The organism is Catenovulum sediminis, from assembly GCF_007289895.1.
In the GTDB taxonomy this organism is placed as follows: domain Bacteria; phylum Pseudomonadota; class Gammaproteobacteria; order Enterobacterales; family Alteromonadaceae; genus Catenovulum; species Catenovulum sediminis.
Genome location: NZ_CP041660.1, coordinates 980,412 through 1,441,784, shown reverse-complemented (window position 1 = coordinate 1,441,784; position 461,373 = coordinate 980,412). Strand labels below are relative to the sequence as shown.

The 461,373-nt window shown below is 41.4% G+C and carries 366 protein-coding genes, 7 tRNA genes, 9 rRNA genes, 1 other RNA gene, 5 pseudogenes and 1 riboswitch (2 of these 389 running past the window's edge); of the genes and pseudogenes, 241 read left to right on the top strand and 147 right to left on the bottom strand.

All coding sequences use genetic code 11. From position 1 onward, the window contains the following. On the top strand, positions 1-271 hold the 3' portion of the coding sequence (locus FNT16_RS05745; RefSeq protein WP_143870633.1) for a TrkH family potassium uptake protein. It extends 1,181 nt beyond the left edge of the window; 271 of the gene's 1,452 nt are visible here — the last part of the coding sequence; the start codon falls outside the window, past its left edge; its stop codon occupies positions 269-271. A 20-nt stretch (positions 272-291) separates the two neighbouring features. Here FNT16_RS05745 and trkA read toward each other — a convergent pair whose 3' ends face one another. Genes trkA through def form a run of 4 tightly spaced genes read right to left on the bottom strand, consistent with a single transcriptional unit; the run spans position 292 to position 4,464 of the window. Further along, positions 292-1,677 carry a Trk system potassium transporter TrkA gene (gene trkA / locus FNT16_RS05740; RefSeq protein ID WP_143870632.1) on the bottom strand — a complete coding sequence of 462 codons (1,386 nt, stop codon included), beginning with the start codon at positions 1,675-1,677 and terminating at the stop codon, positions 292-294. A 25-nt stretch (positions 1,678-1,702) separates the two neighbouring features. After that, positions 1,703-3,001 carry a 16S rRNA (cytosine(967)-C(5))-methyltransferase RsmB gene (rsmB, locus tag FNT16_RS05735; RefSeq protein ID WP_143870631.1) on the bottom strand — a complete coding sequence of 433 codons (1,299 nt, stop codon included), beginning with the start codon at positions 2,999-3,001 and terminating at the stop codon, positions 1,703-1,705. Then, a complete protein-coding gene (fmt, locus tag FNT16_RS05730; RefSeq protein ID WP_143870630.1) occupies positions 2,998-3,942 on the bottom strand; it encodes a methionyl-tRNA formyltransferase in 945 nt (314 codons plus the stop codon). Before fmt ends, rsmB begins: the two co-directional genes overlap by 4 nt. Before the next feature lie 15 nt (positions 3,943-3,957). Further along, the gene (gene def / locus FNT16_RS05725) at positions 3,958-4,464 is read right to left on the bottom strand and encodes a peptide deformylase (RefSeq protein WP_143870629.1); all 507 of its coding nucleotides are present in this window, start codon (positions 4,462-4,464) and stop codon (positions 3,958-3,960) included. Between the two features lie 114 nt (positions 4,465-4,578). Here def and FNT16_RS05720 point away from each other — a divergent pair, with 114 nt between their 5' ends. The 6 genes from FNT16_RS05720 to hemF all read left to right on the top strand — a co-directional run bounded on the left by FNT16_RS05720 (position 4,579) and on the right by hemF (position 9,459). Next, complete coding sequence (locus FNT16_RS05720) at positions 4,579-5,700, top strand: LysM peptidoglycan-binding domain-containing protein (RefSeq protein ID WP_143870628.1); 1,122 nt, start codon at positions 4,579-4,581, stop codon at positions 5,698-5,700. A 28-nt stretch (positions 5,701-5,728) separates the two neighbouring features. After that, positions 5,729-6,826 (top strand): DNA-processing protein DprA, encoded by a 1,098-nt coding sequence (gene dprA, locus FNT16_RS05715; protein ID WP_143870627.1) that lies wholly within the window; start codon positions 5,729-5,731, stop codon positions 6,824-6,826. 3 nt (positions 6,827-6,829) lie between these two features. Continuing rightward, positions 6,830-7,306: a DUF494 family protein gene (locus FNT16_RS05710; protein WP_143870626.1), complete on the top strand. Its 477-nt coding sequence runs from the start codon at positions 6,830-6,832 to the stop codon at positions 7,304-7,306. Positions 7,307-7,339: 33 nt separating this feature from the next. Continuing rightward, complete coding sequence (locus FNT16_RS05705; protein ID WP_246072385.1) at positions 7,340-7,900, top strand: DNA topoisomerase family protein; 561 nt, start codon at positions 7,340-7,342, stop codon at positions 7,898-7,900. Positions 7,901-7,981: 81 nt separating this feature from the next. Then, positions 7,982-8,545: an L-threonylcarbamoyladenylate synthase type 1 TsaC gene (tsaC, locus tag FNT16_RS05700; protein ID WP_143870625.1), complete on the top strand. Its 564-nt coding sequence runs from the start codon at positions 7,982-7,984 to the stop codon at positions 8,543-8,545. Next, positions 8,542-9,459, top strand: coding sequence for an oxygen-dependent coproporphyrinogen oxidase (gene hemF, locus FNT16_RS05695; RefSeq protein ID WP_143870624.1), 918 nt, complete (start codon positions 8,542-8,544; stop codon positions 9,457-9,459). The genes tsaC and hemF overlap by 4 nt, the downstream gene beginning before the upstream one ends. Here the strand turns inward: hemF and FNT16_RS05690 are convergent. Further along, positions 9,446-9,862, bottom strand: a complete 417-nt coding sequence (locus tag FNT16_RS05690) for a group II truncated hemoglobin (protein ID WP_143870623.1) — start codon at positions 9,860-9,862, stop codon at positions 9,446-9,448. The two genes, hemF and FNT16_RS05690, sit on opposite strands and share 14 nt — an antisense overlap. Before the next feature lie 144 nt (positions 9,863-10,006). Between FNT16_RS05690 and aroE the strand changes: the two genes are divergently transcribed. Then, positions 10,007-10,813: a shikimate dehydrogenase gene (gene aroE, locus FNT16_RS05685; protein ID WP_143870622.1), complete on the top strand. Its 807-nt coding sequence runs from the start codon at positions 10,007-10,009 to the stop codon at positions 10,811-10,813. 67 nt (positions 10,814-10,880) lie between these two features. Here aroE and FNT16_RS05680 read toward each other — a convergent pair whose 3' ends face one another. Beyond that, positions 10,881-11,432 carry a gamma carbonic anhydrase family protein gene (locus tag FNT16_RS05680; protein WP_143870621.1) on the bottom strand — a complete coding sequence of 184 codons (552 nt, stop codon included), beginning with the start codon at positions 11,430-11,432 and terminating at the stop codon, positions 10,881-10,883. A gap of 510 nt (positions 11,433-11,942) precedes the next feature. Here FNT16_RS05680 and FNT16_RS05675 point away from each other — a divergent pair. From FNT16_RS05675 to rrf (FNT16_RS05665), 3 genes are all read left to right on the top strand, one after another. Beyond that, a 16S ribosomal RNA gene (locus FNT16_RS05675) occupies positions 11,943-13,470 on the top strand. A gap of 259 nt (positions 13,471-13,729) precedes the next feature. Then, positions 13,730-16,604 (top strand): 23S ribosomal RNA (locus tag FNT16_RS05670). A gap of 164 nt (positions 16,605-16,768) precedes the next feature. Beyond that, positions 16,769-16,882, top strand: a 5S ribosomal RNA gene (gene rrf, locus FNT16_RS05665). Together the 16S, 23S and 5S rRNA genes form the textbook arrangement of a ribosomal RNA operon. A gap of 413 nt (positions 16,883-17,295) precedes the next feature. Here rrf (FNT16_RS05665) and polA read toward each other — a convergent pair. The 3 genes from polA to FNT16_RS05650 all read right to left on the bottom strand — a co-directional run bounded on the left by polA (position 17,296) and on the right by FNT16_RS05650 (position 22,725). Beyond that, positions 17,296-20,040, bottom strand: a complete 2,745-nt coding sequence (gene polA, locus FNT16_RS05660) for a DNA polymerase I (RefSeq protein WP_143870620.1) — start codon at positions 20,038-20,040, stop codon at positions 17,296-17,298. A gap of 464 nt (positions 20,041-20,504) precedes the next feature. Beyond that, a complete protein-coding gene (locus FNT16_RS05655) occupies positions 20,505-22,184 on the bottom strand; it encodes an ATP-binding protein (RefSeq protein WP_143870619.1) in 1,680 nt (559 codons plus the stop codon). A gap of 4 nt (positions 22,185-22,188) precedes the next feature. Next, positions 22,189-22,725: a YfiR family protein gene (locus tag FNT16_RS05650; protein ID WP_185976702.1), complete on the bottom strand. Its 537-nt coding sequence runs from the start codon at positions 22,723-22,725 to the stop codon at positions 22,189-22,191. A 182-nt stretch (positions 22,726-22,907) separates the two neighbouring features. On the opposite strand from FNT16_RS05650, the gene FNT16_RS05645 reads away from it, so the two are divergent. Genes FNT16_RS05645 through FNT16_RS05635 form a run of 3 tightly spaced genes read left to right on the top strand, consistent with a single transcriptional unit; the run spans position 22,908 to position 24,892 of the window. Further along, on the top strand, positions 22,908-23,606 hold the full coding sequence (locus tag FNT16_RS05645) for a DNA-3-methyladenine glycosylase I (protein WP_246072383.1): 699 nt from the start codon (positions 22,908-22,910) through the stop codon (positions 23,604-23,606). Next, positions 23,599-24,369: a class I SAM-dependent methyltransferase gene (locus tag FNT16_RS05640; protein WP_143872882.1), complete on the top strand. Its 771-nt coding sequence runs from the start codon at positions 23,599-23,601 to the stop codon at positions 24,367-24,369. The genes FNT16_RS05645 and FNT16_RS05640 overlap by 8 nt, the downstream gene beginning before the upstream one ends. 40 nt (positions 24,370-24,409) lie before the next feature. Beyond that, a complete protein-coding gene (locus FNT16_RS05635; protein ID WP_143870617.1) occupies positions 24,410-24,892 on the top strand; it encodes a YajQ family cyclic di-GMP-binding protein in 483 nt (160 codons plus the stop codon). Between the two features lies 1 nt (position 24,893). Here FNT16_RS05635 and cysE read toward each other — a convergent pair whose 3' ends face one another. Beyond that, positions 24,894-25,730 (bottom strand): serine O-acetyltransferase, encoded by an 837-nt coding sequence (cysE, locus tag FNT16_RS05630; RefSeq protein ID WP_143870616.1) that lies wholly within the window; start codon positions 25,728-25,730, stop codon positions 24,894-24,896. A gap of 249 nt (positions 25,731-25,979) precedes the next feature. On the opposite strand from cysE, the gene FNT16_RS05625 reads away from it, so the two are divergent. The 5 genes from FNT16_RS05625 to FNT16_RS05605 all read left to right on the top strand — a co-directional run bounded on the left by FNT16_RS05625 (position 25,980) and on the right by FNT16_RS05605 (position 30,250). After that, a complete protein-coding gene (locus FNT16_RS05625; protein ID WP_143870615.1) occupies positions 25,980-26,996 on the top strand; it encodes a retropepsin-like aspartic protease family protein in 1,017 nt (338 codons plus the stop codon). 112 nt (positions 26,997-27,108) lie between these two features. Next, positions 27,109-27,939, top strand: coding sequence for a diaminopimelate epimerase (dapF, locus tag FNT16_RS05620; protein ID WP_143870614.1), 831 nt, complete (start codon positions 27,109-27,111; stop codon positions 27,937-27,939). Further along, entirely contained in the window at positions 27,936-28,634 is a 699-nt protein-coding gene (locus FNT16_RS05615; RefSeq protein WP_143870613.1) for a DUF484 family protein, read from the top strand. Before dapF ends, FNT16_RS05615 begins: the two co-directional genes overlap by 4 nt. Positions 28,635-28,642: 8 nt before the next feature. Next, positions 28,643-29,530 (top strand): tyrosine recombinase XerC, encoded by an 888-nt coding sequence (gene xerC / locus FNT16_RS05610; RefSeq protein WP_143870612.1) that lies wholly within the window; start codon positions 28,643-28,645, stop codon positions 29,528-29,530. Between the two features lie 15 nt (positions 29,531-29,545). Next, complete coding sequence (locus FNT16_RS05605; RefSeq protein WP_185976701.1) at positions 29,546-30,250, top strand: HAD-IA family hydrolase; 705 nt, start codon at positions 29,546-29,548, stop codon at positions 30,248-30,250. A gap of 9 nt (positions 30,251-30,259) precedes the next feature. On the opposite strand, the gene FNT16_RS05600 is transcribed toward FNT16_RS05605, so the two are convergent. From FNT16_RS05600 to FNT16_RS05590, 3 genes are read right to left on the bottom strand one after another with little or no spacing between them, the layout of a single operon-like run. Then, positions 30,260-32,539 carry a GumC family protein gene (locus FNT16_RS05600; protein WP_143870610.1) on the bottom strand — a complete coding sequence of 760 codons (2,280 nt, stop codon included), beginning with the start codon at positions 32,537-32,539 and terminating at the stop codon, positions 30,260-30,262. Further along, positions 32,539-33,057 (bottom strand): polysaccharide biosynthesis/export family protein, encoded by a 519-nt coding sequence (locus FNT16_RS05595; RefSeq protein ID WP_143870609.1) that lies wholly within the window; start codon positions 33,055-33,057, stop codon positions 32,539-32,541. Before FNT16_RS05595 ends, FNT16_RS05600 begins: the two co-directional genes overlap by 1 nt. Beyond that, complete coding sequence (locus tag FNT16_RS05590; RefSeq protein WP_143870608.1) at positions 33,054-34,232, bottom strand: outer membrane beta-barrel protein; 1,179 nt, start codon at positions 34,230-34,232, stop codon at positions 33,054-33,056. The genes FNT16_RS05595 and FNT16_RS05590 overlap by 4 nt, the downstream gene beginning before the upstream one ends. A 528-nt stretch (positions 34,233-34,760) precedes the next feature. Here FNT16_RS05590 and FNT16_RS05585 point away from each other — a divergent pair. Continuing rightward, positions 34,761-35,744, top strand: a complete 984-nt coding sequence (locus tag FNT16_RS05585; RefSeq protein WP_185976700.1) for a PilZ domain-containing protein — start codon at positions 34,761-34,763, stop codon at positions 35,742-35,744. A 31-nt stretch (positions 35,745-35,775) separates the two neighbouring features. Here FNT16_RS05585 and djlA read toward each other — a convergent pair whose 3' ends face one another. Genes djlA through FNT16_RS05570 form a run of 3 tightly spaced genes read right to left on the bottom strand, consistent with a single transcriptional unit; the run spans position 35,776 to position 38,328 of the window. After that, a complete protein-coding gene (gene djlA / locus FNT16_RS05580) occupies positions 35,776-36,591 on the bottom strand; it encodes a co-chaperone DjlA (RefSeq protein ID WP_143870606.1) in 816 nt (271 codons plus the stop codon). A 50-nt stretch (positions 36,592-36,641) separates the two neighbouring features. After that, positions 36,642-37,337 carry an N-acetylmuramate alpha-1-phosphate uridylyltransferase MurU gene (gene murU, locus FNT16_RS05575; RefSeq protein WP_143870605.1) on the bottom strand — a complete coding sequence of 232 codons (696 nt, stop codon included), beginning with the start codon at positions 37,335-37,337 and terminating at the stop codon, positions 36,642-36,644. Continuing rightward, entirely contained in the window at positions 37,327-38,328 is a 1,002-nt protein-coding gene (locus tag FNT16_RS05570) for an aminoglycoside phosphotransferase family protein (RefSeq protein WP_143870604.1), read from the bottom strand. Before FNT16_RS05570 ends, murU begins: the two co-directional genes overlap by 11 nt. 120 nt (positions 38,329-38,448) lie before the next feature. On the opposite strand from FNT16_RS05570, the gene FNT16_RS05565 reads away from it, so the two are divergent. Genes FNT16_RS05565 through FNT16_RS05540 form a run of 6 tightly spaced genes read left to right on the top strand, consistent with a single transcriptional unit; the run spans position 38,449 to position 45,036 of the window. After that, complete coding sequence (locus FNT16_RS05565; RefSeq protein ID WP_143870603.1) at positions 38,449-40,749, top strand: LPS-assembly protein LptD; 2,301 nt, start codon at positions 38,449-38,451, stop codon at positions 40,747-40,749. A gap of 7 nt (positions 40,750-40,756) precedes the next feature. After that, positions 40,757-42,055: a peptidylprolyl isomerase SurA gene (gene surA / locus FNT16_RS05560; protein ID WP_143870602.1), complete on the top strand. Its 1,299-nt coding sequence runs from the start codon at positions 40,757-40,759 to the stop codon at positions 42,053-42,055. After that, positions 42,055-43,044: a 4-hydroxythreonine-4-phosphate dehydrogenase PdxA gene (gene pdxA / locus FNT16_RS05555; protein WP_143870601.1), complete on the top strand. Its 990-nt coding sequence runs from the start codon at positions 42,055-42,057 to the stop codon at positions 43,042-43,044. The genes surA and pdxA overlap by 1 nt, the downstream gene beginning before the upstream one ends. Then, complete coding sequence (rsmA, locus tag FNT16_RS05550; RefSeq protein ID WP_143870600.1) at positions 43,037-43,831, top strand: 16S rRNA (adenine(1518)-N(6)/adenine(1519)-N(6))-dimethyltransferase RsmA; 795 nt, start codon at positions 43,037-43,039, stop codon at positions 43,829-43,831. Before pdxA ends, rsmA begins: the two co-directional genes overlap by 8 nt. A gap of 5 nt (positions 43,832-43,836) precedes the next feature. Then, on the top strand, positions 43,837-44,223 hold the full coding sequence (gene apaG, locus FNT16_RS05545; RefSeq protein ID WP_221935065.1) for a Co2+/Mg2+ efflux protein ApaG: 387 nt from the start codon (positions 43,837-43,839) through the stop codon (positions 44,221-44,223). 3 nt (positions 44,224-44,226) lie between these two features. Further along, entirely contained in the window at positions 44,227-45,036 is an 810-nt protein-coding gene (locus FNT16_RS05540) for a symmetrical bis(5'-nucleosyl)-tetraphosphatase (protein ID WP_143870599.1), read from the top strand. A gap of 2 nt (positions 45,037-45,038) precedes the next feature. Here the strand turns inward: FNT16_RS05540 and FNT16_RS20725 are convergent, their stop codons facing one another. Further along, positions 45,039-45,581: an alpha-amylase family glycosyl hydrolase gene (locus FNT16_RS20725; protein WP_246072380.1), complete on the bottom strand. Its 543-nt coding sequence runs from the start codon at positions 45,579-45,581 to the stop codon at positions 45,039-45,041. After that, on the bottom strand, positions 45,512-46,657 hold the full coding sequence (locus FNT16_RS05535) for an alpha-amylase family glycosyl hydrolase (protein ID WP_246072379.1): 1,146 nt from the start codon (positions 46,655-46,657) through the stop codon (positions 45,512-45,514). The genes FNT16_RS20725 and FNT16_RS05535 overlap by 70 nt, the downstream gene beginning before the upstream one ends. Positions 46,658-47,080: 423 nt before the next feature. Here FNT16_RS05535 and FNT16_RS05530 point away from each other — a divergent pair, with 423 nt between their 5' ends. The 3 genes from FNT16_RS05530 (at position 47,081) to FNT16_RS05520 (ending at position 53,020) form a co-directional block, all read left to right on the top strand. Next, positions 47,081-49,945 carry a TonB-dependent receptor gene (locus FNT16_RS05530; protein WP_143870598.1) on the top strand — a complete coding sequence of 955 codons (2,865 nt, stop codon included), beginning with the start codon at positions 47,081-47,083 and terminating at the stop codon, positions 49,943-49,945. A 77-nt stretch (positions 49,946-50,022) separates the two neighbouring features. Continuing rightward, on the top strand, positions 50,023-51,513 hold the full coding sequence (locus FNT16_RS05525; protein WP_143870597.1) for a tryptophan halogenase family protein: 1,491 nt from the start codon (positions 50,023-50,025) through the stop codon (positions 51,511-51,513). A gap of 1 nt (position 51,514) precedes the next feature. After that, a complete protein-coding gene (locus FNT16_RS05520) occupies positions 51,515-53,020 on the top strand; it encodes a tryptophan halogenase family protein (RefSeq protein ID WP_143870596.1) in 1,506 nt (501 codons plus the stop codon). 95 nt (positions 53,021-53,115) lie between these two features. Here FNT16_RS05520 and FNT16_RS05515 read toward each other — a convergent pair whose 3' ends face one another. Next, positions 53,116-55,038, bottom strand: a complete 1,923-nt coding sequence (locus FNT16_RS05515; protein WP_143870595.1) for an alpha/beta hydrolase family protein — start codon at positions 55,036-55,038, stop codon at positions 53,116-53,118. Positions 55,039-55,250: 212 nt separating this feature from the next. Between FNT16_RS05515 and FNT16_RS05510 the strand changes: the two genes are divergently transcribed. From FNT16_RS05510 to FNT16_RS05495, 4 genes are all read left to right on the top strand, one after another. After that, complete coding sequence (locus FNT16_RS05510; protein WP_143870594.1) at positions 55,251-58,265, top strand: esterase; 3,015 nt, start codon at positions 55,251-55,253, stop codon at positions 58,263-58,265. A gap of 93 nt (positions 58,266-58,358) precedes the next feature. Beyond that, on the top strand, positions 58,359-59,918 hold the full coding sequence (locus tag FNT16_RS05505; protein WP_143870593.1) for a sodium/sugar symporter: 1,560 nt from the start codon (positions 58,359-58,361) through the stop codon (positions 59,916-59,918). A 150-nt stretch (positions 59,919-60,068) separates the two neighbouring features. Next, a complete protein-coding gene (gene pulA, locus FNT16_RS05500; protein ID WP_143870592.1) occupies positions 60,069-62,873 on the top strand; it encodes a pullulanase-type alpha-1,6-glucosidase in 2,805 nt (934 codons plus the stop codon). A 76-nt stretch (positions 62,874-62,949) separates the two neighbouring features. After that, entirely contained in the window at positions 62,950-63,354 is a 405-nt protein-coding gene (locus FNT16_RS05495; protein ID WP_143870591.1) for a hypothetical protein, read from the top strand. Positions 63,355-63,391: 37 nt separating this feature from the next. Here FNT16_RS05495 and mgtE read toward each other — a convergent pair whose 3' ends face one another. The 12 genes from mgtE to FNT16_RS05435 all read right to left on the bottom strand — a co-directional run bounded on the left by mgtE (position 63,392) and on the right by FNT16_RS05435 (position 72,647). Continuing rightward, positions 63,392-64,750, bottom strand: coding sequence for a magnesium transporter (gene mgtE, locus FNT16_RS05490; protein ID WP_143870590.1), 1,359 nt, complete (start codon positions 64,748-64,750; stop codon positions 63,392-63,394). A gap of 178 nt (positions 64,751-64,928) precedes the next feature. Next, complete coding sequence (locus FNT16_RS05485) at positions 64,929-65,201, bottom strand: HPr family phosphocarrier protein (RefSeq protein ID WP_143870589.1); 273 nt, start codon at positions 65,199-65,201, stop codon at positions 64,929-64,931. Beyond that, entirely contained in the window at positions 65,201-66,064 is an 864-nt protein-coding gene (gene rapZ / locus FNT16_RS05480; RefSeq protein ID WP_143870588.1) for an RNase adapter RapZ, read from the bottom strand. The genes FNT16_RS05485 and rapZ overlap by 1 nt, the downstream gene beginning before the upstream one ends. A 5-nt stretch (positions 66,065-66,069) precedes the next feature. Then, positions 66,070-66,516: a PTS IIA-like nitrogen regulatory protein PtsN gene (ptsN, locus tag FNT16_RS05475; protein WP_143870587.1), complete on the bottom strand. Its 447-nt coding sequence runs from the start codon at positions 66,514-66,516 to the stop codon at positions 66,070-66,072. Then, positions 66,516-66,803 (bottom strand): ribosome hibernation promoting factor, encoded by a 288-nt coding sequence (hpf, locus tag FNT16_RS05470; RefSeq protein WP_143870586.1) that lies wholly within the window; start codon positions 66,801-66,803, stop codon positions 66,516-66,518. The genes ptsN and hpf overlap by 1 nt, the downstream gene beginning before the upstream one ends. Before the next feature lie 29 nt (positions 66,804-66,832). Continuing rightward, positions 66,833-68,329, bottom strand: coding sequence for an RNA polymerase factor sigma-54 (locus tag FNT16_RS05465; RefSeq protein ID WP_143870585.1), 1,497 nt, complete (start codon positions 68,327-68,329; stop codon positions 66,833-66,835). Between the two features lie 15 nt (positions 68,330-68,344). Further along, a complete protein-coding gene (gene lptB, locus FNT16_RS05460; RefSeq protein WP_143870584.1) occupies positions 68,345-69,070 on the bottom strand; it encodes an LPS export ABC transporter ATP-binding protein in 726 nt (241 codons plus the stop codon). Next, positions 69,071-69,628: a lipopolysaccharide transport periplasmic protein LptA gene (gene lptA, locus FNT16_RS05455; protein WP_246072378.1), complete on the bottom strand. Its 558-nt coding sequence runs from the start codon at positions 69,626-69,628 to the stop codon at positions 69,071-69,073. It abuts the gene before it with no gap. Further along, positions 69,582-70,136 (bottom strand): LPS export ABC transporter periplasmic protein LptC, encoded by a 555-nt coding sequence (gene lptC, locus FNT16_RS05450; protein ID WP_143870583.1) that lies wholly within the window; start codon positions 70,134-70,136, stop codon positions 69,582-69,584. The genes lptA and lptC overlap by 47 nt, the downstream gene beginning before the upstream one ends. Next, complete coding sequence (kdsC, locus tag FNT16_RS05445) at positions 70,133-70,684, bottom strand: 3-deoxy-manno-octulosonate-8-phosphatase KdsC (protein WP_143870582.1); 552 nt, start codon at positions 70,682-70,684, stop codon at positions 70,133-70,135. Before kdsC ends, lptC begins: the two co-directional genes overlap by 4 nt. Beyond that, positions 70,684-71,670, bottom strand: a complete 987-nt coding sequence (locus FNT16_RS05440) for a KpsF/GutQ family sugar-phosphate isomerase (protein ID WP_221935064.1) — start codon at positions 71,668-71,670, stop codon at positions 70,684-70,686. Before FNT16_RS05440 ends, kdsC begins: the two co-directional genes overlap by 1 nt. Further along, a complete protein-coding gene (locus tag FNT16_RS05435) occupies positions 71,667-72,647 on the bottom strand; it encodes a calcium/sodium antiporter (protein WP_143870581.1) in 981 nt (326 codons plus the stop codon). The genes FNT16_RS05440 and FNT16_RS05435 overlap by 4 nt, the downstream gene beginning before the upstream one ends. A 215-nt stretch (positions 72,648-72,862) precedes the next feature. On the opposite strand from FNT16_RS05435, the gene FNT16_RS05430 reads away from it, so the two are divergent. Genes FNT16_RS05430 through murA form a run of 7 tightly spaced genes read left to right on the top strand, consistent with a single transcriptional unit; the run spans position 72,863 to position 77,442 of the window. Then, a complete protein-coding gene (locus tag FNT16_RS05430; RefSeq protein WP_143870580.1) occupies positions 72,863-73,669 on the top strand; it encodes an ATP-binding cassette domain-containing protein in 807 nt (268 codons plus the stop codon). Beyond that, on the top strand, positions 73,669-74,451 hold the full coding sequence (gene mlaE, locus FNT16_RS05425; RefSeq protein WP_143872878.1) for a lipid asymmetry maintenance ABC transporter permease subunit MlaE: 783 nt from the start codon (positions 73,669-73,671) through the stop codon (positions 74,449-74,451). The genes FNT16_RS05430 and mlaE overlap by 1 nt, the downstream gene beginning before the upstream one ends. 4 nt (positions 74,452-74,455) lie before the next feature. Next, on the top strand, positions 74,456-74,926 hold the full coding sequence (mlaD, locus tag FNT16_RS05420) for an outer membrane lipid asymmetry maintenance protein MlaD (RefSeq protein WP_143870579.1): 471 nt from the start codon (positions 74,456-74,458) through the stop codon (positions 74,924-74,926). 11 nt (positions 74,927-74,937) lie between these two features. Then, a complete protein-coding gene (locus tag FNT16_RS05415; protein WP_143870578.1) occupies positions 74,938-75,612 on the top strand; it encodes an MlaC/ttg2D family ABC transporter substrate-binding protein in 675 nt (224 codons plus the stop codon). Further along, positions 75,609-75,905 carry an STAS domain-containing protein gene (locus FNT16_RS05410; RefSeq protein ID WP_143870577.1) on the top strand — a complete coding sequence of 99 codons (297 nt, stop codon included), beginning with the start codon at positions 75,609-75,611 and terminating at the stop codon, positions 75,903-75,905. Before FNT16_RS05415 ends, FNT16_RS05410 begins: the two co-directional genes overlap by 4 nt. Beyond that, positions 75,902-76,156: a BolA family protein gene (locus FNT16_RS05405; RefSeq protein ID WP_143870576.1), complete on the top strand. Its 255-nt coding sequence runs from the start codon at positions 75,902-75,904 to the stop codon at positions 76,154-76,156. Before FNT16_RS05410 ends, FNT16_RS05405 begins: the two co-directional genes overlap by 4 nt. Before the next feature lie 23 nt (positions 76,157-76,179). Continuing rightward, positions 76,180-77,442 (top strand): UDP-N-acetylglucosamine 1-carboxyvinyltransferase, encoded by a 1,263-nt coding sequence (gene murA, locus FNT16_RS05400; protein ID WP_143870575.1) that lies wholly within the window; start codon positions 76,180-76,182, stop codon positions 77,440-77,442. Here the strand turns inward: murA and FNT16_RS05395 are convergent. From FNT16_RS05395 to FNT16_RS05385, 3 genes are all read right to left on the bottom strand, one after another. Further along, on the bottom strand, positions 77,410-78,516 hold the full coding sequence (locus FNT16_RS05395; RefSeq protein ID WP_143870574.1) for a trypsin-like peptidase domain-containing protein: 1,107 nt from the start codon (positions 78,514-78,516) through the stop codon (positions 77,410-77,412). The genes murA and FNT16_RS05395 overlap by 33 nt on opposite strands. Before the next feature lie 105 nt (positions 78,517-78,621). Then, on the bottom strand, positions 78,622-79,977 hold the full coding sequence (locus FNT16_RS05390; RefSeq protein WP_281281909.1) for a DegQ family serine endoprotease: 1,356 nt from the start codon (positions 79,975-79,977) through the stop codon (positions 78,622-78,624). A gap of 104 nt (positions 79,978-80,081) precedes the next feature. Next, a complete protein-coding gene (locus FNT16_RS05385) occupies positions 80,082-80,519 on the bottom strand; it encodes a ZapG family protein (protein ID WP_143870573.1) in 438 nt (145 codons plus the stop codon). 69 nt (positions 80,520-80,588) lie between these two features. On the opposite strand from FNT16_RS05385, the gene zapE reads away from it, so the two are divergent. Then, positions 80,589-81,689 carry a cell division protein ZapE gene (gene zapE, locus FNT16_RS05380; RefSeq protein WP_143870572.1) on the top strand — a complete coding sequence of 367 codons (1,101 nt, stop codon included), beginning with the start codon at positions 80,589-80,591 and terminating at the stop codon, positions 81,687-81,689. A gap of 46 nt (positions 81,690-81,735) precedes the next feature. Here the strand turns inward: zapE and FNT16_RS05375 are convergent, their stop codons facing one another. From FNT16_RS05375 to FNT16_RS05365, 3 genes are read right to left on the bottom strand one after another with little or no spacing between them, the layout of a single operon-like run. Beyond that, positions 81,736-82,386 carry a DUF799 domain-containing protein gene (locus tag FNT16_RS05375; RefSeq protein WP_143870571.1) on the bottom strand — a complete coding sequence of 217 codons (651 nt, stop codon included), beginning with the start codon at positions 82,384-82,386 and terminating at the stop codon, positions 81,736-81,738. A gap of 11 nt (positions 82,387-82,397) precedes the next feature. Continuing rightward, the gene (locus tag FNT16_RS05370; protein ID WP_143870570.1) at positions 82,398-82,784 is read right to left on the bottom strand and encodes a DUF4810 domain-containing protein; all 387 of its coding nucleotides are present in this window, start codon (positions 82,782-82,784) and stop codon (positions 82,398-82,400) included. After that, a complete protein-coding gene (locus tag FNT16_RS05365; protein ID WP_425456692.1) occupies positions 82,771-83,448 on the bottom strand; it encodes a CsgG/HfaB family protein in 678 nt (225 codons plus the stop codon). The genes FNT16_RS05370 and FNT16_RS05365 overlap by 14 nt, the downstream gene beginning before the upstream one ends. 347 nt (positions 83,449-83,795) lie before the next feature. Here FNT16_RS05365 and rplM point away from each other — a divergent pair, with 347 nt between their 5' ends. The 7 genes from rplM to FNT16_RS05330 all read left to right on the top strand — a co-directional run bounded on the left by rplM (position 83,796) and on the right by FNT16_RS05330 (position 88,839). After that, positions 83,796-84,224, top strand: coding sequence for a 50S ribosomal protein L13 (rplM, locus tag FNT16_RS05360; RefSeq protein ID WP_143870569.1), 429 nt, complete (start codon positions 83,796-83,798; stop codon positions 84,222-84,224). Between the two features lie 15 nt (positions 84,225-84,239). Next, positions 84,240-84,632: a 30S ribosomal protein S9 gene (gene rpsI / locus FNT16_RS05355; RefSeq protein WP_143870568.1), complete on the top strand. Its 393-nt coding sequence runs from the start codon at positions 84,240-84,242 to the stop codon at positions 84,630-84,632. A gap of 323 nt (positions 84,633-84,955) precedes the next feature. Beyond that, positions 84,956-85,546, top strand: coding sequence for a ubiquinol-cytochrome c reductase iron-sulfur subunit (petA, locus tag FNT16_RS05350; RefSeq protein WP_143870567.1), 591 nt, complete (start codon positions 84,956-84,958; stop codon positions 85,544-85,546). Between the two features lie 2 nt (positions 85,547-85,548). Further along, on the top strand, positions 85,549-86,817 hold the full coding sequence (locus FNT16_RS05345; RefSeq protein WP_143870566.1) for a cytochrome b: 1,269 nt from the start codon (positions 85,549-85,551) through the stop codon (positions 86,815-86,817). Beyond that, complete coding sequence (locus tag FNT16_RS05340) at positions 86,814-87,554, top strand: cytochrome c1 (RefSeq protein WP_143870565.1); 741 nt, start codon at positions 86,814-86,816, stop codon at positions 87,552-87,554. Before FNT16_RS05345 ends, FNT16_RS05340 begins: the two co-directional genes overlap by 4 nt. Before the next feature lie 185 nt (positions 87,555-87,739). Continuing rightward, positions 87,740-88,372: a stringent starvation protein SspA gene (sspA, locus tag FNT16_RS05335; protein ID WP_143870564.1), complete on the top strand. Its 633-nt coding sequence runs from the start codon at positions 87,740-87,742 to the stop codon at positions 88,370-88,372. Next, on the top strand, positions 88,372-88,839 hold the full coding sequence (locus FNT16_RS05330; RefSeq protein ID WP_143870563.1) for a ClpXP protease specificity-enhancing factor: 468 nt from the start codon (positions 88,372-88,374) through the stop codon (positions 88,837-88,839). The genes sspA and FNT16_RS05330 overlap by 1 nt, the downstream gene beginning before the upstream one ends. A 154-nt stretch (positions 88,840-88,993) precedes the next feature. Here the strand turns inward: FNT16_RS05330 and FNT16_RS05325 are convergent, their stop codons facing one another. Continuing rightward, entirely contained in the window at positions 88,994-91,684 is a 2,691-nt protein-coding gene (locus FNT16_RS05325; RefSeq protein WP_143870562.1) for an alpha-amylase family glycosyl hydrolase, read from the bottom strand. A gap of 245 nt (positions 91,685-91,929) precedes the next feature. Here FNT16_RS05325 and FNT16_RS05320 point away from each other — a divergent pair, with 245 nt between their 5' ends. The 10 genes from FNT16_RS05320 (at position 91,930) to FNT16_RS05275 (ending at position 104,495) form a co-directional block, all read left to right on the top strand. Further along, positions 91,930-92,727 carry an ABC transporter permease gene (locus FNT16_RS05320; protein ID WP_143870561.1) on the top strand — a complete coding sequence of 266 codons (798 nt, stop codon included), beginning with the start codon at positions 91,930-91,932 and terminating at the stop codon, positions 92,725-92,727. Beyond that, complete coding sequence (locus tag FNT16_RS05315; RefSeq protein WP_143870560.1) at positions 92,724-93,371, top strand: ABC transporter ATP-binding protein; 648 nt, start codon at positions 92,724-92,726, stop codon at positions 93,369-93,371. Before FNT16_RS05320 ends, FNT16_RS05315 begins: the two co-directional genes overlap by 4 nt. Before the next feature lie 63 nt (positions 93,372-93,434). Then, entirely contained in the window at positions 93,435-94,649 is a 1,215-nt protein-coding gene (locus FNT16_RS05310; RefSeq protein ID WP_143870559.1) for a KpsE/RkpR family capsule polysaccharide export protein, read from the top strand. Then, positions 94,649-96,253, top strand: coding sequence for a polysaccharide biosynthesis/export family protein (locus FNT16_RS05305; protein WP_143870558.1), 1,605 nt, complete (start codon positions 94,649-94,651; stop codon positions 96,251-96,253). Before FNT16_RS05310 ends, FNT16_RS05305 begins: the two co-directional genes overlap by 1 nt. A gap of 3 nt (positions 96,254-96,256) precedes the next feature. Beyond that, entirely contained in the window at positions 96,257-96,670 is a 414-nt protein-coding gene (locus FNT16_RS05300) for an FAD synthase family protein (protein ID WP_143870557.1), read from the top strand. A gap of 12 nt (positions 96,671-96,682) precedes the next feature. After that, on the top strand, positions 96,683-97,873 hold the full coding sequence (locus FNT16_RS05295) for a CDP-glycerol glycerophosphotransferase family protein (RefSeq protein WP_143870556.1): 1,191 nt from the start codon (positions 96,683-96,685) through the stop codon (positions 97,871-97,873). After that, on the top strand, positions 97,866-100,430 hold the full coding sequence (locus FNT16_RS05290) for a glycosyltransferase (RefSeq protein ID WP_143870555.1): 2,565 nt from the start codon (positions 97,866-97,868) through the stop codon (positions 100,428-100,430). The genes FNT16_RS05295 and FNT16_RS05290 overlap by 8 nt, the downstream gene beginning before the upstream one ends. Positions 100,431-100,436: 6 nt before the next feature. Then, on the top strand, positions 100,437-102,563 hold the full coding sequence (locus FNT16_RS05285) for a capsular polysaccharide biosynthesis protein (RefSeq protein WP_143870554.1): 2,127 nt from the start codon (positions 100,437-100,439) through the stop codon (positions 102,561-102,563). Positions 102,564-102,606: 43 nt separating this feature from the next. Beyond that, positions 102,607-103,908 carry a capsule biosynthesis protein gene (locus FNT16_RS05280; protein ID WP_143870553.1) on the top strand — a complete coding sequence of 434 codons (1,302 nt, stop codon included), beginning with the start codon at positions 102,607-102,609 and terminating at the stop codon, positions 103,906-103,908. A 218-nt stretch (positions 103,909-104,126) separates the two neighbouring features. Continuing rightward, on the top strand, positions 104,127-104,495 hold the full coding sequence (locus FNT16_RS05275) for a DUF2750 domain-containing protein (protein ID WP_143870552.1): 369 nt from the start codon (positions 104,127-104,129) through the stop codon (positions 104,493-104,495). Positions 104,496-104,529: 34 nt separating this feature from the next. On the opposite strand, the gene FNT16_RS05270 is transcribed toward FNT16_RS05275, so the two are convergent. The 3 genes from FNT16_RS05270 to tusA form a co-directional block, all read right to left on the bottom strand. Beyond that, complete coding sequence (locus FNT16_RS05270; protein ID WP_143870551.1) at positions 104,530-106,545, bottom strand: bifunctional diguanylate cyclase/phosphodiesterase; 2,016 nt, start codon at positions 106,543-106,545, stop codon at positions 104,530-104,532. A 49-nt stretch (positions 106,546-106,594) separates the two neighbouring features. Then, positions 106,595-106,777 (bottom strand): MerR family transcriptional regulator, encoded by a 183-nt coding sequence (locus FNT16_RS05265; protein ID WP_143870550.1) that lies wholly within the window; start codon positions 106,775-106,777, stop codon positions 106,595-106,597. A 91-nt stretch (positions 106,778-106,868) separates the two neighbouring features. Next, positions 106,869-107,111 carry a sulfurtransferase TusA gene (tusA, locus tag FNT16_RS05260; RefSeq protein WP_143870549.1) on the bottom strand — a complete coding sequence of 81 codons (243 nt, stop codon included), beginning with the start codon at positions 107,109-107,111 and terminating at the stop codon, positions 106,869-106,871. Between the two features lie 119 nt (positions 107,112-107,230). On the opposite strand from tusA, the gene FNT16_RS05255 reads away from it, so the two are divergent. From FNT16_RS05255 to FNT16_RS05245, 3 genes are read left to right on the top strand one after another with little or no spacing between them, the layout of a single operon-like run. Continuing rightward, positions 107,231-109,111, top strand: coding sequence for a GNA1162 family protein (locus FNT16_RS05255; RefSeq protein WP_143870548.1), 1,881 nt, complete (start codon positions 107,231-107,233; stop codon positions 109,109-109,111). 9 nt (positions 109,112-109,120) lie between these two features. Further along, the gene (locus tag FNT16_RS05250; RefSeq protein WP_143870547.1) at positions 109,121-110,128 is read left to right on the top strand and encodes an LPP20 family lipoprotein; all 1,008 of its coding nucleotides are present in this window, start codon (positions 109,121-109,123) and stop codon (positions 110,126-110,128) included. A gap of 2 nt (positions 110,129-110,130) precedes the next feature. Next, complete coding sequence (locus FNT16_RS05245; protein ID WP_143870546.1) at positions 110,131-111,444, top strand: glycosyltransferase family 4 protein; 1,314 nt, start codon at positions 110,131-110,133, stop codon at positions 111,442-111,444. Here FNT16_RS05245 and panC read toward each other — a convergent pair. The 7 genes from panC to FNT16_RS05210 all read right to left on the bottom strand — a co-directional run bounded on the left by panC (position 111,439) and on the right by FNT16_RS05210 (position 117,394). After that, a complete protein-coding gene (gene panC / locus FNT16_RS05240) occupies positions 111,439-112,296 on the bottom strand; it encodes a pantoate--beta-alanine ligase (RefSeq protein WP_143870545.1) in 858 nt (285 codons plus the stop codon). The two genes, FNT16_RS05245 and panC, sit on opposite strands and share 6 nt — an antisense overlap. A gap of 13 nt (positions 112,297-112,309) precedes the next feature. Beyond that, positions 112,310-112,792, bottom strand: a complete 483-nt coding sequence (gene folK, locus FNT16_RS05235) for a 2-amino-4-hydroxy-6-hydroxymethyldihydropteridine diphosphokinase (RefSeq protein ID WP_143870544.1) — start codon at positions 112,790-112,792, stop codon at positions 112,310-112,312. Further along, complete coding sequence (pcnB, locus tag FNT16_RS05230) at positions 112,789-114,081, bottom strand: polynucleotide adenylyltransferase PcnB (protein WP_246072377.1); 1,293 nt, start codon at positions 114,079-114,081, stop codon at positions 112,789-112,791. The genes folK and pcnB overlap by 4 nt, the downstream gene beginning before the upstream one ends. Positions 114,082-114,241: 160 nt before the next feature. After that, positions 114,242-115,093 carry a tRNA glutamyl-Q(34) synthetase GluQRS gene (gene gluQRS, locus FNT16_RS05225; protein WP_143872874.1) on the bottom strand — a complete coding sequence of 284 codons (852 nt, stop codon included), beginning with the start codon at positions 115,091-115,093 and terminating at the stop codon, positions 114,242-114,244. 56 nt (positions 115,094-115,149) lie between these two features. Further along, entirely contained in the window at positions 115,150-115,602 is a 453-nt protein-coding gene (gene dksA, locus FNT16_RS05220; RefSeq protein WP_143870543.1) for an RNA polymerase-binding protein DksA, read from the bottom strand. 646 nt (positions 115,603-116,248) lie between these two features. Next, positions 116,249-116,827, bottom strand: a complete 579-nt coding sequence (locus FNT16_RS05215; protein ID WP_143870542.1) for a YceI family protein — start codon at positions 116,825-116,827, stop codon at positions 116,249-116,251. Between the two features lie 42 nt (positions 116,828-116,869). Next, the gene (locus FNT16_RS05210; RefSeq protein ID WP_143870541.1) at positions 116,870-117,394 is read right to left on the bottom strand and encodes a cytochrome b; all 525 of its coding nucleotides are present in this window, start codon (positions 117,392-117,394) and stop codon (positions 116,870-116,872) included. A gap of 300 nt (positions 117,395-117,694) precedes the next feature. Between FNT16_RS05210 and galU the strand changes: the two genes are divergently transcribed. Continuing rightward, positions 117,695-118,531: a UTP--glucose-1-phosphate uridylyltransferase GalU gene (galU, locus tag FNT16_RS05205; protein ID WP_143870540.1), complete on the top strand. Its 837-nt coding sequence runs from the start codon at positions 117,695-117,697 to the stop codon at positions 118,529-118,531. A 14-nt stretch (positions 118,532-118,545) separates the two neighbouring features. Here galU and FNT16_RS05200 read toward each other — a convergent pair whose 3' ends face one another. After that, a complete protein-coding gene (locus FNT16_RS05200; RefSeq protein ID WP_143870539.1) occupies positions 118,546-120,237 on the bottom strand; it encodes a SpoIIE family protein phosphatase in 1,692 nt (563 codons plus the stop codon). A gap of 14 nt (positions 120,238-120,251) precedes the next feature. Further along, a complete protein-coding gene (locus FNT16_RS05195) occupies positions 120,252-120,557 on the bottom strand; it encodes an STAS domain-containing protein (protein ID WP_143870538.1) in 306 nt (101 codons plus the stop codon). A gap of 226 nt (positions 120,558-120,783) precedes the next feature. Here FNT16_RS05195 and FNT16_RS05190 point away from each other — a divergent pair, with 226 nt between their 5' ends. From FNT16_RS05190 to FNT16_RS05155, 8 genes are all read left to right on the top strand, one after another. Then, positions 120,784-121,590 carry a response regulator gene (locus FNT16_RS05190; protein WP_143870537.1) on the top strand — a complete coding sequence of 269 codons (807 nt, stop codon included), beginning with the start codon at positions 120,784-120,786 and terminating at the stop codon, positions 121,588-121,590. A 139-nt stretch (positions 121,591-121,729) separates the two neighbouring features. Further along, positions 121,730-122,350 carry a 50S ribosomal protein L25/general stress protein Ctc gene (locus FNT16_RS05185; RefSeq protein WP_143870536.1) on the top strand — a complete coding sequence of 207 codons (621 nt, stop codon included), beginning with the start codon at positions 121,730-121,732 and terminating at the stop codon, positions 122,348-122,350. 17 nt (positions 122,351-122,367) lie between these two features. Then, entirely contained in the window at positions 122,368-122,955 is a 588-nt protein-coding gene (gene pth, locus FNT16_RS05180; protein ID WP_143870535.1) for an aminoacyl-tRNA hydrolase, read from the top strand. A 10-nt stretch (positions 122,956-122,965) separates the two neighbouring features. Beyond that, positions 122,966-124,057: a redox-regulated ATPase YchF gene (ychF, locus tag FNT16_RS05175; RefSeq protein ID WP_143870534.1), complete on the top strand. Its 1,092-nt coding sequence runs from the start codon at positions 122,966-122,968 to the stop codon at positions 124,055-124,057. Between the two features lie 518 nt (positions 124,058-124,575). After that, positions 124,576-124,652: transfer RNA gene (locus FNT16_RS05170), tRNA-Met, on the top strand. A gap of 8 nt (positions 124,653-124,660) precedes the next feature. Beyond that, a tRNA-Leu gene (locus FNT16_RS05165) sits at positions 124,661-124,743 on the top strand. Positions 124,744-124,747: 4 nt separating this feature from the next. Then, positions 124,748-124,822 (top strand) — tRNA-Gln (locus FNT16_RS05160). Positions 124,823-124,842: 20 nt separating this feature from the next. Beyond that, positions 124,843-124,917: transfer RNA gene (locus FNT16_RS05155), tRNA-Gln, on the top strand. Positions 124,918-125,953: 1,036 nt separating this feature from the next. Here the strand turns inward: FNT16_RS05155 and FNT16_RS05145 are convergent. The 4 genes from FNT16_RS05145 to FNT16_RS05130 are packed head-to-tail and all read right to left on the bottom strand — an operon-like array spanning position 125,954 to position 130,090. Beyond that, entirely contained in the window at positions 125,954-126,931 is a 978-nt protein-coding gene (locus tag FNT16_RS05145; protein ID WP_143870532.1) for a sulfite exporter TauE/SafE family protein, read from the bottom strand. Next, a complete protein-coding gene (locus FNT16_RS05140) occupies positions 126,924-127,355 on the bottom strand; it encodes a lysozyme inhibitor LprI family protein (protein WP_185976699.1) in 432 nt (143 codons plus the stop codon). The genes FNT16_RS05145 and FNT16_RS05140 overlap by 8 nt, the downstream gene beginning before the upstream one ends. After that, positions 127,348-128,520, bottom strand: coding sequence for an FAD-dependent monooxygenase (locus tag FNT16_RS05135; RefSeq protein ID WP_143870530.1), 1,173 nt, complete (start codon positions 128,518-128,520; stop codon positions 127,348-127,350). Before FNT16_RS05135 ends, FNT16_RS05140 begins: the two co-directional genes overlap by 8 nt. A gap of 49 nt (positions 128,521-128,569) precedes the next feature. Next, complete coding sequence (locus FNT16_RS05130; RefSeq protein ID WP_143870529.1) at positions 128,570-130,090, bottom strand: YifB family Mg chelatase-like AAA ATPase; 1,521 nt, start codon at positions 130,088-130,090, stop codon at positions 128,570-128,572. A 346-nt stretch (positions 130,091-130,436) separates the two neighbouring features. On the opposite strand from FNT16_RS05130, the gene FNT16_RS05125 reads away from it, so the two are divergent. The 5 genes from FNT16_RS05125 (at position 130,437) to FNT16_RS05105 (ending at position 136,693) form a co-directional block, all read left to right on the top strand. Then, entirely contained in the window at positions 130,437-131,405 is a 969-nt protein-coding gene (locus FNT16_RS05125) for a CobW family GTP-binding protein (protein WP_143870528.1), read from the top strand. 113 nt (positions 131,406-131,518) lie between these two features. Beyond that, positions 131,519-132,301, top strand: a complete 783-nt coding sequence (locus tag FNT16_RS05120) for a TetR/AcrR family transcriptional regulator (protein WP_143870527.1) — start codon at positions 131,519-131,521, stop codon at positions 132,299-132,301. Between the two features lie 25 nt (positions 132,302-132,326). Next, on the top strand, positions 132,327-134,669 hold the full coding sequence (locus tag FNT16_RS05115) for an efflux RND transporter permease subunit (RefSeq protein WP_143870526.1): 2,343 nt from the start codon (positions 132,327-132,329) through the stop codon (positions 134,667-134,669). Further along, positions 134,635-135,438, top strand: coding sequence for an outer membrane lipoprotein-sorting protein (locus tag FNT16_RS05110; protein ID WP_143870525.1), 804 nt, complete (start codon positions 134,635-134,637; stop codon positions 135,436-135,438). The genes FNT16_RS05115 and FNT16_RS05110 overlap by 35 nt, the downstream gene beginning before the upstream one ends. Before the next feature lie 19 nt (positions 135,439-135,457). Further along, positions 135,458-136,693: a hypothetical protein gene (locus FNT16_RS05105; RefSeq protein ID WP_143870524.1), complete on the top strand. Its 1,236-nt coding sequence runs from the start codon at positions 135,458-135,460 to the stop codon at positions 136,691-136,693. Positions 136,694-136,745: 52 nt separating this feature from the next. Here FNT16_RS05105 and FNT16_RS05100 read toward each other — a convergent pair whose 3' ends face one another. Next, complete coding sequence (locus tag FNT16_RS05100) at positions 136,746-138,905, bottom strand: DUF6351 family protein (RefSeq protein WP_143870523.1); 2,160 nt, start codon at positions 138,903-138,905, stop codon at positions 136,746-136,748. A 66-nt stretch (positions 138,906-138,971) separates the two neighbouring features. After that, complete coding sequence (locus FNT16_RS05095; RefSeq protein WP_143870522.1) at positions 138,972-139,268, bottom strand: YebG family protein; 297 nt, start codon at positions 139,266-139,268, stop codon at positions 138,972-138,974. Positions 139,269-139,454: 186 nt separating this feature from the next. Between FNT16_RS05095 and panP the strand changes: the two genes are divergently transcribed. From panP to FNT16_RS05070, 5 genes are all read left to right on the top strand, one after another. Continuing rightward, on the top strand, positions 139,455-141,104 hold the full coding sequence (panP, locus tag FNT16_RS05090; protein WP_425456700.1) for a pyridoxal-dependent aspartate 1-decarboxylase PanP: 1,650 nt from the start codon (positions 139,455-139,457) through the stop codon (positions 141,102-141,104). Between the two features lie 146 nt (positions 141,105-141,250). Then, positions 141,251-143,662, top strand: coding sequence for a ribonuclease R (rnr, locus tag FNT16_RS05085; RefSeq protein WP_143870520.1), 2,412 nt, complete (start codon positions 141,251-141,253; stop codon positions 143,660-143,662). Further along, the gene (gene rlmB, locus FNT16_RS05080) at positions 143,659-144,414 is read left to right on the top strand and encodes a 23S rRNA (guanosine(2251)-2'-O)-methyltransferase RlmB (protein WP_143870519.1); all 756 of its coding nucleotides are present in this window, start codon (positions 143,659-143,661) and stop codon (positions 144,412-144,414) included. The genes rnr (FNT16_RS05085) and rlmB overlap by 4 nt, the downstream gene beginning before the upstream one ends. A 24-nt stretch (positions 144,415-144,438) precedes the next feature. Beyond that, positions 144,439-145,227, top strand: coding sequence for a CLCA_X family protein (locus FNT16_RS05075; RefSeq protein WP_143870518.1), 789 nt, complete (start codon positions 144,439-144,441; stop codon positions 145,225-145,227). Between the two features lie 140 nt (positions 145,228-145,367). After that, positions 145,368-148,163 carry an EAL domain-containing protein gene (locus FNT16_RS05070; protein ID WP_143870517.1) on the top strand — a complete coding sequence of 932 codons (2,796 nt, stop codon included), beginning with the start codon at positions 145,368-145,370 and terminating at the stop codon, positions 148,161-148,163. On the opposite strand, the gene FNT16_RS05065 is transcribed toward FNT16_RS05070, so the two are convergent. Next, positions 148,139-148,636: a TIGR02444 family protein gene (locus FNT16_RS05065; protein ID WP_143870516.1), complete on the bottom strand. Its 498-nt coding sequence runs from the start codon at positions 148,634-148,636 to the stop codon at positions 148,139-148,141. The genes FNT16_RS05070 and FNT16_RS05065 overlap by 25 nt on opposite strands. Further along, positions 148,624-150,540 carry an ABC transporter ATP-binding protein gene (locus FNT16_RS05060; RefSeq protein WP_143870515.1) on the bottom strand — a complete coding sequence of 639 codons (1,917 nt, stop codon included), beginning with the start codon at positions 150,538-150,540 and terminating at the stop codon, positions 148,624-148,626. The genes FNT16_RS05065 and FNT16_RS05060 overlap by 13 nt, the downstream gene beginning before the upstream one ends. A 120-nt stretch (positions 150,541-150,660) precedes the next feature. On the opposite strand from FNT16_RS05060, the gene FNT16_RS05055 reads away from it, so the two are divergent. Continuing rightward, on the top strand, positions 150,661-150,864 hold the full coding sequence (locus tag FNT16_RS05055; RefSeq protein WP_143870514.1) for a YheV family putative zinc ribbon protein: 204 nt from the start codon (positions 150,661-150,663) through the stop codon (positions 150,862-150,864). A gap of 24 nt (positions 150,865-150,888) precedes the next feature. On the opposite strand, the gene FNT16_RS05050 is transcribed toward FNT16_RS05055, so the two are convergent. Together FNT16_RS05050 and FNT16_RS05045 are read right to left on the bottom strand one after the other, a co-directional pair. After that, a complete protein-coding gene (locus FNT16_RS05050) occupies positions 150,889-151,104 on the bottom strand; it encodes a SlyX family protein (RefSeq protein ID WP_143870513.1) in 216 nt (71 codons plus the stop codon). An 89-nt stretch (positions 151,105-151,193) separates the two neighbouring features. Next, entirely contained in the window at positions 151,194-152,177 is a 984-nt protein-coding gene (locus FNT16_RS05045; protein ID WP_143870512.1) for a WD40 repeat domain-containing protein, read from the bottom strand. 217 nt (positions 152,178-152,394) lie between these two features. Between FNT16_RS05045 and bamJ the strand changes: the two genes are divergently transcribed. Beyond that, positions 152,395-153,156 (top strand): BamJ family beta-barrel-assembly machinery protein, encoded by a 762-nt coding sequence (bamJ, locus tag FNT16_RS05040; protein ID WP_143870511.1) that lies wholly within the window; start codon positions 152,395-152,397, stop codon positions 153,154-153,156. Between the two features lie 80 nt (positions 153,157-153,236). On the opposite strand, the gene rsd is transcribed toward bamJ, so the two are convergent. Further along, positions 153,237-153,713 (bottom strand): sigma D regulator, encoded by a 477-nt coding sequence (rsd, locus tag FNT16_RS05035; RefSeq protein WP_143870510.1) that lies wholly within the window; start codon positions 153,711-153,713, stop codon positions 153,237-153,239. Positions 153,714-153,871: 158 nt separating this feature from the next. Here rsd and nudC point away from each other — a divergent pair, with 158 nt between their 5' ends. Both nudC and hemE read left to right on the top strand, forming a co-directional pair. Further along, complete coding sequence (nudC, locus tag FNT16_RS05030) at positions 153,872-154,705, top strand: NAD(+) diphosphatase (protein ID WP_143870509.1); 834 nt, start codon at positions 153,872-153,874, stop codon at positions 154,703-154,705. Positions 154,706-154,893: 188 nt separating this feature from the next. Then, on the top strand, positions 154,894-155,961 hold the full coding sequence (hemE, locus tag FNT16_RS05025) for a uroporphyrinogen decarboxylase (protein ID WP_143870508.1): 1,068 nt from the start codon (positions 154,894-154,896) through the stop codon (positions 155,959-155,961). Between the two features lie 87 nt (positions 155,962-156,048). On the opposite strand, the pseudogene sthA reads toward hemE, so the two are convergent. Next, positions 156,049-157,382, bottom strand: a pseudogene (gene sthA, locus FNT16_RS05020) (Si-specific NAD(P)(+) transhydrogenase). A 285-nt stretch (positions 157,383-157,667) separates the two neighbouring features. Beyond that, on the bottom strand, positions 157,668-158,789 hold the full coding sequence (locus FNT16_RS05015) for an acyl-CoA desaturase (protein ID WP_143870507.1): 1,122 nt from the start codon (positions 158,787-158,789) through the stop codon (positions 157,668-157,670). Between the two features lie 151 nt (positions 158,790-158,940). On the opposite strand from FNT16_RS05015, the gene fabR reads away from it, so the two are divergent. Further along, complete coding sequence (fabR, locus tag FNT16_RS05010) at positions 158,941-159,555, top strand: HTH-type transcriptional repressor FabR (RefSeq protein WP_221935082.1); 615 nt, start codon at positions 158,941-158,943, stop codon at positions 159,553-159,555. A gap of 1 nt (position 159,556) precedes the next feature. Here fabR and trmA read toward each other — a convergent pair whose 3' ends face one another. Next, positions 159,557-160,657, bottom strand: coding sequence for a tRNA (uridine(54)-C5)-methyltransferase TrmA (gene trmA, locus FNT16_RS05005; protein ID WP_143870505.1), 1,101 nt, complete (start codon positions 160,655-160,657; stop codon positions 159,557-159,559). A 148-nt stretch (positions 160,658-160,805) separates the two neighbouring features. Here trmA and FNT16_RS05000 point away from each other — a divergent pair, with 148 nt between their 5' ends. Further along, positions 160,806-162,068 carry a DUF5610 domain-containing protein gene (locus FNT16_RS05000; protein WP_143870504.1) on the top strand — a complete coding sequence of 421 codons (1,263 nt, stop codon included), beginning with the start codon at positions 160,806-160,808 and terminating at the stop codon, positions 162,066-162,068. Positions 162,069-162,121: 53 nt separating this feature from the next. On the opposite strand, the gene FNT16_RS04995 is transcribed toward FNT16_RS05000, so the two are convergent. After that, positions 162,122-162,598: an RNA recognition motif domain-containing protein gene (locus FNT16_RS04995; RefSeq protein ID WP_143870503.1), complete on the bottom strand. Its 477-nt coding sequence runs from the start codon at positions 162,596-162,598 to the stop codon at positions 162,122-162,124. A gap of 555 nt (positions 162,599-163,153) precedes the next feature. Here FNT16_RS04995 and FNT16_RS04990 point away from each other — a divergent pair. From FNT16_RS04990 to FNT16_RS04945, 9 genes are all read left to right on the top strand, one after another. Continuing rightward, positions 163,154-164,681, top strand: a 16S ribosomal RNA gene (locus FNT16_RS04990). 260 nt (positions 164,682-164,941) lie between these two features. Next, positions 164,942-167,817, top strand: a 23S ribosomal RNA gene (locus FNT16_RS04985). Positions 167,818-167,984: 167 nt separating this feature from the next. After that, positions 167,985-168,098 (top strand): 5S ribosomal RNA (gene rrf, locus FNT16_RS04980). Positions 168,099-168,362: 264 nt separating this feature from the next. Beyond that, positions 168,363-169,890, top strand: a 16S ribosomal RNA gene (locus FNT16_RS04970). A gap of 107 nt (positions 169,891-169,997) precedes the next feature. Then, positions 169,998-170,074: transfer RNA gene (locus FNT16_RS04965), tRNA-Ile, on the top strand. 209 nt (positions 170,075-170,283) lie between these two features. After that, positions 170,284-170,359 (top strand) — tRNA-Ala (locus tag FNT16_RS04960). Positions 170,360-170,601: 242 nt separating this feature from the next. Next, positions 170,602-173,476, top strand: a 23S ribosomal RNA gene (locus FNT16_RS04955). A gap of 167 nt (positions 173,477-173,643) precedes the next feature. After that, positions 173,644-173,757 (top strand): 5S ribosomal RNA (gene rrf, locus FNT16_RS04950). A gap of 754 nt (positions 173,758-174,511) precedes the next feature. After that, positions 174,512-175,627 (top strand): XrtA/PEP-CTERM system-associated ATPase, encoded by a 1,116-nt coding sequence (locus FNT16_RS04945; RefSeq protein ID WP_143870502.1) that lies wholly within the window; start codon positions 174,512-174,514, stop codon positions 175,625-175,627. 107 nt (positions 175,628-175,734) lie between these two features. Here FNT16_RS04945 and FNT16_RS20720 read toward each other — a convergent pair whose 3' ends face one another. Genes FNT16_RS20720 through FNT16_RS04935 form a run of 3 tightly spaced genes read right to left on the bottom strand, consistent with a single transcriptional unit; the run spans position 175,735 to position 183,880 of the window. Next, positions 175,735-176,142: a hypothetical protein gene (locus FNT16_RS20720; protein ID WP_246072376.1), complete on the bottom strand. Its 408-nt coding sequence runs from the start codon at positions 176,140-176,142 to the stop codon at positions 175,735-175,737. 23 nt (positions 176,143-176,165) lie between these two features. Further along, positions 176,166-177,062, bottom strand: coding sequence for a DUF1552 domain-containing protein (locus tag FNT16_RS04940; RefSeq protein ID WP_246072374.1), 897 nt, complete (start codon positions 177,060-177,062; stop codon positions 176,166-176,168). Positions 177,063-177,076: 14 nt separating this feature from the next. Then, on the bottom strand, positions 177,077-183,880 hold the full coding sequence (locus FNT16_RS04935; protein ID WP_143870501.1) for a starch-binding protein: 6,804 nt from the start codon (positions 183,878-183,880) through the stop codon (positions 177,077-177,079). 775 nt (positions 183,881-184,655) lie between these two features. Between FNT16_RS04935 and FNT16_RS04930 the strand changes: the two genes are divergently transcribed. The 6 genes from FNT16_RS04930 (at position 184,656) to FNT16_RS04905 (ending at position 191,281) form a co-directional block, all read left to right on the top strand. Beyond that, positions 184,656-185,750 (top strand): 3-dehydroquinate synthase, encoded by a 1,095-nt coding sequence (locus FNT16_RS04930; RefSeq protein ID WP_246072372.1) that lies wholly within the window; start codon positions 184,656-184,658, stop codon positions 185,748-185,750. A gap of 263 nt (positions 185,751-186,013) precedes the next feature. Beyond that, complete coding sequence (locus tag FNT16_RS04925) at positions 186,014-186,919, top strand: UbiA family prenyltransferase (RefSeq protein ID WP_185976698.1); 906 nt, start codon at positions 186,014-186,016, stop codon at positions 186,917-186,919. Positions 186,920-186,928: 9 nt separating this feature from the next. Beyond that, positions 186,929-187,711 (top strand): EboA domain-containing protein, encoded by a 783-nt coding sequence (locus tag FNT16_RS04920; RefSeq protein ID WP_143870499.1) that lies wholly within the window; start codon positions 186,929-186,931, stop codon positions 187,709-187,711. A 35-nt stretch (positions 187,712-187,746) separates the two neighbouring features. Continuing rightward, positions 187,747-188,634 carry a TatD family hydrolase gene (locus FNT16_RS04915; protein WP_143870498.1) on the top strand — a complete coding sequence of 296 codons (888 nt, stop codon included), beginning with the start codon at positions 187,747-187,749 and terminating at the stop codon, positions 188,632-188,634. 5 nt (positions 188,635-188,639) lie between these two features. After that, positions 188,640-189,905, top strand: coding sequence for a metabolite traffic protein EboE (eboE, locus tag FNT16_RS04910; protein ID WP_143870497.1), 1,266 nt, complete (start codon positions 188,640-188,642; stop codon positions 189,903-189,905). After that, entirely contained in the window at positions 189,890-191,281 is a 1,392-nt protein-coding gene (locus tag FNT16_RS04905) for an alkaline phosphatase family protein (RefSeq protein ID WP_143870496.1), read from the top strand. Before eboE ends, FNT16_RS04905 begins: the two co-directional genes overlap by 16 nt. Before the next feature lie 123 nt (positions 191,282-191,404). Here FNT16_RS04905 and FNT16_RS04900 read toward each other — a convergent pair whose 3' ends face one another. Both FNT16_RS04900 and metJ read right to left on the bottom strand, forming a co-directional pair. Beyond that, entirely contained in the window at positions 191,405-192,859 is a 1,455-nt protein-coding gene (locus FNT16_RS04900; protein ID WP_143870495.1) for an RICIN domain-containing protein, read from the bottom strand. Positions 192,860-193,118: 259 nt separating this feature from the next. After that, positions 193,119-193,448, bottom strand: coding sequence for a met regulon transcriptional regulator MetJ (gene metJ, locus FNT16_RS04895; RefSeq protein ID WP_143870494.1), 330 nt, complete (start codon positions 193,446-193,448; stop codon positions 193,119-193,121). Positions 193,449-193,607: 159 nt separating this feature from the next. On the opposite strand from metJ, the gene metB reads away from it, so the two are divergent. The 7 genes from metB (at position 193,608) to argA (ending at position 201,932) form a co-directional block, all read left to right on the top strand. Continuing rightward, entirely contained in the window at positions 193,608-194,762 is a 1,155-nt protein-coding gene (metB, locus tag FNT16_RS04890; RefSeq protein ID WP_143870493.1) for a cystathionine gamma-synthase, read from the top strand. A gap of 238 nt (positions 194,763-195,000) precedes the next feature. Further along, a complete protein-coding gene (argC, locus tag FNT16_RS04885; RefSeq protein ID WP_143872873.1) occupies positions 195,001-196,014 on the top strand; it encodes an N-acetyl-gamma-glutamyl-phosphate reductase in 1,014 nt (337 codons plus the stop codon). Between the two features lie 2 nt (positions 196,015-196,016). Then, positions 196,017-196,796, top strand: a complete 780-nt coding sequence (gene argB / locus FNT16_RS04880) for an acetylglutamate kinase (protein WP_143870492.1) — start codon at positions 196,017-196,019, stop codon at positions 196,794-196,796. A 15-nt stretch (positions 196,797-196,811) separates the two neighbouring features. Further along, positions 196,812-197,723: an ornithine carbamoyltransferase gene (locus tag FNT16_RS04875; protein WP_143870491.1), complete on the top strand. Its 912-nt coding sequence runs from the start codon at positions 196,812-196,814 to the stop codon at positions 197,721-197,723. Between the two features lie 80 nt (positions 197,724-197,803). Further along, positions 197,804-199,033 (top strand): argininosuccinate synthase, encoded by a 1,230-nt coding sequence (locus tag FNT16_RS04870; RefSeq protein WP_143870490.1) that lies wholly within the window; start codon positions 197,804-197,806, stop codon positions 199,031-199,033. After that, complete coding sequence (gene argH, locus FNT16_RS04865) at positions 199,033-200,397, top strand: argininosuccinate lyase (protein ID WP_143870489.1); 1,365 nt, start codon at positions 199,033-199,035, stop codon at positions 200,395-200,397. The genes FNT16_RS04870 and argH overlap by 1 nt, the downstream gene beginning before the upstream one ends. Before the next feature lie 197 nt (positions 200,398-200,594). Next, on the top strand, positions 200,595-201,932 hold the full coding sequence (argA, locus tag FNT16_RS04860) for an amino-acid N-acetyltransferase (RefSeq protein ID WP_185976697.1): 1,338 nt from the start codon (positions 200,595-200,597) through the stop codon (positions 201,930-201,932). An 82-nt stretch (positions 201,933-202,014) separates the two neighbouring features. Here argA and coaD read toward each other — a convergent pair whose 3' ends face one another. The 3 genes from coaD to lptM form a co-directional block, all read right to left on the bottom strand. Continuing rightward, positions 202,015-202,500, bottom strand: coding sequence for a pantetheine-phosphate adenylyltransferase (gene coaD, locus FNT16_RS04855; RefSeq protein ID WP_143870488.1), 486 nt, complete (start codon positions 202,498-202,500; stop codon positions 202,015-202,017). 162 nt (positions 202,501-202,662) lie between these two features. Further along, a complete protein-coding gene (gene lysA, locus FNT16_RS04850) occupies positions 202,663-203,916 on the bottom strand; it encodes a diaminopimelate decarboxylase (protein ID WP_143870487.1) in 1,254 nt (417 codons plus the stop codon). An 11-nt stretch (positions 203,917-203,927) separates the two neighbouring features. Then, on the bottom strand, positions 203,928-204,059 hold the full coding sequence (gene lptM / locus FNT16_RS04845) for an LPS translocon maturation chaperone LptM (protein ID WP_221935063.1): 132 nt from the start codon (positions 204,057-204,059) through the stop codon (positions 203,928-203,930). Between the two features lie 69 nt (positions 204,060-204,128). On the opposite strand from lptM, the gene cyaY reads away from it, so the two are divergent. From cyaY to FNT16_RS04830, 3 genes are all read left to right on the top strand, one after another. Beyond that, entirely contained in the window at positions 204,129-204,461 is a 333-nt protein-coding gene (gene cyaY / locus FNT16_RS04840) for an iron donor protein CyaY (protein WP_143870485.1), read from the top strand. Positions 204,462-204,523: 62 nt separating this feature from the next. Next, entirely contained in the window at positions 204,524-205,195 is a 672-nt protein-coding gene (locus tag FNT16_RS04835; protein ID WP_143870484.1) for an alpha/beta hydrolase, read from the top strand. Positions 205,196-205,247: 52 nt separating this feature from the next. Further along, positions 205,248-206,690 (top strand): sensor domain-containing diguanylate cyclase, encoded by a 1,443-nt coding sequence (locus tag FNT16_RS04830; protein WP_143870483.1) that lies wholly within the window; start codon positions 205,248-205,250, stop codon positions 206,688-206,690. A 235-nt stretch (positions 206,691-206,925) separates the two neighbouring features. On the opposite strand, the gene FNT16_RS04825 is transcribed toward FNT16_RS04830, so the two are convergent. From FNT16_RS04825 to FNT16_RS04810, 4 genes are all read right to left on the bottom strand, one after another. After that, positions 206,926-207,705, bottom strand: a complete 780-nt coding sequence (locus tag FNT16_RS04825) for an acyltransferase family protein (RefSeq protein WP_143870482.1) — start codon at positions 207,703-207,705, stop codon at positions 206,926-206,928. 288 nt (positions 207,706-207,993) lie between these two features. Then, positions 207,994-208,431 carry a D-aminoacyl-tRNA deacylase gene (gene dtd / locus FNT16_RS04820; protein WP_143870481.1) on the bottom strand — a complete coding sequence of 146 codons (438 nt, stop codon included), beginning with the start codon at positions 208,429-208,431 and terminating at the stop codon, positions 207,994-207,996. Then, positions 208,428-209,414 carry a prolyl aminopeptidase gene (gene pip / locus FNT16_RS04815; protein ID WP_143870480.1) on the bottom strand — a complete coding sequence of 329 codons (987 nt, stop codon included), beginning with the start codon at positions 209,412-209,414 and terminating at the stop codon, positions 208,428-208,430. Before pip ends, dtd begins: the two co-directional genes overlap by 4 nt. A gap of 24 nt (positions 209,415-209,438) precedes the next feature. Further along, the gene (locus tag FNT16_RS04810; RefSeq protein ID WP_143870479.1) at positions 209,439-210,284 is read right to left on the bottom strand and encodes a YihY family inner membrane protein; all 846 of its coding nucleotides are present in this window, start codon (positions 210,282-210,284) and stop codon (positions 209,439-209,441) included. A 142-nt stretch (positions 210,285-210,426) separates the two neighbouring features. Between FNT16_RS04810 and FNT16_RS04805 the strand changes: the two genes are divergently transcribed. The 6 genes from FNT16_RS04805 to FNT16_RS04780 all read left to right on the top strand — a co-directional run bounded on the left by FNT16_RS04805 (position 210,427) and on the right by FNT16_RS04780 (position 219,007). Then, positions 210,427-212,457 (top strand): FAD-dependent oxidoreductase, encoded by a 2,031-nt coding sequence (locus tag FNT16_RS04805; RefSeq protein ID WP_143870478.1) that lies wholly within the window; start codon positions 210,427-210,429, stop codon positions 212,455-212,457. Positions 212,458-212,577: 120 nt separating this feature from the next. Beyond that, entirely contained in the window at positions 212,578-213,768 is a 1,191-nt protein-coding gene (locus tag FNT16_RS04800; protein WP_143870477.1) for a hypothetical protein, read from the top strand. 10 nt (positions 213,769-213,778) lie between these two features. Next, positions 213,779-214,210: a type 2 periplasmic-binding domain-containing protein gene (locus FNT16_RS04795; protein WP_143870476.1), complete on the top strand. Its 432-nt coding sequence runs from the start codon at positions 213,779-213,781 to the stop codon at positions 214,208-214,210. A gap of 85 nt (positions 214,211-214,295) precedes the next feature. Beyond that, entirely contained in the window at positions 214,296-216,461 is a 2,166-nt protein-coding gene (uvrD, locus tag FNT16_RS04790) for a DNA helicase II (protein WP_143870475.1), read from the top strand. 25 nt (positions 216,462-216,486) lie between these two features. After that, on the top strand, positions 216,487-217,767 hold the full coding sequence (locus FNT16_RS04785) for a diguanylate cyclase (protein WP_185976696.1): 1,281 nt from the start codon (positions 216,487-216,489) through the stop codon (positions 217,765-217,767). Further along, entirely contained in the window at positions 217,757-219,007 is a 1,251-nt protein-coding gene (locus tag FNT16_RS04780) for a response regulator (RefSeq protein ID WP_143870473.1), read from the top strand. The genes FNT16_RS04785 and FNT16_RS04780 overlap by 11 nt, the downstream gene beginning before the upstream one ends. Positions 219,008-219,032: 25 nt before the next feature. On the opposite strand, the gene gpsA is transcribed toward FNT16_RS04780, so the two are convergent. The 4 genes from gpsA to FNT16_RS04760 are packed head-to-tail and all read right to left on the bottom strand — an operon-like array spanning position 219,033 to position 221,269. Beyond that, a complete protein-coding gene (gpsA, locus tag FNT16_RS04775) occupies positions 219,033-220,040 on the bottom strand; it encodes an NAD(P)H-dependent glycerol-3-phosphate dehydrogenase (RefSeq protein ID WP_143870472.1) in 1,008 nt (335 codons plus the stop codon). Positions 220,041-220,042: 2 nt separating this feature from the next. Further along, positions 220,043-220,558 carry a protein-export chaperone SecB gene (gene secB, locus FNT16_RS04770; RefSeq protein ID WP_143870471.1) on the bottom strand — a complete coding sequence of 172 codons (516 nt, stop codon included), beginning with the start codon at positions 220,556-220,558 and terminating at the stop codon, positions 220,043-220,045. A 21-nt stretch (positions 220,559-220,579) separates the two neighbouring features. Continuing rightward, positions 220,580-220,834 carry a glutaredoxin 3 gene (gene grxC / locus FNT16_RS04765; RefSeq protein ID WP_143870470.1) on the bottom strand — a complete coding sequence of 85 codons (255 nt, stop codon included), beginning with the start codon at positions 220,832-220,834 and terminating at the stop codon, positions 220,580-220,582. 6 nt (positions 220,835-220,840) lie between these two features. Beyond that, positions 220,841-221,269: a rhodanese-like domain-containing protein gene (locus tag FNT16_RS04760; RefSeq protein WP_143870469.1), complete on the bottom strand. Its 429-nt coding sequence runs from the start codon at positions 221,267-221,269 to the stop codon at positions 220,841-220,843. A gap of 187 nt (positions 221,270-221,456) precedes the next feature. Here FNT16_RS04760 and gpmM point away from each other — a divergent pair, with 187 nt between their 5' ends. The 4 genes and pseudogenes from gpmM (at position 221,457) to FNT16_RS04740 (ending at position 227,772) form a co-directional block, all read left to right on the top strand. Continuing rightward, on the top strand, positions 221,457-223,004 hold the full coding sequence (gpmM, locus tag FNT16_RS04755) for a 2,3-bisphosphoglycerate-independent phosphoglycerate mutase (RefSeq protein ID WP_143870468.1): 1,548 nt from the start codon (positions 221,457-221,459) through the stop codon (positions 223,002-223,004). Positions 223,005-223,069: 65 nt separating this feature from the next. Beyond that, the gene (locus FNT16_RS04750) at positions 223,070-224,182 is read left to right on the top strand and encodes a murein hydrolase activator EnvC family protein (RefSeq protein WP_246072370.1); all 1,113 of its coding nucleotides are present in this window, start codon (positions 223,070-223,072) and stop codon (positions 224,180-224,182) included. 68 nt (positions 224,183-224,250) lie between these two features. Continuing rightward, a complete protein-coding gene (locus tag FNT16_RS04745) occupies positions 224,251-225,336 on the top strand; it encodes an acyltransferase family protein (RefSeq protein WP_143870466.1) in 1,086 nt (361 codons plus the stop codon). 70 nt (positions 225,337-225,406) lie between these two features. Beyond that, a pseudogene (locus FNT16_RS04740) lies at positions 225,407-227,772 on the top strand (Tex family protein). A gap of 41 nt (positions 227,773-227,813) precedes the next feature. On the opposite strand, the gene FNT16_RS04735 reads toward FNT16_RS04740, so the two are convergent. Both FNT16_RS04735 and pmbA read right to left on the bottom strand, forming a co-directional pair. After that, the gene (locus FNT16_RS04735) at positions 227,814-228,719 is read right to left on the bottom strand and encodes a type 2 periplasmic-binding domain-containing protein (protein WP_246072368.1); all 906 of its coding nucleotides are present in this window, start codon (positions 228,717-228,719) and stop codon (positions 227,814-227,816) included. Positions 228,720-228,797: 78 nt separating this feature from the next. Continuing rightward, a complete protein-coding gene (pmbA, locus tag FNT16_RS04730; protein ID WP_143870464.1) occupies positions 228,798-230,129 on the bottom strand; it encodes a metalloprotease PmbA in 1,332 nt (443 codons plus the stop codon). Between the two features lie 97 nt (positions 230,130-230,226). Between pmbA and yjgA the strand changes: the two genes are divergently transcribed. Continuing rightward, complete coding sequence (gene yjgA / locus FNT16_RS04725) at positions 230,227-230,757, top strand: ribosome biogenesis factor YjgA (RefSeq protein ID WP_143870463.1); 531 nt, start codon at positions 230,227-230,229, stop codon at positions 230,755-230,757. A gap of 285 nt (positions 230,758-231,042) precedes the next feature. Here the strand turns inward: yjgA and FNT16_RS04720 are convergent, their stop codons facing one another. Then, a complete protein-coding gene (locus FNT16_RS04720) occupies positions 231,043-231,408 on the bottom strand; it encodes a histidine triad nucleotide-binding protein (RefSeq protein WP_143870462.1) in 366 nt (121 codons plus the stop codon). A gap of 358 nt (positions 231,409-231,766) precedes the next feature. On the opposite strand from FNT16_RS04720, the gene gorA reads away from it, so the two are divergent. The 5 genes from gorA (at position 231,767) to FNT16_RS04695 (ending at position 237,299) form a co-directional block, all read left to right on the top strand. Continuing rightward, positions 231,767-233,116, top strand: a complete 1,350-nt coding sequence (gorA, locus tag FNT16_RS04715) for a glutathione-disulfide reductase (protein ID WP_143870461.1) — start codon at positions 231,767-231,769, stop codon at positions 233,114-233,116. A 308-nt stretch (positions 233,117-233,424) separates the two neighbouring features. Continuing rightward, a complete protein-coding gene (locus FNT16_RS04710) occupies positions 233,425-234,726 on the top strand; it encodes a CHASE3 domain-containing protein (RefSeq protein ID WP_143870460.1) in 1,302 nt (433 codons plus the stop codon). Beyond that, positions 234,723-235,334, top strand: coding sequence for an ATP-binding response regulator (locus tag FNT16_RS04705; RefSeq protein ID WP_143870459.1), 612 nt, complete (start codon positions 234,723-234,725; stop codon positions 235,332-235,334). Before FNT16_RS04710 ends, FNT16_RS04705 begins: the two co-directional genes overlap by 4 nt. Before the next feature lie 213 nt (positions 235,335-235,547). Next, on the top strand, positions 235,548-236,702 hold the full coding sequence (locus tag FNT16_RS04700; RefSeq protein ID WP_185976695.1) for a S1 family peptidase: 1,155 nt from the start codon (positions 235,548-235,550) through the stop codon (positions 236,700-236,702). 12 nt (positions 236,703-236,714) lie between these two features. Further along, entirely contained in the window at positions 236,715-237,299 is a 585-nt protein-coding gene (locus FNT16_RS04695; RefSeq protein WP_143870457.1) for a hypothetical protein, read from the top strand. 65 nt (positions 237,300-237,364) lie between these two features. Here FNT16_RS04695 and FNT16_RS04690 read toward each other — a convergent pair whose 3' ends face one another. From FNT16_RS04690 to FNT16_RS04680, 3 genes are all read right to left on the bottom strand, one after another. After that, positions 237,365-238,642, bottom strand: coding sequence for a glycerophosphodiester phosphodiesterase family protein (locus FNT16_RS04690; protein WP_143870456.1), 1,278 nt, complete (start codon positions 238,640-238,642; stop codon positions 237,365-237,367). A 174-nt stretch (positions 238,643-238,816) separates the two neighbouring features. Next, on the bottom strand, positions 238,817-239,650 hold the full coding sequence (fghA, locus tag FNT16_RS04685) for an S-formylglutathione hydrolase (RefSeq protein ID WP_143870455.1): 834 nt from the start codon (positions 239,648-239,650) through the stop codon (positions 238,817-238,819). A gap of 2 nt (positions 239,651-239,652) precedes the next feature. Further along, positions 239,653-240,783, bottom strand: a complete 1,131-nt coding sequence (locus tag FNT16_RS04680; RefSeq protein ID WP_143870454.1) for an S-(hydroxymethyl)glutathione dehydrogenase/class III alcohol dehydrogenase — start codon at positions 240,781-240,783, stop codon at positions 239,653-239,655. A gap of 208 nt (positions 240,784-240,991) precedes the next feature. Here FNT16_RS04680 and FNT16_RS04675 point away from each other — a divergent pair, with 208 nt between their 5' ends. Further along, positions 240,992-241,858 carry a LysR family transcriptional regulator gene (locus FNT16_RS04675; RefSeq protein WP_143870453.1) on the top strand — a complete coding sequence of 289 codons (867 nt, stop codon included), beginning with the start codon at positions 240,992-240,994 and terminating at the stop codon, positions 241,856-241,858. On the opposite strand, the gene FNT16_RS04670 is transcribed toward FNT16_RS04675, so the two are convergent. The 3 genes from FNT16_RS04670 to FNT16_RS04660 all read right to left on the bottom strand — a co-directional run bounded on the left by FNT16_RS04670 (position 241,838) and on the right by FNT16_RS04660 (position 243,937). Further along, positions 241,838-242,797: a hypothetical protein gene (locus FNT16_RS04670; protein WP_143870452.1), complete on the bottom strand. Its 960-nt coding sequence runs from the start codon at positions 242,795-242,797 to the stop codon at positions 241,838-241,840. The genes FNT16_RS04675 and FNT16_RS04670 overlap by 21 nt on opposite strands. A 122-nt stretch (positions 242,798-242,919) precedes the next feature. Continuing rightward, a complete protein-coding gene (locus FNT16_RS04665; RefSeq protein WP_143870451.1) occupies positions 242,920-243,486 on the bottom strand; it encodes a PhnA domain-containing protein in 567 nt (188 codons plus the stop codon). A gap of 52 nt (positions 243,487-243,538) precedes the next feature. Continuing rightward, positions 243,539-243,937, bottom strand: a complete 399-nt coding sequence (locus tag FNT16_RS04660; protein ID WP_143870450.1) for an MAPEG family protein — start codon at positions 243,935-243,937, stop codon at positions 243,539-243,541. 162 nt (positions 243,938-244,099) lie between these two features. On the opposite strand from FNT16_RS04660, the gene FNT16_RS04655 reads away from it, so the two are divergent. Next, a complete protein-coding gene (locus FNT16_RS04655) occupies positions 244,100-245,512 on the top strand; it encodes an SLC13 family permease (RefSeq protein ID WP_143870449.1) in 1,413 nt (470 codons plus the stop codon). Positions 245,513-245,586: 74 nt separating this feature from the next. Here FNT16_RS04655 and FNT16_RS04650 read toward each other — a convergent pair whose 3' ends face one another. From FNT16_RS04650 to hemC, 6 genes are all read right to left on the bottom strand, one after another. Beyond that, the gene (locus FNT16_RS04650; RefSeq protein ID WP_143870448.1) at positions 245,587-248,109 is read right to left on the bottom strand and encodes a chemotaxis protein CheB; all 2,523 of its coding nucleotides are present in this window, start codon (positions 248,107-248,109) and stop codon (positions 245,587-245,589) included. A gap of 9 nt (positions 248,110-248,118) precedes the next feature. Then, a complete protein-coding gene (locus tag FNT16_RS04645) occupies positions 248,119-250,122 on the bottom strand; it encodes a diguanylate cyclase domain-containing protein (protein WP_185976694.1) in 2,004 nt (667 codons plus the stop codon). 208 nt (positions 250,123-250,330) lie between these two features. After that, the gene (locus tag FNT16_RS04640) at positions 250,331-251,518 is read right to left on the bottom strand and encodes a heme biosynthesis HemY N-terminal domain-containing protein (RefSeq protein ID WP_143870446.1); all 1,188 of its coding nucleotides are present in this window, start codon (positions 251,516-251,518) and stop codon (positions 250,331-250,333) included. Continuing rightward, positions 251,515-252,804: a uroporphyrinogen-III C-methyltransferase gene (locus tag FNT16_RS04635; protein ID WP_143870445.1), complete on the bottom strand. Its 1,290-nt coding sequence runs from the start codon at positions 252,802-252,804 to the stop codon at positions 251,515-251,517. The genes FNT16_RS04640 and FNT16_RS04635 overlap by 4 nt, the downstream gene beginning before the upstream one ends. Then, positions 252,801-253,583: a uroporphyrinogen-III synthase gene (locus FNT16_RS04630; RefSeq protein WP_185976693.1), complete on the bottom strand. Its 783-nt coding sequence runs from the start codon at positions 253,581-253,583 to the stop codon at positions 252,801-252,803. The genes FNT16_RS04635 and FNT16_RS04630 overlap by 4 nt, the downstream gene beginning before the upstream one ends. Further along, positions 253,570-254,499 carry a hydroxymethylbilane synthase gene (hemC, locus tag FNT16_RS04625; RefSeq protein ID WP_143870443.1) on the bottom strand — a complete coding sequence of 310 codons (930 nt, stop codon included), beginning with the start codon at positions 254,497-254,499 and terminating at the stop codon, positions 253,570-253,572. Before hemC ends, FNT16_RS04630 begins: the two co-directional genes overlap by 14 nt. A 392-nt stretch (positions 254,500-254,891) precedes the next feature. On the opposite strand from hemC, the gene FNT16_RS04620 reads away from it, so the two are divergent. Continuing rightward, complete coding sequence (locus FNT16_RS04620; RefSeq protein WP_143870442.1) at positions 254,892-255,734, top strand: DUF6279 family lipoprotein; 843 nt, start codon at positions 254,892-254,894, stop codon at positions 255,732-255,734. 12 nt (positions 255,735-255,746) lie between these two features. On the opposite strand, the gene gppA is transcribed toward FNT16_RS04620, so the two are convergent. Both gppA and rhlB read right to left on the bottom strand, forming a co-directional pair. Beyond that, positions 255,747-257,240, bottom strand: coding sequence for a guanosine-5'-triphosphate,3'-diphosphate diphosphatase (gene gppA / locus FNT16_RS04615; RefSeq protein ID WP_143870441.1), 1,494 nt, complete (start codon positions 257,238-257,240; stop codon positions 255,747-255,749). Between the two features lie 14 nt (positions 257,241-257,254). Then, positions 257,255-258,523 (bottom strand): ATP-dependent RNA helicase RhlB, encoded by a 1,269-nt coding sequence (gene rhlB, locus FNT16_RS04610; protein WP_143872871.1) that lies wholly within the window; start codon positions 258,521-258,523, stop codon positions 257,255-257,257. 107 nt (positions 258,524-258,630) lie between these two features. Between rhlB and trxA the strand changes: the two genes are divergently transcribed. From trxA to FNT16_RS04570, 8 genes and pseudogenes are all read left to right on the top strand, one after another. After that, the gene (trxA, locus tag FNT16_RS04605; protein ID WP_143870440.1) at positions 258,631-258,960 is read left to right on the top strand and encodes a thioredoxin TrxA; all 330 of its coding nucleotides are present in this window, start codon (positions 258,631-258,633) and stop codon (positions 258,958-258,960) included. 184 nt (positions 258,961-259,144) lie between these two features. Next, positions 259,145-260,413: a transcription termination factor Rho gene (gene rho, locus FNT16_RS04600; RefSeq protein WP_143870439.1), complete on the top strand. Its 1,269-nt coding sequence runs from the start codon at positions 259,145-259,147 to the stop codon at positions 260,411-260,413. 175 nt (positions 260,414-260,588) lie between these two features. Then, complete coding sequence (locus FNT16_RS04595) at positions 260,589-262,547, top strand: CASTOR/POLLUX-related putative ion channel (protein ID WP_143870438.1); 1,959 nt, start codon at positions 260,589-260,591, stop codon at positions 262,545-262,547. Between the two features lie 83 nt (positions 262,548-262,630). Continuing rightward, a tRNA-Arg gene (locus FNT16_RS04590) sits at positions 262,631-262,707 on the top strand. Positions 262,708-263,435: 728 nt separating this feature from the next. After that, entirely contained in the window at positions 263,436-264,245 is an 810-nt protein-coding gene (locus tag FNT16_RS04585) for a Fic family protein (RefSeq protein WP_143870437.1), read from the top strand. 265 nt (positions 264,246-264,510) lie between these two features. Further along, a pseudogene (locus FNT16_RS04580) lies at positions 264,511-264,859 on the top strand (Wadjet anti-phage system protein JetD domain-containing protein). 89 nt (positions 264,860-264,948) lie between these two features. Then, positions 264,949-265,320 (top strand): hypothetical protein, encoded by a 372-nt coding sequence (locus FNT16_RS04575; protein WP_143870436.1) that lies wholly within the window; start codon positions 264,949-264,951, stop codon positions 265,318-265,320. Continuing rightward, positions 265,314-266,135: a hypothetical protein gene (locus tag FNT16_RS04570; RefSeq protein ID WP_246072366.1), complete on the top strand. Its 822-nt coding sequence runs from the start codon at positions 265,314-265,316 to the stop codon at positions 266,133-266,135. The genes FNT16_RS04575 and FNT16_RS04570 overlap by 7 nt, the downstream gene beginning before the upstream one ends. 170 nt (positions 266,136-266,305) lie before the next feature. Here the strand turns inward: FNT16_RS04570 and FNT16_RS20345 are convergent, their stop codons facing one another. Further along, positions 266,306-268,216 (bottom strand): zinc metalloprotease, encoded by a 1,911-nt coding sequence (locus FNT16_RS20345; protein WP_185976692.1) that lies wholly within the window; start codon positions 268,214-268,216, stop codon positions 266,306-266,308. Positions 268,217-268,539: 323 nt separating this feature from the next. On the opposite strand from FNT16_RS20345, the gene FNT16_RS04560 reads away from it, so the two are divergent. Beyond that, positions 268,540-269,013 (top strand): hypothetical protein, encoded by a 474-nt coding sequence (locus tag FNT16_RS04560; RefSeq protein WP_143870434.1) that lies wholly within the window; start codon positions 268,540-268,542, stop codon positions 269,011-269,013. Positions 269,014-269,112: 99 nt separating this feature from the next. Beyond that, positions 269,113-271,890 (top strand): glycoside hydrolase family 88 protein, encoded by a 2,778-nt coding sequence (locus FNT16_RS20710; protein WP_246072364.1) that lies wholly within the window; start codon positions 269,113-269,115, stop codon positions 271,888-271,890. Between the two features lie 91 nt (positions 271,891-271,981). Here the strand turns inward: FNT16_RS20710 and FNT16_RS04550 are convergent, their stop codons facing one another. Next, positions 271,982-273,088 (bottom strand): polysaccharide lyase family 7 protein, encoded by a 1,107-nt coding sequence (locus tag FNT16_RS04550; protein WP_143870433.1) that lies wholly within the window; start codon positions 273,086-273,088, stop codon positions 271,982-271,984. A gap of 252 nt (positions 273,089-273,340) precedes the next feature. Here FNT16_RS04550 and FNT16_RS04545 point away from each other — a divergent pair, with 252 nt between their 5' ends. The 6 genes from FNT16_RS04545 (at position 273,341) to FNT16_RS04520 (ending at position 280,775) form a co-directional block, all read left to right on the top strand. Next, positions 273,341-273,973, top strand: coding sequence for an RpiB/LacA/LacB family sugar-phosphate isomerase (locus FNT16_RS04545; RefSeq protein WP_143870432.1), 633 nt, complete (start codon positions 273,341-273,343; stop codon positions 273,971-273,973). 128 nt (positions 273,974-274,101) lie between these two features. Further along, complete coding sequence (locus FNT16_RS04540; protein ID WP_143870431.1) at positions 274,102-274,809, top strand: sulfite exporter TauE/SafE family protein; 708 nt, start codon at positions 274,102-274,104, stop codon at positions 274,807-274,809. Between the two features lie 88 nt (positions 274,810-274,897). Next, complete coding sequence (imuA, locus tag FNT16_RS04535; RefSeq protein ID WP_143870430.1) at positions 274,898-275,596, top strand: translesion DNA synthesis-associated protein ImuA; 699 nt, start codon at positions 274,898-274,900, stop codon at positions 275,594-275,596. A 13-nt stretch (positions 275,597-275,609) separates the two neighbouring features. Next, a complete protein-coding gene (locus FNT16_RS04530; RefSeq protein ID WP_143870429.1) occupies positions 275,610-277,019 on the top strand; it encodes a Y-family DNA polymerase in 1,410 nt (469 codons plus the stop codon). Positions 277,020-277,029: 10 nt separating this feature from the next. Then, on the top strand, positions 277,030-280,146 hold the full coding sequence (locus FNT16_RS04525; RefSeq protein ID WP_143870428.1) for an error-prone DNA polymerase: 3,117 nt from the start codon (positions 277,030-277,032) through the stop codon (positions 280,144-280,146). A gap of 164 nt (positions 280,147-280,310) precedes the next feature. Then, positions 280,311-280,775, top strand: a complete 465-nt coding sequence (locus FNT16_RS04520) for an EVE domain-containing protein (protein WP_143870427.1) — start codon at positions 280,311-280,313, stop codon at positions 280,773-280,775. A gap of 7 nt (positions 280,776-280,782) precedes the next feature. Here FNT16_RS04520 and FNT16_RS04515 read toward each other — a convergent pair whose 3' ends face one another. The 5 genes from FNT16_RS04515 to FNT16_RS04500 form a co-directional block, all read right to left on the bottom strand. Next, entirely contained in the window at positions 280,783-281,676 is an 894-nt protein-coding gene (locus FNT16_RS04515; RefSeq protein WP_143870426.1) for a spermidine synthase, read from the bottom strand. Between the two features lie 9 nt (positions 281,677-281,685). Then, positions 281,686-282,324 carry a fused MFS/spermidine synthase gene (locus FNT16_RS04510; RefSeq protein WP_143870425.1) on the bottom strand — a complete coding sequence of 213 codons (639 nt, stop codon included), beginning with the start codon at positions 282,322-282,324 and terminating at the stop codon, positions 281,686-281,688. A gap of 87 nt (positions 282,325-282,411) precedes the next feature. Further along, complete coding sequence (locus FNT16_RS20335) at positions 282,412-282,588, bottom strand: hypothetical protein (protein WP_185976691.1); 177 nt, start codon at positions 282,586-282,588, stop codon at positions 282,412-282,414. 81 nt (positions 282,589-282,669) lie between these two features. Then, positions 282,670-284,211: a hypothetical protein gene (locus FNT16_RS04505; RefSeq protein WP_143870424.1), complete on the bottom strand. Its 1,542-nt coding sequence runs from the start codon at positions 284,209-284,211 to the stop codon at positions 282,670-282,672. 135 nt (positions 284,212-284,346) lie between these two features. Further along, the gene (locus FNT16_RS04500) at positions 284,347-285,072 is read right to left on the bottom strand and encodes a porin family protein (RefSeq protein WP_143870423.1); all 726 of its coding nucleotides are present in this window, start codon (positions 285,070-285,072) and stop codon (positions 284,347-284,349) included. Between the two features lie 237 nt (positions 285,073-285,309). On the opposite strand from FNT16_RS04500, the gene FNT16_RS04495 reads away from it, so the two are divergent. Next, positions 285,310-286,227, top strand: coding sequence for a Dyp-type peroxidase (locus FNT16_RS04495; RefSeq protein ID WP_143870422.1), 918 nt, complete (start codon positions 285,310-285,312; stop codon positions 286,225-286,227). Here FNT16_RS04495 and FNT16_RS04490 read toward each other — a convergent pair. The 3 genes from FNT16_RS04490 to coaBC are packed head-to-tail and all read right to left on the bottom strand — an operon-like array spanning position 286,212 to position 288,983. Then, positions 286,212-287,237 (bottom strand): WD40 repeat domain-containing protein, encoded by a 1,026-nt coding sequence (locus FNT16_RS04490; RefSeq protein WP_143870421.1) that lies wholly within the window; start codon positions 287,235-287,237, stop codon positions 286,212-286,214. The genes FNT16_RS04495 and FNT16_RS04490 overlap by 16 nt on opposite strands. Then, positions 287,204-287,794: a nucleoid occlusion factor SlmA gene (gene slmA / locus FNT16_RS04485; protein ID WP_143870420.1), complete on the bottom strand. Its 591-nt coding sequence runs from the start codon at positions 287,792-287,794 to the stop codon at positions 287,204-287,206. The genes FNT16_RS04490 and slmA overlap by 34 nt, the downstream gene beginning before the upstream one ends. Beyond that, entirely contained in the window at positions 287,766-288,983 is a 1,218-nt protein-coding gene (gene coaBC, locus FNT16_RS04480; RefSeq protein WP_143870419.1) for a bifunctional phosphopantothenoylcysteine decarboxylase/phosphopantothenate--cysteine ligase CoaBC, read from the bottom strand. Before coaBC ends, slmA begins: the two co-directional genes overlap by 29 nt. 100 nt (positions 288,984-289,083) lie before the next feature. Between coaBC and radC the strand changes: the two genes are divergently transcribed. The 4 genes from radC to FNT16_RS04460 all read left to right on the top strand — a co-directional run bounded on the left by radC (position 289,084) and on the right by FNT16_RS04460 (position 290,906). Continuing rightward, entirely contained in the window at positions 289,084-289,758 is a 675-nt protein-coding gene (gene radC / locus FNT16_RS04475; protein WP_143870418.1) for a RadC family protein, read from the top strand. A gap of 135 nt (positions 289,759-289,893) precedes the next feature. Then, positions 289,894-290,130 carry a 50S ribosomal protein L28 gene (gene rpmB, locus FNT16_RS04470; RefSeq protein ID WP_143870417.1) on the top strand — a complete coding sequence of 79 codons (237 nt, stop codon included), beginning with the start codon at positions 289,894-289,896 and terminating at the stop codon, positions 290,128-290,130. 10 nt (positions 290,131-290,140) lie between these two features. Beyond that, positions 290,141-290,296 carry a 50S ribosomal protein L33 gene (gene rpmG, locus FNT16_RS04465; RefSeq protein ID WP_016956430.1) on the top strand — a complete coding sequence of 52 codons (156 nt, stop codon included), beginning with the start codon at positions 290,141-290,143 and terminating at the stop codon, positions 290,294-290,296. 124 nt (positions 290,297-290,420) lie between these two features. Then, positions 290,421-290,906 (top strand): hypothetical protein, encoded by a 486-nt coding sequence (locus FNT16_RS04460; protein ID WP_143870416.1) that lies wholly within the window; start codon positions 290,421-290,423, stop codon positions 290,904-290,906. Positions 290,907-291,183: 277 nt separating this feature from the next. Here the strand turns inward: FNT16_RS04460 and FNT16_RS04455 are convergent, their stop codons facing one another. The 7 genes from FNT16_RS04455 to FNT16_RS04425 all read right to left on the bottom strand — a co-directional run bounded on the left by FNT16_RS04455 (position 291,184) and on the right by FNT16_RS04425 (position 297,321). Continuing rightward, entirely contained in the window at positions 291,184-291,846 is a 663-nt protein-coding gene (locus tag FNT16_RS04455) for a PDC sensor domain-containing protein (RefSeq protein ID WP_143870415.1), read from the bottom strand. Between the two features lie 68 nt (positions 291,847-291,914). Continuing rightward, positions 291,915-292,913 carry a glucosamine-6-phosphate deaminase NagB-II gene (nagB-II, locus tag FNT16_RS04450; RefSeq protein WP_143870414.1) on the bottom strand — a complete coding sequence of 333 codons (999 nt, stop codon included), beginning with the start codon at positions 292,911-292,913 and terminating at the stop codon, positions 291,915-291,917. A 124-nt stretch (positions 292,914-293,037) separates the two neighbouring features. Beyond that, positions 293,038-293,919, bottom strand: a complete 882-nt coding sequence (locus FNT16_RS04445; protein WP_185976690.1) for a glucosamine kinase nucleotide-binding domain-containing protein — start codon at positions 293,917-293,919, stop codon at positions 293,038-293,040. Between the two features lie 7 nt (positions 293,920-293,926). Then, on the bottom strand, positions 293,927-294,520 hold the full coding sequence (locus tag FNT16_RS04440) for a BON domain-containing protein (protein ID WP_143870412.1): 594 nt from the start codon (positions 294,518-294,520) through the stop codon (positions 293,927-293,929). Positions 294,521-294,523: 3 nt separating this feature from the next. Beyond that, positions 294,524-295,108: a D-sedoheptulose-7-phosphate isomerase gene (locus FNT16_RS04435; RefSeq protein WP_143870411.1), complete on the bottom strand. Its 585-nt coding sequence runs from the start codon at positions 295,106-295,108 to the stop codon at positions 294,524-294,526. Between the two features lie 33 nt (positions 295,109-295,141). Next, positions 295,142-295,492 carry a YraN family protein gene (locus tag FNT16_RS04430; protein WP_143870410.1) on the bottom strand — a complete coding sequence of 117 codons (351 nt, stop codon included), beginning with the start codon at positions 295,490-295,492 and terminating at the stop codon, positions 295,142-295,144. Next, entirely contained in the window at positions 295,489-297,321 is a 1,833-nt protein-coding gene (locus tag FNT16_RS04425; protein WP_185976689.1) for a penicillin-binding protein activator, read from the bottom strand. Before FNT16_RS04425 ends, FNT16_RS04430 begins: the two co-directional genes overlap by 4 nt. Before the next feature lie 200 nt (positions 297,322-297,521). Here FNT16_RS04425 and rsmI point away from each other — a divergent pair, with 200 nt between their 5' ends. Further along, complete coding sequence (gene rsmI / locus FNT16_RS04420; RefSeq protein WP_143870408.1) at positions 297,522-298,352, top strand: 16S rRNA (cytidine(1402)-2'-O)-methyltransferase; 831 nt, start codon at positions 297,522-297,524, stop codon at positions 298,350-298,352. 21 nt (positions 298,353-298,373) lie between these two features. On the opposite strand, the gene FNT16_RS04415 is transcribed toward rsmI, so the two are convergent. From FNT16_RS04415 to FNT16_RS04400, 4 genes are all read right to left on the bottom strand, one after another. Continuing rightward, positions 298,374-299,054, bottom strand: a complete 681-nt coding sequence (locus tag FNT16_RS04415; RefSeq protein ID WP_143870407.1) for a Fe2+-dependent dioxygenase — start codon at positions 299,052-299,054, stop codon at positions 298,374-298,376. A gap of 83 nt (positions 299,055-299,137) precedes the next feature. Beyond that, a complete protein-coding gene (locus tag FNT16_RS04410) occupies positions 299,138-301,468 on the bottom strand; it encodes a TonB-dependent receptor (RefSeq protein ID WP_246072362.1) in 2,331 nt (776 codons plus the stop codon). 156 nt (positions 301,469-301,624) lie between these two features. Next, the gene (locus tag FNT16_RS04405; RefSeq protein ID WP_143870406.1) at positions 301,625-303,508 is read right to left on the bottom strand and encodes an Lnb N-terminal periplasmic domain-containing protein; all 1,884 of its coding nucleotides are present in this window, start codon (positions 303,506-303,508) and stop codon (positions 301,625-301,627) included. Between the two features lie 47 nt (positions 303,509-303,555). Beyond that, entirely contained in the window at positions 303,556-304,029 is a 474-nt protein-coding gene (locus FNT16_RS04400; RefSeq protein ID WP_143870405.1) for a DUF3015 family protein, read from the bottom strand. 146 nt (positions 304,030-304,175) lie between these two features. Between FNT16_RS04400 and rnpB the strand changes: the two genes are divergently transcribed. Continuing rightward, positions 304,176-304,539: RNase P RNA component class A (rnpB, locus tag FNT16_RS04395), an RNA gene on the top strand. A gap of 6 nt (positions 304,540-304,545) precedes the next feature. On the opposite strand, the gene FNT16_RS04390 is transcribed toward rnpB, so the two are convergent. The 3 genes from FNT16_RS04390 to FNT16_RS04380 form a co-directional block, all read right to left on the bottom strand. After that, positions 304,546-304,836, bottom strand: coding sequence for a hypothetical protein (locus tag FNT16_RS04390; RefSeq protein WP_143870404.1), 291 nt, complete (start codon positions 304,834-304,836; stop codon positions 304,546-304,548). A gap of 191 nt (positions 304,837-305,027) precedes the next feature. Further along, complete coding sequence (locus FNT16_RS04385; RefSeq protein ID WP_143870403.1) at positions 305,028-306,824, bottom strand: DEAD/DEAH box helicase; 1,797 nt, start codon at positions 306,822-306,824, stop codon at positions 305,028-305,030. A gap of 319 nt (positions 306,825-307,143) precedes the next feature. Next, on the bottom strand, positions 307,144-308,013 hold the full coding sequence (locus FNT16_RS04380) for a transporter substrate-binding domain-containing protein (protein ID WP_143870402.1): 870 nt from the start codon (positions 308,011-308,013) through the stop codon (positions 307,144-307,146). Positions 308,014-308,145: 132 nt separating this feature from the next. On the opposite strand from FNT16_RS04380, the gene FNT16_RS04375 reads away from it, so the two are divergent. Together FNT16_RS04375 and FNT16_RS04370 are read left to right on the top strand one after the other, a co-directional pair. Then, the gene (locus tag FNT16_RS04375) at positions 308,146-310,728 is read left to right on the top strand and encodes a glycoside hydrolase family 3 protein (RefSeq protein WP_246072360.1); all 2,583 of its coding nucleotides are present in this window, start codon (positions 308,146-308,148) and stop codon (positions 310,726-310,728) included. A 136-nt stretch (positions 310,729-310,864) separates the two neighbouring features. Continuing rightward, positions 310,865-312,412, top strand: coding sequence for a tryptophan halogenase family protein (locus FNT16_RS04370; protein ID WP_425456688.1), 1,548 nt, complete (start codon positions 310,865-310,867; stop codon positions 312,410-312,412). A gap of 22 nt (positions 312,413-312,434) precedes the next feature. Here the strand turns inward: FNT16_RS04370 and FNT16_RS04365 are convergent, their stop codons facing one another. Together FNT16_RS04365 and FNT16_RS04360 are read right to left on the bottom strand one after the other, a co-directional pair. Continuing rightward, the gene (locus FNT16_RS04365; protein ID WP_143870401.1) at positions 312,435-313,247 is read right to left on the bottom strand and encodes a LytR/AlgR family response regulator transcription factor; all 813 of its coding nucleotides are present in this window, start codon (positions 313,245-313,247) and stop codon (positions 312,435-312,437) included. 15 nt (positions 313,248-313,262) lie between these two features. After that, a complete protein-coding gene (locus FNT16_RS04360) occupies positions 313,263-314,429 on the bottom strand; it encodes a sensor histidine kinase (protein ID WP_143870400.1) in 1,167 nt (388 codons plus the stop codon). A 285-nt stretch (positions 314,430-314,714) separates the two neighbouring features. Here FNT16_RS04360 and FNT16_RS04355 point away from each other — a divergent pair, with 285 nt between their 5' ends. The 9 genes and pseudogenes from FNT16_RS04355 to FNT16_RS21105 all read left to right on the top strand — a co-directional run bounded on the left by FNT16_RS04355 (position 314,715) and on the right by FNT16_RS21105 (position 350,517). After that, positions 314,715-318,446, top strand: coding sequence for a carbohydrate binding domain-containing protein (locus FNT16_RS04355; RefSeq protein WP_185976688.1), 3,732 nt, complete (start codon positions 314,715-314,717; stop codon positions 318,444-318,446). A gap of 130 nt (positions 318,447-318,576) precedes the next feature. Then, positions 318,577-321,588: a TonB-dependent receptor gene (locus FNT16_RS04350; protein WP_143870398.1), complete on the top strand. Its 3,012-nt coding sequence runs from the start codon at positions 318,577-318,579 to the stop codon at positions 321,586-321,588. 285 nt (positions 321,589-321,873) lie between these two features. Further along, positions 321,874-324,189, top strand: coding sequence for a penicillin acylase family protein (locus FNT16_RS04345; RefSeq protein WP_185976687.1), 2,316 nt, complete (start codon positions 321,874-321,876; stop codon positions 324,187-324,189). 2 nt (positions 324,190-324,191) lie between these two features. Next, positions 324,192-325,874: a cyclic peptide export ABC transporter gene (locus FNT16_RS04340; RefSeq protein WP_143870396.1), complete on the top strand. Its 1,683-nt coding sequence runs from the start codon at positions 324,192-324,194 to the stop codon at positions 325,872-325,874. A 41-nt stretch (positions 325,875-325,915) separates the two neighbouring features. Then, on the top strand, positions 325,916-331,132 hold the full coding sequence (locus FNT16_RS04335) for a non-ribosomal peptide synthetase (protein ID WP_143870395.1): 5,217 nt from the start codon (positions 325,916-325,918) through the stop codon (positions 331,130-331,132). After that, positions 331,129-337,992, top strand: a complete 6,864-nt coding sequence (locus tag FNT16_RS04330) for a non-ribosomal peptide synthetase (protein ID WP_143870394.1) — start codon at positions 331,129-331,131, stop codon at positions 337,990-337,992. The genes FNT16_RS04335 and FNT16_RS04330 overlap by 4 nt, the downstream gene beginning before the upstream one ends. Continuing rightward, positions 337,986-343,742, top strand: a complete 5,757-nt coding sequence (locus FNT16_RS04325) for a non-ribosomal peptide synthetase (protein WP_143870393.1) — start codon at positions 337,986-337,988, stop codon at positions 343,740-343,742. The genes FNT16_RS04330 and FNT16_RS04325 overlap by 7 nt, the downstream gene beginning before the upstream one ends. Next, positions 343,634-349,114 (top strand): annotated as a pseudogene (locus tag FNT16_RS21110) (condensation domain-containing protein). Before FNT16_RS04325 ends, FNT16_RS21110 begins: the two are co-directional and overlap by 109 nt. Before the next feature lie 11 nt (positions 349,115-349,125). Further along, positions 349,126-350,517, top strand: coding sequence for a condensation domain-containing protein (locus tag FNT16_RS21105; protein WP_425456699.1), 1,392 nt, complete (start codon positions 349,126-349,128; stop codon positions 350,515-350,517). Between the two features lie 58 nt (positions 350,518-350,575). Here FNT16_RS21105 and FNT16_RS04310 read toward each other — a convergent pair whose 3' ends face one another. Continuing rightward, positions 350,576-351,868, bottom strand: a complete 1,293-nt coding sequence (locus FNT16_RS04310; protein WP_185976686.1) for an amidohydrolase family protein — start codon at positions 351,866-351,868, stop codon at positions 350,576-350,578. 201 nt (positions 351,869-352,069) lie between these two features. Here FNT16_RS04310 and FNT16_RS04305 point away from each other — a divergent pair, with 201 nt between their 5' ends. The 6 genes from FNT16_RS04305 to FNT16_RS04280 all read left to right on the top strand — a co-directional run bounded on the left by FNT16_RS04305 (position 352,070) and on the right by FNT16_RS04280 (position 359,633). After that, positions 352,070-352,741, top strand: coding sequence for a hypothetical protein (locus FNT16_RS04305; protein ID WP_143870389.1), 672 nt, complete (start codon positions 352,070-352,072; stop codon positions 352,739-352,741). After that, a complete protein-coding gene (locus tag FNT16_RS04300) occupies positions 352,693-353,880 on the top strand; it encodes a glycoside hydrolase family 17 protein (protein ID WP_185976685.1) in 1,188 nt (395 codons plus the stop codon). Before FNT16_RS04305 ends, FNT16_RS04300 begins: the two co-directional genes overlap by 49 nt. Positions 353,881-354,433: 553 nt before the next feature. Further along, the gene (locus FNT16_RS04295) at positions 354,434-354,643 is read left to right on the top strand and encodes a cold-shock protein (RefSeq protein ID WP_143870387.1); all 210 of its coding nucleotides are present in this window, start codon (positions 354,434-354,436) and stop codon (positions 354,641-354,643) included. Between the two features lie 188 nt (positions 354,644-354,831). Beyond that, a complete protein-coding gene (gene rnr, locus FNT16_RS04290; protein WP_143870386.1) occupies positions 354,832-357,069 on the top strand; it encodes a ribonuclease R in 2,238 nt (745 codons plus the stop codon). Between the two features lie 222 nt (positions 357,070-357,291). Then, on the top strand, positions 357,292-358,569 hold the full coding sequence (locus FNT16_RS04285) for a DUF5011 domain-containing protein (RefSeq protein WP_143870385.1): 1,278 nt from the start codon (positions 357,292-357,294) through the stop codon (positions 358,567-358,569). A gap of 59 nt (positions 358,570-358,628) precedes the next feature. Continuing rightward, positions 358,629-359,633, top strand: a complete 1,005-nt coding sequence (locus tag FNT16_RS04280) for a carboxypeptidase-like regulatory domain-containing protein (protein ID WP_185976684.1) — start codon at positions 358,629-358,631, stop codon at positions 359,631-359,633. Between the two features lie 69 nt (positions 359,634-359,702). On the opposite strand, the gene FNT16_RS04275 is transcribed toward FNT16_RS04280, so the two are convergent. The 5 genes from FNT16_RS04275 to FNT16_RS04255 form a co-directional block, all read right to left on the bottom strand. After that, the gene (locus FNT16_RS04275) at positions 359,703-361,985 is read right to left on the bottom strand and encodes an HAD-IA family hydrolase (protein WP_143870383.1); all 2,283 of its coding nucleotides are present in this window, start codon (positions 361,983-361,985) and stop codon (positions 359,703-359,705) included. Further along, entirely contained in the window at positions 361,978-362,835 is an 858-nt protein-coding gene (locus FNT16_RS04270; RefSeq protein WP_143870382.1) for a hypothetical protein, read from the bottom strand. The genes FNT16_RS04275 and FNT16_RS04270 overlap by 8 nt, the downstream gene beginning before the upstream one ends. Positions 362,836-362,840: 5 nt before the next feature. Continuing rightward, complete coding sequence (locus FNT16_RS04265; protein ID WP_143870381.1) at positions 362,841-363,128, bottom strand: hypothetical protein; 288 nt, start codon at positions 363,126-363,128, stop codon at positions 362,841-362,843. A 98-nt stretch (positions 363,129-363,226) separates the two neighbouring features. After that, positions 363,227-364,357: a glycosyltransferase family 2 protein gene (locus tag FNT16_RS04260; protein WP_143870380.1), complete on the bottom strand. Its 1,131-nt coding sequence runs from the start codon at positions 364,355-364,357 to the stop codon at positions 363,227-363,229. 29 nt (positions 364,358-364,386) lie between these two features. Continuing rightward, positions 364,387-365,721, bottom strand: coding sequence for a class-III pyridoxal-phosphate-dependent aminotransferase (locus FNT16_RS04255; protein WP_143870379.1), 1,335 nt, complete (start codon positions 365,719-365,721; stop codon positions 364,387-364,389). Positions 365,722-366,021: 300 nt separating this feature from the next. Here FNT16_RS04255 and FNT16_RS04250 point away from each other — a divergent pair, with 300 nt between their 5' ends. The 22 genes from FNT16_RS04250 to FNT16_RS04145 all read left to right on the top strand — a co-directional run bounded on the left by FNT16_RS04250 (position 366,022) and on the right by FNT16_RS04145 (position 397,403). Continuing rightward, positions 366,022-366,774 (top strand): rhodanese-like domain-containing protein, encoded by a 753-nt coding sequence (locus FNT16_RS04250; protein WP_143870378.1) that lies wholly within the window; start codon positions 366,022-366,024, stop codon positions 366,772-366,774. Positions 366,775-366,828: 54 nt separating this feature from the next. Continuing rightward, positions 366,829-367,827, top strand: coding sequence for a glycosyltransferase family 2 protein (locus FNT16_RS04245; protein WP_143870377.1), 999 nt, complete (start codon positions 366,829-366,831; stop codon positions 367,825-367,827). A 95-nt stretch (positions 367,828-367,922) separates the two neighbouring features. After that, complete coding sequence (locus tag FNT16_RS04240) at positions 367,923-368,843, top strand: carbohydrate-binding domain-containing protein (protein ID WP_185976683.1); 921 nt, start codon at positions 367,923-367,925, stop codon at positions 368,841-368,843. Beyond that, entirely contained in the window at positions 368,780-371,161 is a 2,382-nt protein-coding gene (locus FNT16_RS04235) for a di-heme oxidoredictase family protein (protein WP_143870375.1), read from the top strand. Before FNT16_RS04240 ends, FNT16_RS04235 begins: the two co-directional genes overlap by 64 nt. 97 nt (positions 371,162-371,258) lie before the next feature. Next, on the top strand, positions 371,259-372,209 hold the full coding sequence (locus FNT16_RS04230) for a glycoside hydrolase family 16 protein (protein WP_246072356.1): 951 nt from the start codon (positions 371,259-371,261) through the stop codon (positions 372,207-372,209). A gap of 396 nt (positions 372,210-372,605) precedes the next feature. Then, a complete protein-coding gene (locus FNT16_RS04225; RefSeq protein ID WP_143870374.1) occupies positions 372,606-375,641 on the top strand; it encodes a TonB-dependent receptor in 3,036 nt (1,011 codons plus the stop codon). A gap of 234 nt (positions 375,642-375,875) precedes the next feature. Further along, positions 375,876-376,601 (top strand): SapC family protein, encoded by a 726-nt coding sequence (locus tag FNT16_RS04220; protein WP_143870373.1) that lies wholly within the window; start codon positions 375,876-375,878, stop codon positions 376,599-376,601. A gap of 55 nt (positions 376,602-376,656) precedes the next feature. Then, positions 376,657-378,144: a tryptophan halogenase family protein gene (locus FNT16_RS04215; RefSeq protein ID WP_143870372.1), complete on the top strand. Its 1,488-nt coding sequence runs from the start codon at positions 376,657-376,659 to the stop codon at positions 378,142-378,144. 53 nt (positions 378,145-378,197) lie between these two features. Then, positions 378,198-379,241 (top strand): cupin-like domain-containing protein, encoded by a 1,044-nt coding sequence (locus FNT16_RS04210; RefSeq protein WP_143870371.1) that lies wholly within the window; start codon positions 378,198-378,200, stop codon positions 379,239-379,241. 129 nt (positions 379,242-379,370) lie between these two features. After that, positions 379,371-380,552 carry a serine hydrolase domain-containing protein gene (locus tag FNT16_RS04205; RefSeq protein ID WP_185976682.1) on the top strand — a complete coding sequence of 394 codons (1,182 nt, stop codon included), beginning with the start codon at positions 379,371-379,373 and terminating at the stop codon, positions 380,550-380,552. 9 nt (positions 380,553-380,561) lie between these two features. Further along, positions 380,562-381,749 carry an AraC family transcriptional regulator gene (locus tag FNT16_RS04200; protein ID WP_143870369.1) on the top strand — a complete coding sequence of 396 codons (1,188 nt, stop codon included), beginning with the start codon at positions 380,562-380,564 and terminating at the stop codon, positions 381,747-381,749. 320 nt (positions 381,750-382,069) lie between these two features. Next, positions 382,070-384,103, top strand: coding sequence for a carbohydrate-binding domain-containing protein (locus FNT16_RS04195; RefSeq protein WP_143870368.1), 2,034 nt, complete (start codon positions 382,070-382,072; stop codon positions 384,101-384,103). Further along, positions 384,088-384,333 carry a hypothetical protein gene (locus FNT16_RS04190; protein ID WP_185976681.1) on the top strand — a complete coding sequence of 82 codons (246 nt, stop codon included), beginning with the start codon at positions 384,088-384,090 and terminating at the stop codon, positions 384,331-384,333. Before FNT16_RS04195 ends, FNT16_RS04190 begins: the two co-directional genes overlap by 16 nt. A 35-nt stretch (positions 384,334-384,368) precedes the next feature. Then, a complete protein-coding gene (locus FNT16_RS04185) occupies positions 384,369-385,742 on the top strand; it encodes a di-heme oxidoredictase family protein (protein ID WP_143870366.1) in 1,374 nt (457 codons plus the stop codon). Between the two features lie 154 nt (positions 385,743-385,896). Further along, entirely contained in the window at positions 385,897-389,268 is a 3,372-nt protein-coding gene (locus FNT16_RS04180; protein ID WP_143870365.1) for a transglutaminase family protein, read from the top strand. Positions 389,269-389,291: 23 nt separating this feature from the next. Continuing rightward, positions 389,292-391,814 (top strand): circularly permuted type 2 ATP-grasp protein, encoded by a 2,523-nt coding sequence (locus FNT16_RS04175; protein WP_246072354.1) that lies wholly within the window; start codon positions 389,292-389,294, stop codon positions 391,812-391,814. Beyond that, positions 391,811-392,695, top strand: coding sequence for a transglutaminase family protein (locus FNT16_RS04170; RefSeq protein WP_143870364.1), 885 nt, complete (start codon positions 391,811-391,813; stop codon positions 392,693-392,695). Before FNT16_RS04175 ends, FNT16_RS04170 begins: the two co-directional genes overlap by 4 nt. A gap of 27 nt (positions 392,696-392,722) precedes the next feature. Continuing rightward, positions 392,723-394,177 carry a circularly permuted type 2 ATP-grasp protein gene (locus tag FNT16_RS04165; RefSeq protein WP_143870363.1) on the top strand — a complete coding sequence of 485 codons (1,455 nt, stop codon included), beginning with the start codon at positions 392,723-392,725 and terminating at the stop codon, positions 394,175-394,177. 1 nt (position 394,178) lies between these two features. After that, a complete protein-coding gene (locus FNT16_RS04160) occupies positions 394,179-395,099 on the top strand; it encodes an alpha-E domain-containing protein (RefSeq protein ID WP_143870362.1) in 921 nt (306 codons plus the stop codon). 187 nt (positions 395,100-395,286) lie between these two features. Then, entirely contained in the window at positions 395,287-395,988 is a 702-nt protein-coding gene (locus FNT16_RS04155; RefSeq protein ID WP_143870361.1) for an AAA family ATPase, read from the top strand. Continuing rightward, entirely contained in the window at positions 395,945-396,307 is a 363-nt protein-coding gene (locus FNT16_RS04150) for a hypothetical protein (RefSeq protein ID WP_143870360.1), read from the top strand. Before FNT16_RS04155 ends, FNT16_RS04150 begins: the two co-directional genes overlap by 44 nt. A 202-nt stretch (positions 396,308-396,509) precedes the next feature. Continuing rightward, complete coding sequence (locus tag FNT16_RS04145) at positions 396,510-397,403, top strand: phosphoribulokinase (protein ID WP_143870359.1); 894 nt, start codon at positions 396,510-396,512, stop codon at positions 397,401-397,403. 151 nt (positions 397,404-397,554) lie between these two features. Here the strand turns inward: FNT16_RS04145 and plsB are convergent, their stop codons facing one another. Then, positions 397,555-399,996, bottom strand: coding sequence for a glycerol-3-phosphate 1-O-acyltransferase PlsB (plsB, locus tag FNT16_RS04140; protein ID WP_143870358.1), 2,442 nt, complete (start codon positions 399,994-399,996; stop codon positions 397,555-397,557). A gap of 151 nt (positions 399,997-400,147) precedes the next feature. Here plsB and lexA point away from each other — a divergent pair, with 151 nt between their 5' ends. The 5 genes from lexA (at position 400,148) to FNT16_RS04115 (ending at position 405,406) form a co-directional block, all read left to right on the top strand. Next, the gene (gene lexA, locus FNT16_RS04135) at positions 400,148-400,771 is read left to right on the top strand and encodes a transcriptional repressor LexA (RefSeq protein WP_143870357.1); all 624 of its coding nucleotides are present in this window, start codon (positions 400,148-400,150) and stop codon (positions 400,769-400,771) included. A 425-nt stretch (positions 400,772-401,196) separates the two neighbouring features. Next, entirely contained in the window at positions 401,197-402,312 is a 1,116-nt protein-coding gene (gene coxB, locus FNT16_RS04130; protein WP_425456698.1) for a cytochrome c oxidase subunit II, read from the top strand. 11 nt (positions 402,313-402,323) lie between these two features. Beyond that, entirely contained in the window at positions 402,324-403,925 is a 1,602-nt protein-coding gene (gene ctaD / locus FNT16_RS04125) for a cytochrome c oxidase subunit I (protein WP_143870355.1), read from the top strand. A gap of 9 nt (positions 403,926-403,934) precedes the next feature. Beyond that, entirely contained in the window at positions 403,935-404,510 is a 576-nt protein-coding gene (locus tag FNT16_RS04120; protein WP_143870354.1) for a cytochrome c oxidase assembly protein, read from the top strand. Positions 404,511-404,521: 11 nt separating this feature from the next. Beyond that, positions 404,522-405,406 carry a cytochrome c oxidase subunit 3 gene (locus FNT16_RS04115; RefSeq protein WP_143870353.1) on the top strand — a complete coding sequence of 295 codons (885 nt, stop codon included), beginning with the start codon at positions 404,522-404,524 and terminating at the stop codon, positions 405,404-405,406. Between the two features lie 7 nt (positions 405,407-405,413). Here FNT16_RS04115 and FNT16_RS21100 read toward each other — a convergent pair whose 3' ends face one another. Further along, positions 405,414-405,620: a DUF2909 family protein gene (locus FNT16_RS21100; RefSeq protein ID WP_143870352.1), complete on the bottom strand. Its 207-nt coding sequence runs from the start codon at positions 405,618-405,620 to the stop codon at positions 405,414-405,416. A 36-nt stretch (positions 405,621-405,656) separates the two neighbouring features. Between FNT16_RS21100 and FNT16_RS04105 the strand changes: the two genes are divergently transcribed. From FNT16_RS04105 to amrA, 12 genes are all read left to right on the top strand, one after another. Beyond that, entirely contained in the window at positions 405,657-406,430 is a 774-nt protein-coding gene (locus FNT16_RS04105) for an SURF1 family protein (RefSeq protein ID WP_143870351.1), read from the top strand. After that, positions 406,409-406,936, top strand: a complete 528-nt coding sequence (locus tag FNT16_RS04100) for a hypothetical protein (protein ID WP_143870350.1) — start codon at positions 406,409-406,411, stop codon at positions 406,934-406,936. The genes FNT16_RS04105 and FNT16_RS04100 overlap by 22 nt, the downstream gene beginning before the upstream one ends. Next, a complete protein-coding gene (locus tag FNT16_RS04095) occupies positions 406,936-408,009 on the top strand; it encodes a COX15/CtaA family protein (protein ID WP_143870349.1) in 1,074 nt (357 codons plus the stop codon). Before FNT16_RS04100 ends, FNT16_RS04095 begins: the two co-directional genes overlap by 1 nt. Continuing rightward, positions 407,969-408,874, top strand: a complete 906-nt coding sequence (gene cyoE / locus FNT16_RS04090; protein ID WP_143870348.1) for a heme o synthase — start codon at positions 407,969-407,971, stop codon at positions 408,872-408,874. The genes FNT16_RS04095 and cyoE overlap by 41 nt, the downstream gene beginning before the upstream one ends. Further along, positions 408,871-409,479, top strand: coding sequence for an SCO family protein (locus tag FNT16_RS04085; RefSeq protein ID WP_143870347.1), 609 nt, complete (start codon positions 408,871-408,873; stop codon positions 409,477-409,479). The genes cyoE and FNT16_RS04085 overlap by 4 nt, the downstream gene beginning before the upstream one ends. A gap of 148 nt (positions 409,480-409,627) precedes the next feature. After that, the gene (locus tag FNT16_RS04080) at positions 409,628-409,900 is read left to right on the top strand and encodes an STAS domain-containing protein (RefSeq protein WP_185976680.1); all 273 of its coding nucleotides are present in this window, start codon (positions 409,628-409,630) and stop codon (positions 409,898-409,900) included. Between the two features lie 16 nt (positions 409,901-409,916). Next, a complete protein-coding gene (locus FNT16_RS04075; protein WP_143870345.1) occupies positions 409,917-410,279 on the top strand; it encodes a response regulator in 363 nt (120 codons plus the stop codon). 3 nt (positions 410,280-410,282) lie between these two features. After that, positions 410,283-412,487, top strand: a complete 2,205-nt coding sequence (locus FNT16_RS04070) for a chemotaxis protein CheA (protein ID WP_143870344.1) — start codon at positions 410,283-410,285, stop codon at positions 412,485-412,487. Then, entirely contained in the window at positions 412,484-412,975 is a 492-nt protein-coding gene (locus tag FNT16_RS04065) for a chemotaxis protein CheW (protein WP_246072352.1), read from the top strand. The genes FNT16_RS04070 and FNT16_RS04065 overlap by 4 nt, the downstream gene beginning before the upstream one ends. 105 nt (positions 412,976-413,080) lie before the next feature. Continuing rightward, positions 413,081-415,756, top strand: a complete 2,676-nt coding sequence (locus tag FNT16_RS04060) for a methyl-accepting chemotaxis protein (RefSeq protein WP_143872863.1) — start codon at positions 413,081-413,083, stop codon at positions 415,754-415,756. 202 nt (positions 415,757-415,958) lie between these two features. Next, positions 415,959-416,342: a MaoP family protein gene (locus FNT16_RS04055; protein ID WP_143870342.1), complete on the top strand. Its 384-nt coding sequence runs from the start codon at positions 415,959-415,961 to the stop codon at positions 416,340-416,342. A gap of 232 nt (positions 416,343-416,574) precedes the next feature. Beyond that, entirely contained in the window at positions 416,575-417,165 is a 591-nt protein-coding gene (amrA, locus tag FNT16_RS20700) for an AmmeMemoRadiSam system protein A (protein WP_143870341.1), read from the top strand. 205 nt (positions 417,166-417,370) lie between these two features. Here the strand turns inward: amrA and FNT16_RS04045 are convergent. Beyond that, positions 417,371-418,927, bottom strand: a pseudogene (locus tag FNT16_RS04045) (EAL domain-containing protein); the annotation flags it as partial. A gap of 111 nt (positions 418,928-419,038) precedes the next feature. Between FNT16_RS04045 and FNT16_RS04040 the strand changes: the two are divergent. The 3 genes from FNT16_RS04040 (at position 419,039) to ilvN (ending at position 421,552) form a co-directional block, all read left to right on the top strand. Continuing rightward, positions 419,039-419,230 carry a DUF1289 domain-containing protein gene (locus tag FNT16_RS04040; RefSeq protein ID WP_143870339.1) on the top strand — a complete coding sequence of 64 codons (192 nt, stop codon included), beginning with the start codon at positions 419,039-419,041 and terminating at the stop codon, positions 419,228-419,230. A gap of 106 nt (positions 419,231-419,336) precedes the next feature. After that, positions 419,337-421,055 (top strand): acetolactate synthase 3 large subunit, encoded by a 1,719-nt coding sequence (locus FNT16_RS04035; protein ID WP_143870338.1) that lies wholly within the window; start codon positions 419,337-419,339, stop codon positions 421,053-421,055. Further along, on the top strand, positions 421,055-421,552 hold the full coding sequence (gene ilvN / locus FNT16_RS04030) for an acetolactate synthase small subunit (protein ID WP_143870337.1): 498 nt from the start codon (positions 421,055-421,057) through the stop codon (positions 421,550-421,552). Before FNT16_RS04035 ends, ilvN begins: the two co-directional genes overlap by 1 nt. On the opposite strand, the gene queG is transcribed toward ilvN, so the two are convergent. Further along, the gene (gene queG, locus FNT16_RS04025) at positions 421,549-422,691 is read right to left on the bottom strand and encodes a tRNA epoxyqueuosine(34) reductase QueG (RefSeq protein ID WP_143870336.1); all 1,143 of its coding nucleotides are present in this window, start codon (positions 422,689-422,691) and stop codon (positions 421,549-421,551) included. The two genes, ilvN and queG, sit on opposite strands and share 4 nt — an antisense overlap. 94 nt (positions 422,692-422,785) lie before the next feature. Between queG and FNT16_RS04020 the strand changes: the two genes are divergently transcribed. From FNT16_RS04020 to hflC, 9 genes are all read left to right on the top strand, one after another. Beyond that, positions 422,786-424,288 carry an NAD(P)H-hydrate dehydratase gene (locus FNT16_RS04020; RefSeq protein WP_143870335.1) on the top strand — a complete coding sequence of 501 codons (1,503 nt, stop codon included), beginning with the start codon at positions 422,786-422,788 and terminating at the stop codon, positions 424,286-424,288. Positions 424,289-424,291: 3 nt separating this feature from the next. Continuing rightward, on the top strand, positions 424,292-424,747 hold the full coding sequence (gene tsaE, locus FNT16_RS04015) for a tRNA (adenosine(37)-N6)-threonylcarbamoyltransferase complex ATPase subunit type 1 TsaE (protein ID WP_143870334.1): 456 nt from the start codon (positions 424,292-424,294) through the stop codon (positions 424,745-424,747). Next, on the top strand, positions 424,744-426,078 hold the full coding sequence (locus FNT16_RS04010; RefSeq protein WP_143870333.1) for an N-acetylmuramoyl-L-alanine amidase: 1,335 nt from the start codon (positions 424,744-424,746) through the stop codon (positions 426,076-426,078). The genes tsaE and FNT16_RS04010 overlap by 4 nt, the downstream gene beginning before the upstream one ends. A gap of 20 nt (positions 426,079-426,098) precedes the next feature. Next, positions 426,099-428,015, top strand: a complete 1,917-nt coding sequence (gene mutL, locus FNT16_RS04005) for a DNA mismatch repair endonuclease MutL (RefSeq protein ID WP_143870332.1) — start codon at positions 426,099-426,101, stop codon at positions 428,013-428,015. Continuing rightward, positions 428,002-428,925 carry a tRNA (adenosine(37)-N6)-dimethylallyltransferase MiaA gene (miaA, locus tag FNT16_RS04000; RefSeq protein ID WP_143870331.1) on the top strand — a complete coding sequence of 308 codons (924 nt, stop codon included), beginning with the start codon at positions 428,002-428,004 and terminating at the stop codon, positions 428,923-428,925. Before mutL ends, miaA begins: the two co-directional genes overlap by 14 nt. 69 nt (positions 428,926-428,994) lie before the next feature. Next, positions 428,995-429,252, top strand: coding sequence for an RNA chaperone Hfq (hfq, locus tag FNT16_RS03995; protein WP_143870330.1), 258 nt, complete (start codon positions 428,995-428,997; stop codon positions 429,250-429,252). Positions 429,253-429,278: 26 nt separating this feature from the next. Next, entirely contained in the window at positions 429,279-430,565 is a 1,287-nt protein-coding gene (gene hflX / locus FNT16_RS03990; RefSeq protein ID WP_143870329.1) for a ribosome rescue GTPase HflX, read from the top strand. A gap of 15 nt (positions 430,566-430,580) precedes the next feature. Further along, complete coding sequence (gene hflK, locus FNT16_RS03985) at positions 430,581-431,753, top strand: FtsH protease activity modulator HflK (protein WP_143870328.1); 1,173 nt, start codon at positions 430,581-430,583, stop codon at positions 431,751-431,753. Between the two features lies 1 nt (position 431,754). Next, positions 431,755-432,630, top strand: a complete 876-nt coding sequence (gene hflC, locus FNT16_RS03980; RefSeq protein ID WP_143870327.1) for a protease modulator HflC — start codon at positions 431,755-431,757, stop codon at positions 432,628-432,630. Between the two features lie 120 nt (positions 432,631-432,750). Here the strand turns inward: hflC and FNT16_RS03975 are convergent, their stop codons facing one another. Next, positions 432,751-433,773 (bottom strand): hypothetical protein, encoded by a 1,023-nt coding sequence (locus tag FNT16_RS03975; RefSeq protein WP_143870326.1) that lies wholly within the window; start codon positions 433,771-433,773, stop codon positions 432,751-432,753. 190 nt (positions 433,774-433,963) lie between these two features. On the opposite strand from FNT16_RS03975, the gene FNT16_RS03970 reads away from it, so the two are divergent. From FNT16_RS03970 to FNT16_RS03960, 3 genes are all read left to right on the top strand, one after another. Further along, complete coding sequence (locus FNT16_RS03970) at positions 433,964-434,146, top strand: DUF2065 domain-containing protein (RefSeq protein WP_143872862.1); 183 nt, start codon at positions 433,964-433,966, stop codon at positions 434,144-434,146. 113 nt (positions 434,147-434,259) lie between these two features. Continuing rightward, positions 434,260-435,555, top strand: a complete 1,296-nt coding sequence (locus FNT16_RS03965; RefSeq protein ID WP_143870325.1) for an adenylosuccinate synthase — start codon at positions 434,260-434,262, stop codon at positions 435,553-435,555. Between the two features lie 77 nt (positions 435,556-435,632). After that, positions 435,633-435,947 carry a peptidylprolyl isomerase gene (locus tag FNT16_RS03960; RefSeq protein ID WP_143870324.1) on the top strand — a complete coding sequence of 105 codons (315 nt, stop codon included), beginning with the start codon at positions 435,633-435,635 and terminating at the stop codon, positions 435,945-435,947. A 35-nt stretch (positions 435,948-435,982) separates the two neighbouring features. On the opposite strand, the gene yrfG is transcribed toward FNT16_RS03960, so the two are convergent. Continuing rightward, entirely contained in the window at positions 435,983-436,660 is a 678-nt protein-coding gene (gene yrfG, locus FNT16_RS03955; RefSeq protein ID WP_143872861.1) for a GMP/IMP nucleotidase, read from the bottom strand. Between the two features lie 48 nt (positions 436,661-436,708). Here yrfG and nudE point away from each other — a divergent pair, with 48 nt between their 5' ends. The 5 genes from nudE to glpG are packed head-to-tail and all read left to right on the top strand — an operon-like array spanning position 436,709 to position 439,872. Further along, positions 436,709-437,272 (top strand): ADP compounds hydrolase NudE, encoded by a 564-nt coding sequence (nudE, locus tag FNT16_RS03950; protein ID WP_143870323.1) that lies wholly within the window; start codon positions 436,709-436,711, stop codon positions 437,270-437,272. A gap of 4 nt (positions 437,273-437,276) precedes the next feature. After that, on the top strand, positions 437,277-438,110 hold the full coding sequence (gene cysQ, locus FNT16_RS03945; RefSeq protein WP_143870322.1) for a 3'(2'),5'-bisphosphate nucleotidase CysQ: 834 nt from the start codon (positions 437,277-437,279) through the stop codon (positions 438,108-438,110). Further along, positions 438,110-438,691 (top strand): YceI family protein, encoded by a 582-nt coding sequence (locus FNT16_RS03940; RefSeq protein WP_143870321.1) that lies wholly within the window; start codon positions 438,110-438,112, stop codon positions 438,689-438,691. The genes cysQ and FNT16_RS03940 overlap by 1 nt, the downstream gene beginning before the upstream one ends. A 9-nt stretch (positions 438,692-438,700) precedes the next feature. Next, on the top strand, positions 438,701-439,021 hold the full coding sequence (glpE, locus tag FNT16_RS03935) for a thiosulfate sulfurtransferase GlpE (RefSeq protein ID WP_143870320.1): 321 nt from the start codon (positions 438,701-438,703) through the stop codon (positions 439,019-439,021). Positions 439,022-439,026: 5 nt separating this feature from the next. Then, entirely contained in the window at positions 439,027-439,872 is an 846-nt protein-coding gene (gene glpG / locus FNT16_RS03930) for a rhomboid family intramembrane serine protease GlpG (RefSeq protein ID WP_246072349.1), read from the top strand. Here the strand turns inward: glpG and FNT16_RS03925 are convergent. Further along, entirely contained in the window at positions 439,869-440,210 is a 342-nt protein-coding gene (locus tag FNT16_RS03925; protein WP_246072462.1) for a flagellar basal body-associated protein FliL, read from the bottom strand. The genes glpG and FNT16_RS03925 overlap by 4 nt on opposite strands. 237 nt (positions 440,211-440,447) lie before the next feature. On the opposite strand from FNT16_RS03925, the gene FNT16_RS03920 reads away from it, so the two are divergent. Together FNT16_RS03920 and ubiA are read left to right on the top strand one after the other, a co-directional pair. Then, complete coding sequence (locus tag FNT16_RS03920) at positions 440,448-440,996, top strand: chorismate--pyruvate lyase family protein (protein ID WP_246072461.1); 549 nt, start codon at positions 440,448-440,450, stop codon at positions 440,994-440,996. Between the two features lie 16 nt (positions 440,997-441,012). Next, positions 441,013-441,879, top strand: coding sequence for a 4-hydroxybenzoate octaprenyltransferase (ubiA, locus tag FNT16_RS03915; protein ID WP_143870317.1), 867 nt, complete (start codon positions 441,013-441,015; stop codon positions 441,877-441,879). Between the two features lie 178 nt (positions 441,880-442,057). Here ubiA and yacG read toward each other — a convergent pair whose 3' ends face one another. The 7 genes from yacG to FNT16_RS20960 form a co-directional block, all read right to left on the bottom strand. Next, on the bottom strand, positions 442,058-442,279 hold the full coding sequence (gene yacG, locus FNT16_RS03910; RefSeq protein ID WP_143870316.1) for a DNA gyrase inhibitor YacG: 222 nt from the start codon (positions 442,277-442,279) through the stop codon (positions 442,058-442,060). Next, positions 442,273-443,019 carry a cell division protein ZapD gene (gene zapD / locus FNT16_RS03905; RefSeq protein ID WP_143870315.1) on the bottom strand — a complete coding sequence of 249 codons (747 nt, stop codon included), beginning with the start codon at positions 443,017-443,019 and terminating at the stop codon, positions 442,273-442,275. The genes yacG and zapD overlap by 7 nt, the downstream gene beginning before the upstream one ends. Before the next feature lie 56 nt (positions 443,020-443,075). Further along, on the bottom strand, positions 443,076-443,681 hold the full coding sequence (coaE, locus tag FNT16_RS03900) for a dephospho-CoA kinase (protein ID WP_143870314.1): 606 nt from the start codon (positions 443,679-443,681) through the stop codon (positions 443,076-443,078). Beyond that, positions 443,681-444,619, bottom strand: coding sequence for a prepilin peptidase (locus FNT16_RS03895; RefSeq protein ID WP_143870313.1), 939 nt, complete (start codon positions 444,617-444,619; stop codon positions 443,681-443,683). The genes coaE and FNT16_RS03895 overlap by 1 nt, the downstream gene beginning before the upstream one ends. Further along, entirely contained in the window at positions 444,619-445,863 is a 1,245-nt protein-coding gene (locus FNT16_RS03890) for a type II secretion system F family protein (protein WP_143870312.1), read from the bottom strand. Before FNT16_RS03890 ends, FNT16_RS03895 begins: the two co-directional genes overlap by 1 nt. A gap of 20 nt (positions 445,864-445,883) precedes the next feature. Beyond that, complete coding sequence (gene pilB, locus FNT16_RS03885; RefSeq protein WP_143870311.1) at positions 445,884-447,575, bottom strand: type IV-A pilus assembly ATPase PilB; 1,692 nt, start codon at positions 447,573-447,575, stop codon at positions 445,884-445,886. Between the two features lie 224 nt (positions 447,576-447,799). Further along, positions 447,800-448,318 (bottom strand): pilin, encoded by a 519-nt coding sequence (locus tag FNT16_RS20960; RefSeq protein ID WP_342779157.1) that lies wholly within the window; start codon positions 448,316-448,318, stop codon positions 447,800-447,802. A 352-nt stretch (positions 448,319-448,670) separates the two neighbouring features. Further along, positions 448,671-448,817, top strand: a riboswitch (molybdenum cofactor riboswitch). Here FNT16_RS20960 and moaA point away from each other — a divergent pair. The 9 genes from moaA to FNT16_RS03835 all read left to right on the top strand — a co-directional run bounded on the left by moaA (position 448,805) and on the right by FNT16_RS03835 (position 455,373). Beyond that, the gene (moaA, locus tag FNT16_RS03875) at positions 448,805-449,779 is read left to right on the top strand and encodes a GTP 3',8-cyclase MoaA (RefSeq protein ID WP_143870310.1); all 975 of its coding nucleotides are present in this window, start codon (positions 448,805-448,807) and stop codon (positions 449,777-449,779) included. It overlaps the preceding riboswitch by 13 nt. 20 nt (positions 449,780-449,799) lie before the next feature. Beyond that, positions 449,800-450,405 (top strand): molybdenum cofactor guanylyltransferase, encoded by a 606-nt coding sequence (mobA, locus tag FNT16_RS03870; RefSeq protein ID WP_143870309.1) that lies wholly within the window; start codon positions 449,800-449,802, stop codon positions 450,403-450,405. 22 nt (positions 450,406-450,427) lie between these two features. Beyond that, positions 450,428-450,973 (top strand): molybdenum cofactor biosynthesis protein B, encoded by a 546-nt coding sequence (gene moaB, locus FNT16_RS03865; RefSeq protein WP_143870308.1) that lies wholly within the window; start codon positions 450,428-450,430, stop codon positions 450,971-450,973. A gap of 2 nt (positions 450,974-450,975) precedes the next feature. Next, on the top strand, positions 450,976-451,449 hold the full coding sequence (gene moaC / locus FNT16_RS03860) for a cyclic pyranopterin monophosphate synthase MoaC (protein ID WP_143870307.1): 474 nt from the start codon (positions 450,976-450,978) through the stop codon (positions 451,447-451,449). Between the two features lie 10 nt (positions 451,450-451,459). Next, positions 451,460-451,708: a molybdopterin converting factor subunit 1 gene (gene moaD, locus FNT16_RS03855; protein ID WP_143870306.1), complete on the top strand. Its 249-nt coding sequence runs from the start codon at positions 451,460-451,462 to the stop codon at positions 451,706-451,708. 65 nt (positions 451,709-451,773) lie between these two features. After that, the gene (locus FNT16_RS03850; RefSeq protein ID WP_143870305.1) at positions 451,774-452,592 is read left to right on the top strand and encodes a CheR family methyltransferase; all 819 of its coding nucleotides are present in this window, start codon (positions 451,774-451,776) and stop codon (positions 452,590-452,592) included. Positions 452,593-452,594: 2 nt separating this feature from the next. Continuing rightward, positions 452,595-453,233, top strand: coding sequence for a chemoreceptor glutamine deamidase CheD (gene cheD, locus FNT16_RS03845; RefSeq protein WP_143870304.1), 639 nt, complete (start codon positions 452,595-452,597; stop codon positions 453,231-453,233). Between the two features lie 18 nt (positions 453,234-453,251). Continuing rightward, a complete protein-coding gene (locus FNT16_RS03840) occupies positions 453,252-454,322 on the top strand; it encodes a protein-glutamate methylesterase/protein-glutamine glutaminase (RefSeq protein ID WP_143870303.1) in 1,071 nt (356 codons plus the stop codon). 166 nt (positions 454,323-454,488) lie between these two features. Further along, positions 454,489-455,373, top strand: a complete 885-nt coding sequence (locus tag FNT16_RS03835; RefSeq protein WP_246072347.1) for a tetratricopeptide repeat protein — start codon at positions 454,489-454,491, stop codon at positions 455,371-455,373. A 61-nt stretch (positions 455,374-455,434) separates the two neighbouring features. On the opposite strand, the gene FNT16_RS03830 is transcribed toward FNT16_RS03835, so the two are convergent. The 3 genes from FNT16_RS03830 to FNT16_RS03820 all read right to left on the bottom strand — a co-directional run bounded on the left by FNT16_RS03830 (position 455,435) and on the right by FNT16_RS03820 (position 458,015). Next, a complete protein-coding gene (locus FNT16_RS03830) occupies positions 455,435-456,010 on the bottom strand; it encodes a tetratricopeptide repeat protein (RefSeq protein WP_246072460.1) in 576 nt (191 codons plus the stop codon). Positions 456,011-456,463: 453 nt separating this feature from the next. Beyond that, positions 456,464-457,516: a FecR family protein gene (locus FNT16_RS03825; RefSeq protein ID WP_143870302.1), complete on the bottom strand. Its 1,053-nt coding sequence runs from the start codon at positions 457,514-457,516 to the stop codon at positions 456,464-456,466. Then, a complete protein-coding gene (locus FNT16_RS03820) occupies positions 457,509-458,015 on the bottom strand; it encodes an RNA polymerase sigma factor (protein WP_246072345.1) in 507 nt (168 codons plus the stop codon). Before FNT16_RS03820 ends, FNT16_RS03825 begins: the two co-directional genes overlap by 8 nt. 306 nt (positions 458,016-458,321) lie before the next feature. On the opposite strand from FNT16_RS03820, the gene FNT16_RS03815 reads away from it, so the two are divergent. Beyond that, positions 458,322-461,373 carry the 5' portion of a TonB-dependent receptor gene (locus FNT16_RS03815; RefSeq protein WP_185976677.1) on the top strand. Its footprint extends 206 nt past the window's final position, so only the first 3,052 of its 3,258 coding nucleotides appear in the window; it begins with the start codon at positions 458,322-458,324; the stop codon falls past the right edge of the window.

Genomic DNA, 461,373 nt, shown 5'->3' with positions numbered 1-461,373 from the left:
AGATGCGGTTTGGGGTTTCTTTTCAGCTTACGCACTGATTTTTGTGGTGATTATGATTTCGCTTATCGCTACTGGACTCGATGATTTAACTGCGTTTTCAGCAACTGCGGCCTGTTTAAATAACCTTGGCCCTGGGTTAGGCGAGGTTGCGGCTTATTTCGGTAATATTCCGGATACCGCCAAACATATTCTGGTTGTCGCTATGTTGTTTGGTCGTCTAGAAATTTTTACTTTGTTGGTGCTATTCACACCAACCTTTTGGCGCTCTTAACGTCTATTTCCACATTGGTTTTAGAAAAAGATAGCTGAAGGTTGGAAGAGTTTTTCCACATCACTGACGTATTTTTTTTCTACCAAAAATAGTACGACGTGATCATTGGACTCTATGACGGTGCGGTTATGTGCAATAATAACTTCGTCTTTACGCACGACCGCCCCAATGGTTGTACCCGGTGGTAGTTTGATGTCTTTTATCGCTCTGCCAACAACCTTTGAGGTTTCTTTATCACCGTGAGCGATTGCTTCAATTGCCTCTGCTGCGCCCCGTCGCAGAGAATAAACATTAACAATATCACCTTTACGAACATAGGTGAGCAGTGCCGAAATGGTTGCTTGCTGTGGTGAAATTGCGATATCTATTTCACCTCCTTGTACTAAATCTACATAAGCTGTGTGCTGAATCAGTACCATGGTCTTTTGTGCACCCAAACGTTTTGCTAGCATCGCAGCCATAATGTTAGCTTCATCGTCGTTGGTTACGGCAATAAAAACATCCACTTGTTCGATATGTTCTTCATTGAGTAGCTCAGGATCGGCAGCGTCACCACAAAATACGATGGTATTTTCCAAGTGCTCAGATAAATAAGCAGCTCGCTCTGGATTTCGCTCAATTAATTTTACCCTGTGGGTATTTTCTAATTGCCGCGCTAAACCTTCACCAATGTTTCCGCCACCTGCAATCATGATGCGTTTGTATGAGGCTTCTAATTTCTGCAATTCGCTCATCACGGCCCGAATATGTTTTGTTGCTGCGATAAAAAAGACTTCATCATCCGCTTCAATGACGGTTGTACCAAGCGGCCTGATAGGTTTTCCTTGCCGATATATGGCAGCAACCCGTGTATCGACGTTTGGCATATGTTCACGCAGTGCTGATAACGCATGTCCCACTAGCATACCGCCATAATAGGCTTTAACCGCGACCAGACTCGCTTTACCGCCAGCAAAACCCATTACCTGCAAAGCCCCCGGGTAATCTATTAAGCGTTTTATATACTTAGTGACCAACTGCTCTGGCGAAATGATGTTATCAACCGGCATATCATGGTTGTGGAACAACTGGGGTTTGTATTTAGTGTACTGATGCGAGCGGATACGCGCTATTTTATTCGGGGTGTGAAATAAGGTGTAGGCGACTTGGCAGGCGACCATATTGGTTTCGTCACTATTGGTAACGGCAACAAGCAAATCTGCATCTTCTGCACCTGCTTTTTTTAACACATCAGGATGACTGGCGTGACCATTGATTACCTGAATATCGAGTTTATCTTGTAATTCACGCAAGCGCGCTGCATTGCTATCGACTAAGGTGATTTCGTTTTTACTTTTGTGCTCGCCAACTAAGTTTTCAGCGAGCGTTGCACCAACTTGTCCGGCACCTAATATAATTATTTTCATAATGACTTATATGTATTTTGTCGTATCAATGTTTTTTACGCAATCGTGCATAATAAAACCCATCCATATTTTGACTGCCGGGTAATATCTGCCAGCCGGGATCATCTCTGCTTTCTGTGGTAAATATCGGCATTAACTCTGCATCTGGGTGGTTGCCCAAAAATGTAGTAATTTGCTGCTTGTTTTCTTGCGGCAATACAGAGCAGGTTGCATACAATAAAGTACCACCCGGTTTTAACAGTGACCACATACATTGCAAGATGCTTTTTTGCAGTTCGGCAAGTTGGGCGATATCGTCTTCCCGACGCAAATACAAGATGTCAGGGTGACGCCTAATCACACCCGTTGCCGAGCAAGGCGCATCTAGCAAAATTCTGTCGTATTGTTGACCGTCCCACCAGTTTTCCGGTTTGCTTGCGTCACCGGCTATCAAGCATGCTTTCATTTGCAATCGATTTAAGGTATCTGCAACGCGGGTCAGTCTTTTTTCGTCTATATCTAAAGCATCCAGTTTGATGTCATTTGCCAGCTCTAGGATATGTGCGCTTTTGCCTCCGGGTGCTGCACATGCATCGAGTATTTTTTCACCAGCTTTAGGTGCTAATAACAATGCGGCTTGCTGCGCCGCTTTATCTTGCACAGAGCAGCTTCCTTCAAAGAAACCCGGAATTTTCTCTACAGCACAGGCTTGCTCTAACAACAATGTTGCAGCTTGGTTTTTATCTGGATGAAAACTTATATCTGCGTCTCGCAATGTTTGCTGAAAGGTTTCACTATCTTGTTTTTTTACATTAACTCTAAGCCACATAGGCGCTTGCTGGACATTTGCTTTGATTATTTTTTTCCAGCCTTTAGGGTAGGCTTGTTTTAATAATTTACTGAGCCACGCAGGGTGAGAGGTTTGCACATCAGCAGGTAACAAGTTAAGTTTTTCCAGCAAGGTGTCATATTCGCGTTGATACTCTCTTAGGACTGCATTGACTAAGCCCGTCAGTTTATCTAGTTTCAACTGACGACAGCCTTCAACGGTTTCAGCGATCGCGGCATGATCTGCTACGCGATTTTGATCGAGTTGGTACATACCTATCGCTATCAGGTAACGCACTTGGTTTAGATCTGGCTTAAGTTTGCTGTGGGTTAATTGGTTTATGCAATAATTATATTTGGCGTATTGTCTTAAAACACCGTAACAAAAATCCTGACACTGACCTTTTTGCGCCGCATTTAGGTTCTCTGTAAATGGAACAAAACAGTTGGATAGCGACTGTTTTTCGTCCAGTACGGCAAACAATATTTTTGCGCATATTGCGCGGGTATTGATCATTTCAGTATTGTTCCTACGCTAAACCAATCGGCTTTGCCATTGAGTATATCGGCAACGGGTAGTGCTTTTTTCCCCGCTAGTTGCAGTGTTTTCAACGCTAAAATACCCTTACCGGTTTGCACTTGAATACCGTTCTTGTCGGCGACTAGGATGCTGCCTATCGGTGCTGATATTGTTTTTTGAGCAACTGCTGTGGCGTCGATCACCTTAATGTTTTGTGAATGATGTTCAAAGAAAGCGCCGGGCCATGGAAAAAATGCACGGATATTTCTTTCCAACTGCATGGCATCTAGTTGCCAGTCTATTTGGGCTTCAGCTTTACTCAGTTTTTTCGCATAGTTAGCTTGTGTATCATCTTGTTTTTCGCCCGCAATTTGATGGTTTTCTAATTTATTCAAACATTCCAATAAAGCCAGTGGACCTAATTCAGCGAGTTTTTCGTAAAGGCTAGCGGATGTGTCTTGTGCTTCAATGGGTAAGCTGCGCTTTAACAGCATATCGCCTGTATCTAAACCTTCATCCATTTGCATTATAGTAACACCTGTTTGTGTATCACCGGCCCAAATAGCACGTTGGATGGGGGCTGCACCTCGCCATCGAGGTAACAACGAACCGTGGACGTTAATACAACCACGTTTGGGTGTATCCAGTACAGATTTAGGCAACAACAAACCGTAGGCCACAACAACCATTATGTCGGCATCCAGCGCACTGAGCTGCGCTTGTGCCTCTTCACTTTTTAAGCTATTTGGTTGGTAAATCGGAATTTGATGTTGCAACGCAAGCTGTTTAACTGCAGAAGCTTGCAGTTTTTTACCGCGCCCAGCCGGACGATCAGGTTGGGTGTATGCTGCCACAACTTGATGTTCGGAGGCTATCAGAGCTGCCAAATGGCGAGCTGCAAAATCCGGCGTACCGGCAAATATAATTTTTAGTGACAAAGTTGTACCTTTAATTTATCGAGCGGCTAAACGAGCCTCTTTTTCCAGTTTTTTACGGATCATTTGTCTTTTTAACGGCGATAGGTAATCGACAAATAGTTTGCCATTTAAATGATCCAACTCATGCTGGATACAAATAGCCAGCAGACCGTCAGCTGTGAGAGTAAACGCTTCGCCATCTCGGTTCAGCGCTTTTACCGTCACTTCATCGGCCCGTTCAACTTTGGCATAGACACCCGGAAAAGATAAACATCCTTCTTCGTGTACTCTGTGTCCACTTGCTTCTATGATTTCAGGGTTAATAAAAACTAAAGGCTCGTTTTGTTCTTCGCTACAGTCAGCCACAAAAATTCTTTCAATAACATCAACTTGAGTGGAAGCTAAACCGACTCCTTGAGCTTGATACATAGTTTCTATCATATTGTCACAGATGGTTTTTACATCATCAGTAACGTTTTCTACGACTTGTGCGACTTTACGTAATCGCTCGTCTGGATATTTTAATACTTGATAAACTGCCATAATCTTGTGTATTTTTTCACTACTAGAGGTTAAATTTGCGTTATGCTTTAATTCTAGACATTTTAACCATTTTATACAGAACATTCATAATTATTAGTCAAACAAGGACGCTGTATGTACAAATACCTGCGCTATTTTATTTTATTGGCGGTTTTTCCCGCATGTTTAAGCTTTGCTGATGTATTAAAAATACGCGCAGATGCCCCACAAGAATACATTGTAAAAAAAGGTGATACTTTATGGGACATCTCTGCTTTGTATTTAAACACACCATGGAAATGGCCTCAATTATGGGGAATGAATCCTCAAATTGAAAATCCGCATTTAATTTACCCTGGTGATTTATTGGCGCTAATTTATAACGAAAAAGGCGAACCCAGATTAGTGGTTAAGAGCGAAGCGAGTGAGCATAAAACCGTAATAAAGCTTTCGCCTAATAAACGGATTAAACACAAACGTTACGAGGCTATTGCGACGCTTCCGCTGAATGTAATAACACCTTACTTAAATTATGAACGAACATTATTTGAAAACGAATATATGAATTCTCCTCTTGTTATTGGTGGAGATACGAATACAAAGAACAAAATTGAAGGCGATGTGATTTATGCATCGGGTGAATTAGAAGATGGCCATTTGTATGGCGTTTATCGTAAAACACGAGCATATAAAACAGGTGGTTTTTTCAGTACAGAATATGCTCAAGAAATGACGCTTACCGGTACGGCAAGAGTGGTTGATGTTGAAAATCCAGAACTGGACTACCCAGCTAAATTAAAAGTGTTAAGCAATCGTAGTGAGGTTAGAGCGGGTGATCGTTTGATTTCTTTGCTGACAGACCAATCTTTACCCGCCACTTTTACCTTGTCTTTACCAGAGCAAGATATCTCGGCTCGTATTTTGACTTCATCCAGTGGTCATTCCCAGTTTAGTAAGCTTGAAGTAGTTGTGATTGATGCTGGTTCAAAGCAAGGTTTAAAAGCGGGCCATGTATTAGGTATTTTTCGTCAAGGGCCTGATATATTGATGGATGATGAGGCACCGCAATATGTCGAAGATGCCGGCAGGTTTAGTAAACTTTTTGCCACGCTAAACCCATTTAGTGATTATCAGATGCCGTATGAGGCTATCGGTAGTATGGTTGTTTTTAAAACTTATAATGATTTAAGTTATGCTCTGATTACTGATACCCAAAGAGCGCTAAAGTTGGGTGATAAAGTTATGCTGCCTGAATAATTTTAAACAGAATATAAGGAAATTTGCTATGGAAAGCTTGTCAAATTGGTTGCGCTTAAAACAAGTAAGGGGTGTCCAAACAAAGCATTGGTTAGCGTTGCTTGCTAAGCATTCACTTGAATCAATTCTAAATAGTCCAAGCGAACGTTTGTTGGCAATGGGCTTTAAAAACGAACAAATTGCCCAAATCCAGCAGCCAAACTCTCAAGAGATTGAGCATCAGCTCAATTGGTTAAGCGCAGCTGATAAACATCATATTGTGCCGTTTGATGACGTGCGCTACCCGGCTAAATTAAAAGAAATTAGTTCACCACCTTTGATTTTGTACGCTATTGGTGACACTTCGTTGCTAAATGAGCCTCAGATCGCCTTGGTGGGGAGTCGAAATGCATCACATTATGGTTGTAATAATGCACTTTCATTTGCCAAAGATTTGTCATTGCGAGGCCTAGTTGTGACCAGTGGGTTTGCCAGTGGTATAGATGGCAATGCCCATAAAGGTGCTATTGCGGGTAGTGGAAAAACGATTGCTGTTTTTGGTACAGGCCCAGATGTTATTTATCCGAGCAGGCATAAAAGTTTGTATCAAGAGGTGTTGGAAAATGGCTTGATCTTATCTGAATTTCCGCCCGGCACTCAGGCGCGGCCCCAGCATTTTCCTAGGCGTAACCGGATTATTAGTGGTTTAAGTTTGGGGGTGCTTGTGGTTGAAGCTGCGATAAAAAGCGGTTCACTGATAACGGCCAAATATGCGCTAGAACAAGATCGTGAGGTGTATGCTGTTCCGGGGAGTATTCATGACCCTAGATCTCGAGGAGCGCATCATTTAATCCAACAAGGTGCTAAACTCGTAGAAACTACATCCGATATATTAGAAGAGGTTAATCAGCAGATTATTCAGGTTGAATTACCACTTTTTGCACAAAAAGTTGAAAAAAGTGATAAAGAAAACTTCACAAGTAACGAATTGTTGGTTAACTTAGATTATGAGGTCACCTCAATTGATGAGCTGGTGGCAAGGACTCAACAGTCAATTGAAGTGGTGTTGTCTCAACTCCTGGATCTTGAATTACAAGGTCTGATTGCTGCTACATCGGGTGGTTACATTCGATTGAGGAGGGAATAAATTATGTTTGATATCCTCATGTACTTGTTTGAGAACTATATACACAGTGAAGCTGAAGTGATGGTTGACCATGACCAGCTTACAGATGAGTTACTTAAAGCAGGTTTTGAAGTTGATGAGATATATAAAGCGCTCGACTGGTTAGAAAAACTAGCTGATTTGCAAAACTCTGATTCAATCCCTTATTTGAGCAAAGCTTCTTCACTCTCTTCGGTTCGTATTTATACTGAAGAAGAAGTGATGAGACTTGACCCAGAATGTCGTGGCTTTGTCATGTTCCTTGAGCAAATAAATGTGTTAGATCCAGAAACCCGAGAAATGGTGATTGACCGGGTGATGGCGTTGGATACGCCTGAGTTTATGCTAGATGATCTAAAATGGGTTGTCTTGATGGTATTGTTTAACGTACCAGGACACGAGTCTGCATATTCTCAAATGGAAGAATTAGTGTTTGAGGAGCCAGATGGCTTGTTACACTAAATTTTCGTTACCGCTCAATCTTTTGGCTGAGGCATGATGTCTGATTCTAAACCTTTGTTTAGTCATAATTCTCATGCCACACAGTCTTGTCCTAAATGTGATAAACCGTTAATTTTTCGTCAGGGCAAGGCAGGTCCATTCTTGGGTTGTAGTGGTTATCCGCAGTGCTTATTTATCCAACCTCTACATCCAGAGCACGATTTTGATCTGGATAAAGTGATTGAGGGCTCCGAATGTCCCGAGTGCCAATCACTACTTGCGGTCAAGCATGGTCGTTATGGTATTTTTATAGGGTGTTCTAATTATCCGACATGCCATTTTACAGAGCAAAAAGAACAGAAAGAAGAAAGTTCAACTAATATCCAGTGCCCCAAGTGTCACGCTGGAGAGTTAATCAAAAAACAAAATCGCTTCGGCAAATTTTTTTTCGCCTGTTCAACGTATCCAAGTTGTAATTACTTGCTAAATTCAGCACCGGTAGCTAAGACATGCGAAAAATGCGGCTGGGAAGTTCTCATTCGAAAAAAGCTACGCGGCTCTCAATTTTTGATTTGCCCACAGAAAAAGTGCCAACATAAACATTCAAGTGAATAAATACATAAATCGAAAATAGGTATCGCGTTAGATTGCGTTATACTAAGCGACATTTAGGTTTAACTGATACTTTTTTGGTTTATGTCTGATACAAACATCAATACACACATTATTCAAAAGTTACTGCCGGGTGAAGTGATTGCCTATCCAACTGAGTCTTGTTTTGGTTTGGGTTGTCACCCCCTCGATGAGGCAGCTGTCATGAAAGTTCTTGATCTAAAACAACGTCCGGTTAATAAAGGGGTGATTTTAATTGCCAGTGATTATTCTCAGCTGTTACCGTATGTCGATGACAATAAAATCCCGCAAGATAAGCGATTTAGCGTGTTTTCGCATTGGCCGGGTGCAGTAACCTTGTTATTACCCGCTAATAAATCAACGCCTAAGTTTTTAACGGGTGATTTTGACACAATAGCGGTCCGGGTGACTGCTCATCAAGCTGCGAGAGATTTGTGTCGCCAACTCGGCCATGCATTGGTTTCAACCAGTGCTAATTTATCCGGTCAGCCATCGGCAACCAGTGCTAGTCAAGTTAAAAAGATTTTTGCGCACAGAGTGGATCATATTGTTGAAGAAGGGATTGGACGCAATCCCAAACCGAGTAAAATTTTAAACCCATTAACTGGTGAGGTATTTCGCGCGTGAGCCAAGTTGACATTCAGCCTGTAATCGAGTTTTTAAAACAACTGCAAGACCAAATATGTGATGCGCTGGAAGATGCCGATGGCGCTGGTCAATTTGTTGAAGACAGTTGGCAGCGAGCTGAAGGCGGCGGCGGCCGTACACGGGTTTTAACGGATGGCCAGGTTATTGAACAAGGCGGTGTTAACTTTTCTTATGTATCGGGTGATTCAATGCCTGTGTCAGCCACCGCCCATAGACCTGAATTAAAAGGCCGAAGTTGGCAAGCTTGTGGTGTATCTTTGGTGATTCATCCTAAAAATCCAAATATTCCAACCTCTCATGCCAACGTGCGTTTTTTTATTGCCGAAAAAGAAGGTGAAACGCCTGTTTGGTGGTTCGGTGGAGGGTTTGATTTAACCCCTTTTTATCCATATGAAGAAGACATTATCCACTGGCATCAAACAGCTTACGACCTGTGTAAGCCATTTGGTGATGATGTTTATCTTAACCATAAAAACTGGTGTGATGAATATTTCTATTTAAAACACAGAAATGAAACGCGTGGTGTTGGTGGACTATTCTTTGACGATTTAAACGAATGGGATTTTGAAACCTGTTTTGCCTATATTAAAGCGGTTGGTTTAGGTTTTATAGATGCTTATGTTCCCATTATTAATAAGCGTAAAAATGCCGAGTACACTGAAGCACAAAGAGTATTTCAGTTGTACAGACGAGGTCGTTATGTTGAATTTAATCTGGTTTATGACAGGGGCACTTTATTTGGTTTGCAAACCGGTGGGCGGACTGAATCTATTTTAATGTCGATGCCCCCGCTCGCGCGCTGGCAATATAATTATCAACCAGCACCTGATTCTGATGAAGCAAAGCTTTACGAACGATATTTAAAACCGCAAAATTGGCTTAATCTGAGTTAATCATATGTGTCGCCAATTGATAAAAACTGGCTTGCAATTGGCGGCGCAGCAATTTGTTATCAACAACTTCTTCTAATGCTTGGTTCATGCAGAGCATCCATAAATCGCGTTGTAAGCGCGTAATTTTGAATGGTAAATGGCGCGCTCTAAGTCTTGGGTGGCCATATTTCTCTTCGAACAACGGTGGTCCGCCTAGCCAACCAGATAAAAATTCAAAGAAACGCTGGCGTATACTATCCATTGGCTGGGGGTGTATATCTAACAGTGGTTTAGCATGTGGATCATTTTGCATAAAGTCATAAAACCTATTGGCCAAAGTATAGGTGCCTTGTTCTCCACCAATTTGTTCATAAGGCGTCAATGGTTTGTTGGGTTCTTCGATTTTAAATAATTTTTTAAGCATAGCTGTTCTAATTGAATTAAATGGTCTGCGACTTTTTATGCCACTTAACAAAGGCTTGTGAAAAAGTTACATAGTTATTTTGCCGCATGAGTTTTGCTTAGTATACTAGCGGAAATTAAATCTAGATAAAAATTAGCAGTGATTATGGATAAATACGCCGTATTTGGTAACCCTATCGTGCAAAGTAAATCGCCTTTAATCCATCGGGCATTTGCAGGACAGACTCAGCAAGAGCTGAGTTATGAGGCTATATTCGCCGAAGAAGATAAATTTAAGGAGAGGCTGAATGAATTTTTAGCTTCAGGTGGCAAAGGTTGTAATGTAACCATGCCATTCAAGCAACAAGCTTTTCAGCTGGCTGATAAATTATCAGAACGCGCACAATTGGCAGAAGCGGTTAACACTTTAACAGTCGATAAGGATGGCAAATTATTGGCTGATAATACAGATGGCGCTGGTTTAGTGGCTGATTTTCATCTCAATAATGTCAATCTGCGTGACGCACGAATATTGTTGATTGGCGCGGGTGGTGCTGCGCGAGGGGTGCTTAAACCATTACTAGACGAAAAGCCGGAAAAGCTGGTTATCTGCAACCGTACCTTATCCAAAGCACAAGCGTTAGCACAGCGATTTGCAAGCTTTGGTCGTATAGAGGCGGAAGAATTTAGCGATATACAATCTGCATTTGATATTGTGATAAATTCAACGTCAACCAGTCTAACGGGTGGTTTGCCGCCTGTCAGTGCAAAGATATTTTCATCCAATACGGTGGCGTATGACATGGTATATAGTGATTCGGCTACGCGTTTTAATATTTGGGCAAATGACAACGGTGTGGCGTTAACGCTTGATGGACTGGGAATGCTGGTTGGTCAAGCAGCTGAAAGCTTTTTGGTTTGGCGAGGTGTAAAGCCAGAAATTGAACCTGTTATCAAATTACTCAGAAATTAACATCAGTTAGCGGCCTCTATATATAGGAGGCCGATTGACCAAAGCGCAAAAATTTAGATGGTTGCTGTCAAAGTTCGGTCGGTAGTTGCATCGTTAAATATTGGTCTTTTAATTCTACGTAGTTTTGCGCAGATTGTTTAAGGAATGCGATTTCACCTTCGTTTAATGCTCTAGCTTGTTTAGCTGGGCTGCCCACATATAAATAACCAGACTCGAGTTTTTTACCTGGCGCGACAAGGCTGCCAGCAGCAAGCATGACATCATCATTGATAATTGCACCATCTAATACAATAGCGCCCATCCCAATTAAAACTCTATCTCCAATGTAACAGCCATGCAGCATCGCTTTGTGACCGACCGTAACGTCATCACCTATGATAAGCGGGAAACCTTCCGGATTATTGCTAGTGCGTCGAGTCACATGCAAGATGCTACCATCTTGAATATTTGTTCTTTTTCCTATTTTTATATAGTTAACATCTCCTCTTGCAGCGACTAGGGGCCAAACACTGGAGTCTTGATCAATGACGATATCCCCGACCAATACACAACTATCATCTATATATGCATTATCAGCGATGGCGGGGTGAACTTTATTAAAAGGGCGGAGATTGGACATGAACAATCCTTTTTTTAACTATTGGAACGTGGAAAAAGGTAAATATACAAAATAAATATGAATTTGACCTTATTTGTATTCACTTTAGTACATATAAAAAGCACTTTGTAGGATATTTAATCGAACGAACAAAAAACTGAAATAAATCGATAAAAAGCATTGACGGGTTTTAATTAGTCCCTATAATGCGCCCCCACAACGCAGCGACACGGCAACAAGCAAACAGCTTAAAAGCCAACTCAAAGCGCCAAAGTTGAAAAGCAAAACATCAAACGAAAGTGAGATAAATAAAGGCTTGACAACGAAAATGAGAAGCGTAAGATACGCGCCTCACTGAAACGGACTAACGGTTCGAACTTCAGAAAACGTTCTTTAAAAATTAGTAACCTTATTATTTATCTGTGTGGGCACTCGCATAGTTTGAATAGATACAAAATATTCAATCTAGTGAAGTGACTACTGTTAATTCAGAATGTTAAATCAGTAAGATTGAGACAAAGATTAAAACTTTCTATGAAGAGTTTGATCATGGCTCAGATTGAACGCTGGCGGCAGGCCTAACACATGCAAGTCGAGCGGAAACGATGAGAGCTTGCTCTCAGGCGTCGAGCGGCGGACGGGTGAGTAATGCTTGGGGATCTGCCTTGTTGTGGGGGATAACCATTGGAAACGATGGCTAATACCGCATAATACCTACGGGTTAAAGGGGGCTTCGGCTCCTGCGACGAGATGAACCCAAGTGAGATTAGCTTGTTGGTGAGGTAATGGCTCACCAAGGCGACGATCTCTAGCTGGTCTGAGAGGATGGTCAGCCACACTGGGACTGAGACACGGCCCAGACTCCTACGGGAGGCAGCAGTGGGGAATATTGCACAATGGGGGAAACCCTGATGCAGCCATGCCGCGTGTGTGAAGAAGGCCTTCGGGTTGTAAAGCACTTTCAGTCAGGAGGAAAGGGTGATGGTTAATACCCATTATCTGTGACGTTACTGACAGAAGAAGCACCGGCTAACTCCGTGCCAGCAGCCGCGGTAATACGGAGGGTGCAAGCGTTAATCGGAATTACTGGGCGTAAAGCGCACGTAGGTGGATTGATAAGTTGGATGTGAAAAACCGGGGCTCAACCTCGGCTGTGCATTCAAAACTGTCAGTCTAGAGTAAGGGAGAGGGGGGTAGAATTCCAGGTGTAGCGGTGAAATGCGTAGAGATCTGGAGGAATACCGGTGGCGAAGGCGGCCCCCTGGCCCATTACTGACACTGAGGTGCGAAAGCGTGGGTAGCGAACAGGATTAGATACCCTGGTAGTCCACGCCGTAAACGATGTCTACTTGTTGTTTGTGTCTTTAAGACGTGAGTAACGAAGCTAACGCGCTAAGTAGACCGCCTGGGGAGTACGGCCGCAAGGTTAAAACTCAAATGAATTGACGGGGGCCCGCACAAGCGGTGGAGCATGTGGTTTAATTCGATGCAACGCGAAGAACCTTACCATCCCTTGACATCCACAGGATTAAGCAGAGATGCTTAAGTGCCTTCGGGAACTGTGAGACAGGTGCTGCATGGCTGTCGTCAGCTCGTGTTGTGAAATGTTGGGTTAAGTCCCGCAACGAGCGCAACCCTTATCCTTAGTTACCAGCCTTAAGTTGGGGACTCTAAGGAGACTGCCGGTGACAAACCGGAGGAAGGTGGGGACGACGTCAAGTCATCATGGCCCTTACGGGATGGGCTACACACGTGCTACAATGGACAGTACAGAGGGCAGCTAACTTGCGAGAGTACGCGAATCCCTTAAAGCTGTTCGTAGTCCGGATTGGAGTCTGCAACTCGACTCCATGAAGTCGGAATCGCTAGTAATCGCAGATCAGAATGCTGCGGTGAATACGTTCCCGGGCCTTGTACACACCGCCCGTCACACCATGGGAGTGGGCTGCAAAAGAAGTAGGTAGCTTAACATTGGGCGCTTACCACTTTGTGGTTCATGACTGGGGTGAAGTCGTAACAAGGTAGCCCTAGGGGAACCTGGGGCTGGATCACCTCCTTAACGATGCTATTTAAATATGCAGAGTGTTCACACAGATAAATAACGGTTACTGATAATAAAGAAAAGTGCAAAAGCGCTAAGTCATGTGTTTACAGGCTAAACATATTGCTTAAAGCTTTTAAGCTTTACGCTCTTTAAAAATCTGGACAGTAGTAAAAAGTTAAATGCGTTAAAAAAACGGTTTAATCAAGTAAGACCATAGTATTCAATCAACGTAAAAGCGTTTAATGATACGATTCGATAAACATTCGGGTTGTATGGTTAAGTGACTAAGCGTACACGGTGGATGCCTTGGCAATTGGAGGCGATGAAGGACGTGTTAATCTGCGATAAGCTGTGACGAGTCGATAAAAGACGCATGAGTTACAGATTTCCGAATGGGGCAACCCACCCTTTTAGGGTATCTTGCACTGAATACATAGGTGTAAGAAGCGAACCGGGAGAACTGAAACATCTAAGTACCCCGAGGAAAAGAAATCAACCGAGATTCCCTAAGTAGCGGCGAGCGAAAGGGGAAGAGCCGATGATAAATGAATTAGTAGAATGAGCTGGAAAGCTCAGCCATAGTAGGTGATAGCCCTGTATATGAAGATTCATTCATCACGTATTAAGTAGGTCGGGACACGTGTTATCTTGACTGAAGACGGGGGGACCATCCTCCAAGGCTAAATACTCCCAATTGACCGATAGTGAACCAGTACCGTGAGGGAAAGGCGAAAAGAACCCCTGTGAGGGGAGTGAAATAGAACCTGAAACCGTGTACGTACAAGCAGTGGGAGCAGACTTGTTCTGTGACTGCGTACCTTTTGTATAATGGGTCAGCGACTTATATTTAGTAGCAAGGTTAACCGAATAGGGTAGCCGTAGCGAAAGCGAGTGTTAACTGCGCGTAGAGTTGCTAGGTATAGACCCGAAACCCGGCGATCTACCCATGGGCAGGTTGAAGGTTGAGTAACATCAACTGGAGGACCGAACCGACTAATGTTGAAAAATTAGCGGATGACTTGTGGGTCGGAGTGAAAGGCTAATCAAGCCGGGAGATAGCTGGTTCTCCCCGAAAGCTATTTAGGTAGCGCCTCGGACGAACACCTACGGGGGTAGAGCACTGTTAAGGCTAGGGGGTCATCCCGACTTACCAACCCTTTGCAAACTCCGAATACCGTAGAGTGCTATCCGGGAGACACACGGTGGGTGCTAACGTCCATCGTGAAGAGGGCAACAACCCAGACCGCCAGCTAAGGTCCCAAATGCTTATTAAGTGGGAAACGATGTGGGAAGGCTTAGACAGCTAGGAGGTTGGCTTAGAAGCAGCCACCCTTTAAAGAAAGCGTAATAGCTCACTAGTCGAGTCGGCCTGCGCGGAAGATGTAACGGGGCTAAATAAGCAACCGAAGCTGCGGATTTGAACGTAAGTTCAAGTGGTAGGGGAGCGTTCTGTAAGCTGTTGAAGGTGAACTGAGAAGTTTGCTGGAGGTATCAGAAGTGCGAATGCTGACATGAGTAACGATAAAGGGGGTGAAAAACCCCCTCGCCGAAAGACCAAGGTTTCCTGTCCCATGCTAATCAGGGCAGGGTAAGTCGGCCCCTAAGGTGAGGGCGAAAGCCGTAATCGATGGGAAACGGGTTAATATTCCCGTACTTTTAATAACTGCGATGGAGAGACGGAGAAGGCTAAACTGGCTTGGTGATGGTTATCCAAGTGAAAGTAAGTAGGCTGGTGTTCTAGGCAAATCCGGAACACTAAGGCTGAGATACGAGACGAGACACTAAGGTGTTGAAGTAGTTGATGCCCGGCTTCCAGGAAAATCTTCTAAGCTTCAGGTTATTAAGAACCGTACCCCAAACCGACACAGGTGGTCAGGTAGAGAATACTAAGGCGCTTGAGAGAACCCGGGTGAAGGAACTAGGCAAAATAGTACCGTAACTTCGGGAGAAGGTACGCCACGTTATTGTGAAAGTCTTAACGACTGGAGCGAGAGGTGGTCGAAGTAACCAGGTGGCTGGAACTGTTTATTAAAAACACAGCACTGTGCAAAATCGAGAGATGACGTATACGGTGTGACACCTGCCCGGTGCCGGAAGGTTAATTGATGGGGTTAGCGTAAGCGAAGCTCTTGATCGAAGCCCCGGTAAACGGCGGCCGTAACTATAACGGTCCTAAGGTAGCGAAATTCCTTGTCGGGTAAGTTCCGACCTGCACGAATGGTGTAATCATGGCCACGCTGTCTCCACCCGGGACTCAGTGAAATTGAAATTGCGGTGAAGATGCCGTATACCCGCGGCTAGACGGAAAGACCCCGTGAACCTTTACTACAGCTTGGCAGTGAACATTGAACCTACATGTGTAGGATAGGTGGGAGGCTATGAAGCAGCGTCGCCAGATGTTGTGGAGCCATCCTTGAAATACCACCCTTGTATGTTTGATGTTCTAACGTAGTCCCCTAATCGGGGATGCGGACACTGCCTGGTGGGTAGTTTGACTGGGGCGGTCTCCTCCCAAAGCGTAACGGAGGAGCACGAAGGTTGGCTAAGTACGGTCGGACATCGTACGGTTAGTGCAATGGCATAAGCCAGCTTAACTGCGAGACAGACACGTCGAGCAGGTGCGAAAGCAGGTCATAGTGATCCGGTGGTTCTGAATGGAAGGGCCATCGCTCAACGGATAAAAGGTACTCCGGGGATAACAGGCTGATACCGCCCAAGAGTTCATATCGACGGCGGTGTTTGGCACCTCGATGTCGGCTCATCACATCCTGGGGCTGAAGTCGGTCCCAAGGGTATGGCTGTTCGCCATTTAAAGTGGTACGCGAGCTGGGTTTAGAACGTCGTGAGACAGTTCGGTCCCTATCTGCCGTGGGCGTTTGATAATTGAGGGGGCTTCTCCTAGTACGAGAGGACCGGAGTGGACGAACCTCTGGTGTTCCGGTTGTTATGCCAATAGCATTGCCGGGTAGCTAAGTTCGGAATCGATAACCGCTGAAAGCATCTAAGCGGGAAGCGAGCCCCGAGATGAGTTGTCACAGACCTTTAAGGTCCTGTAGGGCCCTTGTAGACTACGAGGTTGATAGGTTGGATGTGTAAGTGCTGTGAGGCATTGAGCTAACCAATACTAATTGCCCGTGCGGCTTAACCATACAACGCCGAATGTTTATTGGATTGGATATAAAGATTAAGCTTGAGCGCATGAGAATTTTTTACTACAAACAGTCCAGATTAAGACTTGACTGGAAATCAAGCATCGCGCTTTGTCATCTGTGGCACTGCGATGTAATTGAATCCATTCAGGTGACAGTTTATGCCTGGCGGCGATAGCATTGTGGAACCACCTGATCCATTTCGAACTCAGAAGTGAAACACAATAGCGGCGATGGTAGTGTGGGGTTTCCCATGTGAGAGTAGCACACTGCCAGGCTTCAAATTAGATTGGTTGATAAAATAGATTAAGACAAAAACAAAGTAATAAAAATTAATCAAAAAGTATTATCAACTGATAAAAGTATATTAAGCCCATCTCAAAAGAGATGGGCTTTTTGCGTTTAGAGATCAAAGATTTTGACGCGCTACGCGCTACGAGCTACGAGTGTAGGTCTGCCCTTTAGGGCGACGATGTTTAGTTCGACTATTGTGTATCTTTCATGTTGGCCTAAAGACCAACCTACACGTCGAGCCAAAGCTGCGATCTACATTTTAGTTATAAGTTTCACTGCAGTGTAGGTCCGTCCTTTAGGGCGACAGCTCTAAATTCAGTCATTGCGCAATATGCCTTTGTTGGCCTAAAGGCCAACCTACACGCCGACCTACAATCCGCCCAATACTCTCACATGGTTAATGTGCTTGATCCCAGTTGTCACCGACTCCAGCTTCGACAAGCAAAGGAACATTTAATTTTGCAGCATCTTGCATAATTTCCTGAATTTTAAGTTTAGCTTGTTCTACAAATTCATCTTTTACTTCGAAAACTAATTCATCATGAACTTGCATTATCATTACAACATCTAGGTTGTTTAACTCTTTGATCCATTGATCTACTTTTATCATCGCATATTTAATGATATCGGCAGCCGTGCCTTGCATGGGGGCGTTGATAGCCGCTCGCTCTGCTGCTTTACGAACAGCGCCATTGCGAGCTTTAATATCAGGCAACTGTAATCTGCGGCCAAAGATTGTTTCAACATAGCCATGCTCTTCTGCAAACGCACGGGTTGTCTCCATGTATTTCAAGACTCCTGGATATCTTTCGAAATATAAGTCCATATAATTCTGCGCTTCGCCACGTGGAATACCAAGTTGTCGGGAGAGTCCGAAAGCCGACATTCCATAGATTAAACCAAAGTTTATGGCTTTTGCGCTTCTGCGTTGCTCTGCGCTTACCTCATCCAATGGAGTATTAAATACCTCGGCAGCTGTCGCTTTGTGGATATCCTTACCTTCAGAAAATGCTTTGAGTAGACCTTCATCATTAGATAAGTGCGCCATGATCCTGAGTTCTATTTGTGAGTAATCGGCCGCCATAATTTTGTAGCCTTCGCGTGCGACAAAAGCTTTTCTGACTTTTCGGCCTTCTTCATTTCGAATCGGAATATTTTGCAGATTTGGATCAGTAGAGGATAAACGACCTGTTGCAGTAACAGCTTGATGATATGAGGTATGTACACGGCCGGTTTTATTGGCAACCATTAACGGTAGTTTGTCAGTATAAGTCGATTTTAATTTTGCTAATCCGCGATATTCTATAATCACTTTTGGCAAGGGATAATCTAGCGCAAGTTCTTGTAACACTTCTTCTGCTGTTGAAGGGGCGCCTTTTGGCGTTTTTTTAATGATAGGGTGATTCAACTTTTCAAACAAAATTTGTTGCAGTTGTTTGGTTGAGCCAAGATTGAATTTTTCTCCGGCAATATCATAAGCTTTCGCTTCTAACTCTGCTAAGCGTATTAAAATATCTTCACTCTGTTGTGACAACTGATAGCTGTCAATTAAAACGCCATTTTGTTCAATCTTGCTGAGGACAGGAATGAGCGGCAATTCAATAGTTTGGTAAACCTCTTTGAGTTTTTCATCTCTTGAGAGCTCAGACCATAACTTTTGGTGTAATTGCAATGTAATATCAGCGTCTTCTGCCGCATAAGGTGCAGCGGTTTCTAATGGGATTTGGTTGAAAGTAAGCTGTTTAGCGCCTTTTCCGGCAATCTCTTCAAAGCTGATATTTTTATGCCCCAAGTATTTTAACGCTAGACTATCCATATCATGGCGAGTACCAACACTGTTATAGACATACGATTCGATCATTGAATCATGGGCGATACCTTGCAAGTCAATGTCGTAATTGGCTAGTACATGTTTGTCATACTTTAAGTTTTGGCCAACGAAAGATTTGTTTGGATCTTCTAAAAGGGGTTTTAACTGCGCTAATACCCAACCTCTGTCAAGCTGCTGGGGTGCATCTGTGTAATCATGTGCAACAGGTACATAAGCTGCTTCTCCTGGCTTAATCGCAAAAGAAACACCAACAATTTCAGCTTGCATGTAATTTAAAGATGTCGTTTCTGTATCAAACGCGATCAATTCCGCTTTTTGTAATTTGGCCAACCATAAATTGAATTCGGTTTTATCTAATATACAACTGTAATTGGCATCGACTTTTTCGGCTATTTTTTCAACTTCGCTCTCCGCTACCTTTTCTTGTGACTGCCCAATGACATCAGACAACCAGCGTTTAAATTCCATTTCTTTATAAAGTTCGATTAACTGTGATTGATCAGGTGAAGCAATATCTAGTTTGTCAAAGGCAATATCTAATTCTACATCTGTTTTAATAGTCGCTAGCTCATAGGATAATTTCGCTTCTTTTTCATTTTCAACGAGCTTTTTCGGCATGCTTTTAGCGCCGCGAAAAGACAAAGTCGCAACTTTTTCGGGATCTTCATATAGCTTTGCCATGCTACCGATGCCCTGTAACATTGCTAGAGCCGTTTTTTCGCCAACACCCGGCAAGCCAGGGATATTGTCTACTTTGTCTCCCATCAGTGCGAGGTAGTCGATGATAAGTTCTGGTCCAATACCAAATTTATTATGCACACCCTTTTCATCCAATATGGTATCTGTCATCGTGTTAATTAACGTAACGTGAGAATTAACAAGCTGAGCCATATCTTTGTCACCGGTGCTAATTAAAACATGGCGATTTTGTGCGCTTGCCTGTTTGGCTAAAGTACCTATTACATCATCCGCTTCAACACCCTCTATTGAAATTAAAGGTAAGCCAAGTGCTTTTATTATTTTATGCAGTGGCTCTATTTGAATGCGCAAATCATCAGGCATAGGTGGGCGATTTGCTTTGTATTCAGGGTACATGTCATTGCGGAAGGTTTTGCCTTTAGCGTCAAAAATAACCGCCATCTGGGTTGGCTTGAAACGATTAATGAGGCTGCGTAACATATTAACAACCCCATAAACCGCACCTGTAGGCTCACCTTTAGAGTTGGTTAGATGCGGCGGCGCATGAAAGGCTCTAAATAAATAGGATGAACCGTCAACAAGAATAAGTGGGTTTTCAGGGATTTGAGTCATAGTAAACTTTGATATCTCTTTTATCAGGAGGTCAGTGTATGGTTGCATTATACTGGATTAACGCGCGCAGGCTATCCCACAAAATAAATTGCGTGAATTGTGGATAACTTTGTTGAAAAATCATTTGATGCTTTACTATCAGCGAATAAAATTAAGATTTTTTATAATTAACTTATTGTTTTATTTGTATTTTATTATTCTATTTGTTGTTTGTATTATGTCTTCGTTAATGTGGATAGTTTCGTGAATAACTTTAAAGGTCAAAAAGCATACAACAAAACGTGGCAGACAATTTACGCTGTTGTTGGCTAAAGATCTAGGTTTTTTATAACATTAATTCTCATTAGCAAATGAATAAAAATTATATAGAGTAAAATTAATCACTTAGGCGTAAAGATATTAACTAGTTTGGATCGTATATGACTTCTATTTACAGCTTTTTATATGACAAGGTAATCGCTATGTTACCTTCTTTTTTGCTTGCTTAAATCAGATGTTAGGCTAACTGTAACTCTAGTAAATTTACCGACTTTACTTTTTATCTGTATCTGACCAGCCAGTTTTTCTTGCACAAGTAAAGAGGCTAAAGCTAAACCTGAGTGCGCATCATTACTTTCACTGATTAACACCTGTTCTATTTTATCTTCAGCAATGCCAACGCCATTGTCTTCTAACCGTAAGTTGATATTCTGAGTTTTTCTATCAACAAAAGCCTCTATCATAATGATGCCATCCGTTTTACCATTAAAGCCATGCTCAATGCAATTGTTAAAGAGTATGCATAACATATGGGTCAATGAGCCAGAATGAGTGTTTAATTCGATGTCGGCAGGGATATTTTCAATAAACTTGACCTTTTTATGTTTAAAGGTTTTTTGAAAAGTACTCTTAATGACATTTACATGAATTTGTAAGTTGATTTTTCGAACTGGATCATCAGCTAGGTCATTGGCAAATTGCTCTAGGTTGTATGTTGACTCGGCTGCTGACATTAATTGCGAAGATGAAATTCGGACGAGTTGTAATGCATTGTCTAAGTGATTAGAAACCAATGATTTAGTAACTTTTCCGCCTTCCAGTTTAGCTTTTAAATTAACGGTACGCTCTTCTAAAGAAGCTATGGCTTTTATTGACTGAGTGATAGCAGGTGTTATTTCGGCAGCTGCAATGGGCGCCATATCATTAATAATGGCTAAGCGCGCGGTACGTTTTATGTTTTGTTGAGCTTGAGTAAGCTGATCTTGTGTCTGCTCTAACTTTTCAACAAGGGTTTTATCTCGCTGTGTGGTTTTATATTCTTTGAATATTAGTAGCGCGATTAGCAAGCAGAGAATAAGGGTAAAAAAGATTATTTGACCAAATAATTTATTGCTAGCATGGTGAGATACCGGTGTTGGATAAAAACCATTCGCTGCAGTATCGATTACAAAATCTAGCTGATGCAAAGAACCTTTTAGTTGAACGGATGGAGATAGAGCATTGGCTATTTCACCGAACTGCCAACTTAATAAATGAATATTTTCTTGGCTCGTTGATAGACGTACTTCAATATCGATGTTTTTTGGCCATGCTTGTAGATGTAGTGCCGTTTCTAATAATGCGCTATCCAACTGACTGACAAATAAAAATTCGTTGTTCTGTTGTTGGACGAGCTTGGCAACGTATAGTAGATCGTGGCTTTTATCACTTAAGTAGACAAATTGATTGACGTATTTAGTCGCAGCTCTGTGTAAGCTATTCAGGGTACTTTGGAGTTGATCTTGAGTCAGATCTTTTGCAATTCCGTAAGACCAAAGATGCTGCAATCTTTGCTCAGTCGTTTGAAATGCAGCCAAAGATATAGGATGGTATTGATAATCCGTATCTTTCATTGTAGCTAGTACAAGTGCATTATATTCTTCTGGGGTGAGTGTCGGCTGCACGCTAATGAATTTTGCCATCAAATTGATTTGCGTAAGTGGCTGCCTAAAAGCTTTAAGCATCACATCGACAAACTTGCCACTATCGTTTTTTAGGTATTGATGTAACCAAATTTCCGTTTCTTTATCTGCCAGTAAGCTTTTTCCCGATATTGCTGCAAAAGTACCTATCGAAATTGCGACAAGGAGCACAACCCATGCTGGAAGATTAAAATATTTAGCCATTAAATTATTTACCTAATACGGGATGTGTAAGCAAAATATCAGAAAATTTAAATTTAGCTTCTTCGTCTGGCGCGTTGGTCATTAAGATCAACTTGTTCTCTTTTTTTATAAACGCTAAATTGCCGTTTTGTTGTACAAACTTTTCGGATTGCCCTATTGTCAGAAAGCCTTGTCTTTTCGCGGACTGCAAAATGTTTTGGATATTCATATTGTCAAATATGGCTTCAAAATAAAACAGGTGGCAGCCATGTTCTACTTTGTAATTGACTAATGGCTCAATTTCCTTAAAAAACTCAAACTCCAAAAAATATTGACCGCTGCGGACACTTTGATAGTTTGCCAAGGTATGTACACTACTATAGTCACTTGTGGTTAATGCACAAAAAGTTAACGGGCCATTGCCGACAGAGGCATCCCAATTTATATGCTGCAGTGTCCAGTATAAAAACCTGCTTTCAACTTGACTGATATCGGATGCTTGACTGAAAAAGGGTAAGCACAGCAATATAAATTTTAGTCTACGAAAAACAATATAAGACACTGAGAACCTTGTTATAATTTGTGACGTGCAATAATTGATTTATTAGCTTAGCGAGAATGTGTTAATTAGACAACAAACATCCATTCATCGCGGTCAATATTCATTATTTAAAACTGTTATCTTATGTTTTTTGTTTTATATGATTTAAGCCGTAAAAGATAATCCCTCTTAAAGGAGACTTTGTGGAAAAATTCAGTGATATTTATCAACGAGCGCTTGAGCGAAAAGGTGGCAAATTGATGCTAGAGCAATTGTTGCCTGCAGCACCTGCGTCTCATAAAATAGCTGAATTGACCGACGATAGAGTATTATCCGCTTTCAGTAAAAAAGTATTTCAATCCGGGTTTGTTTGGCGAGTTGTTGAACAAAAATGGCCTGCGTTTGAAGACAGCTTTTTCAACTTCGATATTCAGAAAGTTTTGTTGATGCCGCCCGACATGCTTGAGCGAAAAGCAAGTGACCCAGCTATTATACGCAATGCTAAAAAGGTGATGTCAATCTATGAAAATGCGTTGATGATTAATGATGTGCAGCAAGCACATGGGCACTCATTTGCTAAATTTTTAGCTGAATGGCCTAAAACTTCGATTATTGAATTGTGGTTATATTTAAAAAAGCATGGTTGTCGCTTAGGCGGCAACACGGGGCCTTATAGTTTACGTGCGCTAGGCATCGATACTTTTCTGTTGACGCAAGATGTAGAGGCTTATTTTCGCGCGCATAAATTAATCGAAGGCGGGTTGTCGAGTAAACGCAGTTTGTTAAAAATTCAGCAATGCTTCAATCACTGGCAACAAGAATCAGGATACGATTTGCAACAAATTAGCCAAACAATCGCCTACAGCGTCGGTGATAATTATGTCGGAATACAAAATGCCTGACCCTAATACATCAATTATCAGTACCGAGACAAACAACCTTTATATCAATGCGCTAGCAGAGCGTTTCTCTTTGTCTGTAAATAACCATTCGAACCATGAATTTCAATTGATATGGCAAGAAGGGAGTTTGCGTTTAATACAAACCAGCTTACCGAAGCAGGGGGCGATATGGGTTGATTTTACCGGCGCATCGGCCGTTTATCGTCGGCAGCAAGTCAGTATTAAAAGCGAAGTGATCGCAAGGGCCGTGGGTATTAAAGCAAATTATCGACCTAGCGTTTTGGATGCGACTGCTGGCTTAGGTAGAGATGGTTTCGTATTAGCTTCTATGGGATGCCAAGTTTGCTACTTAGAGCGCCACCCGGTTGTTGCTGCGCTTTTGTTTGATGGTATACAGCGTGCTTTGCGAGATGCAGAAATTGGCGATTGGGCTAAACAGCACCTTGACTTTATGCATGGTAACTCAGCAGATGTTGGTTGGTTGGCGGCGCATATAAAGCACCAACCCGATGTGGTTTATTTAGATCCTATGTTTCCGCACAAGAAAAAATCAGCAGCAGTGAAAAAAGAAATGAAATCATTTCAAAGTTTAGTGGGGGCCGATTCAGATGCTGATAACTTGTTACCGGCCGCATTGACGATTGCTAAACAAAGAGTGGTTGTCAAACGGCCTGATTATGCGGGTTTTTTAAACCAACAAGCACCCGATGTTAGTTTAAAGTCGAAAAAACATAGATTTGATGTATATCTAATACAGAACTGATTTTATGAAAGATTTGAATAGAGGAGTGAAAAAATAAATTATGCCATCATTTGATATCGTGACCGAAGTAAATATTGAAGAGGCCCGCAACGCTTGCGAAAACGCGCAGCGGGAACTCTCTACTCGATTTGATTTCAGAGGTGTTGATGCTGAATTCGTTTATGCCGATGAAAGTGTAAAAATTCATGCAGAAGCTGAATTTCAGCTCGATCAAATGTTAGATATATTCCGTAATAAGTTATCTAAACGAGACTTAGATCCCAAAGCGGTGAAAACAGGGAAAATGGAGCAATCAGGCAAGCTGGTAAAAAACGTGATTACCTTTGTTCAGGGTATCGACACAACGACAGCTAAAAAACTGGTTAAGTTGATAAAAGAGAGCAAGTTAAAAGTGCAGGCCTCGATTCAAGGAGAGCAGGTGCGGGTCACGGGCAAAAAACGAGATGATTTACAACAAGTCATGCAGTTAGTTAGAGAGGCTGACTTGGGCCAGCCTTTTCAGTTTACTAATTTCAGAGACTAGTTTAGGTTTCAGATTCCGCGGCAAGGGAGCGCTCTTGCGAAGGCTCTGGCTCTTGCGAATCGTCAAATATATTTTGCTGCATCGAACGGCAAGGTTCTGCACAGCGAGGAATACCGACTTGTTTAGCCGGTACACCCACAACAGTCGTGTGTGGGTGGACATCTTTTAAAATAACACTACCTGCGCCCACTTTTGAGTTGCAACCCACTTCAATATTACCTAAAACTTTTGCACCAGCCCCTATCATTACGCCATGCCGGATTTTCGGATGTCGATCGCCACTTTCATTACCCGTACCACCTAGCGTGACCGATTGTAATATCGAAACATTGTCTTCAATGACCGCTGTTTCACCTACCACAATCCCCGTTGCATGATCAAACATCACCCCTTTTCCCATACGGCAAGCTGGGTGAATATCGACCGCGAGCACTTGGCTATTTCGGCTTTGGATAAATAAAGCTAAGTCTTTACGTTTTAGGTTCCATAAATGGTGTGCTAGGCGGTGTACTTGAATTGCCTGAAAGCCTTTTAAGTGCAACAAAACTGTTAAATAAGATTGGATCGCTGGATCTCGTTCAAAAACTGCACGAATATCAAAAGCCACCACTTCAAGAATGTCTGTCTGTTGCTGATAAAACTCGGTAAACAGTTGCCAAAGTTTTGTTTGTGGCATCACATCGTCTGCTAATTTTTGCGCCAGTACAAATGCAACAGCGACATCCATACTTTGATGCTGCAATATACATTTGTCGATGTAACTTGCTAAAAGAGGTTCTGCTTCGGCCATCTGTTTTGCTTCATTTTGCATGACCGACCAAACTTCGTTGCTGAGCATAAATACGCCAATACTTTTTTCCAATTAGTTTTGCAGAATAGGGGTTCGGGCGGGTTATATCAAGTCAAGGAATGCGTAAATCTGCTTGAGAGAATATTTTTTTAACGATAAGCTGCCAAATAAACATTGAACACAAACGGGAGGTTGATAATCGTGCGCTTTATATGGCTACTATTTACATTACTCTCAGTTGTGCTAAACGTTTATTTATATCTTCAGTGGCAAACTGCGTTAACGAAGCAATCTAACATGAACGTCAGCTATATCGGGCGAATTGATGATTCAAAATCATCGAATCCATTAGCTCAGCAGGCAAGCGATTTATTCTCCCAACGCGCATTCAGCGAAGCCCTTCAAACTTTATCGCAACTTCACCAGCAAGATGCGAATTTGGCACTTGATATGTTAAATGCTTGGAATCATCAAGTACTGCATCTAATAGATGCGGGTAATAATAATCTCGCGCCCTACATTGAGGAATATGCAAATATACCGCTGTTGCAAGGCGAACAATGGTTAATAAAATACCGTTATGCTGTTAGTCAGGATAATTTTGAGGAAGCCGCTGAAATTGTTTACCGCAATGCGTTAGATTTTTGGGACACTGAGGTTTGGCAACGTGAGGCTCAATACATGCAAGATGCTGTGTTGGCTAAGTTTAAACAGCTCAAAATGCAGAATAATTGGGCGCTAGCTGTTGATTTGTTAGAGTTGATGCATTGGTATCAAGATGACAACGCCGAATATACTTTGGCCTTGGCCGAAGCTTATATTGCATTGCAGGAAAAACAGCTAGCCGAAAATCTGTTGGTTTATTTAGCGGACAATCCAGATTATCAAAACCGGGTAGAAGCACTTAGACTGCAAATAGTGACACAACAGCAAATCAGTATAGATTTACAGCCGCATGGTAAGCATTTTTTAGTGGAAGCTTTGATCAACGAGCAAGCCGCTCAGTTAATGTTAGACACCGGAGCCAGCTACACGACCGTTAGTCAAGGCTATGTCGAACGATATTTACAACCTTATCAGTACACCTTTATCGGCTCGCAACAGATGAATACAGCGGGTGGCATAGTTAAGGCAGATATCATTAAAGTAAATCGTTTCCAACTTGGACCAGTACAACTCAATGATTTTACGCTTGCTGTGATCAGTCGTGCAGATTTTGCTATGGCGGATGGTTTGTTAGGCATGAACTTTCTCAGCCTGTTTGAATTTAATTTAGATCAAGAAAATAGCATATTGAACTTGAAAGCCCGTTAAATTCTCCAGAATTAAAATAAATCCAATATTATTCAGTAAAAACCTCGACTGATACTGGAATACTTTGTATTTTGTACAGATTGATAGTTTAAGTACAAAATGCAGTGTTTCAATGCAGCTAAATTTTTCTAAAATGCACGGGTTAGGCAACGATTTTATGGTTGTCGATAACGTGACCCAAAATGTGTTTCTCTCTAACGAACAAGTCGCAAAACTGGCCAACCGTAACTTCGGTGTTGGTTTTGATCAATTGCTTGTGGTTGAAGCCCCGTACGATCCCGAAATCGATTTTCATTATCGCATTTTTAATGCCGATGGCAGCGAAGTTGAACAGTGTGGTAATGGTGCGCGTTGTTTTGCGCGATTTGTCCGCCTAAAAGGTTTGATCAATAAAAATAAAATTGCGGTCAGTACGAAAGGCGGCAATATCGTTTTGTTTATCGAAAAAGATGGTCAAGTAACCGTTAATATGGGGGTGCCTAAACTTGCGCCGAACGAAGTTCCGTTTAAAGCCAATAGCCAAGAAAAAACCTATATTTTGCAATGCAACCAACAGAATGTACTGGCGGGTGCAGTTTCTATGGGTAACCCGCATTGTGTTCTGACCGTTGAAAATGTTGACACAGCACCGGTAGATACTTTGGGCCCTGAGCTGGAAAGCCACGAACGCTTCCCGGAAAAAGCGAATATTGGTTTTATGCAAATAATTAACCGAGGGGCAATTAAACTCAGAGTTTATGAGCGAGGCTCGGGTGAAACCTTAGCCTGTGGTACGGGGGCATGTGCGGCTGTGGTGGTTGGTATTTTACAAGGTAAACTGGACAATACTGTGGAAGTTAGTTTGCCGGGAGGAAAACTATCGATTAGCTGGTTTGGCGAAGGTCAACCCGTTAAAATGACTGGGCCTGCTGAACACGTGTTTGACGGACAAATTAATATATGAGTGATAACGAACAAATTCCACTAATTGATACCACAGAAGAAGATGTGGTCGCTTATCTAGCAGAACATCCTGACTTTTTTCAGCGTCATCCAGAGTTGCTTCGTCAGATGGTCATTAGTCATGACACTCAAGGTGTTGTTTCATTGATTGAACGTCAGCAACAATTATTACGCGACAAGGTCGCAAGTCAGGAGCTGGATATTGCACGGCTAATTACAACCGCAAAGCGTAATGAAAATATCTACCGTGCCTTTATCAATTTGTATATGGCCTTATTAGAGTGCCCAGACAGCAAGCAAATGATCTATTTGTTGCGAGCGATCTTGTTAGAACAAATCCAGTTAGATGGTATGAAGTTGGTGTTGTTTATCGCAGGAAGCGATGAACATGCTGCCAATTTAGTTGAGCCGCGCAATTTATACCAAGAAGTATTGTTGCAGCGTTTAGCGCGTGATGACTATTATTTTGGTCGTTTAAAAAAACAGGAGCTGGCTTTGTTTTTTAAAGAGGAGCAAGCGATTAAATCTGTTGCGTTAATTCGCTTAGGCGGGCAAAAAGATTTAGGAATATTGGCTTTTGGCAGCATAGATGAGCAGCACTTTCAGGGCGATATGGACACGATTTTTCTGGCACCTATGGTGAAGCTGATAAACCGCCTATTGTTAGATTTTTCTTCTGAACAAATTGAAAGCTAGGTGCGTGTATGTCGATAAAAGAAGCGCTGAAACACTTTTATCGCTATTTAATGAATGAAAAACAGATGTCTGAGAAGACACTGCAAAGTTATCAACGACAGATAGAGTCTTCATTAAAACTCGTACCTATTCAATCGTTTAGCGAGCTAGACGTAGACTTTGTGCGGACTGTGTTAGTGCAATGCCAAACGAGAAAATTATCACCGGCCAGTATTGCACAATGCTTGTCAGCTCTTAGGGCATTTTGTAAATTCTCTATTAAACAAGGTTGGCTACAAAATAATCCTGTCAACCTCATCAGTGCACCTAAAGCGGCTCGCCGCCTACCTAAAAACCTCGATGTTGACCAGATACATAGATTGCTGGAATTACCACCTGATGCCTCTGATTTACAGGTACGGGATAACGCCATGATGGAATTAATGTATAGCAGTGGCTTAAGGTTAGCTGAATTATCATCATTGAATGTGGATGATATTCATTGGCAAGAGAAAACCCTAGTTGTTTTGGGTAAAGGTAAAAAGGAACGCAAGTTACCCGTGACTCAAATTGCGTTGGATAAAATAAAAAACTGGTTAAATATTCGATTACGCATGATAAAACACGAAAAGGATGCATTATTTGTATCTTCACGGGGGAATCGTCTTAGCGATCGTTATATCCGTGAGTTAATGCGCAAAGCGGGTGTAGAGCAATCTATTAGTCAGCATCTTAACCCGCACAAACTCAGGCATTCTTTTGCAACACATATGCTCGAATCCAGTCAGGATTTAAGAGGCGTGCAAGAATTGTTAGGGCATAAAAATTTATCGACGACACAAATATATACACACCTAGACTTCGCTCATTTAACTAAAGTGTATGATGGCGCGCACCCACGCGCGAAGAAAAAATAAATAGAGGAGCCTTTGTTGATAAAGTTTTATAAACGACTACAAAAACCACAGGTTATTAGTTTTGATTTAGACGATACTCTGTACAACAATGTTCCGGTTATTTTACAAGCCGAACGTACGTTACTGGCATTGGTCAATCAACAGCTTTTTACGCATCAGCCGCTTACTCTTGCACAATGGATGAGATTAAAACAAGAATATGCCAGCAAAAACAGTACGCTGGCACATGATGTATCTGCATTGAGACGTCAGTTTTTATGCCATTTATACCAAAAGTATGAAGTAGAACAGGCTGATATACTGTCACAAGCTGCATACCAAACCTTTTATCAATCTCGCAATGCTTTTAAAGTTACTGATGAACAGCTTGGATATCTTAAAGTTTTAAAGCAACATTATCGGTTAATCGCTATTACAAATGGTAATGCTGAGCCTGATTTGATTGGTCTGAAAGGTATTTTTGAACATGTAGTGAGACCCGAAAACGGGCGCTTGATGAAGCCTCACGCTGATATTTTTAACCACGCAGCCCAGCTGTGTCAGGTTGAGTTGCATCATATTTTGCATATCGGTGATAGTGTGACGACTGATGTCGGAGGTGCCATTAAATCGGGTATGCAGGCGGGTTGGTTTAATCCCGCTAATCATAAATTTAGCGGTGTAACTTTGCCTCACTTTGAGTATCAGTCAAATGCCGATTTAAACAAATTGATTATCTGATGTGCACCTTTATCCTTTCTTTCGTAATAAAGGTCGCATCTTAGGTGCTTTTTTATTTTTTTGTAACTCATTGTACTGCGCCAGTAACTCTTTTTGTTTGAGCTTAATCTCTTCTAATTCTTCTTTGTTGTATCTTGGTTTTAAAGAGATGACTTTGTCTGAAACAGGTACAACGGGTTTTGGCACATTGATATACTGACGGTATTGATAGCGAGATAACTTATAATTTACCTGATTCAATACCATGCCTAAATTTGTCGCTTGCATTTGCGCCAGGATATCAATTCCATTTTTGACCAAACCACGTGGTGTTTTCTCTGCTCGGGCAATATAAACGATTCCGTCTACTGCTTTAACGATAGCTTGCGCATCAGAAACGAGGTTTACCGGAGCGGTTTCTACAATCACTCTGTCATAGTGCTTAGCTAGAGCCCTTAACAACTTGGCGAAGTCGTCACTGAGTAATAACTTGGTTGGATTTTCACACTTAGTGCCGGCGGTGATCACATCATAACCTAAAGATTTTTGCCTATGTAGACAAGAAGCAAGCTTAAATTGGCCAGACATTAATTCAACTAAACCCGGGCGGGTGATTAATAAACCTAACTTACTCGCCATTGAGGGTTTATGCAGGTCGGCGTCTATCACTAACACTTTTTCTAATTCAGAAAAAGCTTTCGCCAAATGCAGGGCGATAGATGATTTACCTTCACCCGGCATGGCTGAGGTCACTGCGATAATTTTTTTATCGGCATGCTGCAATTTCAAACGAGTACGTAGCGTTCGCATGGCTTCAACGTAATATGAATTTTGCGATAACTGGTCATGCTCAATTTGATGAGTTGATTCACGTCTGCATTTTACTTTAGGTAGTTCGGTTAAAACAGGTAGTCCAGTATATTGAGACGCTTCTTCGGCATTACGCAAACCTTTGCGTTTAAATTCAACCACAAAAATAAGCATCACTGCCAACATGCCACCTAGCAAAAATGCTAACACAACTATCAGGGCTTTTTTCGGACTGACTGGCGCGTGGTTAGCAATGGCGTAATCCAATATGCGGGCAAATGCCTTTTGCATATTTTTAGTGGCTTTCGTTTCTTGCAAGCGTTTTAAAAACGTATCATATAGTTCCTGACTTGCCTCAACTTCTCGTAAAAGTTGACGGTAAGAGCTTTGTGATTTTCTCAGTTGCTGATAATCCGTTTTCGCCACGATAAAGTTAGATTTTATCTTTTCCAAATTTTCGTGTGCGGTTAAATATTTTTGTTCGACCCCGCGCAACAATGATTGCACCTGTTCTTTCAACATCCGCTCTGTCGTGTCTATTTCTTCGATCACGGCTTTTCTTTTAGGGTGTTTAGGGCCATACACCAAAGCAGTTTCTGCCAACTTCCTTTTAAGTTGAGATAAAGTCGCTTGCGTTGATTCAACCAAAGCACTGGGTTTAATCGCAGATGAACTTAGCAGTAACATAGGGTCGGTGACATTCTGAATGGCCAGATACTGAACTTTTAATTCATCAATTTGTTTTTGCGCGGCGAGCTGTTGAGCCGCATAGGTTTCTACATCTTTTGCTTTTAAACTTAAAACGCCGGCCAGATCAACCAAGTTGTTATTTTCCATAAAGCGTTGCAACTCAGCTTCTGCATCGCTTAACTTTCGTTTCAGTCTTTCTAACTCGGTGACCAGCCATTCTGCCGCATTATCGTTCACTGCTTGTCTGGAGTCATTGTGAAAATCCATATAAACATCAGCTAAGGTATTGGCGATTTGTGCGGCCAAATCAGGATCTTTGGCTTTAACGGTGATGCTAATCAACTGACTACTGGCAACTTGGCTGATTTGAATCATAGATTGTAACTGGATAGCAAGATCACCGTTTGTTGATTGTGCTATCGGTGGATATATCCAAGGCGCTAGTTGAGGTAGGTGTGTTAAGATTGGAGGACGTGGATAGTGGTTGAGTTTATAATTATCCAGATTCAGGCGCTCAACCACACGACGTAACATGTTGCGTGACTTTAACATCTCAATTTGCGTGTTGTAGTGCTCTTTTGTGCGCGCTTCCATGACATATAATTCATCAATGGAGACGACGTTTCCTTGATCAAAGCCAACCTGAAGGCTGGTGGTCGCGCTATAAATTTTAACCGCATTTTGCACATATATATAACCACAAGCGGTAAACAAAACGACACTCAATACAATAAACCATTTGCCTCGCCACAACAGGGCAAACAATTGATTTAAATCTATTTCATCGTCTCGTTGCGTCGTTTCAGTCATTAGAAGAAGCTCTGTTCTACGGTAATGATGTCACCGGGCATAATTTCGGTATCTTCTTGTGCTTCGATTATCTCTTTACCTTTGATAGATTGTCTCTTCAATAACCATCGATTAGACGCACGCTCAGTTAAACCGCCCGCCAAAGCTATTGCTTTTGATAGAATTAAGCCTGGTTGATAGGCAAAGCCGCCAGGTTTTCTGACCTGGCCATGAATGTAAAACGGGCGGTATTCAGAAACAAAGACATGTACGTCAGGTGAAACTAAATAGCCCTGCTTAAGCGCATTTGTAATATATTCACTGACTTGAGTTGTGGTTTTATCAACCAACATCACCTCGCCGACAAATGGATATTTTACCACTCCACTTTTGTCTAACTTGGTTGTCACCGTTAAGTCGGGTTGTCCATAAACGTGGATAGTTACTGTATCTCCAGCTGCTAATCGGTAATCAGATAAACTGCCATAGCTATTAAAACAGCAGAAGATTAGCAACAAACTCAGCGTTATTCTAATCAACTACGACCTCCAAAATTAAACTGGAGGTTAACGGCAAGTTTGTTCTCATCAAAATTTCGACGTAAACGACTATCTGTATTTTTAACTGTACTCAAGTCGATAGAGAACGCCAGTGCACGGTTTATTTTGTAAGCTAAATTGAGCGATGTTTGTTGTCTTTTTTCTATCCGCTGCTGCCCATCGAGCTGCTCAGAATTTAATTGGCTGTGGCTAAGCTCGGATTGCAAGCCATTCCCCCAAGTGTGTTGCCAAGATATCTGATAGTTTGTGTCTAATTGCAATATTGAGTTTAGGTAATCACTGCTATGTTGTTTTTGTTGAGTGCTAATCTTAAAAGTTGAGTAGGTTTTCGGTGCCCAGCTAGCACTAACAGACCAGTATTCACTGTTTTTATTATTTAAAGATGCATTATCAAACTGGCGCTGTTCTTGTCCCAGACTCAGGTCAAAGCCGGTGATCGCAGTTGCCTGCCAACTCAACCCTATCGCCCAGATATCACTGGCGCTATTGTTATTGAATGCGCTTGGGTAGTCGAGTGAGGTGTTTTGGTAGCTAAGATATATATGGCGGCCTGCACGCCATTGGTAACCTAACTTACCATTGTACAAGTTGGTTATTTTGCTGTTATTTTGCGCAACTTGATCTTGCTGTTGATAGGTTTGTTTATGTTGATTCCAGAAAGCAGCCACAACAAGGCCACGCTCTGAAGCGGGTTGATACTGATATACCAGTTGAGTTGTGTATGCGTTGAAACTAGCGGGCTCCATTGTATCGCTTGAAACATCGTCGCGGCGGATCCCCAACCAAGGCGCTTCGTCAATCTGGCTAGCTTGATAATTTAAATCAACAGATTGTTGGCTAGTGGGCTGCCATTTTACACTCGCGTTTGATGTTACTGAGTTTAGTTCTAGATTGTTTTGCTTGCGAAATGCCTGATGTGCCCCATTGACTGAACCGACTAATTTAAATTGACTCAGTTGTGTTTCTAGGTTGAGTGTACCTCGTACAATATAATATTGGCTGGATACGTTTTCATCATTTTGTAGTACGTTGTCACTAAAGCCAGTAACAAATTGTGATTCAACAAGTTTTTTAGACGCTGCAAAGCACTGTTGGCAAATGGCCAGCAGAGCGATGGTATATAATGTTGTTCTAACGCGTGACTTATTGAGCATACGAAACTTCAGTTTTTCCAATATGTATATGTGCGATATTTGCCATTAAACATTCGGTCATTGCTCACAGATTGTACTCGTGCCCCTCTACGGTTGCAAAGAAAAATTAACATTTTTGCATGAGATTAGCGTTATTTTCTGGCTGTTTAGCGATACTCTCATGTATTTATACTGTTTTTTAACATCTAATGGCTAGATGACCAGCGCAGGCGGCTTTTATCTTATATAAAGTTTTAAATTATCGAGTTGCTTATTGTTCTGTTTGGCGGCTGCAATGATAATTAAACTGTAAATTATGACTGCATTACGTGTTTTTTTGGCTATACTGAGTCTGAAAGTTAATTTGACTACATTGAATGATGCTCATTAAGTATTCTTAATCGCACTAACTATATAATATTGCTTATGATTACAGGTTTGACGCGCAACGTTAGTTTGCGCACTTCAACTTTTTTATTTTCGTTGTTTTTTATTGTATTGCTCTGTTCATTTTTTTGGATTAAGTACACCCAAAAAGTGAATGCAGATATGGAGTTACTTTATCAATCTAGCAAGCAGTTTGCGCAGAGGATTGAGCATCAGAAAGGGCAATTGGATACCCAAGCATATCTTATTAAAACAGAAAGAATCCACGATCAGATTCAGCATCATAATAACCTGATCCAATATTTTACTGGCTTAAGTTTAGTGGCTTTGGTACTGATACCGGTTGTTTATTGGTGGTCGCTACATATACCATTGTGCCGGCGTTTGGATAATTTAACAGCACGGATTGAAGCGATCGCGCGCGGAGATTTATCGATTAATTATCCGAAGTTTCCCGAATCAGAATTAGGAATTCTAAAACGTCTCGACAATAGCTTTAATGAAATGTCGCTGGCATTAGCGATTACTATATCAACGCTAAAACGCCAGCTCAGACAGGTAAGCTATTCCGCTGAGCAGGTTGCTGAAGTGAGTCAGCACGAAGACCTGCCACAAACGGTTAATCAAAGTCAGGCTGGCCACACTACGAGCAGCGATTTTGATAAAGCTTTAGTCAGTTCTTTTGCATATGATTTAGTTGACTCTTCTGAGGTTGTCAACTTGATGTTATCCAGCTTCAAGTTTGACTTGGATGAAGGTTTTCAGGCGAGTTTCCCTGATGAGCGGCGGGATTTTGATAGAATTGAAGCGAGTATTCGAGTTGAGCTGTGTCAAGACCATTGGATAACTGAAAAAGTCACGCGAGACTTTAGTACTGCTGGCTTAAGCGTTTTAATCAGTGATGTTGAACTCGCTCGTTTAAACCCTGCTGAACCGCTAAATATTCGCTTGTTTTTGCCGAAAACAGTGAAGCTAGAGACACAGCATCCAACACAAGTGTTAGCATTAAACGCTCATTTAACGCGCTTGGGTGAGCGCTTGGGTGAGCGCTTTAACGAGCAGGTGAGGTTAAGTATTCGCTTTTCATTGATGAGCGAGCATGAATTCATTGTGCTACAAACACTGTTTAACTATTTTGCGGAGTAACGGCTTCATTTGTACTTGTTGACGACAAGATTTATTTGAAGCCTCTTTGCGCTCTGATAGCACCATAAGCTGCTTGAATATCCTGTGCTTTTTCGTTGGCCATTTTCAATGCTTGTTCAGGTAAACCTTGCGCACTTAGTTTGTCTGGGTGATGCTGTGACATCAGCTTTTTATAGGTTTTTTTAATTAACTTATCATCAGCTGATGGAGACAAACCAAGAATTTGATAAGCGTCATCTAACGATATTTGATTACTGCTATTTTGTTGTTTATGGCTGCGGTAATGTGAACTACCTTCTGCTTGTTTGATAAAACTCTCAATTTCAGTTGGTTGAAAACCTAACGTTTTGCCGACCTGAATTAAGATAGCTTTAGCGTTTGGATGCAAATAACCGTTTGCGAGTGCGGCTTGGATCTGTATTTCCATGTAAATTAACATAAAGTCCTTGCGGCTAAAGCAATATTGGCGAAAGTCTTTGACTGTTTCGGTCACTGGAAAGTCATTTTTTTTGCCTTCACGATAGGCCGCTTGTGCTTCTTTACGAATATCCCCTTTTAAACCCATTCTGTCCATTAGGGCGCTGGCAAGGGCAATATCATTTTCTGTAACCCGACCTGAGGCTTTAGCGATATGTCCCATTAAAGCAAACAAGGTATGAAAAAAAATCACGCGATTTTTAAAGCTTGCTTTACGCGCCAGTAGACTGGAAAAACCACCATTGTCTGCTAATGCTTTTGCGTACCCTTTGTCAAAGTAATAACCAATGATTAAACCGAGAACCGCGCCAGGAATACGAAAAATCATATACCCAAAGATAAAACCTAGAATTTTTCCCCAATGACTCACAGTGTTTCCTTTTAATGTTGGTAACTAATGTAGGTGACTAATGTAGATTACTATTGTTGGTTACTTTTTAAATAGTTATCTAAGTACTTCAATCTATCCGGTGTACCGATATCAAACCAAGTGCCTTTGAAAAATTCAGCAAACACTTGTCGCTTTGCAATTTTATCTCTCAATACTTTACCTAAGGAAAGTGGAAAATCAGCATAACCTGTAAAAAACTCACGCTCGAACAAACCAATGCCCGAATAAGTCAGTTTGTCTGTGCCATTTACCTGCGCAATTCCGTCTGTTAATGCAAAGTCGCCGTTTAGATTATGTTCTGGATTATTGACTAAAACTATTTTAGCAGTGCCACCTGGTAAGGGTTTCGCTAATAAATTTTCAAAACAATAGTCGCACCAAACGTCGCCGTTGACCAAAAGAAAATTTTGCGTATCGATTAAAGGGAGTGCGTTGATGATCCCGCCGGCCGTTTCATATGCGCCTACAGGTTCTGGGCTATAAAGTAGACGACAGCCGTACTTTTCACCATCACCCAAAGTCTGCGGAATCTGTTCTCCTAGCCAAGCGGTATTGATAACAATATTCTCAATACCGGCAGCGACCAGCGCATTAATGTGATATTCAATCAAGTGTTTGCCCGCAACTTTTAATAACGGCTTTGGTATTTTGTCAGTAAGTGGTCGCATACGCATGCCGCGCCCAGCAGCGAGGATCATGGCGGTGTTAATAGGGTTATTTTGCATTGGTTGTTATTTCGTTTTTAATGGAGTGTGTCTCAAGCCAATGAGCAAATTCGCGCAGCTGCGGATAGCGTTGGCAGACTTGCAGGCAATAGCTTAAAACATTCGGCAAATACTTTAAATAATCGGCTTTGTTGTCACGGTAATATAGCCTGCAGAAAATACCTAGGCATTTTAAATGACGTTGTAAGCCGGTTAAATCAAACCAATATTGCCAATTTTCCGTGCTGATTTGTGGATGGTATTGAGCGCGGTATAGCTCACTGAGTTGTGTCACCGCATCTACAGGCCAGACGAGGTAACAATCACGCAATAAAGAAACCAAATCGTAAGTAATCGGCCCGTGCACAGCACCTTGAAAGTCAATCAAAGTGTAGGGGGGCGATTGAGCTGTATCTAACATGATATTTTTGCAATGAAAATCACGGTGTATAACCCGCTGTGGCTGGCAGGTAAAAGCTTTTGTGATGATGCTTTCAAGCTTTTTATATAAGGTTAAAAACGCTTCAGTGTGTTGAAAGTCAAGATGTCTTTTAACGTACCACTCAAGAAATATTTGCCCTTCAGTGGTCAACATTGCTTCATTGTAATTGGCTAAATTTAAATCCTGTTCTTGGTTTAACTGTTGAAACTTATTGATCAGCGGGAATAGATTTTGATAATGCGTTTGATAATTGGCTTGGTTAATGACGTCTGCTAAATGTAAGTTTCCGATGTCAGCCTGTAGCATAAAACCATTTTGCAGATCACAGGCAATGACCTTTGAAGCTGCAATTTCACGGGCTTGCAATGCTCGGCTTAATTGGACAAATAGGCTTGTGTTTTCGGTAGCGGGTGGTGCATCCACTGCGATTAGACTCTGCTCACCTGTGTTAACTCGAAAATAGCGACGAAAACTCGCATCACCTGAGATGGCTGTTATCTTAAATTTTGTCTCGATGATGGAATTTAGCCAGTTTTCCAGTTTTTCAGCTCTATCTTGATGTATTTGCATAGGATTAAGGTGTGTAATATTAGCCGATATCGGGTTTTTGCATTATCATAGCGCTTTCGCAGGATCGAGGTAAACCAAGTTTACCGTTTGGATTAAATAAAAAGATTGGTTGAACATAGAGTGATTCGTTTTATAGCTGCATTTTGTGGCCTTGTGAGTGTTTCTGTTAGTGCTGCGCAACAGCAGTGTTATGAAGCCTTTTCAGATGGTCAGAAAAGTGACACAAAGGTCGTTAAGACTGATAATGTAGATGTAGAAAACCAATTTATTATTCTCTCGGATAAAACCGAAGTGGGTGTGGATACGGCTGCACGCTTTAGTGGGCAGGTCAGTATCATTCAAGGCGCCAACCGGATTCAGGCCGATTCAGCACGCGTTTCAAGTAACAGGGAAAAAATGACAGCTGCGGGTGGAATAAAGTTTGTCAGCGAACATGCGACCGTGCAAAGTGATTCATTGGTTGCGGACATCACTAATTCAAGCTTAACCCTGAATCAATCTAATTATCAGTTAGACAATTTTGCCGGTCATGGTAAAGCGGGTGTTTTCCAAATTAATCACGAACAAAAAAATATCCAACTAGAAGACGCGACTTATACCAATTGTCCACCACAAAATGCGCCTGACTGGCAATTAAAAGCAGAGAAAATTACTTTATCGGTGCAGGATGAGTGGGGCGAAGCTTGGCACAGTCGACTTGAAATTTTCGAAGTGCCGGTTCTGTATTTACCTTATTTTTCATTTCCGTTAAGTGATAAACGCAAAAGCGGCTGGTTATATCCCTCCATTAGTACGTCATCACAGCGGGGCGCTGATATTGCTGCACCTTATTACTGGAACATCGCAGAAAATATGGATTTAACTGTAACGCCCAGAATAATGAGTAAAAGAGGTAGCCAATTCGGAAGCGAATTCAGGTATTTACAAGAAGATTACCAAGGCAGCTTGCATTTTCAATGGATGCCTGAAGACAAGGAATTTTACGAAAGTGGTTCATCATTGAATGAATCTTCAGACGAAAGAAGTGCCATTCACTGGCTTCATCAAAGTGCATTTTTAAATGACTGGCAAGCAAATGTTGATTTGATTTTTATCAGCGATGATAGTTATGTCTCTGATTTAGGGTTTGAACAGCTGAGCGGGGTAGATACCCATGTTGAGCGACATATTGAGTTGAGTCGATACAGTGACAACTGGTCGGTGAATGTTACATTAAGAGATTTCGAAGTCTTTGGGCAGCATGCCAAACCTTATCGTACATTACCAGAAATTGAGTTTTGGTATGGCGGCTTAACAGAACTGGACAATTGGTCGTTTGACGTACCCGCGCAATTTGCTTGGTTTCAGTCAGACGAAATCGGGTTGGCTGAGGCGGTTAGAACGCATATTGAGCCAAAATTAACTTGGTCAAAATACGCACCCGCCTGGGAAGTTAGTGCGCAAACTGCATTTCCGATGACTTATTATTTTCAGGAAGAAAGTGATGAAAATGGTCAATTAAGGGAAGGGCATTATCAGGGGATCGGGCGAGCTTTACCTAGGTTTAGGCTAAATGGACGTTTAATTTTGGAACGCCCAATTGATTGGTTTGGTCGTGATATGAAACAAACGCTAGAACCAAGAGCGCAATATTTGCTGGTGCCTTATCGCAATCAAAGTAAAATTGGCTTATACGATACTGCATTATTGCAAGATGATTATTTAGGGCTGTTCAGAGAAAATCGTTTTAGCGGTATCGATCGTATACCTGAAGCAAATCAAATTACTTTAGGTATCACAACACGTTTATTAAACGACCTCAATCGTGAAAAATTAAGGTTGAGTGTGGGCCAGATAATCTATTTAGAAGAATCCGGTACGGATTTTGTGGATTATCGGCAAACAACCATTAAAGGTGAGTCAGCATTGGCACTTGAACTTGACTTTGATATCCGTAAAACTTGGTTTTTACATTATGGTTTACAGTTTGATGCACAAAAGGGAGATACCAGAAAAAGTCAGTTTACGATAGACTACCGCAAAGATGATGCGCATCTGATGCAATTTAGTCATCGATTTGTGCGTGACATATCGGGCAATAATATTCAGCAACTGGGGATCACCAGTATGTGGGAATTAAACGAACAATGGCAAACCTATGCCAATTTCCACTATGACTTAAAGTTGAATCGAACTGTTGAAGCCCGCGCCGGTCTATTGTATCAGTCATGTTGTTGGGAGCTACAATTTGGCTGGCAATCAAAAGTTAAAACAAATTTGGCTGCATCAGACAGTCAAACTTCGGTGCCGACCAACGAACGCGATTCGGGCATGTTGCTCAGTTTCACGATCCGCGGATTTGGCCCAAGCAAAAATCGTTCTGATAAGGTCTTAAATGGCGGTCTGTTTGGATATCGCAAACCTTATTTTCTAAATCAGTGAGTTATGCATGAAGAAATTTAAAAACGTCAGTATTTTATTATCATTCGTCTGTTTGTGTTTCGTAACACATGTGCAAGCAGCGAAGCTATTAGATAAAGTTGCTGTAGTTGTAAACCAAGGCGTTATCCTTGAAAACGAAATTCAGAACATGATGGGCACGTTGAAACAACAAGCGATTCAAAATGGTCAAGAGCTGCCATCGGATAAGGCTTTGCGTGTACAAGTTACCGAAAAATTAATCTTAAATACACTGCAGCAACAATTTGCTGAGCGCATCGGTTTACAAATTAGTGATGCACAAGTGCAACAAGCCGTGCAACAAATCGCGCAAGAACAAAATATGACGCTAGAGCAGTTAAGACAAGAAGTTATTCGCAGTGGTAGCGATTATGAATCATATTTGGAGCAAATAAGGCAAGAGTTAACGGCCAACGAAGTGCGCCGGGCGATGGTTTCACGTCGTATATATGTCTCTCCGCAAGAAATTGACGGCTTGGTGGCTTTGCTCAAAGAGCGCGGTAAACAAAATGAAGAATATCATTTGGGGCATATTTTGATCGGTTTACCTTCTGAGCCCTCTGCCGCGGATGTAGAAAGTGCGCAAAAGCGCGCGAATAAAGTGATTGATTTGTTGTCTGAAGGTAGCGACTTTAAAAAAGTCGCGATTGGTGCGTCTTCTGGTGCGCGGGCATTGGAAGGGGGAGATATGGGCTGGATGAATGTTAATGAAATGCCGACCCTGTTTGCTGAAGCCGTAGTTGATCAAAAAATTGAATCTGTCATTGGTCCGATTAGAAGTGGCGCGGGTTTTCATATTTTAAAAATATTTGATATCAGAGGTCGGCAAACTGTCGAGGTTTCTGAGGTAAATGCACGTCATATACTGATCAAACCGACCATTATTTTAAGCGATGAAAAAGCACAAAATATGTTGAACCGCTTTGTTAAACAAGTCAAAGCGGGCGAAAAAGACTTTGCAGAACTTGCTAAAGAGTACTCAGAAGATCCAGGTTCGGCTGCTAAAGGCGGAGAATTGGGTTGGGCGGACCCGAGCATGTATGTACCAGAGTTTAAGCAAGCATTGGCAGAGTTAGAGCCGGGCGAATATTCACAACCGATTAAAACAGTGCATGGCTGGCACCTTGTTCAGCTATTAGAGCGCAGAGTGCAGGATGCAACGGAAAATGCATATCAGGATCATGCATACAGAATGATATTCAATCGAAAATTTAATGAAGAGGCAGAAGCTTGGTTGCGCGAAATACGTGATCAGGCATTTGTCGAAGTAGTGGGTGACAACAGCTAATGAGTTTACGAATTGCAATTACACCGGGTGAACCCTCTGGTATTGGTCCAGATTTAATATTGCAGCTAGCGCAGCAGAGTTGGCCTGCACAATTGGTTGTTATTGCTTCAGCTGAGCTGTTGCAAAGCCGAGCCGCACTATTAGGCGTTGAGATTCAACTGATACCCTATAACGCGAATATACCGGCAACTAATCAGCCTAAAGGGACTTTATGCATTATTGATGTGCCTTTAGAAGATGAAGTTGTTTGTGGGGAGCTCAATGCGAAAAATGGCCAGTATGTTGTAGAAACAATGCGTATCGCCTGTGAAAAAAATATGAACGGTGAGTTTGATGCGATTGTCACAGGCCCGGTAAACAAAGGCATTATTAATAAATCTGGCATTTCGTTTAGTGGTCATACCGAGTATTTTGCGCAAGAATCAAATACCGCCGATGTGGTTATGATGCTGGCGACTGAAGGTTTAAGGGTTGCACTGGTTACAACGCATATTCCTCTGGCCTACGTGTCCAAAGCAATCACTTTTGAACGTGTGGTAAAAGTGACTGAAATTTTACACAGTGAGCTAATCAACAAATTTAGTATTAAGAAGCCGACTATTTATGTTTGTGGTTTAAATCCACATGCAGGTGAAGATGGTCATTTAGGCACAGAAGAGCTCACCACGATAACCCCCGCACTGGATAGTTTACGCGAACGAGGCATGAATATTGTCGGCCCGTTACCGGCAGACACCTTGTTTCAGGAAAAATATTTAAAAGAAGCGGATGCTGTGTTGGCCATGTATCATGATCAGGGCTTAACCGTTCTTAAATATAAAGGTTTTGGCAAGGCGGTGAATATTACTTTAGGTTTACCGTTTGTCAGAACTTCGGTCGATCATGGCACGGCACTGGATTTAGCAGGGACAGGGTTAGCCGATGCAGGTAGCTTTAAAGTCGCATTAAACGAAGCGATTAAACTTGCATCAGGTGCAAAAGATGAATGATAGAGTACATTTGGGCCACAAAGCCAGAAAGAGGTTTGGCCAAAATTTCTTAACAGACGACTACATTATTGGCTGTATTGTTGATGCGATAGATCCGCAAGACGATGACATCTTGGTTGAGATAGGCCCTGGTTTAGGCGCTTTAACTTTTCCAGTATTATCGCAAGTTAAACACTTGAATGTGGTTGAACTGGATAAAGATCTGGTGAAACGTTTTGAAGAGGATTCTTTATTACACAGAAAACTAACGGTGTATCAGGCTGATGCAATGAAGTTTGATTTTAGTCAGCTATTGCAAGAGGATAAAAAACTCAAAGTGTTTGGTAATTTACCTTACAACATTTCGACGCCGTTATTATTTCATTTGTTTGAATTCAGTGACCAGATAGCTGATATGCACTTTATGCTGCAAAAAGAAGTGGTTGATCGCATGTGTGCTGAACCCGGCTCTAAGAGCTTTGGCAAATTGAGTGTCATGACGCAATTTTATTGTGATACCTGTTTGGTTGTCGATGTGCCACCTGAAAGTTTTAGCCCTGCACCGAAAGTCGATTCCGCTGTTATTCGTTTAGTGCCCAAAGCGCAGCGAGCGGATGTTGATGTCAATATGCTACAGAAAGTAGCCACTGCTGCATTTAACCAACGTCGAAAAACAATTCGCAACAGTCTGAAAGATTTACTTTCAGCTGATGAATTAACTGAATTAGGCTTAGATCCTACATTAAGAGCTGAATATTTAAGTTTGTCTGATTTTGTTAAAATCTCTCAATTTATAAGCCAGAAGTAATATTTATGACGCAGAAATTGGCGGATATGATCCGCATTAATACCGAAGTACAGTATATCGAAGAGCAATCCGACCCTGCTGAAGAACGTTACGTGTTTGCCTACACTATCACCATAGAAAATATTGGCGCGCAGGCAGCCCAATTAAAAAGCCGATATTGGCTCATCTCAGATACCAATGGTAAAGAAACCGAGGTCAGCGGTGATGGTGTTATTGGCAAGCAGCCTGTCATAAAGCCAGATGGTAAATTTGTATATACCAGTGGAGCGGTCGTTGAAACGCCGGTTGCAACGATGCAAGGGCATTACACAATGCAGTTGTTAGAAGACGATAGTCAGTTTGACGTTGAAATCCCTGTATTTCGTTTAGCACAACCAAACATTCTAAACTAGCAGATGGCGCATTATTTTGTCGGTGATATTCAGGGATGTTATGAAGAGTTGATGCGTCTGTTAGATCGCATTAACTTCGACCCAACTGAAGATAAACTCTGTCCCGTCGGCGATTTAGTTGCCCGCGGACCCGACTCAGATAAAGTCGCTAAATTGATGTTGGAGATGCAGGGTTCAGTGGAGGTGGTCTTGGGTAACCATGACTTACACTTTCTATCTGTTTATCACAACTTATTCACCGCCAAAAAAAATGATAAATTAGAGGCTTTGTTAAACGCTGATTTTGTAGATAATTATGTCAATTGGCTAAAAAGACAGCCTTTGTTTAGAGTTTATGACAAGCTTAATATCATCGTCAGTCATGCTGGCATGCATCCTCATTTGAGTTTGCACAAGCATTTAGAATTAGCGGACTTCGCTCAGCAAAAAATTGCTGGTGAAAAAAGTAAAAAATGGCTCAAAACCATGTACGGGGATAAAGTCAGTATTTGGCACTCAGGGTTATCTAAAGAAGATGAATTCAAAGCGATTATTAACATTGCGACCCGTATGCGTTATATCAAAGATAATGGTGAATTAGATTTTAAACATAAAAACTCACCGCAGGAAACGCCTTATTTAACACCTTGGTTTGACGTTACACCGCAACATCCCAAAGGTTATAAAATGGTGTTTGGCCATTGGGCGTCATTGATGGGGCAAACACATAATCCGCAGTTTAAGGCGCTCGATACAGGTTGTGTATGGGGTAACCACATGACTATGTATGTCGCTGAAAGTGATGAAATTTTTATTCAGCCTTCAATCAATTAGCATTACATTAATTCAATGAATAGCGCCGACATCGCAGATAGTTTTAGCTGGCGACCTTGCTGTAAATATAAACCGAGTGAAAAGCTATTTTTTTCATTCAGTTTAGCTTTAACCGGCAATTGGAAATCACTTTTCTGCTCGGTTAGATTAAAGATGCACAGTATACTTTGGTTTGCGCTTTTTCGGACAAAACTTAAGATAGATTCGTTGGCGGCTAGATGGGTCATTTGTCCTTCTAATAAGGCCTCCTGCTTTTTGCGCCATTGCAATAAATGCTTGCAATAATTTAGCATGGACTCAGCATCTTGCTGTTGTATTGAAACCGCAAGTGGCAGATGGGATTCTGCAAGTGGAAGCCAAGGTTTGATTTCGCTAAATCCGGCGTATTGATTTTCGTTCCAAGGTATTGGCGTACGGCAGCCATCACGCCCTTTAAATCTTGGCCAAAAACGAATGCCATAAGGGTCACATAAATCTAGATATTCAATATCCGCTTCGGGCAGCGCCAGCTCGTCTCCTTGGTATAAACAAACAGAACCCCGCAATGCAAACAAGATGCTGTGGTAAAGCTTGCTATGTAGTATGTTTGCATCTTTCCCCCCCAGCGATTTCTGACTCTTACCACATCATGATTGCCAATGGCCCAGCAAGGCCAACCACCGGTGATGTTTTTATCAACGTTACTGACAACCTTAGCAAGGTATTGCGCATTAAATTCATCCGTCAGCAGCTCAAAATTATAAGCCAGATGTAGCCTTTTATTGCTGTAGGTGTACTCCGACATTGTTTCTATTGGGTCTTCCGCCGAGATCTCACCTAAAGCGACAGATCCTGGGTACTGATTGAGTAATTCCCTGAGCTCTTCTATAAATGCGATATTTTCCGGTCGAGTGTTGTCGTAATAATGATATTGATAGGCATAAGGGTTGTCTTTGGAAAAGCCTCTACCTTTTCTATGGTGTTTTTGTTTAGCTGGATTAGATGTTAAAAGTGCATCGTGGAAACAAAAGTTAATGGCATCAAATCTAAAGCCATCAACACCGAGTTTTAACCAATATTCAGTTTCTGCCAGCATTTGTGCTCGAACTGATGGATTATGAAAATTAAGGCTGGGCTGGCTTTTTAAAAAATGATGTAAATAATACTGTTCGCGATTAGAATCCCATTCCCACGCGCTGCCGCCGAAAATAGACAACCAGTTATTGGGCGGTGTGCCATCTTCTTTCGCATCAACCCAAACATACCAGTCACTTTTATCATTGCTTGTATCTTGCCTACTTTGCATAAACCAAGGATGTTGGTCAGAGGTATGGCACAGTACCATATCCATTAAAACCTTAAGGCCTAACTTGTGGGCGGCATAAATCAATTGATGCACATCTTCAACACGACCAAATATAGGATCAACTTGGCGGTAATCACTTATATCATAACCATAATCTTTCATCGGTGATTTAAAGAAAGGCGATATCCAGATAGCATCAACGCCTAAATCTGCAATATAGGGTAGCTTTTGAATAATCCCTTGTAGGTCTCCAATACCATCTTGGTTACTGTCGTAAAAGCTTCTAGGGTAAACCTGATATACGACGGCCCCACGCCACCAACCTGCTTGATTCATATTGTTAACAACCTTTTAAATAGACAGTTTTTTGCATCAATGACTTAACATAATTGCAGCATAGTCGAGCTTGCTAGTTTGCAGCAATGTTTATGCATACGTATGCATAATGTCTGTTTTTTTAACAGAATTGATGTTTTTATCCGAAATTTGAATTTTTCATTTTGGGTTAACTTTCTGATATTTAATGTATAAATTTAATTTTTTAGAAAAAGCCTAACGAATATTTCTGTGGTTTTGCTGTAAATGACTTGTAAATGCATATTTATGAATACGTATGCAAATGTTTGTTGTATTTGCTTTATTGAGACTAATATTCAGTCAATGCACTGTAACCAGTGTGCATTTTTTAGTCACGGGTTTGACCCAAAGTGGTTATTAAACACAACAAAAGTTGCCCTAAGACGGCAAGGGGATATACACATGAAACAATTTAAGCCAAGTTTGTTAACGTTAGCGTTGGCGACCACCGGATTAGTATCAGGTTATTCATACGCAGCTGAAGAAAGTGCGGATACAACTGAAGTAGAAGAGGTTATACGCGTTACAGGTATTCGCGGTAGTCTTATGCGAGCGCAGGCTGTCAAAATGGACAGCACTTCAGTCGTTGAAGCGATTTCAGCTGAAGACATTGGTAAATTACCAGATTCATCTATCGCAGAGTCGCTAGCGCGATTACCCGGTTTAGCTGGTGAGCGTAGAGCTGGCCGTACAAGTGGTATTTCAGTACGTGGTTTTAGGGAAGATTACTTAGGCACAACCATGAATGGTCGTGAATTGCTCGGTATGGGGGATAACCGTGGTGTTGAATATGATTTGTACCCATCAGAGATTATGAGTGGTGTACAAGTATACAAAACCATGGATGCTAGTTTAACGACGCAAGGCATTGGTGGTGTTGTTGATATGCAAACGGTTAGACCATTAGCCTCGCAGGAATACGCGGCGATCAATGTAAACATTGAGCAAAATGGAATGGAATCTGGAAACCCAGATTTTGATGACCAAGGCCACCGCTTGGCTGCTAGTTTTGCAACAAAGTTTGCAGACGATACAGTTGGTTTAGCAGTAGCGATTGCCAGTACAGAATCACCTAGCCAAGAACAGCAGTTTAGAGGTTGGGGCTATGACCCTATTGATGCCAATGGCGATCCTTCGTTAGCAGACGGTGTTACGGTTCCTGACGGTGGGGCGGTTGTGTTAACTGGCCATGATTCATATGTACGTTCTGCGGTATTGAAACGCGATACACTCTCTGCAGTATTACAATTTGCACCAACTGATGATTTAGAAGTGACATTGGATGCACTTTATATTGATTTCCAAGAAGATGAAGTCAAAAGAGGTATGGAAGAAGGTGGTGCTATCTGGGGTGTAGGTAGTGATTATACGATTAATAAAATCGAAGACGGCTTAGTAACAGAAGCTGTCCTTGGAAATAATGACAATGCGTTCAAATCTGTAATTAGAAATGATGCGAGCCAAAAGAAATCAGAGTTAACCACTTTTGCAGCAAACATTAAATACAATATCAGTGATAATTGGGATGCTGAGTTAGATTTTGCGACTAGTGAAGTAGATAAAACTCTCACTGATGTTGAGAGTTATTCAGGTGTTGGTCGCTCTGGGCACAAAGATCAGGGTCAAGGCACTATCCGAAAATTCGTAATGACGCCTGAAGGTGCGATGTTTAGTGATGTTGACGTGCCTACTTTCAATTCAGCCGAAACAATACTAGCAGGTCCGCAAGCTTGGGGTGGTGGTATGGCTGGGTACAAAGATGACTTTGGCTCAAACACTACATTTGCTGCAGATCCGAATAGCCCGATTAATTATACAAACGCCCAAGATGGTTTTGTTAACCAACCAATCTTTCATGAAGAGTTGGATAGCCTGCGTTTAGATTTAACAGGGGCTTTAGATTTTGGCATTATTACTACTGTGAAGGCCGGCGTTCGATTCAGCGACAGAAGTAAATCGAAGGACAACGGAGGGGCGTATCTAACTTCTAAAGCATTCCCTGATCAAGGTGAAATTCCAGAAGAGTATATTGTTGGTACTGCAAACCTAGATTTTATTGGTATCGGCGATTTTGTAGCTTACGATAGTTTAAGCATGTTTGAATCAGGCGCTTATGACTCTGTTGGTGCGGCAAGCGTTCAAGCTGACCGTAAAGGTGATACTTACACAATAGATGAAAAAGTCACTCAGCTTTATGTTAAATTTGATGTTGATGCTGACTTAGGTGATGTCTATATGCGTGGTAACTTTGGCGTACAGTATGTAGGCACAGATTTAACGTCGCATGGCTTTTTCTCTCGAATTAAAGATGAAAAAGGGCTCGTGTTAGCAGATCCGATTAGTAAAGAAGTTGATTATTCACATATATTACCTAGTGCAACCTTTAACTTTGAGTTTTTAGATAATCACATGATTCGTACTTCGATTTCTAAAACAATGAGTCGTCCTCGAATAGATGACTTACGTGTTAGTAAAAGTGTGAATATTGATTTTAACCCAGGTCGTTGGTCTAGCACCAGTGCAGCATTTAGTCCTTGGAGTGCGTCTGGCGGTAATCCTGATTTAAGACCATACGAAGCTAAACAATTTGATTTGTCTTATGACTGGTATTTTGCTGATGACGGTTTCTTCTCAATTGCTTACTTCTATAAGCATTTAACAAACTGGCATCGTAATGACAATATTGAAACGGACTTTTCATCTGTTTATATACCGAGTTATCACCAGTTAGGTGGTGAAGCACCTGGAACATTACTGGGCTTTACTGACGCTAAAACAGATGGGCTTAAAGGGTATGTTAGTGGTTATGAAGCACAATTAAGCTTACCATTGCATATATTGACTGACGCTTTAGATGGCTTTGGTGTAGTGTTAAGTGCCGCGTTTAACGACGGTGGATTGAATGATGGTACAGCCGTACCAGGTTTATCGGATGAAAGTTATCAGGTTACTACTTATTATGAGAATTCTGGTTTTGAAATCAGACTTTCTGGTCGTAAACGAGATCAGTTCTTAACCGAAACTCGTGGTTTAAGTTTAGCCTTAGAAGAGACTGTAGATCCAGGTTCTGAGTTATGGGATGCTCAAATCGCTTATAACTTCAGTGAGTCTGGCATTGATGCGCTAGAGGGTTTAACAGTGTCGTTACAAGCTCAAAATATTACAGACGAAGAGACCGTTAAATTGAAAAATGGTGATCCTAGATTGGTTACTGAATATCAAACCTTTGGTGCTAACTACTTGCTAGGTATTAACTACAAATTCTAATATTTGTGGTCAGTAACAAAAACGCAAAAACCCTGCTAGCATGCTAGTAGGGTTTTTTTTTAAGCGGAATTATAGTGATGAATAAAAATATAAAAAAAGTTGTTGTCGTGGGTGGCGGCACATCTGGTTGGATGTCTGCTGCTTTGCTTAAAAAAGTGCTGGGTAATGTTGTTGATATTGAGCTAGTCGAGTCAGATTCAATAGGAATTGTCGGTGTGGGTGAAGCTACTATACCGCCCATTCAGCATGTTAACGAAGTGCTTGGCATTAATGAAGCCGAATTTATGCGGGAAACCAAGGCCACCATCAAGCTTGCGATAAAATTTGAAAACTGGCGTGTCAAAGGTGAGGACTATTTTCATACTTTTAGTGCGCCAGGCAAAAGTCTAGCTTTTTGTCATTTTCATCACCTTTGGGTTCGTGCTAACCAGCTTGGCATGGACAATGACCTATGGCAGCACGATATTAATTACCATGCATGTCTAGAAGGAAAATTTGCTAAGCTGCAAGTCAAAGACCCATTGTTTGAAGTTAAATACGCATATCATTTTGACTCTGGTTTATATGGTCAATATTTAAGAAAAATCAGTGAAAAAATGGGAGTCAAACGAACAGAAGGTTTCATTGAAGAGGTTAATTTGAACCCAGCGAATGGCCATGTTCAGTCTTTGTCGTTAAAAGGTGGCGGTACAATTGAAGGCGACCTTTTTATTGATTGTTCCGGCTTCAGAGGTTTGTTAATTAACCAGAAACTTGGCACAGGGTTTGATGATTGGAGCCATTGGTTACCTTGCGACAGAGCGATTGCAGTGCCTTCGGAAAGACATGAAAAAACCGCGCCCTATACGCGTTCTATTGCACATGAAGCAGGCTGGCAGTGGCGTATTCCGCTACAGCACAGAAATGGCAATGGTTTAGTTTACAGTAGTCGTTATTATAGTGATGATGAAGCGCAACATATTCTGTTAAATAATTTAGATACAAAAGCTCTGGGCGAGCCGAAACTGATCAAATTTAAAACCGGACGCACACGCAAACAGTGGAATAAAAATGTGGTAGCGGTTGGCTTATCTAGTGGCTTTTTAGAACCTTTGGAGTCAACCAGCATTTATCTAGTGCAAGCGGCAGTTGTGCGTTTGTTGAAATTTTTCCCGCACGCAGGAATTGATGACACCCAAGTAGCTGAATATAACCGTCAATCTAAACTGGAGTATGAGTTAATTCGCGATTTTATTATATTGCACTACTATGTTACGGACAGAGACGATAGTCAGTTTTGGCGAGACATGCAAAATTTAGAAGTGCCCAAACGTTTGCAGGACAAAATTGATCTATTTAAAGCAAATGGCACTATCACGCATGAAGATTTGGATATTTTTTGGGAAGCTTCCTGGGTGCAGGTCATGTTGGGGCAAGGACTCAAGCCTAACGATTATCACCCTCTGGCAAATCAGTTTTCACAAGACAAGTTGCAAGAAATATTAAGCAATATGAAAAAAGCTAAATATGCACCGGTTGCCCAAATGCCTGAGCATGACCAGTTTATTAAAATGTTTTGTGGTGGCTAACATGGTACAGGCTAAAAATATTGTCATTCTTGGCGGTGGCACGGCTGGTTGGATGGCCGCAAATCTACTGATAAAAAAATGGTCAGATTTAGGGGTCACAGTCAGTTTAATCGAATCACCAGAAATTGGTATTGTTGGGGTGGGGGAAGGCTCTACACCAACACTGAAACGCTTTTTTGAAATAATTGATGTGGCAGAGTCTGACTGGATGTCAGAATGTAATGCGACCTATAAGGTCGATATTAAATTCGCTAACTGGAGCCCTGAATCTGGCATTTCTCAATATTCGCATCCTTTCGTGTCGCAGGTGGATACTTTTACCCGACGCGCTTTTGAAGTCAATTGCCGAACCAGAAGATTGGGACTGGATGTAAACACCCGGCCCTCTGATTTTTTTATTAATGGTGTTTTGGCCTCGCAAAACAAAGCGCCCGTCACACCAGAAAATTTTCCGTTTAGAATGGAATATGGCTATCACTTTGATTCGCATCTGTTAGGGCAATTTTTAAAACGTTTAGCAATTTCGCGTGGTGTGAAACATGTCAGTGACAAAATCACCTCAGTTGAACAAAAGACCAATGGTGATATTGCCCGTTTAACGGGCGAAAATGGCCAGAAATATGAAGGCGATTTTTTTATTGATTGTAGTGGTTTCGCTGCAGTTTTAATGCAAAAAACACTTAATGTACCTTTTCAGTCGTTTAAAGATAATTTGTTCAATGATTCTGCTGTGGTGATGCCAACCTCACATGACGCTCAAAGCTTGCACAATATCCCGGTATATACGCAAGCAGATGCTTTGTCTAACGGGTGGTGTTGGAACATTCCATTAACCAATAGGTTTGGTAATGGCTATGTTTACAGTTCTGACTTTATCTCAGATGAACAGGCAGAAATTGAATTTAGAAAACATTTGAACATGTTAGAGAGTGAGGTGGAATGTCGACACCTTAAAATGCGAGTAGGGCAACTGAATAAACACTGGCAGAATAATTGTTTGGCGGTCGGTTTGTCTCAGGGATTTATAGAGCCTTTAGAGGCAACCGCCTTGCATTTGGTGCAAATAGCAATTGAATTGTTTATTTTAAAATATCAAGAAGGTCACTTTTCAAATGCATTGCAAGCCGAATATAATTCGAAAATGCATGAGCGATATGAGCGCGTGCGAGATTATATTGTTGCTCACTACAAACTGAATACGCGTTGCGATTCTGAATACTGGCGCGCAAATCGAGAGAATATGCAGCTATCTAATTCTTTGCGGCACATACTTGATGTTTGGTACCGACAAGAAGATTTAACAAAGGAAATTAACCGGCAAGGTATCGAAAATCACTTTAGCTCTATGTCTTGGCATTGTTTGTTGGCAGGGTATGGTGTTTTTCCGGCTTTAGCTGAAAACCAACCCGGGCAAGGTGATTTGTACAAAGAGCAAAATATAGAATCATTTTTGCATGGTTGTGCGCTTAACTTTGCTTCACATCAAACACATTTAACTCAAGGTTGATAAGGGACTGTCAATACACTGCCAATACACTGACAAGACACAAGCTGCTAGTTTTAGCTGCTTGTGTCTGCCTGCCGTTGCTGTCGTTAGATTATTTACATCACCTTTTGCAAAAATCTTTCGATGGCTTTAAATGTGGTTAATCTATGTTCAGCATTAGATAAATAGTGGTCACCATCTTCCAGTTCAATATATTGCACGTCTTTATCTTCATCCTGCAACTCATCGTACATTTCTTCACTATGGTGCGCACGAACCACTCGGTCTTTTTCCCCATGAATTAATAAAACGGGAATTTTGATTTTTTTAGCATGTTTTAACGGCGAGTGTTCCCAAAGTTTGTCATAGTCATCACCTACTTGTTTTTTTACGATGTCATGATTGGTAAAACGCCGTGTTGATTTGACGAGATATTCAACGTCGGTGACACCGCCAAAACTGACCGCGCATTTATATAAATCAGGTGTTTTTACCGCGCCCATTAAAGCCGCATAACCACCATAACTGGCACCCAAAATACAAATTTTGTTGGGGTCCGCAATGCCTTCTTCAATTATCCAGCGCGTGCCATCTTCAACGTCATCTTGCATCGCTTGCCCCCAAGAAGCGATACCTAAACTCATAAAATTAAAGCCATAACCATATGAGCCTCTAAAATTCATTTGTAAAACTGCATAGCCGCGGTTCGCTAAAAATTGAGTCCAATAGTCAAATCCGTCATCGTCGTAACTGATTGGGCCACCATGAGGGAATATGATGGTTGGCAGTTTTTTCTTTGTTTCGCCAAGTGGCAGTGTTAAATAACCTTCTATTTGCAAACCATCTCGCGCTTTGTAACTAATTTTTGTTTTTTGCGCTAAAACGTCAGGTGTTAGATGTTTATATCGGTAAGCTAAAACAGACATAGAGCTCTTTTCTCTATTGCCTAAAATATACATGCCGGCTTCAGTATCGCTGGTACTTAATACGATATAGTGGTTTTCATCTCGACTGGTTGAGACGATGTAATTGTCGGCATTAGGCAGCGCTTTATTTACTGCCTTTTTAAAGTTGATGTAATCTGGATGCCAATAGCGTTCACCGGCACCGATTACATCACCGATTTTGTACGAATATTTTAAATGGCTGGCAATATCGTATTTGCTGTCCGCCATCACTAACTCTAACGTTTTATCTTGACTGGCTAAATTAACTTTAAAAATGGCATCTTTATCTTCGTGTAATGCTCTGACATATAAGATATTTGGATCTTTAGCAAAGCCCAAGGGCCAAACCTGTTCGGCAGAGAAAGCTTCGAAACTCCAGAGTTTAGTAAAATCGCTTTTGTCATCTTCACCCTCAGGTACGTACATGATGGTATATTTTGTATCGTCCCTATGTACAGCAATTTTCACCTCACCTTGTCTGTCGGTTATCCAGTCGAAGATCCCCTTTTGAGCAGCTTGTATATAGTGAGTATTGCCCCCTCTATACAAGCTAACCTTTACCACAGCTGGTTCTCCTTGCGGCTCATGTCCACCTATTTGTAATAAAATGTAGTTTGGATCATCCGGTAAAATATCAACAATATTGCTTTGTACGTTAGGAATAAATCGCAGTCGTTTTAAAAAAGAGGCAGGTAATAAGGCTTTTAGTTTTTGTTCTGCCAAGTCATACGTCAATAATCGCGATTCACTGATCGGCGTGCCATTCCAAGTACTGGCAAACTTAGCTGTTATTAACAGCATTTTATCATTGGCCCAGCGTAAATTTGTGATTACATATTTTTTATCATCGACAAAAACAGGGTAACTGGCTTTATTCGCAATTAGGTTAAATAAATTTATTGCGGTTCCTTTTTTGTCCGGCATGTTAATACGGACCAGTGAAGCTGCGTGTTTTCCATCCGGTGAAAGTTTGACATTATCAACATCGGGTTTGCTGGCGAAAGCTTCTGTTGGGAGTTGCTGCTGGCTGTGTGCGAGGGCGGTAAATAAACAAGTTATGATAAAAATTAATGGTGCAAGTGTTCGTCCCATGGGCTTTCTCCTTTATAAACACTGTGTGTGTTTGATTTGTGCATTTGTCTGTTGTCGCGGGCAGTTTATCTTATTGTTGCCTGTAAATCCCTTAAACTATTAAATAATGTATCGTATTTGTTAATAATAAATGTGAATACGTATGCAGGAAATTGCTGAACTGCCTACCTTCGGTCTAACATGAATGCTATTGAGATCAGAAGGTTAATAAAATGTTTTTAAAGTTTGCTTTTGGTTCAGGCGCTTTGCGCTATATCATCGCGGCCCTCGCATTAACAGGCTGTATTCAAACCAGTCCTACCGCCCCTAATTCCCTTAATGCCTCTCATTCCTCGAGCACTCCTAGAGCGGCTCAAGCACAGCAAAAAAATCAATATGTACCCGGCAATACCTTGTATATACGCGGTGGTTTTAATGGTTGGAGTGCAGCGACGCCTTTATTGCAAATGGACGGCAAGCCAGGTGTATTCTCGGCGCAAGCGAAAATTACCATTGGTAACCATGGATTTAAAATAGCGCCAAGTGACTGGGCGTATGAGTGGGTCGTGAATGGCAATCAAATTCAGATGATTAGCTTAAATAAAACCTACCCTTTGCAATTAGCGGGTGGTCCAGAAGATAGCTTGTTTGTTGAAAAAACAGGGGTTTATCAATTTATTTTGGACATGCAGGATAAAAGCCAGCCTTATTTGACGGTTAAATTATTAAAAACCATTGGCAGTGGTGAAAAAGCGCCGCATGTCCGGGGGGCAAATAAAGTACAACTGGAGTTTTCAACTTTTGATGAGCAACTTGAAGGGGCGACCTTTTCCATTCAGTCTGAAGAAAATGGTTTAAGAACATATGTCCATTCCACGACTCAGGCATTAAGAGATCCGGTGCCGCAATATAGTGTTTATGCAGAAGATGCAGAATTGCCCTATAGCCGCAGCGGAAATATCGCATTTGATGCGTTATTTGCGTTGGCAATAGATGAAATGAAGTTAGATAGTGTCAGTGAAATTAAAGATGGCAATTACAATGCAGGCCAGCCCATTGCCTGTGAGTGTTTTGAAACCGGAGAAAAGTGGAATTACGTTTGGACAAGAGATTTATCCTACGCTGCAGATTTAAGTTTAGCGATGTTAGATCCTGTGCGGGTAAAAAATTCACTTGAATTTAAAACATCCAGCTTTAGAGAAAATATCCAACCTTCAAAGTTTGTTAAAGCGGAAAACGCTGGGTTACAGATTATTCAGGATACCGGTAGTGGCGGTAGCTGGCCAGTTAGTACCGATCGTATGACTTGGGCGTTTGGCGCGGAAGCTGCGTTGAACAACTTGCCACCAAAGCAGCGTAAAGCGTTAGCAGATGTCGCACTGCCCGCTTTAGTGGGGAGTATTGAGAATGATCGCCTAGCCGCTTTCAATCCCGAACTGGGATTGTATATGGGGGAGCAATCATTTTTAGATTGGCGTGAGCAAAGTTATGCAAATTGGATAGTTAATGACTTGTCTTCAATGGCGAGCGCAGTGTCGCTTTCGACTAATGCTGGTCATTATCAAGCTTTGCAGCTTGCCGCTCGTTTAGCCAATGAAAAAGAAGATCAAGCACTTGCGCAAAAATATGCTGTTTGGGCTGAACAACTAAAACAAGCGATTAATCAGCATTTGTGGTTAGCAGAAGCAGGTATGTATTCTAGTTTAACCGCCGCACATTTTGATTATCAGCCAATGGCTAAGTTTGATTGGTTGGGGCAATCGTTGGCCATTGTCAGTGGGATAGCTGATCAACAAAAAACGCAAGAAATATTAGCGAACTACCCACATGGTCCAATGGGCGCGCCTGTTATTTTTCCACAGCAACCGGGCATTCCGATTTATCATAACCGAGCCATCTGGCCTTTTGTCACTGCGTATGGGTTAAAAGCCGCTAAAATTGGGCAAAATACCGAAGTGGCCAATGCCGCTTATGAGACCTTGATGCGAGCAGCCGCATTAAACTTATCGAATATGGAAAACTTAGAGTGGTTAAGCGCACAACCTATTATGCTGGATAAACAAAATCCGCAATTATCAGGCCCAGTGATTAACTCAAAACGTCAATTATGGTCGGTCGCTGCCTATTTAAGTTTAGTGGTAAATCAAGTCTATGGTTTAGAAGCAACCGCAGATGGCTTGAAGATATCCCCTTTTATTACCGCTAAGTTGCGCCGGGAGTGGTTTTCTGAGCAAACTGAAATAGCGCTCAAGAACTACGATTACAAAGGTAAAAAATTAAACGTAAAATTACTTCTGCCTACAAAAACGATAGAACAGGGGGGGTATACGGTTGATAATATTAAGCTCAATAACAAGCTTGTTTCCGATACTATCTCGCTACAACAATTAGATAAAGAGCCTGTAAATCAGCTGATTGTACAATTGAAAGTTGCATCCCATTACAGCTCGCAAATTACGCGAGTGGAAAGTCATCCTTTAGAGTTTGATGAACAGGTTTTCGCACCCTACGAGCCTAAGCTTGCGGTTATCAAAAAAGCGCACCATGTTGAGGTGCAATTAATCGACAAGCAAAATTTAGCTGGGCGAGTTGAATACACTATTTACCGCAATGGTGTGCAGGTAGCTAGCCAGTTAACTGCCTCGAAATGGTTAGATAGCGATCCAAATGAAGGACAAAACTGTTACAGCGCGAGCGCACAATTCAAAAGTTCAGGAAATAAATCCCATCATTCACAAGTGATGTGTACAGAGGCGGCGAAAATCATACCGGTAGATGCTGCAAATGTCCGCTCTACGGTTGGCTTAAAAAATGCTGAGCGTGGCGCGTATATCGCAGATTGGGGGGCGCAGCAAGATGTACTCAGTGTTAATGAAGTGCAGATATCTAAAGCAGGTTTGTATGCAATTCAAGTTAATTATGCGAATCATGCCAATGCCATCAATTTAGGGATCAGTAACGGAGTTAAATGGATGCAGGTTACAAATTCGCAAACCGGTAAAATTGTGGCTGAAGGCGTCGTGCAATTGCCGCATACGCAAAAAAACGAGATAAATTTAGTAAATAATCTGTCAACGCCATTAAATGCCAAACTAAAAAAGGGTAGTTATACAATAAAATTGCAAGATTTTTACAATATGAGCTATCTTAAAAGCAACAAAACCTTTACTGGAACGGGTGGAATCAATGGAATTTTCAATAAGTTTGATATTTATGCTGTTACATTGATGTTACTTCCTTTAAAGTAACGCCCGTGCATAGATGCACACACACATGGGTAAAGCTGGTCAACTCGATTGACCAGTAGAAAAATATTTAATTACAAAATAGAAGACCGTAATATGCAATTATCAGATTTAGATATCACGATATTTATCTTTTATGCGATCGGCTTGCTTATCCTAGCATTATGGGTTTCGCGAGATGAAAAGTCGCATCAAAAAGATACACAAGACTATTTTTTAGCCAGTAAGTCATTACCTTGGTGGGCCATTGGTGCATCATTGATAGCCGCAAATATATCTGCAGAGCAAATCATAGGTATGTCAGGTTCTGGTTTCGCAATTGGTTTAGCTATTGCCTCGTACGAGTGGATGGCAGCGATTACATTGTTGATTGTGGGTAAATACTTCCTACCTGTTTTCTTAAATCGCGGCATTTACACCATGCCACAATTCCTAGAGCAGCGATATGATAGTCGTGTGCGCACAATAATGGCTGTATTCTGGCTGGGTGTGTACGTGTTTGTTAACTTAACCAGTATTCTTTGGTTGGGTGGTTTAGCGGTAGAGACTGTATCTGGTATGCCTGCATTATTCGGCATGTTGTTTATTGCTATTTTCTCTGTTGCCTATTCTTTATATGGTGGTTTGAAAGCGGTTGCTTTTACCGACATTATCCAAGTTGTTTTGTTAGTGGGTGGTGGTTTCATCCTCACTTATATTTGCCTAGACACTATCGCTGATGGGCAAGGTGCTTTAATTGGTTTCAGTACCTTGTTAGAGCAAGCGCCGGGCAAGTTTGACATGATTTTATCGGAAGACCATCCTGATTATATTAGTTTGCCAGGCATATCTGTATTGATTGGTGGTATGTGGATTATGAACCTTTCTTACTGGGGTTTTAATCAATATATTATTCAGCGTGCTTTAGCTGCAAAAGACATTAATGAAGCGCACAAAGGTATTGCTTTTGCGGCTTACTTAAAAATATTAATGCCAATTATTGTCGTATTGCCGGGCATATGTGCTTACATAATCACGCCAGATTTAGAACGTGCTGACCAAGCCTATCCTGCGATGATGACACTAATGCCACATGGTTTAAAAGGTTTGATATTTGCAGCGTTAATTGCAGCTATCGTTTCATCTGTTGCATCAATGACAAATAGTATTTCTACTATTTTCACTATGGATGTATACAAACACATTAAGAAAGATGCTAGCCAGACGCATTATGTCAATATTGGTCGAATGGTCAGCTTATTATCTTTAGCAATTGCGGTGATTGTTGCAGAACCTTTGTTAGCTGGTTTTGAACAAGCATTCCAGTACATTCAGGAATTTACCGGTTTCTTCACGCCAGGTATCTGCGTAATCTTTATGTTAGGTTTGTTCTATAAAAAGACTACTGCAAACGCTGCTCTAATTGCAGCTATTGGCTCGGCCATATTCTCATTGGGCTTTAAGTTTGCGTTACCAGACTTACCATTTATGGACCGCGTTGGTTTAGTATTCTTAATATGTGCCGCTTTAGCTATCGTTATCTCGCATTTTGAGAGTGGTAAAGAAGATAAAGGTGTTGATTTGAGTGGAATTTCATTCCATACCTCAAACACGTTTAACCTTTCTGCCGTTGGTGCTGTATTGATCCTAACCGGTCTTTACGCCGCATGGTGGTAAGTAAAAGTTATCATTAAAACAGTTTAACGAAGTAAAAATAAAAAACCGCAGCTGGGCTGCGGTTTTTTTTATTCAACTCTCCATACGTATGCAATTGCGTTATTGCAGCTAATCAGCCATATTCTAAACATACATTTTTCGAGGTGTGTCATGAATAGTATATTGCGCGCGTTGAGCTTTCTCACATTGTCTCTCTTGTTGTCAGCCTGCGAAAATTCTAAGCAGCAGCAAAAAGTTAATCAAACGCAAGTGCCGGGTGTCAGTTTTAATTATGCCGCGCATTGGTTAACAACGCAGTCTATTGTTGTGCAAACCCATCCTGATGCTAAAGATTTATTGTTATTGTCAGTATCAGATTACAAAACAGAGCTGCTTGACTATATTCACCAACACCAAGCCTCTGCAATTCCACTGATTAAAGATACTGGGCAAGCTGACTTTAATTTTAAACCTTATCCTCATCTGCGCGGTTTTGCTTTATATAAAGTGAATATTTCTGAAACTGAAGCGCGACATTGGATAAAAGATAGAATTGTTGTTGCGCAGTATGACCAAGCGCAGAATCTATTAACTGTAAATGATGTGCAAACCGGTTTTGTTTTAGATCATCTGTTTACCCGAAAAGCCGATGATGCGAATGAAGTGACGGACTTCGGTGCGAGCTATGAAAAAGATCAAGTTAATATTAAATTGTGGGCGCCAACGGCTAAACAGGTACAACTGTTATTATTTGATAAAAATAAGCAGGCGTTAGATAAGTTAAACGTGCAAATGAGATTAGATGATTCTAGCGGTGTTTGGCATGCTCAATTGCCTGATTCATTTATACATTATTTTTATCAATATCAACTGACTTTATATCATCCAAAGGTGCAGAATATTGTAACTGTGCACGTCAGTGATCCCTATTCTCTCAGTGTTTCGCAAAATGGTCAGTTAACGCAGATTGTTGATTTGGATGATGCGAAGCTTAAACCCACAGGTTGGGATTCTCATTCTGTGCCTATGGTTTCAGCGCCGGAAGATCAGGTAATATATGAAACTCATGTAAGGGATTTCAGTGCCCATGATAGAAACCTTCCTGAATTCGCTTATCAAGGCAAATATAAAGCATTTTCTGCAACACAATCTGACGCAATGCAGCACTTATTGGCTTTGAAAGCTGCAGGCTTAAATACCATCCAATTGTTGCCCGTGTTTGATATTGGAACTGTAAATGAAGATCCGACGCAGGTGGTTTATCCACACGATAAAATATTTAAGTTATGTGGTATTCAGCCAGAGCACTATTTGTGTTTACAAAAAAATATAGAGGATCAGTCACTACAACAGATCTTAGCGGGTTTAAATGTTATGGCCGAGGAAGGGCAGGCGATTATTGAATTGTTACGTCCGAACGACCCATATAACTGGGGCTATGATCCATTTCACTACAGTGTACCGGAAGGAAGCTACGCAACTGAATCAGACGGTTTTACACGTATTGTGGAATTTAGAGAAATGGTGCAAAGCTTACATCAACATGGCTTTCGAGTGATTATGGATGTGGTATATAACCATACTTACCAAGCTGGTTTAGAGTCGTATTCCGTATTAGATAAAATTGTCCCCAATTACTACCACAGATTGAATACAATAAGTGGGCAAATTGAACAGTCAACCTGCTGCGCTAACACAGCCAGTGAACGTGTGATGATGGGCAAGTTAATGATTGATTCTTTGTTGGTCTGGAGTCGCCAATATAAAATTGATGGATTCCGCTTTGATTTAATGGCTCATCAACCCAAATCATTATTATTGGCCGCGCGTAGTGCTGTGCGCCAAGTCGATCCGGATACTTATTTTTACGGAGAAGGATGGAACTTTGGTGAAGTCGCTGACCATGCTCGCTTTGTGCAAGCTTCACAAGTTGCATTAAGTGGCAGCGAAATAGGGACCTTTACAGATAGGTTGCGCGATGCAGTTCGTGGAGGCGCGCCTTTTGATAGTGCACAAGGCATACGCAAAGGTCAGGGGCTGGCCAATGGATTATATGTGTTACCCAACGAACTACAACCGATAGATAAACAGCAAGCAGAATTTCTTTTGTCGTTAGATCAAGCGCGAATTGGTTTGGCGGGTAATTTGGCAGATTATAGTTTGATTGATAGATTCGATATGCTAGTGACCGGCAAGGACGTTGATTATGGGGGGGAAGCAACAGGCTACGCAAACGATCCAGCAGATACCATTAACTATGTTTCAAAGCATGATAATCAAACCTTATGGGATAATAATCAATATCGCATCCCGTATCACGTCAGTCGTCATAACCGAGTGCGCATGCAAGTTTTGGCTTTGGCCTACCCATTAATGGCACAGGGGATCCCATTTATTCATATGGGATCTGAATTACTGCGCTCTAAATCTTTTTTGCGGGATAGTTATGATTATGGGGACTGGTTTAATAAAGTTGATTTTAGTAAACAAAGTAACAATTATAATGTTGGCCTCCCGCCTGCCGTAAAAGATAGAGAAAACTGGTCCGTTATCCGAAAGTTACTGACCGAAAACCAAGGACGCGATGTCGTTGGCAAGCAAGAAATAGAGTTAGCTGACGCCATGTTTAAAGCTTACTTGGCGATCCGGATGGAGAGTAAATTATTCCGTTTGCGCACTGCTGAACAAATTAAACAAAAACTCAGCTTTTTGAATACCGGCGCAAAGCAAACGCCCGGGCTTATTGTGATGCGTTTATCTGATCAGTTTGGGCAAAAAGTCAGCGATAATTATCAAGAAATCATAGTGATATTTAATCACGCTAGCAAAGCGCTGAGTTTTCCTTATCAACAGGCCGATCGCTTTCAATTGCATCCAATTTTGCGTCAAGGCAAGGATGAAGTGGTGAAGCTAGCGGCAGCCAAAGCAGACAGTTTTAGCGTTCCTGAATTTACAGTAGCTGTTTTCGTGCGTTAGAAGGTGTTTATCTTGGTGATATTGTTATACTGAGCTTCAATGCTTGAAGCAGGGAATAAAAATTTTAGGGTATCGTATGCAAGATTTTCCAATTGGTATTTGTGCTAAATCCATACAGGTTGCTGGCGATTTGAATGCCGAAAAAGCGGCAACTTTATTAGAAGCTTGGATAAACTTCGAAGCACTAAAAGTGGGTTGGTTTGCAGATGAAAGTCAGATTATTAGTTTGCAGTGCAAGATAATCCCATTAGACGCATTTAGTCAGCAACTTAAAAACCAGCAATCGAATATGCGTGTTTGTAGTATTGATGATGCGCAACAACTCGCTTTGTTTTACTGTAAAACTCAGCAATGTTATTTTGCGTACATTGCTCACAATACTTCAGTGTCCATTACGCAGGGTAAATTGAAGTTTAAACTGCATTGGGTGGCAAATCAGCTTGCGCAAGTTGTTGGCCTGAGTCGTTTAAACAGCTTGTGACTTTCAATACTTAAGACGCTTTCACATCAAAAATCGCTTACATTAAAAATAAGGAAGCGCTGCCTAAAAACGCAAAGATACCGACAATATCTGTAACCGTGGTTAGTATCACGCTACCTGCAAGTGCTGGGTCAATGTTGAATTTTTTCAAAATCAGCGGGATCGTCACACCTGAAATACCCGCGGCAACCATATTCATCAGCATTGCAAATGCAATAATCGCAGCCAGTGTTAAATCCTGTTTCCAGATCCCAACAATACCGGCAATCAACAGAGCCCAGATTAAACCATTTAATAAACCGATGGTGAGCTCTTTAATCAATAGACTACGGGTGTTGCTCGGTAATACTTGTCCTAAAGCAATCGCTCGTATAACCAAGGTTAAGGTTTGGTTGCCTGCAACACCACCCATACTGGGGACTATGGTGTTTAAGATGGCTAATACTGCCAGTTGACTTAGTACATCTTCAAAGAAATTAGAAACGGTTGCCGCAAGCAAGGCCGTGATCAGGTTAACACCTAACCAAATAGAGCGCTTTTGGGTACTTTGTACAACAGGGGCAAAGGTGTCTTCTTCGTCATCTAAACCCACCATACTCATCATCGAGTGCTCGGCATCCTCACGAATAATGTCGACCATGTCATCAATGGTTATGCGCCCTAGCAGGTGGTTTTGCTCGTTTACAACTGGCGCTGAAATCCAATTATGTCGCTCAAACATTTGAGCCGCTTCACTCTCTGACATGGTCGCTGGGATTGCAACAACATCAGTGTCCATGAGCTGGCCAATTTCAACTTCAGGTTGTGATGCGACAAGCTTAATTAAACTGACATCACCGATTAACACATCGTCTTTATCGACTACGTATAAACTATCTGTATTTTTGGGCAAATTAGTGCGCATACGTAAATAACGCAAGACCACTTCAACCGTGACGTCCGGTCGAATCGTAACTGTGTCTGTATTCATTACAGAGCCGGCACTATACTCTTCATAGGCCAGTGCCGCTTCGGCTCTGTGTCTGTCTTGCGCGTCGAGTGAGCTTAAAACTTCTTGATATAAATGCTCAGGCAGGCTTCTAAGAATTTCTGCTAAGTCATCCGTATCCATGCCTTCCGTTGCTTCGGCAACCGCCTCAGGCATCATCTGCCGAACGATACTGCTTCTTACATCTTCACTGAGTTCTTCTAAGATTTCGCCGTGAAATTCGGAGTCGATTAATTGCCAAAATGCAAAACGGGTTTTGACCGGAGAAGACTCGAGTATAAAAGCAACATCACATGCAGGCATGTTATGCAGAGCATTACGCACGTGCACAAACATGCCTCGATTTAACGACGCGGTTAATTCGTGTAATGTTTGATTAGATAATGTTTGCTCGTAGGCTTCTGGCATTTTGACTGCAATGCTCCATTAGCAGTGGAACGAAAATATTTCTCAGTTAGTTTAACTAAACTATTTATAAATACAAAATAAATGCTTGTTTTTACTGTATCTATTTCGGAAATTTAGGGCCTGTCGAGCATATTATTGAGGGCGTATTACAATTTTCAACGAGAGCTCATTCAATGGGTTATTCAGTTTCATTAAATTTAGCATTGATCAGGGCTTCAATTGCTTGCAAAGCCAATTCTGCATCAGGTCCGGTGCATTCTACTTCAATCTCTGTACCTGTCGCGCCCGCTAGCATTAATAAAGCCATAACGCTATTGGCATTTGCCGACTTACCTGCGCAGATTAAATTAATATTACTTTTGTATGCTTGTGATACCTGAACTAATTGTGTTGCGGCTCTGGCGTGTAACCCTAATTTATTGGTTATCAGTAACTTTTTTTTAATTTGCATTAAGAATCAAACTTATTTTGTTCACGGTGCACAATTGCAACATCAGAATGTTTTTTAGCGAAATACCAACCCAGAGTTTCAGTTACATAAACCGACCTATGTTTGCCGCCAGTACAGCCAATCGCGACGGTGACGTAACTACGGTTATTTTGCTCTAACATAGGTAACCAGGATTCAATACAGTCTTGGATTTTTTCGATAAACGCCTGTACTTCATCATGCTGTTTTAAAAATTCCTGAACAGGCTTATCTAACCCCGTCATTGCTCTGAGACTCTCATCCCAATGTGGATTTGGTAAAAAGCGCGCGTCAAAAACATAGTCTGCATCAGTTGGCATGCCAAATTTGAAACCAAACGACTGGAAGACTAATTTTAAATGGCCTGCTTTTTTGTTTAATACTTTGTTGGTGATGATTTTATTTAAATCGTGAATGCTTAATTCACTCGAATCAATAAACAGGTCACTGATTTCTCGAATAGGGCGTAATAATTCACCTTCTTCTTGTATCGCTTCTTCTAAGCTTAACCCGGCCTGCATTAACGACAACGGATGCACACGTCGAGTTTCTGAATAGCGTTTTAGCAGGGTCTGGTTGCTGGAATCCATGTAAACTACAACAACATCTGCGACACTTTTTAGTTGTGCGATAATATTGCTAAGGTCCTGTTGCCAGTCTGCTATATTACGAATATCTAAATTGAGTGCAATTCGGTTGTATTTACCTTTCAGGGCTTCGGGTAAAAAGGGTAATAGTTGAATTGGGATATTATCTACACAATAAAAACCCGCATCTTCCAGTTGGTCTAGCGCGGTCGATTTACCTGAACCCGAACGTCCAGACAAGATAACAAACTGTTGCATAACAATTATTCCGTAATGGCTAGGTAAAGTTCTTGGTTATTTTGCGCTGTTCGGATGCGTTTTAAAATACTTTTATCAGATAATTTTTGTGCAACAGCGGCTAGCGACTTCAAGTGCTCGTTGCATTGTCCTTCCGGAACCAATAACGCGAAGAAGACATTGACGGGTTGATTGTCTATTGCATCAAAGTCTATTGGGGTTTCAGTGGTGATTAACACAGCAATCGCTTGAGTGGCTTTATTCAATCTGCCGTGCGGTAGCGCAATACCATTACCGATACCTGTACTGCCCACTCTTTCGCGATTCATCAAAGCATCTAAGATATCTTGCTCTGTCAATTCACTGCTGTTTTTCGCTGCAATCTGGCTGATATGCTCGATTAAGCGTTTTTTGCTGGTAACCGAGACTGCACATTCAGTGCAGCCTGGTGTTAGAAAAGATTGAATATCCATTAATGGCGTTTCATTTTTTCTTTATGTTTGATGACCTGACGGTCTAATTTATCGATAAGTGAATCTATCGCAGCATACATATCTGTATGTTCTGCGTTTGCAAACACTTCGCCACCATTTAAGTGTAAAGTTGCTTCTGCTATTTGACTGAGCTTTTCGACATTCAGAATAACATACACATTGTTGATGTGATCAAAATGACGCTCAAGCTTGGCAAACTTGGTGTCAACGTACTCTTTTAAAGGATCGGTAATTTCAACATGACGACCAGTTAAATTGATTTGCATAGGCTTTTTCCTTTTAAGTTGAACCTTCTTTAAAGAAGGCTTTTACGTTGATTAGACGGCGGAATTGACAGTGACTCTCGGTATTTTGCTATGGTGCGTCTAGCTACCATAATACCTTGGTCGGCGAGCAATTCTGCTATCTTACTATCACTTAACGGCTTTGCTGGGTTTTCAGCAGAAATCAATTTTTTTATCAGTGCACGAATAGCAGTAGAAGAACATTCTCCACCATTTTCTGTGCTCACGTGGCTTGAGAAAAAGTACTTCAACTCAAATATTCCACGTGGAGTATGCATGTATTTTTGTGTCGTAACCCTTGAAATGGTTGACTCATGCATTTCAACTTCTTCAGCGACATCATTTAAAACCATAGGTTTCATGGCTTCGTCACCGAGTTCAAAAAAACCTTGTTGTTGTTTAACGATACACCTTGCTACTTTTAACAGAGTTTCATTACGACTTTCAAGACTTTTTATAAACCATTTTGCTTCTTGCATATGTGATCGTATAAATTGCGTGTCAGAAGTATTTTTTGCTGTTTTACTTAAAGCCGCATATTCAGCGTTTACTCTAAGTTTAGGCATACTTTCTGGATTTAGCTCGACAATCCATTCATTTTTTACTTTTTTTACCGCAACATCCGGCACTATGTACTGAGCTTCTTCCGCAACAACTGTATTTCCCGGCCTTGGGTTTAGGCTGTGGATCAGCTTCATCACTTCTTTTAATTCGCTTTCTTTGAGTTTAGTCTTCCTTGCTAAAGTGCGGTAGTCTCTGTTGCCTAATAAATCGATATAATTTTTGATGATTTTTTTGGTTTCTTCAAGCCACGGAGTATCGTCAGAAAATTGATTCAACTGAACCAATAAACACTCTTTGGTATCTCGCGATCCCACACCAATCGGATCAAACATTTGAATACGTTTGATAACCGCTTCCACTTCATCTGCTTCCACTTCTTCTTCAGAGCCAAGACTTTCTAATATTTCTTCAACGCTGACGGTTAAATATCCGGAATCATCTATCGCATCAATGATAGCAGTGGCGATGGCTCTGTCGAGCGGGCTAAAAGGGGTTAAATCCATTTGCCAAATGAGGTGATCGCGAATTGAGTCAATGGTTTCACCCTGATAAACCATGTCGTCTTCTGGCGCAACACTGCCCGAACCACTTCCAGAGCCTTGTGAGAAGTGATCATCCCAAGTGCTGTCGGTTGGTAAATCATCTGGAATATCTTCTCGCGTTAATTCTTCTCGGCTATCTGGGACATTATCTGCGTCATCACTATTATCCGAGCTCGTGTCAGAATTCGATTTTTCTTGTTTTTTACTTTGCTCGTTGAGGGCATCTAAAGATTCAAAGTCTTCTTTATTTTCTTCTGCCTCCAACAGTGGGTTACTGTCCAAAGCTTCTTGAATTTCTTGTTGTAAATCTAATGACGATAGTTGCAATAGGCGTATAGCCTGCTGCAACTGTGGCGTCATTGTCAGATGTTGTCCAAATTTTAACTGAATTGATTGCTTCATTAATCGACAGATTCGTTATAGTTTAAATTGTTCGCCTAAGTACACGTTTCGTACTTGCTTATTGTTTAAGACATCTTCAGGGCTGCCAGAGGCGATCAATTGTCCTTGACTTACTATATACGCTTTTTCGCAGACATCCAAAGTTTCCCGTACATTGTGATCGGTAATCAATACCCCTAACCCTCTTTCTTTAAGATGGGTGATGATTCGTTTAATATCAATGACGGATATAGGATCAACACCTGCAAAAGGCTCATCCAGTAAAATAAATTTTGGATCTGCCGCCAAAGCTCGGGCAATTTCAACACGCCGCCGTTCACCACCAGACAAAGACATCCCCTGACTATCTCGGATGTGTGTTATATGAAACTCTTCTAAAAGCTCTTCCATTTTTTCAAGCTTTTGCTGTTTACTCAGCTCTTTACGCATTTCTAAAATAGAATATAGGTTTTGCGTGACAGTTAGTTTTCTAAAGATAGACGATTCTTGTGGTAAATAGCCAACGCCGGCACGTGCTCTTTCATGCATCGGAAAGTAAGTCATATCCTGATTATCCAGTTGGATCTTGCCACTGTCGTTTTCAACTAAGCCTACAATCATGTAAAACGTGGTTGTTTTCCCCGCACCGTTAGGCCCTAACAGGCCAACAATGCTGCCGGATTCTACTTGCAAAGAGACGTTTTTAACAACTTGTCGCTTTTTATAAGCTTTAGCTAAATTGGTCGCAATCAGTTTTGCCATTTATTGTTCTTCTTCTTCGTCGCTTTTGGGGGTTAACACAGTTCTTACTTTCTGACCTTTTTGTCCGGCACTGGAAGCAATTAATTTTTGCTCAACTAGGTTATATTCTATTTTATCGCCGCTTACCTCGCTGCCTTGTTGGGAAATTTTTGCGTTTCCCGATAGCGTTAGTATGCGATCACTTACTTTATACTCAATGTTTTTAGCACTAGCTGTGAGTACTTCTCCATTTTCTAACTGCTGTTTATAAGTGGCTGGCTTGCCTGTGGCGATGAGGATATCTTGTGAATCGCTATTGTCTTTTGCTTTTATGACTTCTAGGCGATCTGCTTTCATACGCAGTGAACCTTGACTGACGTCCACATCGCCAGAAAAAGTTAAGGTGTTGGTTTTAATATCTAATTTTTGTTTTTTTGCATCGATGATAATATTTTTATTAAAGTCAGTTTCCAGTGCATTTATGGCAATACTGGTCAGTGCCAAACAACTAACTAAAACCACTTTGATAAGTTTAATTTTTAACAAGGTATTCTGCCCGTACATGGTTAATGAGTTCAAATTCCTGAGTTTGTAAATTGCCGCGCAAACCTTGACCGGAAAATTTTAGTTTGTCAGCGACAGCATTGACTGCAGAGCTTGTACTAATCGTTTGTGCTTGTAAATCCATATTTAGTTGTTCAACATACAAAGTGTTAAACCATTCGTCCGGATGGCTGGCAATAACCTGAACATCACCTTCTAACTCTAAATTCCGGTTGTCGTAAATGACACTCTCATTTGCCTGAATAAGCCAATGTTGCTGTTGTGCACTTGAATATAAGATATATTTTGGTTGCTGAAAATAGGTAAATTGTAAATCTTGGTAGTGTTCGAGTTGCTCAGCGTCTAATTGCGTATGCAAATGACCATTCTCGTCAAATTGGCGACGACTAAGCGCTTCAATTGTATAGTCTGCTTGCGCTACAGGGTCATACTCGGTAACAACTTCTGGTTGCTGGCTCCATTCACGCCAAAAATACTGACTGATTGTAATAATCACCAAAACCGATAATAACAAGCGTTTCATACACTCATTCCTTGTGCTTGGTGCAGTATTCCTCTTGTCTCAAGCAGCAAATCACAAGTTTCACGGACAGCGCCAAAACCACCTCTTATTTGCGTTTTATAATGGCTTATTTGGCTAATGATAGGATGCGCATCGGCAACCGCTATCGGCAGCCCGACTTGTCTCATGACCTCTAAGTCTGGAATATCATCCCCAATATAAGCAACTTGATGGTCTGACAAGCCAAGTTTTTTCTTTAAATCTTGATAGGCTTTTGATTTATCTTCCTGACCCTGATAAATATGCTGAATACCTAACGACTGCATGCGACTTTCTACGATCTTGGATTTTCTACCTGTAATAATCGCAACTTGGATACCTGCGTTAATAATGGCCTTGATGCCAAAACCATCTCGAGTGTGAAAAGCTTTGAGCTCTTCGCCATCGTTCCCTAAATATATTCTGCCATCTGAAAAAACACCATCAACATCACATATAAACAACTTAATTTGTTTGAGGTGCTCAGCCAAAGGTTGTGCGATTGGGCCATATATACTGTTAAAAACCATTATAGTACCTTTGCCTGCAATAAATCGTGTAGGTTGATTGCCCCAATGGGGCGATTGCTGTTGTCGACGACAACAAAGCCATTAATTTTTTTCTCTTCCATCCACTTCAGAGCTTCTGCCGCCAACATGTCAGGCGCGACGGTAACTGAGTGTTTGGTCATGACATCGGCTATTAAAGTTTGATGTATATCTATTCTCTTGTCTAAGGTTCGACGTAAATCACCATCGGTAAATATACCGCAAAGTTTGCCATCGGTGTCGACTATTGCGACAAATCCCATACTTTTCTGCGAGACAACCAATAAGGCATCCGCGATCGTGACATTGGCTTTTACTAATGGTAGTTGGTCACCTTGGTGCATTAAATCTTTTACACGTAATAATAATTTGCGACCTAAACTGCCCATCGGATGTGAAAAGGCAAAATCTTCTGCTGAAAACTGGCGAGCTTCTAACAAGGCAATCGCTATCGCATCTCCCATGACGAGTGCCGCGGTTGTACTGGCTGTTGGGGCCAATCCTAATGGGCAAGCTTCCTGTGTGGATTTTACTAATAAGTGAATATCCGATAATTCAGCCAAACTAGATTGAGGGTTGGCTGTCAGTGAAATTAATTTTGCGCCAATGCGTTTTATCACCGGTAATATGGTTGTGATTTCTGCGCTTTCACCCGAATTAGAAAGTGCCAATACCACGTCTTGTTTGCCTATCATGCCTAAATCACCATGGCTCGCTTCTGCCGGGTGAACAAAGAAGGCGGGGGAACCGGTACTTGCCAGTGTGGCGGCAATTTTACGGCCAATATGACCGGATTTGCCAATCCCCATAACCACCACTTTACCTTTGCAATTAAGCAGCGCAGTACACACGTCTGCAAAATTCGCATCTAAAGATGCCATGAGTTGAGCGATCGTTTCATGCTCAATTTGCATCACTTTATAGGCACTATTTAAAAAAGCTTGTTTTAGATTTTGATCAGTCATCATGCTTGCGCCATGCCAAACAATAAGTATTGATACGCGATAAAGCAGGCTAACAATATTCCACCCTCTACCCGGTTAATATTTCTTGGCCCTTTGTTAATCCCAACCGCCATTAATATCAGCAATAGCGTGACGCCTATCATAATTACTGAGTCTCGTGTTACCGCAGCTGGATCTATCGCACCCGGCGCAATAATGGCCGGTAAACATAATACCGCAAGGGCGTTAAAGATATTCGAGCCGACAATATTGCCCAGCGCCAAATCGTCCTCTCCCTTGATGACACCGGCGACAGATGCGGCTAATTCCGGTAATGAGGTACCAATTGCGATAATGGTTAAGCCTATTACCAAATCACTAATCCCGAAGTATTTGGCAATATAAACGGCAGAATCAACTAAATAATGTGAGCTGGCGAGCAGTAATGCCATGCCAATCACTAGCCACAGTATTGCTTTGCCGGTGGCTATACCTTCAGGTACATCGTCGGTCACTTCATTTTCATATAAGTCAGCTTCGTTCGGATTTACTTTGTGCAAAGACGAGTAGGTTAGGTAGCCTATGGTGATAACAAACAAAATCGCCAGTAAAATACCTTCCAAGCGCGTAAACTGTAAATCATAAATAAAATAAACGGCGACAAGTGAGGTGCCTAAAATAATGGGGAGTTCACGGCGAACGGTCAAAGATGAAACCATCATCGGCTTTAATAGCGCAGTCAAACCTAAAACCAATGTGATGTTGGTGATATTTGAGCCAATTACATTTCCGATAGCTGTATCTGCTTTGTCTGCCATCGAAGCTGTCGCGGCAACCATCATTTCAGGTGCTGAGGAACCCATTGCAACAATGGTGAGTCCGATAATAAGCGGAGAGAGGCCTAAGTTGCGTGCGAAGGCAGCTGCGCCAAAAACAAATTTGTCAGCGCTCCACATCAATGCGATTAAGCTAACTAATAAAATTATGATGTTTTCAAACATAAAGACCTTATTTATGAAAGGTAAGGGTTACCAGTGCGGTCATTATACTGATTCTTCAACAAGATGCAGTAGTTGCGCATGTAGTTTGATAGGAATGAATATCTTGCTAACGCGAACTGGTTCCAGACTCGTCGTAATTTTACGTTTCTGTTCGCTTTCTTTTTGTTAGAATGCACGGGCGCTCCAATTAGAGCAATCAAATTCAGGGAAATTCGATGTCAGCAGAATCTATAGTTGAATTAAAAGATGTCACTTTTAAACGTGGCGAGCGAACCATTTACGATCAAATTAGTCTAGATATACCCAGAGGCAAAGTCGTTGCTGTGATGGGGCCGAGTGGTATCGGGAAAACTACGTTACTGCGTTTAATCGCCGGGCAAATTAAACCTGACTTAGGTGATATTTACTTTGACGGTGAAGTCATAAATAAAATGGGCCGCAATAAATTATATGAAGCACGTAAAAAAATGAGTATGTTGTTTCAAAGTGGCGCATTGTTTACTGAAATGTCTGTTTTCGACAATATAGCGTTTCCTATTCGGGAGCATTGTAAACTACCCGACGATATTATTCGTAGTATGGTGTTAATGAAATTAAACTCCGTTGGTTTAAGAGGTGCGGCAGATCTAATGCCTACAGAATTGTCGGGCGGTATGGCCAGGCGGGCAGCGTTAGCCAGAGCGATTGCACTTGATCCGGCATTAATTATGTATGACGAGCCGTTTGCAGGACAGGATCCTATTTCAATGGGCGTTCTGATTCGTCTGATTCGAGAATTAAATGATTCGCTTGGTTTAACTTCAATAGTCGTTTCGCATGACGTTTCAGAAGTTATGAGCATTGCGGATTACGCTTATATTATGGCCAATCAGAAAATTATCGGCCAAGGTACACCACAACAATTGTTAAAATCTGATTCACCACTAATTCATCAATTTATGTCAGGTGAAGCAGATGGCCCAGTGCCATTTCACTACACAGCTGAACCGATTGAAGAACAAATGCAGGAGGTATTTTGTTAATGCTATTGGATTGGTTTGCTGGTATTGGTCGCAATGGTATCAACGCCACGATGACCTTAGGCCGTGCAGGTATTATGTTATTCAATGCGCTGTGGTCATTACCTAATATTAGAAAAAACACCCCCTTGTTGATCAAGCAATTGTTTGTGGTCGGTGTACAATCGCTTGCCATTATCATTGTCAGTGGCTTGTTTATCGGCATGGTTTTAGGTTTACAAGGTTACACCATACTGGTCGGTTATGGCGCAGAAAATAGTCTAGGGCCTATGGTTGCCTTGTCATTGTTAAGAGAGTTAGGTCCGGTGGTGACTGCTTTATTATTTGCTGGCCGAGCAGGCTCCGCTTTAACGGCAGAAATAGGTTTGATGAAAGCGACAGAGCAACTTTCAAGTATGGAGTTAATGGCTGTTGATCCATTGAGGCGAGTTATTGCCCCACGCTTTTGGGCGGGGGTTTTAAGTATGCCTTTACTGGCGTTGATGTTCAGTGCTGTTGGTATTTTAGGCGGGCATTTGGTTGGCGTGGAATGGCTGGGTGTCGATAGTGGCAGTTATTGGAGTGTGATGCAGGCAGCTGTTGATTTAAAAGATGATGTGATGAATGGTTTTATCAAAAGTGTTGCCTTTGCATTTGTCGTGACTTGGATCGCTATCTTTCGGGGTTATGATTGTATCCCCACATCAGAAGGTATCAGTAAAGCGACAACACAAACTGTCGTGCATGCATCGTTAGCTGTTTTAGGCTTAGATTTCGTTTTAACCGCTTTAATGTTTGGAGAATAAAGCTGTGAATAACCGCAAAATTGAGGTTTTAGTAGGATTTTTTATTGCTGCAGGTATCGCTGCATTTTTATTTTTGGCGTTGAGTGTTGCCAATTCAGGTGGTTTCAGCAACGGTGACTCATATCGTTTAAGTGCCAAGTTTGATAACATCGGTGGTTTGAAAGTGCGCTCACCAGTAAAAGTCGGTGGTGTTGTGGTCGGCCGTGTAGCTGAAATTAAGCTGGACACAAATTCGTTTATGGCCGAAGTGGTAATGGATATTTCTGTTGATTACAAAGACTTCCCTGAAACCAGCTCGATTAGTATTTTGACCGCTGGCCTTTTGGGCGAGCAGTACCTTGGTCTAGAGCCCGGTTTTATGATGGAAGGAATTGAAACGCTTAAACCAGGTGATTATATACAGGACACTAAATCAGCACTTGTACTGGAAGAGTTGATTGGTCAATTCCTGTTTAGTCAAGGTGGCGAAGATTAGAGGAAATGTTGATGAGAAGCCTTATTAAAACGGGTGTACTGCTTTCAAGCTGTTTATTTTTTATAGCCCCAGTGCACTCTTTACAGGCTGCTGAGCAGTCGCAAATATTGCAAATAGACGACCCATATGTGTTATTTGATAAGGTAACACAAAAAGCTTTTGAGCGATTTAAAGCCGAGTGGCCTCTAGTTAAACAACAACCGGAAAAGCTTAAAGAAATTATTCGTGAGGAGTTGTTGCCTTATATTGACTACGAATATGCTGCATTTAAAGTTTTGGGCAAGCATGTGCGAGAGGTAAAACCGGATGACAGACGTTTATTTGTAGATGCTTTTAAAGACTATATTGTCACCGTTTATGCTCAGCTTTTTGCTCAGTATAAAGAAACACAATCCATTATCGTAGAGCCCTCGCGAGATACAGAAGGCAATAAAATAGCCGTGGTAAAAAGTAAGATTATTGAACCAGGACGTCCGGATATTAACGTCATGTTTAAATTGATTAATCGTGATGATAGATGGCGTGCGTTTGATATGGAAGCAGAAGGCATCTCGGTATTAAATACAAAACGTAAAGAGATTGACTCGGCTATGCCGCGTATGGGGATCTCAGGTATTATTAAAGATCTTAAAGACAAAGCACAGCAAAAGCTAAATTTTAAAGACAGTGAGTCTACATCAGCATGATCAAACTTGCAGAAAAACAACTGAATCATCAGTATTGGCAGTTGGAAGGCGATTTAACGCGAGATAGTGATTTATCTTATATTCCGGATGCGCCATGCAAAGATTCTTGTCAGGTAGATGTTTCGCTGGAAGATGTCGGGCGCATTGATACTGCAGGTTTAGCTTATTTAATTAAATTAAAACTCCAATTGGCGGATAGTAACATCCAGATTAAATTTATTCATGGTGGAAAAAATTTACATAAATTAGCCAAGCTATATGGCGTTCAAACATTGTTAGGGTTATCTGAATGAACTTAGAAGAAATTAAAGATTTATTGGCTGAAGCAATAGAGCATGAAGAGTTAGTTGTTGAACACGAAGATAACTACTATTTAAACATTACGATTGTATCTGCTTTGTTTGAAGGGATGCGACCGGTTAAACGCCAGCAAATGGTATATCAGCCGCTAAATGCAATGATTGCGGATGGCACGATACACGCAGTAAAAATTAAAGCATTTACCGCAGACGAATGGCAAAAACATAAAAAACTCAATTTTTAAGTTGTATTGGAGTTTCCAGCTGAATGGATAAATTTGTTATTACCGGTGGTGTACCTTTGTGCGGAGATGTTCGTATATCGGGTGCTAAAAATGCCGCTTTACCTATATTGTTTTCGACTATTCTGAATCCTGAGCCTGTTAATTTAACAAATGTGCCTGAATTAAAAGATATCAAAACAACACTTAAATTATTGGCCGAACTTGGCATTCAGTGCGACAAAGCGCCTCACCAGTATAGCTTTGATGCGTCACACTTAACCTCGACTACCGCACCTTATGATTTGGTACGTACCATGCGCGCCTCAATATTAGCACTAGGGCCTTTGGTGGCTCGCTGTGGTGAAGCAAAAGTTTCCCTACCCGGAGGCTGTGCAATTGGTGCTCGACCGGTGAATTTACACATTTCCGGTTTGCAACAAATGGGCGCTGAGGTCACCGTTGAACATGGTTATATTGTTGCTAGTACGCACGGCAAACGGTTGCAAGGTGCGCACATCTTTTTTGATATTGTGACGGTAACCGGCACCGAAAATTTAATGATGGCGGCTGTTTTGGCGGAAGGTCAAACGGTACTGGAAAACGCAGCACGCGAGCCGGAAGTGGTCGATTTAGCCAATTGTTTAATAGCGATGGGCGCGGATATACAAGGCGCGGGCACAGATACAATCACTATCAATGGGGTCGAAAAGCTACATGCATGTGATTATTCTGTTTTACCAGATCGTATTGAAACCGGAACTTTTTTAGTTGCAGCTGCCGTAACGGGTGGACGGGTTACTTGTACGCACACTTCAGCGAAGCTTTTAGAATCTGTGATTACTAAACTAAAAGAAGCGGGCGCGGCTGTTTCATCGACCGAAAATAGCATTACGCTAGATATGACAGGGCGTACGCTCAAAGCCGTGAATATCAAAACTGCACCGCACCCTGCATTCCCAACGGATATGCAGGCACAATTTACTGTATTGAATTGTGTTGCTCAAGGGACAGGTACCATTCACGAGACAATATTTGAAAATCGATTTATGCACGTACCTGAATTACATCGTATGGGTGCAGACATCGAGTTAGAAAGTAATACAGCAATTGTGCGCGGTGTGACGAGCTTAACCGGCGCCGAAGTGATGGCGACCGATCTGCGCGCTTCAGCATGCTTGGTTATTGCGGGTCTTTTTGCGCAAGACGAAACGGTTGTCAATCGTATATATCATCTTGATCGCGGTTACGAATCTTTAGAGTTAAAGCTCAATAGTTTAGGGGCCAGTGTTCAGCGTGTGGCCGGGTAACTCCTGAATTGTCACCATTAAATTAAGCCTGACACCTTGCCGAATAACAGTTACCGGCAAGCGTGTACCAGGTTTGGTTTCGGCAATTAAGTCTAATGTTTGCGCTCTGCCTGTGACAGATTGGTGGTTAATTTCCACGATAATGTCATTGGGTTTGATGCCTGCAATGTCAGCGGGTCCATTGGGGGAGACCATAGTCACTATGATACCCACCGGGGTCACCAATTCATCACCGTTTTGAATATAGGTTTCTTTACCTGACAAACCTAAATATCCTCTGACAACACGTCCGTCAACGGCTATTTTTCTGAGTATGGTTAGTGCTAAACGTGCGGGAACGGCAAAGAAAATACCTTGGGCCTGATTGTTGCGGCGAGCAGAAGCATAGTTAAAAGAGTTGATGCCAACTAAATAACCATCACTATCAACTAGCGCACCGCCTGAGTTACCATCGTTGATGGCCGCGTCCATTTGAATAAAGTCAGCGTAGTTTGAGCTTAAACCAGCACGCCCTGTTGCACTGACAATACCTTGAGTAATGGTTTGCCCAAGGTTATACGGATTGCCGATAGCCAGTACTAGATCCCCCGGTTGAGATGTTAAATTGGGATCAATCGGTGCAACCGGTAAATTTTCACTTTGTACATACAATACCGCAAGGTCAGTATATGGGTCACTGCCGATGAGCTGCGCTTCAAATTGCCGACCATCTTGTAATGCGACTAATATCTGATCTGCATTTTTAACCACATGTTCTGCGGTTAAAATGAAACCTTTTTCAGAAACAATTACCCCTGAACCCAAAGTTCTGATGGCCCGTTTACTATTGTAAAAGCGCTCGTCAATTTCGAAACCCTGAGTGTAAATATTGACCACTGCAGGGGCGGCACGTGCAACCGCATGGGCAAACGAAATGGGTTTGCGTTCTTGTTTTTGTACGCTAAACAAGCTTTGCCAAATTAAGTTATTTTGGCGAAATTCGGGGAAAACGGCAAACAACAAAAGCGTTAGCACAATAGCCAGTGCAATTGTATTGATTGTGAATTGCAAATGGGTGCTAAACTTTTGAGCCATTAATGTTCCCTTGCTGCATAAATAAAAATAAACATAAACAAAAAAGTGGCACCCAGTTGGATGCCACTTTGATACCACTTTGATGTGCTGCGTTTACTATAACAATTAACGAATCACTAAGTACAGTTGAGTTCGGCCTCTGACTATATTTAATGCAATAATATTGTTTTTATGTTCATCCAGTTTTTCACGCAGGTCAGCAAGGTTTTCAACGCGCTCACGGTTGACACCTATGATGACGTCACCTTCTTCTAAGCCAATAATGGCTGCAGGAGAGCGGTCTTCAAGGGTTTTAACCAAAACACCTTTTTCACCTGCTTTGGTTTTACCGTTACCGAGCTCGGAACCCTCAAGTGCCGGATGCATATTGGAAGCAATAACATTGCCACCTTCAGCTTCGCGTAGTTTGACATTGATTGTCATTTCTTCACCGTCGCGAATGATGCCGAGCTTGGCTGTATTACCAGCGCCCATCGTACCTATTTTAGCGCGCAGTTCAAAGAAGGTTTCAATGCTGCGGCCATTTACACTAATAATCGCATCACCCGGTTTTATACCCGCTTCTTCAGCCGCTGTGCCTTCAAATACCTGACGCACAAGGGCACCTTTACTCGTTGGTAGTTTAAGGGCTTTGGCGACACCTGCATCGATATTTTCACCGGTTATACCTAATACACCGCGGCGAACTTCACCATACTCTAAGATTTGATCGACAAGGTTTTTCATCATATTTGAAGGGATTGCAAAGCCAATCCCGACATTGCCACCATTAGGGCCCAATATCGCCGTGTTGATACCAATCAACTCGCCATTTAAGTTTACAAGGGCGCCACCAGAATTACCGCTATTAATGGCCGCGTCTGTTTGGATGAAGTTTTCGTAACCTTCAATCCCTAGTCCGCTGCGACCTAAAGCACTGACAATACCGGACGTCACGGTTTGACCGATGGCGAATGGGTTACCGATTGCAATGGCAAAATCACCCACTCGTAGTTTATCTGAGTTTGCTAACGGCAGGTCGGTTAAGTTTTCGGCATCAATCTGTAGTAGAGCAACATCACTTTCTGAATCTGAGCCGAGCTTTTTTGCTTCGAACTGACGACCGTCTTTTAAGGTGATTAATACTTTATCCGTATCGGCTATGACGTGGTGATTGGTGACGACGTAACCCTTTTTAGCGTCTATGATGACGCCCGAACCAGCCGTTTGAAAAGGTTTTTCCTGAATTTGTTCTCGCGGCGCATTCGGACCAAAAAAATAACGGAAAACATCGGGCACTCTTTGCCTGTTTTGCTTCATACCACTGGCGGAAATGTTAACAACCGCAGGCGTTGCTTTTTCTAGCATAGGCGCCAAAGTGGGCATGGTTTGTTTATCATCATTATCAAACCAAGGGAGTGCGGCTTGTGATGAAAGAGGCGTTAGGGCCAAACAGGCACCTAAAACAGAAACTTTTAATATATTGCGATAATTTGCTTTCAACGTCAGTTCTCCTAAATTCAAAGCTTGCTCCCAACAAAGGGGAGCAGCAATAAAGACACTTGAGCCGAGCTAAAAGTTCATTTTTACTTTTTATCCTCGGCGCTAAACCATCCCATTTTGCTATCAGAATAGTCACGCGGAATGGCTTCAGCCTGACCTTCGTTTAGCGTTTTACTTAAACTCTCTACTGGTCTACTTTGTTGCATTATGCTTGCAGTTTCGGCACCAAAAAATGGGACAAATTCTTTGTGTTCTTTTTGTACCGCCGCCAGTTCAGAAAATCTTTGTTGTGATTCATCTGCTGCCTGAGTTGCTTGTTTTGCAATGTTTTGCATCGCGTCATTGACGGATGCCAGGTAGCTATCGACATCTTTTTTAAAGCTTTCTTGTGCTTTTATATGATCGTTTAATTGTTCTGAAAGTTGATGATTTTTACCGGAAAGTTGCGGTATCAGGCGCATAACCAACAAACCAACTATAAATCCGACTACAAAGATTATCGTGCCTTCTAACCACGTCATGATGAATTACCTCAAAAAAAAGTTTAGCATTATAGATATACTGTTAAATATACTTGTATTTGGCCCCTTATGACCACCCCATTATTACAATATCAAGAAGATTTAAAATCAGGTAAATTGTTACCCGATGATGCACAAGCACAAGCTGTTCATTATTTAGACCAACTTTTCCAGCAATTGCAGAGTTATCAACTGCCAGAGGAGAATTGGTTCACACGTTTTAAATATTTGTTTCAACAACCCAAAAATCAAGCGCCGCAAGGTCTTTATTTTTGGGGCGGGGTTGGGCGCGGTAAAACTTACTTAATGGATTTGTTTTATCACAGCCTACCCACAGATAAAAAAATGCGCGTACATTTTCACCGTTTTATGCATCGTGTTCACAACGAACTTAAACATGTAGAGGCGCAGTCCGACCCATTATTGGCAATTGCCGCTAAGCTTGCCAACGAAGCAAAAGTGATATGTTTTGACGAGTTTTTTGTATCAGATATTACCGATGCTATGATTTTGGCAGGTTTGATACAAGCTTTGTTTGAAAAAGGCGTGGTCTTGGTTGCCACGTCAAACATAGAGCCCTCTGGTTTGTATAAAAACGGATTGCAAAGGCAGCGTTTTATACCGGCTATAGAGCTTATTGAAAAACATTGCCATGTGGTAAATGTCGACAGTGGTACAGATTATCGCTTACGAACCCTAACGCAAGCTGAAATTTATCATTCACCCAGTGACGAACAAGCAATACTCAATCTTGAGGGGTATTTTGCGCAAATGGCGATTGGTGATATTAAACAAAATACTTCAATAGAAATTGAAGGGCGACAGATTAAAGTACGTAAATTGGCGCAGGATCTCGTGTGGTTTGATTTTAGAGCTATCTGTGATGGTCCTCGCAGTCAAAACGATTATATTGAGCTAAGCCATTGTTTCCATACCGTACTGTTGAGTCATGTTGAACAAATGGGCAGTGGTATTGATGATATCGCGCGACGATTTATTGCATTGGTAGACGAGTTTTATGAGCGAAACGTCAAGCTCATTATTGCAGCGGACGTGCCTTTAGAGGCGCTTTATACGCAAGGACAGTTAAACTTTGAATTTAAACGGTGTTTGAGTCGGTTGCAGGAAATGCAATCAACAGAGTATTTAGCCAAAGCGCATTTAGCATAACAACTTCAAAAGCGCGCTTAGCGCGCCTTTGAAAGTTCTTTGATGGTTATTTTTTCTTAGGTTCTGCTGGCGCATATGGTCCGGGTAGCAAACCTCTTTTGGCCGAATAGAAAGCAATATTATTAGCCATTCGGGCTGCATCTGGAGTTCGGTCATTTACCGAGCCTGCTATTTGCGTGACAACAGCATTAACCAGTGCGCCGACTAAGCCGTGACCACCACTATCAGACGCTATCTCGGCGAAGATAGGTGCATCCCATAACAATTCTCCTGATTCAACTGACACAAGTTTGACAGAGCCTTTGACAATCGTTTTTGACGATAAAACGACAAATTTTTGGCCCCAATCATCAATGGTGACATATAAAACGGCGTCGGCACCAATATGCTCTTTAATTTTATCAAGCGGAATGGAATTCATTTCCATCGGAGTCGGCAGACCGTTTTCTTTTAAAAACGCATCAATCACAGAAACCGGAAAAACATAATACCCTTTTTCGGCTAAAGGCTGACTCACGGTTGATAAATATGAATACGAAGCCGTTACATCCACTGAATTATTTTGAGGTGGGATCACCAGAATTGACCTAGGAGCATTCTTTTTCAAAGCAGTGTAGTCGTATGGTTTTACGGTCGCACAGCCTGATAGCGCGAGCGCCAGTAAAACGAGTAAGCATTTAGTTATATTGGTCGTCATCTGTAACTCCTTTAGTGACTGGTTTGCACATTGTTTGATTTAACGCGATTCAGTAAACCATCGATTAAAACAGCTGATTCAGGAAAGGCTTGTTTTTCGCGTTCTAACGCATCAATCGCAGAGCTTAAATCACCAATCGAAGCGTAAAGCATGCCAAGGTGAGCATATATACCGGGTGCAACAGGTTTACCATTTGCGCTCGCTTTATCAATTTCCATTGTTAAGGTTTCAATTTGTAATTGAGGAGGTGTTTCATCAGCTTTTAAGTGATGTGCATAAATAACATTTTCATAGCTGCCCCAATGATACATACGATTGTCTTTGACAGCACAGCCTGATAACAGGATAACGATAACAAACAAGCAGCATAAAGCGGCTTTAGATTTATATATTGACATTTAACACCCCTGATTCCAAATCCCTAACCATGTTGTTTACACACTCTTTGATAGCAAAATCCAGCACTTTACCGTTTAGCGTCGAGTCGTACCCCGCTTTAGAACCAAAGCCCAAAACTTCTCGTTCACTCAACGAATATTCGCCGGCACCTTGAGTTGAATAAATCACTTCAGAGGTCAGTACATCGACAATATTTACAGTGACTTTTGCATAGGCGATTTGGCTTTTCCCTGATCCTAATATGCCAAAAAGCTGCTTGTCTCCGACATTTTTACGCCCAAATTCAGTGACTGCACCTGTGATTGCATATCTTGCGCCTTTCAATTGCAGTTTTTCACCGCGTAATTCAGCTTCTTTTGTGATTTGTTCCAAATTTTCACGGTCGACCATTTTAAATCTGTTCGTTTGCGTTAAGTGCGCTTTTAAAATGGTTTTAGACTGATTGGCAAGCTGTGGCGCATTGTTTGAAAACATGCCTTGCATGTAATTTGAGCGGTTATTAAATTCGCCCACAACCAATGTTGTTTTGGGTCCTGTATATGGGGTTTGGTAAGATTTTACCGGCTCTACTTCTACCTTTCTGTGGGACTGGCTAGCACAGCCAGCTAAAAGAATGATAGTTGCACTGACAGTCAAAAGTGACTTTACCATATGCTTATTCATTATTTTTATTTCCTTTTTCCTTTTTAAACGACTTATTGTTGGCCCAAAAATCAATTTTTGGGCAATGTATAATATTTTAGCCTTTTCATTTGTGCAATCACTTTGACCGCCCTATTAATTTTGACCGCACTATTAATAGGTAATAGGGCGCTTCTCATTGAATATTTTACAGTTCTGTCAATTTACACGTGATCTTTTTTTAACCGTCCTGTATACTGCGCGCCTCCCAAACCCGGTTAGGCTAATTAAGGGCCTTTGTTCAAATTCTCGAAGGGGTTTTTGACATAAACTAGGGGAGGCATGTTGCCTCTGATTGTGGAACTATTTGGTTTTAGGTTAAATTCGAAATGAAAACTTTCTCTGCAAAGCCTGAATCTGTAAAGCGCGACTGGTTTGTAGTTGACGCTGACGGTAAAACTTTAGGTCGATTAGCTACAGAAATCGCGCGTCGTTTACGCGGTAAACATAAAGCGGAATATACTCCGCATGTAGATACTGGTGATTACATCGTTGTTATCAATGCTGAAAAAGTAGCGGTAACCGGTGCAAAACGCACTGATAAAGTGTATCACGCTCACTCTGGTTACCCAGGTGGTTTGAAGTCAATTACGTTTGACAAACTACTTGAGAAAAAACCAGAGATGATCATCGAAAGCGCTGTTAAAGGTATGCTTCCGAAAGGTCCATTGGGTCGTGCAATGTTCCGTAAACTAAAAGTTTACGCAGGTACTGAGCATAACCATCAGGCACAACAACCACAAACACTGGACATCTAATTCGGAGAGATTACTATGGCAGATAATCAATACTATGGTACTGGTCGTCGTAAAAGCTCAACTGCTCGAGTGTTTTTAAGACCTGGTACTGGCAATATTACAATTAACAAGCGTTCTATCGAAACTTATTTTGGCCGTGAAACGGCTCGTATGGTTGTTCGTCAACCGTTAGAGTTAGTTGAAATGGTCGAGAAATTTGACTTATACGTCACTGTTGCAGGTGGTGGTATTACAGGTCAAGCGGGTGCAATTCGTCACGGTATCACTCGTGCATTGATGGAATTTGATGAATCATTACGTCCAGCACTACGCAAAGCGGGTTATGTTACTCGTGATGCACGTCGTGTTGAGCGTAAGAAAGTCGGTCTTAAGAAAGCGCGTAAGCGTCCTCAATTCTCAAAACGTTAATTCGTTTTTACCGATTTTTGCGAAAACCCGGCTATGTCCGGGTTTTTTTATGTCTGTTGTTTTTATGATCTTGCAGACAAAAAAATGACCTGAATGATATAAGAAAATCAATTAATTTGACTCAATAGCGGTAGATTTGCAATTTACTTAGGTTTTTTACGGCTTTTTGTGTGATTTCCTTGTCAGTTGTCCGGTTTTTTTTATATCATTCGCATTATTTTTATCTCGCGCCTAAAGCGCGTATTTTTTTATCGTTTTTTGATACAAAAATACGCATTGAGGTCGCTCTCTTTTATTTAAAATCTAGTCTCGGAGAAGATTGAATGAGTAATGCGCCTGTTGATAACGGTCGCCGTCGCTTCTTAACCGTCGCAACTTCGGTTGTTGGTGGGGTGGGTGCTGCCGGAGCAGTTGTACCTTTCATCGCGTCCTGGAATCCGAGTGCCAAAGCGAAAGCTGCTGGTGCTCCGGTTGAAGTTAACGTGAGTAAACTCCAACCTGGCCAAATGTTAAGGGTTGAGTGGCGTGGTAAACCAGTGTGGGTGGTTAAGCGTACACAAGAAATGTTAGATGGGTTAGCAGCACATGAAGACAAACTACGTGATGCTGAATCTGAAAATGAACAACAACCTGAATACGCAAAAAATCGCTATCGTTCAATCAAACCTGAGTTGTTTGTGGCCGTTGGTATTTGCACCCATTTAGGATGTTCACCTCAATATCTTGCTGACAGTTTTTCTGCGCAAGTGCAAGGTGTACCGTCTGGCTTTTTCTGCCCATGTCATGGTTCTAAGTTTGATATGTCTGGTCGTGTATTCCAAAGCGTACCGGCACCTTTAAACTTGGTTATCCCGCCTCATCAGTATCTTGACGAGAATACTATTCTTGTCGGCGACGATTCAGGAGTTGCATAGTCATGTGGAAAAATTTACTCGATTGGATTGAATATCGCATTCCAATGATGCGTGTCGCAAACATGCACGCGATCCAATATCCTGCACCAAAAAACATGAACTTTTGGTATGTTTTTGGTTTTATCGCAACCGTTGTCTTAGTTAACCAAATTGTTACAGGTATCTGGTTAACGATGAATTACGTGCCTAGCGCTGAAGGTGCATTTGCCTCAGTAGAGTACATTATGCGTGATGTCGACTACGGTTGGGTATTAAGATATATGCATTCGACCGGTGCTTCTGCATTTTTCGTTGTGGTCTATTTACATATGTTCCGTGGCTTATTATACGGCTCATATCAAAAGCCACGTGAATTGTTGTGGTTGTTCGGTATGTTTATCTATCTTGCACTTATGGCTGAAGCCTTCATGGGGTACTTATTACCATGGGGACAAATGTCATATTGGGGTGCTCAGGTTATTATTTCATTATTTGGTGCAATTCCGGTTATTGGTGATGATTTAACCCTTTGGATCCGAGGTGACTATGTTATCTCAGGGGCAACCTTGAACCGATTCTTTGCATTACATGTTATTGCACTGCCATTGGTTATCGTTGTATTGGTTTTCTTACATATTGTAGCTCTGCACGAAGTGGGATCGAATAACCCGCAGGGTATAAATGTAAAACATCCCAAAGGCTCGTTAAAAGAAGAAGAAAAAACCAAATACAAGATCCACGAGTACTATACCTCTAAATATGACATTATTGATGATGTAGTACCTTTCTTCCCGCACATCGTCTTAAAAGACCTAGTGGCCTTCACCATTTTCTGTGCTGCTTGTGCTTATGTCATATTCTTTAACCCAGAAATGGGCGGTTTGTTCCTTGAGCCACCAAACTTTGAGCCGGCAAACCCGTTAAAAACACCAGAGCATATTGCACCGGTTTGGTATTTCACACCTTTCTATGCAATCTTGCGTGCGGTTCCTGATAAATTATTAGGGGTTGTTGCAATGTTTGGTGCAATTGTAATGTTGGCGTTATTGCCTTGGTTAGATCGTTGTAAAGTGCGTTCAGTGAAGTACCGTAGTGGCTTCCATAAACTTAACTTGACTGTGTTTGCAATTGTCTTTGTCCTTTTAGGATGGTTAGGTTTAAAACCAGCTACACCAACATTTACTTTGATGTCTCAGATTTGTACTGCTTTGTACTTTGGCTTCTTTGGCTTGTTATGGTTGTACAGTAAAAATGAGAATACTAAACCTTTACCAGCGAGAATTACCAAATGAAGAAATTATTAATTACTTTAATTGCGTTGTTACCGAGCTTAGTATCGGCCGCTGGCGGTGGCTATCAGCACCCGTTGGAAGAAGTGAAAATTGATTTGCACGACAAAGCGTCTTTACAGCGTGGCGCTGCGTTGTTTATCAACTATTGTTTAGGTTGCCACCAAATGCAGTACCAAAGATATCAGCGTACCGCTGAAGACTTGGGCATTCCAATTGATTTGGCTAAAGACAACCTAATCTTTACTGATCAGAAAGTGGGTGAGCAGATGACAAATGCAATGCCAGCCGCTGATTCAGCCAAATGGTTTGGTAAACAGCCACCAGATTTAACCTTGGTTGCTCGTGTTAGAAATCCTGATTGGCTTTACACTTATCTAAAGTCTTTTTATGTTGATACAAGTAAAACTTTTAGAGTAAACAATGCGGTATTCCCAGATGTAGGTATGCCACATGTCTTAGAGCCTTTGCAAGGTACTCAAGTTGCAGAAAAAGTTTACGAAACGGTTAACGGTGAAAAAACTCTATCCGGTATTCGATTAACACAAAAAGAGCCAGGCGCTTTAACCTCTGAAGAGTATGATCAAGCGGTCACAGACTTGGTAAACTTTTTAGAGTACACAGGTGAACCTTCAAAACTTGAGTCTCACAAAATTGGTACTTGGGTATTGGTATTCTTAGCGATATTTTTTGTCTTCATTTATTTGTTGAAGAAAGAATACTGGCGTGATGTTCACTAATTCAGATTAAGCTCTGATTGGTTTTAATTTGTAAGTTTTATATGGGGGCTATGCCCCCATTTGTAGTATTAGTGCCTTAGCAGGCAAGGCTCAGATTTTACGCACGATTTTTAGTGCTAAATCTGGTATGCTTTAACCCAAGTTAGCCGTTATGGCTATTATGTTTGTTACTTTGGAGGAATTTCATGGCTGTTGCTGCCAATAAACGTTCTGTAATGATGCTATATGCAGATGCTACTTCATTACATAGTCATCAGGTTCGTATTGTTCTGGCTGAAAAGGGAATTAGTGTAGAAATTAAATTACTTGATCCAAATAACAAACCAGAAGAACTATTTGAATTGAACCCCTATGGGACAATTCCTACTTTGTTAGATCGTGAACTTGTTTTATATCAATCAAACATCATCATGGAATATCTAGATGAGCGTTTTCCACATCCACCATTGATGCCAGTATATCCAGTGGCACGTGGTTCAAGCCGTTTAATGATGCACCGCATTGAAAATGATTGGTACAAATTAGTTGAACAAATTGAAAACGGCTCGGGTGAAGAATCGAGCGCAGCACGCGCTGAATTGCGTGAAAGTATTTTGGCCATTGCGCCTATCTTTCACGAGACACCTTATTTTATGAGCGAAGAGTTTAGCTTGGTTGATTGTGTATTAGCGCCCTTATTATGGCGTTTACCAAAACTAGGTATTGAGCTCATTGGCCAAGGCAGTAAAGAAGTTAAAGAATATATGGCACGCGTATTTGAACGTGAGTCTTTCCAAGCTTCTTTAACTGACGAAGAAAGAGAAATGCGAGGAAGATAATGGATAATTTGGGCGGCAATTCATCAATGACCACATGCAAGCCTTATTTGGTGAGGGCAGTACACGAATGGATCGAAGATAATGGCTGCACACCTTATTTGTTAGTTGACGCTGAGTTTCCGGGCGTACAAGTACCATTTGAATATGTAAAAGATGGTCAAATTGTTTTAAATATCTCATCGGGTGCAACCGGCAATTTAACGTTAGGCGAGCATCACATAGAGTTTAACGCCCGTTTTGGTGGTTCACCACGGCACGTTGTGGTCCCTATGTCGGCGGTATTATTTGTCTATGCAAGAGAAAATGGTGAGGGCATGCCGTTTCCGCCAGAGGCCAAACCAGAGGCTGATGAAACTCAAGACGAGGAAGTGATTGAAACTTCATTCATGTCGATTGACGGCAATCAACCGGACCATGAAAAGCCTGAAAAACCGTCCAAAGCTAACCATTTAAAAGTGATTAAATAACGGAAACTAGACCGTAAGTTCAAAAACAAAAAAGCCGCTTTAGCGGCTTTTTTATTTTTTGTCTCTTAATTTTATGTTTTTTAGTTTTGTCATTTAAACTAAGCGTGGTTTTACATAGACCTGCTAAACATCCTTGTTTCGCGATTCAATATGTTTATTGAAGCGGTTGAATATGATAAACCACGGCACTTTGCGCTGGTACAACAACACTTAGTTGACCGTTTGCATCAGTTGTTGCATCTACCTCTGTACCCAGTTTAGCCTCAGCAACCGAGTTTTCAGTCAGGTTTGTAACCGTTTCGCTGTGCGCTTGATTGCTGTAATTGATAACTATCACCACTTGTTGGTTGCCTTTAGAGCGCACTAATACAAGTGTGCTATCACCGCCTTGACTTTGAACGCTTAAATTGCCCGTTGAAATTATCGGTAATTCACTGCGCAGTGCATAAATTGAACGGTAATAAGCCAATAACGAATTATCATCTGTTAATTGCTCAGCAACATTATGTGTCGTCGAGTTTGCAGATAGTTCTCTAAATGGTGCGGCACTGCTAAAACCTGCGTGTGTTGCATCATCGGTCCAGCTCATGGGTGTGCGGATAGACCAATCACCGGACAAGTTTGTCGCTGCGGCGATACCAATTTCTTCACCATAGTAGGTGTAAGGATTAGCAGAGGCTAATAAGTAGCTGGCTGCGGCCAGTTTATATTGCGTTTCGTCACCATTTAACTGATTCCATACACGATCACCTGCAAAAAAGTCGTGGTTGGCTAAAATCAGTGGGAGCTTATCGATATTATCGCGCGCCAATTCATTTAATAACTCATCCCAAACAACACCCGATTTAACCATGCCAATGATTGCGTGACCGGCACTGAAATTAAATGCGCGTCCACATGAGTTTTCGTTAGCAAATAATTGATAACCTGAAGGTGACTCACAGACAATATAGCGGTTGTCATATGATTCAATCACATCTTTCAGTGACTTCATAACTACATGGTTCTCTGGTTGATCTTCTAAACCATCTTTACCATTTTCAACCAGTACACCGACCGCATCAAAACGAAAACCATCCACGCCTAAGTTTAACCAGAACTTGAGGTTATTTTGGTGAAAAGCAATAACCTCAGGGTTGGTTAAATCAAAATCAGGCATGTTATCGGTAAAGGCTGCATAATATGAACCTGAAGGGCTGACTTTCCATGGATCGGCTCCCCACAAATTCCAACCTATTGGTTTACTCTCTTCTATTACGTACCAGTCGCGTTTGTCGTTTGAGGCAGAAGACATCGCGTCAATAAATAGTGGGTTTTCATTGCTGGAGTGATTGATCACATAATCCATGACAATCGCAATATCTCGGTTATGCGCTTCGCTGATTAACTGTTTAAAATCATCTAAGCTACCATAATCGGTTTCTATTGCACGGTAATCTGTTGTTGCATAACCATGATCGTTATCAGAGCTTTCCATCATAGGCATCAACCAAATACCGTTAACGCCATTGTCTTTTAAATAATCTAGGCGTGAAATTAACCCCTGAATATCACCAACACCATCACCGTCTGAATCTTGATAAGCGCGGACATAAATTTGCGCAAACTGTGCCGAATCTACCCAACCATCCGGCATGCTTGAGTCTAAATTTGTCATCGATACATCAGCTAGATCCAAGTTATCAGAAGCATTGCCTAAACCTTCTAATAAAGTATCGTAAGCCGCTCTAGCATCTGTTTCATTGTCAAAGAGTGTTGCGTTGTCTTGCACAATCCATACTTCGCTGCCAAAGTCTGCAGGCGTAAAGGTTAGATCGGATTCCGCACTCTTTGTATTGCCAAAATGCATAATAAAGTTAAATTGCGCAGCGGCATCTTCAATCGGCACTTCGTAGATAGCGTAGTCTGCTTCTAAACTTTCATAACCACGCGGGTTATCCCAACTGGTGGCAATGCTCGAGTCAATCGCATCTCCCCATAAATGCAAACCCCAGCCATCATAACTTTCACTGGCATGTAAATAATGAATCTCTACTGTACCGGCTTGGCCTAAACCAGACTCGTCAACTGGCTCAGGTTCAATTTTTAGTAGCTGCGCTTGAGAGGTACCATCCGGTTGATAACTAAAAGCAAACTGATATTTTGCATCGCCGTCAAACTCAATTGAACCGTTACCTGAATTTGCGTCACAATTAACATCAACAGGATCGGTATTGGCGGTTAAAACAAAATCACCACAATTTACATTACTCCATTCGGCGGAAGCAACTTTTAAAGATTGATTCGCAATATCCCCCTCAAATTCAATGGTGTATAAACCGTCGCTATAGGTTAGTTGAGTAACCGGATCCCAGTTATTTTCATACCCTCGTAAATAAAGTGGGTCACTTGCTTGTACGCCTGCATCTAAACTAAATGTGGGGGTTGGTTCTTCGATAACGGGCTCTGTTATTGTAATGGTGGTGCTTTGTTCTTTGCTTAACTCGCCGTCTGAGACGATTAATTTAGCTGTATAAGTGCCGGCTGAGGCGAATAAATGGGTGTAATTGTTGCTTACTGAGCAATCGTCAATTATTACAGCGGCAGAATCCTCTTTTACAAATAATTCGCAAGACAGATCATCATCTTCTAAGTCATTAACTTGCCAGTTAAACTCTATTTCAAAGGCACTTTGCCCTTCAGTAGCCGTAAATTGATTGATTAAAGGAGAATGGTTGGTTTCTGTTTCGGTTTCATTATTATCATCAGTTTCTATATCAACTCTAGTGTCTTTACAGGCACTCAAGGTGGTAGAGAGCAGTAGGGCTGAACTTATCAGGTAGCAAGCGCGGTTCAGTTTAAACATTTAACGACTCCAAGGGTTGTATGTGTTGTGTTAAAAAAATGTTTACGCTTGAGTTTAAGCTTAAATTTTATTTTTTGCGCTATGCATACGTATGTAGGCTGTACAAATGAAAACATTTTAGTGACGGGTATTAGATTTGTTCCGTGATATAATCTTGTATTTAGAATTAACTGACCCAAATATTTTTAAGGGTTGTTCAGCAGATTAATTAGGTTTATTCAAATGAGTTATAAAGGACTGTGGCTTTGCACTCAGTAAATCATCATGTCAAACGGACGCCCCTCATCGTGATGCGTGATGTGACTTTCGCGCTATTTTTAAGAGAAATTAAAACGCGATTTGGTGCTTTTCGGTTAGGTATTTTTTGGGCGTTGGCCGAGCCCATGGCGCATGTCTTAATATTCTCTGTAATTTTTGGCGTTAGAGCGCGCGAAGGCTTTGGCGGCGTTGAGACACCTATTTTTATTTACACGGGTATTATGCCTTTTCTGCTGTTTCAAAACCTTTTTAATCAATGTAAAAATGCCTGCAAAGCCAATCAGGGGTTATTTCATTACCGCTATGTCAAACCCATCAATACGTTTATTGCTCGTTCTATATTAGAAACCGGCATCTTCCTATTTACCTCAGCGTGCTTGCTGGCATTGTTTTTTTGGGTGGGGTATCAGGTGGCAATAAATGACATTCTGTATTGTTTTATGATTGTTTTTTTACTGATCGTATTATCAGCATCTCTTGGCATGATCGGCGCTTTTATGGTCGATTTTTTTCCAGAATCAGACAAAATTTTAAGCATCGCCATGAAACCCATGATGTTTATCTCAGGTATATTTTTTACCTTGGATATGATCCCACCGCAATATCATGTTTATTTGATTTGGAATCCGGTATTACACGCAGTAGAGCTGTTCCGAACCGGTTTTATTCAGTATTTTGAAACCGCACACGCCAGTTTGTTTTATTTATTTGTTTGTAGTTTAACCAGTTTATTTATAGCGCTGCGTTTATACCGTAGCCATTGGACTCGAATGGTGGCGACATGATTGCACTGCAAAACGTCACTAAATATTACGCAACAAAATTGGGTAAAAAATATGTCTTGCGGGACGTTACTTTTACCATCCCTGAAGGGCGTGATGTCGCTATTTTAGGGCCAAATGGCGCGGGTAAATCAACCTTGCTGCGTTTATTGGGCGGAATCGACTTTCCCAATAAAGGCCGCATACAATCAAACAAGCGTATTTCATGGCCGCTGGCATTGGCATCCGGTTTTCAGGGCAGTATGACAGGGCGTGAAAATGTAGAGTTTGTTTGCCGCGTATATGGCCGTAAGCATATCTCGCATACCTGCCAGTTTGTTAAAGATTTTTCTGAAATCAAAGATTATTTTGAATTACCGATCAAAACATATTCGTCGGGAATGAAATCGAGACTGGCATTTGCTTTAAGCATGGCATTTGACTTTGAGCTGTATCTGATTGATGAAATCACCTCTGTCGGTGATGCCTCTTTTCGTAAAAAATGTGCTGAATCGATGGCAGAAAAACGTAAAAATGCCAATGTGATAATGGTTTCACATGATATGGGCACCCTTAGAAAACAATGCGATATGGCTATTTTACTGCAAAACAGACAATTACACCTGTATGAAAATGTAGAAGATGGCATTCAGCAATATCAAGCGTGAAGCTCTGGTTTATATTTTTTTAATGGTGTGTTAGCCCCCTTTTTGATAAAATAAGAAACTTTTATGACGGTTCCAGATTCTCATGGTAGTAGTATGACACGGAAGTTAAGAAAGCTTGTCCGTAATCCAAAAGCTTTCATTTTAGATTCAATCGGTTTTCAGCTTGCAAAAGAAAGCGCCGGCACATCCTCTCGATTATTTTTATCCTTTCACTATTGGGTCTGGTTAGTCACGCCTGTTGTTATGGTGGCTATCTACTTATTTTTAATCGCCAGCAATCAATACGAATCGCAAGCCTCTGTTGTCACCCGAAATTCAGACGAGCCCGCTATAGCTGCTTCGACCTCTTTACCTATGTTTGGATTGGACGGTGGTCAGTCTAAAGATGCGTATTTAATACAAGAATACATATTGTCGAAAGACATGATGTTGCACCTCGATAAAAAATTAGCCTTGCGCCGCCATTATTCTGAGTTTGAGGCTGACTGGCTAAGCCGGTTAGCTAAGGATGCAACAACCGAAGAATACTATGATTATTACCTAGATAAAGTGCATGTTGAATTTGATGATATATCCGGATTAATTTCTATTTCAGTTCGTACATTTTCGGCCGATTTTTCTTATCAGGTGATTGAAGAAGTGATAACGCAAGCCGAAACTTTTATTAACCAACTCGGCCATCAAATTGCGCTGCAGGAAGTTTCCTTTGTCGAAAATGAGCTTAATCGTGCGCACAACAAGTTGACAGAATTCACCAATAAACTGACTGAGTTTCAGAATCAGGAACAGGTTTTCAGCACCGAGCAACAAAGCGCGGCCGTGCTATCGAGTATCGCAGAACTAGAGTCACTTATGATTAATAAAAAAACCGAACTGGAAGCCTTATTAAGTTACATGAATCCGACCGCTGCAGAAGTTGTGACCTTACAAAATCAAATTAAAGCGCTGGATAATCAAATTAACAAACAACAAGCCAAATTGGTTAATAAATCCTCCACTTCTTTAAATGAGCTGGACATCCAGTATCGTGATTTAAAAATGCAGATAGAGTTTGCGGCTGATGTATATAAAGCCGCTTTATTAGGTTTAGAAAAAACACGTGCCGAAGCGCACAAAAAACTCAAACATTTACTTGTGGTGGCTAAACCAAGCATCGCAGAAGAAGCTTTGTATCCCAGACGTATGTACTGGTTTGTCACCATTAGCCTGCTGTTAGGTATGTTGTATGGCATCTTGGTCATGTTGATAGCAACTGTTAAGGAACATAAAGAAGACTAATGAAAAAGACGATATTTTTACTCACTTTATGTTTGCTCACAGGCGTGAGTTACGCCGCGGTACAGCAACAAGTACAATATAAAGTGCAACATAAAGTACAAGAACAGGTATATGGTGATTGGCTTTTTAATGGTGAATTTGCCAACCAGTCATTTAATGGTTTTAACCCAGATTATCAGTTAACTTTAGGAGATAAGGTTCGTGTTCAGATTTGGGGTGGAACAAGTTTAGATGCAATATTTGAAGTAGACAAACAAGGCAATATTTTTATTCCCAAAGTTGGCCCCGTTATGGTCAGCGGTGTAAAAAACAGCGAGCTTAACCAAGTTGTTTTAAGCAAAGTAAAACAAGTTTTTCAGAACAATGTACATATTTATGCAACGCTTGAAAGTGCTCAACCGGTCAAAGTATATGTGACCGGCGGTGTTAAACAGCCCGGTTTATATGCGGGTTTGTCATCAGACTCTATTTTGTACTTTTTAGATAAAGCACAAGGCATACATGCAACCAGCGGCAGTTATATGGATATTCGATTAATTCGCTCTGGGCAAGTGGTGCAAACATTTAACCTATACGAGTTTTTAAACCAAGGAGCGATGGCGGCACACCAAGTACACGATGGTGATACTTTATTTGTTGGCGCACGAAAAAGTTATGTCAGTGTAGAAGGTTTAGTCAGCAAGCCCGTTGCTGTCGAGTTTAATTCGGCAAGCGCCTCACTGAGTTATATCCGCCAGTTTGTTAAACCCTTTCCGGTTGTCACCCACGTTCGCATCTATCGAAATTCAGGCACTGAACAGTTTGTTGATTATTATGCAATCGATGCGGCAAATCAGGCCGAGCTGCAAAGTGGCGATAAAGTGGTGTTTGTTTCCGACCAAAAACAACGCTCAATTTCAGTGCGGGTTGAAGGTGAACATGAAAGTGAACGTGAGTATATATTACCGCATGGCTCAACTTTAGAATCTCTGATTGCGCAAATTGAGCTGAACAATTTATCTGATTTGTCTGGCATTCAGTTATTTAGAAAGAGTGTTAAAGCAAGGCAAAGAGACATGTTGCAAACTTCATTGCAATCGCTTGAATCCAGTGTACTGACTGCACGTTCTTCTACCCAAGAGGCGGCGGCACTGCGAGCAAAAGAAGCTGAATTGATATTGCAGTGGGTTGAACGGGCGAAAAATATAGAACCACGCGGACAAGTTATTTTAACCAATGCAGACGTATTCAAAGATATCCACCTAGAACAAGGTGATATTATCCGCATCCCAAGTAAATCGCCGTTGGTATTGGTGCATGGCGAGGTGGTTTTTCCAAGTGCAATTACCCATGAAGAAAAATCGAGCGTGATTGATTACATTAATTCAGCCGGTGGTTATACCCAAAGCGAAGATTCAACTTACGTGATAGTGATGCACAAAAACGGACAATTTGAAAAGTATTTAGCTGACGATACCAGCAAATTAAAACGCGCTAAAATTGTAGGCGGAGACGAGATATTTATCTTACCTAAGGTCGATACTAAGTACCTGCAATTTAGTAAAGATATCACACAAATTATTTACCAAATCGCAGTGAGTGCTGCGGTAGTGTTGGGGTTGTAGAATATGACAACAGTTATTACCTTTGGAACCTTTGATGTTTTCCATGTAGGTCATGTTAACGTACTGGAAAGAGCTAGAGAATTAGGAGATAGACTAATTGTTGGCGTTTCCTCTGATGCACTCAACTTCAGCAAAAAAGGGCGTAACCCTGTGTTTAGTCAAGACGAGCGAAAGCGGATTATTAAAAGTATTCACTGTGTGGATGATGTTTTTCTTGAAGAATCACTCGAATTAAAAGGTGATTACATAACCGCTCACAATGCAGACATCCTTGTTATGGGTAATGATTGGGAGGGGAAATTTGACCACTACAGAGAGTTGTGCGAAGTCGTGTATTTGCCTAGAACAGAAGGTGTTTCCACTTCAGAGATTATTGATGGGATTTTGAGTTATTTTGGCGCAAAACAATTTGTTTAGTTTGGTTTGTGTATGAGTTCAATAAAGGGCTTTTTTAAACTCAAACGGCGTCAGTTTAGGATCGCGCTGGTGAGGTGCCTAGACATCTTTTTTCCTAAATCACCAGATAAGTACATATTTGTGGCTAAAGCAAAGTACGGCATTCGATGCAACTTAAGAAAAGTTGCAGAATATTACGCTGAGCAAAAACATTTAGTGTATGTGTTTTTTGAAGGTGAAGTTTCGAATGAGCAGAAGGTGGCTTTAATTCAACAAAATATCATTTTGTTGAATCGTTTTAATGCGGTGGCACTTTTTCACATATTGACATCAGGAAAATTGTTCCTGAGTCACTCAATCCGAGATGCTTACATTTCACATAAGCGCAAATCTAGAACCGTGGTCAATTTATGGCATGGGGTCCCGATTAAAGCGATAGAAATGGCAATGCCGCATGTAAGTCCCAGCCGGAAAGCTTTAATTACTAAAAACAGTGAACTGTATGATTATCTAATTTGTAGCAGTTGCATTGACCGCTTAGCAATGGCAAGTTGCTTTGGGCTTGCACCGACTAAAGTTTTAAATACTGGTCTGCCTAGATATGATTATATAACCAATTCAGATAAATTGCCTTTAGACCTAGAGTTGGCGCAGCTTAGATTGAAAGAGGTGTTAAATGGTAAGAAATTGGTATTGTACGCACCGACTTTTAGAGAAAATTTAGGAGCTACTTTTCAAGGTGCCCTGCTGCGTGACTTAAAACTATTGAAACAGTTCTGTGATGATCATCAATTAATTTTTGCTGTTCGAAATCATATTTCTGATCCAGTAAATATAGATTTAAGTGAGTCGGGTATTTTGTTACTAAATGATAAGTTTATTAGTGAAACAAATTTGTTGTTAAAACATGTACATTGTTTGATTACAGACTATTCAAGTATCTGGATTGATTATTTGTTACTGCAGAAACCTATTGTTGGGTATTCGTTGGACTTTCATTCCTATAAATCAGAAGACCGAGGGTTTTTGTATGATTTTGAATCTGTATTTCCTTCCAAGTTACACGGAGATATAGCTTCTGTTATTAACGAGTTATTTTCAATAGTTAATACAGGTCAATGGACTGCTAGATATGATCGACAATTAGAAATGTTTCACTCTAACATAAATTTGAAAAGTACTTATACGAGTACTGTAGCTAACAGGTTAAAATGCAATGAGTAAGTTATCAAAATTAATTAATTCCCCTGCACTATATTTTAGAGATGCTTTGGACAATTACATAAAACGTACATCTAATGGTAAAAAACATAATGCTATACCTGCAGAGAAAAGAAAAGCAGGCAACAAAAAGGCAGTAGTAAGTTCAAAAAGGGTTGTAAATAAATATGACCCCAAAGCTATTTACAGTATGTACTACGAAAGCTCTCCATTGGATCCAAATACAGTCTTGTACGAAGCTTTTCATGGAAGCTCTGTATCTGATTCACCCTATGCGATTTTTAAAAAATGGTTGGAAATTGATACAGAAAAAAAGTTCAAGCATATTTGGGCTCTCAAGCATTTGGGGGAAATTCCAGAGGAATTAAAAAACAACCCTCAGGTTAGTTTTGTCGAGGTTGGTTCAAAAGAATATGTAAGATTTTTGTGTACATCTAAATATCTTTTTAATAATTCAACATTCCCCTCTTACTTTATCCGTAGGAAGGAGCAAGTTTACGTAAATACATGGCATGGGGTACCCCTCAAGAAGATGTTTAAAGATGAGGGGAGCACGCCTACAGTCCACAAAAATAGTGCAAGAAACTTTTTGCAGGCTTCTCACATCGTGTTGCCAAATGAATACACGGCTCGGAAACTATTGAACTCCGCAGATGTAGACAACTTAGTATTTAAAAGTAGGGTGCAAACCTCCAATTTGCGAGCTGATTTGATTTTGAGCGCTGATCCCCTCGAACAGAAGAAAAAGTTAGGAATTGATGCATGTAAAAAGGTAATTCTGTACGCACCAACTTGGCGTGGGGAACTCAACAAATCCACATCAAATGCAACAGAAATTTTGTCATTTGTGCAAAGCTTAAAGCGAAATTTAGGAGATGAATATGAAGTTGTACTTTCTGTGCATAATATGGCCCGTAAGCACATTGTTTTGCTTGATGACAGCATAAAAATAATAAACGAAAATATAGAAATTAACGAGTTTTTAAGTGCGGTAGACGTTCTTATATCAGATTACTCAAGTATTATATTCGATTACCTTGTGCTATCTCGTCCTGTTATTTTGTATTGTTATGATTTACAGCAATACGAATCTTCACGTGGTTTTTATTTCGCGATTCAGGAATTTCCTGCAAGTGTATGTATGGACGAAGAGTCAGTTTTACATTGCATTAAAAACAACGATTATCCCGACGTCGATACTTCTTCTGTTAAGCCTTCAGAGCCTTTTTATATGCCAAAAGACGAAGGTGGGGCGAGTAGATTGATTCACCAATTGCTAGAACCGGAAGCGGTAGCCTACGAGGAGCCTAGAAAGAAGAAAATTATCGCATATGTTGGTGGCCTAAGGAATAACGGTATAACAACTTCAGCAGTTAACCTATCAAAAAGTATTGACCATGAAAAATTTGAATTGACGATTGTTACCGCTGGTAGCGACATTGATAATGACGAAGAACGAAAAGAAACCTTGTTAAGGTTCGATAATCGATGCTCGTTTATACATAAGGCTGGAGCAATGTGCTTGTCCAAATCCGAGAAGAACCTGTTGGACAAGTTTTATAAGCACAATGTGTTTTTCTCGGACGAGCATCTAATGCACGTAAATCGTGTGTTTGAAAGAGAATCCAAACGGCTGTTGGGGGATATACAGTGGGACATTGTAATTGATTTTAGCGGTTACGCTCGTTATTGGGCTTTGTTGCTTGCAAACACATCTGCAAAAACAAAAGTAATATACCAACACAATGATATGTTATCAGAGCAGTTGGCGAGATTCCCCATTCTAAAGGGGATTTTTGAAGTTTATAATTTGTTTGACAAAATCATATCAGTGTCAAAACCAACGATGAATTTGAACATAAGCAACCTGCTTCCGCTATACCCTAAACTCAAAGGGAAATTTGACTACGTTCACAATGCGATAGTCCCTGACGAGATAAAACAAAAATCGTTAGATGAGGGGATAATCATTCATAATCTTGAGCGATTTGTACCTAACAAAATTCAAACTCGGGATGGAAGGGTTAAGCTTGAAGGTATCCTTCTCCCAAAAGATGAAATGATCAACTTTGTTAACGTTGGACGGTTATCACCTGAAAAAGACCAAACGAAGCTAATTTTAGCTTTTAAAACAATCTCGCAAAAGTATGCGAACTGCCATCTTTATATTATGGGAGCTGGTCCACTTGAAGCAACTCTTCTTGAGTTGATTGAAGAGCTTGATTTAACAGAAAGAGTGTCATTGACTGGACAGCTTTCAAATCCATTTTACTTTGTTTCTAAATGTGATTGTTTTGTTTCTTCTTCCAATTACGAAGGACAGCCGATGGTTTTACTGGAAGCGCTCACGATCGGGCTTCCTGTGATTTCAACGAATATCCCTGGTTCTGCAAGTGTCCTACAAAATAAATATGGACACTTGGTGGAAAACTCCATCGCTGGATTGGTATCTGGTATGGACAATTTTCTGTCAAATGATTTAGAAAGTTCCCCTTTTTGCCCGCATACATATGTGGAACACACTAAGAAAATGTTTGAAACGAAAGTTTGTCAGTTGTAGGTTTTAGTGGAACGCAATAATAGACCCTTTAAACACAACAAGCCGACTTTTATCAAGATTCGTCAATTTTGTTTAATGGGAGGGGTTATCTCCGGCTGGGGCCTCAAACCCTCAGCCGCTCGTGCCAAAGCATATGCTGATCAGCACAATTTACCATTCTGGCGGGTAGAAGACGGCTTTATCGGTTACCTAAACCACCCGACTGCAAAATCTAACCTATTATCTCTATCAGTCGACACCACTGGCATTTATTACGATGCCACCAATCCGTCTGATATGGAAGCTTATATTGCAGCGGGTATTCCAGAGCAGTTTAGTGCTAGGTTAAACTTGTCTAACGATGAGTATGTTAGCCGTCGTGATCATCAAAATTTAACAGCGCGGGTTCAGGCTTTTCGGCAAAGTTTAATCGACAACCAAATAACCAAATACAACTTATGCGGGCAAGCGCAAAATGCACCTTTGCTTGAACGCAATGCCGTTTTAGTCATAGACCAAACCTTTGGTGATTTGTCGGTTGAATATAGTTACGCCAGTGCTGATGCATTTAAAAAAATGTTGCAAGCTGCATTGGATGAAAATCCAAATTCAACTATTTATATAAAAACTCACCCAGACGTATTACTTGGCAAAAAAACAGGCTTTATTCAAACCGAGTGGGTAAAAGCAGAGTGGTTAGCTTCAAAAAAAGTGCAATTTATTTATCAAGCTTGTAATCCTATAGCGCTGATTCAGCAGGTTGAAAGAGTTTATACCGTGTGTTCGCAAATGGGGTTTGAGGCGCTGCTCAACAGTAAGCACGTTGTCACTTTTGGTGCACCTTTTTACGCTGGCTGGGGGTTAACAGATGATCGTGGGAAAATACCACAACGCCGCCTGCAATTAAAATCGGAACGCGGCGTTGTTAGCATAGATGACCTAGTGTTTGCAGCGTATTTTTGTTATGTCAGATATGTACATCCGATAAGCAAAAAGCGTTGCGAACCGGAAGATATTGCCCATTTTATTCAGTTACAAAAAGGTGTGGCTGGCCATAATAGTCATCATAACAAACGCTTTGATAGACTATATTGTTGCGATTTTAGCCTATGGAAACGTGCGTTTTTGCCCTATTTTTTAAGACACTATGCAAAAAGCGTGAAGTTTATTAAAAGCGAAAATATCCATAATTTAAAAGCTAAAAAAAATGATGGTTTGCTCATCTGGGGGGCTAAACCTTTACCAGAAAAGACGCCAGAACACCTTAAAACTAATATATTACGCTGCGAAGACGGCTTTGTCCGGTCAATTGGGCTTGGTGCTGATTTAAGACGACCTGCATCATTGGTCATTGATAAAACAGGTATTTATTTTGATCCCAGACAGCCCAGCGATTTAGAAAATATCTTACAAAATAAAGTGTTTAATAAAACTGAAATAAAACGTGCCGAAAAACTCATAACCTTACTGGTACAAAGTAAGGTTTCAAAATATAATGTCGCACAAGTTTCAACAGAGTTAGATGCGTTTCAACCCGATGGTAAAAAAGTCATTCTGGTTGTTGGTCAGGTAGAAGATGATGCTTCGATTCAAACCGGTTGCCCTAAAACGAAAACTAACTCAAGCCTGTTAAAGCAGGTTAGACAACAAAACCCAGATGCGTATTTAGTCTATAAACCCCATCCGGATGTATTAAGTGGTAACCGAACAGGCGATATACCCCAAATTGAAGTTGAATCTTTAGCCGATTTGCAGGTGCAAACAACATCTATAATCGAAATGATAGAGCTTGCTGATGAGTTACATACTATGTCCTCGTTAGCTGGCTTTGAAGCATTATTAAGGGGAAAAAAAGTTCATTGTTACGGTATTCCATTTTACGCAGGATGGGGACTAACGCATGACGACCTGGTTATAACAAGACGCACAAAAAAGCTAACATTAGCTGAACTCGTGCACGGTAGTTTAATCGACTACCCAAAATACATTGACTGGGAGTCAGGTTTCTTTACGACGCCAGAGCAAATTATTGAAGGATTTACCGGTAAAGCAGAACAATTTGCTGGCCGGTCACAATTGAATACATTTTTTAGTCGTAACTGGCGTAAAATACGTTTTATTGTTGAAGCTTTGACGTATAAGCAGACAAGCTAATTATTAACATATCAGTTCGACCCTAAGGGAATGATTGCACATTATGAGCAATATATTGTTTTTACAAGGACCTCTCGGACCTTTTTTCGGCAAACTTGCCAAAAAGCTAACTCAGTTGGGTAACACTACTTATAAAATTAATTTTAATGGTGGTGATGCACTCTATTCAGGCGCCGAACATGTTTTTAACTACCGGGGTAGTTTAAACAGTTGGCAGCGCTATTTAGCAATGTTTGTAAGGCGCAATAAAATTCACGCAGTTGTACTCTATGGTGATTGTAGAAAATACCATTCGGTGGCAAAAGATGTGTGCCATAAATATGGTATTGAGTTTTGGGTGTTTGAAGAGGGTTATATCCGCCCCGATTACATTACATTGGAAAATGGTGGGGTAAACGCAAACTCACCGCTTGTTATATCCAGCAAAACGGACGCTGAATCTTTAATGGCGACTCAACATGAGTTGGCCCGAGTACCTGAAGTTGCATTTGGGCAAACCTTTTTTCAACGATTGTTTTATAGCACAGCTTACTATTTCGCTAAAACAATGAGTAAAAAATGGTTAGCAAATGATGGCCATCACCGAGGTTATTCTGCACTTGAAGAAGCCCAGTATTGGATGTGCTCAATTTACCGAAAATGGAAGTACAAGCTTACACAAAGTAATTTAGATAAATGGATTGTTGAAAACTGGTCTGGACAATATTTTTTAATACCCTTGCAAGTGCATTGTGACAGCCAAATAATCGCGCACTCTGATTATCATGATGTAAAAGAGTTTGTGCGGCGTGTTTTAGTTTCTTTTGCACTGCACGCACCGGCTGATAAAAAACTAGTTTTCAAACACCATCCAATGGACAGGGGATTTCGCCACTACGGAAAGCTTATTCGGCGTATTGCTGCTAAATTAAATATTTCAGAACGTGTTATTTATGGTCACGAACTGCACTTACCGACCTTGTTAAAAAACTGTGTGGGTACGGTCACTGTAAACAGCACGGTAGGGCTTTCGTCTCTACATCACCATAAACCGACAAAGGTGATGGGACGTGCCAACTATAATATAAAAGGGTTAACCAGTTATCAGCCTCTAGAGCAATTTTGGTCACACCCTTGCCAAGTGGATACTGCGTTTTTTACGGCTTATAAACAAGCATTAAAAACACATACGCAAATTAATGGCAGCTTTTATCGCAATATCGATACAACGGTTGATCATGTTGTCGAGTTTTTAATAAACCGCCAAGTAAAAGTAACGGTTAATAGAAACAAAGTGAATGCCAACCGAGCGAAACAAAGTGATTATTTACTCGATTTTGACGAGCTTGATTCAGTGAATCATTAAAAGGGTGGCGCTTGGTTACGATATTGCCACTGCAGTGTGCGGGTAAATGCGATTTGCACTACGTGGCAATTGTCTGGAAATAAAAACAGTGTCTGGAAAAAGTGTCTGGTAGCTAAGGTATCGCTGTGAAAAATAATACGATGATATATCAGCTTGTGGTGACACATAACAAATATTCAGTATAAAATGGTCCGATTAATCGTCATACGAGTTACACCATGTCTACCCATTTAATTGAATACCCATTTTATAGAGAAGTTGCCGCATCAGAAAAGCTGTTTACCATATTAGATGACAAAGGTATTCCGACACCTGCTGGTTCAGACGGGCAGTGCAGTATGCCATTTTGGTCAAGTGAAGAAAAAGCACATGCTTTTATTCAACAAAATAGTGGTTATAGCGACTTTAAAACCTATTCTGTAGAGTGGAGCGCTTTTTGCGAAAAATGGTTTGAAGGTTTAGTAAAGGATGATTTATTGGTTGGCTTAAATTGGCAACTGGCAGACGGTGATAATTGTGTCACTGAGCCTGAAATTTTAATACGTGAAGTGCTTAATTGCCTAAAAGCAAAACCCATTAACAAATAACATTGTCGTTGAATAAAAGTTTGTTTACTAAAGTTTAACGCGCCTCATATTGATTGTTTTTTTGCCGCCATTGTTTCGCCCAGTGGGTAAAACCGGCAAATTCAATTGGGCGTGAGTACAAAAAACCTTGGGCTAAATCACAGCCCATTTCTTTCATTTTTTGTTCTATTTCTCTGTCTTCTATCCCTTCTGCATAAATTTTTAATTGCAGGTTGCGGCCCACATCGATAATGGTATTAACTAAGGTTTTATGCCGACTACCTTGTGTCAGATTGGCGATAAACTGGCGGTCGATTTTTAAGCCACTAATGGGTAACTTGCGTAAATAGGCGAGTGAAGAAAAACCAGTGCCAAAATCGTCTATAACGGTTTTAATTCCTATACTGTCGAGCCGTTCAATAATGTCATGGCTTTGTTGCGGCGCTTGAATAAGCGCTTGTTCGCGAATTTCTAATATCAGTTGTGTTGCATCAAGCTGATTGGCTTCTAGCAGGTTTTGGATAAAGTCGATAAACTCGTGTTGTAGCAAATCTTTACTGGAAAGGTTAACCGATATCGCGCAATCTACCCCTTCACTTTTGAGTTTAACCAAGGCTTGCACTGATTCAGTTAACACCCAACGGGTAATGGAATAAATAACCCCAGTATGTTCAGCAAGTTGAATAAACTGCTCTGGTGGTATTAAGCCTTGTTTCGGGTGTCGCCAGCGGATTAAACTTTCACCCGCCACAATACTACGGCTTTTCAAATCAATAATGGGCTGAATAAAGAGCTCTAGCTGGTTGTTATTAACCGCTAAATTTAAATCGCTTAATAAAGACTGGTGCGATTGGTTAAATACTTCCATATCAGGTGAATAGGTGCTGTAACCCAGATGCTGAGTTTGGTTACTATCCAGCGCATGTTGTGCTTGTTGCAGCAATTTTTGGATGTCATATGAATGATGAATGCAAGGTGCAATACCTAACCGGAAACTAATATTAAGCATCATAGATTCATACGGGATAGGAGCGGGAATTGCTTGTCTTATCTCATTGACCAGTAAATCAAAGATATGTTTTTGTTGTGTTAGATCGGCAATAAAAGCAAACCTGAGGCCCGACAAAGCAGCTAGTTTTTTATCGGTTGGCGCATTCTGTTGTGTACTTTCTGGTTTATATTCTGGTGTCTTGTCTTGTGTTTCTATGGTGTAAACTGAGTTTTGTTTTGCCAGTGTTTGGTTAATTCTTTTGCTTATCTGAATGAGTACCATATCACCTGTACTATAACCGAGTGTTTGATTAAGTGTTTCAAAATCATCAAGTTTAATAATCGCAACGGCTAAGTCAGAGTTTGGGTTTTGTTGAACAATTCGCCGAAAGTTATGTTCTAAAGAAATTGAGTTCGGCAGGCCTGTCAATGTATCGTGCAGTGCCCAATGTTGTAAGGTTGGATCTAGTCTGGCATCCGTTTGAAGTGAAACGCGGTGCGTGCTTGTGTTTACGTCGTGGTGTAAAAAGGCAAATACAGCACTGAATAAAGACAATACAGTTAAAACGATAATAAAGTTATTTGCAGGTTGGGCTTGTGTTGCGGCAATACTTAACCAATAAAGTGCAATAACAATTAAAAAAAGTTGTCCGCCTTGGCTGTATTTAAAGGCTGTGGTTGATCTGTTGTATAGATTAAAGCGGCTGACAAACAGCGGTAAACTAATAATCAGTAAAGCGCCCGCAAAAAGATAAATGGGCTGTGGTAGATAAGTACCCCAAAAGCTACATATTGCACCGACTACGCCGGCTAGTATTATCGCGATAGAAGCATATATTAAGGGTTTTTCAGCAAGTTTAGAGTGGCTTATCAGCCAACTCATAATAAATGTAGAAAAGCTGATAAAAGTTAGCGAGGGTAAATTGTAAGCGTATGAAAATAAAAAGGTGGTAGCGGATACAAGGGTTGCCCCTAAAAAATAGCCGGTTGACTGATTCTGTTTTAGTGTATGTTGAAGTGTAACCAGCAAAAGTGTCAGTATGCTTGATGCTGACACCAGCAATATTGTGTATGTATCCATTTAAAACCATAAGGCAGGTTAAGTGTGGCTTAACGCTACCTCGTACCTCTTATAAACCACCTAAACGTTGAGCGAGCTCTTTGTACTTCTCAACAGCATCTTTTTCGAATAAAGGTTCACCCGCTTCATTCTTTTCAGCCGCGATTAACAAATGCTCTCTTTCTAATCGCTCGACTCTAACTTCTTTAACACCCAAAAACTCAGCTACTTCAGCTACGTTCATCAAGCTCATAAACTCACCTTTGTTTTGATTATTTTGTAAATAAAGTTCAGAGACTAATTAAAGCCTAACTTTAAAAGAATAGCGAGTCTTTTAAGCCCTTTTATAGTCCTTTCTTAATTAAAAATTGATATGGCTTTTGTTCTGTTTGCTGAGCCAGTAAGCGATGATCCATAAATTGACAAAAGCTCGGGATATCACGTGTTGTTGATGGATCGTCTGCAGTTACCAGCAATGTTTCGTCTGTCGTCATCTTACGAATTGCCTGACGAACCATCATGACCGGCTCAGGACAACGCAGCCCAATAGCATCAAGTTTATGATTAGGTTGTTTAAAAGGATCCATAGTATCTCAAAAATAATTCACATTTCATAAAGTTTACTGATTATCGAGCTAGGATCAAAACTTTAAATTAAGCTAAACTAAAGGTTCTAGCAGATATCCATACCTCAAGGATTAACAGCATGATATTTAAGCGGATTGTCACTTTTCTCTCACTGAGCTTGGTGATGCTGATGGCAGGTTGTGCGGTCAGTAACGAAGATGCAGTACTGGTTAATGCGCCCCTTAACCAAATAGAAAATATAATTGAAGGCGATAAAGAGCTTGTTGAATTAAGCGAAGACAAGTTGCCGAAAACCCTGGCAGTTCTGCCTTTTGAAAATCAAACCGAATCTGACGGTGCGTTTGAAATTGTGCGGCGGGTTATTTATAACCACATTTCTTCTAAAAATTATCACATGCTGCACTGGCAAGCTGTAGATGACAAATTGCGTCTGGCGAATATTGACCTAAAAACGGCCTATCAAACCGATGCTGCCTATTTAGCCGATATTTTGGAAGTGGACGCTGTGGTATTTGGTACGATTACCGATTTTGACCGGATTTTTGCAGGTATCATTACGCAAATCAAAGTGGGCGTAGAGCTGAAGCTGGTTAATCGTAATGGCGAGTTGTTATGGCAGGAAGAAGACAGCGCAACCAGTCGAGCTGGTGGTGCGTCGGTGACGCCAATCGGTTTGTTGTTAAATGCCGCTTTGGCAACGATGCATTTACAGGAAGAAAACTTACTGCGTGCCGCCGATGATGTAGGCCGTGAGTTAGCACGCGTTATGCCTGCGCCTAAACGTTTGACGACATCTGCTGGGCCTGAAATTAAAGCCGTTGTCCATAACGGAATGGAGCGGGTGCTCAAATACGGCGATATTTTGGAAGTCGGGATTCAAGGGCAACCCGGGCAACGAGCACAAGCTTTTATTGAAGGTGTAGGCAGTTTTGATTTGCAGGAAGTGGTTGCCGGTGAATATATAGGTAAAATACCGGTTTCTAAAAAAGCTAATGCAGATTCTGTGGTTGTTGAAGGGGTATTAATGGATCAAAATGGCAATATCAGTCGTTGGATCAGCCCGTTTGGTTTATTGACGATCGATAATATTGCCCCAGAGAAAGTCGGCAATATTTCATTTAATGCCAACAATCGTGAAGTTTTTTTGCAGTGGCCATTGCATCCTAGCTCGGATGTTGTGGCATATAATGTTTATTTGTTTGATCCCACTAATGGTGCAAAATCACTGGCAAAAGTCACTCAGCAAAATAATGTAGCTTTGTCGGGTCTGCAAAACTTTGTCGATTATACCATTGCAATCAGCGCCTTGGATCATGCGGGAAACGAAGGTGAGATTGTCAAAAAAGTAGTAAAAGCCTTGCCGGACTCGCGTTTTTTAGAGTTTCCGTCATTGTCCTCTAATATTCCGGCACCCATTAAAAGTGGCGCGGTGTTAACACAGAAAAATAGCCCGTATTATATTCGACAACCCATTCAAATAATGGATTCAGGCGTGTTATTAGTCGAGCCCGGTGTCGAGATTATCGTCAGCCGTAGCGGCGTATTAAATGTTAAAGGCCAATTGTGGATTTATGGCGAGCAGAATAACCCGGTTAAAATTAAAGGTTCTGATGCTAATGGTTTTGCGCAATTTGCCGCGTTAAACAGTGAGCAATCGGTTGAACTAAATTATCTTGAAGTGGATGGCGCTGATGTTGCAATCACAATTCAATCTGGTCAGCCAATTATTCGCAATTCTCAATTTACCAATAATCAGTTTAGTGCGTTAGACATATCTGGTACCGCAAAACCTAAGGTATCTAATAGCTTAATAAAAGGCAGCAACACTGCCGGTGTGATTGTTTCTGGGCACGCACAAGTTGAATTTGAGAAGTGTAAATTTGAGAATAATCAACCTTTCCATATTCAAAGCTCGTCTATTTATACTGTACAAGCTCAAAATAACACATGGTCTCCAGCAGCAAATGAAATGTCGGTATTGGGCGATGTTAAATACTAAGGAACAAAAATGAAAAAATTAATATTGTTACCTACTTTGCTGTGCAGCGCGCTTTTTTGTTGCGGTGTTTATGCAAATGCTAAAACCGCTGAATATACTGAATTTGTCGGTGCTGCTGGCGCTGTTAATTGGACACAAGGGAAAATTCAGGCGGAAGGGATGGGCGCAGCGCCGCCGAATAAACCGCCGCATGTAGCACCGTTATTGGCTTGCCGTGCCGCCATTGCAGATGCTCAGCGAAATTTATTAGAGGCGGTGAAAGGGGTTCGGGTACAGGCCAATACCGTCGTTGAACGTTATATGCTCGCCAGTGATGAAATTAGAACGTCAGTTGAAGGCGTTATTCGCAACGCCACGATTACAGAAAAAATGCCATTGGCAGATAGTACGTGTCGTGTCACTGTGAGTGCACCGTTAGCCGGAAATATTTCGCAAAGTATTTATCAAAAATCATTTGACGAAGACAACCAAAAAAGTGCGATGTATTACATTATCGATGGTTTAGGCTATGGGTTAAGTTGGCTAGCACCAAAAGCCGCACATGCAAAAAGCAATATGGATAGCAATTGGACAGAGCGATTTGCCGATTTGGAAAATAGAATACTTAAACTAGAACAGCAAATTGCAGCAGGTAATATTGAAACGGCTAAAAATAATCTGACGCACATTCAAAATGAGACGCGTCCAACCGGCCTGATTATTGATGTTAGAGGGGGGCATTTTGTACCTTCTTTGTCGCCAAAGTTGTTCAGTGAAAAAGGGAAAAAACTTTATCCTAAAGAGCAAGCCAGATCTTCTATCTTGGCGAGTGGACGTTTGGTCTCGTTATTTACTCGCGATCCGTCTTTTGCGCAAAAGCATCCCGTTGTCGGTGACCGACCTTGGTTGATAAAGGCGCGTCAGTCGGCAAGCAGCCGAACCGATCTAACGGTCAATGAAGAAACTGCTCGTAAGTTAGCGCAGTTATTAAAAAGTAATTTTTTTGATGACGCGGGCGTCATTATTGTATTGGATTAATTATGTCTAAGTTGTTGGTGATCGGCTATGTCTGGCCTGAGCCGGATTCTTCTGCAGCCGGTCGCTATATGATGACATTGCTACATTATTTTCTTAAGCAAGGTTATCAAATTACCTTTGCCAGTGCGGCGGCGGACAGTGCTCATTGTTATCCGTTTGAGTCTTTAGGTATTCACAAAGCGAATATTGAATTGAATAACATCAGTTTTGATCGCTTTCTTGAAGACTTACAACCAGATGTTGTGTTGTTTGATCGTTTTATGATGGAAGAGCAATTTGCTTGGCGTGTGGCTAAGGTTTGTCCGCAAGCTTTGCGTATTTTAGATCTGGAAGATTTAATATGCCTGCGTAAAGCACGCCATAGCGCGCTTAAAGAAAATCGAAGCTTGACGGAATCGGATTATTTATCCGATATCGCACTGCGAGAAATTGCCGCTATTTATCGCTCTGATTTAGCACTTGTGATCTCTAAGTATGAAGTTAAATTATTAAAAGAAAAATTTCAGTTAGCAGATGAAAAGCTCTTTTACTTGCCATTTGTTTTGCCACAGCAAGCGTTAAATCAGCTGACACCTAATACCTCAGTAAACAATGCCTCAGTAAACAATATCTCAGTAGACAATAGTGCAATTAATAGAACTGCTAGCTATGAACAAAGGCAACACTTTGTTTCTATTGGTAGCTTTCGCCATGAACCAAACTGGGATGCCGTTTTACAGCTTAAAGAAAACATTTGGCCTTTGATTAGAAAGCAGCTTAAAAATGCTGAATTACACATATATGGCTCTTATCCACCGAAAAAAGCCACCCAATTGCACAATGCAAAACAAGGTTTTTTAGTCAAAGGCTGGGCGGATGATGCGTTAGCGGTTGTCAGCAAGGCCAGAGTCTGTTTAGCACCTTTGCGATTTGGTGCCGGTTTAAAAGGTAAGTTATTGGAAGCCATGTTAACCGGTACACCGAATGTTACCACAAACATTGGTGCTGAAGGGATGTATGACGAACAACGGGATAATTGGGCTGGTTTTGTTTGTAACGAGCCTGATGATTTTGCTGACAAGGCTGTTGCTTTATATACCGATGAAACAAAGTGGTTGGCAGCCCAACAGCAAGGTTATGATTTATTAAATCAGTATTTTGTCGCTGAGCCTTTTTTGCAGCAACTTAGCGAAAGATTAGCGTATTTGCAGGATAATTTATCACAACATAGAAGCCGAAATTTTATCGGCGCTATGCTGCAACACCATTCTATGAAAAGCACACAATATATGGCTCAGTGGATAGAAGCTAAAAACAGGCTTGAAAACCCCTTATAAATTGGGGTTTTCAATGACTAAATTATCGATTAATCGGGTATTGCCCATATAAGCGGCAACTAAAATAACCCAACTTTTATTATCCGCGGTTGCCGGTTGCAAGCTTTTGGTATCGGCAATTGCGATATAATCAAGTCGTAAACCGGCCGTTTCGAGCGTGTTTGCTAATTGCTGTTGTACTGTTTGAATTGAAGTTTTTTCTTTCAATAATTGTGTTTTTGCACTTTGCATACAGTGATAAATGATGCCGGCCTGTTCTTTTTGTGCTTCTGTTAAATACCCATTACGGCTGCTTTTCGCTAACCCATTTTTTTCGCGAACGGTTGGCACGCCAATGATTTTAATGGGCATTGAGAGGTCTTCAACCATAGTGCGGATAACCTGTAGTTGTTGAAAATCTTTTTCACCAAAACAGGCAACGTCCGGCTGTACCAGATTAAACAGTTTATTGACTATAGTTGCAACACCGCGAAAATGTCCAGGTCTTGAAGTGCCACAATAGTTTTCTGAAATCGCCGGTACTTCAACAAAGGTTTGTGCATCTAAGCCTTTGGGATACATGATTTGTGGGGTTGGGGTAAACAACAAGTCGACGCCCAATGCAGATAGCGCTTGCTGGTCGGCTTCTAATGTTCTGGGGTAATTGTCTAAGTCTTCATTTTGACCAAATTGCATTGGATTGACAAAAATACTGACAACCACTTTGTCTGCTTCTGAAAACGCGCGCTTCACCAGTTCTAGATGGCCTTGATGCAGGTTTCCCATGGTCGGTACAAACGCAACCCGCTGACCGTTTTGTTTAAATTGACGAATCGTTTGACGTAGGCTTTCAATCGATGAAATAGTTTGCATAAAGCACCTCAACTCAGTCGAGTTTATATAAGCCGTTTTTCGGCACTTGTTGTAACAAGCTGGATAATTGTGTTCCACATGGGAGTTGTAAGTCTGGTTGTAACTCTGCCAGTGGATATAACACAAACTCGCGCGCTTTCATGCCATAATGCGGCACTGTCAGTCGTTGTGAGTCGATAATGTGTTGACCGAATAGCAGAATGTCGATATCTAGCGTTCGTGGGCCCCAGCGCTCGTCTTTGCGCTCTCGTCCATGCTGCTGTTCAATCTGTTGGCAGGCATCCAGCATTTCTATTGGTGTGCCACTCCATTTTAGAGTAACAACCGAATTTACATAGTCAGGTTGATCCTGTGGTCCCATAGGTTTGCTGGCAAACAATGAGGACATTTTTACGACACTGGCTTGCGGTAGTTTCTGTAATGCTGAGTGTGCGCACATTAATTGTTGGCGAGGATTAGACAGGTTACTGCCTAAACCTAAGTACACTTGATTCATGATTCTTTATTACGGTTGGTCCGACGGCTAGGACTACTACGGCGTTTGCGTCTAGGCTTGCGGTTGTTTTGGTTTATTTGCCCTAATAACATCGCCTGTTGTGCTTCATCGCTTTTTTGTAGTTCAGTCCACCAGTTTGCAATTTCTTCTAGAGGTTCGCCTTCAACTTCAGTTCTCAATAATAAAAAGTCGTAAGCCGCTCTAAATTTTGGATATTCCAATAGTTTTAAGCAACGTTTGCCCGCTCTTTTTTCGAGTCTGGGTTGTAATTGCCAGATTTCACGTATCCCAGTAGAAAAACGTTTTGGAATAACGACATTAAACTGGCCTGAATCTAACACCGCAGATGTCGCCATATGCAACGCGTCTTGCGGTGGTAAACCTTGTTGTAAATAATGCTCTTGAGCTGCGCTCATTTCATACCAAAGTAAGGCTGCAAACAAAAACGCAGGTGTGACCCGCATGTCATTGTTGATGCGTTTATCGGTATTCGCCAAAGCGATGGTAAAGAGCTGATAGGCTTTTGTTTGCTTGTCAAAAGCTTGTGTTAAGTTTGGGAATATTTGCTGCATTAATTTGTATTCAAGCAGCATCTCAAAGGTTTTTAATCCTTGGCCGGATAAAAACATTTTTAAGCATTCTTCAAATAACCGGGCTTTCGGAATATTTTGGAGTAGCGGTGCCAATTCATATATCGGATCAGCTGTCGCTGGGGTTATTTGCATGTCTAGTTTAACTGCAAAGCGCACCGCGCGCAGCATACGTACCGGGTCTTCGCGGTAACGTGTTTCTGGATCGCCAATTAAGTCTATCTGTCGTTTTTGAATTGCTTCCAGACCACCCCAATAATCACGAATGCTGAAATCTGCAATATTGTAATACAAAGCGTTGGCCGAAAAATCTCTGCGCTCGGCATCTTCATCTATCGTGCCGTAAACATTGTCGCGTAAGAGCTGCCCATGGTCTGATTGATTTTTTTCGCCATCGTCTTGGTGATGTCCGCGAAAAGTTGCAACCTCTATAATTTCCGGACCAAAGACGATATGGGCCAGTCTGAAGCGTCTGCCAATTAATCGGCAATTGCTAAATAAACGTTTGATTTGTTCCGGCGTTGCATTAGTTACAATGTCAAAATCTTTAGGTTTTAAGCCTAATAATAAATCACGCACACCTCCGCCCACTAAATATGCGTCAAAACCGCCATCTTTTAGTCGGTATAATACTTTAAGTGCACTTTTGCTAATGTCTTTGCGCGATATATTGTGTTCAGAGCGAGGGATAATATTCAAATTAGCCGTTGGTTTTAGGTGGTTTGTTTGTTGGTTACCTAATACCTTTTTACACAATTTTATGACTCGAGTAATAATGGTTCTGCCCTTCCATAAAAAATTCTGGCGCAATGATATAACAATCTGTTACAAATGGGTATATTCGTTGATTATTTGCACGCTATCTGGCAATTTTAGTCAGATCCCAGTGTTCTATTGCCCATTGCAGCTGAGCTTTAACATCCCAGTTAGCAAGTTTGTCAGGCGGGGATTGCTGTAAATGTTGTAATGCATGAAATGTCAGTTGTTTATTCTGTTCAGCCGATATTGCTTTGGCGCCGTTTTGTTTACTTAGCTTTCGCCCGTCTGCGGCATATGCTAATGGCAAATGGGCATACTGAGGGGAGTACTTTGCATTCAGTGCCTTGTATAATGCTTGCTGCCAAATTGTGGTATCTAATAAATCCGCGCCTCGCACAATATGGGTAATGTTTTGTGCAATGTCATCTAAGACCACGGCGAGTTGATAGGCGATAAGCCCATCTTTGCGTTTGATAATAAAGTCTTGCTCAGCATGATCTCGCTTTAAACTGACATGTCCAATTATTCTATCGTTAAAGTCAACCTTGCTGGTGGTATTACAAAATCGAATTGCATTGCCTTCTGTTGGCAGTTGTGCATTTTTGCAAGCGCCATTATATATATGCTTTAGGGTTTTAAGTCTTTTGCGCGTACAGTTACAAGGGTATGCATTGCCCGATTTTAACCAGTTATCAATTTGCTGCTGGTAAACCTGCAATCGATGGCTTTGGTAGACGGGGGCTTCATCTGGTAATAGGGCGAAATTTTCAAGCTGTTTTAATATGGCTTCACTTGCGCCGGGCATTTCACGTGGTGGATCTATGTCTTCGATACGTATCAGCCATTTTCCTTGATGGTGTTTTGCATCTAAATAACTGGCAATTGCAGCAGTCAATGACCCAAAGTGAAGTAATCCAGAAGGCGAGGGGGCAAAGCGGCCTATATAATTCATATTCAGTAAATTAGAAAGAAGCACGAGCCGTGCTTCTTTCTATTTGCAATCTTCAATTAAAGGCCGGCGTTTTGCTTTTCTTTAATTTCAGACAGGGTTTTACAGTCAATGCATAAGTCAGCTGTAGGTCGTGCTTCTAATCGGCGAATGCCAATTTCGACGCCACATTCTTCGCAGTAACCAAACTCTTCGCTTTCTATAAGTTGAAGTGTTTTCTCAATCTTCTTAATGAGTTTTCGTTCACGATCACGTGTTCTCAACTCCAGACTGAATTCCTCTTCCTGTGACGCTCGGTCAACCGGATCTGGAAAGTTTGCAGCTTCATCTTGCATATGATGCATGGTTTTATCGACTTCAGCTCTAAGCTGGCTGCGCCAAGTTGTCAGTATCTTTCTGAAATGCTCAAGTTGCGCTTCATTCATATACTCTTCACCAGCATTTAACTGGTAAGGCTGTAAACCTGCCTGAGCTATTATGCCGGTTGCTTTTTTTTCTGTGCCAGCGGGCATCTCACTTCTCCTAAATCGTTCGCCAGCTTATCGCTAGACGGCTATCTATATCAAAAAGAATTTGAGTAAGCAATCATAAATTATTACGCATTTATAATTTATAGTCAGTATCGTGCTTTCGCGCCAGCACTATACTGTTTTTCCTTCAATGTGAAAGCTATATTTTTTGACTTAGCCAATATGGGGGTTTAAATTACAATTTAAATAGCAAAAAGTGATTTACTGCAGAAAAAAGAAAAACGCCTATAAAAATAGGCGTTTCCTGGACGGTTAGCTGCTTTTCCAATGTGCATCCTGCAATTCCGTGGAAATGAACATCATGTTCATTGTTATGCTTCATGCATTTCCGTTATTCCTTAATACACCTCCAAGGTGCAACAAACTCCGTTTGTGTCCTGTTGCGTTCCGTACGAGAGATATATTAGCGTTTTTTTCTTTTAGCAAAAGAGGAGGTAAGAGATTATTTTTAACTGAAAAATGGTTTTTCAATAATGAAAATTTTTAATATCCAATTTTATCAATAGGTTATGCTTGTTTTTGGTGTAGTTATCTACTTGAGATAGGGATTTTGTTGGGGTGAAAATAGGGAAATGTCTTACAACAAAGGAGGGTTAGAGCGCAAAGCAAAGTTTACGCTCTTTAATAATTAATCTTGTCGAATACCTTCTACATGTAGTTCTAATTGAACATGTGTTGAAGCAGGGCCTAAATTATAGTCAATTCCAAAATCTTTCAGCGCTAATTCTGTCGTGCCTGTAAAACCGGCTCGGTATCCACCCCACGGGTCTTTACCTTCACCAATTTTTGTCGCATCGATTACAACGTCTTTGGTTACGCCATGTAAAGTCAGCTTGCCGTGGATCTTGAACTCTTCTTCATTTATCGTTTCGATTCTGTTGCTGATAAAGGTTGCTTTAGGGAATTTATCCACTGATAAGAAATCATCACCACGTAGGTGTTTGTCTCGGCGAGCGTGGTTGGAGTCGACGCTAGTGGTATCTATTGTCACCTTTACTGAGCTGTCTTCTAGTTTTCCAGGCTCGTAGTTAAAATGTCCCTCGAAGCGGTTAAATCTGCCCGTTAGCCAGCTATAACCTAAATGTTTTATTTTAAAATTAACCGCTGCATGCGCACCTTTTTCATCATCATCAATAACATAGTGTGCCGCAGTTGCGCTTGCGCTGAATAAACTTAAAGCGAGCAAGCCAGTATAAAGCGATTTCATGTTTAACTCCTGTATATATAATTAAAACTGGTGCAAAGGAGGCTAAAGCATCCTTTGTAGTATTTTATGTTTGTCAATCAATTGATGTTTTAGTGCCGCAGCAACATGAATCACGGCTAAAAAAATCATGAAATATGCTGCATATTGGTGAACAACACCGGCTATATCTGCTTGCTGATCCTGATAGCTTATTATTGGCGGAACATGAACCCAATTAAACCAGATAATATCTTTACCACTGGCTGTTGAGATAAGGTAGCCTGTTGAAATAATTAAAAATATCAGAATATATAAAGCAATATGAGTCACTTTTGCGGCAGTTTGTTCCCACTTTTTGCCCAGACCCGGGGGTGCTTTAGATACCAAACGACTGAGCAGACGTATGAGCATGATACATAACAGCAGTAAACCAAAATTCTTATGTTGTTCTGGTGCCTTTTGATACCAGTCATCATAATAACTTAGTTCAACCATCCATACGCCAACGGCAAACAAAGCCAGAATTAAAATTGCACTCAACCAATGACAAAGACGTGTTAATTTTGAGTATTTATCTGTCGAATTCACATTTCACCTTTGTTCAGTTATTTGCCGATATTACGCCGTTAATTGGGCATAAGATCAAGTAGATTTACGATAAATTGACAGTTTAAAAATCTCATCGATTGTTGACATAGGCATGTCATTTGCAGGTTTTACAATGAATCAGACGATTGGGTTTGTTATGCACTTTTATGAAGCAATCGATATATTTTGGAAAAACCCGCAACGTGGGCTTGAGATTCGTTTAAAGTCGTAGCATTATCTCTGGATTAACTGAGATACAGTTACACAAAACATTTAAAATTGATAATAAGGAAACCAAGTATGGTTCAAAAATGTTTATTCCCAGCAGCAGGTTATGGTACACGTTTTTTACCGGCCACTAAGGCGCAGGCAAAAGAGATGTTGCCGATTGTTAATAAGCCATTGATCCAATATGGTGTTGAAGAAGCTTTAGAAGCCGGCATGAAGTATATTGGTTTTGTTACCGGCCGAACGAAACGCGCTATTGCAGATCACTTTGATATTTCGTACGAACTGGAAAATGAAATTTCGGGTACGAGTAAAGAAAAGTACTTGGAATCTGTTCGTTATGTTATGGACAATGGTATTTTTTCTTTTACGCGTCAGCCCGAAATGAAAGGTTTAGGACACGCGATTTTGTGTGGCGAAACATTGATGGGCAACGAAGCTTTTGGGGTGATTTTAGCCGATGATTTATGTTTGCCAGATACCATTGGCGGCGAAGGCGTGATGGCGCAAATGGCAAAAATCCACGAAGAGACGGGTTGTTCAGTAATCGCCTTGATGGAAGTGCCAAAAGAAACCATTTCTAAATATGGTGTGATTGCCGGCGACCAAATCAGTGATGACAAGTATCAAGTGACCGATATGGTTGAAAAACCAGCGGTAGAAGATGCGCCTTCAAATTTAGCGATTATTGGCCGATATATCTTAACACCTGATATTTTTGACATTATTCGCAGTACACCACCGGGTAAAAATGGCGAGATCCAGTTAACAGATGCACTTTTAGCGCAAGCTAAAAAAGGCAAAGTTATTGGTTACAAGTTTAAAGGCACACGCTTTGATTGTGGTAGTGTCAAAGGCTTTGTCGAAGCAACTAATTATGTTTATGAAAATATCTACCAAGAAATTTGATAGATAATGTTTGGTTAACTGGGCATTTCATTTGCGGCCCAGTTAACATTGTCTGATTCAACCGTATAATCCACGATAATGACGCGCCCTTCTTTTTCGTATTTCAGGTTGCTACCCAAATCAGTTATGAGTTTTAATCCACGGCCATGCTGTTCAGAGTCGTTGGTTTTCTCTTGCGCGGCTTTTGTATCAAACCCTTGACCACTATCTTCTATTGAAAGACGGATGATTTGTTCTGCAGGGATATAACGTACTTGAATATTCAGTAAGCCAGCTTGCAAAGATTCAAGTGCGGTTTGTCTTTGCATATAATATTCAAAAAAACCATCTTCAGCGTCTTTAATTTCAGAGTCCATATTTAATAAACCGTGATCAACTGAATTATTGTACATTTCGGCCAGTAAAAGAAATAAAGTAGATCGGTGTTTTTCCATGCCTTGGAAAGCTGACACCATATCGAGAATTTGAGCAACGGGATCTGTGTGCCTGATATCATCAGGGGTTAAGCTGACGGATACTTGCCAGGGAAGTGGCGGGATCTCGTCAGCATTGGAGTCTGATGGGGTTGGCGAAGGGATACAGTTAATTTGTACAATTGAGATGTCATCTTGTTGATCGTCAGCATCTCTAAATTCATTTAAGTGCTGAATCAAATCTTTTATTTGGCTTTGAGGTTTTGTTTGATACACGCGTTCTAAACGATCGTCGCCAAACATTTCTGAATGTTGATTCATCGTTTCAGTAATGCCATCTGTAAAGACGATTAATTTATCCTGCGGGGTTAAATCGCAGTTAATGGTGGTATGCTCAAATTCGTCACCTTCTAAAATGCCCAATGCCATATGCTGAGATTGAATTTTATGCCGGACACCCAACTCATCATTGACAATCAGGACATCAGGCATTCCGCCAGACCAAACAGATGCAGCTTTAGCGCTGCAAGACAGCTCGATTATGCAAGCTGCACAAAACATATCGTCAGGTAGTAGTTGTAATAAGCGGGTGTTAATTGTTTTTGCGATATCTCCAACAGACATGCCACGTTCGGTTAATTCAAAAAAAGTTTGTGCAGTGGGTAGAGCACCTACAGCGGCTGCTAAGCCGTGTCCGGTAAAATCACCTAAAAATATGTAAGTCCCTCCTAGCGGGCTAGTATTGGTTAACAATAAATCACCGTTAAATGTCGATGCTGGGGATAGGTAGTGGTCGACTATTTCTGGCCGAGCGTTATTTCTGCGTAGTGCATTTTCAAATATGTGCTCGACAATTTGATGCTCGCGTGCCATCTGATTTTGGTGGAATTTGAGCTGCTGGTTCTGTTCTGAGATTCTTTTGGCTAATTCGCGGCTACGGACATGAGCTTGAATTTTGGCTGATAAAATTAACTTATCAAATGGCTTGGCTAAAAAGTCATCCCCACCCACCTCAAGACAGCGAAGCATCGAGGTTTGGTCATCTAAAGACGTTAAAAATATAATGGGTAAGTGAACTTCGCCGGCTAAACTTTTCAATATAGGGGCGGTTTCAAATCCATCCATCTCTGGCATGATGACATCAAGCAGAATGATATCTGGTTTTAATTGACTAAAGCGTTCTATTGCATCTTTTCCATGTATTGCTTGCGATACCTGATGCCCTTCCAATTCCAGCATATACTGCAACATGGTTCGATTGAGCTCTTGGTCGTCAACCACGAGTATATGCATTGTGTCTTTTACCCTTAGTCGATTTCAAATTTTTTATCAAAACGGGATATTTGTAATATTTTCCTAATTTGGGGGCGGCAATTTGCAATTTTAATGGAGGAGACTTTAGAGCCTAAATTCTTTTGCATGTTCAATAACATACCTAAAGCAGAAGAATCCATATACTCGGTGTCACGCAGGTCAACAACGACTTTTGGTTGGCTATCACCAATATTGGCGTACGCCGCCCGAAATTCTTGCACTAAATTAAAATCAAACTTGCCTGCTATTTGAATGGTAAAGGTTTTTCCGTCCGCGGAAAGGCTTTTGCTTAAACTCATTTGTAAAACCTATATTTATTGGCTGAAAACAAAGTGTTGTGTTGATTTGAGTTTAGCAGCTGTTAGCCAGTTGTGAAGTGCATTTCTATTTAAAAGATTGTGAATTTGCTTTGTCCCCTTGAATTAAAAGACACTCTGTTATCTAATTCACATATTGTTAATAAATATTTAATATAGGTTTTGCACCTCAATACAGTGCTGCCTCAGTTGTAGGGTTAGTCATAATATGCAGCAGCTATCACCATCGGATTTATCAATTTTATTAGTTGAACCTTCTGTTACTCAACGAAAAGTGATCATGCGCTTTTTAGAAAAGGAAGATATTGTACATGTCACTGAAGCAACAGATGTTGAATCTGCACGCGCATCTATTTTAAAAAGTGTGCCTGATTTAGTTATCTCTGCTTTGCATTTTTCAGATGGAACAGGATTGCAGTTGTTACATCATATCCGGCATTCTGAACCCTATTCCGATGTGCCTTTTATGTTGGTTTCCAGTGAGTATCGAAAAGCTCAATTAGAAGAGTTTAAACAAGCAGGGGTGGTGGCAATTTTGCCGAAACCGTTTACTGCTGAGCATCTTGGGACGGCTATCAATTCAACACTGGATTTATTAACCGCCGATGAATTAGAACTGGATTTATTTGATGTTCATGATGTTCGTGTATTAGTGGTGGATGACAGTCGCTTAGCACGCAATCATATAAAACGAGTGTTGGCGAATTTGGGTGTCCAGCGTATGACAGAAGCTGAAAATGGTGCGCAAGCTCAAACAATTTTGGAAAATGAAATGTTTGATTTGGTGGTGACCGATTACAATATGCCAGAAGTCGATGGTCGTGAGTTAACTGAATATATCCGCTCGCATGGACAGCATTCACACATGCCGGTTTTGATGGTGAGTTCTGAAGCAAACGAAACACACTTATCGAACATTGCGCAGTCGGGGGTCAATGCAATCTGTGATAAACCCTTTGAGCCCGGTATGGTTAAACAGCTGTTATATAGAATTCTCAACCATGAGCATGACTAGCTGAACATTTTTTCTTCAATCAATGCATTTAATTCTTTCTAACATGCAGCTGCGATGCTAAACTACGCCGCCCTAAATGGGGTAGAGTAGCTATTTTGGTCGCGAAGTAGCTGCAGTTTTTATTTTTTGGAGAGATATAATGTCTACAACTATCGAATTACAAGCCACTCTGCGTAGCGAAGTGGGGAAAGGTGCGAGCCGCCGCCTACGTCACGCAGATAAAGTTCCTGCTGTATTGTACGGTGCGGATCAAGAAGCAGTTTCTTTAACTTTAGAGCACAACAAAGTTTTGCAAGCTCAAGAGCATGAGCACTTCTATGCACAAGTATTAAACTTGGTTATTGATGGTCAGGCGACTGATGTTATCGTTAAAGATATGCAACGCCACCCGTTTAAGCCTAAAATTATGCACTTAGATTTCCAACGTGTTGTTGCTGGCCAAGAATTGCATACGACTGTTCCAGTTCACTTCATTAACGAAGAGTCAGCTCCAGCCGTTAAAGCAGGTGGCGTAGTTGCGCACCACTTAACTGAAATTGAAGTTGCTTGTTTGCCTAAAAACTTACCTGAGTTTATTGAAGTTGATGTTGCAACGGTTGAGTTGGGTTCAACTTTACACTTATCTGACGTTAAATTCCCTGAAGGCGTTTCTTCTGTAGAATTGGCTAAAGGTGAAGATCACGACGTTGCAGTTGTAACGATTGATAAGAAAAAGGGCGCAGCTGACGACGAAGAAGAAGAAGCTGCTTCTGAAGAATAAGTCGGGTATCATACTCGATGACTGAACAAGTTCAGATGATTGTGGGCCTAGGTAATCCAGGCCCCGAATACGCAAAAACTCGCCACAATGCCGGAGAATGGTATGTCAGAGAATTGGCAGACATTTATCGGGCTACTCTAAAATTAGATTCAAAACATCAAGGTTTTACTGCTCAGATCCAAATTCGTGGTCAAGATATACGTTTATTAATTCCAACCACTTTTATGAATCGCAGTGGTCAAGCAGTCTCTTCACTTGCTCAATTTTATAAAATCCCAGCAGAGAATATCTTAATCGCGCATGATGAATTGGATTTACCACCCGGCGTTGCAAAGTTTAAACGTGGCGGCGGTCATGGTGGCCATAATGGCTTGCGTGATAGCATTAGTCGTCTTGGAAATAACAAAGAATTTATGCGCCTGCGGATCGGGATAGGGCATCCCGGTCATAAAGACAGAGTGACAGGCCATGTATTGGGTAAAGCTCCCGCCACAGAGCAGCAGCAAATCGATGCAGCCATTGATGAAGCGGTAAGATGTACAGAAATTCTATTGAGTGATGGTTTAAGCAAAGCGGTAAGCCGCTTACACAGTTTCAAAGCATAGGACTAAAATTATGGGTTTTAAATGCGGTATCGTTGGTTTACCAAATGTTGGTAAGTCGACTCTTTTTAACGCTTTAACAAAAGCGGGTATTGAAGCAGCTAACTTTCCATTTTGTACAATCGAACCCAATACAGGAGTGGTGCCTGTGCCGGATCCTCGATTAAATGCATTAGCTGCGATAGTAAATCCGCAAAAAATATTACCGACGACCATGGAGTTTGTTGATATTGCCGGTTTGGTTGCAGGTGCATCTAAAGGTGAAGGGTTAGGTAATCAGTTTTTGGCGAACATTCGTGAAACAGATGCAATTGGTCATGTGGTTCGTTGTTTTGAAAATGACAACGTAGTTCACGTTGCGGGCAAAGTAAATCCTGAAGACGATATTGATGTAATCAATACCGAACTGGCTTTGTCTGATATGGACACTGCTGAAAAAGCCATGCAGCGTGCCGCTAAACGCGCAAAAGGCGGCGATAAAGACGCTAAAGCAGAATTGGAAGTATTAGAAAAAATTAAGCCGACGTTAGATGAAGGCTTAATGCTACGCACGCTCGATTTAGATGCGGATGAAAAGAAAATTATTAGCCATTTAAATTTCTTAACTATCAAACCAACGATGTACATTGCGAATGTCAGTGATGATGGTTTTGAAAATAACCCTTACTTAGATCGTGTACGGGCGATAGCTGAAAAAGAAAATGCGGTTGTTGTGCCGGTCTGTGCCGAAATTGAAGCTGAGTTGTCTGAATTGGATGACGAAGACCGAAAAGAATTTATGGATGATTTAGGCTTAACTGAGCCTGGTTTAAACCGGGTTATTCGCGGTGGTTATGAGCTGTTGAATTTACATACCTATTTTACAGCTGGCCCTAAAGAAGTCCGCGCATGGACGATTAAGGTTAACTCTACAGCACCACAAGCTGCCGGTAAGATCCACACCGATTTTGAAAAAGGTTTTATTCGCGCAGAAGTTGTCGGTTACGATGATTATATTGAGCATAACGGTGAATCTGGAGCTAAAGACGCGGGTAAATGGCGTTTAGAAGGTAAAGAATATATTGTTAAAGATGGCGATGTTATTCACTTCCGTTTTAATGTTTAATTTGTAGTTTCATTTCTAAAGTAGTATCAAAGCCTGATTTCGATATTTAATCTGAATCAGGTTTTTTTGTTTTTGTGTACAACCCCATTCTTGAATAAATGCTCCTTCGTCATTGATTGGTATTTAATTGGCATTGCCATAGAAAACATTGTAAGTGCAGTCAAAACTGTGAAGAGGCTTGAATCATTGTCTCGGCTTGAAAAACGGCTTGCTGGGGTGCTTTATCCGTTTGTCAGCGCAAAGCACTGTTGCATAGGTTAGATTGTCAAACTTTTCTAGAAACTATCCCTGCTTATAAAGATTTATTATAAAGTTTGTAGATTTACTAGAGAGAACGAATAATTAGGGTTCAGGTGTCTCTGTTTAAGCCAGTTTTGCTTGTTTTATATACGTCTTTTGTTGTTTTTTTGTTTAATTGCATAAAAACTACAAAAACAGTGTGAAAAGTTGAAAAAAAGGGGTTGACGAGTACCAGTCATATCAGCATAATACGCGCCACTCGCTGAGGCGAGGGTAGTGGCTACATAGCTCAGCTGGTTAGAGCACAGCACTCATAATGCTGGGGTCGCAGGTTCGATTCCCGCTGTAGCCACCATTTTTTATGCGGAAGTGGCGAAATTGGTAGACGCGCTGGATTTAGGTTCCAGTACTTCGGTGTGAGAGTTCGAGTCTCTCCTTCCGCACCATTGCTGGGGTATCGCCAAGCGGTAAGGCAGCGGGTTTTGATCCCGCCATTCCCAAGTTCGAATCTTGGTACCCCAGCCATCTCTCTATCGTCCCCTTGCTGGGGTATCGCCAAGCGGTAAGGCAGCAGGTTTTGATCCTGCCATTCCCAAGTTCGAATCTTGGTACCCCAGCCATTTAATTTCCGATACACTTAAAAATCTAATCTAAGAAAATTTTGTAGGTCGTGGCTTCAGCCAGACAAATTCTACGAGCTACGAGCTACGAGCTACGAGCTACGAGCTACGAGCTACGAGCTACGAGCTACAAGCTACAAGTTGCAAGTAATGCTGTTTTTGTAGATCGTGGCTTCAGTCCGACAAATTCTGCGAGCTACGAGCTACGAGCTACGAGCTATAAGCTACAAGCAATACTGTTTTTGTAGGCCGGGCCTTTAGGCCGACAAATTCTACGAGCTACAAGCTTTAAGTTACAAGTAATGCTGTTTTTTGTAGGTCGGGCCTTTAGGCCGACAAATTCTACGAGCTACAAGCTTTAAGTTACAAGTAATGCTGTTTTTGTAGGTCGGGCCTTTAGGCCGACAAATTCTACGAGCTACGAGCTATAAGCTACAAGCAATGCTGTTTATGTAGGTCGTGGCTTCAGCCCGACAAATTCTACGAGCTACAAGCTTTAAGCTACAAGTAATGCTGTTTTTTGTAGGTCGTGGCTTCAGCCCGACAAATTCTACGAGCTACAAGTTTTAAGTTACAAGTAATGCTGTTTTTGTAGGTCGTGGCTTTAGCCCGACAAATTCTGCGAGCTACGAGCGATAAGTTGCAAGTAATGCTGCTTTTTGTAGGTCGTGGCTTTAGCCCGACGATTTCTTAGATTATAAGTTACAAGCTATTATTTATACAGTTAACCGTTCCCCACCTTTAAGTGCCCCTAATAATTGGCATGTCAATTGTTTGTGGTGATGGTAATTCAAAGACATAGAGACCGCTGATAAATAGCATGGCGTTAAGGGTTGCAGGTGGTGTTTATGTTGTGAAAATTAAATTGTTTAAAAGCTTGTCGGCCTAAAGGCCGGACCTACAATTCACTTGAAACTTGAAACTTGAAACTTGAAACTTGAAACTTGAAACTTGAAACTTGAAACTTGAAACTTGAAACTTTTTGCTCGTCGCTCGTCGCTCGTCGCTCGTCGCTCGTCGCTCGTCGCTCGAGCATCTATAGCTTCTGTTGTTCTGCGATTTTTATGCGCCTTAAATGCAGCCTTTTTCTGGCAATTAGCAGCAGCAATACACAGCTAGAAGCTGCGACTAAGTAACGCAGTTCAATATCTAGTGTTTGATTGAATATAGTGCTGAGCAGTTCTAAACAAATCACAAGATAAATAAGCTTGCGTAGGACATGCTCTTTAAGCACTGTCAGCATAAAAGCCCCTAATGGCGCTCCTATTGCTGCAATAATACAGGCGGTCCACCAGCTGTGGATGACAAAGTCAGACAACGCTATCGGATCTATAAAAACAAACCACAGTGTTGCGCAAATCGCATTAAATGCCATCAAAACGACGGTACTGGGGATGGCTTCTTTTATCGGGTATTTGAGTACGTACACGAGTACAAAAAACAGCACGACATCTGAACCAGAGCCGATACTGGCGGATAAAAAACTACCTAGTATCGCCGTTAAAAACAAGATCAGAGGTTTGTACTTTAAGTCATGCCTGCGTGCATGCAGTGTATGGTTACACAACCATAACACCCAAGCGGTCACTAGAATAAACTCACTAAATGCAAATCGCAGCCATTGTGCGCTTAAACTGGTTTGGTTGAGCGCATAAGGCAAGACTAAAATAGCGGCAGGGAAACAGTATACCAGCAGTTCCCAATGTATTTTCACACGCTTGCTGATGAAAAATAGAGTGGCAAAACCCATCCCTATTGTTTGAATGGTCAGGCTAAAATATTTAGCGTCAATCGCATCTACGGAAAATACTTTAGTGAGCACTGGAAAAGCGACCGCACCGCCCCCTAATGGGGTAATGCCAGCCACAAAAGAGCCAAATACCATAGTAAAGGCAGAACTCCAGTATTGGGTGATTAACTCAACAGGGCTAAGTGGTTTGTCAGCCCATAGCCAAAATAATATCAGACCTAATAATGCGCTTGGATATAGCGCTATTCTTAAATACCTAATCAATTGAGTCTTCTTTTAACTGGTGGATACGTTGCAGTGTTTTTTTAATCTTGCATATTCTAAATTCATTTGCCGCATCAGATGATGTTAGGTTTTGAAAAAACACACTACGACACTGTGATTCGATAAATTTTTCGTAATGTTTATTGGCCCGTCGATATTCTGACAAAATCGATTCATTGCCATTTTTGCCCATTTGAGCTTGCAGCTTTTCTTCTGCATCGAATACCCATGCTTGTAACTCACGATCAACTTGTTTGGCGCTTTCATCTAGACAGATAGCATAAGACGACGTGGTTTTACTATTTTGTTTGCAGTTTTCTATCAGCGCATCGGCTTTTTCTCTTGCGCTGGGTGCAGAATAAACATTTAAACTGGTCAACAACGAAAATATAAAAACAGTAACGGTAAGACTCTTGTTAGTCAATTTGTATCTCTCCCAGTGCATTTTTCAAAATAAAGTTTTTCAGTGGTGGCGTGATGTTCAACATACCTACGCCGGTATTGCGCAATAATTTGATAATCGGTGGTTGGCTTTGATACGCGAAGTAGATTAAGTCCATTAAGCCACTCATGGATATCACATCTAAAGCACGTTTGCGGTTATAGGCGTGCCAGTATGTATCATGTTGTAAGTCGTCCAAAGAATGTGCATTTTTAATTTGCGACACGAGTTGAATAGCATCTCGAAACCCTAAGTTAACACCTTGCCCAGCTAACGGGTGTATCGTGTGTGCAGCGTCTCCGATTAGTATCGCACCTTTTTTACTTGTCGTATGCGCTGTCATTTTTTTCAGTGGAAAACTTGCACTCTCCACAATTTCAAAATCGGCGATATCGCCACCATATATTCCGGCTAGTAAGGCTTTTTGCTGTTTGTTTGTTTTGTTTTTGAAGTCGTTAATAACATTGACTGGGCGGTATAAAATCAGGCTCGCATACTGAGCAAAAAGTGGTAAAAATGCATAAGCGCCGGCTTCATCAAATTTCTGCCAAGTGTGGTGCCCTGAATCTTGCTGTAGTTTGATATTTACCGATAAGCAGTGTTGTGGATATTGCCAGCCATAAGTTGCTAGTCCTAATGCTTTTCGTATCTGTGAATTAGCTCCGTCAGCGGCAATCAACAGTTTGCTGGAATAGCAGTGCCCGTCTAGGGTATATAATTGCCATTTATCTCTATAAAACTGGACTGAGGTGATTTGCTCAAAGCTCAACTGGCCTGCAAAGGTATCTTGTGCACAGGTTTGTAAATAATTGTTTTCAACAAAACAGCCTAAAGTTTGGAGAGCTAATGATTGAGCGTCAAAAGTGCAGTTCGAACCACCTTTTTCTGCAACACTGAGTTGGTTGTAATAGCGAATACGATTGATATTGAGTTTTTGCCATATCCCTAAGCTTTGCAACCAGTCAATTGATCCTTTGCTGATAGATGAAATGCGCAGCTGAGGTTCTAGCCGATCTTTCATTCTTTGGGGCTGTTGTTTGTCGAGTAACAAACAATTAAAAGATAAGCTCTGCAAGGCCGATGCGACAGATGCACCAACCATGCCTGCGCCTACGATTATAATGTCAAAATCTCTTTCCAAACTCACAGCATATTGTCCAAACTCGGTAAGTTGGACGCTATGATAACACAGCCAATCAGATGTTATGTAAACTCCTTAATAATCTGTCCATGGCTCTGTAGCCAAGCGCTTGCGCTAAATGTGTGCGGTCTACATTAGCTTGTGCATTTAAATCAGCAATTGTGCGCGCAACTTTTAAGAGTCGATGAAAAGCACGAATGGATAGGTCGAGTTTTTCGATTGCGGTTTCTAAAAAGTCTGCATCCGCTTTGTCTATTCCCGCTACCGCTTCTAATTCCTTGTTTGATAGATCACAATTTAATTTATCTTGTCGTGCAAATTGTCGATTTCGGGCCTCAACGACCCGTTGGCGAATGACCTTGGAGGTTTCACCTCGGTCATTTTTTTGTGTCAAACTGCCTTTGGGTAAACGGGCAACTTCAATTTGAATATCAATGCGGTCTAAAAATGGTCCGGACAGTTTATTTAAATAACGCAACATCTGTTCTGGCGTTGAGCGCATTTGCTCATCATTGTAATGTCCACATGGGGATGGGTTGAGTGCCGCTATCAGCTGAAATTTTGCTGGAAAATCTACCTGTCTGGCCGCACGGCTAATGGTTACCATACCTGATTCTAGCGGTTCGCGCAGTACATCGATGACTTTGCGGTCAAACTCGGGAAGTTCATCTAAAAATAATACACCATTGTGGGCCAATGAGATTTCACCCGGTTTCGGGTTACTTGAGCCCCCCACTAAAGCAACTGCTGAACAGGTATGATGGGGATGACGAAACGGGCGTACTTGCCAGTTTTCTAGCGCTGCGTTTTTGCCGCTGATTGAATGAATTGCCGCTGTGGTTATTGCTTCTTGTTCATTCATTTCTGGCAAAATACTCGGCAATCGTTCCGCTAGCATGGTTTTACCCGTGCCGGGTGGACCAAGCATCAGCATGTGATGTCCGCCAGCGGCCGCTATTTCGAGTGCTTTTTTAGCGTGCGTCTGGCCAATAACGTCGGTCATATCCAGCATTTTTTCGTAATGTGAGTCGTCTGTTTGACTTTTCTCGGCGGGTGGTAAAGATTTTTCACCCGCTAGGTGTTGTTGCACAGCGCGCAGGTTTGTCGCTGCGTAAACTTTTGCTTGATTAATATGTGCAGCAATACTGGCGTTCTTGTGAGTCATGACGGCTGCTCGTTTTTGGCCGTGGCAGGCTATGGTAAATGGGATTTCACCAATAATTGGTCTTAAATCACCAGATAAGGCGAGTTCGGCAACAAATTCATAATTCTGCAATGCATCTAAGGGAATTTGTCCACTGGCTGCCAATATCCCAACTGCAATTGCTAAATCGAAACGGCCGCCTTCTTTCGGTAAGTCGGCAGGGGCAAGATTGACCGTGATACGTTTGTCGGGAAATTCAAATTCACTGTTGATGATCGCGCTGCGTACGCGGTCTCTCGCTTCTTTTACCGAAGTTTCTGGGAGTCCGACGATACCAAATGCAGGTAGTCCGTTAGATAAATGCACCTCTACTGTGACCAGTGGTGCATCAATGGCTATTCTTGCTCGGCTATAAACGATTGCTAAAGGCATAAGTTCCCTTTTAGTTTTATTCCTTGAATATGATGAGTTTAGGTATATTTAGTGTTCGATTGCAACAAAACTATGATAAAGCTTCCATTTTTATGACAAATACCTATGCGAACTTAGTTGAAACATGAGCCAGCTTGTGCACTAATATCGTATAACAACAAATAATAAAAAATTAAGAAGGGATTGTGACGGACAACTAGAGTTTTCAAACCTGCGTTTTGATTTTAGCGTTATTAGTTTGAGCACAAACGATAGAGTACAGGTGATTGAGCTCTAGCTTGAAAAAATAAATAATTTTTCACCGTTGCAAAAGTGAATTCCACGACCAAAGCAGAAAGGGTTTATCGTGCAAATAAGTAAAAAAATACCAACTAATTTAATTACAGGTTTCCTAGGTGTTGGTAAAACAACGGCCATACAACATCTATTAAAACATAAACCAGAAAATGAAAACTGGGCCGTACTCGTAAACGAATTTGGTGAGATCGGGGTTGATGGTGCACTGCTGCAAGATTCTGGCGCCGTGATTAAGCAAGTCCCTGGTGGTTGCATGTGTTGTGTGCAAGGGGTTGGCATGCGAGTCGGACTCAATGAGTTAATTAAGCAGCAGCCAGATCGCATTTTGATTGAACCAACTGGTTTAGGGCATCCCAAAAAAATTATGGAAACGTTACAGGATGAGATTTTGAGCAAATATCTCGATGTACGTGCAACTATTACTATGGTCGATCCGGCTTGTTTGGCGGATCCCAGATATTTAGAGAACGAAAATTTTATTGCCCAAGCGCAAATCGCCGATATTTTAATTGCTAATAAAGTAGAGCAAGCATCACAGCAGCAATTGGATAATTTTGTTGAATGGAGCGCTCAATACCCTAACGCGACTCAATTGGCCCAGATAAGTTACGGGCAGATAGCGGTAGAATGGTTAGATAAACCGGCGAAAACAAAAGCGTCGGCTATCGTTGCAAGTAATCAACATTTAGCCGCGCAACATGAAGTGACAGAAGCGCTAGAATTGCCTGAAGGTGAAAGTTGGATTATGCGCTCGCATTTTTCAGATGGTTATTGGAGTTATGGTTGGCTGATAAATCAAAATGTAGAATTTGAACTAACAGACTTGTTAGATTGGATTACGGATATGAAAGCTCAGCGCGTTAAAGCGATTGTAAAAACCAATAAAGGTATTTTGAAAATCAATGCCGTTCAAGACGATGTCCGCTTTGAACCAGCAAGATTACAAAGTACAGCTAAACTTGAAATCGTGATTAATCGCCCTTTGGATAATCCAAGCTTTAGTACCTTATTGGTGTAAATCGTATAACGGGTGGTTATAAAGCCATCCGAATTAATATATAAAAAAGGCTCACTGTTGAGCTTTTTTTGAACTAAAATGACGAAGTGTCAAAAAATGACGGTTCGTATAAAATGGGTTTTTGGTTAAAACATCTCAAGCAAAAGCGTAATAAATTCTGCCCTTTGGTGCGTTGCTCTGGTGGAAAGGGCAAAGCGGAAAAAATAGCAGAGCGTGAATATGAGCTAATTCAGATTGCTCATCAGCTGGTTGATGAATTAGGTTTTACAAACCTGACAATGGATAAATTGGTCTCAGCTTCTCCTTATTCAAAAGGTACTATCTACAATCACTTTAACTGTAAAGAAGATGTGTTTGCCGCTTTAGGTGTGCATTCAATGGGTTTGTGCAGTGAATTGATGATAAAAGCTGCAAATTTTAACGGCAATAGTCGAGAACGAGGACTGGCGATGCATTTCGCGTATCGTTTGTATAGCCAACTTGAGCCCGCTTTATTTATGTGTGCAATTTCCACTAAAACCTCTACAGTTGGCGAAAAAGCATCTGCGCAGCGTCTTACACAGCTAGATGAGAGTGACAAAAAAATAGCTTTATTATGTGATCAGGTTTTCGATGATGCGATAAAAGACGGTTCATTAAACATTGATCCGCTTTTGATCCCCAAATATTCCTTTGCTAATTGGTCATTTTCATTTGGTACGAATTTATTGTTACAAAATGCCGCAGATAGTTTTGCTATCACTAGGCTTAATTTAGATAACTCGGTTTTATTCAATATCAACATTCTGTTCGACGGTATGGGGTGGTTACCTTTGTCCGGAGAATTTGATTATGTTAAAAGCTGGCAAAAGTTAGAAGTCTACTTTTCAGATTATCTGGCTATGCTTAAAAATTAACCCCTAAAAGGAAGGGAGAGGGCTGATGAAAAATCGCTTTTTGGCAATGCTGGTATCACGTTCTGGCTTAGTCATGGTGTGTAGCTTAATTGCCATTTTTGTAATGGCATTTGGTGCACAAAATCTATATTTTCGCGGCGACTATAAAGTGTTTTTTGGCGCTGAAAACCAACAGCTTCAAGAATTTGAAGCGATGCAAAAGACGTTTAGTAAAAACGATAATGTCTCAATTGTTATTGAACCGAAATCCGGTGATGTTTTTAACCACAAGACCCTTAAGTTAGTTACTGAAATTACCGAAGATGCCTGGCAGACGCCTTTTTCAACTCGTGTCGACTCTTTAACAAACTATCAACATACAGAAGCAGAGCAAGATGATCTGATCGTAGACTATTTGGTTTCAGAATTTGCGGACATTGAAATTACGCAAGAGATGATAGATAAAACTAAGGCAGTATCATTAAATGAACCTTTACTCGTTAACCGCACCGTCTCACCCTCAGGCCACGTTACTATGGTCAATATTACAGTGCAGCTGCCGGATAAACTGGATCAAACCGCTGATGTAGTAGAAGTGGCAACATTTGTTAGAGGTATCGAAAACAAATACAGTGAACGCTACCCAGAGCATAATTTTTACCTGACGGGCATCATTATGATGAATAACAGCTTTGTTGAGGAGTCGATGGGCGACATGATGACGCTGGTTCCCGGTATGTTTTTAGCTGTTCTACTGATGCTCAGTTTGTTATTAAGATCGGTGCTCTCAACAATGGCGACATTGTTGATTATTATTACATCAATATTGGGTTCTATGGGGATGTTTGGCTGGATGGGAATGTATTTGTCTACCGCGACAGTCAGCGCTCCGACTGTGATTATGACCTTGGCTGTAGCCGACTGCGTGCATATTGTCTCTTCAATGAACTACAATTTACGTCAGGGGATGGCGAAAAGGCAGGCAATTGAAGAAGCCATTGAACTAAATTTAGCGCCCGTTTTTATAACCAGTGTCACGACGGCAATTGGTTTTTTAACTTTCAACTTTTCCGACGTTCCTCCGCTGCGAGACTTGGGTAATTTAGTTGCGTTTGGTGTGATGCTAGCGTTTGTCTTAGCGGTTACTTTGTTACCTGCACTACTAAACTTGCTACCGATTAAAGTTCCGGTACAAAAACAAGGGCAAATCGGCAATATGGAAAAGTTTGCGGATTGGGTGGTTCGTCGGCAAAAAATGTTATTACCTGTTTCAACTTTAATTGTGGTTGGTATCGCCGCCTTAGTGCCACTCAATAAAGTGAATGATGTGCCGACGGAATACTTTGACGAAGATATTGTTTTTCGCAATGCGTCAGACTTTATGGATGAGAACTTGTTGGGGGTCACCATGCTGGATTTTGCACTGCACACCAATCAGGATAGTGGCATTAACGATCCTGAATTTCTGCGTGTGGTGGGTGATTTCACAACCTGGTTAAGATCGCAGGAGCGTGTCGATCATGTGATTAGTTTAAGCGATACTTTTAAACGCTTAAATCAGAATATGAATGCGGACGATCCGGCAATGTATAAATTACCGCAGCAACAGGATTTAGCCGCACAGTATTTATTAATGTATGAAATGTCCTTGCCGTATGGACTCGATCTCAACAACCAGCTCAACATCAATAAATCCAGCTTACGTATTACGGTCACTATGGATAATTTAGGTTCTGGTGAGATAGTAGAAATGGAGAATGATGTTCGTCAATGGTTTGCGCAAAATGCACCAACTATTGATGTGACAGCGGCCAGCCCCTCGTTAATGTTTGCACACATTGGGGAGAAAAACATGCAAAGTATGTTGGTGGGCAGTTCGTTAGCTTTGGTGCTGATTTCTATTTTGCTGATATTTGCACTGAGATCCTTTAAGTATGGTTTGATAAGTTTAATACCCAATTTAGCACCTGCAGCAATGGGTTTTGGTATTTGGGCCGTATTTGTTGGGCAGGTTAATTTAGGTTTATCTATTGTCACCAGTATGTGTTTAGGTATCGTGGTGGATGATACAGTACACTTTTTAAGTAAATATAAGCGTGCTCGTGATAAAGGGCAAACCGCAGAGCAAGCGGTGCGTTATGCGTTTGCCAGTGTCGGCCGTGCCTTGTGGATCACAACCTTAGTGTTATTTACTGGCTTTATGGTGCTAGCTCAATCGTCGTTTTCTTTAAATGGGGATATGGGGCTATTGACCGCGATGATTATAGTATTGGCGTTGGCAGTCGACTTTTTATTCTTGCCAGCATTTTTGTTAAAGTTTGATAAAAAAGTATATCAGGGTGGAGAAACGGAATATGTTGAGCAAAACGAATCTAAAACAATGGCTTAGTTTAGTTTGTCTGACAAGCTTATTGGTCATGCCAGCGGCTCACGCACAAACTGCTGAAGAGAAAGGGCTTGAAATTGCCAAAGAGCGCAAAGCAAGAGACCGAGGGTGGGGGGACAGTGAATCGACCTCCATCATGGTTTTGCGCAACGCGCAAGGGCAAGAAAGTGTTCGCCAAATGCGTATCAGAGCATTAGAGGTACAGGGGGACGGTGATAAAGGTTTAACGATATTTGATGAACCCAGAGATGTTGCTGGTACTGCCTTTTTAAATTTTTCACATATTAATGAACCAGACGATCAATGGTTGTATTTACCCGCGCTAAAGCGTGTTAAACGAATTGCTTCGCGCAATAAGTCGGGTCCGTTTATGGGCAGCGAATTTGCTTATGAAGACTTAGCTTCGTTTGAAGTTGAAAAGTATAGCTACAAGTATTTACGTGATGAAACCATTAATGGTGAAGAGGCTTGGGTGATTGAATCTGTGCCAACCGACCGCTATTCAGGTTACAGTAAACAAATTGTCTGGACTGACAAGTCACATTACCGGGTACAGAAAATAGAGTTTTACGACAGAAAAAAATCACTGCTTAAAACACTCACCTTTGCCGATTATAAACTTTACTTGGGTAAATACTGGCGTGCTCATAAAATGACAATGGTGAATCATCAAACCGGTAAGAGTACTGATTTGTTAGCGGAAGATATTAAATTTCAGGTTGGTTTAACAGACCGCGATTTTGATCAAAATACATTAAGAAGAATCCGTTAAGCCAGCGGCAGGGTAAGGAATGAAAATGCGTTTAAAAATTACAGCGACGGCTATTGCTATGTTAAGTTCAGCGAGCGTTTGGGCTGAACAAGAAGTTGATATTCGGGGTTATATTGGCGCTGAAGGTCGTTATTTTGCTGAGCAGAGTAGCGATCCGGCACAGACTGAAAGTCAGTTTTCTATTAATGCGGAGCCTGAATTTTATTGGCAATGGGATAGAGGTGATAACGCATTAACATTTAAACCTTACCTGCGCATAGACTCGCAAGACAGTGAGCGTACGCACTTTGATATCCGTGAATTATCCTGGTTGCATGTAGAGCGCGACTGGGAATTAAGGCTGGGTATCAGTAAAGTGTTTTGGGGGGTAACGGAGACGGTTCATTTGGTGGATATTGTGAACCAAACAGACAGTGTTGAGTCGTTTGATGGTGAAGATAAGCTGGGCCAGCCAATGGTGCAGCTGTCGCTTATTCAAGATTGGGGGGTATTAGATGCGTTTATATTGCCCGGTTTTCGTGAACGTACCTTTGCTGGAAAAGAGGGACGTTTGCGCGGTCCATTGGTGATCGATAGCGAAAATGCCCAATATGAAAGTAGTGATAAATCGGGTCATATCGATTTTGCGGTCAATTGGCGCAACACGTTTGACGATTTAGATTTAAGTTTAAATGCGTTTCATGGTACATCGCGCGAACCCATGTTTGTCCCTCAGTTAACTCAAGTGACACAAAGCGATGGTTCTGTGGCTTGGGTTGCTGACGCTTTAACGCCTTATTACCCTCAAATCACTCAGTTGGGTGCAGTTGCGCAGTATATCTACCAAGACTGGTTGTGGAAATTAGAAGCAATTAATCGCTTTGGTCGCCAAATTGATAATTACAATGCATTGGTTGGTGGCTTTGAATACACCTATGTAGGCGTTTTTGGCAGTTTTACCGATTTAGGCATTGTCGCTGAATACGCATGGGATGAACGCGGTGAAAGTGGTACAACGGCAACACAAAATGATGTGTCAATTGCTGCTAGAATCGTAATGAATGATATCAGCTCAACAGAAGTTTTAGCCGGTTTTAGTCAGGATCTCGACTATTCTCAGAGTCGCTCTTTGTTTATTGAAGGCAGCACTCGAATTGGCGACTCGACTAAATTGACACTGGATATGTGGTTATTTGCCTCGGAAGATATGCAAGATTTAGCGTATAGCTTCCGTAATGAAGATTTCGTGCAACTTTCAGTTGAGTGGTATTACTAGTTTTAATAGCCAGAGTTAATCGACAGTCGCAATTCAAGGTATAATACTGGCGCTAATTAAGCGCCAGATCCGTCGGTTTTGCGATGCCGGGTTGGTTATAATCACACACCCCGGTGGGAAATATTTGTTTTAGCTGAGTTATCACTGGGCTTACATCTATCTCACCATACATGCCAGCATGTGCTGCCTGTTCAACTGAAACTCTATGGCAATCAAAAGTATCTCCCAGCCAGTTTGCGCCAGCTTGTATACGGCTGGTACTAAAAACCTTAAAATTATCGCTACAAATACCATTTTCGGCTTGATTCCATGGGCCATCCCAAACTGAATTGCCGCTCGCTATTGTCTGCCCTTTGGCATCGAAACAAGCGTCTGCTAAACCTGTTGGCTTTGCATCTAACATCTCTTGACCGTCTAACATATTCAGCAACCAGGTATCCATGGTTTTAAAGGCCAAGTCTACGGGATTATAATCTGGGTGTGCCACCCAGATTATCTGATTATCTGCATGCCCAGCTAAGGTCTTCATACGCATTCTGGCACTGAAAGATGCCGAAACATGATGCATGTCAAATTGATCTTCCAAATAATGGCGCACATCTAAAATTGGCAGATCCGCTTTACCCGCAAATATTTGCCCATAGCGATAGGCATTTTCGACAGCTTTATGGTCGGTTGGCTGGCGTTTTGCAACCTGATTCGCATCCGGCTCGTTGATATTGTGATGCCCCCATAAAGACAACCAAACTTTTATATTGGCAAACGGGACACTGGCAACCCGCTCAGGTTGCATTTGGTAGTCATCTTTCCAGCTACCTATTTTTTGATTAAGGTCGATAAATTGCTCTAAACTAATTTGACCCTGTTTTAAAGCATTTAGACCATATTGCACGCCTTCATTCCCCCAAATATGACGAGCGTAACCTTTGTCATCTTTTCCATAAATATTGACTAAGTCTTGCCAGTAGCTCCAGTGCACATGCTGTTGCAAATTTTCGGATACATAATCTCGCAACCAGCCTTGTTTGGGATTATGAATAAATGCATATAGTCCAAACCATCCATTGATACATTCACTATTGCCTTTTGGATAACTGGGCATTAAACCATTTAATGCCTGATTAATCGGTTGAAAAAATGCGCCTTTGTGTGGCTCGCCATTATTGGCGTTTAGCCCTTCAATAGCCGGCCTTTTAGACCAGTCTTGCCAGAAGTCTCGATCTTTGGCTTTAAAGGTGTAATAACTGTTTAGCAAGTCGCAATCTAATGCATAAAGCGCCTGCGAAACCATATCTGGATAGGAATATAGTGGAATGGCTCCATCAATCAGTCCCGGCGCATTTTGCGCCATTAGATATTGTGCAAGTCCACCTCCAGAGCCGCCGACACCCACTGTGTAAACTGGCTCGCCGTAGAGACTAATAAAATGTTTTTTTAAGCGTCTGGCGGTATCTTCAGAAAGCAGCATGTTGTAGGTGAAGCTGGTTCGGTTTGCACCTGAAGTGATAACTGCATAACCCGCTTTTAATTGATTGACTCGTCTTTCTATCAGTTTATGCGGTTGCATTGAGCCTTGTCTGAAACCAATACCTGCCCCCCCTGTAAACTGATACACCAATTTTTGATTCCATTGTGATTTAGCTTCTCGCTTGTTGATTTCCGATCGTTGAATTGGCATTGCAATTAAATAAATGTATCTGTGAATCACACCATATTCTATGCGCACAAGTTGTTCGTTTTGCTGTAATGGCTGCCCTTTGTAGCGGTTGATTTTATTGTTTTGATCGATTAAATAATAAACAAGGCCTGTTGGGATCTGACAATCTTTACTGTAGCCAATAATATTATTTCGGTTGTCTCGGTCACTTCTTGCTTTAAAAACAGGCATACCCCAACCATGTTGGTTATCAACAAGGGGTTGCTGGAAGCCAGACTCTTCTGTCATGCAAATAAATGGATATTGCAGATCGCCGGAAAAAAGTGGCAATAGAGGTCCAGTTTCTCCCAATGGGATAGGGTAATTGTAGTTATCAATTGGTCTTGGGGTGTGTCTAATATGTTTATCTGGCTGTAGCAGAGGAGCTGTTTGCACGGGTGGAATCGCCGTAATTAAACGTGGATTCGTTTGTTCTTGCGAGATAAATGCGGATGTAAATACAACAAATGCTAAAATTGTTATCAGCGTCCCTGTCAGTCGATGCACTTTCACCATAGTAACCTCAACGAGATTGACAGACTTATCATAAGTCTAGAAGGTGAAAGTGATCCTGTATAGTTTTTAACCGACTTTTGTTAACTTAGCAACTTTGTCGTTATCGTCTACCGGTTCAGCAAAATCCAGATTAGCCAACTCACTCGCTTTGCCTTTAAACGCTTTTGCGAATAAATCTTTATTGCGGGCAATTAAACGACCTATGTCATCTAATTTATCACTTTCAATGCCTGGCACATTCTCTTCAATTGCAGTTGAAATTGCTTCAGCAAGTTCTAACATTTGATCATGCGCGTCTGCTTCTTTTTTACTGGTAAACATTTTGCCATCCCGATCACATTGCCATAACGCTTTAACAGCCATAAATTTCACCCCTACTGTTTAAATATACAGTTATCTTATAAGTCTAATTATCAATTGTACAGTTTTTTCTTAGTTTTTGTTCGAATTATAACCAGATATGAAAATTTTTTAGCAGTTATACGAGACAAGTAACCTAAACTTAATTACAGTTGTCAGATTAATGACCAATTGATTATTTTTATTCGGGTGAAAGAAGAAATTACGAAAGTCGCGAAGGCCGATTTGCAGTCTTTGCACCGCATATTTACAGTACCGGAAGCGCCAAATTCTACGCTTGGACGAATTGAGCGTGAAATCTCTCATAATTTGGCCGGCTTTTTAAATGAGCATTTGGTTGCGCGGGCAATATCTTTAAGCGATATTGAACGTGACTTTTGTGATCCCGAAATACCGGATAATCCGACATTTGTCTCTGAACACACTAGCTTTTTATTAGAAAAATTAGTGGCCCAGTCAGTACACACGGCAGCACCTAGTTTTATTGGTCATATGACATCCGCATTGCCTTATTTTATGCTACCACTGTCTAAAATCTTGATTGCCCTGAATCAAAATTTAGTCAAAATCGAAACCTCAAAAGCTTTTACCCCGCTAGAGCGTCAAGTACTTGGGATGATGCACGGACTGATTTATCGCCGAGATAACGCGTTTTACGAAAAGTATATGCATTCAGAATCTGATTCTTTAGGGGCGTTTTGTTCGGGTGGTACGGTTGCTAATATTACAGCGCTTTGGGTTGCTAGAAACAATCTGTTTAAACGTGACAAAGATTTTCCGGGTATCAGCCGTGTCGGTATGTTTAAGGCTATGCAGCATTACGGCTACCAAGGTCTGGCTATATTAGTTTCCCGTCGTGGTCACTACTCACTATCAAAAGCCGCGGATATCTTAGGGCTTGGCCGAGACGAACTCATTGCGGTCGAAGTGGACGAAAACCATAAGGTTAAAGCCGATGAAATGCGGCGACAAGCGCAACAACTCGAAAAGCAAAATATCAAAGTTTTGGCGATTGTCGGGGTTGCGGGGACAACAGAGACGGGTAATGTTGATCCGTTAGATGAACTGGCAGATTTAGCGAAAGAACTAGACTGTCATTTCCATGTCGATGCCGCTTGGGGCGGAGCAACGTTATTTTCAGAAACCCATAAATCGCTGTTAAATGGTATTGAGCGCGCGGATAGTGTGACAATTGATGCACATAAGCAAATGTATGTACCTATGGGCGCAGGCATGGTGTTGTTCAAAACCCCTGAAATGGCAACCGAAATAGAACATCATGCTGAATATGTATTGCGCAAGGGCTCTAAAGATTTAGGTTCTCATACCCTTGAGGGGTCTAGACCTGGGATGGCGATGCTGGTGTATTCGGCATTAAAGATATTGGGTCGCCAAGGTTATCAATTATTGATAGATAGAAGTTTACAGCAAGCGCGTTATTTTGCCGAGTTGATAGATAATGCAAGTCAGTTTGAACTTATCTCCAGACCCGAGCTATGCATTTTAACCTATCGTTTTGTTCCTACTGAGGTACAAAATATACTGAAACATGCGGATACAGAGTTAACAACTGAAATAAACCAATATTTGGACGATTTAACGCGTTTTATTCAGAAAAGGCAGCGTGAGGCGGGTAAGTCTTTTGTCAGCCGAACGCGAATTAATGTCAAAAAATATCAAGGTCAAATTGTCACTGTGTTTAGAGTTGTATTAGCGAATCCGCTGACCACCCAAGAAATATTAAATGATGTTTTGTGCGAGCAAGCAAAGTTGGCAAAACAAAGTGAAATTTCCTTGCCGCAATTAAAACGCATTGTTGCCGATTATACCGCTGTATAAGTAACTGCGTGGGTTGATGTGTCATCAGATTGCATTGACTTGCCCGTTGCATATTCCATTTAAGCGCTCCATTCTTTACTGTTATAAACTCGCAATTTAGGGCGGTTAAGGTATACTTAACGCATAAAAAATAAACATGGTATCGGATGAAAGCACAACAAAAAACAGATCAAAATTTACTCTTCCACCCTCTACTCGCAGACAAAGTTGTCGAGTTTGTTAAAAATCAAAGTCAAACAGTGAGCTATTTAGCATTATGTCAGCATTTAAACATTGTTGGTTTAGATGCCGAGACAGAATTGCAAAACTGTTTACTGGCGTTAGAAAGTGAAGGGCAGGTGATCCGCGATAGAGATAACACATATGGCACCGCTGCTCAATTGGGGTTATTTGTCGGCTCAGTCATCGGTCATAGAGATGGTTTTGGTTTCGTGCATTTAGACAAAGGGACGAAGGATTTATTTATTCCTCACCATCAAATGCACAGTGTGCTGCATGGCGATTTGGTGCTGGTGAAAAGTGCGGGTACGGATTCCAGAGGCCGAAAAGAATGCCGCATTATCCGAGTTTTAAAAAGTCGCAAAGAAGCCATCGTTGGTCGTTTTTTTGTTGAGCAAGGCATCGCATATGTGATGCCTGACGATAGCCGTATCTGTCAGGAAGTTATTGTCCCGCCCGAGTTTAAACAAGGTGCCAGAAATGGCCAAATGGTGGTTGTTGAATTACACACCAGACCCAACCGTAAAATGAACGCTACAGGCAAAATAGTAGAGGTTCTGGGTGAGCATATGGCACCGGGCATGGAGATTGAAGTTGCTCTGCGCAAATATGAAATACCTCATCAGTGGCCAAAAGCGGTTAGCAAAGCGGTCAATGCCATACCGGACGAAGTACCTGAGTCTGCAAAAGAAGGGCGTGTTGATTTACGCCAATTGCCATTGGTGACGATAGATGGTGAAGATGCACGTGATTTTGATGATGCTGTCTATTGCGAACGCAAAAAATCAGGCGGTTGGCGTTTATGGGTTGCCATTGCGGATGTCAGTTATTATGTCAGGCCGGGTACCGGGTTAGATGAAGAAGCGCAACAACGAGGCACTTCAGTTTATTTTCCTGAGCAAGTGATCCCCATGTTGCCGGAAAAACTGTCTAATGGCTTATGTTCTTTAAACCCCCAAGTTGATCGTCTATGTATGGTTTGTGAAATGACCATCAGTGAACAGGGGCGCTTATCTGGCTATAAATTTTATCAGGCGGTTATGAATTCACATGCCCGCTTGACGTATAACAAGGTTAGCCAGATTTTAAAAGGTGACGAGGTTTTAATTAATCGTTATCAGAAATTAGTACCACACCTAACTGAATTGCATGCTATGTATCAGGTGCTCAAGCAGTCTCGCCATGCACGTGGTGCGATTGAGTTTGAAACCGCTGAGCCTAAATTTATTTTTAACGCGCAACGAAAAATTGAATCAGTGGAGCTTGTTGTCCGCAACGATGCACATAAAATCATCGAAGAATGTATGATTCAGGCAAATGTGGCAGCTGCACGTTTTATTAATAAACATCAGTCACAGGCGTTATTTCGCGTACATGATGCGCCCGATGGTGAAAAACTAGCGCAGTTTATTGGCTTTTTGGGTGAGTTGGGGATTAATTTCGCGTTTAAAGATGAAGTATCACCATCTGATTTAAAGTACTTGGTTGAGCGTATTGAAGGGCGACCTGATCAAGAGCTTATTCAAACTATGTTATTGCGCTCAATGAAACAGGCGGTTTATAGCCCGGAAAATGTGGGCCATTTTGGCTTGGCATTACCCGCCTATGCGCACTTTACTTCTCCTATTCGCCGCTATCCGGATTTGATACTGCACCGCGCAATAAAAGGTGTTTTGCTCAAACAAGGAGAGTTGCAGCGAAAAAATGGCGAGCATGTCTATCAACCACAGGAAATGGATGAGTTAGGTGTACATACATCGATGGCTGAAAGGCGCGCGGATGAAGCGACTCGCGACGTTGCTAACTGGTTAAAATGCGAGTTTATGCAAGATCATGTTGGTGATACTTTTAGCGGTGTCATTTCAGCGGTTACCAGCTTTGGCTTTTTTGTTCGTTTAGATGAAATTTTTATCGAAGGGTTGGTGCATGTTAGCAGTCTGGCAAGTGACTTTTATATATATGATAATGCCAAGCACAGACTGATTGGTGAACAGCACAGACGCGTCTTTAAGTTAGGGGATACCGTCGAGATAAGAGTTGTTAGCGTTAATCTGGATGACAAGAAAATAGATTTTGTTTTAAATGACAAGTCGACAGATAAGGCTGCAAAAAGCAGTCACCGACATAAAAAACAAACTGGCAGCAAAACCGCAAAAAACTCAAATAGTGGTGTAAGCCATGGCAAGAAACAGAGTCCGACGCAAGCACTTATGAAAGCTGAAAAAGCCGAGCAACCGTCAGCTAAGAAGAAAAAGAAATCTTCAGGTAAAAAACGAGTGGCTGGTAAAACAACCAGCAAACATGCAAAAAAATCATCCAGTAAGCGGAGCAAAAATTGAGTAAAGCAGAATTAATCTTTGGCATGCATGCAGTTGAATCTTTATTGCAAAATGCCCCACATAGATTTATCGAAGTATTTTGTTTAAAAGGACGCAATGACGAGCGGTTGAATAAAATAGTGAGTCAGTTGCGTAAACAAGGTGTTTCAATTCAATTTTGTCAGCGCAAAGCGCTGGATGATAAAGCCGCTGGTGAGCAACATCAGGGCATTGTCGCACGGGTACAAGCTGCGCCAGCGCTCACTGAAAATGATTTATACGAAATATTAGATAAGCTCAACAGGCCCGCGTTTTTACTTGTGCTGGATGGGGTAACTGATCCGCACAACATCGGCGCTTGTTTGCGCACCGCAGATGCAGCCGGCGTTGATGCGTTAATTGTACCCAAAGATAAGTCTGCTGGATTAACGGGGGTTGCTAAAAAAGTTGCATGTGGTGCAGCAGAATCGGTGCCCTTTATTCAAGTGACAAATTTAGCCAGAACGTTGCGTGATATACAGCAAAAAGGCGTTTGGGTAGTCGGCACAGCAGGGGAAGCGACACAAACACTATATCAAGCCAGTTTAGATGGGCCAATTGCTTTAGTGATGGGCGCTGAGGGCAGTGGTATGCGTCGTCTAACACGTGAAACCTGTGATGAATTGATTGCGATTCCAATGGCGGGGCAGGTCTCTAGTTTAAATGTCAGTGTTGCAACGGGTGTAACATTGTTCGAAATTAAACGTCAAAGAGAGCTTAAAAGCGCTGTTTAAACGGCGCTAGTCAAATAATTGCTAATGTTGCAAACCGCTAAAAGTACTGGCCGGTTACGACGTCATTTTTATCGTAATGGACCGCAACACCGACACGGCGATGTTAGTTTTTCGGATATTCGTCGTGAATTCGGCTTTCGGGCAATACATATTGGCCGCTGGGTGACTCAGCAAGAGCAGCAGATAGCGGCTAATCTGATTTATGATGCGTTGCATGATTTGGCTGCAATATTGCAGATCCCTCCTCAGACATTATCTTTACGACAAACCTTATCTTTGGCTTTTGGCACAGGCGGCCAACCAGGGATGCAAGCGCACTATGAAGTTAATCGGCAAGTTTTAGCGATGGCAAAAAATGCCGGTGGTGGTGCGCTGGCACATGAATGGTTTCATGCATTTGATCATTACATATGTAAGAAGTTTCTAGTTGCACCCAAGGCGAAATTTGCGTCACATGCATGGTTGTTGCAATCTAATATGATTGTGCATGATCTCAATCAACGGTTGGCCAGTGTATATGCTGAGATGTTTTTATCGCAAGACGGGCAAAGTGCCAGTGAACTATTTTTAAAATCCCGATTGGTAGATGAATCTTTGCAGCAAGTGTATTACGCGTTACCTGAAGAGATAGCTGCTCGCTGTTTTGAAGCCTGCATTCAGGATGCAAAGATTAAAAATGCATTTTTAGTCTCTGGTAGTAAAAAAAGTCAGGAAGCTGAACTGGGTTTATTTCCTAGTAATATACACCGCAACCGAATATCCGCATTATTTCTGCAGTATTTTGGCTTATTAGGTCAACTTATAAAACCATAATGAAGGTTTTTAATCATTTATTGATTAATAAATACCCACTAAACGCTTAAAGCATTAGACTCACAAGGTTTATTGCGGTAAATTAGAACTGTTATTATCTTGTTAATTAATTGTCTCTTTTACCTGCTAAGTACCCGTAAATGGAATACAACGAAAAATTTTTCGAACAACTCGTGCACTCTGCTCGCTCCGGAATCTGGGTGATAGATGAACATTGCCGCACAACTTATGTGAATCCCAGTATGGCTGAAATGCTTGGTTACACTGTTGAACAAATGTTAAATAAACATCTGTTTGAATTTCTTGACGAGAATGGAATAGAAAAAGCCAAAATAAACTTAGCACGACGGCGAGAGGGGCAAGAAGAGCAACGAGAAAGTGTATTTATTCACAAAGAAGGGTTTGCAGTCTATACCAATTTGGTAACTTGGCCGGTATTTGATGAGCAGGGGCAGTATCGAGGCGCAATTGCGGGGGTGATGGATGATTCTTCGCGTCGAGGTATGCTAGATGAACTGGCTGAAGCTAAAGAGCGCCTACAGGTATTTGACAAAGTTACCGTTGATGGAATTTTGATTCATCAAGGAGGACATATCATTGAGTTGAATGATGCTTGTTGTCGGATATTCGAAGGGAGTCGCAAAGAAATTATGACGCATGATTTCACTGCTATGTTACTGCCAGAGTATAAAACATTAGTTATACAGGCGATGCATTATGATACGGTTGAAAAATTTGAAGTTAAAGCACGTTCTTTAACCGGTAAGTTATTGATTCTGGAATTAAGTTCAAAGCGGATGCATTACCGTGGAGACTTAGTTCGCGTCAGTGTTTTAAGAGATGTAACCCAGTACAAGCAAACCCAAACCGCTTTAGAACAAATTGAATTAACCAACCAGGCATTGATTGAAAATGCGCCTGAAGCAATTGTTTTATTGGATAGGAAAAGCCTGCAGATATTGCATGCGAATTCAAAAGCAGGTTCATTATTTGGCATTTCGGCACATCGCCTTCTGGGACAGTCTTTAGAGTCTTTTATTATTAAACACGATGGTAAGCTAGCCGGTGCAGGACGCACTTTCGATAATTTGGTGCAACAAGCACTTTCCTGTTTAGCTCCGCTTGCTGAAATTAAAATACAACATCAATCTGGGACGGCTATCGACTGCGAATTACGCTTAGTCTCGATTCAATGGCAGGGCGCGAGTTTATTACGCGTTTCCCTTTTAGATATTCGCTCTCGCAAACGCGCACAAGATAAAATGAAACAGTTGTCTAGTGCGTTGGAGCAAAGTGCCGATCTGGTTATGATTACAGACAAAAATGGCATTATCGAATATGTCAATCAGGCGCTTTTGAGTGTGACTGGCTATCAGTTGGAAGAGGTGATTGGACAAACCCCTGCATTATTTAAGTCGAAACAACACAATTCAGCCTTTATGAGAAAGTTGTGGAAACAAATACTTGCGGGCCACTCATTTCGCGATGTTTTTGTAAATCAAAATAAAGATGGGTCAGTTTTTTATGAAGAAAAAACCATTACACCATTAAAAAATGAAGAAGGGGAAATAACCCATTTTGTTTCTACCGGCAAAGATATAACTGAGAGAATGGAATTTCAGGCAAATTTACATCATCTGGCTTTTCATGACTCTTTGACCAATTTACCCAATCGTGCTCTTTTTAATGATCGCTTGAAAAGTAGTTTACAAACAGCAAAGCGATATCGGCAAAAAATAGCACTGTTATTTTTTGACATTGATCACTTTAAACGTATTAACGACTCGTTGGGACACGAAGTGGGAGACTTGTTATTAAAGCAGGTTTCTAAAAAGTTACAGCAGCGTTTGCGAGGCAGCGACACCGTCGCTCGTTTAGGCGGGGATGAGTTTGCGGTCATTTTAAATAATGTTAAAGATGATGAGAGCATTCGGCAAACCGCTTCTGAAATAATTGAACTGATAAACCAACCAATAAAACTAGCTGAACGTGAGTTATTTATTACAACGAGTATTGGTATTGCTGTCTATCCAGCTGATGGGGATGATAGTTTAACTTTGTTGAAAAATGCAGATGTGGCTATGTATCGAGCTAAAGCACAAGGGCGTAACGCTTTTATGTTTTATCAACAAGAGATGAATGCACACGCTTTTGAATTGTTGACGCTCGAGTCTGAATTACATAGAGCGTTGCAACAGCAAGAGTTTTGTTTGCAGTATCAACCCAAAATATGCTTGCGAACTGGCAAAATGACGGGCGTTGAAGCTTTATTACGCTGGCAGCATCCAGAAAAAGGGATGATTGCACCGGATAAATTTGTGCCACTGTTAGAAGAGTCTGGGTTAATTTTACCCGTTGGACAGTGGGTCATCGAACAGGCTTTAAAAGACTATCGTTTCTGGCAGTCTCATGGGTTGTTTAATTTAAACTTAGCCATTAATTTATCGCCAGCTCAACTTAAAGATCTGAAGTTTATCGAAACTTTACAGTCTGCATTGGCTAAGTATAAATTGCCGATGCAATGTGTAGAGCTGGAAATTACTGAACATACCATGATGATACATGGTGAAAATTCTTTTCTATTGATGGAGCAGTTGCGCCAATTGGGTACACATTTTTCGATTGATGATTTTGGTACAGGGTATTCATCTTTAGCTTATTTGAAAAAACTGCCGGTGGAGACGATAAAAATAGACCGTTCATTTATTCGCGATATTGGTGTTGAAGTGGAAGATGAGATTATTGTCAAAACTGTTATTGCGATGGCTAAAAGTTTAGGTTATCAGGTGGTCGCTGAAGGCGTTGAAAATTTAAAACAAGTAGATTTTTTACGCGCCTTGGATTGTGATGTCGCACAAGGATTTTTATTCAGTCGACCGTTGAGCGCTCTGGACATCTTGCAGTATCAGGTTCAACCTGAAACTTTACCCCATTGAGTGGCAGCGAGTTCTAATAACCAATGGTAGTCAGCAGTGATACTTTTCGTCGCAAAATAATAAGATAATGGACTTTGTTTTAACGGCCGATTTAGGAAGGTGTGGCGGCCGGAATAGAGCACTTCAATAATTATTTTTTGTTCTTGCTTTTCAAACTCTAATTCTGCTGATAATAATTTTTCTTTTATCACAATGTACGAGTTGTTTTTATCGGCATGCGCGCGCCAGCTAAAACGAGCTTGGCGGATTAATTGCGTGTGTGCTTGATTAAAGTCTTCGACAGCTATGATGACTTGATCTAAATGAGCCGGCTGAAATGTATACTGCTGGCTTTCCAGCAGTGCAAATATCAGTATTATATTAACGTTAAGTTGGCTTTGATTTTGCCACAAAAGACAGTTTGTCTGTACGATATTATGCGCATAGAGCGCGCCGCACATTTGCCAGACAAGGTGCTCATTTAGCTGTTGCATGACTGTTCGAATTCTATTTGTGCTTGATTAAGTGTTTCTTCTGTTTCCATCCAGAGTTCTTCTACTTCTTCCAGTTTCGGTTTGAGTTCTGCTTGTTGTTTAATCAGTTCGGTTAGTTTTGATTTATTTTCATCCGTATATAATTCACTGTCAGCTAATTGCTGTTCTATCACATCTAGCTGGTTTTGCAGCTTTTCAACTTGCTGCATATATTTTTCCAGCTGTGTGCGCAATGGTTTGGTTTTTTGTCTGAATTCAGCTTCTTTGCGTTTGTTGTCTTTTCGGTTTTGTGCTGAGTTTTGTTTATTTTCCGATGTCGGTTTTGTCTGATTTAACTTTTGCTGTTCAGTTAACCATTTTTCATAGTCTTCTAAATCACCGCTAAACATTTCAACTTGGCCGTTTGCAACCAAATAAAAGTCATCGCAGGTACTGCGCAAAATATGCCTGTCATGCGAAACGATTAACATAGCACCGCTGTAACTTTGCAAGGCCATCGTTAGAGCATGCCGCATATCTAGATCTAAGTGGTTCGTTGGTTCATCCAGTAGTAGTAAGTTCGGTTTTTGCCAGACTAACAATGCAAGTACCAGTCGGGCTTTTTCACCACCTGAAAACGGGGCTATGTTGGCGGTTGCCTGATCCTCTGAAAATCCGAACCCACCCAAGTAGTCTCGCAATTTTTGTTCTGTTTCTTTTAGCGCAAGTCTTTGTAGATGAATCAGCGGGGTTGCTTCTTGATCCAGCTGTTCAAGTTGGTGCTGTGCAAAATAACCTATATTCAGGCCTGCACTGCGAACCACTTCACCTGCTAACGGTGCTAAATCGCCGGCAAGCAGCTTTATCAATGTTGATTTACCGGCACCATTACGACCCAATAATCCAATTCGGCTACCCGGTACTAGGTTAATTTCGATTCTATTTAGTAGGGGCTTATCATACCCTGCCTGAACTTGATTTAAACGAATAAGTGGATTTGGATTTTTCTCTGGCTCGCGAAATTCAAAATTAAACTGACTGTCTACGTGTGCTGGTGCGATTTCTTCCATTCTTGCCAGTGCTTTGACACGAGATTGAGCTTGTTTCGCCTTGCTGGCTTTCGCTTTAAACCTAGCGATGAATGCTTGCATGTGCGCGCGTTCGCGTTGTTGCTTTTCGTGCATTGCTTGCTGTTGTTCTAGTTGCGCTGCCCTTTGAATTTCAAATGCTGAATAATTTCCGGTATAACTGTTAATTTGTTGATTTTCTATGTGCAAAATGTGGCTACAGGTTTGATCTAAAAAATCTCTATCGTGTGAGATAACGACAAGCGTGCCTTGATATTGAAGTAAAAACTTTGTCAGCCAAATGACAGCATCTAAATCGAGGTGGTTGGTTGGTTCATCTAGCAACAATAAGTCTGAACGACAAAGCAGCGCTTGGGCTAGGTTTAAACGCATTCTCCAACCACCAGAAAAAGAACTGACACTTTGCTGTTGCTGCTGTTCATCAAAGCCTAAGCCCGCTAGTAGCTGACCGGCACGGGCGTGAATACTGTAACCTTGAATATGTTCCATCTCGTTATACAGGGTTGCGAGTTTCTCACCCTGCTGTTGCGCTTCCGCTTTCGCTATCTTTTGACATAATACGCGATATTCATGATCGCCATCGATTGCATAGTCCAGCGCTGAAGTTTCAAGAGCGGGTGTTTCTTGTTTTACATTGGCGATAGCCCAATTAGCTGGTAATGAAAAGTCACCTTGGTCTACATGAAGTCGTCCGTTAAATAAGGCAAACAAGCTGGACTTCCCACAGCCATTTTTACCGACCAAACCTACTTTTTGGCCAGCAAATATATTTGCACTTGCGTTTTCTAGTAAAAATGACTGTCCGCGTTGTAAGGAAACTTTATTTAATGTGATCATAAACTGTCTGTTAGTGTATTATTTGCTTATTGTAATATTTGCTGTAACAGTATACGGCAAAAGTCTTCGGGTTAAGATAACTAAACTCAGATAGCTAAATATAGTTAAACGGTTGTTTACATGAAACAAAAGAAACGATTTATTGCTGGGGCTGTATGTCCAAAATGCAAAGCTCAAGATAGCCTGTTATTATTTTTTCAGGCTGGTGTTGAAAATATAGAGTGTGTTGATTGTGGTCACACACAAAGTCAAACCAGCGCGCAGGTTAAAAATGCCAGTAAACAAGCTGAACAAGTGATTGGTTTATTTAAACCAGACGCTTAGTTTACCTGCTTGCCACTATCCATATCAATAATGAGGTGGCGGTGTTTCCATCGATTGGGGGATTAAGCTGTCCGGCTGTGCCTCTTTTACTTTTCGGGCCAACAATGCAACTTGCTTTTCTAACAAGGATATTTGTTGTTGTTGAGAAACTAAAGCATCATTGAGCGTTGCAATGGTATCTTCTTGAAACGCGAGTTGTGCTTCTAAATTGTCAATTTTGTTTTCTAATTTCTGCGTCATATTTAAAGCCGGTCACTCTTTTCTGTATTCATTTAATTGAACCTTTAGGCTGTGGTATTGCAAAACAATTGCAGCAAAGGCTTTAAGGTTTAGTTGTTGTATCGCCAATATTCAGTTTTACCGGTAGAGCTTTGACTTATCAGAATATTGTCATCTGGTTGAAAAGCTACACTGTTAACTAAAGCACCATCATAGGCTCGTTTTGTTTTACTGCTCACCTGCCATGAAGTCACCAGTTTACCAGTTTGCTGTTGCCAAAGCATTATTTTGCGATCATCAGAGCCTGCTGCGATCACATTTGCTTGAAGGTTGCTGCGAATCGTATTGAGGAGCAATTCATTTTCTGTTTGTTGCAGTTTAAATAAGCGCTTACCACTTTCTAGATTAACGACGATAGATTCAGGCAATGAGCTAATTACCGCTTTGTGCTGGGCAATTATTTTTACTTTAGTGACTCTTGAGGGAAGTGCAAATTTGTGAATTATTTCGCCACTCGCTATATGCCAATACAAGGCTTGATAGTCATTGCTGCCGGATAATGCATGCTTGCCATCCAGACTAAGACTTATGCTATTTACACTTGTTGAGTGACCTTTAAATTTTCTTTGTTGAGCGGTTTTGGTGTTGAACACTGAAATACTGCCATTTGATAGCGCGAGGAGAATCGTATCTGCACTGTTATTTACCTTGATATCACGAATATTTGCATCTTTTACTTGCCAGTAACCTAAATTTTTGCCACTGTGAGCGTCCCATAATGCAAACTCAGAGCGTGTTGCTGTTACAGCATAACGATTATTGGGAGATATATGGGCGAGAAGCATCGAATTATCAGCTTTTGAACTTTGTTGCCAAATGAAAGTCATAGTCTGTTCTTTCAAGTTCCATAGTTGAGCTTGATTATCATAACTAATATTGATTGCGTGGCTTGCATCTTGAGAAATATATGAATGCAGTGCCCCATTTGGTGAATGAACGAAAGATTCTTCTGGCAGTTTTTGTTTTTGTTGGCAGCCAGTGAGCGTTAACAGAGCAGACAACAGGGTAATTTGATAGATTCTTGTTAAATTCATGACTTATTAGTTGTTAATTGCTCTATTATTTAGAGCTTTTACGCTTGTTTTGGTTTCAACGGCCGTAAATAGGCAAACTGAATTCGAGTTAACCCAAATTCTCTTTAACTAAAAAATGATGATTTTGAGTTCGCTTGAGTATATCAGATTATTTTCTTCTGCTAGGCGAACTTGCATTTGAAATGATTTGGGTAGATAGCAAATTGGAGTATTAGATATGCAAAAATTGGGCGTAGTGAGCGCTTTGGCTGCTGCTTTGGTTTTGGCTGGTTGTGGAAAAGATGCAAGCAACGAAGCACAAGAGCAGGCTAAATCTCAAGAAACTCAACAAAAAGAGGCAGTAACTTTGCAAACTTTAAGTGAAAAACAAGCTTACGGCTTGGGTGTAAATTTTGGTGGTCAATTGAAATCAACTGTAGAACAAATCAACGCTGTTGGTTTGGAGCTAGATATGAAGTTGGTTCAACAGGGTGTTGCGGATATGCTGGCTGGCAATCCATCTTTAGAACAAGCTGATATTCAGGCTGCACTTCAAGAATTACAAAAGCAGCACCAAGAATTGGAAGCCGCTAAACGTGCAGAAGATAGCAAAGAGTTTCGCGCTGAAGGTGAAACTTTCTTAGCAGAAAACGCTAAAAAAGATGGGATTCAAGTGACTGAATCAGGTCTGCAATATGAAGTCTTAGTTGAAGGTGAAGGTGATAAGCCTGCTGCAACTGACACTGTTACTGTGCACTATACAGGTACATTGTTAGATGGAACTAAGTTTGATAGCTCTGTTGATCGTGGTGAGCCTGCATCTTTCCCGCTTAACCGTGTTATTCCAGGTTGGACTGAAGGCGTTCAGTTAATGAATGTTGGATCTAAATATCGTTTCTACATCCCGTACAACTTAGCTTACGGTGAAAACGGTACTGGTAGTATTCCTCCATTTGCTACTTTAATCTTTGATGTTGAGTTGATCTCTATCGAAGGTTAATTGCCACGCTTTATTGATTATAAAAAAACCGCTCATTGAGCGGTTTTTTATTTAATCGGATGCTGCAAACCACAAACGTGCTACGCAACTTCAGTATGTTTGGTGTACAGAATATGAATGAGCTGATCTTCGTAGTCAAATCTGTCTTCTAGTGCTTGCCCTAAGTTTGATAAATCGCTGTCAAATTTATCCCAATTTGCACTTTCTTCAATCTCGGCATATTTGTCATCAAAGCTTAACGCGATATCTGTGGTATCATTTATTTTTGGCCACAATCGTTTTGCCAGCTCTAAGCTTTCGCCACCACTTACTTTGCACTGTGAGGCTATATTATCAAATACTTCAAAGTGACCAGCAGAAAGATAATCGACTAGCACTTGGCAGAATTCCGCTATTTCTTGCGAGCCGGGTAGTTTGCTTTTGTCCGCTTCAAACGGAGGTAGTCCAGCCAGTTTGCAATATCTGACTAAAAGTTCTCGGCGCTCTTCAAGCCATTTATCAATAGCATTGCTGGCTCCACCATATTTTTGTTGTGCTTTTTGTAGTTCTGTCAGCATATCAGTTCTTCACCTTTTTTGGCATACTTGCGCATACTTCTATCTAACGATATCACAAAGAAAATTGCAATACAGTTAGCTTATTTTAGTTAAAAATGTGATAAAAATTTAACAAACTGTCCCATGTGGCAAAATTATAAAATGGTTTTAGTGATAACATGTTGATTAATTCATCAAAACATCTAGTAGAGCAGGTCGCTGTTTGGGTCGTCGTGCGGCACGACGAAGTTTGGTTAACCGATTCTGATTATACATTACCAGTTGCTCGGAAAAGTGAGCTGTTTGCGAGTGTTGAGCAGAACAAAATTTTACACCTAGGTGAATCTCTCGGTAGACCCGTATATATGGTTAGTGCATCATCCGTCGCTCTAGCGGCTGAGTTTCCGGCCAAATTTTGTAACTTGCGAGAGTTTATTACACAAGCCCAAATGGATGATGTATCTTTTTCGTTTGCTGCAAAAGCCATTCAATTTCAGCAGTTTTTACAAACGCATAAGTTTTGTGGTCGCTGTGGTAAAAAAATGACCGCTGTTTCTTGGGAGTTGGCAATGCATTGCAAACATTGCCAGCACAGATGTTATCCAAGACTATCACCTTGTGTCATTATGGCTGTTTTAAAAGATGAGCAATTATTATTGGCTGTGGGTAAAAAAAGTCGTTCTGGACGCAGTTCAATTTTGGCGGGCTTTGTTGAGCCCGGTGAAACATTAGAGCATGCGGTAGCGCGCGAAGTAAAAGAGGAAGTCGGCATTGAAATCGATCAGATTCAATATTTTGGTAGCCAGCCTTGGCCGTTCCCACATCAAATTATGGTAGGTTTTATAGCACGATATAAAAGTGGTGAGATACAGGTAGATGAGCGAGAAATATTGTCTGCGGCTTGGTATAATTTAGATTCTTTACCTCAAACCCCTGGCCGTTATTCTATTGCTGGCAGGATGATTGATTCGCTGGTTGCTGGTCATAAAAACAAAAAAGCCTCACAAAAGTAAGGCTGAAAAGGTTAGTGCTTGAGGTCCCGTTTATCCGAGCTTCTGATTAATTGTCTTCATTAGCGCTCGACTTTTATACCAAAAGCGAGAGATAGAAGCAATAAAAAATATGTATCTAATGTGAAAGTTGTAATTTTAATGTAATTTACTGGCTAGAGTTGTTAGTAAAACTGATTTGGGAACAATTTATGAGCGTTTTAAAAAATACCCGTTATCTCGATGCTTTGTTGAAAAAGCCAATTGACCGTACGCCAGTTTGGATGATGCGGCAAGCGGGCCGGTATTTGCCAGAATATCGAGAAGTGCGTGCTCAAGCGGGGGATTTTATGTCATTGTGCAAAAATCCTGAGTTGGCCTGTGAAGTGACGATGCAGCCTCTTAGACGTTACCCGTTGGATGCTGCTATTTTGTTTTCAGATATACTAACTATCCCAGATGCAATGGGTATGGGGTTATATTTTGAAACAGGTGAAGGACCAAAATTTACTAAGTCTTTAAACGATTTAACGGATATTGCCGCTTTACCTGTCCCTGATCCTGCTAAATCACTCAAGTATGTGATGGATGCGGTTTCCACTATTCGTCGTGAGCTAAAAGGTGAAGTTCCTTTAATTGGCTTTTCCGGAAGCCCTTGGACTTTAGCGACTTATATGATTGAAGGTGGAAGTAGTAAAACATTCTCAAAAATTAAACGAATGGGTTATGAGTCTCCTGAAGCATTGCATTTATTGTTGAGCAAACTTGCAGATGCTGTTGTTGAGTATCTGAACGCACAAATTGATGCAGGTGCTCAATCGTTAATGATCTTTGATACTTGGGGTGGTGTTTTATCCCCTCGAAATTACAGAGAGTTTTCATTAGATTACATGGCAAAAATTGTTGATGGTTTAAATCTTGGTAAAGATGAACAGCGTGTACCTGTCACTTTGTTTACTAAAGGCGGTGGGCAGTGGCTTGAATGGATTGCCGATACAGGTTGTGATGCGATCGGTTTAGATTGGACAACTGATATTGGCGAAGCTCGAAAACGTGTTGGTGATAAGGTTGCTTTACAAGGTAATATGGACCCGTCTGTGTTGTATGCATCACCGCAAGTTATTCGCCAAGAAGTGCAATTGATTTTAGATAGCTATGGCGCAGGAAGTGGTCATGTCTTTAATTTAGGGCATGGTATAACCCCAGATGTTAAACCTGAAAATGCAGGCGCATTTATCCAAGCGGTTAAAGATTTAAGCCCACTTTACCATAATAAATAAACCGCAAATCAATACAAAGGGGACGTTAGTCCCCTTAATCAAATATCGCAGGATGCGGAAAGCAATACAAAGTACTACTTTCCTTTCTTAAAAAAGTCGGTTTAAACCGTTTAATGCAGCCACGCGGTAGGCTTCTGCCATTGTCGGATAGTTAAAGGTGGTATTTACGAAATACTCAACTGTGTTTGCTGGCCCTTGTTGTTGCATAATTGCTTGTCCGATATGAACAATTTCAGAGGCAGCAGTACCAAAGCAATGAATACCTAATATTTCTTTTGTATCCGGATGGAACAGTAGTTTTAATCCACCAATCGTTGAGTTTGCTATTTGTGCTCGAGCAAGGTGTTTAAACTGAGCTTTACCTACTTCATATGGGATTTTAGCCGCAGTAAGCTCTTGTTCGGTTTTGCCTACCGAACTTATCTCTGGGATGGTGTAAATTCCGGTTGGGATATCTGCAATTAATTTAGATTGCACTTCACCGCTTACAATATAGTTTGCCGCAATGCGCCCTTGATCATAAGCCGCGCTTGCTAAGCTTGGGTAGCCTATAACATCACCCACCGCATAGATATTGTCTATCGCTGTCCGATAATTCTCATCTACTTTTACCTGACCTCGGCCATCTGCTTTTAAACCGATGGCAGATAAGTTAAGTTTGTCAGTATTACCGGTTCTACCATTGGCAAATAATAAGCAGTCTGCTTTAAATCGTTTTCCTGATTTGGTATGAAGAATGACACCATCGTTACTGGCTTTGATACTTTCATACTCTTCGCCGTTGCGAATCACGGTACCACTGTTTGTTAGGTGATAACTTAACGCATCAGAAACTTCATTATCCAAGAAAGATAACAGCCGTTCACGCGTGTTTATCAAGTCAACTTTGACGCCCAACCCTCTGAAAATACTGGCATATTCAGAACCAATAACCCCGCACCATAGATGATGATACTTCTTGGATCGTGTTTTAGAGATAATATGGTGTCGCTGTCGTAGACGCGACCACTTGTAAAGTCGACATCGGTTGGTCGGTAAGGTCTAGAGCCTGTCGCAATTACGATCGTTTGTGCTGTTATATTTTGCGTCGAACCGTCTGGGTAAGTTATGCATAAAGTATGTTTATCGACAAAAGACGCTTCGCCCTTGATTAATTGTACTCGGTTTCTATCATAAAAACCGGCCCTTAAACGGGTTTGTTGGCGAATTACACCTTCGGCATGTTTTAATATCTGCGGGAAGGTAAAGTGCTTTTCTCTGCCGCTTTCGCTAAAAAGTGGATTGGTATTAAAATGAATAAGCTGTGAGACAGATTGCCTTAATGCTTTTGATGGTATGGTTCCCCAATGCGTACATCCGCCACCTACGGCACTATGCCGTTCAACAACAGCAACGCTTTTTCCTGTTTTGGCTAACCCCATCGCCGCGCCTTCGCCGCCCGGACCGGTCCCGATAACAATCGCATCATAATCGAATGTTGGGTTTGGTGTTGTTTCTTCCGTATTTTTTTGTGGTTTATCTTTATCGCTCACAAGTAATCCTGCCCTTTTCAAGTGTGTGTTGTTTCCTATTCTAGCGCATACAAATGACATTACGGGGCATAAATCTTAACTATAACGATTAAAAATTTTCCATATAGGATAGATTTAGTTAAAAAAACACTCAAAAACTCCGATAAAAAGTGCTTCTGAGTGGTTTAATTTAAATTAAGCAGGCTGAGGGAGTTGGAATTGTAAGAAGCGATTTTTCTGATTCTCAAATTTACTTTTTAGCTCTTGTACTTGCTGGTAAACGTCGGTTTTTCGATAGTCTTTACCCAGTTGTTTTCGTTTAATGTCTAATAAGCGCTTTTTGGCTGAATAAAATTCATTTAAGCGTTCCATTAAAACTTCGTATTCGTGTTCTAACTTTTCCAACACAGCTGAATGCTGCGGCAAATGTATCAAGCGTTCTTTAAGCGTTGATAAATGATGTTGGGCGCGCGCTTTTTCGATACGTTCTTCCGGTGCTGTTCTTAAGTTATATGTTAAACCTAGCCAACTAGCGCTTTTTATAAACCATTTAGTTGGATCAAACTGCCACCATTTTATGCCATTACGATAATCATATTCAAAAGTATGGTGGAAATTATGATAACCCTCACCATAAGTGAGTAAGGCTAAAAAGTGATTATCTCTTGCTGTATGATTAGCCGTGTACGTTTGTTTACCCCACAGATGTGCAAGAGAGTTAATAAAAAATGTAAAATGATGGCTCAATACTAATCGCAACACACCTGCACTTAACATCATGCCGATTATGTCGCCATTTAACCATCCTAAAAAGAATGGGATCCCAAAGTTGGTTGCCAGTGTGAGCGGTAAATAGTATTTGTGTTGAAACATGACGATTTTATCTTTTTCAAGATCCCGCACATTTTTATAGTTGGAGTATTCTTTTCCTTGATATTCTCTGATCATCCAGCCCATATGTGAATGCCAAAAACCCATTTTCGCAGAGTATGGGTCTCGTTCATTATCATCCACATGTTTATGGTGGTTCCTATGATCAGAGCTCCAATGTAATATACTGTTTTGCAGAGCAAATGCACCACCTAACGCATACACCCAACGAACAAAAGCATGCGCTTGGTAGGTTTTGTGTGACCACAGCCGATGATATCCTGCCGTTATAGACATGCCACAATAGCCTAGACATAATATCGTTGCGATAATTTCTATTTTGTCAAAACCGTGAACTATGGCGTAATAAGGTACTAGGGTTAGTGCGATTGTACCTGTGATTAAAAATACCAGTAGGTTAACCCAAACGATGGGAGCCTTTTTCATGCATCTGCCTCTATATTTACGTGGAGCTTATGTCGCTTTTTAGCGTACATGTGTACGCTAAATTTTAGATTAATGAAGTTTAGGATCAAGTGATTTATGATTTTTTACTCAATTTTGTTTTAATATTGTTTTGCTATTTTGTAATTAGGTGATGACATTGGGCGTTCGTGCCGTACAAAAAGAGAAAACCAGAAGGGCAATAATACAGGCAGCTTTTCGTCAACTGTCAGCGGAAAAGAACTTTTCAAATTTGAGTCTGCGCGAAGTTGCAAGAGAAGCTGGGATTGCACCGACATCCTTTTATCGCCATTTTAAAGGATTGGAAGAACTCGGCTTAACTTTGGTTGATGAAGCGGGTCTTTTATTGCGTCAGCTGATGCGTCAAGCAAGGCAACGTATTGCGACGCAAGGCTCGATTATAACCACGTCAGTCGAAACTTTTATGGAGTTTCTGGATACTAATGAAGGTGCTTTTAGGATTTTATTGCAAGCCAAAAGTGGTACTTCTTGTCAATTCAGGGCTGCCGTTACTAGAGAGATTGAGCATTTTATTGCGGAACTGGCCGATTATATTGCTAAAGCGCAAGCTTGTTCTCACGAATTCGCGTTAATTGAATCTGACGCTATGGTTAAGTTGGTGTTTAATGCGGGTGCCGAGGCAATAGACTTATCTCAAGCGCAAAAGAAAAATATTTCTGGGCGCTTGATTTTGCAATTGCGAATTATTGTCAGTGGAGCTCGAGTTCAAAAGCAATCAGCACATTAGATTACTTTTTTCGCTCTAACCAAACACCTGTTTCTATGTGGTGGGTGTATGGGAATTGGTCAAAAAAAGTAAAGTCTTTAATTTCATGTGTTTGTAAAATTGTCGATAAATTATTGCTGAGTGTTTCAGGGTTACATGAAATATATAAAATATTGTCAAACCGGGTTACGAGTTTCTCAGTGTCGCTGTCCAATCCCGCTCTTGGCGGATCCACTAATATGGTGGTAAAGTCGTAGCTTGTTAAATCGACCTCTTTTAAAGATTTAACCTTTTTACCTTCAAAGTAGGCTGCAGAAAAGTCTTCTGCTGACGATTGGCCTATCACAACGTTTGTTATTTGATTGTCTGTTAAATTTTGATTGGCTGCTTTAACGGACGTTCTCGCTATTTCAGTTGCCAAAACCTTATTGAACTTGTCTGACAGTGCAATGCTGAAATTGCCATTTCCGCAGTATAACTCTAATAAATCGCCGGTAAGATCGTTGGAAATATGTCGAGCCCAAGAGAGCATGGCAACATTTATTAAACCATTTGGTTGAGTAAAGGTGTTTTCTATTTGCTTGTATTGATACTGTTTTCCATCTAGTTCAAAACTTTCAGTTACATAATCGTTATCAACTAGCACTTTTTGTTTACGGGAGCGACCTATAATATTGATATGTGCAACACTAGATAAATGGTCTTTAAGCTGTTCGGCTTCAGCTAACCATGATTGATCTAAAGGCTTATGGTATATCATAGAAACGAGCGCTTGGCCGCTTAGTGTTGTCAAAAAGTCGACTTGATACAATTTACGTCTCAGCACTTCTGACTGTAAAAATGCTTCACGCACAAGTTTCATTAAGTCATTTAACAGCTTGCTGCCCGGTATAAAAGAATCAACCCTGAATTTTTCTTTGTTTTGCGGATCAAACATAATGTAATAGCTATCATCGTCCTGATGCCATACCCTAAATTCAGCGCGTAATCGGTAGCCTTGTTCTGAAGATGGAATGACACTAATGTTGGGTAGATCAAAATTATTGAAGAGCGCTAGTGTATTTTTTACTTTCTCTTCTAAAAGTGATTGGTATAGTTTGGTATCAATTTGATCGACGCGCATCTGACAGTTATTCCTCAGAAAAATGAGTTATTTTAACGGGAATTGTGATTCAGCGCAGTAATCAATAAAATTAAATTTAAAAATTGACTAAAATATATTCAACTTAGGCCGATACATTAGATAGAGAAAATTATATTTGGTTAATGTTATGGATATTTCAAGCATCAAGAATAGTAGTGCTCAGCTACCAACCAATAAATCTGACAATAAAAATACTGCAGAGCAACACAGTGCGGTTAAGTCAGACCCTAGTGGTGTAGTCGGCTCTCAGGCGGTAGAGACACATCTAAGTCGACAATCTACATTGTCGTTTGGTGTCACTATATTACAACAGTCATTTGCGCGTCATTTGGATAGTTTACCTGCTAATAAACCAATGGCAATGGGAGAGCCGCTTACACCATCGGATATTAAAGCACGCAATGAATCCTTATTTAATTTTGAAGAAGTGGCAAAAAATGTATTGAGTTTTGTTGAAGGTGTTGTCCTCGGAGCGGCTGAGTCTGGTGCTGACAAAGAATCGTTAAACGAGTTAATTGAGCAAGCTAGAGAAGGGGTTAGTAAGGGCGTTGCAGCAGCTAAAAAACAGCTCGGTATTACTGAAGAGACTGATGACCCGCTTTCGCAGGGGATAAAAAAAGCGCATGACTTAATTAAAGAAGGCATTGATGGTCTGTTTGAGCGGATTAATAACCCAGAAAAGCATATGTCTGGTCAAACAGTCGATATCGGCATTGAAAATCAAATAACCGCCAAAGATACAGGTAAATTACAAATCACCACCAAAGACGGCGATACTGTTTTTATCGACTTTTCTTCAATTAGAGCGCAGCAAGAAACAGCACGAATGACAGCCCAGCAAGAAGGAGAGCAAAATTCATCACAATTTGTATATAACAAGTTGGATTTTAATGAGGAGCGACTTGCATATACGGTAGAAGGGGAATTGGATGAAGAGGAACTTCAAGCTATAGGTCAGTTTGTGCAAAGCGTTAGCTCAGTTGCAGAATCATTTTATGGTGGGGATGTTGAAGCTGCTTATCAGCAAGCTCTGAAACTGGGTTTTGATGATTCGGAAATTAGTAGTTATGCAGTTCAGTTAACGCGGGAGCGAAGTCATACACAAACTGCTTATCAGTCAGTTAGCGAGTATCAGAATCATGGTTTGGATAAACCTGTTATGCCAAAGAGTGTACAACAACCACTAATGGAATATGTCGAAGAATTAAAAAACATGGTGGCGCAAGGTCGACAGCATTTAGCTGATGAGGGACAAATACAGGATATAATGAATCGGGTGTTCAGTAATCAGTTTCAGTTAGAAGGCAATGAATTAATGGAAGCTGTGAATCGTTTTAATCACTTCAATCGTCAGATTTTAGGACAACAGGACGGTGATGCGGCAGAATGACAGTGGTAATTAGGGTTGCACATGTAACATAGATACATGGCAACCCGGTAATTTTAAGACTCTTCTTTATTACTTCTGTCTTTTGCTTCGCGAACTTTAAGTGTTCTTTGCTGAAAATCAGAATCGTTTAATGCTTCAATTGCCTTATCTGCACCAGACTCATCCATTTCAACGAAACCAAAACCTTTTCTTTTACCCGTATTTCTATCACGCATTAAACGAACTGTCTTAACGTCACCGTGATTTGAAAAAAGTTCTCTAACAGCCGCTTCATTTGCGCGGTAAGGGAGATTACCCACATATATAGTTTTAGTGGAACCATCATCTTCGTAAGAAGGGCTCTCAGAATCGTCTGATTCGTCAGTTAAACTGGTTGGTACAATAAAGATTGCCACCAATCCACCTAAAACAATACCCAAACTCATAGCGATATTGGCTGGAAGGTCAGGCGCTACATTCGGTAAAACGAAAAAACTCAAAAGAACTAAAGCAACTATCACTAAAGCTTGTTTAATAATATGGTTAGACATGAAAACCTCGAAAATAAGAATTTATTTTGTTATTTAATAAGAAAATTTTGATAAAGCGAATATAAGTTACCTTATAAACTGCATTAATTGTACTGTAAAACGACCCTGAGGTTAAAAAAAGAACGCTTGAAAGCTGATTTTTAACCGTAATGCTATCAAAAAATAAGCACTGTCAAAAAAACTGAAATAAATCGATAAAAAGCATTGACGGGTTTTAATTAGTCCCTATAATGCGCCCCCACAACGCAGCGACACGGCAACAAGCAAACAGCTTAAAAGCCAACTCCAAGCGCAAAAGTTGAAAAGCAAAACATCAAACGAAAGTGAGATAAATAAAGGCTTGACAACGAAAATGAGAAGCGTAAGATACGCGCCTCACTGAAACGGACTAACGGTTCGAACTTCAGAAAACGTTCTTTAAAAATTAGTAACCTTATTATTTATCTGTGTGGGCACTCGCATAGTTTGAATAGATACAAAATATTCAATCTAGTGAAGTGACTACTGTTAATTCAGAATGTTAAATCAGTAAGATTGAGACAAAGATTAAAACTTTCTATGAAGAGTTTGATCATGGCTCAGATTGAACGCTGGCGGCAGGCCTAACACATGCAAGTCGAGCGGAAACGATGAGAGCTTGCTCTCAGGCGTCGAGCGGCGGACGGGTGAGTAATGCTTGGGGATCTGCCTTGTTGTGGGGGATAACCATTGGAAACGATGGCTAATACCGCATAATACCTACGGGTTAAAGGGGGCTTTGGCTCCTGCGACGAGATGAACCCAAGTGAGATTAGCTTGTTGGTGAGGTAATGGCTCACCAAGGCGACGATCTCTAGCTGGTCTGAGAGGATGGTCAGCCACACTGGGACTGAGACACGGCCCAGACTCCTACGGGAGGCAGCAGTGGGGAATATTGCACAATGGGGGAAACCCTGATGCAGCCATGCCGCGTGTGTGAAGAAGGCCTTCGGGTTGTAAAGCACTTTCAGTCAGGAGGAAAGGGTGATGGTTAATACCCATCATCTGTGACGTTACTGACAGAAGAAGCACCGGCTAACTCCGTGCCAGCAGCCGCGGTAATACGGAGGGTGCAAGCGTTAATCGGAATTACTGGGCGTAAAGCGCACGTAGGTGGATTGATAAGTTGGATGTGAAAAACCGGGGCTCAACCTCGGCTGTGCATTCAAAACTGTCAGTCTAGAGTAAGGGAGAGGGGGGTAGAATTCCAGGTGTAGCGGTGAAATGCGTAGAGATCTGGAGGAATACCGGTGGCGAAGGCGGCCCCCTGGCCCATTACTGACACTGAGGTGCGAAAGCGTGGGTAGCGAACAGGATTAGATACCCTGGTAGTCCACGCCGTAAACGATGTCTACTTGTTGTTTGTGTCTTTAAGACGTGAGTAACGAAGCTAACGCGCTAAGTAGACCGCCTGGGGAGTACGGCCGCAAGGTTAAAACTCAAATGAATTGACGGGGGCCCGCACAAGCGGTGGAGCATGTGGTTTAATTCGATGCAACGCGAAGAACCTTACCATCCCTTGACATCCACAGGATTAAGCAGAGATGCTTAAGTGCCTTCGGGAACTGTGAGACAGGTGCTGCATGGCTGTCGTCAGCTCGTGTTGTGAAATGTTGGGTTAAGTCCCGCAACGAGCGCAACCCTTATCCTTAGTTACCAGCCTTAAGTTGGGGACTCTAAGGAGACTGCCGGTGACAAACCGGAGGAAGGTGGGGACGACGTCAAGTCATCATGGCCCTTACGGGATGGGCTACACACGTGCTACAATGGACAGTACAGAGGGCAGCTAACTTGCGAGAGTACGCGAATCCCTTAAAGCTGTTCGTAGTCCGGATTGGAGTCTGCAACTCGACTCCATGAAGTCGGAATCGCTAGTAATCGCAGATCAGAATGCTGCGGTGAATACGTTCCCGGGCCTTGTACACACCGCCCGTCACACCATGGGAGTGGGCTGCAAAAGAAGTAGGTAGCTTAACATTGGGCGCTTACCACTTTGTGGTTCATGACTGGGGTGAAGTCGTAACAAGGTAGCCCTAGGGGAACCTGGGGCTGGATCACCTCCTTAACGATGCTATTTAAATATGCAGAGTGTTCACACAGATAAATAACGGTTACTGATAATAAAGAAAAGTGCAAAAGCGCTAAGTCATGTGTTTACAGGCTAAACATATTGCTTAAAGCTTTTAAGCTTTACGCTCTTTAAAAATCTGGACAGTAGTAAAAAGTTAAATGCGTTAAAAAAACGAGTTTAATCAAGTAAGACCATAGTATTCAATCAACGTAAAAGCGTTTAATGATACGATTCGATAAACATTCGGGTTGTATGGTTAAGTGACTAAGCGTACACGGTGGATGCCTTGGCAATTGGAGGCGATGAAGGACGTGTTAATCTGCGATAAGCTGTGACGAGTCGATAAAAGACGCATGAGTTACAGATTTCCGAATGGGGCAACCCACCCTTTTAGGGTATCTTGCACTGAATACATAGGTGTAAGAAGCGAACCGGGAGAACTGAAACATCTAAGTACCCCGAGGAAAAGAAATCAACCGAGATTCCCTAAGTAGCGGCGAGCGAAAGGGGAAGAGCCGATGATAAATGAATTAGTAGAATGAGCTGGAAAGCTCAGCCATAGTAGGTGATAGCCCTGTATATGAAGATTCATCAATCACGTATTAAGTAGGTCGGGACACGTGTTATCTTGATTGAAGACGGGGGGACCATCCTCCAAGGCTAAATACTCCCAATTGACCGATAGTGAACCAGTACCGTGAGGGAAAGGCGAAAAGAACCCCTGTGAGGGGAGTGAAATAGAACCTGAAACCGTGTACGTACAAGCAGTGGGAGCAGACTTGTTCTGTGACTGCGTACCTTTTGTATAATGGGTCAGCGACTTATATTTAGTAGCAAGGTTAACCGAATAGGGTAGCCGTAGCGAAAGCGAGTGTTAACTGCGCGTAGAGTTGCTAGGTATAGACCCGAAACCCGGCGATCTACCCATGGGCAGGTTGAAGGTTGAGTAACATCAACTGGAGGACCGAACCGACTAATGTTGAAAAATTAGCGGATGACTTGTGGGTCGGAGTGAAAGGCTAATCAAGCCGGGAGATAGCTGGTTCTCCCCGAAAGCTATTTAGGTAGCGCCTCGGACGAACACCTACGGGGGTAGAGCACTGTTAAGGCTAGGGGGTCATCCCGACTTACCAACCCTTTGCAAACTCCGAATACCGTAGAGTGCTATCCGGGAGACACACGGTGGGTGCTAACGTCCATCGTGAAGAGGGCAACAACCCAGACCGCCAGCTAAGGTCCCAAATGCTTATTAAGTGGGAAACGATGTGGGAAGGCTTAGACAGCTAGGAGGTTGGCTTAGAAGCAGCCACCCTTTAAAGAAAGCGTAATAGCTCACTAGTCGAGTCGGCCTGCGCGGAAGATGTAACGGGGCTAAATAAGCAACCGAAGCTGCGGATTTGAACGTAAGTTCAAGTGGTAGGGGAGCGTTCTGTAAGCTGTTGAAGGTGAACTGAGAAGTTTGCTGGAGGTATCAGAAGTGCGAATGCTGACATGAGTAACGATAAAGGGGGTGAAAAACCCCCTCGCCGAAAGACCAAGGTTTCCTGTCCCATGCTAATCAGGGCAGGGTAAGTCGGCCCCTAAGGTGAGGGCGAAAGCCGTAATCGATGGGAAACGGGTTAATATTCCCGTACTTTTAATAACTGCGATGGAGAGACGGAGAAGGCTAAACTGGCTTGGTGATGGTTATCCAAGTGAAAGTAAGTAGGCTGGTGTTCTAGGCAAATCCGGAACACTAAGGCTGAGATACGAGACGAGACACTAAGGTGTTGAAGTAGTTGATGCCCGGCTTCCAGGAAAATCTTCTAAGCTTCAGGTTATTAAGAACCGTACCCCAAACCGACACAGGTGGTCAGGTAGAGAATACTAAGGCGCTTGAGAGAACCCGGGTGAAGGAACTAGGCAAAATAGTACCGTAACTTCGGGAGAAGGTACGCCACGTTATTGTGAAAGTCTTAACGACTGGAGCGAGAGGTGGTCGAAGTAACCAGGTGGCTGGAACTGTTTATTAAAAACACAGCACTGTGCAAAATCGAGAGATGACGTATACGGTGTGACACCTGCCCGGTGCCGGAAGGTTAATTGATGGGGTTAGCGTAAGCGAAGCTCTTGATCGAAGCCCCGGTAAACGGCGGCCGTAACTATAACGGTCCTAAGGTAGCGAAATTCCTTGTCGGGTAAGTTCCGACCTGCACGAATGGTGTAATCATGGCCACGCTGTCTCCACCCGGGACTCAGTGAAATTGAAATTGCGGTGAAGATGCCGTATACCCGCGGCTAGACGGAAAGACCCCGTGAACCTTTACTACAGCTTGGCAGTGAACATTGAACCTACATGTGTAGGATAGGTGGGAGGCTATGAAGCAGCGTCGCCAGATGTTGTGGAGCCATCCTTGAAATACCACCCTTGTATGTTTGATGTTCTAACGTAGTCCCCTAATCGGGGATGCGGACACTGCCTGGTGGGTAGTTTGACTGGGGCGGTCTCCTCCCAAAGCGTAACGGAGGAGCACGAAGGTTGGCTAAGTACGGTCGGACATCGTACGGTTAGTGCAATGGCATAAGCCAGCTTAACTGCGAGACAGACACGTCGAGCAGGTGCGAAAGCAGGTCATAGTGATCCGGTGGTTCTGAATGGAAGGGCCATCGCTCAACGGATAAAAGGTACTCCGGGGATAACAGGCTGATACCGCCCAAGAGTTCATATCGACGGCGGTGTTTGGCACCTCGATGTCGGCTCATCACATCCTGGGGCTGAAGTCGGTCCCAAGGGTATGGCTGTTCGCCATTTAAAGTGGTACGCGAGCTGGGTTTAGAACGTCGTGAGACAGTTCGGTCCCTATCTGCCGTGGGCGTTTGATAATTGAGGGGGGCTTCTCCTAGTACGAGAGGACCGGAGTGGACGAACCTCTGGTGTTCCGGTTGTTATGCCAATAGCATTGCCGGGTAGCTAAGTTCGGAATCGATAACCGCTGAAAGCATCTAAGCGGGAAGCGAGCCCCGAGATGAGTTGTCACAGACCTTTAAGGTCCTGTAGGGCCCTTGTAGACTACGAGGTTGATAGGTTGGATGTGTAAGTGCTGTGAGGCATTGAGCTAACCAATACTAATTGCCCGTGCGGCTTAACCATACAACGCCGAATGTTTATTGAATATGAATATGAAAGATTAAGCTTGAGCGCATGAGAATTTTTTTACTACAAAGAGTCCAGATTAAGACTTGATTGGAAATCAAGTATCGTGTTTTGTCATCCGTGGCATTGCGATATGATTGAATCCATTCAGGTGACAGTTTATGCCTGGCGGCGATAGCATTGTGGAACCACCTGATCCATTTCGAACTCAGAAGTGAAACACAATAGCGGCGATGGTAGTGTGGGGTTTCCCATGTGAGAGTAGCACACTGCCAGGCTTTTAATTCTGTTTAACTGAGGGTTTGATAGTTAATTTAAAATATCAAAATATTTTAAATTGGTTATTGACTCAAGTGTGAGACGCTGTATTATGCACGCCTCATTCGGTCATGCCGAATTGCTCTTTAAAAATTAGTAACCTTATTATTTATCTGTGTGGGCACTCGCATAGTTTGAATAGATACAAAATATTCAATCTAGTGAAGTGACTACTGTTAATTCAGAATGTTAAATCAGTAAGATTGAGACAAAGATTAAAACTTTCTATGAAGAGTTTGATCATGGCTCAGATTGAACGCTGGCGGCAGGCCTAACACATGCAAGTCGAGCGGAAACGATGAGAGCTTGCTCTCAGGCGTCGAGCGGCGGACGGGTGAGTAATGCTTGGGGATCTGCCTTGTTGTGGGGGATAACCATTGGAAACGATGGCTAATACCGCATAATACCTACGGGTTAAAGGGGGCTTTGGCTCCTGCGACGAGATGAACCCAAGTGAGATTAGCTTGTTGGTGAGGTAATGGCTCACCAAGGCGACGATCTCTAGCTGGTCTGAGAGGATGGTCAGCCACACTGGGACTGAGACACGGCCCAGACTCCTACGGGAGGCAGCAGTGGGGAATATTGCACAATGGGGGAAACCCTGATGCAGCCATGCCGCGTGTGTGAAGAAGGCCTTCGGGTTGTAAAGCACTTTCAGTCAGGAGGAAAGGGTGATGGTTAATACCCATCATCTGTGACGTTACTGACAGAAGAAGCACCGGCTAACTCCGTGCCAGCAGCCGCGGTAATACGGAGGGTGCAAGCGTTAATCGGAATTACTGGGCGTAAAGCGCACGTAGGTGGATTGATAAGTTGGATGTGAAAAACCGGGGCTCAACCTCGGCTGTGCATTCAAAACTGTCAGTCTAGAGTAAGGGAGAGGGGGGTAGAATTCCAGGTGTAGCGGTGAAATGCGTAGAGATCTGGAGGAATACCGGTGGCGAAGGCGGCCCCCTGGCCCATTACTGACACTGAGGTGCGAAAGCGTGGGTAGCGAACAGGATTAGATACCCTGGTAGTCCACGCCGTAAACGATGTCTACTTGTTGTTTGTGTCTTTAAGACGTGAGTAACGAAGCTAACGCGCTAAGTAGACCGCCTGGGGAGTACGGCCGCAAGGTTAAAACTCAAATGAATTGACGGGGGCCCGCACAAGCGGTGGAGCATGTGGTTTAATTCGATGCAACGCGAAGAACCTTACCATCCCTTGACATCCACAGGATTAAGCAGAGATGCTTAAGTGCCTTCGGGAACTGTGAGACAGGTGCTGCATGGCTGTCGTCAGCTCGTGTTGTGAAATGTTGGGTTAAGTCCCGCAACGAGCGCAACCCTTATCCTTAGTTACCAGCCTTAAGTTGGGGACTCTAAGGAGACTGCCGGTGACAAACCGGAGGAAGGTGGGGACGACGTCAAGTCATCATGGCCCTTACGGGATGGGCTACACACGTGCTACAATGGACAGTACAGAGGGCAGCTAACTTGCGAGAGTACGCGAATCCCTTAAAGCTGTTCGTAGTCCGGATTGGAGTCTGCAACTCGACTCCATGAAGTCGGAATCGCTAGTAATCGCAGATCAGAATGCTGCGGTGAATACGTTCCCGGGCCTTGTACACACCGCCCGTCACACCATGGGAGTGGGCTGCAAAAGAAGTAGGTAGCTTAACATTGGGCGCTTACCACTTTGTGGTTCATGACTGGGGTGAAGTCGTAACAAGGTAGCCCTAGGGGAACCTGGGGCTGGATCACCTCCTTAACGATGCTATTTAAATATGCAGAGTGTTCACACAGATAAATAAAGGTTACTACAAAGAAAGACTTCGTAAGGTCAAAGCTTGAACATAGTGAAGGCTAACCTGATTTAGGTCTGTAGCTCAGCTGGTTAGAGCGCACCCCTGATAAGGGTGAGGTCGGCAGTTCAAGTCTGCCCAGACCTACCAATAACATAGGTTGAAAACGTTAGAGCGCACCCCGTTCTTAATGTTAGCGGTGAGAGTCGGCTTGGTTATTTCAAGTCTGCCCAGACCTACCAAATTTAAAGATATACTGCATTGTTTTAATCGTCGTTTAGTAAACTAAACGTCCTCATAAAACGCCTTGTCTATCTTTAAATAGATAAAAAGACCTTATGTAAAAGCGAAAAGAATATGGGGCTATAGCTCAGCTGGGAGAGCGCCTGCCTTGCACGCAGGAGGTCAGCAGTTCGATCCTGCTTAGCTCCACCAAATTCCAAACGCACAAACGCACAAACGAAGTCAGGCTGACAGAAGCCAAACAAAATAATTGAAGAGAACGCAATTATCTTGTTTGGTTTTTTTTACCGAAAAAGCCAACGCTCTTTAAAAATCTGGACAGTAGTAAAAAAGTTAAATGCGTTGAAAAAAACGAGTTTAATCAAGTAAGACCATAGTATTCAATCAACGTAAAAGCGTTTAATGATACGATTCGATAAACATTCGGGTTGTATGGTTAAGTGACTAAGCGTACACGGTGGATGCCTTGGCAATTGGAGGCGATGAAGGACGTGTTAATCTGCGATAAGCTGTGACGAGTCGATAAAAGACGCATGAGTTACAGATTTCCGAATGGGGCAACCCACCCTTTTAGGGTATCTTGCACTGAATACATAGGTGTAAGAAGCGAACCGGGAGAACTGAAACATCTAAGTACCCCGAGGAAAAGAAATCAACCGAGATTCCCTAAGTAGCGGCGAGCGAAAGGGGAAGAGCCGATGATAAATGAATTAGTAGAATGAGCTGGAAAGCTCAGCCATAGTAGGTGATAGCCCTGTATATGAAGATTCATTAATCACGTATTAAGTAGGTCGGGACACGTGTTATCTTGACTGAAGACGGGGGGACCATCCTCCAAGGCTAAATACTCCCAATTGACCGATAGTGAACCAGTACCGTGAGGGAAAGGCGAAAAGAACCCCTGTGAGGGGAGTGAAATAGAACCTGAAACCGTGTACGTACAAGCAGTGGGAGCAGACTTGTTCTGTGACTGCGTACCTTTTGTATAATGGGTCAGCGACTTATATTTAGTAGCAAGGTTAACCGAATAGGGTAGCCGTAGCGAAAGCGAGTGTTAACTGCGCGTAGAGTTGCTAGGTATAGACCCGAAACCCGGCGATCTACCCATGGGCAGGTTGAAGGTTGAGTAACATCAACTGGAGGACCGAACCGACTAATGTTGAAAAATTAGCGGATGACTTGTGGGTCGGAGTGAAAGGCTAATCAAGCCGGGAGATAGCTGGTTCTCCCGAAAGCTATTTAGGTAGCGCCTCGGACGAACACCTACGGGGGTAGAGCACTGTTAAGGCTAGGGGGTCATCCCGACTTACCAACCCTTTGCAAACTCCGAATACCGTAGAGTGCTATCCGGGAGACACACGGTGGGTGCTAACGTCCATCGTGAAGAGGGCAACAACCCAGACCGCCAGCTAAGGTCCCAAATGCTTATTAAGTGGGAAACGATGTGGGAAGGCTTAGACAGCTAGGAGGTTGGCTTAGAAGCAGCCACCCTTTAAAGAAAGCGTAATAGCTCACTAGTCGAGTCGGCCTGCGCGGAAGATGTAACGGGGCTAAATAAGCAACCGAAGCTGCGGATTTGAACGTAAGTTCAAGTGGTAGGGGAGCGTTCTGTAAGCTGTTGAAGGTGAACTGAGAAGTTTGCTGGAGGTATCAGAAGTGCGAATGCTGACATGAGTAACGATAAAGGGGGTGAAAAACCCCCTCGCCGAAAGACCAAGGTTTCCTGTCCCATGCTAATCAGGGCAGGGTAAGTCGGCCCCTAAGGTGAGGGCGAAAGCCGTAATCGATGGGAAACGGGTTAATATTCCCGTACTTTTAATAACTGCGATGGAGAGACGGAGAAGGCTAAACTGGCTTGGTGATGGTTATCCAAGTGAAAGTAAGTAGGCTGGTGTTCTAGGCAAATCCGGAACACTAAGGCTGAGATACGAGACGAGACACTAAGGTGTTGAAGTAGTTGATGCCCGGCTTCCAGGAAAATCTTCTAAGCTTCAGGTTATTAAGAACCGTACCCCAAACCGACACAGGTGGTCAGGTAGAGAATACTAAGGCGCTTGAGAGAACCCGGGTGAAGGAACTAGGCAAAATAGTACCGTAACTTCGGGAGAAGGTACGCCACGTTATTGTGAAAGTCTTAACGACTGGAGCGAGAGGTGGTCGAAGTAACCAGGTGGCTGGAACTGTTTATTAAAAACACAGCACTGTGCAAAATCGAGAGATGACGTATACGGTGTGACACCTGCCCGGTGCCGGAAGGTTAATTGATGGGGTTAGCGTAAGCGAAGCTCTTGATCGAAGCCCCGGTAAACGGCGGCCGTAACTATAACGGTCCTAAGGTAGCGAAATTCCTTGTCGGGTAAGTTCCGACCTGCACGAATGGTGTAATCATGGCCACGCTGTCTCCACCCGGGACTCAGTGAAATTGAAATTGCGGTGAAGATGCCGTATACCCGCGGCTAGACGGAAAGACCCCGTGAACCTTTACTACAGCTTGGCAGTGAACATTGAACCTACATGTGTAGGATAGGTGGGAGGCTATGAAGCAGCGTCGCCAGATGTTGTGGAGCCATCCTTGAAATACCACCCTTGTATGTTTGATGTTCTAACGTAGTCCCCTAATCGGGGATGCGGACACTGCCTGGTGGGTAGTTTGACTGGGGCGGTCTCCTCCCAAAGCGTAACGGAGGAGCACGAAGGTTGGCTAAGTACGGTCGGACATCGTACGGTTAGTGCAATGGCATAAGCCAGCTTAACTGCGAGACAGACACGTCGAGCAGGTGCGAAAGCAGGTCATAGTGATCCGGTGGTTCTGAATGGAAGGGCCATCGCTCAACGGATAAAAGGTACTCCGGGGATAACAGGCTGATACCGCCCAAGAGTTCATATCGACGGCGGTGTTTGGCACCTCGATGTCGGCTCATCACATCCTGGGGCTGAAGTCGGTCCCAAGGGTATGGCTGTTCGCCATTTAAAGTGGTACGCGAGCTGGGTTTAGAACGTCGTGAGACAGTTCGGTCCCTATCTGCCGTGGGCGTTTGATAATTGAGGGGGGCTTCTCCTAGTACGAGAGGACCGGAGTGGACGAACCTCTGGTGTTCCGGTTGTTATGCCAATAGCATTGCCGGGTAGCTAAGTTCGGAATCGATAACCGCTGAAAGCATCTAAGCGGGAAGCGAGCCCCGAGATGAGTTGTCACAGACCTTTAAGGTCCTGTAGGGCCCTTGTAGACTACGAGGTTGATAGGTTGGATGTGTAAGTGCTGTGAGGCATTGAGCTAACCAATACTAATTGCCCGTGCGGCTTAACCATACAACGCCGAATGTTTATTGAATATGAATATGAAAGATTAAGCTTGAGCGCATGAGAATTTTTTTACTACAAAGAGTCCAGATTAAGACTTGATTGGAAATCAAGTATCGTGTTTTGTCATCCGTGGCATTGCGATATGATTGAATCCATTCAGGTGACAGTTTATGCCTGGCGGCGATAGCATTGTGGAACCACCTGATCCATTTCGAACTCAGAAGTGAAACACAATAGCGGCGATGGTAGTGTGGGGTTTCCCATGTGAGAGTAGCACACTGCCAGGCTTCAAATTAGATTGGTTGATAAAATAGATTAAGACAAAAAATTAATCAAGAAATAATCAAAAATATTATCAACTGAAAAAGTATATTAAGCCCATCTCGAAAGAGATGGGCTTTTTGCGTTTACAGCTCAAAAATATTGACGAGCTGCGAGCTGCGAGCTGCGAGCTACGAGCTACGAGTGTAGGTCTGCCCTTTAGGGCGACGATGTTTAGTTCGACTATTGTGTATCTTTCATTGTTGGCCTAAAGACCAACCTACACGTCGTACAAAGGCTGCGTTCTACATTTTAGTTATAAGTTTCACTGCGAGTGTAGGTCTGTCCTTTAGGGCGACGATGTTTAGGTCGACTATTGTGTATCTTTCATTGTTGGCCTAAAGACCAACCTACACGTCGAACAAAGGCTGCGATCTACATTTTAGTTATAAGTTTCACTGCAGTGTAGGTCTGCCCTTTAGGGCGACGATGTTTAGTTCGACTATTGTGTATCTTTCATGTTGGCCTAAAGACCAACCTACACGTCGAGCTAAAGCTGAGACCTACATTTTAGTAAGCATATTGTGTCGGCGTGAACGCCGACCTACAATCCGCTCAAAGCTCAAAGCTCAAAGCTCAAAGCTCAAAGCTCAAAGCTCAAAGCTTGAAATATTCACTTATCAAATCGTAGATAAACAAAATGCGCTACATACATACTTTCGTTAAAAATTTGGTGTAGAATCTTAGGTTTTCAAAAGCTAAACGTTTTTTGGGTCATTTATGTACGAAGATTTTTATGGATTAGCAGATAAACCTTTTCATTTAACACCAGACCCCCATTTCTTTTTTGCCAGTAAGTTACATACTCGAGCCTTGTCTTACTTAAAATATGGGATAGGTCAAGGTGAAGGTTTTATCGTTATTACAGGCGCTATCGGTACAGGGAAAACGACTATAGCCAATAGTTTATTAGCTGAGTTGGATCAGAAGGACGTTAAAGCGATTCAGATTGTTACCCCTAAACTAAACCCTGATGACTTGATAACAGTAACGGCTTCAAAACTAGGCGTTAATACTGAAAACAAGTCGAAAGGCGAATTGTTAGAGGCGATTGAAAAAGAGCTTTCAAACTTCGTCAAACAAGGTCACCGTGCGCTATTGATCGTAGATGAAGCACAAAATTTACCAATTGAATCAGTTGAAGAGCTACGCATGCTTTCAAATTTTCAAATTGAAGGTAAACCTTTATTACAAAGTTTTTTGTTGGGGCAGCCAGAGCTAAGAGAGTTGTTGCAGCTCCCCAGTATGGAACAGTTTAGGCAACGTATCGTTGCTTCGTGTGATCTCAAACCACTTTCTGCTATAGAAACGCACGAGTATATTGAATTTAGAGTTAACGCGGCAGCTAAATGCGAAGTTAAACTGTTTTCTGATGAGGCGATTGAGCTTATTTATCATTTTACCAATGGGATCCCAAGGCGGATAAATACAGTCTGTGATCGGATATTACTGTTTGGGTTCTTAGAAGAAAAAAAATATTTAGGTGAAGAGGAAACACAAACTGTCATTAATGAAATTATCGAAGAGTCGGTTGAGAGTGGTGTATCTGAAACAAGTAGCAAAACACAAGATGAAATAACTAAAGAAGAATTACTAGAAGACTTAACGCCACCGGATAAAAATGCAACCATTAGTATGAATCAGCCAGCTGGTATTCCGTCGGATATCATGCAAGATATCACCCATTTAAGGAACATGATTCAAGAAATAAGAAGTACTTTAGAAACCTCCATTGAATACAAACTAAAGGTAAGCCGTTATATAGATAATGCAATTAATCGCAAACTAAAGCAGCTCAAACAAATGGCCAGTGTTGAGAACGAAGATAAAACTTAGTGTTGTGTAAAATCGTAACCAGCGTACGCATTATACTGGTTACGATGTTAAATTGGCTGCGTTAACGGCTATTTTAATACCTAAATCAGACGTTAAGCCATCACAAGCTAAACAGAAAAGCCGTTTATTGTGCCAAAGCTATTGCCATAATTAGACCACCCAAGGCCAAAAGCTTGCGCGATACTCAAGTATAGGTTCGACATTCCAGCACCAGCTGCATCTATCGCATTACCCACTCTAATAGCGCCGCCAGCACCGCCAGCCACATATATACCTGGATTATCTTGTTGATGATTACCGCCACCAACTTCTGACATCACTAGTATCAACGTATTATCCAACAGTGTCCCGCCATATGCTGTATCGGCTCGTACAGAGAGTTCATCCATCATATATGCAACCATCATGTTAAACCAACGGGTTTGCGCATCAAACAAATCAGATTCATTGTGTGAACTGACATGGCTACGGGTTTCGTTCCAATACAACCTAGGATCTACGCCAAATTCTCCCATGTATGGTCTGATGCTTTCAAAGTTTATTTTAACAGATTCATCTTGAGCCCCATAAACTGGAAGCTTGCCGTATTGGTTATATTGGCTTGCATCGCCATTGCAATATTACGCATTTGCTCTTTTGCAATTTGTTCCGCATCAGCTTCAATGCCCGTCATACCTATAACTGGGCGGCTGTAATTTCCAGTGCCAACATTCAAGCTTGAAGTTAAAATGTTTTGATAATAGTTCAAAGACTCCTCGTGTGACAAAAGCTTGCCTTGTTGCTTGACGTTTAGAGCATTAGCTTGCAACAGATCTAAGTTTTCATGTAGTGACTCTAAAACCCTTCTTCTACGAATAGTTTCTGGTGAAGGGTCAGAGTTATCCTGACCTACAACATCCGCGATTAAATTGTCATATATCATTTGCGGGTCGTCAGGTACGTCTATCTTATTTCCATTTTTGTCGGTAAATGGCATGTAGGCTGTGCTAATTGTTTTACTGGAAAAACATCCAACGTGCAGATTGTTTGTCAATTGACCACCCAATGCTTCCCCCATGGATACATCAAATGTGGTCGCATTTTGTATACCGCCTGAGAAAACCCCGCTACAGGCTTCTGGGTGGCCGGAGCTTCCGCCATGACCTGCATAAGTGAGGTTTTTAATTGGTAAAATTTTATCAATATGGCTGTTTAACGGTTGTAACGGGCTGGTATCGAAACTACCACTGCTTAAGCCACCAAGATTATAAGAATGCCAGCTATCACGTACGCAGCCGTTTGGATAAAAGACCATAATAAAACGTTTGGCATCACCTGCAGCAGCAAATGCTTTGTTTGAAAATGCAAACTGGCTAGCAAAAGCTGTCGTTAGACCGGCTTTTGCCATCGTACGTAGAAAGTCGCGGCGCTGCATTTTATTCTTTAAAATATTCATTGTCTGTTCGCCTTTTATTTACGCAAAGTGAAGTTGCTGGTTTGTGTAAATTGAATCATGAGATCTAGCAGGCTGGTATTGCTTCCATTTTTGAAGCTGTCACCAAACACCTGCAAAGTACAAGCGTCTTCAGAAGCTTCGTGTACACCACGGGAATACCTAAACCATTGTCTTGCATAACAAGCCTTGCCATGGGCGCTGTCGGCAACTAACGATGCTAATTCGTTGATCCCTTGGTAATTTACAACCGCTTCACTGGCTGACAAGAATGTTTCCGCAGAGTTTAAGCTACCAATATAACCGCTCGAATCTATTGCTTTGACACTGCCATCATCCGTTGTTTCAGTTGTTACATACTGGCCAAACGCGTTGTAGTTTTCAAAACCGAAACCAATACCATCTATAAATTGATGGCATGATTCGCATCCGTCTTGTAAATGCGCATGTTCAAACCTTTCACGCACGGTTAGTGATGGATCTTCTTGTGGTTTTAGAACCGCCCCAATCGGTGGTGGTGGGAAATCTTGACACATCAGGTTTTTACGCACAAATAACCCTCGTTTAACTGGGTGCGTTTTTTCAGATGCCGATTGGATTGCTAATATACCAGCATGACCTAATAAACCTGCACGCTCACCATTACTCTCGTTGGGATCATACTCAACGCGCTGCCAGCCTGTTCCACCTGGCCATTGGAAGCCATAGTGGTTAGCAAGTTGCTCTGTCATGTAACTGTATTGTGCTGTCAGTAACTCGTTGTAATTACCGCCATTGAATACAGTACGTCGGACAAATTCTATGGTTTCTTGTTTCATATCTGCTTTTAGGTTGTCATTCAGTTCAACGGTTTTAATATCTTTGTCTAAACTAAGCCAACCCTCGATAAAGCGTTCAAATGCAACTTCAGCTTTATTGTCTTGCAGCATTAGACTGACAGTATTCGCTATTTCTGCGGATGTACTAAGCTCACCAGCATCAGCCTTCGCCATCAACCAAGAATCAGGCGTGGTTGCCCAGTAGGTATACGATAGTAAACTCGCGACTTCGTAATCTGTTAGCTCATAGTAACCATCTGCTCTTGGCTCACCAACCTCAGAACGGTAGAGCATAGCAGGTGAAGATAAGATAGTAGATAACAGCGCCAATTGACCTTGGTCGTTATAAACCGAGGTTAAGCTTGTTCTTTCCGAGGCTGTCAATGGACGACGGAATGCACGTTTTGCAAAATCATCTAAGAAGCAATTAATCTCATTGCAAGCAGATGTCAGGTCATACATATTGTTGACCATAGCAGCAGCTGCTTCCGCGGCGGTTACATAACCTTTTGCATAATCATTGGTAAAGACAGTATTGGCATTGGTTTTAAAGCCATTTGCTGGGATATCTGCAGGTATACGTCCACTGGTCACGTCAATATCCTGTGTCAAGGCTAAAAGATCCCGTACAGAATTATTGTATTCAAGTGTTGATAGTAACCGGTAGTTTCTGTCTTGCGGTACAATATCATTTAAGTCGTCAATACTGCATACGTTGGCAGGCGCTGTGAAAGCTTCGGCTAAGATCATCGCTGCAGTACTAGAGGCACATTCACCGGTACAAGCGGCTGCATTACCCATTGGCATATTAGTTTCAATATAACTGGTCAGTTCGCTTAAGGTATATGTGCCGGCTAGACCGGTTAAAGGTGGATTAGCGTTACCTTCGTTGCCGTGACACCCCGCACAACCCGTATCTGTATAATATTGACGTCCAGCCAAATGCTCATCTCTTACAGAGTCATATACAGCCAGTAATGTATAAGATAAGGCGTCACCAACAACCATCTGTGTTGTTTCGCTGTTCGCATCAACCAAATATGCAACACCGGAACCTTCCCACTGTGCAAACTCTAACCCGGTTCCTGCTGTATCTGCTTGAATGTCAACTACGGTGCCAGGTACAAATAACTTACCGCTTAAATTATCACTGCCAGATAAAGTAATTGTGCCATTACCCACTTGGATTTGAGTGCCAGTTTCAACGCCATTACCTATAGCGGGCGCAGTCAACCATTGCTCATCGTACCAATTTTCAGTATAGATGCTGGCGGTTAAATCTGCAGTTTGGTTTGCGCCATCATTATTAAAGATGATATTGAAATCACCATTGCTGTTGGACCAGTTATTCGAAATAAATAAACGCAACCAAGAACCTCCTAAGTCTGTCGCAGTTTGAGTGATAAGTGAGCCTGGCCAAGCATCACTGTGTGTCGACAAAGCGCCAGCTTCGTTGGACCAAATGTAGGCTCTAGGGGTAGCCCAATTTTCGGGTTTATTAAAATAAAGGTATTGACCTGCGCCTAGGTTTTCTACTAAAACACTTGCTACCAATCCTTGATGGGTTACGGATATTGTCGTTGTGCCAGCCGTATTCCCAGCTGTGACCACTCCCGAACTAGAAACAGTAGCAATGTTGTCATTAGCACTTTGCCAACTCGAGCTTAACGTGACACCTAAAGTATCATCGCCCGCTGTTGCTATGGCAACCAGTTGTTTTGTTTCAGTCGCGCGCAAGCGCACGTTTACTTCACTGACAATATTTAGGGTTTCGATTGCCGCTTCAGCTTGTGTCGTCGCATCGGCTTCGACAGGGACTGAGTTGGCATTTTCTCCGCTGGCAACCACCCGATAATAATAGTGAGTTGACGAAGCAAGACCCGAGTCAATGTAGTTTTGTGAATTGGCTGCAAGCGTTTTTATTAGGCTGTAAGGCCCTGCTGATGTAGTTGCACGACTAATCTGATAACTTACTTCATCATTGGCATTATCAGTCCAGCTTAATGAAATGCTTTCTTTAGAGGTTGCTGTGGCAGTTAAATTACTAACTTGCTCAGGCCCCGCCACCACAGTCAATGTAATATCGCCACTAAAACCACCGCTAGATGCGGTAATGGTAGCACTGCCTTGATTATGTGCTGAGACACTGACGGTACCATTGTCGCCTGTAACTGAAATGATATTTTCATTGCTGGATACCCAAGAAACCGAATCGGTGGGTATCACTTCAAAATCATTACTATACAACGCGAAAGCCGAGACTTCTAAGCTTGCACCAATACCAACTAGGGTCGAGCTTGCTCTAACAGACATTGCAATTTGGCTGACGCCTTGTGCATCAATCCATAGACGCATAATTTCCTCGGCGAGCGGGTTACTTAACTCACTGCCTTTAGGCATACGATTCGCGTCATCATTTTGATAGGTATACAGCAAACTTGCAGTATGATCGAACGGCAGCATTCGATATACACTGCCTCGCTTAACATTCATAATGTCCATATCTGTAACGGCCGTTGCATAATTAAGATCCATCAAACTGCCATCGTGACAATGTGAACAGTTAGTTTCTAAGTAAGCTCTGGCTCTACTATCAATGCTGGCGCTGTTATCGCTTGGATCGGGTAGCGTTGGATAATTTGCAGCAAATCCGATATTGCTATCAAACAAGCCAATTTGATTAAAAGCGTCAAGTTGGTTTTCATTGAAGCCTTGATAATTATAACTTTTATTGAGTTGTTCGCTGTTAACAGCAAGTGGTTCTTTGCTGCCCGTGCCTAAATGGCAAGATGTACATTCAGCGCCAGAGCGCACGCGTCTGTCATGGTTGAGCGTGGCACCTTGATAAAATTGATCAACGTTTGCGGTAAATGCTTGTTCAACTAAATTAGCGTCTGTTCCTTCATTATTCCAATGGTAGTTTGCTGCCGCCCAGTTACCCGAGTTTTGTTTAAACAAAACTGAGGTTTCAAAAGCGCTAGTCTCAGATACTGTGATGGGAAGTTCTAAGTGTTTAACCAACACAGAGCCAACGGGTAAATCCCATAGGTTGTCAGCAGAAAAGGCGATCGTTGAATCATTCGGAATGGCGATAAAGTGTCTGCTTTGCAAACCGTCAAACCAACCATCAGAATTGACCTCATACTCTATTACACCATGTGCCGGTATCCGGTTTACTAAATCTGCAAACAATCCGGTTTCGGATAATTTAGCGGGCACAACCGCCGCTTGGACATCGCTGTCTACCATCCGGTAAATTGTAGATAAACCTCCATATTCAGCACCATGTGAGCTGATAAATACTTCTTCACCGGCGACATCGGTACCAAAAGAGCTAATGTTGCTCGGAAATGCATCACTTACCAATACATCGGTATCACCTTCTGCGGCAGACCAGATTTTTTTACTGACATAGTCGCCGTAAATAAAGCGACCTGAAAGAGCTGGCAACTGAGTACCGCGGTAGACAAAGCCACCAATAATTGAAACTGAACCTGTATCATGACTATAACCGCCTATTGGTGCTGTGAGATCATTATCACAGCTACGGGTATTGTTTGGATCACCACCATTATTGCCTCTGTGGTTTAAACCTTCACAGATAGGCCAGCCATAATTATTGCCTGCATTAATTATATTAACTTCCTCGAAACCAGCTTGACCGATTTCTGTTTCCCACAAGGTATATGGCAGAACTGTATCAAACGCCCAGCGCCAAGGGTTTCTATGGCCGTATGACCAAATTTCATCGCGCACATTCGGATTGTTTACAAAAGGATTATCATTCGGAATATCATAATAAAGTCCCTGCGCATTGGGGGTATCGCGCATTTGCAAACGAATAAAACTACCGCGTAAGTTATCAGTTTCTTGCGAGCTATTGTTCGTTCTGGGATCGGGTTGAGTTGGTACCAGTGCGGTATCGCCATAAGCGCCATCACCAATACTTAAATAGAACTCACCACTGGAGGGGTGAAAATCCATCATACCGCCTTTATGGTCTGGACCTGGTTGCGGAATACGTAAAATTTCTATTCTGTTGTTTGCCGCGGTTGGGAAAAATGTATCATTGAGTGTTATACGCTCCAATACCGCATCGCCAAACACTCCATTATCACTTTCATTGTCATTATCACCTTCGATATAGTAGATATAAGCGAAGCCGTTGTTGGCAAAATTAGGATGGAAGGCCACGGACAATAAACCTTGTTCATGGTAGTCGCGAACTTCGGTTGAGATATCCAACAGGGTTTGTACTTGAGAAACGGTGACGTCTTTGTCATTTGGAAAAACGGACAGAGTGCCCTTTTTATCAACCACATAGATCAAATCGTTGACACCATCATGCGTCACCATAACGGGTGAAGAAAATAATCCATTGAGTGCCGGAAAAGCAGGTTCAAATTGATAATTGCCAGAAGATACACTACCTGATAATGGGAAATTTAATTGAGTCGCTAAATTTGGACGTTCCGGTATCGCTTGAGTTGCATTAACAACCTCTAATTCAAAACTGTCGCTGCTGCCATTAGCCAGTGTCATGGTGACTGTAAATGTGCCTGTTTGAGTAAGAAGAGGGGTGACAACATGGCGACCGGTCAAATCACCCGACCAAGCATCGCTAGACCAGGCAGTACCCGTGGTATCACCGGCAGATGCCGCGGCCGATAATGCAATTCTAGTATTCTGGTTGGCTTTTCGATCGGTGCCAGCATTGGCACTTGAAGCTTGCGGGATCCCGCAGGCTTGCGGCGTCATCCAAACACCATTGTTGTAACAAAGGGCATTTTGAGAAAATACCAAATCGGCTGTTTGGTTAGTACCATTCTGGCTAAAAATAACGTTTCCTTCGGTGACATTTTCAGGGAGGTCTAGGTACCAAATATCTAAACCGCCAAAATCTGATAAAACTGCACCCGGCCAATTTGTATCGGCAAGACTGCCAGCTGGTAAAGCGTCCCAGACGTGTGCATTGACCGGATTCATATTTTGCGTATTGATATAATAGAGCGCTTTGCCGTTAGGGTAATTATAGGTGGGCTCAGCTAGTGTAAAACCACAATCCTGCAGACTGACCCATACACCATTTTGCAAGCACTGGTTGGGGGCCGTCGCAACTAAATCAGCTGTTTGATTGGCACCATTGTCATTAAAAATGACTTTGATAGAATCGAACTCTGCCGCTGTATCAAAACAAAAGTAATTGCCTTTATTGACCATAGCTTCGCCTGGCCAATTCGTGTTGGCAAAAGCGCCAACAGGCGCAGCGTCCCAAAGGTAAATGGTTGGATTTGCAAACCCCGCGGCATTGTCATAACAAATTGCTGTCGTGCTAACGCTTTCACCGTTTGAATTTGCAATAACGGTGATTTCAACTTCATCTGTTGCAATTGCACCCAGATTATCGGTGACGGTTAAGGTAACAAGGTAGGTCCCCGCAGTATTATAAACCAAACTAGGAGCGACACCTGTTAGCCCGTTATCCCATTGATAATCGGTAATTGAGCCATCTAAATCGGAAGAGTTAGAGGCGTCGAAAAATACAGTATCGCCGGTCATAACTGTTATATCATTGCCGGCATTAGCAACTGGAGCTTGGTTGGTCTGAATTAACCCGCAATTTTCAAGGCTAGTCCAATTATTATTTTGGTAGCAGGTTGCGTTTCCTTGCATATATAAGTCTGCTGTCTGCTGATTACCGCTGTCACTGAATATGACATTAAGTGACGTCACATTTGTGCCCGGATCATAACAGTAGAAGTTTCCTTCAACTGTCATATTGACACCTGGCCATTGTGTGTTCGCAATTGTGCCAGCAGGGTTCGCATTCCACATATGTATGGTTGGATTGGCGTAACCATTTAAATTGTCATAGCAGATTGATGTATTGTTAACTGCAGCATTTGATGTACCGCAACCAACAATTGCCGACAATAAAACCGTCGACAACAGATAGTATAACAAGGAGCCTATGTTGCTCCTTTTGTCCTTTGTTGTGTTCATATACCCACCTGAAAATGTATTGTGTGTGAAGTGAAAAGCGCTTGTTTGATTAACTGTGAAAATCAGCAAGTTCAGAGCTTTCTATCAAAAGCTACCACAGGATATTTGTTTAAACTATGTGTTGATTATGTTAATGGGTCGTTCGAACCAGAGTTCTGGTTAATTCGGTTTTTACACCTTGATATTAATTTAATTGTTAACAAGTCAATTGAGGTTAGTGAAATGTTAGAAGAAAAACGGTCGAGTTTTTCATAATTTAATCTTATTGATTTTTGATTAAACTCAATACTAATCAATGTCTTATGTTTTTATTTTGGTTTTTTCTTTTATGAATTAAACTCATCATATTTGAATGGTTAGAGGGGTTGTGGTATAACGATTTCCTTCTCTGATAAGAAGCAGTTTGTTCGACAAATGAGAGAAGCTCGGTTATTTTAGGTTGCAGTTGGCAATTTTAGAGATTTACTTTTTGTAACTTTAAGTTATTGATAAGTAAGGGTTAATTTATTTTTGTTAGGGTGTTTTTTTAACCTGTTAAGGTTGCATACGTATTCATTGATTGGTTTTTATGAATACGTATTCAATTGTTTTTTATGAATGTAGGCGCTAGCTTGGCTTGATCACGCATTTTGTGTAATAAATGTTAATTAGTCCAGTGTTAAGGTGTTAATATCTAATGCAAGTGATTCGGCTTTAAAGACAAGTTCAACAATTTTAGAGTAGGTTGCTGGACCGATAGAATGGAGCGCTGGCTATTTTAGTAGATGAGGTTTGAATGGTGGATAATCAACAGAGTAGACAACTTATACAACAATCTTTCGCTGTGCGTTTTGATTACCCCGTTTTGTTTACCCGAAATGCATTTGATGTAAATAATGGTGAGCTAACAGAGCTTCTTCGTATTGATAAAACGGATACCAAAGTCTTACCTGTATTAGATGAAGGGTTACTGGCAGCAACGCCCGAATTAGTTGAAAAAATTCAATCTTATTTTGCCAAGCTAGATGTCAAATTATTACCCGCTATATCAATGCCAGGCGGAGAGGCCTGTAAAAACGATCCGACATTGATGGATGTGATATACAACGCGGTCGAAAAATATGCTATCGATAGACACTCTTATATTTTAGTGATTGGCGGCGGAGCGGTGGTCGATGCGGTTGGCTATGCTGCTGCAACGGCGCATCGAGGCATTAGACTCATTCGTATGCCTAGTACTGTGCTAGGGCAAAATGATGCTGGTGTTGGTGTTAAAAATGCAATTAATTACCACAAGCGAAAAAACTACTTGGGGACTTTTGTTCCACCTTACGCTGTTATTAATGATTATGCTTTGTTGGATAGTTTAGAAGCGCGAGACAAAAGGGCCGGCATTGCTGAGGCGGTGAAAGTTGCTTTAATTAAAGACAGAACATTTTTCGACGAGCTTTACGAGCAAAAAGAAGAGCTGGCACAGTTTTCAGCGTCTGCAATGGAAAATATGATTTATCAAGGTGCTAAGTGGCATTTGCAGCATATTGCTCATAGTGGGGATGCTTTTGAACATGGCTCAGCAAGGCCACTTGATTTTGGTCACTGGTCAGCACATAAATTGGAAGAGTTATCTAACAACGAATTGCGCCACGGAGAAGCAGTCGCAATAGGTATTGCTTTGGACACTATCTATTCTTGCAAAATGGGCTATTTGAGCGAACCAGAAATGATTAAAGTTATTTCTCTACTCGATACTTTAGGGTTTGAATTGTCTCATCCGGTTATTTATCAAATGGATGTCAAAAAAGCGCTTGATGAATTTAAAGAGCATTTAGGGGGGATTTGTGTATTACCCTATTGCATGAAATTGGTCGTGGATTTGAAGCTCACGAGATAGATTTAGCGACTATGCAAGATGCCATTCAGGCGCTGCAATTAGATGAATTAGGCAACTTAACAGCGGCTTAGATGGGGGCGGGTTGTTAATCTGTATTTGAAATTTAACCCATCTATCATTTGCTTTGAGACTTCTCGAAATTGGATAAAATCGGACTGGATTGGCACTTTTTCGGCGCTTTACCGTGCTGTTCGGATGAAATCTGGATTTTTTCTGATCACCGTAGTAGTGTAAAAAATTATCGATAAAATGTGGTAAGTAATTTGAAAGCAACAACTAAAGCATATTTACAGTTGATTAGAGCGCCCAACGGCATTTCTGCAATCAGCAATATACTGGCAGCTGCCGTTATCGTGTCGGCCGGACAAATTGACTTTAGTCTTGTATTTTTAATTTTTGCCAGCTTGTTTTTATACTATGCCGGTATGGCGCTCAATGATTGCTTGGATTATCGTGAAGACTTGCAAGAACGTGCTTTCAGACCGCTTCCCAGCGGACAAATCAAGCTTAGACATGCGTGGATACTCGTGGTTTGTGCTACGCTGATTGGCTTAGCATCGAGTTGGGCTTTTTCTCCTCAAAGTTACACCAGTTTGTATGTTGCAGGTGCTTTGCTGTTGGCCATTATCATTTATGATGGTGTGATTAAAGGGGGTTTTTTAGGCGCTTTATGTATGGGCGCGTGTCGTTATTTTAATTGGTTATTAGGCGCTAGCTTTATTGGCGTTTTATCGCTGCAAACCAGTGTAATGCCATTTTTGGTGGCGATCCCGATTTTTGTCTACATCACCGCACTGACTTTTTTAAGTAAACAAGAAACGCAAGCGGATAACAAAAAAGTCTTATTTGTCGTATCAGCACTATTATTAACAGGCTGTGGTTTTATGTTTTACTTAGCGCTTGTTGTTTTTGAGCTAACGGCCACCCAACAAATTACTAGTTTACTATTATTGATAAGCTGCTTCATAACCGTGTTATGGCGTTTATACCAGTTGTGGCAAGCTTATACACCAACGAATATTCAAAATATGATTCAATGGATGTTAATTGCTGTTATTCCGTTGGATGCCATGATGGTTGCTTTGTCGGGGCAGTACATCTGGTCACTGATTATCTTGACTTTATTGGTACCATGTCGATTGTTAAGCAAACGATTGTATATGACTTAGTGAATGACCATGAATTATACTGAATTGCACAAAAAATTAATGCCAATATTGACAGTGCAACTGGCGCAAACTTCCCTAGATTGGTTGACAGAAGGGTTGCAAGCTTGTCAGGTCAATGATTCACACGATACGCTAGACGAACTGCTTTTTTATTCGGCCAGTGCTAAACGCAAACTTAAAACCAGCAGCGACGTGGTCATTGAGTTGGAAGATCGATCTTTCGCTTTGGTAGAATTAGTTCGAATTCTGTTAATTGCTAAAAGCTTGGATTGCGAACAAATTGCTGCACAAACAAAATCTTATTATCAGTTTGCTGATGAAAGCGAAAAATGTGCCTTATTGAAAGGGTTAAATTGGTTAGACGCGTCAGGTGATGCGGTACAGATTGCGATTCGTGCTGCTCGCTGTAACAGTTTGGTCGAGTTCTCAGCGCTGGCTTTAGACAATCCTTACCCCAGTTCGTTTTTCCCTGCACTAAACTATAACCAATTGGTGCTTAAGGCTATATTTATGGGCTTGGATATCTCTAAGGTTATTAATTTGCAAACACGCTTAAATCAAAATTTATCCAATATGTGTTTTGCCTACTTGATAGAGCAGGCGCTTGCGCAAAGAACGCCGCCAGCTTCCATATGGTTAGCAATCCGTCTAGCTGATTTAAATGCAGAGCATTGTAATCAAGCAAAACAGTATATCGAACATTTTTATCATGGTTGTTCACAGCATCAATTGCAGATTGAACAAATGCTGCAAATACAAGACAAAGACTTATTCGCTGAGTTAAAACATTAATTTAAGCAGTGCAAAAACTGTACTAAGGGTACTTCATGAACTTTTTTGATCCACATATCCATATGTTATCTCGCACCACAGATGACTATCAGAATATGGCTGAGGCAGGTATTGTCGGTATCATCGAACCGGCTTTTTGGCTTGGACAACCACGCACTCAAGTCGGCTCTTTTATTGATTATTTTGATACCTTGATAGGTTGGGAGCATTTTCGGGCATCTCAGTTTGGCATAATGCATTTTTGCACTATGGGCCTTAACCCCAAAGAATCGAATGACGTCGAGCTGGCAGAGGCCGTGATGAAATTATTACCGCGCTATTGTCAAAAAGATAATGTAGTGGGTATAGGTGAAATTGGCTACGACGACATGACACCCGAAGAAGATCGTTTTTTGTGTGAGCAACTGGAATTGGCCAAAAAGCTGGACTTACCTGTACTGATCCACACACCACACCGCGATAAAGTGAACGGTACCAAACGAACCATTGACGTTATTAAAGAAAGCGGGATAGCAGAAGAAATGGTGTTAATTGACCATTTGAATGAACAAACGCTGCCTTTGGTTCTAGAAACTGAATGTTGGCGTGGACACAGTATTTATCCAAATACCAAAATGTCAGAACCGCGTATGGTTAACCTATTAAAAGAATATGGTTTGGAAAAAATGATCGTAAACAGTGCTGCGGATTGGGGGATAAGCGATCCTCTGAAAGTGCCAAAAACAGCTCAAGCTATGTTGGAGTCTGGCTTCTCGGAGGCAGACGTTGAAACGGTTACCTTTAACAACCCAATTAACTTTTTTGCACAAAGCGGTCGTATTTCAATAGATATGGTGAAAAAGCCACTTATTGATCAAACTAAAACCTACAATGATAACCGTGTAACACGAGGCCAAGAGCCTGTTATTGAAAAGAAATTATAAGTCTCGTGCAATCTTCAATACAAGCTCCAACAAACAAATGGCAAGCCCATGAGCTTGCCTATTGTAGCAATGTCCACCCCGGTGATGAGCTACCGGCCGTTATGGATAATTTAGTGTCTTTTTTTCAACCGGTACGGCAGCAAAGGCAGTTGGAGCAAATGGCTTCTGGTTTGTGGCTGTCTGCCAATACGGTGAAAAAATTATCGGGTATTCATGCGCATAATCAACTTGCTGCATTTAAGGCGTCACTTGTTCAAAATGGTGTGCGCTTAACCAGTTTAAATGGTTTTCCGTATGGTGATTTCCATCAGGATGTCGTTAAACAGAAAGTTTATTCTCCGTGTTGGGCGACACAAGCAAGACTCGATTATAGCGTTGAACTTGCAACAATATTGGCCGACTGTTTACCTGAAGGTAAAACTTCGGGGGCAATTTCTACTTTGCCATTAGGTTATGCCGTCAATTGGTCTGATACGCATCAATACAAAGCTGTACAAAACCTGCTACGTTTGATTTGGCAACTTGAGCGGCTGGAACAAAAAAGCGGAAAGTGTATTCGTTTTGCGTTAGAGATGGAACCCGATTGTGTATTGGAAGAAACGCAACAATTAATCAATTTTTTTCATCAGCATCTAATTCCACAAGCAAAATTGCAAGGGATAGCAGAAAACACTGTGCTGCGATATCTAGGCTGTTGTTACGACACTTGTCATCAAGCGGTAATGTTTGAAGATTGCCAACAGTCATTAAATGCTATCCATAGTGCGGGTATTGTTGTTGCGAAAATACAAATCTCCAATGCATTATCTGTTAGGTTAGAAAATAAAGCTCAGGTTGACGCCTTGTGCCATTTATTCTCCGATAAAAAATTTTTGCACCAGTGCAAAATTATGCTGCCGGACGAAAACCACAAAAAAAATCAGATGGTTAGCTTGCCAGATTTAGACCAGTCTGAGTTAGCTCTGTTGCTGAAGCAATATGACTGCTTGCAATGCCGCATTCACTATCATGTCCCGATCCATAAAAAAAATATTCAAATCAATGAACATTTTGAAGTTTTAACGACACAAGATGCAATTTTAAGTACGCTCGACTTTTTATCCGCGCATAAAAATCTTAAACCAGAACTTGAAATTGAAACTTATACATGGCTCAACTTTTTGCATCAAGGCGCATTATCCAGTGGCGATCTGATTACGGGCTTGGTACAAGAATTTGATTTTTTAACCCAATATATGCAGCAAAAAGGCTTGTTATGTCCAAACCGTTAGTTGTTCTGAATATTGTTGCTTTAAGCCCTTATATGTTGGGTGAAAATACACCTAACTTAAATAAACTTCTGAGCAAAGGGTATAGCGCACATCCACTGAAAGAAGTTTTCCCGGCCGTCACAACCACCTCGCAGGCGTGTATGTTAACGGGTAAAAAGCCGGCAGAGCATGGTATTGTAGCCAATGGTTGGTACTTTAAAGAGCTAGCAGAAGTGGGTTTTTGGAAACAGGCTAATCAGCTGGTACAAAGTGATAAAATTTGGGATAGCTTAAAAGCCACACAGCCAGAATTTAAAGTATCTAAATTATTTTGGTGGTACAACATGTACGCCAATGTTGATGCGAGTATTACGCCGCGGCCGCATTATTTAGCGGATGGCGGCAAGATATTTGACTGCTATTCAACACCTGCAGGTTTACACCAAACGATTGAGCAAAAAATCGGTACTTTCCCGTTTTTTAATTTTTGGGGACCTAAAGCGGGCATAGGTGCAAGTAAATGGATTGCAAAAGCGGCCAGCGAAGAGTTTAGGATGCATCAACCCAACCTGCAGCTTGTATACTTGCCTCATTTAGACTATTGCCTGCAAAAGTGGGGGCCGGACGACAGTCGCATCGCTGCAGAAATTTCAGCAATTGATGCGGTCGTTGGTGAGTTGATGGATGACTTAGCTGAATTCAATCCGCATTATATGATTGTCTCCGAATACGGCATCACGGCCGTTAATAAGGTTGTTCACCTAAATCGAGTTTTACGGCGTGCAGGTTATATTCGGGTGCGTGAAACCAAAAGCCGTGAAAATTTAGATTGCGGAGCATCGACGGCTTTTGCCGTAGCCGATCATCAATGTGCCCATATTTATCTGAATGATCAGCATCAGTTAGCCGAAGTTAAGCAATTGATTGCCGAGCAAGAGGGGGTTGAGCAGGTACTGGATAAATCAGAGCAGGCTGAACGGGGGCTGGCACATGAGAGAAGTGGGGATTTGTTGGTTGTGAGTACAAGTGACGCTTGGTTTAGTTACTATTTTTGGTTGGACGATGACAAAGCGCCCGATTATGCCAGAACCATCGATATTCACCGTAAACCCGGTTATGATCCGGTTGAAATGTTTATTGATCCAAAAATCAAATTTCCATTGCTGAAAATGATCGGCAAAGTACTGAAAAAGAAACTAGGTTTTCGGATGTTAATGGATGTCATCCCATTAACGCCTGAGTTAATTAAAGGCAGCCACGGCCGCTTAGCTGATGATCCGCAAAAAGGTGCGATTTTAATGTTACCTAACTCGTTAAAAGAGTCGTTGCCAAGAAATAACAATGAATATCAAATGCAAGATGTATATGCTTTGATAGAAAAGTATTTTCAGCAGTAGAGGTGCAAATAAATTGTACCAAAAAAGGGGGCAACATGATGCTTACCCCCTTATTCCCGATTTATTCCCGAACGTTTGTTAATACTGCAACCTGTGTTTTATCAAGCATTTTGGCTGTGCTGATTATTGTGCAACTAATTGAAATATCTGATTGTTGTTGCCAGATATGCATTCCCACTGTAATACATTTGCACCATTTGCATTAGACAGCGCTTCTACGTCCAAACATAAATCACTCTTTCGATTTATAATGCGCCACAAACCATTGCCGGCACTTTGAAATCTAAATTGTTGATTTGTCCCAGCCCAATACTGCCAAAGCATAACATTGGCTCCATTATTGGACGATGCTGAGTCAACGTCTAGTGCTAGATCGGGGGCATTTACCGGTGAAATTTTATGCCAGATCCCATCAACAGTTGAAATATTAAATTTTTGGCAATCATTATTGAGCCAAGACCATTGTTGTATGTTACTCCCGCTGCTTGAACCGCAACTGGCAACATCTATTGATTTACCACTGTGCAGGGGAGTAATTCTATACAGACCATTTATTGAGCCATTATTGATTGTACCTCCTGGTGGCGTACCCACTTGTGAACAACCTGAAACACTAATACTTGAATTATCAGTTCGGACTAGTTGACAGTTGGGGTTACCATTTGCCACAGTGCCTGCCAAAACATGGGTATCAGATGCGTCTTCCAAAAAGATACCATGCGAGGTTGTCGTATCAATATCAACATAATTAACTGTTGTACCATAACTACCGCTAACACTGAAAAAACCGCGGCCTGAATTACGTGAGTAAACACTGTCCACGCTGACATTTGGTCCATTTCCATTTGCAACTCTAAAGGTCGCATAACCGCCACCCCAGTTGTTGTAATGGCCCACCACATTGCCAACGGTGCCATTTCGGGAGTCATTTAACAGCAAACCACAGCCACCGGAGTTACTGACAGTTACATCCCCTATGGTAAAACCATCGATGCCGTAAGTTTCTACACCATGTGTGGTTGAGCCATTTATATCAATATTGCCCTGAATGGTTAAATTAGAAGCCGGACCTGTAGAAGCGTCAACTCTGATACCTAAACCCACAGCATTGTGTGGACTCAGATCCATGCTGATATTTTCCAATATAATATTTGAACAGCCTCGAAACCAAATACCATATCTTGGATTGCCCACAACATGTAAATTTCGCACTGTAATATTATCCCGTCGATCGCAATAAACAGGTACAACCAAGTCACCGCCGTTTGCATTGACCTGGTGACCGTGAAAATCAAGTGTTTGACCGGCCATTGGGCGGATCGCGTAAACATTCCCTCCGTCCGGGCCGCTGTCACCGGAATTACGAATATTAATTGTGCCAGCACCCATATTGTTGGCTGCTGCATTGATAGCTTCAAAATAACGCAAACCCTGATAAACAGCAGCGCCGTCAACACGAGCTAACCAAGAGCCATCGGTATTGCGTGTTACTTCGGCATCTGCAAATGCATTGCATTGCCAGAAAGTTGTAAAACATACAAGGCAAAAAATGAGCGCCTTACTAATTTGTGATTTCATATAACTTTTCCTTTTAAAAACATTTGTTGTGTTTAAGTGTTTAGCGGTTTGAATTTCTAATAACCTTCAATTTTTCGAGTGAGGGTTAGTAAAATCAATTACCACTAGCAAGGATAGTATAAAATGTGATCAGTTTGGATCTTTTTTGATTGATTGTGATTTTAACTGAGTGTTTTTGTTTTTGTGAGACTTGAACTAAATGAAAAGAATAAAGTAAGGCTGGCGAAAAATGGAAATATTTGTTGATGCCCAAGTTGTGTTAATCTTTCGGCAACTCATCTTCTTCTTCAAACTCTATCCCCATGTCTGTCATGATCTGGCGTGCTTCTTTGGGAATTCTATGAACACTTTCTTTGCTTAGATCTTCATCAGTTGGTAGTGGCTGACCAGTGAATGCGTGTAAAAATGCTTCACACAACAACTCGCTATTTGTTGCATGTTTTAAGTTATTTATTTGGCGACGTGTGCGCTCATCGGTTAATACTTTTAAGACGTTTGTCGGAATAGAAACGGTAATTTTTTTTACTTTTTCACTTTTTTTGCCGTGTTCAACGTACGGGTGTATATAATTTCCGTTCCACTTTGCCATAATAAATCTTTCACTTGTTTATTCGACGTTTAACCGCCGTTGATTATATAATCAAGGCCAAATTCGTCAATCTGTTCTGAAATGGCTTGACCGCATACACGCTAAACGATACATTTTAGACGTATAGACGTCTAAAATAAACCTGAGCAGCCATAATATATGAGTAAAAAAAATCTAGCAACCATCGCTGTGCGCGGTGGCATCGAAATTGACGGCCAATATAATGCTGTTGTACCGCCTATCTATTTGTCCAGCACATATGCTTTTAAAGGTTTTAATGAAAAAGGACCTTACGACTATAGCCGTTGTGGCAACCCATCTCGCGATGTACTGGCCAATACACTGGCTGAGTTAGAACAAGGTGAGCATGGCATAGTTACTGCAACAGGTACAGCTGCAATTCACTTGGTTTGCCAATTATTACGTCCAGATGATTTATTGGTGGTGCCACATGATTGTTACGGTGGCAGTTACCGCTTGTTTGTCAATCTGGCACAACGGGGCGCTTTTAAACTGCAGGTTATTAATCAAACAAATCCACAAGAATTAGATGCTGCGTTTGCTGCTAAGCCTAAAATTATTTGGGTAGAAACACCCAGTAATCCATTGTTGCGCATTACTGATTTAAAAGATATTTGCCAACGTGCGAAAGCGAGCGATACCCTGGTCGCTGTTGATAATACCTTCTTATCTCCGGTCTTCCAGCAGCCTTTGACTTTAGGCGCGGATATGGTGGTGCATTCAACCACTAAATACATCAACGGCCACAGCGATGTTGTAGGTGGTGTGGTTGTGACCAAAACTAAAGAGTTGGGTGAAGAGTTAGCTTGGTGGGCAAATTGCATCGGTATCACTGGCAGTGCTTTTGATAGCTATTTGACTTTACGTGGTGTTCGCACATTAGTGCCGAGAATGAAACAACATCAAGAAAACTCGCTCGCGTTGATAAAAGTATTATCAGAGCATCCAGCAGTGGAAGTGGTTTATCATCCAAGTTTGCCATCTCATCCCGGGCATGAAATTGCCAAAGCGCAACAATTGGGATTTGGTGCTATGCTGAGTTTTGAATTAAAAGGAACAACCAAAGAAGTCACGCAATTCATCGCGGCGTTAGAGCATTTTTCGTTGGCCGAATCTTTGGGGGGGACAGAGAGTTTAGTCTGTCATCCAGCCACTATGACACATGCTGCGATGGACGAAACCGCACAGTTAAAAGCTGGCATTACACAAAATTTGGTTCGTTTCTCGGTTGGAATTGAGGATAGCGATGAGTTAGCTGCAGATGTGAAACAAGCATTGGATTCATTAAGCTAATTTTTAAATGCAAACTGAATGTATAAATATTCACAAAAACTGAATATGTATTCACTATTGACTTGAGTTATTGGTTTAACTTGGTTAATATATCGGCAAATCGTTAGTATATTTGCCTTTTAAAATTTAACGGCGCATAGCCCTTAGCTTGTTTTTTACTTCAGGCGGGTCTGTGCGCTTTATTTTTTGTCGGTTTGGTTGCTACAATACGCCTTTGGTTTTGCGCTGGGAGTGGATGATGATAAGAGTATCAATTGTTGGAGCGAGTGGTTATGCAGGTGCTGAATTAGCAGGTCTGATTCATAACCACCCTGAGTTTGACATCGCAGGTTTGTATGTTTCTGAAAATAGTGCAGATGCTTATAAAGCATTTTCAGCTATCCATGGAAAATTTTCATATCAAATCGACCGTACTTTAATCCCAATTAGTGAGAGTCAGATTGGCAAAATAGTCGCCGAGTGTGATGCTATTTTCTTATGTACACCGCATGAAGCCAGTGTCGACATGGTTTCTCGTATCATTGATGCAGGTGGCGTGGTATTTGATTTATCCGGTGCGTACCGTTTATCTGATTTGGCTGTGATTAAAGACTATTATGGCTTTTCGCATAAGTTTCCTGATTTATTGAATCAGGCTGAGTATGGATTAGCGGAATGGAATCACAAAAATATTCAGAAAACTAACCTAATTTCGGTGCCGGGCTGCTATCCAACAGCGGTTTTATCGGCGTTAAAACCGTTAAAAGAAGCTAAGTTGATTGATAGTAGCGTGATTCCAATTGTCAATGCGACCAGTGGTGCATCTGGGGCGGGGCGTCGAGCCAACTTAGGCACCAGCGTATGTGAAGTCAGCTTACACCCTTACGGTGTATTAACACATCGCCACCAACCAGAGATCGCCGAGCATTTGGGTCATCCAGTCATCTTCACGCCTCATTTAGGTAATTTTAAGCGCGGTATATTAGCCACATCTACTCTAAAGTTGGTAGATGGTGCGCGACTGAGTGAAGTCAATGCGGCGTATAACGAAGCTTATGAAGGTAAACGACTGGTACGTTTACGCCAGTCATGGCCGTCAATTAAAGATGTAGAAAACACCCCATTTGTAGATATTCACTGGGAATTAGATAAAAAGACAGGCTATTTAATCGTTGTTAGTGCCATAGACAACTTATTAAAAGGCGCGTCTTCGCAAGCGATCCAATGTGCTAACTTACGCTTTGGCTTCGATTCAGACCGAGGTCTTATCTAATAATGGCAGATAAAATTTTAGTCATCAAAGTAGGTGGTGCATTGTTAGAAGATGCCGACTGTTTGCGCGCTTTTTTTCTAGAATTAAAAAAAATTCGTGAGCAGCAACCTGTTGTCGTGGTACATGGCGGCGGCGCTTTGGTGCAAAAGCTATTAACCGATTTGGGGTTAAGTAGTCAGAAAAAAGATGGATTACGTATTACGCCAGTTGAACATATTCCATATGTAGTTGGTGGTTTAGCCGGTTCAGCCAATAAACAAATGGTTGCAACTGCAAAAGCAGTTGGCGATCAGGCTGTCGGGATTTCATTAGCCGATGGCGGTGACATTCACTGCCATGTACCAGACCCAGATTTGGGTTGCGTTGGTCAAGTAGCCAATGGTCATGCTGGGTTAATTGAAACCTTGGTAAAAACAGGTTATCTGCCTTTAGTGAGTTCAATTGGCTGTGACGAAAATGGCCAGTTATTAAATGTAAATGCAGATCAGGCTGCGGAAGCGGTAGCAAAAATGCTTGCGGGTCAATTACTACTCTTGTCTGATGTAGACGGTATTTTAGACGCTGAGAAAAAAGTAATTCCACAAATGACTAAAGCGTTAGCCAATCAACTGATCGCAGATAAAGTCATCACCGATGGAATGGTGGTAAAAGTGAATACAGCTTTGGATGTCGCAACTGAATTGCAAGCGCCGATAGGTATATTAAACTGGCGTTATCCAAACCTGATTTCACAATGGTTAAATGATCAATCGTGTGGAACGACTGTTCAGCCAAACGAATAATTTCGGAGTTAGGTTTTGGAAAATTTCCTAAGTGTAAAAGACTGCTCAAAAGAAGAATTGTTAGACATTATTAAACTAGCAGTCGATTTTAAAAACAACCCAGAAAAATACAGTCAGGCATTGGCTGGCAAAAGTATTGCAACCTTGTATGAGAAGCCTTCGTTGCGTACACGTGTCAGCTTTGATGTTGGTATCGCAAAATTAGGTGGGCATGCTGTCTATCTTGATCAGCAAAATGGCGCTTTGGGGAAACGTGAATCGGTTAAAGATTTTGCGCGCAACTTGTCATGCTGGGTGGATGCTATTGTCGCGCGCGTATTTGAGCATAATACGTTGGTCGAGTTGGCTGAACATGCAAATGTACCCGTGGTGAATTCTCTATGTAACCTATACCATCCGTGTCAGGCCATGGCTGACTACCAAACTTTGTATGAAGTAAAGGGCGCCACATTAGAAGGTGCCTCAATTGCTTACATTGGTGATGGTAACAATGTCGCGCATTCATTGATGCTAGCCGGTGCTATTTTAGGTGTTGATGTGCGTGTTATCACGCCAATTGGTTATTCGCCTGATGCCCTTATTGCCCAGCATGCTCAAACTTTAGCTGAGCAAAATGGCGGTAAAATTACCTTGAGTCACGACATTGAATTGGCGAATGGCGTAGATGCCATTTACAATGATACATGGATTTCTATGGGCGATAGCAAGTCGTTAGAGGATGTGCGCAAAATATTTGCACCCTACCAAACAAATGCCGCGTTAATGGAAAAAACCGGAGCGCAGTATTTTATGCACTGCCAACCGGTTTACCGAGGCATTGAAGCGACTGATGAAGTGGTTGATGGTGAATGTTCTTTATTAATGCAGCAAGCCGAAAACCGTATGCATGCGCAAAATGCGGTTTTGATGACCCTGCTTAAAAAATAATTATTGTAGGTCGGGTTTCAGGCCCGATAACAAATTGATATATCGGGCTGATGTCCGATCTGCAAAGAGAGATTAGTTATATGTCAGATATTAAAAAAGTTGTATTGGCTTACAGCGGTGGTTTAGATACTTCGGCTATCATTCCTTGGTTAAAAGAAACTTACAATGGTTGTGAAGTTGTTGCCTTTTGTGCCGATGTTGGCCAGGGTGACGAAGAATTAGAAGGTATTAAAGAAAAAGCCATTGCTTCTGGTGCTTCAGAGTGTCACGTTGTTGATTTGAAAGAAGAGTTTGTCAAAAACTACATTTTCCCAATTGTTAAAACGGGTGCGGTATACGAAGGTGAGTATTTACTAGGTACTTCAATGGCTCGTCCTGTTATCGCAAAAGCACACGTAGAGGTTGCCTTGAAGGTGGGCGCAGACGCGGTTTGTCACGGTTGCACGGGTAAAGGAAACGATCAAATTCGTTTTGAATCTTGTTTTGCTGCTTTAGCACCTCAGCTAAAAGTCATTGCGCCTTGGCGAGAGTGGGAAATGCGTTCACGTGAAGACTTATTAAACTATTTAGCCGAGCGCAATATCCCTTGCTCTGCATCATTGACCAAAATCTATAGCCGAGATGCAAATGCATGGCACATTTCACATGAAGGTGGTGAAATTGAAGATCCATGGTGCGAACCGTCAAAAGGCATTTGGACCATGACAGTTGATCCTATGGATGCACCAGATGAGTCTGAAACAGTGCAATTAAGCTTTGAAAAAGGCGAATTAGTCGCAGTTGATGGCAAAGCATTATCACCATATGAATCAATCGTTTATTTAAACGAAAAAGCAGCTGCGCATGGTGTCGGTCGGATTGATATCGTAGAAAACCGTTTAGTTGGGATGAAGTCTCGTGGCTGTTATGAAACACCGGGCGGTACTGTTTTGATGAAAGCTTACAAAGCATTAGAAACTATGGTGTTAGACAAGAGTGCGCTTAAATTCCGTGAACAAGTGGGATTAGAGTTCTCTCATGTGATTTATGATGGTCGCTGGTTTACTCAGTTATCTAAATCCTTATTAGCAGCTGCAGCAGCGTTTGCTGAAGAAATCACAGGTGATATCGTAGTCCGTCTATACAAGGGTAACTGCACTGTAACTCAACGTCGCTCGCCCAATAGTTTGTATAACGAAGAGTTTTCTACCTTTGGTGAAGATGAAGTATACAACCAAAAAGATGCTGAAGGTTTTATTCGTTTATTTAGCTTATCTAGCCGTATTTCAGCGATGAACAAAGCAGAACAAGCAGCAATGGAGAAAAAATAATGGCACTTTGGGGTGGTCGTTTTACGGGCCAAACAAGTGATTTATTTAAAGAGTTTAACGACTCTCTGCCAGTTGACTATCGAATGGCTGAACAAGACATTGTTGGTTCAGTCGCTTGGTCACGTGCACTTGCTTCGGTCAATGTTTTAACTGCAGATGAGCAGCAAAAGCTAGAAGCGGCTTTAAATGCTTTATTAGCCGAAGTTAAAGCGGATCCGAGTATTGTTTTACAGTCTGACGCTGAAGACATCCATAGCTGGGTTGAAGGTAAATTAATTGACGCGGTCGGTGATTTAGGTAAAAAATTGCATACAGGTCGTAGTCGAAACGATCAGGTTGCGACTGACTTGAAACTTTGGTGCCGACAACAAGGTGAAGATTTATCTGCACTTTTAGCACAATTAGTTGAGGCCTTAGTTGCATTAGCTGAACGTGAACAGGACACTGTTTTACCTGGATATACACATTTACAACGCGCACAACCTGTAACTTTTGCACACTGGTGTTTAGCTTATGTTGAAATGTTTGAGCGTGATCGTAAGCGTTTGAACAATGCACTGGAACTGATGAATACTTCCCCATTGGGTTGTGGTGCATTAGCGGGTACAGCTTACGCAATAGACAGAGAAGCTTTAGCAAAAGATTTAGGCTTTGCAGCCGCGACGCGTAATAGTTTGGATTCAGTATCTGATCGCGATCATGTACTCGAACTATTATCTGTTGCTTCTATTTCTTCAGTACATTTATCGCGTATGGCAGAAGATATTATCTTCTACAATACAGGTGAAGCTGGCTTTTTAGAAATGGACGATCAGGTCACCTCCGGTTCTTCACTCATGCCACAGAAGAAAAACCCAGACGCAATGGAACTGATCCGTGGCAAATGTGGTCGAGTGGTAGGTTCGTTAACTGGCATGATGGTTACTATGAAAGCTTTACCTTTGGCATACAATAAAGATATGCAGGAAGATAAAGAAGGCTTATTTGATACCGTTGACACCTGGAGCATTTGTTTAAAAATGGCTATTTTGTGCGTTGAGGGTATTAAAGTAAATGCAGATCGTACTTATCAAGCTGCGCAGCAGGGCTACTCCAATGCAACTGAATTGGCTGATTATTTAGTGGCGAAAGGCATTCCTTTCCGTGAAGCACACCATATTGTTGGCCGTGCTGTTGTCGGAGCAATTGAAGCGGGTCAGCCTTTAGAAGATTTGCCAATCGAAACACTGAAAACTTTCAGTGAGCAGATTGACGATGATGTATACCAACATCTAACCATCGAAGCCTGTTTAGAAAAACGTGTGGCGCAAGGCGGTACTTCTAAAGAGCAGGTAAAAGCTGCTTTGGCAGTGTATAAAAAATAAAGTCAGCTCAGTTGATACACAGACTGAGTGTTGATAAAAATATTATCTGCCGCAACAAAGCGGCAGATGCTTTTCCTGCATTACCCACAGTAACTCTATATACACTCCAATAAATAGATTGAATAGATCGCATAAATTACGCTAGTTATTTTACAGCTATTTTTGTATAACATGAATCAACTGATTACGAACTGAATATGGCAATGGAAAAACACGTACGTACCACAGAATTGGTTGACGGATTCCGTCAATCCGCACCTTATGTGAATGCCCACCGCGGTAAAACATTTGTCGTTATGTTAAGTGGGGAAGCCATCCGCCAGCCGGGTTTTCACGATATTATCAATGATATCGCGTTGCTGAACAGCTTGGGCATTAAAGTCGTGTTGGTTTATGGTGCGAGACCGCAAATCAATGACGCCGTGAAAGGCGCGGGTCTTCAGAGCCAATATCATAATCGAGTTCGGGTCACAGATGATTCAGTGTTGCGTCTGATTAAACAAGTTGCCGGTGAATTATTATTAGATATCACCGCAAGGCTCTCTATGAGTATCAGTAATACCCCTATGCAAGGTGCTCAAATAAACGTAATTAGTGGTAATTTCGTGATAGCACAGCCATTAGGGGTAGATGAAGGGGTTGACTACCATCATTCAGGTCGAGTTCGTCGAATTGATGTTAACGGTATTAAGCGCCAGCTAGATACCAATGGTATTGTCTTAATGGGACCTATTGCCGCGTCTGTCACTGGCGAAAGTTTCAATTTAACAGCGGAAGAAATTGCCACCCAGGTCGCGATAAAGCTTAAAGCCGATAAAATGATAGGTTTTACAGACAGTAATGGTATTGCCGATCAGAACAATGAAATTATTGCAGAACTGCTACCCAATGACGCCGAAAAAATAATGCATGCGCTCAATCAGGATGATATTTCATGCGCTGGTAAATTGGCATTTCTAAATGCTGCGATTACAGCCGCCAGAGCAGGCGTTCCTAGATGTCACCTAGTCAGTTATCAGATTAATGGTTCATTGTTGCAGGAGCTGTTCTCGCGCGATGGTATTGGTACGCAAATTGTTACTGAGCCGGCAGAAAAATTGCGTAGTGCGGTAATTGGCGATATCGGTGGGATCCTGGATCTTATTCGTCCACTGGAAGAGCAAGGCTTGTTGGTTCGCCGTTCTCGCGAGCAACTTGAAATGGAAATTGACCATTTCGTTTTGATTGAACGGGATGGACTGGTAATCGGTTGTGCCGCTTTATATCCTTTTGAGGCTGATAATGTCGGAGAGTTTGCGTGTTTAGCGGTTCATCCAAATTACCGCGATGCAGATCGTGGGCAAATGTTATTGCGGCATATTGTGCTTAAGGCAAGACAACGCAACTACGATAAAGTTTTCGCGTTGACCACTCGCAGCATTCATTGGTTTTTGGAGCAGGGTTTTCACTTTGGTGGGGTGGAAGATTTACCGGGCAAAAAACAAGAGCTCTACAATTATCAGCGGAAATCTAAAATTTTGGTGCTTGATCTATAGTTTGTTGTCCTTTAACCAAGCACCATTTACCAAAAGCTCGATTTTCAACGTTAAATAAATATTAGGAAAGCCGAATTCTTTGCTAATTTTTCGTTAACTTGTCACGTAATTGAGTTGCCACGACAGCGGCAACAAAATTGCTAACATCACCACCGTGTCGAGCAACCTCTTTCACAATACTGGACGAAATATAAGAATTTTTTTCAATGGGTGTTAAAAATATGGTTTCTAAAGCTGGGTATAAACTGCGATTTACATTAGCAAGCTGAAACTCATATTCAAAGTCAGCAACCGCCCGCACACCTCTAACCAGCACAGTTGCTTTATTCTCCTTGGCTAAATCGACCAACAGGCCACTAAAACCAATAACCGAAACATTGTTTAGATGCGTGGTTACCTTTTCAACCAGTTCGACTCGCTCTGTGAGGTTAAACAGTGGTTTTTTGGAAGGGCTATTCGCAACTCCAACAATTAATTGAGTAAACATTCGGCTGGCACGTTCAATCAAATCTATATGCCCATTGGTTATCGGGTCAAATGTGCCTGGGTAAATTGCGATAATAGACATGCACTTTAAGTCTCTTTGGCGAAATGGGAAATGATGGCGCAAGGAATAACAAATGTCTAGCCACCATAATGGGGTCTTGATTGTTATCTTGATTTGAAGAGTTAAACGCCTGCCAATACAGTCGTTTAACTTTTACCTTTTGCTTGATAGATATGGACTAGACTACGCCGGTAGCACAGTTTCACCTTTCCATAAATCGGTTAGCTGTTCACGTGCTCTCACTAAATGTGTTGATTTTCCATCAACCATTAGTTCCGCGGCACGACAACGGGAGTTATAGTTAGATGCCATAGTAAAACCATATGCACCACTTGAGCGCACGGCTAATAAATCTCCGGCCGCAATTTTTAAGTTTCTGTCTTTACCCAAAAAATCGCCGGTTTCGCAGATAGGGCCAACAATATCATATATGGCTGCGTCACGTTCTAAACTCTGATCAACCGGAACGATATTTTGCCACGCTTCGTATAAAGAAGGGCGGATTAAATCATTCATCGCAGCATCAATAATTGCAAAGTTTTTCTCTTCACCTTGTTTGATAAACTCGACTTCCGTAACCAGAATACCAGCATTTGCCATGATAGAGCGGCCAGGCTCAAAAATAAGCTTAAGAGCTGGGCGATCTGTCAATCTGCTTAATAAAGCTGCAACATATTCATCAACTGAAGGCGGTATCTCGTCATTATAGGTAACGCCTAAGCCGCCGCCCACGTCTAGATGTTTAACTTCAATGCCCACTGCTTTAAGCTCGTCAATCAACAATAAAACCTTGTCTAATGCATCAATAAACGGCTGCACGTCAGTGAGCTGAGAACCGATATGGCAGTCGATACCCTGCACATCTAAATGTGACAATGAAGCCGCGTATTGGTACACCTCAAGTGCGCGCTCACGTTCGATACCAAATTTATTGGCTTTGAGGCCAGTTGAAATATAGGGATGTGTTTTTGCATCAACATCCGGATTTACACGAATTGATATTGGCGCTTTTTTATCTAGCTCTGCTGCAACCTTATTAATGCGGTCTAGTTCAGGTTGTGATTCTACGTTAAAGCATAAAATACCCGCCTCTAGTGCGTATTCTATTTCTGCTTCTGTTTTACCAACACCGGAAAAAACCACTTTGGCTGGATCGCCGCCGGCTTCAATCACGCGGGCAAGTTCACCACCAGAAACGATATCAAAGCCTGAACCCATGCGTGCCATGACATTGAGCACGCCTAAATTTGAGTTGGCTTTTACCGCATAACAAACTAAATGCGGATGCTGGCCTGCAGCTTTATCAAATGCTTGCCAGTTTTGTTCTATCGCGCTTCTTGAGTAGATATAACAAGGCGTATTAAATTCTTCTGCTATGTTTGCAACAGCAACGTCTTCTGCAAATAATTGCTGGTTTTTGTAGTTAAAAAAATCCAAAGGAGTTCCACCTATTTTGTCTGATCTGCAGGTTGTTGAGGCGCTTGTTGCTCAGGCTCAGGCAGGTATAGTGGGCCTCTTTGACCACATGCTGCAACCATTGCAGACAAAATTAATATGCAAGAAAGCATTTTAAATCTCATTACAACCCTTATATTGTCTAGTAATGCGCACTATAATCGCATTCATCCGAGGAAAATCAAGTGAAAGTCATGAGCGAATTAACAGAAACTCAATATCACCACTTAGTGGACGATATTTTATTAGAAATTGAACAAACTTTAGAGCAAATTGAAGAACAAATTGATATCGATTATGAAAATGCCGGTGGCAAACTCGATATAGAATTTGCCGATGGCAGTAAAATCATCATCAATAAACAAGAGCCGCTACTACAGCTGTGGGTTGCCACTAAGTTTAACGGTTATCACTTTAATTATCAGGATGGCAAATGGATTGATGAGCGTTTTGGTGATGAATTCTGGCACTTTATGAATGACGCGGTATCTAAACAAGCAGGCGAAGAAGTGATTTTTCGGCGCTAAATTGCTGGTTTGTTCACCAAATACATGTTAAAAACAGTCTGGATTTGCAATTTGGAGATGTTATGGCTGAGTTAATACCTCACATTGATGTGAACCCGAAAGGGGATGTTAAAGCGTTGGTGGTATGGATGCATGGTTTAGGTGATTCCGGACATGGATTTGCGCCTTTAGTGCCGGAACTCAAAATTCCTGATGAGTTAGGTATTCGGTTTGTCTTCCCACATGCACCTGTACGGCCTATTACCATCAATGGTGGCGTGCCGATGCGGGGCTGGTATGACATTGCATCTTTTGAGTTTAATCAAAGAGCCGATGAAAAAGGCGTTTTAGAGTCAGCTAAACAACTCCAGTTATTGATAGATAGCGAGCTCGACAAATATTCATTAACGTCAGACAAGCTGATTATTGCAGGATTCTCACAAGGTGGGGTCATGGCTTACCACTTAGGATGTCGTCAAGCTAAACCGGCCGCAGGGATTTTATCTTTGTCTGCTTATTTGGCTATGCCTGAAAGATTGCAAACCGAAGTATCAGCGAGTGCTAGACAAACACCTGTCATGGTTATGCATGGTACACATGATGAAATTGTCCCTGTTGCTTTGGGGCGAGTATCTGCTGAGCACGTTAAGAATGCCGGTTTTAATCTTGAATGGCATGAATACCCGATGCAGCATAATGTTTGCGCAGAACAAATCCAAAAAATATCTGGCTGGATCCAGCAAATTTTAGGCTAATTCTAACTATATAAAAACCTAGCCCAATTGCCATTTGGGCAGGTCCACTTCAATGAAAAAAATACAAAAAAACCAAGAAAAGTTTCGCTTTTTAATTGTAGTTACGCTATTAATTTTGAGCGGTTTTATTGCCAATAGCCTGCTGAGTTATTATGTCGCGCACAATGCGGTTTCCAAGCAAATTAGTGAATCAACTCTGCCCTTAACAGGCGATAACATCTATTCAGAAATTCAGCGTGATTTAATGCGGCCGATTTTTATTGCTTCTTTGATGGCGCAAGATACTTTTTTGCGTGATTGGGCGCTAGCAGGTGAAACCGAAGCTGATGCGTTAATTCGATACCTAGATGGCATTCAACAAAAATACAATACAGTGACTGCTTTTTTTGTTTCGGAAAATAGCCGTAAGTATTATCACCCAAAGGGGATTTTGAAAACGGTTGATAGAAGTACGGCAATTGATTCATGGTACTTCAGGGTTGCTGAAATGCCCACTGAGTATGAAATCAATGTCGACCATGATACGGCTAACCCGAGTAAACTGAGTGTCTTTGTGAACTATCAGGTTTTTGATTATCAACATAACTTTATTGGTGCGACAGGGGTTGGCTTAGCTTTGGATAAAGTTCAGGCACTGATTGATACCTATAAAAATAAATATCAACGCGAAGTTTATTTTGTTAATCACTCAGGTGACGTGACATTAAGGGGCGCTCAATTCCAATTGCTAGATGAGCATCCCACATTTGCTTTATTGCCAGATAAACTCAAACAATTAAAAGCACAGCAGCAATTTAAATTTGAATATGATACTCAAGGACACTCGGTATATGTCAACGTGCGTTACATCCCGGAGTTTGACTGGTTTTTGGTGATTGAGCAAAAAGATGTGTTGGAAATGCAAAAATTAATGGATTCTTTATTGCTCAATATATTAATCGGCATTGCCGTTAGTTTTGTTGTATTGGTATTGGCGTATTGGACCATCGCAGGTTATCAGAAAAAGCTGGAAATGATGGCCGCGACTGATAAATTGTCTGGTGCGCTAAACCGGCATAGTTTTGACATTTTTTTCGAACGATACCTAGTGTTAGCGGAACGGAAAAACCTAGCTTTATCTGGGGTATTATTAGATATAGATTGGTTTAAGCAGGTGAACGATAAGCATGGTCATCTGACTGGTGATGCCGTGATTCGTCAGGCAGCTGATTTAGTACGTGATAATCTAAGAGAATCAGATTTATTGTGCCGTTGGGGTGGAGAGGAATTTCTGATTTTGTTGCCTGACTGTAACTTGCAAGCCGCTCAAAAGCTAGCGGAGAAAATTCGTCTCGCTTTTATGCAAGCTGAGTTTATTAAAGGCGAACGACTTACTGCTAGTTTTGGTGTGGGAGAGCTGAATCACAGTGAAAATAAAATGCAGTGGCTAAACAAAATTGATCAAGCTTTATACCAAGCTAAAAATAATGGCCGGAATTTAGTCATACTGTCTTAACGACCACCCAAGGCTATTGAAGCAAAGCGAGGGAGCAGTTTATTAAAATACTTTGCTAAAATAATAGACAGGTATACTGTAATCGGAGGCGCTAACATCCAGTATATGTAATATGGAATATTTGCAGGTAAAGTTTTATACATAAGCCATAAAATCAATATGATCGGACTATGAATCAGAAACGTTAAGAAGCTATTCTTTGAGTTTTTATATAAAAACTCAAAGAATTTAGTTTCTACCATGAGTGATATAATGGCCAAACTAAAAATGGCGATAACAATCTAAATAGTTCCCTGTTTTGTATCTCAAAGATAACCATTGCGGCACAAAATGTGATTAATATGCAAAAAAGTAACCTTGCATGTTTATCTAAGTAGGTGAGAGGCCACTTTTGTGTGGCAGCTAGACCACCAATATAAAAACTCACCAGCATACTATTTCGAAGAACGAAAGGGCCTTCAAGATTAAAATAATAAACCACTAGGACAACAGCTAACCCTAAATACGGTATTCTTTTTAAGAACAGCCAAAATATAGGAGACAACAATGATACTGCAAATAAATCCCGTAGGAAGTTAAGTGGGTAATTTGCAGGTTGAGAGAATAAACCCGTTAGAGCATTGACCCAATTTAATATATCAAATGGGTAAAGTGTAATTGAAAATTCGTGCGATAAGATGTTGTATTTTTGCGAAAGGTAGATAGCGATGACGAAAGGAATATTCCATAGAATGAGCGGCACTAATACTGCTCTAATTTTTTTTGATAACAGGCGAAAAGGTTGTAAATGAAGGTTGAATTGAAAGAGCAAAAAACCCGATAATACGGTAAGAACTGGAACCGTCGCTCTAAATACTCCATGTGTAAAAAACGCTTTTATATAGTCAAAAATTGATGATCCGAGTTCATTCAATGGCTGGTATGGTGGTAAATGCAGCACAATAATACCAATAACCATAAAATATCGGGTAACCCAAATCCTTTTACTTATTTCTGCGTTTAAGTGTTGTTCCATAATACCTTGTTTAATTACAAATTTAATTACAAAGGCTATACAGCATTCTTTAAATTGTCTATTAATGAGCCAAATCAAGCATTCGTCTGTCTGTTTGGCGTATTGTATACTTGGTATATAAAATAATAGGGGAAAAAAGCTCTGCAATGAACCATTAGCAACTGTTTGTTATTAGACGATAATTATATGAAAATGGCAAGAAAAATCGGATGCGGAGCTGTCAGGAATAGAAGGTACTTTTCGATTTGTTGTTCTTCTTTCTTGCGTTAAACCGTGAATGTAAATTACCTAAATTTTTAGCTGAAATGTCATTGGCCCATCATTTATCAAAGCAACTTCCATATCAGCCTGAAATTGGCCGGTTTGCACCGAAATACCATGCTTTTCAATCTCTCCGGCAAAGTGTAAATATAATTGATTGGCAATTTCAGGTGAGGCAGCATTAGAAAAGCTAGGGCGCATGCCTTTTTTGGTATCAGCAGCCAAGGTAAATTGAGACACCACCAACACTTCGCCACCAACCTCTTTCACCGATAAATTCGTTTTCCCTTCCCGGTCTTCAAAAATCCGATAACCAGCGACGCGTTGGGCTAAACGGTTTGCTTTAGTTTCGTCATCCTCTTTTTCAACGCCTACAAAAACTAATATGCCATGTGAAATACTGGCAATTTTCTGGCTCTGTACAGATACGCTGGCTTGTTTAACACGTTGTAACAGGGCTATCATTTTAGTGTTTTATCCTCTTGCTCTAACAGATAACGGGCCATACTGCGGGCAGCCTGACAAAAAGCATCGGCAATTAACGGCTCGCCCAAAGAGTGACCGGCATTCGGTACGATTAATAATCGGCTATTTTGCCATATTTCAGATAATTCCCAAGCTTGATTTAAATCACAAACCGCATCATAACGACCATGGATAATGGTGGCGGGGATGTGCTGAATACGCTCTATATTATTAAGTATCTGGTTTTCTTCAATAAAACAATGATTACGAAAATAGTGACATTCCATCAATGCCATTGCTAATGCGTGGTGAGCCTCACAGCTTTTGGCTTCCAATTCGTTGGTAAAATGTAGGTAAGCAATTTGGCTTTCCCACAGACACCAAGCGCGTGCGGCAGCCAGTTTTCTTATTTCATTATTGCTGGTCAACAGCTCATAATACTGTTCAATGATTTGCTGATGGCACAGTTTTTTATTTAACTCTGGGTTGATATGTTGGCAAAATTGGCGGTAGTAGTCTGGAAATAAACGCGCAGCACCATTTGGTTCGTACAGCCATGCTAAATCTTTTTGTCGGCCTAAAAAAATACCGCGTAATAATAAAGCACTGACATGCTGTGGGTAGCTTTGTGCGTATAAAAGCGCCAGTGTTGTACCCCAACTTCCGCCGGATAATAAAAATTTTTTAAGATGGAGTCTTGTTCTAATTAGCTCAATGTCGTCGATTAGTTTATCCGTCTGGTTATTATGCAGCGATAAAAAAGGTTCGGAATAACCACATCCGCGCTGATCAAAAATAATGATGCGATAAACTTCAGGATCAAACAATCTTCTAAACATGGGCGTACTGGCACCGCCTGGACCCCCATGGCAATAAATGACCGGGTAGCCTTTCGGATTGCCAGACTCCTCCACATATAATGTATGTCCGTCTTCTGTTGGTAACCAGTGTGTATGGTTTTGCTTTATATCCGGATACAACATATCAATTTTCCTTAAAAAGAGTTCTCACTGAGTATAGTTGTTATTCTCTGTTTTATGCGTTTTATCCTGCCATGTTTGCTCTAATACGCAGGTAAATTCGGCGCCGATTAAAACAACCAGCCAGTTAAAATAAATCCATACAAAAAAGATTGGTATTGCGGCCAATGAACCATAAATAACCTGATAGGTTGGAAAAGCGCTGATGTACCAACTAAATAAGTATTTACAGCCTTCAAATAAAATGGCAGTGACTAAAGAACCTAACATAGCGACTTGACTAGAAGGTGGGCTGGAAGGAACCAGACGATACAAAAGTAGAAAATATAAAAAGGAAAACAACACTGGCAACAGCGCACCAATGGTATTGCCGGGGAACCAAGCTGCCACATTTTGAACCCAGTCAATCGCCAAAAATGCGCTGGTAGCCGCAATACTGATGCCTATTAACACTGGACCTAAAATAATGACCAAAAAGTAAATTAATAAGTCTTTCCATAGCGGCTTTTTTTTATCTGTGACAAATATGCGATTTAATTCTTTATCTACATTTTTTAACAGCATTAAAGCAATGATAACCAAAGCCGCTGTACTGAAGCCGGTCATATTACCTATGTTCTCAATAAAGCGAAGCAGGTGAGCTTGCACATCTGCACTGGCTTCAGGGACAAACTGATTAAATAGAAAATTTTCTATCATGACCTGAGCTTCAGAAAAAAAACTAAATGCACTAACAATACTTAAGATCACCGTAATAAAAGGAACAAAGCTGAGGAGGGTAACAAATGCCAAATGGCCGGAGATGACAGTTAGCTCATCTTTTTTGCATTTTTTGATAAAGTTGATACTGAGCGCTTTAAGCGTATAGAGCATTTGAATTCCTTATCTGCCAAGTTAAGAGCAAGTCTATTTGGTTTAGATGAATACTTTGTAGAATACATTACTTTGCCGTCAACTGTGAATACATCTCCTTTGTGCTATAACTTGTTATGACTTATTTTTTCATGGAGCTGGTATGCATTATCCCCATTTGTTTCGTAGCCTAGAACTAAAACACGGATTTCTAAAAAATCGCATCGTGATGGGTTCGATGCATACCAATTTGGAAGAACAAAAGAAGGGGTTTGATAAACTCGCTGTTTTCTACAAAGAGCGAGCCCAAGCTGGTGTCGGTTTAATTGTAACGGGCGGTATCTCACCAAACGAAGAGGGAGTGTTGGCACCTGGACAAGCACAAATGAGGTTACCGGAAGATGTTGCCAATCATCGTTTAGTGACCAGCGCAGTGCATCAGGTAGGTGGCAAAATTTGTATGCAACTGTTGCACGCAGGTCGCTATGGTTTTCATCAAAATATTGTGGCGCCAAGCGCACTGCAAGCATCGATTAACCGATATACCCCTCGTGAACTAACACCAGAAGAAATCGAAAAACAAATAGATGATTTTGTTCATAGTGCGAGGTTGGCCCAGCAGGCAGGTTATGATGGTATTGAAATCATGGGGTCGGAAGGATATTTAATAAACCAGTTTATTGTTCTGCGCACTAATCAAAGAACGGATGCTTGGGGAGGCGATTACATCAATCGCTGCCGCTTTGCACTTGAGATTATCCGTCGCATTCGTTCTGTTGTGAGTCGTGACTTTATTGTTATTTATCGCTTGTCGATGCTAGATTTGGTTGAAGGGGGGAGTAGTCGAGAAGAGGTGCTTTCTTTAGCTCAGTGGGTTGAACAAGCTGGGGTTGATATTTTAAATACAGGCATCGGCTGGCATGAAGCTCGTGTTCCGACTATTGCTGCTATGGTGCCAAGAGGCGCTTTCAGTCAGATCACAAAAATTGTTAAGCAGGTTGTTAATATTCCGGTAATGACCAGCAATAGAATTAATATGCCCGCCACGGCTGAGCAAATTTTATTAGAAGACAAGGCTGATTTGATATCAATGGCCAGACCTTTTTTAGCTGACAGTGAGTGGGTCGAAAAAGCCAGAAATGGTCAGGATAACAGCATTAATACCTGTATTGCCTGTAATCAAGCGTGTTTAGACAAGGTTTTTGCTGGCGAAGTCGCTTCTTGTTTGGTTAATCCGAGAGCCGCGCGTGAAACACAGTTAAATTTTCAACTGGCGAAGCAGCAAAAAAAAATACTGGTAGTCGGTGGTGGTGTTGCCGGTATGGCATTCGCTAAATATGCAGCGCAGCGCGGCCACAAAGTTTGCTTGGTAGAAAAACAAGCGCAATTAGGTGGACAACTTAATTACGCAAAGCAGATCCCCGGCAAAAGTGAATTTAATGAAACGTTACGCTATTTTGCAACACAATTGGCGCAGTTAAAGGTTGAATTGAAACTCAATACAGATGCACAAAATATAGACCTTAGATCGTACGATGAGATTATCTTAGCAACCGGTGTTGAAGCTCGGATCCCCGCAATTAAAGGGATCGAACAAGCGATACAAAGCAAAAAAGCGGTTACTTATGCACAACTTCTGGCCGGCGAGGTCAAGTTAGCGAATAGCTTGGCTATTATTGGAGCCGGTGGTATTGGTATTGATGTTGCGGTGTATGCTTGCGAAGCTAATATGCAAGATGAAAATCCATATGCTCAGTATTACCAAAACTGGGGAATCGATATTAATTTACACCATCGCGCAGGCATGATGTTGCCTCAACATAATACGGTGAAGCGACACATTTATTTGTTACAACGCAAAGCTGAAGTTATCGGTAAAAACCTCGCTAAAACGACCGGCTGGATACACAAGTCGGTGCTAAAAAAACAGGGGGTTAAACAAATCAGTGGCGTAACCTATAAAAAAATTGACGATCAAGGTTTGCATATTGAACAAGGCGGCGAAACGCAGGTATTGGCGGTCGAACAAATCGTCTTGTGTGCCGGGCAAACATCAAATAACTTTAAACAGTTGGTACAGGAAAAAACAGGGCGCGCAGAAAATATTCACCTGATAGGCGGAGCATTTGAAGCTAAAGAGTTGGATGCAGAAGCGGCCATTTATCAAGCCGCATTGCTTGCACAAAAGATATGATAATTTTTAAATGTCTACTAGACGTTAAGCAGAATGCGGATTAGAGTAAACACGCAGGTAAAAACCAAAGCAACACCAAAGCAAAAGCAACACCAAAACATAGAGGCAGGAAACGTAATAATGAAGGTATGGAAATTTGTATTGTTTTTTTTGATATTTTCCTCGCCCATCTTGAGAGCTGCAGAAATTAGCGTTAATGGATTTGCATCTGTGCGTGGAGGGCAAATATTGCAGGATGATGCGCACCAGAATCCGAGATTACCTGACATGTATAATGATGAATATTTCACGCTTACAGATGAGTCTTTGTTCGCGATACAAGGCCGTGTTGATTTACAGCATAAACTCTCGGCAACGGTACAATTGGTTGCGCATGGAAGTGAAAACTTTGAGCCAGAAGTAAAATGGGCCTATTTAAGTTATCAATTAAATGATAATCATGCGCTCCACGTTGGGCGTTTTGCGAATCCTATTTTCCATCAGTCAGAATATGAACTGGTCGGTTATACACATAATTTTTCTCGTTTACCCAAATCAGTGTATTTCGGCTTTGATTTCTCAAACGTTGATGGGATCAAATTACAAAGTAATTTTTTAATAGAAGAATTATACCTTGATACGCATCTATCTTATTCAAGCTGGCAGGGCGATATCTTTAATGTGAGTACCGCTCAAAGCTATGACAGCGAACTAAATGATATTTTTAATTTTTCTGCGACTTTATCGGGAGAAAACTGGCAATTATTCGGCGGTTATTTAAGCGGAGGTTTTGCTTCCACCGAATGGGATTCTCAGCTCATCTTCCCACTTATTGATGGCTTTAATGCCGCATCAGGATCATCTCTAAGCGAGCAAGAGGTTCAATTAATAAAAGCGCAGCTAGGCGCGGATGATAATAAAGGTGAGTATGCTTATATGGGCGCCAATATTGAGTGGGCAAAATGGATATTTAATCTAGAGTATGTTGAGTATCAGTTAAAAGATTCATTTGATTCGCTCAATAGGGGTTGGTTTACAGCGGTTGGTCGGCGGTTAGGTGATTTTGTCGTGACTTATCATCATGAAGTTTATTTACAAAGTGCTAATGGTTACCCGCAGGCTAACTCGATGCAGTCTGATGCAGAAAAGTTAATTACCAAACAGACAATCGATATTTTAAATCAACGCGAAATGTATATGGATGTTGTTTCTTTAAGGTATGACTTTCATCCAAGTGCGGCGCTTAAAGCGGATATTTTTGTAGGCAATGATAAACGAGAGCAGGTGGGATCCTTTGTAGGATATTCGTTTGGCTTAGATATTGTATTTTAGGGAAACATCAATGAAGCAACTGATTGCAATTTTAATATTATTGAGCTGTTTTTGTAGTCGCCTATATGCCGACATTGTCGTGATAGTGCATCCTAAAAATACCGCAATTTTAGATGTATTTGATATTCGGCAACTGTTTTTAGGAAAAGCTAAATCATACCCAAATGGGATAAAGGCGATCCCTGTCAATTTAACCAGTGGCCATGCTCGGGAAATTTTTAATAAGCAGGTATTACAAAAATCAAACAGTCAGTTGAAGGCTTATTGGGCGAAGCTGGTCTTTACGGGTAGAGGCGTACCGCCTGCCGAGTTAGACAATGATCAGGCTGTAATCAATATGGTGCTGCGTAATCAAGATGCTATTGGTTATATTGACCAAAGATCTCTAACACCAGAAGTGCGGGTTATCGCTGAATTTGAAGGTGATCTAAACGGTCGTTAAAGATAACATTCGATAAACTGTGTAAGAAACTTGGGAACTGTTGGTTTATCCAGTATAATCTTTTATTTTTTGAAAGGTTTTCTGTATGGATGTTAACAGCTTGATTGATGGTTTAAATGATAAACAAAGGGAAGCGGTTGCTGCCCCACAACAATCAATGTTGTTATTGGCGGGCGCGGGTAGCGGTAAAACACGGGTTTTAGTACAGCGTATCGCTTGGTTAATTCAAGTCGAAAACATTTCCCCTCATTCTATTTTGGCTGTGACCTTTACTAATAAAGCCGCTGCAGAAATGCGCCACCGAGTTGAAGACTTGTTGCAAACTTCAGTGCAGAGCATGTGGATTGGAACTTTCCATGGTTTGGCGCATCGCATGCTGCGTTTACACTATGCAGATGCTGGTTTACCAGAAGGTTTCCAGATACTTGATTCAGATGATCAGCACAGGCTGATTAAACGGATTATCCGCGCGCTTGATTTGGATGAAAAGAAATGGCCCCCTAAACAAGCCATGTGGTACATCAATGGTAAGAAAGACGAAGGATTGAGACCTCAACACATCGAAACTTGGGGCAATCAGCAAGAAGAAATTTGGAAGCGTGTTTATCAGGCCTATCAAGAAACTTGTGATCGCTCAGGGCTGGTTGATTTTGCTGAGCTGCTTCTCAGAGCTCATGAGCTCTGGTTAAAACAACCACATCTATTACGACACTATCAAGAACGATTTAAACACGTACTGGTTGATGAATTTCAGGATACCAATAGTATTCAGTATGCTTGGTTAAGGTTGTTGGCAGATGGCGATAATTTTATCAGTATCGTAGGCGATGATGACCAGTCAATTTATGGTTGGCGAGGCGCGAAAGTTGAGAATATCCAACGCTTTTTAGATGATTTTCCAGATGCGCATATGATTCGTTTAGAGCAAAATTATCGTTCAAGCGGCACCATACTCAAAGCCGCCAATGCGGTTATTACCAACAATTCAGGGCGCTTGGGGAAAAACTTATGGACCGAAGCGGGAGACGGTGAGCCGATTGCGATTTATTCGGCATTCAATGAATTGGATGAAGCTCGATTTATTGTAGCTCGCATTAAAAACTGGTTTGAACAAGGCAATGCTTTATCTGATTCTGCGATTTTGTACCGTAGTAATGCGCAATCGCGCGTATTGGAAGAAGCGCTGATTAGTGAGCAAATACCTTATCGTATTTATGGCGGATTAAAATTCTTTGAACGTCAAGAGATCAAAGACTCACTGGCTTATTTGCGCATCATTAATAATCGACAGGATGATGCGGCATTTGAACGAGTGATTAATACGCCAGCGCGAGGCATTGGTGAAAAATCTTTAAGCCAGGTTAGACAATATGCCAGAGAACATAATCAAACATTATGGAATGCAGCAGAAGCTTTGATAGAAGCCAGATTGTTAACAGGCCGAGCGGCAAAAACGGTTGCTGGCTTTATTGATTTAATCAATAAACTGGAAGAGGAAGTCGATGAGCTGCCTTTATACCGACAGGCTGATACAGTGATAAAGCAGTCAGGGCTTCATTTTATGTATCAATCTGAAAAAGGCGAAAAAGCACAAGCGCGTATCGAGAACTTGGAAGAGTTAGTTACCGCTTGTCGTCAGTTTGAAAACACAGAGCCTGAGTTGTCTGATTTAAGTGCTTTTTTATCACATGCAGCGCTTGAGTCTGGTGAAAACCAGGCGGACCGCAATCAGGATGCGGTGCAATTGATGACGTTGCATACTGCAAAAGGATTAGAATTCCCGCTTGTGTTTATCGCAGGCGTAGAGGAAGGGATGTTTCCAAGTTTACAAACCAGCGAAGAATCAGGTCGCATGGAAGAAGAAAGACGATTATGTTACGTTGGTATGACACGAGCAAAACAGCAGTTATACATCACTTATGCTGAAACTCGGCGTATATACGGTAAAGACCAATATCATGCACCAAGCCGTTTTATTCGCGAGATACCATCTGAGTATATTAATGAAATTCGTTTAAACACCCAGGTGAGTCGACCTATCTCAAGTGGACGTTTTAGCTATGCAAAACAAAACGAGAGTTTTAATGAAACTGGACTACAATTAGGGCAACGTGTTCTTCATCCTAAATTTGGCGAAGGTACTATACTAAATTACGAAGGCGCTGATAAGAATGCTCGGGTTCAGGTCAATTTTGACGATGAAGGTTGTAAATGGTTGGTGGTTGCGTTTGCCAGATTAGAGGCTATTTAAGTTATACGCAGATGAGAGGTTGAAGTTGCAGGCGAGAAAACATAGGTTGCTGATTGTTGAAGATAGCAAGCCAATCGCGTCATTGATTCAGTATGTCGCAAAAGAAGCTGGCTATGAAACACAGATAGCAACAACTATGGCACAATGTGTTGAGTATTTGCGAACACATGAAACATTCGATTTAGCTTCTGTTGATTATAACTTGCCGGACGCGCCTGATGGTGAAGCGATTGATGCGGTATTAGCGCACCGTGTGGCAGCGGTTGTTATGACCGGAAAATTAGATGCGCAAACGCGAGAGCGCGTTTTAAACAAAGCTGTAGTCGATTATATCCCAAAAGAAAGTGCTGAAGCTTTTAATTACTTAGGCAAACTATTAACGCGTTTTGCTGTTAACCCAAAAATTAAGATTTTAATTGTAGATGATGCAACTGCATTCAGAAGTTATCTTGTGCACCTTTTGGAAAGACATCGCTATCAAGTGCTAGAAGCTGAAAACGGTGCACAAGGCTTGCAAATCTTAGAACAAAACCCTGATATCTCACTGGTGATTACCGATCATGAAATGCCGGTGATGTCGGGTATTCGTTTTGTCAGTGAAATTCGCAAGAAATATCCAAAAGAGCGTTTATGTGTGATTGGTTTATCCAGTACTGAAACACAATCACTTGCTTCTAGATTTATCCAAAATGGTGCCAATGATTTTTTAATTAAACCATTTTGTTTAGAGGAGTTTTATTGCCGTATCGCACAAAGTTTAGAGCATTTAGAGTATATGGTGCGTCTAAAGCGGCTGGCAGATATAGATTCTTTAACCGCTTTATATAACAGATATGCCTTTTTTAAAGAAACAGAAGCGCTTGCACTAAGGTGCGTTGAAAAGCAACAAGCGTACGCCGTTGCTATGATAGATATCGATTTATTCAAAAAAGTGAATGATAACTATGGGCATGATATGGGCGATGCTGTGATTGTTGATTTGGCGCAGCAGCTTACGCAACACTTTTCCGCTAACGATTTTATCTGTGCACGTTTTGGTGGAGAAGAGTTTGTCATTTTTATTAAACCGGATGCGTTAAGTAAAATTGAAGATGCACTCGCGCAATTTAGAATTCAAATTGCTGATCGTGTTGTTCAGATTGCAGAGCAAAGGTGTCAATATACTATCAGCGGTGGTTTAGTTGTTGCTTGTTGGGATCTGGATAAAATGATTCAACTAGCAGATGAAGCCTTATACCGCAGTAAAGAAAACGGACGGAATAAAATTACCATAGATCGTATGGGGGTTATTGACGGTGGACAATAATACGGTTCTGGTTGTTGAAGACAATCCGTCAACCGCCAAAGTGATCATGGCAATTGCGCAGAAACTTGGCTTTGAGGCTGAAGCTGTTCATTCCTATGCAGAACTTATTACCTTATCTTCACTCAAAGCGTATTTTTGTGTGTGTGCAGATTATCACCTGCCTGATGCTCCTAATGGTGAAGCGATTGATCTGGCGCTTAGTCAACAAATTCCTACATTTGTTCTGACCGGAAAATTAGATGAGCAGACCCGTTTAAGGGTATTAAAAAAATCAGTGGTTGATTTCATTTTAAAAGAAACGATTCATTCGTTCGATTATGTGGCCAAGCTTTTAATGAGGCTGCGTAACAACATGAATGTCAGGATTTTGGTCGTAGATGACTCTGTATCTGTGCGCAGATATCTAACCACTTTACTAGAGCGGCAGAACTTTATTGTTGCTGAAGCTGAAAATGGTCAGCAAGCGCTGGAAGTGTTAAATATACATAATGACATCAAACTTGTGGTTACCGATCAGGAAATGCCATTGATGACTGGGCTGCAACTTACAACTGCTATCCGCAAAGAATACAGCCATGAACAGCTCGCTGTAATCGCAATTTCAAATGCAACAGATGCGATGTTAACAGCTCGTTTTTTAAAGAATGGCGCGAATGATTGTTTGAACAAACCCTTTGACGCGGAAGAGTTTTATACCCGAATATTTAGAAATTTGGAGTATATAGAACAGGTTGAACAAATTGAGTTTGCAGCGCATCACGATTATTTAACTCGGGTCAAAAACCGGCGTAGTTTCTTTGAACATGCAGAAAATATTTTAAGTACCCAGTCTTCAGGGGTCGCCTTAGCACTGTTAGATCTTGACCATTTCAAAGCAATAAACGATACCTATGGGCACGATGCCGGTGATATAATTTTAGTGCAAGCAACGCAGCGTATGCAGTCACATTTTCCAGATGCGATAGTGGCCAGACTCGGAGGTGAAGAATTTTGTTTGTTGTTACCTCAAGTTTCACCGGATGAAGCGCTGGGACGTCTGGAATTTTTATGCCATCACTTTGAAAGTTTTGCCTTTAATGTGGCAAATCAACAATTACAAGTGACAGTCAGTATCGGTTTGGTGGAAGCTGATGCGACAGGTATTTCAGCGGCATTAAAAAGAGCGGATATTGCCTTGTATCAGGCGAAAAATAATGGGCGAAATCAGGTGGTTGAAGGTAGTTTAGGTCAAGCGAATTGACCCAAACTATCCAATGCGAAGAACGCTATTCAAATTTTTGTTCACGACCCAACAAAGCCATTGCGGCTTCTTTAGGGGCTTTTTGCTGATATAAAACCTGATAAATTTGTTCAACAATAGGCATTTCTACCTGCATGCGTTGAGAAAGCATGTAGACTTCTTTGGTATTACGGTAACCTTCTACAACCTGACCGATATCTGTCATCGCCTGGTCGACTGATTTTCCCTGACCTAATGCCAAACCAAACCGACGATTACGCGATTGATTATCAGTGCAGGTCAGTACCAAATCACCTAAACCCGCCATACCCATAAAGGTTTCTGCTTTAGCGCCTAAAGCTTCGCCTAAACGGCATAATTCAGTTAAGCCACGGGTAATGAGCGCAGTTCTGGCATTTGCGCCAAAGCCAATGCCATCCGCCATACCGGCACCAATTGCAATAACATTTTTCACCGCACCACCTAGTTGTACGCCGGTGAAATCGTTATTTTTATAAACCCTAAAGCGTTTTTCACAATGCATTAAATCAGACAAAGTTTGAATGAACTCTGCACTGGTTGAAGAAACTGAAATAGCGGTAGGCATGCCGGCTGCCATTTCTTTAGCAAATGTAGGGCCACTTACAACGGCTAAGGTTCTTTCGTTGCCGAGTTGATCGCGTGCTGCATCTTGTAAAAGCCGGCCCGTCTCTGGTTCTAAACCTTTAGTTGCCCAAGCTATACATGCATCTGCCAGCAAATACGGTTTTATCTGAGCCAGCATATCGGCAAAAGCATGACTGGGTACAACCAGTAATATATTTTTACTGCGACTCACCACATCCACTAGGTCGGCTGTTGGATGTAAGCTTGTTGGAAACGGGATAGCAGGTAAATAACGCTTGTTTTCGCGGCTATTTGCCATATCTGCCATTTGTACTTCATCCCGACCCCAAAGTGCTGTCTTATGACCGTTTCTGGCAATGCATATAGCTAGAGCGGTTCCGTACGAACCCGCTCCGATAACACTGACATCATACAAATCTGTGGTCATTGTTAAGAATCTAACTTCTGATTTGACTCTTGGTCTTGTGCTTGCTGTTGTGCAACTTGTTGCATATAGCTGGCAAATAAAGCGTCAAAGTTAACGGGTGCAAGGTTAAGCGGTGGGAAGGTACCACGGTTTACCAAATTAGAAATGGCTTCTCGAGCATACGGGAATAAAATACCAGGACACATTGAACCAATTGAGTGTGCCATTTGCTGTGGAGGTAAATTAGCAATCGCAAAAATACCGGCTTGTTCTACCTCGACTAAAAACGCCGTTTTGTCTTCAATTTTTGCGGTTACGGTAATCGATAAAACCACTTCATAAGTGTCACCTTCAAGCTTTTTACTTTTAGTGTCGATATCCATCTGCACATCTGGTTTCCACTGAACTGTGAAAATTTCTGGCGAGTTTGGTGTTTCAAAAGAAATATTTTTTGCAAAAATACGCTGAATTGCAAATTGTGGGTTTTGTTGTTCGTTGCCCGTGTTTTCAGCGTTTTGAGTTGGGTTTTGTTCTGCCATGAGAGTACCTATTTTTTTAAGTTATGTGTTGAGCAGTTGATCAAGCGTGCCTTGTGCTTCGGCTGCTAACAATTCATCGCAGCCGCCAACATGGTGCTCATTAATGAAAATTTGAGGCACTGTGTTTCTTTGGCTTCGCTCGATCATTTCGTTGCGTTTTTCAGGTTGTTTGCCAATATCAATTTCATCAAAGTCTATGTTTTTGCTTTGCAGCAACATTTTTGCGCGAACACAAAACGGACACCAACTTTTTGAATACACAGTGACTTTAGTCATAATTTATTACCCTTTTACGACGGGTAAATTAGCATTAAACCAAGCGTTCATGCCGCCGTCGAGAATATTTACTTTTGCGAAACCTGCTTGTGCAAGCTGAGTGGCTACTTTACCTGCCGTCATGCCTGCAGTGCAAACTATAATGATGGGGGTCTCTTTGTGCTTTTCAAGCTTAGGATGTTCGCCGCCTTTGATTTGATCGGTTGTAATATTTAAAGCGCCGGCAATATGACCCTTGTTAAAATCTGGCGTGGCGCGAATATCTACAATTACAGCGTCTTCCCGGTTAACTAATAAAGTTAACTGCTGCGTGTTTACGCGGTTAAAAGGGGAAAACTTTGCTTGCACAAAGGTGTAGATCACAGCAAAAAATAATACAAACCAGATGCCCGTTAAAAATGGGTGGTTTGCAAGAAATTCAATGTATTGTTGCATTTTCAACCTTGTTACTTAATGAAATTGGCGCTGATTATATACCGATTCTAATTCAAGATGCAGTGGAATAAAGCTTAATTATCTGCACAATAAGCTAATTTCCGAATTTTTAATCGGTTTGTCACTGGTTTGTCGCGTAAAACTCGGTAAAATCGTAAATAACATAATAGAACGACAGGTAAAGAATATGACAGCAGCTAAAAAACCATTAGTGTTAATTATAATGGACGGATGGGGTTACAGTGAAAACCCAGAGAATAATGCTATATTGGCCGCCAATACGCCCAATCTTGATCGTTTGTGGAAAGAGTACCCAAGTACTTTAATTTCGGGTTCAGGTATGGACGTAGGCTTACCTGATGGTCAAATGGGCAATAGTGAAGTGGGCCACGTAAATTTAGGCGCGGGGCGCATTGTTTATCAAGACTTCACTCGCATCACAAAAGATATTCATGAAAAAACTTTTAATCAAAACGCTGTATTAAGCAAAGCAGTGGACTCGGCTGTTAGCCAGGGCAAAGCTGTTCACATTATGGGCTTGGCCTCACCAGGTGGCGTGCACAGTCATGAAGATCACATTGCCGCGATGATAGATATGGCCGTTGAACGTGGTGCAGATAAAGTATATGTACACGCATTTTTAGATGGTCGTGATACGCCGCCTCGCAGTGCGCAAGCAACACTTGAAAAATTTGATAAACAACTGGCAGACTCAGGCAAGGGTCGAGTGGCCTCTTTAATTGGTCGTTATTTTGCTTTAGATCGTGACAAGCGCTGGGATCGCGTTAAAGCTTGTTATGATTTATTAACACAAGGCACGGCAGAATTCACCGCTAAAAATGCGGTTGAAGGCTTAACGGCCGCTTATGAGCGTGACGAAAACGATGAGTTTGTAAAAGCGACAGCAATAGTAGACGAGCAAGGTCAGGCCGCGACGGTTAATGACGGTGATGCCGTTATCTTTATGAATTTCCGTGCAGACCGTGCACGTGAAATTACCCGAGCGTTTGTTGATGTCGACTTTGACGGTTTTGCGCGTGAAAAAGAGCCAAAATTAGCAGATTTTGTGATGTTGACTCAATATGCCGCAGACATTAAAGCAAGTTGTGCATACCCGCCTGCTGATTTGGTAAATGTTATGGGCGAGTGGTTAGAGAAACACAATAAAACTCAGTTACGTATTTCTGAAACTGAAAAATACGCACACGTCACCTTTTTCTACAGTGGTGGCCGTGAAGATGAGTTTAAAGGCGAAAAACGTGTGTTAGTCCCTTCACCTCAAGTTGCGACCTATGATTTACAACCTGAAATGAATTCTGTTTTATTAACGGATAAATTGGTTGAAGCAATTGAAAGCCAAGAATTTGACGTGATTATTTGTAACTATCCCAATGGTGACATGGTCGGTCATACCGGTGTATTTGAAGCAGCCGTTAAAGCGTGTGAAGCGGTAGACAATGCAATAGGCCGTGTCACTGACGCATTGGCAAAAGTAGGTGGTGAATGTTTGATTACAGCAGACCATGGCAATGCAGAGCAAATGAAAGATCCAAAAACAGGTCAAGCGCATACGGCACATACCAGTGAACCCGTGCCTTTTATCTATTTTGGTCGCAATGCCGAAGTTGCCAAACCTAATGGTGTGTTAAGTGATGTTGCACCTACCATGTTGCACTTAATGGGGATGGAACAGCCTGAAGAAATGACCGGTCAACCCATTATGAAATTAATTTAAATTAATTGATGTTGACACGGACAGTAAATCAACGCAAAACGACAGCCAGCTTTATTGCTGGCTGTGTGCTTTTTTTTACGTCCAGCTTATTGATGGTGTGTGCTAATGAAGAGGCTAAAGAAAAACAGCAACAACTAGAAAAAATACAGCAGCAAATATTAGCGCGACAGGCGGTGCTAGATAAAACACAAAGTGAACTGAATCAGGTTGAAAAGTCGGTTGCCAAAACGGATAGAAAAATCGGTCAAACCAGCAGAATCCTCAAACAAACTGAAGACGAGCTGCAGCGAGTAAAAGCTCAATTAAATGAGCTAAAAAAACAAAAAAGCGAACTGGAAAGTACTCGCGACCAACAGTTAGATATTTTGTCGGCTCAAGTTAAAAGTGCTTATCATGTCGGGCGCAATGATTATTTAAAGCTGCTGCTTAATCAGGATTCTCCCGCCAAGCTAGAGCGTGTCATTAGTTACTATCAATATCTTAACAAAGCCAGAATGCAGGCGATTGAGAACCTAAAAGTAACTCTGCAAGCGTTACAAAAAACAGAGCAATTGTTAAATAAGAACCAACTCAGGTTAGCAGAACTTATAAAAGTTGAAGCAGAAAAACAAGCTCAACTCGTTGCGCTTAAAAAGCAACAGCAAGCACAAATCAAACAATTAGCGGCCGTTATTGTAAGCGAATCACAGCGCATCGAAAATTTAAAACAAAATGAAAATGCATTAACGCGGGCATTAGAAGCACTTGCTGAAGCGATTGATAATTTACCTCAGCAAGTTGAATTTAACGGCTTGGCCGAAATTAAAGGTAGATTGTTGTGGCCAGTAAAAGGACGTGTGCAGAATATATTTGGTCGCCAAAAATCAGGTCAGCTTAAATGGAAAGGTGTCCGTATTGATGCAGACTCAGGTGATGTTGTAAATAACGTTCATGCCGGACAAGTCATATTTTCTGATTGGCTAAAAGGATATGGTTTGGTTATTGTTGTTGAGCATGGTGATGGTTATATGAGTTTGTACGGACATAATCAGGCGCTACTAAAAGACGTTGGAGACATGGTTCATTCGGGTGAACCTATCGCTTTAGTTGGTCAATCGGGTGGGCAAAGCCGACCCGGTTTATATTTTGAAATCAGACATCAAGGACAACCACTCGATCCAACCGATTGGTGTAACTAACTACAATAAAAACATACCCCCACACATAAAATAATATTAATAATACAATGCTTAAAATGGGGTAAAAAATGATGCGTTATCAAGCTTTAGATGTACTTCGTGGGCTCACTGTCGCTGTTATGATGTTGGTCAATATGCCGGGCGCTTGGCAAGCTGTATACACGCCTTTGTTGCACGCTCATTGGCATGGGTGGACGTTGACAGATCTGGTCTTTCCATTTTTTCTTTTTGTGATTGGTTCAGCGATGTATTTTTCGCTTAAAAAAAGTGAATCTTTAGCCAATAACAATAATGTATCGCGCATTTTTAAGCGTGCGTTTTATCTATTTTCGATTGGTTTGATGTTAAACACACTTTGGATGATACCACCCAATGGTGTAGAAAATTTAAGAATAATGGGCGTAATGCAACGCATATCTTTGGCTTATCTGATTGGCGGGTTATTAATATTATGCTGCCGGCGTTCGCATCTTTATATTGTGAGTCTGCTTATTTTAGTGGGTTATTCAAGCAGTTTAGCTTGGTACTCAGAAAGCCCTTATAGTTTGCAAGATAACCTAGTGCGTTTTGTTGACATGTCCATATTAGGGGAAGCGCATATGTATCAGTTAAGAGGTATCGCGTTCGAACCTGAAGGGTTACTCTCTACGCTGCCAGCAGTGGTCAATATCCTGTTTGGTTTTGAAATAACTCGAGTATTAAATCAGGCGACCCGTCCCTTAGTCGCGGTTAAAAAATTAACCTTGATTTGCGCAATAACCTTTTTTGCAGCAATTATCTTGCAAAATTGGATACCCATTAATAAATATTTATGGACCAGCAGCTACGTATTATTCACATCGGCTTGGGCAACAGGTGTATTGCTTTTTTTAATTTGGATACTGGATATTAAGGGACGCAGCAAATTTGCCTTTCCTTTTATCGTTTTTGGTTTAAATCCGTTGTTTATTTACGTCTTTCACTGGGTATTGACAGTGCTTTACTATAAAATTCCTGTCGCTGACAGTAATCTATATGAAACCATGTATCAGTGGATATTGGCAGGTGACACAGCCAATAAAGCAGCATCTTTATTATTTGCTATGCTGCAATTGCTCCTATTATGGATGACCTGCTATGGCTTGTATCGCAGGAATATTATTATAAAGCTGTAAATCATAAAAATTGAATGCACAAAATTGTTGTTATTTGCACAGGCGAATAAAACAATAAACAGGATTAAAGATGACAGATATTGTAAACATCATTGCAGATGAAATTAATGTTCAAACAGCGCAGGTTAATGCAGCTGTCAAACTACTAGACGAAGGTGCCACAGTGCCCTTTATTGCGCGTTATCGAAAAGAAGTTACCGGTGGTTTGGACGATACTCAACTACGTACTTTAGAAAACCGTTTATCTTATTTAAGGGAGCTTTCTGAACGGCGCAGTGTCATTTTAAAAAATATCGATGAACAAGGAAAATTGACGGCTGAACTCAGTCAAGCTATCAATGGTGCGCAAAGCAAAACAGATCTTGAAGAGTTATACCTGCCTTACAAACCAAAACGCAGAACCAAAGGGCAAATTGCGATTGAAGCGGGTTTGGAGCCATTAGCAGACGCGTTATTCAACGACTTCTCATTACAACCCGAAGAAGTTGCTGCACAATATATCTCAGTAGAAAAAGGCATTGCTGACGAAAAGTCGGCATTAGAAGGTGCGCGCTATATATTGATGGAACGTTTTGCGGTTGATGCCAGCTTGTTGAAAAAGGTTCGTCATTATTTGCAGCAAAATGCAGTTGTCGAAGCCAAAGTGATAGCCGGCAAAGAAAAAGAAGCTGCAAAATTCTCTGACTATTTTGAATTTAGTGAAGCGATAAAAAGTATTCCATCGCATCGGGCACTGGCAATCTTTCGTGGTCGCAATGAAGGCTTTTTAACCTTGTCTTTAAATGCGGATCCAAACCAAGACGAAAATCAAAAGTCTTCAATCGTCGAAACAATGATAAGTGAACACCTTGGTTTTAAATGGCAAGGTAAAGCGGCAGAACCCTATATCAAACAAGTGGTGAGTTGGACATGGCGTGTAAAAATTATGACGCACATGGAAACAGAGCTCTTTGCTGAAATCAGAGAAAGGGCCGAAACGGACGCAATTAAAGTATTTGCCTCTAACCTTAAAGATTTAATGATGGCAGCACCGGCTGGTGCCAAAGTGACGATGGGGTTAGATCCGGGAATTCGCACGGGGGTTAAAATAGCAATCGTTGACCAAACCGGAAAATTATTAGATACCGCAACGATTTATCCTCATCCCCCACAAAATGCATGGGATAAAAGCAAACGCACGTTAGCCAATTTGATTCGCAAACATAAGGTCGAATTAATCAGCATTGGGAATGGTACGGCATCACGAGAAACGGATAAATTAGCCGCAGAGCTAATTAAAGAAGAAAGTGATGTGAAGTTAACAAAAATTGTTGTCAGTGAAGCAGGTGCATCTGTTTATTCAGCCTCAGAAACAGCCGCAGCAGAATTTCCGGATTTAGATGTTTCATTGCGTGGCGCCGTGTCTATTGCCAGACGTTTGCAGGATCCGCTAGCTGAATTGGTGAAAATAGAACCTAAATCGATAGGGGTCGGCCAATACCAACACGATGTGAATCAAAGTGCGTTGAGTAAATCGTTAGATTCAGTTATTGAAGATTGTGTAAACGCAGTGGGGGTCGATTTAAATACAGCTTCAGTACCTTTGTTAGCTCGGGTCTCCGGATTAAGTAAAACAATGGCACAGAATGTCGTTGAATTTAGAAACCAAAGTGGTGGTTTTAGTAGCCGTAATCAACTCAAAAAAGTCGCGCGATTGGGCCCTAAAGCATTTGAACAATGTGCAGGCTTTTTAAAAATAGTGGGGGAGACAACCCACTGGATGCTTCAGCGGTCCACCCAGAAGCCTACCCCATTGTGGAAAAAATCTCAGCTGCGAATGATGAGCCGGTTGAAAACCTGATCGGTAAATCTGACAAACTTCGCAAATTAAACCCGGCAGACTATACCGATGAAAAATTTGGTGTGCCGACCATACAGGATATTTTAAAAGAGCTTGAAAAACCGGGACGTGATCCACGACCTGAATTTAAAACGGCGAATTTTAAAGAAGGTGTTGAAACGATCAATGACCTAAAAGAAGGCATGAAGTTGGAAGGTGTTGTAACCAACGTGACTAACTTCGGCGCTTTTGTTGATGTGGGTGTGCATCAGGATGGCTTGGTCCATATCTCTGCTATGTCGGAAACTTTTATCGATGATCCTCGTAAAGTGGTTAAAGCGGGCGATATCGTAAAAGTTAAAGTCTTAGAAGTTGATGCGCCGCGCAAACGAATTGGCCTGACGATGCGTTTAAATGACCCTGTTCAAGCGGCAGAGAGCGCTGCGAAAAATTCAACAAAAGGAAAAGGTGCAAATCAGAGCCGTGCTCAAAGCAACGGCGCTCGTGTGGCATCGCGTGGTAAAGCTCAAGGAACTGGTGGTCGCAATCAGCCAGCCGGCAATGCAATGATGGGTAATGCATTTGCTGAAGCTTTTGCCAAAGCGAAAAAGAAATAACGATTTGTAGCCAAGCTTAGTGGTCTAAAAAGCCTGCTCTGTTAGTTAAGTGCAGGCTTTTTATTTTCTGCAAAACCAAAGTCACTGGGTTGAAACCAGTACTTTTTGTTTTTCCAATCCGTGTCTTCAGGGAGAGAAGGGTTTGGGATATTGATATAGCGCACGTCAGCAGATTGTTCTAGCGGAAAAATATGAGCGGTTAACAAGTGACTTTGCATATGCCTTAAAAACTCACCATTTTCAATCATGGCGTTGAGCCCATCCTCTATCCACGCGGCTAAAGTTTCCTTGCTTTTCGGGGTGAAAAAATAAACCGCAAACGGATAGTGAAGGACTATTTTTTCGTAGTGCACTAAATTCGGGTAGCGGTTTTTGCGTACACTAACCTCGTTATATCCATCGTGGTAAGCACGGGGAAAATAGTCACAGCGTTTGGCATGAACACGTTTAAAAATATTTTCATACATGGTGTTCACCACTACAGGTAAGTCTGATGCCTGTAATATTCGAATATCTGGCCAGTGAGCACCCAAACAAGCCGTTTGTTGTTTAAGTGCCTGCAACGAGGCGATGTTATCAAACTTTTCGATAGAGTCTTTGTGGATGATAAACCGTCGATAGCCAATTAAACCTTTTGACGTCGGAATGCGAATAGCGCGCATGTCTCTTTCTTTCTTAGCATCCGTGCCAAACCAATATACGTCTACTTTTTCGCCCTTAGTCACTTCGTAATTAGCACGCGCTTCTGGCATATGTAGAGAGGTTTTGATAATGGGTATCGCTCGGCCCTTAGCACCATGGATTAAGGCTTTTTTTAACAAACTCGTATGGTATTCATGACCGATATCAAGATTTGATCTAGGTTGCGGAATATATACAGCTTCAATAGCCAATACATGATTCACGCTCAACAGAACAGCGATTATACCCGTCAATAAAAGTCGCAAATTTACCACCGAAAAATTCGAATATAGTTCATTAAGTATAGGCAACGAACACTTGTTGCGTGTAATTGATTAAGCAGGCTAACTGCCTGCAATTTGCATTTCTTCTACTAGCACAGAGCCACATTGGATACTGCCTTTTTGGTCTATGTCATCACCTATAGCGACAATGTTTTTGAACATATCTTGCAATTTTCCGGCAATCGTTATTTCACTAACAGGGTATTGAATGATGCCGTTTTCTACCCAAAAACCGGCTGCGCCGCGAGAGTAATCCCCTGTGACTAAGTTAACCCCTTGGCCCATCATTTCGGTGACTAACAGCCCTGTTCCAAGTTTTTTTAACATGGCATCAAAATTACCACCGCCAGCGGCCACAAGCCAGTTATGAATGCCGCCAGCATGGCCGGTTGAGGCCAGTTTTAATTTCCGAGCAGCATAACTACTGAGTAACCAAGTGTTGAGCACACCATTGCTGACAATATCGCGTTTTTGTGTTGCGACGCCCTCTGAATCAAATGCCCGGCTCGATAGCCCTTGCAAAATAAAAGGGTCTTCTTGAATATTTAACCATTCAGGAAATACTTGTGTGCCTTTGGCATCCAGTAAAAAGGTTGCTTTACGATATAAATTTCCCCCACTGATAGCACCAATAAAATGGCCAAACAAACTGCTGGCGATTTCACTGTTAAACAACACAGGTACTTTTGCTGTGTTTATTTTACGGGCGTTTAGTCTAGCTAATACATCTTTAGCCGCGCGTGTTCCGACAATTTCTGGCGCTTCTAGATGAGACATGACGCGTGACACAGTATAGGCGTAATCTCGCTGCATATCATCCGTATCACTGGCAATCAGCGAACAGCTTAAACTATGCCGAGAACTTGGATAAGCAGCAATTAAACCTGTGCTATTACCATAGACTTTAAAGCCTTGATGAGATGAAAAAGAAGCACCATCGCTGTTATTTATTTTTTCGCTTTTTTCTAAACCCGCTTTTTCACAAGCCAGCGTCATAGCAATGGCATCTTCGGTTGAGATGTCAGATGGATGATATAAATCTAAATCCGGAATTTGTTCTGCATTCACCATCAAATCAGGATCGGCCATACCGGTAAAAGGATCTTCCGATGTGTATTTAGCAATATTACAAGCGGCTTCGACCGTTTGTTTTAGTGCTTCAGGCGATAAATCGGACGTTGAAGCACTGCCTTTTTGTTTCCCCATCCAAACAGCAATACCTAATGCGCCACCATAATCATATTCCACGGTTTCCAGTTCTTGCATTCTGCAACCCACTGAAATCCCTTGTTGTTTTGAAATAGAGACTTCACACGCACTGGCGCCTAATTTTTTTGCTAACGCCACTGCATCTGCGACAGCCTGTTTAACTTGATTCATTTCTTGCAGCATAATTCACACACATCAATACAAAGGTTATAGCTTAGTGTAACATAGTCAGCGAGATAGATTATATTTAGTAGATTGACGGGTCATTAAAGAACCAATTATGAATGATGAATGGCAAAATCCATCCGATCCGGATGAAGAAATTATTTATGTAAGCAAATCTGAATTAAAACGAGATTCGCAAGAAAGTCAGCATTTAGCAGACAAAATACTGAATTTATCGGCCAGTAACTTGGCTAAAATTCCATTAGATGATGATGTACAAGCGGCAGTTAATGTTGCACTTAAAATAAAAAATAAGCATGGTGCCTATCGCAGACAAGTCAACTTTGTTGGTAAGTTATTGCGCATGCGTGACGTGGAAGATATTCAATTAGCGCTGAGTAAAATTGAAAACCAGCACCTTGTTGCTAATCAGCATTTTCATAAACTGGAAAAGCTGAGAGATCGAATTATAAACGAAGGTGATGAAGCCATTAATCGGCTATTAGAGCTGCATCCTGATATGGAACGCAGTAAGCTTAGGCAACTGGCGCGTCAGGCGAAAAAAGAGCAAACGCAAAACAAGGCGCCAAAAGCTGCACGTCAGATCTTCCAATATTTAAAAGAGTTTATTCCTGAAACAAAATAGAGTTGGTTGATTAATCTGCATATCACCCAGATCACTAGGTTAAATGTGTCATTTAGTATTGTCCCTGCAGTTATGTTTATTAAAGTGACATAGCTGCTGCGTGCGGCATATCGTTAATAGAAAATGTGGTAAAACACACTGGGCTCTGGCAGGCGCTTTCAATCGACCATTATCCACCAAACCTTTGTTGGTGAGTAACAGATTAAAATAGCCTACCGTTTAAAAAGTAAGGACAAACTCAAACTTTAAAAAATGAACAGACCCAGTTTTTTGTGCTTTTCAGTTTTATACTTTTGCTTTGTCAGTATAAGGTGGCCAACCTAAAGGTTTGCCTGCTAGCATGTGTAAGTGAATATGATAAACCGACTGCCCACCATGTTCGTTGCAGTTCATCACGACCCGATAACCATCGTCTGCAACACCTTGCTGTTTTGCGATTTTCGCTGCGACAACATACAAATGCCCCACCAACTCACGCTTGTCTTCAGTGATATCATTGATAGTCGCAATGGGTTGCTTTGGAATAATTAAACAATGCAAGGGGGCTTGAGGGTTGATATCTTTAAAAGCCAACGTTAACTCGTCTTCATAAATAATATCTGCCGGGATCTCTCGATTGATAATTTTAGTAAAAATAGTTTCTTGGGACATACAAGGTCTCCTTGTTTGAAATAAACTTTTCGATGATTGCTATCGTATAAATAGATTATCTTATCTTGCCGGGATTTACTAAGATTATAGCTTCGAGCTTCGAGCTTCGAGCTTCGAGCTACGAGCTACGAGCTACGAGTTTCAAGTTGCAAGTTGCAAGTTGCAAGTGGAAAGTTACAAGTTACAAGCTTAGTGTAGGTCGCGCCTTTAGGCCGACGATTTGAAGCGATGAGCTTCGAGCTTCGAGCTGCGAGTGGAAAGTTACAAGATTTATGTAGGTCGCGCCTTTAGGCCGACAATTTTCAAGTATGTATTAGTTTAAACGGTTAATCATTAAATTTAAAAAATGGAAAATATTATGACTCAACATTTCGACTTTATTTCTATTGGCGGTGGAAGTGGTGGTATTGCCAGTGCAAACCGCGCGGCTAAATTAGGCAAAAAAGCAGCTGTTATCGAGGCTAAATATGTCGGTGGTACCTGTGTTAATGTTGGCTGTGTACCGAAAAAAGCCATGTGGTATGCGGGGCAAATTGCAGATGCGATGAAATATGCGGCGGATTACGGGTTTGATATTGAGCAAAAAGGTTTAAATTGGGAAAAACTGGTCAGCAACAGGCAAGCTTATATTGAACGGATCCACGCTTCATACAATCGCGGTTTTGCCAACAACGGCGTGACTTTAATTAATGGCTTTGCCAAATTTAAAGATGCCCATACAGTTGAAGTGAATGGTACTTTATATACCGCCGATCATATTGTAATCGCCACCGGAGGTCGACCCAGCATACCCAATATTTCGGGCGCGGAATTAGGCATCACCTCAGATGGCTTTTTTGAACTGTATGAGCAACCTAAAAGTGTCGCTGTGATTGGCGCTGGTTATATCGCGGTTGAGTTAGCAGGTGTGATGCATGCATTAGGCTCTGAAACTCACCTTGTTGTGCGTAAAGATAAACCACTGCGTGATTTTGATGATTTAATGTCAGACACACTCGTGGATGTCATGAAAGAAGAAGGGCCGAAGTTACATACACACTCAACCCCTAAAGCAATTGAAAAATGTAGCTCAGGTGAGCTCATTGTACAGTTTGAAAATGGTCAAAGCTTACCACCGGTTGAATGCGTGATTTGGGCAATAGGTCGGGCGCCAGCGGTCGATAATATAAATCTTGAAGCGGCAGGGGTTAAATTAGATGAAAAAGGTTTTATCGCTACAGATGAATACCAAAACACTAATGTGCAAGACATATACGCTGTTGGTGACAATACCGGGCGAATTGCACTCACGCCTGTAGCCGTGGCTGCTGGTAGACGTTTATGTGAGCGCTTGTTCAACGGCAAAAGTGATTTGAAGCTAGATTACAATAATGTAGCAACTGTGGTATTTAGTCATCCCCCAATTGGCACGGTAGGGTTAACTGAAATTCAGGCTAAAGAAGCGTTTGGTGAGGGGGCTGTTAAAGTCTATACCTCGCAATTTACCGCTTTATATCAAGCGATGACACAGCATAGACAGCCGACTAAGATGAAACTAGTTTGTGTGGGCCCTGAAGAAAAAATTGTCGGTATTCATAGTATTGGTTTTGGTTCAGACGAATTGCTGCAAGGTTTTGCGGTGGCATTAAAAATGGGCGCGACAAAAGCTGATTTTGATAACACGGTGGCGATCCACCCGACTTCAGCCGAAGAATTTGTCACCATGTGATCAAAAGTCATGTAGTTAAAGCATGTCATTAAAGAGAGCGGCTAAACTTATTATCCTGATTTTAAACGCTCTCTTTTTTATTTTAGAGCGTCAAATTTAACGGGCAAAAATTTAAGCCACTTAAATTGGTTGAGGGTGGTATTTGGCAAGTTGTAATCTTTTGTATTAAATTTAGACGACTATTCTATTAAGCGGTATGTCATTGTTATGATACTGTTCAATTGTTGTTGGAAGGCTGGTTAGTGACTAAAAGCGAGTCTTTAATCGCACTGAGTAAAAACCAATAGTTAGGAGTATATTTTTATACAATGATTAAGTTTCGTTTAAGCCAAGCCGTTTTGATATTTCTGGCACTATCTGTTTGTGCTGTGCTGATAAATATTTTTGTTGTCATCAGTAGTCAAAACGCCGCCAATAAAAACGAAGAGTGGTTGATACATACATATGAAGTACTAGATCTAACGCAATTGCTTTTAGGTAGTGTAAAAAATGGGGAAACTGGGCAACGCGGATTTTTATTAACCTCAGATGAGGCCTACCTAGAGCCTTATTATCAGGGCTATCAACAGGTTTTTGATACTTTACAGACATTAACGCAAAAAACTGCGGATAATCCCAGACAACAGCAAAGGTTGGCGCAATTATCTGAACTTATTCGAGAAAAATTTGCAGAGTTAAAGTTGACCATTCAATTAAGCGAGCAAGGACAAAGTGAACGAGCGTTACAATTGGTAAACAGCCATCAAGGCAAACAATTGATGGAAAAAATTAGACGCCAAATCAATGCCTTTGAAGCGGAAGAAAGGCAGCTGCTTGAGAAAAGGCGACATGCATTTGAAAAAAGCAAAAAACTGAGCCGAAATGTTATTCTTTTTGCTGACGCAATATTATTCAGTATTGTGATTATTTCAATTCTTGTCATGAAACGAAGAGTTATCGATCCGGTTGTTTCTCTCACCCGTCAAGCCCAACTGAATACAGACAGGGGGCAACGCAATTTTAGAGTGCAGGATTCAGGCACTGAAGTTGATATGTTGGCCAAGACGTTGCAGAACATGAGTGATGATCTGTATCGTTCTATCATCGAGTTGCAAGAAGCTAAAGCAAAAGCCGATTCTAGTGCAAAAATAAAAAGTGAATTTTTAGCGAATATGAGTCATGAAATTCGCACGCCATTGAATGGTATTTATGGAACGCTGCAATTGTTGTCTGATGAGGTCGATAGTGAAAAAGGTAAAGATATTTTAGATAAAGCTAAATTCTCAGCCATATCTCTGATAACAATTGTGAATGACACACTGGATTTTTCTAAAATGGAGGCGGGTAAGCTAGAGATCTCTAATACTGAGTTCAGCTTGTCTGAATTAATGGAATATTTGTTATCAGATATGGGGATGCAGGCGCATAAAAAAGGCTTAAAAATCACTATCTCAAATAATGTGCAGCACAACTATTGGATTGGTGATCCTGTACGGATAAAGCAAATTTTAATTAACATCTTGTCAAACGCAATAAAATTTACCCGTGATGGGAGTATTGAGGTTAATTTAACGCAAGACGCTAACCGAGGGGGATACAGTTTACGATCCAAGATTCAGGCATCGGAATGAATCAAGAGCAGTTAAGTCGCTTGTTTGAACGATTTGAACAGGCCGATCAATCGACTTCCAGAAAATATGGGGGTACAGGTTTAGGCATGTCAATTACTAAATTTTTGGTTGGCTTGATGCATGGAACGATTGAAGTGAGCAGCGAAGAAGGAAAAGGAACAAGATGCATCATTTCATTGCCATTGAAAAAGGCTGAGAACTTAGTACAAAAAGATGTTTTCGCAGATATTGGCCACATCGACTTTAATGACAAACGCATCTTAATTGCCGAAGATAATGAAATAAACCGCATGATTATTGAAGAAATGCTCATCGCGACAGGCGCTTCATTGGTGCTTGTAGAAAACGGCTTGATCGCACTCGAAAAATTTAAAGCTGAGTTATTTGATTTGGTGCTGATGGACATTCAAATGCCTGAAATGGATGGGGTCGAGGCTTGTAAGAAAATCAAACAGTACAAAGCTAAGGTACCCGTGATAGCCTTGACAGCCAATGTAATGAAAGAAGACAGGCTATTATACGAACAAACAGGCTTTGACAATTTTTTAGCGAAGCCAATAGACAGAAACGCTTTGCTCCGGCTACTCTCAAATTATCTGAATAACTAAAATAAATAATAGTGGATATTGCATAGATGACGGCTGTAGCAAGCCCATAGAGGCTAAGATGCTCTCAGCATTTGTCGTTAGTGTCGCTCTCTATGTCTCGTTTTTTGTTCATTTTCTCGTTATTATCTTGCCTTTAAAAATATTCTTTGAAGGAAATATAAAAACATGAAACGGAAAATAAGTCTTTTGTGCGTTTTTATGTGCACCCTGCTTATGATTACCAGTTGTGCGAACACACAGAAAACGAAAGGGAAGCGATATAAAATTAATGCCAATGTAGCAGTACCCAATAGCACTGAGATCGCTGTGTATATACCACAAGCATTTCAAGATATGGAGTATTGGGTCGCAGGCTCTTGGCATAAACCCGGTTTGGCGATGCGAGAAGCGTTAAATAAGTCATTTGGCCAATATTTCACCTCAGCCAAATGGTTTGATAGAAAATCAACCGAGCAAGCCAGGTTATTCTTAGATCTCAACCCAGACTGGGATTTTGAAGGTGGAAAAGTGATATTTAACACAAAGTATTCTTTGTTAGATGCTGCTGGTAATGAAATCGCTTCAGGTAGTTATAAAGAGTCGAGTGGTATTAACTATCATCAAAGTGAAGCGGGTTATTACAACGCGGCTTATAAAGCTTTTCAACGCTTGGCGGTCAATATTTTAAATTCACAACAGCCAAGTAAAGAAAAATTTGTAAATCTTCTCGCGATGAACAAACTTGATTTAAATAAATTAATAGATAAAGAAAAGCCGACAAGCAGTGGAACGGGTTTTTTTGTTAATGCAGAAGGTGATGTTGTCACCGCAAATCATGTGGTAGACGATTGTTTAATCGTTAAAGTTAAGAGTGAAAATGGACTATCGGATGCTCACATTGAAAATAGTAGCCGTTTGTTAGATGTTGCAACGTTAAGAACCGCCCAAGCGACTGAGCATTATGTGAGTTTTCGCAAAGGACATGAAATAAAACTGGGTGAAAAAATAACAACAGTTAGTTATCCATTAAAGGGGTTATTGGCGAGCTCACCTAACATGACTTTTGGCAATGTGACTTCTCACAAGGCATTAAGTGGCTCTTTAGGCTTATTTCAATTTAGTGCCCCTATTCAACCGGGGTCAAGTGGCGGGGCGATTGTTTCAGATGGTTCGGAGTTATTGGGGGTCGTTACAAGCACGCTAAATATTAAAGAGTTGGCTAAAGAGGGTGTTATTCCGCAAAACGTTAATTTCGCTTTGGAAGCAAAATACTTAAAGAAGTTTTTCGATAAATATAAAGTGAATTATACCGAGTTGGAAACTCCTGCTGTTGGGAATTCTAGTGAAAAAGCTTTGAACGCGTCTGCGCAAATTGCTTGTTATCAGTAAAGGATGTGACAAATGAATATCATTTATAAATTGACTTCGACAGTTATCTTGTCATTAGGCTTAAGTTGTAACTTGTTTGCGAATGAAGACGCTGTTGACAAAATGAGCGAATCTGAAGTGTCGGCTAAATTGCCTGAGATACGTTTTATCAGTAATTTAAAAGATGAAGATAGTTTTGAACCGTTGAAGCAACAAGCCATTTTAGCCAATTTAAGCCAGTCGGCGCCGGGGTGTCCTTTGTCTTTGGTCGTTTCGGTTGAAACACCCAGCACCAGTGGTGGAGATGCGGCGGCCTTTACATCAATTATGTTATCGGCGAGCACTTTAGGTGTGGTGCCTGTTGTCAGCAATAATGATGTTATTATTCGCTACCAAATTAAAGTGAACGGTGAGACTTTATCTGAGTATTCTTATTCAAATAACTTCACGGATACTGACTTTTTTTGGGCGATGGATTTTGGATTGAGTGACGAAGCGAAACAATGGGTTGTTTCAACAACCGAAACTTTTGCACAAGATTTATCAACAGATGAAAAATTAGCAGAATTGCTAAATGAATATGCATATTATTTCTCTGATTTAATCAAAGAGTCATAAGCTTAGCCATATATTGATGATAAATGCCATCTCATCATTAATAGAGATGGCATTGACGATTAAAATCAAATATCCATACAGTTTGCATAATATGTTACTGTGGCCGGCCAATCAGAAAATACGCCGATTACCCCAACATCTTTTGCCAGTACGTCTAATAGTTCAAACGCAACCCCTTCATTGTCAGTAACATCCGTAATACTTTGATAGTACCAACCGCCACCTTGTGTTAATAAACCCGAGCGCTCAAGTGTCCAGGTAATGATTTTTAAACCAGCACTTTTGGCGGCTTTAGCGTACTCAGACGGGACAATGTTATTGTCATTGTCTAACGTAACCAAAACCCATAATGGCGGTGCAATTATTTCAACGCCTTGGTTTTTTAACAATTGCATCGAAGGTGTTAGTGAGCTTGTGTCGTTTGGATCAAAACTCGAATCATTATATCTATCATCTAGATAAACCGCCTGTTGGCCAAATTCGCTGTTGTTTGCAATCCAATATTGCACGTCTGCTAAGTTAAATGACTGAGGGTAAACATCTGACGCCGGAATGCCAGCTTCAACATATTCGTCAATCATTTTTTGTGCATACTCTTCTTGTGTCATACCATCAAATGGCATTTGCACGCTGGGCGATTTTAATTCAGGTGTCATTTTTACACCGGCTTCTTTAAACAGACTGATACTTTCTTTATGTGTCATTAAGGTGCCGCAAGTAGAATGTGCATCAGTGCGCCAGTTGGCTGTACCATCCATATACTCGTCAACAGTTAATGCATTTGGGTTTGCGCCATCCATTTTTCCGCATAATGTTCTGAATTCCGCCAAGGTGATGTCACTGGTACAACATTGTGCACTGGCGCTAATACCATTTTCTGGATCTGCTGGGGTAAAGGGCGTACTGCATTTTGCTGCCAGCTCAGGTATGGCAAGTATATTGGTCGTGGTATGTAAATCACATTGTGAATGACGACAAACCAATTCTTTGTCTTGAGTGAAAGTGACATCACATTCAACAATCCCGGCGCCAGAATCTATAGCCGCTTGATAAGATTCTTGAGTGTGTTCAGGAAATTGCATGGCCGCACCGCGGTGACCAATGCTCCAGTCCGTTCGGTAAAAAGTTTGAGATTTACATTGCTGCAGTTTGTTTTTAAGTGTTCCATCTTGCATTTGGTCGACCAAAAAAAGTGGTCTGACACCCACTTGCGCCATTACTTTGTTGGTTGCAACTGGTTCATCCTGCGGGTCATCATCGTTAATTTCTAAGGTGCATGCGACCAGTCCAAATACTAAGCAAAATGCACTGAGTAAGTTGATTTTTTGTTTGAAAGTTTTCATTGAATTTAAGTCCCTGACAATAAATTTTTGAGTTTGAGAGTGGTCAAGCCCAGCTAATTTAACCTGTGCAGATGACTGTATTTTCACACTTCAATGACAAACCGGTGAAGTGGATAAATAGCCTTACAAACACCATTTTTAGTGTCATAAGGCTATTGGGTTATTATGCATTACCTAGTTTAAATATTGAGCGTGAAAGACTAAATGTTCGTCGATAAAGCTAGCGATAAAATAATAACTATGGTCATAACCTTCTTGCATATTCAATTGCACATCAAACGGTTTGTTTTTAGCAATGTTTAATAAACTTTCAGGTTTGAGCTGATCACTTAAAAAGTTATCTTGTGTGCCTTGTTCAATACGCATCGGCAAAATTGCAGTTGCCCCGTGCAGTAATTCACAGCTATCGTATTGCAACCAGCTTGATTTATCCTCACCTAGATAAGCAGAAAATGCTTTTTCACCCCAAGGACAATTAACTGGATTACAAATCGGACTAAAAGCGGATACTGAAACGTAATTTTGCGGGTTTTTTAATGCAATGGTTAATGCCCCATGCCCGCCCATTGAATGGCCCGAAATTGCACGTTTTTGGTTAACCGGAAAGTTTTGCTCTATTAAGGCTGGCAATTCGTGCACTATGTAGTCGTACATTTGATAATGTTCTTTCCACGGGGCCTGAGTGGCATTGAGATAAAAACCGGCACCTTGTCCTAAGTCATAAGCATCATCATTTGCAACCTGTTCACCACGCGGGCTGGTATCCGGTGCAACAATTGCGATGCCTAATTGTGCCGCCATTTTTTGCGCACCGGCTTTTTGCATAAAGTTTTCGTCAGTGCAGGTTAAACCGGATAACCAGTATAAAACGGGCACTTTATGATTTTCACTCGCCTGTGGAGGCAAATAAATGGCAAACTGCATAGTGCAATTTGTTTTATTTGAGTGATGGCTAAATTTTTTATGCCAGCCTCCAAACGATTTGTTTTCACTGATTAGCTGCAACATTTTTATTCCTCAAAGTGAATAACGGTGCGAATGCTTTTACCCTGATGTAGTAGATCAAATGCCTGGTTGATTTCTTGTAATGGCATATTGTGGGTAATAAAGTCGCTCAGTTTAAATTCACCTTTTAAATATCTTTCAACATAGCCCGGTAATTCAGAACGGCCTTTTACCCCACCAAATGCGCTGCCGCGCCACACTCTGCCGGTGACCAGTTGAAACGGGCGTGTTGAGATTTCTTGACCAGAACCCGCAACACCAATAATGACAGATTCGCCCCAACCTTTGTGACAACACTCAAGTGCTGAGCGCATTACTTCAACATTACCGATACATTCAAAAGAATAATCAACCCCCCCGTCTGTTTGTTCAACAATCACTTCTTGAATTGCTTTGTCATAATCTTTCGGATTGATGCAGTCGGTAGCGCCTAGTTTTTTAGCCAGCTCAAACTTATCCGGATTGATATCCACTGCAATAATTTTGGATGCCTTAGCTTTTACTGCACCTATAATGACCGCCAGACCAATACCGCCTAAACCAAATACCGCGACAGTTGCACCTTCTTCTACTTTTGCTGTGTTTTTTACTGCACCCATACCGGTTGTTACTCCACAGCCCAATAAACATACTTCTTCTAATGGCGCTTCTGGGTTCACTTTGGCCAAAGAAATTTCGGGTAGTACTGTGTATTCAGAAAACGTTGAGGTGCCCATGTAGTGAAAAATAGGCTGACCATCTTTATAAAAGCGGGTCGTACCATCTGGCATTAACCCTTTACCTTGCGTGCTGCGGATTTTTTGACACAAGTTTGTTTTGCCCGATAAGCAGAATTTACACTCGCCACATTCGGGAGTGTACAAAGGGATGACATGATCACCTACCTTAACACTGGTCACCCCTTCACCGACTTGTTCAACAATTCCGCCCCCTTCATGACCTAAAATACAGGGAAAATTGCCTTCCGGATCATCACCCGATAACGTGTAGGCATCGGTGTGACACACGCCAGTTGATTTTATTTTAACTAAAACTTCGCCTTTTTTAGGCAGCATTACGTCAATTTCTTCAATTTTCAATGGTTCGCCGGCTTTCCAAGCAACGGCTGCACGTGACTTTATAAATTGTTCTGACATCGAAATTTCTCCACTTATAGGCTGTTTGTTATCGTTGTTTAAGTGTAGAGCCTGTTGCTCTTTTCTGTGTAAGATGCGCTTAATCGCATGTAAAAATATAGGAGCAAGCTTTAAAAGTGCTTATGCTCACCTATCTGGAGATTATATTTGTTTATAATTTGATGATAATATCTCGTTATTAAATTAACTATTACATATAGGTAATAATGTGTTGTGGCATGGCGTAAGTGAATTTGTGGCTGTTGTTGATTGCGGCAGTTTTATTGGTGCAGCTGAAAAGTTAGGTGTTTCAAATGCTCAAGTCAGCCGGCAGGTCAGTGCATTGGAAGAGCGGCTTAATATCAAGCTGCTATACCGTACCACTCGAAAAATTAATGTAACGCAAGAAGGCCAGGTATTTTACCAGCATTGTCGGCATGTATTAGATGGTTTAGAAGAAGCTGAACGAGCGGTTACCAATTTACAAAGTAAACCTAAAGGTAAAATTAAATTAACCGCACCGGTAACCTATGGTGAGCAAGTGATTTTACCGAAAGTCACCGATTTTATCTTGCAATATCCGGATATTCAGGTTTATGCGCATTTGACCAATCAAAACGTCAATCTGGTTGATGAAGGATATGATCTCGCGGTGCGTTTAGGCAAATTAGCTGACTCTAGTTTAATGGCGCGTAAGCTGGCGAGCCGCATCAATTATATTTGTGCATCTGCCGATTACATTAGAGCCAATGGTCAACCACAAACTATCTCGATGTTAGATAAACATGCCTGTTTACTGGGTAGTCGTGATCATTGGGTGCTATCTGATGGGGGCAAAGAAAAAATCATCAAAGTAAGCGGTAAGATAAGATATAACAGTGGCCACGCTTTATTGGATGCGGCACTGAAAGGTTTAGGCTTAGTTCAATTGCCGGATTATTATGTGGCACCTTATCTAGCCAGTGGTGATCTGGTTAGTGTATTAGATGAATATATAGTTAAAGGTGAAGGGATATGGGCGATATATCCGCAAAACCGGCATCTATCACCCAAAATACGACTCTTGGTCGATTATTTAGCTGGCTTTGATCTCTAATTTTAACAGCTTGATGATGTTAGCAAAATCTTGCTTCATTAAAGCGGCAATAACTTCTGGCTGCAATTTATTCACTTCACCCTGATGCTCAGGATTAATTGAAACTTTTAAAGTTTTGTTGCCATCCATAAAGCTTTCTATTTCTGCCAAAAGCTGAACTTTAAACGCATCCAATTGTGGTGGTAGTAACATATCGGCTTGCATCGCCAATACTTCATTGACTCGTGCTTTCACCTTTTGTTGTGCCATACCGGTTTCTTTGGCAGATATATTGATATAAGTACTGACCGCGCCTTCGTCTTTAAAGGATATTGCCAAGTTTGGCAATGCAGCGGTTTGTAATACAGAAGCAATTTGTGCCTGGTTTGGCGTTTTGTTGGCTGTTAGTTCCATTAAAACATTCAGTGGGATGTTTTTAGTGGTTGCGCTGATGTGATAATTGCCCAGTTGAGTTAACCCAATATCAAGCGAGCTGGTATAGGTGTGAGCATTCTGCGCATCATACTGGTATTGTACTTCAGCTGTTAAAGGTAACTGGTCTGTGTAACCTAAGTTACTGACATATTCTGCAAACACACCGCTGTGATTAAATTTTTCATCTTGCAGGTTAATAGGCAGCTTAACGCCTTCAAGTCGCACCTTCATACTGTGAGGAATATCATGTTGTACGTCAAAATCACTGATAGTTACCTTTTGCAAGGTGATTGATTCAGGCAGATCAGCTGAATGTAACGCTAGATTGGTTAATTCCACTGAACCGAATAAACTGACGTCGATAGTTTGATAATTTGCTTGACTGATAACACCTTGGGTTTTTAACTTAGCTAAGTAACTATCCAGTTGAGTTTTGGCATATTCATTTGCTTTAATTTGTGCAAAAGTGACACAGCCAGCCACAATACATACTGCACCAGCTGTAATTATAATCCCTTTTTTCATCGTCTGTTCCGCTCAATTGTGGGAAAACTGCGAGTGTTACATAATAGCCAGCAAAATGCATGAGCAGAGTTGTAAATTTTATCTGATTTGTAGCTATAAGGTTTGTTGCGCGTCAATAACCTCTAAGCTTTTTTCAGGTAATCTGCGATCAACACAACACGCACACCATTTACTTTTCCTTCAATATGTAATGGATTTTCGCAAAGCGATATGCCGCGTACGACGGTTCCGCGTTTTGCCGTGAATCCGGCACCTTTTACCGGTAAGTCTTTCACCAGTGTTACTGTGTCACCTGCTTTTAAGCGTGTCCCATTATTATCTAGAGTTGGCTCAAGGTCATTTTGGGGTATTTCTGCTTCTGCCCAAGCTTGGGTTTCTTCATCTAAGTACAACATATCCAGTAAATCTTGTGCCCAAGCTTCTGCTGAGAGTTTTTTTAACATACGCCAAGCCAGTACTTGAACAGCCGGTACTTGGCTCCACATACTGTCGTTTAAACAGGCCCAATGTGCACTAATGGTTGTTTCTTCACCTGTATACTGTGTCAGGCAGGTTTGACATAACATTGCATGGTTGTCTTCTGCACGACCTTGATCGGGCGTAACCTGATAGAGCGCTAAATTTTCTTTAGCAAGACATAATTCACATTGGCCGTTACTGCGTTGTTGCACTTTTTCTGCGATTGACATTGGCTGTTCTTTTATTGTTTATATTAAAAAATGGATTATACCCTGCTTGTATTCAGATCTCACTGACAAGGCTTATCCACATGCTTAATACTGCAAAATTAGCCGCCCAAAACGCGATAATACGATGCAATAAATGATTATACGTTAGGTGAATAAAAGCATGTGCGCAACGACAGGCGACAAATATCCAGGCGCAAGCCAAGGCAATATCACTTTCAATTTGTAATGCAGCAAATAAACTGGCCGCTACATAGAATAAAACCGGAATTTCAAACTGGTTGGTAAAATTTCTCGAGGTTTTAATAACGGCTTCCGGAATTTCATCTCCTTGCATTAGTTTGTAGTATCTTGCTGAAACTTCTCCTTTTTTTACGCTGTTTACCCGTGTTTTAAAGGTAATTATGCCAACTAAAAAAGTCAGCATAACCATCGCAAACATTGCATATATCATAGTGTTTTAATCCTTATTAAGTATGGTCAGTATGTTAGGTCAGTGCGAAACCACAGGGCCGTGCGCACAGGGTTCTGAATAAATGTTTCTTTGCTACTTGTTATTTATCAAGTTAACTGAGTAAAGTACATAGCTAAGCATATATGGAAAAGAGTTTATTGTATGAAAACGGAGACACAGTCAAATTTTTTAATGGTATTATTGGCGCCATTAATGGCCACAGTTACCGCATTGTTGTGTGCATTTGTTTGGCAACAACCTTATATTATTTGTGCAACTGCGGCTATTACCATGCTTACTGCTGTTTGGTGGGTCACTGAGGCTTTGCCTATCCCAGTTACTTCTCTTATTCCCTTTATCTTATTTCCGATGTTTGGGGTACTCGATCACAAGGTCGCGGCCTCTGCTTTAGGCAGTCACGTTATTTTATTGTTAATGGGCGCATTTATGTTATCTAAAGCAATGGAAAAAAGTGGTGTACATCAGCGTCTCGCTCTTTATTTGATCAATTTGTTTGGTGGTAACCAACCTAAAAAAATTCTTTTTGGCTTGATGATCAGTGCTGCATTTTTAAGCATGTGGATTAGCAATACGGCAACGACTTTAATGTTATTGCCTATGGTGCTGGCGATTGCCAGCAATGCAAATGACCGCCGGTTTGGTGTCGTGCTGTTACTTGGGATAGCATATGCTGCCAGTGTCGGGGGTATTGGAACCTTAATTGGAACCCCGCCAAATGTGATTTTTGCGGCTGTTTATCAAACACATTTTGCACAGGAGATTGGCTTTTTAGAGTGGATGAAAACCAGTATTCCGGTTGTTATATTGGCGATTCCAATGATGGCTTTGTGGCTAGGGCGGGGGCTAAACAAAAGTGTTGAGGTGCAGCTACCCTGCGTTGGTCAGTGGCGTTTATCTGAAAAACGGGTTTTGTATGTATTTTCGTTAATTGTCGTGTTGTGGATTTTCCGCAGTGAGCCCTTTGGCGGCTGGAGTGCTTTGTTGGGTAATCGCACAATTGGCGATAGTAGTATTGCTTTGTTTGGGGTGTTACTGATGTTTATTGTGCCTAGCCATAATGAGGTTATTGAAGGGCAAGTACAGCGTAAGTATTTATTGGACTGGCAAACTGCAACCGATATTCCGTGGGGAATGTTGTTATTGTTTGCCGGTGGTATTTGTATTGCAAAAGCTTTTCAGGCCAGTGGCCTAAGCCAATTATTAGGGCAAAGTTTAACCGCTTTAACGCACTGGCCGACTTACTTAATGATTCTTGTTGTTTGTTTATTTGTGACATTTTTAACAGAGATCACCAGTAATACCGCCACGACAACTTTATTGATGCCGGTTTTGGCCGCGGCGGGTGTCGCTGCGGGCATCGACCCTAAATTATTAATGATTCCTGCTGCAATGAGTGCCAGTTGCGCGTTTATGTTGCCTGTTGCAACGGCACCTAATGCTATCGTTTATGGTACTGACAAGTTTGCAATTAAAACCATGGTTAAAGAGGGGGTTGTACTCAATATGATATTGGCAGTAACAATATCTGGCTATGTATATTACGCAATTAAATAGAGTATTAAAGCGATATTGTGAGAAAATAAAGCCGCCTGCTTTTATCTTGCCGACGGCTTGTTTTGAATGGTTTTTTAATCGCTCTGCATTACCCGTTCTTTTATCGAAACCATGACCCCGTTGTTATAGGTTTCTAATTGATACGGAGATATTGAAATTTCAATATGTCTGTCAGAGGTAATATCGTAAATTTTAGTATTGGGTTTACCCGTTTCATTGACTTTCGATATCAGCTCATTTAAACCCGGAAAATCAAACTTAAATGTCAGATCAAAGATTTTTCGGTCTATATCAAACTCAATGACATTTAAATAATCTTTTACAGCATCCGTGAAACGGCGAATCCGCAAATCTTTATCCAAAAATAGGACGGCCAAGCGGGTTGCTTTTAACAAGTTTTCCAGGTCATTATTGATACTGGTCAATTCCAGTATTTTCTGTTGATATTCACTGTTGACCGTGTAAAGTTCTTCGTTGACGGACTGCAATTCTTCATTGGTGGACTGCAATTCTTCATTGGCAGCCATCAGTTCCTCATTACTAGATTGTAACTCTTCGCGTGTTGTATCTAAATCTTCTAATGTTTCACGGTAGAGTTTTTGGCATTCAATCAGTGCGTAGTCAAGTTCTGAAACTCTATTTTTAACTTGTTGCTCTAGGCTGTATTCTGCATCTGCACGCCGGGCAACATAGGTTTCTTTTGACAAAAATGATAAAGCGACCAGTTTTTCATCATCGTTATCTCTGTCTGGAAATGAAAAGCATTTAATTGACCAGGGGGTCTGCTCGCCTTTCTCATTGGGCAGTTTGAAGGTATCTTGTAATAAAACACTACAATTTTCGCGTAGCACTTGATGTGCCGCCGAAATTGCATGACTGACGATATCGGGTTCCAGAATATCGGCAACATCATTTGTTACCAAGCCCGCTTGAATTTTTTTCGTGAAAAGGGAAGTATCGCCGTAAGTATAAACCAGTGCTAGTTTTTTGTTAAATATCAGGGTAGGCGGGGCAAACTCTTCAAATAATGCATCATAACCTATTTTAACTTTTCTGCTACTGTCTAACGATTTAACGTTTCGAGCAATATACTGTGGCAGCGCTTTAGGTTGATAGGTTTTACTCTTTAAGCCATTGTTTGCGATAGCTCTAACCGGGATTCGGATGTCTTTGGTTTTTTTATACACCCGGTAGCGGCCATCAAACGCATCAAAGTAGCTATCAAAATTGCCAGTGGTTTCAGCGCTGCCGAGTAGTAAAAAACCGTTTAAGCGAATGGCGAAGTGGAAAAATGCCATTGCTTTTTGTTGAGCCGGATTTTGTAAGTAAATTAAAGCATTACGGCAACTGACCATATCCATATTTGAAAATGGTGGATCTTGAATGAGGTTATGGGTAGCAAATACCACCATAGAGCGAAGTTCTTTACTAACTTGGTAATTGCCGTCAGCCGTCTGATTGAAGTTAGGTGAAAAAAGTGCGCTTGGGATTTCTGTTGCTATACTGGATGGGTATACGCCATTGGCGGCAAAGCCGACTGCACTTTGATCAATATCTGAAGCAAAAACTTTTACTGCTCGTTCTACATTGAGCTCTTCCATTGCGGCTCGGAATAACATAGCAATAGTGAAGGCTTCCTCTCCAGTTGAGCAGCACGCACACCAGATACGAATCGGATCTTCGCTGGTTTTACTTAATACAATCGGGATGATGACTTTTTTGTAGACAAAATCCCATACTTCTTGATCCCGGAAAAATTGAGTTACACCAATTAATAAATCTTGTTTTATTAATTCTATTTCTTTTGAATTCTTAATCAGGTAGTCGTAGTATTCTGGCAATGACTTTATATTGTTGATGCTCATTCGATGTTCAATTCGGCGAGCAACAGTGGATTCTTTGTACGCTTTAAAATCCAGCTCAGTTTGTTCATGTACTAGATCTAATATTTGATTAAGCACATCTTCATTTTCAGATAAATGATATCTGAAATGTTTGCCGTGGTTAGACAGTAAAGGGTGGTTAATAAAATTTCGAATCTGGTCAGCCATTTCATCGATATTTGATATAAAATCAACAGATCCAGTATTTATTGCATTGAGCGGCATACCATCAAATTTGGCCTCATCCGGCGCTTGAGCGATAACCATAGCACCCACTTCTTTAAGTGCTTGTGCACCACGGCTGCCATCAGAGCCTGTTCCGGATAAAATAACACCAATTGCATGATTTTGTAGATCTTCCGCTAATGAACGGAAAAATTCGTTGATAGGCAGGTTAACTCGGTTGTCCGGAGGCAGATCAGATAAATAGATTTTGCATTCTACTACCCGAATTAGTTTGCCAGGTGGCATCAAGGTTACGGTATTCGGTTGTATTTCTTCACCTTCTACAGCTTGATGAATGGGCATTTCTGTATACTTGGTTAAAAGCTCCGCCATCATGCTTTTAAAGTCAGAAGATAAGTGCTGAATGACCACATAAGCAATATCTAAATCAGTAGGTAACTCTAAAAATAATGCCTGTAAGGCCTCTAAGCCACCGGCTGAGGCACCGATACCAACAATGTGTGATGGTTTTTTTGTATTTTTTGACATCTTATTTTTTTATTTCCCTAATAATTTTTTTATTTTTTCGACAGGCATCGGTTTATTGTAAAAATAACCTTGTCTTAATGGCACGCCACATTGCTCTGCCAACGCTTGATCATGTTCATTTTCAATGCCTTCTAGCAATAACTGAAGGTCAAGCGCTTTACCCAAATTAACCGCGGCCATTAAAGCTGACTGTTTTTGTTGGTGAGTTAAATCCCCTGATAAAAATACTTTATCAATTTTAACCTGATCTAACCCTAATTTTATTAATCGTTCAATAGAGCTATAACCCCGGCCGAAATCATCCAACGACATACGTACATCAATATTTTTGAGCGCTGCGATATTTTTATAAATATTGTCATCAATGTGAGCGCTGGTATCACGTTCAGTTATTTCGATAAAAACTTTGTTGGGAGGGATGTTGTAGTCAATCAACATATTGCTGAATTTGTTTGCAAAATTACCATTTGTCATCAGGTGCAAATCGATATTGATGTTGAGGCAAGGTATATCAGTGATATTTTCATTCATTAACAAGCTGTATCCTAACAGGTTGCGTTGAATGATTCGATATAAAATTGTTTGCCCCCGTTTGTGTTCACGTATCTGTTCAAACACGCTTTCAATATCGCTCAATGCGTCTGAATCGAAACGGGTTAGTGCTTCGAGAGCATAAATTTTATCACCTTGGTATATGGGTTGAAAGAAACTGGTAAATGCTTTTTTTGTTTCTAAATCATTAATTGCATTTTGCGTTGCCAAAAGACTGGTTAACTGATTTGAGAGTTCGTCTGTATACAAGGTAATATCGTTCACTTTATTCGATTTGGCTTGATACATGGCTGAATCGGATGCAGACAACCATAGCTCAGCGATTTTATCTGCATTTTTCTCCTTTGGATGACGCGTCAAAATGATGTGCCCCATTGTTAATCCGATGCTTGAGTGTACATTAATCTCGTGGCTTTCAATTACACAAGGTCTGTTTAGTTTTTCAACGATAGCTTGTGCTCTATCAAGCGCAATAATATCATTTGTCACATTGGTCAGGATAACCACAAATTCATCACCGCCAATACGTGCCACAATGTCGCTAGAGCGTGTGGTATTTAACAATCGTTTGCCCACTATCTTCAACAGCTCGTCACCGATATGGTGGCCTAAATTATCATTTATATATTTAAATTTATCTAAATCAATAAACAATAGCGCACTGCTTGAAATTTTATCGGTGTTGTATAGTGTTTCAATTTCTTGCAATAAGGACACTCGATTGTGCAACTGGGTTAAAGAGTCATGTGTCGCTAAGTGTTTAAGGTAGGAGCTCTCTTTATATTCTTGAGTGATATCCTGCAACATGATGTAGTAGCTAACTAAGTGCCCCAACAAATCATACTGTTGGTCAATGGCCACTGAAATGACTTTTGTTCTACCGAGCGGTGTAATGACTTGGGTTATCAGCCTTAACTTTTCTTCAAAGTTTTTTTCATTTGATAAAAATTCAAATATTCGTTCTCGAGAAACATCGTCAAAAGCGTTTAACCAATTATTGCCTTGTAACTCATCCTGTCCTAATCCTAGCAGCGTGTATGTATGCGTATTGCAATATTTTAATGATAGTTGCGCATCAGTTTTGATGACCCCGATTGGAAAAGCATTGTACAGTTCTACCACTAAACTTTTTTCAGGAGCGCCAATTAACAACAAATACATTTCGTCCTGATAGTAGACTTCATCTACCGAGATATTAAATCCTTGACTGCTCGTTGATTTATGGCGGCGTAATACAGGGTTGATCGTCTTTTTCTGAGTGTTTAGGTTAAGCATTTTATTGACAACCGAACTCAGTTCCGGCGGAAGGTTAGCACTGCTCAGAATTGCGACACCATTGGTATCATATAAAACATAAAATCCACCCTGCAACTCTACGAACGACAATAATGCACTGGCCAGCTCTTCTCTGACACCGTACTGAATCGTGGAGTTATTGGTGGATAGAATATTTTTTTTCAATGCTAACCTCTTGCTGTGCTCATCAAGAATACTTTTCTTAATCGATAAATTGAACATTTTAATAATGCGCTTTTGTTGTACAGAATTCAATTGAACTCATAACTCAGTAGTACAAAATAGCTAAGGGTATCTGTTATTTGTATAACTTTTATTGCTGACTGATAATCAGTTATCAAAATTCACAATAATATATAGGTAAACGCAAGGTTTAAGCTGCATCCAATAATAAACTTAAACCTTTTCTATAACATTGTTTGGCTTTTTCTGATTGCTGGTTTTCTTGGTAAATATCTCCTAATATTGCGTAATTTTCTGCACTGGGTAATTGACGGATGGCACTTTCCATTGCTTGTTGTGCAAGCTGCCAATCACGGTTTTTAGCAGCGGTTATTGCCAACGCAATTTTCAGCCAGTCATCTTGTGGGTTACTTTTCAGTTTTTTTTCTAACCAAGCGATGAGCTTAAGAGGCTGATTCAATTCTAAGGTTTTTAATATATTGATGGTTGTTTGATTTTTGTGGGTGTCTTCATCAAAGAGTTTGATCAGCTTTTTTTCCACTGTGCTATGACAACCGGCTGCGAGTAATGCGCTAAAGTAATTTTGCCGAGCGTTGCCACTCGTGCCGACTAGCTTGGTCAGTTGTTTGTAAGCTTGCTCTATTGTTCTTTCACTGTTATCAAGCGCTGCTTGTGTAAATATTGGTTGCCATGCTTTTAATGCCAGTAACTGCAATTCACTATCTGTAATCTCGGCATAGCGTTTTACGTCCGGTAACAGTTCTCTTAATTTTTCAAAGTCTTCCGATGTTTCGTACAGGCGTGCTAATAATAATAAAGTTTGTGTGTTTTTTTTGTTCTCTCTGTACAATTTTTCCGTTAACTCAATCGCTTTGTCGGTTTTACCTTCTTGCTGTAAGCTTTGCGCCATAGCCAGTTGTTTATGGCTTTCATCACCATTTTCCTGCGCGCGCAGCAGGTACAAACTGCTTTCTTCATGCTGACCACAGTTTTTAGCGGCTTCAGCTGCAATTAAATAATGGCTGCTGGCAATCGGGCTGTATTTAGCGTGTTTTAAGCTGAGTTGTTCTGCTTTTTGCCACTGTCCAGACAGCAAAGCTTCAATAGATTGTTGTAATGCGTGCAAGCTGGTACTTTGCTTGCGGTTTTTACGCCAGTTGGAAAAACTACGGCGTACACTGAATAATGAAATTAGAACTTTTTCAATGAGTTTAAATACCAGATACGCGACCAGAATAATAAATAAAAAACCAATAAAACTGGCTTCCCATGACCATCCGGCAACATGGATTAAGACATACCCTTTTTCTTCTACTAGCACAGCTCCGCCGGCTAATAAAGCACAGGCTAATATAAATAGAACAAGTATTCGTATCATAGCGTGTTATCCATTAACGTCGGGGTATTTAAGGTTACCTGGCTATAATCAGCGACCAACTGCTTGTTAGCTAAAAGGATTAACCTGTCAATCACCAGAGTGACTTTAGGGCTGGTTGGATCATAATATTGGCTGACCCATTGTGCTGTTTGCTTTAAAGCGGTTTGATAGACCGCAGATTGTGCATTTAATGCAGCCCATTGTGCTTGATTTAATTTACTGAGCAAATTAAGTTCAATATTTTGCACCTGAGCTGGGGTTAATAAAGGCTCTATTTCTGTATCTCTCTTTTGTACTCTAAATAGCGATAAAAAGTCTTGCCAAACGAGTTTTAAGTTATCCCAACTTATTTCACTGCTGGGCTTTGTTTGCTCAGCACTGTTGGTTTTTGTTGGCATGACTGCCTGATTCAGAGGTAATTTTTTGAGTGATCCCATTAATTCGCTTAGCTGATAATATATCTCTTGATTATTCACTGAAGGTAGCGCGTTTAGGGTGCCGATATCTTCGGCGATGCTTTGTTTTATGGCTAAAAATTTGCTATCAGAAAGGGCTGCAAGTCGGTTTTGCACCATTTTTAATGCGGTCAGTGCAGCTTGTTTATCTTGTTGTAAAAATAGTTTGTGAGAAGCGATATTAATCAAATTTTTGATGTCGGTTAGTAACATTTGCTGGCGCGCTTTTTCACCACTTTGATTAATCAACTCAATGGATTTATCCATTTTTTGTTGTTGAGTTTGCAGCTTTTGCTCAACCTCATTGGCGAATTGGCTTAACTGATTGTTCAGTTGCGTGTTGAGTTGTTGGCTAAAATTTTGTTGTTCAGCTTGTTGTTGCTGTTTAAGTTCGTTGCTCTGTTGTTTAAGTTGTGACTTTAGTTGTGATTTTTGCGTTGTAAAACTTTGCTGCTGCTTAGCAAACGTGTTTTTTTGCATTTCCAGCTGCCAATATAACCATCCGCATGCACCGAGTGCCGCGAGTGCGAATAAAAATGCGATAAACGCGAGTGGGCTAAATTTACTGCCTTTTTCTTTTACCACCACAGTTTCTGAACGAGTCGTTTGCGAAGGTGTTTTTGCATTTTTTTCGACAACGACTTTTTCTGTCGCACCCTCTTTATCGGTAGTGCGCTCGGTTTTATCGGTTTGTCCTGCTTTTTCCGTGTTTTGAGCATCTTCTGCTTTTTTTTCTGTTGCGGCAGATTTATCCTGAGCTTGCGCTTGTTCCGCTCGTTCGACACTGGATTCGGGAGTTTGTTTGCCTGTATTATCCGTTTTATCTGTCATGTTAAGACGCTACCCTTAAATTTACGTAAGTGCGCAATAATATTGTGATTACTTGCGCTTCCTATATTGATAACCTGATCAAATCCATATTCTGTTAACTGTTTCGCGACCCGCTCTGAAGGGACTAAAACAAGTTTATGTACAAAATCCGGGCTAATTTTATCGACAACCAGACGATACAGATGCTGTGCAATCTCGCCACTGGTAAAAATAAATACATCGCATCTGTTGATTTGTTGTAACTGAGTTTCACTCAAATCAACCCATTGTCTTTTATAAACATTGTAGGTAGTTAATGGCTTATTAGCCAGCCTAAATGCGTTAGCTAACTTATCTCTTCCTTGTTCGCCTTTAAATAATATAGCTTGTTTAGATGTTTGGATTACCGGCAGTTGTAAAATACCTTCGGATGTCGGGGCTGTTGGCGTTAATACGTTTTTAAACCCGGCTTGGACTAGTTTTTTTGCGGTCGTTTGGCCTACTGCGACACATTGCATTTCAAGTAACGGGTTTAATAGTTTTTTGTGCTGTATTGCATGCTGTAAAAATTCAACCGCATATTGGCTGGTAAAAATTAGAATCGTATCAAGGGGGGAGGATGAACCCAGCAGAATGCTATTGAATCTATCGTTGTCAATTAAATTGAGGTCACTACCTTTTTGTAGTTCGAAAATGGGACAGTGCAGAGGTAAAAAATGTTCTGCCCGTAGCAGGTGATTTAGCTCTTGTGCACTGTCTGCGACACGGCTGTGAAAAACAGTCGTTTTATTGTTGGCCATAAACCTCATCTAACACTGTTTTAGCGCCGGCTGCTAATAATTCTTGTGCAGCGGCTTCGCCTATCTGCTGAGCCTCTTCAATCATCCCAGATTTTTCAGTATAAAAAACCTTTTTACCATCGACCGATGCTACTAGCCCTCGAAAGAAAAGTTCATTGCCTTTAAATTCAGCAAAACCCGCGATAGGCACCTGACAACCACCATTGAGCTTGGTGTTAAAAGCACGCTCTGCGGTCAACCTTATTGTCGTATCTTGATCTTTTAGGACAGATAAAATGTTATGTGTTGCTTGATCACCGGCACGACATTCAATACCAACTGCGCCCTGCCCAACGGCTGGTAACATAACTTCTGTTGGTATGCGATAGCGAATTCTATCTTCCAGTTTAAGGCGAATGAGACCCGCTGATGCTAAAACAATCGCGTCGTATTGCCCTTCATCAAGCTTTCTTAAGCGGGTTTGTACATTACCGCGCAACCATTTTACCTGCAGATCGGGCCGGTGTTTTAGTAGTTGGCACTGGCGGCGTAAACTAGAGGTACCAACCACAGCGCCTTTGGGCAGGTCATCAATGGTTGCATGATGATTTGATACAAATGCATCGGTTGGATCTTCTCGTTCGCAAATGACGGATAACGCTAAACCTTCGGGAAACTCCATAGGTACATCTTTCATTGAATGAACGGCAATGTCTGCGTCACCTGATAGCATTGCGACTTCTAATTCTTTTACGAAAAGCCCTTTTCCACCAATTTTTGCCAACGGTGTATCTAAAATTTTATCGCCTTTTGTTTTGATTTTGACTAAGGTTACTTTTAGATCTGGATGGGCTTGTTGTAGTTTTTGTTGTACGTATTCAGCTTGCCATAAGGCCAGTAAGCTGTCGCGAGTGGCGATTCTTAGGTGTTTGCTCATAAAGAATTAGCTTTTTTGTTTGCTTTTGATGATTGCTTATCTTAGCCCAAATAGGGCAGTGACCCAAGTGGTTATGTGTTTTAGCTTCGAGCTACGAGCTACGAGCTACGAGTTTTAAGTTACAAGTTACAAGTTACAAGCAAATAGTGTAGGTCGAGCCTTTAGGCCGACAAAAAGCAGCAAGCTACAAGTTTCAAGTAAGTCGTGTAGGTCGGGCCTTTAGGCCGACAAATCGATGCCAAATTTCCTTATGCTGCCGGTCATTGAACTATTGAGAAGGTCTTTGGGTCGATAGCTTACACAAAACTTAAATGTTTTTCTTTAAACCCAAAGGTTAAATGGCGCGTTTAAAGACGTGCTAACTCAGCTTAATCGTTAAAAAGGGCATTTGCATGAAGAAAAAATGGGTTGTTTTGCTTTTTTGTCTCCCCCTAGTGACGGGGTGTAGTTTAACATTTTTATACAACAATGCAGATTGGGTCGCTAGTTGGTATCTCGATGATTATGTTGATTTAACGCACGAGCAGAGCGAAATATTTGAGGAGAAATTTGATAGCTGGCACCAATGGCATCGTACAGAGCAGTTACCACTGTATAAAACTCAGGTCGACGCTTTGCTGGCGCAAATAGAAATGGGCATAAAACCCGATGTATTTAAACAACATATTGATCAGGTAGAAACGCACTGGCGCAATTTGTTGTTTAAAATAACGCCTGAACTGAGCGAAATGTTATTGATGTTAAGTGACCGTCAAAAGCGAGAGCTGATTGATAACTTACGCGAGAAAAACACCGAAAGACGCGAAGAATGGCTAGCAATGGATGGTACTGAAAGATATGAACAAGCATGGGAGCGTAGAGTCGAGCAAAATGAAAATTGGTTCGGTACGCTCAATAAAAAACAGCTTAAAGTTTTAAAAATGCAGGGTAGTGAATACGAAAACACTTTTTTAATGTGGCTGGATTATCGGGACAACTGGATCAATGCGTTTGAGAATGCATTGTTTGTTAAAGAGAAAAATATCCAGCGGGAAGGCTTGCAAAAAGTTTTGGCAACACCTTATTTGTGGCGAGGAGATGCTCTGCAGCAAGCGCTTGATGTTAACCGGCAAAAGTACAGCGAACATTTTGTTGAAATGTTGGACTTGTTGACTACTAAACAGCATAAATTTTTTGTTGCTAAATTAACTGACTACCAGCAAGATTTTCTCGCACTACATCAAAAATATGATTAGTTCGAGAACGCATTAACTAAATGTGAATTTCCAACCGGCTTTGCGCTGGTATTCTTGTTCTTGAGTGAGTTCACTTTCCATTAACGGATGGCTTTTTAACCAGTTTGCTTCAAAAATCAGATTCAAGTCATCCAGTCCGGTACTGCTTAATTTAACTGTGGGTAACACTTCATCTTTACGGCGCATGGTTAAAATAACGGATAAACGCAATATCCGTGTTAACTGCCCAGCTAAAATTGGACTGGTCATGGTTTGCGCTTTTACTTGTGTTATATCAATATCTTCACGATAGTTGTGTACTATGGCTATCAGTAATTTTCTTTGCGCTAAGCTAAAACCTGGTATCGCTGTGTTACTTAATATATAAGCCGCGTGTTTGGCGGCAAACTTAAAATCAACCGTTAATCCAACTTCATGTAAAACGGCTGCTGCTTCTAAAACGGCTCTGCTGTCGTGTTGTTCTAACGCCCAATGAACATGCAATTGGTCAAATAGTTTGAGCGCGGTGTCACGCACCCGATAAGCATGTTCTTTATCCAGTCGGTACCTTTCAATAAAACTGCTGAGTGTACGTTGGCGAATATCTTTTTGTTGCAGGCACGGAATCATGCCATAAATAATGCCTTCTCTGAGTGCCCCCCCTGCGACCACCATATAACTGATGTGCAGGGCTTGAAAAATGGCAATCAAAATGGCTAAGCCACTGACAAAAACAGGGCGTCTTTCTTCTGCTAAACCCACAATATTGAGATTATCTATATGCCCACATGCAATGGCTGTTTCTTTTAATTTTAATAGCTTATCCAGCGTAATCATTTCGCTGTCGCCTTGCGCTATTAAAATTTCCTGAATTGCTTGCGGCGTACCTGAAGCGCCTAAACAGGCTTGCCAGCCAAACGCCATGTAAGGCTGCATCTTGCCCGACATTTCAACTTGAGCAGCGTTGATCGACATTTCAAAATTGCGCAGGTTGATAATATCGTCTTTGAAAAATTTTTTGCGGTAGGTTACACAGCCCATATTTAAGCTATTAACCACTTTGGGGGTGAAGCGCTCACCAGCGACCATTTCAGTGCTGGCACCACCAATGTCGATAACGAGTTTTGTTTTTGAAGTGCCTGAGGTATGTGCAACACCAATATAAATCAGCCGAGCTTCTTCTTCGCCACTGATAATATCAACCCGATGATTTAAGATTGATTCGGCGCGTTCTAGAAAGTCAGCTGAATTGGTGGCTAAACGCAGTGCCGCGGTACCGACAATGCGTACGTTTTTTGCCGGAATATCTTGTAGCCTTTCTGCAAATAGCGATAAACAGTCTAATCCTCTTGCAATCGCGGCTTCTTCTAATGCTCCATTTTCCTGTAAACCAGACGCTAACCTGACTTTACGTTTTATTTTGCCTATCGTTTGTACGCTGCCTTCAACGGAGCGCACAATGAGCATATGGAAACTGTTTGAGCCTAGATCAATAGCTGCATAAATCGGATAGTTCTGCTCTGCCATTCAGGCGTATACTCCTAGTTACGACGACCTTTGTTATAGTTTCTGTTATTTTCCGTTCGACCATGCTGCATGCGTCTTTTAGCTTGTGGTCTGGGTGGTTTTACATCGTCTAATAATTGCGTTGAGTCATATTTAGTGACCGCTATGCTATGGCCGATATATTCTTCGATAGCAGGTAAATTATAGACGTATTTTTCACAAGCGAAACTAATTGCATGCCCCGATTCGCCTGCACGACCCGTGCGTCCGATACGATGCACGTAATCTTCACAATCGTCCGGTAAATCATAATTAAATACATGCGTGACCAATGGAATATGCAGACCACGGGCGGCAACATCCGTCGCGACTAATATATCCAACTGACCATCGGTAAATTTTTGTAAAATGCTCAGGCGTTTTTTCTGAGGTACATCGCCTGTTAATAATCCAACTCTATGTTTATCAGCTTTTAACCACTGATAAACGGCTTCACAGCCATGTTTTGTATTGCTAAATACAATTGCTTTGTCTGGCCACTCTTCTTCCATTAGGGTTAATAAGAGCAGCATTTTGTCTTCATTTGCCGGATAAAACAGCTCTTCTGTAATCCGCGTATTGGTCATCTGTTCAGGGGCTATATGCACATGCGTTGGACTCGACATGTGTTCATAGGCTAATTCTTGTACACGCATAGATAAGGTTGCTGAATACAGCATACTTAATCTTTCACTGGCTGGTGGCATGCGTCTAAACAAAAAACGAATGTCTTTAATAAAACCTAAATCAAACATGCGATCGGCTTCATCAAGCACGACAGATTCAATTTGACTTAGATTAATAAGACCTTGCTTATAATAATCTATAATACGTCCGGTGGTGCCAATTACGATATCTGCACCGGCCGCAAGTTGTTCATTTTGGTCTTGGTAACCGTCTCCGCCATAGATAAGTGCAAGCTTTAAACCTGTATGTTTAGCAAGTAAAGCTGCGTCTTTATGAATCTGTACAACCAACTCTCGAGTGGGTGCTAAAATAATTGCCCGAATATGGCTGGCAGGTCTATCCTGCGGGGCTTCCCGGCTTAGTAGCTGATTGAAAACAGCGACCAAAAAAGCCATGGTTTTACCCGTTCCGGTTTGCGCTTGGCCGGCAACATCGCCACCTTTTAACGCGATTGGAAGACTCTGTGCCTGTATCGGTGTACAGTGTTTGTAATTCGCCTCTTTCAGGGCTTGTTGAACCTTTGCATGCATGGGTAATGATGCAAATTCAACTTCTGATAAATGTGTTTGTATTGTCATAGTATGATCAAGCATAGCAGTTTAAGCTTGCAAAAAGAATCTGAATGGATTAAAAAAACAGTCTGTTTTATTCTCATCGGCTTAGGCCGTAATATTTGGAGAAATTAATGAGCTCTGATGCCATTTTAACTTTATCTGACACAAGTTTTGAGTCTGATGTAATCAATGCTGAAAAACCAGTACTAGTCGATTTCTGGGCCGAATGGTGTGGTCCGTGCAAAATGATTGCACCTATTTTAGATGAAGTTGCAACTGAGTATGAAGGCAAAGTCACTGTTGGTAAATTAAATATTGACCAAAATAACGCTTCACCTGCTAAATATGGTGTTCGTGGTATCCCGACACTATTGTTATTTAAATCGGGTAGCGTTGCGGCTACTAAAGTGGGTGCGCTTTCTAAAACTCAACTTAAACAATGGTTAGATGAAAATCTATAATTCATAAGATTTAATTATAAAGAAGCTCTGAAAAGAGCTTCTTTTTTCTGGATCTATCCTTAATTAAGTGCTAACTTTGTCTGAGTTGTTGCTTAATTCAAGCCAACACCCTTTATTTTTTCCCAATTTAATCAAATCAAGCATGAACTGTTTCAGCCAGTCTCTGAGATAAGAACCCACCAATATGAATTTAACGGAACTCAAAAACAAACCGATTAACGAACTTGTCAAACTTGCAGAGTCAATGGGACTCGACAATATGGCTCGTTTACGCAAACAAGATATCATTTTTGCAATCTTGAAAAAGCACGCTAAAAGTGGTGAAGACATTTTTGGTGATGGTGTACTAGAAATATTGCAAGACGGCTTTGGATTCCTGCGCTCAGCAGATTCATCTTTCTTAGCTGGTCCTGATGATATCTATGTATCACCTTCACAAATCAGACGTTTTAATTTAAGAACGGGTGATTCCCTTGCGGGTAAAATTCGTCCACCAAAAGAAGGTGAACGTTATTTTGCATTATTAAAGATTAACGAAGTTAACTTTGATAAACCTGAAAACTCGCGTAATAAAATATTATTTGAAAACTTAACGCCTTTGCATGCCAATGAAAGATTGCGCATGGAACGGGGGAATGGTAGCACCGAAGATATTACCGCGCGTGTGCTGGATTTAGCATCCCCTATTGGTAAAGGTCAGCGCGCGTTAGTTGTTGCACCACCTAAAGCCGGTAAAACCATGTTGCTGCAAAATATTGCACAATCTATTTCGTGGAACCACCCAGACTGCGTGTTAATGGTATTGCTGATTGATGAACGTCCGGAAGAGGTAACCGAAATGCAACGTTTGGTTAAAGGTGAAGTAGTTGCTTCAACCTTTGATGAGCCTGCCAGTCGTCACGTTCAGGTTGCTGAAATGGTGATTGAAAAAGCGAAACGTTTGGTCGAGCATAAAAAAGACGTGGTGATATTATTAGATTCAATCACTCGTTTAGCGCGCGCTTACAATACTGTCATTCCTTCATCGGGCAAAGTATTAACCGGTGGTGTGGATGCAAATGCATTACATAAACCTAAGCGTTTTTTTGGTGCTGCACGAAATGTTGAAGAAGGTGGTAGTTTAACCATTATCGCAACTGCCTTGATTGATACCGGCTCAAAAATGGATGAAGTTATCTATGAAGAGTTTAAAGGTACAGGTAACTCTGAAATTCACTTAAACCGTAAGATAGCTGAAAAACGCGTCTTCCCAGCAATTGATATTAATCGTTCTGGTACACGTCGTGAAGAGTTGCTGACAACGACAGACGAATTACAGAAAATGTGGATATTGCGTAAAATTGTTCATGACATGTCAGAAATTGATGCGATGGAATTTTTAATCGATAAGTTAGGCATGACTAAAACGAACGATGAATTTTTCGATGCAATGAAACGTCAAAAAGGTAGCTAAACTGACCTGAGTTAATTAACTCGGTTACTGCTAACTTGCGTAAAGCTTATAAACCGTTGCTGAGTGATAAACTTTGCAACGGTTTTTTTAATTCTATTCTAATTCTCATTGTACAAAGCATTGGCTTTGTGTTTAATTTGAAAGCATTAACGAATCTTTTATTTATAAGCACCTTATGTCGCTCAAATTTACCTACTTGCAACCGATAGACAGAATCAAATATTTTGTAGAAAGACAGTTAGTGAAAGGTGCAGGCTATCAGTTGTTTGTTATCGTGGCTTGCATTGCTTTAGTCTCTTTGATCGGTGGCATGTTATTAACGCCGATTAGCACGCAAGAACAATCTTTAGCGGATGATATTTGGTGGGCCTTTTTGCGCCTGACTGATCCCGGTTATTTAGGGGATGACGAAGGTGCATGGCGGCGTATCGTTTCGACCATTTTAACCATATGTGGTTATGTTTTATTTATGGGTACCTTGGTTGCCATTATGACCCGCTGGTTAATCGCTTTTATGGAAAAATTAGAGCAAGGATTAACCCCTGTTTCTGTCAAAGACCATATTGTTTTGCTGGGCATGAGCAGCCGAACTGTTCCGATTATTCGGGAATTACTGGGCGTTGAAGCAAATCTAAATGTGCATAAAAAACACTATAACGGCAAAATGCCGACCATTATATTGTTAGCCGAAGAAGTGAATGCAATTGTCCATCAGCAGTTACTTGCTGAAATTGCATTACCGCATAAATTGGCAAGGCAGGTTATTTTACGCTCGGGTAAAGCTTTGCAATCTGAAGCGCTTCACAGAGTGGCATGTTTAGACGCATCTTCAGTAATTTTAACCAACCAATATCAACGTACAGATTCTTTAGTCACAACTGACGTTGAAACCATTAAGTCGTTATTAACGATAAATGTATTGGCGCAAAATACCGGCCATTTTCCGAGGTTAGTCGTTGAGCTTGATGACGTTAGACACACAAAGCTGGCAAAAAAATCTTATCAAGGGCAGGCCAATGTGGTTGTGACGGATGAAACCATTAGCCGTTTAATGGCGCAATGTGCAGTCGCGCCGAATTTATTAAAAGTTTATACCCACCTTTTAAACGCCAGCAGTAAAGGGCGATTTTTCTTAAAAGAAGCAGATGAACATCAGGGCAAAACGGTTGCTGAAGCTAAACTATTTCATTCAAGCGCTATTTTAGTCGGTTATATTGACCCTCAAAACCAACAGTTTTATTTAGCGCTAGGTGAGCATGCCAAACATAAAATTGTTGCCGATGATATTTTGGTGTTCATCGCCTCAAATTACAATCAATTGCAAAGCCGTCAATCACCTGTCAGGCAGTTGGCATATGCGAAAAGTGAAAAAGGGAAAACCGTTGCAACCCAGCATAATAACGGCCGTAAAAAGCTACTGCTATTGGGCTGGAACAGGCGCGTACCAAATATTATTCACGAGCTGGATGACTATCAAAATGAATCTTTTGACGTCACCCTAGTTTCTACATTTTCGGCGCAGATCCGTCAACAGGAAATTGCCAAACTGGGTCGTTTTAGCAACCGTATCAATATTAGTTTGCAAGAAGCAGACTATATGATGGAAGCTGAAATCAGGCAATTTAAGCCAGAAGAGCAAGACATTATCTTACTGGTTTATAGCGACAGGTTAGATTCTGCCGATGAAGCAGATGCCCGGGTATTAGTGGGTGCTATGGTGCTGGATGAAATTTTAGATAACTATAGTAAAAAGCCACATGTCTTGATTGAATTAAGCGATCCGGCAAATGAAAACTTTTTAGATCAAGCCAGCACAGATACTTTTATAACGCCGTTGTTAATGAGCCATTTATTATCACAAATTGCCCTGATGCCCGAAAATCAAATATTGTTTGATACATTAACCAAAGCCGATGGCATTCAAATTTATTTGCGTTCACTAAAAGACTACAGCGACAAAGAAATGTTAAAGTCGATAGATGTTGCTCAGTTAGTTGAAGCGCATGGTGAGATATTTTTAGGCGTGTTTAACGGCAATTCAGCTGAACACCCTGTACAGCTGAATTTACCGCCAGAGCAGCGCATTTCAACTTTAGCAAACGACTTATTGATTGTAATTGGTAATGGCTTGTAGAAAAAATAAGCATTCGAACAGACATTTTCAAAAATAACTGGCATCTTTTATTTAGATGGATAGAATCAGTAGTCCAACATTGCGCGTCTGTAGCTCAGCTGGATAGAGTAGGTGGCTTCGAACCACTTGGTCGGGAGTTCGAATCTCTCCAGGCGCGCCATTTCTTTTTTATTTCATTGATTTTAAAGACGCTAAGTCGATTTTTGGTTTTTGCTATCCAATTTGAGCACCGGACAAAGCTGACCTCAAACTAGCCACAAAGCTTGATACCGTGCCAATACCACCATCCAACCTCTGGTACGGAGCATAAATATGCACCGACTTTTTTAAGTAAACGTAAGTTCGTGCCTGAAACTTACAACACGCATTATGTTGGTGATATTACCTACAAATAATATTAGTTTTATTAACCATGAATCTGCTGTGTGTGAAGTTGAAAAATATATTGCTTTTTATCACTACAAAAGAAGGCATTCTGCACTGGGTTATATGACACCACACCAGAAGTATATTGAAATGAAAAATGCCGCTTAGAATTTCTACAGTAAAAGTTGACCATTACGATTCAGCTGCAACTTAAATTAGAGCCAGATTCAACTATTCGGAAATTCCGAATAGTTGCCCGCAAGGGCGCGCGAGACGTCTAGAAACACCCTGAACACACCGCGCTTTAACTGTTGGTTTGCGAGTTTGTTATAACTGATACGTGCAGGTTAAAAATGAGCCTAACCGGCGGTTCAGGTCACCGGATTCTTTATTTAACTGGCAAGTATGTTTCGTTATAATACGTTGCTATCGGCATTTTATTCTTCTTTGCTGTTGGCTATACACTAAAAGCCTATAAATATTGATGTCGCCTATAAATATGCAGGGCTTAAGTCATATTTAATGCCGCAACTGCGTAAACAAAATCGTATTAAAACCATTACTGGCACATTAGCGATTGAGGGGAATACTTTAACGGAAGAGCAAATCACTGCTATTGTGGAAGGTAAACCAGTACTGGGCAGTGTACGAGAATTGGCTGAGGTGAAAGGCGCGATTGCAGCCAATGATGCTTTGCCATCGTTTGAGCCCCATGCTATTGATGATTTATTAACAGCTCACGGGCTAATGGCAGACTTAGCTCGATGGCTTAAAGACACAAAAGATCCCCCCTTAATTGCCAGCAGTGTTTTCCATTATGAATTTGAGTTTATTCATCCATTTGCTGATGGTAACGGCCGTTTGGGGCGTCTGTGGCAAACCTTGATTTTATCTAAATGGCATCCGTTGTTTTTATCATTGCCTCTAGAAAGTGTGATTAAGGAACATCAACAGGATTACTATCAGGCTCTTGAACAAGCAGATCAACAAGCCGATAGCACACCGTTTATTCATTTTATGCTCTCGGTGATTAATCAGACGCTTGCACAAAACGCCCCTGTAAACGCCCCTGTAAACGCCCCTGTAAACGCCCCTCTAAACGCCCCTGTAAAATCAAGACTTGATGCAAAAGATAAAATTTCAGAGCTTAAAACACCTGATGCGATTTTGAGTTTATTAGCGCAAACCCCTGATCTTACTCGACAGCAATTAGCTGATATTATTGGAAAAGATATTCGAACTATCGGCAGAGCTATTACTAAATTACAGAGAGAAGGAAAGTTAGCTCGTATAGGGGCTGATAAATCAGGCTATTGGAAAGTGCAACCGTGACAGATTGTAATGGCCTGATAAAATTTGAATATTAACGCGCAAGCATCTATGTATCGAGTTATTTTTTAGATAGACTGGTTAAATTAACAGTTTTTTTGATGTGAGTTTATGCCTGCCAGTCCGTTTAATTACGAATTTTTAGATTACCTCAAAGAGCAATGTTTAGCTTTAAAGTTGCTGCGTTCTCCAAATTTTCCGCTGATCGGTAGTCTTTTACATCAAGCTCATTGATAAAGTATTTATCACAGAAAATAAAATCAGTGGGTTGGCTTTTCCACCCGTTAATAACGCTATCTGTATTTTTGGTTTAGGCTATGGCGTGCAATTGTTAAAAGAGGTGAACTGGTTAAATCAGGTTGCTATTTATTATTGGGGTGACATAGACACACATGGTTTTGCGATTTTATCTCAGCTAAGAGGTTACTTTCCTAAAGTAAAATCTATGCTAATGGATGAAGCAACCAGAAAGCAAAGTGCATGCGGCTCAGCAGCTATCAAATTTAACTCAAGCGGAACATTTACTGTATTCAAAGCTTAAAAATCATTATTGGCAAGCTAACTTACGATTGGAGCAGGAACAAATTCCGTTTCACCTTATCCAAAGGGCGGTTTAGTCATTACCTTTGTTTATTTTGTAGTTTAAAAGGGTTGTAAATCAAGCTTAAGTCAGTCGCCTGCATAAAACACTAAAGGAGATTGACCTTTGCAAGATAACGCTCCTCATATCGGAATTTTCTGGTTATATAAATCAACTGTAGTAGCAAAGAAAACTCAACTGAGTCAGTTATTAGCAGACCACCTTGCCATTTATGACAGCGATTTTAGTCATATGACAGAGTGGGAAGATAAATTGGTATTTTTGCCTATGTTTCCAGAGCTGCTTGGCAGTGAATATCAAGAAATTGCGCGAGGCAGAATTGTCTATATTGAACCCAAAGGCGTGTTTAGAATATATGCAGATAAAAGCATTATGCAAAATGCTAACTATCGCGCTTTAGTTATCGATAGTTTTGGCTTAACGGGTTTTAATTGTTTGTGGTTGGCCGACCCACATTACCGAGTGTTTAAGTGTTAATAGGAAAAGCTGAATTGAATATTTTTGATGTTGTAAATGCAAAAATTATTGAGTTTGTCTCAAAAAGTGAAAATGAAAATTTACAAAGAGGCACCGGCTCTTACTCTGTGCCGTTTCGTGGTTCGTTGTTTAATACAATTAATACAGTCAAATTATTAACCGAGCTACAACATCAAAGAGTGGATGTGATGTGGTTGGGTTCGAATCCGAACGTACCAGAATCACTGCAAACTATTCTCGACCCATCGGCACCCTCGCACTTTGCGGGTTTTTTAGAGCAGCAATCAAACGGCAACTTTAGTGAAGCGTACGCCGATAAAGATGGGGATTTACAACCTTGTTGGAACCCAATCAATAAACCCAATTATAAATGGCAATTTTATAGTGAGATACTCAATAAGAAATTTGGCGAACATACCACCCTAATGGCGAATATTGTGCCTTGGGGAAGTCAAAACTTTAATCTGTTTACTTCTGAGTTAAGAAAATTGGATGCCGAATTGTTGGCGCGCGCATTAACCTTTTCTTGTGAATTAAATAACCTGATAGTTGAATATTTCAAACCTAAAGTCATTCTGCTGCCAAAAAGTTTTATTACCACAGCACCAAAAAACTGGTATTTGCACTCTTCTAAGTTAACTCACATTCAGCATTATGTAATTAAAGGCAAGGTGGCATTTAAATTTTCTGTCGGGCTTGCAGATGTAGGCGAGACTAAAATAAAAGTGGTGACAGCGCCTCATCCCTCTTATATACCACGAATTGGCCAAGCATACAGAGAGATAGCACAACAAGCTTTATTTGATGTTTTGTAAACCAGAATTAAACCCTAATCAATTTTGTTTGCGTGCGTCAAGAATGGTTTCTGCTTAGGGGTATCATTTAGCTTGTCTGCTATATTGGCAAGCTTCTACTTGAATGCACGCCGGTAAAGACGTGCATTCAAGTTTTTTGAGAGCCAATTGAAAACAAAAGCTCTTGGGTTTTAAGCGTGCTTGGTTGTTTTTCTAGCTGCGCTTCGAATTAAGCCACCAAGCAGTAATAAAGCAGCCCACAGGCCCACACTACCACCAGAGTCGCCTTCTGCCTTACCAGCGGGTTTTTCTGGCTCAGGTAGCGGGTCTGGCTCAGGCTCTGCTTCAATGGCGACCTTTACGCTGGCTGTTGAGCCTTTCACACCGTTGCTTAGGTTTTTGATATACAAGGTCGCTATTCCTGCTTCTTCGATAAATGGTACGTTTACCGATACAGTGGTTTGGCCGTTTGCAAAGTTCACCCATTTAGAATCTTCCCCTGTCAAAGAACCAAAGTAAGCTACTTCAACATCGACTTCACCAAAGCTTTGTCCACTGCGCTCTAACACAACCTGAATGGTGTTTTCTGTTAAAACTGGCTCTTCGTTAAAGCTAAAGACACCATATGCACTTTCATTCAAAATTTCAACGTCCACTGAGCCTTGGGTAATCGTACCCGCACTCGCTTCTTTAATGGTTATGCTTTCGTTTGATAGCGCCTCACTTGCATTCGTTGTGAATTTAACTGTCTTGCTATATTCGTCCACACCAAACGTCACTGTTTCTTGCGTCAGTTGTATCTTATCACTGACTTCTAAAGTGAGTGTTACAGACGTATCCGCGCCATTTGTGCGATTGATAGTCACTAGACCTTCATCACCTTGATTCATGCTGTAGGTCGCGTTTGAGAAACCAAATTCACCGTTTAACGCCGGATCATCATCAATCAAATTAACCGTTGATTGGAACTTTCTTTCCGACACTTTTAATTGTTTTGGGTATTGCGCAAACACATTTATAGAATTTGCGATTCGGTTGTAGGTGGAATCATCCTCAAACGTGATGACATGCTCTTTATAGGTTTCACCCGCTGCAAATACAACCTGCTCAAAACGTGTTTCCAATTGCCCGTCAATTTGCAAGTAGGTTTTAAGCTCTACGGCTGTTTCAACATTAACAGCATTACTCAGGGTTAATTCAACCGTTACCTGCTCAGCGGACTCATCCACTTCATTCACAGCTTTGATGCCGACAGTGGCACGCTTGGGCATTTCTTCATCCGTCCAGCGGTGTAGTAGAGGGTACTCTCGACCAAACTCAGCCCTAAACTCCCAATCCAAAACACTCATACCATGATGGCGGTGTATCTCATGAGCTTGTATATTGGCGTTCAATACAGACGCTGAATCATAAGCGTTTACTACACCACACGGCTGACCACCTTTCGTGATATTAGGGTTTGAAAATATGCCATTGGGGTATTGTGGTAAATTGTTAAAGTTTTCGGTTAATATAGTATGAACATTCCCGCATTTATAAGCTCGACCAACATACTTGTCGGATTTTGTATCATGCTCTAAGAGTAGTGTGTGCCCTATTTCATGTGCCAACACATAATCAGAAACATCCAAATCTTCCTTATTTAAGAACATCGTAATTCCAGCGCTCAACTCTGACGCTTTACCTCGTCTATTTGGATAGTCTGGATCTACCTGTGTCACCAAAACCACCATGTCAGTTCTGTAGGGGTTCTTAGTGTGCGGAATCTCCACTCTATTAAAGATATCACCTTCCAACAAAACATACCTCAGATCACCTGATATGTCATTTAGCACGCGGGTGCTATTACTGTCATTGATATCACCATCATACTCATTAAAACTGGAAATTGAAAACGTCAATCCTTGCACCTGTGAGGCGACTAGCGCTTCATTCAAGTTTCGAACACTGTCTTCAACAAACTGCCTTAAACGGTTACTACCTAGCTCATTCTCAATTTCAGGCGTATAATATATACCTAATCGAACATTAAAATCCTGCGCGTTAAGATTAAGCGCAGGCAACATCATAATTAAAGCGATTAATATATTTATATATTTCATGGTTTTCCCTTTGTTTCCCTATTGTTTTGATATATCCCTTCTAAATTTGCTTTATTCTTTTGAAATGCTAAATCAAACCTTGGAAGGAATCTCAATTGGTCTGGTTTAGAGATATCAGTAGCGGTAAATAACGGTTTATCTGTTACCCTTAAATAAAATATTGTGAACACTGTATATCCCTATGATAAAAGCGCGTATTTTCGGTAAAAATTGAATTTGTATCAAGGCTTGTGTGTGCAATTGTGATGAAGTTATTATTGCCTAATCATTGTAACTAGGGTTTGTATTCTAAAACGCTTAAAATTTAATCAGGGAAGGGGTTTATGTCATCTGCGCTTGAATTTAATACACATGCAAAATTGTCTAATTTTTTATTCTGGGCGGGTGGTTGCAGTATGCTGGCTGCGCTTGCGCATATTGCGGTTATTTGGGGTGGGCCGCAGTGGTACCGGGCTTTTGGCGCGGGCGAGCAATTAGCCCTTATGGCGGAGCAAGGTGAGATATATCCAACCTTAGTGACTTTGTTTATAACTTCAGTATTGGCGGTTTGGGGGCTTTATGCCTACTCAGGGGCAAAGCTGATTGTTCGTTTGCCGTTGTTGCGTAGCATCTTGCTGTTAATAACCTTTGTTTATTGTGTACGCGGAATTTATGGTTTTTTTCTGCCTTTTGTTTCTGATCACCCACAGGTACAAAGCATGAGTTTAACCTTTTGGTTTGTCAGTTCGGCTATTTGTTTATTTATTGGCTGTCTGTATTTGTTGGGGATTAGACAAAATTGGCAGTCACTTAAATAACATTTTTCATACCAAAAAAAGCAAATTTATTAATAGATCATCATATTAATTCATGTAAGCTAATGTGTATATTTAATTTTGCTACCGGTGGCATTTGCAATGAAACAACTTTCTATAAAATTCTTATGCAGTTTAATCATTTTTGTCGTCAGTCAGGTGGGTTTTGCGGCACCTGACAAAACAGGGTTAAATCCTTTATTACCTTTGTCAGAGCGCATGGCACAGTCTGAGATGCAGCGTAATCCGCAAGCTTGGTCAATTGACTGGCGTGAGTATCCAAGATGGACATACACACACGGCTTGGTATTGCTCAGTTTTAGTCAATTGTATTTACAAACTCAGGATCAACAATATTTCGACTATATTCAGGATTATGCAGACGCGCTGATTACAGAAGAAGGAGATATCAAAACCTATGATATCGAAAAATATAATATAGATATGATCAACCCCGGCAAAATTTTATTCTTTTTATATCAACAAACGGGTGCAAAAAAGTACAAGTTGGCGATGGATAAACTGCGTTTACAACTTCAGCATCATCCTCGTACCCGTGAGGGGGGCTTCTGGCATAAAAAACGCTACCCATCACAAATGTGGTTAGATGGTTTGTATATGGGCGCGCCTTTTTACGCTCAATACATCACTGAATTTGCGCAAGAGAAGGATTATTCAGATGTGCTTAAACAGTTTGAATTAATCGAAAAGTATTTATATCGCAAAGATACAGGTTTGCCTGTGCACGGCTGGGACGAATCGAAACAACAAAAGTGGGCCGATCCGATAACTGGGCAATCGGCGCACCACTGGTCGCGGGCGATCGGTTGGTATGCTATGGCAATGGTCGACGTGCTGGAATTTTTACCGGCGCAATCAGCGCAAAAAACATGGTTAGCTGAGCGCTTCAATCGTTTAGTTAAAGCGATGAAAAAGTATCAACAGCCAAGTGGACTTTGGTATCAAGTGGTCGAAATACCTGACGGTGAAGGCAATTATCTAGAAACGTCGGGTAGTATTATGCTGGCATATGCAATTTTAAAAGCCTATAAACAAAAGGATTTAGAGCCGGCATTACTGAATATTGGTTTGCGTGCATATCAAGGCGTTTTAGATCACTTTATCAGTGTCAACCCGCATAACCAGTTGAGTATTGAGCAGGTTTGTGCGGTTGCAGGCTTGGGGGGCAAACCTTATCGCGATGGTCGTTATCAATATTATGTCAACGAGCCTTATCGTGCGAATGATCCCAAAGCGGTGGGGCCTTTTATCATGGCGAGCTTGTTAATGGAAACGCTCAAGATTAAACCACTATCCACCTATACCAATCCGATATTGCATGTCGATTATTCAGATCCCGATGTGGTTGCTGTTGGTGAAGATTATTATATGACGGCATCTAGTTTTAATGCTGCGCCCGGGCTACCTATTTTACACTCTACCGATTTGGTTAACTGGCAATTGATTAATTATGCGCTGCCAAAGCAAGTGCCGCTCGCGCATTTTTCTACACCACGCCATGGCGAAGGGGTATGGGCCCCTAATATTCGATATTACAATGAACAATTCTGGATTTTTTACCCTGACCCGGATTTTGGTATTTATGTGACAACTGCTAAAAACCCGGCCGCAAAGTGGTCTGAGCCTAAGTTGATTTTAGCGGGGAAAGGCATTATCGATCCCACTCCTTTGTGGGATGGCGATGGACAGGCTTATTTATTACACGCATGGGCTAAAAGCCGGGCTGGTTTTAATAATGTTTTAAGTTTGCGCAAAATGGCGGATGATGCCAGCTGGGTTTCAGAGCAATATACAAACATAATTGATGGTTCTAAACTGGATAAATTTCGCACGATTGAAGGGCCTAAATTTTATAAACGTAATGGTTTTTATTATATATTTGCGCCAGCAGGCGGAGTGGATTTAGGTTGGCAAAGTGTTTTTCGTGCAAAAAATATAATGGGTCCTTATCAAGCTAGAATCGTGATGGAGCAAGGGCGCAGTCATATTAACGGGCCACATCAAGGCGCTTGGGTGCATACCCTGCATAACGAAGACTGGTTTGTGCATTTTCAGGCCAAAAAAGCCTATGGCAGAATCACGCACTTACAACCTATGCAATGGATAAATGATTGGCCAGTGATCGGGATTGATAAAGATAGAGACGGGATTGGTCAGCCTGTTGCTGAGTTTAGAAGACCCAAAACAACGCAGTACAGGGGAGAAATAGCGCTGCAAATTGATGATGAGTTTAATCATGATAGGTTAAATCTGCAGTGGCAGTGGAATGCGAATCCAAAATCGCATTGGTATTCATTGCGCGATAATCCGGGTTATATGCGTTTATTCGCTCAACCTAAAATAAAAACAACAGGGGATAATTTATGGATGACCCCTTTACTTTTGGTACAGAAATTACCGGCAGAGACATTTGAAGCTATCACCAAAGTTAAATTTTCGGATAATACGCAAAACATGCAGGCCGGTTTAACTCTATTTGGTGAAGATTACGCATGGATTGGCATCAGTGAAAATGCACAGGGTGAACAGCAAATTGTATTTATGCATTGCCATGGCGCGCGCAAAGGCTGTGATGAAAGCCAGCAAGAGAAGCAGCTTGAATCATTTAATGCTGAATCTATTGAATTGCGTGTCGTTGTGCAGGCGGGTGCCGAAGTGGTGTTTAGTTATAAAACACCTTCTATGGAGCGTTTTCGTATTATCGGCGAGCATTTCTCAGCCCGCAAAGGCCGTTGGGTTGGGGCCAAAATTGGTATGTTTGCGGTGACCAATGCGCAAGCAACGTTGGCAGATAAAACGCGCTCAGATAAAAACCAATATATGGATATAGATTATATTCGCTTTGCGCCGCTCGATTAAATTAGAGTAAAAAAATGGCAACGCTTGGTTGCCATTTTTACTCGCTTTACGAAAGACCCATTTAAGGTATCTCGCTTAGAGGTGAAGTTGTTTACTCAGGTGTAGACGGGCTGAGTTTTAAGCGTGTGAAGGTGACTTGGGTATAGTCGCCATTCTTTTTGTCTGTCTCCCAATCACCTGTGCCCGGACATGCAGTATACCAGCCGCCTTTTGCATCTTTGGTGCTACATTGGTTATACGCACCGGCTTTAAAGTAGTGCCAGTCACCTGCATAACCCAGTGGATGATCATGCTCGTCTACGTTGCCATATGCATCAACATTGTTGGCTAAGTTAATTGAATACTTAACCGTTGGTTTACCTTTTGCGGTAAACGTCAGATGCATTGTACTTTCGTGTACATTGATGGTGTAGCTGAATTCTTCACCTAGCGCGATACCTGCATCACCCGGATCGGCTGGGTTGTCCCATACGTTACCCCAAACCGGATACGCGATGTCGGTGCGGTTTTTATCTTCTTTAGGTAAATTGCGCTCGTAGTTCCAAAAAACTGAGCCTTTATCATGATTAGGCCATTTTTTGTAATACACTTTAATCGGTTCATTACCCCAGCCAAAACCTAATTCTTTTGCAATCAGAGCTTTGTCTTTACCCGCGTGAATTTGGCCGACGACCACAGAGTATGCCGGTGGCTTATCTGGATAGCCCGCTCTGCGTGCAACATGGTCTACTTTGAGTGTGGCTTCTAATTTACCACCGACTGAGCCGAAACGTTTAGCTAACGGATGAGCCGCTAGGGAAAAGTTATTGCCAGGGTATTTGGTTTTAATTTTTTTATTGGTGCCGCGGACCATTTGGCGCAATTCACTACGTGTATTACTTGATGTCGCTGTTGTTATCGCTTTGTTTGGTGCTGCGAAAACCATACCGCCATTTTCATCTAAATAAAAATAGTCTGGGTGGTAATAATTCTGAATTTCTTTAACATCGATTTCATCTATTTTACCGTTTTTGTCAGCATCCATGGGTAATGTAATTTTCCAATGGTTTAGATCAAACTGATTGGCCGGCACTAGGCTATTTGTCTGATTGTCAGCTGCACCGCTGTCACTGCCATTATTCGCACATGAGGTTAAGGCCAGTGAAATGGGTAATACGGCAGAATATAAAGCAAGTTTTGAAAGGGGATACTTTTTCATATAAATCATCTGTGTTAGCACTTGGTAACAAAAATATAGCATACAATTTTTTAAAATCAATCTTACACTTTTGTTGTTTTGTGTAATACAGGTTTATTGGTTAGACGCTTTTGCTTATCCCGTCGTCTGTGTGCGTTATTTTTTGTAACTTCTGTCTGACACTTTTGACTAATATGATTGATAGTGGCAATATGAAGTTGTTATTGAGTATTTTTGATTGTTAAAAGCAGGGTTATTCTGAGAGGAGTTTGTATGAAAATTGCACTAATGAATGAATTTAGTCAGGCTGCCAAAAATCCAGTTGTTTTAGAGCAACTTGAAAATGTCGCAAAAGAGCAAGGCCACAGCGTATTTAATGTCGGTATGAATGGTGATAATGACCATAGATTAACTTATATTCATTTAGGTATTATGGCCAGTTTGTTATTAAATTCTGGCGCGGTCGATTTTGTGGTATCAGGTTGTGGTACTGGCCAAGGGGCATTAATGAGTTTAAATGCATATCCGGGGGTAACGTGCGGTTATTGTATTGATCCATCAGATGCTTATTTGTTTGCGCAAATAAATAACGGTAATGCGTTGGCTTTACCTTTTGCCAAAGGTTTTGGTTGGGGGGCTGAGCTTAATATTAAATATATTTTCGAAAAAGCCTTTACCGGTGTTAAAGGGCAGGGGTATCCGCCAGAGCGTAAAGCTTCGCAAGTTGAAAATGCAGGTATTCTTGCGCAGGTTAAACAAGCGGTTGCAAAAGATTATTTGACAGCACTAGAGGCATTAGATGCTGATTTAGTGCAAACTGCGATTGGTGGTGAGCGTTTTCAAGAATGTTTCTTTGCACATTGCCAGGATGAAAAAATAGCTGAATTTGTTAAAGCCCGTTTATAATTTTTATCTTGTCAGGCACGGGTGGTTATTTTCCACCCTTGTTTGTTTTACACGCCTTCAACTTCCTTTTGTGATAAAATTACACCTTTCACCTGTACATCATCTCTTACCTGTTTTTTGGGGGCCGTTTGTTCGATATTTTATTGATTAATCTGTTGTTATTTGCTGGCGCGTTTGTCCAGGGCATTGTCGGTTTTGGTTTAGGTGTGTTAAGTGCACCGCTTATTTTTATGGTTGAGCCTGCCATGATCCCAGCGCCTATGATTTTAAATTCTATTTTTTTATGCTGCATTATTGCGCGTGACAATAAAGAAGCGATTGATAAATCTATTTTAAGCTGGCCTATTATCGGAACAGTTGTTGGCAGCGCTGCCGCAGCCAGTTTGTTATTTGGGATAGATGATCGCTTATTTGCGCTGGTTTTTGCATCGCTTTTGTTGTTACTCATTATTTTGTCCTGTATGCGTTTAAACATTCCAATTAACCCGTTTACTGGCTTACTGGCGGGCTTCTTTTCAGCTTTATCCGGTACGATCACCGCGATTGGCGGCCCCCCGATAGCTTTGCTTTGGCAAAATTTAAAACCGAAAGAAATTCGCGGCAATATTTCAATTTTCTTCATTGCTTCTAGCATGATTGCATTGGTTGCATTAGCTGTCATTGGAAAATTTGGCTGGGCAGAAATTAAACTATCCGCAATGACCTTGCCCGGCGTTTTTGTTGGTTTTTATTCTTCTCGCTTGATTGCCAATAAAATACCGGCGCATATTATCCGCTATGGGGTGTTGCTGTTAAGTTCTGTTTCCAGCTTAATGCTATTGGCTAAATATATTTAATCTTGCTTTTTTGAGTTAGCTTGCGCGAAACGTAAAAATAATTATACTGTTTATTTGTACAGTGTTTTTGTGTGTCGGGTAAATAACTATGAATAAGCTTATTGAATATTTAGAAAACAAGCAGCTTGTTTGGCATGGCGCATATAAAAAGCCGCAAATTACAACCTCTAGTTCGGGTTACCATGAGCTCGATAGCCAATTAGAGGGTGGTTTTGCTGCAACCGGCGTGATTGAAATTTTATCAGATATCGCAATAGGTGAGCTGCGCTTATTGCTTCCTTCACTGCTTAAGCAAAATACGCAGCAGAAGTTCTGGATTTTTATTGCCGCCCCGGCATGCGTGAATGCGCAAATGCTGGTTAAGCAAGGGTTTGATTTAAATAAAGTGTTGTTTATTCAGCCGACGACACAACAGGAAATTTTATGGGCGGCTGAATTGTGTTTAAAAAGCGGATGCTGTTGTTCGGTTTTGATGTGGCCGCACAAAGCATTGGATGTCCACCAAATAAAACGACTGCAACTGGCTTGTGAAAAAGGTAATAGTCGAACCTTTATCCTGCGCCAGCAACGCACAGAAAGCATTTCTTTACCTTTTGATTTAAGTTTGTCGTTAAAGGCAAATGAGTCTGGTTTACTGGCCAAAGTGAACAAACGCAGATATGCCTGGCCTTCTGAATATTTTGCTATCAATATGCAAGCGCATTGGCCTGAATTGGTGAAACAAAATACCTTAAAACAAGCATTGCATAACGTTATTGAATTTCCGTTTGCGCGAGAAATAATATGATGGAAATTGGCTGATGGTTTTATGGTTATATGTGCATTTTCCGGCTTTGCAGTTGGATAGTCTGTTTTGCGACGGGCACTATCCAGTAGCGATTGTGAATCGTCAAAAAGGCGAATTGTTGCAAGTGAATAAAGAAGCCCGCCAACAAGGCATTCGCATTGGCATGGGGTTAGGATCTGCCGCGGCATTATGCGCTGATTTACAGGTTTTCCCGTACGATCAAAAGCTTGAAAAACAGCGTTTGCAGCGTATTGCACAATGGTTGTATTTGTTTACCGCAGATATTGCTTTAGATCCGCCAAATGGTTTGTTTATTCGGGTGAGCCATATGCTGAGCTTGTATACCAGCGTGACGCATTTTTGGCAGACTTTACAAGATGCTTTACAGCGTGTGCAGGTTGGTTATCAGTATGCGTTTGCTTATTCACCATCCGCAGCTAAATTATTGGCCGGACATGCTATTAATCAGTTAACAGATGATGCAAGCGTGATCCAAAAGCAGATTGCCTTATGTGATTTAAGTAAAACCCCGCTCAGTGTTAAATTGCAGGATAAGCTCAAGCGAATTGGCATTCACAAAGTAGGCGACTTATTACAATTGGCACTGCCTGATATTGCCAAGCGTTTTGATATTGAGTTAGTGACTTTTGTCGGGCAGTTAAATGGCCAACTCAAACAAGTATTAGAATTTTATCACCCGCCAGAACAGTTTAAACACCACTTAGAATTGTTGTTTGAAGTCAGTAATGTGTCTGTATTAGACAAACCACTTTACAAAATATATGTGTTATTACAGCGTTTTTTAAATTTGCGCGGTAAGCTGGCTCAGACTCTGTTGATAGAGTTACATTTGCGAGATGAGGCGAGTCAATTTGTTAAAGTCACGGCCGGCCAAGGAGAAGCCAGTGCCGATAAATGGCTGGCATTAAGTAAGCTCACTCTTGAGTCTGTGCGTTTAAATGCGCCGGTTGTGGCATTAACGTTAGAAGCCCAATCACTGATTAACCATGCTTTTGAGCGTAATGATTTGTTTGCCGGCCAGCAAAATAGCATGAGCCCACAAGAGTTAATTGCTCAGCTACAAGCTAAATTAGGCGATAAACAGGTTACACAGTTGCAACTGGTTGATGATCATCGACCCGAGCTTTGTAGCCGTTTGTGCCCCCCAGATTTCTCTGTCACACCTAAGGGTTATGAGCACAAGCTCGTGCCGGCATTAAGACCCTCTTTTTTATTGGCACAAGCCCAGCCGCTGCATGAAAAAGTAGAGATCTTACATGGCCCTGAGCGTATTAATACCGGCTGGTGGGATCAACATGTGGTGATTCGTGATTATTTTATTGCCCGCACTGAACAAGGCCGCTGGTTGTGGATATACCGTACACCACAACAAAATTGGTATGTGCACGGTTTGTTTAGTTAGGTAAAAGCGAATGTATGCTGAACTGTTTTGCCAAAGCAACTTTTCGTTTTTACAAGGTGCATCACATCCGGAAGAGCTGATTTATCAAGCGGAATTTTTGGCATATCACTCGCTGGCGATAACCGATGAGTGTTCTGTTGCGGGTGTAGTTCGCGCGCATAGCGCTATTAAAAATCAGCAACTGGCGATTAAGTTGATTGTCGGCAGCATGTTTTATTTAACACCGGCAATCGATGCGAGTGCAGAGCAACCCCAAGTGATTTTGTTATGCCCAAACCGTCAGGCCTATGCTGAATTATGCCGGATCATCACTAATGCACGGCGACGCAGTGAAAAAGGGCATTACCAGTTGGCTGAATGGGATTTAATGTCGGTTAAACATTGTTTTGTGCTGTGGCGACCCAGCGGGCATTTACAACAAGATGAATATTGGGCGCGCTGGCTTAAAAAATATCATGCGTCCCGTTTATGGTTAGCTTATGTACGCCATTTAACCGATAAAGATAAATCTTACCAACAGCATATCAGCCACTTGGCAGAGATGTTTGCGCTTAAAATTGTTGCTTGTGGTGGTGTGTTAATGCATTCGGCCGCACGGCAACCGTTACAGCATTTGTTAAGCGCGATTAAACAAGGAAAAAGTGTTGCTGAATTGGGCACTGAATTATTATCGAATACGGAAGCTTCATTACGTTCTAAACAAAAGTTACAAAAATTATTTAAAGCACAATGGTTGTTGGAGTCTGTGCTGATAGCCCAACAATGCCGGTTCAATTTAGATGAATTGCGCTATGAATATCCAGCTGAGTTAGTGCCAACCGGTGATTCTCCTATGGCTTATTTAAAAAAGTTGGTACAAAAAGGCATTCAATTTCGTTTTCCACAAGGTATTCCGGCTGATATTCAGTTAACGATTGATAAGGAGCTGGCACTGATTGATGAACTCAATTATGCGTTTTACTTTTTAACCATTCATGATGTTGTGATGTTTGCAAAACGACAGGGAATTTTGTATCAGGGGCGGGGCTCAGCCGCAAATTCAGTGGTCTGTTATTGTTTAGAGATTACCTCTGTTGATCCGCGGCAAATTTCCGTTTTATTTGAACGCTTTATCAGTAAAGAGCGTAACGAACCACCCGATATTGATGTTGATTTTGAACATGAAAGACGGGAAGAGGTGATTCAGTACATTTATCAAAAATATGGTCGTGAACGCACCGCAATTGCTGCAACTGTTATTACTTACCGATTAAAAAGTGCGATCCGAGATGTGGGCAAAGCGTTAGGAATCGAGCTGACACAATTAGAGTTTTTTATCAAAAATCTGAACCGGCGCGATAAAGGACTCAACTGGCAAGCGCAAATTGTTGAGTTGGGGTTACAACCCGATTCCAATACAGGACAACAATTTATTGCACTTGTGAATGAAATCTTGGGTTTTCCACGTCATCTTTCACAGCATGTCGGAGGATTTATTATTTCATCAGGGCCTTTATATGAGTTAGTGCCGATAGAAAATGCAGCAATGCCTGAGCGCACCGTTATTCAATGGGATAAAGACGATTTAGAATCGTTAGGTTTATTAAAAGTTGATGTATTGGCGCTGGGTATGTTAAGTGCTATTCGTAAGTGTTTTTCTTTGATTAAAGATTTATACCAAAAAACATTAAGCATTGCGGATATTACTGCTTTACAAGATGATCCTAAGGTTTACCGGATGATCCAAAAAGCCGATACCATTGGCGTTTTTCAGATTGAGTCGCGTGCACAAATGAGTATGCTGCCGCGCCTTAAACCGGCCTGTTATTATGATTTAGTGATCCAGATAGCGATAGTGCGGCCCGGCCCTATTCAGGGCGATATGGTGCATCCGTTTTTAAAAAGACGAAATGCCGAAGAAAAAATTGACTATCCGTCAGATGAAGTTAAACAAGTATTAGCAAGAACCTTAGGTGTGCCTATTTTTCAAGAGCAGGTGATTAAGCTTGCGATGGTGGCCGCCGGGTTTAGTGGCGGGGAGGCCGATCAGTTAAGGCGGGCGATGGCCAATTGGAAAAAAACAGGCGAGTTGATCAAATTTAAATCTAAGTTGATCAATGGCATGTTGGCGCGGGGTTATCAAAGTGAATTTGCAGAGCGTATTTTTCAACAAATCTGTGGCTTTGGTGAATATGGTTTCCCAGAAAGCCATTCTGCATCTTTTGCGGTGTTGGCGTATGTTTCTGCATGGCTAAAATATTATTATCCGGCGGTTTTTTATTGTAGTTTGCTAAACAGTTTGCCGATGGGTTTTTATAGCGCTTCGCAGTTGGTGCAGGATGCTAAAAGGCATCAGGTGCCGATTAAACCTGTCTGTATTAATTTATCGACTCAACAACATACTGTGGTATTTGAAAACGGGCAAGCGGGTATACAGCTGGGCTTTCGTTTAGTGAAAGGTTTGTCTGATAATGCAATACAACAAATTGTGGCGCAGCGGCCCGCAGGCGGATTTACCTGTTTAACCGAAATAAAAACATTGGCGCTGCGTGCCGATGATATGCAAAAACTGGCCAGTGCGGATGCATTTTACCGTATTGCCGGTAACCGTTATCAAAGTCGTTGGCGTTTGATGGACCAAGAAGATGAATTGCCGTTATTCCAGATGCCAAATAAGCAGGCGTTAAAGACAGTGCAAGAAAATGCGCAAACTTATTTGTTTCAACCTTCAGAGATAGATAATTTAAACGAAGATTATGCCGCAACCGGGCTGACGTTACACAAGCATCCTATTACTTTATTGGCGCAAGCTGGCTTGTTGGGGCGCTTTACCCGTATGCAGGATTTAATCCATCAGGCACATAAATCAATCGTGCAGGTGATTGGTGTGGTCACCGGAAAACAATCACCCGGCACGGCGGCGGGAGTGACATTTATCACATTAGAAGATGATACCGGTAATATTAATGTGGTTGTTTGGTCGGCGACTTCCCGTGCGCAAAAAAAAGCATTTTTGTCAGCTAAAATATTAAAAGTGCATGGCATATTAGAGCGAGAAGGCGAAGTGATTCATATTATTGCCGGTAAACTAACGGATCTAAGTCACCAGTTGGCTGAATTAAATACAAGTTCGCGGGACTTTAAATAAAGCCTTGTAACGGATAATAAGTTTTGCTCTTAGTGCCGCAGGCTGCGGCTCGTGTCAGGGGGCGTATCATTATTTATAGACTCACTTAAGTGCCGCTTATGTAATAATAAGCAATATAAATCGACATAAATCAACAGATTGTAAATTAAACTAGGTTAAACCATATGGCATATTGGTTGTTTAAAACAGAGCCGGATACATTCGGTATTGAAGATCTAAAAAATCGTCCTGCACAAACTGAACCCTGGGATGGCGTGCGTAATTATCAGGCGCGCAATTTTTTGCGCGATCAGGTTAAACTGGGTGATCATGTATTTATTTACCATTCCAGCTGCAAATTAGTGGGGATTGCGGGCATCGCTGAAGTGGTTAAAGAAGCTTATCCTGATCCCAGTCAATTTAATCCAGAATCTAAATATTACGATGTTAAAGCAACCGCAGAGAAGCCGCGTTGGTTTTGTGTAGATGTCAAATTCAAGCAGCAATTTAAACAGGTTTTACCCCTTAAGAGCATTAAACAAATGCCCGAAATACAGCATTTAGGCTTAGTTAAAAAAGGGCATAGATTGTCTATTATGCCGGTTGATAAAGATGAGTGGTCGATCTTGTATCAACAGGCTGCAAAATAACAATAGATTAGCGGTTTAATAAATTCGCCGGAGAATATTGATCGGTTAAAACTTCACTGTTTGTATCCCAGTCTATTTTATCTGTTATATAGCGGGTAATTTTTTGCCAATCAACCTGATATTTTTCTAACTTTGTCTGCAAGATATCAGGTTGCGTCAGGTTAAAATTAAACTCGTCGCAATTACAGGCAAAAATTAAGCGGTTACCTTTTGTCGGTGCTTTAAACTGGTATAGCTTGCCAAATACACTGTGGTAAGTCGCTGATTCATAGTCGTATAACTCACTGGTGCTAAAGGTATTGGCCGTTACTAAACCATTGTCACTGAGCAATGCTTTGATTTCTTGTAAAAATTCCTGCGTCATTAAGTGTTCAGGAATATAGTCGCCATTAAATGCATCTAAAATTATCCAGTCAAACTGCTGTTTATTCAGCAAAGCGCGTTTCACATAAACCCGCGCGTCTTTGATTTCCGTTTTAACTTTAGGGCTTTCCTGATAGGCAAAATATTTTTTGGCCATTTTGACCACGACAGGGTCGATATCGACTGAAGTAACTTCTGTCTTCGGAGATATCTGATTAATAACATTAGACAAAGTGCCCCCACCTAAACCTAAAATCAGTACACGTTTTGGCGTTGGGTTATGCGCAAAACCCGCTAATGTGCCTTGTGCATATTCAAACACAATTCTATCCGGTGCGTTGATATCCATACAGGCTTGATTACTGACTTTTTTGCGTCTGGTTTCAAAGCGCATGCAGCGTATTTTATTGTTTTCTGTTATTACGACATTGCGGTAAATCGAACGGGATTTTTCAATTTCTTGCGCATTAACCAGCGGGCTTATGCTGGTTGGCAATAGCAGAGACAGCGTGGCAAAAAGCAATTTATTTAGTTTCATAAAGTTTAGTTAATTTTGTTGTGCGGTTGGTGCATTAAAATCAGTTTGCTGCTGTTTTACGTTAATTTGATCGATCAGCAATGCAAGCAAACCGGCGGTAAATAATATTGAAAAGGTTAACCAGAGTATTTGGTTCACTTCTAACCAGAGCACTAGATAAAACGAGGTCATGATAGTGCCAATGGCACTGCCCAAGGTCGAAACAAAATATAAAAAGCCAGCCGTTTGACCGGATGATTGTGCGCACACAGTTAATAGCCTGACTGAGTAGGGGGCTATCATCCCCATGACCACACTGGGCACTAAAAATACACAAGAGGCTGCCAGCAAAGAGCCGTATCTGGGATCTTCAATTATTTGAAATACAAATTCAAAAATAACTTGTGAATAAAAAATGCTGGGGAGTAAAGCGATTGCAGCGGTCATAAAAATAGCCGCAAACTTCTTTAGGCTGGGCTGATATAAAGACAAGCGTCCGCCGCACAAATAGCCTATCGACAGTGCCAGCATAAATACTGTAATGATGCTGCCCCATACATAAACGCTGCTGCCAAAATAAGGCGCTAGCATGCGTCCACCCAACAGTTCAAACGACATGATGGAAAAACCAGCACAAAATGCCAGTAAAGTAATTGCAAATTTATACATATATTTCTTAAACAGAGAATTAACTTTGTCTTAAGATACAGGTCTAACTTTGCTGGGGCAAGAACAAGATTGAAGCAAGCGCTGTATTTACCGCGCTTTATCTATACCATGTTTTTTTATAAATTGAGCTGCGGTTTGAATGTCACCAAAAGCTGAAATGAGCATGTTTTTACCATGCTCTTTAAGCTCAGGATCATCCTGCTGCATTAACAGTTGATACCAGGTTTTAACTAAAGGAACAGGTGGCTCTTTTTTTGCGTTCATATTGTTAAGATCTTTAAAGTTAATTGACTGCGGTTCAAGTATACATTAAGTCATATTCTGGCAAGTCATACCAGTATTTTTCTAATCATGCTTATCCCCTAAACTTTGGTAGAAGGCATTGTACTTTACTGAACCATCTTTTTTCCAAAAATTTAAAGCCGGTATTTGAACTTCCCATAATTCGGCGGCATTCCAGATATATCCGTTTGGCAATTTAGTGCGTAAATAGTTTTCAGTGTAATGGCTTATCTCACGGCTTTTGGCAAAAAATAAGTTACTTTCTTGCGAAACAATAATCTCAGCCTGGCTGATAAACTGTAATTGGCGCCGCGTGACTTGTTTACAAATCGGTTCATCAACGTTAGACGGATAGAGTGAAGAAACAATTGCCCGCTCTATTTCCCCCGTTTCGTGCTGCACAAAATAAATGCCAGAACCTAACGGGAAACGACCGACCATCTGCAAAAAGATAGCAACATAATCACTGCGGTAAGCCTGTGCATGTGCGCCATTTTGTAAAATGTCATAGGCCTGATAAATTTGCTGATAATCAAACTCGGGTTTGGTTGACAGAATAATTGAGGTGTAAACCATTGGAATGCGCAGCGCATCACCTAAAGAATCGTTTGAATTAGAAAGTGAATTTTCTATATATAGGATAAAAGACAGTATTTTACTTTCGAACTTTAGATATTTGTCGCGTTGTTCTTTTGTATCAAAACGCTGATGTACAATGCCAATGCCTAACTTGATATAGTCGATAGACTTTTCTCGTTGCACTTTAACTAATTCATTGCGCGTTTCATTTTCTAACACGCGGTATTTGTCTTTGCCTAAAATAGTGTCGACTTCAGGGCTATGAACACCTATCGATTGCAGTAAAGAGGCTTTCGCCAATGGTTTTAATATTTCTTCGCGATAATGCATTTTTATGCCCGCTGGCATGGTTTGGCTCTCGGTTTGTGAGTCGGCCATTAAACTGTATTTTGCATGATCGCCATCGGCAAATATCTCATGCAGTTTTACTTTGACATAAGGGTGCGATATTTTGTTTTGACGTCTAAGCGCTTCAAAAAAAGCGATAGTCAAGGCGGTAATAAAGATAGGTTTATTTTTTTCGTTTTGAATATGCCGCACCTTGTCATCCGGCGAGGGGGCCGATAGGGCTATTGTCCCTAAAAACTGGCTAAATATTTTGCGTCCATTGAGTAAATCTAACATTTGATCCACTAAGTGATCTAACATTTCATAACGTAAACTGTTCGCATTTCTGATCGTCAGTTCAAGGTCTTTCAGTTCATTGCCGGTTTTTTGGTGCAGAGTACAGAGTTGTTTAAGGTAATTTTCAGTTGAATCCTGATTTTTTATTCTCGGTAGTTTTCCATGTTTTTGACGGTAATTTTCGATAACATCAATTTGTTGTTTGTACGCTTGTTTTAGTTTATTAAGTTGCGCTATTTTCGCCTGTTGGTTTTGATATTCGGTAAAGAAAACTTTTGCATCGTCTACCAGCTTATTGTAGTCCTGTCTGAATTTAGCAATTTTTTTGGAAATAGCACTCGCCATAGAAGGAATTTTGGATAACCGTTCTGTTTGATAGGTAAGACTGCCTTTTGATGGCACCTTTTTACTGTCCAATAGCATTAGTTAAAATAATCTCGTTAAACCACATGCCTGCTCGTTAGTAATAAATAAATGGACTACTTGTAATGAATATTAGGTTAAAATTTTTCTTGACGCTATTTTGTTGAAAGCGCGTCACCAAATAAAATACCAGCGTAGTGAGATTCGGTTATTATCCAAGTTAAGTTCAGTCGTTTGTTGTTCTGTTTGTCGCTTTAATTTTATTTTCTGCACTTCGTATGACAGCATTACACTGCTATGAAAATCTAATCGATAATTAGCGGCTATTTGTATGCTTTGGCTATCTGAATCTTGGGTAAAATCACTTTTGGCTTTTAGATGAGTCGCGAAACTCCGAGTAATAGGTACATCTAAACGGATTCCGGCGTAAGGCAACCATTTGTCGTTTTCAAACTTGATATCATTATTTTTGTCGTTTAACTCATGTTTTAAATATTCAATGCCTAACAGTCCATAGGCGTTGATGCCATTGTTAAAGGCCAATAAACTACGCGCCATATCAAAATTAGCATTCAATGCTTGGTATTTTACGTGCTCTTGATTATCAGATGAGAGATCAAATTGGTTGATCTGGTAACTGACCGCCCACTTGCGGCTAATTGAGTATCCCTCTACGCCGAGCAAAGTTAATAAGTTTTCTTTGCTGGATTGATTTGACAGCTCGTCTTCAAAGCGACTTTGCTGACCTTGATTGTCTTGCACTGCAAGTGTTAAGTCGCCTTGATATTTAGATAATCCGACACTGATGCCGTGGTGCCAGCCAATCGCCAAGCTGTTTGTTGATAATGTGCATGAAATCATTGCGATACTGGCTAATCTGGTAAGCTGTGTTTTTTTCATGTTGCTCGTATTTGTATTTTTTATATGTCGAAATTATACCCAGTTTGACAATTTAATGTATCTTCATTACAAATTTTTTATTGTTAAAGGTTGTTTTAATAACTAAAAAACGCTTTTTTCTCGAATAAGTTTGTAATTATCCTCTGTTCAGTAATATATTTTGTCAATGTGTTAATTTTACGCACAGTCGTGATTTTATTAATTTTTTTGTTTGTCTTTGTCGCGGAGTGTTGCTGGATGCGTTTCCAACGCGGTTTATTAGCTGAGGCTAATCTACATAGTTTGTACCTAATGTTTAATGCGGTGGATGGTTTTGAAAATGAAATCCGTCAGCACATTGCGTGTTTTCAAGGTATGATTAATCAATACTCAGATGAATATTCTGAAGCTGAATTGAGTGCATTTATTGCCATTGGTTCTGGATATTGGGACCAACTTTTTCCTGCTGCAAGACCTAAGTTTCTGCAGGACTTCCCAGCTATGGAATTCGCTAACCGTCGAGCCCCACATACCCCCTTTGATATTTTTATTCACATCCGCTCAGATCGCAGCGATGTTAATCATTTAGTTGGGACACAGGTATGTAATTTGTTTGGCGATTCGATTCATTTAGCTGAGCAAGTTAAAGGGTTTAGGTACTTGGACGGGCGGGATTTAATGGGATTTATTGACGGTTCTTCTAACCCTCACGGTGCAAAGCGTAAAGCGGTTGCGCTGGTGGGGGATGAAGATCCTGAATTTGCCGGTGGGAGTTATGTCCATATTCAACGTTACCGGCATGCGATGGAGCAATGGAATGAACTGCCAAACAAGGTTCAGGAAAATATAATTGGCCGTGATAAAGCAGATGATTTTGAGTTAAAAAACCGTCATCAACCGGCATTTTCTCATTGCAGACGTACTAAAGTGGTAGATGAAGAAGGACAAGTAGTTGAAATTTTAAGGCAAAGCATGCCGTATGGCACAATGCGCATTCAAGGGCAATTTTTTATATCTTGCGCACGCAGTCCACGGTTATTTACCTTATTATTAAAAAGCATGATATGTGGTGAAGACCAGCATCACTACGATAGGTTATTGGATTACACGCGAGCGGAAACAGGTGCTGCATTTTTCGCCCCTTCAGTTGATTTTTTACGTCAGTATATTAGCTGACTGATATCCCAGGTTTGCAACAGCCCAAAACTGGTGCTGGCGGTTAGCTGCTGATCGTTTAGGGTAAATGCAAAGTCTAGTACGGTTGCCGCAAAATGATCGCTGGTAATATGCCATTCTGCTATTGGCTGTCCATTGTCTACCGACCATATTTTAATTTTCTGATTGGGCGCACCGGTAGCCAACAGTTTGCCATTGTGCGAAAACTTTACTTGGGTAAAGATTTGCTGGCGTGCGATATAGCGCAGTTTGCTGTGTTGCTGACCTGTTGTTAGATCCCAGATGATCGATTGGTTAGTACTGTTGGCGGTGAATGCATAACGTGCTTTATTATCGAGCGCTAACTGACTGATTCGTCCTTGTAAGGACAGATCCCGTGTGATTTGAGCGCTTTGTGTGTGCCATAGGTAGGCAGAGCCATCATAGCTGCCTGACAACACATAGTGGCCGTTTGGTGTAATATCGAGCGCGCTGATACGCTCTGAGTGTGCTAAAAACTCTAATCTTCTGCCGGTTTGCAGGTTGATAAACAGTACGCGCCCATCCATTAAACCCAGTGCAACTTTTTCTCCACCATTGGCTAAATCGGCAACCATAATTTGTGACGCTTCAACTTGATAAAAGCCTCGGTTCGCGCCTGTTTGAAGGTTCCATATAGCAAATTGATTGCTTTCGGCGGTTAATACAAATCGACTATCATCACTGATTTTGGTGATATGGACTCGGTTTTGTTGATTGGGTTTATGTTGCCATACAAACTTTGGAAGATTTTTATCCAGGTCCCACAAGCTGACACCTTGTTGGGTACTCATCACTGAATATATTCCGGCTTGTGATAAATCAGCGGCGTATGCGCCGTTATCCGTTTGCTCGATACGGTTTATTTCTGTTGGCGCATCTGTGCATGCTGCCAATAAAATTAAAGCAAGCAAAGCTGAGAAGTAATTTCTCAGCTGGTTATGCGTTTTTTGTATGGTTAGCCGAATATCGACTTTTGTAATAAGTGCCATTGTTGACTCAAATGTTGTGATGGCAGATGACTAAAATCACTGCGGACAAATTGCCTGATTTGTCCTTCAACCCAACTGGTTAAAAGTTTGGCGATAACGGTTTCGCCACAGGGTAATTCTTTACCTTCACGCATCGGACGTTCACGTAATATTTGTTTATATTGCGTTTCGATTCGCTCAAACAAGGTATTTACCCGACTGCGCAGCCGCTGTTGTTCACCCATCAATGCATCCCCGCTCAATAAACGTGAGATCCCTGGGTTTTTTTCTGCAAACAATAAAATTAATTGAGAAATTTTTGTGCAACGAACGAGTGATTGTTTGTCTTCTTCGATAATTTTATTGATGCGACTAAAAATCGTATCTTCTACAAAGTCTAGCAGACCTTCAAACATGCGTGCTTTACTTGGAAAATGTCGATATAACGCAGCCTCAGTAACGCCTACTGCTTCTGCCAACCGAGCCGTGGTAATTCGTTCACCTGGGTTTGTCTCTAGCATGTTAGCAAGAGCTTGCAGGATTTCCTGCTTACGATTGCTGACTTTTTTTGTATTCATAATGTTTTGCTACTAATTGTATAAGTTGAATGGCAAGTTGCAGTTTGTGCATGGTCGGAAAGTTTTGTTCTCCGTTAGGCCAAAAAACGGTTACTGCGTTTTCTTCACTGTTAAAACCAATGTTTTGTTGTGAGACATCGTTCGCCACTATCATGTCCAGATTTTTGCGCTGCATTTTATCTTTCGCATAGTTTGCGACATCTTGTGTTTCGGCTGCAAAACCGACACAAAATGGTTTTTCAATTTGTTGCGCTATGGTGGCTAAAACGTCTGGGTTTCGCTCTAATTGCAAGCTTATCTGATGTTGATGTTTTTTGATTTTTTGATCTGCTACCTGACTGACCTTGTAGTCGGCAACGGCCGCGCAAGCAATAAATACATCACAATTTGGGCTATAACGTTCAGCCGCTTGCAGCATTTGCTGTGCACTTTTGACGGCTATTTTGGTAATACCTAACGGCGTTTTTAATGCACAAGGTCCACTGATTAGGGTAACCTGAGCGCCTAATAACTGGGCGGCGTGGGCCAATGCGTAGCCCATTTTCCCTGAGCTGTGGTTGCTGATATATCGTACAGGATCGATCGCTTCTTGAGTCGGTCCGGCGGTGATAACGACTTTTTTACCGGTCATCACTTGTGGTAAAAATAATGCGGGTAATTGTTCGACAATGTCTTCCGCTTCCAACATTCTGCCTAATCCCACGTCACCACAGGCTTGTTCACCACTGGCTGGGCCAATAATAAAGCGGCCATCTTGTTTTACCGTTTCAATGTTTCTTTGCGTTGCCGGTGCGGCCCACATTTGTTGATTCATTGCAGGTGCCAACACAACAGGTGCGCTGCTGGCTAAACATAAAGTTGACAGTAGGTCATTTGCCAGACCTTGCGCTAAGCGTGCGATGATATCTGCGCTGGCAGGCGCGATGAGTATTAAATCAGCCCATTTAGCGAGTTCAATATGCCCCATAGCGGCCTCAGCATTAGGATCAAGTAAATCACTGGCGACAGGGGTGCCAGAGACTGCTTGCATCGTTAACGGCGTAATAAACTGCTGCGCTGCAGGTGTCATAACGACACGCACTTGCGCACCTTGTTCGACCAGCCTACGCGCTAAAATGGCGCTCTTATATGCTGCGATCCCACCACTGATACCCAATAGAATTTTTTTATTTGAAAGAATGCTCACCATGTTCTCAGGCGTGTTGCTAATTAGTAAGTATTAACTATACTCTTGATTGATGCAGAATGCATTAGTCGGGATAGGAATTTATCAGGGTAAAGGAAATGATATGAGTATTAAAGATTGGCCTGCCGAGCAACAACCTCGTGAAAAATTAATTAACTTAGGTGCAGATGCGTTAACCGACGCTGAGTTATTAGCTATCTTTCTGCGTACAGGTGTGGTCGGATTATCGGCTGTTGATTTAGCCAGACACTTGCTCAATGAGTTTGGTAGTTTACGTGCGTTATTAGGCGCTTCTCAAGACGAATTTAGCTTAGGTAAAGGATTAGGGGCTGCCAAATATTGTCAGCTACAGGCTTGCGTTGAAATGACTAAGCGTTACTTAGCTGAAACGATGAAAAAAGGGGATGCCTTAACTTCAGTTGAAGCGGTCCGTAATTATTTAAAAGCTTGTTTACGGGATCTTTCTAACGAAGTGTTTGCTTGTCTATTTTTAGACAATCAGCATAGAGTAATTGAATTTGAAACGCTGTTTTATGGAACAATCGATGGGGCGTCTGTTTACCCTAGAGTAGTTGTTGAAAAAGCATTGCAGAAAAAAGCGGCTGCACTTATATTTGCCCATAATCACCCTTCTGGTATTGCTGAGCCGAGTCAGGCCGATAAACAGATTACGCAACGTTTAACACAGGCTTTGGCGTTGGTTGATATACGTGTGCTCGATCATTTTATTGTTGGCGAAGCGGAACCCGTCTCTTTTGCAGAGATGGGCTTGCTTTAATTTTCAGCAATTTTAATAAAATAGATTGACTAAATGTACTCAGTCATGTATAAAATGCGCCCTCTTGAATCAGGGTACGCAAACTATTTTGTTTAAGGTCAGCAAGCCTTAAACACAGTATTTGGAGACACAGCAATGTCTAAAGTATGCCAAGTTACTGGTAAAACGCCTGTAGTCGGTAACCACCGTTCACACGCGAACAATGCGACTAAACGTCGTTTTTTACCAAACTTACAATCGCACCGTTTTTGGGTAGCGAGTGAAAACCGTTTCGTCAAACTGCGTGTATCCACTAAAGGTATGCGTATCATTGACAAAAATGGTATTGACGCAGTTTTAGCAGATATCCGCTCACGCGGAATCAAACTATAAGGAAGCCATTATGCGCGATAAAATTCGATTGGTTTCTAGTGCCGGTACTGGGTTTTTCTACACTACCGACAAGAACAAAAAGAACATGCCTGGCAAATTTGAAATTAAAAAGTTTGATCCGGTTGTTCGTAAACACGTTGTTTTCAAAGAAGCTAAAATTAAGTAAGCTGATTTGTTGATGTGTTCAGAGAAAACCCGGTTTACCGGGTTTTTTTATGCCTGAAATTTGCTAAGTTTAAAGTATCCATGCTTTTAGCGTTATAATACGTCCTAAACTTTAGAGGTTATTTGTGATTAGGCTGTCACGTGCGGGTTGGAACAATGTACTTATTTTTGCATCATTGATTATGATCTTTCTGTTCAACGGTTTGCATATGAACTTTGGCCAGCAAGCGGCAAGTGATAAGCAAAATATAGCAGTGCTTCCAGCAAATCAGCATATATTAACCATTGATTTTCCGGGGTATTCAATTGAGCGAGTGGGTCGTGATTGGCGAATCGTGGCGGCTGAACATATTCCGCTGCAAGCACAAAATGTAGTACAAGCATGGCAGGCGCTGTCTGCAACCGTTGTCGCTCAAGACGATAATTTTTTACAACCCTATTTACCTGATGCAGTGATTGTATTTTGGTTTGCAGATTCACCCCAAGGGTATGTTATTCAATGGTTTAATTTGCCTTCGGGTAGTTTTCTGAAAACACCGGACAATCTACTACAAGTCGATGAATCGCGTTTTTCTGAATTGGTGTATCTGAGTCGTCCGTTAGAAAACTAATTGAGGGTGCCTTAGGGCGTGTTTATCTTTGTATTATTTTTGAGCAATAGGCTATTTTAATCATTAACAAAGCAGAATGAGTGGGGTTTAGTCATTCTAAATAAACGAATTCTAATGCCGTTAAGGGTTAAAATAGCCATTGCCCTTCGGGCTGAGGCCAAAATGGTCTTATGCAGCGTTAGAAATAACTTATTTAGATGACTAGACTTCATTATTTCTGCCTTGCCTAAGACCATTTTTTCTCTCAGCTCAAATTATAAACAAAGATAAACACGCCCTAAGGCTTTTCTTCTATCGCGTCGGTTTCTTTTGGCGTACTGCTTTCTTGTTGTCTAAGCTCTAACAACCTTTCCAATCCCATACTCAACATATACTCTTCTGTTACATTTAAGCCGGCAATGAGTGCACCTAATTTCTCTGCACCACGATAAATAGCCATTGCGACAAAAAACGAGTAGTCCTGTGTACTCTCATCCCACTTTGCTGGGCTGATATAAAACTTACTGTTGGTGATCGCGCGTTGGAATTTGTCTTCATCCCCTTGCCAAAAATCTGTTGTAGTTGGATATGCGGCGACTAACGCGCCATTAAGGTCGACTAACATAATTTCGGCAATGCTATATTGCGTTGAAGCAACCAATTGAGCCATTTCTTGCGCAATAGGGTTTTGCGTTATTTGAGTTTGCAATTCAACTGAGTTATGCCATTGTTTATCTTTTGCTAATATTTCATCCAAAGTAAATGGGTTATAGAATCGATCATTCAGTGCTGTTATTACCGCTTCAGAATGCCCTAAACGGTATAAAAGTCGAATGTGGGCATCTACTATTGCTTGTGTATAGTTTCGACTGAGGCGTTTGACAGGGTCAGCAAGAGAATAAACTGTAAAGCAGGTTATGATACTGGTCAGTATTGCCGTTAATAAATGGCTTTTAAACACTGGTGATACCAAATAAATGTATAAAGTATATTAAATTTAGGCTGTTTTGTTCAGCGCTGCAAATTACTTTAGACGGTTTGCGTAATTTTTTGTAAACCCGGTGGATTGTTGATATCTATGCCGCGTGATTCTGCCAGTGGGGTTAAATCTAAATAAAAGCGTTGCATTAATGCCAGAGGTTGTAGGCGAGGTGGTATATCTTTTAATTTTTGTTGAATATGTCGTACTGCAATATTATTTTTTTCAAAGTGTGCGATTTGTTCCATATGGGAGGCATATGACTCATCATGGACTATGGTATTGAAAATTTTAATTTTATGTTCAACTAAACCAACCGCGCCATGCAGAAACTCAGCCGTACTAAAAGGCTCTGCGTGAATACCACACAAGCCTTTGAGCTTCATGGCTATTTCTTTTGCAACCGAAAAACCGAAACCGCGACCTAAGATCGCGCAGTTTTGCGTATCTTTAAAGTCTTCTGGTAATAATAACGGCGGAGCATCAATCGCTTGTTGCAAATATTCTGGCAATTGCATTATTTGTTTTTTAAGCGCTTTGTTGTGTGACCAGGTAGCCGCTAATTGCAATAAGGCTGACAATGTTGTCAAAAAAGTTTTGGTTGCACCTACTGCATTTTGTTCCCCCGCCTTCAAAGGGAGTACAACATCAATCATTTCGGCCAACGGCGAGTTTTCATCATTCACAATGGCCACGACAAAGGCGCCGGCATCACGTGCCATTTTGGCTTGCTGCAATACATCTGGGCTTCTACCAGATTGTGAGACGACGAGCACCAGTGATTTTTCTAAGTTTAACTTTTGCCCATAAATACTGGTTACAGATGGTGCGGCACCAACAACAGGTACGCCGGTTTCTGTTTCAAATAAGTATTTTGCATAACCACTGGCGTGATCTGAAGACCCTCGGCCGACCATATAGATAAATCTTGGTTGCATGATTTTTAAATGCGAACCCAGTTTTTCTATCGTATGTTCGTTTTCTTCTAACTGTTCGGCGATTCTAGCGGGTGCTTCTTTAGCTTCGTCTGATAGCAGAGAGTATGTCATTTTGTAGCTCGGGTCGTTTGATAATTCCAGTGCAGTATACAGATTATCTTTATTTCATTTATTGTGCACTTTATCAGGTTATTAGATGGATTAAACCGCTTTTTTATACCGATTTGTATTCATCTTAGATATTATGATTATTTATCGCGAGTGTTGGGTGCGCTAACAACAGTAATGCACCGCTAACAGGATGTTGTGTCGAGAGTTTTACCTCGTTTTGTGTGCTCAGGTGGTTGATATAGTATTGTGCCATGCCGCCCATTAAACACACAGGGCCAGCAATTTCCTGATTTAACCGTTGAATGAGTGTACTTAAATAGTCGCTAGCTTGCTGCACGATAAAAGTAGCAGCCGGCTCTTTTTGAACCGCTAATTGCATCACTGTCGAAGCCAATTTAGCAAATTCACAAGGGCTGGCTTGATACCAGTGTTGACTCAATTCAACAGGGCTTTGTGATGCGCTTAAACGACACATTTCCTCACTTAGTGGGCTATCTTTTTGTAATCCATCGAGTACCAGTAGGGTATGTTTAATTGCTTGTTGGCCTAACCAGGCACCGGAAGCTTGATCGCTTAACTGCAAGCCATAGCCGCCTATCATAATTTCTTGTTTTTCGCTGATTGCCAGTCCACAACTTCCCGTTCCAATAATAATGACTTTTCCATAACGGCTTTGATGCGCAGCATAACAGGCAATATGCAAATCTGTGGTAAAATCAAACTGTTTAAAAGGGTGTGGCCAGTTTTTCAGGCGCTGGGCAATTTGCGGTAAGTTTACCCCCGCAAAACCGCCGACTACATCACAGTTTTTAATCGCTCGCGCAGGGTAGCCGCAGGCGGCTAATAACTGCTGACAACAAGATAAAATATTAGATGTTGCCCCATCAAAGTCTGATGCTATATTTGCCGGCCCTCCGGTGTAACTGCCAATAGCGTTTGTCGTATCGTCGGCCAAATAAAGCTGAGCGAAACATTTAGAACCACCGCCATCAATGGCAATTATCATGTTTTTATTATTCGACAACGGCTGGTTTCTCGTATGGTTGGATCACATCAATCACTCTTTCGACGCCGGCCATATTACGGGCTATGGTTAACGCAATTTTTTTCTCTCGTGGGGTTAATAAGCCCATTAAAAAAACTTCATTATTTTCGGTAAATACCTTTACTTGATGGCCGTCTAGTTCTTCATCCGCCAGCATTCTTGATTTCACTTTAGTGGTCAGCCATGCATCTTTGGTGCGTTGCCCTGCACCGGTTTTTTCTGCAACTCTAAGCTCGTTATAGATATCACTGAAATCTGGGTATTCACTGGCTAAATCTAAAATTCTCTCTCTGACATATTCGCTCGGTACCTGGCCGACTAGCAGAATGTGCCGATTGTAACAGACGACATTGACATGTGTTAATCTATATAATTCAGGATCATTTTCAATCCAGCGTGTAATGGTTTGTTCAATTTCATGATCTTGTACTTGGACGCCTACCGCTCTTCTATCACTAGCGACGGCCGCTGTTGTCGCCGCTGCTCCGCCAAAAACCGCGACCGCACACCCGCTCAGTTGGATGGTTATTAAACCGGCTATTATGATTCGAATGAGAGACATAATTTACATTCCAGGAAATAAAGTTTTTTCAATTGCATCACAGATACTGTGCGCAACCAGTTGATGGACTTCGTTGATGCGAATGGGTTTGTCGGATGGTACCCGTATCTCGACATCGTTGGGCCCTAACAATCCGGCTATCTCACCACCATCACCGCCGGTGAGCGCAACAACCAGCATATCTTTTGATAGTGCCGCTTCAATGGTTCTTAATGAAGTTGCAGAGTTTGGCGTTGCACTGATTATGACCAGCACGTCACCGGCTTGAGCGACCGCTCTAAGTTGAGTCGCAAATTGTTGTGTCGCCTGATTTTCATCACTGAGCAAAGACGCGAGCATAGGATCTGCAACTAACGACATGGCAGGTAGGCTAGGGCGCTCGTGCTCGAGTTTATAATTCAACGCGTTGGCTAAAACAGCCGAGATAGAATGCGAAAGGCCATCACCACAACAAAGGATTTTCTTTTCTGCCAATAAGGCGTTGAGCATAATGTTGGCTGCATTTTCAACAATGGGCGCTAAAACATCCAGCGCGGCTATTTTGGTATGAATACTCTCAGTAAAGCTTTGTTTTATCAGTTCTTGCATATGACTCTTAATTTTCTGTTGTTTTTACAATGACTAGAAAGCGTTTTTGATCCAATTTAAGGTGTCGATTTCACCGTCAATGGTAATCACATCAAATCGAATCGCAGTGTGATGGATATTGTATCCTTGTAATTTCAAATACATCATGGCCGCTTTCCGGACTTTGTTCTGTTTACTTGCACTGATAGTGGCTGCTGCGTTGCCATATTGACTAGCAGATCGGTATCTGACTTCGACAAAAATAAAAGTATCTTTGTCTTTGCAGATAAGATCGATTTCACCCATTTTACAATTAAAGTTACGTTCAATGCAGCCTATTCCTTGTCTGGCTAGGTATTCTTGCGCTGCTTGTTCGAAATTTTGTCCTATATTTCGCTTATTCATTGTGCTTTTTTCGTTAGTGCTAAATTAATCACTCGTCCGTTATCGAACTTTGCCCATTTTAATGCGCGTTCAACTTGTCCGTTGTTGGTTAAATTTAATGTACCGGTTAGTCCTTGATGGATAAAACCCGGGAAAACCCGCATTTGCGCCAAATACGGGACTAAACTGTAGGCATCATAACCAAATGCGAAAAAGCGCGATAAATCGTCAGATTGATTCTTCCAGACAAGCTGCATTTGGTGTGCAAGTTTGGTTTTGTTTGCCTGACCCGGTAAAATCCATGGCATATCACTAAATATTATGTGATTTAAATCGCGTAAATCGGCATTGTTCAATTTACTACTAAAGCTGCGTGAACTGGCGTATATCGGGACCAGTGGCGCAAAAGGCGCGGTGTTGATATCAATGTATGGTTTTAGGATACGGGTTTGGGTCGGGTCGCCAATTACATATATCGCATCTATATCTTGTCGGTTGCGCGCGTCAGCTTCAAATTCTTTAGGTTTTCCCAATAGTGAGCGAATGGTGGCGATACGTTCTCTGCTCCCTGCCGTTTCCATTAAGCGTTCAACACTTTCTTCCATTTCATCGGTGTTTGAATAAAAACTTACAGCAACAGGGCGATCGGTTTGTGCTTGGTAAAATTGGATAAAGGCTTCGCTCATGCGTCGGCCAAAACTGTCGTTGGAAGCCAGTACAATTGGATTTTCAAAACCTTCTATCAGCATACGTTCAGCGGCTTGTATTGCTTCGGTTTCAGGCGACAGTGCATAGTGGAATTGATTTTGGCTGAGTTGGCTCTGCTCAGGTACATCATTGAGAAATAAAGTTGGGATGGTTACGTCAGCCAAAAACAAGTTTTCGACGTGCTGTTTGAGCAATGGTCCAATGATAAAGTCGTATGCTTGGTTTTGTAGTGCATCTATCGTGAAAGTTTGGCTGTCAATAAAAGTGACATTTGGCGAGTGACTTAAAGCATTTTCAAAACGTGCTGCAATAATGCCTTGTTGAATCGCCTGACCTTGTCGTTGAAACTTGCCGCTGAGGGGCAAAACTACCGCAATATTAGCCGGTTTAAATGGTTCTGCTTTTAACGCTGCTTGCAAAGCCGGAGGGAGTTGTTGTGCGGCTGGGTGTTGTGGGTATTTTGCTTGCCAATGGCGGATGTTCAACAGCATGTTCGCTGGGCTGTCGGCATAGGTTCGCGTAACATTTAATAAGGCTAACCAGCCACTTAACTCGACTTCGTTTGGATCTTGAAAGTGGGATAAGGCCGTTAACTCTAATTGGACTAAGTTTTGCCAAATTTGATTACTCAGTGTTTCTTTTTCAGCGGGTTCTGCTACATAATCTTTTAATGCAATTTTAGCGCGGGCTGCGGCTAAAAAATGATGTGTATGTTCTGCGCTAATGCTTTTTGCTTGTAACAAGCGCTGTTCAAAGCCTTGCAGTGTTTTAATATTCTCTACAAAAGGATAGGCTTGTGCGTACTTTTTAAATTCGATAAGCGCTTCAGACTGAAATAAATTGTACTGATGACGTACAAACTCGCTCATATACTGTGTTTTTAACTCACTCATTAAGGTGAGCGCTTGAGCCGGTTTATTTTCCTGTATATATGCATCTGCTGCACGCACATACCAAAGCGTAGCTTGATATTCATCAGTTGCATTTGCAGCTCTCGATAAGTATTGTTCTGCGCTAATTTTATTGTCAGGAACAGGGCTTATGTCGACCGGTTGTGTCGGCGCTTGCGTTTGTGGCGGTGTGCTTTCACAAGCCGTGAACAATAAAACCATACTGAGGCTTAAAATAAGCTTAATTTTCATTCTATTAATCATTCTTTCCTGAATAACTATATTATTTGGGTGACGCCGCAGAGCCAGTAACACCAAGTGAAGTGTTGTTAGTTCAACCCAAGGGTTACGGTTTTGTACAAGTTCGACGGCAAAAAGTTACGGTAAATAACAGCTGGCTCTAGTATATTACGTCACTGGTAAATTAAAAAGACAAAGCAAGGGTAACGTTAATGCAGCAAGCAGGCAAACTCTATGTGGTGGCGACACCAATAGGAAATCTCGAAGATATTACACAACGCGCGCTTAATGTGCTGCGTGATGTCGACTTTATTGCTGCCGAAGACACTCGTAATGCGCAGAAATTATTGCAGCACTACGGCATTCAGAAAAAGTGCTTTGCTTATCACGATCACAACGAAAGTAATCAAACCCCAGCCGTTATTAAACAATTACAAGATGGATTGAATATTGCGCTGATTTCAGATGCAGGCACGCCGCTGATTAACGATCCGGGCTATCGATTAGTTAGTCAGTGTCGTCAGCAAGGTCTGCAGGTTGTACCCGTGCCGGGTGCATGTGCGATTATCGCGGCATTGTCAGCAGCTGGTGTGGCCACTGATCAGTTTTATTTTGGTGGTTTTTTGCCTGCTAAGAGCCAAGCGCGTCAATCTATTTTAGCGCGGCTATCAGAGCAAGTCGCTACAGCTGTTTTTTATGAGTCTACACATCGTATTATCGCCAGTTTAAAAGATATTCAATTAACCTTAGGCGCCGACAAAAAGGTCGTTATTGGGCGGGAGTTGACAAAAACGTTCGAAACTTTTTACACCAATACAGTCGAAAATGTACTCGAGTGGATGCAAGGTGATCATAATCAACAAAAAGGTGAGTTTGTGGTTATTATCGAAGGTGCTGAAAAGCTAACTGAAGTGGACGCCAAATGTATAAAACTATTGGAAAGCTTACGCCCGCATATGCCATTAAAGACCGCAGCTGGGATTGTTGCAGAGACTTATGGGGTCAAGAAAAAAGCCGTTTACGAAGCGGGTTTGCAGTTATAGTTTAATTTGCCAATTACGCCTTTAAACTTGCGCAAATTGGCGAATTAAATTGTGGTAAACATGGTGTAAACTGTCTAGTTGCGCGCGATTGGCGGCTGAATCTGTAATTAAACTTTGAATGGTTTGATCTAACTCATACAGGTTTTGACGCACATGAGCGTCTGCAATTAAACTTTGCATCCAACAGATTGCGGCTATCCTTTGGCCCGCGGTGACCGGTGTCACTTTATGTAAACTGCTAGAAGGGTAGAGGATTGCATCGCCCGCATTGAGTTTTACTTTCTGCTCGCCAAATTCGGTTGATATAACTAATTCACCCCCTTGATAACTTTCTGGCTCAGACAAAAATACCGTCATAGATAAATCACTGCGCAATACGTCCTGACTGTTTGGCATGCGCATAATGGCCGCATCAACATGATAGCCATAAGTTTGGTTTTCGACATACCGGTTAAAACAAGGTGGAAATATTTTCTCTGGTAGGGCGGCTGACATCAGTTTTGGCGTTTGGCCAATGCGACTTAACAGCTGATTGACTAACTGCTTTACCTGTTGGTTTTCGCCATCGGCCTGACTGTTATTTTTGACATCTGCGGCCATGCCCATCGCTGTATTTTGCCCATTTAACCAAGGGACTGTGTCTAATGTTTCAAGATATCGTTTAATTTCACTATGACTAAGTAGTTGCTCGATAACGACCATATATATTCCGACAACCTATTATTATAAAAAATAAGGTGATGGCCTTAAACCATCACCTTGTTGATAGATACCATTACGCTTAATTAAAATTTGTACGTAACGCTAGCACGAACATTGCGTGCTTCACCTAAATACATGAAAGCACCAGAGCGATATGCAGCAGTCCAATATTCTTCGTCAAATACATTACCGACATTTAAACGGAAGTTTAATTTATCAGAATAATAGTAGTTAGCAAATGCATCAAATACCGTATAACTTGGTACTTCAATGCTGTAAAGCCCAGTCGCTGAGCTATAGCCAGCAGCTGTATCGGGTTGGCCACCGTACATATTACTTTGATAAGTGACAGATGCACCAAAGGCAAAGCTGTTTGTCGGTTGATAGCGCAACTGTAGATAAGCACTGTCGTCGGCAAAATTACTCAAGACTAAGCCTACTGAGTCTTGGTCGTGAGATTCTAAAATTTCAGACTCCATCATAGCGGCGCTCATTTGCACACTTAATTTTTCGGTGATCGCACCAGATAAGCCGAACTCAATACCTTGGACTCGGTTTTTACCTGTGTTTAAGGTGCCGAGTGTGGCGTAATCATCGTCGCCAATGCTTTCCATTACATCACTTTTTGTAATTTGAAAGAGTGCTGCGGTTGCCAACAATTTTTTATCAAATAACTGCCATTTTGTACCTAATTCGATATTTTCTACCCGCTCAGGATCGGATAACTGTACTTGTTCTGGCGAACCACATAAACCACCATAACCGCAGCTACCGCCTACATCAGACTCGCCGCCGTTTATGTTGGTCGCTGTACTGTAAGTTGCGTAAAAGTTTGCCGCATCGGTTGCTTGGAAAACTAACCCGAAATGACCATTAAAAAGATCGTCTGAATATTGGTAAGAATTAGCTTCGCCTCGGCTGACCACGTCACTGTCATAGTCAAAACTGTCTTGGCGTAAACCAAAAAACACGTCAAATTGCTCTGATAAAGAGATAGTATTCATGGCATAAATTGATGTGGTTTTTACAGTCGGTTTAGCGTCTGTCGCGGCTTTTGAATAATGACGCTGCATTAAACCGCGTACATTTGCCACCGGTTGGCCATTTCCGTCGAGTGCACAATAACCGTCTGAGACACCGCCTCTGCCACTGACTTTACAGTTGCTCGCTCCCATATATTCTATGTTATACACACCGTTGACGACAGATTCGTCGGTATATTCGACACCCAATACCCATTTGTTATCCAAGCCAAATAATTTGTTGTCCCACAGAAGGTTAAACTGCGTTGCGAAATAATCAACTTCTTGCCAGCCCTGGTGATTACTTATATAAATGGTGGCTGCACCCGGCGCCACTTCGTCTGTTTCGTGACGATTTGTGCCACGTGCACCTGTGGTAATATAACCGTTATCGGTTTGTCCCCAGCGTGTCGCATTATACAAGCGCAAGTCACTATTGATTTCATAGTTGGTGCGCAAGGTTATTGCGGTGACTTCGGTGTTTAGGAAGTCTTCGTTCTGTGCATAGACCATGATGTCTTCAACGGGTTTGTATGCATCTCTGTCAAAGTAACTACCTAAATCAGGCACATCGTTTGCTTTAAGATAGTAGATATCTGCAACAAAATTGAGTTTATCTGTTGGTGCGGTATAACCAGATAATAGAATACCTTTACGATCTCTTTCTATACCTTCACGATCTGGCACGGTTTCTTCGGCATGCAGAACATTTAATCGGATCGCATTATCGTCATTTATTGCAATGTTGCTGTCTAAAACCAGTCTGTGGTGGTCATCCGTACCTAAACCTAGATCAACCCGACTAAAATCAAAGTTAGGGGATGCTTGTTTGGTGATACTATTGACTGCACCGCCAGATGAACCTCGCCCAGCAAATGTGGCGCTTGGGCCTTTGGTGATTTCAACCTGTTCTGAAGCGAAGCTTTCACGAGTTGTCATACCCGGGTCTCTTAAACCATCCACAAAAACGTCACTGCGCGCTTCGTGTCCGCGAATAATATATCGGTCGCCAAATGCATTGCCGTTTTCACCTGTACCCAATGTGACACCCGCTTGTGCTGAAAGGATTTCTTTTAAATCTGATTTGCCTGAATCTTGAATTTGCGACTGGGTCAGGATGTTGAGTGTTTGAGGGGTATCGACTAAATCCGCTAATCGACGTAAGTCGCCTGATTTAGCTGCACGATACGGTGAGTATGGCACACCATAAACTTCAATTAACTCAATTTGTTTATCGTCTGCCTGTTGCTGACAAACGACCAAATTTTCTTTTTTACCTTCTTCAGTACAGACGCTTTCGTCATTTGCCTGTGCAACAACAGGCATGACAGATAAAGCTAAACAAAGCGCTTGTGAACCAAGGCGATTATTATTTTTAGTTGAGTGAGTCAAGTTTGTTCTCCAATTGTTATTTTTACAACTTTATGTTTACACTTAATGGTCTGGTGACTATATACTGATAAGTATTTTATACAATACGAGTGCAAATGCAATGGTAAATGCGAATGATTATCAGTAGTTTTTATCTGAAGGGTGTTTAGCTTGTCATTAAAAGTAAAAAGAGTAACCAGCTGTCACTAGGAGGTTTGAGTTATTTCTTTCTAAACTTAAGCGCACATCAAAATGCTTCAGATTAAAAAAGCTATTTTCCCACTTTATCGAAGAAGTCGGTACATTAGTGAGCGTTCTTGTTTTGTTAAAGGTAATTAAGCTGTTCCAGCTGGGGTTAATTTTAGATAGTAAACTTACTTGACCACCGATTGTCGCATTACCTTCGTTGTTGTGTTCAGTATGAATTGAACCAAGAGCCATAAAGTTAATTATATGCTGGTGAGATAACTTGTAGCTTTTCCCAAGTCCACCTGAAAGTTGCACGCGAGTGCAGTTAAAGCACATATTATCAGGAGTATCTAGGCCAAAATTGATCATCCAAGCATATTTATTATCGCCTCTCAATTCTGTCTTAGCTACATTGTACGATTCTATAGCTACAATATTGAAGCGGCGTATAGCAAAATTTCCATTGAAATTACTCAGTGTTAAATCTGCCATACTAAGTGCAGAGTTGGGCATACGGCCAGACTCACTTCCTAAGATATCATAATAGACGGGTCTTAATTGCAAAAGGGCTCCACTACTTTCTTTTGATGATATGCCCGAAACTCGAATTAATTTAGGGTACTGGCTGTGGTGCGGAGGTTGTGTCTTTAATAAATGGGTTCTTTGTTTTTTTGCGGGGCTCGCTGGTAATGAAAATCGGGTTCTAATTAATTTTTTCTTTTCTAGGGATAGTTGCTGAACACGGTCTGAAGATGAATCACCTAGCTCAGCTAATTGGTACTCAATATAGTCAAACAACACATTTATCAGAGCGATCTTTTCATTATCAGGTAGTGATTTAAACTTTGAATGTGACACCCAATCATTACTTTCTAATAGCAATTTTAATAACTGTTGTTGTTTTTCATTTAAATGAAAGTATTTTTCGTAGAACTGACTCTGTCTAGAGGCTATATGGGTTACGCTTTTGACTAAGGGGTTATCTTTGCTTTTATTTTCCATTAATTTTTGGAATATAGTGAGCGGCATAACCCACGGACTATACTGGTCGGTCAGTGGCGCTTCAATAACTAAAGCAAGTAGGTTTGCAAAGTGATAGGCGCAATTTTTATCTAAAAAGTAATAAGTAAACTGCACATCGAGTAATTCCCAAAGGTGGAAAGCGATTTGCTTGATTTGGTCTTGTGACAGGTCTAGGTTATACGACCATAAATCTCTTAGGTCTGTTTGTCCGTAGTTATGATTCTGTCGGTAGAATCGACTATCAGAAAAGCCTGCTGTGTATCCACCGAAGATGCCGTTGACTATATATAAAATTGGATTTGTGTCAGTGAGCATCGCGCCATAATTTATGGATAAGTCAAGGAGGTTGTTTTTGTTTGACGAAGAGCTGAATTTTAATAATAAATGGCCATAAAAAGATGCTGGGTTTTTTAAGTAGCCTGATGCAAACACTAATTGTACTTGATTTATATTTTCCAAATCTATCCACTGTTTAAATTCTTCGCATTCTATGGATGGTAGTTCCATATTGAGCTTTGATTGCAACCACTGCGTGCGAGCGATAAATTTGCATCGAGTGTGCTGATTTGGGTTTGTAATCGGGGTGTAGATAGATTTTATGGTTGCTTTTAACTCAGCTAAAGGGTCACTTTTTGTATTAGATAGAAAAAAGTCTTCTGAAATTACTTCACTCTTGTAGCCGCTAGTGCTGCCTATATGTTTTTTATAATGAAGCAGTTTTAACCAATAAGGATGTTCATCTAAATTGGTTTGAATTGCTAGGCTCAGGTTTTCTTGAAGCGAGGTTGCACTGGCAGGGAAAACAAACATAATGCAGGCAATGAAGGTGCAAATAATATTTTTTGTCATGAGTTGTACTATGTAGCCAACTTAACTCGTTGGCTACATACAAAGACTTAGCTTGCGCTACATACATCTGCAGTATTATGAATAACCGCATTGTATAATGCCTGCGGTTTTTGAGTATCTTCAGTTGACTCCAGCTTAGTTGCATATTCTAAGCGTACATTTTTAATGATAGAGTTATGAACGTTTTCTTCACATCCAAGAATGTTTAACATTGCTGTGACGTGCTCACCGCTACCATTCGCCGTTTCTTCTTCTAATGGTTTAAACGTTTCCTGAATAAATTGAGCTACTTTTACAGTTTCACCTTCACAAGTATCTGGTGAACTTGCATTAGAGGTAACTGCCGTAGTACCTAAATCCCAAATGATATTTGAAATTACAGCACCAGCCGGTACGCTTGGGAATATCAATGCACCAATACCACAGTCACGCCAAGGATTAATTTTCTCAGCTTGAACTGCAGATATATTAGTTCCAACCAAAGTGGCCGCAGCTAAAGCAGATAAAATAAGTTTTTTCATATAAATTTTCCAAATTAGATTTTTATTATTTAGCTTCCGTTGCACAAAGCCCGTGCAAGTTATGGATGATAATATAAATATGCCTATTGACACAATATGTGTTGTTTAATTGACTTAATTAATTATGAATGTAAACTCGCCTGTGAAAAGATGGCTGGGCAATCGCTGCTTCATTATGAAGGGGAGGAAAGTCCGGGCTCCATAGGGCAGAGTGCCAGATAACGTCTGGGCGGCTAAAGCCGACGACCAGTGCAACAGAGAGTAAACCGCCGATGGCTGTTTACAGTACAGGTAAGGGTGAAAGGGTGCGGTAAGAGCGCACCGCGCAGCTGGCAACAGTTTGCGGCACGGTAAACTCCACTCGGAGCAAGATCAAATAGGGTTCCTTATGGCGCGGCCCGCGTTGGAACCGGGTAGATTGCTTGAGCCATATAGCGATGTATGGCCTAGACGAATGATTGTCACTCTAGTAATAGAGTACAGAACCCGGCTTACAGGCCATCTTTTCGCCTTTTTCTACATGTTTGAAGCGTATTTATTCGCCGCAACAAATTTCGGATTAAACCCGCCCGTTAAGGTTGATTCTAAATATCCTCTATGGCATGCCAGCGCTAATTTGCTCTCAATGTTTTTAATCCAATACGGGTACAGGCCATGCACACCTAAGCCTGAATACAATAACGTATCATACAATTCATCTCGAGATAATTGTTTAAGGTAAGCAATGGCCGCGGTAAAGTCGCCATCTTGAACATATAAAGCTAGAGCCGGTGCTGAGGTAGCACGGCCTGTTGATAGATTATCCATAAACCCTCTTGTTATTATTTGTGTCCATACTGCTATAACTGGACTGTTAAATCCGCTATAAAAACGCGTTGATTTTATTAAACCGAATGCGATTTGTTGAGCTAAATATCTATTTGATATCTTATGGCTGAATTGTAAACAAAAAAGCCTTCATAAAGAAGGCTTTTTACTAGAATATTTTTCAAATAACTTTAATTAAATGCACGTCTTTCACGTTTTTTAAAGTTTGCGCCACGCTCATTTGATGATGCATGTCTTCTCGCGCCCTCATTGTTCGCTGAGCTACTTACACCATCGGCAATGGTCGGCGATATTTTATGACTGCGAATAATAATTCGCTGTAACTTTTGGAATACCGCTTTTGGCATACCTTTTGGCAAATCAACGTGTGAGTGTGAATCAAACAATTTGATATGGCCAATGTTGCTGCTATCAATATTTATTTCGTTAGCCACTGCACCCACAATATCACCTGGGCCAACACCATGCTCACGGCCTACTTCAAAGCGGAAGGTATCAAATTCACCTGGGTTCTTACGATCCCCTCTGTCACCTCTTTCAGCGCGAGTTTTACGACCTTCACGAGCGCCATCGCGTCCGCCACGCGCATCTCGACGACCGCGCGGGTTGTCATCACGCATGTTACGATCACGACCAATTGGATCTTTGGGTGGAAACAGTGGTTGATTTAACTGTTGTTGCTGCAACAATGCCGCCGCAACCTGCTCAAGGCTCCACTCTTTTTCTTCTAGGAATTTTTCTACAACTTTGGCAAATGGGCTTAAATCTTCTGATTCAATTACCTTCGCTAAACTTTCTTGCATTCTGTTCATGCGAACTTCACCTAATGATTTTGCATCAGGCATAGTAAACTCTTCGATTTTACCTTCAGTTGCGCGTTCTAAGCGGAACAAGGTACGCATTTCACGGCTATTAGCGAATAAAATAGCTTCACCACTGCGACCCGCTCGACCAGTACGGCCAATACGGTGGACATATGATTCAGCGTCAGCCGGTAAATCATAGTTAATTACATGACTGATTCTCGGTACATCCAGACCACGAGCAACCACGTCGGTTGCAATTAATATAGAGACACGACCTTTTTTCAGTTGTTCAACGATGCGCTCACGATCGGTCTGATTCATGTCACCATTTAATGCGGCAGCTGGGAAGCCTTTGCCGATTAAGTGCTCAGCCAACGTCAATGTGTCATTACGTGTACGTACAAAAACAATCATTGCATCATAGTCTAAAGTTTCAGCTAAACGCTCTAAACCGGCTGTTTTGCCAATTTTATTGACGCGCCATGCACGTTGACTGATGTTAGCTTTTGCTTGCTTAACTGCGGCGATTTTTACATGTACCGGATTTTTCAAAAACTGTTGTGTTACTTTACGGATCGCAGTTGGCATAGTTGCAGAAAAGAAAGCCATTTGCGTTTCTTCAGGCACATGTTTTAAGATCCATTCGATATCTTCTAAGAAACCCATGTTTAACATTTCATCGGCTTCATCTAACACACAGCTACGTAAATTACCTAACTGTAAACGTCCTTTATCGATATGGTCCATTAAACGGCCCGGCGTGCCCACTACGATTTGTGGACCAGCACGTAAGTCTTTAATTTGTGGTGTATAAGATTGACCACCATAAACAGTTGCAACACGTAAACCTTTTACATGTTTACCAAATTCTGCGATTGCGTCAGCAACCTGAATAGCAAGTTCACGAGTTGGGCAGACAACTAACATTTGGGTTTCACGAATAGAAGCATCTAATCGTGATAATAAAGGCAAACCAAAAGCAGCAGTTTTACCCGTACCCGTTTGTGCTTCACCAAGGATGTCGCTGCCTTCTAATAAAGCAGGAATAGATTGAGCTTGAATTGGCGTCGGTTGAGTAAAACCAAGCTCTTCGATTGCTTGTAAAACAGGTGCGGGTAAACCCAGCTCGTTAAATAGAACTGCAGATTCATTATTTTGCATATATGTACTCTAATTTCATCAAATTTACGATGAGGTATCGGCGCGGGACTGTGCTTTAACACAAGGTCTTCAAATTTGGTGTATCTGAAGTATTCAGATATATCCGTTTAAGATGGTTACACTAATTGAACCACTCACACTGGCAGCGCTACTACCTCTACAAACCAGCGCGACTTTAACGTTGACATGGGCTAGCGGCGTGCGCTGTGCCATCATGGACAGGCGATTCATTGCCTGTTGGAAAAGCCTTTGGCTGGGAAACGCGCACTATACAGATAATTTTAACAATTGCAAGTAATGGTTAAAAAATAATCTAATGTTAATTTGCTAATGCTTTAGGCAAAAGTGGGTTTTCTAAATGAATGAACTTTCTTTCTGTTAAATTTAGGCGTTCTTGTATTTGTGCAAAATAACGTGCAAAAATTTTATTCAAAGTCTCGTTTTGCACCAGTTGGTGTAAACTCGCTCGGAGTTGTTGTGCAAGCTCTGCTCTGTTTGGATTGACGTAAAACACGACCGGAAATGGATAATACAGCGCTAAAGTTGGCTCGATAATCAAATTTTCCTTTGCCGTAACTCGCTGCTCATACACAGATTCGATTTCATTGGCACCTAAAGCAAAATAGTCAAACTGCTTGCGTTTTAATCGTAAAAGAATGTCGTCAAAGGTGCCTGTTTCATTAACATTGAAGTTGTTCGCTCTGAATAGCTTGGCATCCGCCCAGCCAGCAGGAATACCTGAATACAAAGCTTGTAACTGTGCTTTGGTCTTGATCGTGGCAAACTTGACCCTGTCACGTTCATTTATGATCATAAGTCGGGTACCCAATAATCCCTGCATTAAGGGTATCGGGATTAATATTTTGTTTTCTTGGTCTAACTTAGGGTTGCCAGCCACACTAACAAACACATCATATTCTTGTTGGCTGAATATGCTTGACTCTTCCGCGATAGACAAGGTATCTCTGTTTTCATGCCAGCGATACGATTTGTTTAATGATTGATTAATCTGTTTTATTACAGTTGCAAATACTTCACTCTCGTAACTTTGACGTATTTCTGATTTATTTCCATTCCAAAATGAAATGATATTTCTACCTGTTGTGTCCGCCGCGGTTAATTGCGGTGAGAAAATCATCGACATGCTGGTTACCAAAAGCGTTTTAAAAAAGCGGTTAAACTGAAACATATTTTTACCTAGAATTTAAATTTTATCATTGCGTTATGAAAGCGCTTACACTATGATGTTATAAACTTGTTCGAAATGCAACAAAATGTAAACCCGATTTTTCGAGTTTTTCTGAATAGTTAGGATTAGACAATGAACGATTATACAAAGCAACCTTCTCTACGGCTGACCGTTATGGCTATAGGTATGATATCTGCGATGGGGTGTAGCAATACAGCCGATAACGCAAAAACGCACGTGCAACAGGCTGAAACTGAGGCTAAAAAAATAGATCCACGTAACGGAAATGTTTCAATTTGGCCAACACTGGATATTGCGGTGAAACAAGATCCTGCAGTAGAAGCAAAAGTCGCAGAACTTTTATCCGGTATGACAATTGAGCAAAAAGTTGCGCAAACTATCCAGCCGGAAATTGGCTCTATTACGGTTGAAGACATGCGCAAATATGGCTTCGGGTCGTATCTCAACGGCGGTGGCTCTTTCCCAGGGCGTAACAAACATGCGACACCAGATGATTGGATAAAGCTAGCTGAAGATTTATATCAAGCCTCGATAGATGATTCACTCGATGGTAGCACTATACCTACAATGTGGGGCACCGATGCTGTGCATGGTCACAATAATGTGATAGGTGCCACATTGTTTCCGCACAATATAGGTTTAGGCGCTGCAAATAATCCAGAATTGATTCGAGAAATTGCTGAAGCGACAGCTAAAGAAGTCATGGCCACAGGTATTGACTGGGTTTTTGCACCGACGGTAGCGGTTGTGCGTGATGATAGATGGGGCCGCACTTACGAAGGTTATTCGGAAGATCCTGAAATTGTAAAAGCTTATTCAGCGTCTATCGTACAAGGCTTGCAAGGTGCAGCCGATGAAGACTTTTTGAGTGACCAACGTGTTATTTCAACTGTTAAACACTTTCTTGGCGATGGTGGCACAGAAAAAGGGGATGACCAAGGTAACAATTTAGATAGTGAGCAAGAACTATTTGATATCCATGCGCAAGGTTATGTTTCGGGTATCGCTGTGGGTGCTCAGTCGGTAATGGCTTCATTTAATAGCTGGCACGGTGTCAAAATGCACGGCAACAAATACTTTTTAACCGACGTATTAAAAGACAAAATGGGGTTTGATGGTTTTGTCGTTGGTGACTGGAGCGGTCACGGTCAAATAAAAGGCTGTACCAACGAAGATTGTGCTCAGGCAATGAATGCAGGTTTAGATATTTACATGGCACCGAATGAGTGGAAAAAACTGTATGAAAATACGGTTGCTCAAGTGAAATCTGGTGTAATTAGTCAAGCGCGTTTAGACGATGCGGTTACTCGTATATTAAGAGTCAAAGTTCGTGCTGGATTATTTGAAAAACCTTCACCGGCGAATCGCCCATTAGCGGGTAAAAAAGAATTAATTGGTGCTGCAGAACACAGAGCGGTTGCTCGTAAAGCTGTGCGCCAATCTTTGGTGATGCTAAAAAACAAAAATCAAATATTGCCGCTTAAACCTAATATGAATGTTTTGGTTGCCGGAGATGGGGCTGACAATATCGGTAAACAATCTGGCGGCTGGACAATTACTTGGCAGGGGACTGGTAATAAAAACTCTGATTTCCCAGGTGGCTCGTCAATTTATGATGGCATCCAGCAAACGGTGCAAGCCGCAGGTGGCAAAGCTGTATTAAGTGTTGATGGTGCATACCAGCAAAAACCCGATATCGCGATTGTTGTTTTTGGTGAAGAGCCATATGCAGAAGGTAATGGTGATATCAGCAACCTAGAGTATCAACGTGGCAATAAAACTGATTTGGCCTTATTGAAAAAATTGAAAGCGGATGGTATCCCGGTCGTTTCTGTCTTTATCACCGGTCGTGCGCTTTGGGTGAACCCAGAATTAAATGCATCAGATGCTTTTGTTGTCGCTTGGTTGCCTGGTTCTGAAGGTGCAGGTGTCGCTGATGTTCTATTTAGCGATAAACAAGGCAAAGTTCGTTACGACTTTACCGGACGTCTGTCTTATTCATGGCCTGCATTTGCCGACCAAGGACCGGTGAATCGTTTTGATGAAGAATACAACCCGTTATTGCCTTATGGCTTTGGCTTAAGCTATGGCGATAACAATGTCTTGGCAGATGAGTTGTCAGAAGTTGCGGGTAGTAACCCAGATGAAGAAATGTTAGCGCGTGCATTATTTGAACGCAGCGCACAGGCACCATGGAGCCTCACTATCAGTAGTGGTAACGAACGCAAAGGCATGGACTCTAAATTTGTTGCATTGTCTAATATTGAAATCAGTACATTAGATAAAGATGTGCAGGAAGATGCCAGACAGGTGAAGTGGAAAGGTGGTGAAGCCAGTGTTTCGTTAGGCGCTGCTTTCCCAGAAGATTTACGTGCATACATAGAAGCGGATGCTGCAATGACAATTGATATCAACGTAGAAAGTGATATCAAAGGTCCAGTCTGGTTAAGCATGGCATGTGATGGTGCGGATTGCACCGGTGGTGTTGATATCAGCCGAGTATTACGCGCTAAAGCAAATCAAGGTTGGACGAATATCAGTGTCGCTTTAAGTTGTTTTGAGCAGGCTGGTGCGGATCTAAGTAAAGTGTTTGTGCCATTTAAGTTGCAATCAGAACAGCCTCTTAAACTAAGTTTTGCTGCGATTAAACTGGTACCCGAAAGCAGTGAAAGTGCAGATGTAAACTGCGAATAGTTTAACTGTTAAGGCCGTGTTGTGTTAAAAGCCCGCGAGTGTGTACGCGGGCTTTTTTACGATAAACAAGCACAATTAGGTTATACTGATTTAATGAATAATTGATTTTTGACGTTCTGAAAGAAAACCAGGAGATATGATGAATGAAGTAACTAAAGTTATAGTTGTTGGTGGCGGTAGTGCAGGGTGGCTGACCGCAGCTAGAATTGCTTCATATCATAAGACTAAAGATAGTGCTAACAGACAGGTAGAAGTGCTATTAATTGAATCATCTGAAGTACCTCCAGTTGGGGTAGGTGAAGGGACTTGGCCTACTATGCGTAATACCTTAAAAGCAATTGGCCTCTCAGAAAAAGAATTTTTAAAAGAATGCGATGCGAGTTTTAAGCAGGGGGCTAAATTTGTCAATTGGAAAACAGCCGAAGAAAATGATTTCTACTATCATCCGCTGATTTTACCGCAAGGTTTCCCGAGCATTGATTTAAGCCCCTATTGGGCTTTAGATATAAGAGGAAAGCAAGCTTATTCAGAAGCCGTCTGCTTTCAAGAAGCTATTTGTGAAAAAGGTTTGGCTCCGAAAATGGCGACAACGCCAGACTATGAAAGTGTGGCAAACTATGCATATCATTTAGATGCAGGCAAGTTTTCAACATTATTAAAAAAACATGCAATTAGTCAGTTAGGCGTGAAGCATGTGGTCGATCATGTTACAGCGGTTAATAGCCATACAGATGGTCGCATCCGTTCCTTGTTGACTAAACAGCACGGAGAGCTTAACGGCGATTTATTCGTAGACTGTAGCGGTTTTTCTTCAATTTTATTGGGGCAACATTATCAGATCCCCTTTGAAGATAAAAACGATGTGTTATTTATCGATTCAGCGTTAGCATTACATGTACCTTATCAATCACCTGAGCAAGATATAGCGTCCCATACAATATCGACCGCGCAAACGGCTGGCTGGATTTGGGATATTGGGTTACCTACTCGACGAGGTATTGGTCACGTTTATTCTAGCGCACATACCAATGAAGAGCACGCCGCACAGGCTTTATTGGGTTATGTTAAAAGCATCAACTCTGAGGCTGCCAAAGTGTTCGACTATCGGAAAATAGCAATACGCTCTGGTCATAGGCGTCGTTTCTGGCACAAAAACTGTGTTGCAGTGGGGTTATCAGCTGGATTTTTGGAGCCACTAGAAGCTTCTGCTTTAATACTTGTCGAAATGTCGGCATCTTTTATCGCCGAGCAGTTACCCAGAAATATTGAGCAAACAGAAATTATTGCAAAACGCTTTAACGATAGCTTTTTGTATCGTTGGTCTCGAATAATCGATTTCTTGAAGCTTCACTATTGCTTGAGTAAAAGAACAGATAGTTCGTTTTGGCTCGACAATCAAAATCTTAGTTCAATTCCTCAAACTTTACAGGAACAACTTAAACTATGGCGCACGCGCGCGCCTTCAAGTGTTGATTTTAGCAGTACGTACGAACTGTTTCCTGCCGCGAGTTATTTATATGTATTATATGGGATGGGATTTGAAACTGATTTTTCTCAATATCGTTATTTGTATCAGGAACAGGAGAAAGCAAATGCGCTGTTTGCTCAAAATGAACGAATGATTCGTCAAGCAGTTGCCAATTTGCCTAAAAACCGCGAACTATTACAAAATCTTACCCGTTAAGGCATGTTTTGGGCTTTGTTTTTTATTCAATTAGAGCCAAATATTCTTTTATCGCTTCTTTGTAGGTACGGCTGACTTTTACTCTTTCATGTTCGCCTAAATGGACAAAATATTCACCTTTAGGTAAGGGGTTAACTTTAGTGATATACGATAAATTAATAATCGTTGAGCGATGAACGCGCTTAAATAAATTTTCATCCAATTCATTGAGTAGATCACGAATTGTCGAGCGTTTAATATAAGTTACGCCATCGGCATGCACACAGCAATAGTCGCCTGCAGCATCAATCCATTCAATATCTTCTTGATATAGAATAGAGATTTCATCGCCATCTTTAATCACAATTTTACGTTTGTGCTGGTTATCAGTCGCCGTATTCGGCACTGTCGGTTCATTATGTGTTTGATGGCTAATACTATTAATGGCGCCAATGACCTTTGATTTTTCGGTATTAGGCAACTGAGTCTCTAATCGCTTTTTTGCGCGCAGTACAGCTCGCTCTACATGTTCTTGATCGATGGGTTTTAGAATATAGTCAACCGCATTCACATCAAATGCATCCAATGCATATTGTTCAAATGCAGTGGCAAACACCACAAGAGGCGTCAGCTCTGATTGTATTTTTTGAATGACTTCAAAACCATTTATCCCCGGCATTTGAATATCCAAAAAAATCAGATCGGGGGTTTGATCTAATATCGCTTGTATTGCTTCACGTCCGTTTTTACATTCCCCAATAATCTCCAGCTCATCAAATTTTGCTAATTTAGCGCGTAGTAGCTTAAGCGCAAGTGGTTCATCGTCGACTATCAGGGTTCGTATTTTTTTTGTCATTTTGTATTTCTCTGATTAAGCAGTCGTCTCAAAGGGAATTTGAATAATGGTCTTTAACCCACCTTCGGGGCGCCACTCAAAATCTAAAATATGCTTGTTTGGGTAAAGCGCTGTGAGTCTCTTTTGGATATTGTCTAAGCCGACCCCTTTAGCTTTAGCTGAGGGTTTTTGCCCAGAGGTGCTGTCTCCTGAGTCTGAAATCTCGATACACAAATTGTTCTGCGCAATATTTGCCAGCAAACTTATTTTACCGCCGTCTTCACTTTTAGCGACTGCGTGTTTCATCGAATTTTCAATTATTGGCTGCAATAGAAAGCTTGGAATCAGAGCTTTTTCAGCATTTCCGTCTAATGATAGGTCAAAATCGAGGCGCTCGCCAAACCGTACTTTTTCAATTTCTAAATATAAATAAAGTGCTTTTACTTCTTGCTGCAGTGGCACTTTGGTATTTGGGTCATTATCTAATGAGTAGCGTAAAAACTGGCTCAAGCTGACCACCATTTTCTGAGCCGTGGTGTTTTCCTGAGCTTCGATCAATGCATTGACTGCATTTAAACTATTAGAGAGAAAATGCGGATTCAGTTGATAGCGTAACATTTTGAGTTGTGCATCACGCGCAATGTTTTGTGCTTGTATACGCATCACATATTCTTCTTGTGACTTTTTTTCTGCATTGAGCAATATTTGATGTTCAACTTGTAACAGTTGGTAGTAAATTACGCCATGAAACATGGCGCTCCAAGAAGTAAATATAAAAATACCGGTGAAATACCAGCCGCCGAAGTTCCACCAAATATCTTTTTCTTCAGTCATTAATGTAAACGCGTACATTCTACCGAGCGTCCAAATTAATGAAAAGATGATGATTAACAGTAAACCTAATAAAAAACGGTACGTATTAGAAAAGTGCCAAGCTTTTAGAAAGGCTTTTTGTAATAGCAGAGATAAAACCAAGCCCATAATTGCTTGTACAATAATATGTGCAAAATGCGGTAGATCATACTGACCATACCATAATGTTAGGGTGGTATAACTAATTAAGCAACTGAACAGCCAAAAACCTAACTGACAATAACGAAACAAAATTACCGGTGCTTTTCCAAGTGTGTTTTCGATTAACTTAGAGACATTTTTTTGCTCGAACACGGCGTCTTTTCCAAATACTTCTAGCGTTTCATTCATGTTGTTAATTTTAACCTTTTATGAATTATTTGTTTGATTTAGGTATCCGGTTAAACGCTTAATCTAGCCGTTTCATCTCATTGCTAAATGGTTGAAAATTTTATCTTGTCCGCTTTATCTTCAATCAGACCCGATTTGTCGATTTTTATTATATTGCAATTTACCTTTATGTTACATCTAGTATCCAATATTTACAATTTCGGTCGTGTATTCGCTTTCGTTCTGGTTAAGAGTATGGAGGGAATCTAATCGCCGATGCTTAGTTTTACTTATTCGGAGACAACTATGATGTTCAAAGGTGTTAAGCAAGCAGCATGTTGGCGCTTGCTACCGTTTAGCCTTGCTGCTGCGGCGCTGGTTGGGTGTACAGAAGATATAAAAACAGAATCAGATTTTACCCAGCCTGATTTAAGAACGCCGAGTAGCGATTGGCAATTGGTATGGAGTGACGAGTTTGATGGTGATTCACTCAATATGGATAACTGGAGTTTTGAAGTCAACTGTAACAGAGGCGGTAATGACGAAGAGCAATGTTACACAGATTCACCAGAAAACTTATTTATAGACAATGGCATTTTAAATATTGTTGCGCGCCCTGCACCTGAGGGGAGTGATTTACCTTTGCCTTACACCTCATCCAGAATCGTAACTAAAGGGAAAGCCGAGTGGACTTATGGCCGGGTTGAAATTCGCGCTAAGTCACCAAAAGGGCAAGGTACTTTTGCCGCAGGTTGGATGATGCCTGCGGATGATGTTTATGGCGGTTGGCCAAACTCGGGTGAAATCGACATTATCGAATGGGTAAATATTGGCGAAGAGCGATCGGATGGTGATATCGATACGCACATTCATGGCACTTTGCACTATGGTCCTTTGGTCGGCAATAATCATGATTATTCAGGAACGGATTATCAAATGCCTGCGGAGCAAAGCCCGGAGCTTGATTTCCACACTTATGCTATTGAATGGGAAGAAGGCGAGATACGTTGGTATGTTGATGACATCCTTTTTGCCTATCAAAGAGATTCTGAAGTAACCTACCGACCCATTGATGGTGAAGCAAACGGCTTAAGCACCAAAGGTTGGTATACCGAGTACTTTAACCCGGCCGGTGAAAAAGAAACGGTTTATTCTACAGCGCCATTTGATCAAGACTTTTTCATTATCCTAAACAACGCTGTCGGTGGTAAATGGGCAGGTCGGAATCACCAGTCGCATCAATATTTTGTGGGTGATGATAATGGCTCCTTGGCGCAAGGTGTTGACCATAGCGCCTATGTCAACGGTAATGCCTTACAAATCGATTATGTACGGGTTTACCAGTGCGCTAAAGATCCCGCAACAGGTAAAGGTTGTGCCACGATTAATTCTGATTATTACAACAATACCTATGTGAAAGGGGCTGCGCCGGTACCTGTACCGCCTATTTTACCGGTACCAGTCGGTGTTGATTTATTTGAGGACGCTAATTCAGCTTGGGCTTTGACCGGTGGTGATAGCGCACAAGTGCTGGATTCAGGTGATGATGTCTATGGAGACGTTGCGCATTTTGTCAATTCAGATGCCAGCGTTGACGTTGGTTTCTCAGGTACGGCATATGATGGCACCTTATTACCGGATGATGCAAAAATTGAGTTTGATCTGAGAGTTGTCAATGCAACAGATATTTCAAACTGGATGTTAAAAATTGAATCAGGCTCTGAAGAAGAGACACAAGTTCAATTTGCGGATGTAAATAGTTTTGGCTCAGCGCAGCGCTTAGAAACGGCGGCCGTTGGATTAGCGGATAATTTAGATGGGATCACACCGACAATTGGTGAATGGCAGCATTTTGTTTTTAATCTAGGAACCTTTCGCGAATTAGGTATTGATTCATCGGCTATTACGGCGATCAAATTTGTTAACGCAGAGGGCGAGTTTTGGGTCGATAACTTAACCATTGGCGCCGCGTTTGAAGGGGCTAAACTCACCTTGTTTGAAGACGACGCCAATCCAAACTGGCCAATGTGGGATTCGCGTGTCGCAAATGGTGAAAGTGATCTTGTACCTGTAATCGTCTCAGATGACGCAGAGCACGGCAACGTGGCTGAATTTAATATAAATGGGTCTGCTGTTGTTGGTTTTAACGTACGCGAAGATCAAGGTGGCTCAGGTTATCCGTTTGACGGCAGCTCTTTATCTCAGTCGGGTGTTATCGAGTTTGATCTTAAGTTAGTTAACCCGCCAGCAAATGCAAATACACCATGGTTTATCAAAATCGAATCAAATGGTGGTACTGCCTTAGGTGGCACTGAAGCGGATGTGCGATTACCTGAAAATCCGGTTTTAGATGAGTGGATGCACTATAGTATTCCGTTAAAACCTTTTGTTGAAAGTGGGTTTGACGTATCTGCTATTGATGTTGTGCTGGTTTTCCCAACTTGGGGTCAAGGGGATGGTGCAGTCTTTCGTTTAGATAACGTTAAAATCCATAGTTCAGGCCCGGTCGATGGTGGCACAGATACGCCCAAAGGCCCAGATAATACCATTTACGATGAAATTTATACGGTATACAAAGATACCTTACAAAGTGGCTGGACCTTGTGGGACTGCTGTGCATTTTTACCGCAAATTGAAGTGGAAGATGATGCTGAGTATGGTGCAACTGCAGAATTTACGATCGGTGAAGGCAGTGACGGCGGCACCGTTGTTGGTTTCTTTGGTCGTGATACCGGTGGTGTTGCCAACGTGAATGACATTATCAATGACGGTGTTTTACGCTTTGATTTGAAAGTGATGAACATGCCAACCGCGGGTGAAACTGAGTGGTTTTTAAAAGTAGAAAGTACCGGTGGTGCGACCGCCGCTGAGGTTAATTTAACGACTAGTAAACAAGGTGAAGCACCAAAATTAGGAGAGTGGCAATCTTATACCTTCCCATTGCTTGATTTGGTATCGGCAGGTTTAGATGTATCGGCGATTGATATCATTATGGTATTCCCGCAATGGGCCACAGGTACTGGTGCGGTTTACCGTATTGATAATGTATTCTTTGGCGTACCTTCAGCTAACCAAAACCCAGATGATAATGGCTCGGGCGGTGATGCTGACGGTGATACTGGCGGTGATACTGGCGGTGATACTGGCGGTGATACTGGTGGCGATGACTCTAGTGGAGGCGACGGAAATGAACTGGTAGCATCAAGTTCATTTGATGCAGCAGGTAACTGGGGTGGCAGTGATGGTATGGCCGATAGTATCAGTAACGGTATTTTCAGTGCCAACGTACAGGCAGCAGGGAATCCTTGGGATGTGAGTTTAAAACACCCGATTACATTGGTTGCCGGCACCACTTATGTGATGAGTTTTGATGCGCGCTCAGATGACTCACGCGCCATCATTGCGGGTCTTGGATTGGATTATGATCCATGGTCAAGCGTCACTGAAACGGTATCTTTAACGCCAAACTGGACAACATATACTTTTACCTTCACGCCAGATTTTGGTGACGCCAACAATCGAGTATTTTTCGATATGGGCGCCGCTGTCGGTCAAGTTCAATTAGACAATGTCAGTGTACAGGTGCAGGGTTCTGGTGATTCAGGTAATGGCTCGGGCGGCAACTTGGGCAGTGAAATACTCACCAATGGCACCTTTGATTCATCTGCCAACTGGGGCGGCAGTGATGGCATGGCCGAAAGTATCAGTAACGGTATTTTCAGTGCCAACGTACAGGCTGCAGGTAACCCTTGGGATGTTAGCTTAAAACAGGCAATGGAGATTGTTGCAGGCACAACCTATGTACTGAGCTTTGACGCTCGCTCTGCAGATTCACGAGATATTCTAGCGGGTTTAGGATTAGACATGGCACCTTGGTCAAGTGTCACTGAAACCGTATCTTTAACAGCCAACTGGACCACATATACTTTCACCTTTACCCCTGATTTTGGTGATGTGACCAGCCGCGTATTATTTGATATGGGGGCTGCTGTCGGTGAAGTTCAATTGGACAATGTCAGTGTGAAAATCCAGAACTAAGGTTTCGACATTTAAAGTTTAAGAGGTGGTGACGCCACCTCAGCAAAGAGTGTTGACCCCATGAAAAATCAGCTTGAAAGAAAGCGGTTTGTGGTCAATCAACGAAACAAAATTTTTAGAAGAGAAAGTTATGAAATTAATTAACTTTAAAAAAACAAAACTAGCATCGTCATTGTTTTTAATTTTTGGTGCAGCGATGTCTACCACTATAAATGCAGCCGAAGAAACCAGTATGGAACAGGCTGAAGATGTCGAAGTTATTAAAGTAAAAGGGATCCGCGGTAGTTTAATTCGTTCAATGGATTTAAAACGCGATACTATGGGCGTGATGGACGCTATTTCAGCAGAAGAGATGGGGAAATTTCCAGACACCAACTTAGCGGAATCATTACAGCGTATTACTGGGGTAACCATCAGCCGCTCAAACGGTGAGGGCAGTCAGATTACGGTTCGCGGTTTTGGTCCTGATTTCAATCTGGTGACACTAAATGGTCGTCAAATGCCGGGTACTGGGTTTTCCCGCTCATTTAGTTTTGAAAATTTATCATCAGAAGGCGTCAGCGCATTAGAAATTAAAAAAACAGCCTCGGCTGAAACACCAACCGGTGGTTTAGGCGCAACGGTTAATATTGTGACCAATAAACCGCTTAAATCTCCTGGTCGCACTTTAGCTGTGATGGGCAAAGCTATAATGGATACGTCCAATGTGGAAGGTGATGATGTGACACCAGAGTGGGCCGCTATTTATAGTGATACTTTTAGGGATGGCATGCTCGGTGTCTCGGCGACGATTTCACACCACAGACGTGACTTTCAAAAACAACAAGCGAGTATTCAAGGTTGGCAATATGGCTATGTTGACAATCAAGACAATGCTAAGGGCATAGAATTACCTTTTAGCCCAAGTGGCGCGGTCGTAGATAATCGTCCAGTTGATGCACAAGGTAACCTAATTAACGCGTTTACTGACAAATCTACCGGTGAGGCGGTTTCTCCATTTTTCTTTCCAAAAGATATGAACTACGGTATTGAAAACTCTCGACGAGAACGCACCAATGGACAGGTAACACTGCAATATTCGCCAAAAGACAATATCATTTTCACTTTAGACCATACAGTTACTTTGGCGACAACCGCAACTGAATCAGTTGGCTGGGGTATTTGGAATAACTTTGGTGCGAATATCAATGCTTATGAATTGGATAAAAATGGGACCGCCGTTTTTGCCAACATCGGTGGTGATGATGGTTCTTTCAGCGCCAGTAAAGGCACCACTGAAGTCGACTCTAAATCAACTGGCTTTAACTTAGACTGGCAAATCACTGATGATTTACACTTTAATTTTGACCTACACAGCGCCAAAAGTGAAATTGACAATGGTGCAGACAAAGGCAGCGGCAACTCAGGCCAAGTTATTTTAGGCTCAGATAAGCTCACTTCAAAAACCTATGATTATCGTAATGGCGAAGTGCCACACGTAAATGTGTTGTGGAACAATGGTACAAACCAGTTACATGCCGCTGATATTGATTCAAATTTTAGCCAGTTTTTACATTCACCCGGCGAATCTAAAGTCGACCAAGTACAGGCCGATGTGACTTGGTATAGTACGCTGAATTCGCCTTTGGCTGTGGTTAAATTTGGTGCGGCTGTGATAGATCAGTCACTCAGTGGTATAAATGCTTGGAGTGGGTTACGTGGCGGCCCCGGTTTTGATCCGAGTTTTACCGAAATATTTCCAGAAGAGATGTTTATTACGCATGATACCGGGGATTTTCTAGATGCGTTCGCTGGTGGTGGCAGTGATTTAGCACCGAACTATTATTATAGCTATGACTATGACAGAGTTGTTGCAATTCAAACTGCGGTGTTAACCGAAGAAGTAATGGGTAGCAACGTATATGTACCTGATGCTTACTTTAATACGGTTGATAGGAGTTTGGTTGAAGAGACCACCAGTAGCCTTTATTTGCAAACGCAATGGGATTTTGACGTTGCGGATATGATGATGACGCTGAATGCCGGTGTCCGTTATGAAAAAACAGATGTTGAAAGCCCTTCTATTAGCAAGCTCGTAGATGAAGTGCGCTGGGTTGCCGCATCTGAATGGATTACCTACTATAAAAATGGCGGTGAAGGTGAAATAGTCAACTACACTGGGAGTTATGATTTATTGCTGCCAATGTTCGACTTAAAAGTTGATGTGACTGATGATTTTGTCGCTCGCTTTTCAGTTGGCAAGTCGATTACTCGGGCTGGGTTGGGCAATTTAACCGGCGCGACCTCTTTTACCGGCAGTCCTAAAATTGGTGCACGTACCGGCTCTCGCGGTAATACAAACTTAAAACCATTCCAGTCGACGAATATTGACCTTTCGTTTGAATATTATTACGACGATGCCAGTTATCTATCGTTAGGTTTATTCAGTAAAGATGTCGATGACTGGATTGAGGGTTCAACCGTGCAGCATCAGGAGTTGGGTGTTCATGATATTTACAAAGGTAAGCGATACAACGAAGCGGTGGATCAAATCACTCTGCGAGGCGAACAGCCAACCGATTCAGCAATCTACCAACAAATGTTATCTAATGGACATGGTAATGCAGATGGTGAAATATTGCCTGATCCAGAAGATCCTTTGATTACATGGCAGTTAAGCTCACCGGAAAACGTTGGTAAACGTTCGGTCTACGGCGCTGAATTTGCTGTACAACATTTGTTTGGTGACAGCGGTTTTGGTACTGCGTTTAACGCAACTATCGTTGATGGTGATGTGACCTACGATCCATATGTATTAGGCACGCAAGCTGTCTTGCCGGGTATCAGCGATTCAATGAACTTTCAGGCGTTTTATGAAAAAGATGGACTGTCAATTAAAGCGACTTACGCATGGCGTGATGCGCATTTGATTGGCCAAGGTCAATCGCAAGGCTCATCTGAAGCGCCCCCGCAATTTGCGCGTGAATTTGCACAGTGGGATATGAGTATCAACTATGATGTTTCCGATAGCCTGACAGTGTTTTTTGATGGTGTAAACCTAAATAATGAAACTGAGCAAGGTTACGGACGTTTTGAAGAGCAGTTTTTATATGCTCGCCAATATGGACCACGGTATATAGTGGGTGGCCGTTATAGTTTCTAAATGAAATATGACGTTTTGTGAAGTACTTAGCGGCGTAATGTTTTAAATCGAACATTGCGCCGTTTATAGTTGGTAACCTTTAACGCGCTAAAAATACGAATAATAAATATAAAAAAGGACAAGCCATTGTTTTCTTTGAAAGCGCTTACTTTTTTCGCTGCCAATAAAAAAAATAAGAATGTAAATTATTTTAATCATTACCCCCTGCTATCTAGGGTGATTATATTTCTCGTCTTACCTCTTAGTTTAATCTTTATTTTATTTGTCTATTGGTTGTCTTTTAGTTTGCCAAAGAAAGATGGCCAGTTAGCACTTGAACATATTTTGGATGAAACCTTCATTCAATATGATGCTAACGGAGTTGCTCATATCCAAGCAGAAGAAGATTTAGATGCATTTTTTGCCCTAGGTTTTGCCCATGCGCAAAATCGACTATGGCAAATGGAAATGAATCGTAAAACAGCATCAGGTCAGTTAAGTGAAATACTGGGTGCATCTTCGCTGCAATCCGACATTTTTATGCGTACTCTGAGGTTACAAAAAAATGCAGAGCGCATGTGGCAGAATTTGCCACAGAGAGAGAAAAAGGTGCTAGAGCATTATGTCCAAGGCGTGAATGCGGGGATTAAACAACTCGATTTATTGCCTATTGAGTACCTGCTTTATGGATTTCAGCCAAAAGCTTGGACAGAGGTAGATTCACTGCTGTGGATGCAGCTGATGACTGTGCAGCTGTCGACAAACTTATCTGCTGAGTTGCAGCGCTCTGAGTTGATACAAACTGTCGGTTTAAGCAAAACTAACGCACTCATGGCTAAAATTGCAGATAATCGCGCGATTGATAGAGCCGCTGCAAATATTCTTCCTACAGAATATTTAAGCCCTAAGTCATACATTGGTAGTAACAGTTGGGTGGTCTCAGGTCAGCATACTGGCAGTGGTATGCCGTTATTGGCAAATGATCCACATTTGACTAATTCTATCCCCTCGATTTTTTACTTGGCTGATATAAATACAAAACAGCTCAAGGTATCTGGTGCAACATTCCCAGGTTTACCCTTTGTGGTGATTGGTCACAATCAAAATATAGCTTGGGGTTTAACTAATATGATGGCTGATACTCAAGATGCGTATTTAGAAAAAATTAATCCAGACAACATCAATCAGTATGAAGTCGACGGTGAATATCTGGATATGGACGTGACTGTTGAGCAGATAAAAATAAAACCTGGGTTTTTAGAAAAAGAAAAAGCGCCATATTCTGTCGTAATACGTCGCACACACCGGGGACCACTATTAAGCGATTTGCAAGGTTCACACAATAGTTATGCTTATAGTTTGCGGTGGATTGGCGATGAACAACAAGGCGGCACTTTTTCTAGTTTCTTGAATATCAACTATGCGCAAAACTGGCAACAGTTTAATCAAGCGTTGAGTAGCTTTGTCGCTCCAATTCATAATTTTGTCTATGCCGATAAACAAGGCAATATCGGCTATCTTGCACCTGGAAAATTTCCAAAACGAGTCCATTCAGGGGCAGTTCCAGCTAAAGGCTGGCTATCCGAAAGTGATTGGCAAGGTTGGATAGCTCAAAATGAATGGCCGACTTTGTTCAACCCTGAAAGTGGTATGATTGTTACAGCCAATAACAACGTATTGGCTGATGATTATCCATATCCAATTACATCAGATTGGGCAGAAGATTACCGCGCGAAGCGCATCACCCATCTGCTTAAAAACGCAGATAGAATATTATCCGTAGAGCATTTTAAACAGATTCAACTGGATGTTTTGCATCCGGCAAAGTCAAAGCTGTTAGCGCGAATGTTGCAAATACAAACACGTTCGCCACAACAAACCGAAGCGATAAATTTACTAAAGAAATGGGATGGCAATATGCAATTAACTAGCCCTGAAGCCAGTTTGTTTGCTGCTTGGACTGCACATTTTAATCGCTTGTTATTGGAGGATGACTCGGCAAAGTCGTCGCGAGTGCAGCATAACCTGCAGGCACTTGATTCTTTGATGCGCCAAGAAAATCAGAAATTTATTGAAACAGTACTGTTAGACGGACAATCGGAATGGTGTGATTACCTTGAAACCGCGCAAACAATTGAAAGTTGCGACCAGCTTTTAATTTATGCATTAGATCACGCTCTTAATGAGTTAGTGCAAAAGTTGGGTACTGATATGTCAACATGGCAGTGGTCAAAACTACATATTGCTCAGTATCCTCATTTTCCGCTAAGCGATAATATACAAGCGCCTCACTCTCCCAAGTCGCCAGATAGCATTTTATCTGAAGTCTTTCATCGCTCAATTGCAAGTCCTGGTGGTGGCGATACGGTTAATGTTGCGCCTGTTAGCTTAATGGAAGACAGTCGTTTCAATCAATTTTTTGGTCCAAGTTATCGCCAGATTATTGATTTGAAAAATGACAAAAACTCCCTTTTTAGTATTTCAACAGGTCAATCAGGCAATGTTTTGAGCCAGCATTACGATGATTTAATCGCCTTCCACCATCAGGGCAAATATATCCTACTATTGACTAATTTTCACAATAAGCGACTCACGCTAAAACCCAAAATCAAAGCTAATTAATTATGAATATGGAACTTAAAAATATATCAGACTTGTTTTGGCGAGTATCACCTAATTTGTTTTTTGCCTCTATTTTACTGGGTATCATAACTGGTTTAAGTTATGCCACACTGATCCCCTTTATCTTGTATGCAACAGCCTCTGATAAGTCTGTTAACAATCAACTGAGCGTTGAAAATTATAATTTCTTTAATTCACCGACCAGCGAAATGGGATGGGTTTTTGTACTTATCTGTATTGGCATTGTGGCGATAAAGTCGACATCGACAATATTGTCGATGTATATTGCCGAACGTGCTTCTGTTGTTCATCGAATCAGTCTATATAAGCGCATTAATGCACTCCCGTATGCCAATTTAGAGCGTATTGGGCAGGCAAAACTCATCAATTTGCTCAATGTCGATATACCTGCCTTAACAGTTGCTGCAGCCAATTTACCCGTCATTTGGATTAGTCTGGTGACTGTGTTGGGTACTTTAGGCTATCTAATTTATCTGAATTCACAGGTTTTTTTCTTCGTTATTGCTTGCTTGTTTATTTCGGTTGTTTGTTACCAATTACCAATATTCATCGGTCTTAGATTTTTCTCTAAATCACGGGAATATTACGACCAAGTCCAGTTGGGAGTGAAAGGATTAATTTATGGTGCCAAAGAACTAAAACTAAACCACCAACGTGCAGAGCAATACATAGAAGAAGAGTTGTTTGAGCCTGAAAAAAGCGGATTATCCGCGGATGTTAAAGGTAAAAGTATCATTATATTTGCGCAAGTTTACGGCGAAATGATTTCATTTTTGGTGATTGGTGCTGTGATATTTCATTTGCCTTATTTATATAGCATTACGACCACTGAGTTGTTTGGCATCGTGCTGGCTCTGCTTTACCTAACCGGGCCTGTCGGTATTATTCTCAATGCGATGGGAGAATTACAGCAAGGTAAAGTTGCACTTAAAAAAATTAAAACGTTCTACCAAGAACTCACCGAAGAAGACTTAGCAGAGCAAAAGCAAAGTATCCAGCAGTGGGACCGTCTTAAATTACATCAGGTGAGTTATTATTATCCAAACCGGACCAATCAATTTGCACTGAACAATGTTTGTTTTGAACTTAAAAAATCGCAAATTACCTTTATCGTTGGGGGGAACGGTTCAGGGAAGTCAACGCTATCTAAGTTGATATCAATGCATTATTTGCCAAGCTCTGGTGCGGTTTATATCGGGGATCAGCAAATAGACAAGCATAATATAAGACAAGCTCGCAGCTTAATTTCAGCTATTTACACCGACTTTTTCGTTTTTGAAAAAATATACGGTGAACACCAACAAAACAAAATCCAATCTTATCTGGAAAAGCTTGAATTAGCCGACAAGGTCAGTGTCGTCAATCATAGATTAGATACCACAGCACTTTCCGATGGACAAAGAAAGCGGCTTGCATTGTTGGCATTGTTGTTAGATGACAAACCCATCTGTTTATTTGATGAATGGGCGGCCGACCAAGACCCCAGATTTAAAAAAATATTCTATCAAGACATTTTACCCATGCTGAAATCAAGCGGAAAAATGGTCATCGTTATCTCTCATGATGACAGGTATTTTGACTGTGCTGATCAAATAATCATTATGGAGCAAGGAAGTGTCAGAGACATCAAACAATTAACGCAAAAACCTGCACTAGCCTGTTAAGCCGGGCAAGGTTAAATAATTATAATTATGGGAGTTTTATTGTGTCGATAATAGACCAACTGGCGCGCCACGCGAACTCAAACCCGACGGATATCGCTTTTACTTATATTGAAAGCTGCGGCGCAGCGACCAAGCTAAGTTTTGCAGAGCTTTACCATGCAACGCAAAAAATCAGTTTATTTTTACATCGTCAGGTCCAACCGGGAGACACGGTTGTTTTGTTGTTTCCGCAAGGATTGGATTACATCAAAGCATTTTTAGGTTGTTTGCATGCTGGAGTGATAGCCGTCCCGCTTTACCCGCCCACAAATACACAGCATACTGACCGAGTGCACTCAGTCATAAAAGACTGTCATGCTGCATTGGCTTTGACTTCGCACGAGCTGAAACCTACTTTGCTAGAAAGTTTACAGCCACTAAAGGTGTGCACGTTAGCTGATGGCATGTCATACGAAATCTCCAATCAAAAATGTGATGCGAAAATCGAGCAATCGCAACTTGCGTTTTTACAATATACCTCTGGCTCAACGGGTAATCCCAAAGGTGTGATGGTTTCACACAGTAATATTATCGCTAACTTAAAATCGTTAGAATCTGCGACTCTTTGTCATAGAGAGGATGTGTTTTGCAATTGGTTACCCTTGTTTCATGACTTGGGGTTGGTCAATACATTGTTATTGCCCATCTACTTAGGTGCACACTCTGTACTGATGTCACCCAGTCGCTTTATGAAAAGGCCGGTTGCCTGGCTCGAAGCAATTAGCCAATATCGGGCGAGTATATGTGGGGCACCTAATTTTGCTTTTGAGTTGTGTACAAATCGTATCACAGCCCAACAATTAACAAATATTGATTTGTCTTGCTGGCGTGTTGCTTTTAATGCAGCTGAGCCGATTAAGCTACAGACCTTAGTTGAGTTTCAGCAAAAATTTGCAGTACATGGCTTTCAAGACAATGCATTCTATCCTAGTTATGGTATGGCAGAAGCGACTGTGTTTATATCCGGCGGTCAACCGGATAAGCCTTTTATTACCCACTCTTTTAGCGCTGATAAAATACAGCAAGGAGAAGCTTATAGTGCTTCAACAGACAGTAAAACGCTGAAGCTAGTTGCTTGTGGTAGAGTGCAAGAATCGCATAACATTAAAATTGTTAGTCCAGAAAGCTTACAAGAAGTCGCAGAAGAGCAAATCGGCGAAATTTGGTTTAGTGGTCCAAGTGTTGCTCAAGGCTATTGGAATGCCGCTGAAAAAACAGCCGAAAGTTTTAATCAAAGTTTGTCTCATGATTCAGGACATTTTTTGCGGACCGGTGATTTAGGTTTTATACATGCTGGTGAGTTATATATATGCGGGCGTATTAAAGACGTCTTGATTATCAAAGGGCGAAATTATTATCCGCAAGATATTGAACAAAGCGCGTTTGCCAGTTGCGATGGTCTTCGAGCGAGTGGCATCGTAGCATTCGAGCAGCAAGATGGCGTTGTGTTGATTGCAGAGGTGGATACGCGTGCGCTGAAATCATTTAACTATCAATGGGCAGCGCAAAATATTGCAGCCAATATTTTTGCCTCATTTGACATTTTGCTGCAGGATATTGTGTTTATCCGAGCAGGTAAGTTGAGTAAAACTTCAAGTGGCAAAGTCCAAAGACAACGCACAAAACAAAGTTATCTTAACCATGAGTTTAGCCCATTATTTAGCTTGTCTGAAATCACAACATCTACACAGTACGAAGCCCCGCAGGGCTCAATGGAAATTTATCTAGCTTCACTATGGCAGCCGTTGTTGCAGAATCGTATTGGACGTCATGATAATTTTTTCCAATTGGGCGGGCAATCGATGGCTGCGGCATCTTTAATTACAAAAATTAATCAGACTTATCAGCTGGATTTATCTTTAAGTGTGCTGTTTGAATGCCAAGATTTAAAGTCATTGGCCGCGTATTTAACCAATGCAATTGCCGAGCAAGATACTTGCGTGAATATGCCGAGTCGTATCACTCTAAATAATAAACCCATAGTCACCGCCAATCAAAAAAGCTTATGGTTGCTCGATCAAATGGACACGGGCAGCCCACACTATAATATTTTTTCGATGTTTGAGATAACAGGCGATCTCAATATCATTGCGCTCCAAGCCGCATTAAATACGCTTATTCAACGATATGCCATTCTACGCACCACTTATCACTCAGTGTCTGACAGCGTGGAAGCCTGTGTGCAATCAGAGTTCACTTTTAAATTGCTGCAACGACAAGTTAGCAATGAAAGCGAGGTTATCGAGCGTGCTTATCAACAGCAGAAGCAGGTCTTTAACTTATCAAAGGACCTGATGTTACGTGCTGAATTACTGTGTCTGAAACCTCAACACTATCGTTTATTGCTTTGTTTTCATCATATCGCAGTCGATGGTATTTCGTTGCAAATCTTAGAGCAAGAATTGTCGACCCTCTACCACGGCTATCAGAACGATCAAACACCAACAATAGGTCAACATGCGTTTCAGTTCAGCGATTATGCCGCCAATGCAATGCAAAGCTTGTCGGCTAATCGAACGGCTTGTACAAACTATTGGTTGCAATCATTAAAAGATTTACCCGCATGTCATAATTTGCCGTTAGATAAACCAAGGCCAAGTAAACTGACATTCCGGGGCGGCAGTGTTAATGCTCAGATCAACCCTCAACTACTGGCATCACTGAAATTACTTGCGCGAACGCAAAAAACGACCTTATATACCGTATTGCAAACAGCTTTCGCTTGCCTAATCCACCGTTATACAGCGCATAATGAAGTTGTAATGGGGTCTCCTTATGCAAACCGGGAGCTACCAGAGACCAATCAAATGATTGGTTATTTAGTCAATCCGTTGGTATTACGCAATAACTTTGCTGATAACGTACCGTTTAATGAGCAATTACAATATCACAAACAAATCATCGAAAAAGCGCTCAAGCACCATCACTTGCCGTTTGTCGAACTCGTTGACTTGCTTAAACCAGAGCGTAGTTTGGCATATCATCCATTATTTCAAATTTTATTTACCTTCAATCAAGCATCGGAGCAATCTTTAAATCTGGCAAAATGCGACGTTAAAGCAATCCCCTGTGAAAGACTTTATGCACGTTTTGATATTGCGTTGGAGGTAACTGAACAGACCGATGGTTTGTCGTTAGTTTGGGAATACGCGCGTGATATTTTCAATGAGAAAACTATCAATCGATTGAACATACATTTTCAACAACTTTTAACTTCAATTGTTAAATCGCCAGAGCGACCAATTAGCCAACAAATATTGCTCACGCAGTCAGAGCAACATTATCTATTGCGCGCTGGTGTTAACCAGCTTGAAGCGCCTAAAAAATGGCAATCCGTTGTTGATTGTTTTGTTGCACAAGTCAATCAAACACCAAATAAAAAAGCGCTATTTTTTAAGCAACAATCAATCACATTTTCCGACTTAAATAAGCAGGCAAACCAGCTTGCGTATCGTTTGATCGACAATGGTGCACAGAAAGGCAGATGCGTGGCGATCTGTATGGAGCGCAGTATAGACACACTGGTTGGTTTGTGGGCTATTTTAAAAAGTGGTGCTGCCTATGTACCGCTTGATCCCGGATACCCCTTAGAACGTTTGAATTATATGTTACAGGATTCAGCTGCCTGTATTTTGTTGTGCCAGACAGACACGCTCGATATGTTAGATATTCCCGCTAGTTGTTTACAGCTTGACTTTGATGTTCTGACAAAACCACCGTTTAATACGCAACTAGTCGATTTACCCACCGCGTGTGAGCAAGATCTTGCTTATATTATCTACACCTCTGGCTCAACAGGGAAACCCAAAGGGGTACAAATTAATCATGCAAATCTGATTAATTTTTTTGTGGGTCTTGAACAAAAGTTTGGCCGACCGACAAAGCAATATAGTCATTGGCTTGCGGTAACCAGTATTTGCTTTGACATTTCGGTTCTCGAACTTTTCTGGACTTCCTGTCGCGGCGACTGTGTGACAATACAGCCTGAAAGGCCAATTGCGCAAAGCGGTCAATCTATAACAAAGCAAGACAAGCAACAGCAACAATTGCTGAATAAAAGACTGAATCATGTTTGGCAAGCCGAAGTGTTGGTCAAGCAAAACAATATTACGCACTTACAATGTACGCCTTCTTTTGCTAAGCAATTGTCAACAGAAACGCTGCAGCACCTGTCTGTATTATTGGTCGGTGGTGAAGCACTATCAAATGATCTAGCCAATCAACTGACCCAGTCTGCAAGTCTCAAGGTTTTCAATATGTACGGGCCAACGGAAGCGACAGTGTGGGTTTCGATTAATCAGGTTAAACATGGCCAAAAAGTGTATTTAGCGGGGCCGATGGCTAATACACAGTTTGTCGTATTGAATAAACATTATCAGTTAGTACCAGAGGGAGTTGTTGGGGAACTCTATATTGCTGGCGATAGTGTCTCGACTGGCTATTGGCAACGAAAAAAACTCACTGAAGAGCGTTTTATAGCTAACCCTTTTAAAACACAAGCGGGCTATAAAAATTTGTATAAAACCGGTGATCTTGTCTGTTGGATGAAAGATGAGCAAGGCCAACTTGTTTTAGATTATCAAGGCCGAGCTGATCAGCAAGTTAAAGTGAATGGATTCAGAATAGAGTTGAGCGAAGTTGAGACGGTTTTAAAAGCACTTGAACATATTAAAGATGCTGTTGTAGCGGTAAAAGAATCAGGTAATAGCCAACAGCTTGTTGCTTATTTGATTATGGATGACCAACCCCAAACAGATATTTTTGTGCAATATCGGCAGCGATTAGCAGAAAAATTACCAGAATATATGCTGCCAGCCCGCTTTGTTGTATTAGCCGAATTTCCGCTAACAGCTAATGGGAAATTAGATCGCAATGCCTTGCCTGAACCTGACGTATCAGAATCATTGACAGGCTACGTGGCTCCTAGCAGCGAACTGGAACAACAGCTATGTGATATTTGGCAGCGGATATTGGGCTTGCAACAGATTGGGGTAGACGACAATTTTTTTGCGATTGGCGGACATTCTTTGCTGGCCACTAAACTGATTGCAGAAGTTAATCTGCAATTTAAAAGCAATTTTAGTTTGCAGCTTATATTTACCGCACAAACAATCAAAGGGCTTGCTAAACAAATTGAAAAGCACTGTTTACTAAATAGTCTAAAAGCGAACGATAGCGCGCAAGGTATTGCGGAAGATGACTTGGAGATAACAATATGACCCCGGTTGTTTCATTATTACAAGAGCTAAACTCATTAGGCATCAAATTGGTGTCAGATGACAATCAATCTTTATCCATCAAAGGTAACAAACGCGTACTAACAAATGAATTGGTTGGCAAAATCAAAGAGCTTAAAGGCGAAATTATTGCGCTTATTCACGAGCATCAAAATCAAACTACAGTGAGTTCGTTAGAGTCAATTTCACCTGTCGACCCAAGTTGCCAAAATGTGCCCTTGTCATACGCGCAGCAAAGTTTATGGTTGCTCGATAAAATTGAAAATGTCAGTCATGTCTACAACATGACCGGTGGGCTTAAACTCGCCGGACGGCTTGATTTTCATGCTGTGCAGAGTGCATTTTTTACGATAGTGCAGCGCCATAAAAGTTTGAGAACCTGCATTCAAGAAGGTGAAAATGCTCAGGCAATCCAGACTGTTCGCACCCCAGATGCATTTCAGGTTGAGTTTACAGACCTCTCGGAATTGGCGCAAATCGAACAACAGGACTGCAGTAATAGATTGATAAAAGCTGAAGCAAAAGCACAATTTAATCTGACGCAAGATTATCTGTTACGAGTACATGTCGTTAAACTGGCGCAAGACGAACATTTACTCTGGATTACCCTTCATCATATTGCCTCTGATGGCTGGTCCATGTCACTGTTGGTTAAAGAGTTCGAGACACTCTATCAGGCATACACCAATGGACAGGAAAACCCATTGGCTCAACTCGAAATTCAATACGCTGATTACGCCTATTGGCAACGCACTCAGTTGCAAGGGGACAGTTACCAACAACAACTCAAATATTGGGAACAACAGTTGGTCGATTTGCCAGAATTACACAATTTACCTTTGGCCAAAAGTCGGCCAGAAACTCAAAGTTTTACCGGTGCTCAGTATAACAACCTAATAAGTGAGAATCTGAGTAAACAATTTAAAACATTGTGTGAACAAAATGATGCGACTGTTTTTATGGGACTACACAGTGTTTTTTCTGTGTTATTGGCACGCTACAGTGGTCAGGACGATATTGTAGTGGGTACGCCTGTCGCCAATCGGGCCAATCCACAATTATCCGATTTAATCGGTTTTTTTGTGAATGTCTTAGTTTTAAGGTGTCAGTTATCGTGTGAGGAAAGCTTTTTAACATTACTGGCAAAAAATAAATCCACACTAATGGAAGCTTACGCTCATCAACAAGTACCATTTGAGCAAGTTGTTGAGCGTTTACAACCAAATCGAAATCTTAATTATAGCCCTTTGTTTCAAGTGTTGCTGGTGGTAGATGATAGCCGACAACAAACATTGTCGTTGCCTGGCTTAACCGTCGAAAGCATTAAACCATTAGAGACAGTTGCAAAATATGATTTGACGCTTGTGGTATCTGAGGTTGCAAATCAATTGCTGTTAACTTGGGAGTTTGACACTGAGCTTTTTACTGCAGCGTTTATTGAAAATATGGCTGAGAATTTTGCTCAATTATTGCAATCTGTGATTGCTGATCCCAAGCGTAACTTATTTGACGCTCAAATCGTACGAGCAAGTGAACAACAACGACAATTAAAGACTTGGAATGCGAGCCAAACGGCGTATGCGGCAGACAAATGTATTCACGAATTATTTGAAGCACAAGTTGCACAAGCACCGCAGAGCATCGCGTTATATTGTGAAGGGCAGGAGAGCTATCAAAGCATCAGCTATCAACAACTGAATGCGCGGGCAAACCAAGTAGCACATTATTTAAAAAGCCTAACAAAGCAAGGCCGCTCAGTTAAAGAAAATCGTATTGGTGTGTGTTTAGAACGCTCAGCAGAGATGATGGTGAGTATACTTGCGATTTTAAAAGCAGGCGGCGCGTATGTCCCATTAGACCCGAGTTACCCGACAGACAGATTAACTTACATGATAGAAGATGCGCAGCTGGACTATATCATCAGCAGCGAAGCATTGAATGAAACACACCAACTGAGCCAGAGATATGCGACAGGCGCACAGAGAGAACTAGACACACGAGATGAATTAGATACGCAAAGCGCACCAGAGGGCGTAAGCCGAATCATAGAAATTGATAAAACAGAAACCCAAGCGGACATCCAACAGCAAAGCAGCGACAACCTAAGCGTAACCAAACAAGGGTTAAGCAGTCGAAACCTAGCGTATGTCATTTACACCTCAGGCAGCACAGGTCAACCGAAAGGGACGCTACTAGAGCACCGAGGGCTATGCAACTTAGCGCAAGCGCAAGCCAAAGCATTCAAAGTCAGCACGCACAGCAAAGTTTTGCAATTTGCCTCACTGGCTTTTGATGCCGCCACCTCAGAATGGGCTATGGCGCTGTGTAGCGGAGCGACTTTATGCCTAGTAAAACAAAGCACAATAACCTCACCGAACAAACTAGAAGCATCGATACAGCAAATGGGAGTGACCCATACGACCTTACCCCCAGCACTGTTACCGACATTAAACATCACCAACTGGCAAGGGGTAACCGACTTAATAGTAGCCGGTGAAAACTGTCCGTTGACATTGGCTCAGCAATGGTCAAAAGGAAGACGATTCTACAATGCCTATGGCCCATCAGAAACGACAGTTTGTACGAGTATCAACGAATTTAACGCCAGCAGCGAAATGCTGAGTATTGGCAAACCGATAGACAACATGCAGGTTTATGTCCTAGATAGCAGGCAAAACTTACTGCCCACGGGCGTTATTGGAGAGCTGTATGTCGGCGGCGTTGGTTTAGCACGAGGCTATTTAAACAGAGCGGAACTGACAGCAGAAAGATTTATCGACAACCCGTTTGCTCAAGAAAGAGGGGAAAAGCTCTATAAAACAGGCGACTTAGTCAGATGGCTGGAAAATGGCGAACTTGAATTTATTGGACGGGCAGACCATCAAATCAAATTGAGAGGTTACCGGATAGAGCTGGGCGAAATAGAGAGTGAGCTGCAAAAGCATGCAGAGATTACTGCCAGTACCGTGCTGGTTAATTCAGCACAAAAACAACTGGTGGCTTATGTTGCGACAGACAGTGCACAAAGTGAATGGGCAACCTTACAAGACACACTAAAAGCCAACCTAAAAAGCAGCTTACCGGACTATATGCAGCCCAGTGCGATTGTTGTACTGGAAACATTACCGTTGACAAGCAATGGCAAAATTGACCGCAACAAGCTGGCGACATATGAAGTGACTCAAGTGCAGGCTGAATATGTCGCGCCGCGCAATGCAACAGAAAAACAGCTGTGTGAGATATGGCAAAGTGTACTCGGGATTGAGCAAGTTGGTATTTATGACAACTTTTTTACCCTAGGAGGGCACTCATTATTAGTGATGCAAGTGATTTCGCAAGCTCGCAAACAAAATTTTTCCATTCAAGCTAGGACTGTATTTTGCCAACCAACAGTTGCAGAGCTGGCAGCACACGTCAGTATTCTAGATAGTGAAACCATAACCCTATCTGAGAACTTGATCCCAACTGAGTGTGCACAAATTAAACCTGAAATGTTGCCTTTGGTAAAACTAAGTCAAACAGAAATAAACCGCATCGCAGATGGGTTTTCAGGTGGGATGCGCAATATCCAGGATATTTATCCATTAGCACCTTTGCAGTCTGGTATTTTGTTTCATCACATGATGCACAAAGCGTATGATCCTTACATTATGCCGGTATTGATGAAATTTGACAGTGCCGATGCGTTGCAAAATTTTGTCGAAGCATTGCAAATCGTAATTGACCGACATGATGTATTAAGAACATCTATCTTGTGGAAAGCGCTGCAAACGCCGCTACAGGTTGTTGCCCGCAAGGCAAAATTGCGTATCGATAAGCACAGGTATGAAGCGCGAAATGAGCAGGACGTCTTGCTGATTGAAAAACAAGTGAAAGCGCTTACCTGTAATCTTGGATGTCAAATTGATCTTGAAAGTGGCCCTTTATTAAGATTACAGCTCAATCAGCCAGTTGAGAGCACAACAAATGCCGAAAATTTCCCCCATTATGCATTAATACAAGTGCATCATATTGTGATTGATCACATTGGACTTGAGATCTTACAGCAAGAAATTCAGTTCATTCTGACAGGGCAAGCTGAGAAATTGGAAAAACCAGCGCCTTATCGCCAATTTATCGCGCAAGTTCAGCAACCGCAAAAATTAGACAGTGAATCATTTTTCAGCGCACAGCTACAGGGCATAAATGACAGTACTGCGCCATATGGATTGTTAAATGTGCAGGGTGACGGTAAACAAATTGTTGAATGCAGGCGCAAATTATCTGAAAAGTTAGCAAAACGTTTGTGCGAACAAGCACAAGTTCATTCTATTAGTGTAGCTACTTTGTTTCACACTGCGTGGGCAATGGTTGTCGCTGCTTGCAGCGGGCAGCAGGATGTGGTTTTTGGCTCAGTCTTGTCTGGGCGATTCACACACAATGGACACATCGACAATATGTTGGGGCTGTTTATCAATACTTTGCCAGTTCGGGTTCGTTTGCAAGGAGAGCGCGCGCAGTTTTTGGTCCAGCAAGTGCAGCAATCATTAAGTGATTTAATGCCTTATGAACAAACTTCACTAGCGGTGGCTCAAAAGTGCAGTGATATACCGGATGGAGCACCGCTATTCAGTAGTGTATTAAATTACCGGCACACGCACAAATGGGAAACTCAAACACAGGCTGAAGTAGCCGGTGAGATTATTTTTAGTCAGGAACGTTCCAATTATCCTTTTAGTTTATCAGTAGACGATTTAGGTCAAGCCTTCGAACTTGAAATTCAAGTGGATGCCAGTATTAATGCAGAGCGTGTGTTGGGGTATATGCAAAGTGCCTTGTCACAGCTGGTTTTCGCACTACAAAACCCATCGGACAATGTTTTGTCCGTCTTACCAGCAGCCGAACAACAACGACAATTAAAGACTTGGAATGCGAGCCAATCGGCGTATGCGGCAGACAAATGTATTCACGAATTATTTGAAGCACAAGTTGCACAAGCACCGCAGAGCATCGCGTTATACTGTGAAGGGCAGGAGAGCTATCAAAGCATCAGCTATCAACAACTGAATGCGCGGGCAAACCAAGTAGCACATTATTTAAAAAGCCTAACAAAGCAAGGCCGCACAGTTAAAGAAAATCGTATTGGTGTGTGTTTAGAACGCTCAGCAGAGATGATGGTGAGTATACTTGCAATTTTAAAAGCAGGCGGCGCGTATGTCCCATTAGACCCGAGTTACCCGACAGACAGATTAACTTACATGATAGAAGATGCGCAGCTGGACTATATCATCAGCAGCGAAGCATTGAATGAAACACACCAACTGAGCCAGAGATATGCGACAGGCGCACAGAGAGAGATAGACACACGAGGTGAATTAGATACGCAAAGCGCACCAGAGGGCGTAAGCCGAATCATAGAAATTGATAAAACAGAAACCCAAGCGGACATCCAACAGCAAAGCAGCGACAACCTAAGCGTAACCAAACAAGGGTTAAGCAGTCGAAACCTAGCGTATGTCATTTACACCTCAGGCAGCACAGGTCAACCGAAAGGGACGCTACTAGAGCACCGAGGGCTATGTAACTTAGCGCAAGCGCAAGCCAAAGCATTCAAAGTCAGCACGCACAGCAAAGTTTTGCAATTTGCCTCACTGGCTTTTGATGCCGCCACCTCAGAATGGGCTATGGCGCTGTGTAGCGGAGCGACTTTATGCCTAGTAAAACAAAGCACAATAACCTCACCGAACAAACTAGAAGCATCGATACAGCAAATGGGAGTGACCCATGCGACCTTACCCCCAGCACTGTTACCGACATTAAACATCACCAACTGGCAAGGGGTAACCGACTTAATAGTAGCCGGTGAAAACTGTCCGTTGACATTGGCTCAGCAATGGTCAAAAGGAAGACGATTCTACAATGCCTATGGCCCATCAGAAACGACAGTTTGTACGAGTATCAACGAATTTAACGCCAGCAGCGAAATGCTGAGTATTGGCAAACCGATAGACAACATGCAGGTTTATGTCCTAGATAGCAGGCAAAACTTACTGCCCACGGGCGTTATTGGAGAGCTGTATGTCGGCGGCGTTGGTTTAGCACGAGGCTATTTAAACAGAGCGGAACTGACAGCAGAAAGATTTATCGACAACCCGTTTGCTCAAGAAAGAGGGGAAAAGCTCTATAAAACAGGCGACTTAGTCAGATGGCTGGAAAATGGCGAACTTGAATTTATTGGACGGGCAGACCATCAAATCAAATTGAGAGGTTACCGGATAGAGCTGGGCGAAATAGAGAGTGAGCTGCAAAAGCATGCAGAGATTACTGCCAGTACCGTGCTGGTTAATTCAGCACAAAAACAACTGGTGGCTTATGTTGCGACAGACAGTGCACAAAGTGAATGGGCAACCTTACAAGACACACTAAAAGCCAACCTAAAAAGCAGCTTACCGGACTATATGCAGCCCAGTGCGATTGTTGTACTGGAAACATTACCGTTGACAAGCAATGGCAAAATTGACCGCAACAAGCTGGCGACATATGAAGTGACTCAAGTGCAGGCTGAATATGTCGCGCCGCGCAATGCAACAGAAAAACAGCTGTGTGAGATATGGCAAACTGTACTCGGGATTGAACAAGTTGGTATTTATGACAACTTTTTTGATTTGGGGGGGCATTCTTTGTTGGCCGTCAAAGCATTAACTATCGGTAAACAGAAATACGATATCAACCTTGAGATAAAGGACATGTTTGAATGTGAAAGCATTGCCGACTTGTCTCAATTAATAGATGAAATAAATATAAACAAAAACAACAACCTTTTAAAAGAAACGGTTTCAGATGGTGTAGAGGTAGAATGGTGAGCAATATAACTAAAATAATTAAACAACTCTCAGATTCAGGGGTTTTTGTTTTTGTTGAAGATGGTAAATTAAAAACACGTTCTGACAAAAGTGCATTAACAGCCGATATCGTGACGCTGATTAAAAGTCACAAAGAAGCGTTGCTGGAATATTTGAGCTGTCGCACAGAGCATCGAGCAGCAGAGCATAAGACAATCGATGCGCGACAGTTGCAACAGGGCGAACTCTCGTTTGCACAGCAGCGATTGTGGTTGTTAGATCAGATAGATGGTGGTAGTGCCCACTATAATATCACTGGCAGTATACGTTTAACTGGACAGCTGAATATCGAAGCGTTAAACAAAGCTTTTGTCAGTATTGTAGAGCGGCATCAAAGTTTACGCACCTGCTTTGTTAAAAATGACAAGGATCAACCGATACAAGTCGTACAGTCAGAGATTGATTTTGCGATAGAGGTACATGATTTATCCACGCTCGCAGACGAAAGAAAGCATCAGGTGTTAGCCCAGCAAACACAAAGCTTCTCACTGCAAACCTATGACTTAACCAAAGATATATTGCTGCGAGCACAAATTCTAAAAGAACAGCATGAAGAATATTTGTTGTTAGTTAGTATGCATCATATTGCGTCTGATGGCTGGTCAATGGGAATATTAATCCATGAATTGAGTGCTTTGTATCGGGCATACAGCCAAGCGCAAGCTAACCCTTTGCAACCCCTTGCGATACAATATATCGACTATGCACACTGGCAACGCAACCATTTACAGAAAGAAGTCTTAGAGCAACAGCTTAAATACTGGACAGAGCAATTAGTCGATCTGCCTGTTGAGCATAATTTACCTTTAGATAAAGCTCGACCTAAAGCGCAAACTTTTGCCGGCAATCGCGTGTATTCAACGGTATCAGTGGACACTTTAGAAGGTCTAAAACAAATCTGCCAAAAGCAAAATGCAACATTATTTATGGGGTTGCATGCCGCGTTTTCTGCATTGTTGGCTCGTTTTAGTAATGAAACAGATATTGTAATTGGTAGCCCTGTTGCTAACCGAGAGCAAGCTGAGATAGCCCCGCTAATTGGATTTTTTGTCAATACCTTGGTATTACGCACAGATCTGTCCGGTGAGCCGGGATTTATCGAGTTACTCAACCGCAGTAAAAAAATGTTATTAGAGGCGTATGCCAATCAACAAACCCCTTTTGAACAAATCGTTGAAGTATTGCAACCTGAGCGCAACCTAAGCCACAGTGCATTGTTTCAAATTATGCTGGTGTTGCAAAATAATGAAGTTCCGGCACTGACACTGCCAGATTTAACCTTAACGATTGAAAATCAGCTTAACCAACAAGCAAAATACGACTTAACTCTGCATGCAGAAGAAGGGCCAGATGGCCTCAAACTAGAGTGGGAGTACAACACGGATTTGTTCTTCCAACAATCAATCGACAATATGGCAAGTTGTTTTGCTAAGTTACTTGAAAGCTTAGTCGCCTCGCCTGCAAAAAATGTGTTTGCAGTGGATATTTTAGCGCCTGTCGAAGTTCAAAAATACCTCTTTGAATGGAATGACACCACAGCAGACTATCCAAACGAGCATTGTATTCATCAATTATTTGAACAACAAATGCAGCGCACGCCGCATGCCATTGCAATGAAATGTGGCGAGCATTCAATCAGTTATCAAAAATTAAATGAAAAAGCCAATCAACTGGCACATTATTTAGTAGAAAAAGGGCATGTTAAGCCAGGTACACTGGTAGGCTTATGTATTGATCGTTCGATTGATATGTTGGTTGGCATGCTGGGCATATTAAAAGCGGGCGGAGCGTATGTACCGCTAGACCCAGACTATCCCGTTGCTAGAATTGAACATATGGTCGCCTTTGCTCAACTCGGGTGCATTATTACGAAGGAATCATTAGCTCAGTCAACGTTTTCGCCAGAGCGAAAACGTCAGATTATTTGTCTAGACAATCCAAAAAAACAAACGGAATTAGCTGGATACCCAACACAAAATATTGACCCGACAGCGATTGGTCTGAATGCACAGCAATTGGCTTATGTTATTTATACCTCTGGTTCGACTGGCCAACCTAAGGGGGTGATGATTGCACATCATGCCGCCGTTAACTTAATTGACTGGGTTAATCAGCAGTATTCAGTGAATTGCGCTGATCGTATTTTATGCGTTACTTCAATGTGTTTTGATTTGTCAGTATATGATTTATTTGGTGGGCTGGCGGCCGGCGCTTGTATTGTTCTGGCTGACGCACAAATGGCACAAGATCCAAGTTCATTATTGCAGTTAATGCAAGCAGAGCAAATTAGCTTCTGGGATTCTGTTCCCAGTACCTTTAATCACCTTGTTAACTTTATCGAGCAAGAACAACCGGATTATCGATTACCTAGTTTACGTGTTGTTTTTATGAGTGGTGATTGGATTCCGGTGAGTTTACCACAGCGTTGTTTAAAATATTTTCCTAAAGTCAAAGTGCAAAGTTTAGGTGGCGCAACTGAAGGTACTGTTTGGTCAAATGTGTATCCAATAGAAAAAGACTTATCTAAAGAAAGCAGTATTCCATATGGCAAACCAATTCAGAACAATCGATTTTACATACTTGATCGTTACTTAAAACCAGTACCTAAAGGGGTTGCGGGAGAGCTTTATATCGGTGGTGTCGGTGTAGCAGAAGGGTATTTAAATGATGAGGTAAAAACAAATGCCGCGTTTTTACCCGATCCCTACAACCCACAGCAAAAAAATCCACGGATGTATAAAACAGGTGATCGAGGCAGATTGTTAGCAGATGATAATATGGAATTCTTAGGTCGCCTAGATTACCAGTGTAAATTAAGAGGTTATAGAGTTGAGTTAGGAGAGATAGAAAATGTACTCAACAGTCATCCTGCCATAAAAGATAGTGTGACCATGGTTAAAGAGCAATCGCGTGGAACTGGCGAGCAAATGTTGGTTGCTTATGTGGTACTCAGTCAGGTATGTACACAGGAAGAAAAATCGCTTGATTTTATTGCGTTAAAACAATATTTGCAATCACATTTGCCGCACTACATGGTGCCTTCTTTTTTTGAAATACTGCCAAGTTTGCCACTTAATACGAATGGTAAAATTGATCGTAAAGCATTGCCCGAACCGGACTTTTCACAAAAAAACGGATATCAAGAGCCGGTTAGCCAGAATGAAAAAAGATTGGCAGGTATATGGCAAACCGTATTAAAACTCGATAGGGTCGGTGCTACAGACAACTTTTTTGAGTTAGGCGGACACTCATTATTGGTCACCCAGGTTATCAGTAAACTGCAAAAAATAAATATTCATGTTACAGCGCGAGATATATTTACCTTACCGGTTTTGTCTGATTTGGCCAAAAAAATTGATGAAGCCTCAGATTCTGAAATATTTGAAGCGCCAGAAAATCGTATACCCGAAGTTTGTAATCAAATCACACCAGACATGTTGCCGCTCATTCAGCTTAGTCATGAAGAAATTGAAAAAATTAGCTTTCAGGTAGACGGTGGTGTTGAAAATATTCAAGATATTTATCCATTAGGGCCGTTGCAAGAGGGGATCTTATTCAACCATCGGGTGAATACAAACAGAGACCCTTATATTTTACCTTCGTTATTGAAAATTAATAACCAAGATACCTTACAAAACTTGATTGACGGCTTGCAGCAGATCATTAAAAGGCATGACGTACTGCGTACTGCCATTATTTGGCAGGGCATTTCACAGCCAGTACAAGTGGTATGCCGAACAGCTGAACTTGCTATTTCCTGGTTGTCAATTAACAACGAACAGAATGCATTGACAAAAATGCAACAATTGTGCGAAGTACAGCAGGCCAAATTCGATTTGTCTAAACCACCATTATTAACGTTGCAAATAGCCGAACAGCAAGGTACCAGCGAGTTTTATGTGCTTATGCGATACCACCATATTATTTCTGATCATCAGGGTTTAGAGGTTATACAAAAAGAGCTAGCAGCTTATCAGAGAGGCTCATTTGCACAATTATCCGCACCGGTACCATACCGTGAATTTATTGCGCAGGGGTTACATCAGGCTAAGCGGAATAATGCAAAAGTATATTTTACTCAGATGCTATCGGATATTGAAGAAGCTTGCACACCGTTTAATTTAACTGATGTGCAAGGAGATGGCAGCCGCATCATAGAAGTTAGAAAAGCGGTGCCGCACGATTTAGCACAGCAGTTACGCGATTTAAGCCAAACCCTGAATACCAGCCCAGCGATACTGTTCCATAGTGCATGGGCTTTGGTAGTTGCTGCTTGCTGCGGACGAGACGATGTGGTGTTTGGCACCGTCTTATCTGGGCGATTACAAGGTACATCTGGCGCTGAGGATATGTTGGGCGTGTTGATAAACACTTTACCTATCAGGGTTAAAACCGGGCAAATGTCGGTCCAAGCGTTAATTGCACAAGTGCAAAATGCATTGCAAGATTTATTACCATACGAACAAACTCAGTTATCAGAAGTTCAGCAGTGTAGTGGATTAGCAAGCGGCGTGCCTTTATTTAGCGCTATCTTTAACTATCGTCATTCACTTAGCTTTGAGAATGCTGAGCAAGCAATGAGCGGGATTGAATTTTTAAACGGTCAAGAACGCACTAATTATCCTTTTAGTTTATCAGTAGACGATTTAGGTCAAGCCTTCGAGCTGGAAATTCAAGTGGATGCCAGTATTAATGCAGAGCGTGTGTTGGGGTATATGCAAAGTGCCTTGTCACAGCTGGTTTTCGCACTACAAAACCCATCGGACAATGTTTTGTCCGTCTTACCAGCAGCCGAACAACAACGACAATTAAAGACTTGGAATGCGAGCCAATCGGCGTATGCGGCAGACAAATGTATTCACGAATTATTTGAAGCACAAGTTGCACAAGCACCGCAGAGCATCGCGTTATACTGTGAAGGGCAGGAGAGCTATCAAAGCATCAGCTATCAACAACTGAATGCGCGGGCAAACCAAGTAGCACACTATTTAAAAAGCCTAACAAAGCAAGGCCGCTCAGTTAAAGAAAATCGTATTGGTGTGTGTTTAGAGCGCTCAGCAGAGATGATGGTGAGTATACTCGCGATTTTAAAAGCAGGCGGCGCATATGTTCCATTAGACCCGAGTTACCCGACAGACAGATTAACTTACATGATAGAAGATGCGCAGCTGGACTATATCATCAGCAGCGAAGCATTGAATGAAACACACCAACTGAGCCAGAGATATGCGACAGGCGCACAGAGAGAACTAGACACACGAGATGAATTAGATACGCAAAGCGCACCAGAGGGCGTAAGCCGAATCATAGAAATTGATAAAGCAGAAACCCAAGCGGACATACAACAGCAAAACAGCGACAACCTGAGCGTAACCAAACAAGGGTTAAGCAGTCGAAACCTAGCGTATGTCATTTACACCTCAGGCAGCACAGGTCAACCGAAAGGGACGCTACTAGAGCACCGAGGCTTATGTAACTTAGCACAAGCGCAAGCCAAAGCATTCAAAGTCAGCACGCACAGCAAAGTATTGCAATTTGCCTCACTGGCCTTTGATGCCGCCACCTCAGAATGGGCCATGGCGCTGTGTAGCGGAGCGACTTTATGCCTAGTAAAACAAAACACAATCGCCTCACCGAACGAACTGGAAGCGTCGATACAGCAAATGGGTGTGAGCCATGCGACCTTACCCCGGCACTGTTACCGGCATTAAACATCAACAACTGGCAAGGGGTAACCGACTTAATAGTAGCCGGTGAAAACTGTCCGTTGACCTTGGCTCAGCAATGGTCAAAAGGAAGACGATTTTACAATGCCTATGGCCCATCAGAAACGACAGTTTGTACGAGTATCAACGAATTTAACGCCAGCAGCGAAGTGCTGAGTATTGGCAAACCGATAGACAACATGCAGGTTTATGTCCTAGATAGCAGGCAAAACTTACTGCCCACGGGCGTTATTGGAGAACTGTATGTCGGCGGCGTTGGTTTAGCACGAGGCTATTTAAACAGAGCGGAACTGACAGCAGAAAGATTTATCGACAACCCGTTTGCTCAAGAAAGAGGGGAAAAGCTCTATAAAACAGGCGACTTAGTCAGATGGCTGGAAAATGGCGAACTTGAATTTATTGGACGGGCAGACCATCAAATCAAACTGAGAGGTTACCGGATAGAGCTGGGCGAAATAGAGAGTGAGCTGCAAAAGCATGCCGAGATTACTGCCAGTACCGTGCTGGTTAATTCAGCACAAAAACAACTGGTGGCTTATGTTGCGACACACAGTGCACAAAGTGAATGGGCAACCTTACAAGACACACTAAAAGCCAACTTAAAAAGCAGCTTACCGGACTATATGCAGCCCAGTGCGATTGTTGTACTGGAAACATTACCGTTGACAAGCAATGGCAAAATTGACCGCAACAAGCTGGCGACATATGAAGTGACTCAAGTGCAGGCAGAATATGTAGCGCCGCGCAATGCAACAGAAAAACAGCTGTGTGAGATATGGCAAAGTGTACTTGGAATTGATCAAGTTGGTATTTATGACAACTTTTTTGATTTAGGGGGGCATTCTTTGTTGGCTGCACGTGTAGTAACGGAGATTCAAACCGTGTTCAATGTTGACGTGAACGTCAGTGCCGTTTTCGAGCAGCCTAACGTTCAAGACTTGGCACTGATCATCGACAGCTCTAATGTCAGTCATATAGTCGAAATTGTAAAAGCGAATAACAGCGAAAAAGGGGTATTGTCGTATAGTCAGCAACGCTTGTGGGTGCTCGATCAACTTGAAGGCAGCAGTGTTGAATACAACATTGCCATAGCACTCGATCTGCAAGGTGATTTAAATATTCAAGCGGCTGAAAAAAGTATCGAAACAATCATTCATCGTCATCAGGTATTGCGCACCCTGTTTATACAGTCTGATAGTGGAGAGCCCGAAACAAAGATACGAAATGTCAGTGAGTTTCATTTACCATTAGTCGATTTATCTGGCTATGCGACAACCAAACAAGCGTGTGAACTTAAGCGTGCGATGTTGGCAGAAATAGATAAACCATTTGATTTAAGTAATGATTTAATGTTGCGGGCGCAATTGATTCGCTTGCACCCGCAGCATTATGTTTTAGTTTGCGCGATTCATCATATTGCGTTTGACGGTTGGTCTAATAGTGTTTTTATCAAAGAGTTTAATGAGCTATACGAGACTTATATAAACAATGCACCACAGCCGCTAGCGGACTTGGCAATTCAATACGCAGACTATGCATATTGGCAGCGAGGTTGGTTACAGAGCGAAGAATACACGCAAGGCCTTAACTTTTGGCGCGAAACACTCAGCGACATACCGAATCGACTGAAGCTACCGACAGATAAACCCAGACCTCAAATTCGCAGCACTCGGGGGCGACGCTCAGTACAGTGCTGCCGGAAACACTGATGACGGAGCTAAAAACATTTAGTCTAGGCGCCGATAGCACTCTCTATATGACTTGCGTAACTGCCTTAAATATACTATTGGCTGCTTACTCTGGGCAGTCAGATATCGTAATTGGTACATCGGTGGCAAACCGTCAGCAAAAAATACTAGAAAATTTGATTGGCTTTTTTGTCAATACGTTACCGATACGCAGCCAAGTGAACCCTGATATGACAGTGGAGCAATTGCTCAAACAGGTAAAACATAATAGCTTGCAAGCGTTCAATCATCAGGCAGTCCCATTTGATAAGATGGTTGAACAGCTATGTCCACATAGGGATCAAAGCTATTCGCCTATCTTTCAGGTTTTGTTTGTATTACAAAATGCACCTCAGGAGTTGTGGCAGGTACAAGGACTTGATATCTCCAGCCGGCCTGTTGAGCGCAGTGGCGAGGGAGTCTCTAAATTCGATCTATTTTTTAATATTGAAGAACATGCACAAGGCGCTGAATTGTCTATTCAATACAGTACAGACCTGTTTGTGGCTGAAACCGTCGAGCAAATGTTACAAGATTTACAACACATTCTCAAAATGATGGCCGCTCAACCGGACATAGAAGTTAACAAGCTGATGCCACCGCTGCCTTTAGCAAAACAAGTGCCTGCACTTGAATTCCATCATCTTGGCATTGCTTGTGATGATATTGAGCACAGCATTAAACTGGTCAGTGAGATGTTTAATATTGAATCGCAAAGTAAAATTGTCTGGGATGAAAAACAGCAAGCTAACTTATGTATGTTCGAGGCTGCAGAGGGGATGCGTATCGAGCTCGTGCAAGGTGCGCAAGTCGACAGCTTACGCAGTCGGGATATTGGTTTTTATCACGTTTGCTATCAGACAGAAAATTTAAACTCAGCGATTCAATACTTCGAAAAATTAGGCGCGAAGCTCATCAGCAAGCCGACACCAGCCGTCCTGTTTGAAGGGCAACTTGTCGCGTTTTTAGATACGGACGCTGGCTTAGTTGAGTTGCTCGAGATAAATGCCCAGATACCCGATACAGCATCAATACCAGTATCCAAAAAAGTTGTAAAACAGGCTAGCGAACTACAATTTTATGGTTATGGCGCGGTTGTTAATCAGGTGCAGCAAGCGAATTGGCAAAGCAATCGAATTTTTGGTTGGTCCATACAAGAAGAGCATCAGCAAGATCAAGGCGTCGGTGGTAAATTGTCTGTGCTGGCTTCAGCAGACAATATGAAAATACAATTATTTGAAAAAGCACAATGGCATGCCGCAAACGGGATAAAATTAAGTCACTTTAGTTTTGTTGTGCAAGATATGGTGCTGGCCGTACAACATTTTGCGCGTTTAGGTTGTGAAGTAGCCCAAGCTGCACAACCATCACAACTTTATGATTCAGCACTGGTTGTGGTGCTCACAAGCCCGTTGGGGCAAATAATGTTGATAGAAAATGAGAACAAAGCGGTAACCGCTCAACGGTTGGAGGTTTTGGGACCGCAAATACAACCTCAAGAAGTACTGCCAGTGGTGTTAAGTGGTACTTATACGCTAGAGCCTTTAGCAGACACATTGTCATTTTTGGCTGATAAACTAGGATGCCCGTTAAATTTAAACTTTGCCCCTTATAACCAGTGCTTTCAGCAATTGTTGGATAGTCGCAGTGAAACACACTTAAACGAAGGTGGCTGTAATGTTTTTCTGGTGCGATTTGAAGATTGGTTGGGGCAAGACCGTCTATTGAGTAGCTTACAAAAAAACAGCGAAGCATTTATAACCGCGTTATTAGCATGTTGCCAGCAGCACAGTGGCCAGTTTATTGTGCAGATTTGCCCTCTGTCACCTCAATCAGTGGCGGATGAAAAAATGTTGGCTGTTTGCCAGTCTATTGAGTTTAATTGGCAAACATTGGCAAAAAACAGTGATAACTTAACCATATGCACGCGTCAGGTCTTGGGGCTTAGGTATCCAGTTGATGATTATTACGAAAGTAATCCTGAGCTTGTTGCCACTAAACCGTATACCGATAAACAATATACGGCGTTAGCGAGCAATATCTTTAGAGCAATGTTTGCGACCCTTAACCCAGCAGTAAAAGTGATAATTTTAGATTGTGACAATACATTGTGGCAAGGCATCTGTGGGGAAGTAGGGCCGCATGGTATCAAAGTAACGGCAGAGTTTAAAATGTTGCAACAATTTATGTTGGAACAATATCAGCGCGGAGTGCTACTGTGTTTGTGTAGTAAAAATAACCCGCAAGATGTTGCTGCGGTATTTGAGCAGCAGCCAGATATGGTGTTGCAAATGAAACATATTGTTGCCGCAAAGGTAAATTGGCAAGCTAAATCCGATAATATCAAAGCATTAGCAACTGAGCTAAACTTGTCACTAGACAGTATGGTCTTTATTGATGATGATGATGTTCAGTGCGCTGAAGTCAAAGCGCATTGTCCCGCGGTGTTAACTTTACAAGTGCCCAAAAGAACACAATCTATTCCGCATTTTTTACAACATATCTGGTCACTTGATGAAAAGCCGGGGGAGACTGATGGTCTCCAAAGAACAGAATTTTATCAACAAAATCAGCAACGAAAAAACCTGCAGCAATCACACCAAAGCTTAGGCAGCTTTATTGAAGGCTTAGCCTTGAATATTAAAGTGGAGCGTTTAATGCCGCAAGATCTTGCACGTGCGAGTGAATTGAGTTTACGTACAAATCAATTTAACTTTACCACTAGGCGATATTATGAAAATGACATTAAGCAGTATCTGAACAACCGACAAAAATCAGCATGGATAGTGACCGTATCCGATCGTTTTGGTGATTATGGACAAGTAGGTTTGATGTTTGGTCAAATTAATCAGAGGTACCTGACATTAACCGACTTTATGTTGAGTTGCCGGGCAATGGGACGGGGTGTTGAATACGCGATGATTAGAGCTCTAGCTGAATATGCCTATAACAATGACTGTACAGATATTGAATTGCAGTTTGTTGCGTCCAGTAGAAATTTACCGGCTAAACAATTTTTAACGCTTATTCTCGGTGCAGAGCCAGCCGAATTAAATCATACAATCACAGCTAAAAATCTATTGGTGGTAGATGTTGCAAAAGCAGTTTGTTTGCAAACAGAGCAAAATTTAGTTGCGAACGAGAGTCAAGAAAAAGGTCAAGACGAAGGAAATCTAGAGAACGTGCAACAACAAGCACCCAAAGTAAAATACCAAAAAGAAACTTCTCTTTACGCTAATACTTTGGAAGAGATAAGCACCTTAAACCAAGTCGATAAAATATATGCTTATACCAACCAATATCTTGCTGATAATAAGAATAATAATATCCAAACCTCTGTTTATCAGGCGCCTCAAAGTGACCTGGAAAAACAGATTTGTACTATTTACGCAGACGTATTAGGTGTGCCGAAAGTTGGTTTAAACGATAACTTTTTTGCCGTAGGCGGAGACTCATTATTGGTATTAAAACTGGTTAGTCGCCTTAAAAAGTTTGGTTTTCAGTTTTCCGTGAACGATTTCTTCCGCTATCAAAGTATCGCGGAATTACTCAATGCTGATGCACAAGATAGCCATCTTCAGAACGGGGCGGAAAATAACACTCCACAACAAAATAACCAACAAACCTTGATTGTTGGTGAGGTGCCCTTAAGTGCTTCTCAGCATTGGTTCTTAGATAATATCAAAGTGCAACCCAGTTGGGGTTACGTTGGATCAATATTAGATTTTGAAAATCAAATTGATGATAAATTATTGCAGCAAGCGTTTTATCAAGTCTTAGCGCATCACGATGCTTTACGGGCTTGTTTTACACATACAGAGAATGGATGGCAACAGACATATTTACCTGTGGAGCAAGTGCAGGTTGCCTTTAAATCGTTTGATTTGGCTGCGCTGTCAACGGTAGAGCAAATCAGTGCAATTGAAAAAAGTGTTGTCGAATCAACACAGGGGAGTTCACCGCGTGAGGCGGATAATGCTGCAAAGCAGCCTTTATTATCACAGGCACTAATTCATATTGATGTATATAACTTAGGCGAAAATGGGAGTGTTATCGGTTGGGGAATTCACCACCTATTAACCGACGGTTATTCTACAGATGTCGTGATGGAGGACCTTTTTAATTGTTACCAAGCGCTGGTTCAGGGGCAAACATATAGGCTGCCCGAAAAAACCATGTCAGTTCCCGCTTGGCTGGATCTGTTATCGCAATATGTTAACGGACCAGAAATGAATAGCGAAATTGAATATTGGCGAACCTTGCCTTGGCAGGGTGTTGCGGCCATTCCAAGTGATATTGCGACGGATAAACAAAAGAATACACTCGACACGGAAACAACCGTAACAGCCGTATTACCGCATAAATACACGCAGTATTTGTTAGAAAATGCTGTAGCCCGGTTGGGGACTACATTTGTGAATGTGCTTATTGCAGCAGTTACACAAAGTGTTTCAGAATTTGCTAAAGGTGATTGGTTGTCAATGAAGGTAATTGATTCAGGGCGAAATTTGGCATTGCAGGATAACGTGGATTTGTCGCGCACTGTCGGCTGGTTGTCGATAGATCGTCTGTTGATGTTACAGGCTCAACCGCACGAGTTGGATATGGTGAGTACTTTCTCAGCTATCGACAAACAAATTGCCAGTCTCCCTAATCAGGGAAGTGGTTATAGCTTGCTAAAATGTTATCATCAAAATTCACAAGTACAGCAGGTAATGGGAGATATTCCAAAGCCTAATATTACCTTAAATTATGCAGGCAAAGCAGAGGAACAAGCGCAAAATATTTCTCCTTTAAGGCAGCAATTGGACAGTATTGGTGCAGGTAGTACTTGGGCGCACCCAGATAATGAGCGTGATGTTCAGTTTTTCTGTATTGCTAATATTGTACAGGAGGAGCTTGTGATTGAATGGAAATACGGTCAACAAATGTATTCTCAATCACTGATGTCTGAAGTGGTTAACACAGTTGTAAACAAACTAGTGTTGTTAGTTGACGCGTTACAAAAAACAAGGCCTGTAGAGACCGATTAAAGTCATTTAAACGACTATTATATTAACAGCCTAGTCTTGCTCACTAGGCTGTTAGGCTTTAGTTTTTGTTTTCTACCACAACACCGCTTTGCATCACAAAACGGATATCATCCAATGCTTTGATGTTGTCTAATGGATTGTTTTTCGTTGCAATAATATCTGCATAAAACCCCGATTTAATTTGGCCTAATTGCTTAGGTAATTGTAATGCTGTGGCGGCATTCACTGTCATCATTTGAAGAATATACAAAGGTGACAACCCAGCAGATTGGTAAACGTAAACAGAGTTTTTGGCCACTCGGCCTCTATCATTATCTGCAAAATCAAAGTACATATCAGAGCCAAAAGCCACTTTCACTTGATGCTTTTTTATCAACTCGAAACGTTGCATATGCTCTTTTTGCCAAATTTTAAAACCTTCAATAGCTGCTGGGTTATGACCGCTTAAAACACTGACAACCTCTAGGGTTGCTTCAGTGGTGACCAAAGTTGTGCCATGTTGAGCCATTAACTTTAGTGATGCTTCACTGATTTCGTAACCATGTTCTATGGTATCAACACCGGCTCTAACCGCTTTTTGAATCGCTAAATCAGAAACTGCATGGGCTGCCACCGTTAAAGGTTGACGCATCGCTTTTGCTTCGTCGACAAATACGCGGATATCTTCTTCACTATACTGATAGTTGTGATCACCGACCACTAACTTGATAACTTGTGCGCCATAAAACACATTTTGACGGATGGATTCAATAATTTGTGCTGGTGTATTAGCGGTAATGAATTCGTATTCCCACGGTTGGCCTGCTTCTGGAGAAATATTATGAGATTGACCACCTGTGACCGTAATAATTTTGCCGGCATTAATAATGCGCGGACCTTGTACTAGGTTTGCGTTAATCGCTTGTACTAGGGCGGTATCAGCATAGTTGGCATTGTTGCCTAAATCTCTAAGCGTCGTAAATCCAGCTTTTTGCATATCTTGCGCATTTTTCAGCCCCTTTAAAGCTCGATAGGCTGTACTTTGTTGTAAGTAAGTTGCATCAGGCGGAGCGTGGTATAGGTTGGGAGGGGTGCTGTACGTAATATGGGTATGCATATCAATTAAACCGGGCATTAGCCAAAAGTCTGATAAGTCGATCACCTTGTGGGTTTGGTCTTCTGGTAGCGAGTCTACAATTTCGCTGACACGGTCACCTTCGACCAATATTATCTTACTTTTAAAAACTTGGCCGGTTTGCGGATCAATCAAATGGCCTGCTTTTATCGCAATAGGCTCTGCAGTCGTTTTAAATATAAAAGCAAAAAATAATAAAAGGGTGATACGTAGTTTGATTTTGTCTAAGTCATGCATATGGTTAGTAGCCTGTGTTAAAATTGTTATAAATGGCATTCTTTTGTTGTTTTGTGAAAGCGATTTCATTACTCTATTTGATGTTACCAGTTGAGTTATGCCACGACCAGCAAAAAACTGATTGTAGGGGGCAGGTTGTGTTCTTAAAGCCTTTACAGCGTGGTAAAGCAATGGATATTAATTACAACAAAAGGTCTAAAGATGAAACGCGCTATTGTAAGGCTTTGTGCCTCATTTTTATTAACATCATTATGTCATTACAGCTTCGCACAACAACTATTCAGTACAACAAGTCCACAGCAGTTGTTGTCTAACCCACAGGCTTTGGCTTATACCTACAATGGCCATCGCACCCAGAATCGTAATCAGTTGCCTGAAATCGAAGAAATAAAAGAAGACATGCAAATTCTCTCAGCAATGGGGGTTAAATTGCTGAGCACCCAAACCATGGGAGGCGGGCACTCAGAACGGGTTGTTGAAGCAATTAGTCAATTGAAAAAGCAGAATCCGGGTTTTGAAATGTATGTCATGTTGGGTACATGGATACAATGTCAAAATGCTTGGAGCCAAAATAATGTTAATCATGAATTGGGTGACGAAGATAATAACCGCGCTGAGATTCAAAAGGCTGTCGATTTGGCAAATCAATATCCGGATATCGTGCAGATGATATCAGTAGGCCTAGAGGCGATGGTTAAATGGCAAGCAGCATATTATGTGCAACCTAAAGTGATTTTAAAGTGGGTTAAATATTTACAAAAACTGAAAAACGAAAATAGTTTACCGGACCACATTTGGGTGACCAGCTCGGATTTGTATGAATCTTGGGAGGCGGTCCCGACGTTTACCATACAGGTGACTTGCTTAAACTAGCCGCAGCAGTTGATTTTATTTCGGTACATACGACGGCTTTTAGCCACTCATACTATGAAGGTGATTTTTGGTTGGTGCCTGAAGCGCAAGAAAAGTTTGCAGTTCAGCGACAGGTAGACGCTGCTATGCAACGCGCGCTAGATTATACGCTAGCGCAGTACCATAACACGGTGCAATATATTAAAAAGGCGGGTATAGATAAACCAGTTCATATAGGGCGTGTTGACTGGGCTAGCCAATCGGATGAACTTTTTGGTCAAGCGGGATCTAAAGCAGCAGACGAATACAAAGCCGGTGTTTTCCATCAAGCAATTGAGCGCTGGAGCCTTAACAATCAAATAACCGCTTTTTATTATCAGCCTTTCGATACACATTGGCACCATCCAAATCCAGCTAATGAAGAAAATAATTTTGGTCTCATTAACACGCAAGGCCAGGTTAAATTTGCGCTTTGGGCTTTGTATGAACAAGGTGTTTTTGAAGGTTTAACACGTGCAGGCAAGTCATTAACTAAAACCCACCAAGGGCAAAAAAAGTTTATTTTAAACGAGCTACAGGCACCGGATTTTGTGAGCCAAACACCACTAGCTCAAAGTAAACAGTATAATCAAAAAATACAAACCGGTGATGCAGTAAAAAAACAATTTTATGTACTGACGCACCAAACCATGACGCAAAATACTGAATCGGTTAGTTATCCTAGCCGTATCCTGAAGTTTCAGCCATGGCACAATACCAGTGAAATTGGCATTCTGCCAAATGGGGTGATTAAAGTGAAAACTGGCTCGCGTAACTGGTGGGGTGGCACCGTAAAACTGGATAGTTCGAAAGGTGAAAATTTATCTGATTTTAAATCAGGCTCTCTTCATTTTGAAATTAAAGGGGATACCTCATCCACCTTTAACATAGGCTTTAGAAGTGGGGATCCTCTGGATGGTACATTGGTCAATAATTTTATACAGATGGGGCCGAAAGGAAAGTACCCGCTAACGCAAAGCTGGATAAAAATGTCAATTCCACTGTCTCAAATGGACAAAGGCGCAAACTTTAAGAACGTCACCGAACCGCTTTATTTTTTAGGCGTTTCCGATTTTGATGGCAAGCATATTTATATTAAAAATTTATATTATGCGAAATAGAAACTAGGTCGTTTTATCTTGCCGTACCTTTTTAACGCCCTGGTGCTAATAGCTGTAATGGCACGCTGAGAAAATACATTTTATATACCCAAACTACTTGAATATGCGAGATTTCAGCAAGAGATAAAAAGCATTTAGACAAGGCATTGATTGAAGATAATGGTAATCCCTTTTCAAAATCAATAACGCAGTATAAATGCTTTTTAGCCTTGCCCTTTGGGAGCTTCACAGCGTTTCTATTACCGCGTTATGTTAATTTGAAAGGTGCCTACATTACTTCATTAACATGCCTTGTACTAAAAACGCTGTGATAGCTCTGAAACATGCATCTTCAAGTCGCTTGGGTATATATTAAAAAAATAAAACCTTGCTTTGTGCCGCTAGTTACTGTTAAGCTGCGTTTCTGGCTTGAGAGAAAGCCCTGTTTATTTGTATGTTCCTCGGTGTATTAGTAATAATTCTTCGCGTTATCCTCATTAAATACTTGTTTTCTTCCTGCTTTTTCGTCTGATTTTTCAGGCACATTATTTTTTTATTTTTTAGGATATCTATTATGTCTAATACAACAACTGGTACAGTAAAGTGGTTTAATGAGTCAAAAGGCTTTGGTTTTATCGAGCAAAAATCAGGTCCTGATGTTTTTGCCCATTTCAGTGCTATTATGAGCGACGGTTTTAAAACTTTGGCTGAAGGCCAAAGTGTTGAGTTTAAAGTTTCTCAGGGTGCAAAAGGCCCACAAGCAGAAAACATTGTTTGTATCTAAAACGATGTTATTGTTAGCTTAACCCGTTTATCTGAGCCGCCTCATTGCGGCTCTTTTTTTACTATACTGACTCACAAGTAAAGTCAGTCCCGCCAAGTGCTTTATCCTCATTTTCTTATATTGATATTAATTATATTCCTAGTTCGAAGATACACAGACAAAGCGATGGGCGGCTATAAGAGCGTTTTATGAATTATAACCCAACCGCACAACCATCCAACTTAACTACCTATGAAAACCCAATCCCTGGTCGAGAATTTATTCTAAGTTTATTCGGTAAGATGAAACAATATCTAAACCGTGAACAGATAGCACAAGCGCTAGACTTAGCACCAGAGCAAAAGGAAGCACTTAGACGGCGTTTACGCGCGATGGAAAGAGATGGACAACTCAGCTTTACCCGCAATTACGGCTACCAGTTAATCGCAGCAGATGCTTTAGTCACTGGCGTCATCAAGATCCATCCTGATGGTTTTGGATTTGTCAGCCACAGCGCGAGCGAAAAAGATTTATTTTTACCTAAGAATCAGTTAACCCATGTTTTTGATGGTGACCTTGTACAAGTTTTGCAAGGCACGAATGATGAGCATAAACGTGCGGTCCATAAACTGATTAAAGTCCTTGAGCGCAATACAGTTGAAGTGGTAGGTAAGCTCAAAAAACAGGGCGAAAACTACTTTTTGCAATCAGACAACGTCAAACTTTGGCAATCAATACAAGTTGATAAACAGCAATTAATGTCCGCCAAACCGGGTGAATATGTTAATACCCGTATTATTCAATACCCTAATTTCCGGCAGACGACTTTAGTTAAAATAACCGAGGTGTTAGGTGCGCCACAATCTATTGGGATGGAAACTAAATTAGCGCTGCGCAAATACGGGTTGACCGAAAAATGGGATACCCAATTATTGCAACATGCTAAGACTTTCGGTCACGCAGTGGCGAGCAAAGATATGGTTTCTAGAACGGATTTTCGTAGTTTGCCATTTGTGACAATAGATGGTGCCGATGCAAAAGATTTTGATGATGCAGTGTATTGTCAGCAAGTCGCCTCGGGTGGCTGGCGACTTTGGGTGGCGATTGCCGATGTATCACATTATGTAAAACCGGGGGATTGTTTAGACGTCGAAGCGCAAAGCCGCGCGACTTCTATTTATTGCCCGGGACAAGTGATTCCAATGCTGCCTGAGTCTCTATCCAATGGTTTGTGCTCACTCAATCCACATCAAGATCGATTGGTTTTAGTCTGTGAGATGACGATTGACGATAAAGGGAATGTGTTGCGATCTGAGTTTATCGAAGGGCTGATTCGTTCACACGCTAGGTTGACATATCCGCAAGCAAACGCGATTTTAGTGAATCCTCAATCCAAAACGAGCAAAAAAGTGATTGAGTCAATGCCCGTCATTGCAACGCACCTTAAAAACCTACATGCACTTTACCTGCAGCTTTCGGCGGTTCGTCAGCAGCGCGGTGCGATTGAATTTGAAACAAAAGAAACGACACTAAAGCTGAATAAAAATCGCAAGATAGTGAAAATCGATACGATACAGCGTAACGATGCGCACCGGATGATTGAAGCGTTTATGTTATGCGCCAATGTTGCCGCCGGGAAATTTTTAGCTCAGCATAAAATCCCAAGCTTGTTTCGTGTTCATGCTGGCCCGCAACAAAAGAAATTAACCGCGTTGCGCGCTTATTTAGCACAAAAAGGGTTGGCCTTAGGTGGCGCTGAAAAACCATCGAGTCACCATTATAATGAGCTGCTTAATAAGATTAAGCATCGTGATGACGCCAGTGTCATACGCACTTTATTATTGCGCTCTCAAAGCCAAGCTGAGTACTCAGCAGATAATCAAGGGCATTTTGGATTAGCCTATGAAACTTATGCACATTTTACATCACCCATTAGGCGTTACCCTGATTTACTAACGCATCGTGCGATTCGAGCAAAAATTCGAAGTGGTAAAGATAGCCGAATTTCCCGTATATTTAATGTACTCACCGGAGGTAAATCAGCTACAAAAGACCTTGAAAGAAATGGTTATCCATATAGCGCATCTGTCATAGCGCAACTCAGTAAACATTGCTCTAATCAATCTCGACAAGCAGAGGACGTGAGCCGTGAAGTTGCGGCTGCATTAAAGTGTCAATACATGCAACAGTTCATCGGCAATCAATTTAATGCAACCATTAGTGGCGTAACTAACTTCGGTCTTTTTGTCACTTTGGATGATAGTCACATTGAAGGCTTGATTCCGCTTTCCAGTTTGAATCAACATAAATGCCATTATGATGCAGAGAAATTACAATTAACCTGTGGCCGACTCAATTTCGCAATGGGAGATAAGGTTGTCGTTGTATTGCGACAGGTTGATACACAGCAGAAGAAAATCGATTTTTCATTGCTATCTCACACATAACACCTCTCACTTAATGCCTCTCGCATTTGCTTAACACCAACTTATCGCCGCTATTTTTATTGGATTCGACCAAACGGTTTTTTCGTGCGGTAGGTTGGACAGCTAAATATATATAAATCTCGCCAAAACATTACAATAACAATTCACTTACATTTTTGTGTAAGCGCTAACAATTAGGCCAATTGCCTGCATTTTATAAATAGAAAAATTACAGGATGTCCAATGAAAAAACTAATTCGCTATAGCATGCTACCACTAGCGGTTGCCTCTGCCGGTTGTATCGACCTAGATTTGAATGATGAACAAGATAACGATACGCAAGATAATATCGCGCCCGTTGTCAGTTTGCATGGTGAATCAACCGTCTATTTGGCTGTTGGTGATGACTTTCAAGATCCCGGCGCGTCAGCATATGATGATGTCGATGGCGATATATCGATTGAAATAAGCGGTATGGTTGATACTGATACTGACGGTACCTATACCATTACTTATTTGGCTGTCGACAGTGCCGGTAATCAAACTTCTGTCACGCGCACGGTCGTTGTCGAATCTGTTATTGTAGATCAAACACCCCCTACCATTGAGTTAAATGGTGATGCCAGCGTCACCCTTGAAGTGGGCGACATCTACACAGACCAAGGTGCAATCGCTTTTGATGATACCGACAGCGATATCAATGTTGTTGTCACAGGCGAAGTCGATACCACAACAGCTGGCACATATATACTGACCTATACAGCTAAAGACTTAGCCGGTAATGAAACGTCTGTCGTGCGTACTATTTATGTTGAAGCGCCAGATGAAATGCCAGCGAGTGACGATGCGTTTCTCTTCCACTCTGAAAATGACGCTTCGTTTTCTTTTGAATTCTGGGGGGATACATGGGGCACTGGCACTGTATACACTGATCAACCAACCGATGATACTTATGCTCGAGCGCTAGAAATTTCAAAAAGTGATAGTTGGGGCAGTGTTATTGCTTGGGGTAATACTGCAGAAAACAGCATAGATATTTCTCTGCACACACATGCAAAATTTAAAGTGAAAACGGATTCGTTTGATGCTGTACAGGTCTTTGTGCAAAGTGCGACACAAGCTGAATCAAAAGTAACTTATAACCTAACGAGTGGTGAGCCGCTGGATAACGGTTGGATTGAGATGGCAGTGCCGCTACCAGATTTTAGCGATATGACTTGGTTTGCGCTAGATTTTATGGGAGATGCTGGCACCACTATCCTAATGTCAGATTTATATTTTACGATCATGGAAGTTGTTGATGAAAATGAATTAGATGTTGCCGCGCCTGCCCCTCCAATGTTGGCAGAAGATGAAGCGATTGTTTTATACAGTGATAGTTTAGTTTTGGATAGTTACATAGGTGTATGGCGAGCGGATTGGTGGAATGCACCAATGTATCAAGAAATTGATATTAACGGTGATTACCTTGCAAAATATACTATTACCGATGGCGGTATCGAAGGGGAATTGCAGGCCTAGAATTTGGCTTTGAAAATGGTCCGTTAGACGCTTCTGCCAAAACAAACTGGAATTTTGATTTGTATGTTGAGCCGGGAATTTCTAAAGTTGAATTACAATTAATATCCAGCAATGGTGTTGCAAAACAGATTTTAGATAATCCAACGGCAGAGCAGTGGACGAGTTTCTCAATTCCATATTCAGATTTAATCGATGCAGACGGGGAAGGTGACGGCGTGTTAACACCCTCTACTTTAACCTCAATTGGTATTCAACTTTGGGGTACTTCAGGCAAATCAGTTTATATCGATAACATATATTTCTCTGGTGAAGCAATTACCTATGATTTAACCACAACGGTTGAAGACGAGCAGGGTAATCCAATTGTCAATGCAACGGTTAGCGCTGGGCCTCAATCAGCCTCAACAGATGCTACAGGCTCTGCTGTCTTAACATTGGCGGAAGGTGATTACAGTATTCTGGTCGAAGCCGATGGTTATGGCACTGCCAAACAAGCGCATTCGTTATTGGGCGCGGACAGCAGTATGTCATTTACTTTAAAAGCGAGCAATCCAGGACCTGCGACAGCAGCGCCAGATCCGGCACAGACAGATGATCAGGCTTTAGTTTTGTATAGCGATGCCTTGTCTGTTGATCGCGCAATTACCTATTGGTCTGATAACTGGTGGAATGCACCTATTTTTTCAGAAATTGACTTAAGCGGTGATAAAGTCGCTAAATTACAGATAATACCAGAAGGTACTGAAGGCGGCGTAACTGGGATTCAGTATGGTGTGCTTGATGGTGTCGTGTTAGATGCATCCGCTCAAACCGGCTTCCGTTTTGATATGTATGCAACGACAGGTGTGTCGCAATCGGTCATTCAATTGGTCTCTGCAAGTGGCCCAGGTATCTATACCATGGGTACTGTTACAACAGACCAATGGGTGACGGTCGAGATACCATTTGATCAACTGACAGATCCAACTGGAAACTTTGATCCGGCAACATTAAGCCAGTTAGGTGTGCAGTTGTGGGGCTCTACCAGCGATGCGGTTTATCTGGATAATATTTACTTCTACTAATTTTTAAACCGTTCAGTTTCAACTGAGCAAAAACAAACAAAAGGGGCAGTCATACTGCCCCTTTTGCATTTAATCTTTTAAAGCTTGAAAAAATTCATGCTCTAAACTTTCAAAATTGCGAATTACATTTAGATATTTTCCTGTCGGAGCATCGAGGTTATCGCCCAATACTGCAATGCTTTTCATGCCAGCTGCTTGTGCTGCTTGTAAACCAGACACACTGTCTTCAAAAACCAAACATTGTTCAGGCGATACGTCGAAAGTTTGTGCTGCTTTAAGGTAGCATTCAGGACTGGGTTTAGATTCTGTTACATGTTCATCGCAGATGTAAAAGTAAATCTCATTCGCAAAATTTGCATGTTTTAATACATGTTCTACCGCTGCTTTATGTGCCGCGGTGACGATAGCCATCCGGTGAGTATTTGATAGCTTTTTTATAAATTTATCAATGCCTTGCATATAAATTGGTTTCTGTGATAAGAATAGACTATCAAAGGCATCTAACAGGATATTTTCTAAGCTAGTACAATGAATCTCTGGATAAAACTGGTGTAGATTTTGCGCAATTAGTGACCACGTTTTACCATGGCAAAATTTTAAATCTAAACCTGTTATATCTATATTCAGAGAGTGCATGACCTGTTTGATTGCCAATTCGGCCAAGTGATCACTTTTAATCAGGGTGCCATCCATATCAAACAAGATCACTTCAATATTTTTCAGTTTGTTATTTATATTCTTAATTTCGTACTGCTCAAGTGTCCTTGATTTGTTTTGCTGGCTGTTATAAGCAGAGGAGCTGGGTTTGACCTCGTCACCTGGGAGTCGTGTATTTGATTCTCTGGCGGCAGAAACAACAGAAATTAACTCAGGTGAGCGTTTTTGCATAAGTTTTTCTAAAATATCAACGACGTGGATATTGTCGTTCAGTTTATCCAGTTCGAATTTGTATCGCATAAATGCTAAAGTCGTTTGAAAGTCCTCAACATTGACGCCTCTCAACACTTCTCGTCGGTATTTATTGTTTCCGTTTTCTAAGATGTCACAGGCCCTTACAATAGCCAAAAAAAGCCGCAATTCGGTAAGCGAAAAATCGTGCATATTGTTTCTCAGTGCCAACATATGCGGATCTGTATCAAACAACCATGGTTGTTCGTTGCAGCGAATTATCGCTTCTATTTCTGCTCCGAAAGTTATGTTTCTTTGTTTGAGTAATTGCGTAGAGAGTAGAGGGTGATACCACCAAGAATGCAACATTTTGGCTTCTATATCCGTTAATGGTTCGCCTTTTAATAGAGCAAACTCTTCTTGGTAGAGTAAAAAGGGATCGGCTAACTCTTCTGCGGTTAGCTCTGAGCGCAACCCTTGCTTTATTCTATCGTTCGCGTGTTGGTAACAAAGTTTGGGATTGTAACTTGGTTTTACTCCGTGCTGATTACTATGACAGGCTTTGAACTCCCATTGCAGTAAACGGCAATGTATCTCTGGGTAGTCGGTTTTCATGAAACCACCGATATCATGGGCCCAACAGATACGTTGCAGTGTGCTGATATGTTTGGTAGTCAGGTTAAGCTCTTTGGCTATTATTGTGGCTATTTGCGCGTGGCGAATAGAATGATCTCGTATGGATGGAGCGGCCCCATCTAAAATATCATTGTAGCTCAGTTGCATTATGTCAACTGTGTTCGCTATTGGACTTTCACACATTACCATATCCAGCATAGGGTAAAATTTTTGAGCTGCAGATTGTTCTGAAATTAAGTTGAGGTTTAAGTTTTTGCAATGTTCAATTATGTCGAAATTTAATTGATCAGCATAGACAAAAATAAATTGTACACCGCGTGCTTTTGCAGCTGTTATCTCTGTTTTAACGCTGCAGGGCCTGTCTGTTCGGTGCAGTGCACAGCCTGTAAGAATATCAACATCTTGCAATTTAGCTGCAGCTGTTATGCTTGTGCAATAGTCTGGATTAAAAGACTCTAGCAAAACAGTGTTTTGCATTTTATGTTTTTTTATCAATGCAATTAATTGCGTACTTAGCGTTTGTCGATAATCTGCGATACAGTCACACCAGTCTTTGATATCCAAGTTAATCAGGAGCTTGTTTTTGCACCATATAAAAACCTCGCTCAGCATTAATGGTTCGCTGTTAATTTGTTCACTAATCTGTTGATAAGTCAGTTCATAGACAAGCTGTGTAGAACCTACTTTACCCCAGAATACAATGAGTTTATTGTCGCGAGTGAGTTGTACATCGACTTCAATGCCATCCACTTTTTGGTTTAGGGCTGATTGCAATTGGTTAAGGGTTTCTACTCGGTGTAGTATTCTTTTGGTGGTTTTGTCAATCACAGTTTATCGACTCTATTGAGGTATTTGAAGTTAGATCCAGGTAACGTTTGTAACAAGGCGGTTGCCATTGTCGGTCGCAAGTTTTGTCAAGGGATTTTTTAAAGCGTTGTGCCATTATTTGTTTTTGCATTGCGCTTAGCTTGTCTGGTAGCTCAAAAAACATAATGGCATCTCCTCCAGGTATTTCGATGCTGCCGCAGGTGTTGACGAGTCCAGGTTCAGGCGTGCCGACTGGTTCTAAAAAGTGATAGACGTATGTCATATAGCCGTTTAAGCGAGGGCTCATCAGCCATACAAAGCTGCCGTCTTGTTGGTAGATAAACTTGCAATTGTGAATGATGTTTTTCTGTTGCAGGTCTTTTACTTCCCAATAGACTTGTTTACATAGTTCATCTAGATCTTTGCCTTTAAAGAATCGGCTTCTTACCCAGTTTTTTGATAGTTCACCATGCACGATTTGATTGATTTGTTGTGCATTTGTAATGGTGACTCGTTGTTCTTCTAAATTACGCCAAACGGGCGACTTTTTTTTACAAAAAGGCACATGATAGTGATTGACCGTTGCAGCACCGGCACTATTAAATAGCCCTTCATAATCAGGCCCTAGTGCTTTGGCATATAAGAGTGCTTTTTTTATTTTACTTTGTGTTAAGACTTGAGCCTGTTCACCTTGTTCAACCATGCACATATGGTCTTCAGCATATTCATTGACGTTCATTAAAAATATGTCTTTTTGTGTGTTGTTGGCTAAGTTGGCGTAACAGAGTATTTCTTCATGTATTGTACTGTCTGCTTTTTGCGCTGAACAAAATGGGCAAGGTCTGTTCTGGGGCGAGGTATGTTGTGCCATGACAGTCACGGCGGATGCTGGGGGATTTGTTCGACAGGAATTGGGTTGTCATAACCTGAGCGACCAGATACAAAACTGAATTTATACCAAACTTGGTCTGCTTCATAGAATACATCTACTTCTTCATTAGGGTTGTAATGGTAGTTGAAAATCGGCTTGCCATTGCGTCTTGTGCTTTGTCGTTTGTTTGCAAATGCTTGTTGCAAAGGCTGTTTCATTATGCCAGGTTCAAACGGCGACGCGAGGTTTATTGTTTGTATAGTGGCTGCTGTCTTAATTATTTCCGCTTGCATTTGTCATCTCACTGTAGGCCGGATAACATCTTTCTTATCCAATATTGGTTTTATATTTAGCCAAACAATTTTTTTGTTTGGCTATTTATTTTTTGAGTTTAAGTGCTGATGCGTTTCGTTTCTTGTGATATTTTGTTTTGAAACGCGTTATCCAGTTTTGCTATCTGATCAGTGTAAAAAACTTGAGTGATAGATTTATCGGAATAGGGTAGCGCAATGCCTAGTAACGGTAGGGTTTTCGTTGGTTTGAGAGGATTGAGTTCGACAGGCACTTGACTGGGGTCTAGGTTGCCTTGTTCATCTGTACACGCACCAATTAGTAGAGCTAGCTGTCCCTCTTGAGAGGTAAATTCGGCAACACAGTTGTGGGTATATTGGTTATTTTGCAATAACTTTGCATTGCGCAGGTAATCCAGATAACGCTGGTTACCTGCAACGTCACCGAAAGCGACAACAACTTCGACATCTGATTCTGGAAATTTGTGCAATAAACGCTGAAAATTAACGTATTCAGTGCGCTGGTTCTCTGCAACATTGCGCGGGTGAGGTAGGTGAATTGACCAAATTTTATCAGAAAACTCAATCTCTACATTCGCACGCGTTACTCTTAAGGCCCAGTCTAAGTCTTCTACGCCCCAGCCGATGAATTCTTCGTCAAAAAATAGGTTGTTTTCTAGCATCGCTGTTTTGGGCAAAGACATGATGGCGGTCCAACCCAGTGCCCAGTCTATGTATACATCGATTGTCCAGCGAATATCGGCTTCCAAGTCAAGTTGGCAGGCTGACTTCGCTAGGAAATTTTCAACATAGTGCGCAAAAGATGGATAAGAATATTCCTCTATATCTTTGCGTTCGTCGTAGTCTCGCATTTGCCCTACAACAAGTTTATTATTTTTCGATGCTAGATGAGCTAGATGGTGCTGCTCTAGGCAGTCATGTGGCACCACCATATCAGCATCTAGTAAAACAATATAATCTCCACTGGCGACTTTTAATGCCATATTTCTTGCTTTAGAGACATTCCAGCTAATATCAGCCATGACTAATATAATATTTAAATCGGCAAATTCAGTTTTTATCAAGTGATATAATTCATCGCTGTGCTCTAAACAAGCAATCACAATTTCAAAGTCTTGATTAGCCATGGTTTGTTGGCTCAAACCTTTTAGCATGTAATGAATTGATTTAATTCTTCGAGCATAGGGGGTAACAACACTAATTTTAGGCATTTTTAATCTCTGTTTTGAATGGTTTAAATTTAATTAAAAAAATTACTGGTGATTTCTACTGCTTGGCTCGATGTGCGCTCTGCATGTTTGACAGTGCGCTCGAGTGTTGTTTTGATGCTTTCATACTGCGCGAGTGCACGATCAAGTTGTCGAATGGTTTCTTGTACTTCTGCATGTGTAATAATTAAAGGAGGTCGTATTTTTACTGTGTTGCCAAAGCCATAACGGCTGCCTCGGACTATCAATTGGTTTTCTTGTGCGATCTTGATAAACGAGGCAACATCTGTATTGCTGGGTAAATCGAAAGCAAGCATTAACCCTTTACCTCTGACGTTGTTAACCGACTGATACTTTTCAGCTAATTGAACGAGGCCTTTTTTCAAATAAATAGATTGCTGTTGGACGTTTTTAAGGATCTGATTTTTTTTGATGTATTTGATAACCTCTTCCATAGCGACTAGAGACAGAGGATTTGCACCTGAAGTTGAAGAGTGCTCCCATGCCTCTAACACATTTAGGTTTGCACGTGTTAATACGCCTGCTACAGGAATGCCAATTCCGCCTGCACCTTTGGCAAAAGTAATAATGTCTGGTTTTAAAGCCTTGGCAAAACCGGTGCTAGCGAAAAAACTTCCTGTTCTACCAAATCCTGTTTGCACTTCGTCGGCAATAATTAAGATGCCATATCGGTCGCATATTTCTCTAATAATCCTAAAGTATTCCTCCGTTGGTACAATGTTGCCACCATTGCCTAGTATCGGTTCAATAATCAAGGCTGCGATCTGACCATTTGATGCATATTCTATAAATTGTTCTAAAGTTCTGGCGCATAGCGTTCCGCAACTTGTTGGTTGTTGCTTATAAAAGCAATTGTTGCAATCGGGGGCTGGTATTTTTAGTGAGTTACACACAGGAACCGGAAAGTTCTGCAGGCGAAATGCATTGCCAGAAATACTTGTTGTGGTAATGCTTTGTCCATGATGCGAGAGAAATAAAGAAACAACACCGCTTTTACCGGTTGCTTTATGTGCTATTCGTAACGCGCATTCATTTGCTGATGAACCGGTAATATCCCTAAACCAATAGCTGGTTATATGCTCAGGCAAAAACTCTTTTAATGCATTGAAAACTTGTGCAGATTGCTTTTTAGTATAGCTTGAAGACAAGTGAGAGTTTCTATCTAATTGCTTATGTAGCGCATCCGTTATTTCTTTTGTCGAGTATCCTAATGAAAGGTTAAATGTGCCCGACGCGCAGTCAATATGCTTTTTCCCATTGATGTAGAGATAAATTCCGTCCCCTGAATATTCCTCAAATAAATCTTTGTCACTATCTGAATCGGTTGACGGTTTTAGTGTGTTCATCCTAAATCTACCTTTTTTTGATCTTATTATGTGCGAACTTATTTAAAGGCGGCACCCGAAGTTGTTAAATATGAATAATATTTTTTACAAATGATGGGGATGTCGCAATTTCTGGAAGCGCTTTCTTTTTAACGGGTATTTCTACTTTTTTGAGTGGGTTTTAGCAACCGATTTACTCCAAAATGCGATGTAATGGTTGTTATATACGATGGAATGGTATGTTAATTATGGGTAACTATGTATTAACATTGTGTTTTGAAGTTGAGGCCACTCACCCAATTGAATATAGCGATTTTTAACATGAAAATAAGAAATTGTTTTGTATCTTGTTTATTGACATTTTGTCTAACACTGACTTTTGTGCAACCTTTTGCAGCTCAAGCTGATGAGTTTATAGATTTATTAGTTAGAGCCGAAATCGTTAAAGCTCAGGTTTTTGACGCACAAGAAGATATTACACTGGTTGATGTTCGAAGCCATTATGAATACCAGCAAAATCATATCAAAGGTGCGATCTCTAAGAGTTACGAAGATATCATTAAACTTGAGACCTTGCCTTATGATAAAGATCAAGCGTTGATACTGTATTGTGGTTGCCCTCATCATTTGTCGGGTTTGTCAGCTCGTCATTTACAAAAACTAGGTCATCAAAATGTAAAAATTCTAGATGAAGGGTATTTTTATTGGAAAGACGCAATGGGTTACCCAATTTCCAGTCAGAAAACATCAAGCACTGATTTGCCGTTGACTTCTTTCGATATCTTGGGTGTTTTACACAACTCAAAGCAACTCCCGATTGCTCAAACAAATATTTTCCTAATACATAAAAAAACACGGCAAATAGAAGCGACGCGTACAGATGAAATTGGCCAATTTGTAATGCAAATGCATTTTTACGGGGTAGATGCAGATGATGCTTTTGAGATTGTCGTAGATGGCAAGGTTGTAAAAAATGCACATTTCTCAGAGTTAACTGAAAGACTCTACGTCATTAGTGAAGGTGGTTTTTCAGATGATTCTATAGCGAGATTGGAAAGTAGCGAAGCATATTAACTGAACATTTGTCTGCTGCGTGATATTTAAACGTCTATTTTAAAGGTTGATTTTATGACAACAGCGCCACTAATTTCGATTGTGATCCCTTTGTACAATAAAGAGTCTGTGATCGCCCGAACTATTTCTTCTATCGAGTCACAAACGTACAGACATTACGAAATTATTGTGGTTGATGACGGTAGTACAGACAATAGTGTTTCTATTGTCAAAGATATAATGAAAGTAAATAACAAGATCGTACTTTTGTCACAAAGTAATGCCGGACCAGGCAGGGCACGAAACTTAGGTTTAGCGTCAGCAAAGGGAGAGTTGATATCATTTTTGGATGCGGATGATGAATACATGCCAAGCTTTTTACAAACGGCGGTCGAGTGTTTTAGTGCTAATTCAAATATCAATATCTTTGCGTCAGCGCACTATTGTACTGTGCAAGGGGAAGCTAAGAGCTTTGCTGATTATTTTTTGGCTTATGATATCCCTATTGGTCAATTTGATATTTCAAACTGTGCGAATGCCTATTGTTTGTTGGGTCTAGTATGGTTTCACCATTCGAGCTCTGTTGTATGTCAGACAGAAATTGTGAAAAAGTATGGGGGCTACTACGACAATAAGCGTTCTTTGCATGGTGAAGATTCATATTTATGGTTGCAAATCATTTTAAATGAAACAGGTTACAATCATATCGACCCCTTAGTTTGGTATCACACCGAAGACTCTGGATTAATAGGTGGTGGTAACTTGGTCAAAGAAATGCCAGCTTACCTTGCCGATCCAGCTAAATTAATAGCAGCGTGCCCGCAAGCATCACGTGCACTACTGGATGATTTGATGGCAATATTTTCTCTTATTTTTATCTACGACACCATTGATACAAACAAAGCTCAACTGCAAAAACTTATCAATGCATACCCGAGTATGCAAAAAACCGATGACTATAATAATGGCATTTGTCAATATGCAGACTATATCAATGAATTTGAAGGAAATATTCGGCAGTCAAAACTACTTAAATTATTAAATGGCCCTAAAGAAAAAGGACCTTGGCACTAATAATGCTGTAGAGAAAGCGCTTACACTTTATGTGTGGTTACTGGAGGTTTTTATCTCGGTCCACATATACAACAAACGTAAAAATTGAGAATAATATGAAAATTACTTCTGGGCTAACATTAGGGTTATTGGCCATTTCACTGGTTGGTTGTGGGCTGGATATACAGCAAGCAGACGAGGCAGATAACAATAATGGAGATCAAGTGCAAGATCGGGATAAAGACGGCATCAATGATAGTGTAGATCTTTGCCCATCCACAGCCGAGAACGTCATAGTCGATGCTGCTGGTTGTCAAGTGGTTTTGGATTCAGATACTGATGGTGTCATTGATGATTACGACACTTGTCCAAATACCGAAGCGGGAGCGACGGTTGATGATAACGGCTGTAAAGTGCAGGTGGCAGAAAAGGTCTCCATTCAGATAGAAGCTGAAGATTATCAAGCATATTATGATACAACTGCGGGCAATACCGGTGGTGCGTATAAAAATGACGATGTCGATATTGAAACTACCAGCGACGAAAGTGGCGGTTTTAATGTAGGTTGGATCAGTGCGACAGAATGGTTGGAGTATCAGCTTGAGATACCCGCGGGCAGTTATTTATTAACAACCCGAGTTGCTTCGCAAATTAATGGCGGAGACTACGAATTTTTAGTCAATGGTGAGTCGGTTGCCTCAGCACAGGTTGACTCTACCGGTGGCTGGCAGTCGTTTGAGACGCAACAGGTTGGCGCGTTTAATGTGGCAGCTGGTACGCACACGATTCGATTACAAGTGAATACCGGCGACTTCAATTTAAACTGGATTAAACTAGAAAGTGTCATCGACACTGATGGCGATGGCATTCAGGATGAAATTGATCAATGTGGTAATACCCCGGCTGGTAGCTTGATAAATAATATGGGTTGCCCGGATTTGGATAACGATGGGATATTCGATAACTTTGATGCATGTTTAGAGACCCCGAAGGGGATTATGTCGATGCGCAAGGTTGTACAACAACCAAGCCTCTAGCTGAAATTTCGTTTAACAATAATATTCTAGTGGGTGGCGCTGACTCTGCCAAACCCGGCTTCACTGTCTATGTTTTTGACAATGATTTAGCGGTAGAGGGAAGTGCGTGTAACGACGCTTGTGCAGACAATTGGCCACCTGTTTTAGTCACGGATGGGAATGCTTCTGGGGTACAAAACTTATCAACCATTGCGCGAGATGATGGTACGTTGCAAGCCGCTTACAATGGTCGCCCGCTTTATTTTTATATCCTAGATACAGAAGCTGGGCAAAAAAATGGAGAGTTAGAAACATGGCATACAATTGAAATTGGTTTAGTTGGCGATTTTGTTGCACTTTATAATGAAACAACAGAGCTTGAGCCGCTTGCTAAATTTGTTCGCGATGACGGTGTATTGGTGACCCGCATTGCTGATAGAGGACGCGATCGTCATGCTAAAGATATCGGTTACTATGATCCAAATAATATCTATAACTCAGACCATTACGACCATTTCTTAGCGCATTATTGGCAGTACCGTACTGCACGCATTCAGCTAGAAGACTATACCCAGCTTGGCCAAAGTTTAATCAGAGCAACTTATATTACGGAGGCCGAATTAGGTGCACGCGAGTTTCGTGTTTGGTACAACGGGTTAACTACAACCGGTCAATTTAATTTTAATCCGCAAAAAGAAGAAGAAAAAGTTAATCCGAACGAAACAGGCGTTAAATATCTCGGGCGTGGCACATGGAATGAGAATTTCGAAAAAATAAGTGATGAAGGCCACCAGTTTATGTACTCACTGGATATTGTCGATGAGTGGGGCGCACCAAGCGGTATCGTGCCTTTAACAACGGGTCGACGTATGGAATTTGAAGTCAGTCAGTTTTTACTTTCACCTCCAGCCGGTACGCGATTGAATTATTACGGCACGACATTTTTATATATTACCGGTCAGCTTGGTGTTCATGCTTTTGAGTGGGACAGAAATGAGTATGACGATAGTTATCCTATCCCAGCTCAAGGTTTATCCGGCGGCGAAACTACACTAGGTTATAACTACAGCGAAGAACCGGCGGGCCGTTTTATGGGAATGGCAACTAATATGAGTGCTGAAAATGCGCAACCTTGGGTTGAAGGACGGCGAGTACACCATACCAGTTTTGTCGATGGCAGCCATGATGAGCGACACGATAATCCTATTTGGCAAGAACAAATAGGCAAATCTGACAAGTTTTATATCAATGAATCCTGCGCTAATTGTCACATCCGAAATGGCCGTGCTTTGGTCGCTGAACCGGGTGAGACTCTGGAAAAATGGGTGTTTAAGGTGGGCGACGAAAATGGTGCACCACACCCTTCAATCGGGCGTGTTTTACAACCGAAAATGGTGGGTGATGGTGAAGAAGAAGGTGAGGTAAGGCTGGGGCAGTGGACTGAATTAGACAGTGGTTTAAGAGCACCTAATTATGTTTTTAGTCGCGGTCAACCGACTCAATTTTCAGCCCGCATAGCACCTCAATTGGTTGGTTTAGGATTATTAGAAGCGATACCCGAAAGCACAATATTAGAATATCAGGATATTGATGATGCAGATCAAAACGGCATTTCCGGTAGAGCTTCTGTCACGCTAGACCCAGTTACGGGAGACACGCGTCTGGGACGTTTTGGTTACAAAGCCTCGACAGCGAGTGTCAAACATCAGGTGGCTGCCGCCTTGAATACTGACATGGGCGTAATGACATCAGTTCTGCCGAATCCAGATTGTGGTGCGGAGCAACTGGATTGCGGCCCAGCAGGAGCTGAGTTAGATGATATTGAACTGGATAAACTGGTTAAATATATCAGTTTGCTCGGTGTACCGGCCAGGCGAGACTATAATAATCAAGTCGGTGAAGATCTATTCAGTCAAATTGGTTGTGCAGATTGTCATAGGCCGACTTATGTCACGTCTGAATTTCATCCACTTGCTGAACTTAGAGGGCAAACCATCCATCCTTATACTGACATGTTGTTACACGACATGGGGGCAGGTTTAGCCGACAATTTAGCCGATGGTAATGCGACCGGTGCAGAATGGCGCACCGCACCTTTATGGGGACTAGGTCATGCAGTAGACGTTATGGTGCGTGACGCGAAAGCCAACGATTCGGTTTCGATTGCACAAAGTGGCGACGATATTAATCGAGTAGGCTTTTTACATGACGGTCGCGCGCGCACAATCGAAGAAGCAATATTGTGGCATGGCGGAGAGGCTCAAGCTTCAGCCGATGCTTACCAAGCACTTACTGAACCTGAAAAAGCAGATATTTTGTCTTTTTTAAATTCTTTATAAAGGATTCAAATGGATGATTAAGCTCATTGTTAAACCTTAATCATCCACTTGTTTCTCGTACTAATGTAAACACATCAGATTTTGCGAAGGGGCTATAATGATGAACTTTAAACACCTAACTCAATTGTCACTCTTAAGTGTAGTCGTAACCAGCTTAGGTGTCGGCTGTAGCACCGAGTTCCAATCCCAAAGTATGGACAAGAAGGTAATGCCGACAGCATATGAGGGTTACACCGGTGTTTACCCCGGTTTCACACTTAAGCTGGATGAAAGGTTTGATGCTTTTAACGAGCAAATTTGGGCTAAAGGGGATGGTGCTGTGGGTAATGAATCAGACTGTCGCTTTCAGCCGCAGGGTGTGCAAGTTGTCGATGGTTTACTCAATTTAATTATTCAGCAGGAAGAGATAGAGGCTGGTTTTTCAGTTGATCATCAGAAAGATAAAAAAGCCTACTCATATTCTTGTGGCGAATTAAGAACCGTTGAACAAAAAAAAGTCAAATTTGGCCGTTTCGAAACGCGTATGAAAGCGCCAAATAGAGAAACAGCGTCTGGTTACATTTCGTCACTGTTCACTTATACCAATTCTGGATTACAAGAATGGGAAGAAATCGATGTCGAGTTGGAAGGTGGTCGACCTGACAAGTTTCAAGCGAATTTAATTTATGGTTTAAATACCGTGAATTGGAGCAAAACCAGAGAGTGGGGCGCATGGGAAGATAAAATAGTCGTAGGCCCGGTAGATGACTGGCGCGTTTTTGCGATTGAATGGACGCCGGATGCAATTAAGTGGTTTGTGGATGGTACTCTAGTAAAGACATTATCACAAAGCGATCTTAATTGTGAGCCAAGCTGCAAACCACCACAAATACATAAGACGCCAATTCCAGATAATTTAACGCAATTAATGATGAATTTTTGGATCCCTAATGATCAAATTCAAGATGTCTTTGGTGGTAATAAACATAGAAACCTTTACCCAATGATTACTCAATATGACTGGATCCGTATCTACGAATGGGATAATGCTCCCTTTGAAAATTGGTAAACTATTGACCATTACATATAGGTTTTGGACGATTGGATTGCTCCCTTGAGTACTGAAAGAAAAGCAACGCGGCTCTTTTATGTAAACTTTTGTTTACATAAAAGAGCAAAATAAGCTGATTTTTATTGTTTTTTTTCAGGAACTTGGTTTTAAGAAAATCGCAATATCAAGGTTTTTGTCTATACTTCTATTACAGTTTGGGTATGAAATATTTGGAAATCGTTAACTTAATGTTGACATAATTCTGTTTATTTCATAACCTCTTGTTGGAAGCGCTTTCATGTGTTGGCGACCGATTGCTTTTTGTAAAAAGAAATGAATAGATTTCTGTAAGCGCTTTCAGTTGTGTGTAGATAAACGTGTTGTGAAAATATAATTAAACTAAGGGTAAAACTCATGGGACACATTCCATTTAGACCAAAATTATTAGCATCTGCTGTCACAGTAGCAATGCTGGCTGCAAATGCACAAGTTGCTAACGCTGCCGAAGGTGCAGATGAAGCGGTTGACGAAACTATTGTGATTACAGGTATTCGCGGAAGTTTGATGCGTGCGATGGATATGAAGCGCGATGCTCAAGGTGTTGTTGATGGCATTTCTTCTGAGGATATCGGTAAATTCCCTGACACCAACTTAGCTGAATCACTGCAGCGTATTACCGGTGTTTCAATCGATCGTTCAAATGGTGAAGGTTCAAAAATTACGGTTCGTGGTTTAGGTTCTGATTTTAACCTCGTAACTTTAAACGGCCGTCAAATGCCTACTTCTGGTTTGACTGGTACAGCAATTAATAGTTCTCGTTCTTTCGATTTCGCGAATATTGCTTCTGAAGCAGTCAGTGGTGTTGAAGTATACAAAACTTCCCGTGCAGATATTTCTACTGGTGGTATTGGTGCAACCGTTAACGTTTTAACGGCTCGTCCCTTAAATGATCCCGGTTTAAACTTTGCTGTTGGTGTAAAAGGTGTTATCGACAAATCGACAGACAAAGGCGATAGCATTACGCCTGAAATTTCTGGTATATACAGCCAAACGTTTGCTGATGACAAATTTGGTATTGCAATTTCTGCCAGTCATCAGGAACGTAACGGTGGCAATAAACAAGCTAATATAGGTAACTGGCATACGCAAACTCAAGAAGGGGTTGACCAAGGTGGTTGGTTCTCTGGTGGCATGGATAATGCGGATCAAGCGAATGTATTGGGTAAAGATGATGGCTTTGCCTCAAGTGATACTTTTAACCGCCCGCAAAACTTTGGTTATGAATATAATGACTTTGAACGAACTAGAGACAATGCACAATTAGTAGTGCAGTTTGCACCTAGTGATGCTTTAACATTTACTGCTGACTACACTTATACTAAAAATGAGATAACTAATGTACAAAACCGTATGAGTGCATGGTTTTGGGAAGGTGAAAGAATTGATGCCGGTAATGGTAAGTCGTTGTGGACTGGTGATAAAAATAAAACGCCTTTGGTTTGGCATTCACTCGCAGGTCCTGATTTAACGTTCGGTACCGCTGCATTCGGTGAAGTGCACGAAAACAAATCACTGGGTTTTAATGTCGAGTGGGATGTATCAGATAATTTAAGCTTTGAATTTGACGCACATGATTCGACTGCAGAATCTGGTTCAGCTAGCCCATTTGGTAATAGCTCGGTGGTCGAATTCGCTAATGGCTCACGTTTAAATTCAACCATTGACTTTAGACAGGATTTCCCAGTTATCGGTATTGAGACAACACCAGGAAATGATGCATCAGCAGATGAAATTTATGCGACGGGTAGTTCATTGCGTAATAGCCAATTTACAAATGACGTTAGTCAAGTTCAACTCAAAGGTAAATACACTTTTGATGAGGGTGTCATTACCAGTGTCGATTTTGGTATTGGTGCAACCGAAAATACAGTACAAGCTGTTTTTATGAAAGCTGAACGCGCTACTTGGGGTGGTGAAGGTACACCTGAGAATATCGATGACGGTATTTTTAGTGCCCAGTCTTCATCTAATACAATCGATAATTTATCAAATCAAGGTATCGATGCTAACGGCAACCCTTACGATGTGTTTGACTTGTTCTATACATTCTCAACTCAGGATGCAACAGATCAAGTAGCAAGCTTTGCAGCACCTGATAATAGTGCTGATAATGTTGTAGACCCTGCTGTTTGGCCATGTGCCGACCGCTTTTGTGTCACTGAGAACTGGACAACCGATGAACGGGTAAAGGAAGAAATGTTGGCTGCTTATATGCAAGCGAACTTCGAAGTTGAGCTGGGTGATATGTATTTGAAAGGTGCAGCAGGTTTTAGATACGAACAAACTGATGTGACTTCAAATGCGATGGTGCCTGCTTATACTGCGGTAAACTGGGTATCAAATAATGAATTTGAGACAGTCGATTCTGGTGAAAGTGCGTTCACTGAATTTTCAGGTGACTACTCTAACTTTTTACCTAATTTAGACCTTTCACTTGAAATAACAGATGATTTGAAGGTCAGAACTTCTTTCAGTGAAACAATTGCTCGTGCAACATATAATCATTTGCGTGGTGGTGTCGCGATCACGTCACTGAGAAGCACGACTTCTCGAGCTGAGCGTGGTGAGCCTGGGTTATTACCTCATGAATCACAAAATTTCGACTTAAGTGTTGAATGGTATTTTGATGATGCAAGTTATGCGTCTATTGGGTATTTCCATAAGAAAGTTGAAAATTATGTCGGTTCAAGAACGCAAACCCAGCCATTATTTGATTTAAAGATGCCAGCAAACGGGCCTAGAGCTGCGGATGCAAGAGCAAATATCAGTGATCCAAATGATCAAGGCGCAATTCGTCAATACTTGTTTGATAATTATGGTGAAGCGGATGGTGTGTTTGTAACAGGACAAGATGCTTCAGGTAATCCAACTGGGTATATCCAATCAGTTGATGGTGATCCGGCAATCTCATTTGAAACCAAGGTTCCATTTAACGAAAAAGAAGCGACAATTGACGGTGTCGAAATTGCATTGCAACATACTTTTGAAAGTGGTTTTGGTGCACAAGTTAACTATACGTTTGTGGAAAGTGATGCAGAGTATGATCCAAACGTATTTAACGAGCAGTTCGCACTGCCGGGCTTAAGTGATACAGCGAACGTTGTTGCATTTTATGATAAAGATGGAATTCAAGTGCGTATCGCGTATAACTGGCGTGATGCTTTCTTAAACTCTACGGATAATGGGAATAATAACCCTAGAATTACTGAGGAATATTCGCAAATTGATGTAAACGCTAGTTATGATGTAACAGAGCAAGTAACTGTGTTTGTTGAAGCCATTAATTTGACCGATGAAACTCAGCGAATGCATAGTCGTTACCAAAATGAGCTGTTAAATGCGATAGAGCAAGGTGCACGTTATAACATTGGTGCCCGCTTTACTTTTTAATTTGATTTAGTGTTTGTGTGTGTCAAGCCGCTCTTATGAGCGGCTTTTTTAATCATGAGCCAGACAATATTATCGAGTTTTTACGGTAAAGAGTGAGTCATTGTAAGATGCACTGTTAAAGCGACACAATTATTGCTATTTTTAATTCAAGATATTTAAAAACAGCAACGTCAATAATTCATATTATTCGAATGCGATATTTTTACTCAAAAATTCAGTTTTTGCGGAGATAACATGGCCAATCATGTTTTATTAAATAATGTTGAACATAAAGATCTTAAAGTTATCACTCAGCGTGGTGTTAAGTATGGCGACAATGTGATGTTCGCTCCCACTTTCCCGGAAGAGTTTCAAAACTTACAAGTATATTACCCTATCGTGTTTTATAAAGATTCAAGTTCAGGGCAATTACAGCCCTGTGCTTTGTTTGGTTTTGAACAGGGACAAAATCTTTTTCTTAATGATTCTGGTTGGGATAGCGAATACATACCTAACATTATTCAAACGCAACCATTTTTAATTGGCTTGCAAAAGCAAATAGAGAATAGCCAGGAAGTGACCCAAGCGGTTTTGCACATTGATTTAGATAGTCCAAGAATCAGTAAATCAGAAGGTACACCTATATTTTTAGAGTTTGGCGGTAACAGCGAGTATTTGAGTTACGTAAGTGGCCTTTTAGGGGCAGCGCATGCAGGGGTTGAAAGTAGTAAAAAATTTGCAAATATGCTGAATGAGTTAGAGTTGATCGAGCCTTTTACGGCAGAGATTGAACTTAAAGATGGTTCTAAAAATACATTGTCTGGGTTTTGGACTATTAATGAAGATAAATTGTCTCAGCTTTCAGCTGAAAACCTTTACTGTTTAAATTCTAATGGTTATTTGAAACAAATTTATATGGTAATTGGTTCATTATCCAATTTTAGAAAGCTAATAGAAAGACAGAATAAACGACTCAAATAAAAATAAGTTGTTAGGTTATGCCTATGGAAGTCAGTTAAATATTCGGAGATTTAAATTGTACAATAAATCTGGTATTCAAAAAGTGGTTATAGCTGGTGGAGGCACCGCGGGTTGGATGGCTGCAGCGGCGCTGGCAAAATTGATTGGCAAGAATATTGATATAAAACTGGTCGAATCGGATGAAATTTCAACGGTGGGGGTGGGAGAGGCGACCATTCCGCCATTAAAAACATTTCACCAGTTATTAAAAATCAATGAAGCTGAATTTATGCGTTTCACACAAGCGACATTTAAACTTGGTATCAACTTTGAAAACTGGAAAGATAAAGAAACTGAGTATTTCCACTCTTTTGGGACGACCGGTAAAGATTGTTGGGCTGCAACGTTTCAGCATTTTTGGTTACGAGGACGCAGAGAAGGGTTTGAAGCTGATTATGGTGAATATTGTTTAGAACTACAAGCTGCGAAAAATAAAAAATTCGCCCATCTAAAAGACAACTCTTTAAATTATGCTTACCATTTAGATGCTGGGTTGTACGCAAAATTTCTCCGTAACATTGCTGAGCAGCATGGCGTTCGAAGAATAGAAGGAAAAATTCATAAGGTCAAATTGTCGAATGACAGTGGCTATATTGAATCTTTGCTGCTGGCCGATGGGCAATCGATAGAGGGCGATCTGTTTATCGATTGTACTGGATTCCGGGGCTTATTAATCGAACAAGCGTTGCATACGGGGTATGAAAATTGGTCACATTGGTTACCTTGTGATAGTGCAATCGCTGTACAAACAGAAGCCGAGGAAGCGCCCCTACCTTACACCCGATCTGTGGCACGAGATTCTGGTTGGCAATGGAAAATCCCGTTACAAAAACGGTGTGGCAATGGAATTGTATATTGCAGTCGTTACCAGTCGAATGAATCAGCTGAAGAAGAATTGCTGCGCAATGTGAGTGGTAAATTACTCACCGAACCAAAAACGATAAAGTTCACAACTGGAGTACGGCGAAAACAATGGAATAAAAACTGTGTCGCGCTAGGCTTATCTAGCGGGTTCATTGAACCATTAGAGTCTACAAGTATTCATTTAATTCAACGAGGTATCATTCGATTAATCCAGTTGTTCCCAACAGCTAAAATTGAGCAAGCGAATATTGATGAATTTAATGAGCAAGCTCGAATTGAAACAGAGTTCGTTCGGGATTTTATTATATTGCACTATAAAGTAACAGAGAGAAAAGACAGTGCTTTTTGGCAGTATTGCAAAAATATGGAAGTTCCGGAGAGTTTACAACGGAAGATTGATTTGTTTAGTGATTCCGGTTGCGTTTTTAAAGAACCATGGGACTTGTTCGCTGAAAATTCCTGGATTCAAGTTATGCTAGGGCAGGGTATTACACCTAAAACTTATCACCCAATTGCAGATATGATGAGTGAGCAGGAGCAAACACTTTTTTTAAACGGTATTCGTGCTAGCGTCAGAAAAACGGTTGAAATGTTACCAATACATGCACAATATTTAAAACAATATTGCCCTTCTAGTTAAATGCCAGAGTAACAGCCGAAACCCACGCTGAAAGTTAAGACAAGCAGACAAAAATGATAGTGGTTGATAAAAAAGTTAAAGAAATCAGGAGTTGTACCATTGGGGATTTGCCTGAAGCGTTATTGACGTCAGAGCAACCCTATGTGATAAAAGGATTATGTCAGAGCTGGCCTGTTGTTAAAGCGGGCCAACAATCCGCACGCCATGCAGATGAATATATTCGGCGTTTTTATCGTGGGCAAAAAGTAGGCGTGTTTCACGGGCAACCTGAAATTGCTGGACGTTATGCATATAACGAAGATCTGTCTAATTTAAACTTCGACAGGGCGATGGTGCCGTTAGATCAGGTATTAGATAAAATTTTTCAGCATTTAGATGATGCACAACCCCCTAGCTTTTATGTTGGCTCAACCGCTATCGAGCAGTGCTTACCAGGTTTTGAAAGCGAGAATAACCTTTTTCTTCAAGACAAAGGGGGGCAAGAGAAAGGTTTACTGGGTAAAAAACCGCATGCCAGCATCTGGATTGGCAATCAGTCGCGTATTTCTGCACATTTTGATTTACCGGACAACATTGCAGTTAATGCGGTGGGTAAACGCCGTTTTACACTTTTTCCGCCTGAGCAGCTAGAAAATTTATATATTGGCCCGCTGGAGTTTAACCCTGCAGGACAGGCTATTAGTTTAGTTGATTTTCATCAGCCAGATTATAACAAGTATCCTAAATTCAAACAGGCAATTGAGCAGGCGCTAGTGGCCGAGCTTGAACCCGGTGATGCGTTATTTATTCCAGCTATGTGGTGGCACCATGTTGAAAGTTTAGCGCGTTATAACATACTGGTTAACTATTGGTGGCGTCAATCACCTGATTTTATGGAAACACCAGCGGGTGTATTAACCTATGCTCAAATGACAATCCGTGACTTGCCGCCGGCTCAAAAGGCTGCTTGGAAAAACTTATTTGAGTATTATGTTTTTGGTGATGCTGACAAACCTCGGCAACATATACCGCCCCACAGCCAAGGGTCGTTGGCACCGATGAATGAAAATATAGTACGCAGGTTACGTTCGTTGGTTTTGAATAGGCTTAATCGCTAGTTGGCACGTACATCGGCTCGTCTCTCATTATTAAGTTAAAGGGCTATGTGCAGTTGAAAGCGCTTACCTTTAATTATCAGCTAGAGCGGCTCGTGACAGTATTAGTCAATGAAACAAGGAATTCTTTTTATGGCAAGAGAAACGGCGTTTTCGTTTAAGAAATTGATTTGGCTCTTGTTGTTTGCGATCCCTTTGTCGCTGGCTGTATTGTTGTTTGCTGCTGCTTATAAAGATATGAAATCACTGCACATGCTAGAAAAAAATCGCAGTGCATTTCCTAAGTTATTCGCGCAAACTACAATACCAGCTGAAAAAGGCGGTTTTAGCGAGCTGCATAGCCTGCTGATTTACCATAAATCACAAATTCTTTTTGAACAATATTACGTCGGCAATCAAGATTACATCGATTTTTCCGCCGGCATTAAACGGATACACAGCCAAAGAATTAAACAATGGCAACAGGACGACTTGCACTATATTGCGTCTGTTAATAAAAGCATTAGTGCACTGATAGTGGGGAGTTTACTGCCAGCGTTTAATTTCACTGCGGATACAAACGTCGCTCAACTTTTAACCGAAAAAGAACAAGCATTACTGAGTAAATGCGAAGCACACCAAGATTTGACTATTTTTGATGCGTTGACAATGCAAACGGCTTATCAATGGGATGAATGGCAGGGCGATGATTTAAAAAACTTGTGGCAGCAAGCTGATTTCGTAACCTATCTATTATCACAAGATTGTTCGTCAGAGAAAAAATATTGGACCTATAACAGCGCCTTGCCAAATTTTTTGTTGAGCCTGTTTGATCGTAAACTAAGGCAGGAGCGGCAAACTACATTGAAGGATTGGACCGATCAGAATTTGTTTTTACCGCTTGAAATTACAGAGTATCAATGGTTTCAGCAGCCAAACGGAGCGCCAGAAGCATCAGCCAGAATGTTTATGCGCAGCCGCGATTTATTAAAATTGGGTCAGTTACTTTTAAACCAAGGCGCTTGGCAGGGAACGCAAATAGTAGATGCGAGTTGGGTAAAACAAATGCAGCAGCCGCACGTTGCTGTCAATGAAGAGCATTATGGCTATTATTTGTGGTTGCGTGACTATGCAGGCTATTCTGCATGGGTAATGGAAGGAGATGGGGGCCAGTATGTAATTACGGTTCCCAGTTTACAATTGGTGATTGTGATAACACAGGGACACTACCTCAACTGGCCGGTCTATTCTGAGCAAAGTAGAAGATTGGTGGAAAATTTCATCATCCCTCAAATTAAGTCAATGATTGCATTAAGCAAGCAGGTAGAGATGTGAGTCGCGCTTATGTTGATTTATGTGGTAAATAATGTCACTCAGGCTTCCCCCGGATTAACCGAGCGAATTTATAATCTGCACGATGTTTTTTTGTTTGTAACGGTTTGTGAAGCCATGCTTTTAGCTGTTTATCGCTTATTGCCACCAACCAAGCGGACACTGGAAAGTTATTTGTTAGCGGCGTTTATGCTGATAATTGCGATTGACTGTCTGTGTTTAATTTTTATGTGGAACCCAGAATTAAAAAGTGCGTCATGGCTTGCGCAAACGCTGCTGCTATATGTCTATATTGTCGCTGAATTGCTTCGAGGCCCGGTTTTTTTATTGTTTATTTTAAGCTTAACAAGAAAAGATTTTTCACTAAAACTCAGCCATTTATTGCATTTTATTAGTCCCATTTTGGTGATTTTCCTGTTTTCTGTTTTTGCTATTCAATTAGATAATTACCGCTTCGCGCAGGGCAGTTTCAATCAGCAATTATCAGCCCGAATTATCTGGTATATGACGATACTTATCTCAATCATTTATGCGACGGCGGTTATTTGGGCGGTCAAAAAACACTATCAGGATTTACAAGTTAATTATTCTTCATTTTCACTTGAGCAGGTTATCTGGCTGACCATATTTAGCTGTTGTTTTATGCTGGTATGGGCTTGGTCTTTACTGATTGCATTTACAGATGACATTTGGGGAGGGCCAACGGCGGATAGTGTCGCGACCGCCTACAGTTATCTTGTTTTTATCTTAATTAATATCCTTATGTTGTTTAACCTTAAATACACTCAACAAATCACGCAATCAAAAGAGGTGAAAATTGAAAATGACACCGCAATAGAGGATGACTTTACACAAGATAATTGGCAACAGCTTACCTCACAAATTAAACACGCTTTAGATGAATCGAAAATTTATCTTCAGCCTAATTTAACCATTGAAGATTTAGCGCTGACGGTTGGCTCAAATGTCAAAGATGTATCAACGGCAATCAATAAAATTATGCAGACCAACTTTTATGAGTTGATTAACTTTCATCGAGTCGAGCATGCAAAGCGTTTGTTGTTACAAGAATCGACCCAAACACTCAGTATTATGGACATATTATTGCAATCTGGCTTTAATAATAAGTCTTCATTTCATCGTTTTTTTAATCGCTTTGTGCAAATGTCTCCCAGCCAATACCGTAAACAACATTTATAAAGCGTTTAATAACTTTAAGCTGATCAGCATAAAACCTGTTTCTGTGATAGACGTAAGATAACGCAAACGAATTTCAACTAGTGACCACTGGTCATAATGGGCATTGCCTACTCTTAAAGCTACATTAAAATCAATATCTTAGCTAAGTGTCTATTTTATTTTGTATTAAAAATGTTAATGGTGACGACAAATTTAAACATTCTGCTTAGATTTTGTGTATCGGGTTTTAATGGCCACTGATAGATCTGGATGTCATTGAAATCTTTCACGTGAAGACATTTGCTTCACTTACACATAACACACAATAATGGGTAATAGGTATGTTTAACATTAACAAAATGGTGTTTGCCGTACTGTCTGCAGGATTATTTGCACATGCACAAGCCAACACCAGTACCTCATACAATTACGGCGTCTTTACAGATACCACAACCGTCGATACTAAACTCGAAACAGGGTCCACATCGGATATTTACATTTGGAACCCAAACTCAATGCAACAGGGTAATATGCCCGCTTATGAAGGCAGCAATATCATCAGTTGGGATTATGTTTCTGAAAATCAATGGTTCGGCGGCGGGGTGCAGGCGAGAAATGCGCAAGACATGTCAGCTTTTGAGCAAGGCGTTCTAGAGTTTCAAATTAAAATTCCGGCGGATATCAGTTTTAAAGTGGGCGTTTCGGATACGTTTGGCAACGAACATTGGATTGATTTTGCCGCTCATCAGAATCAATATGGTTTAATCAGAGATGGTGAATGGAGTTTAGTTTCGATTCCCGTAAATGAACTGCGGGGGCAGTTTATTGCTCTGCACTCAATGAAAGACCTGTTTAATATAGCCAGCATCGACGGACAGTTGCCAGCCCGTACTTTTTCGTTAGGCATTGATGATATTCTCTGGCGGGTAAACTCGAATAGTGCGCAAACAGTGCGTGTTGAAGCTGAAGATTATAGTGCATTTTTCGATACCACAGCTGGTAATGTGGGAGGGGAATATCGTACTGATGATGTGGATATTCAATCTACAACAGACACGGATGGTGGTTTTAATGTAGGTTGGACAGATGCGGGCGAGTGGCTTGAATATCAGGTAGAGTTGCAAGCTGGTGAGTATCAATTAACCAGTCGAGTCGCCAGTCAAGTAAGTGGTGCGAATTACTCGGTTTTATTCTCAGGTGAAGCCGTTGGTAGTGCATCAGTTGATGCGACTGGCGGTTGGCAAAGTTATATTGATCAGGTATTAGGGACAATTTCTGTCAGCTCCGCGGGTCTACACACGATGCGAGTGAATATCGATTCAGGGCCTGTCAATATCAATTGGTTGCAGTTTGATCCTGTTACAGCTTGTCAATCAGCAAGCTGTATGGATAGCGATCAAGACGGCGTAACAGATGACATCGATCAATGCCCTAATACCAGTGCTGGGGCAAATGTTTCCGCTAATGGTTGTGAATATCCGACCACAGGTGCTTGTGGTATCGCAAGTGAATCCACAACTGGGGTTGTTTTTTATTGTAATGCAAGCTGGGCAGATTTGCATTACCGAGTAAACAATGGTGGGCAGCTAAATGTTGCGATGTCTTTAAATAACAACCAAATGCAGTATGAAGTTTCTAACCTCAATGATGGGGATCAAATTTGGTATTATTTCACGCATGAAAATAATGGCGGTGCAATCGATACTGAAGCCAACACTTATACTTTTAATGGGACAGTGGTTTCAGAGTCCGATGATGATCAAGATGGTGTTAATAATAACGTCGACCAATGCCCAAATACACCTTCAGGCGCTGCAGTGGATGCTGATGGCTGTGAAATACCATCAAACCCAGATGCAGACAATGATGGTGTTATCGATTCACAAGACCAATGTCCAAATACGCCAGCAAATGCCATGGTTGATTCGGTTGGCTGCCAAATAACAGATAGCGACAATGATGGTGTGGCCGATAGCGATGACCAGTGCCCCAATACACCCACTCATGATACGGTTGACTCGCAAGGATGTAGTATTGAGCTGGGGGCGGTTACCCCTTTATATAATGCGCAAACAGCACAAGAACCTGCAACGGTTTATAACCGAGGCGATGCTTGGGTTACACGTTTTTCCGATCGAGGTCGCGACCGTCACGCCAAAGACAGCATGCAAAATGACCACTATGACCACTATCTGGCGACTTATTGGATTTATCGTACTGCGCGGATCCAGATTGAAGACTATGTTGATCATGGCGGAGATAGAATTGATGTGACTTTTATCACCGAATGGGAATTGGGCGTTAAAGAGTTTAGGGCTTGGTTCTGGGCATTAATGCAACCGGTCAATTTCATCACAATATGGAACAAGATGTGATAGTGGTCGATGGCACACCCGGTACTTACAACAATGAATTTCAGCGCGTTAGCGATCAAGGTCATCAGTGGAAGTATCAGGTTTCAATTACCAGCAAGTGGTTAAATGGCGGGCAGCAAAGAATTCCACTGGCAAAGGGGCAGCGCATGGAATTTGAACTGAGCCAGTTTTTAATTCAACCCCCGAAGGTTCGAGAAAAAATTATTATGGCACGACATTTTTATACATAGTCGGTGAAGGTGGCTTAAAGCCCTTTGAGTGGGAAGTGGACTCCTATGACGATGGTTATCCAATTGCGAGCCAAGGGTTATTGGGCGGCGATACAACGTTAGGTTACAACTATACCAATGAACCCGCTGGACGATTTATGCAAATGGCCACTAATCTGAGCCATGTTAATGGCCAAGCTTTTGTTGAAGGTCGTCGTGTCCACCATACTAACTTTGAGACAGGCGAGCATGACGAGCGTTTTGAAAATGGAATTTGGAATGAACAGGTAGGTAAAGTCGGCACGCACTACATTCACGAATCTTGTTCAGGTTGTCATGTGCGCAATGGTCGTGCTTTTGTTGCTGATGTTGGCGAACCCTTAGATAAGTGGGTGTTTAAAATTGGTGATGAAGCGGGTAACCCGCACCCAGCGGCTGGACGCGTATTGCAACCCAATCAAATTGGCAATGTGGCGAGTGAGGGGAATGTTACCTTAGCGCCTTGGACTGAATTAACCAATGGTTTACGTCAGCCTAATTATGTTTTCAGCGGCATTCAGCCTGCGCAATTTTCTGCTCGCATTGCCCCTAATCTGGTGGGATTGGGACTCTTAGAAGCAGTTAGTGAAGAAGATATCATCGCTTGGGCAGATCCCGATGACAGCAAATCAAGCGACGGAATTTCGGGTAAAGTTTCTTTGGTGATTGATCCGGTCACAAGTGACACCCGCGTGGGACGTTTTGGCTATAAAGCAGCCACTTCCAGCGTGCGTCATCAAGTCGCAGCTGCTTTTAATAGTGATATGGGGGTGATGACTTCTGTGTTACCCACACCTGATTGTGGTTCGCAGCAAACCACATGTGGTAATCAACAGGGATCCGAGTTATCAGATGAAACATTAGATGACCTAGTTAAATATGTCAGTTTATTAGGGGTGCCAGCACGCCGCGATTTGACAGATTTGCAAACGTTACGAGGTGAAGACTTATTTGGTGAGATGAATTGTGCCGCTTGCCATCGACCTGAAATGCAAACCAGCGCACATCACCCATTGACAGAGTTGCGTAATCAAACAATTCGACCCTACACAGATTTGTTATTGCACGATATGGGACCCGGATTAGCCGATAACCTAGCTGAAGGCAGTGCATCAGGCGCTGAATGGCGAACAGCGCCCTTGTGGGGATTAGGACATACTGAAAGTGTGATGCTAGGTGATTTAAAAGGCAACGATCAGATATCCATCGTTAATGCGCAGCAAAGAGAACAAAATATGAATCGTATAGGTTACTTACACGATGGTCGTGCGCGTACAATCGAAGAAGCTATTCTCTGGCATGGAGGTGAAGCTGAAACGAGTAAAAATGCTTATCAAGCGTTATCACAAGCGGATAAAGATGCAGTTTTAGCATTTTTAAAATCGTTATAGGCGGAACAATTAGCCAACAGCGGAAAAAGCCTTATTGCTTTTTCCGCTTTTAAGTCTTTATCAATCAATAAATCATTAAAATTTAAATAATTTCCCTTGCTAGTTTAATAAATCCCTGCCTAAATATTAGTCATTGGCATAAAGGGGATTTAGCATGACAATTACCATTGGTATTACGCATCACACTGAGTATGTATACGACAAAGCAATTCGCATGGAGCCGCATACATTTCGTTTAAGACCCGCCCCGCATTGTCGGACACCGATTAAAAGTTATTCACTCAAAGTTTATCCTGAAACACATTTTATTAACTGGCAACAAGATCCTTTCGGGAATTATCTGGCACGTGTTGTTTTTCCTGAAAAAACTGAAAAATTTTGGTTCACCGTTGATTTAGTGGCTGAAATGACAGTCATTAATCCATTTGACTTTTTTGTTGAAGAGTACGCACAAACGTTCCCTTTTAGTTACCCAGAGCGGCTTAAAAAAGATTTAACGCCTTATCTGGAACACGACATTGCATCCGAGGCTTTTGTACAACTGATAGCGCGCTGTCAGCAAGAAAACAAAAAAGATACCAGTACCGTTGATTTTATCGTTAATGTGAATCGTATCATTTATCAAATGATTGAGTATGGCATTCGAATGGAAGCGGGCGTACAAACAATAGATGAAACGTTACAGAAAAAGTCGGGTTCATGTCGTGATTCATCCTGGCTTTTAGTTCAACTGTTCAGGCATCTTGGCATGGCCGCACGTTTTGTCTCTGGGTATTTAGTACAGTTGGCACCCGATGAAAAATCCCTTGATGGCCCGAGCGGTCCCGAAAAAGATTTTACTGACTTGCACGCATGGTGTGAGGTGTATGTACCGGGGGCCGGTTGGATAGGATTAGATCCGACCTCAGGTTTATTTGCTGGGGAAGGGCATATCCCGTTGGCATGTACTCCCGAACCGGGCTCCGCTGCGCCCGTATCTGGTGTGATTGAAAAATGTGAATCCACTTTCGATTTTTATAATAAAGTGGTTCGTGTGCACGAAATGCCGCGGGTGACTAAACCTTACTCAGAAGCTCAGTGGGCCGAAATTAATAAATTGGGTTTAACCGTTGATAATTTATTGCAGAAAAATGGCATTGAATTAACGATGGGCGGTGAACCGACCTTTATTTCAATTGATGATATGGAAAGCGAGCAATGGAACACCGCAGCCGAAGGAGAAGACAAGCGTCGTTTAGCACATCAGTTATTTAAAAAAATGCAAGCCACCTTTAGTCCGGGCAGTTTTACCCATTATGGTCAAGGCAAGTGGTATCCAGGTGAACCCCTGCCACGCTGGCAATATGCGTGTTATTGGCGAAGAGACGGCGAGCCGATTTGGAAATCTCCCGCGTTATTGGCTGACATTACTAAAGATTATGCAATTGATATAGATAAAACGGCAGCGTTTAGTCAGGCTTTGGTATTAGAGCTCGGATTACAAAAAAGCTGTATTACGACAGCCTACGAAGATATCTTATATCACCTGTGGCAAGAAGGTTGTTTGCCAGTTGACCCCGAACCTAAAACACCTGAGCTCCTGCATGCAATGAGCCGTAAAGGCTTCTTAGCCAAAATGGAAAAAGGCATTGAGCAACCGGTTGGTTATGTGATCCCACTCACGTGGGATGATAGTCAAAACCTTTGGCAGTCTTGCGTATGGCAATTTAAACGTCAGTATTGTTTTTTACTACCGGGCGATTCGCCCATTGGTTATCGATTACCTCTGTCTAGTTTAGGCGAAGCGGCCCCTTTAATAGAACGAGATCCGACTCAGTTGCCCGAACAGTTTGATGCTGCTGTACAGGCAAAAAATAAAGGTTATGTCGGCGAAGAATTACTGAAAACCGCGCTCGCGTTAGAATGTCGCGAAGGTAAACTGTATTTATTTATGCCGCCTTTACGTTGTGCTGAGCAATATTTGAGTTTATTAGCCAGTATCGAAAATGTCGCCGCTCAACAAAAGATACCGGTTGTGATTGAAGGTTATACACCGCCTTTTGATAGCCGAATTGAAAAGTTTGCAGTCACCCCCGATCCTGGTGTAATTGAAGTGAATATTCACCCGTCGGTTTCATGGCCAGAGCTAGTGGAACGCACACAGGTTTTGTATGGATTAGCGAAACAAAGTCGGCTAGGAACAGATAAATTTATGGTGGATGGTCGTCACACTGGCACGGGTGGTGGTAATCATGTAACCATGGGCGCGAAAACACCATTAGCCAGTCCATTTTTGCGTCGTCCGGACGTGCTGCGCAGTTTCATCACCTATTGGCAGCACCACCCGGGATTGTCTTATTTGTTCTCTGGATTATTTATTGGACCAACCAGTCAAGCGCCCAGAGTGGATGAAGCAAGGGATGAATTATTATACGAGCTGGAAATTGCATTTTCTAAAATGCCTGCTGGTGAAGTGGTACAGCCTTGGTTGGTTGACCGCTTGTTACGGCATTTGCTAGTGGATCTCACCGGCAACACGCATAGAGCTGAATTTTGTATTGATAAACTATATTCGCCAGACTCGGCAACAGGCCGTTTAGGTTTAGTCGAATTTCGCGGCTTTGAAATGCCGCCGCACGAGCGCATGAGCATGATGCAAATGTTGTTGTTAAGAACGCTGCTCGTTTGGTTTTGGCAAACGCCGTATCACAAACCTTTAGTGCGCTGGGGCACTGAATTACACGATAAATTTTTATTACCCGAATATGTCGAACAGGATATCGCTTCAATTTGCGATGATTTACAACAGGCAGGTTTTAATTTCAAACTAAGCTGGTTTGCACCCTTCTTTGAATTCAGATTTCCGCGTTGTGGACTGCGTAAAATTGATCAAGTTGAAATGGAACTACGCACTGCAATCGAGCCATGGCATGTATTGGGTGAAGAGTCGACATCCAGCGGCACCGCCCGAAGTGTTGATTCGTCCCTTGAGCGGGTACAGATAAAAGTGAAAGGGTTAGTCGGTGACCGCTATATCGTAACCTGTAATGGCCGGCGGGTGCCGATGCGACAAACACTTGAAAAAGGTCAAATGGTTGCCGGTATTCGCTATCGGGCATGGCAGCCACCCAATGCGTTGCACCCGACAATTGGAGTACATGCGCCTTTAGTATTTGATTTATTTGATACTTGGTCTGGCCGTTCCATAGGCGGTTTTACTTATCATGTTTCTCATCCAGGCGGTCGCAGTTTTGAAACCTTACCGGTGAATTCATATGAAGCAGAGGGACGTCGTATTGCGCGTTTTTGGAATCATGGCCATACGCCTGCTATTCAAGCTCAGCATAGTGCGCCGCAGAACGTTCATCAACAAACACAGCAGAATACACAGGATAAAAAGCAACCCGCGGTTTGGCACCCAAGAGAAATGCAGTACAGGTTTGAGATCCATCATGCATTACCCGATTTTGTCGTGCCAGCAGAAGAAAATATTAATCAGGACTATCCAAATACTTTAGATCTGAGAACAGAGCCAAAATTCAAATAGTGACTTACACTTAAGGTTGAACTTTGTACTATAGTGAAACGAATAACATGTTAGAAATGCCAGCTTGGTTGTCTAGCTATTTAAATGGTACACACCATCACGATGAAGTTGAACATCATAGTGGTGGTGACACCCAGCATTGGGATGTTTTGTTCGCCCGATTAGCTAATTTATCCGATAAAGACATTCACTTGCGAAGCAACGAAATAAAACGTTTGTTGCAAGACAGTGGCGTCACTTTTGGGATGAAAAACCAAACAAGTTGGCGTTTAGACCCGTTACCTTTGATGCTATCTGAAAATGATTGGCAAGTGATTAAAGCAGGGGTCATTCAGCGAACCGAGTTGTTGAATAAGATTGCCAATGACTTGTATGGCCATCAAGAATTATTACTCAATGGCTTGTTATCAGCCAGCCAGTTGAAAGCCAGTTCATCGTATTTGCGAGAATGCTATAGTTTTACCGGGACTGAACAAAAAATATTTGTTGCTGCTTATGACATTTACCGTGATAAAGATGGCCACTTTAAGGTGCTTGATGATCATCTACAAGCTCCGCAGGGGCTGGGGTTATTGTTAGAAAACCGCATTATCGCTAGACGCGTGATGGGAGATGAGTTTGCTGAATGCAATGTGCAACGTATCGCTAATTTCTTCAATAAAATTCAAGATAGTATTAATGATCTGACACCCAGTTTACGAGACCCTCGAGTGGTTATTTTAACTAAAGGGTCGGATGACCCATTCTATTCAGAACATGCTTTTTTATCTGCCTATTTGGGCAGTACCTTAGTACGTAGTGCGGATTTGACGGTTCGCAAAGGTAAAGTTTGGCTGAAATCACTTAAAGGGCTGCGTAAAGTTGATGTTATCGTGCGCTGGATTGATGATTCAGGATTAGACTCGTTAGAACAAAATGCTTATTCAATGGATGGGATCCCCGGTTTATTTCAGGCAGTGCGCAATCAGACAGTCAAAGTAATCAATCCGGTTGGTTGTGGTATTTTAGAAAGTGCTTGTGTTAAAACGAATATAAATCGCATTGCACAGTATTTTTTATCTGAACCTCTGATTTTAACTTCACCTGAGTGCTTACCCGCACACTTAAACTTACAGCTTGATACAACAAATTATGAGCTACTCAGTTATACCGACAAAAAAGTTTGTTTAGATGGTGAACAGCAAACGGTTGAAATTCAAGATTGTTTACAAGATAACCCACAAGATTATTATTTTAGACAAAAACCACAATTGAGTACCGCACCTTTTTGGGATGATCATAACCTGACCGCACTCCCTGTCATTATTCGCTGTTTTGCTTTGGTTACCGCAAATGGTGTTGAAGTTTTGCCCTCGGCTTTATGTTGTTTTTCGCAAAATACTCAACAGCGACTGGCATCCGGCTGGATAAAAGACACGTGGATCCGCAGTAAAAAGCCAGAAAGTCACGCCAATAAATTCCCTAAACTGACGAAAAAAATGTCAGATTTAGCACTATTAGACGGTGTTATTCCAAGCCGAACGGCAGAAAACTTATTTTGGTTAGGCCGTTATCTAGAGCGCGGCGAAAATACAGTACGCATGTTGCGTCTGTTAATAGATAGGTTTACAGAATTTTCAATTTACCCAGACAGCAACAACCAAAAAATAGTGACAAAACTGGTCGAGGCGATTGTTAATCAAAGTATCGTGCCACCTTATATCCACGCTAACAATACCAATGATAGCCAGTCTTACATTCCGCGTGAGATTGCCGCGCAATTATTTGCTGATAGCCAGTTTAGCGGGAGTTTACTCTGTACCTTAAAAGCATTAACCAACTCTGCGCTGCAAGTTAGAGAGCTATTGTCTTCTGACAGTTGGCGTATTATTGATGATATCCGTGACGAATTTAGACGCATTGAGCGTGCACCGGCTTCTGTTTCAACGCGAGTTATGCAGGCGACAGCGGATAGAATTATTGGTTATTTGATGGCCTTTAATGGTTCAACTTCTGACAGTATGTCTAACAGTAATGGTTGGTTTATGCTGGATATGGGAAGGCGTGTTGAAAGAAGTACTCAATTAGTCAGTATCATCGAAAATTTAATGACCGAACAAATGGCTGAATTAGAGCAGTTAAGCATGTTAGAAGCGATTTTAACCAGTCAGGTCAGTTTAATTACTCATAAACGCAGATATCGGATGTACCAAAGTGCCGAAACCTCGGTTGAATTATTGATATTGGATGCTGAGTATCCTCGTTCATTGTTGTATCAAATTGAACAGCTTAATCACTTGTGCAAGTTGCTGCCGAACAAGAGCACACCTGGTTTAATGGCGCCACATCAAAAGTTGTTGTTAAAAATGCAAACCATTTGTCATTTAGCTGAGCGTGAAACACTGGCTAGCGCAACATCAGGTAAGCGTTCTGAACTTGTTGACTTAATGAAATCGGTTAAAACCAGTCTGGATGCTTTTTCTGACTTGTTGATGTTGCAGTATTTTTCGCATACTAAAACCGCTGTCCCACTTAATTCGCTTTTTGGGAGCATAGATAAATCGTGAAATATACCGTTAAACACACAACGACATATCGCTATAGTGAGCCTGTTAGTTTGTGTCAAAACCATGCTCGCTTAACGCCTATTCAAAACAACTTTCAACATTGTTTATCCAGTCATCTGACCGCATCACCGAGTGTAGATTATCAAGAGTCGTTTATTGATTATTTTGGCAATCAGGTTACGGTATTTGATATTCCCACCCAGCATGATGTTTTAGAAGTCACCTCAATCAGTGAAGTCGAGATTTTTAACCGCCAACAAACCAGTTTGTTTGACTGGCAAATCCCATGGGAAAGTGTTGTCAATGCACTGCGTACACCCAATTCATTAATCTTATTGCAAGCCGCTGATTTTAGTACGCCTTCTATATTTACGCCGATTGATGAAAATATCCGAGCCTATGCAAATCAATCGTTTGTCCCCGGACGTTCAATTATTGCAGCCAGTGAAGATTTAATGGCACGTATTTTTAATGACTTTAAGTATGAGTCTGGATTTACCACGATAAGCACACCGTTAAGTGAAGTTTTTGCACACAAAAAAGGCGTTTGTCAGGATTTTGCACACTTTGCGCTCGCGTGTTTACGCAGTTTGGGTTTAGCGGCTCGTTATGTCAGTGGATACATAGAAACTATTCCACCTGAAGGTGAAGAAAAACTTGAAGGGGCAGATGCAACCCATGCGTGGTTTGCGGTTTTTGTACCGGATTTAGGTTGGGTTGATTTTGACCCCACCAATAATGTGTTACCTAACGAGCAACATATTACTTTAGCGGTAGGGCGTGATTTTGCCGATGTCACACCCTTAAAAGGTATCGTGTTTGGAGGAGGATCGCATCAACTGTCGGTCGCGGTTGATATGCGAAGGCAAGAAACGTTTTAACAGTAATTGTAACGGGAGAATGTCGTCATGAGTATTGATTGGAAAAAATACAAGAACAGCCCATTTTATGATGAGCTGATTCAACCTTCGGGTGAAGCCAGACGTCATTCGCAACAACTTGCAGGTTTTTTGGCAAGCTTGAATGATGAAGAATTATCAACAGCACGCGCCGCCGCCGAACTGGCGATTAAAGAAATGGGCATTACTTTTACCGTATACGGAGAAGGCAGCACCATCGACAGAGCATGGCCTATTGACATTGTGCCCAGAGTCATCGCCAAAAAAGAATGGGATTTTGTCGAAGCAGGTTTAAAACAAAGAGTCGAAGCACTCAACCTGTTTATTAATGATTTATATCATGATCAAAAAATTATTAAAGACGGTATTTTTCCGGCTGAGCTCCTTGCGAAATCGGTTAATTTTAGACCTCAATGTGTGGGTGTCTCGCCACCCAAAGGTATTTGGGCACATATTTGTGGCTCAGACTTAGTGCGGGACGATAAAGGCACGATTTATGTGCTGGAAGATAATTTACGTGTACCGTCTGGGGTTTCTTATATGATAGAAAACCGCTCGGTTATGAAACGTGTATTTCCAGAACTATTTGAAAACAACGATATCTTGCCAGTGCATGATTACCCGTCTCAACTCTTCGATATGCTGGCGGCAATGTCGCCAAGGCCGGATGACGCGCCAGAGGTCGTTGTATTAACACCGGGGATCTACAACTCAGCTTATTTTGAGCATTGTTATCTGGCACAAGAAATGGGCTGCGAACTGGTTGAAGGGCGAGATCTTGTTGTCAACGATGACGACTGTGTATACATGAAAACCATCTACGGATTAAAACGGGTTGACGTTATTTATCGCCGGATTGATGACTTATTTTTAGATCCGGAAGCGTTTAATCCAGAATCAACCTTAGGTGTCGCAGGGTTAATTCGCGCTTGGAAAAAAGGCAATGTTGCATTAGTCAACGCACCCGGTGCCGGTGTAGCCGATGATAAAGTGGTTTACTCTTATGTACCGGAAATTATCAAATATTATTTGGATGAAGAAATAAAGCTGCCTAATGTGCCGACGTACAAATGTATGGATAAAGCCGATCGTCAGTACGTTATTGAGCATATCGACGAACTGGTTGTCAAACCGGCGAATGAATCTGGCGGTTATGGATTATTAATCGGACCTAAATCGACAAAAAAAGAACAGCAGGAATGTATAAAACGGATAAAAGCCGATCCAAGAAATTATATCGCACAACCGACATTAAGTTTATCCACAGTGCCAACTTTGGTTGATTCGCATGTAGAAGGAAGACACGTCGATTTACGGCCATTTATCCTATCTGCGGGGGATAATACACAAGTGACGACCGGCGGGTTAACTCGAGTTGCGTTGGTTAAAGGGTCGTTAGTGGTAAATTCATCACAAGGTGGTGGTAGTAAAGATACTTGGATTGTTGACGGGGAGGACGAATAAGATGTTATCTCGAGTGGTAGAAACCTTATATTGGATGGCACGCTATGTCGAACGTGCAGAAAATGTAGCTCGTCTGGTTAATGTCAATAACCTTTTACTGATGGATTTACCTAAAGGCGTATCCACTGGCTGGGAACCCATCATCGACATTATTGGATATCGTGAAGAGTACTTAAAAACACATAAAGATTTTAATGAACGCAGTGCGTTAAGGTTTTTATTAGTGAGTGGTAATAACCCATCTTCAACCCTGAACTCGCTGTGGATGGCACGCGAAAATGCGCGTACTGTGCGTGATGTGATACCAAGGGCGGTATGGGAGGGGATTAACTCTTTATACCTGTATGTCAAAGAAAACCAAAATGAAGGGCTAACCAAAAGAGGTCGATTTAAATATTTAGAGCATATTATTGAATCAGCTCACCTCATTTTTGGCGCATTGGATGCGACAATAAATCATGATCATGGTTATCGGTTTTTGCAATTTGGCTCTTTGTTAGAGCGTGCCGATATGACCACTCGAATACTGGATGTACGTTCGGCAAGCTTAATTGAAAGCGAAGTTTCCCGCCCATTTGATAATATTCAGTGGATTAGTGTGTTGCGCTCGTTAAGTGCCTACCAAATGTATCGACAGCAAATGGGGGTACGTGTGAAACGAGAAGATGTGTTGGAATTTATGCTACACAGTGAAGTTTTTCCACGTGCCGTGCTATTTTGTTTGCAACAAATGCAGAACCTCATCTCACCTATTGTTAATTCAAAGCAGGTCATACCAGCTATTGAAGAGGCGGGGAAAATGCTTACTCAAGCCAATGTACGCAAGCTAAAAAATGGCGAGCTTCATAAATTTATTGATGAAATTCAGATAGATCTGGCCAAAATCCATACGCAAGTTGCAGAGTTATACTTTCTCAAATAATTATTTGGTTGAGCCGCTTAGTAGCGGCTTTTATAAATTGGTCATAAAACCATCATTTTTAATGCTTAATTGATCTAATAGTTTATATATCTCCTCTTATACTCAGAACAGCAACAAATGGTTTGTTGTTCATATATTTGATTGGTGGTGAAGGGAACTTCATTGCTGTACCAAGAGGATAGTCGTTATGATTTTATTAGTCGGTGGAGAAAAAGGCGGCAGTGGTAAAAGCTGTCTTGCTCAGAATATAGCTGTTTATTTAGCCAAAGAATTAAATGCCAACGTCATGTTGGTTGATTGTGACCCGCAAAAAACAACCTCAGACTGGATTCAATCCCGCCATAATAGCCCTGAATTAGAATGGATTAGTTGTGTTCAACTGTTTGGAAAAGTTCGCTATGAATTGCAGGGATTTGAACGGAATTACGATTATGTTGTGATTGATTGTGGTGGGCGGGATAGCACAACACTTCGCTCCGCTTTGTCTGTCGCAACACATGTGTTGATTCCGATGCGGCCGAAAAGACGAGACTTGAAAACTGTCCCGCATGTTGAAGATTTAATTTCAACTTGCAAAATGGTCAACCCTAACATGCGTGAAGCCGTTGTGATGACGCAGTGCCCTTCATTGCCAAATCAAGCTGGCCGGATTATTGAAGCGAAAGATGTTTGTCGCAGTTATGGTCTGCAAGTGTTAAATACAGTGACCTTTAGCCGGAATGTTTATGACGACAGTGAAGAAATGGGCTCGTCTGTATTAGAGCAGGATCCGCAAGGCAAAGCTGCAGAGGAAATACGTTCGATAGTCAACGAGGTTATGCGACTGCAAGTGGAGGAAGAAGATCATGGGTATGGCCGACCTGAAAAAAAGCTACTCAAAGCAGTGTAATTTAACAAAAATTGAAGTTGATGATTTTATTGATGATGCTGAAAATTATGCTGCCGGTTTGCCCAGCCTGCTTTTTGCGCCCCGGATAATTCCGGGTTGCGAAAAGGCAGGTGACAGTGCAAACGCGCAAGCATTAACGGCGCCGCGTAAAAATGCAACTTTTTCACTAAATGAGGGGGTTGTTGAACAATTAGCACATGCTTCTAAAATGAATAAGGTGAGTAAATCTAAAATGGTGCGTATATTGGTATATCAATTTGCGAAGCTAAGTGCACAACAACAGATGCAGATCGTCGAACAGTTTATTAGCGAAGGCTAATCAATCATGTGACACCCATCTAGCCTGTCACACCGATTGTAGATGATTGAGTCAAAAATTTTAAATACGGTAAATCAGTGTTATGTGGTAAGCCGTTATAAAGTTTATTTTAATAGGTATCGCAATTGAGTGAATTTCTGTGGTTAAATTAGCACAGTTACTTTTTTCCTCTTTTGATTAATTCCTATTTAGGTGGCTGAACATGTCAGCAAAGCATCCAATTATTGCGATTACCGGTTCTTCCGGCGCTGGAACGTCGACGACAACTAAAGCTTTTCGACATATTTTCCGCAGCTTTGATATTAAAGCTGCGGAAGTTGAAGGTGATAGTTTTCACCGATATACCCGAGCCGAGATGGAAGTTGAGATCCGCAAGGCTGAAGAGCAAGGGCGTCACATTAGTTATTTTGGCCCACAGGCGAATGACTTTGCCTTGTTAGAAGAGCTGTTTGAAAATTATGGTGAAACAGGGAGTGGACAAATCAGACGTTATTTGCATTCTTTTGATGAAGCCGTACCTTACAACCAAATGCCAGGTACCTTTACCCCTTGGCAAGAGCTGCCCGAATCAGACTTATTATTTTACGAGGGCTTACATGGTGGTGTCGTTACAGAAGAAAATAATGTTGCGGAACATGTTGATTTGCTGATTGGCATGGTACCGATTGTAAACTTAGAGTGGACGCAAAAAATCATTCGAGATACAACCGACAGAGGTCACAGCCATGAAGCTGTAATGGCATCGATAGTGCGTAGTATGGATGATTATATAAATTACATCACACCACAATTTAGTCGTACACATATTAACTTTCAGCGTGTTCCGACCGTTGATACGTCAAACCCATTTGCAGCAAAAGATATTCCGAGTTTGGATGAGAGTTTTGTTGTGATTCGTTTTCGTGGTACCAAAGGGGTCGATTTCCCATATTATCTAAATATGATAGATGGCGCTTTTATGTCTCGCGTCAATACTATGGTTGTGCCTGGAGGCAAAATGGGGCTGGCCATGGAGCTCATTATTACCCCGATGATAGAAGATTTAATGAAGAAAAAAGGCAAAAAAATCACCCCAACCGAGTGGCTATTAAGATAGTTTGTCCGGCAAAATCTTTTACGGTTCCGATTGACTCAATTTTGCATAATCTTAATCAAAGAATAATCAAACAGGTGAGCTATTGCCTGTTTGATTAATTAATACTTATGGTAATCAATTAACGGTTTATATTTCGTTAAAATTTTTGGCTTTAACTGGAATGGCGGATGGTATTGAGTATTTCTCCATCTATTAACGCATAAACAGTTTGTGATAGTTCAGTTAATTCTGGTGTGCCTATAAAGCGGCCTTCTTCTTTAATAACAATTAGCTCTTGTTCTTTAAGCTGGCCAACAAACTGGCTCAAAATAGATTTGTCGCTAAATTCAGGCCCTTTGATATCGTGTAATTTGGCTAAATATTTAGCCACTTCCTGTGCACTTCGCTCCAATTCTGAACGGCTTAAACCTTGTGGGTGTGCATCAAGCGTATTTAGCACCGCAGCATACCTTTGTAAGGTTTCCTGACCTATCAAACTTAATAAATAGAGTTGTAAATAAGGTGTTTCAGAGTGCTCCACTGTGGTGATTTTTTCATTTTCAATAGATACGATTTTTTGTTCTACAAAGGTTTGGATACAATGTTCTAGGTGTTGTTGCAAAACCTCAGGCTCTATCGAAAAAAAGTATTCGTTGGCCATTATCGGCGTAATTTTTTCAACTATTTTTACTAAATGGCTTTTAACAATACTTTTGTGTTCCACCAAAATAGCGGCAATAACACTGGGGATAACATATAAATGAATGATGTTATTGCGGTAATACGTCAGCTCAACAACTGAGTTATCCGCAATTGAGACGGTTGCCGGAGCTTTATCTTCAAACTCAAATTTTTCCATTTTCAGCGCGTTATTTATCAATTCTGCGGCAGTATTTTCCGGTGGTAACGTCATATTTGGAAACGGTGATTTCTGCGCATGTAATCGCGTTAATAGATTGAGTATCTTTTCTAGATCATCTCGAAACAAGGTATGCTGATCGGCAACCGATAACACCATCGCAATCATAGTCACGCCGTTTAAAGCGGCGGCATGGTTGATGTTGCACATAATGTGTTGACTAACATGGTTGATGTAGCCCGGTAACCAAGTTGGTTTTGGTGGAAAATAAGGATCACCGTCTTTTTTCCACTCGGGCTGATAAGCGGTTAAACTTTTGTTTAAAGTAATAGGTTGCCCAAAATTGACATAACCACGGCCAAAGTGGCGCAGGTTTTTTAAAATACTAAACAAGTGTAAAAAAGATTCTTTTTTCTTTTTTTCACCACGCAATTCACGCAGATAGGTTTTTACCTCCATCACGTGTTCATAACCTATATAAACAGGCACCAAAGAAACAGGGCGTTCTTGGCCACGCAACATGCTTTGTACCGTCATCGCGAGCATGCCTGTTTTGGGCTTTAACAATCGACCAGTACGCGAGCGGCCTGACTCGGGGTAAAACTTAATTGCATGTCCTTTGTTGATAAGCTGAGCCAGATATTCACGAAATGTTTCTGAATAGAGTTTGTTGCCGCGAAACGAGCGGCGGATGAAAAACGCGCCTGCACGTCTAAAAATGCCGCCCATCGGCCAAAAGTTTAAATTCACCCCCGCTGCTATATGAGGTGGGACGAGACCCTGGTGATAGATCACGTAAGTTAGTAGCAAATAGTCCATATGGCTGCGGTGACAAGGGACGTATATGAGTTCATGACCTTCTTGCGCAAGCTTTCTAACTTGTTCACCGTTTTTAACTTCTAAACCCGAGTAGAGCTTGTTCCAAACCCAAGTCATGACAGTGTCCAGCATTCTAATCCAACTATCACGATAGTCAGCCGCCATTTCTTCTAGATAACTCTTAGCCGTTTGTCTGGCTTTATCAATACTGATGTTTTTACTTTTCGCTTCATCTTCGATCGCTTTTTTAATAACGGGCGAAGCTAATAAAGCGGTAAACATATTGTCCCTTTGCCATAGTCGAGGGCCGGCCATTGCTAAATGTTGTCTTTGAAAGTGGAAACGGGCCACGCGCAAAAGTTTTTTGGTGATTTCGGCTTCAGAGCCGTGTTCTTCTACTACGAAGCGCAACGAAAGGGGTTCATCTATTGAAATAAAATTGTCGCGACCAGAAAATAAAACGATAAATACTTTTTTTAACCAACTTGGTTTTTGTTGATCGCTGAAAAGGGTTTTTACTTTGGCTTTTTCTTTGCCCGGGGCACGACCCCAAGATAAGAATACAGGAACCAACTTGGCATCCAATTCAGGGGTTTTTACATGCATATCCAGCACTGATTGGATTTTTGCAATCGCATCTGTTTTACCCGCTTTTTTTTGAATAACAGGTTGTATTTTGTCTAAACAAACGTACCGTCTAAACGATTGTTCACCTAACTGAACTGTTTTAAATGGGCTTGGCAAACCGGCTTTTTTACAGGCACGCTCAAGCACTAATAAATCGGTTAGCGAATCTTGCTTTAATACATAAAAGATTGGCTTATTCGGGTTTTGCACCTCAAGTGCTTCCAAGTTACCCAAAATTAACTTTGATTTTGTCAGTAGCCGAATCGGTAGCGCGAATATATAGCTGAATAGCTTTTTGTAATCTGTCATTTAATGCAAAATTAATAGTAAATTTTGATGTATTGTAGCATGTTAGCGCAAACTGGCAGATCGGATTTTATAAATGGCCGTAATATTATTTGCCTTTTCTAATGCCCTGTATATACTGACAGTATTGATTACTGTATAGATAAACACTGTTATGAGACCATTAACGCCCAGACAAACTCAGATATTGCAATTAATAAAAGACAATATACAGGAAACCGGCATGCCGCCAACACGTGCTGAGATAGCGAATATTCTAGGCTTTCGTTCTCCCAATGCTGCCGAAGAGCATTTAAAAGCACTGGCTAAAAAAGGCGTTATCGAAATCATGGCGGGGACGAGCCGAGGAATCCGGCTGGTTGCCCAAGACGACGATATCAATACGGAAAACGGGTTGCCACTTATTGGTAAAGTAGCCGCGGGTAGTCCTATTTTGGCACAAGAACATGTTGAGCAGCATTACAAAGTTGATCCATATTTATTTAAACCATCAGCTGATTTTTTATTACGTGTTGAAGGTGACAGTATGATTGAAGTCGGCATTTTAGATGGCGATTTACTTGCTGTACACAAAGCGCAAACAGCGCAAAATGGTCAAGTGGTGGTTGCTAGGGTCGAGGATGAAGTCACCGTAAAACGTTATCAGCAAAGCGGTCGGAAAGTTACGTTAATCGCTGAAAATAAAGATTTTGCACCTATTGAGGTAGATTTGGCTACGACACCTTTTGCAATAGAAGGTTTAGCTGTTGGTGTCGTCCGTAATACGGGCGGTTTTTGAGCAACTCGCCAGCTTTTCACTGCTTCCAATAATACGCTTTAGTCTGCACATTTGATTTTGGCTAAAGCGTTTTTTATTTATTTCTCATCAGTTCTTTTTATTAAAAAACGCCAACCCCTTTGTAAACTCATTCTGTTAATTAGCTAGCCAGAGACAAGTTTGTGCTAAACCCCTTATTTTTAGGCATTTAAAACAGGTCAGATAGTTCATTTCCTTTTGATTTAAGCAATTTATATCTTGAATTTTGTTAAATAAATGAAATTTTTTTTTGTTTTACATGGATCTATTTTCATTCGTTGTCTATTTTTTATTCATAAGAGTTTTTGCGCAATATAGTAATAAAAACCCCGAAATAATAATTAGAGTGACAACAAGGAGTCCGAGCTGTGGTCAAACATTATAAGTTTTTAGCCGCTTTAGCGCTTTTGCTGGCTAATTCGGTAAAAGCGGCGAGTTCTGGTGAAAGTCCTTCAACTTACAACCTGACCAAGGGTGTAACAGATATCAGCCAGCAGGTGTATGACTTGCATATGACGATATTCTATATCTGTGTTGTGATAGGAATTGTCGTGTTTGGTGTCATGCTTTATGCGATGGTTTTTCACCGTAAGTCACGCGGGGTAAAAGCCGCAAATTTTCATGAAAGCCTTAAAGTCGAAGTTGCTTGGACTATTATCCCATTTATTATTTTAATTGGTATGGCAATACCCGCTACCTCTACATTGTTAGATATGGAAGATGCTTCTGAAGCAGATTTAACAATTGTTGTTACAGGCTCACAGTGGAAATGGCATTACCGATATTTAGAGCATGATGTTGAGTTTTATAGTTTACTCTCAACACCTGTTGAGCAAATTCAAAATAAGTGGATTAAAGGCGACGACTACCTGTTAGAGGTTGATAAACCTTTAGTGATTCCTACCGATCGTAAAGTGCGCTTTTTAATGACCTCCGATGATGTTATTCACAGCTGGTGGGTGCCTGATTTTGCAGTCAAAAAAGATGCGAATCCAGGCTTTATAAATGAAGCTTGGACTAAAGTGAATGAGCCCGGAATTTACCGAGGGCAATGTGCTGAATTATGTGGCAAAGATCACGGATTCATGCCCGTAGTTGTGACTGCGCTTGAACCAGCAAAATTTGATGCGTGGTTACAAAAAGAGATTGAAGCGAAAAAAGCCGCCGCAGCAGAAGAAGCCCGCTTGCTAGCGATGAATATGTCGTTTGATTCATTAATGAAAGAAGGTGAAAAAGTTTATGGTGCTTATTGTGCCGCTTGTCATCAGGCGAATGGGGCCGGTTTACCGGGCGTATTTCCGGGCTTGGTTGGCAGTGCTATTACAACCGGTGATGTTAAAGAGCATATTGATATTGTGGTAAATGGCAAAAAAGGAACTGCAATGCAGGCGTTTGCCAAACAGCTCACCTTGGCGCAAATTGCCGCAGTGGTCACATATGAGCGTAATGCTTGGGGCATGAATTCAGGTGATTCAGTGCAACCAAAAGATATTTATCAGTTTATCAATAATAGTGGCGAGTAAGGAGGCATTAGATGACTACAGTTACAACCGCAAACGAATCAGCCACACCCCAAGAGCATGAGCATCATGGTCCGGAAAAAGGTATTAAGCGTTGGTTATACACCACTAATCACAAAGACATAGGTTCTTTATATTTGTGGTTTGCATTCATTATGTTTTTAACCGGTGGCGCGATGGCTATGGTTATTCGGGCTGAGCTTTTTCAACCCGGATTACAAATTGTTGAACCACACTTTTTTAATCAAATGACCACAGTGCATGGGTTAATCATGGTGTTTGGTGCTGTAATGCCAGCTTTTACCGGTTTGGCTAACTGGATGATACCTATGATGATAGGTGCACCGGATATGGCCTTGCCAAGAATGAACAACCTTAGTTTCTGGATACTGCCTTTTGCCTTTGCAATATTGTTGGCCAGTCTATTTGTCGAAGGTGGTGGGCCAGCATTTGGCTGGACATTTTATGCACCCTTATCAACTACCTATAGTGGTGATAGTACTGCATTATTTGTATTTTCAGTACATATCATGGGTATTTCTTCGATTATGGGGGCGATCAATGTCATTGTAACAATTTGGAATATGCGAGCGCCCGGCATGACATGGATGAAGATGCCGTTATTTGTTTGGACATGGTTTATAACCGCTTTCTTATTGATTGCCGTGATGCCTGTATTGGCTGGCGCTGTGACTATGGTGCTGACTGATAAGTTTTTCGGCACCTCGTTTTTTGATGCCGCAGGTGGTGGTGACCCTGTGATGTTCCAGCACATTTTTTGGTTTTTTGGCCACCCAGAAGTTTACATTATGATATTGCCCGCATTTGGCATTATTTCCACCATAGTACCTACTTTCAGTCGAAAAAAATTGTTTGGTTATGCTTCTATGGTCTATGCGACAGCTTCCATTGCGCTATTAAGTTTTGTTGTCTGGGCACACCATATGTTTACAACAGGGATGCCTGTTTACGCAGAGCTATTTTTTATGTATTGCACCATGCTGATATCAGTACCGACCGGGGTTAAGGTATTTAACTGGGTTGCGACTATGTGGAAGGGGGCAATCTCTTACGAAGTACCTATGATGTTCTCGGTAGCCTTTATTATCTTATTTACCTTCGGTGGTTTCTCAGGGTTGATGCTGGCCATCACACCGGTCGATTTTCAATACCATGATACATATTTCGTTGTTGCGCATTTTCATTATGTGTTGGTGACTGGGGCTATTTTTTCATTGATAGCCGCTACGTATTACTGGTTACCGAAATGGACCGGCGTAATGTATGACATAGGGCTAGCCAAAGCTCATTTTTGGTGCTCGCTTATCTCTGTTAACGTGTTATTTTTCCCAATGCATTTTGTTGGCTTAGCGGGTATGCCGCGACGCATCCCTGACTATTCAGTTCAATTTGCAGACTGGAATCAAATTATCAGTTTGGGGGGCTTTGCCTTTGGGCTATCACAATTTATCTTTTTAGCGCTACTGATTAAGGCTTGCCGAAAACAGGGTGAACCGGTTGACGCTAAAGTGTGGGATGGTGCTGAGGGCTTAGAGTGGGAGGTTGAGTCGCCTGCGCCTTATCATACCTTTACTAAACCACCGAAAATCGATTAGGACGGGATCATGCTAAAACGTGACAGTAATGCTCAGCAAAAAGCTAATAATAAGATAGTTGCTCGCTTGGCGCTTGTTGTCGTATGTATGTTTGCTTTTGGCTTTGCTCTGGTGCCCTTGTATGACGTTTTTTGTGATCTTACGGGTCTCAATGGGCGCAGCATACAACGCGCAGACGCTGGACTGACAGCGGATGATTTAACTCAGGTAGACAATAATCGAAAAGTTAAACTGGAATTCGTCAGTTTTAGCAAAGCCGGTCATCAGTGGCGTTTTAGTGCATTAGAACCTGTTGTCCGGGTACATCCGGGAGAAATGCAAAATGTACGTTTTACCATTGAAAATACCAGTAGTGAAACCGCATTTGTACAGGCTATCCCATCCGTTTCACCAGGCCAAGCTGGCTTGTATCTACATAAAACAGAGTGTTTTTGTTTTGAACAGCAAAAAATTGAAGGCAAACAAAAAGTAGAATTTGTTATGCGGTTTTATCTGGATTCTGCATTACCCAAGGATATATCGCAAATGACATTAGCTTACACTTTATATGCGGTTGATGGTAATACAACCGCTCGTGTTAATTAGGAGGATGGAAAATGGCAGAGCATGATTCTTCTCAATATTATGTGCCGGCGCAAAGCCCGTGGCCGATAGTCGGTGCAGTTGCACTTTTTATGATTGCAGTTGGGGCGGGTAATTTGGTAGCACATTTAAGCCGTACAGGAGAACCAGGATGGGGGCGATATGTATTAATAGCGGGTATCGTAACCATTTTGGCTATGATGTTTGGTTGGTTTCGAGACCAAATTAAAGAATCGAGAGCCGGTTTACACAATGAACAGCTGGGTGTTTCATATCGCCAAGGTATGTCTTGGTTCATATTTTCTGAAGTGATGTTTTTTGCGGCCTTTTTTGGTGCTTTATTTTATGCCCGTATGATTTCTGTTCCTTGGTTAGGGGGCGCGGGCAACAATGAAATGACCAATGTCGTATTATGGCCACAGTTTGAAGCAATATGGCCGCTTGTAACTACTCCAGATGGCACGCAAACACAGGCCATGGGATATATGGGATTGCCGTTAATTAATACCATTATTTTACTGCTGTCTTCTATCACGATTCATTTTGCACATGTCGGTTTAGAGCAAAATAAAAGAAAGCAATTATTTTGGATGTTGTTCGTGACTGTACTGCTCGGATGTGTGTTTCTTTTCTTGCAAGTAGAAGAGTATATCCATGCATACCAGGATCTAGGTCTGAAACTCGATTCAGGTGTATACGGCAATACCTTTTATCTATTAACTGGTTTTCATGGTATGCATGTAACCCTTGGTACCCTATTTTTAATTGTTATGTTATTTCGCATACGGGCTGGCCATTTTACCGTAGATAATCATTTTGCCTTTCAGTCATCCGTTTGGTATTGGCATTTTGTTGATGTGGTTTGGTTATGCCTTTTTGTATTTGTGTATGTTTTATAGCTTTACATTAAAACGGCGGTACATTCAATTTTATCCATTGCATGTAAACTGACAGAATAATAAACAATAGGGTTGCCACCGAAAAAATTAAACGGCGACCCAAACGCTTGCTCATATTTTGAGTTTTGTTATTAGTTGTCATCGCGACGAGGGCTATAACCAGATTAAATATGCTTAATATCAACATGATGATAATAATGATTTTAGCGATCATTTTATAATTTCCCTTTTATTTGGTTGTTCGTTTTTTATGTATTTAACCTTAGGTGCAGCTCAGCTAAAAGTAAAAAAAATTCCTTTATTAATCTGGAGTATTTCCATTATTTTACTGGTCGGTTTAGGTGTTTGGCAGCTAAACCGTGCAGCTGAAAAACAGCGAATGTTACGTCAGACCGCAAGCGCGCAAAGTGTTACCCGACCAGTGGGTATGTCACAACAGCAATTATTAGCATTATCAGAAAAACAATTGTTGGATGCAGAGGGGCAGTTAGTCGAGCTGGCGTTAAATATCCCGCCTGATCTGCTTACTTCTAACCAGGTATGGTTGTTAGATAATCAAATATATCAGCATGTGCTCGGAGCACATGTCATCATACAAGCTAATGTGTTGAATTCAAGAAAACAGGTTTTACTCGATTTAGGCTGGGTACCTTATAGTAAAGATAGATTACCTGTTTTGCCACACAATTTACCGCAAGGTTTAGTTGAGCTACAAGCTCAGATTAAAATCCCGAGCAACAATCATTTTATGAGCGAGATAGTAGAGCGTCGCGATAAATGGCAATTTATCTCACAAATATCACCTTATTTTATTCAAAAATTGCAACAGCAAAAATCAAATTTGTTGCCTATACTGTTAATTAGTAAAGCAAATTCAGACGTTGCATATCAAAGCAACTGGCGGCAGGTAAATATGCCGCCAGCAAAACATTATGCTTATGCCGTTCAGTGGTTTGCTTTAGCGATTGCGCTAACAATAATAATATTAATTAAGGCTACGAAATGGAAAACTCAGCAAAGTTAACCGTAACACCGCAGAAAACATCGTTCTATTTTTTGCTTTTATCTTTTTTGATACCTGTTTTATTGGCTTGGGTTGCACTCAAGTATTCATGGTTCACACCCGCTGTAACAAATAAAGGTGAACTGTTAAGCCCACCGCTGCAATTGTCTACTACTCAATTGCCCAGTGAGCTGAAAAATACATGGGTGCTTTTATACATTGCTGACGACAATTGTCAGCAATGTGAACAGGCTCAATACCTAATGCAACAAATAGATGTGGCATTAGGTAAAGAAACTGCACGGGTACAGTTGGCTTCAAATCATATGTCACTGCAGCAACACATGGCCGTTATTCAAGATCCAAAACTACAACAAGCCGCATCAGGGCATCTATACCTAGCAGACCCATTGGGTGTCATCATGCTTAAGTATCCATTAGCGGAAGGTAGCGATAAACAAATTCGCACTGCAAAAGATGTGTTAAGTGATTTACGCAAATTATTGAAGTTATCAAGGATCGGCTGATGATTAAATTAACCAGACTGGCAATCATACTGGCCTTTGTTGTCGTCGTTTTAGGGGCTTATACACGATTAACCGATGCTGGATTAGGCTGCCCTGATTGGCCCGGTTGTTATGGTCATTTATTGGTGCCTACAGAGCAGCAAAGTGCAGTTGCACAAGCGCGTTTCCCAGATCAGCCAATTGAACCACAAAAAGCTTGGAACGAAATGATCCATAGATATTTTGCTGGGACGTTGGGAATATTAATACTGATATTAGCCCTTTTACCTTGGCGTAAAGAGCAGGCAGGGGGAGGTAGGTCGTACTCTGCTTATAAGGGGCATACATTTGCATTGTTGGTTGTTGTTGTGTTTCAGGCAATATTGGGGATGTGGACAGTGACCATGGCCCTTAAACCAATAGTTGTGATGGCCCACTTGATAGGGGGTTTTAGTGTGTTTATTTTGCTGGTTTTTTTGCATATGCGATTAATGCGTACTCAGCACAAACAATTTGTTGCTAGTTTTACAGGTATACCCACAATCGGTGTTTTGGCGTTATCAGTGCTCATTTTGCAGATCGCTTTAGGTGGCTGGACATCGTCAAACTATGCTGCTTTGGCGTGCACTCAGTTGCCCATTTGTGAAGGCGATTGGAGTAACCGATTAGATTTTGCACAAGCATTTTCGATGACACCTGAAGCAGAGAGTTATCAATATGGCGTGTTGGATTACGCAGCTCGCATGACCATTCATATTAGTCACAGAATAGGCGCGATATTCACCGCAATCGTGATGCTAAGTTGGCTATTTGTTTTTGTAAAGCGTTCGCAGGTACCGCAAACCAAGCGTACCGCTTTATTGGTTTTTACATTGCTAGTAGCACAAATCGTTCTAGGTATTAGTAACGTGTTTTTTTCACTGCCACTATACGTGGCCGTGGCCCATAACGCTGTCGCGCTGTTATTACTTACTGCGATGGTTAAAAGTGTCTATTTGTATTCGTTAAGCCAAATAGACAATGTAAAGCCTGTAACTCATGAGGAGAGTAAAAATGCGCAGCAAGACCGCTCACAAATTTTCACTACAAATTGAGCAATTACCTGCTTGGCGTGATTTTTTTGAAATTACTAAACCTAAAGTTGTAGCGCTTATTCTTTTGACTGCCTTGGTCGGGATGTTGGTTGCTCAACCCAATTTACCCAGTTTGCAAATTTTACTGTTTTCTTTTTGTGGTATCGCGCTGTTGTCTGGCTCGGCGGCTGCGGTTAATCACGTCGTTGATGCAAAAATTGATTCTGTAATGGCGCGCACTCACAACAGACCGCTGGCTAAAGGGCGTTTAACAGATAAACAAGCACTGGCTTTTGCGGCCATTATAGGGGCATTTGGTTTTGTCCTGTTATGGTATGGTGTTAACCAATTAACCGCTTGGTTAACGCTGGCGTCTTTAGTTGGGTATGCTGTGGTCTATACCTTGTTTTTAAAGCGGGCAACGCCACAAAATATTGTGATTGGTGGTTTGGCGGGGGCAATGCCTCCATTGTTGGGGTGGACTTCTGTCACCAACCAGATTGACCCAAATGCCCTGTTACTGGTACTGATCATTTTTACTTGGACGCCTCCTCATTTTTGGGCGCTCGCAATACATAGAGAAAAAGATTATCGTAAAGCGGGTGTGCCTATGCTACCTGTCACTCATGGTATTGAATTAACTAAAACCATGGTGCTTTTGTATACTATTTTATTGACCATAGTTTGTATTTTGCCTTGGTTATCAGGTTTGTTTTCTGAGCTATATTTGGCCGCTGTGTGTCTTTTAAACCTGCGCTTTATGCATTACGCCGTACAACTTAAATGGTTTGCTAAAGAAGGCTTAGCGTTTAAAACTTTTAAGTTTTCTATTTGGCATTTATTGTGGTTGTTTGTGTTTATGATGTTGGATCATTTTTTACTATGAAATTAAAAATTTGCGCTTTGTTTTGTTTTATTATCGCTTTGAATGCATGTCAAGACGTAGCAGATAATGGTGTAAAAGCTGAATTCCCTAATGTTCTGTTGTACCCGACAGCAAAAGAGATTCAACCTTTTGTGTTAAAAGATGAAGAGGCGGCACTATTTGACAATAGTGCTTTAGCTGGCAAGTGGACCCTGTTTTTTTTGGGTTACACTTTTTGTCCTGATATCTGCCCCACCACACTCGCCGATTTAAACCGTGTTTATCCACAGCTCACTAAAGTCAATCCAAATGTACAAGTGGTCTTAATTAGCGCCGATCCGCAAAGAGACACACACAGCCGACTTAAACAATATATTGAGTTTTTTAATGCCGATTTTAAAGCTGTTACGGGTCCACACCCCGATTTATTGCCTTTTACACGAAACTTAGGTTTGGTCTATGCAATGCATGGAGAAGGTGATAATTATTTAGTTAACCATTCTGCCGCACTGGTGTTGGTCGACCCTAATACTCGTATTCGCGCGATGATTAAACCTGACTTTACCAGTCAACCACCCAGTATTAATTTTCAGCAAATAGCAGAAGTACTGACGTATCTACAATAGCGCAGAGACACTATTACACTGAATTGGCGGTATAAAGCAAAAAATAAACGGAATTTTTGAATTTTTACTATCAGCATCTAATATAAAAACAGGCTATTAGTGAACAATGCGAGAATGGACTAGGAAAAGGCCATTACAGGAACAAAGAATGGAAAGTTACGAATTCGCACACACTTCTACTGTAGCGCAAGCTCAACAAATTAAGCTTGATTTGCTTGCGTTAAAGCGAACAAATCAAGCAATCAGGTTAGATTTATCTAAAGTAGAACGAATCGATACAGCTGTATTGCAGTTGATTGTCGGGTTACGACAAGACTGCAAAAGCGAAAATATCCCGATGACAATAATAGCCGGCAGCGAACGTTTTATTGAAGCATGCCGGTTTGTTGGGCTAGATAATTTATTGATAGTAGAAAACTAAATTGGTAAGGACAACAATGAAAAAGATACTTGCAGTTGATGATTCAGCTTCGATGCGTCAAATGGTCGCTTTTACCCTGAAAAAAGCAGGTTATGATGTACAGCAAGCTAAAGATGGTGTTGAAGCACTGGATATGGCTCAAAATAGTCGTTTTGACCTCGTGTTATCAGATGTAAATATGCCCAATATGGATGGTATTAGTTTAATTCGTAATCTACGGGCTTTGCCTGACTATAAATATACTCCGCTATTAATGTTAACGACAGAGTCTGGTTTAGAAAAAAAATCAGAAGGGAAAGCTGCGGGGGCCACGGGTTGGATTGTCAAACCTTTTAATCCAGACCAACTGATTGCGACGATTGGAAAAGTATTGAGATAGCATATGAAAATGGACTTAAGTCAGTTTTATCAGGTTTTCTTTGAAGAAAGTTTTGAAGGGCTGGATGCAATGGAAGCAGAGCTATTGCGCCTTTCAAATGATACGCCTGATGTTGAGTCCATCAATACAATCTTTCGAGCGGCTCACTCTATTAAAGGGGGCAGTGGTACTTTTGGCTTTGAGAAAATAGCAAGCTTTACGCATGTGGTTGAAACTTACCTAGATCTGGTGCGTGAAGGTAAGCGCAAATTGGCCACTGAGCAGGTTGATTTGTTATTGCGCTCTGTTGATTGTTTGCGTGATATGTTAACGGCATTAAGCCAAAACCAAACAATGGATGAGTCAAGAGCAATAGCACTGAAAGCTGAATTTGAAAGTTTACTAGACGAACCGCCAACTGCGAATTCGACTGAAACACAACAACTAGCAAAACCGCAAGGGAGCAAGTCGAGTTGGTATATAACGTTTATTCCCCATAGAGAAATTTTATTAACAGGTAATGAGCCTTTGTACATGTTGCAAGAGTTGGCTCAGTTAGGGGAGGTGGAGGTTGTCGTTAATACTCAGAGCTTGCCTGCTTTAGATTTAATTGATGTTGAGTCCTGCTATTTCAGTTGGCAGATTGAATTAATCAGTGATTGCTCAGAATCGCAGATTAAGGAAATTTTTGAGTGGGTGGAAGACGATTGTGAAATCAATATTTCACGGCAAGGGTTCCAAACAAAAGACACTAAAACTCAAGTTACGGCGCTCTCATCTTCGCAAGTAAAACCTGCCGACGAAAACACACAATTCAGTATCGAGCCAAGTGAACCCACCAAAAGTGAGACTGAAGTCGACAGCCATACAAAAATTAGAACAGACAAGCAATTAGCAGAACCGGCAACTAAGGTTCAGGCGTCGCCAACGCAATCAACTGCTTTAGTTGGTGATTCGTTGACGACTGATAAAGCAAAACAGACATCGCAGAAAATAGCGGATGCCAGTTCTATACGCGTTAGTATCGATAAGGTGGATTCTTTAATCAACATGGTTGGTGAACTTGTTATTACCCAAGCCATGTTGATGCAACTTTCCGAAAGTGAGTTTGACAACAAGGTTGTTAAACGCATGAAGCAAGGTTTAGCCCAATTAGAGCACAACACCCGAGAGTTGCAGGAAAGTGTGATGCGTATTCGCATGTTACCTATTAGTTTTGTTTTTAATCGATTTGTGCGCTTGGTACGGGATAGTAGTCAAAAATTAGGTAAAAAAATCGAACTGGTGTTACTGGGTGAGCAGACCGAACTTGATAAAACGGTGATGGAAAAAATATCCGACCCCATGGTCCATTTGGTACGTAATTCGGTTGATCATGGTATAGAAAGCCCGCAAGAGCGTATGGCTGCCGGAAAAAGTGAAATTGGTAAAATTACCTTGAACGCTTATCATCAGGGCGGCAATATCGTCATCGAAATAATCGATGATGGTCGAGGATTGTCAACCGAGAAAATTCGTCAAAAAGCAATTACCAATGGACTGATTAATGCAACTGATGAGCTGACTGACGAGCAAATCAATTTATTGATTTTTGAACCTGGATTCTCAACAGCCGAAACTGTTTCAGATTTATCCGGTCGAGGTGTTGGCATGGATGTTGTGAAAAGTAATATTCAAGCGTTAAATGGCGCTGTGGATGTTGAATCAACGCCGAACCAAGGCACTAAGTTCAAAGTTCGTCTGCCGTTAACCCTGGCTATTTTAGATGGCCAATTGGTGCGTGTTGGACAACATATTTATATTATCCCATTAGTAAACATTATTGAATCGTTACAAATTAATCCTACGCAGGTTAGTAATATCGGTGGGCAATTGGATGTCTTGGATTTGCGCGGTGAATATGTACCTATCGTAAGATTGGCAGAGGTTTTCGCGCACCAGTCAGATAGCCATTCACTGAACGAAGGGCTGTTAGTCGTCGTTGAGGTAGACAGTGGTAAAGCGGGCATCTTTGTAGATGATTTATTGGCACAACAGCAAGTTGTAATAAAAAGCCTAGAAGCCAATTATTGTAAAGTAGAGGGTATTTCAGGGGCGACTATTTTAGGCGACGGCACAGTATCGCTGATCATTGATGTTGTTGGTTTGGTCAAAGTAGCTGGTATCAAAAACCTTGGTACAGGAAATATCACCATAGCTGAACACAGTACATCATGCGAGTCACTATGATAGAAGAGATAAATAAAAAGCTTGAGCAGTTAAATGAATCGGCCAGCGAAGACTTAAATCAATATCTATCTTTTTTCATCAATGATGAAGAATATGCGGTAGACATACTGAGAGTACAAGAAATTCGATGCTGGGAAGGTGCAACGGTTATTCCCAATTCGCCAAAGTATATCAAAGGTGTAATGAATTTACGTGGCACCATCGTTCCTGTTATGGATTTACGCGCACGCTTAAGCATAGAGGAACGGCCCTACAATGCAATGACAGTCGTTATAGTCTTGAAGTTTTACACTGTAAAAGACAGTGCAAAAATCAGTGGAATTGTCGTGGACGCGGTCGCCGATGTTCATGCTTTAAAAGCTCAGGATATACAGCCCGCGCCTGAATTGGCGTGCAATGTAAACGCTGCATTTGTCAAAGGTTTGGGGCGAAGCGAAAAAGGGGCTTTGATATTGTTAGAGCCAGACGCTTTATTGACAATCCAGTAATGGTTACTGGAAATAGGAGATAGTATGTTTTCTCGATTGTTTAACAAGGGTGATGATGAACAAACGCTTGAACTAAAACGTAAGTTAGCGGACTTAGAAAGTAAGATGCGCGCGCTGGATAAATCACAGGCGGTGATTGAGTTTGCTCTAGATGGCACGATAGTGCATGCAAACAATAACTTTTTGCGGGCAATGGGCTATTCACTTGATGAAATAAAAGGGCAGCATCATTCAATATTTGTTGAGCCGGATTACGCGAAAAGCGTCGAGTATAGTGCATTCTGGCGAAAATTAAATAGCGGTAATTTTGTTGCTGATGAGTTTCCACGAATTGCCAAAGGTGGCCGCGAAGTCTGGATTCAAGCAACCTATAACCCTGTATTTGATGAACATGGCGAGATTATAAAAATCGTTAAATTCGCGACCGATATTACCAGTCAGAAAAAGAAAAGTGCCGATTTGGCCGGCCAGATCGAAGCGATAAATCGTTCCCAAGCCGTTATCTCTTTCAACTTAGACGGCACCATCATTGATGCGAACGAAAACTTTTTGGCGACATTAGGTTACAGTCTACGTGAAGTTCAGGGGCAACATCATTCCATCTTTGTGTCTGAAAAAGTCAAACAATCTAAAGCATATGAGCAGTTTTGGTTTAAATTAAGGCAAGGTGAGTTTGTCTCGGGGGAATTCCAGCGTGTCGGAAAAAATGGGCGGGATGTTTGGATCCAAGCCTCATATAACCCCATTTTAGATATTCACGGTAATCCATACAAAGTGGTTAAGTTTGCAACTGACATTACTGAGCAAAAGTTAGCCGAAGTGCTGAATCAGAAAAATGCAAATCTGGCCAATGCACTACAAGTTTGCCAAGCCAATGTGATGATTGCGGACAACGATTTAAATATCGTTTATTTAAATGAACAAAACTACCAAATGCTAAAAAACCGGGAACGTGAAATTAAGCAAATTTTGCCTAATTTCAACGCAGATAAATTAGTGGGGACTTGTGTAGATGACTTTCATAAACATCCTGCACACCAGCGTCGCGTTTTATCTGATATGCAAGAGCCATATTTTACCAGTATTAAATTGGGGGATTTAACTTTTGAGTTAATTGCTACGCCTTGGATTTCTAACATGGGAGAGCGTTTGGGAACGGTTGTTGAATGGTATGATGTGACGGAAAAACTCAAACAACAAGCAATAGAACTAGAAACATTGCGAGAAAATCGCAGAGTGCGGCAAGCCCTGGACAATGTGACAACCAATACCATGATTGCCAATGGCGATAATGTGATTGTTTACATGAATGAATCACTCGAAAAAATGTTGAAAAATGCACAAGCAGATATTCGACAGGCTTTACCAAACTTCAATGCTGATAATTTGTTAGGGCAAAACATCGATGTTTTCCATAAAAACCCGGCACACCAGCAAAATATTATTAAAAATCTAACATCGACATATGCAACCGAAATTGAAGTTGGCCCCAGAGTATTTAGTTTAGTTGCTAATCCAATTCTTGATGACGAGAATGAGCGTATCGGGACGGTTGTTGAGTGGGCTGATAGAACAGTTGAAGTTAATGTTGAAAAAGAAGTTGCCTATTTGGTTGAATCTGCATCGCACGGTGATTTGTCGATACGCTTAAAAACAGAAAACAAAGAAGGCTTCTTTAAAAATTTGGCGTTAGGCCTAAACAGCTTAGTAGATTCGTGTGACGCTGTGATTAACAGTACGGTTGAAGTGTTAGATGCGATGGCTCATGGTAATTTGACAAAACGTATTAACGGAGACTACGAAGGTACGTTTGCCAAATTAAGAGATGACGCAAACACTACGGTCGATAAACTGACTGAAATGATAACACGTATTAGCCAGTCAGCAGACACAGTTGCAGCAGGGGCGGATGAAATTGCACAAGGTAATGCAGATTTAAGTCAGCGTACAGAAGAGCAAGCATCTTCATTAGAAGAAACTGCAGCCAGTATGGAAGAAATGACCAGTACAGTGAAGCACACCGCTGAAAATGCAGCTTTAGCTGATGAGCTCGCAGGTCAGGCGCGAAATAAAGCCGCTGAAGGGGGGGCTGTTGTTAAAAGAGCCGTATCCAGTATGGCTGAAATTAACAATTCCAGTAAAAAAATAGCAGATATTATTGGAGTGATAGATGAGATTGCATTTCAAACGAATCTGTTGGCATTAAATGCCGCAGTAGAAGCGGCAAGAGCGGGTGAACAAGGTCGAGGTTTTGCGGTGGTCGCGGGTGAGGTTCGAAACTTGGCGCAGCGCAGTGCAGAAGCCGCCAAAGAGATTAAAAATTTAATTAGAGATAGCGTTGCCAAGGTTGAAGATGGTTCTGCTTTAGTAAACGAATCAGGCATGACATTAAATGAGATTGTAAGCGCTGTTGATAAAGTCAGTCGTATGATCGCCGATATTTCTGTCGCTTCTAATGAACAAAGCTCCGGTATTGAGCAGGTGAATAAAGCGATTACGCAAATGGATGAAATGACACAGCAAAATGCGGCATTGGTTGAACAGGCGTCTGCAGCCGGTGAGTCGATGGCCGAGCAGGCTGGCACAATGCGACGTTTACTGGCATTTTTTACCGTCGACAACAACCACAATCAAGCATTGACGGCCGAGCGTCACGTTAATGAACCCGAACAACAGACTGTAAAAACGACGCTAGCCGCAAAGCCCCGAGTGAAGTCAAGTAACCTGTCAGCATCCTCGGCGATATCATTTGACGAAGATGAAGATTGGGAAGAATTTTAAAAAAAAATGGCGGGATTGAACGAGACAAACTATGCTGGATTTTAGCTTTTAGCAATAATTTTGAGTAGCGCATAATCAGTTGTGAAAATTAAATATAAATTTCATACATTATGCTTTGACATAGTCTCATTTTATCGCTAAAAGTCATCCCGCATTCAATTGTTTGAATGCCTGAATACTTTTCTAAGTGGAGAGGTCCTACATGGCAAAAACGAAGCAGCAATTGTTATCAAGGATTTATGATGATCCGAAAAATTATCCGTACGGTTTTAGGCGTTCTGGTGATTTTTCAATCTCAGAAGCGGATGCGCTGGCAACTTATGGTCACTTGTTCAATGCCTTGTATAAAGGTGAGATCCAACCTTCAGATGATGAAGATGAGAGGATCTTAGCGATAATGCGGGGTGATGCTAAACCAGAAAATGCAACAGAAAGAGCTTGGCTAAAATATCAGTCTCGTTTAAATCGGCCTAAGTTAGGCAGCTTGTATGGTAACAAAAAACAGGCTGTTACTGATGTCGATGACGACGATGATATGGGATTAAATGATGATTTGGGGGATTCAATTGACCCAGATGATGATTAAACTCTAATTCTTTTAAACTTTATTTCCTCGCCGTTATATAGCCTAGGTTGCAGTAACTTGGGCTATTTCGTATTGATAAATTATCAGCTTCTATCGCTGATGTTATTTATTATCGCAGCTTGATAGCTCTTTACGACCACACCTAATATACGAAACGCTGTAAAGTGTGCAACAGCAGATATTTTAGGTATATACTTAAATTATCTGAAAGGTATCCTTAAGGGGTTTGCGTATGCTTACTGTTTCGTCAATTGAGCAGCCGGATGTGACTAAACATGTTATTGAAATTGTCAGGAATTCATTGAGTTATGCTTTTCATAACCAAGGCGATCGTTTGCCCGAGCATTTAATTCCGACTCACCCAGCATTAGCCGATTCATTAGCTTGTTTTGTTTCTCTCAGTGATCATGGTGGCTTGCGCGGTTGTGTGGGTACAACGGTGCCAAACGGACGTCTGGACAATAATATTTCTTGGTATGCACATGAAGCGGCTTTTCATGACCCAAGGTTTGATCCAATTCGATCAGAAGAATTTGCAAAACTCAATACGACCGTGTCAGTCATGTCTAAACCCTTGCAAATGGTTGCCAACAGTGAAGCTGAATTAATTGAGCAGCTCATTCCCGGCAGAGATGGTTTAATGATTCAATATGGTCAATTAAACGGCGTCTTTTTACCTTGCATGTGGCGTGAATTTAGTGAGCCAACTGCGTTTTTGCACGCGTTGAAAGAAAAGGCGGGTTGGCCTCCTCATGGTTGGACGGCTGCAATGCGGGCTCTGGTTTTTCAAACATATCGTATTGAGGGCGCGTTGGCGAATTAGCTTGTAAACTGGTTGGAAATTTGCGGTTACAGTGAAATATCGCGCTGCCTTGTGACCTTTTCGCTTGTTGTTTGGCATCGACCGCCAATTCAGCAATATGATGATGTGACGTACACAGGTTGACATCGGGTGAAACTAAACCGATAGATAGGCTCAGTAACTGGAAAAAGGTTTGTTCACCGCTGCGCGTATAACCTGCGTAACCCCCTAGGAAAATATGCTCCTGGCTAAAAAATGCTTTGACCTTTTGATCAAACTCACGAACTAACTCATTCAACATTGTCAGATCTTCTCGGCGGTAAAAAATAACAACAAAGTCATCTCCGCCAATATGACCAATAAAACAATGCTCTGTGTTGCATATCTTTTTAATCAGCTGTGCGAGCAATACAATAACCTGATCACCTTTAGCGTAACCATACTGGTCATTAAACGGCTTGAAGTGATTTAGATCGATATAGGCAAAGTGGAAGTTCTGTTTACGTGCTAATAATGAATCAAGTTCTTTATCGATCGGTACATTACCGGGCAATAGAGTCAATGGATTTGAATATTTAGCGCGCTCAAGTTGTGCATCGGTGATTTTCTTTAGCAAGCTGCGAACCGAACCCATTCCTTTGTAGGTTCCGTTTTCGGTTATGACAAAAGGAGTGCGCGCTTCCAAGCGAGTTTCATCGGTTAACATGCGGCTCAATTCTTCCAATGAGATTTTCGATTCTACTGAAATAAAATCGGTGCGCATCAATAGCGAGATTGGTTTTTTATCATACAGAGCATGGCTTAGGGGTTTTGAAAAGTGTTCCATGAGCTCTTCTCGCATGACAATACCGACCACATGTTGTTCGTCTAAAATAGGAATGGTATGTAGACTTTTGTCATTTTTAAAACGCTCTAGTATATCTAAAGTAATGGCTTGCCAACTTTCACCTTTTACCGGCCTTAGTAGATGAGCGACAGAATCTGTACTGAGTTTATTGGCATTGGTATTGACGTCATTTTGAGTTTGCAACACTGGCGGGACTCGGGTATCGGCTTTTGTTGCCGGTTTGGCAAGTAAAAAACCTTGCGCAAAGTTTATCCCAAGTTCACGAACACTTGCCAGCTCAGCTTCTGTCTCAACGCCTTCTACAATGGTCATTGCATTGGTATTGTTTGCCAAGTTTAGTAAGGCGCTTAAAAATTCTCTTTTCATCAAATCTTGATCACAATCTTGGACAAAATAGCGATCAATTTTGATCAAGCTTGGTCTAATTTTAGACCACTGAATTAAACCAGAATAACCGGCGCCCAAATCATCAATAGCAAACTGAAAACCCAGCGTTCTGAGCTCATTTATCACATTGGTTAAATCTTCAATATTATCCGCAGGGTTTTCTTCTGTGATTTCAATGACAATACGATTTCCATTTAAACCAAAACGATGCAACAGGTCTTGCAGCCATGCTGAGTTAGCGCATCGGGTGGCCAAATAGTTGGGCGTGATGTTTAAGAATAATTTTCCGACTAGGTTTTGCCGCGCAAAACACTCTATCGCTTTTTCAATACAAATGGTTTCCAGTTGTGCATGGCATTGATGCTGATGTGCAGCGTTAAACAAGTTTAAGGGTGACTCTAGCTGAGTGCCTTTGGGACCGCGACTGAGCGCCTCGAACCCTAAGACCCGATTCGTTGTTAAGTTATAAATAGGCTGCAATACTGTTTCGACACTCTTATTGTCGAGAATATGCTGTATACTTACTTTATCTTGAGTCGTTTTCAACATGGCACTTAATTGATCTACTTAGCTAGGGCAAATGTCAAAAAATGACACTTGATGCAGTAAGCAGCCAGCTTATCCGATTTGTATTAAGAAAAAATGACATGTGGTCAGTAAATGAAACTGCAATCAACCAGTAACACTCAAATTGAGACGCCTTGCATTCGTAATTGTTGTTTAGATGAAAAGGACATTTGCATCGGATGTGGCAGACATGTTGATGAAATTGTTCAGTGGCGTTCATATTCAGATGCACAGCGCAAAGTGTTAATGAGCCTTGCCAAAAATCGCAAACAACAGCGTGTATAATCATGTAGACAAAAAAGTTAAACGATTTTTTCGTAATTTAACGTTTTTTATATGCTTTTAAATTGGTATCCTTGCCAACAATTTATATCTTGAGGGGAAATCTATCGTGGAAATGATGTCTGGTGCCGAAATGGTCGTGCGGGCACTTACCCAGGTGGGTGTGAAACATATATTTGGATATCCGGGTGGTGCTGTTCTGGATATTTATGATGCATTATTTGAAGCAAATGATATCGAACATTTGCTTGTTAGACATGAACAAGCAGCAGCGCATATGGCAGATGGTTATGCGCGGGCAACCGGTAAAGTGGGAACCGTATTGGTTACATCGGGTCCGGGTGCAACAAATACCATAACAGGTATCGCAACTGCCTATATGGATTCTATTCCTATGGTTATCTTGTCAGGTCAGGTCCCGACAAGTGTCATCGGCGAAGATGCATTTCAGGAATGTGACATGGTGGGGTGTTCGCGACCGGTCGTAAAGCATAGCTTTTTGGTTAAAAAAGCAGAAGATATTCCTGCGACAATTGCAAAAGCTTATCACATAGCAGCAACTGGACGACCCGGTCCAGTTGTTGTTGATCTGCCCAAAGATATTGTGAACCCGAAAGAAAAACATCCTTATGTGTTTCCAGAGTCCGTGCAAATGCGCTCGTACAATCCAAATCTGAAAGGACACAAAGGGCAAATTAAAAAAGCACTTCAGACTTTATTAGCCGCTAAAAAACCTGTCCTCTATATAGGGGGCGGTGCGGTTGCTGCAAATTGTAGTGAGCTGATCACCGCATTTGCGGAGCGTTTAAACTTGCCAGTAACCAATACGCTAATGGGGTTAGGCGCTTTTCCCGGTACACATAGACAATGCTTAGGTATGCTAGGTATGCATGGTACGGTTGAAGCAAATAAAACAATGCATAATTCTGATGTTATTTTTGCTTTAGGTGCACGCTTTGACGATCGTGTGACCAATAACGTGCAGAAATTTTGTCCGCATGCGACTATTTTGCATGTCGATATTGATCCAACCTCAATTTCAAAAACGGTTTCAGCGCATGTGCCCATTGTTGGCTCTGTCGAACAGGTTTTATCTGATATGGTAGAAATGTTAGATAACACAGGTGAGCAAAATGACAGACAGGCACTTGCCACTTGGTGGAGTGAAATTGAAACTTGGCGCAGCACTCAGTGTTTGACTTATCAAAAATCAGACAAAGTCATTAAGCCACAACAGGTTGTGGAATCTTTATATAAAGTAACTAATGGTGATGCTTATGTCTCTTCTGACGTAGGCCAACACCAGATGTTTGCCGCTTTGTATTATCCATTTGCTAAATCACGTCGCTGGATCAACTCAGGTGGTTTAGGCACCATGGGGTTTGGATTGCCGGCAGCCATGGGGGTTAAAGTCGCACTACCTGATAGTGTGTCCGTTTGTATTACCGGCGATGGTAGTATACAAATGAATATCCAGGAACTATCAACCTGTCTGCAATATGGTATTCCGGTTAAAATTATTTCACTGAATAATCAGGCATTAGGTATGGTTAGACAGTGGCAGGATTTGATTTATGAAGGTCGTCACAGTCACTCTTACATGGAGTCGTTACCTGACTTTGTGAAATTGGCTGAAGCCTATGGTCATGTCGGAATACGCGTGTCTGATCCGGCGGATTTAGACGCTGCAATGGAAAAATGCTTTGCCATGAAAGATAAACTCGTCTTTATGGATATCTTGGTTGATCAAAATGAGCACGTTTATCCAATGCAGATTAAGTATGGTGCGATGGACGAAATGTTATTGAGTAAAACGGAGCGTACATAATGCGAAGAATTTTATCCGTATTATTAGAAAATGAGCCGGGGGCATTATCACGTATAGTCGGGTTATTTTCGCAGCGTGGTTATAACATCGAGAGTTTAACTGTGGCACCAACCGATGATGAAACCTTGTCTCGATTAACAGTGATTACCGCTGGTGATAACCGAGTGATTGAACAGATTACCAAACAAGTGAATAAGTTGGTTGATGTACTCAAAGTTCAAGATATTACTGAAGGTGAGCATATTGAGCGTGAATTGATGTTGGTTAAAGTCAAAGCCGAGAACAATGAAGCGCGAGGTGAAATGAAACGCTTGAGTGATATTTTCAGGGCACAAATTGTGGATGTTACCCCTACAACTTACGTGATTCAGTTGGTCGGGACAACCTCTAAATTAGACGCCTATATTGAAGCAACCCGCACAGAAGCTGAAATTTTAGAAGTTTCTCGTACTGGGGTAACCGGCTTATCTCGTGGGGAGAAGTCGCTTAGATCTTAAGCGTCTCTTGGTAACCCTTTTTCTATTATTCTAACGAGGCGCTGAGTTTTTTTATCCAGATTAAACTGAGCGTCTTGTTTATTTTGCTGTTCTAAAACGGCCCACTGAATATGTTCATCCAACATACCTGAAACTTGTCCTATACGTTTTTCTAGTTCCGTTATTATATTGGGGTTGTAATCCGCATTACCCAAGCCAACCGCTAAATTTCTTAACCAATATGGATAACCTATTCTTCTAATCGGTGAACCAGCCGTTTTGTCTAAAAAAGTTTTTTCATCCCATTGCCAGAGCGTTAATAAGTCCTCACCTAATAAACCGTGTCGTGCTTTAAAATCTTTTTCTTGACTGAGCTGAGCGAAACGATTCCAAGGGCAAACTAATTGGCAATCATCGCAGCCGTAAACACGATTCCCAATTAATTTACGATATTCCACTGGAATTGAATCTTTAAGTTCAATAGTCAGGTAAGAAATACATTTGCGAGCATCTACTTGATAAGGTTCAACAATTGCTTGAGTAGGACAAATGGTTAAACAAGCGACACAAGTACCACATTGTTGCTCAACGGGTTGATCAACTGGCAGAGGTAGATTTATTAACAGTTCTCCCAGAAAGAACCAACTACCTGCTTCTCGATGCAATACTAACGTATGTTTGCCAACCCAACCTAACCCTGCTTTTTCTGCAAGAGGACGTTCCAGAATCGGTGCAGAATCGACAAAAGGTCTAAAACCCGTGTTGAGCTCAGTTTCCGCTTCTATTTTTTGTCCCAGTTGTTTGAGTTTATTACGGACCACCTTGTGATAATCTCGCCCAACTGCATACCGACTGATATAAGCTTTTTCTGATTTTTTTAAGGTCGCTGCAAACTCGGCATCTTGCGGTAAATAATCTAAGCGCACACAAATAGAACGTACTGAACCCGGATGAAGTTCTGCAGGGCGGGCTCGCATCATGCCATATTTACTCATGTACGACATTTCGCCGTGATAATTTTGGTCCAACCAATTTTGCAATTCAGCTTCATGTTTACTGAGGTCTAAATCAGAGATGCCGACTTGTTGAAAACCCAATTCTTTTCCCCATTTTTTAATTTGCTTGGCCAGCTCTTGCAGTTGTTTAATCGTTAAAGACATAAAAGATCACTTTTGGCGTGTTTTAAATTGGGGTGTGCAGCGTATTTATTTAACGTATTATATACTCAGTTTTCGTCAGATATAATGGTTGTGCATGAAGTTATCCAGTAATCGACATTTACCTCGTAATTTATATACGCCAGAACAGGTAAAAAATAGTGAAAAATGGGCCGCTCAGCAGCAAGGCTTAAGCTTGTTTGAATTAATGCAAAAGGCAGGCGAAGCTATTTTTGAGCTTATTGAAAATTGTTTTTTCAAAGAAAAAACACTCTGTATCTTGCTGGGGAAAGGCAATAATGCAGGTGACGGTTTTGTCGTCGCTCGGCTGGCACATACTGCTGGATGGCATGTAGAGCTTGCCACTATGCCTGGCTGTCAAAGTTGGAGTGGCGAAGCGCAGCAAGCATTGGCTCAATTACCGGACAGTATTCACTTTAAAAATGTTGAAAGTTGCGATTTTTCATCTTTCTCTGTGATCGTCGATGCCGTTTTTGGCATTGGCTTAAACAAAATTGTAAAGCCAGAGTGGAGTGTGATATTTGATGCGGTTAATCAAGCAGGTCGATTGGTTATTAGTGCGGATGTACCAAGTGGCCTGAATGCGCATACTGGCGATGTGATGGGCAATGCGATCAAAGCGACGCATACGGTGACTTTTATTGCTTTAAAGTCTGGTTTATTTACCGCTGATGCGGGCGATTATTGTGGTGAAATTCATTTTGCGCCGCTCGATGTCGCACAGCATGTGGAAAAGGCTAATCAAGCTTATTTTCGTTTGTTACAATTATCCGAGCAAAAATTTTATTTTAAGCCGCGAGCACGCAATAGCCATAAGGGGCAATTTGGTCGTTTATTGTGTATTGGCGGCGATCGCGGTATGTCGGGAGCCATTCGGATTGCGGCAGAAGGCGCTTTACGCGCAGGGGCCGGAACTGTCAGTGTGATAACGCATCCGGACAATGTCGTTCAGGTCAGTCAAGGTCGCCCTGAACTGATGGTTTATGGGGTTAATGGTATTACAACTGAAGCTAAAACATTGATGCAGCAAGCTGACGCGATTGTAATCGGACCGGGGTTGGGCCGCAGTGGCTGGGCAAATGGGTTGATGCAAATTGCTTGTGAGTTAGAACAAAATAAAGTTGTCGATGCTGATGCCTTACATTGGCTGGCCGAACACGCGGTTAAAAAGAATAATTGGATTTTAACACCTCATCCAGGTGAAGCGGGTGTATTATTACAGCAGAGCAGTTCACATATACAACACGATAGGTACGCCGCCGCGCAGCAAATTCAGGCGCGTTATGGTGGTGTCTGCATTTTAAAAGGACATGGTAGCTTAATTGCTTCCTCGCAAGACACCTCTGTCTGTCAAGCCGGCAACCCGGGGATGGCGAGCGGCGGAATGGGAGATTTGCTGGCTGGAATATGCGGTGCTTTTATCGCGCAGGGTTTTGCGCCGACATTGGCTGCTGAGTTGGCGGTTGTTGTACATGCGCAAGCCGGAGATGAAGCCGCGAAACAAGGCGAGAGGGGCATGATAGCGAGTGACTTAATGTCTTTTGTTCGTCAGTGTGTTAACCAAGCAATCGAGAGCTAAAACATGCAGTATGAAATAGAGTTAACGGATGCTGAAAAAACGGTCCAATTTGGTCGCAAATTATCAACTGCCGTTGAAGCGCCGCTGGTGATCTATCTTGAAGGTGATTTGGGTGCCGGCAAAACAACCTTCAGCCGAGGTTTGATTCAGGGGTTAGGGTTTTCTGGCAATGTGAAGTCGCCAACCTACACATTAGTAGAGCCTTATGAGTTGCATAATCTCAATGTATATCATTTTGACTTATATCGTTTGGCTGATCCGCAAGAACTAGACTTTATCGGAATAGAAGAATATTTTTCTGAGAATAATATCGTGATTATCGAATGGCCTGAAAAAGGTGCTGGATGGTTGGCACAAGCCGATCTAATGGTTAATATGTATCATAAAGCTGAACAGCGTTCGCTTAAAATTGAAGCAAAAACTGCATTAGGAACTCGGGTTGTTGAAAAACTAATATGAAGTTGTTGAGCCATTTATTAAACACTGCCAAATTTTTTTGCTATTGCATGCTGCTTGCCAGCGTGTCGACTTTTGCTGCAAACCAGATTGAAGGTGTACGTATTTGGCCCTCACCCGATAGTACCCGAGTGGTGTTTGACCTGAAAGATAAACCACAATATAGCTATTTCTTTTTGAAAAACCCACATCGTCTGGTGATTGATTTAAGAGAGACGAAGAAAGCTTTTGAGTTGGAAAAAACACAGGTTAAAGGTGATTTAATTAAGCGGGTTCGTTACAGTCGACCTGAATATAAAAACTCACAGCGGATTGTGCTTGATTTAAATAAAAGCCTGCAGGCTGGTATTTTCTCGCTCGCGCCAATTGGTAATTATGGTGATCGTTTGGTGGTGGATTTAACCGACACCAGCCAGAAAAAACAGCATGATACCAAAAAGCAAGTTGATGTTGGCGGACGACGCGATATTGTTGTTGCGATAGACGCAGGACATGGCGGTGAAGACCCAGGTTCGATTGGGCCCAGTGGTTTGTATGAAAAGAAAGTGACTTATCAAATTGCCCGTAAACTAGAGCGATTAATTAACTCAGAGCCGGGCTTGTCAGCCGTTATGATCCGCACAGGTGACTATTATGTCGATGTCAATAAACGTTCTGTCATTGCGCGTCAGAAAAAAGCAGACTTGTTGATATCGATTCATGCAGATGCGTTTACCAGCCCACAACCAAGAGGAGGCTCCGTCTGGATGTTATCATTACGCCGTGCGAATACGGAAATAGGACGCTGGATCGAGCAGCGAGAGCAACACTCTGAGTTATTAGGTGGGGCGGGTAAAATTATCAAAGATACACAAAACGAAAAGTATCTCGCTAAAGCATTACTCGATATGTCGATGGACCACTCAATGTCGACCAGTTATGCACTCAGTCAAGAGATGGTGAAACAACTGGGCGCGGTGACAAAAATGCACAAGCGTACGCCACAGACAGCCAGTTTAGGGGTGTTGAAATCACCCGATATTCCGTCACTGTTAATCGAGACAGGATTTATTTCTAATCCGACAGAAGAAGTTAAGCTTAGTCAGCGCGAACATCAACAAAAACTAGCCAGTGCGATTGCCAAAGCAATTAAAAATCATTACCGTAAGTATCCACCAGAGGGCACTCTGTATGCTAAAATGCATCGCAATAAAGACCATATTGTCAGCAAAGGCGAATCTTTATCTGTAATCGCGAAGCGTTATGCTACAACCGTTTCAGCTATTAAAGATATTAATCGATTAAAATCCGATGTGCTGCACATAGGTCAGACCCTTAAAATTCCTCAATCATAGGGAACGTAATTAGCCCCTGTATGCCAATTCAAATATTGTCGCCACAATTAGCCAACCAAATTGCTGCCGGAGAAGTGGTTGAGCGGCCAGCTTCTGTTGTTAAAGAGTTGTTGGAAAATAGCTTAGATGCAGGCGCGAGTAAAATTGAAATAGAGATAGAAAGAGGCGGCAGTCAACTTATTCGCATCAGAGATAACGGCTCCGGTATTGCAAAAAATGAGTTAATGCTTGCACTTAGCCGACACGCAACCTCAAAAGTTGCTTGTTTAGCAGATTTAGAACAAATTATTAGTTTGGGGTTTAGAGGCGAGGCTTTGGCCAGCATTAGTTCTGTTTCTCGTTTAACGCTGACTTCTAAAACCGCACAACAAAATGAAGCTTGGTCTGCTCGTGCTGAAGGGCGAGACATGCAGGTAGAGATACAACCGGCAGCCCATCCAACCGGGACATGCGTGGAAGTTGCTGATTTGTTTTTTAACACCCCAGCCAGAAGACGCTTTTTGCGAACCGACAAAACCGAATACAATCATATAGACGAAGTGGTGCGGCGCATTGCCCTGAGTCGCTTTGACGTGCAAATTAAGCTCAGTCACAATGGTGCTTTGCAGCGCAATTATCCTGCGGTTAAAACTGACAATCATAAAAACACTCGCATTCAAGCCATTTGTGGGCGCCAATTTATTGAATCTTCGATAATGGTGAATGCTGATTATGACAATATCAAGATCACAGGTTGGTTAGGTTTACCTCAAGCAGCGCGCAACCAAAATGATTTGCAGTATTGTTATGTAAATGGGCGAATGATGCGTGATAAATTGATTAATCACGCTATTCGACAAGTATATGAAGACAACATACCCAGTGAAATGTACGCCGCGTATGTTTTATTTATAGAAATAGATCCAAAACAAGTTGATGTAAATGTCCATCCGGCTAAACATGAAGTTCGTTTTCATCAAGCGCGCATTGTCCATGATTTTGTTTATCAGGCACTTCATAAAGCATTACAACAAAGCTTACAAGCTTCGTGGGTCAATGATGCTAAACCTCTGGACGTCGCAACCTCCAGTTCGACATCAGCGATGAACTCACCCGCAAATAGCAGTGAATTCAGTCGCTATTCTGAACCGCGCGAGCAGCGAAGTGGAGGCGTTCGGGATATCGCGAGCGAATTAATCGGTGCGGGGCGCTCATTGTTTCCGGGGCAAGTGAAAACATCGGGCTTACAGCAAGCGTTTAATAAACAACAAGCCGTTGATAGCCGCCAGCAAGTTGCACAGTATCGTGAGTTATTAGGTTCGGCTAACAGTGAAGTGCACACCGGTCATAAGCCGAGTGAAAGTTCAGAAAATAACCGAGCACGATTGGTCGAAGATAATTTTCAAGAGTGGCAATTATTGACTTCAGTGCAGGGGAAGTGGTTACTATTTTACTATCAGGATGACGTTTTTGTGATTGCCAGTCACAGTTTGTTGGTGAAGGCAATCCAGCATAAATTAACACAACAGGTTGCACAAGGTGTGGTCAATCAACCCTTGTTGTTGCCGACTTCGTTCAAAATAAATGATAAACAGCGAAGCGCATTTGAAGCGAGTATGCAATTAATGAATCAATTAGGTTTTTCTTTTATAACTGCGTCACAAGATACACTTGTAGTCCAAAAAATCCCTTCTATACTGAAAGATATTGATTTAAGTTGCTGTATTTCAACATGGTTAGACGGCTTGTCTGAGATTGCAGATGTGTCGCAAACAGCGGTCATTAAAACCTTGGCTTGTGCTATCGTTGAACAAGACAAAAACAAAGACCAGAAGATTCAATTATGGTTGCAATCATATAAAACTGATGCAACAAACAAAATGCACCAATTTTTAAAATTAAATGCAAAAAAAATAAATTTAGCAGACATCGGCGGGTCATATCATGCAGGGCTATGAGTCTGAAGCCATTTTTATAATGGGGCCAACTGCATCTGGCAAGACAGCCTTGACTTTAGAGCTTGCCAAACATCTAGAGTGCGAAGTCATCAGTGTTGATTCAGCGCTGGTGTATCAACAGATGGATATTGGAACGGCAAAACCCAGTGCTGAAGAAATGGCGCAGGTAAAGCACCATTTGATAGATTTTGTCGATCCTGCAAATGTGTATTCAGCAGCGGATTTTCGCAAAGATGCGTTGCGGTTAATAGCCGAGATTCATCAGAGAAATAGAATGCCTATATTAGTGGGCGGCACTATGATGTACTTTAGAGCTTTATTAGATGGGCTTTCGGAATTGCCAGCCGCAGATGAAGAAGTCCGCGCTCAATTGGCGATAGAAGCGCAATCAATCGGATGGGAAAAAATGCATGCAATGTTGGCAGAAGTCGATCCAGTTGCCGCGCAGCGCATACACCCAAATGATCCACAACGTATTAACCGTGCATTGGAAGTTTATCGCATTAGCGGTAAAACCATGACAGAGTTAACGCAAGATAAAGGGCAGGCATTTCCTTATAAAGTGACTCAGTTTGCGATTGCACCTGAGGACAGAAGTATCTTGCATGGGCGAATCGAAAAACGCTTTATGCAGATGCTGGCAAATGGATTTGAAGATGAAGTAAAAAAATTACATGCTCGAGGTGATCTACATCCTGATTTACCCTCTATCAGATGTGTTGGGTACAGACAAATGTGGGATTACCTTGAAAAAATTATAGATTATGATGAAATGGTATTCCGTGGCATAGTAGCGACACGTCAATTGGCAAAGCGACAATTGACATGGTTACGAAACTGGCCGCAGTTAAACTGGTTAGACAGTGAACAATCAGGGTTGATAAATCGTACAATTTCAACGATAAAGTAAATTAGCGCTAGTTAATTATAAACTTAACTACTAGAATGCTTTTTAAATAAAAACAATAAGGAGCCGACGATGGCCAAAGGACAATCATTACAAGACCCGTTTTTAAATGCGTTACGTAGAGAACGAATCCCAGTATCTATATATCTGGTAAATGGCATCAAGCTGCAGGGGCAGGTAGAGTCATTTGATCAATTTGTTATCTTATTAAAAAATACCGTGAGTCAAATGGTGTACAAACATGCAATTTCGACTGTTGTACCGGCTCGCCCTTTCCAGACAAATCCGAATGCACAAGCGAATTATAGTAACGATACTGAAGTTGAATAAAAATATTAAAGAGCGAGGTTTGTTGCTTGTTTGATAGATATAAAGCAGGCGATCAAGCGATACTTGTTCATGTTGATTTAGACGATGAAGTCGCCAAAGAAGACTTAGATGAGCTGAAATTATTAGCGTCCTCAGCAGGGGTTGAATCCCTTGCTGTTATTACGGCATCTCGTGCTAAACCGGATCCTAAATTTTTTGTCGGTTCAGGAAAAGCCGAGGAAATTCAACAAGCGGTTGTTGCGTTGGAAGCGAATGTAGTGATATTTAATCACGCACTAAGCCCATCGCAGGAAAAAAATGTTGAAGCTTTAGTGAAATGCCGGGTGTTGGACAGAACGACTTTAATTTTAGATATTTTTGCGCAGCGAGCGCGTACCCATGAAGGTAATTTACAGGTCGAACTCGCGCAGCTTAAACATATCTCGACCCGTTTGGTCAGAGGTTGGACGCACCTTGAAAGGCAAAAAGGTGGGATCGGACTGCGCGGTCCAGGTGAAACTCAATTGGAAACGGACCGTAGATTAATTCGCGGACGTATTAAAAACATTGAACGTCGACTAGAAAAAGTTGAAAAGCAGCGAGATCAGGGAAGGCGAGCACGCAAACGTTCTGATACACCGACTATCTCTTTGGTTGGATATACAAATGCCGGCAAATCAACTTTATTTAACCGATTAACTGAATCTGAAGTGTATGCAGCAGATCAATTATTCGCGACGCTCGATCCAACTTTGCGAAAAATAAAATTAGATGAAGTGGGAGATGCGATACTGGCCGACACGGTTGGTTTTATCCGACATCTACCACACGATCTAGTTGCTGCATTTAAAGCAACACTGCAAGAAACTCGGGACGCAGATGTGCAGCTACATGTTATTGACGCTGCAGATGACAGGCGAGCCGAGAATATTGACGCCGTCAGTAAAGTGCTAGAAGAAATTGAAGCCGATGACGTGCCGCAGATTTTGGTTTACAACAAGATTGATCAGTTGGAAGATGTGAAGCCGCATATTGACCGGGATGATGAAGGCAATGTCATTCGCGTTTGGCTGTCAGCGCAGACAGGCGAAGGCTGCGAGCTGTTGTTTGACGCTTTATCAGAAAGACTGGCGCGTCAAATGGTAGAATACAAGTTAGCGATACCACAAGCAGAACAGCAATGGCGTGGTGTGCTGTATCAATTAGATTGTATTCAACAAGAATCTTATAGCGAGATTGGTGATTGGCTAGTTGATGTGAAGATGCAAAGTGAAGACTGGAATCGTCTTAATAAAACACATCAAAACCAATTAGAAAAATTTATTATTCATTGATTATTGGAGTGCATCATGGCCTGGAACGAACCGGGTAATAGTAACAACAAAGACCCGTGGGGAAATCGTGGTGGCAAGAATCAAGGTCCACCTGATTTAGACGAAATCTATAAAGACACAATGAAGAAAATTCGCCGTTCATTTGGTGGTAAAGGTGGCGGTGGTTCATCGGACCCACAAAATGGTGGTGGATTTAGCAGCTCTGGATTAATACTGGTCGCTGTTATACTTTTGTTTGTCTGGGGTTATTTAGGTTTATCAACGATACGCGAAGCAGAGCGTGGGGTTGTATTACGTTTTGGTCAATTTCACAGCATTATTGAACCTGGTTTGCAATGGCAACCGGCGTTTGCAGATAAAGTGATCCCTGTAAACGTTGAAAGTGTAGCCTCTCTGACTTCCAGTGGAATGATGTTAACGAAAGACGAAAATGTCGTTATGGTGGAGATGGAAGTTCAGTACCGAATTGAAAATCCTCGTGATTTTTTATTTAGTGTGACCGAACCAATTTACAGTTTACGTCAGGCTACAGACAGCGCATTACGTTATGTTGTTGGTCATACCACCATGGACAACGTGTTGACTACAGGCCGTGAAGAAGTGCGCCAAAGCACTTGGCAATTGCTGGAAAACACCATAGATAAATACAACTTGGGTTTACAGGTAGTGGATATGAACTTCTTGGCTGTTCGTCCGCCAGAGCAAGTGAAACCTGCATTTGATGATGCTATCGCTGCACAGGAAGATGAAAACCGCTACATCCAGGAAGCACAAGCTTATGCTAGGGCTCGTGAGCCGGAAGCGCGAGGTGTCGTCCGCCGTATGGAAGAAGAAGCCAAAGCTTACAAACAACGTGTTATTTTAGAAGCTAGAGGTGAAGTTGCGCGCTTTGAAAAGTTATTACCTGAGTATGAAGCTGCACCTGAAGTTACTCGACAGCGTTTGTATATAGATACTATGGAGCAGGTATATTCTAATACCACAAAAATATTGTTGGATTCTGAAGGGAGCGGCAACATGATTTATCTGCCTTTGGATAAAATATTAGAGCAGCAAAAAAGTAATCAAAGCAGTTCGACAGCTGATCAGACACCAAAATCTGGGCAGTATTCTCCGCCGGTGAATCAATCACGAAGCAATCAGTCTTCAAGTGTTCGTGAAAGCAATCGTTACTCAGGAGGGCGTTAAAATGAAAAATGTAATAGTAGCGCTTATCGTAGGCGTGTTTATTGCTGCTTATTCTTCCTTGTTCGTGATTAATGAAGGCCAGCGGGGGATTGTTATCCAGTTTGGTAAAGTAAAACGTGATAGCCAAAACACCACTGTGGTATACGAGCCAGGGTTACATTTAAAAATTCCATTGATCGAAAAAGTGAGAATTTTAGATGCTCGTATTCAAACTTTAGATGGTGAAGCTGACCGTTTTGTAACATCTGAAAAGAAAGATTTAATTGTCGATTCATATGTTAAATGGCGTATTGAGGATTTTGAAACTTATTACTTGAAGACCAGTGGCATTAAATCTAATGCAGAAGGGTTACTTGACCGCAAGTTTAGCAATGGCCTAAGAAGTGAAATTGGTTCACGTACGATCGCTGAAATTGTATCTGGCGAGCGTGATGAGTTAATGGATAAAGCTTTATTGTTGGTCGCTGAAAGTGCTAGAGAGTTAGGTATTGAAGTGGTTGATGTGCGTGTAAAGAAGATTAACTTACCAGAAGAGGTGAGTAGCTTCATTTATGATCGGATGCGTGCAGAGCGTAATGCCGTTGCCGCTGAGCACAGATCGCAAGGTAAAGAGCAAGCCGAATTTATTAAAGCAGATATTGATGCGAAAATTACTGTTATGATTGCCGATGCAGAACGTAATTTAAGATCGGTTAAAGGTGAAGGGGATGCACAAGCGGCAAAGATTTACGCCGATGTGTATAACCAAAATCCAGAGTTTTACGCCTTTTTACGTAGCTTAGATGCATATAAAGAAAGCTTCCATAGCAAAAATGACGTAATGTTGGTGAAACCAGACGGTGAATTCTTTAAGTATATGGGGCAAGTTGGTAAGTAAACGACTACAACAAACCGCCTATTAGTACAAATTAATAAAAATCCCCTTTCAATAAAATTGAAAGGGGATTTTTTTATCTTTTAACTAAAGGCACCTTTGAAGGCAATTCGTTAATCAGGGTTAGTCTTGTACGATTTCCAAACGACCATTTTGTGGCTCAAAATACGCGCCCCCTCGAGCATTGTTCACATCTTCATATTCTGATTGACCTGCGGGTTGAATTGAATCAAAAACAAGTCTTAAACCGACATCAGATTGTGCTACATCGGCTAAAAATGCGTTAGCCATGATCTGCATTACATTATCATCCGCAACCACATTAATGCTTTGCGAATCAACTGGCTCGGTTATACCGGAAATCTCATCGTCTAAAGGATTTTGCGCAACATTGTATTTTATATCCAATGTTAATTGCGGCATATCACCGGACAAAATTGTTGTTTCATCTAACTCGATAGAAAAAGTACCACCAGTATAATAACGGGTCTCAGTATCACCGTTTAACTGCCAATCCACACCTTCAACATCATCTCCTAATGTCATTAATCCAAATCTTAACCTGATATCAGATTCACTATAGCCGTATGTCTGCATTGCATTGGCAAAGTGAGGAAATCCTGTCATAGCACCATCTGTGGCGGCAATTACACCTGGGCTATTGGGGTTTATTTGTGCGTAGTCGCGAGAAGCTAGGTAATAGTATGCATATTCATTGATATTTTCGAGGTAATAAGGGTCTGGGATACGATGGCCGGTATTTTCATCCTCTATTGCAGGTGCGCCGACGTTCCAAGCGACTATCCCTTCTAAATTATCTTCGTCTGAGGTAAATGGAATTGCAGATTGATCAAATGCAAAAATATCACAGGCATCGCCGACTGAATTCTCATTTTCATCGAACTGATTTGGGTTCGGTATTTCCAAACAGTTGTCAGTATTATCGCCAACACCATCTAAATCTGCGTCTGCCCATTCGTTTGGATCATGCGGAAATCGATCATCATTATCGTTAAAGCCATCGTTATCTGAGTCTTGTACCTGATTATCAGGCTCATTGTTGTTTTCCTCATCGGTTTCGATTTCAAGTGAACATCCACATAAAATCGCCGAGATAAGCAGTGCGAGTGTTGTTTTTTTTGACATTTTTGTTTTCCGTATATTGCTTTTGTTTAACGAACTTGTGTATCACCATTTCAATGTAGATTATTTTGCTTAACTTTCAATTCTCTGCTGTATAATTTTAGTGTTGATTAGATTAAAGTGTGATTTGGTTTCCACTTTTATCAGCTTAATTAGACAGCTGAAATTCACCTTGAAATTTAATAATGAAACTATGGATATTGACTGGTTAAAACTGATTGCACTCTTTTTGATTCTTGAAGGGATTGGGCCTTTTTTATTCCCCAATAAATGGAGGCGTTATCTTATTCAGATGGCGACAACGCCGGAAAATCAATTGAGAGTGATCGGAGGGGGCTTGCTATTGGTTGGTACTATCATTTTATGGTTAAACTGATGGTTGAACATAAGTTAGTGCAAAACAGGCTAATTTATTCTGCTTTTATTAATGATTTTAAGCGCGCAAATTGGTAGAATCCGCGCCCTGCTTTTTTTAAAAGACACAGAATTATGGGTAAAAATGTTGTTGTTCTAGGCACCCAATGGGGTGACGAAGGTAAAGGGAAGGTCGTTGACCTATTAACTGACAAGGCAAGTTATGTTGTTCGCTATCAAGGTGGCCATAATGCAGGTCACACTTTAATTATTGATGGCGAAAAAACCGTATTGCACTTAATACCATCCGGTATTTTACGTGATAACGTGACTTGTATTATTGGTAATGGTGTCGTGCTTTCACCAGAAGCTTTGCTTAAAGAAATGAACGAGCTCAAACAGCGCGGTGTTCAGGTTGAGAAACAGCTGAAAATCAGTGAAGCATGTCCATTGATATTACCGTACCACATTGCACTAGATCAAGCGCGTGAAGCGGCTCGTGGTAACAACAAAATTGGCACAACAGGCCGTGGCATAGGTCCGGCTTATGAAGATAAAGTGGCCCGCCGTGGTTTGCGCGTGGGTGATCTTTTCTGTCCAGAGCAGTTTGCGACAAAACTGAAAGAAGTGATGGAATATCACAATTTTGCGTTGGTTAATTATTACAAAGCTGAAGCTGTTGATTATCAGACTGTATTAGACGAAGCAATGTCTTACCGTGACACTTTGATATCAATGGTGGTTGATGTAACTGAAGTTTTAGACCAAGCCCGTAAAAATGGTGAATCGATTTTATTTGAAGGTGCACAAGGTACTTTGCTTGATATCGATCATGGTACTTATCCTTTCGTGACTTCTTCAAATACCACAGTGGGTGGTGTTGCGACAGGCTGTGGTTTTGGTCCTTGTTATTTAGATTATGTTTTAGGTATTGTTAAAGCCTACACGACACGTGTCGGTTCAGGTCCATTCCCAACTGAACTCGATTGTGAGGTGGGGCAACATCTAGGTGTTAAAGGTCATGAGTTTGGTGCAACAACTGGACGTAAGCGACGTACAGGTTGGTTTGATGCAGTCGCAATGCGTCGTGCTGTACAAATTAACTCCATTACCGGTTTTTGTGTCACTAAGCTTGACGTACTAGATGGTTTAAAAGAAGTTAAAATTTGTATTGGTTATCAAGATAAAGAAGGTAACGTCAGTAATGTACCGCCTATGGCTGCAGAAGGCTATGAAAAGGTAACACCAGTCTATGAAACGATGCCAGGCTGGGATGACAACACCTTTGGCGTAACAGAATACGATAAGTTACCGCAAGCCGCGCGCAATTATTTAAAGCGTTTAGAAGAAATTCTAGAAGTACCAATTCATATTGTTTCTACTGGCCCAGATAGAAACGAAACTATGATTTTGCAAAACCCATTTGCGTAAATACGAATTAAAAAAAGCAGAGTGTAATGATAAGCCGGCACATTAGCCGGCTTTTTAATGTTTAAGGTTGAAGAATCATGGTCGTTTACGCAGGTAAAAAACGTTCAGGAAAACAGATGTTTGCTTCGGCACAACACATACTGACACGCAACCCAGATAAAATCGCTGAAATTCAAAAAGCGCTGGAAAAAGGGGCGGATTTTGCGATGCTTGCGAAACGTTATTCAAATTGTCCGACTGGCAAAAAGGGGGGCGATTTGGGTGAGTTTAAGCGGGGTACTATGGTCAAAGCATTTGATGCTGCGGTATTTTCTGCTAAAGCGGGTGAGATAGTGGGCCCTGTTAAGACTAAATTTGGTTATCATTTGATCAAAGTCCACTACTTAAAATAAAATTTAGCGACCAGCGTTTTTAAAACCTTCAGAACTCATTCACCTACAAATTTCGCAAGTGATTCTGTCAGTGCTTGATAGTCACTAATTGCCCTGTAGTCAGAAATGACTCTTTTCGGTTGTTGGCTGTCAGGGTTATCAATCGCGAGTATGTGCTTAATACCAAATTGTTTTGCAGCAGCGAGCACGGCTAAACTGTCATCAATAAATAAACTGCGTGTTTTATTGAAACCGAGTTGTTGTTCAGCTTGCTGCCAAAATAATTGCTGCTCTTTACTAAAGCCGTAATCATGACTGCTGACAATCTCGTCAAAATAAAGGTCAATGCCTGTTTTATCAAATTTAAGCTGCATACCATCACGGTGTGAATTGGTTAACAAAATCACTTTAAAAGGGGCATTTTTTAAAGCTTGTAAAAACTCTATCACGCCGGGTCTGATTTGAATTAAATGCACCACTTCGTGTTTGAGTTGCATAATATTTAACTCTAATTGTTCAGCCCAATAATCAAAACAGTACCATTTTAGTTGCCCCTGCAAATCTTGGTATCTTCGATTTAGATCCTCGCTCACTTCAATTGGGTTAAGACCTTTTAGTTCGGAATAACGATTAGGTAAATGCTGCATCCAAAAATAATTGTCAAAATGCAGGTCTAGCAGAGTGCCGTCCATGTCTAATAATACAGTATCTATATCTTGCCATTGCAGCTTCATGATTAATGGTATATGTTGACTGAAAGTTAGCAAATTATACCAGAAAACATGAAAAAAGGACTCGACGAGAAAACCTTACCTCTAATTTTACAAAGTGAAGTTGTTGCTCAAAGCCGCTTATTTCGGATAGAAACATTGCAACTGAAGTTTAGCAATGGCGAAGAGCGAGAATATGAGAGATTAAGAGGTAATCGAAAAGGTAATGGTGCTGTCATGATGGTACCCATGCTAGATGATGAAACCTTTATTTTAGTACGCGAGTATGCAGCAGGTACACATGATTACCAGTTAGGCTTTCCTAAAGGTTTAATTGATGAAGGGGAAACACCTGAGGAAGCGGCTGACCGCGAGCTCAAAGAGGAAATTGGTATGGGTTGTAAAGAAATCAGCTCTCTGAAAAGTTTAACCATGGCACCCGGATATTTTCGCTCTAGCATGCATATTTTGTTGGCTAAATCACTATATCCAGAAAAATTAGAAGGAGATGAGCCAGAACCCTTGGATATTGTGCCTTGGTCAGTTCATAATATAGATGAGTTGCTGGAACGAGAAGACTTTACCGAAGCGCGCAGTGTTGCAGCGTTATTTTTAGCTCGAAAGTATTTTAAGTGAGATAATGAAACCGCACCCCATCGAACTGTTAGCCGATGTTAAAAAAATTGCTCATCAGGCTGGTGAGGCAATTATGGCCATTTATAACCAAGGTGAATTTGAACTTTACCATAAATTAGATGAATCACCTGTCACCTCTGCCGACTATGCGGCGAATGAAGTCCTAATGGATGAACTGCGAAACTTAACGCCGCATATTCCAATATTATCAGAAGAATCTTGTGCTGTTAGTTATGCAGAACGTAAAAAGTGGAATCAATATTGGCTGTTAGATCCCATGGATGGCACACAAGAGTTTGTCTCTCGCAGCGGCGATTTTGCAGTCAATATAGCATTAATCGTCGACGGCGAACCTAACTTAGGGGTGATTTATTGGCCGACTAAAAATATTTGGTATTTTGCGGTTAAAGGACATGGTTCGTTTAAGCAAGATGCATCTGGCGTGCAACGCATTCAAGTTACACAGCATGAAGATCATCACTCTTTGCGATTGGCGGTTTCGCGGGTACAAAAAAACAACACGGTCGATCAGTATATTCGCAATGTGCAGCAGTATGAAAGAGTGGCTCTGGGCAGCTGCTCTTTAAAAAGCTGCCTGATAGCTGAAGGGTGCGCTGATTTTTATTTAAGAGTTGGACCAACCGGTGAGTGGGATACAGGTGCAAGTCATTGTATCTTAAATGAAGCGGGTGGGAATATTTTGGATAGCGAGTTTAATGCGTTAAGCTATAACAAAAGAAAAACGTTGGCTAATCCAGACTTTATTGTGATTGGCGATGTCAAATTAGCATGGCGTGATATTATAATACCGCATAAAACTCAAAGGATTTTAGATTAATGAAATTTATAAAATATTTATTAACAGGCGTTTTGTTGGCTTGTTCCAATCAATTATTAGCAGCTTGGACATTAGACAATACAGCCTCTCAGCTTAACTTTTTATCGGTTAAAAAATCGCAAATAGTTGAGTCGCATCGCTTCAAAAACTTATCGGGCTTTATTGACGCGCAAGGTAACAGCTCTGTCTCTATCGATTTGGCTTCGGTTGAGACAAATATTCCAATTCGTAACGAGCGAATGCAGCAATATTTGTTTGAAACCAGCAAATTTCAAACTGCGGTAGTTTCGCTTAAATTACCTGACGGTTTATTAGCAAGCTTACAAACGGGGACATTAAAAACACTAGAGTTAGACGCAAAATTGGATTTGCATGGTCAGCAGCAAACAATCAAAACTCAGGTTTCTGTTGTCAAAACACAGGGCAAGCAACTGTTTGTTACCTCATTGCAACCGGTATTAATTAACGCTGCGGACTACTCATTGATTGAAGGCATTAACAAGTTGCAAGAGTTAGCTGGTTTACCTTCAATTACTTATGTCGTGCCCGTTACCTTTAACCTCACTTTTAACGCAGAGTAGGGAGCGCGAATGTCTGAATTTAAACATATTGACTGTCAGAAAGTCGCTGATTTATTAGCAACAGATGATGTGAAAGTGGTCGATATTCGAGACGAGCAATCATTTAATGCCGGTCATATTGAAGGCGCGTTTCATTTAACGAATGGTAGTTTGAGTCAATTTATGCAGCAAGCAGATTTCGATCAGCCCGTAATAGTCGTGTGTTATCACGGGGTCTCTAGCCAAGGCGCTGCACAGTACATTGCACAACAAGGATTTGAAGATGTGTATAGTATGGATGGTGGTTTTGAAACTTGGCGTAAAAGTTTTCCATTCGCTAAGGCTGATTAATTAAATTGATACATCTAGCCCGTTTTGCAGATATCCGAGCCGCTAAAGCGGTTTCTGATTATCTGCAACTGAATCATATCGAGAATCATATCCAACCCGAAAATTCAGATTTTCATGTATATATCCGGTATGAAGAACAGTTGAGTCATGCGCAATATTTGCTGCAAGAATTTATCGATAACCCGCATGATGAAAAATTTTTGGATGCCTCTTGGCAGCTAGGTCAGATTGAAGATATCACCCCTGATCAGCAAACAACCAGTAGCGGATTTTTCGCTACGCTTAGGCAGCAAACTGGAATATTAACACGTATTATTGGTGTGCTGATCGTGGTCGTATTTATCGCTCAATTTATTGGCTTTCACCCTTGGATCTATCAGTATCTCGGTTTTCCAATTTCGGTTAATCAGCTCGAAATTACAGAAATATATAGATTGTTTACGCCTGCCTTGATGCATGGTGATTGGATGCATTTAATCTTCAATTTATTCTGGTGGGTATGGTTGGCCGGCCGATTGGAACTCATTAAAGGCGCCAACTGGTTATTCAATATAACGTGCGTAACGGCATTGACTGCGCATTTGCTGCAGTATAGGATGGAAAATGCTGCCTTCATTGGTCTTTCAGGTGTGGTTTATGGGTTAATGGGATACGCTTGGATAGCGACCAAACTAAATAAACTGCAATTACAAATCCCAAATGGTATTTTTGTTTTGATGTTATTGTGGTTAGTTGCTGGCTTTTCCGGCATCCTTGGTCAGCAAATGGCGAATTGGGCGCATCTAGGTGGTTTAATTAGCGGAATGTTATGGGCCTATATTGAAAAGCGGCCCGCTCAATCACAGGCTTAATGATATAGATAATTCGTAAACAGAACGTCTCTAATTAACTCTTGCCCTGTTTCTTTGCGCAGCAGAGATTTCACTTTCTCTGCGCACAATTTCCTGACTTCTTCACGCCCTGTGAGCGATTTTATTTTTTCTTCCGGCTCTTTACCTAGTATGTCGACTATCGCATCGCGTAACAATGGTGAATGATGTTCAACGACTTCTAGGTAAGAAGCATCATTTAACATCAATTCAACGGTAATTCGGACATATCCAGGTTTCTTTTTCGTTGTGATGTAGTTGGTAATAATGTCTGGTTCAAAGCCAAAATAAGCGAATGCGTCTTCTTCGGCAAATGCCATGCTACTGACGAATAAACATAAAAGAGAGAAAGCATTAAATTTTATCATGCGCATTACAGGTTTAGCCCTAATCGATTGATTTCTAGACCCTTAGATTATAGTGATAAATACGAGATAGTTAACCGCTTAATGTGAATTTATTTTAGTAATTTGCTGCGATAGGAGGTGGCAGGTAAGATCAAGGGCAAAAAAATGATATCATTCTGTTGTTTTAGAATAGTGGGGATATTCGTGACGATGACTTTCCCGGTTGGTGATAGCGCCAATTGGCAGCCAAAAATTGATGCACCTGAAATCGTACTGGATTGGTTATTAGATCCGGCTTCGTTAACCGCTAAATTAAAATCTATGTATTGTAATTTTAGCGTGCAGGTTTTGGGGCAATGTTGGCTAACAGACCACAATAAAATTAGCAATAGCGTGTTTTCCTGCTCTGAATATTTAGTTCGAGAAGTGTTACTTATATGCAATCAACAGGCGATGGTATACGCTCATACTTGCATACCTAAAACGAGTTTGACGCAAGAAAACCTATTTTTGACAGAGCTGGGTACACAACCACTCGGTGAAGCATTATTTGCGCGCCCTGACATGCGTCGTACAAATATTGAGCTGGCAATTATACCGGATACCAGCCGTATATATAAATTTGCCAGCCAGCTGTCGTCTGAGGGCAATTTACAGAGCAAACAATTGTATGGGCGACGATCGATATTTGAACTGAATCAATCACCCTTGTCAGTTGCCGAAATATTTCTACCGACGAGTCCTTTATATAATAGATAATACAAAAGCAAAATTGATGAAGAAGATAAAAGCATATATACAGCTTACGCGTTTAGACAAACCGATTGGCATTTATTTATTATTGTGGCCCACATTATGGGCGGTATGGATTGCTGCTAACGGACAGCCAGACTGGCATATTGTACTGATATTTAGTTTGGGGGTGATTTTTATGCGAAGTGCCGGTTGTGTTATCAACGACTTTGCCGATAGAAAAGTGGACGGTTTTGTTGAGCGCACGAAAAATAGACCATTAGCAACCGGAGTGGTTACAACCAAACAAGCGTTAACTTTATTCTTCGCACTGGTCATTGTTTCGTTTCTCCTAGTTTTACAGCTTAACTTAAACACCATTTTACTCTCTTTTGGTGCTCTGGGTTTAGCGGCTTTGTATCCGTTTATGAAGCGTTATACACATTTACCACAAGTGTTTTTAGGCGCCGCATTTAGTTGGGCAATTCCAATGGCATTTATGGCGATACAAAACAAGTTGCCTTTGGTCGTTTGGGTGCTATACGCGACTAACCTAGCTTGGACAGTCGCCTATGATACTTTGTATGCGATGGTCGATCGCGACGATGATTTAAAAGTAAATATAAAGTCGAGTGCAATTTTATTTGGTCGATTTGAGAGGTTAGCCGTATTGCTGCTACAACTGTTAACGGTTGTTGGTTGGTTTTGTATTGGTCAATTAGCGGGTTTAACACAGCCATATTATCTAGCTGTTGGATTGACTCTGGGGCTGTTTTTATACCATTACTGGCAAGTACGTGCGCGTGATAGAGTCAGCTGCTTTAACGCATTTTTGCAAAATCACTATGCCGGATTGATCATATTCATCGGTATCATACTCAGTTACTTACAATTAAATGCAGCGCAGTAAAGCATAAAGCAGAAATAAGCTGTTGTTTATTCATATACTCAGGTTTATTTTTGCTATGACTTTATGATCCGCAGGCAAATGCGCACTGATATCTACAGCGAGCATGCGGTTTAATTAGCTGTACGTAATTTCACAATAACAAATATAAATAGAACAAATATTAATCGAACAAAGTGTATTAACGGAAAAAATCGTCCGAAGGTTGAAAGCTGGCTTCAATGTCAAACTCATCCATTCTGGGATCAAGCTCATTGGCGCTAGGCCCAGCAATAACATTGGATTCACTGGCCCATTCGCCTAAATCAATCAGTTTGCATCTGTGGCTGCAAAAAGGTTTAAATTTATTAGCTTCTTTCCATTCTACTTGAGTATCACAGGTTGGGCATTGTACTTTTAACATGTTGCGAGTTGAAATCCTAAGGCTTGTTGACAGGCTGATTTACTTAAAGCGGAATCGGTTTCCATGAAACGAATGGCAAAACGGTTTTTATGACCACTTACCGTGGGATAGTAAGGACTTTCCGACGGTAACTTGATGCGCAGCAATTCAACATTATCAACAGAATCCTGATACAAACCGGCTTCTGCCTGACACTGCATAAATTTTGCTTTTTCACGAATCATTTTAAGATCAAGTTCAACGACGGTTTGTAAAATATCTAATGCATCTAACCAACGGTTTTGATCTTGGGTAATTTTTTCAACCGGTTGATTGAGCCATTGATGTAAATGCGGCAAGTCGAAACAGCAGTTTCCACCGGGAATAGAAAACCTTTGCTTAATAGAAGATAAAAATTTATCTTCTCGTAACTTTTGACCGAGTTTACTGCTTGACATCAGGCGACCCGACATTTCAATAACTGAGGCCAACAAAGATTGCAGTGCATTGTTGTTGACACTGGGATGTTCTGCCCAAACAACTAGCTGCTTTTCATGTTTTTCTAAATCTTTTAACAGGTCAGATTTTAAATCGCCACGCTCAATGATATCAAGGATAGCGAATAAGCCGTTTAAGTAATCTAATATTGCCCATGCATCCGAGCGACCGCATTGTTGTTTAATGCGCTCTAACAAAGTTTCAATTCGCAGATAAGTGCGAATTTTTTCGTTTAGTGGAAATTCGTACAATATTTCTGTCATAACGACAATAGTAATCGACTTAGGTTGTTATAATTTTAATCAATAGCTTAACGCACTCAATTACAATTTGCTAATTTTAAATAAAATTGATGCAATATTTGACATTTTTTTTCCACCTCTGTTATTGCTGCTTCGGTATCGACAATATCATCAGCCGCTTTTAACCTGTTAGCGCGATCTATTTGGCTATGCATAATTTTTTCAACCAGTGCCTGCGAATTGTTGTCACGTAGCATGGTTCGTTTGATTTGTGTAGATTCGAGACAGTCACAGACTAAAATACGGTTGACCAGATGTTGTAAATTATTCTCTATTAATAAAGGGACAACCAGTAAACAGTATGGCGAAGATGCCGTTTTGCACTGCATTAGCATATTTTCGCGAATGACGGGGTGTAATAAGCGATTGAGCCAATTTTTAGCAGCAGGCTGAGTAAATACTATGTGCCTTAATTTGTCTCTGTCCAAGCTATTTTCGTCGGTCAGAATAGCGTTACCAAAGTGATCCGTAATTTTTTGCAAACAAGGACTGCCGGGGGCGACCACTTCTCTGGCGATAACATCCGCATCTATAACCCTGATATCAAAGTCAGCAAAAAATTGGGCGACCGTGCTTTTGCCTGAGCCAATTCCGCCAGTCAGGCCAACAATAAAATTCGACACTAGGCAACCCAATGTTTAAGGTAAAAATCAATAATGTCTGTACGCCAATAAAAAGCAATCCAACCGGCAATCACCAAAAATGGGCCAAATGGAATCGGTTGTTGTTGATCCTGATTTCTTAATTTGAGTAATACGATACCTAACACAGCGCCAACAATCGATGATATTAGAATAATAACCAACAAGGATTGCCAGCCCATCCAAGCTCCCAGCGCAGCCAACAATTTAAAATCACCGTAGCCCATGCCTTCTTTGCCGGTAACCAGTTTAAATAGCTGGAACACCAGCCACAATGATAGGTAGCCAAAAAGCGCACCCAGTACAGCATCATCCAGCGCAACAAACGTACTATTTAAATTGGCTAATAAGCCTAACCATAACAAGGGTAAGGTTAATTGATCAGGCAATAACATGGTATCAAAGTCGATAAAACACATACAAATTAAAAAGTAGGTGAAAATTAAAGCCCATAATGTTTCACTGCTAACACCAAATTGCCAAGCGGCGACCAGGCCTAAAGCACCTGTTAATGCTTCGATTAAAGGATAACGAGCGGATATTTTTTGTGCGCAATTAGCGCATTTTCCTTGCAGCATTAACCAGCCCAAAATGGGGATGTTAAACCAAGGTTTGATTGGGCGTTTACAATTTTGACAGTGCGAGTTAGGGATGATCAAATTAAAAGTTTCGTGCTTAGTCTCAGCACACTGTGTCTGTGCATCCTGTGTCAAGGCTGCATTTTTATCTGTGATTGGACGTTGACTCGGTAGTTCTAACAATATTTCACACTCACTGCGCCATGCATTTTCTAACATCACGGGCAGACGATAAATAACTACATTTAAAAAACTACCGACTAACAAAGAAAAGAGCAAAATGCTCAATAACCAAACGACAGGGTATTGCTCAAATACATTGATAATTGCTGAAATATCCATTAGCTAACGATTTTCCCCAGTTGAAAGATAGGTAAATACATCGCAATAATGAGGCCGCCAATGACCACACCTAAAATTGCCATAATCATAGGCTCTATTAAGGCTGATAAGCCGTCTACAGCGTCGTCAACCTCTTGCTCATAGATGTTAGCAACTTTATTCAGCATGTCATCAATAGCGCCTGATTCTTCCCCTATTTGTACCATTTGTATGACCATGTCGGGAAATAATTTTGTGTTGCGCATGGCTATATTCATTTGCATACCAGCGGATACTTCACTTTTGATAGTCATTATTGCGTTGCGATACACGGCGTTACCGGATGCACCAGCAGCTGAATCTAAAGCTTCAATTAAAGGGACACCTGCAGAAAAGGTTGTTGCCAAGGTTCTGGAAAAGCGTGCAAGTGACGCTTTATTTAATATCATGCCAAAAATGGGGAGTTTGAGTAACAAACCATCCAGCCTGTCTCTGAGTTTTCTCGAATTTTTGTAAGCCCGTACAAATAGAAAAACACCAACAATCACAGCTGCTGACAGTTTAGGTCCATGCGACTGCAGTATATTCGAAACACCGATGACGGCCTGTGTAAATGCGGGTAATTCGGCGCCAAAACTGCTAAAGATTTGTTCAAATTGAGGTACCACAAAAACCAATAAAATAACGGTGACAATTGCTGCGATTAATAATACGGCAATTGGATACGTCATCGCTTTTTTGATTTTAGATTTAAGCGCTTCGGCTTTTTCTTTATAGGTTGCTATTCTGTCATAAACGCCTTCCAGTGCACCAGATTGCTCACCGGCCATCACTAAGTCGCAATATAAGTCGTCGAAGTACTTGGGGTGTTGTCGCAATACTTCATTCAGTGGCGAACCGGCTTGAATTCCATGCCCAACCTCATTTAATAAATGTCTGATATTGGCATTTTCATTTCCCTTGGCAATTAACTCGACCGATTGCACTAAAGGAACACCCGCATTTAACATGGTTGCCAACTGACGTGAAATAACCGCAATATCTTTAGCAACAATTTTTTTAGCACCATTACCAAATAATGGCTTGGGTTTTTTCTTGATTTTGGTTGGGTTAACACCTTGATGTTTTAATTGCTCACGCGCCGCTTTAGCGCTATCAGCTGCCAGCTCCCCACCGGTTTTCATCCCTTTTCGGTTAACCCCTTGCCAGATAAAAATATCTTGTTGGGCAACTTTGGTTTTATTCTTTTTTTTGGAGATTGCCATCTTCTTTCCTTGTTGATTTATTAATAGCTAGTGACCCGGCTAACTTCGCCTAAACTGGTCATGCCTGAGATCGCCTTTTTAATACCTGACTGGCGTAAATTAGCAATTTTCTCTTGTTGTGCTTGTTTGGCAATTTCTATTGAGTTGCCTTCTCGCATAATAATATTTGCCATGTTCGCGCTGATTGGCATGACTTCATAAATACCGACTCGCCCCTTGTATCCAGATGAGCAGAGTTCGCAACCTACGGGTTCATAAAGTGTTAAATCTTTTAATTGTGCAGCTGAAAAGCCAAAATCCAATAATTCTTGCTCTGTGGGCAATACTTCAACGGGTTTTTTACAATGTTTACATAAGCGTCTGGCTAATCGTTGTGCGATGATAAGGCTGACTGAACTGGCAATGTTAAAACTCGGTACACCCATATTTAAAAGACGCGTGAGCGTTTCAGCGGCTGAGTTGGTATGCAGCGTCGAAAGCACAAGGTGACCTGTTTGTGCCGCTTTTATTGCTATTTCTGCCGTTTCTAAATCTCGGATCTCACCCACCATAACAATATCCGGATCCTGACGTAAAAATGAGCGCAATGCTTCTGCAAAGGTTAACCCAGCTTTAGGGTTGACTTGCACCTGGTTAATACCTTCAAGGTTAATTTCAACCGGATCTTCTGCCGTCGAGATATTTGTTTCTGAGGTGTTTAAAATATTTAACCCCGTATATAAAGATACGGTTTTACCGCTCCCTGTTGGGCCCGTCACCAAAATCATACCTTGTGGTTTTTCTAAGGCTTGCAAATATAATTTTTTTTGCTCTGGCTCATAACCTAACACATCAATACCCAGCATGGCGCTACTGGAATCCAAGATACGCATTACGATTTTTTCGCCCCACAAAGTTGGTAGGGTAGAAACACGGAAATCGATGGACTTTTTAGCTGATATCTTTAGTTTTATGCGACCATCTTGCGGTTTTCTCTTTTCGGCTATGTCTAACCGAGACATCACTTTTAATCGAGCGGCAAGGCGGGTAGACAAAGAAACGGGCGGCGAGGCAACCTCATGTAAAATGCCATCAATACGAAATCGGATCCGATAGCTTTTTTCATACGGTTCGAAGTGTAAATCCGAAGCGCCACGCTTAATGGCGTCGAGTAAAATTTTGTTAATATAGACAACAATCGGCGCATCGTCATTTTCGATTGATTCATTTTCTTCGACGGTTTTATCTTGGCCAACTTCAATGCCAGCTAATTCCTGTTCATCAAAATCATCTAAATCCAGCTGGCCTTCTTCTGTTTCATAGGCGGTTTCAATTGCTTGATTTAACTTACTGGCTTCTACGCATAAATACTCAACGTTGTAGCCTGTGCTAAATTGAAAATCTTCTTGTGCGCTGGCACTGGATGGATTGACGGTTGCTAGAAAAAGCGTTCGCCCACGTAAGAATAAAGGTAAAACTTTATGTTTTTCTGATAATTTTTCTTTTAACAGTTCAGGCTTGATAGATTTAATATCAAAATAATTTAAATCAAAAAGAGGGGTGTGAAATCGTTGGCTGATTTCTTCTGCGAGTTCTAATTCACTATACCAGCCATGCTTACGGATGTATTGAATCGCCTCAATATGTGACTTTAAGTCTTGCGAGCGAATTTCTTCTTGTTGGTGAAGGTCTAATAAACCGCCGGAAAATATACGAAAATCTATTGCTGCCATGCTTATTTCCCATCTTTAATCTCCTTTCAGTCTAACACAGCATATTCGTTATGGTTAACATAATCTTGAGATTTTATAACATCTTGGTGAGAGATTAGAGATGAGATAAATGTAGAAAAGAAAACAAAAAAGAATGTAAATACCAAAAAATGTAAAAAGTAACATGAAAAAAAACACCGGCGTGATAGCCGGTGTTTTTTAAAAAATAACTGTAAAAAACGCTATTAGAAGGTTAACGCTGTGCTTTCTGTACAGGTGTTAGTGTCAAGAAGCGCCGTAACTGTACTGCCGCTTGAGTTGATTTGTGTTGCATCTTCGTACTCACCACTAGACCATACAATTTGACCTGCACTATTGTCTGGTGTTAAAGAAATACCATAATCAGCAGTCGTTGGTGCAGCTGTTGTATCAGCATCTCTTTCTGATTTAACGACAATAGTACCGTTGATGACCGCACCACAAACAATAGTTGAACCTGCTACCGCACCTAAGGCTGCTGGAATGCCTCGGCTACCAGAGTCACAGTTGTTTGCATTTGCTTCGCCGCGCGCTTGTTCTTGCACGATACAAGCAGTTACCGATTTTTTAAGGGCTTCTGCAGCTTGTTTAGCTTCAGAAGAACGTGCTGAGTCAAAATAGTCGTTGTACGCAGGTACTGCGACAGCCGCCAAAATACCAATAATAGCAACCACTATCATTAATTCGATTAAGGTGAAACCTTTGTTACTACTTCGTTTCATCATGTTGAAAATCTCCAAATATTCTAATGTAGTCCAAGTTTACTGCCGTTTCCTGAAGGCCACCTTTGACCGACGCTTTGGCATTAAATTTACATTAGTAGATTCGCTATAAATAAACAAGTGAATAGATAAATTTTAATAAAAAATTTCGACATATCGGATCTCTTTGTGATTGATGTCTTGTTTTTACGGGAATTTATTGACAGCAGTGTGCGAATTTTTGAACGTTTTATCATCTCGACCGCAAAAAATATCATCTTGGCTAGATGCTAAATCGCTTACAAAATGGCATACTTTGCTTACTCTAACGTTTAGATAATGTATAGAGATTCAAGTGCAATAACCTAATTTATTGCATCCAGTTAAACTCCGAGCGTTAAATGCTAAGTAAAATACCAGACACTTTTATATGCATTTATCGCCGCAGCTTTCTGAGCTGCCAGGGTTGCGTCAGAAATGGCTCAGCCTCCCGTATTTGGAAAGGTGTTTATGTTACAAGATAATTCTGGCAGACAGTTTCATTATTTGCGACTGTCCGTCACTGACGTGTGCAATTTTAAATGTACCTATTGTTTACCGGACGGATACCAGTGTGATACTTCTCGCGCGTTTTTATCTATTGCAGAAATAAAACGAGTGGTACGGGCGTTTGCCGCCTTAGGCACCAGTAAAGTTCGTATTACCGGCGGTGAGCCGGGATTACGCAAAGACCTGAGCGAAATTATCCAGATCTGTGCGTCGACCCCAGGCATTAATCAGGTTGCGCTGACAACCAATGGCTTTAACCTTGAAAAAAACATCGAATCTTGGGTGAATGCTGGATTAACTTCACTTAATGTCAGTATTGACAGTTTAGACAGTAAGATGTTTAAAGCGATTACTGGCTTTAACAAACTCGATAGTATTTTACGCGGTTTAGAAAAAGCCAGCGTATTAGGCTTGGATAATATCAAAATTAATGCAGTTTTGATGAAGCAGTTTAATGCGCATGAGTTAAATAGCTATAAAGAGTGGCTCAAAGACAAGCCTTATACACTGCGTTTTATCGAATTGATGCAAACCGGTGACAATCAATCCTTCTTTTCTGCTAATCATGTAAGTGGCCTATCGATTAAACAACAGTTAATTGAGCAAAACTGGTTACCGGTTATTAAACGTAAAGAAGCCGGACCCGCTGAAGAGTATTATCACCCTAATTTCAAAGGAAAAATTGGCTTAATCATGCCTTACAGTCCAGATTTTTGTGCTTCTTGTAATCGCCTTAGGGTCAGTGCATTGGGTCAGTTACATCTGTGTTTATTCGCTGATGAAGGTCTTGATTTACGCCAATTTATGCAATCAGATGAACAACAAAGTGATTTACAAAATTATTTAACTGAGGCGTTAAGCGGTAAAAAAGCCAGTCATTATCTTCAGCAGGGGTTAACGGGGGCAACTCGTCACCTAGCCATGCTAGGGGGATAAAAGACAGGTCTAGTAAGCTAATGCAAAGCCAACAGAAAACTAAAAATAGCCATGCATTTTCTGCATTAATTTTGGCAGGGGGACAATCCCGCCGCATGGGCGAAGACAAAGCGCAACTTAAACTTTACGGGCGAAACCTGCTTGAATATATGCAAGATAAACTTGAGCGAGCGGGTTTTTACTCTGTCTACGTCAGTGGTTGCAAAAAAGGACAAATAGCAGACCGTTACCCAAATTACGGACCCTTGGCCGGACTCGATGCATTATCTGCGTTACCTGATTGTCCGGCAAATGTAATGGTGTTGCCGGTCGATATGCCCGCGTTATCTGCAGATTTGTTAACACAATTAGCAAGACAAGCGGTGGAGACGAAAGCTAGCCTATATTTTGACAGTTATATGATGCCAATTGCTTTGTATGGATTTGATAAAATGGGCGCGCAAATATCCAGTGTGATGCAAAATAAAGCAGCAAAAGCCCGCTCTTTACGAGCGTTTATTAAGCTGATACAGGCAAGTGCAAGGCCGCTTTCAAGCGAGCATAAAAAGCTATTGATGAACATTAATACACCAGAGCAATGGCGCGCTTTTTTACAAACTCAAGATGATTTGGGTCGTAGATTTTAAATAAATTTTTGGAGATCATAGAATGAGCGGCAAGTCAGCAAAACCTTTTCAACCTCTGAACATTGCAATTCTCACTATTTCAGATACACGCGATTTAACCACAGATAGCTCAGGTGAATACTTAGTTAATGCTGCCCGTGAATATGGTCACCAGGTTGTCGAGCGTATTATTGTTAAAGATGATATTTATCAAATTAGAGCGGTATTATCTAATTGGATTGCTTCAGAGCACATTCAAGCGGTCATCGCAACGGGTGGCACGGGGTTTACTGGGCGAGACTCAACACCCGAAGCTGTGGTCCCGTTATTTGATAAGCAGGTGGAGGGTTTTGGCGAGCTGTTTCGTCAAATATCTTACCGCGATATTGCTACATCTACCATTCAATCGCGAGCGATCGCCGGGATGGCGAATGGGGTTGTGATATTTTGTTTACCCGGTTCAACGGGCGCTTGCAAAACAGGCTGGGACGATATTATTAGCAAACAACTGGATGCATCCGTGCGACCTTGCAATTTTGTGGCACATTTAAAACAGGCTGCAACCACGCAGTGCGAGAGCAGAGGCTAAGTATGGCAAAATTGACGCATTTAAATGAACGTGGCGAAGCCAATATGGTGGATGTCAGCGAAAAAGCGGTGACCACCCGAACTGCACAGGCCGAAGCATTTATCAAAATGTCACCGCAAGCTTATCAATTGTTGGAACAAGGCTCTCATAAAAAAGGTGATGTGCTCGCGATTGCTAGAATAGCCGGTATACAAGGGGCCAAAAAGTGTTCTGATTTAATACCTTTATGCCACCCACTTATGTTGTCCAAAGTGCAGGTAGATTTCGAGCTGCAGGCAGAACAATGCCAAGTCCGAATTGTCAGTTTTTGCAAATTAGCCGCGCAAACCGGTGTAGAAATGGAAGCGTTGACAGCGGCATCGGTCGCCGCGTTAACAATTTATGATATGTGTAAAGCGGTTGACAAAAATATGCAAATCGAGGGTTTACGCGTGCTTGCGAAAGCGGGTGGAAAATCAGGCAATTGGCAAGTATAAAGGTCGTTATATGGTTAAAATCCTATTTTTTGCAAAATTAAAAGAAGAATTAGACTGTGCCAGTATGCAGTTGGATATCAATGATAACCTCACGGTAGAGCAATTAAAACAAAGGTTAGTACAACAGCAGCCCAATTGGCAAAGCGCATTACTTCGCGCTAAAACACTTTGTGCGATCAATCAAACAATGGCATCAGCCAATAGCATTGTGTCAGATGGCGATGAAGTTGCATTTTTTCCACCCGTGACCGGTGGTTAAGTTGTCAATTTAAATATTAGTATCTATCTTTAGACTATAAATGTATCCAAATTAGAGACTGACATTTGAGCAAATACGAATTTAACTTCACGGACGATAACTTTAAATTTGTTGTCAAGTTGCTCTATCAACATGCCGGTATCGTATTAGGTCAGCACAAACGAGAAATGGCCTACGCTAGGCTTTCCAGACGAATGAGAAAGTTGGGGATGGCTAATTTTGATCATTACTGTCTTTATTTAGAAAAGAATATGCAAACAGAGCTTAGCCACTTTTTAAATGCGCTGACAACGAATTTGACTTCATTTTTTAGAGAACCCCATCATTTTGAGTTTTTAAGTGAAAAATTAATTCCTGATTGGCAAAAGCAAGATAAACGCAGGCTAAGAATTTGGTCTGCAGGCTCTTCAACCGGAGAAGAAGCTTATTCAATTGCATTGACGCTGGCGTGCAAATTGAACTTAAAAAATTGGGATATCAAAATACTGGCCACTGATGTAGATTCAAATGTATTGGCAATTGGCAAGCAGGCTGAATATTCAAATGACCGCCTGTCAGCTGAATTAAAGCGTCAGTATTCAAAATACTTACTCGAAAACAAACAAAAAACACATTTTCGAATCAAACCAGAAGTTCGTGAACTCGTACATTTTAAGCGCTTAAACTTGTTAGCGGAATGGCCAATGAAAGGCAAATTTGATTTGATTTTTTGTCGAAATGTTGTGATTTACTTTGATAAGGCGTGTAAAAATACACTTATCGGCACATTCGCAGACTACTTACACAGCCAAGGATATTTATTTTTAGGCCATGCAGAAAGCATCGGTAGAGAAATCACCTTGTTTCAGCCGCTCGGTCAAACTGTTTACCAGAAAAAGGATTAACTATGGCAGAACTCTTACCTGCAGCTAAAGGGTTTGAAACGGTTAAGCGTTATGTCGACGACCGGCGAGACTCTGTGGTCGCTAAAATATTGCCGGGAGAGTTGTATGTGACTAAACATCGCGAATTAATAACGACCGTATTGGGATCTTGTATATCCGCCTGTATCTGGGATGAAAAGTTAGGGATAGGTGGCATGAACCACTTTATGTTGCCACAACAAGGCGAGTGTAAAGAGTCATCGGTCGGCGATGCTCTGTGGCTAAATAGCATCAGCTATAGCTGCCGATACGGACACTGGGCAATGGAATTTTTAATCAATGAAATTATTAAAAACGGTGGCAGCCGCCCACATTTATTATCCAAGATTTTTGGCGGTGGCAAAATTATGGCTAACATGTCCGATATTGGTCACAATAATATCGACTTTGTTCGTTTGTATCTTAAAAATGAAGAAATACCGGTAGTCGCGCATGATGTTGGAGGGCCTTGGCCGAGAAAAATTATCTTTTGTCCCAACTCAGGCATTGTTAAAGTTAAAAGATTACGAGCGATGCACAATGATACAATAGAAAAACGGGAAGTGGCTTACTTTAAAGATATTATCAAACAGCCAGATACTACTGACATTGAATTATTCTAGGTGAACACGGAGCTCACTATGACAATAAAGGTACTCGTTATTGACGATTCTCCTTTAATTAGAAGTTTACTGACCGAAATATTAAATGCCCATGCAGATATTGATGTGGTCGCAACGGCCGAAGATCCGTATGACGCAAGAGAAAAAATAAAACACTATAATCCAGATGTATTAACGCTCGATATTGAAATGCCAAAAATGAACGGCTTATCATTTTTGCGCAATTTGATGCGTTTAAGGCCAATGCCTGTGGTGATGGTTTCAACCTTAACTGAAAAAGGCGCACCAGCTGCCTTACAAGCACTGGAGCTGGGCGCGGTTGACTTTATCGCGAAGCCAAAATCAAATCTATTAACCGAATTATCCAGATATCATGAGGAATTGACCCATAAAGTGCGAGTAGCCGCGACCAGTAAAAATCGATTACGTTCGTTGTCAACCGCTTATCTGCGGAGCAAAATTGAAGTGCCAGTGGGAGAGAATCATTACGCAGAAAATCATCTAGTTGCGATTGGTGCATCTACTGGTGGTACTGAGGCAATCAAAGAGTTGGTGCGCGGGTTGCCTGTCAGTATGTCACCTATCGTGATTACTCAGCATATCCCGCCTGTTTTCTCGACGTCTTTTGCCAAGCGTTTAAATTCAGTGTCTAAAATGCAAGTATTTGAAGCTCAGCACGGACAAAAGATAGAGCAGGGCTGTATCTATTTAGCACCTGGCGATCGGCATCTTACGATAAACAAAAAAGGTCACACGTTATTTTGTCAGTTAGATGATGACGTGCCAGTTAATCGTCACCGGCCTTCAGTTGAAAAGCTATTTGATTCGGTTGCTAAATTGGGCTCTAATCAAGCAACCGGAATTATGTTGACCGGGATGGGCGCAGATGGCGCGTATGCAATGCTGAATATGAGAAAAGCAGGCCAGCATACTATAGCACAAGATGAAGCGACCAGTGTTGTGTGGGGGATGCCGAGTGCTGCGGTTGAGCAGGGAGCAATAGAACAAATATTACCATTGCAGGATATCGCACCGACAATATTGCGCAGACTAATCGTTAGTAACCAACGCGTTACTAAAAATCTTTAGTCTTATAACTTGTTTTAGCGGCTTTTCAAAAGTCAGCAGAATAGCGTATAAATGTTGCAAATAAACAGGCCTTAATCAGGGTTGAGAATTTTAAATTTGCATATACATAGAAGACAACAACTTATTAATCATTAAAGTTATTTTAAAATTAAAGTGAGAGTATAAAGTGCAACCAATCAACGCTGCAGGCGAAAATACAAATGTTGTCGAAATTAATGCTGAAAATTTTCAGCAGGTTATTTTGCAAGGTTCGCAGGAAAAAGTTGTTGTTATCGACTTTTACACCCAACAAAGTGAACAAAGTACCCAACTGTCACAAAAATTATCGAATTTAGTCGCGGGTGCACAAGACAGTGTGACACTGGCTCGAGTCAATTGTGATGATCCACAAATGCAACAACTGGCGATGCAGTTTGGCGTACAAAGTTTACCAACTTGTATTGTTTTTCAAGACGGCAAAGGGGTCAACGGATTCGCCGGTGATCAAAGTGACGCTGAATTACAAAAGTTTTTCGAACCTTATTTACCTAAGCCTGAAGACGCATTAATTAAACAAGTCAGTGCGTTGATTGCAGATGATAATTTTGCCGATGCGTTAATTCCGGCAAGAGAGGCTTATGAGATTGCACCACAGCGCGATGAAACTCAAAAGTTACTAATTGATGTCTTGCTAAATTTAGGTCAAAACACTGAAGCAGAAGCACTGCTAGATAAAATACCCATGGTTAATCAAGACGATTATTATCAATCATTGCAGGCTAAATTAGAGCTGAACAAACAAGCCGCTGAAACACCTGAGATACAAGCGCTGCGAGCTGAACTGGACAAACAACCGGGCGATCCAAGTATTAGCCTAAAATTAGCGGTTCAGTTGCATCAAGCACAGCAAAACGAAGAAGCGCTTGAGTTATTGCTTGCTGTATTAATAAAAGACCTTAATGCGCTGGACGGTGAGGTTAAAAAAGTAATGATGGATATTTTGGCAACGGCGGCTAAAGGGGACCCCATCGCAACCAAGGCGCGGCGCAAATTATATAGTCTGTTGTACTAACTTGCCGAGCTTTGCTAAGGCGTGCTGACTCTTATTCGTTTGTGCAAAGACAATCGTTTAACTAGCGCATTTCAGCACGTTTGGCTTTTTCTACAACTCGGGGCGGCATTTTTTTTGCCATTTCTTGCAACGCAAATTGCGCGCGTTTGTGTAACTTTTTATCTGCGATTACCGTATTGTGTAGCCAGTGATAAGCATCTGCAAAGTCTAATGGACTACCGAGCCCCTGATTTAAACTTTCAGCAAATTCTATACGCGCTTTTACATGGCCCATTGCAGCAGCTTCACGTAAATAATTAATTGCCCGTTTATTATCTTGTTGAACCAAAATTCCTTTCGCGTAATAACGACCTAATTGTTCTAGGCCTGCCGGTAACCCCTGATGCGCGGATTGTTCAATGTAGTACAAGCCAAGTTCTGCGTCTTTTTCGACGCAAACCCCCCAAGCCAACATATCGCCCCATAAAAACTGATATGCCGGAATTTTGACGATTTCGGCGCGTGCTTCTATGTCCTGCACTAGCTGGCACCTGTCTTCGACCACTCTATTTAAGTGCGTGTTTTGGTTGATCCAGCTGATTAATTCTTCTTGAGAATAGAGTTGCACAACTTTTAACTCTTGTGCATGTGCCACCATTATCAGCGGTGCAAACGCACAGGCTATTAGGCTAAACAAATGGTTCATTTTCTTTTTCATAGTTGATTCTGTAGCTTCTTTTTGACTTAACGTTCAGCTTGAATGTTTATCATTCGTTGTATTAAAGAATGAAACATGCAAACTCACTTTTCTCGTGGTAGTCAGGGTTAATGATCAATCATCAGTTATTAATCTTCAATGATAAAGTACTAAGCAATTATAATGCCTATTTAAAGCTCAGTTGATTTTTTACCTTGATTGAATCATTGCAAGCGGGGAAAGCAAAGGTGAGGGAGTGTCATCCATGACTGCGTCTATACTCCTGTTTGCGTTAGTTAAATGGATAAGCTAACTGCAAATACGTTTAAAGTGCCGCTTTTGGGCAAGACAAAGCCGCAGCGCTAATCTAGAATTACAAACTAACGCTTAGACTTTATGCTCTAAATAATAAGTTTAAGTGGCAGGGCTTAAATAGATTGTGCCATTGTCGAGGGTTTGTGCTTCAATGTCGAAGTTATGTTTAAGCGCGCTTAATAAACCATTCACGTCGCCCGTTTTAAACACACCGGCAACTTTGACTTTGCGCAATGCTTGCGAGTCAGACAATTTGAATTTAGTTTGCGTATAGCGAGCAATTTCAGCCATGGCTTGCTCCAGTGATTCGCCTCTAAAGATTAAATTACCAGTGCGCCACGATAAATTAATCGCGATATCAGCGGCATCAAGTTTGATCACTTTTTCGGTTTTTTGTCCAGTTAAATCCAAGTCGACTTTTTCGCCGCGCTGCACTGCCAGTGCTTGGTTATTTAATTTTTGCGGTTCAGCTTTTGCTTTTTTATGCTGGCTGGCAACAAGTACTTTGCCATCGGTTACAATCAACTCAACTAGTTCTTGATCCATTTGCACACTAAACGCTGTGCCAACCGCCTGTATCACTTTACCCGCTACTAAAACACTGAGTGGTCGACTGTTTTCATGTGCCACTTCAATGTGTATTTCACCGCGTTGTAAATCAATAACACGTGCATTAGGTGTAAAGCGAATCTGCACAAAAGTATTGGTATTGAGCGTGATTTCACTACCATCGGGCAATACAAACGTATTGTTTTCGCCAACCGACGTTTGATAACTGTGCTGAACGGCAAGCAAATTATCTTGTTGTTGATTAAATTGAGGTACTAACAACAACCAACCGAGCAATAGGGTAAAACATACTGACGCTGCAATTGTCCATAGCTTATTGTGATTACTTCTATATTGGGGCTGTTGTGGCCGTGGAAATAAATCAGATAAACGTTGAACATCATCCATTTTGTCCCAAAGTTCGGCAACTTCGAGAAATGCATGAACATTGACAGTTTCTTCTGCTAACCAGTTTTCTAACTCGCGTTTTTCATGTGGCTGTAACTCTCTGTCAATTCGGGCCACCCACAAACTTGCTTGCTCAATTGCGCGTTCATCGGCCACTTGTTCAGATTGTTTAGGGAAGGGGTATACGTTACTCATAACCACCTCCACGCTGGGTTACTGGTTGACGATTCTCAGCTGGAATATGCTGTCTTTGCCGCATAAATAAAGTGCAACGTTTCATGCCAGTCGCAATGTGTTTTTCCACTGTACTTTCACTCAAATTAACTTGTTCAGCGATTTCTCGCTGAGAATAACCATATACTTTTTTCAAAATAAAAATTTTACGGCACTGCAAAGGCAACTGACGAATCGCTTCACAAAAGTCGGCAAACGCTTCGTTAGAAGCGGCCGCTCGGTACATCTCGTCATCATGATTTGAAGATAACAACTGTTCGAGCATTGCATCATCGTTCGTGTCATCCAACCACTTTACCCCGGCACTTTTTATATGATCGTACGCTAGGTTTTTGGCGGTTTTGAACATAAAAGATCGAGGCGACTTTATCTCTTCCTTATTGTCTATCTGACAAATCCTAACATAAGTTTCCTGAACGATGTCTTCAATTTCACGTGGTGGCACTATTTTAGAAACCATTTTGGCAATGATCTCCCGTGATGTTATGAATACATCGTGAAATTTTGAGTCCTGTGACATAAACCTAGCCTGGTTGCTTTAATTTTATTGCCTTTCTAACAGATAGACGATTGAGAGATAAAAATCCGCTATCAGAGTGAATTAAATTTTCTTTTTTTATATAAAACTTGTAACTATTGGTTTACCTTATAACAAGTTTATTCAACTTTTTATTGCGCTGGCACAAGTTCCAGTAAACTCATTCATTACTGAGGTCTACCGTATATTTTCAATAGCTTGTGCTGTGATTATCAATTACATCAGAGTATGCCGAATTTAAAAGTGTTAAAAAAATATTTAAAAAATGTATGGCGGATTTATCCGGGTTATTCGTCTACTCTCTATGTGTGGCTACAGAAGCCATTACATGCGGGAGGCGATAAGTATTGGTTAACGACTGTAAGTCTGGTTGCTGCTGCAGGTTTGGCAAATCCAGTATGTGCAGAGCAGAAAATTAGCCAGCTACTTTTTGAGATCCCGCGGCAGCGAGCTGATTTATCTTTAATTCAATTTGCCGAGCAAGCGAATATCACTTTGTTGTTTCCGGTGGAGCAGATAGACGACAAGCAGGCAAACCCTTTGTTGGGACGTTATTCAGCAGATCAGGCAATTAAACTATTATTGCAAGGTACTGGATTAAAAGGGCAATTTGATAAACATGGTCAGCTCGTTATTTCATTACACTCAAGTTCGGAGCAAGATAACGAAATGGCAATTTATAATAAAAACAAAGTAGCTGGAGCGGTCGCCGCGGTTCTAGGTACTATGATGACACCACAGGTTACAGCAGAAGAAGCAAACTCAGCACAAGAGCAACAAATAGATGAAACGATACAGGTACGCGGTATTCGCGGGTCTTTATCACGTGCGGTCGCAACTAAACGTATATCAGGCGGCGTAGTCGATGCAATTTCAGCCGAAGATATGGGTAAATTCCCAGATACTAATTTGGCTGAATCGCTACAACGGATTACCGGTGTTTCTATTGACCGTTCGGGTGGTGAAGGCCAATTGATTACCGTGCGTGGTTTTGGTCCGCAGTTTAATACTGTACTGGTGAATGGTCGCCAAATGGCTTCCGAAAACCGAACGCGTGCTTTTAGTTTTGATACCTTGGCGTCTGAATTAGTCAGTGGTATTGAAGTCTACAAAACCTCGCAAGCGACATTACAGTCTGGTGGGGTGGGCGCTACGGTTAATGTCACCACAGCCAGACCTTTTGACAATCCCGGCTTTAAAGCGGTTGCATCGGTCAAAGGTGTGTACGATGACAATAGTGAAGAAACCTCTCCGTCGGTATCAGGTTTAGTCAGTACCACATTTAATGACGATACCATGGGGATTATGGTTGCGGTTTCGCATCAACAGCGCGATACCCGATTACAACGCGCCCGTACTGATGGTTGGCTTGAAAACGCCGGTATCCCGCAAGATCAAATCAATGGTGGAGCTGGTTTTGAGGGCAATATTTTTTCACCACGAAATTATGATCACCAAGTGGTTTTTGAAGAAAGAACGCGAACGGGTGGTAACTTAGTATTTCAATACGCACCGTCTGATAATTTAGAAATTACCGCTGATTATTTATATTCAGACTTTGATGTTAAAACAGACTCAACTTCATATGGGCACTGGTTTACCGCTTCAAACTTAGAAGATGTGCAAATTGACTCGAATGGCACTGTCACTGATTTGTATCAGGAAACCGGTTTGGCGACTGATATGCACTCTAAGAAGTTTGACCGTTTAACCAGTACCTCGGCATTTGGTTTAAATGCAGAGTGGTTGGTATCTGACTCTTTAATTATGAAGTTTGATTACAGCCACTCAGAATCAGAACGAGCGGCAAATAATGGCGGTGAAGATCAGCTATCGCTTATTGGTTATGCTAACCGCGTGCGTTTTCAGTTAACAGAATTTGATCTACCATACGCCAGTAATTTCCAGTCAGCGAATCCGAATATTTATAGTAACCCTGAAGAGGGACGTTTGGCCGATGGTGACCCAACTAATGATCCAGTCGCGCCATCCGGTGTTTCCAATTTCGAAGACGTTGCCAATAGCCGAGCACACGTTATGTTACGTCGTGGTTGGGAAGTCGAAGATGTAGTCGATCAGTTCCGTATCGACGGTGTATGGGACGAAGGTGTAGATGGTTTACGCAAATTGAAGTTTGGTGTGCAGTATTCGACAGAAGAAAAAACGCAAAACCGTTGGGATAATGATACAGGCGTACACTGTGTCTTTTGTGGTTATCCTGATGAGCCACAAGAACAAGCGCCGCAATGGTTGTTTGACGCAGGTGATGATTTCTTAGGTGAATTTAGTGGTATGCAGGATATGCCAACTAAATGGTTGCGCCACAATGGTGAAGAACAATTTGCTTATTTAGAAGCGTATGCGGCTTCGCAAGGTAATCCGATTAGTTTTGATGCGGTTAAACGGGGTAATAGTTTTGTTGTGCAAGAAGATACTTTATCTGGCTATGTTGAGTTAGATTTTGAAACAACAATTGCCGGTATGGAGTTTGCTGCAACCACAGGTGTGCGTTTAGAAGCGACCGATGTCACGGTGACAGGTACCACTGAACCGTTAGAAAGTCTGACGATACTTGACCAAACTGAGTTTAACAAAAACTTTGGGCAAGCCACCGGTGTAACCAAAGAAACTGATTATTTGGCACTACTACCAAATCTCAGTATGCGCTTAAATATTACCGATGATTTGGTTGCCCGTTTTGCCACCTCACAAACGATGACGCGTCCAACGTTAACCGATATGGCACCGGTCACTGTGATTGGGACAACACGCCCAGGTGGTGACTTAACAGCAAGCAGTGGTAACCCTGAGTTAGTTCCTTTTAAATCAAACAATATCGATTTATCGTTAGAGTACTATTATGATTCGGCCAGTTACGTATCCGCCGGCTTTTTCTTAAAAGATGTATCTAACTTTATTGTGACGCAACAACGCGATCAGGTGTTCACTAATTCAGCAGGTGATGAGATTACCGACCCGGTTACCGGTGAAGCGGCTAAGTTCTCAGTCACCTTCCCTAATAACGGCGAAACTGCGCAAGTTACTGGTTGGGAATTTGCTGCCCAGCACACCTTTGGTGAAACGGGTTTTGGTGTCATGTTTAACGCAACCATTGCAGACAGTGATGCAGAGCTAGATCCTAAACTGGTTGGTGAAGTATTTGCACTGCCGGGTTTAAGTGACTCTATGAACTTCGTCGGCTTCTATGAAAAAGGCCCTGTTGAATTAAGATTTGCCTACAATCAGCGGGGTGAGTTTTTACAAAGCCTGACACAGTTAA

Coding starts and splice junctions, on each gene's coding strand:
- trkA (WP_143870632.1), bottom strand. CDS start 1,677: ATGAAAATAATTATATTAGGTGCCGGACAAGTTGGTGCAACGCTCGCT.
- rsmB (WP_143870631.1), bottom strand. CDS start 3,001: ATGATCAATACCCGCGCAATATGCGCAAAAATATTGTTTGCCGTACTG.
- def (WP_143870629.1), bottom strand. CDS start 4,464: ATGGCAGTTTATCAAGTATTAAAATATCCAGACGAGCGATTACGTAAA.
- FNT16_RS05720 (WP_143870628.1), top strand. CDS start 4,579: ATGTACAAATACCTGCGCTATTTTATTTTATTGGCGGTTTTTCCCGCA.
- dprA (WP_143870627.1), top strand. CDS start 5,729: ATGGAAAGCTTGTCAAATTGGTTGCGCTTAAAACAAGTAAGGGGTGTC.
- FNT16_RS05710 (WP_143870626.1), top strand. CDS start 6,830: ATGTTTGATATCCTCATGTACTTGTTTGAGAACTATATACACAGTGAA.
- FNT16_RS05705 (WP_246072385.1), top strand. CDS start 7,340: ATGATGTCTGATTCTAAACCTTTGTTTAGTCATAATTCTCATGCCACA.
- tsaC (WP_143870625.1), top strand. CDS start 7,982: ATGTCTGATACAAACATCAATACACACATTATTCAAAAGTTACTGCCG.
- FNT16_RS05690 (WP_143870623.1), bottom strand. CDS start 9,862: ATGCTTAAAAAATTATTTAAAATCGAAGAACCCAACAAACCATTGACG.
- aroE (WP_143870622.1), top strand. CDS start 10,007: ATGGATAAATACGCCGTATTTGGTAACCCTATCGTGCAAAGTAAATCG.
- FNT16_RS05680 (WP_143870621.1), bottom strand. CDS start 11,432: ATGTCCAATCTCCGCCCTTTTAATAAAGTTCACCCCGCCATCGCTGAT.
- polA (WP_143870620.1), bottom strand. CDS start 20,040: ATGACTCAAATCCCTGAAAACCCACTTATTCTTGTTGACGGTTCATCC.
- FNT16_RS05655 (WP_143870619.1), bottom strand. CDS start 22,184: ATGGCTAAATATTTTAATCTTCCAGCATGGGTTGTGCTCCTTGTCGCA.
- FNT16_RS05640 (WP_143872882.1), top strand. CDS start 23,599: ATGCCTGACCCTAATACATCAATTATCAGTACCGAGACAAACAACCTT.
- FNT16_RS05635 (WP_143870617.1), top strand. CDS start 24,410: ATGCCATCATTTGATATCGTGACCGAAGTAAATATTGAAGAGGCCCGC.
- cysE (WP_143870616.1), bottom strand. CDS start 25,730: ATGCTCAGCAACGAAGTTTGGTCGGTCATGCAAAATGAAGCAAAACAG.
- FNT16_RS05625 (WP_143870615.1), top strand. CDS start 25,980: ATGAACGTCAGCTATATCGGGCGAATTGATGATTCAAAATCATCGAAT.
- dapF (WP_143870614.1), top strand. CDS start 27,109: ATGCAGCTAAATTTTTCTAAAATGCACGGGTTAGGCAACGATTTTATG.
- FNT16_RS05615 (WP_143870613.1), top strand. CDS start 27,936: ATGAGTGATAACGAACAAATTCCACTAATTGATACCACAGAAGAAGAT.
- xerC (WP_143870612.1), top strand. CDS start 28,643: ATGTCGATAAAAGAAGCGCTGAAACACTTTTATCGCTATTTAATGAAT.
- FNT16_RS05600 (WP_143870610.1), bottom strand. CDS start 32,539: ATGACTGAAACGACGCAACGAGACGATGAAATAGATTTAAATCAATTG.
- FNT16_RS05590 (WP_143870608.1), bottom strand. CDS start 34,232: ATGCTCAATAAGTCACGCGTTAGAACAACATTATATACCATCGCTCTG.
- FNT16_RS05585 (WP_185976700.1), top strand. CDS start 34,761: ATGGAGTTACTTTATCAATCTAGCAAGCAGTTTGCGCAGAGGATTGAG.
- murU (WP_143870605.1), bottom strand. CDS start 37,337: ATGCAAAATAACCCTATTAACACCGCCATGATCCTCGCTGCTGGGCGC.
- FNT16_RS05570 (WP_143870604.1), bottom strand. CDS start 38,328: ATGCAAATACATCAAGATAGAGCTGAAAAACTGGAAAACTGGCTAAAT.
- surA (WP_143870602.1), top strand. CDS start 40,757: ATGAAGAAATTTAAAAACGTCAGTATTTTATTATCATTCGTCTGTTTG.
- pdxA (WP_143870601.1), top strand. CDS start 42,055: ATGAGTTTACGAATTGCAATTACACCGGGTGAACCCTCTGGTATTGGT.
- rsmA (WP_143870600.1), top strand. CDS start 43,037: ATGAATGATAGAGTACATTTGGGCCACAAAGCCAGAAAGAGGTTTGGC.
- apaG (WP_221935065.1), top strand. CDS start 43,837: ATGACGCAGAAATTGGCGGATATGATCCGCATTAATACCGAAGTACAG.
- FNT16_RS05540 (WP_143870599.1), top strand. CDS start 44,227: ATGGCGCATTATTTTGTCGGTGATATTCAGGGATGTTATGAAGAGTTG.
- FNT16_RS05535 (WP_246072379.1), bottom strand. CDS start 46,657: ATGAATCAAGCAGGTTGGTGGCGTGGGGCCGTCGTATATCAGGTTTAC.
- FNT16_RS05530 (WP_143870598.1), top strand. CDS start 47,081: ATGAAACAATTTAAGCCAAGTTTGTTAACGTTAGCGTTGGCGACCACC.
- FNT16_RS05525 (WP_143870597.1), top strand. CDS start 50,023: ATGAATAAAAATATAAAAAAAGTTGTTGTCGTGGGTGGCGGCACATCT.
- FNT16_RS05520 (WP_143870596.1), top strand. CDS start 51,515: ATGGTACAGGCTAAAAATATTGTCATTCTTGGCGGTGGCACGGCTGGT.
- FNT16_RS05515 (WP_143870595.1), bottom strand. CDS start 55,038: ATGGGACGAACACTTGCACCATTAATTTTTATCATAACTTGTTTATTT.
- FNT16_RS05510 (WP_143870594.1), top strand. CDS start 55,251: ATGTTTTTAAAGTTTGCTTTTGGTTCAGGCGCTTTGCGCTATATCATC.
- FNT16_RS05505 (WP_143870593.1), top strand. CDS start 58,359: ATGCAATTATCAGATTTAGATATCACGATATTTATCTTTTATGCGATC.
- pulA (WP_143870592.1), top strand. CDS start 60,069: ATGAATAGTATATTGCGCGCGTTGAGCTTTCTCACATTGTCTCTCTTG.
- FNT16_RS05495 (WP_143870591.1), top strand. CDS start 62,950: ATGCAAGATTTTCCAATTGGTATTTGTGCTAAATCCATACAGGTTGCT.
- mgtE (WP_143870590.1), bottom strand. CDS start 64,750: ATGCCAGAAGCCTACGAGCAAACATTATCTAATCAAACATTACACGAA.
- FNT16_RS05485 (WP_143870589.1), bottom strand. CDS start 65,201: ATGCAAATTAAAAAAAAGTTACTGATAACCAATAAATTAGGGTTACAC.
- rapZ (WP_143870588.1), bottom strand. CDS start 66,064: ATGCAACAGTTTGTTATCTTGTCTGGACGTTCGGGTTCAGGTAAATCG.
- ptsN (WP_143870587.1), bottom strand. CDS start 66,516: ATGGATATTCAATCTTTTCTAACACCAGGCTGCACTGAATGTGCAGTC.
- hpf (WP_143870586.1), bottom strand. CDS start 66,803: ATGCAAATCAATTTAACTGGTCGTCATGTTGAAATTACCGATCCTTTA.
- FNT16_RS05465 (WP_143870585.1), bottom strand. CDS start 68,329: ATGAAGCAATCAATTCAGTTAAAATTTGGACAACATCTGACAATGACG.
- lptB (WP_143870584.1), bottom strand. CDS start 69,070: ATGGCAAAACTGATTGCGACCAATTTAGCTAAAGCTTATAAAAAGCGA.
- lptC (WP_143870583.1), bottom strand. CDS start 70,136: ATGAAACGCTTGTTATTATCGGTTTTGGTGATTATTACAATCAGTCAG.
- kdsC (WP_143870582.1), bottom strand. CDS start 70,684: ATGGTTTTTAACAGTATATATGGCCCAATCGCACAACCTTTGGCTGAG.
- FNT16_RS05440 (WP_221935064.1), bottom strand. CDS start 71,670: ATGATGACTGATCAAAATCTAAAACAAGCTTTTTTAAATAGTGCCTAT.
- FNT16_RS05435 (WP_143870581.1), bottom strand. CDS start 72,647: ATGTTTGAAAACATCATAATTTTATTAGTTAGCTTAATCGCATTGATG.
- FNT16_RS05430 (WP_143870580.1), top strand. CDS start 72,863: ATGTCAGCAGAATCTATAGTTGAATTAAAAGATGTCACTTTTAAACGT.
- mlaE (WP_143872878.1), top strand. CDS start 73,669: ATGCTATTGGATTGGTTTGCTGGTATTGGTCGCAATGGTATCAACGCC.
- FNT16_RS05415 (WP_143870578.1), top strand. CDS start 74,938: ATGAGAAGCCTTATTAAAACGGGTGTACTGCTTTCAAGCTGTTTATTT.
- FNT16_RS05410 (WP_143870577.1), top strand. CDS start 75,609: ATGATCAAACTTGCAGAAAAACAACTGAATCATCAGTATTGGCAGTTG.
- FNT16_RS05405 (WP_143870576.1), top strand. CDS start 75,902: ATGAACTTAGAAGAAATTAAAGATTTATTGGCTGAAGCAATAGAGCAT.
- murA (WP_143870575.1), top strand. CDS start 76,180: ATGGATAAATTTGTTATTACCGGTGGTGTACCTTTGTGCGGAGATGTT.
- FNT16_RS05395 (WP_143870574.1), bottom strand. CDS start 78,516: ATGGCTCAAAAGTTTAGCACCCATTTGCAATTCACAATCAATACAATT.
- FNT16_RS05385 (WP_143870573.1), bottom strand. CDS start 80,519: ATGACGTGGTTAGAAGGCACGATAATCTTTGTAGTCGGATTTATAGTT.
- zapE (WP_143870572.1), top strand. CDS start 80,589: ATGACCACCCCATTATTACAATATCAAGAAGATTTAAAATCAGGTAAA.
- FNT16_RS05375 (WP_143870571.1), bottom strand. CDS start 82,386: ATGACGACCAATATAACTAAATGCTTACTCGTTTTACTGGCGCTCGCG.
- FNT16_RS05370 (WP_143870570.1), bottom strand. CDS start 82,784: ATGTCAATATATAAATCTAAAGCCGCTTTATGCTGCTTGTTTGTTATC.
- FNT16_RS05365 (WP_425456692.1), bottom strand. CDS start 83,448: ATGAATAAGCATATGGTAAAGTCACTTTTGACTGTCAGTGCAACTATC.
- rplM (WP_143870569.1), top strand. CDS start 83,796: ATGAAAACTTTCTCTGCAAAGCCTGAATCTGTAAAGCGCGACTGGTTT.
- rpsI (WP_143870568.1), top strand. CDS start 84,240: ATGGCAGATAATCAATACTATGGTACTGGTCGTCGTAAAAGCTCAACT.
- petA (WP_143870567.1), top strand. CDS start 84,956: ATGAGTAATGCGCCTGTTGATAACGGTCGCCGTCGCTTCTTAACCGTC.
- FNT16_RS05345 (WP_143870566.1), top strand. CDS start 85,549: ATGTGGAAAAATTTACTCGATTGGATTGAATATCGCATTCCAATGATG.
- FNT16_RS05340 (WP_143870565.1), top strand. CDS start 86,814: ATGAAGAAATTATTAATTACTTTAATTGCGTTGTTACCGAGCTTAGTA.
- sspA (WP_143870564.1), top strand. CDS start 87,740: ATGGCTGTTGCTGCCAATAAACGTTCTGTAATGATGCTATATGCAGAT.
- FNT16_RS05330 (WP_143870563.1), top strand. CDS start 88,372: ATGGATAATTTGGGCGGCAATTCATCAATGACCACATGCAAGCCTTAT.
- FNT16_RS05325 (WP_143870562.1), bottom strand. CDS start 91,684: ATGTTTAAACTGAACCGCGCTTGCTACCTGATAAGTTCAGCCCTACTG.
- FNT16_RS05315 (WP_143870560.1), top strand. CDS start 92,724: ATGATTGCACTGCAAAACGTCACTAAATATTACGCAACAAAATTGGGT.
- FNT16_RS05310 (WP_143870559.1), top strand. CDS start 93,435: ATGACGGTTCCAGATTCTCATGGTAGTAGTATGACACGGAAGTTAAGA.
- FNT16_RS05305 (WP_143870558.1), top strand. CDS start 94,649: ATGAAAAAGACGATATTTTTACTCACTTTATGTTTGCTCACAGGCGTG.
- FNT16_RS05300 (WP_143870557.1), top strand. CDS start 96,257: ATGACAACAGTTATTACCTTTGGAACCTTTGATGTTTTCCATGTAGGT.
- FNT16_RS05295 (WP_143870556.1), top strand. CDS start 96,683: ATGAGTTCAATAAAGGGCTTTTTTAAACTCAAACGGCGTCAGTTTAGG.
- FNT16_RS05290 (WP_143870555.1), top strand. CDS start 97,866: ATGAGTAAGTTATCAAAATTAATTAATTCCCCTGCACTATATTTTAGA.
- FNT16_RS05280 (WP_143870553.1), top strand. CDS start 102,607: ATGAGCAATATATTGTTTTTACAAGGACCTCTCGGACCTTTTTTCGGC.
- FNT16_RS05275 (WP_143870552.1), top strand. CDS start 104,127: ATGTCTACCCATTTAATTGAATACCCATTTTATAGAGAAGTTGCCGCA.
- FNT16_RS05270 (WP_143870551.1), bottom strand. CDS start 106,545: ATGGATACATACACAATATTGCTGGTGTCAGCATCAAGCATACTGACA.
- FNT16_RS05265 (WP_143870550.1), bottom strand. CDS start 106,777: ATGAGCTTGATGAACGTAGCTGAAGTAGCTGAGTTTTTGGGTGTTAAA.
- tusA (WP_143870549.1), bottom strand. CDS start 107,111: ATGGATCCTTTTAAACAACCTAATCATAAACTTGATGCTATTGGGCTG.
- FNT16_RS05255 (WP_143870548.1), top strand. CDS start 107,231: ATGATATTTAAGCGGATTGTCACTTTTCTCTCACTGAGCTTGGTGATG.
- FNT16_RS05250 (WP_143870547.1), top strand. CDS start 109,121: ATGAAAAAATTAATATTGTTACCTACTTTGCTGTGCAGCGCGCTTTTT.
- FNT16_RS05245 (WP_143870546.1), top strand. CDS start 110,131: ATGTCTAAGTTGTTGGTGATCGGCTATGTCTGGCCTGAGCCGGATTCT.
- panC (WP_143870545.1), bottom strand. CDS start 112,296: ATGCAAACTATTTCATCGATTGAAAGCCTACGTCAAACGATTCGTCAA.
- folK (WP_143870544.1), bottom strand. CDS start 112,792: ATGAATCAAGTGTACTTAGGTTTAGGCAGTAACCTGTCTAATCCTCGC.
- gluQRS (WP_143872874.1), bottom strand. CDS start 115,093: ATGAATTATATAGGCCGCTTTGCCCCCTCGCCTTCTGGATTACTTCAC.
- dksA (WP_143870543.1), bottom strand. CDS start 115,602: ATGCCCGCTGGCACAGAAAAAAAAGCAACCGGCATAATAGCTCAGGCA.
- FNT16_RS05215 (WP_143870542.1), bottom strand. CDS start 116,827: ATGAAATCGCTTTATACTGGCTTGCTCGCTTTAAGTTTATTCAGCGCA.
- galU (WP_143870540.1), top strand. CDS start 117,695: ATGGTTCAAAAATGTTTATTCCCAGCAGCAGGTTATGGTACACGTTTT.
- FNT16_RS05200 (WP_143870539.1), bottom strand. CDS start 120,237: ATGCATATACTCGTGGTTGACGACCAAGAGCTCAATCGAACCATGTTG.
- FNT16_RS05195 (WP_143870538.1), bottom strand. CDS start 120,557: ATGAGTTTAAGCAAAAGCCTTTCCGCGGACGGAAAAACCTTTACCATT.
- FNT16_RS05190 (WP_143870537.1), top strand. CDS start 120,784: ATGCAGCAGCTATCACCATCGGATTTATCAATTTTATTAGTTGAACCT.
- FNT16_RS05185 (WP_143870536.1), top strand. CDS start 121,730: ATGTCTACAACTATCGAATTACAAGCCACTCTGCGTAGCGAAGTGGGG.
- pth (WP_143870535.1), top strand. CDS start 122,368: ATGACTGAACAAGTTCAGATGATTGTGGGCCTAGGTAATCCAGGCCCC.
- ychF (WP_143870534.1), top strand. CDS start 122,966: ATGGGTTTTAAATGCGGTATCGTTGGTTTACCAAATGTTGGTAAGTCG.
- FNT16_RS05130 (WP_143870529.1), bottom strand. CDS start 130,090: ATGCCTTTAGCAATCGTTTATAGCCGAGCAAGAATAGCCATTGATGCA.
- FNT16_RS05120 (WP_143870527.1), top strand. CDS start 131,519: ATGGGTTTTTGGTTAAAACATCTCAAGCAAAAGCGTAATAAATTCTGC.
- FNT16_RS05115 (WP_143870526.1), top strand. CDS start 132,327: ATGAAAAATCGCTTTTTGGCAATGCTGGTATCACGTTCTGGCTTAGTC.
- FNT16_RS05110 (WP_143870525.1), top strand. CDS start 134,635: ATGTTGAGCAAAACGAATCTAAAACAATGGCTTAGTTTAGTTTGTCTG.
- FNT16_RS05105 (WP_143870524.1), top strand. CDS start 135,458: ATGAAAATGCGTTTAAAAATTACAGCGACGGCTATTGCTATGTTAAGT.
- FNT16_RS05100 (WP_143870523.1), bottom strand. CDS start 138,905: ATGGTGAAAGTGCATCGACTGACAGGGACGCTGATAACAATTTTAGCA.
- FNT16_RS05095 (WP_143870522.1), bottom strand. CDS start 139,268: ATGGCTGTTAAAGCGTTATGGCAATGTGATCGGGATGGCAAAATGTTT.
- rnr (WP_143870520.1), top strand. CDS start 141,251: ATGAAAGCACAACAAAAAACAGATCAAAATTTACTCTTCCACCCTCTA.
- FNT16_RS05075 (WP_143870518.1), top strand. CDS start 144,439: ATGTTGCAAACCGCTAAAAGTACTGGCCGGTTACGACGTCATTTTTAT.
- FNT16_RS05070 (WP_143870517.1), top strand. CDS start 145,368: ATGGAATACAACGAAAAATTTTTCGAACAACTCGTGCACTCTGCTCGC.
- FNT16_RS05065 (WP_143870516.1), bottom strand. CDS start 148,636: ATGCAACAGCTAAATGAGCACCTTGTCTGGCAAATGTGCGGCGCGCTC.
- FNT16_RS05060 (WP_143870515.1), bottom strand. CDS start 150,540: ATGATCACATTAAATAAAGTTTCCTTACAACGCGGACAGTCATTTTTA.
- FNT16_RS05055 (WP_143870514.1), top strand. CDS start 150,661: ATGAAACAAAAGAAACGATTTATTGCTGGGGCTGTATGTCCAAAATGC.
- FNT16_RS05050 (WP_143870513.1), bottom strand. CDS start 151,104: ATGACGCAGAAATTAGAAAACAAAATTGACAATTTAGAAGCACAACTC.
- FNT16_RS05045 (WP_143870512.1), bottom strand. CDS start 152,177: ATGAATTTAACAAGAATCTATCAAATTACCCTGTTGTCTGCTCTGTTA.
- bamJ (WP_143870511.1), top strand. CDS start 152,395: ATGCAAAAATTGGGCGTAGTGAGCGCTTTGGCTGCTGCTTTGGTTTTG.
- rsd (WP_143870510.1), bottom strand. CDS start 153,713: ATGCTGACAGAACTACAAAAAGCACAACAAAAATATGGTGGAGCCAGC.
- nudC (WP_143870509.1), top strand. CDS start 153,872: ATGTTGATTAATTCATCAAAACATCTAGTAGAGCAGGTCGCTGTTTGG.
- hemE (WP_143870508.1), top strand. CDS start 154,894: ATGAGCGTTTTAAAAAATACCCGTTATCTCGATGCTTTGTTGAAAAAG.
- FNT16_RS05015 (WP_143870507.1), bottom strand. CDS start 158,789: ATGAAAAAGGCTCCCATCGTTTGGGTTAACCTACTGGTATTTTTAATC.
- fabR (WP_221935082.1), top strand. CDS start 158,941: ATGACATTGGGCGTTCGTGCCGTACAAAAAGAGAAAACCAGAAGGGCA.
- trmA (WP_143870505.1), bottom strand. CDS start 160,657: ATGCGCGTCGATCAAATTGATACCAAACTATACCAATCACTTTTAGAA.
- FNT16_RS05000 (WP_143870504.1), top strand. CDS start 160,806: ATGGATATTTCAAGCATCAAGAATAGTAGTGCTCAGCTACCAACCAAT.
- FNT16_RS04995 (WP_143870503.1), bottom strand. CDS start 162,598: ATGTCTAACCATATTATTAAACAAGCTTTAGTGATAGTTGCTTTAGTT.
- FNT16_RS04945 (WP_143870502.1), top strand. CDS start 174,512: ATGTACGAAGATTTTTATGGATTAGCAGATAAACCTTTTCATTTAACA.
- FNT16_RS20720 (WP_246072376.1), bottom strand. CDS start 176,142: ATGGGAGAATTTGGCGTAGATCCTAGGTTGTATTGGAACGAAACCCGT.
- FNT16_RS04940 (WP_246072374.1), bottom strand. CDS start 177,062: ATGAATATTTTAAAGAATAAAATGCAGCGCCGCGACTTTCTACGTACG.
- FNT16_RS04935 (WP_143870501.1), bottom strand. CDS start 183,880: ATGAACACAACAAAGGACAAAAGGAGCAACATAGGCTCCTTGTTATAC.
- FNT16_RS04930 (WP_246072372.1), top strand. CDS start 184,656: ATGGTGGATAATCAACAGAGTAGACAACTTATACAACAATCTTTCGCT.
- FNT16_RS04920 (WP_143870499.1), top strand. CDS start 186,929: ATGAATTATACTGAATTGCACAAAAAATTAATGCCAATATTGACAGTG.
- FNT16_RS04915 (WP_143870498.1), top strand. CDS start 187,747: ATGAACTTTTTTGATCCACATATCCATATGTTATCTCGCACCACAGAT.
- FNT16_RS04905 (WP_143870496.1), top strand. CDS start 189,890: ATGTCCAAACCGTTAGTTGTTCTGAATATTGTTGCTTTAAGCCCTTAT.
- FNT16_RS04900 (WP_143870495.1), bottom strand. CDS start 192,859: ATGAAATCACAAATTAGTAAGGCGCTCATTTTTTGCCTTGTATGTTTT.
- metJ (WP_143870494.1), bottom strand. CDS start 193,448: ATGGCAAAGTGGAACGGAAATTATATACACCCGTACGTTGAACACGGC.
- metB (WP_143870493.1), top strand. CDS start 193,608: ATGAGTAAAAAAAATCTAGCAACCATCGCTGTGCGCGGTGGCATCGAA.
- argC (WP_143872873.1), top strand. CDS start 195,001: ATGATAAGAGTATCAATTGTTGGAGCGAGTGGTTATGCAGGTGCTGAA.
- argB (WP_143870492.1), top strand. CDS start 196,017: ATGGCAGATAAAATTTTAGTCATCAAAGTAGGTGGTGCATTGTTAGAA.
- FNT16_RS04870 (WP_143870490.1), top strand. CDS start 197,804: ATGTCAGATATTAAAAAAGTTGTATTGGCTTACAGCGGTGGTTTAGAT.
- argH (WP_143870489.1), top strand. CDS start 199,033: ATGGCACTTTGGGGTGGTCGTTTTACGGGCCAAACAAGTGATTTATTT.
- argA (WP_185976697.1), top strand. CDS start 200,595: ATGGCAATGGAAAAACACGTACGTACCACAGAATTGGTTGACGGATTC.
- coaD (WP_143870488.1), bottom strand. CDS start 202,500: ATGTCTATTATCGCAATTTACCCAGGCACATTTGACCCGATAACCAAT.
- lptM (WP_221935063.1), bottom strand. CDS start 204,059: ATGAGATTTAAAATGCTTTCTTGCATATTAATTTTGTCTGCAATGGTT.
- cyaY (WP_143870485.1), top strand. CDS start 204,129: ATGAGCGAATTAACAGAAACTCAATATCACCACTTAGTGGACGATATT.
- FNT16_RS04835 (WP_143870484.1), top strand. CDS start 204,524: ATGGCTGAGTTAATACCTCACATTGATGTGAACCCGAAAGGGGATGTT.
- FNT16_RS04830 (WP_143870483.1), top strand. CDS start 205,248: ATGAAAAAAATACAAAAAAACCAAGAAAAGTTTCGCTTTTTAATTGTA.
- FNT16_RS04825 (WP_143870482.1), bottom strand. CDS start 207,705: ATGGAACAACACTTAAACGCAGAAATAAGTAAAAGGATTTGGGTTACC.
- dtd (WP_143870481.1), bottom strand. CDS start 208,431: ATGATAGCCCTGTTACAACGTGTTAAACAAGCCAGCGTATCTGTACAG.
- pip (WP_143870480.1), bottom strand. CDS start 209,414: ATGTTGTATCCGGATATAAAGCAAAACCATACACACTGGTTACCAACA.
- FNT16_RS04810 (WP_143870479.1), bottom strand. CDS start 210,284: ATGCTCTATACGCTTAAAGCGCTCAGTATCAACTTTATCAAAAAATGC.
- FNT16_RS04805 (WP_143870478.1), top strand. CDS start 210,427: ATGCATTATCCCCATTTGTTTCGTAGCCTAGAACTAAAACACGGATTT.
- FNT16_RS04800 (WP_143870477.1), top strand. CDS start 212,578: ATGAAGGTATGGAAATTTGTATTGTTTTTTTTGATATTTTCCTCGCCC.
- FNT16_RS04795 (WP_143870476.1), top strand. CDS start 213,779: ATGAAGCAACTGATTGCAATTTTAATATTATTGAGCTGTTTTTGTAGT.
- uvrD (WP_143870475.1), top strand. CDS start 214,296: ATGGATGTTAACAGCTTGATTGATGGTTTAAATGATAAACAAAGGGAA.
- gpsA (WP_143870472.1), bottom strand. CDS start 220,040: ATGACCACAGATTTGTATGATGTCAGTGTTATCGGAGCGGGTTCGTAC.
- secB (WP_143870471.1), bottom strand. CDS start 220,558: ATGGCAGAACAAAACCCAACTCAAAACGCTGAAAACACGGGCAACGAA.
- grxC (WP_143870470.1), bottom strand. CDS start 220,834: ATGACTAAAGTCACTGTGTATTCAAAAAGTTGGTGTCCGTTTTGTGTT.
- FNT16_RS04760 (WP_143870469.1), bottom strand. CDS start 221,269: ATGCAACAATACATTGAATTTCTTGCAAACCACCCATTTTTAACGGGC.
- gpmM (WP_143870468.1), top strand. CDS start 221,457: ATGACAGCAGCTAAAAAACCATTAGTGTTAATTATAATGGACGGATGG.
- FNT16_RS04745 (WP_143870466.1), top strand. CDS start 224,251: ATGATGCGTTATCAAGCTTTAGATGTACTTCGTGGGCTCACTGTCGCT.
- pmbA (WP_143870464.1), bottom strand. CDS start 230,129: ATGCTGCAAGAAATGAATCAAGTTAAACAGGCTGTCGCAGATGCAGTG.
- yjgA (WP_143870463.1), top strand. CDS start 230,227: ATGAATGATGAATGGCAAAATCCATCCGATCCGGATGAAGAAATTATT.
- FNT16_RS04720 (WP_143870462.1), bottom strand. CDS start 231,408: ATGTCCCAAGAAACTATTTTTACTAAAATTATCAATCGAGAGATCCCG.
- gorA (WP_143870461.1), top strand. CDS start 231,767: ATGACTCAACATTTCGACTTTATTTCTATTGGCGGTGGAAGTGGTGGT.
- FNT16_RS04710 (WP_143870460.1), top strand. CDS start 233,425: ATGATTAAGTTTCGTTTAAGCCAAGCCGTTTTGATATTTCTGGCACTA.
- FNT16_RS04705 (WP_143870459.1), top strand. CDS start 234,723: ATGAATCAAGAGCAGTTAAGTCGCTTGTTTGAACGATTTGAACAGGCC.
- FNT16_RS04700 (WP_185976695.1), top strand. CDS start 235,548: ATGATTACCAGTTGTGCGAACACACAGAAAACGAAAGGGAAGCGATAT.
- FNT16_RS04695 (WP_143870457.1), top strand. CDS start 236,715: ATGAATATCATTTATAAATTGACTTCGACAGTTATCTTGTCATTAGGC.
- FNT16_RS04690 (WP_143870456.1), bottom strand. CDS start 238,642: ATGAAAACTTTCAAACAAAAAATCAACTTACTCAGTGCATTTTGCTTA.
- fghA (WP_143870455.1), bottom strand. CDS start 239,650: ATGTTGCAGCTAATCAGTGAAAACAAATCGTTTGGAGGCTGGCATAAA.
- FNT16_RS04680 (WP_143870454.1), bottom strand. CDS start 240,783: ATGTCAGAACAATTTATAAAGTCACGTGCAGCCGTTGCTTGGAAAGCC.
- FNT16_RS04670 (WP_143870452.1), bottom strand. CDS start 242,797: ATGAAAAAAGGGATTATAATTACAGCTGGTGCAGTATGTATTGTGGCT.
- FNT16_RS04665 (WP_143870451.1), bottom strand. CDS start 243,486: ATGTCAATCGCAGAAAAAGTGCAACAACGCAGTAACGGCCAATGTGAA.
- FNT16_RS04660 (WP_143870450.1), bottom strand. CDS start 243,937: ATGATATATGCAATGTTTGCGATGGTTATGCTGACTTTTTTAGTTGGC.
- FNT16_RS04655 (WP_143870449.1), top strand. CDS start 244,100: ATGAAAACGGAGACACAGTCAAATTTTTTAATGGTATTATTGGCGCCA.
- FNT16_RS04650 (WP_143870448.1), bottom strand. CDS start 248,109: ATGTCAAAAAATACAAAAAAACCATCACACATTGTTGGTATCGGTGCC.
- FNT16_RS04640 (WP_143870446.1), bottom strand. CDS start 251,518: ATGATACGAATACTTGTTCTATTTATATTAGCCTGTGCTTTATTAGCC.
- FNT16_RS04635 (WP_143870445.1), bottom strand. CDS start 252,804: ATGACAGATAAAACGGATAATACAGGCAAACAAACTCCCGAATCCAGT.
- FNT16_RS04630 (WP_185976693.1), bottom strand. CDS start 253,583: ATGGCCAACAATAAAACGACTGTTTTTCACAGCCGTGTCGCAGACAGT.
- hemC (WP_143870443.1), bottom strand. CDS start 254,499: ATGAGCAAACACCTAAGAATCGCCACTCGCGACAGCTTACTGGCCTTA.
- FNT16_RS04620 (WP_143870442.1), top strand. CDS start 254,892: ATGAAGAAAAAATGGGTTGTTTTGCTTTTTTGTCTCCCCCTAGTGACG.
- gppA (WP_143870441.1), bottom strand. CDS start 257,240: ATGGCAGAGCAGAACTATCCGATTTATGCAGCTATTGATCTAGGCTCA.
- rhlB (WP_143872871.1), bottom strand. CDS start 258,523: ATGACAATACAAACACATTTATCAGAAGTTGAATTTGCATCATTACCC.
- trxA (WP_143870440.1), top strand. CDS start 258,631: ATGAGCTCTGATGCCATTTTAACTTTATCTGACACAAGTTTTGAGTCT.
- rho (WP_143870439.1), top strand. CDS start 259,145: ATGAATTTAACGGAACTCAAAAACAAACCGATTAACGAACTTGTCAAA.
- FNT16_RS04595 (WP_143870438.1), top strand. CDS start 260,589: ATGTCGCTCAAATTTACCTACTTGCAACCGATAGACAGAATCAAATAT.
- FNT16_RS04585 (WP_143870437.1), top strand. CDS start 263,436: ATGCCGCAACTGCGTAAACAAAATCGTATTAAAACCATTACTGGCACA.
- FNT16_RS20345 (WP_185976692.1), bottom strand. CDS start 268,216: ATGAAATATATAAATATATTAATCGCTTTAATTATGATGTTGCCTGCG.
- FNT16_RS04560 (WP_143870434.1), top strand. CDS start 268,540: ATGTCATCTGCGCTTGAATTTAATACACATGCAAAATTGTCTAATTTT.
- FNT16_RS20710 (WP_246072364.1), top strand. CDS start 269,113: ATGAAACAACTTTCTATAAAATTCTTATGCAGTTTAATCATTTTTGTC.
- FNT16_RS04550 (WP_143870433.1), bottom strand. CDS start 273,088: ATGAAAAAGTATCCCCTTTCAAAACTTGCTTTATATTCTGCCGTATTA.
- FNT16_RS04545 (WP_143870432.1), top strand. CDS start 273,341: ATGAAAATTGCACTAATGAATGAATTTAGTCAGGCTGCCAAAAATCCA.
- imuA (WP_143870430.1), top strand. CDS start 274,898: ATGAATAAGCTTATTGAATATTTAGAAAACAAGCAGCTTGTTTGGCAT.
- FNT16_RS04530 (WP_143870429.1), top strand. CDS start 275,610: ATGGTTTTATGGTTATATGTGCATTTTCCGGCTTTGCAGTTGGATAGT.
- FNT16_RS04525 (WP_143870428.1), top strand. CDS start 277,030: ATGTATGCTGAACTGTTTTGCCAAAGCAACTTTTCGTTTTTACAAGGT.
- FNT16_RS04520 (WP_143870427.1), top strand. CDS start 280,311: ATGGCATATTGGTTGTTTAAAACAGAGCCGGATACATTCGGTATTGAA.
- FNT16_RS04515 (WP_143870426.1), bottom strand. CDS start 281,676: ATGAAACTAAATAAATTGCTTTTTGCCACGCTGTCTCTGCTATTGCCA.
- FNT16_RS04510 (WP_143870425.1), bottom strand. CDS start 282,324: ATGTATAAATTTGCAATTACTTTACTGGCATTTTGTGCTGGTTTTTCC.
- FNT16_RS20335 (WP_185976691.1), bottom strand. CDS start 282,588: ATGAACGCAAAAAAAGAGCCACCTGTTCCTTTAGTTAAAACCTGGTAT.
- FNT16_RS04500 (WP_143870423.1), bottom strand. CDS start 285,072: ATGAAAAAAACACAGCTTACCAGATTAGCCAGTATCGCAATGATTTCA.
- FNT16_RS04495 (WP_143870422.1), top strand. CDS start 285,310: ATGCGTTTCCAACGCGGTTTATTAGCTGAGGCTAATCTACATAGTTTG.
- FNT16_RS04490 (WP_143870421.1), bottom strand. CDS start 287,237: ATGGCACTTATTACAAAAGTCGATATTCGGCTAACCATACAAAAAACG.
- slmA (WP_143870420.1), bottom strand. CDS start 287,794: ATGAATACAAAAAAAGTCAGCAATCGTAAGCAGGAAATCCTGCAAGCT.
- coaBC (WP_143870419.1), bottom strand. CDS start 288,983: ATGGTGAGCATTCTTTCAAATAAAAAAATTCTATTGGGTATCAGTGGT.
- radC (WP_143870418.1), top strand. CDS start 289,084: ATGAGTATTAAAGATTGGCCTGCCGAGCAACAACCTCGTGAAAAATTA.
- rpmB (WP_143870417.1), top strand. CDS start 289,894: ATGTCTAAAGTATGCCAAGTTACTGGTAAAACGCCTGTAGTCGGTAAC.
- rpmG (WP_016956430.1), top strand. CDS start 290,141: ATGCGCGATAAAATTCGATTGGTTTCTAGTGCCGGTACTGGGTTTTTC.
- nagB-II (WP_143870414.1), bottom strand. CDS start 292,913: ATGACATACTCTCTGCTATCAGACGAAGCTAAAGAAGCACCCGCTAGA.
- FNT16_RS04445 (WP_185976690.1), bottom strand. CDS start 293,919: ATGATAATTGCCATTGATGGCGGTGGTTCTAAATGTTTCGCTCAGCTT.
- FNT16_RS04440 (WP_143870412.1), bottom strand. CDS start 294,520: ATGTCTCTCATTCGAATCATAATAGCCGGTTTAATAACCATCCAACTG.
- FNT16_RS04435 (WP_143870411.1), bottom strand. CDS start 295,108: ATGCAAGAACTGATAAAACAAAGCTTTACTGAGAGTATTCATACCAAA.
- FNT16_RS04430 (WP_143870410.1), bottom strand. CDS start 295,492: ATGAATAAGCGAAATATAGGACAAAATTTCGAACAAGCAGCGCAAGAA.
- FNT16_RS04425 (WP_185976689.1), bottom strand. CDS start 297,321: ATGAAAATTAAGCTTATTTTAAGCCTCAGTATGGTTTTATTGTTCACG.
- rsmI (WP_143870408.1), top strand. CDS start 297,522: ATGCAGCAAGCAGGCAAACTCTATGTGGTGGCGACACCAATAGGAAAT.
- FNT16_RS04415 (WP_143870407.1), bottom strand. CDS start 299,054: ATGGTCGTTATCGAGCAACTACTTAGTCATAGTGAAATTAAACGATAT.
- FNT16_RS04405 (WP_143870406.1), bottom strand. CDS start 303,508: ATGACAAAAAATATTATTTGCACCTTCATTGCCTGCATTATGTTTGTT.
- FNT16_RS04400 (WP_143870405.1), bottom strand. CDS start 304,029: ATGAAAAAACTTATTTTATCTGCTTTAGCTGCGGCCACTTTGGTTGGA.
- FNT16_RS04390 (WP_143870404.1), bottom strand. CDS start 304,836: ATGGATAATCTATCAACAGGCCGTGCTACCTCAGCACCGGCTCTAGCT.
- FNT16_RS04385 (WP_143870403.1), bottom strand. CDS start 306,824: ATGCAAAATAATGAATCTGCAGTTCTATTTAACGAGCTGGGTTTACCC.
- FNT16_RS04380 (WP_143870402.1), bottom strand. CDS start 308,013: ATGTTTCAGTTTAACCGCTTTTTTAAAACGCTTTTGGTAACCAGCATG.
- FNT16_RS04375 (WP_246072360.1), top strand. CDS start 308,146: ATGAACGATTATACAAAGCAACCTTCTCTACGGCTGACCGTTATGGCT.
- FNT16_RS04370 (WP_425456688.1), top strand. CDS start 310,865: ATGATGAATGAAGTAACTAAAGTTATAGTTGTTGGTGGCGGTAGTGCA.
- FNT16_RS04365 (WP_143870401.1), bottom strand. CDS start 313,247: ATGACAAAAAAAATACGAACCCTGATAGTCGACGATGAACCACTTGCG.
- FNT16_RS04360 (WP_143870400.1), bottom strand. CDS start 314,429: ATGAATGAAACGCTAGAAGTATTTGGAAAAGACGCCGTGTTCGAGCAA.
- FNT16_RS04355 (WP_185976688.1), top strand. CDS start 314,715: ATGATGTTCAAAGGTGTTAAGCAAGCAGCATGTTGGCGCTTGCTACCG.
- FNT16_RS04350 (WP_143870398.1), top strand. CDS start 318,577: ATGAAATTAATTAACTTTAAAAAAACAAAACTAGCATCGTCATTGTTT.
- FNT16_RS04340 (WP_143870396.1), top strand. CDS start 324,192: ATGAATATGGAACTTAAAAATATATCAGACTTGTTTTGGCGAGTATCA.
- FNT16_RS04330 (WP_143870394.1), top strand. CDS start 331,129: ATGACCCCGGTTGTTTCATTATTACAAGAGCTAAACTCATTAGGCATC.
- FNT16_RS04325 (WP_143870393.1), top strand. CDS start 337,986: ATGGTGAGCAATATAACTAAAATAATTAAACAACTCTCAGATTCAGGG.
- FNT16_RS04310 (WP_185976686.1), bottom strand. CDS start 351,868: ATGCATGACTTAGACAAAATCAAACTACGTATCACCCTTTTATTATTT.
- FNT16_RS04305 (WP_143870389.1), top strand. CDS start 352,070: ATGAAACGCGCTATTGTAAGGCTTTGTGCCTCATTTTTATTAACATCA.
- FNT16_RS04295 (WP_143870387.1), top strand. CDS start 354,434: ATGTCTAATACAACAACTGGTACAGTAAAGTGGTTTAATGAGTCAAAA.
- rnr (WP_143870386.1), top strand. CDS start 354,832: ATGAATTATAACCCAACCGCACAACCATCCAACTTAACTACCTATGAA.
- FNT16_RS04285 (WP_143870385.1), top strand. CDS start 357,292: ATGAAAAAACTAATTCGCTATAGCATGCTACCACTAGCGGTTGCCTCT.
- FNT16_RS04270 (WP_143870382.1), bottom strand. CDS start 362,835: ATGGCACAACATACCTCGCCCCAGAACAGACCTTGCCCATTTTGTTCA.
- FNT16_RS04265 (WP_143870381.1), bottom strand. CDS start 363,128: ATGCAAGCGGAAATAATTAAGACAGCAGCCACTATACAAACAATAAAC.
- FNT16_RS04260 (WP_143870380.1), bottom strand. CDS start 364,357: ATGCCTAAAATTAGTGTTGTTACCCCCTATGCTCGAAGAATTAAATCA.
- FNT16_RS04255 (WP_143870379.1), bottom strand. CDS start 365,721: ATGAACACACTAAAACCGTCAACCGATTCAGATAGTGACAAAGATTTA.
- FNT16_RS04250 (WP_143870378.1), top strand. CDS start 366,022: ATGAAAATAAGAAATTGTTTTGTATCTTGTTTATTGACATTTTGTCTA.
- FNT16_RS04245 (WP_143870377.1), top strand. CDS start 366,829: ATGACAACAGCGCCACTAATTTCGATTGTGATCCCTTTGTACAATAAA.
- FNT16_RS04240 (WP_185976683.1), top strand. CDS start 367,923: ATGAAAATTACTTCTGGGCTAACATTAGGGTTATTGGCCATTTCACTG.
- FNT16_RS04235 (WP_143870375.1), top strand. CDS start 368,780: ATGTTTAGAGACCCCGAAGGGGATTATGTCGATGCGCAAGGTTGTACA.
- FNT16_RS04230 (WP_246072356.1), top strand. CDS start 371,259: ATGATGAACTTTAAACACCTAACTCAATTGTCACTCTTAAGTGTAGTC.
- FNT16_RS04225 (WP_143870374.1), top strand. CDS start 372,606: ATGGGACACATTCCATTTAGACCAAAATTATTAGCATCTGCTGTCACA.
- FNT16_RS04220 (WP_143870373.1), top strand. CDS start 375,876: ATGGCCAATCATGTTTTATTAAATAATGTTGAACATAAAGATCTTAAA.
- FNT16_RS04210 (WP_143870371.1), top strand. CDS start 378,198: ATGATAGTGGTTGATAAAAAAGTTAAAGAAATCAGGAGTTGTACCATT.
- FNT16_RS04205 (WP_185976682.1), top strand. CDS start 379,371: ATGGCAAGAGAAACGGCGTTTTCGTTTAAGAAATTGATTTGGCTCTTG.
- FNT16_RS04200 (WP_143870369.1), top strand. CDS start 380,562: ATGTTGATTTATGTGGTAAATAATGTCACTCAGGCTTCCCCCGGATTA.
- FNT16_RS04195 (WP_143870368.1), top strand. CDS start 382,070: ATGTTTAACATTAACAAAATGGTGTTTGCCGTACTGTCTGCAGGATTA.
- FNT16_RS04190 (WP_185976681.1), top strand. CDS start 384,088: ATGGAACAAGATGTGATAGTGGTCGATGGCACACCCGGTACTTACAAC.
- FNT16_RS04180 (WP_143870365.1), top strand. CDS start 385,897: ATGACAATTACCATTGGTATTACGCATCACACTGAGTATGTATACGAC.
- FNT16_RS04165 (WP_143870363.1), top strand. CDS start 392,723: ATGAGTATTGATTGGAAAAAATACAAGAACAGCCCATTTTATGATGAG.
- FNT16_RS04160 (WP_143870362.1), top strand. CDS start 394,179: ATGTTATCTCGAGTGGTAGAAACCTTATATTGGATGGCACGCTATGTC.
- FNT16_RS04155 (WP_143870361.1), top strand. CDS start 395,287: ATGATTTTATTAGTCGGTGGAGAAAAAGGCGGCAGTGGTAAAAGCTGT.
- FNT16_RS04150 (WP_143870360.1), top strand. CDS start 395,945: ATGGGTATGGCCGACCTGAAAAAAAGCTACTCAAAGCAGTGTAATTTA.
- FNT16_RS04145 (WP_143870359.1), top strand. CDS start 396,510: ATGTCAGCAAAGCATCCAATTATTGCGATTACCGGTTCTTCCGGCGCT.
- plsB (WP_143870358.1), bottom strand. CDS start 399,996: ATGACAGATTACAAAAAGCTATTCAGCTATATATTCGCGCTACCGATT.
- lexA (WP_143870357.1), top strand. CDS start 400,148: ATGAGACCATTAACGCCCAGACAAACTCAGATATTGCAATTAATAAAA.
- ctaD (WP_143870355.1), top strand. CDS start 402,324: ATGACTACAGTTACAACCGCAAACGAATCAGCCACACCCCAAGAGCAT.
- FNT16_RS04120 (WP_143870354.1), top strand. CDS start 403,935: ATGCTAAAACGTGACAGTAATGCTCAGCAAAAAGCTAATAATAAGATA.
- FNT16_RS04115 (WP_143870353.1), top strand. CDS start 404,522: ATGGCAGAGCATGATTCTTCTCAATATTATGTGCCGGCGCAAAGCCCG.
- FNT16_RS21100 (WP_143870352.1), bottom strand. CDS start 405,620: ATGATCGCTAAAATCATTATTATCATCATGTTGATATTAAGCATATTT.
- FNT16_RS04105 (WP_143870351.1), top strand. CDS start 405,657: ATGTATTTAACCTTAGGTGCAGCTCAGCTAAAAGTAAAAAAAATTCCT.
- FNT16_RS04100 (WP_143870350.1), top strand. CDS start 406,409: ATGGAAAACTCAGCAAAGTTAACCGTAACACCGCAGAAAACATCGTTC.
- FNT16_RS04095 (WP_143870349.1), top strand. CDS start 406,936: ATGATTAAATTAACCAGACTGGCAATCATACTGGCCTTTGTTGTCGTC.
- cyoE (WP_143870348.1), top strand. CDS start 407,969: ATGCGCAGCAAGACCGCTCACAAATTTTCACTACAAATTGAGCAATTA.
- FNT16_RS04085 (WP_143870347.1), top strand. CDS start 408,871: ATGAAATTAAAAATTTGCGCTTTGTTTTGTTTTATTATCGCTTTGAAT.
- FNT16_RS04080 (WP_185976680.1), top strand. CDS start 409,628: ATGGAAAGTTACGAATTCGCACACACTTCTACTGTAGCGCAAGCTCAA.
- FNT16_RS04075 (WP_143870345.1), top strand. CDS start 409,917: ATGAAAAAGATACTTGCAGTTGATGATTCAGCTTCGATGCGTCAAATG.
- FNT16_RS04070 (WP_143870344.1), top strand. CDS start 410,283: ATGAAAATGGACTTAAGTCAGTTTTATCAGGTTTTCTTTGAAGAAAGT.
- FNT16_RS04065 (WP_246072352.1), top strand. CDS start 412,484: ATGATAGAAGAGATAAATAAAAAGCTTGAGCAGTTAAATGAATCGGCC.
- FNT16_RS04060 (WP_143872863.1), top strand. CDS start 413,081: ATGCGCGCGCTGGATAAATCACAGGCGGTGATTGAGTTTGCTCTAGAT.
- FNT16_RS04055 (WP_143870342.1), top strand. CDS start 415,959: ATGGCAAAAACGAAGCAGCAATTGTTATCAAGGATTTATGATGATCCG.
- amrA (WP_143870341.1), top strand. CDS start 416,575: ATGCTTACTGTTTCGTCAATTGAGCAGCCGGATGTGACTAAACATGTT.
- FNT16_RS04040 (WP_143870339.1), top strand. CDS start 419,039: ATGAAACTGCAATCAACCAGTAACACTCAAATTGAGACGCCTTGCATT.
- ilvN (WP_143870337.1), top strand. CDS start 421,055: ATGCGAAGAATTTTATCCGTATTATTAGAAAATGAGCCGGGGGCATTA.
- queG (WP_143870336.1), bottom strand. CDS start 422,691: ATGTCTTTAACGATTAAACAACTGCAAGAGCTGGCCAAGCAAATTAAA.
- FNT16_RS04020 (WP_143870335.1), top strand. CDS start 422,786: ATGAAGTTATCCAGTAATCGACATTTACCTCGTAATTTATATACGCCA.
- tsaE (WP_143870334.1), top strand. CDS start 424,292: ATGCAGTATGAAATAGAGTTAACGGATGCTGAAAAAACGGTCCAATTT.
- FNT16_RS04010 (WP_143870333.1), top strand. CDS start 424,744: ATGAAGTTGTTGAGCCATTTATTAAACACTGCCAAATTTTTTTGCTAT.
- mutL (WP_143870332.1), top strand. CDS start 426,099: ATGCCAATTCAAATATTGTCGCCACAATTAGCCAACCAAATTGCTGCC.
- miaA (WP_143870331.1), top strand. CDS start 428,002: ATGCAGGGCTATGAGTCTGAAGCCATTTTTATAATGGGGCCAACTGCA.
- hfq (WP_143870330.1), top strand. CDS start 428,995: ATGGCCAAAGGACAATCATTACAAGACCCGTTTTTAAATGCGTTACGT.
- hflK (WP_143870328.1), top strand. CDS start 430,581: ATGGCCTGGAACGAACCGGGTAATAGTAACAACAAAGACCCGTGGGGA.
- hflC (WP_143870327.1), top strand. CDS start 431,755: ATGAAAAATGTAATAGTAGCGCTTATCGTAGGCGTGTTTATTGCTGCT.
- FNT16_RS03975 (WP_143870326.1), bottom strand. CDS start 433,773: ATGTCAAAAAAAACAACACTCGCACTGCTTATCTCGGCGATTTTATGT.
- FNT16_RS03970 (WP_143872862.1), top strand. CDS start 433,964: ATGGATATTGACTGGTTAAAACTGATTGCACTCTTTTTGATTCTTGAA.
- FNT16_RS03965 (WP_143870325.1), top strand. CDS start 434,260: ATGGGTAAAAATGTTGTTGTTCTAGGCACCCAATGGGGTGACGAAGGT.
- FNT16_RS03960 (WP_143870324.1), top strand. CDS start 435,633: ATGGTCGTTTACGCAGGTAAAAAACGTTCAGGAAAACAGATGTTTGCT.
- yrfG (WP_143872861.1), bottom strand. CDS start 436,660: ATGAAGCTGCAATGGCAAGATATAGATACTGTATTATTAGACATGGAC.
- nudE (WP_143870323.1), top strand. CDS start 436,709: ATGAAAAAAGGACTCGACGAGAAAACCTTACCTCTAATTTTACAAAGT.
- cysQ (WP_143870322.1), top strand. CDS start 437,277: ATGAAACCGCACCCCATCGAACTGTTAGCCGATGTTAAAAAAATTGCT.
- FNT16_RS03940 (WP_143870321.1), top strand. CDS start 438,110: ATGAAATTTATAAAATATTTATTAACAGGCGTTTTGTTGGCTTGTTCC.
- glpE (WP_143870320.1), top strand. CDS start 438,701: ATGTCTGAATTTAAACATATTGACTGTCAGAAAGTCGCTGATTTATTA.
- FNT16_RS03925 (WP_246072462.1), bottom strand. CDS start 440,210: ATGGCATTTGCCGAAGAAGACGCATTCGCTTATTTTGGCTTTGAACCA.
- FNT16_RS03920 (WP_246072461.1), top strand. CDS start 440,448: ATGACTTTCCCGGTTGGTGATAGCGCCAATTGGCAGCCAAAAATTGAT.
- ubiA (WP_143870317.1), top strand. CDS start 441,013: ATGAAGAAGATAAAAGCATATATACAGCTTACGCGTTTAGACAAACCG.
- yacG (WP_143870316.1), bottom strand. CDS start 442,279: ATGTTAAAAGTACAATGCCCAACCTGTGATACTCAAGTAGAATGGAAA.
- zapD (WP_143870315.1), bottom strand. CDS start 443,019: ATGACAGAAATATTGTACGAATTTCCACTAAACGAAAAAATTCGCACT.
- FNT16_RS03895 (WP_143870313.1), bottom strand. CDS start 444,619: ATGGATATTTCAGCAATTATCAATGTATTTGAGCAATACCCTGTCGTT.
- FNT16_RS03890 (WP_143870312.1), bottom strand. CDS start 445,863: ATGGCAATCTCCAAAAAAAAGAATAAAACCAAAGTTGCCCAACAAGAT.
- pilB (WP_143870311.1), bottom strand. CDS start 447,575: ATGGCAGCAATAGATTTTCGTATATTTTCCGGCGGTTTATTAGACCTT.
- FNT16_RS20960 (WP_342779157.1), bottom strand. CDS start 448,318: ATGATGAAACGAAGTAGTAACAAAGGTTTCACCTTAATCGAATTAATG.
- moaA (WP_143870310.1), top strand. CDS start 448,805: ATGTTACAAGATAATTCTGGCAGACAGTTTCATTATTTGCGACTGTCC.
- mobA (WP_143870309.1), top strand. CDS start 449,800: ATGCAAAGCCAACAGAAAACTAAAAATAGCCATGCATTTTCTGCATTA.
- moaB (WP_143870308.1), top strand. CDS start 450,428: ATGAGCGGCAAGTCAGCAAAACCTTTTCAACCTCTGAACATTGCAATT.
- moaC (WP_143870307.1), top strand. CDS start 450,976: ATGGCAAAATTGACGCATTTAAATGAACGTGGCGAAGCCAATATGGTG.
- moaD (WP_143870306.1), top strand. CDS start 451,460: ATGGTTAAAATCCTATTTTTTGCAAAATTAAAAGAAGAATTAGACTGT.
- cheD (WP_143870304.1), top strand. CDS start 452,595: ATGGCAGAACTCTTACCTGCAGCTAAAGGGTTTGAAACGGTTAAGCGT.
- FNT16_RS03840 (WP_143870303.1), top strand. CDS start 453,252: ATGACAATAAAGGTACTCGTTATTGACGATTCTCCTTTAATTAGAAGT.
- FNT16_RS03830 (WP_246072460.1), bottom strand. CDS start 456,010: ATGGTGGCACATGCACAAGAGTTAAAAGTTGTGCAACTCTATTCTCAA.
- FNT16_RS03825 (WP_143870302.1), bottom strand. CDS start 457,516: ATGAGTAACGTATACCCCTTCCCTAAACAATCTGAACAAGTGGCCGAT.
- FNT16_RS03820 (WP_246072345.1), bottom strand. CDS start 458,015: ATGGTTTCTAAAATAGTGCCACCACGTGAAATTGAAGACATCGTTCAG.